General features: G+C 58.1%; 365 protein-coding genes, 3 tRNA genes, 6 pseudogenes, 2 riboswitches and 1 other annotated feature. Of the genes and pseudogenes, 225 read left to right on the top strand and 149 right to left on the bottom strand.

The genetic code is table 11. The features are described 5' to 3' along the window. The 3 genes and pseudogenes from ASF13_RS05640 to ASF13_RS24890 form a co-directional block, all read left to right on the top strand. Window positions 1-929: pseudogene (locus ASF13_RS05640) on the top strand (M23 family peptidase); the annotation flags it as partial. A gap of 82 nt (window positions 930-1,011) precedes the next feature. Then, window positions 1,012-1,656, top strand: a complete 645-nt coding sequence (locus ASF13_RS24640; protein ID WP_162237179.1) for a hypothetical protein — start codon at window positions 1,012-1,014, stop codon at window positions 1,654-1,656. 186 nt (window positions 1,657-1,842) lie between these two features. After that, window positions 1,843-1,950: pseudogene (locus tag ASF13_RS24890) on the top strand (DUF2345 domain-containing protein); the annotation flags it as partial. A gap of 189 nt (window positions 1,951-2,139) precedes the next feature. Here ASF13_RS24890 and ASF13_RS05630 read toward each other — a convergent pair. The 3 genes from ASF13_RS05630 to ASF13_RS05620 form a co-directional block, all read right to left on the bottom strand. Further along, window positions 2,140-2,216 (bottom strand) — tRNA-Pro (locus ASF13_RS05630). A gap of 76 nt (window positions 2,217-2,292) precedes the next feature. Further along, the gene (yejM, locus tag ASF13_RS05625) at window positions 2,293-4,041 is read right to left on the bottom strand and encodes an LPS biosynthesis-modulating metalloenzyme YejM (protein ID WP_056233444.1); all 1,749 of its coding nucleotides are present in this window, start codon (window positions 4,039-4,041) and stop codon (window positions 2,293-2,295) included. Between the two features lie 21 nt (window positions 4,042-4,062). Then, window positions 4,063-4,290 (bottom strand): YejL family protein, encoded by a 228-nt coding sequence (locus ASF13_RS05620; RefSeq protein ID WP_056233442.1) that lies wholly within the window; start codon window positions 4,288-4,290, stop codon window positions 4,063-4,065. A gap of 155 nt (window positions 4,291-4,445) precedes the next feature. Between ASF13_RS05620 and yejK the strand changes: the two genes are divergently transcribed. Next, a complete protein-coding gene (gene yejK, locus ASF13_RS05615; protein ID WP_056233439.1) occupies window positions 4,446-5,450 on the top strand; it encodes a nucleoid-associated protein YejK in 1,005 nt (334 codons plus the stop codon). Between the two features lie 132 nt (window positions 5,451-5,582). Here yejK and rplY read toward each other — a convergent pair whose 3' ends face one another. Together rplY and ASF13_RS05605 are read right to left on the bottom strand one after the other, a co-directional pair. Beyond that, window positions 5,583-5,867, bottom strand: coding sequence for a 50S ribosomal protein L25 (rplY, locus tag ASF13_RS05610; protein ID WP_056233438.1), 285 nt, complete (start codon window positions 5,865-5,867; stop codon window positions 5,583-5,585). A gap of 227 nt (window positions 5,868-6,094) precedes the next feature. Next, on the bottom strand, window positions 6,095-7,849 hold the full coding sequence (locus ASF13_RS05605) for a DEAD/DEAH box helicase (protein ID WP_056233435.1): 1,755 nt from the start codon (window positions 7,847-7,849) through the stop codon (window positions 6,095-6,097). 182 nt (window positions 7,850-8,031) lie between these two features. On the opposite strand from ASF13_RS05605, the gene rsuA reads away from it, so the two are divergent. The 3 genes from rsuA to ASF13_RS05590 all read left to right on the top strand — a co-directional run bounded on the left by rsuA (window position 8,032) and on the right by ASF13_RS05590 (window position 10,583). Then, the gene (gene rsuA / locus ASF13_RS05600) at window positions 8,032-8,736 is read left to right on the top strand and encodes a 16S rRNA pseudouridine(516) synthase RsuA (protein WP_056233433.1); all 705 of its coding nucleotides are present in this window, start codon (window positions 8,032-8,034) and stop codon (window positions 8,734-8,736) included. Further along, complete coding sequence (locus ASF13_RS05595) at window positions 8,736-9,947, top strand: Bcr/CflA family multidrug efflux MFS transporter (protein WP_056233431.1); 1,212 nt, start codon at window positions 8,736-8,738, stop codon at window positions 9,945-9,947. The genes rsuA and ASF13_RS05595 overlap by 1 nt, the downstream gene beginning before the upstream one ends. Before the next feature lie 303 nt (window positions 9,948-10,250). After that, window positions 10,251-10,583 (top strand): YejG family protein, encoded by a 333-nt coding sequence (locus tag ASF13_RS05590; RefSeq protein WP_056233429.1) that lies wholly within the window; start codon window positions 10,251-10,253, stop codon window positions 10,581-10,583. Between the two features lie 205 nt (window positions 10,584-10,788). On the opposite strand, the gene yejF is transcribed toward ASF13_RS05590, so the two are convergent. The 9 genes from yejF to yeiP form a co-directional block, all read right to left on the bottom strand. Further along, complete coding sequence (yejF, locus tag ASF13_RS05585; protein ID WP_056233427.1) at window positions 10,789-12,372, bottom strand: microcin C ABC transporter ATP-binding protein YejF; 1,584 nt, start codon at window positions 12,370-12,372, stop codon at window positions 10,789-10,791. Between the two features lies 1 nt (window position 12,373). After that, on the bottom strand, window positions 12,374-13,399 hold the full coding sequence (locus tag ASF13_RS05580) for a microcin C ABC transporter permease (protein WP_056233425.1): 1,026 nt from the start codon (window positions 13,397-13,399) through the stop codon (window positions 12,374-12,376). Beyond that, the gene (locus ASF13_RS05575; protein ID WP_056233423.1) at window positions 13,399-14,490 is read right to left on the bottom strand and encodes a microcin C ABC transporter permease YejB; all 1,092 of its coding nucleotides are present in this window, start codon (window positions 14,488-14,490) and stop codon (window positions 13,399-13,401) included. Before ASF13_RS05575 ends, ASF13_RS05580 begins: the two co-directional genes overlap by 1 nt. Before the next feature lie 11 nt (window positions 14,491-14,501). Further along, window positions 14,502-16,310, bottom strand: coding sequence for an extracellular solute-binding protein (locus ASF13_RS05570; protein WP_056233421.1), 1,809 nt, complete (start codon window positions 16,308-16,310; stop codon window positions 14,502-14,504). A gap of 54 nt (window positions 16,311-16,364) precedes the next feature. Then, a complete protein-coding gene (locus ASF13_RS05565) occupies window positions 16,365-17,966 on the bottom strand; it encodes a cyclic di-GMP phosphodiesterase (protein ID WP_056233419.1) in 1,602 nt (533 codons plus the stop codon). 199 nt (window positions 17,967-18,165) lie between these two features. After that, window positions 18,166-18,738 carry a bifunctional murein DD-endopeptidase/murein LD-carboxypeptidase gene (mepS, locus tag ASF13_RS05560; RefSeq protein WP_072166294.1) on the bottom strand — a complete coding sequence of 191 codons (573 nt, stop codon included), beginning with the start codon at window positions 18,736-18,738 and terminating at the stop codon, window positions 18,166-18,168. Window positions 18,739-19,261: 523 nt separating this feature from the next. Continuing rightward, a complete protein-coding gene (locus tag ASF13_RS05555) occupies window positions 19,262-19,969 on the bottom strand; it encodes a phosphatase PAP2 family protein (RefSeq protein ID WP_056233415.1) in 708 nt (235 codons plus the stop codon). A gap of 47 nt (window positions 19,970-20,016) precedes the next feature. Next, the gene (locus tag ASF13_RS05550; protein ID WP_056233413.1) at window positions 20,017-21,003 is read right to left on the bottom strand and encodes a GTP-binding protein; all 987 of its coding nucleotides are present in this window, start codon (window positions 21,001-21,003) and stop codon (window positions 20,017-20,019) included. A gap of 199 nt (window positions 21,004-21,202) precedes the next feature. Beyond that, window positions 21,203-21,775, bottom strand: coding sequence for an elongation factor P-like protein YeiP (gene yeiP, locus ASF13_RS05545; RefSeq protein ID WP_056233411.1), 573 nt, complete (start codon window positions 21,773-21,775; stop codon window positions 21,203-21,205). Window positions 21,776-22,008: 233 nt separating this feature from the next. Between yeiP and ASF13_RS05540 the strand changes: the two genes are divergently transcribed. Next, window positions 22,009-22,263: a YkgJ family cysteine cluster protein gene (locus ASF13_RS05540; protein ID WP_056233409.1), complete on the top strand. Its 255-nt coding sequence runs from the start codon at window positions 22,009-22,011 to the stop codon at window positions 22,261-22,263. Between the two features lie 5 nt (window positions 22,264-22,268). On the opposite strand, the gene ASF13_RS05535 is transcribed toward ASF13_RS05540, so the two are convergent. Next, the gene (locus tag ASF13_RS05535) at window positions 22,269-23,465 is read right to left on the bottom strand and encodes a sugar efflux transporter (RefSeq protein ID WP_056233407.1); all 1,197 of its coding nucleotides are present in this window, start codon (window positions 23,463-23,465) and stop codon (window positions 22,269-22,271) included. Window positions 23,466-23,868: 403 nt separating this feature from the next. Between ASF13_RS05535 and fruB the strand changes: the two genes are divergently transcribed. The 5 genes from fruB (at window position 23,869) to ASF13_RS05510 (ending at window position 28,446) form a co-directional block, all read left to right on the top strand. After that, a complete protein-coding gene (fruB, locus tag ASF13_RS05530; protein ID WP_056233406.1) occupies window positions 23,869-25,002 on the top strand; it encodes a fused PTS fructose transporter subunit IIA/HPr protein in 1,134 nt (377 codons plus the stop codon). Further along, window positions 24,999-25,940, top strand: a complete 942-nt coding sequence (gene fruK / locus ASF13_RS05525) for a 1-phosphofructokinase (protein WP_056233404.1) — start codon at window positions 24,999-25,001, stop codon at window positions 25,938-25,940. Before fruB ends, fruK begins: the two co-directional genes overlap by 4 nt. 16 nt (window positions 25,941-25,956) lie before the next feature. Continuing rightward, a complete protein-coding gene (gene fruA, locus ASF13_RS05520) occupies window positions 25,957-27,651 on the top strand; it encodes a PTS fructose transporter subunit IIBC (RefSeq protein ID WP_056233401.1) in 1,695 nt (564 codons plus the stop codon). Between the two features lie 142 nt (window positions 27,652-27,793). Then, the gene (locus ASF13_RS05515; RefSeq protein ID WP_072166293.1) at window positions 27,794-28,150 is read left to right on the top strand and encodes a type II toxin-antitoxin system RelE/ParE family toxin; all 357 of its coding nucleotides are present in this window, start codon (window positions 27,794-27,796) and stop codon (window positions 28,148-28,150) included. Beyond that, window positions 28,147-28,446, top strand: a complete 300-nt coding sequence (locus ASF13_RS05510) for a helix-turn-helix transcriptional regulator (RefSeq protein ID WP_056233399.1) — start codon at window positions 28,147-28,149, stop codon at window positions 28,444-28,446. The genes ASF13_RS05515 and ASF13_RS05510 overlap by 4 nt, the downstream gene beginning before the upstream one ends. A gap of 128 nt (window positions 28,447-28,574) precedes the next feature. On the opposite strand, the gene nfo is transcribed toward ASF13_RS05510, so the two are convergent. Continuing rightward, a complete protein-coding gene (gene nfo / locus ASF13_RS05505) occupies window positions 28,575-29,423 on the bottom strand; it encodes a deoxyribonuclease IV (protein WP_056233397.1) in 849 nt (282 codons plus the stop codon). Window positions 29,424-29,708: 285 nt separating this feature from the next. Between nfo and yieE the strand changes: the two genes are divergently transcribed. The 4 genes from yieE (at window position 29,709) to ASF13_RS05485 (ending at window position 34,233) form a co-directional block, all read left to right on the top strand. Beyond that, the gene (gene yieE / locus ASF13_RS05500; RefSeq protein WP_056233395.1) at window positions 29,709-30,581 is read left to right on the top strand and encodes a DNA-binding transcriptional regulator YeiE; all 873 of its coding nucleotides are present in this window, start codon (window positions 29,709-29,711) and stop codon (window positions 30,579-30,581) included. Between the two features lie 174 nt (window positions 30,582-30,755). Then, window positions 30,756-32,222, top strand: a complete 1,467-nt coding sequence (locus ASF13_RS05495; protein ID WP_056233393.1) for an amino acid permease — start codon at window positions 30,756-30,758, stop codon at window positions 32,220-32,222. 146 nt (window positions 32,223-32,368) lie between these two features. Continuing rightward, window positions 32,369-33,451, top strand: coding sequence for an iron ABC transporter permease (locus ASF13_RS05490; protein ID WP_056233391.1), 1,083 nt, complete (start codon window positions 32,369-32,371; stop codon window positions 33,449-33,451). Next, complete coding sequence (locus tag ASF13_RS05485) at window positions 33,451-34,233, top strand: ABC transporter ATP-binding protein (RefSeq protein WP_056233388.1); 783 nt, start codon at window positions 33,451-33,453, stop codon at window positions 34,231-34,233. The genes ASF13_RS05490 and ASF13_RS05485 overlap by 1 nt, the downstream gene beginning before the upstream one ends. Before the next feature lie 192 nt (window positions 34,234-34,425). Here ASF13_RS05485 and fghA read toward each other — a convergent pair whose 3' ends face one another. The 3 genes from fghA to ASF13_RS05470 all read right to left on the bottom strand — a co-directional run bounded on the left by fghA (window position 34,426) and on the right by ASF13_RS05470 (window position 37,499). Next, window positions 34,426-35,268: an S-formylglutathione hydrolase gene (gene fghA, locus ASF13_RS05480; protein WP_056233387.1), complete on the bottom strand. Its 843-nt coding sequence runs from the start codon at window positions 35,266-35,268 to the stop codon at window positions 34,426-34,428. A gap of 143 nt (window positions 35,269-35,411) precedes the next feature. Then, on the bottom strand, window positions 35,412-36,536 hold the full coding sequence (locus tag ASF13_RS05475; RefSeq protein WP_056233385.1) for an S-(hydroxymethyl)glutathione dehydrogenase/class III alcohol dehydrogenase: 1,125 nt from the start codon (window positions 36,534-36,536) through the stop codon (window positions 35,412-35,414). A gap of 84 nt (window positions 36,537-36,620) precedes the next feature. Continuing rightward, complete coding sequence (locus ASF13_RS05470) at window positions 36,621-37,499, bottom strand: LysR family transcriptional regulator (protein WP_056233382.1); 879 nt, start codon at window positions 37,497-37,499, stop codon at window positions 36,621-36,623. Between the two features lie 103 nt (window positions 37,500-37,602). Between ASF13_RS05470 and ASF13_RS05465 the strand changes: the two genes are divergently transcribed. From ASF13_RS05465 to yeiB, 3 genes are all read left to right on the top strand, one after another. Next, complete coding sequence (locus tag ASF13_RS05465) at window positions 37,603-38,736, top strand: YbfB/YjiJ family MFS transporter (protein ID WP_056233380.1); 1,134 nt, start codon at window positions 37,603-37,605, stop codon at window positions 38,734-38,736. Between the two features lie 125 nt (window positions 38,737-38,861). After that, window positions 38,862-39,527, top strand: a complete 666-nt coding sequence (gene folE / locus ASF13_RS05460) for a GTP cyclohydrolase I FolE (protein WP_056233378.1) — start codon at window positions 38,862-38,864, stop codon at window positions 39,525-39,527. Between the two features lie 53 nt (window positions 39,528-39,580). After that, window positions 39,581-40,720 (top strand): DUF418 domain-containing protein YeiB, encoded by a 1,140-nt coding sequence (yeiB, locus tag ASF13_RS05455; RefSeq protein ID WP_056233377.1) that lies wholly within the window; start codon window positions 39,581-39,583, stop codon window positions 40,718-40,720. A gap of 24 nt (window positions 40,721-40,744) precedes the next feature. On the opposite strand, the gene ASF13_RS24230 is transcribed toward yeiB, so the two are convergent. Further along, entirely contained in the window at window positions 40,745-40,945 is a 201-nt protein-coding gene (locus ASF13_RS24230; protein WP_146005499.1) for a hypothetical protein, read from the bottom strand. 910 nt (window positions 40,946-41,855) lie between these two features. On the opposite strand from ASF13_RS24230, the gene ASF13_RS05450 reads away from it, so the two are divergent. Both ASF13_RS05450 and ASF13_RS05445 read left to right on the top strand, forming a co-directional pair. Further along, on the top strand, window positions 41,856-43,061 hold the full coding sequence (locus ASF13_RS05450) for a diguanylate phosphodiesterase (protein ID WP_056233375.1): 1,206 nt from the start codon (window positions 41,856-41,858) through the stop codon (window positions 43,059-43,061). 555 nt (window positions 43,062-43,616) lie between these two features. After that, on the top strand, window positions 43,617-44,198 hold the full coding sequence (locus ASF13_RS05445; RefSeq protein ID WP_146005498.1) for a hypothetical protein: 582 nt from the start codon (window positions 43,617-43,619) through the stop codon (window positions 44,196-44,198). Between the two features lie 97 nt (window positions 44,199-44,295). Here the strand turns inward: ASF13_RS05445 and ASF13_RS05440 are convergent, their stop codons facing one another. The 9 genes from ASF13_RS05440 to ASF13_RS05400 form a co-directional block, all read right to left on the bottom strand. Beyond that, window positions 44,296-45,585, bottom strand: coding sequence for an HlyD family secretion protein (locus ASF13_RS05440; RefSeq protein WP_056233372.1), 1,290 nt, complete (start codon window positions 45,583-45,585; stop codon window positions 44,296-44,298). Next, complete coding sequence (locus ASF13_RS05435) at window positions 45,582-47,696, bottom strand: peptidase domain-containing ABC transporter (protein ID WP_056233488.1); 2,115 nt, start codon at window positions 47,694-47,696, stop codon at window positions 45,582-45,584. The genes ASF13_RS05440 and ASF13_RS05435 overlap by 4 nt, the downstream gene beginning before the upstream one ends. Window positions 47,697-47,761: 65 nt before the next feature. Continuing rightward, a complete protein-coding gene (locus ASF13_RS05430) occupies window positions 47,762-47,947 on the bottom strand; it encodes a hypothetical protein (protein WP_056233371.1) in 186 nt (61 codons plus the stop codon). A 46-nt stretch (window positions 47,948-47,993) separates the two neighbouring features. Then, window positions 47,994-48,188 carry a hypothetical protein gene (locus ASF13_RS05425; protein WP_056233370.1) on the bottom strand — a complete coding sequence of 65 codons (195 nt, stop codon included), beginning with the start codon at window positions 48,186-48,188 and terminating at the stop codon, window positions 47,994-47,996. A 25-nt stretch (window positions 48,189-48,213) separates the two neighbouring features. Beyond that, window positions 48,214-48,921: a fimbria/pilus periplasmic chaperone gene (locus ASF13_RS05420; RefSeq protein WP_056233367.1), complete on the bottom strand. Its 708-nt coding sequence runs from the start codon at window positions 48,919-48,921 to the stop codon at window positions 48,214-48,216. Beyond that, complete coding sequence (locus tag ASF13_RS05415; RefSeq protein WP_056233366.1) at window positions 48,912-50,504, bottom strand: hypothetical protein; 1,593 nt, start codon at window positions 50,502-50,504, stop codon at window positions 48,912-48,914. Before ASF13_RS05415 ends, ASF13_RS05420 begins: the two co-directional genes overlap by 10 nt. After that, window positions 50,501-53,056: a CS1-pili formation C-terminal domain-containing protein gene (locus ASF13_RS05410; RefSeq protein WP_082502290.1), complete on the bottom strand. Its 2,556-nt coding sequence runs from the start codon at window positions 53,054-53,056 to the stop codon at window positions 50,501-50,503. The genes ASF13_RS05415 and ASF13_RS05410 overlap by 4 nt, the downstream gene beginning before the upstream one ends. Before the next feature lie 11 nt (window positions 53,057-53,067). After that, on the bottom strand, window positions 53,068-53,739 hold the full coding sequence (locus ASF13_RS05405) for a hypothetical protein (RefSeq protein WP_056233361.1): 672 nt from the start codon (window positions 53,737-53,739) through the stop codon (window positions 53,068-53,070). A gap of 91 nt (window positions 53,740-53,830) precedes the next feature. After that, window positions 53,831-54,493 carry a common pilus major fimbrillin subunit EcpA gene (locus tag ASF13_RS05400; protein ID WP_056233359.1) on the bottom strand — a complete coding sequence of 221 codons (663 nt, stop codon included), beginning with the start codon at window positions 54,491-54,493 and terminating at the stop codon, window positions 53,831-53,833. 295 nt (window positions 54,494-54,788) lie between these two features. Here ASF13_RS05400 and ASF13_RS05395 point away from each other — a divergent pair, with 295 nt between their 5' ends. The 5 genes from ASF13_RS05395 (at window position 54,789) to mglC (ending at window position 60,489) form a co-directional block, all read left to right on the top strand. After that, the gene (locus tag ASF13_RS05395) at window positions 54,789-55,412 is read left to right on the top strand and encodes a response regulator transcription factor (RefSeq protein WP_156365560.1); all 624 of its coding nucleotides are present in this window, start codon (window positions 54,789-54,791) and stop codon (window positions 55,410-55,412) included. Between the two features lie 168 nt (window positions 55,413-55,580). After that, complete coding sequence (gene galS / locus ASF13_RS05390; RefSeq protein WP_056233356.1) at window positions 55,581-56,621, top strand: HTH-type transcriptional regulator GalS; 1,041 nt, start codon at window positions 55,581-55,583, stop codon at window positions 56,619-56,621. 235 nt (window positions 56,622-56,856) lie between these two features. Continuing rightward, the gene (gene mglB / locus ASF13_RS05385; RefSeq protein WP_056233354.1) at window positions 56,857-57,852 is read left to right on the top strand and encodes a galactose/glucose ABC transporter substrate-binding protein MglB; all 996 of its coding nucleotides are present in this window, start codon (window positions 56,857-56,859) and stop codon (window positions 57,850-57,852) included. A gap of 86 nt (window positions 57,853-57,938) precedes the next feature. Further along, window positions 57,939-59,459 (top strand): galactose/methyl galactoside ABC transporter ATP-binding protein MglA, encoded by a 1,521-nt coding sequence (gene mglA / locus ASF13_RS05380; RefSeq protein ID WP_056233352.1) that lies wholly within the window; start codon window positions 57,939-57,941, stop codon window positions 59,457-59,459. A gap of 19 nt (window positions 59,460-59,478) precedes the next feature. Then, window positions 59,479-60,489 carry a galactose/methyl galactoside ABC transporter permease MglC gene (mglC, locus tag ASF13_RS05375; protein ID WP_056233350.1) on the top strand — a complete coding sequence of 337 codons (1,011 nt, stop codon included), beginning with the start codon at window positions 59,479-59,481 and terminating at the stop codon, window positions 60,487-60,489. 186 nt (window positions 60,490-60,675) lie between these two features. Here the strand turns inward: mglC and sanA are convergent, their stop codons facing one another. The 6 genes from sanA to metG all read right to left on the bottom strand — a co-directional run bounded on the left by sanA (window position 60,676) and on the right by metG (window position 68,333). Further along, entirely contained in the window at window positions 60,676-61,389 is a 714-nt protein-coding gene (gene sanA / locus ASF13_RS05370) for an outer membrane permeability protein SanA (protein WP_056233348.1), read from the bottom strand. A gap of 302 nt (window positions 61,390-61,691) precedes the next feature. Continuing rightward, entirely contained in the window at window positions 61,692-63,389 is a 1,698-nt protein-coding gene (locus ASF13_RS05365) for an NAD-dependent malic enzyme (protein WP_056233346.1), read from the bottom strand. 124 nt (window positions 63,390-63,513) lie between these two features. After that, window positions 63,514-64,404, bottom strand: coding sequence for a cytidine deaminase (cdd, locus tag ASF13_RS05360; protein ID WP_056233344.1), 891 nt, complete (start codon window positions 64,402-64,404; stop codon window positions 63,514-63,516). Between the two features lie 406 nt (window positions 64,405-64,810). After that, window positions 64,811-65,512, bottom strand: a complete 702-nt coding sequence (locus tag ASF13_RS05355; protein ID WP_056233342.1) for a CidB/LrgB family autolysis modulator — start codon at window positions 65,510-65,512, stop codon at window positions 64,811-64,813. Next, window positions 65,505-65,885 carry a CidA/LrgA family protein gene (locus ASF13_RS05350; protein WP_056233340.1) on the bottom strand — a complete coding sequence of 127 codons (381 nt, stop codon included), beginning with the start codon at window positions 65,883-65,885 and terminating at the stop codon, window positions 65,505-65,507. The genes ASF13_RS05355 and ASF13_RS05350 overlap by 8 nt, the downstream gene beginning before the upstream one ends. Window positions 65,886-66,299: 414 nt before the next feature. Continuing rightward, entirely contained in the window at window positions 66,300-68,333 is a 2,034-nt protein-coding gene (gene metG, locus ASF13_RS05345) for a methionine--tRNA ligase (RefSeq protein WP_056233338.1), read from the bottom strand. A gap of 180 nt (window positions 68,334-68,513) precedes the next feature. On the opposite strand from metG, the gene apbC reads away from it, so the two are divergent. Continuing rightward, the gene (apbC, locus tag ASF13_RS05340) at window positions 68,514-69,626 is read left to right on the top strand and encodes an iron-sulfur cluster carrier protein ApbC (protein ID WP_056233336.1); all 1,113 of its coding nucleotides are present in this window, start codon (window positions 68,514-68,516) and stop codon (window positions 69,624-69,626) included. A 50-nt stretch (window positions 69,627-69,676) separates the two neighbouring features. Here apbC and ASF13_RS05335 read toward each other — a convergent pair whose 3' ends face one another. Both ASF13_RS05335 and ASF13_RS05330 read right to left on the bottom strand, forming a co-directional pair. After that, entirely contained in the window at window positions 69,677-69,925 is a 249-nt protein-coding gene (locus tag ASF13_RS05335) for a hypothetical protein (RefSeq protein ID WP_056233334.1), read from the bottom strand. 59 nt (window positions 69,926-69,984) lie between these two features. Beyond that, window positions 69,985-70,407 carry a GNAT family N-acetyltransferase gene (locus tag ASF13_RS05330; protein ID WP_056233332.1) on the bottom strand — a complete coding sequence of 141 codons (423 nt, stop codon included), beginning with the start codon at window positions 70,405-70,407 and terminating at the stop codon, window positions 69,985-69,987. Window positions 70,408-71,716: 1,309 nt separating this feature from the next. Here ASF13_RS05330 and ASF13_RS05325 point away from each other — a divergent pair. The 17 genes from ASF13_RS05325 (at window position 71,717) to ASF13_RS23275 (ending at window position 91,267) form a co-directional block, all read left to right on the top strand. Continuing rightward, the gene (locus ASF13_RS05325) at window positions 71,717-72,850 is read left to right on the top strand and encodes a polysaccharide export protein (protein ID WP_056233330.1); all 1,134 of its coding nucleotides are present in this window, start codon (window positions 71,717-71,719) and stop codon (window positions 72,848-72,850) included. Window positions 72,851-72,854: 4 nt separating this feature from the next. Then, window positions 72,855-73,289, top strand: a complete 435-nt coding sequence (locus tag ASF13_RS05320; RefSeq protein ID WP_056233329.1) for a protein-tyrosine-phosphatase — start codon at window positions 72,855-72,857, stop codon at window positions 73,287-73,289. 17 nt (window positions 73,290-73,306) lie between these two features. After that, window positions 73,307-75,472, top strand: coding sequence for a polysaccharide biosynthesis tyrosine autokinase (locus ASF13_RS05315; protein WP_056233327.1), 2,166 nt, complete (start codon window positions 73,307-73,309; stop codon window positions 75,470-75,472). A 136-nt stretch (window positions 75,473-75,608) separates the two neighbouring features. Continuing rightward, a complete protein-coding gene (locus ASF13_RS23290) occupies window positions 75,609-76,517 on the top strand; it encodes a glycosyltransferase family 2 protein (protein ID WP_072166301.1) in 909 nt (302 codons plus the stop codon). A 54-nt stretch (window positions 76,518-76,571) separates the two neighbouring features. After that, window positions 76,572-77,771, top strand: coding sequence for an O-antigen ligase (locus ASF13_RS05305; protein ID WP_056233323.1), 1,200 nt, complete (start codon window positions 76,572-76,574; stop codon window positions 77,769-77,771). Between the two features lie 75 nt (window positions 77,772-77,846). Further along, the gene (locus ASF13_RS05300) at window positions 77,847-79,058 is read left to right on the top strand and encodes an oligosaccharide flippase family protein (RefSeq protein WP_072166292.1); all 1,212 of its coding nucleotides are present in this window, start codon (window positions 77,847-77,849) and stop codon (window positions 79,056-79,058) included. Continuing rightward, the gene (locus ASF13_RS23285; RefSeq protein ID WP_072166291.1) at window positions 79,048-80,163 is read left to right on the top strand and encodes a glycosyltransferase family 4 protein; all 1,116 of its coding nucleotides are present in this window, start codon (window positions 79,048-79,050) and stop codon (window positions 80,161-80,163) included. The genes ASF13_RS05300 and ASF13_RS23285 overlap by 11 nt, the downstream gene beginning before the upstream one ends. Next, entirely contained in the window at window positions 80,121-80,945 is an 825-nt protein-coding gene (locus ASF13_RS05295; RefSeq protein ID WP_156365558.1) for a hypothetical protein, read from the top strand. The genes ASF13_RS23285 and ASF13_RS05295 overlap by 43 nt, the downstream gene beginning before the upstream one ends. Before the next feature lie 47 nt (window positions 80,946-80,992). Then, window positions 80,993-82,066 (top strand): glycosyltransferase, encoded by a 1,074-nt coding sequence (locus ASF13_RS05290; RefSeq protein ID WP_082502289.1) that lies wholly within the window; start codon window positions 80,993-80,995, stop codon window positions 82,064-82,066. Window positions 82,067-82,099: 33 nt separating this feature from the next. Beyond that, a complete protein-coding gene (locus ASF13_RS05285) occupies window positions 82,100-83,512 on the top strand; it encodes a mannose-1-phosphate guanylyltransferase/mannose-6-phosphate isomerase (protein ID WP_056233316.1) in 1,413 nt (470 codons plus the stop codon). A 14-nt stretch (window positions 83,513-83,526) separates the two neighbouring features. Further along, window positions 83,527-84,906: a phosphomannomutase CpsG gene (cpsG, locus tag ASF13_RS05280; RefSeq protein ID WP_056233314.1), complete on the top strand. Its 1,380-nt coding sequence runs from the start codon at window positions 83,527-83,529 to the stop codon at window positions 84,904-84,906. A 139-nt stretch (window positions 84,907-85,045) separates the two neighbouring features. Continuing rightward, window positions 85,046-86,443 (top strand): undecaprenyl-phosphate glucose phosphotransferase, encoded by a 1,398-nt coding sequence (gene wcaJ / locus ASF13_RS05275; RefSeq protein ID WP_056233312.1) that lies wholly within the window; start codon window positions 85,046-85,048, stop codon window positions 86,441-86,443. 102 nt (window positions 86,444-86,545) lie between these two features. Further along, window positions 86,546-87,610, top strand: coding sequence for a dTDP-glucose 4,6-dehydratase (rfbB, locus tag ASF13_RS23280; RefSeq protein WP_072166290.1), 1,065 nt, complete (start codon window positions 86,546-86,548; stop codon window positions 87,608-87,610). A 19-nt stretch (window positions 87,611-87,629) separates the two neighbouring features. Then, window positions 87,630-88,499: a glucose-1-phosphate thymidylyltransferase RfbA gene (gene rfbA, locus ASF13_RS05270; protein WP_056233486.1), complete on the top strand. Its 870-nt coding sequence runs from the start codon at window positions 87,630-87,632 to the stop codon at window positions 88,497-88,499. Window position 88,500: 1 nt separating this feature from the next. Then, window positions 88,501-89,034: a dTDP-4-dehydrorhamnose 3,5-epimerase gene (gene rfbC, locus ASF13_RS05265; protein ID WP_056233310.1), complete on the top strand. Its 534-nt coding sequence runs from the start codon at window positions 88,501-88,503 to the stop codon at window positions 89,032-89,034. Next, window positions 89,031-89,891: a dTDP-4-dehydrorhamnose reductase gene (rfbD, locus tag ASF13_RS05260; protein ID WP_056233309.1), complete on the top strand. Its 861-nt coding sequence runs from the start codon at window positions 89,031-89,033 to the stop codon at window positions 89,889-89,891. Before rfbC (ASF13_RS05265) ends, rfbD (ASF13_RS05260) begins: the two co-directional genes overlap by 4 nt. 308 nt (window positions 89,892-90,199) lie before the next feature. Further along, window positions 90,200-91,267, top strand: a complete 1,068-nt coding sequence (locus tag ASF13_RS23275; RefSeq protein ID WP_072166289.1) for an acyltransferase — start codon at window positions 90,200-90,202, stop codon at window positions 91,265-91,267. Here ASF13_RS23275 and ASF13_RS05255 read toward each other — a convergent pair. Next, window positions 91,244-91,729: a hypothetical protein gene (locus ASF13_RS05255; protein WP_156365557.1), complete on the bottom strand. Its 486-nt coding sequence runs from the start codon at window positions 91,727-91,729 to the stop codon at window positions 91,244-91,246. The genes ASF13_RS23275 and ASF13_RS05255 overlap by 24 nt on opposite strands. A 138-nt stretch (window positions 91,730-91,867) precedes the next feature. Continuing rightward, a riboswitch (TPP riboswitch) is annotated at window positions 91,868-91,967 on the top strand. 41 nt (window positions 91,968-92,008) lie between these two features. On the opposite strand from ASF13_RS05255, the gene thiM reads away from it, so the two are divergent. The 3 genes from thiM (at window position 92,009) to ASF13_RS05240 (ending at window position 95,770) form a co-directional block, all read left to right on the top strand. Beyond that, a complete protein-coding gene (gene thiM / locus ASF13_RS05250; RefSeq protein WP_056233303.1) occupies window positions 92,009-92,800 on the top strand; it encodes a hydroxyethylthiazole kinase in 792 nt (263 codons plus the stop codon). Further along, window positions 92,797-93,597, top strand: coding sequence for a bifunctional hydroxymethylpyrimidine kinase/phosphomethylpyrimidine kinase (gene thiD, locus ASF13_RS05245; RefSeq protein ID WP_056233301.1), 801 nt, complete (start codon window positions 92,797-92,799; stop codon window positions 93,595-93,597). The genes thiM and thiD overlap by 4 nt, the downstream gene beginning before the upstream one ends. 1,006 nt (window positions 93,598-94,603) lie before the next feature. After that, a complete protein-coding gene (locus tag ASF13_RS05240) occupies window positions 94,604-95,770 on the top strand; it encodes a TDT family transporter (protein WP_056233299.1) in 1,167 nt (388 codons plus the stop codon). A 294-nt stretch (window positions 95,771-96,064) separates the two neighbouring features. On the opposite strand, the gene yegS is transcribed toward ASF13_RS05240, so the two are convergent. From yegS to ASF13_RS05200, 8 genes are all read right to left on the bottom strand, one after another. Next, window positions 96,065-96,964 carry a lipid kinase YegS gene (gene yegS, locus ASF13_RS05235; RefSeq protein ID WP_056233297.1) on the bottom strand — a complete coding sequence of 300 codons (900 nt, stop codon included), beginning with the start codon at window positions 96,962-96,964 and terminating at the stop codon, window positions 96,065-96,067. Between the two features lie 287 nt (window positions 96,965-97,251). Continuing rightward, window positions 97,252-98,631 carry a tRNA 5-hydroxyuridine modification protein YegQ gene (yegQ, locus tag ASF13_RS05230; protein WP_056233485.1) on the bottom strand — a complete coding sequence of 460 codons (1,380 nt, stop codon included), beginning with the start codon at window positions 98,629-98,631 and terminating at the stop codon, window positions 97,252-97,254. 190 nt (window positions 98,632-98,821) lie between these two features. Then, the gene (gene baeR, locus ASF13_RS05225) at window positions 98,822-99,526 is read right to left on the bottom strand and encodes a two-component system response regulator BaeR (protein WP_056233295.1); all 705 of its coding nucleotides are present in this window, start codon (window positions 99,524-99,526) and stop codon (window positions 98,822-98,824) included. Window positions 99,527-99,538: 12 nt separating this feature from the next. Next, entirely contained in the window at window positions 99,539-100,924 is a 1,386-nt protein-coding gene (gene baeS, locus ASF13_RS05220) for a two-component system sensor histidine kinase BaeS (RefSeq protein ID WP_056233293.1), read from the bottom strand. Then, window positions 100,924-102,330, bottom strand: a complete 1,407-nt coding sequence (gene mdtD, locus ASF13_RS05215) for a multidrug transporter subunit MdtD (protein ID WP_056233291.1) — start codon at window positions 102,328-102,330, stop codon at window positions 100,924-100,926. Before mdtD ends, baeS begins: the two co-directional genes overlap by 1 nt. Before the next feature lie 126 nt (window positions 102,331-102,456). After that, window positions 102,457-105,522, bottom strand: coding sequence for a multidrug efflux RND transporter permease subunit MdtC (gene mdtC / locus ASF13_RS05210; RefSeq protein WP_056233289.1), 3,066 nt, complete (start codon window positions 105,520-105,522; stop codon window positions 102,457-102,459). Further along, a complete protein-coding gene (locus tag ASF13_RS05205) occupies window positions 105,519-108,638 on the bottom strand; it encodes an MdtB/MuxB family multidrug efflux RND transporter permease subunit (protein ID WP_056233287.1) in 3,120 nt (1,039 codons plus the stop codon). Before ASF13_RS05205 ends, mdtC begins: the two co-directional genes overlap by 4 nt. Next, window positions 108,638-109,885, bottom strand: a complete 1,248-nt coding sequence (locus ASF13_RS05200; protein ID WP_056233285.1) for an MdtA/MuxA family multidrug efflux RND transporter periplasmic adaptor subunit — start codon at window positions 109,883-109,885, stop codon at window positions 108,638-108,640. The genes ASF13_RS05205 and ASF13_RS05200 overlap by 1 nt, the downstream gene beginning before the upstream one ends. A 402-nt stretch (window positions 109,886-110,287) precedes the next feature. Here ASF13_RS05200 and ASF13_RS05195 point away from each other — a divergent pair, with 402 nt between their 5' ends. Then, window positions 110,288-111,250 (top strand): aldo/keto reductase, encoded by a 963-nt coding sequence (locus tag ASF13_RS05195; protein ID WP_056233284.1) that lies wholly within the window; start codon window positions 110,288-110,290, stop codon window positions 111,248-111,250. 7 nt (window positions 111,251-111,257) lie between these two features. Here the strand turns inward: ASF13_RS05195 and ASF13_RS24225 are convergent, their stop codons facing one another. The 4 genes from ASF13_RS24225 to ASF13_RS05175 all read right to left on the bottom strand — a co-directional run bounded on the left by ASF13_RS24225 (window position 111,258) and on the right by ASF13_RS05175 (window position 116,649). Continuing rightward, window positions 111,258-111,428 carry a hypothetical protein gene (locus ASF13_RS24225; protein ID WP_156365556.1) on the bottom strand — a complete coding sequence of 57 codons (171 nt, stop codon included), beginning with the start codon at window positions 111,426-111,428 and terminating at the stop codon, window positions 111,258-111,260. A gap of 802 nt (window positions 111,429-112,230) precedes the next feature. Continuing rightward, window positions 112,231-113,583: a molecular chaperone gene (gene yegD / locus ASF13_RS05185; protein ID WP_056233280.1), complete on the bottom strand. Its 1,353-nt coding sequence runs from the start codon at window positions 113,581-113,583 to the stop codon at window positions 112,231-112,233. A 128-nt stretch (window positions 113,584-113,711) separates the two neighbouring features. Next, window positions 113,712-115,925 carry a diguanylate cyclase domain-containing protein gene (locus ASF13_RS05180; protein WP_056233279.1) on the bottom strand — a complete coding sequence of 738 codons (2,214 nt, stop codon included), beginning with the start codon at window positions 115,923-115,925 and terminating at the stop codon, window positions 113,712-113,714. 109 nt (window positions 115,926-116,034) lie between these two features. After that, on the bottom strand, window positions 116,035-116,649 hold the full coding sequence (locus ASF13_RS05175; protein ID WP_056233276.1) for a phosphatase PAP2 family protein: 615 nt from the start codon (window positions 116,647-116,649) through the stop codon (window positions 116,035-116,037). 251 nt (window positions 116,650-116,900) lie between these two features. Between ASF13_RS05175 and udk the strand changes: the two genes are divergently transcribed. The 18 genes from udk (at window position 116,901) to wzzB (ending at window position 136,294) form a co-directional block, all read left to right on the top strand. After that, window positions 116,901-117,542: a uridine kinase gene (udk, locus tag ASF13_RS05170; protein ID WP_056233274.1), complete on the top strand. Its 642-nt coding sequence runs from the start codon at window positions 116,901-116,903 to the stop codon at window positions 117,540-117,542. 32 nt (window positions 117,543-117,574) lie between these two features. Continuing rightward, the gene (dcd, locus tag ASF13_RS05165) at window positions 117,575-118,156 is read left to right on the top strand and encodes a dCTP deaminase (RefSeq protein WP_056233272.1); all 582 of its coding nucleotides are present in this window, start codon (window positions 117,575-117,577) and stop codon (window positions 118,154-118,156) included. Between the two features lie 12 nt (window positions 118,157-118,168). Further along, entirely contained in the window at window positions 118,169-120,019 is a 1,851-nt protein-coding gene (gene asmA / locus ASF13_RS05160; protein WP_056233271.1) for an outer membrane assembly protein AsmA, read from the top strand. 129 nt (window positions 120,020-120,148) lie between these two features. Then, the gene (gene galF / locus ASF13_RS05155; RefSeq protein WP_056233269.1) at window positions 120,149-121,045 is read left to right on the top strand and encodes a UTP--glucose-1-phosphate uridylyltransferase GalF; all 897 of its coding nucleotides are present in this window, start codon (window positions 120,149-120,151) and stop codon (window positions 121,043-121,045) included. 51 nt (window positions 121,046-121,096) lie between these two features. Beyond that, a complete protein-coding gene (gene galE, locus ASF13_RS05150) occupies window positions 121,097-122,110 on the top strand; it encodes a UDP-glucose 4-epimerase GalE (protein WP_056233267.1) in 1,014 nt (337 codons plus the stop codon). Between the two features lie 471 nt (window positions 122,111-122,581). Next, entirely contained in the window at window positions 122,582-123,628 is a 1,047-nt protein-coding gene (gene wecA / locus ASF13_RS05145) for a UDP-N-acetylglucosamine--undecaprenyl-phosphate N-acetylglucosaminephosphotransferase (protein WP_056233482.1), read from the top strand. A gap of 77 nt (window positions 123,629-123,705) precedes the next feature. Next, window positions 123,706-124,794 carry a dTDP-glucose 4,6-dehydratase gene (gene rfbB / locus ASF13_RS05140; protein WP_056233265.1) on the top strand — a complete coding sequence of 363 codons (1,089 nt, stop codon included), beginning with the start codon at window positions 123,706-123,708 and terminating at the stop codon, window positions 124,792-124,794. Next, window positions 124,791-125,690 carry a dTDP-4-dehydrorhamnose reductase gene (rfbD, locus tag ASF13_RS05135; RefSeq protein ID WP_056233263.1) on the top strand — a complete coding sequence of 300 codons (900 nt, stop codon included), beginning with the start codon at window positions 124,791-124,793 and terminating at the stop codon, window positions 125,688-125,690. Before rfbB (ASF13_RS05140) ends, rfbD (ASF13_RS05135) begins: the two co-directional genes overlap by 4 nt. Before the next feature lie 43 nt (window positions 125,691-125,733). Continuing rightward, window positions 125,734-126,615 (top strand): glucose-1-phosphate thymidylyltransferase RfbA, encoded by an 882-nt coding sequence (gene rfbA, locus ASF13_RS05130; RefSeq protein ID WP_056233261.1) that lies wholly within the window; start codon window positions 125,734-125,736, stop codon window positions 126,613-126,615. Between the two features lie 2 nt (window positions 126,616-126,617). Next, window positions 126,618-127,151, top strand: coding sequence for a dTDP-4-dehydrorhamnose 3,5-epimerase (gene rfbC / locus ASF13_RS05125; RefSeq protein ID WP_056233259.1), 534 nt, complete (start codon window positions 126,618-126,620; stop codon window positions 127,149-127,151). A 12-nt stretch (window positions 127,152-127,163) separates the two neighbouring features. Continuing rightward, complete coding sequence (locus tag ASF13_RS05120) at window positions 127,164-128,675, top strand: lipopolysaccharide biosynthesis protein (RefSeq protein ID WP_082502287.1); 1,512 nt, start codon at window positions 127,164-127,166, stop codon at window positions 128,673-128,675. After that, window positions 128,672-129,583 (top strand): hypothetical protein, encoded by a 912-nt coding sequence (locus tag ASF13_RS05115; protein WP_056233254.1) that lies wholly within the window; start codon window positions 128,672-128,674, stop codon window positions 129,581-129,583. The genes ASF13_RS05120 and ASF13_RS05115 overlap by 4 nt, the downstream gene beginning before the upstream one ends. A 97-nt stretch (window positions 129,584-129,680) precedes the next feature. Further along, on the top strand, window positions 129,681-130,751 hold the full coding sequence (locus ASF13_RS05110) for an EpsG family protein (RefSeq protein WP_056233251.1): 1,071 nt from the start codon (window positions 129,681-129,683) through the stop codon (window positions 130,749-130,751). A gap of 2 nt (window positions 130,752-130,753) precedes the next feature. Further along, the gene (locus tag ASF13_RS05105) at window positions 130,754-131,605 is read left to right on the top strand and encodes a glycosyltransferase (RefSeq protein ID WP_158239910.1); all 852 of its coding nucleotides are present in this window, start codon (window positions 130,754-130,756) and stop codon (window positions 131,603-131,605) included. Beyond that, on the top strand, window positions 131,602-132,336 hold the full coding sequence (locus ASF13_RS05100; protein ID WP_072166288.1) for a glycosyltransferase: 735 nt from the start codon (window positions 131,602-131,604) through the stop codon (window positions 132,334-132,336). Before ASF13_RS05105 ends, ASF13_RS05100 begins: the two co-directional genes overlap by 4 nt. Beyond that, window positions 132,329-133,462, top strand: coding sequence for a glycosyltransferase family 4 protein (locus ASF13_RS05095; RefSeq protein ID WP_056233245.1), 1,134 nt, complete (start codon window positions 132,329-132,331; stop codon window positions 133,460-133,462). Before ASF13_RS05100 ends, ASF13_RS05095 begins: the two co-directional genes overlap by 8 nt. A gap of 258 nt (window positions 133,463-133,720) precedes the next feature. Beyond that, window positions 133,721-135,127: an NADP-dependent phosphogluconate dehydrogenase gene (gene gndA, locus ASF13_RS05090; protein WP_056233244.1), complete on the top strand. Its 1,407-nt coding sequence runs from the start codon at window positions 133,721-133,723 to the stop codon at window positions 135,125-135,127. Between the two features lie 156 nt (window positions 135,128-135,283). Then, window positions 135,284-136,294 carry an LPS O-antigen chain length determinant protein WzzB gene (gene wzzB / locus ASF13_RS05085; RefSeq protein ID WP_056233242.1) on the top strand — a complete coding sequence of 337 codons (1,011 nt, stop codon included), beginning with the start codon at window positions 135,284-135,286 and terminating at the stop codon, window positions 136,292-136,294. Between the two features lie 73 nt (window positions 136,295-136,367). Here the strand turns inward: wzzB and ASF13_RS05080 are convergent, their stop codons facing one another. The 11 genes from ASF13_RS05080 to hisL all read right to left on the bottom strand — a co-directional run bounded on the left by ASF13_RS05080 (window position 136,368) and on the right by hisL (window position 145,866). Then, window positions 136,368-137,483, bottom strand: a complete 1,116-nt coding sequence (locus ASF13_RS05080; RefSeq protein ID WP_056233240.1) for a succinylglutamate desuccinylase/aspartoacylase family protein — start codon at window positions 137,481-137,483, stop codon at window positions 136,368-136,370. A 49-nt stretch (window positions 137,484-137,532) separates the two neighbouring features. Beyond that, window positions 137,533-138,333 (bottom strand): ABC transporter substrate-binding protein, encoded by an 801-nt coding sequence (locus ASF13_RS05075; RefSeq protein ID WP_056233238.1) that lies wholly within the window; start codon window positions 138,331-138,333, stop codon window positions 137,533-137,535. Window positions 138,334-138,575: 242 nt separating this feature from the next. Continuing rightward, entirely contained in the window at window positions 138,576-139,187 is a 612-nt protein-coding gene (gene hisIE / locus ASF13_RS05070) for a bifunctional phosphoribosyl-AMP cyclohydrolase/phosphoribosyl-ATP diphosphatase HisIE (protein ID WP_056233236.1), read from the bottom strand. Further along, on the bottom strand, window positions 139,181-139,957 hold the full coding sequence (gene hisF / locus ASF13_RS05065) for an imidazole glycerol phosphate synthase subunit HisF (protein ID WP_056233235.1): 777 nt from the start codon (window positions 139,955-139,957) through the stop codon (window positions 139,181-139,183). Before hisF ends, hisIE begins: the two co-directional genes overlap by 7 nt. Next, window positions 139,939-140,676 (bottom strand): 1-(5-phosphoribosyl)-5-[(5-phosphoribosylamino)methylideneamino]imidazole-4-carboxamide isomerase, encoded by a 738-nt coding sequence (gene hisA, locus ASF13_RS05060; RefSeq protein ID WP_056233233.1) that lies wholly within the window; start codon window positions 140,674-140,676, stop codon window positions 139,939-139,941. Before hisA ends, hisF begins: the two co-directional genes overlap by 19 nt. A gap of 5 nt (window positions 140,677-140,681) precedes the next feature. Then, a complete protein-coding gene (hisH, locus tag ASF13_RS05055) occupies window positions 140,682-141,272 on the bottom strand; it encodes an imidazole glycerol phosphate synthase subunit HisH (protein WP_056233231.1) in 591 nt (196 codons plus the stop codon). After that, complete coding sequence (gene hisB / locus ASF13_RS05050; RefSeq protein ID WP_056233229.1) at window positions 141,272-142,339, bottom strand: bifunctional histidinol-phosphatase/imidazoleglycerol-phosphate dehydratase HisB; 1,068 nt, start codon at window positions 142,337-142,339, stop codon at window positions 141,272-141,274. The genes hisH and hisB overlap by 1 nt, the downstream gene beginning before the upstream one ends. Next, complete coding sequence (hisC, locus tag ASF13_RS05045) at window positions 142,336-143,424, bottom strand: histidinol-phosphate transaminase (RefSeq protein ID WP_056233227.1); 1,089 nt, start codon at window positions 143,422-143,424, stop codon at window positions 142,336-142,338. Before hisC ends, hisB begins: the two co-directional genes overlap by 4 nt. Continuing rightward, window positions 143,424-144,728, bottom strand: coding sequence for a histidinol dehydrogenase (gene hisD, locus ASF13_RS05040; RefSeq protein ID WP_056233226.1), 1,305 nt, complete (start codon window positions 144,726-144,728; stop codon window positions 143,424-143,426). Before hisD ends, hisC begins: the two co-directional genes overlap by 1 nt. Before the next feature lie 4 nt (window positions 144,729-144,732). Continuing rightward, the gene (gene hisG, locus ASF13_RS05035; protein WP_056233224.1) at window positions 144,733-145,632 is read right to left on the bottom strand and encodes an ATP phosphoribosyltransferase; all 900 of its coding nucleotides are present in this window, start codon (window positions 145,630-145,632) and stop codon (window positions 144,733-144,735) included. Between the two features lie 88 nt (window positions 145,633-145,720). After that, window positions 145,721-145,843, bottom strand: a sequence feature (His leader region). After that, window positions 145,819-145,866, bottom strand: coding sequence for a his operon leader peptide (gene hisL, locus ASF13_RS24220; protein WP_100396937.1), 48 nt, complete (start codon window positions 145,864-145,866; stop codon window positions 145,819-145,821). (Overlaps the previous feature by 25 nt.) 177 nt (window positions 145,867-146,043) lie before the next feature. Here hisL and ASF13_RS05030 point away from each other — a divergent pair, with 177 nt between their 5' ends. Then, window positions 146,044-146,874 carry an SDR family oxidoreductase gene (locus ASF13_RS05030; protein ID WP_056233222.1) on the top strand — a complete coding sequence of 277 codons (831 nt, stop codon included), beginning with the start codon at window positions 146,044-146,046 and terminating at the stop codon, window positions 146,872-146,874. Between the two features lie 192 nt (window positions 146,875-147,066). Here the strand turns inward: ASF13_RS05030 and ASF13_RS05025 are convergent, their stop codons facing one another. From ASF13_RS05025 to puuD, 3 genes are read right to left on the bottom strand one after another with little or no spacing between them, the layout of a single operon-like run. Next, window positions 147,067-148,344 (bottom strand): FAD-binding oxidoreductase, encoded by a 1,278-nt coding sequence (locus tag ASF13_RS05025; RefSeq protein ID WP_056233220.1) that lies wholly within the window; start codon window positions 148,342-148,344, stop codon window positions 147,067-147,069. A gap of 46 nt (window positions 148,345-148,390) precedes the next feature. Continuing rightward, on the bottom strand, window positions 148,391-148,945 hold the full coding sequence (gene puuR / locus ASF13_RS05020) for an HTH-type transcriptional regulator PuuR (RefSeq protein WP_056233218.1): 555 nt from the start codon (window positions 148,943-148,945) through the stop codon (window positions 148,391-148,393). Further along, entirely contained in the window at window positions 148,942-149,703 is a 762-nt protein-coding gene (gene puuD, locus ASF13_RS05015; RefSeq protein ID WP_056233216.1) for a gamma-glutamyl-gamma-aminobutyrate hydrolase, read from the bottom strand. Before puuD ends, puuR begins: the two co-directional genes overlap by 4 nt. Before the next feature lie 230 nt (window positions 149,704-149,933). Here puuD and ASF13_RS05010 point away from each other — a divergent pair, with 230 nt between their 5' ends. Continuing rightward, entirely contained in the window at window positions 149,934-151,349 is a 1,416-nt protein-coding gene (locus tag ASF13_RS05010) for a glutamine synthetase family protein (protein ID WP_056233214.1), read from the top strand. A 478-nt stretch (window positions 151,350-151,827) separates the two neighbouring features. Next, the gene (locus tag ASF13_RS05005; protein WP_056233212.1) at window positions 151,828-153,186 is read left to right on the top strand and encodes an APC family permease; all 1,359 of its coding nucleotides are present in this window, start codon (window positions 151,828-151,830) and stop codon (window positions 153,184-153,186) included. A 505-nt stretch (window positions 153,187-153,691) separates the two neighbouring features. Here the strand turns inward: ASF13_RS05005 and sbcB are convergent. After that, window positions 153,692-155,119 carry an exodeoxyribonuclease I gene (sbcB, locus tag ASF13_RS05000; protein WP_056233210.1) on the bottom strand — a complete coding sequence of 476 codons (1,428 nt, stop codon included), beginning with the start codon at window positions 155,117-155,119 and terminating at the stop codon, window positions 153,692-153,694. A 180-nt stretch (window positions 155,120-155,299) separates the two neighbouring features. Between sbcB and ASF13_RS04995 the strand changes: the two genes are divergently transcribed. Then, window positions 155,300-156,481, top strand: coding sequence for a site-specific integrase (locus ASF13_RS04995; protein ID WP_056233208.1), 1,182 nt, complete (start codon window positions 155,300-155,302; stop codon window positions 156,479-156,481). On the opposite strand, the gene ASF13_RS04990 is transcribed toward ASF13_RS04995, so the two are convergent. The 18 genes from ASF13_RS04990 to ASF13_RS04910 all read right to left on the bottom strand — a co-directional run bounded on the left by ASF13_RS04990 (window position 156,462) and on the right by ASF13_RS04910 (window position 168,040). Further along, entirely contained in the window at window positions 156,462-156,653 is a 192-nt protein-coding gene (locus ASF13_RS04990) for an AlpA family transcriptional regulator (RefSeq protein WP_056233206.1), read from the bottom strand. The genes ASF13_RS04995 and ASF13_RS04990 overlap by 20 nt on opposite strands. A 23-nt stretch (window positions 156,654-156,676) precedes the next feature. Beyond that, entirely contained in the window at window positions 156,677-158,752 is a 2,076-nt protein-coding gene (locus tag ASF13_RS04985) for a DNA cytosine methyltransferase (RefSeq protein ID WP_056233203.1), read from the bottom strand. After that, window positions 158,749-159,744, bottom strand: a complete 996-nt coding sequence (locus ASF13_RS04980; RefSeq protein WP_056233201.1) for a phage N-6-adenine-methyltransferase — start codon at window positions 159,742-159,744, stop codon at window positions 158,749-158,751. Before ASF13_RS04980 ends, ASF13_RS04985 begins: the two co-directional genes overlap by 4 nt. Window positions 159,745-160,195: 451 nt before the next feature. Beyond that, window positions 160,196-160,468 (bottom strand): hypothetical protein, encoded by a 273-nt coding sequence (locus ASF13_RS04975; protein ID WP_056233199.1) that lies wholly within the window; start codon window positions 160,466-160,468, stop codon window positions 160,196-160,198. Window positions 160,469-160,696: 228 nt separating this feature from the next. Continuing rightward, the gene (locus ASF13_RS04970; protein ID WP_056233197.1) at window positions 160,697-160,903 is read right to left on the bottom strand and encodes a hypothetical protein; all 207 of its coding nucleotides are present in this window, start codon (window positions 160,901-160,903) and stop codon (window positions 160,697-160,699) included. 221 nt (window positions 160,904-161,124) lie between these two features. Continuing rightward, window positions 161,125-161,343 (bottom strand): hypothetical protein, encoded by a 219-nt coding sequence (locus tag ASF13_RS04960; RefSeq protein WP_056233193.1) that lies wholly within the window; start codon window positions 161,341-161,343, stop codon window positions 161,125-161,127. 65 nt (window positions 161,344-161,408) lie between these two features. Next, on the bottom strand, window positions 161,409-161,633 hold the full coding sequence (locus ASF13_RS24215) for a hypothetical protein (protein ID WP_156365554.1): 225 nt from the start codon (window positions 161,631-161,633) through the stop codon (window positions 161,409-161,411). A 228-nt stretch (window positions 161,634-161,861) separates the two neighbouring features. Then, a complete protein-coding gene (locus ASF13_RS24210) occupies window positions 161,862-162,026 on the bottom strand; it encodes a hypothetical protein (RefSeq protein ID WP_156365553.1) in 165 nt (54 codons plus the stop codon). Further along, window positions 162,023-162,217 (bottom strand): hypothetical protein, encoded by a 195-nt coding sequence (locus ASF13_RS04950; RefSeq protein WP_056233189.1) that lies wholly within the window; start codon window positions 162,215-162,217, stop codon window positions 162,023-162,025. The genes ASF13_RS24210 and ASF13_RS04950 overlap by 4 nt, the downstream gene beginning before the upstream one ends. Next, complete coding sequence (locus ASF13_RS04945; RefSeq protein ID WP_056233186.1) at window positions 162,214-162,906, bottom strand: hypothetical protein; 693 nt, start codon at window positions 162,904-162,906, stop codon at window positions 162,214-162,216. The genes ASF13_RS04950 and ASF13_RS04945 overlap by 4 nt, the downstream gene beginning before the upstream one ends. Beyond that, entirely contained in the window at window positions 162,899-163,429 is a 531-nt protein-coding gene (locus ASF13_RS04940; RefSeq protein ID WP_056233184.1) for a hypothetical protein, read from the bottom strand. The genes ASF13_RS04945 and ASF13_RS04940 overlap by 8 nt, the downstream gene beginning before the upstream one ends. 226 nt (window positions 163,430-163,655) lie before the next feature. Continuing rightward, window positions 163,656-164,357, bottom strand: coding sequence for a hypothetical protein (locus tag ASF13_RS04935; protein ID WP_056233182.1), 702 nt, complete (start codon window positions 164,355-164,357; stop codon window positions 163,656-163,658). A gap of 14 nt (window positions 164,358-164,371) precedes the next feature. Then, on the bottom strand, window positions 164,372-165,022 hold the full coding sequence (locus ASF13_RS04930) for an ATP-binding protein (protein ID WP_056233181.1): 651 nt from the start codon (window positions 165,020-165,022) through the stop codon (window positions 164,372-164,374). Window position 165,023: 1 nt separating this feature from the next. Continuing rightward, a complete protein-coding gene (exoX, locus tag ASF13_RS04925) occupies window positions 165,024-165,698 on the bottom strand; it encodes an exodeoxyribonuclease X (protein ID WP_082502286.1) in 675 nt (224 codons plus the stop codon). Then, window positions 165,676-165,876, bottom strand: coding sequence for a hypothetical protein (locus ASF13_RS04920; RefSeq protein ID WP_056233179.1), 201 nt, complete (start codon window positions 165,874-165,876; stop codon window positions 165,676-165,678). The genes exoX and ASF13_RS04920 overlap by 23 nt, the downstream gene beginning before the upstream one ends. Next, window positions 165,867-166,001, bottom strand: coding sequence for a hypothetical protein (locus tag ASF13_RS25145; RefSeq protein WP_255354409.1), 135 nt, complete (start codon window positions 165,999-166,001; stop codon window positions 165,867-165,869). Before ASF13_RS25145 ends, ASF13_RS04920 begins: the two co-directional genes overlap by 10 nt. Next, entirely contained in the window at window positions 165,998-166,405 is a 408-nt protein-coding gene (locus tag ASF13_RS04915; RefSeq protein WP_056233177.1) for a hypothetical protein, read from the bottom strand. Before ASF13_RS04915 ends, ASF13_RS25145 begins: the two co-directional genes overlap by 4 nt. A gap of 915 nt (window positions 166,406-167,320) precedes the next feature. After that, window positions 167,321-168,040 carry a LexA family transcriptional regulator gene (locus ASF13_RS04910; protein ID WP_056233174.1) on the bottom strand — a complete coding sequence of 240 codons (720 nt, stop codon included), beginning with the start codon at window positions 168,038-168,040 and terminating at the stop codon, window positions 167,321-167,323. Window positions 168,041-168,145: 105 nt separating this feature from the next. Between ASF13_RS04910 and ASF13_RS04905 the strand changes: the two genes are divergently transcribed. The 12 genes from ASF13_RS04905 to ASF13_RS04850 all read left to right on the top strand — a co-directional run bounded on the left by ASF13_RS04905 (window position 168,146) and on the right by ASF13_RS04850 (window position 174,803). Then, complete coding sequence (locus ASF13_RS04905) at window positions 168,146-168,343, top strand: Cro/CI family transcriptional regulator (protein WP_056233173.1); 198 nt, start codon at window positions 168,146-168,148, stop codon at window positions 168,341-168,343. Between the two features lie 56 nt (window positions 168,344-168,399). Next, on the top strand, window positions 168,400-168,696 hold the full coding sequence (locus ASF13_RS04900) for a CII family transcriptional regulator (protein ID WP_056233170.1): 297 nt from the start codon (window positions 168,400-168,402) through the stop codon (window positions 168,694-168,696). Further along, window positions 168,689-168,883: a DUF4222 domain-containing protein gene (locus tag ASF13_RS23265; RefSeq protein WP_072166285.1), complete on the top strand. Its 195-nt coding sequence runs from the start codon at window positions 168,689-168,691 to the stop codon at window positions 168,881-168,883. The genes ASF13_RS04900 and ASF13_RS23265 overlap by 8 nt, the downstream gene beginning before the upstream one ends. Window positions 168,884-169,083: 200 nt before the next feature. Continuing rightward, the gene (locus tag ASF13_RS04890; protein ID WP_056233166.1) at window positions 169,084-170,139 is read left to right on the top strand and encodes a replication protein; all 1,056 of its coding nucleotides are present in this window, start codon (window positions 169,084-169,086) and stop codon (window positions 170,137-170,139) included. Further along, window positions 170,136-171,515 carry a replicative DNA helicase gene (locus ASF13_RS04885; RefSeq protein WP_056233164.1) on the top strand — a complete coding sequence of 460 codons (1,380 nt, stop codon included), beginning with the start codon at window positions 170,136-170,138 and terminating at the stop codon, window positions 171,513-171,515. Before ASF13_RS04890 ends, ASF13_RS04885 begins: the two co-directional genes overlap by 4 nt. Continuing rightward, a complete protein-coding gene (locus ASF13_RS04880) occupies window positions 171,515-171,703 on the top strand; it encodes a hypothetical protein (RefSeq protein WP_056233162.1) in 189 nt (62 codons plus the stop codon). Before ASF13_RS04885 ends, ASF13_RS04880 begins: the two co-directional genes overlap by 1 nt. Next, window positions 171,690-172,088, top strand: coding sequence for a RusA family crossover junction endodeoxyribonuclease (locus ASF13_RS04875; RefSeq protein ID WP_056233160.1), 399 nt, complete (start codon window positions 171,690-171,692; stop codon window positions 172,086-172,088). Before ASF13_RS04880 ends, ASF13_RS04875 begins: the two co-directional genes overlap by 14 nt. Then, a complete protein-coding gene (locus ASF13_RS04870; protein ID WP_056233158.1) occupies window positions 172,076-172,294 on the top strand; it encodes a hypothetical protein in 219 nt (72 codons plus the stop codon). The genes ASF13_RS04875 and ASF13_RS04870 overlap by 13 nt, the downstream gene beginning before the upstream one ends. Window positions 172,295-172,356: 62 nt before the next feature. Next, window positions 172,357-173,118: an antitermination protein gene (locus ASF13_RS04865; protein WP_056233156.1), complete on the top strand. Its 762-nt coding sequence runs from the start codon at window positions 172,357-172,359 to the stop codon at window positions 173,116-173,118. A gap of 303 nt (window positions 173,119-173,421) precedes the next feature. Further along, entirely contained in the window at window positions 173,422-173,727 is a 306-nt protein-coding gene (locus ASF13_RS04860) for a hypothetical protein (protein ID WP_056233154.1), read from the top strand. Beyond that, complete coding sequence (locus ASF13_RS04855; protein WP_056233152.1) at window positions 173,728-174,267, top strand: lysozyme; 540 nt, start codon at window positions 173,728-173,730, stop codon at window positions 174,265-174,267. Further along, window positions 174,264-174,803, top strand: a complete 540-nt coding sequence (locus ASF13_RS04850; RefSeq protein ID WP_056233150.1) for a DUF2570 domain-containing protein — start codon at window positions 174,264-174,266, stop codon at window positions 174,801-174,803. Before ASF13_RS04855 ends, ASF13_RS04850 begins: the two co-directional genes overlap by 4 nt. Window positions 174,804-174,930: 127 nt before the next feature. Here the strand turns inward: ASF13_RS04850 and ASF13_RS04845 are convergent, their stop codons facing one another. Next, the gene (locus ASF13_RS04845) at window positions 174,931-175,359 is read right to left on the bottom strand and encodes a hypothetical protein (RefSeq protein WP_056233148.1); all 429 of its coding nucleotides are present in this window, start codon (window positions 175,357-175,359) and stop codon (window positions 174,931-174,933) included. Between the two features lie 88 nt (window positions 175,360-175,447). Between ASF13_RS04845 and ASF13_RS04840 the strand changes: the two genes are divergently transcribed. Further along, window positions 175,448-176,449, top strand: coding sequence for a terminase small subunit (locus ASF13_RS04840; protein WP_056233147.1), 1,002 nt, complete (start codon window positions 175,448-175,450; stop codon window positions 176,447-176,449). 89 nt (window positions 176,450-176,538) lie between these two features. Here the strand turns inward: ASF13_RS04840 and ASF13_RS24885 are convergent, their stop codons facing one another. Continuing rightward, window positions 176,539-177,390 carry an HNH endonuclease gene (locus ASF13_RS24885; RefSeq protein ID WP_082502295.1) on the bottom strand — a complete coding sequence of 284 codons (852 nt, stop codon included), beginning with the start codon at window positions 177,388-177,390 and terminating at the stop codon, window positions 176,539-176,541. 131 nt (window positions 177,391-177,521) lie between these two features. Between ASF13_RS24885 and ASF13_RS04830 the strand changes: the two are divergent. The 24 genes and pseudogenes from ASF13_RS04830 to ASF13_RS04715 all read left to right on the top strand — a co-directional run. Then, window positions 177,522-178,742 (top strand): annotated as a pseudogene (locus ASF13_RS04830) (terminase large subunit domain-containing protein); the annotation flags it as partial. Next, on the top strand, window positions 178,742-180,160 hold the full coding sequence (locus ASF13_RS04825; protein WP_056233143.1) for a DUF4055 domain-containing protein: 1,419 nt from the start codon (window positions 178,742-178,744) through the stop codon (window positions 180,158-180,160). The pseudogene ASF13_RS04830 and the gene ASF13_RS04825, both read left to right, overlap by 1 nt. Continuing rightward, window positions 180,132-181,205: pseudogene (locus ASF13_RS24880) on the top strand (phage minor head protein); the annotation flags it as partial. The gene ASF13_RS04825 and the pseudogene ASF13_RS24880, both read left to right, overlap by 29 nt. A 659-nt stretch (window positions 181,206-181,864) precedes the next feature. Beyond that, entirely contained in the window at window positions 181,865-182,053 is a 189-nt protein-coding gene (locus ASF13_RS04815; protein ID WP_056233141.1) for a hypothetical protein, read from the top strand. A 39-nt stretch (window positions 182,054-182,092) separates the two neighbouring features. Continuing rightward, on the top strand, window positions 182,093-182,281 hold the full coding sequence (locus ASF13_RS04810) for a hypothetical protein (RefSeq protein ID WP_056233138.1): 189 nt from the start codon (window positions 182,093-182,095) through the stop codon (window positions 182,279-182,281). A gap of 82 nt (window positions 182,282-182,363) precedes the next feature. Further along, window positions 182,364-183,143 carry a hypothetical protein gene (locus ASF13_RS04805; protein WP_056233136.1) on the top strand — a complete coding sequence of 260 codons (780 nt, stop codon included), beginning with the start codon at window positions 182,364-182,366 and terminating at the stop codon, window positions 183,141-183,143. Between the two features lie 14 nt (window positions 183,144-183,157). Next, window positions 183,158-184,111, top strand: a complete 954-nt coding sequence (locus ASF13_RS04800; RefSeq protein ID WP_056233135.1) for a major capsid protein — start codon at window positions 183,158-183,160, stop codon at window positions 184,109-184,111. 5 nt (window positions 184,112-184,116) lie between these two features. Continuing rightward, window positions 184,117-184,392, top strand: coding sequence for an Ig-like domain-containing protein (locus ASF13_RS04795; RefSeq protein WP_162237181.1), 276 nt, complete (start codon window positions 184,117-184,119; stop codon window positions 184,390-184,392). Between the two features lie 37 nt (window positions 184,393-184,429). Continuing rightward, window positions 184,430-184,912, top strand: a complete 483-nt coding sequence (locus ASF13_RS04790) for a DnaT-like ssDNA-binding protein (RefSeq protein ID WP_056233131.1) — start codon at window positions 184,430-184,432, stop codon at window positions 184,910-184,912. Window position 184,913: 1 nt separating this feature from the next. Beyond that, window positions 184,914-185,264 (top strand): hypothetical protein, encoded by a 351-nt coding sequence (locus ASF13_RS04785; RefSeq protein ID WP_056233129.1) that lies wholly within the window; start codon window positions 184,914-184,916, stop codon window positions 185,262-185,264. 1 nt (window position 185,265) lies between these two features. Further along, window positions 185,266-185,850, top strand: a complete 585-nt coding sequence (locus ASF13_RS04780; RefSeq protein ID WP_056233127.1) for a hypothetical protein — start codon at window positions 185,266-185,268, stop codon at window positions 185,848-185,850. Then, on the top strand, window positions 185,847-186,257 hold the full coding sequence (locus ASF13_RS04775; protein WP_056233125.1) for a phage tail terminator-like protein: 411 nt from the start codon (window positions 185,847-185,849) through the stop codon (window positions 186,255-186,257). The genes ASF13_RS04780 and ASF13_RS04775 overlap by 4 nt, the downstream gene beginning before the upstream one ends. Window positions 186,258-186,311: 54 nt before the next feature. Next, window positions 186,312-186,971: a phage tail protein gene (locus tag ASF13_RS04770; protein ID WP_056233123.1), complete on the top strand. Its 660-nt coding sequence runs from the start codon at window positions 186,312-186,314 to the stop codon at window positions 186,969-186,971. Between the two features lie 58 nt (window positions 186,972-187,029). After that, complete coding sequence (locus ASF13_RS04765) at window positions 187,030-187,341, top strand: phage tail assembly chaperone (RefSeq protein WP_056233120.1); 312 nt, start codon at window positions 187,030-187,032, stop codon at window positions 187,339-187,341. Further along, window positions 187,338-187,652 (top strand): DUF1799 domain-containing protein, encoded by a 315-nt coding sequence (locus ASF13_RS04760; RefSeq protein WP_056233118.1) that lies wholly within the window; start codon window positions 187,338-187,340, stop codon window positions 187,650-187,652. Before ASF13_RS04765 ends, ASF13_RS04760 begins: the two co-directional genes overlap by 4 nt. Beyond that, window positions 187,652-191,128, top strand: a complete 3,477-nt coding sequence (locus tag ASF13_RS04755) for a phage tail tape measure protein (protein ID WP_056233116.1) — start codon at window positions 187,652-187,654, stop codon at window positions 191,126-191,128. Before ASF13_RS04760 ends, ASF13_RS04755 begins: the two co-directional genes overlap by 1 nt. 57 nt (window positions 191,129-191,185) lie before the next feature. After that, window positions 191,186-191,728 (top strand): DUF3916 domain-containing protein, encoded by a 543-nt coding sequence (locus ASF13_RS04750; protein WP_056233115.1) that lies wholly within the window; start codon window positions 191,186-191,188, stop codon window positions 191,726-191,728. 60 nt (window positions 191,729-191,788) lie between these two features. Next, a complete protein-coding gene (locus tag ASF13_RS04745; RefSeq protein WP_056233112.1) occupies window positions 191,789-192,136 on the top strand; it encodes a phage tail protein in 348 nt (115 codons plus the stop codon). Between the two features lie 7 nt (window positions 192,137-192,143). Then, complete coding sequence (locus ASF13_RS04740) at window positions 192,144-192,899, top strand: phage minor tail protein L (RefSeq protein ID WP_056233111.1); 756 nt, start codon at window positions 192,144-192,146, stop codon at window positions 192,897-192,899. Between the two features lie 2 nt (window positions 192,900-192,901). Continuing rightward, the gene (locus ASF13_RS04735; RefSeq protein ID WP_056233109.1) at window positions 192,902-193,606 is read left to right on the top strand and encodes a C40 family peptidase; all 705 of its coding nucleotides are present in this window, start codon (window positions 192,902-192,904) and stop codon (window positions 193,604-193,606) included. Between the two features lie 359 nt (window positions 193,607-193,965). After that, entirely contained in the window at window positions 193,966-194,481 is a 516-nt protein-coding gene (locus ASF13_RS04730; RefSeq protein WP_056233106.1) for a DUF4760 domain-containing protein, read from the top strand. 107 nt (window positions 194,482-194,588) lie between these two features. Beyond that, entirely contained in the window at window positions 194,589-195,002 is a 414-nt protein-coding gene (locus tag ASF13_RS04725) for a hypothetical protein (protein WP_056233104.1), read from the top strand. Window positions 195,003-195,090: 88 nt separating this feature from the next. Beyond that, window positions 195,091-195,510 (top strand): hypothetical protein, encoded by a 420-nt coding sequence (locus ASF13_RS04720; RefSeq protein ID WP_056233102.1) that lies wholly within the window; start codon window positions 195,091-195,093, stop codon window positions 195,508-195,510. Between the two features lie 51 nt (window positions 195,511-195,561). After that, window positions 195,562-196,152: a tail assembly protein gene (locus ASF13_RS04715; protein ID WP_056233100.1), complete on the top strand. Its 591-nt coding sequence runs from the start codon at window positions 195,562-195,564 to the stop codon at window positions 196,150-196,152. Between the two features lie 189 nt (window positions 196,153-196,341). Here the strand turns inward: ASF13_RS04715 and ASF13_RS24205 are convergent, their stop codons facing one another. After that, a complete protein-coding gene (locus tag ASF13_RS24205) occupies window positions 196,342-196,545 on the bottom strand; it encodes a hypothetical protein (protein ID WP_156365552.1) in 204 nt (67 codons plus the stop codon). Window positions 196,546-196,722: 177 nt separating this feature from the next. Between ASF13_RS24205 and ASF13_RS04710 the strand changes: the two genes are divergently transcribed. The 3 genes from ASF13_RS04710 to ASF13_RS24200 all read left to right on the top strand — a co-directional run bounded on the left by ASF13_RS04710 (window position 196,723) and on the right by ASF13_RS24200 (window position 207,288). Next, the gene (locus ASF13_RS04710; protein ID WP_056233098.1) at window positions 196,723-205,716 is read left to right on the top strand and encodes a DUF1983 domain-containing protein; all 8,994 of its coding nucleotides are present in this window, start codon (window positions 196,723-196,725) and stop codon (window positions 205,714-205,716) included. 16 nt (window positions 205,717-205,732) lie between these two features. After that, window positions 205,733-206,776 carry a tail fiber domain-containing protein gene (locus ASF13_RS04705; RefSeq protein WP_056233096.1) on the top strand — a complete coding sequence of 348 codons (1,044 nt, stop codon included), beginning with the start codon at window positions 205,733-205,735 and terminating at the stop codon, window positions 206,774-206,776. 134 nt (window positions 206,777-206,910) lie between these two features. Next, a complete protein-coding gene (locus tag ASF13_RS24200) occupies window positions 206,911-207,288 on the top strand; it encodes a hypothetical protein (RefSeq protein ID WP_156365551.1) in 378 nt (125 codons plus the stop codon). A gap of 435 nt (window positions 207,289-207,723) precedes the next feature. On the opposite strand, the gene ASF13_RS04700 is transcribed toward ASF13_RS24200, so the two are convergent. After that, window positions 207,724-209,559, bottom strand: a complete 1,836-nt coding sequence (locus ASF13_RS04700; protein WP_056233094.1) for a retron Ec67 family RNA-directed DNA polymerase/endonuclease — start codon at window positions 209,557-209,559, stop codon at window positions 207,724-207,726. A gap of 1,202 nt (window positions 209,560-210,761) precedes the next feature. On the opposite strand from ASF13_RS04700, the gene dacD reads away from it, so the two are divergent. After that, window positions 210,762-211,937, top strand: a complete 1,176-nt coding sequence (gene dacD / locus ASF13_RS04695; RefSeq protein ID WP_199177688.1) for a serine-type D-Ala-D-Ala carboxypeptidase DacD — start codon at window positions 210,762-210,764, stop codon at window positions 211,935-211,937. Window positions 211,938-212,002: 65 nt separating this feature from the next. Here dacD and ASF13_RS04690 read toward each other — a convergent pair whose 3' ends face one another. Further along, on the bottom strand, window positions 212,003-212,281 hold the full coding sequence (locus ASF13_RS04690; protein ID WP_056233092.1) for a hypothetical protein: 279 nt from the start codon (window positions 212,279-212,281) through the stop codon (window positions 212,003-212,005). Window positions 212,282-212,478: 197 nt separating this feature from the next. Here ASF13_RS04690 and ASF13_RS04685 point away from each other — a divergent pair, with 197 nt between their 5' ends. Next, window positions 212,479-213,378 carry a LysR family transcriptional regulator gene (locus tag ASF13_RS04685; RefSeq protein ID WP_056233474.1) on the top strand — a complete coding sequence of 300 codons (900 nt, stop codon included), beginning with the start codon at window positions 212,479-212,481 and terminating at the stop codon, window positions 213,376-213,378. Between the two features lie 65 nt (window positions 213,379-213,443). Beyond that, entirely contained in the window at window positions 213,444-214,484 is a 1,041-nt protein-coding gene (locus ASF13_RS04680) for a MerR family transcriptional regulator (protein ID WP_056233090.1), read from the top strand. 14 nt (window positions 214,485-214,498) lie between these two features. Here ASF13_RS04680 and ASF13_RS24195 read toward each other — a convergent pair whose 3' ends face one another. Further along, the gene (locus tag ASF13_RS24195; protein WP_156365550.1) at window positions 214,499-214,657 is read right to left on the bottom strand and encodes a hypothetical protein; all 159 of its coding nucleotides are present in this window, start codon (window positions 214,655-214,657) and stop codon (window positions 214,499-214,501) included. A 34-nt stretch (window positions 214,658-214,691) separates the two neighbouring features. Between ASF13_RS24195 and ASF13_RS04675 the strand changes: the two genes are divergently transcribed. Together ASF13_RS04675 and ASF13_RS04670 are read left to right on the top strand one after the other, a co-directional pair. Then, a complete protein-coding gene (locus ASF13_RS04675; RefSeq protein WP_056233471.1) occupies window positions 214,692-215,750 on the top strand; it encodes an FUSC family protein in 1,059 nt (352 codons plus the stop codon). 190 nt (window positions 215,751-215,940) lie between these two features. Continuing rightward, window positions 215,941-216,261, top strand: coding sequence for a DUF496 family protein (locus ASF13_RS04670; protein ID WP_056233087.1), 321 nt, complete (start codon window positions 215,941-215,943; stop codon window positions 216,259-216,261). Window positions 216,262-216,363: 102 nt separating this feature from the next. Here ASF13_RS04670 and ASF13_RS23995 read toward each other — a convergent pair whose 3' ends face one another. Continuing rightward, window positions 216,364-217,239, bottom strand: coding sequence for a hypothetical protein (locus ASF13_RS23995; RefSeq protein ID WP_056233085.1), 876 nt, complete (start codon window positions 217,237-217,239; stop codon window positions 216,364-216,366). Between the two features lie 66 nt (window positions 217,240-217,305). Beyond that, window positions 217,306-217,938: a hypothetical protein gene (locus ASF13_RS23990; RefSeq protein WP_056233084.1), complete on the bottom strand. Its 633-nt coding sequence runs from the start codon at window positions 217,936-217,938 to the stop codon at window positions 217,306-217,308. A gap of 299 nt (window positions 217,939-218,237) precedes the next feature. Here ASF13_RS23990 and ASF13_RS04655 point away from each other — a divergent pair, with 299 nt between their 5' ends. From ASF13_RS04655 to ASF13_RS04645, 3 genes are all read left to right on the top strand, one after another. Next, the gene (locus ASF13_RS04655; protein WP_056233083.1) at window positions 218,238-218,786 is read left to right on the top strand and encodes a DUF1440 domain-containing protein; all 549 of its coding nucleotides are present in this window, start codon (window positions 218,238-218,240) and stop codon (window positions 218,784-218,786) included. 154 nt (window positions 218,787-218,940) lie between these two features. Then, window positions 218,941-219,834: a Kdo hydroxylase family protein gene (locus tag ASF13_RS04650; protein ID WP_056233081.1), complete on the top strand. Its 894-nt coding sequence runs from the start codon at window positions 218,941-218,943 to the stop codon at window positions 219,832-219,834. A gap of 85 nt (window positions 219,835-219,919) precedes the next feature. After that, complete coding sequence (locus tag ASF13_RS04645; protein WP_056233079.1) at window positions 219,920-221,368, top strand: EmmdR/YeeO family multidrug/toxin efflux MATE transporter; 1,449 nt, start codon at window positions 219,920-219,922, stop codon at window positions 221,366-221,368. A 91-nt stretch (window positions 221,369-221,459) separates the two neighbouring features. Here the strand turns inward: ASF13_RS04645 and ASF13_RS04640 are convergent, their stop codons facing one another. Then, window positions 221,460-221,690 carry a hypothetical protein gene (locus ASF13_RS04640; RefSeq protein ID WP_056233077.1) on the bottom strand — a complete coding sequence of 77 codons (231 nt, stop codon included), beginning with the start codon at window positions 221,688-221,690 and terminating at the stop codon, window positions 221,460-221,462. A gap of 109 nt (window positions 221,691-221,799) precedes the next feature. On the opposite strand from ASF13_RS04640, the gene ASF13_RS04635 reads away from it, so the two are divergent. The 6 genes from ASF13_RS04635 to phnE (ASF13_RS04610) all read left to right on the top strand — a co-directional run bounded on the left by ASF13_RS04635 (window position 221,800) and on the right by phnE (ASF13_RS04610) (window position 227,660). Then, a complete protein-coding gene (locus ASF13_RS04635; protein WP_056233075.1) occupies window positions 221,800-222,582 on the top strand; it encodes a siderophore-interacting protein in 783 nt (260 codons plus the stop codon). 55 nt (window positions 222,583-222,637) lie between these two features. Next, entirely contained in the window at window positions 222,638-223,177 is a 540-nt protein-coding gene (locus tag ASF13_RS04630) for a PadR family transcriptional regulator (RefSeq protein WP_072166281.1), read from the top strand. Window positions 223,178-224,059: 882 nt separating this feature from the next. Next, the gene (gene phnC, locus ASF13_RS04625) at window positions 224,060-224,893 is read left to right on the top strand and encodes a phosphonate ABC transporter ATP-binding protein (protein WP_056233071.1); all 834 of its coding nucleotides are present in this window, start codon (window positions 224,060-224,062) and stop codon (window positions 224,891-224,893) included. 26 nt (window positions 224,894-224,919) lie between these two features. Then, window positions 224,920-225,843, top strand: coding sequence for a phosphonate ABC transporter substrate-binding protein (gene phnD / locus ASF13_RS04620; protein ID WP_056233069.1), 924 nt, complete (start codon window positions 224,920-224,922; stop codon window positions 225,841-225,843). A gap of 60 nt (window positions 225,844-225,903) precedes the next feature. Continuing rightward, complete coding sequence (phnE, locus tag ASF13_RS04615) at window positions 225,904-226,773, top strand: phosphonate ABC transporter, permease protein PhnE (RefSeq protein ID WP_056233067.1); 870 nt, start codon at window positions 225,904-225,906, stop codon at window positions 226,771-226,773. Then, a complete protein-coding gene (gene phnE / locus ASF13_RS04610; protein WP_056233065.1) occupies window positions 226,770-227,660 on the top strand; it encodes a phosphonate ABC transporter, permease protein PhnE in 891 nt (296 codons plus the stop codon). The genes phnE (ASF13_RS04615) and phnE (ASF13_RS04610) overlap by 4 nt, the downstream gene beginning before the upstream one ends. 180 nt (window positions 227,661-227,840) lie before the next feature. On the opposite strand, the gene ASF13_RS04605 is transcribed toward phnE (ASF13_RS04610), so the two are convergent. The 4 genes from ASF13_RS04605 to ASF13_RS04590 form a co-directional block, all read right to left on the bottom strand. Next, the gene (locus ASF13_RS04605) at window positions 227,841-228,665 is read right to left on the bottom strand and encodes a glycosyltransferase family 8 protein (protein WP_056233063.1); all 825 of its coding nucleotides are present in this window, start codon (window positions 228,663-228,665) and stop codon (window positions 227,841-227,843) included. Continuing rightward, entirely contained in the window at window positions 228,662-230,050 is a 1,389-nt protein-coding gene (locus tag ASF13_RS04600; RefSeq protein ID WP_056233060.1) for a D-arabinono-1,4-lactone oxidase, read from the bottom strand. Before ASF13_RS04600 ends, ASF13_RS04605 begins: the two co-directional genes overlap by 4 nt. Window positions 230,051-230,179: 129 nt before the next feature. Continuing rightward, complete coding sequence (locus ASF13_RS04595; protein ID WP_056233058.1) at window positions 230,180-230,818, bottom strand: TetR/AcrR family transcriptional regulator; 639 nt, start codon at window positions 230,816-230,818, stop codon at window positions 230,180-230,182. A 161-nt stretch (window positions 230,819-230,979) separates the two neighbouring features. Continuing rightward, window positions 230,980-231,816: an AraC family transcriptional regulator gene (locus ASF13_RS04590; RefSeq protein ID WP_056233056.1), complete on the bottom strand. Its 837-nt coding sequence runs from the start codon at window positions 231,814-231,816 to the stop codon at window positions 230,980-230,982. A 242-nt stretch (window positions 231,817-232,058) separates the two neighbouring features. On the opposite strand from ASF13_RS04590, the gene ASF13_RS04585 reads away from it, so the two are divergent. Beyond that, complete coding sequence (locus ASF13_RS04585; protein WP_056233053.1) at window positions 232,059-233,363, top strand: alpha-glucosidase/alpha-galactosidase; 1,305 nt, start codon at window positions 232,059-232,061, stop codon at window positions 233,361-233,363. A gap of 105 nt (window positions 233,364-233,468) precedes the next feature. Continuing rightward, window positions 233,469-234,920 (top strand): melibiose:sodium transporter MelB, encoded by a 1,452-nt coding sequence (melB, locus tag ASF13_RS04580; RefSeq protein ID WP_056233051.1) that lies wholly within the window; start codon window positions 233,469-233,471, stop codon window positions 234,918-234,920. 70 nt (window positions 234,921-234,990) lie between these two features. Here melB and ASF13_RS04575 read toward each other — a convergent pair whose 3' ends face one another. The 3 genes from ASF13_RS04575 to ASF13_RS04570 all read right to left on the bottom strand — a co-directional run bounded on the left by ASF13_RS04575 (window position 234,991) and on the right by ASF13_RS04570 (window position 237,027). Further along, a complete protein-coding gene (locus ASF13_RS04575) occupies window positions 234,991-235,437 on the bottom strand; it encodes a hypothetical protein (RefSeq protein ID WP_146005512.1) in 447 nt (148 codons plus the stop codon). Continuing rightward, window positions 235,406-235,588: a hypothetical protein gene (locus ASF13_RS24190; RefSeq protein ID WP_146005511.1), complete on the bottom strand. Its 183-nt coding sequence runs from the start codon at window positions 235,586-235,588 to the stop codon at window positions 235,406-235,408. The genes ASF13_RS04575 and ASF13_RS24190 overlap by 32 nt, the downstream gene beginning before the upstream one ends. 305 nt (window positions 235,589-235,893) lie before the next feature. Then, entirely contained in the window at window positions 235,894-237,027 is a 1,134-nt protein-coding gene (locus tag ASF13_RS04570; RefSeq protein WP_056233048.1) for an ABC transporter substrate-binding protein, read from the bottom strand. A 176-nt stretch (window positions 237,028-237,203) separates the two neighbouring features. Between ASF13_RS04570 and ASF13_RS25140 the strand changes: the two genes are divergently transcribed. Together ASF13_RS25140 and ASF13_RS04565 are read left to right on the top strand one after the other, a co-directional pair. Then, window positions 237,204-237,326: a hypothetical protein gene (locus ASF13_RS25140; RefSeq protein WP_255354407.1), complete on the top strand. Its 123-nt coding sequence runs from the start codon at window positions 237,204-237,206 to the stop codon at window positions 237,324-237,326. A gap of 32 nt (window positions 237,327-237,358) precedes the next feature. Then, window positions 237,359-238,243, top strand: coding sequence for an NAD(P)-dependent oxidoreductase (locus ASF13_RS04565; protein WP_056233046.1), 885 nt, complete (start codon window positions 237,359-237,361; stop codon window positions 238,241-238,243). A 42-nt stretch (window positions 238,244-238,285) separates the two neighbouring features. Here ASF13_RS04565 and ASF13_RS04560 read toward each other — a convergent pair whose 3' ends face one another. From ASF13_RS04560 to ASF13_RS04530, 7 genes are all read right to left on the bottom strand, one after another. Next, complete coding sequence (locus ASF13_RS04560; RefSeq protein WP_056233044.1) at window positions 238,286-239,482, bottom strand: FAD-dependent oxidoreductase; 1,197 nt, start codon at window positions 239,480-239,482, stop codon at window positions 238,286-238,288. Window positions 239,483-239,566: 84 nt separating this feature from the next. After that, window positions 239,567-240,502, bottom strand: coding sequence for an ABC transporter substrate-binding protein (locus ASF13_RS04555; RefSeq protein ID WP_056233042.1), 936 nt, complete (start codon window positions 240,500-240,502; stop codon window positions 239,567-239,569). Window positions 240,503-240,527: 25 nt separating this feature from the next. Further along, entirely contained in the window at window positions 240,528-241,295 is a 768-nt protein-coding gene (locus tag ASF13_RS04550; protein WP_056233469.1) for an ABC transporter permease, read from the bottom strand. A gap of 97 nt (window positions 241,296-241,392) precedes the next feature. Further along, window positions 241,393-242,139 carry an ABC transporter ATP-binding protein gene (locus ASF13_RS04545; protein WP_056233040.1) on the bottom strand — a complete coding sequence of 249 codons (747 nt, stop codon included), beginning with the start codon at window positions 242,137-242,139 and terminating at the stop codon, window positions 241,393-241,395. Next, entirely contained in the window at window positions 242,139-242,852 is a 714-nt protein-coding gene (gene tenA, locus ASF13_RS04540) for a thiaminase II (RefSeq protein WP_056233039.1), read from the bottom strand. The genes ASF13_RS04545 and tenA overlap by 1 nt, the downstream gene beginning before the upstream one ends. 61 nt (window positions 242,853-242,913) lie before the next feature. Then, a riboswitch (TPP riboswitch) is annotated at window positions 242,914-243,018 on the bottom strand. A 26-nt stretch (window positions 243,019-243,044) separates the two neighbouring features. Then, window positions 243,045-243,425: an HIT family protein gene (locus tag ASF13_RS04535; protein ID WP_200929769.1), complete on the bottom strand. Its 381-nt coding sequence runs from the start codon at window positions 243,423-243,425 to the stop codon at window positions 243,045-243,047. A gap of 325 nt (window positions 243,426-243,750) precedes the next feature. Beyond that, window positions 243,751-245,412, bottom strand: a complete 1,662-nt coding sequence (locus ASF13_RS04530; protein WP_056233035.1) for a methyl-accepting chemotaxis protein — start codon at window positions 245,410-245,412, stop codon at window positions 243,751-243,753. 985 nt (window positions 245,413-246,397) lie between these two features. Between ASF13_RS04530 and ASF13_RS04525 the strand changes: the two genes are divergently transcribed. Both ASF13_RS04525 and ASF13_RS25280 read left to right on the top strand, forming a co-directional pair. After that, window positions 246,398-247,759 carry an anti-phage deoxyguanosine triphosphatase gene (locus tag ASF13_RS04525; protein WP_056233034.1) on the top strand — a complete coding sequence of 454 codons (1,362 nt, stop codon included), beginning with the start codon at window positions 246,398-246,400 and terminating at the stop codon, window positions 247,757-247,759. A 1,389-nt stretch (window positions 247,760-249,148) separates the two neighbouring features. After that, window positions 249,149-249,316, top strand: a complete 168-nt coding sequence (locus ASF13_RS25280) for a hypothetical protein (RefSeq protein ID WP_369814360.1) — start codon at window positions 249,149-249,151, stop codon at window positions 249,314-249,316. A 262-nt stretch (window positions 249,317-249,578) separates the two neighbouring features. Here the strand turns inward: ASF13_RS25280 and ASF13_RS04515 are convergent, their stop codons facing one another. From ASF13_RS04515 to ASF13_RS04505, 3 genes are read right to left on the bottom strand one after another with little or no spacing between them, the layout of a single operon-like run. Further along, a complete protein-coding gene (locus ASF13_RS04515; protein ID WP_072166280.1) occupies window positions 249,579-250,229 on the bottom strand; it encodes a DUF4276 family protein in 651 nt (216 codons plus the stop codon). Beyond that, window positions 250,226-251,356, bottom strand: a complete 1,131-nt coding sequence (locus ASF13_RS04510; RefSeq protein ID WP_056233030.1) for an AAA family ATPase — start codon at window positions 251,354-251,356, stop codon at window positions 250,226-250,228. The genes ASF13_RS04515 and ASF13_RS04510 overlap by 4 nt, the downstream gene beginning before the upstream one ends. A 28-nt stretch (window positions 251,357-251,384) precedes the next feature. Beyond that, window positions 251,385-252,143, bottom strand: a complete 759-nt coding sequence (locus tag ASF13_RS04505; RefSeq protein WP_056233028.1) for a DeoR/GlpR family DNA-binding transcription regulator — start codon at window positions 252,141-252,143, stop codon at window positions 251,385-251,387. Between the two features lie 244 nt (window positions 252,144-252,387). Between ASF13_RS04505 and ASF13_RS04500 the strand changes: the two genes are divergently transcribed. The 3 genes from ASF13_RS04500 (at window position 252,388) to ASF13_RS04490 (ending at window position 254,879) form a co-directional block, all read left to right on the top strand. After that, window positions 252,388-253,383, top strand: a complete 996-nt coding sequence (locus tag ASF13_RS04500; RefSeq protein ID WP_056233026.1) for a Gfo/Idh/MocA family protein — start codon at window positions 252,388-252,390, stop codon at window positions 253,381-253,383. Next, entirely contained in the window at window positions 253,380-254,414 is a 1,035-nt protein-coding gene (locus tag ASF13_RS04495; protein WP_233209023.1) for a Gfo/Idh/MocA family oxidoreductase, read from the top strand. The genes ASF13_RS04500 and ASF13_RS04495 overlap by 4 nt, the downstream gene beginning before the upstream one ends. A 162-nt stretch (window positions 254,415-254,576) precedes the next feature. Beyond that, window positions 254,577-254,879: a helix-turn-helix domain-containing protein gene (locus tag ASF13_RS04490; RefSeq protein WP_056233022.1), complete on the top strand. Its 303-nt coding sequence runs from the start codon at window positions 254,577-254,579 to the stop codon at window positions 254,877-254,879. Between the two features lie 34 nt (window positions 254,880-254,913). On the opposite strand, the gene ASF13_RS04485 is transcribed toward ASF13_RS04490, so the two are convergent. Further along, window positions 254,914-255,279: a hypothetical protein gene (locus tag ASF13_RS04485; RefSeq protein ID WP_255354406.1), complete on the bottom strand. Its 366-nt coding sequence runs from the start codon at window positions 255,277-255,279 to the stop codon at window positions 254,914-254,916. An 87-nt stretch (window positions 255,280-255,366) separates the two neighbouring features. Between ASF13_RS04485 and ASF13_RS04480 the strand changes: the two genes are divergently transcribed. The 4 genes from ASF13_RS04480 (at window position 255,367) to ASF13_RS04465 (ending at window position 260,636) form a co-directional block, all read left to right on the top strand. After that, window positions 255,367-257,004: an ABC transporter substrate-binding protein gene (locus ASF13_RS04480; protein ID WP_082502285.1), complete on the top strand. Its 1,638-nt coding sequence runs from the start codon at window positions 255,367-255,369 to the stop codon at window positions 257,002-257,004. A gap of 139 nt (window positions 257,005-257,143) precedes the next feature. Further along, window positions 257,144-258,160 carry an ABC transporter permease gene (locus ASF13_RS04475; protein WP_056233018.1) on the top strand — a complete coding sequence of 339 codons (1,017 nt, stop codon included), beginning with the start codon at window positions 257,144-257,146 and terminating at the stop codon, window positions 258,158-258,160. Next, window positions 258,157-258,999, top strand: a complete 843-nt coding sequence (locus ASF13_RS04470; protein ID WP_056233016.1) for an ABC transporter permease — start codon at window positions 258,157-258,159, stop codon at window positions 258,997-258,999. The genes ASF13_RS04475 and ASF13_RS04470 overlap by 4 nt, the downstream gene beginning before the upstream one ends. Further along, window positions 258,996-260,636, top strand: a complete 1,641-nt coding sequence (locus tag ASF13_RS04465; RefSeq protein WP_056233014.1) for an ABC transporter ATP-binding protein — start codon at window positions 258,996-258,998, stop codon at window positions 260,634-260,636. Before ASF13_RS04470 ends, ASF13_RS04465 begins: the two co-directional genes overlap by 4 nt. A 244-nt stretch (window positions 260,637-260,880) precedes the next feature. Here ASF13_RS04465 and ASF13_RS04460 read toward each other — a convergent pair. Further along, a tRNA-Asn gene (locus ASF13_RS04460) sits at window positions 260,881-260,956 on the bottom strand. Between the two features lie 305 nt (window positions 260,957-261,261). Between ASF13_RS04460 and ASF13_RS04455 the strand changes: the two genes are divergently transcribed. The 5 genes from ASF13_RS04455 (at window position 261,262) to ASF13_RS04435 (ending at window position 267,797) form a co-directional block, all read left to right on the top strand. After that, entirely contained in the window at window positions 261,262-262,383 is a 1,122-nt protein-coding gene (locus tag ASF13_RS04455; RefSeq protein WP_056233012.1) for a Gfo/Idh/MocA family protein, read from the top strand. 1,590 nt (window positions 262,384-263,973) lie between these two features. Continuing rightward, window positions 263,974-264,924, top strand: a complete 951-nt coding sequence (fepB, locus tag ASF13_RS04450; protein ID WP_056233466.1) for a Fe2+-enterobactin ABC transporter substrate-binding protein — start codon at window positions 263,974-263,976, stop codon at window positions 264,922-264,924. Further along, window positions 264,921-265,964, top strand: coding sequence for a Fe(3+)-siderophore ABC transporter permease (gene fepD / locus ASF13_RS04445; protein ID WP_056233010.1), 1,044 nt, complete (start codon window positions 264,921-264,923; stop codon window positions 265,962-265,964). Before fepB ends, fepD begins: the two co-directional genes overlap by 4 nt. Then, on the top strand, window positions 265,957-266,991 hold the full coding sequence (gene fepG / locus ASF13_RS04440) for an iron-enterobactin ABC transporter permease (RefSeq protein ID WP_056233008.1): 1,035 nt from the start codon (window positions 265,957-265,959) through the stop codon (window positions 266,989-266,991). The genes fepD and fepG overlap by 8 nt, the downstream gene beginning before the upstream one ends. After that, complete coding sequence (locus ASF13_RS04435) at window positions 266,991-267,797, top strand: ABC transporter ATP-binding protein (RefSeq protein ID WP_101506609.1); 807 nt, start codon at window positions 266,991-266,993, stop codon at window positions 267,795-267,797. Before fepG ends, ASF13_RS04435 begins: the two co-directional genes overlap by 1 nt. A 161-nt stretch (window positions 267,798-267,958) precedes the next feature. Here the strand turns inward: ASF13_RS04435 and fes are convergent, their stop codons facing one another. Then, complete coding sequence (gene fes, locus ASF13_RS04430) at window positions 267,959-269,308, bottom strand: enterochelin esterase (protein WP_235514946.1); 1,350 nt, start codon at window positions 269,306-269,308, stop codon at window positions 267,959-267,961. A gap of 297 nt (window positions 269,309-269,605) precedes the next feature. Here fes and ASF13_RS04425 point away from each other — a divergent pair, with 297 nt between their 5' ends. Continuing rightward, window positions 269,606-271,813, top strand: a complete 2,208-nt coding sequence (locus tag ASF13_RS04425; protein ID WP_056233006.1) for a TonB-dependent siderophore receptor — start codon at window positions 269,606-269,608, stop codon at window positions 271,811-271,813. A 291-nt stretch (window positions 271,814-272,104) separates the two neighbouring features. Then, window positions 272,105-274,339: a sigma-54-dependent Fis family transcriptional regulator gene (locus ASF13_RS24745; RefSeq protein WP_056233004.1), complete on the top strand. Its 2,235-nt coding sequence runs from the start codon at window positions 272,105-272,107 to the stop codon at window positions 274,337-274,339. A 149-nt stretch (window positions 274,340-274,488) separates the two neighbouring features. On the opposite strand, the gene ASF13_RS04415 is transcribed toward ASF13_RS24745, so the two are convergent. After that, a complete protein-coding gene (locus ASF13_RS04415; RefSeq protein WP_056233001.1) occupies window positions 274,489-275,547 on the bottom strand; it encodes a 2,3-butanediol dehydrogenase in 1,059 nt (352 codons plus the stop codon). Window positions 275,548-275,854: 307 nt separating this feature from the next. After that, the gene (locus ASF13_RS04410) at window positions 275,855-277,300 is read right to left on the bottom strand and encodes an AMP nucleosidase (RefSeq protein ID WP_056232999.1); all 1,446 of its coding nucleotides are present in this window, start codon (window positions 277,298-277,300) and stop codon (window positions 275,855-275,857) included. A gap of 248 nt (window positions 277,301-277,548) precedes the next feature. Here ASF13_RS04410 and ASF13_RS04405 point away from each other — a divergent pair. After that, window positions 277,549-278,181, top strand: a pseudogene (locus ASF13_RS04405) (hypothetical protein); the annotation flags it as partial. A 103-nt stretch (window positions 278,182-278,284) separates the two neighbouring features. On the opposite strand, the gene ASF13_RS04400 reads toward ASF13_RS04405, so the two are convergent. Further along, window positions 278,285-279,478 carry a LacI family DNA-binding transcriptional regulator gene (locus tag ASF13_RS04400; protein ID WP_056232997.1) on the bottom strand — a complete coding sequence of 398 codons (1,194 nt, stop codon included), beginning with the start codon at window positions 279,476-279,478 and terminating at the stop codon, window positions 278,285-278,287. Window positions 279,479-279,693: 215 nt separating this feature from the next. On the opposite strand from ASF13_RS04400, the gene ASF13_RS04395 reads away from it, so the two are divergent. The 3 genes from ASF13_RS04395 to ASF13_RS04385 are packed head-to-tail and all read left to right on the top strand — an operon-like array spanning window position 279,694 to window position 281,718. Then, on the top strand, window positions 279,694-280,137 hold the full coding sequence (locus ASF13_RS04395) for a PTS sugar transporter subunit IIA (protein ID WP_056232996.1): 444 nt from the start codon (window positions 279,694-279,696) through the stop codon (window positions 280,135-280,137). Window positions 280,138-280,158: 21 nt separating this feature from the next. Then, window positions 280,159-280,446, top strand: a complete 288-nt coding sequence (locus tag ASF13_RS04390; RefSeq protein WP_056232994.1) for a PTS sugar transporter subunit IIB — start codon at window positions 280,159-280,161, stop codon at window positions 280,444-280,446. A 12-nt stretch (window positions 280,447-280,458) separates the two neighbouring features. Then, window positions 280,459-281,718, top strand: a complete 1,260-nt coding sequence (locus ASF13_RS04385; RefSeq protein ID WP_056232991.1) for a PTS ascorbate transporter subunit IIC — start codon at window positions 280,459-280,461, stop codon at window positions 281,716-281,718. Here ASF13_RS04385 and ASF13_RS04380 read toward each other — a convergent pair. After that, window positions 281,715-282,974, bottom strand: coding sequence for an MFS transporter (locus ASF13_RS04380; RefSeq protein WP_056232990.1), 1,260 nt, complete (start codon window positions 282,972-282,974; stop codon window positions 281,715-281,717). The two genes, ASF13_RS04385 and ASF13_RS04380, sit on opposite strands and share 4 nt — an antisense overlap. A gap of 201 nt (window positions 282,975-283,175) precedes the next feature. Between ASF13_RS04380 and ASF13_RS04375 the strand changes: the two genes are divergently transcribed. Next, window positions 283,176-284,462 (top strand): NtaA/DmoA family FMN-dependent monooxygenase, encoded by a 1,287-nt coding sequence (locus ASF13_RS04375; RefSeq protein ID WP_056232987.1) that lies wholly within the window; start codon window positions 283,176-283,178, stop codon window positions 284,460-284,462. 220 nt (window positions 284,463-284,682) lie between these two features. Next, window positions 284,683-287,073, top strand: coding sequence for a membrane-bound PQQ-dependent dehydrogenase, glucose/quinate/shikimate family (locus ASF13_RS04370; protein WP_056232986.1), 2,391 nt, complete (start codon window positions 284,683-284,685; stop codon window positions 287,071-287,073). A 95-nt stretch (window positions 287,074-287,168) separates the two neighbouring features. Here ASF13_RS04370 and ASF13_RS04365 read toward each other — a convergent pair whose 3' ends face one another. Together ASF13_RS04365 and ASF13_RS04360 are read right to left on the bottom strand one after the other, a co-directional pair. Then, window positions 287,169-287,768, bottom strand: coding sequence for a hypothetical protein (locus tag ASF13_RS04365; RefSeq protein WP_056232983.1), 600 nt, complete (start codon window positions 287,766-287,768; stop codon window positions 287,169-287,171). Beyond that, window positions 287,765-288,085 (bottom strand): hypothetical protein, encoded by a 321-nt coding sequence (locus ASF13_RS04360; RefSeq protein WP_056232981.1) that lies wholly within the window; start codon window positions 288,083-288,085, stop codon window positions 287,765-287,767. Before ASF13_RS04360 ends, ASF13_RS04365 begins: the two co-directional genes overlap by 4 nt. A gap of 270 nt (window positions 288,086-288,355) precedes the next feature. On the opposite strand from ASF13_RS04360, the gene ASF13_RS04355 reads away from it, so the two are divergent. Both ASF13_RS04355 and ASF13_RS04350 read left to right on the top strand, forming a co-directional pair. After that, window positions 288,356-289,381: an LLM class flavin-dependent oxidoreductase gene (locus ASF13_RS04355; RefSeq protein WP_056232979.1), complete on the top strand. Its 1,026-nt coding sequence runs from the start codon at window positions 288,356-288,358 to the stop codon at window positions 289,379-289,381. Window positions 289,382-289,631: 250 nt separating this feature from the next. Next, entirely contained in the window at window positions 289,632-291,068 is a 1,437-nt protein-coding gene (locus tag ASF13_RS04350) for a glycoside hydrolase family 1 protein (protein WP_056232977.1), read from the top strand. Between the two features lie 16 nt (window positions 291,069-291,084). Here the strand turns inward: ASF13_RS04350 and ASF13_RS04345 are convergent, their stop codons facing one another. From ASF13_RS04345 to ASF13_RS04330, 4 genes are all read right to left on the bottom strand, one after another. Continuing rightward, window positions 291,085-291,873, bottom strand: coding sequence for an inositol monophosphatase family protein (locus ASF13_RS04345; protein WP_056232975.1), 789 nt, complete (start codon window positions 291,871-291,873; stop codon window positions 291,085-291,087). Between the two features lie 24 nt (window positions 291,874-291,897). Next, window positions 291,898-292,959: an ABC transporter ATP-binding protein gene (locus ASF13_RS04340; RefSeq protein ID WP_056232974.1), complete on the bottom strand. Its 1,062-nt coding sequence runs from the start codon at window positions 292,957-292,959 to the stop codon at window positions 291,898-291,900. Then, window positions 292,956-295,184 carry an iron ABC transporter permease gene (locus ASF13_RS04335; protein WP_056233459.1) on the bottom strand — a complete coding sequence of 743 codons (2,229 nt, stop codon included), beginning with the start codon at window positions 295,182-295,184 and terminating at the stop codon, window positions 292,956-292,958. Before ASF13_RS04335 ends, ASF13_RS04340 begins: the two co-directional genes overlap by 4 nt. An 86-nt stretch (window positions 295,185-295,270) precedes the next feature. Next, window positions 295,271-296,296: an ABC transporter substrate-binding protein gene (locus ASF13_RS04330; RefSeq protein WP_056232972.1), complete on the bottom strand. Its 1,026-nt coding sequence runs from the start codon at window positions 296,294-296,296 to the stop codon at window positions 295,271-295,273. A 216-nt stretch (window positions 296,297-296,512) separates the two neighbouring features. Here ASF13_RS04330 and ASF13_RS04325 point away from each other — a divergent pair, with 216 nt between their 5' ends. After that, window positions 296,513-297,553, top strand: a complete 1,041-nt coding sequence (locus ASF13_RS04325; protein WP_056232970.1) for a LacI family DNA-binding transcriptional regulator — start codon at window positions 296,513-296,515, stop codon at window positions 297,551-297,553. Between the two features lie 171 nt (window positions 297,554-297,724). Beyond that, on the top strand, window positions 297,725-298,636 hold the full coding sequence (locus ASF13_RS04320; RefSeq protein WP_056232968.1) for a pyridoxal-phosphate dependent enzyme: 912 nt from the start codon (window positions 297,725-297,727) through the stop codon (window positions 298,634-298,636). 171 nt (window positions 298,637-298,807) lie between these two features. On the opposite strand, the gene ASF13_RS04315 is transcribed toward ASF13_RS04320, so the two are convergent. Beyond that, window positions 298,808-299,794 carry a threonine/serine dehydratase gene (locus tag ASF13_RS04315; protein WP_082502284.1) on the bottom strand — a complete coding sequence of 329 codons (987 nt, stop codon included), beginning with the start codon at window positions 299,792-299,794 and terminating at the stop codon, window positions 298,808-298,810. A 52-nt stretch (window positions 299,795-299,846) separates the two neighbouring features. Between ASF13_RS04315 and ASF13_RS04310 the strand changes: the two genes are divergently transcribed. Continuing rightward, window positions 299,847-300,191, top strand: a complete 345-nt coding sequence (locus ASF13_RS04310) for a helix-turn-helix transcriptional regulator (RefSeq protein WP_056232966.1) — start codon at window positions 299,847-299,849, stop codon at window positions 300,189-300,191. Here the strand turns inward: ASF13_RS04310 and ASF13_RS04305 are convergent. The 3 genes from ASF13_RS04305 to ASF13_RS04295 form a co-directional block, all read right to left on the bottom strand. After that, window positions 300,184-301,803 (bottom strand): glycoside hydrolase family 43 protein, encoded by a 1,620-nt coding sequence (locus ASF13_RS04305; RefSeq protein WP_056232963.1) that lies wholly within the window; start codon window positions 301,801-301,803, stop codon window positions 300,184-300,186. The two genes, ASF13_RS04310 and ASF13_RS04305, sit on opposite strands and share 8 nt — an antisense overlap. Beyond that, the gene (locus ASF13_RS04300) at window positions 301,800-303,176 is read right to left on the bottom strand and encodes a glycoside-pentoside-hexuronide (GPH):cation symporter (RefSeq protein WP_056232961.1); all 1,377 of its coding nucleotides are present in this window, start codon (window positions 303,174-303,176) and stop codon (window positions 301,800-301,802) included. Before ASF13_RS04300 ends, ASF13_RS04305 begins: the two co-directional genes overlap by 4 nt. 250 nt (window positions 303,177-303,426) lie before the next feature. Beyond that, entirely contained in the window at window positions 303,427-304,335 is a 909-nt protein-coding gene (locus ASF13_RS04295) for a helix-turn-helix transcriptional regulator (protein WP_056232959.1), read from the bottom strand. A gap of 197 nt (window positions 304,336-304,532) precedes the next feature. Between ASF13_RS04295 and ASF13_RS04290 the strand changes: the two genes are divergently transcribed. The 3 genes from ASF13_RS04290 to ASF13_RS04280 all read left to right on the top strand — a co-directional run bounded on the left by ASF13_RS04290 (window position 304,533) and on the right by ASF13_RS04280 (window position 307,112). Then, window positions 304,533-305,132: a nitroreductase family protein gene (locus ASF13_RS04290; protein WP_056232956.1), complete on the top strand. Its 600-nt coding sequence runs from the start codon at window positions 304,533-304,535 to the stop codon at window positions 305,130-305,132. Window positions 305,133-305,421: 289 nt separating this feature from the next. Next, window positions 305,422-306,141, top strand: coding sequence for a DUF6088 family protein (locus ASF13_RS04285; protein ID WP_056232955.1), 720 nt, complete (start codon window positions 305,422-305,424; stop codon window positions 306,139-306,141). Next, complete coding sequence (locus ASF13_RS04280) at window positions 306,138-307,112, top strand: nucleotidyl transferase AbiEii/AbiGii toxin family protein (RefSeq protein ID WP_056232953.1); 975 nt, start codon at window positions 306,138-306,140, stop codon at window positions 307,110-307,112. The genes ASF13_RS04285 and ASF13_RS04280 overlap by 4 nt, the downstream gene beginning before the upstream one ends. A 132-nt stretch (window positions 307,113-307,244) precedes the next feature. Here the strand turns inward: ASF13_RS04280 and ASF13_RS04275 are convergent, their stop codons facing one another. Both ASF13_RS04275 and ASF13_RS24875 read right to left on the bottom strand, forming a co-directional pair. After that, window positions 307,245-309,380 carry a TonB-dependent siderophore receptor gene (locus tag ASF13_RS04275; RefSeq protein WP_056232951.1) on the bottom strand — a complete coding sequence of 712 codons (2,136 nt, stop codon included), beginning with the start codon at window positions 309,378-309,380 and terminating at the stop codon, window positions 307,245-307,247. Between the two features lie 279 nt (window positions 309,381-309,659). After that, entirely contained in the window at window positions 309,660-310,874 is a 1,215-nt protein-coding gene (locus tag ASF13_RS24875; protein ID WP_235514945.1) for a helix-turn-helix transcriptional regulator, read from the bottom strand. Window positions 310,875-311,248: 374 nt separating this feature from the next. On the opposite strand from ASF13_RS24875, the gene ASF13_RS04265 reads away from it, so the two are divergent. The 12 genes from ASF13_RS04265 to ASF13_RS04220 all read left to right on the top strand — a co-directional run bounded on the left by ASF13_RS04265 (window position 311,249) and on the right by ASF13_RS04220 (window position 325,152). Continuing rightward, a complete protein-coding gene (locus ASF13_RS04265; RefSeq protein ID WP_056232947.1) occupies window positions 311,249-311,674 on the top strand; it encodes a PAS domain S-box protein in 426 nt (141 codons plus the stop codon). 3 nt (window positions 311,675-311,677) lie between these two features. Next, window positions 311,678-313,213 carry a sulfite reductase flavoprotein subunit alpha gene (locus ASF13_RS04260; protein ID WP_056232945.1) on the top strand — a complete coding sequence of 512 codons (1,536 nt, stop codon included), beginning with the start codon at window positions 311,678-311,680 and terminating at the stop codon, window positions 313,211-313,213. 265 nt (window positions 313,214-313,478) lie between these two features. Continuing rightward, a complete protein-coding gene (gene xapA, locus ASF13_RS04255) occupies window positions 313,479-314,306 on the top strand; it encodes a xanthosine phosphorylase (RefSeq protein WP_056232943.1) in 828 nt (275 codons plus the stop codon). Window positions 314,307-314,332: 26 nt separating this feature from the next. Continuing rightward, window positions 314,333-315,586 carry a nucleoside permease gene (locus tag ASF13_RS04250; RefSeq protein ID WP_056232940.1) on the top strand — a complete coding sequence of 418 codons (1,254 nt, stop codon included), beginning with the start codon at window positions 314,333-314,335 and terminating at the stop codon, window positions 315,584-315,586. 65 nt (window positions 315,587-315,651) lie between these two features. Then, window positions 315,652-316,566, top strand: a complete 915-nt coding sequence (locus tag ASF13_RS04245) for a LysR family transcriptional regulator (RefSeq protein WP_056232938.1) — start codon at window positions 315,652-315,654, stop codon at window positions 316,564-316,566. A gap of 547 nt (window positions 316,567-317,113) precedes the next feature. Further along, window positions 317,114-319,687 (top strand): type VI secretion system Vgr family protein, encoded by a 2,574-nt coding sequence (locus tag ASF13_RS04240; protein ID WP_056232935.1) that lies wholly within the window; start codon window positions 317,114-317,116, stop codon window positions 319,685-319,687. Between the two features lie 90 nt (window positions 319,688-319,777). Then, window positions 319,778-321,751 carry a lipase family protein gene (locus tag ASF13_RS04235; protein ID WP_056232933.1) on the top strand — a complete coding sequence of 658 codons (1,974 nt, stop codon included), beginning with the start codon at window positions 319,778-319,780 and terminating at the stop codon, window positions 321,749-321,751. Further along, on the top strand, window positions 321,738-322,520 hold the full coding sequence (locus tag ASF13_RS24870) for a hypothetical protein (RefSeq protein WP_233209034.1): 783 nt from the start codon (window positions 321,738-321,740) through the stop codon (window positions 322,518-322,520). The genes ASF13_RS04235 and ASF13_RS24870 overlap by 14 nt, the downstream gene beginning before the upstream one ends. A 129-nt stretch (window positions 322,521-322,649) precedes the next feature. Then, window positions 322,650-322,796: a hypothetical protein gene (locus ASF13_RS24180; protein ID WP_156365549.1), complete on the top strand. Its 147-nt coding sequence runs from the start codon at window positions 322,650-322,652 to the stop codon at window positions 322,794-322,796. Between the two features lie 38 nt (window positions 322,797-322,834). Beyond that, a complete protein-coding gene (locus tag ASF13_RS23225; protein ID WP_072166278.1) occupies window positions 322,835-323,101 on the top strand; it encodes a PAAR domain-containing protein in 267 nt (88 codons plus the stop codon). 5 nt (window positions 323,102-323,106) lie between these two features. Next, entirely contained in the window at window positions 323,107-324,252 is a 1,146-nt protein-coding gene (locus tag ASF13_RS04225) for a hypothetical protein (RefSeq protein ID WP_056233456.1), read from the top strand. Window positions 324,253-324,477: 225 nt separating this feature from the next. Then, a complete protein-coding gene (locus tag ASF13_RS04220) occupies window positions 324,478-325,152 on the top strand; it encodes an acyl-homoserine-lactone synthase (RefSeq protein WP_082502280.1) in 675 nt (224 codons plus the stop codon). Here the strand turns inward: ASF13_RS04220 and ASF13_RS04215 are convergent. Further along, window positions 325,138-325,881, bottom strand: coding sequence for a LuxR family transcriptional regulator (locus tag ASF13_RS04215; RefSeq protein WP_056232929.1), 744 nt, complete (start codon window positions 325,879-325,881; stop codon window positions 325,138-325,140). The genes ASF13_RS04220 and ASF13_RS04215 overlap by 15 nt on opposite strands. 282 nt (window positions 325,882-326,163) lie before the next feature. Then, the gene (locus tag ASF13_RS23220; RefSeq protein ID WP_072166277.1) at window positions 326,164-326,460 is read right to left on the bottom strand and encodes a helix-turn-helix transcriptional regulator; all 297 of its coding nucleotides are present in this window, start codon (window positions 326,458-326,460) and stop codon (window positions 326,164-326,166) included. Between the two features lie 639 nt (window positions 326,461-327,099). Here ASF13_RS23220 and ASF13_RS04210 point away from each other — a divergent pair. Next, window positions 327,100-328,590, top strand: a complete 1,491-nt coding sequence (locus tag ASF13_RS04210) for a sensor domain-containing diguanylate cyclase (protein ID WP_162237180.1) — start codon at window positions 327,100-327,102, stop codon at window positions 328,588-328,590. 175 nt (window positions 328,591-328,765) lie between these two features. Continuing rightward, window positions 328,766-329,380, top strand: a complete 615-nt coding sequence (locus tag ASF13_RS04205) for a TetR/AcrR family transcriptional regulator (protein WP_056232924.1) — start codon at window positions 328,766-328,768, stop codon at window positions 329,378-329,380. Window positions 329,381-330,069: 689 nt separating this feature from the next. Here ASF13_RS04205 and ASF13_RS23215 read toward each other — a convergent pair. Further along, window positions 330,070-330,207 carry a DUF2256 domain-containing protein gene (locus ASF13_RS23215; protein ID WP_072166275.1) on the bottom strand — a complete coding sequence of 46 codons (138 nt, stop codon included), beginning with the start codon at window positions 330,205-330,207 and terminating at the stop codon, window positions 330,070-330,072. 228 nt (window positions 330,208-330,435) lie between these two features. Between ASF13_RS23215 and ASF13_RS04200 the strand changes: the two genes are divergently transcribed. From ASF13_RS04200 to ASF13_RS04190, 3 genes are all read left to right on the top strand, one after another. Continuing rightward, window positions 330,436-331,545, top strand: a complete 1,110-nt coding sequence (locus tag ASF13_RS04200) for an efflux RND transporter periplasmic adaptor subunit (RefSeq protein WP_056232923.1) — start codon at window positions 330,436-330,438, stop codon at window positions 331,543-331,545. Then, entirely contained in the window at window positions 331,542-334,622 is a 3,081-nt protein-coding gene (locus tag ASF13_RS04195) for an efflux RND transporter permease subunit (protein WP_056232921.1), read from the top strand. Before ASF13_RS04200 ends, ASF13_RS04195 begins: the two co-directional genes overlap by 4 nt. A gap of 335 nt (window positions 334,623-334,957) precedes the next feature. Beyond that, window positions 334,958-335,575 (top strand): TetR/AcrR family transcriptional regulator, encoded by a 618-nt coding sequence (locus ASF13_RS04190; RefSeq protein ID WP_056232919.1) that lies wholly within the window; start codon window positions 334,958-334,960, stop codon window positions 335,573-335,575. 16 nt (window positions 335,576-335,591) lie between these two features. Here the strand turns inward: ASF13_RS04190 and ASF13_RS04185 are convergent, their stop codons facing one another. Beyond that, window positions 335,592-335,879: a hypothetical protein gene (locus tag ASF13_RS04185; protein WP_056232917.1), complete on the bottom strand. Its 288-nt coding sequence runs from the start codon at window positions 335,877-335,879 to the stop codon at window positions 335,592-335,594. 123 nt (window positions 335,880-336,002) lie between these two features. On the opposite strand from ASF13_RS04185, the gene ASF13_RS04180 reads away from it, so the two are divergent. Both ASF13_RS04180 and ASF13_RS04175 read left to right on the top strand, forming a co-directional pair. Further along, complete coding sequence (locus ASF13_RS04180; RefSeq protein WP_056232915.1) at window positions 336,003-336,671, top strand: DUF3313 domain-containing protein; 669 nt, start codon at window positions 336,003-336,005, stop codon at window positions 336,669-336,671. Window positions 336,672-337,058: 387 nt separating this feature from the next. Continuing rightward, the gene (locus tag ASF13_RS04175; RefSeq protein WP_056232913.1) at window positions 337,059-337,712 is read left to right on the top strand and encodes a dTMP kinase; all 654 of its coding nucleotides are present in this window, start codon (window positions 337,059-337,061) and stop codon (window positions 337,710-337,712) included. Between the two features lie 148 nt (window positions 337,713-337,860). On the opposite strand, the gene ASF13_RS04170 is transcribed toward ASF13_RS04175, so the two are convergent. Then, window positions 337,861-337,936 (bottom strand) — tRNA-Asn (locus ASF13_RS04170). A gap of 508 nt (window positions 337,937-338,444) precedes the next feature. On the opposite strand from ASF13_RS04170, the gene ASF13_RS04165 reads away from it, so the two are divergent. From ASF13_RS04165 to ASF13_RS04050, 24 genes are all read left to right on the top strand, one after another. Continuing rightward, window positions 338,445-339,368: a sugar ABC transporter substrate-binding protein gene (locus tag ASF13_RS04165; RefSeq protein ID WP_056232911.1), complete on the top strand. Its 924-nt coding sequence runs from the start codon at window positions 338,445-338,447 to the stop codon at window positions 339,366-339,368. Window positions 339,369-339,400: 32 nt separating this feature from the next. Next, a complete protein-coding gene (locus ASF13_RS04160; protein ID WP_056232909.1) occupies window positions 339,401-340,885 on the top strand; it encodes a sugar ABC transporter ATP-binding protein in 1,485 nt (494 codons plus the stop codon). 28 nt (window positions 340,886-340,913) lie between these two features. Next, on the top strand, window positions 340,914-341,936 hold the full coding sequence (locus ASF13_RS04155; protein WP_162237182.1) for an ABC transporter permease: 1,023 nt from the start codon (window positions 340,914-340,916) through the stop codon (window positions 341,934-341,936). A gap of 1,199 nt (window positions 341,937-343,135) precedes the next feature. Next, window positions 343,136-344,053: a nitrogen assimilation transcriptional regulator NAC gene (gene nac / locus ASF13_RS04150; RefSeq protein WP_056232906.1), complete on the top strand. Its 918-nt coding sequence runs from the start codon at window positions 343,136-343,138 to the stop codon at window positions 344,051-344,053. A 145-nt stretch (window positions 344,054-344,198) separates the two neighbouring features. Next, window positions 344,199-345,155, top strand: coding sequence for an HTH-type transcriptional regulator Cbl (gene cbl / locus ASF13_RS04145; RefSeq protein ID WP_056232904.1), 957 nt, complete (start codon window positions 344,199-344,201; stop codon window positions 345,153-345,155). Window positions 345,156-346,002: 847 nt separating this feature from the next. Then, window positions 346,003-347,460, top strand: a complete 1,458-nt coding sequence (locus ASF13_RS04140; protein WP_056232902.1) for an NAD-dependent succinate-semialdehyde dehydrogenase — start codon at window positions 346,003-346,005, stop codon at window positions 347,458-347,460. 349 nt (window positions 347,461-347,809) lie between these two features. Further along, window positions 347,810-349,279: an aldehyde dehydrogenase gene (locus ASF13_RS04135; protein ID WP_056232900.1), complete on the top strand. Its 1,470-nt coding sequence runs from the start codon at window positions 347,810-347,812 to the stop codon at window positions 349,277-349,279. A gap of 36 nt (window positions 349,280-349,315) precedes the next feature. Next, window positions 349,316-349,984 carry a haloacid dehalogenase type II gene (locus tag ASF13_RS04130; protein WP_056232898.1) on the top strand — a complete coding sequence of 223 codons (669 nt, stop codon included), beginning with the start codon at window positions 349,316-349,318 and terminating at the stop codon, window positions 349,982-349,984. An 18-nt stretch (window positions 349,985-350,002) separates the two neighbouring features. Continuing rightward, complete coding sequence (locus ASF13_RS04125; protein ID WP_056232896.1) at window positions 350,003-351,280, top strand: FAD-binding oxidoreductase; 1,278 nt, start codon at window positions 350,003-350,005, stop codon at window positions 351,278-351,280. 84 nt (window positions 351,281-351,364) lie between these two features. Further along, on the top strand, window positions 351,365-352,969 hold the full coding sequence (locus tag ASF13_RS04120; RefSeq protein WP_056232894.1) for an ABC transporter substrate-binding protein: 1,605 nt from the start codon (window positions 351,365-351,367) through the stop codon (window positions 352,967-352,969). 14 nt (window positions 352,970-352,983) lie between these two features. Beyond that, the gene (locus ASF13_RS04115; protein WP_056232892.1) at window positions 352,984-353,937 is read left to right on the top strand and encodes an ABC transporter permease; all 954 of its coding nucleotides are present in this window, start codon (window positions 352,984-352,986) and stop codon (window positions 353,935-353,937) included. Next, on the top strand, window positions 353,937-354,791 hold the full coding sequence (locus ASF13_RS04110) for an ABC transporter permease (protein ID WP_056232890.1): 855 nt from the start codon (window positions 353,937-353,939) through the stop codon (window positions 354,789-354,791). The genes ASF13_RS04115 and ASF13_RS04110 overlap by 1 nt, the downstream gene beginning before the upstream one ends. Beyond that, window positions 354,788-356,452 carry an ABC transporter ATP-binding protein gene (locus ASF13_RS04105; protein WP_056232888.1) on the top strand — a complete coding sequence of 555 codons (1,665 nt, stop codon included), beginning with the start codon at window positions 354,788-354,790 and terminating at the stop codon, window positions 356,450-356,452. Before ASF13_RS04110 ends, ASF13_RS04105 begins: the two co-directional genes overlap by 4 nt. A gap of 91 nt (window positions 356,453-356,543) precedes the next feature. After that, window positions 356,544-357,875, top strand: a complete 1,332-nt coding sequence (locus ASF13_RS04100; protein WP_056232885.1) for an FAD-binding oxidoreductase — start codon at window positions 356,544-356,546, stop codon at window positions 357,873-357,875. 9 nt (window positions 357,876-357,884) lie between these two features. Continuing rightward, entirely contained in the window at window positions 357,885-358,733 is an 849-nt protein-coding gene (locus tag ASF13_RS04095) for a GNAT family N-acetyltransferase (protein WP_056232883.1), read from the top strand. Next, window positions 358,733-359,659 carry a glyoxylate/hydroxypyruvate reductase A gene (locus tag ASF13_RS04090; RefSeq protein ID WP_056232881.1) on the top strand — a complete coding sequence of 309 codons (927 nt, stop codon included), beginning with the start codon at window positions 358,733-358,735 and terminating at the stop codon, window positions 359,657-359,659. The genes ASF13_RS04095 and ASF13_RS04090 overlap by 1 nt, the downstream gene beginning before the upstream one ends. Before the next feature lie 7 nt (window positions 359,660-359,666). Beyond that, window positions 359,667-360,794, top strand: coding sequence for a M20 aminoacylase family protein (locus ASF13_RS04085; protein ID WP_235514948.1), 1,128 nt, complete (start codon window positions 359,667-359,669; stop codon window positions 360,792-360,794). 153 nt (window positions 360,795-360,947) lie between these two features. Further along, window positions 360,948-362,264, top strand: a complete 1,317-nt coding sequence (gene gabT, locus ASF13_RS04080; RefSeq protein ID WP_056232878.1) for a 4-aminobutyrate--2-oxoglutarate transaminase — start codon at window positions 360,948-360,950, stop codon at window positions 362,262-362,264. Between the two features lie 154 nt (window positions 362,265-362,418). Beyond that, window positions 362,419-362,925: an Lrp/AsnC family transcriptional regulator gene (locus tag ASF13_RS04075; protein WP_056232876.1), complete on the top strand. Its 507-nt coding sequence runs from the start codon at window positions 362,419-362,421 to the stop codon at window positions 362,923-362,925. 629 nt (window positions 362,926-363,554) lie between these two features. Then, entirely contained in the window at window positions 363,555-364,022 is a 468-nt protein-coding gene (locus ASF13_RS04070) for a GNAT family N-acetyltransferase (RefSeq protein ID WP_056232875.1), read from the top strand. Next, window positions 364,019-366,079, top strand: coding sequence for a hydantoinase/oxoprolinase family protein (locus ASF13_RS04065; protein WP_056232873.1), 2,061 nt, complete (start codon window positions 364,019-364,021; stop codon window positions 366,077-366,079). Before ASF13_RS04070 ends, ASF13_RS04065 begins: the two co-directional genes overlap by 4 nt. Then, on the top strand, window positions 366,069-368,045 hold the full coding sequence (locus tag ASF13_RS04060) for a hydantoinase B/oxoprolinase family protein (RefSeq protein WP_056232871.1): 1,977 nt from the start codon (window positions 366,069-366,071) through the stop codon (window positions 368,043-368,045). Before ASF13_RS04065 ends, ASF13_RS04060 begins: the two co-directional genes overlap by 11 nt. A gap of 162 nt (window positions 368,046-368,207) precedes the next feature. After that, complete coding sequence (locus ASF13_RS04055; RefSeq protein ID WP_056232869.1) at window positions 368,208-368,399, top strand: hypothetical protein; 192 nt, start codon at window positions 368,208-368,210, stop codon at window positions 368,397-368,399. Beyond that, entirely contained in the window at window positions 368,399-368,740 is a 342-nt protein-coding gene (locus tag ASF13_RS04050) for a hypothetical protein (RefSeq protein WP_056232867.1), read from the top strand. The genes ASF13_RS04055 and ASF13_RS04050 overlap by 1 nt, the downstream gene beginning before the upstream one ends. Window positions 368,741-368,853: 113 nt before the next feature. Here the strand turns inward: ASF13_RS04050 and ASF13_RS04045 are convergent, their stop codons facing one another. From ASF13_RS04045 to rluE, 9 genes are all read right to left on the bottom strand, one after another. Next, window positions 368,854-369,513 carry an O-methyltransferase gene (locus ASF13_RS04045; RefSeq protein ID WP_056232865.1) on the bottom strand — a complete coding sequence of 220 codons (660 nt, stop codon included), beginning with the start codon at window positions 369,511-369,513 and terminating at the stop codon, window positions 368,854-368,856. 4 nt (window positions 369,514-369,517) lie between these two features. After that, window positions 369,518-370,645 carry a cupin domain-containing protein gene (locus ASF13_RS04040; RefSeq protein WP_056232863.1) on the bottom strand — a complete coding sequence of 376 codons (1,128 nt, stop codon included), beginning with the start codon at window positions 370,643-370,645 and terminating at the stop codon, window positions 369,518-369,520. Between the two features lie 146 nt (window positions 370,646-370,791). Continuing rightward, window positions 370,792-372,252, bottom strand: coding sequence for a two-component system sensor histidine kinase PhoQ (gene phoQ / locus ASF13_RS04035; protein WP_056232861.1), 1,461 nt, complete (start codon window positions 372,250-372,252; stop codon window positions 370,792-370,794). Between the two features lie 4 nt (window positions 372,253-372,256). Continuing rightward, window positions 372,257-372,925, bottom strand: coding sequence for a two-component system response regulator PhoP (phoP, locus tag ASF13_RS04030; RefSeq protein WP_056232859.1), 669 nt, complete (start codon window positions 372,923-372,925; stop codon window positions 372,257-372,259). 116 nt (window positions 372,926-373,041) lie between these two features. Next, on the bottom strand, window positions 373,042-374,412 hold the full coding sequence (gene purB / locus ASF13_RS04025; RefSeq protein WP_056232857.1) for an adenylosuccinate lyase: 1,371 nt from the start codon (window positions 374,410-374,412) through the stop codon (window positions 373,042-373,044). 29 nt (window positions 374,413-374,441) lie between these two features. Next, window positions 374,442-375,086, bottom strand: coding sequence for a high frequency lysogenization protein HflD (hflD, locus tag ASF13_RS04020; protein WP_056232854.1), 645 nt, complete (start codon window positions 375,084-375,086; stop codon window positions 374,442-374,444). A gap of 43 nt (window positions 375,087-375,129) precedes the next feature. Beyond that, entirely contained in the window at window positions 375,130-376,248 is a 1,119-nt protein-coding gene (mnmA, locus tag ASF13_RS04015) for a tRNA 2-thiouridine(34) synthase MnmA (RefSeq protein WP_056232852.1), read from the bottom strand. A gap of 67 nt (window positions 376,249-376,315) precedes the next feature. Next, window positions 376,316-376,789 carry an NUDIX domain-containing protein gene (locus ASF13_RS04010; RefSeq protein WP_056232851.1) on the bottom strand — a complete coding sequence of 158 codons (474 nt, stop codon included), beginning with the start codon at window positions 376,787-376,789 and terminating at the stop codon, window positions 376,316-376,318. A gap of 39 nt (window positions 376,790-376,828) precedes the next feature. Further along, entirely contained in the window at window positions 376,829-377,485 is a 657-nt protein-coding gene (gene rluE, locus ASF13_RS04005; RefSeq protein ID WP_056232849.1) for a 23S rRNA pseudouridine(2457) synthase RluE, read from the bottom strand. A gap of 101 nt (window positions 377,486-377,586) precedes the next feature. Between rluE and icd the strand changes: the two genes are divergently transcribed. From icd to ASF13_RS03980, 5 genes are all read left to right on the top strand, one after another. Next, window positions 377,587-378,837, top strand: a complete 1,251-nt coding sequence (icd, locus tag ASF13_RS04000) for an NADP-dependent isocitrate dehydrogenase (protein ID WP_056232847.1) — start codon at window positions 377,587-377,589, stop codon at window positions 378,835-378,837. A gap of 106 nt (window positions 378,838-378,943) precedes the next feature. Then, window positions 378,944-379,546 carry a LysE family translocator gene (locus tag ASF13_RS03995; protein ID WP_056233451.1) on the top strand — a complete coding sequence of 201 codons (603 nt, stop codon included), beginning with the start codon at window positions 378,944-378,946 and terminating at the stop codon, window positions 379,544-379,546. Between the two features lie 268 nt (window positions 379,547-379,814). Beyond that, window positions 379,815-380,126 carry a hypothetical protein gene (locus ASF13_RS03990; RefSeq protein ID WP_056232846.1) on the top strand — a complete coding sequence of 104 codons (312 nt, stop codon included), beginning with the start codon at window positions 379,815-379,817 and terminating at the stop codon, window positions 380,124-380,126. A 345-nt stretch (window positions 380,127-380,471) separates the two neighbouring features. Continuing rightward, the gene (locus ASF13_RS03985; RefSeq protein WP_235514944.1) at window positions 380,472-381,446 is read left to right on the top strand and encodes an Abi family protein; all 975 of its coding nucleotides are present in this window, start codon (window positions 380,472-380,474) and stop codon (window positions 381,444-381,446) included. A gap of 354 nt (window positions 381,447-381,800) precedes the next feature. Beyond that, window positions 381,801-382,154 carry a hypothetical protein gene (locus ASF13_RS03980; RefSeq protein ID WP_056232844.1) on the top strand — a complete coding sequence of 118 codons (354 nt, stop codon included), beginning with the start codon at window positions 381,801-381,803 and terminating at the stop codon, window positions 382,152-382,154. On the opposite strand, the gene ASF13_RS03975 is transcribed toward ASF13_RS03980, so the two are convergent. Next, on the bottom strand, window positions 382,117-382,425 hold the full coding sequence (locus ASF13_RS03975; protein ID WP_056232842.1) for a YkgJ family cysteine cluster protein: 309 nt from the start codon (window positions 382,423-382,425) through the stop codon (window positions 382,117-382,119). The two genes, ASF13_RS03980 and ASF13_RS03975, sit on opposite strands and share 38 nt — an antisense overlap. A 473-nt stretch (window positions 382,426-382,898) precedes the next feature. Here ASF13_RS03975 and ASF13_RS03970 point away from each other — a divergent pair, with 473 nt between their 5' ends. The 6 genes and pseudogenes from ASF13_RS03970 (at window position 382,899) to ASF13_RS03950 (ending at window position 387,189) form a co-directional block, all read left to right on the top strand. Then, window positions 382,899-383,360, top strand: a complete 462-nt coding sequence (locus ASF13_RS03970; RefSeq protein WP_056232840.1) for a PTS sugar transporter subunit IIA — start codon at window positions 382,899-382,901, stop codon at window positions 383,358-383,360. Further along, window positions 383,357-383,680 carry a PTS fructose transporter subunit IIB gene (locus tag ASF13_RS03965; protein WP_056232838.1) on the top strand — a complete coding sequence of 108 codons (324 nt, stop codon included), beginning with the start codon at window positions 383,357-383,359 and terminating at the stop codon, window positions 383,678-383,680. The genes ASF13_RS03970 and ASF13_RS03965 overlap by 4 nt, the downstream gene beginning before the upstream one ends. 13 nt (window positions 383,681-383,693) lie before the next feature. Next, window positions 383,694-384,539 (top strand): PTS fructose transporter subunit IIC, encoded by an 846-nt coding sequence (locus ASF13_RS24630; RefSeq protein WP_162237178.1) that lies wholly within the window; start codon window positions 383,694-383,696, stop codon window positions 384,537-384,539. A gap of 12 nt (window positions 384,540-384,551) precedes the next feature. Next, window positions 384,552-385,712: a PTS sugar transporter subunit IIA gene (locus ASF13_RS23970; RefSeq protein ID WP_233209015.1), complete on the top strand. Its 1,161-nt coding sequence runs from the start codon at window positions 384,552-384,554 to the stop codon at window positions 385,710-385,712. Between the two features lie 68 nt (window positions 385,713-385,780). Continuing rightward, window positions 385,781-386,449, top strand: a pseudogene (locus ASF13_RS03955) (carbohydrate porin); the annotation flags it as partial. Between the two features lie 293 nt (window positions 386,450-386,742). Continuing rightward, complete coding sequence (locus ASF13_RS03950; RefSeq protein ID WP_056232837.1) at window positions 386,743-387,189, top strand: hypothetical protein; 447 nt, start codon at window positions 386,743-386,745, stop codon at window positions 387,187-387,189. A 781-nt stretch (window positions 387,190-387,970) separates the two neighbouring features. Here ASF13_RS03950 and ASF13_RS03945 read toward each other — a convergent pair. Both ASF13_RS03945 and ldcA read right to left on the bottom strand, forming a co-directional pair. Next, a complete protein-coding gene (locus ASF13_RS03945) occupies window positions 387,971-388,216 on the bottom strand; it encodes a DinI-like family protein (RefSeq protein ID WP_056232835.1) in 246 nt (81 codons plus the stop codon). 112 nt (window positions 388,217-388,328) lie between these two features. After that, a complete protein-coding gene (gene ldcA, locus ASF13_RS03940; protein WP_056232833.1) occupies window positions 388,329-389,258 on the bottom strand; it encodes a muramoyltetrapeptide carboxypeptidase in 930 nt (309 codons plus the stop codon). 283 nt (window positions 389,259-389,541) lie between these two features. Here ldcA and emtA point away from each other — a divergent pair, with 283 nt between their 5' ends. After that, window positions 389,542-390,177: a membrane-bound lytic murein transglycosylase EmtA gene (emtA, locus tag ASF13_RS03935; RefSeq protein WP_233209014.1), complete on the top strand. Its 636-nt coding sequence runs from the start codon at window positions 389,542-389,544 to the stop codon at window positions 390,175-390,177. A gap of 9 nt (window positions 390,178-390,186) precedes the next feature. Here emtA and ASF13_RS03930 read toward each other — a convergent pair whose 3' ends face one another. Beyond that, window positions 390,187-390,924, bottom strand: a complete 738-nt coding sequence (locus tag ASF13_RS03930; protein WP_056232831.1) for a flagellar brake protein — start codon at window positions 390,922-390,924, stop codon at window positions 390,187-390,189. 209 nt (window positions 390,925-391,133) lie between these two features. Here ASF13_RS03930 and ASF13_RS03925 point away from each other — a divergent pair, with 209 nt between their 5' ends. After that, the gene (locus tag ASF13_RS03925) at window positions 391,134-391,382 is read left to right on the top strand and encodes a GlsB/YeaQ/YmgE family stress response membrane protein (protein WP_056232829.1); all 249 of its coding nucleotides are present in this window, start codon (window positions 391,134-391,136) and stop codon (window positions 391,380-391,382) included. A 220-nt stretch (window positions 391,383-391,602) separates the two neighbouring features. Here ASF13_RS03925 and treA read toward each other — a convergent pair whose 3' ends face one another. The 3 genes from treA to ASF13_RS03910 form a co-directional block, all read right to left on the bottom strand. Further along, window positions 391,603-393,282 carry an alpha,alpha-trehalase TreA gene (treA, locus tag ASF13_RS03920; RefSeq protein ID WP_056232827.1) on the bottom strand — a complete coding sequence of 560 codons (1,680 nt, stop codon included), beginning with the start codon at window positions 393,280-393,282 and terminating at the stop codon, window positions 391,603-391,605. A gap of 246 nt (window positions 393,283-393,528) precedes the next feature. Further along, window positions 393,529-394,458 carry an N-acetyl-gamma-glutamyl-phosphate reductase gene (gene argC / locus ASF13_RS03915; protein ID WP_056232825.1) on the bottom strand — a complete coding sequence of 310 codons (930 nt, stop codon included), beginning with the start codon at window positions 394,456-394,458 and terminating at the stop codon, window positions 393,529-393,531. Window positions 394,459-394,637: 179 nt separating this feature from the next. Then, the gene (locus ASF13_RS03910; RefSeq protein ID WP_056232823.1) at window positions 394,638-395,399 is read right to left on the bottom strand and encodes a FadR/GntR family transcriptional regulator; all 762 of its coding nucleotides are present in this window, start codon (window positions 395,397-395,399) and stop codon (window positions 394,638-394,640) included. A gap of 214 nt (window positions 395,400-395,613) precedes the next feature. On the opposite strand from ASF13_RS03910, the gene ASF13_RS03905 reads away from it, so the two are divergent. The 10 genes from ASF13_RS03905 to ASF13_RS03860 all read left to right on the top strand — a co-directional run. Further along, complete coding sequence (locus ASF13_RS03905) at window positions 395,614-396,351, top strand: SDR family oxidoreductase (protein WP_056232821.1); 738 nt, start codon at window positions 395,614-395,616, stop codon at window positions 396,349-396,351. A 27-nt stretch (window positions 396,352-396,378) separates the two neighbouring features. Further along, the gene (locus ASF13_RS03900) at window positions 396,379-397,221 is read left to right on the top strand and encodes a fumarylacetoacetate hydrolase family protein (protein WP_056232818.1); all 843 of its coding nucleotides are present in this window, start codon (window positions 396,379-396,381) and stop codon (window positions 397,219-397,221) included. 22 nt (window positions 397,222-397,243) lie between these two features. Next, complete coding sequence (locus tag ASF13_RS03895) at window positions 397,244-398,548, top strand: L-fuconate dehydratase (RefSeq protein WP_056232817.1); 1,305 nt, start codon at window positions 397,244-397,246, stop codon at window positions 398,546-398,548. Then, complete coding sequence (locus ASF13_RS03890; RefSeq protein ID WP_056232815.1) at window positions 398,532-399,383, top strand: amidohydrolase; 852 nt, start codon at window positions 398,532-398,534, stop codon at window positions 399,381-399,383. Before ASF13_RS03895 ends, ASF13_RS03890 begins: the two co-directional genes overlap by 17 nt. 13 nt (window positions 399,384-399,396) lie before the next feature. Further along, window positions 399,397-400,173: an SDR family oxidoreductase gene (locus ASF13_RS03885; protein ID WP_056232813.1), complete on the top strand. Its 777-nt coding sequence runs from the start codon at window positions 399,397-399,399 to the stop codon at window positions 400,171-400,173. Beyond that, the gene (locus tag ASF13_RS03880; RefSeq protein WP_056232811.1) at window positions 400,170-400,520 is read left to right on the top strand and encodes an L-rhamnose mutarotase; all 351 of its coding nucleotides are present in this window, start codon (window positions 400,170-400,172) and stop codon (window positions 400,518-400,520) included. The genes ASF13_RS03885 and ASF13_RS03880 overlap by 4 nt, the downstream gene beginning before the upstream one ends. 81 nt (window positions 400,521-400,601) lie before the next feature. Beyond that, window positions 400,602-401,837 (top strand): L-fucose:H+ symporter permease, encoded by a 1,236-nt coding sequence (gene fucP, locus ASF13_RS03875; protein WP_056232809.1) that lies wholly within the window; start codon window positions 400,602-400,604, stop codon window positions 401,835-401,837. Between the two features lie 297 nt (window positions 401,838-402,134). After that, a complete protein-coding gene (locus tag ASF13_RS03870) occupies window positions 402,135-408,584 on the top strand; it encodes an Ig-like domain-containing protein (RefSeq protein ID WP_056232808.1) in 6,450 nt (2,149 codons plus the stop codon). A gap of 56 nt (window positions 408,585-408,640) precedes the next feature. Beyond that, complete coding sequence (locus ASF13_RS24625; RefSeq protein ID WP_056232806.1) at window positions 408,641-409,342, top strand: Ig-like domain-containing protein; 702 nt, start codon at window positions 408,641-408,643, stop codon at window positions 409,340-409,342. A 16-nt stretch (window positions 409,343-409,358) separates the two neighbouring features. After that, the coding region (locus ASF13_RS03860; protein WP_200929768.1) for an Ig-like domain-containing protein at window positions 409,359-410,551 on the top strand (1,193 nt) is incomplete at its 3' end.

Below are 410,551 nucleotides of genomic sequence, written 5' to 3'. Positions count from 1 at the left end.
CACTGGCGCTGGAGAACTGCGCAGAGATACCAACGGGCCGGGTCTGGCATTTTGACCCGAGGCGGTTTATCGCACATTTCAGGAAATGTGGATGGCTGGAGTGTGAGGTGATTGAGAGAATAATGACGTCGACTACAAGTGTCAGGCGCGAAGATGAAATCAAAAAAATAAAACATAAGTCGGAAGAATATCTTTTTTCAATAAATGTAGTCATGAGAAAGTACAACATTACCGGCTTCAACAGAGCAAGCCATTTCCTGGGGCAGGGGGCTGTCGAGTCAGGTTATTTATGCTCTATGCAGGAAAACAGTCAGATACAGCTTACAAAAAATGGGAGGCACTTTGGTGGAGATACCATAGATGACTCTAAAAAAAATGAATCAAATGAACTCGGTCACTGGTATGGTGCGATAGCTTCCGAAATGGATGTCTATTTCTCTGGTGATAAATATAATCGAAGCGGGGGTTTTATAGCCAGTTCCTACAGCTGGCGCAATGGTAACTGCGGAGATGTGGATGCGCAGAAGTTTCGCGGGCGTGGGTTTAAAATGCTTACCGGGCTGGATACCTACTCCAGCTACTGGGTATACCGAGGATGGTTATCAAAAAGCAGTTTTGATTCCTCATGGTGGACAGATCCTCAGTACCGGAGAAAAAACATTCACGGGATGGTTAAAAGGCCCCCTCAGATAGATGATCCACAAAAAGTGACGGAAAACCCCTATAACTGCATTGATACCGGTGCGTTTTATATCGTGTGCTTCAAAAATAAAACATTAAAAGTGATGGATTCTGATCAAGTTACGTCGCGGGATGATAACGACGTTGTTGATAGTGTTACCAGAGCAATTAATGGAGGTGCCATTGGTATTAAAGACAGAAAAAAAACCACCAAGACTGCTAAGGAGATTCTCAGTGATGAAGTGTAAATCGTTACTTTCCACTCTGCTTTTTATATCCTACTCTGCCAGTGCTAATAATGTCATTCATTATAGTAATTTCATGATGTATATGGATAAAAAAGAACGCTCCATCATCCATGTTGTTAATGATAACGGGAGGGGGGATTTCTTATGTAAAATAAAAAACTGGGAAGACAGATTTAATACCGGAGGGTATATAGATATTACCAACGATGAAAAAGGGTTGCTTATCTACCCAACTAATAAATACTTGTCAATCGATGAGCTTATTCGATGTTCTGAAGATGGTATAGAACTTCATAAAATACCGCAGTCTGATGATAAGCTGGATACCATTGTCGATATAAATTTCGATAAAAGACTGGTTCTGTTAGTTGCACTGAATGATGTAAGGGTTTTATCGTATACAGCTATAGTTTCGAACTTTGGCAGTAATAAAAACTTACTATCAGGCCCGGGTTTTTTTAGTGGAAAAAATAGCGATATTCCTTTTGGTGTAGGCGATAACCAGTATGGTGGTAAAATTTCATTAGATGGCAAGTATGTTTCTCCTGTTTATCTCAGTTGTTTTGTAGATTCATTTCCCGGACTCTGGGATATCAGGAAAAACAAAAGGGTAGTCTTTGATGCTTCACTCGGAGACGATGAGATTAAGAATAGATGTCAGAAGCTATTCGACGGTAAAGCCACGCTTGAAGAATTAGGTGGGAAACTTATTCGTCCCAAAAAGTAGCCTGTTTTTTTAAACCGGCGTGATGTGGTGTACCGATCTTTGATGCAGGGGAAATGTCATTTTAATGCTTTAACGTGACAGCAAAAATCTGCTGAACCTCGGTCAGGTGGTGGTCAGTGAAAGGCACAAGTGTGGTAAGGGTTTGAGCTGCGCAGCCACAGTCGGGGCGCGATACGTGCAGAGAAGGCGCTGCTGGCGCGCAAAGAGATCGGCATTATCAGCACGGAAGATGAAATAAAAATCATCGCGAGAAAGAGAATCACGCTGAACGGCGGCGGAAGCTACATCAATATCTTTTCCTTGGCAACTACCTTTTCGTAAGAAGGATAAGCCAGTTCTCCCTGAGCAGATAGCTGCCCCTCATGTTGTTATCGTTAACAGCTTTGAGTGATTTTTAGTCAATAAAAAAGAGAGATAAAAATGGAGCTGGCATCTCTTACCATAAAAAAAGCAGCCCTTAACAGGCTGCTTTTTTAAACGTTTTGGTCGGCACGGAGAGATTCGAACTCTCGACCCCCGCCACCCCATGACGGTGCGCTACCAGGCTGCGCTACGTGCCGAAATCTGCCCCTCATATTACTCAACCGTTCTGCGAAATCAAGGGGCTAAATCGTTGACTGGCTTATATTTAGTCAGTCAGTTGGCGATAAAGCGCTTTTCGTCCGTTAACACCTGCAGCAGCAGGGTCAGCTGCGGCTTATGGTCTTTTAACGGTTCGCCGGCGCGGTTCCACGCCGCATAGCCGCCGTTGTTGTCCAGCAGCAGGGTTTCCTGCGGCGTGGTCACCACCAGCTGGTGGCCGTTGCTGCTGGCCACCCAGTCGTGGCGGCGGCGCGCGGCGAACAGGTCTTCACCCTGGCTGTAGTCGGACACCGCGGTATTCACGTGCAGCAGGCGCTGCATCAGCGTGGCCATAATATCCTGATGCTCGGTCAGCCGGGTGACGGTCTGCGCCGGAGTATCCGGCCAGTGCACCACCAGCGGCACCTGCCGGGTGGCGCGGTTGCCCGGGTTGGCTTCGCCGTCCAGCACCACGCCGTGGCGGGCGGTGATCACCACCACGGTATTGGCCAGCAGGCCCTTCTGTTCCAGGGTGGTCAGCACCGCCTGAATCTGCTGATCGACAGCCGTCGCCCCGCGCGCGTAGCGGCGCTCCTGCTGCTTATCGTTCTCTGCTCCCTCCGGTGTGGAGAAGGAGAGATAAGAGAACCACGGCGCGCTGTTTTTCGCCTGGCCTTCCAGCCAGTTCTGCCACTGGCGGGTGGTATCCGCATTAGGCTGCGCGCCGCCGGCCGGCAGCGAGAAGTCGGTCAGCAGCGCCTGACGATACAGCGGCGAGGTAAAGCCGTCGCTGGCAAACAGGCCAAACTGGTAGCCCTGGTGGCCGAGCGCGCTGACCAGCGTTGACGACATGCGCGTCGAGAGTACGCCGTCCATATAGCTGGGGGAGATGCCGTAGAACAAGCCGAACAGCCCGGCGTCATCGTTGCTGCCGGAGCTGAAGTGCTGGCTGAAACGCACGTTGTTTTCGGCAAAGCGCGTCAGGTTCGGCAGCGCGCTGGCCATGGTGGCGTCGTTCAGGCCATCAACGGTGATCAGCAGCAGGTTGTTGCCGCTGCCCTTGTCGCTGTAGGTGATCTCGCTGAGCGGGTAGGCCACCGACAGCGCTTCCGGATTACCCTGCTGCACCAGCCGGCGCTGATACTCCTGCGCGTCCAGCAGGCCGTGTTTTTCGAGGAACCGGCGGGCGGTCATCGGGTACGACAGCGGCAGGTTAGAACGCTGCATGGTAATCGGGCGGTAGAAGTTGGCGTCCGCCCAGATATACATCAGGTGGCTGGCAAAGAAGGCGGTGATAAACACCCCGGCCAGCGGCTTGCCGAAGCTGCGGCGGTTGAGGCTGCGCAGCTTCTGCCAGCTCCAGGTGGCAAACAGCATCTCCACCAGGAAGATCACCGGCACGCTGATAAACATCAGCTGCCAGTCGCGTGCCAGCTCGCTCTGGTCGGGGTTGACCACCAGCTCCCACACCACCGGGTTAAGGTGCAGGTGGAAGCGCTCAAACACCGCGCTGTCGACCAGCAGCAGCGTCAGCCCAGCGGTGGCAAAAATCGCCGACAGGAAGCGCAGCAGCCGCTGTGACATCACCACAAAGGTCAGCGGGAAGATAACCAGCAGATAGGCGGCAAAGACGATAAAGCTGAAATGGCCGATCCAGCTGGTGAACGCATAGATGCGCCCGGCCAGCGAGGCCGGCCAGTCGGCAACAAACAGATAGCGGCTGCCGAGAATAAAGGCAACGATGATGTTAAACAGGGCGAACCAGTGCCCCCAGCCGATCATCTGGGAGACTTTTTCACGGTAGCGCTGCTTGTTTGTTACCATATCAGGATCAGCGTCGTCTTATCAGTGGGCTTTATCGTCACGCACCGAGGACTTAAGCGCCTCGGCAAACGAGTTGGCCAGGGTTTGGCGTAGCGCAGGCGCAACGCTGGTGTTGATCAGGTTAGTGACCATGTTTCCCAGCACCATCAGGGAAAGATCGGTAGGGGTCTGGTCTTTCTCCAGTACCTGTACCATTTCTGCGAGGAGTTGTTCCACGCGTTCGTCGCTGTAACGGGATGATTGTGGCATAGCGTCAATTTTACTAAGAAGGAAAAGGCGGTATCTTAGCGTAACAGCGGGTTTTTTTCTGCTTTTTTATCGTCAGCGACAGGTAATGTTGTGGTGGTTGATTGTAATCGCGCGGGATGGTTGAATACGCGCCCTTGCCTACAGGAGAGTTTCCCATGAGTGTCGATATCGACCAGATTGCCCTTCATCAGCTGATCAAACGCGATGAACAGACCCTTGAACTGGTGCTGCGCGACACGCTGCTGCCGTCCACCGCCGCCGTCAGCGAGATGATGGACGAGCTGCACCGGGTCTACAGCGCCAAGAGCAAAGCCTACGGCCTGTTTAATGAAGAGAGCGAGCTGGCCGATGCGCTGCGCAACTGCCGTAAGGGCGAGGACGATTTTCTCGCCTTCAGCCGCGCCGCCAGCGCCCGCCTGCGCGATGAGCTGGGGAAATACCCGTTTGCCGAAGGCGGCGTGGTGCTGTTTGGCCACTACCGCTATCTGGCGGTGGAGTACCTGCTGATTGCGGTGCTGAGCAGCCAGAACAGCATGCGCGTCAACGAAGAGCTGGACATCAGCAGCACCGCCTATCTGGATATCAGCCATGCCGATATCGTGGCGCGCGTCGATCTCACCGAGTGGGAAACCAATCCGCAGTCGACCCGTTATCTGACCTTCCTGCGCGGCCGCGTCGGGCGCAAGGTGGCCGATTTCTTTATGGATTTCCTCGGGGCCAGCGTCGGGCTGGATACCAAAGCGCAGAACCGCGGCCTGCTGCAGGCGGTCGATGACTACTGCGCCGAGGTCAGCCTGGATAAGAACGAGCGGCAGAACTACCGTCAGCAGGTCCACAGCTACTGTAACGAGCAGCTGAAGGCGGGGGAGGAGATCGAACTGCAGGGGCTGTCCGACGAGCTGCCGCCGTGGGGGGAGAAGAGCTTCCAGACCTTTACCGCCGAGCAGGGCTACGAGCTGGAGGAGACTTTCCCCGCCGATCGCAGCACCCTGCGCCAGCTGACCAAATTTGCCGGCAGCGGCGGCGGGCTGACGCTGAACTTTGACGCGATGCTGTTAGGCGAGCGTATCTTCTGGGACCCGGCCACCGATACCCTGACCATCAAAGGCACGCCGCCGAACCTGCGCGACCAGCTGCAGCGCCGCTCCAGCGGTAAATAATCTGCCTTATCCGCTCAGGCCGTGCCGAACAGGTGCGCGGTCTGAGCGGCGCTGAACGGTAAGCCAGTGAGCAGCCGGCAAAAAAAAACGCCGCAGAGCGGCGTTTCTTTTACATCAGTTTCGGTCAGGCGATTAAGCGCGAACGAAGTCGATGTGGTGCAGTTTTGGCTTGAACGGGTGACGCTGAACAGCCTGCACTTTTACTTTAACTTCTTTGCCATCAACAACCAGAGTCAGCACTTCTTCGTAGAAACCTGGCTTAGCCTGGGTGTTCATTACGGAGTCGTGGTCCAGTTCGATAGCAACAGCTGCTTCGTTACCGCCGTAGATGATAGCCGGGAACTTGTTAGCAACACGCAGACGGCGGCTCGCACCCTTACCCTGCTCTTTACGTACTTCAGCATTGATAGTGAACATTTTAAAATCTCTTTAAGTTTTGTTCCTGCTAAAGGCGACCCATCAGCAGGTTGATTGTTCAACTTTCGCCGGGAAATCCCGGTAAAAGCGGGCGGCATTATAGCCGCATAGCCGCGAGATAACAACCGCAAAGCCGCCTTAATACCCTGTACTGACGGGATATCTGCGGCGCGGTGGGTGAGGGTTGCCTGTTGCTGCGCTCACTGGCTGACATCACGCCGGTCGCTTTAACGCAACTCATTCGCACGGCGATAGCGCCCCTGATAGTCGAACACCTTTTCGCGCACCTGCCAGAAGTGGCGCTGTTTGCGCGCCACCACAAAGTCCGGGTGGCGCAGCAGGGGTTGCAGGGCGACGATATCCGCCGCCGTCTGCCAGCCGAGCGGTACCCCCGGCGCGCGCTGGTGCGGACGCAGAAACAGCTGTTCGAAGGCGGTACGCTGCGCCGGGCTTTTCAGCCGGAAGCGTTCGCTGACCTCGGTGGCCTCTTCGTCAAAGTAGCGCGCCTTCAGCCACTCGCCGTGCTCGTCGCGTCCGGCTTCAAGCTGCATCGCCGCACAGCGCAGCACCAGCGCGTCCTTCAGCTTCAGCGCCGCCTTCAGCATATCGTCCGGGTCAACCAGCACCGCGTCGCACTCGCGACAGCGGCGGGCGGCGATGTCGTTCTCCGCGTTGCAGTGCGGGCAGTTTTTGAAACGGAAGCGGTAGTCGCACTGTTCGCGGTGGCCGTCATCATCCTCCAGCACTCCCTGACAGCGGCGGCCGAAGTGCTCAATAATCGTACCGTCTGTGGTGGTTTTGCCCCAGAAGGTGTTGGCGAAACCGCAGCCGGGGCAGAACACCTGCACCGGCTGGTTGTCGCTTTTGCCCTTGGGCGCGCCGACCTCCGGGGTAAACAGGTCGTGCGGATTGCCGGCGTAGTCGAGGATCAGGCAGTCCTGTTTGCCGGGGCTTAAGCGCAGGCCGCGGCCGACGATCTGCTGATAGAGGCTGACCGACTCGGTAGGGCGCAGGATAGCGATCAGGTCGACGTGCGGCGCGTCAAAGCCGGTGGTCAGCACCGCCACGTTGACCAGGTAGCGCAGCTCGCGCGCCTTAAAGGCGCTAATCAGCGCATCGCGCTCCGGCCCCGGAGTTCCTGCGCTGATCAGCGCTTTACTCTCCGGCAGCAGGCCGAGCACCTCGCGGGCGTGCTCCACGGTGGCGGCGAAGATCATCACCCCCTGGCGCTGCTGGGCGAATTCGACGATCTGCGCAATGATGTGCGGCGTGATGCGCTGCTGCTGCTTCAGCTCGCGGTTGAGGTCGGCTTCGCTGAACAGGCCGTTCTCCTGCGCCTGCAGGCGGCTGAAGTCGTACTGCACCACCGGCATATCCAGCCGCTCCGGCGGTACCAGGAAGCCGTGTTTAATCATATAGCGCAGCGGCAGCTCGTAGATGCAGTCGCGGAACAGCGCCAGCTCGCTGCCGCGCACCATGCCGTGATAGTGAAACTGGTAGATCCAGCCTTTACCCAGCCGGTAGGGGGTGGCGGTCAGCCCCAGCAGGCGCAGCTGCGGGTTGCGCGCTCTGAGATGGCCGAGGATCTGCTGGTACTGGCTGTCGTCGGCGTCGCTGATGCGGTGGCACTCGTCGACGATCAGCAGTGAAAATTCGGCGTCAAACGCGGCCAGGTTGCGCGCCACCGACTGCACGCTGCCAAACACCACTTTCGCCTGGCTCTCTTTGCGCTGCAGGCCGGCGGCGAAAATATCCGCCTGCAGGCCGTAGGCCTGATATTTCGCGTGGTTCTGCGCCACCAGCTCTTTGACGTGGGCCAGCACCAGCACCCGGCCGCGCGCCACGCGGGCCAGCTCGGCGATCACCAGGCTTTTACCGGCCCCGGTAGGCAGCACGATGACCGCCGGCTCGGCCGAGCGGCGGAAGTAGGCGATGGTGGCATCCACCGCCTCCTGTTGATAGGGGCGTAACGTAAAAGACATGAACACTCAATTTGCGCAGGTTTGGCCTATTATGCCACGAATCCACACAGAGGGCAGGTTACCCCCTGTGCCTGAGCGGCGAGTCAGGCTATACTGTTGTTTCCCCGGATAAGCAGAACGCTTACACCTCATCAGACGATATTCGTCCGGTTCAGATTCCAATAACAGGCAGTGCAGAGTTAATGCGACTTGATAAATTTATTTCCCAGCAGCTGGAAGTCAGCCGCGCTATCGCCGCGCGACTGATCCGCGCCAGCAGCGTCACCATTGACGGTGAAGTGGTACGCGACAGCGCGTTTAAAGTACCTGCAGACAGTGAAGTAGCCTATGACGGCAATCCGCTGCAGCAGCAGCACGGCCCGCGCTACTTTATGCTGAACAAGCCGGTGGGCTACGTCTGCTCCACCGACGACCCGGACCACCCGACGGTGCTCTATTTCCTGCATGAACCCACCGCGTACAAGCTGCACGCGGCCGGACGGCTGGATATCGACACCACCGGGCTGGTGCTGATGACCGATGACGGCCAGTGGTCGCACCGCATCACCTCGCCGCGCCACGAATGTGAAAAAACCTATCTGGTGACGCTGGAGCAGCCGCTGTCCGACGACACCGAACGCCAGTTTGCCGAAGGCGTGCAGCTGCATAACGAAAAAACGCTTACCCGACCGGCCAGCCTTGAACAGGTCAGCGACCACGTGGTGCGGCTGACCATCAGCGAAGGGCGCTATCACCAGGTGAAACGCATGTTCGCCGCGGTGGGGAACCGGGTGGTGGAGCTGCACCGCGAGCGCATTGGCGCGATTGCGCTGGATGCCTCCCTGCAGGAGGGCGAATACCGTGCGCTGACGGCAGACGAGATCGCCAGCGTCGGGTTGCCTCGCTGATGAAAGAGACGCTGCCGGAGCCGGCAAAAAACTCGTCGGTGGGGCTGGTGGTGATCCTCGGCCTGCTGGCGATGCTGATGCCGCTGTCGATCGATATGTACCTGCCGGCGCTGCCGCAGATCGCCCGCGAGTATGGCGTGTCGGCGGGCAGCGTGCAGATGACGCTCAACGCCTATATCCTCGGTTTTGCCCTCGGGCAGCTGATTTACGGTCCGCTGGCCGACAGCTTTGGCCGCAAGCCGGTGATCGCCGCCGGCACGCTGATCTTTGCGCTGGCGGCGGCGGCCTGTGCGCTCTCCAACAGCATCGAGCAGCTGATTAACATGCGCTTTCTGCACGGCCTGTCGGCCGCGGCGGGCAGCGTGGTGATCAGCGCGCTGATGCGCGACAGCTACTCGAAAGAGGAGTTTTCGCGCATGATGTCGTTCGTGATGCTGGTGACCACCGTCGCCCCGCTGCTGGCGCCGATCGTCGGCGGCTGGCTGCTGCTGCTGTGGAGCTGGCACGCGATTTTCTGGACCATCTCGGCGGCGGCGGTGGTGACCACGCTGCTGGTGGTGACCCAGATCAAAGAGACGCTGCCCAGAGAGCGGCGGCAGCGCTTCAGCCTGCGCACCACGCTGGGCAACTTTCTGACGCTGTTCCGCAACCGGCGGGTGTTCAGCTATATGCTGGCCAGCGGCTGTTCGTTTGCCGGGCTGTTCTCGTTTCTCAACGCCGGGCCGTTCGTCTACATCGAGCTGAACCATATTTCCCCGCAGGATTTCGGCTACTACTTCGCGCTGAACGTGGTGTTCCTGTTCCTGATGACGCTGCTGAACAGCCGCTGCGTGCGCCGCTTTGGCCCGCTGGTGATGTTCCGCTTTGGTCTGCTGGTGCAGTTCTCGATGGCGCTGTGGCTGGTGGTGGTCTGCGCGCTTGATCTCGGTTTCCTGGCGCTGGTGTTTGGCGTGGCGATGTTTATCGGCTGCGTGGCGATGGTGTCGTCTAACGCCATGGCGGTGATCCTCGACGAGTTTCCGCATATCGCCGGCACCGCGTCATCGCTGGCGGGCACCCTGCGCTTTGGCGTCGGCGCGCTGGCCGGTGCGCTGCTGTCGACTCTCTCCTTTACCAGCGCCTGGCCGATGGTCGGGGCGATCTTTATCTGCGCCACGCTGTCGGTGCTGCTGTTTAGCTGGGCCTCCCGCCCGGCGGCGCGCGCCGCGTAATCAGACGCCGTGGCCAGCGTGGCCCTGGCGTTTGTTGATTTTTTGTAAAAATCAAACCCGCTAAAAGTAACAAAATATGGCGAAAACGGTTGTCATCGGGCGAGAGTCGCGGTATTTATAACGAATAAATGAGAGGCAGCTCTCAAAAAAAAACCGCGAAACGCACCATCCATGCCGTAAGAAATCTCCTTCAACATTTAATTCCAATTAAAATCAGAAGGTTGGCTTGATTCCGGTAACGGATGATTTACCTTGTAAAATATTTGTGAAATTATTGTTGAAAATCACTCTGGGGAACGCCGCTTGAATACGCTGGAACATTCTGTGGTACATCGTTTACCGCAAAGCTACCGCTGGTGTGCCGGTGCGCAGGGAAAATGCGTGGTGGCCCAGGCGTGTAACCGGCCGCCGGAAGACGCCGACCTGATCGGCCTGCGCCTGCTCAGCCATCAGGGGGCCTCCGCCTGGGATATTATGCAGTCGATTCAGCAGGCGCTGGCCGGCATCGAGCTGGAGTGCGCGGTGGTCGAGTGGGAAGGGGAGCCGTGCCTGTTTGTCTGCCGCCAGGATGAGTGCACCACCACCTGCCGGCTGAAAAACTTCGGCGTCGGCATCGCCGAGCCTTATACCCACTGACCTGCGCAGCTTAACCTCCCCGTTGCCGTCCTCTTTCGTTTACCTGCCGCTGAACCTGACGTTGTTCCGGCATCGACGCTGCTGCTTAACGGGCACCGGGCCTGACGTTATTTCGCCATCGACGCGTATGCTTAACGGGCACCGGGCCTGACGTTGTTCCGCCATCGACGCTGACGCTCAACCGGCACCGGGTCTGGCCCGCACCTCAGGCCAGCGCCAGCAGCTGTCGGGTATACTCTTCACGCGGCGCGCTGAACACGCTCTCGCTTTCGCCCTGTTCCACCACCTCGCCCTGACGCAGCACCACCACCTGATGACACAGCGCCCGCACCACCTGCAGATCGTGGCTGATAAACAGGTAGGCCAGCCCGTGCTCAAGCTGCAGGCGCGTCAGCAGGCTGAGGATCTGCTTCTGCACCGAACGGTCGAGGGAGGAGGTCGGCTCATCCAGAATGATCAGCCGGGGCTTCAGCACCAGCGCGCGGGCGATGGCGATGCGCTGGCGCTGGCCGCCGGAGAACTCCGCCGGGTAGCGCTGGCGGGTCTCAGGATCCAGCCCCACCTCCTGCATCACCGCCACCACCCGCGCGTCGCGCGCTGCCGCGTCCAGCTCCGGGTGATGCACCCGCAGCCCTTCGGCGATAATCTGCTGTACGTTGAGGCGCGGGTTGAGCGCCGAGTTCGGATCCTGGAACACCACCTGGATCTGCGGGCGCACCGGCAGCATCTGCCGGCGGCTCCACTGGTGCAGCGGCTGGTTATCAAACCAGATTTCGCCTTTTGAGGCGATCAGCCGCAGCAGCGCCAGGCCGGTGGTGCTTTTACCGGAGCCGGATTCGCCGACCAGGCCGAGGCTCTCGCCGGGGCGCAGGCTGAAGCTCAGCGACTTCAGCGCATGGTGGTAACCCACCGTGCGGCGCATCAGCCCTTTTTTCAGCGGGAAGGCGACCTGCAGGTCGCTGACCCGCAGCAGCGGCGCGACGCCGGCGGCCACCGGCTGCGGGCGGCCCTGCGGCTCGGCGTTGAGCAGCTGCTGGGTGTAAGGATGCTGCGGGTTGCTGAATAACGCGGCGGTGCCGTTGACCTCCACCGCCCTGCCTTCGCGCATCACCGTGACGTTATCGGCCAGCTTCTTAACGATGTTCAGGTTATGGGTGATAAACAGCAGCCCCATATTCATCTCCTGCTTCAGCTCGTGCAGCAGGCTGATAATCTGCGCCTGCACCGTGACGTCCAGCGCGGTGGTCGGCTCATCGGCGATCAGCAGCTGCGGGCGGGTCAGCAGCGCCATGGCGATCATCACGCGCTGGCGCTCGCCGCCGGAGAGCTGGTGCGGGAAGTCGTTCAGCCGGCCGGCGGCGTTGCGGATGCCGACCCGGTCAAGGCAGCTAAGCATTTCGGCGCGCGCCGCCTGGCTGCGCATGCCGCGGTGCAGCGACAGCACCTCATACAGCTGCTTTTCGATGCTGTGCAGCGGGTTGAGCGATACCATCGGCTCCTGGAAGATCATCGCCATGCGGTTGCCGCGCAGGCCGCGCATCGTCCGTTCGTCGGCCTGCAGCACGCTCTGGCCGTCAAACAGGATCTCGCCCTGCGGGTAGACCACCGGCGGCGTCGGCAGCAGGCGCATCACCGACAGCGCGGTGACGCTTTTGCCGGAACCGGACTCGCCGACCAGCGCCAGCGTCTCGCCGGCCTCCAGCGACAGCGACATGCCCTCGACCACCACCCGCTGCTGGCCGCCCTGGCGGAACGCAATGCTTAAGTCTTTAACAGAGAGAAGTGCCATATCAGACCGCCTTGCTTGGGTCGAAGGCGTCGCGCACGGCTTCACCAATAAAGATTAACAGCGACAGCAGGATCGCCAGCGAGAAGAAGGCGGTCAGGCCGAGCCACGGCGCCTGCAGGTTGTTTTTGCCCTGCAGCAGCAGCTCCCCCAGCGACGGCGAACCGAGCGGCAGGCCGAAGCCGAGGAAGTCCAGCGAGGTGAGGGTGGTGATCGAACCGCAGAGAATAAACGGCAGGTAGGTCAGGGTGGCGACCATCGCGTTGGGCAGCATATGGCGCGACATTATGCCCCAGTCGCTGACCCCCATCGCCTGCGCGGCGCGGATATAGTCGAAGTTGCGGGTGCGCAGAAACTCGGCGCGCACCACCCCGACCAGGCTCATCCAGCCGAACAGCACGGTGATCGCCAGCAGCCACCAGAAGCCGGGCTGGATCACGCTGGAGAGCAGGATAATCAGGAACAGCGTCGGCATGCCGGACCAGACTTCTATAATCCGCTGCCCCCACAGGTCGACCCTGCCGCCAAAGTAGCCCTGCACCGCGCCGGCGACGATGCCGATGACGCTGGAAAACAGCGTCAGCATCAGGCCGAACAGCAGCGAAATGCGCGTGCCGTAGAGGATGCGCGACAGCACGTCGCCGCCGTTGGCGTCGGTGCCCAGCCAGTTCTGCGCCGACGGCGGCGACGGGAACGGCTGGGTGGTGGCGAAGTTGATGGTGTCGTCGCCGAAGCGGATCGGTGCCCACAGCGCCCAGCCGTTGCTGGCCAGCCGCGCCTGCAGCCACGGGTCCTGGTAGTCGGCCGGCGTCGGCAGCTCGCCGCCGAAGTCGGTTTCGTTATAGTTGACCAGCAGCGGGAAGTAAGTGCGGTCCTGGTAGTGGACGATCAGCGGCTTGTCGTTAGCCAGCAGCTCAGCAAAGAGGCAGAGGATAAACAGCACGGCGAAGATCCACAGCGACCAGTAGCCGCGGCGGTTATGGCGGAATCGCGCCCAGCGCGCCTGGTTAATCGGGTTTAAGCGGCTCATCAGCGTCCCTCAAAATCAATGCGCGGATCGACCAGCGTGTAGGTGATATCGCTGACGATGTTCAGCAGCAGGCCAATCAGGGTGAAGATATACAGGGTGCCGAACATCACCGGGTAGTCGCGCTGAATGGTGGCGTCGTAGCCCAGCAGGCCGAGGCCGTTGAGCGAGAACATCACCTCGATCAGCAGCGAGCCGGTAAAGAACATGCTGATAAAGGTGGCCGGAAAGCCGGCGATCACCAGCAGCATGGCGTTGCGGAACACGTGACGATAGAGGATTTTGTTCTCATCCAGCCCTTTGGCGCGGGCGGTGACCACGTACTGTTTGCGGATCTCATCCATAAACGAGTTTTTAGTCAGCATGGTCAGGGTGGCGAAGCCGCCGATCACCGTCGCCAGCACCGGCAGGCTGATGTGCCACAGGTAGTCGGTGACTTTGCCGTACCACGGCAGGCTGTCAAACTGCGGCGATACCAGCCCGCGCAGCGGGAACCAGTCGAGGTAGCTGCCGCCGGCGAACAGCACGATCAGCATGATGCCGAACAGGAATGAAGGAATGGCGTAGCCGATAATGATCAGCGTGCTGCTCCAGGTATCAAAGGCGCTGCCGTTGCGCACCGCCTTCTTAATTCCCAGCGGGATCGACACCAGGTAGATAATCAGCGTGCTCCATAAACCGAGCGTTACCGACACCGGCAGGCTCTCTTTAATCAGCGCAATCACCGAGCTGCTGCGGAACAGGCTGTCGCCAAAGTCAAAGCGCATATAGTTCCACAGCATGGTGAAGTAGCGCTCGTGCAGCGGTTTATCGAAGCCGTAGCGGTGGGTGATCTCGGCGATCACTTCCGGGTCCAGCCCGCGTGAGCCGCGGTACTGGCCTTCGCCTGGGCTGCTGCTGAGCGTGCTGCGCCCGTGGGCGCTGCCTTCTCCGGCCGCCCCCGGCAGGCCGGTGGTCTGGCCGAACTGGATATTCGCAATCGCCTGATCCACCGGGCCACCCGGCGCTATCTGTACGATAAAAAAGTTAATGGTGATGATCGCCCACAGGGTGGGAATAATCAGCAGCAAACGGCGGACAATGTATGCACCCAAGGTCTGGCTCCTTAACGACGCTGCGCCGGCAGGCGGGCGGCTTTGTTGACATCGTACCACCAGTTATCAAAGCCCAGCGAGTAGGTGGGGCGGGTGGCGGGCATCGAGAATTTGTTCCAGTACGCGTAACGGTTATTGGCGCTGTACCACATCGGGATCATGTAGTAATTCCACAGCAGTACGCGATCCAGCACCCGGCCGAGCGGCAGCAGCGCCTGTTCATCGCCCTGATGCTGCACGATCTGTTCGACCAGGTTATCGATCAGCGGGCTGCTGACCCCCGGCCGGTTGTACGAGGAGTCGATATACTGGCTGGCCCAGCTGATCTGCAGGTTGGTATCGGGGAAGGCATACGCCTGATAGGGCGACGGCAGCATATCGAAATCGCGGCTGCGCAGGCGGGCCAGATACTGCGAGCTGTCCACCTGGCGCACGTTAAGGGTGATGCCGATCCGCGCCAGATTATGCTTAAACGGCAGCACCCACTGATCGTTGCCGCCGCTGCGCAGCAGCAGCTCAAAGCTGAACGGCTGGCCGCTTTTCACGTTGACCAGCTGCTGATTTTTCAGCTCCCAGCCCGCCTGTTTCAGCAGCGTCAGCGCCTGCAGCAGCTTGCCGCGGTCGTAGCCGCTGCCGTTGGATACCGGCGGCTGGTAGATCTGGTCGATCACCTCCTGCGGATACTGCCCTTTCAGCGGGGCGAGGATCGCAAGCTCTCTGGCATCCGGGTAGCCCCGGGCGGCATAGTCGGTATTCTGGAAGTAGCTGTCGACACGCTGATAGGCGTTATAAAACAGCGCTTTGTTCATCCACTCAAAGTCAAAAAGCAGCGACAGCGCTTCGCGCACCCGGCGGTCGGAAAATTGAGGTTTCTGCACATTGAACGCCAGCCACTGGGTGGCGGTGGCGACGGTATTCGGCACCTGTTGTTTAACAATGTAACCCTGGTCGAAGTTGCTGCCGCGATACTGGGTAGCCCATTTTTTGGCTGACCCTTCGGTACGGAAATCAAATGCTCCGGCCTTAAAGGCTTCGAAGGCGACGTTATCATCCAGATAGTAGTCGTAGCGGATAGTGTCGAAGTTGTAGCGCCCTTTGTTGACCGGCAGATCGGCCGCCCAGTAATCTTTCACCCGTGAATAGGTAATCGACTGACCCACTTTATAGGCGGTGATGCGGTAAGGGCCGCTGGCCAGCGGCGGGTGGGGCAGGGGATCGCTCAGCTTACGGCTCTGCCAGTACGCTTTCGGAAACACCGGCGAGGAGAGCAGCGAGATCATCCTGTCACGATCCGACTGCGGCAGATCAAAGCGCACCGTCAGCCGTGAAATGGCTTTGGCCGTCACCCCTTTGTAATACACCCGGTACTGCGGCACGCCCTGGGTCATAAACATATTGAAGGTAAAGGCCGCGTCTTCTGCGATGATCGGCGTGCCGTCCTGGAAGCGGGCCCTGGGGTTAATGCTGACTTCGACCCAACGATAGTTGTCCGGGTAGCGGGCGAACTCCGCGACCAGCGGGTAGAGGCTGCCCGGCTCATCATCGGAAGAGGTAAACAGCGGATCGTACATCGACTCGGTGTCGGCACCCGGGCTGCCGCGCATGGCATAGCGGTTAAAGTTGTCGTAGGTGCCAATGGCCGACAGCGTAATGCTGCCGCCTTTTGGCGCGGCGGGGTTGGCGTAGTCGTAATGGCTGAAGCCGGCGGCATATTTCGGCGTGCCCTGCTGGGCGAAGCTGTAGCTCTCGGTAATCTTTTCTGCCTGAACAGCGGCCGCAGACAGGCTGAACAGAGCAAAGGCAACAAGACGCGCAATCATAGGCCTGCGGGCTCCTCGGAATTAAACGTTAATAGTAAAGGTAATCAGGCGGCTTTAACAGTTCCCGTCAGCCGTTGCGCACGCTGCCCCGGCTGGCCGTGCGGCGTTCTGGTAGTACGCCACCAGCAGCGGCACTTTGCACGGGCGGCTGAACAGGTAGCCCTGCATATGGGTGACGCCGCGGTTGATCAGCCACAGCGCCTGCTCGGCGGTCTCGACGCCTTCCGCCACCGTATTCAGGTTAAGCTTTTTCGCCAGCGCCAGCACCGTATCCAGCACCGGGGTATTGACGGTTTCCATACCGATGCTCTGCACAAAGCCGCGGTCGATCTTCAGGTAGTCGAACTGGAATTTTTCAAGGTAGATCAGCGCGCTGTGGCCGGTGCCGAAGTCATCGATGGCGATGCGGATCTGCTGCTGTCGCATCCACTCGAAGTTATCGTCCGCCTCTTTACCCGACATCATCGCCCGCTCGGTAATTTCAAATATCGGTACGAAATGTCCCTCCGGCATCGCCGCCAGCCAGCGGTTTACGTCGTGGCGGAAGGTCGGGTGGCTGAGATGCAGCGGTGACAGGTTAACGCCCAGCCGGGTGCCGACCGGCAAGGTGTCGCGCAGCTGGTGAGCGTCGCGGGCGATCAGGCTGAACAGGTGGCGGGTCAGCGGCACGATCAGGTTCTGCCCTTCGGCATAGCTGATAAAGGCATCCGGCGGGATGCGCCCCTCGGTGGGGTGGGTCCAGCGCATCAGCGCCTCAACGCCATAGGGCTGGCCGGTCTGTGCGTCAACCACCGGCTGGTACTCAACGTGGAACTCGCCGCGCTTGATGCCGAGCAGGATCTCTTTGCCCGGCCGCAGGCGCAGCATTAACAGCAGGTAGCAGGCGCAGCCGATCACCACGCCAATCAGCAGGCCGCTTAGCAGGATCAGATGGATTTCGCGCTGCGGCATGCTGTCACCGTACAGGTAGAGCGTTAGCGGATAGCCGGGCACCGCTACCGTGCGCAGCGGATGGTCGGGCAGGGCGCTGCGGTCGATCACCCGCTCATTCCAGGTGGTCAGCGCCTGGCCTCCGGCGGCGATGGCCATGCCGCTGATCTCCTGCTGACGTGAGGTCAGCAGCAGGTAGGGGGTCAGATCGATATTCAGCGTGGTGAAGATGCCGCTGTCGGCACGGCTGTTGTTGGCCAGCCACAGCACCAGCGCCGGCTGTTTGCGCACCATCGGCGTGCCGGCGATCAGGCGAATGTCGCGGCTCTGGCTGGCGTCGGTAAACGGCGAAATTTGATGGATGGAGAGCGACATCGGCCCGGTGGCGGAGGAGCAGAAGGCGATATCGTTTTTCACCAGCAGGATAGCGCGAATATTGGCGGCAAACGCCGCGCGCTGCGTCAGGTCTGCGCGCACCTGTTCGCAGCTGACCAGCGTGGCGGCCTGCAGCGGTTCCAGCGTGCTTTGCAGGTCGCTGAACACGTTGCTGAGGTAGCGTTGTGTATAGACGGCCAGCCGGTCATGGCTGGCGGCATGACGCTTCATGCTCAGGGTGAGGCTGATACTGATAAACAACAGAAAAAAAATCAATCCCGCGCTGGCACTCAAAAAGATGATTCTGCGCGGATGGCTGACGTGCCGCGAGAAGGTTTTTGCTAGTGGCATGGAAGTTCTCTCGTTTAGCCGTTTTTTTATTATTTATCAATGCAAACTGCGTTCTCTGGTGAGGGAGCAGAATATAACGGTTGGGCGGCTGCTGTCTCTATCTTCTTCTAATTATTGGAACTTTTAGCTGTTTTTCAGGCAATAAAAAACGCCGCAAGCGGCGTTTTTTTACTCTCGTTTTCGCGGACCTCAGGGAAGGTCAGCCCTGCGTTCGGCTGATCACCCGGCGCGCGTCGCGGTAACGGTTTTTCCAGTAGGATTCATTCAGGCTGGAAATGGTAACGCCGCTGCTGGTAGAGGCGTGAACAAAGTTATCATTACCGATATAGATGCCCACGTGGCGACCGGTAGAGCCGGCGCGGAACATCACTAAGTCACCCGGGCGCAGCTTGGTGCGCTGAATGCTCTTACCGCTGTCTTCCTGCTCGTAGGTTGAGCGCGGCAGTTCCAGACCAAACTGCTCACGGAAGGTGTTCTGCACGAAGGCAGAGCAGTCAACGCCGCGTTTGTTGGTGCCGCCAAGACGGTAGCGCACGCCTTTCCAGTCGGCGTACTGCTCCATCAGACGGGACTTCACGTCCACGTTTTGCACCATCTGTTCGAATTCATCCTGAGACGCTTGCAGTAAAAAACCACTCTGGTCCTTAACTGCATGAGTATCAGTTTGTACTTGGTGTCCGCTGTTCGAACTGCATGCTGACATCAGTGTCGCCAGGGCGACGGCGGGGATGGCCCGCAGGATATATCTCAGGAAAGGTTGAGACTTGACCATTGTTCGTGTAATCCCTTGAGGTCCTTAACGACGGCGTCGTTAGTTAAAATACGAAACGAAACGAGAGTAATTAGCGCCGTGCGGTAAGACAATTCCGGAAAGCTTAAAATGTGGCACTGTGCACAGTTTAAAATGTAAAATTCCTGAAATATTCTAGCCATCCTGCCTAATCGAATTCGAGATTACCCCATTAGATGCCGCATGGCGAGGGATTTTTAAGGAGTTTTTGATTGCTTTTTGTGATGTCAAATCCCGGATAACGCATTGGCGATATTCTCGACAATCTGCTGGCCGTACCAGACAGAAAACGCCCGAAATCGCGCCGGTCAACGGGTCACCCGGTCAGATTAGGAATAATCCGGCTAGACAACAACGAGTTACCGGTCCCTGCCCGCAGTGGCTAAATATAACAAAATCCTCTTAATCATATCCGGTAAGCATCCTCATTAACGCCGTAAACGAAAAAGGGGGACGCGAATATACGTCCCCCCTGTTACAGCGATGTGACGAACTAATAGCCCGATTATGCGACCGGTTTATATTTCCCCGGTAAATTGCGGTTAAGTACGTTGACCAGAAAATCACTGGCCGGGGTGAGCAGCCACCAGCTCATGCCGACCAGCACGATTGAGAGCGATCCGACGGCAATATCGGTAAACCAGTGGGCACCGATCATCACCCGTGGCAGCGCAAACACCAGCACGATCGCCACCGCAATAGCGAAGGCGCGGCGGGTGAAGTAGCGCAGCATAAAGCAGGCAAAGATCATCAGCATCATGCCGTGATCGCCGGGGAAGCTGTCCGCCGAGGCATCCTTGGTTGGAATACCGGTCAGTTCCGCAACGTGGTGTACGCCGGGGAAGTATCGGGTTGGGCTGGGGTGGGAGACCGGGATCAGGTGGCCCAGCTGGTTGAGGCCCACGGCGGTGATCAGCATGGTGATGCCGATCGCCAGCATGCGGCGGCGGCCCTGCGGCGTCTCTTTCAGCCAGAAAGAGAGGTACAGCGCGCCCATCGCCAGCAGCGAGACGCCGTCAAAAGCGCGGAAGTTGGTCACCGCCACCAGCCACAGCAGCGGTTTGCTGGTCACCAGGTGGTCGTTAAAGCCGTAGAAAATGGCCTTGTCGAGGGCAAACCACTGGCCGTGGCCGGCCGGCAGGTACCACGAGAAGAACAGCGCAAGGCCGAGGGCGTTAAGCAGCAGAATCAGTATCAGGCGTTTTGAAGTCATGTTTTTTTCAGGGGCTTTATCAAGTAGAGCGGAATGCGCCGCACAGGTTATGCCCCAGAGTGTAAACGAAGTTTCAACAAAGCGGTTTGTAAAGTATTCCAGTCGGCCTGCTGCTCGTGGATCAGTTCGATGCGGCTGTCCAGCGGCTCGGCGGCGCGGGTCTCAATATGGAAGTCGTTGCCCTGGCGATTGATGCTCACCGCGCCTTCCGCAATGCGCAGTACGCCCTTCACCCGTGACACAGGTGCCAGCCGCGCCCACTCCAGCAGGCCGATGGTGTCAAACACCGTATCGCCGTCAAACACCCAGCCCGCCGCAAAGTAGCCCTGGCCCTGGTTCAGCGCCCGCCGCCAGCGCGCCGCAGCGTCCAGCTTCATTCCGGCCAGCGGCGAACGGGGCGCTGCGTGCGGGTGATGATGTTCCGGCTGCGGCAGCGGCTGCAGATTGCGTCGCGGCGTATCCAGCAGGGCGATATCCACCGCGCCGTGCTGCACGCTGAGCAGCGGACGATCGCCACCGGCCTGCTGCTGCCACTGCTGCAGGGCGCTGCGGCAGGCGTCATCCCAGCGGTCAGCCTTGCTGGCGACGATAACGTCGGCGGCGGCCAGCTGGTCACGGAAGTTCTCGTTGGCCACCACCTTAGGGTCGGCCAGCTGGCGCGGGTCGAGCAGGCACAGCGTGGCGCGCAGGTCGATCCACGGCTGGTAGACATCGGCCGTCAGCATTTCAAGGATCTGCTTCGGGTGGCCCAGCCCGGTCGGCTCGATCAGCAGCCGGTCCGGCTTCACCTGCTTCAGCAGCGTATTCAGCCCGACCTGCATCGGCAGCCCGTTAACGCAGCACATGCAGCCGCCGGGGATCTCTTTCAGCACCGCGCCGCTCTCCGCCAGCAGGGCACCGTCGATGCCGATCTCACCGAACTCGTTAACCAGCACCGCCCACTTTTCACCTTCCGGCTTGCTGGCCAGCAGGTGGCGCAGGGTGGTGGTTTTGCCGCTGCCTAAAAAACCGGTGATCAGGTTAACCCGGGTCATCATTACGTCCTTAATCGTGGTGAATATTACTTTTGTTATAACATAACAAAAAGGGCGATGTCACCGGACATCGCCCCCCTAAAACGGCCTTTACGCGCTGGCTTTAACACTCAGCCGATGCGCCACTCTGCACGGCAACCCGGCAACCCGGCAACCCGGCAACCCGGCACACAAACCAGCGGCCTGCCGGTGACGATAACTAGTCGGCGCGGCTCATATAGCGGCGCTCGGGGATATGGATACGGATTTTATCGCCGTTGCTCAGGTATTCCGGCACCTGCACTACCAGCCCGGTGCTCATGGTGGCCGGTTTGGTTCGTGCGCTGGCGGATGCGCCTTTGATGCCCGGCGTGGTTTCCACAATTTCCATATCCACGGTCTGCGGCAGCTCCAGCGCTAGCACCTGGCCGTCCATGGTCAGCACCTGAATGCCCGGAATGCCGCCTTCCGGCAGAAACAGCAGCTCGTCGGCGATCTGCTCCTGCTTAAAGTTGTACGGGGTGAAATCTTCATCATCCATAAACACGTACTCGTCACCGTCAATATAGGAGAAGGTGACCTGGCGGCGGCTGAGGGAGATGGTGTCGAGGATATCGTCGCCCTTAAAGCGCTCTTCCACCTTCAGGCCGGTGCGCACGTCGGTGAAGCGCATTTTGTACAGCGTGGAGGCGCCGCGCGCGCTCGGGCTCTGCACATCAATATCCTTAACCAGCAGCAGCTTACCGTTATAGCTGATGGCCATACCTTTTTTGATTTCGTTTGCTCTTGGCATTTCACAGATCTCGACTGGCTGAACGGGATAATTTGTCGCGACACGTTACTCGCGGAAAGCCCGCCAGGCAAGCGTCTGCTGTACCGCTGCGTGAAAATTTTATCGCCGTAAAACGGGCACCCCTTCCCCGCGGCGCAAAGATAGTATTTGGCCGGGCTTGCTGCTATTGTCGCGTTTTTTAAGGGGGGCAAGCGGGCATCGTGCACGCACTCACCCGGCATAAAGGATGGAAGATGGAGTGTCGCATTGACTGTGGGGCCTGCTGCACCGCGCCCTCGATTTCATCGCCGATCCCGGGGATGCCGCACGGCAAGCCGGCCAATACCCCCTGCATCCAGCTGGACGAGCGCCAGCGCTGTAAAATCTTTGGCTCGCCGCTGCGCCCGCCCGTCTGTGCTGGCCTGCAGCCCGACCGCGAAATGTGCGGCAGCAGCCGCGCGGCGGCGCTGGTCTGGCTGCTGGATCTGGAAGCGGCTACGGCGCCCTGAGCCGTTTACCGTCGATCGCCAGGCTCTGGCACCCGCAGCAGGCACAGCACCGACGCCGTCATCATCACCAGCGCAAACCAGAACACCGAGTGGTAGCTCCACACCTCGGCGACCAGGCCGGCCAGCGAACCGCCGACGATCCAGCCCATCCGCGTCGAGTTGGTAAACAGCGTGGTGGCTGCCCCGGCCTGGCCGGGCATCAGATCCTGGAAGTAGATCATGCCGATGGCGGCGATCACCCCGATAAACACCGCGTTGGGGATCTGCAGCAGCAGCATCGCCAGCTCGCTGGAGAACAGCAGAGTGCCGGCGTAGAACAGCAGCCCGGCCCCGGCGGCAATCAGCATCAGCGGCCGTTTGCCAAAGCGCTTTGCCACCAGCCCGGCGAACAGCATTACCGGGATCTCCAGCCCGGCCGCCAGCCCCATCATAATCCCCGCCAGCTTTTCCGGCAGCTGCAGATCGTTGACCACGTACAGCGGCATCACGATCAGGTACAGCCCGTTGCTTGACCACATCAGCGTACTGGCGAGGAACAGCACCAGCGTGGCGCGGCGGTTGCGGCGCGGTGCCTGCAGCGGCGCGCTGGCGGTGGTCACCGTGGTTTTCTGCATCGACGGCAGCATGGTATGCACCACCACCGCGCAGAGCGCAAAGGCCACGGCGGCCACCAGATACATTGAGCGGAAGCCGTAGCCCAGCGCCAGGCTGAAGGCCAGCGGCGGCCCGAAGATCCACGCCAGCGAGATCTGCGCGCGCATCACCGAGCTGAACATGGTGCTTTCGCGGCCGGTTTTATCGGCGTGCTCGCGCGCCAGCGCAAACATCTGCGAGGTGGCGCTGCTGCCGAAGCTGGCCAGAAACACGCCGACGATCATCAGCACAAAGTAGTTACGGTTCCAGGCAAACAGCATTGAGGCCAGCGCACCGAGCAGGCAGCAGACGAAGATCAGCGTTTTACGATCGCCCTTACTGTCCGAGTAGCGGCCCAGCAGCTGGCTGACCACGATACCGATCACCGCGTTGACGGTGAAGAACAGCCCGACCATAAACGGCCTGGCGTGCACCTCGCTGCTGAGGAACAGGCTGAGGGTTGGCGTTTGCAGCGCGCCCGCCAGCCCGGAAACGAAGGCGACGAGCAGAAACGCCAGCGATTTACCGTCGGGCAGCAGGGCGCGCGGGGAAGCTAAAGGTACAGGCATAGTCAGGGGAACCGGTCAGAGGAATAAAAACGGCCAAATTTTACGCCTGTTGCCGCCGATCAAAAAGCGCTTTCACGGATGTTGCATAAGCTATGCCGGTTTAAGCACTTTTTGCACAAAAGGCTGAACAGCGTCAGCGCCGGTAGCGGGATCGGCTATCGCGTTCAGCATCGCGTCAGCCGGCCGTCGTTTTCACCGGATTAATCCGCGCTGGTTTTAGCTAAAAATGTGCGGAGCGTCAAAAATCTGCTATATGAAACGCGGTAAATCTTGCACAAAACGGGCTGTCGGGACCACACTTCTTGAAACGTTTCAGCGTTACTCCTGCGGCATCCCAGACACGGTGATAACGCTTTTATTCTCAGATAAGCTGAAACGATTCAAATTCAGCAGCGAGGGTTCCATGTTCCAGTTAGAAGTGAGTGCTATCAAGCCCGGCGCGCAGGCGGCCGACAAACAGGATGCCATCCGTCAGGTCGCCGCCGCGTTGACCGCCGCCGGTAACGTCGGCGAAGGCTACGTAAACGGTATGCTGGCGCGCGAGCAGCAGACCTCAACCTACCTCGGTAACGGTATTGCCATTCCGCACGGCACCACCGACACCCGCGACCTGGTGCTGAACACCGGCGTGCAGGTGTTCCAGTTTCCGCAGGGCATCGCCTGGGGTGACGATCAGACCGCCTATGTGGTGATCGGCATCGCCGCCAAATCTGACGAACACCTGGCGCTGCTGCGTCAGCTGACCCACGTGCTGAGCGATGACAGCGTGGCAGAGCAGCTGAAAAGCACCGACTCGGCGGAAACCCTGCGCGCGCTGCTGATGGGCGAAAAGCAGGCCGCCGAATTTAAATTTGACGCTTCGCTGATTACCACCGACGTTGCGGCGGGCGATCTGATCACCCTGCAGGCGCTGAACGCCGGCCGTCTGCAGCAGGCGGGCGCGGTGGACGCGGCCTTCGTCAGCAGCGTGATTGGCGCTAAGCCGCTGAACCTTGGCCAGGGCATCTGGCTGAACGACAGCGCCGTCGGCAACCTCGCCAGCGGCGTGGCGATTGCCCGCGCGGCGAACGCCTTTGAGGTTGACGGTGAGAAAGCCGCGCTGCTGGTCACCGTGGCGGTTGCCGACGACCAGCCGCTGCACGTGCTGAACTACCTGAGCGACCTGCTGATTGCACAGAAGGCCGATCGCCTGCTGCAGGCCGACGCCGCCGGCATCCTCGCGCTGCTGACCAGCATAGTGGATGAGCAGGCCGAACTGCTGACCGAAGAGTTTGTGATCCGCAACGAGCACGGCCTGCACGCCCGTCCGGGCACCGCGCTGGTCAGCGTGATCAAGCAGTTTAACTGCGACGTAACCGTCACCAACCTCGACGGCAGCGGCAAGCCGGCCAACGGCCGCAGCCTGATGAAGGTGGTGGCGCTGGGCGTGAAAAAAGGCCATCGCCTGCGCTTCACCGCCAGCGGTGAAGATGCCCGTGCGGCGCTGGATGCAGTAGGCGAAGCCATCGCATCCGGTCTGGGCGAGGGGGCACAATGAGCAGACGCGTTGCCACCATTACGCTGAACCCGGCTTACGATCTGGTCGGCTATATTCCGGAAATCGAACGCGGTGAAGTCAACCTGGTGAAAACCACCGGGCTGCACGCGGCCGGTAAGGGTATTAACGTTGCCAAAGTGCTGAAAGATTTAGGCATCGACGTCACCGTCGGCGGTTTCCTCGGTAAAGAGAACCAGGACGGCTTCCAGCACCTGTTCAGCGACCTGGGCATTGCCAACCGCTTTCAGGTGGTGGAAGGCCGTACCCGCATCAACGTTAAGCTGACCGAGCAGGGCGGTGACGTCACCGACCTGAACTTCTCCGGCTTTGAAGTCACCGGGCAGGACTGGGAGCGCTTTACCACCGACTCGCTGACCTGGCTGGGCCAGTTCGATATGGTCTGCGTCAGCGGCAGCCTGCCGGCCGGCGTCGATCCGGACGCGTTCACCGAGTGGATGCGTCAGCTGCGCAGCCACTGCCCGTGCATCATTTTTGACAGCAGCCGCGAAGCGCTGGTAGCGGGCCTGAAAGCCGCGCCGTGGCTGGTGAAACCGAACCGTCGCGAGCTGGAGATCTGGGCCGGCCGCAAACTACCGACATTACAAGATGTGATTGAAGCAGCACATGCGCTGCGTGAGCAGGGTATCGCCCACGTGGTGATCTCGCTGGGCGCTGAAGGCGCACTGTGGGTCAATGCTTCAGGGGAATGGATTGCCAAACCCCCTGCCTGTGACGTGGTCAGCACCGTGGGTGCCGGCGATTCCATGGTTGGCGGCCTGATTTATGGCCTGCTGATGCGTGAATCGAGCGAGCACACGCTGCGCCTGGCGACGGCAGTGGCGGCGATGGCCGTCAGCCAGAGCAATGTGGGCGTTACCGATCGTACCCAGTTGGCCGCAATGATGGCGCGCGTCGACCTGAAACCTTTCAATTCCTGACAGCAGGAGACCCATAATGAAAACGCTGCTGATAATAGATTCTTCGCTGGGGCTGGCAACCGGACATCTGGCAAAAAACATCACCACCGCCGCGGCGGCCAGCGCCGGCGTGACGCTGACCGATAACCCGGCAGAGGCCGATCGCATCATCGTGGCCGGGAAAAACATTCCGGCCGACGCGACGCTGAACGGCAAAGCCATTTACCTCGCCGACATCCAGCAGCTGCTTAGCCAGCCGGCTGCGGTGCTGGCGCAGGCGCAGACCGATGCACAGCCTTACCAGGCCCCGGCGGTTGCTGCGGCTGCACCGGTGGCGGCGGCGGGCAACGGCCCGAAACGTATTGTGGCGGTAACCGCCTGTCCGACCGGCGTGGCGCACACCTTTATGGCGGCGGAAGCTATCGACACCGAAGCGAAAAAACGCGGCTGGTGGGTGAAGGTGGAGACCCGTGGTTCCGTGGGTGCCGGTAACGCAATTACCGCAGAAGAAGTGGCGGCGGCGGATCTGGTGATCGTCGCGGCCGATATTGAAGTGGACCTGGCGAAATTCGCCGGTAAGCCGATGTACCGTACGTCTACCGGCCTGGCGCTGAAGAAAACCGCGCAGGAGCTGGATAAAGCGGTGGCGGAAGCCAAACCTTACCAGCCTGCGGGTGGCCAGCAGGCCGCCGCAGGTGATGATAAGAAAGAGAAGGCCGGTGCCTACCGTCACCTGCTGACCGGCGTGTCTTACATGCTGCCGATGGTGGTGGCAGGGGGCCTGAGCATCGCGCTGTCGTTCGCCTTTGGTATCACCGCCTTTAAAGAGCAGGGTACGCTGGCCGCCGCGTTAATGCAGATCGGTGGCGGCAGCGCCTTCGCGCTGATGGTCCCGGTGCTGGCGGGCTTTATCGCCTTCTCGATCGCCGACCGTCCGGGTCTGACCCCGGGCCTGATTGGCGGCATGATCGCCACCAGCATCAACGCCGGCTTCCTTGGCGGCATTATCGCCGGCTTTATCGCCGGTTATGCGGCGAAGTTCTTAAGCCAGAAGGTCAAACTGCCGACCAGTATGGAAGCGCTGAAGCCGATCCTGATCATCCCGCTGGTCGCCAGCCTGATTACCGGCCTGCTGATGATTTACGTGGTGGGTAAACCGGTGGCGGGCATTATGGCCGGCCTGACCAGCTGGCTGGCGAACATGGGTACCGCCAACGCGGTGCTGCTGGGCGCGGTGCTGGGCGGCATGATGTGTACCGATATGGGTGGCCCGGTGAACAAAGTGGCTTACGCCTTCGGCGTCGGCCTGCTGAGCTCGCAGACCTATGCGCCGATGGCGGCGATTATGGCGGCCGGTATGGTGCCACCGCTGGCGATGGGTGTGGCAACGCTGGTTGCGCGTCGTAAGTTCAACAAGGGTCAGCAGGAGGGCGGCAAAGCGGCGCTGGTTCTCGGCCTGTGCTTTATCTCTGAAGGCGCGATTCCGTTCGCCGCCCGTGACCCGATGCGCGTGCTGCCCTGCTGCATCGTCGGCGGCGCGCTGACCGGTGCGCTCTCCATGTGGATTGGCGCCAAACTGATGGCACCGCACGGCGGCCTGTTCGTGCTGCTGATCCCGGGCGCGATTACGCCGGTGGTTGGCTACCTGCTCTCTATCGTTGCCGGTACGCTGGTGGCGGGCCTGACTTACGCGGTGCTGAAGCGCCCGGAAGCGGAGCTGGCAAAAGCCTGATTCACCGAGTAATACAAACCAGCCCCTGCCTGCGCAGGGGCTTTTTTTTGCCTCTTATCCGGACCCGCTCGTAAAACTAAAAATATAAACTGTGGTTTATATAAAGTGCTAGACTCAACGTGTACAGTAAAGGAATTTGGCGGTGGAGAAATGGATTGTTGATACCACAGAACGTTTTGACCGGTGGTTGAGAAGTCAGGATGAAGCCATGATTGAGGACGTGCTTTCCAGCCTGCAGACGCTTGAGCTGTTTGGACCCAGACTGGGACGGCCAGATGTTGATCAGATTAAAGGCTCTGCATTCAAAAATATGAAAGAGTTGCGTGTTCAGAGTAACGGGCGCCCTGTAAGGGCATTCTTTGCTTTTGACCCCCTGAGAATGGCTATTGTGCTGTGTGCGGGGGATAAAACCGGTCAGAAGAGTAAGCGATTTTACAGCGAGATGATAAAAATCGCTGATGCAGAATACACGAAGCATCTGGAAGGAATAAGCACATGACCAAACTGAGCCAACTGATTGCCGAGCGCTCTGCGGAGTCTCAACAGCGTATTCGCGAGAAAACGGAAGCAAAAATTCTTGAGATCCGTTTGCGGCAGTTACGTGAAGAACAGCATCTTTCACAGAGTGAACTGGCCGCTAAAATGGGCGTCAGCCAGCCAGCCATTACGGCGATTGAGTCTCGAGGCGAGGAAATTAAGCTGGCGACTTTAAAAAAGTACGTTGAGGCACTGGGCGGAAAGGTCAGTCTGAACATTGAGATGCCTGGCGGAAGCGGGCGCATTTATCCGGTTTAAATCGGTGCAGATAAGCACCTGTCCGCATCCTTCCTGAGCCCACATTATCGTGGGCTCTTACAACATGCGGTGTTAAGCCCGCTTCGCAAACCTGATGCTGGCTTAATCTGTCATCCGCGATTGCGCGACTATGACGACACCTGCTCCGACTTAAGCCACGCAATTTCATCGATCCAGATATCCGGATTGATGGTTTCCAGAATCATCGGGATGCCGTCGAAGCGCGGGTCTTTCATCAGCCAGCTGAAGGCGGCCTTGCCGATATTGCCCTCGCCGAGGCTGTGGTGGCGGTCAACCCGGCTGTTAAAGGCGCTTTTGGCATCGTTCAGGTGCATGCCGCGCAGGTACTGAAAACCCACCACCCGTTCAAATTCGGCAAAGGTGTTCTCACACTCCTCTTCACTGCGCAGATCGTAGCCGCCGGCAAAGGCGTGGCAGGTGTCAATGCAGACGCCGACGCGGGATTTATCCTCCACGCCGTCGATGATTGCCGCCAGGTGCTCGAAGCGGAACCCCAGATTGCTGCCCTGACCGGCGGTATTTTCAATCACGGCGGTCACGCCCTCGGTTTTATCCAGCACGATATTCAGCGACTCGGCGATGCGCTTTAAGCAGGCTTCTTCGCTAATCTGCTGCAGATGGCTGCCCGGATGGAAGTTGAGCAGGCTCAGCCCCAGCTGCTGGCAGCGGGTCATCTCATCGAGAAACGCCTCGCGGGATTTTTCCAGCGCCTCCTCAACCGGGTGGCCGAGGTTAATCAGGTAGCTGTCGTGGGGCAGGATCTGCGCCGGGGTAAAACGGTACTGCTCACACGCCTGTTTAAAGGCGGTAATCACCTCATCCGTCAGCGGCGCGGCGCGCCACTGGCGCTGATTCTTGGTAAAGAGCGCGAAGGCAGTGGCTTCGATTTCTGCCGCGCGTTTCACCGCCTGGTCCACGCCGCCAGCGGCGCTAACGTGGGCACCGATAAATTTCATGCCTTACTCCTGTTAATGACTCGATTTTACTGCCGGTTATGATAACTGCAAACGTGCGGTGAACGCAGGTTTTGATGAAAATGGCCTTCACAGATGCCGTATAAAGCCCACCTGCCGGTGTAAGCTGTCAGTGAAGTTGCTCCACAGGCAGTTTAAGAGCCGCGTATTTGCTTAAAAGAATCACGGGTTATATATTGGAAATCTACCACTATAAGTATTAATCAGCCGACGCAGCGATCGGCATTAAGTGCCATTTTTGAAGCAAGAGTCAGAAGGGGAAGGATTATGCACATTACGCTACGCCAGCTGGAAGTCTTCGCCGAAGTGTTAAAAAGCGGCTCCACCACCCAGGCCTCGCAGGTGCTGTCGCTGTCGCAGTCGGCGGTCAGCGCCGCGCTGGCCGATCTGGAGGGGCAGCTTAGCGTACAGCTGTTTGACCGGGTCGGGAAGCGGCTGGTGGTGAACGAGCACGGGCGACTGCTCTATCCACGCGCCGTCGGGCTGCTGGAGCAGGCCCAGGAGATCCAGCAGCTGTTCCGCGACGATAACGGCGCGCTGCGCATTGCCGCCAGCAGCACTATAGGCAACTATCTGCTGCCGGGAATGATCGCCGGCTACCGCCGCGACTACCCGACGCTGCCGCTGGAGCTGAGCGTCGGCAACAGCCAGGACGTGATCACCGCGGTGGCCGATTTTCAGGCCGATATCGGCCTGATCGAAGGGCCCTGCCATATGGCTGAACTGGTGACCGAGCCCTGGCTGGAGGATGATCTGGTGGTGTTTACCGCGCCCGACGCGGCGATCCTCAGCCAGCCGGTGACGCTGGCCAGCCTGGCTGAAGCGCCGTGGATCCTGCGCGAACACGGCTCCGGCACGCGGGAGATCGTCGATTATCTGCTGCTGTCGCACCTGCCGAGCTTTGAGCTGGCGCTGGAACTGGGTAACTCAGAGGCGATCAAGCACGCGGTGCGCCACGGGATGGGCGTCAGCTGCCTGTCACGCCGGGTGATCGCCGAGCAGCTGGAGATTGGCACGCTGGTGGAACTGCCGCTGCCGTCGCCACTGCCGAAGCTGAAACGCACGCTGTACCGCATTCATCACCGGCAGAAGCACCTGTCGAAGGCGCTGGAACGTTTCCTTAGTTACTGTAAAGAGTAGGCCCTGGCGGACGTAACCGGCCTCAGCCGGGCGGCCAGCGCGCTTGCGAAAACTGCCATAACTAATAATTATGGCAAAATTATGAACCTAACTTATAACCGAGGGTAATCACTATACGCGCTGCGGCAGGTTGCTATAATCGCGCCTCATTTTTGACACAGACAGCGGTAACACATGGATCATGACACAAAAACAACACAACAACCTGGCTTAAGGCGCGTACTTAAAGCCCGCCACTTAACGATGATCGCCATTGGCGGTTCGATCGGTACCGGTCTGTTTGTCGCCTCCGGCGCCACGATTTCTCAGGCGGGGCCGGGCGGTGCGCTGCTCTCCTACGCGCTGATCGGCCTGATGGTCTACTTCCTGATGACCAGCCTCGGCGAACTCGCCGCCTTTATGCCGGTTTCCGGCTCGTTCTCCACCTACGGTTCAAAGTACGTTGAAGAGGGCTTCGGCTTCGCGCTGGGCTGGAACTACTGGTACAACTGGGCGGTGACCATCGCCGTTGACCTCGTCGCCGCACAGCTGGTGATGAACTGGTGGTTCCCGGACACCCCGGGCTGGATCTGGAGCGCGCTGTTCCTCGGCCTGATCTTCCTGCTTAACTACATCTCGGTGAAGGGCTTCGGCGAAGCGGAGTACTGGTTCTCGCTGATTAAAGTGGTGACGGTGATTATCTTTATTGTCGTTGGCATGGCGATGATCGTCGGCATTCTGCACGGGGCTGAAAATGCCGGCTGGCACAACTGGCAGACCGGCGACGCGCCGTTCGCCGGCGGCTTTGCGGCGATGATTGGCGTGGCGATGATCGTTGGCTTCTCGTTCCAGGGTACCGAGCTGATCGGCATTGCGGCCGGTGAGTCAGAAGACCCGGCGAAAAATATTCCGCGCGCGGTGCGTCAGGTATTCTGGCGCATCCTGCTGTTCTACGTGTTTGCCATTCTGGTGATCAGCCTGATTATCCCGTACACCGACCCGAGCCTGCTGCGCAACGACGTGAAAGACATCAGCGTCAGCCCGTTCACGCTGGTGTTCCAGCACGCCGGCCTGCTGTCGGCGGCGGCGGTGATGAACGCGGTGATCCTGACGGCGGTGCTGTCGGCGGGGAACTCCGGCATGTACGCCTCCACGCGGATGCTCTATACCCTGGCCTGTGAAGGCAAAGCGCCGCGCATGTTTGCCCGACTGTCGAAGGGCGGCGTGCCGCGCAACGCGCTGTATGCCACTACCGTGGTCGCCGGGCTGTGCTTCCTCTCTTCGATGTTTGGCAACCAGACCGTCTACCTGTGGCTGCTGAACACCTCGGGGATGACCGGCTTTATCGCCTGGCTGGGGATCGCCATCAGCCACTACCGCTTCCGTAAAGGCTATATGGCGCAGGGCCGGGATCTGGCCGACCTGCCGTACCGCTCCGGCTTCTTCCCGCTCGGGCCGATCTTCGCCTTTGTCCTGTGCCTGATGATTACCCTCGGCCAGAACTATCAGGCGTTCCTCGCCGATACCATCGACTGGGGCGGGGTGGCGGCGACCTATATTGGCCTGCCGCTGTTCCTGGCGATCTGGCTGGGTTACCGCTGGACGCACAAAACCCGCGTGGTGAAGTACCGGGAAATGGAGTTCCCCACCTTCAGGAAGTAAGCGGAAATAACCTGCCGGGCGCGATTATTCGCGCCCTTTTTTTGTTAACCGCCGTTACGAATATCATTGATAACTATTCTTGTTTTCGTTACTTTTACCGCCGTAATGCTGGCGTAGCCGCCTCACCAGAGAAACAGGGTCTTAAGATGAGTGTAAGCGTTGATTCGGCGCAGTCCGCCGACCAAACCCCGCCCGACGGCGCGATGGGCCGTTATCACCAGGTGCTGCGGCACCGGCTGCTGATTATGGGCGGGCTGCTGCTGCTGATCCTCGCTTCGCTGCTGCTCGACTTTACCCTTGGCCCGTCCGGGCTGTCGCTGGCCACCCTGTGGCAGACGCTGATCTCGCCGGAGTCGGTGGATGCCGGTACCCGGGTGATCGTCTGGGATATCCGCCTGCCGTATGCGCTGATGGCGGTGGTGGTGGGGCTGGGGCTGGGCCTCGCCGGTGCCGAAATGCAGACCATCCTCAATAACCCGCTGGCCAGCCCGTTTACCCTCGGCGTCTCCTCTGCCGCCGCCTTCGGCGCCGCGCTGGCGATCGTGCTGGGCATCGGCATTCCCGGCATTCCCGACCAGTGGTTTATCTCCGCTAACGCCTTTGTGTTTGCGCTGCTGGCCGCGCTGATGCTGGACGCGGTCACCCGCTGGACCCAGGTCTCCACCTCCGGGGTGGTGCTGTTTGGCATCGCGCTGGTGTTCACCTTTAACGCGCTGGTGTCGATGATGCAGTTTATCGCCAGCGAAGATACCCTGCAGGGGCTGGTGTTCTGGACCATGGGCAGCCTGGCGCGCTCATCATGGGACAAGCTGGCGGTGCTGAGCATTGCGCTGCTGATCCTGGTACCTATCTCGATGATGAGCGCCTGGAAACTGACCGCGCTGCGGCTGGGGGAGGATCGCGCGGTGAGCTTTGGCATCGACGTGCGTCGTCTGCGCCTCGGCACCCTGCTGCGCATCAGTATTATCTCCGCGCTGGCGGTGGCCTTTGTCGGGCCAATCGGCTTTATCGGCCTGGTCGCGCCGCACATCGCGCGCATGGTGTTCGGTGAAGATCACCGCTTCTACCTGCCGGCCAGCGCGCTGACCGGGGCGCTGGTGCTGTCGCTGGCCTCTGTGGCGTCGAAAAACATCCTGCCAGGGGTGATCATTCCGGTGGGTATCGTGACCTCGCTGGTCGGCGTGCCGTTCTTCCTGAGTATTATTCTGCGCCATCGGGGGAATATCTGATGCAGGGACTGAAAATCAGCGGCTTCAGCGCCGGTTATCCAAAACGTCAGGTGATTACCGACCTGAACATTCCGCTGCTGCCGCGCGGTAAAATCACCGTGCTGCTGGGGCCGAACGGCTGCGGCAAGTCGACGCTGCTGCGCTCGCTGGCCGGGCTGAATAAGGCCAGAGGTGAGCTGTGGCTGAACGGTGACGAGCTGATGAGCCTGCCGTTTGCCCGCCGCGCATCAAGGGTGGTCTACCTGCCGCAGTCGCTGCCGGCCGGGGTACACCTGCACGTGCTGGAGTCGATTATCGTGGCGCAGCGCGCCTCCGGCGGACGCAGCACCGCCGCCAGCGAAGCCGAGGTGATGGCGCTGCTGGAACAGCTGGGCATCGCCCACCTGGCGATGAGCTTCCTCGATCAGCTTTCCGGCGGGCAGAAGCAGCTGGTGGGGCTGGCGCAGTCGCTGATCCGCCGCCCGGAGCTGCTGCTGCTCGATGAGCCGCTCAGCGCCCTCGACCTTAACTACCAGTTCCACGTGATGGACCTGGTGGCGCGCGAGACCCGCCAGCGCAATATCGTGACCGTGGTGGTGGTGCATGACATCAACATCGCGCTGCGCCACAGCGAACACGTGCTGATGCTGCAGAACGGCAGGCTGATTGCCGACGGTGCGCCGGAGGAGGTGATCACCCCGGAGAGCCTGGCGAAAGTCTACGGCGTGCGCGGCCGCATTGAGCGCTGTTCGCACGGTACGCCGCAGGTGCTGATTGATGGCCTGGTGGGGGATGTGGCCTGAGCCGGCATCGGGCGCGTTAAAGGATGGCCGGCAGGCCAGGTCCCGGACGGCCCGGCCAGTTAACGTCTGTCAGGTTTTGCGGCCCGGGGGGCTGAAGTCTGTCGGGATTAACGGACTGGCGCTGGCCTGTTCAGCAAAAAAGGGGCAGCCTGCACAGGCTGCCCCTTTTTACATTGCCGCCACGGGCAAAGGCTACACCAGCAGATGTTTCGCGTGGAAGCGCAGGTGATCTTCCACAAAGCTGGCGATAAAGAAGTAGCTGTGATCGTAGCCGGGCTGGATGCGCAGCGTCAGCGGATAGCCGCGATCGCGGGCGAAGGCGGCCAGACGCTCCGGCCGCAGCTGGTCGGCGAGGAACTGGTCGCTGTCGCCCTGGTCGATCAGCATCGGCAGCTGGTCGCTGGTCTGGCTCAGCAGCCAGCAGCTGTCGTACTCTTTCCACGCCTGACGATCGTCCCCAAGATAGTGGCGGAAGGCCTTCTGGCCCCACGGAACCTCCAGCGGATTGACGATCGGAGCAAAGGCGGAGACCGAGCTGAACTTGCCCGGATTACGCAGCGCAAGGGTCAGCGCGCCGTGGCCCCCCATCGAATGCCCCATGATCGCCTGACGATCGCTGACCTTAAAGCGGTCCGCAATCAGCGCCGGCAGTTCGTCGTTAATGTAGTCATACATACGGAAGTGCGCCGACCAGGGGGCCTGGGTGGCGTTGAGGTAGAACCCCGCGCCCTGGCCAAGATCGTACCCTTCATCATTCGCCACGCCTTCGCCGCGCGGGCTGGTATCCGGCATCACCAGCACCAGGCCAAGCTCGGCGGCGACCCGCTGTGCGCCGGACTTAACGCTGAAGTTCTCATCGGTGCAGGTCAGCCCGGCGAGGAACCAGACCACCGGCGGCGGAATATCGTCCTTCGGCTCCGGCAGAAAGATGCTGAAGGTCATCGGGCAGTTCAGCACCGCCGACTGATGGCGGTAGCGCTGCTGCCAGCCGCCGTGCATGCGGTGTTCTTCGAGTAGTTCCATATTATCAGCCACTTTTCCTCCTTTTGCCGTCACAGAAGGCGTTGTCTCTGCGTTGGCTGCGCTCGGCCACCCCGGTCACATAGTTGTCTATGCTCCCGGGGATGTCCTCACTTGCCGCCTTGATACAACACCTTCTGTTTAGGCAAAATTTCTAATCATTTATCGAAATGAATCACCGTACGGATCGATTTGCCTTCGTGCATCAGATCGAACGCTTCGTTGATCTGCTCCAGCGGCAGGGTGTGGGTGATAAAGTCGTTAAGCTGGAAGTCGCCGTCCATATAGCGCTGGACGATGCCCGGCAGCTCGGTACGGCCCTTCACGCCGCCGAAGGCGGAACCGCGCCACACGCGGCCGGTGACCAGCTGGAACGGACGGGTGGCGATCTCTTCACCGGCACCGGCAACGCCGATAATCACCGATTCGCCCCAGCCCTTGTGGCAGCACTCCAGCGCCGCACGCATCACGTTAACGTTACCGATGCACTCGAAGGAGAAGTCAACGCCGCCGTCGGTCATCTCAACGATCACCTCCTGGATTGGCTTATCGAAATCTTTCGGGTTGATCAGGTCGGTCGCACCCAGCTTACGCGCCAGGTCAAACTTACTGGTGTTCAGATCGATGCCGATGATCCGGCCGGCCTTCGCCATTTTCGCGCCGATAATCGCCGACAGGCCGATGCCGCCGAGGCCGAAGATTGCCACGGTATCGCCTTCTTTAACTTTGGCGGTGTTCAGCACCGCGCCCATACCGGTGGTGACGCCACAGCCGAGCAGGCACACTTCTTCCAGCGGCGCTTCTTTGCTGATTTTCGCCAGCGAGATCTCCGGTACCACGGTGTACTCAGAGAAGGTGGAGGTGCCCATATAGTGGAAGATCGGCTGGCCGTCTTTAAAGAAGCGGGTGGTGCCGTCCGGCATCAGGCCCTTGCCCTGGGTGGTACGGATCGCCTGGCACAGGTTGGTTTTACCGGACAGGCAGAACTTACACTGGCGACACTCCGGGGTGTACAGCGGGATCACGTGATCGCCCACCGCCACGCTGGTGACGCCTTCGCCGACCGCTTCAACAATACCGCCGCCCTCGTGGCCGAGCACCGCCGGGAACACGCCCTCCGGATCTTTGCCGGAGAGGGTGTAGGCGTCGGTATGGCAGACGCCGGTGGCGGTGATGCGCACCAGCACTTCGCCCTTCTGCGGTGGCATCAGATCCAGTTCTTCAATCTTCAGGGGTTCGCCGGCTGCCCAGGCAACGGCCGCACGCGTTTTAATCATCTGCATTTCTTGCTCCTGTGGTCGCCTCACGCCGGGGTGCGGTCGTGGGCGGTGGGGTATAGATTCAGTCTGGCTATCGGAAAAAATCCATTAAGCGCTCGACTTCTCATCAAACTGCTCAATAATCAGGTACTTTAGCGCTTTCACATTGGGGGTGAAGGCATCACGCCGCCACACCAGCCAGGTGGCGGTATCGCGCAGCTCCGCCGGTAACGGGTGCTGACGCACCCGCTGGTGGCCGGGCAGCAGCGCCAGCACCGACGCCGGCAGCATCGCCAGCCCGGCACCGCTGGCGACGCAGGCCAGCATCGCGTGGTAAGAGGAGATCTCCATGACCGCGCCGTGTTGCACACCGGCTTCGCGATACCAGTTTTCAAAACGGCTGCGATAGGAACAGCTGTTGCGAAAGGTAAACAGCGTTGCGGCGGCGGCGTCGGCTGGCTGGCCGATCGGCGGATGATCCAGGCTGCTGATCAACAGCATCTGCTCAGGAAACGCCACGCAGCTGTTGAGGTCGTCGCCGCTAACCGGGCCATCGGCCAGCGCCGCGGCCAGCGTACCGGCGCGCACCCGATCGATAATCTCGCCGGAGGTGCCGGTGGTCAGCGCCAGCGTCACCGCCGGATAGCGCTGGTGAAAGGCGGCCAGCAGCTCCGGCAGGCGGCTGGCGGCGGTGCTCTCCATCGAGCCGAGGGCAAAATGACCGGCCGGTTCGCCGCTGTGGGTCATCGCCAGCGCCTCTTCGCTCAGCGCCAGAATGCGCTGCGCATAACAGAGAAAATTATGGCCGACCGGTGACAGCCGCAGCCGCTGCTTTTCGCGGATAAACAGATCGCTGCCCAGCTCCTCTTCCAGCTGGCGCAGGCGGGTGGTGAGGTTCGACGGCACGCGGTTCAGCTGCTCCGCGGCGCGTACCACCGAGCCGCTTTCCGCTACCGCGCAGAACATTTTTAGCTGGGTCAGATCCATGTGTTCTCTATTTGTAAGTAACTTGTTTTTAATTATTCACTTTTCGTGAGTATATCCGGCGGATACGCTACAGGCAACCGTTAAAAGAGTAAGGAACATCATCATGGCTGTACGCGTGGCGCTAAGCGCCTTTCTGGCGCTGGTGGTAGCAATGGGCATCGGCCGCTTTGCCTTTACCCCGCAGGTCCCTTTAATGATAGCTGAACATCAGCTGACGCTGACCAGCGCCGCGGTGGTGGCGGCGCTTAACTATCTTGGCTACCTGTGCGGTTCATTTGACGCTATGCGCGCCCGGCGGCAGGTGGAGTGGCGGCTGCAGGCCGGCGTGTGGGGCGGGGTGGCACTGACGCTGCTCTCAGGTGCGGTGGAAGGGCCGTGGCTGCACGGACTGCTGCGCTTTGTTATCGGCTGGGCCAGCGGCTGGGCGATGGTGCTGGTGGCGGCGTGGAGCAATGAGGTGTTGCACCGTTACCAGCGCCCTGGGCTCAGCGCCCTGGTGTTTGCCGGGCCGGGTACCGGCATTTTCCTCAGCGGCCTGCTGGCGGTTTGGCTGCACGGTAAGGCAGCCAGCGCGGCCTGGGCCTGGCTGGCCTATGGGGTGCTGGCGCTGCTGCTGGTGGTGAGCATCGCCCGTTCGTTGCCCCGGCGCGGCGATCTGCACCGGCCGCAGAGCGTGCCGGAGCCGCTGGTGCTGACGCCGGGGCTGAAGCGGCTGGTGCTGAGCTACAGCCTGGCGGGCTTCGGCTATATTCTGCCGGCCACCTTTCTGTCGCAGATGGCCAGCGAACGCTTTCCTGGCATCGTCTCTCAGTTTGTCTGGCCGGTGTTTGGCGGCGCAGCGGTGCTGGGGATCCTGCTCGGCATTCTTACCCGCCGCGTGGGGCAGAGCAACCGGCGGCTGGCGGTGATCCTCTGGCTGCAGGGGGCGGGGGTGCTGGCCAGCGACCGGCTGCCGGGTCTGGCCGGGCTGCTGGTGGGGGCGCTGCTGGTGGGCGGCGGCTTCCTCTGCGTGGTGCAGCTCTCGCTGCAGTATGGCCGTGAACTGGCGCCGGAGCACAGCCGCTATATGGCCGGCCTGCTGACCACCGGCTATGCCATCGGCCAGCTCGCCGGGCCGCTGCTGTCGGCGATCGCTACCGCGTTGACCGGGCAGCTGGCTCCGGCGCTGTACGTGGCCGCCGCCGCACTGCTGCTGGCAGGTATACTGGTCTGGCGGCGCGCTGGCGGCGTCAGTTGACACTGTTTTATCACTGACAGGGTTGATTCACTGGATTACGCGGCCAATGTGTACCAGAATACCGCCTCAGAATTCCCGGCCGGGCGCGCGATGCCCGGCTTTTACCTGCCGGAGAAGAAAAGCACATGGCGACGTTGAGTCAGGAAGCCACACTTGTTCACGAGGCGCTGCTCGCCCGTGGTCTGGAAACCCCGTTACGTGCGCCAGCACGTGAAATGGATGATGAAACCCGCCGCGGGCTGATCGCCGGCCATATGACCGAGATTATGCAGCTGCTGAACCTCGATCTGACCGATGACAGCCTGATGGAAACGCCGAAACGTATCGCAAAAATGTACGTTAACGAGGTGTTTTCCGGCCTGGACTACGCCAACTTCCCGAAAATCACCCTGATCGAAAACAAGATGAAGGTTGATGAGATGGTGACGGTGCGCGACATTACGCTGACCAGCACCTGCGAGCACCACTTTGTGATTATCGACGGTAAGGCCACGGTGGCCTATATCCCGAAAGACAAGGTGATTGGCCTGTCGAAGATTAACCGCATCGTGCAGTTCTTCTCCTCGCGCCCGCAGGTGCAGGAGCGTCTGACCCAGCAGATCCTGCTGGCGCTGCAGACCCTGCTCGGCACCAACAACGTCGCCGTTTCTATTGACGCGGTGCACTACTGCGTGAAGGCGCGCGGCATCCGCGACGCCACCAGCGCCACGACCACCACCTCGCTGGGCGGCCTGTTTAAGTCCAGCCAGAACACCCGTCAGGAGTTCCTGCGCGCGGTGCGCCACAGCTAATTAGCCTTACCCGGCGGGGCGCCCGGAGCGCTCCGCCTGACGGAACCTCCATCATGCCCCGCATCGTAACCCTCGACTTTATCCGTGGCATTGCCATCCTTGGCATTCTGCTGATGAACATTATCGCCTTTGCGCTGCCGAAAGCCGCTTACGTCAATCCGGCCTGGCAGGGGATGCCCACCGTCGGTGAGTTTCTGGTCTGGGCGGCGCAGGATCTGCTGGCGCAGGCCAAATTTCTCACCCTGTTTGCCATGCTGTTCGGTGCCGGCCTGCAGCTGCTGCTGCCGCGTGGCGGGCGCTGGCTGCAGTCACGCCTTATCTGGCTGTGCGTGTTGGGTCTGCTGCACGGGCTGCTGCTGTGGGAGGGGGATATTCTGCTGGCCTACGGGCTGACCGGCCTGCTGGTGTGGCGGATGATCCGCGATGTGGCGACGCCTCGTCAGCTGATTAACACCGGCCTGCTGCTGTATCTGGTTGGCAGCGGAGTGCTGGTGGTGCTGGGTATGGGGGCCGGTTCACAGCCGGGTAGCGGCTGGCTGCCGGGGGCGGCAGCGGTTCAGTACGAAACCTTCTGGCGCACCCACGGCGGCAGCGAGGCGCTGCTGAACCGGCTGGATATGGTCGGTGATGCGCTGATCGCGCTGGCGGTACAGTACGTCTGGCAGCTGGCGGGATTGATGATGATCGGCGCTGCGCTGATGCGTAACGGCTGGTTGCAGGGGCACTTCGACACGGCCCACTACCGCCGCACCGGATGGCGACTGGTGGCGGCCGGGATGGCGATTGAGCTGCCGTCAATCGTACTGCAGTACCTGACCGGCTGGGATTTCCGCTGGAGCGGTTTTTTCCTGCAGGTGCCGCGTGAGATCGGCGCCCCGCTGCAGTCGCTGGGCTACGCCGCGCTGTGCTTCGGCTACTGGCCGGCCCTGCCGGAGCGTTTAACCGCGGCGGTTAGCCGGGTAGGCCGCATGGCGCTCTCCAGCTACCTGCTGCAGACGCTGATTTGTACCACGCTGTTTAACAGTCTGGGGTGGTTTAACCAGTTCAGCCGCGCGCAGCTGCTGCTGATGGTGCCGGCAATCTGGGCAGTCAATCTGCTGTTCTCGTGGCTGTGGCTCAAGCGGTTCAGACAGGGGCCGCTGGAGTGGCTGTGGCGTTGGCTGACGCAGCGCTGCGGCGGCAGCGTCCGCTGAGGCGATCAAACGGCGGGAAGAGGGCTAGGTGAAGTATTCTCCCAGCAGGCTGCGTGCCCGGATGCAGACGCGTTGCCGCCGGGAGTCGGTGGTCTGGCCGCCAAGAAGGGTCAGCGTGGCGATCAGGCTGAGCCGGGTCACCGGCTGCCCGGCTTTGATGATGGTCGTTACCGCCGCGCCCATCACGGCGCGGAGTTCATCTGTTTCGCTTAAACCTGTCGACATATTATCCCTCGCCTGGCCGCTGCGTTTTGTTGTTTAACTGAGCAATCAAATTTATTTCTCACAGGCAGGACAAAAGCCGCCGGAGTTTGCGTGTATTCCATCATGCACAGAAAAGAACAATAAAGAACAGTAAATAGCATAATTATTTATCACAGGGGTTGGTACAGCTGAAAACATATCTGTACAATTCATTTTTAACTGTATAATTTGGCGCTGGTTTTTTAGCTGTCACGGGTGTAAATAATTTCATCCGCTGCAAAGGTGATTTAGAAGAGCACTGATTATCATTTCTGATAACTTTCATTCTTTCTGACCGTTATCTTCGAAATATCGTTTTTATCGGCAATCAGTTTGCAACCACTCCTTTTTTTTGACGGGAGTGAAAAGGAGGTGGTGCGGGTGAAACCTCAGGGTTAATGTGGGTCAGAACAGCGTTATTGGTTGATTATTATTCAAATCTCATCATTGTGAACAGAGACACGCACCTGGCCGTACGCAACTCCTGCGGCAAAGTGTGACGCGGCGTCATTCGCCAAAAAAAAAATTTCTCAGCTTAATCACCCGGTAGCCAGCACTGCGCGACTTCCGAAATATCTTAAAATCCACCTCATTTCAGTTAGCAAAAACGATCGTTTAGGTGATTAACAGGTGTTATTTTGCCTAATCACCTCAAAACAGATCAACTTTGCAGCACTCAGGTTAATGTTTTTTACTCCTTCGCAGGGTGATGTCCGACCGTTAAAATTAATAACGCGGTTGTTAATGAGTAAAACAGAGGCGCAGGGGCTATCCCTGTTACATAACAGAGACTTTCAAGTCGTCCATTTTCATGCAAATATTTATTAACCGTTTCATTTTACGCGACTGATTTTTAATACCAGCGCCCCCGATAACCCAACCGGAGCAGCCGATGCTGACCACCATTCTTTACCGTAGTCATCTCGCTGAGCATGTGCCGGTAAAAACTCTGCCCACTCTGGTGAGTAAGGCCAGCGCGTTTAACGCGCATCACCAGGTCACCGGTATCCTGCTGTTTAACGGTACGCACTTTTTTCAGCTGCTGGAGGGGCCATACGAAGGTGTGCAGGCCGTTTACCAGCGCATTTGTGCCGATCAAAAGCACCATAATCTGGTCGAGCTGATGCGCGACTATGCCCCTCTCAGGCGCTTCGGTAACGCCGGGATGGAGCTGTTCGACCTGCGCGATTATGACAAGTCAGAGGTGCTGCAGGCGGTGCTGGATAAAGGCACCACGCGCTATCAGCTGACCTATAACGATCGCGCGCTGCAGTTCCTGCGCACCTTCGTTGAGGCGCGTGAAAAAGAGAATTATTACGAAGTGTTGCCGGGTGAATACTGGGAGTTTGTCGCCGGGCCAGCGGCCGTCCGCGACGCTGCGCCGGCCACCCATGACGCCGGCCACCCGCCGGTACTTTTTCAGCCGATCGTCGATCCGCTGGCGCGGGAGGTCAACGCCGTGGACGGTGAACTGGCGGGCGTGTGCCTGAGCGCAAATGATGCCGTGCAGTTGCCGGACGCCACCGCCGATCTGCAGCGCCTGCAGGATATTCTGGCGGCCTGGAGCGATCGCCGCGATAACAAAACCCTGCTTAACGTCAGCCTGGCCGCGCACACGCTGGCGACGGTGCCTGCGGTGGCGTCGGTGATTGCCCGTCAGGTCAGGGAGGCCGGGCTGGTGCCGGAACAGGTGGTGATCAGCCTCGATGAGAAAATGCTGCCGGCTGACGTTAGCGCGCTGATGTCCGGCGTAATCGCGTTGAAAACTGCCGGTATCAGCTTGTGTATCAACAACTTCGGTGCCGGTGCGGCGGGGCTGTCTTTGCTGACGCGCATTCAGCCGGAACGCTTAAAGATCGATGCCAGCATCATCCGTGACATCCACCGCAGCGGGCCTAAGCAGGCGGTGGTGCAGGCGATTATCCGCTGCTGCTCGGCAATGGAAATTGTCGCGGTCGCTGCCGGTATCACCCAGGCGGAAGAGTGGATGTGGCTGGAGGCGGCAGGGGTGATCAATTTCCAGGGTGAACTGTTTGCCGGGTTTGGTCCGGCCGATGCCGCGCACGTTGCCTGGCCGGAATACCGGGATGTGATTTAAACCATCACTCTTCTGCCCCCGAAAAATCAGGCCGGAGACGTCCGGCTGGAAAAATGGGTTTTTTTAGCTATATTTAATAATGCGATGAGCTGAAAAAGAGAGTATTAACAATATGTTTAATTATCACTCCTGGGGTTATTACAGGAAAGATTTACAGCCTGCGGTGCGCGTAAGATATCTGCTCAGCATCACGTATAGGAATTTTCGTAATGCGAAAAATTCTCTGATGAGTATAATTTGTTCTGACTGTGGAATTTCGATGCTGAAGTTTCAGGTTCCGCCACAAGATATCCCAGCCAGATGACTTTTTGATACAGTCTCAATTAGTGTTTAATTTTTTTCAAAATCAACTTGATAAGACGATATTGCGATACAAACTATTATCCGTATCTTCGGTCGTCCGTCGGTTACCGTCAGCCTGTGGTGTGACCTTAACCCTGATTAATAGCGCAGTCGCAATACAAGTGAGAGCGTAGTCCAAGTCGTTACTCTGTGAAGTGCGCCTTTGCAGGGCTAACTATTCCTAAAGTCTGAGGGAGGTGCCCAGTACGGTTTATGACTGATTCCGAAAAATCGTTTCGAAGATCGGCTTTACAGAACAAGATTATCAAAGTTCTTATGGAGATGAAGCGCGGGGGAATCGCAGCAACGCAGCTGAAATCGATCATTTCCTGGCTGAAAGAACGTGAGGGCGAGAAAACGTTCGATTCAAACGTTCGCCGGTCGATATTCAGATTGAAAGAGGCAGGGCTGCTGCAGTTTACCGTCAGCAATGGTACGCCTTTCGATATCAGCCTGACCGAGCAGGGTTACCTGCAGGGGCTGAATATCTCGCAAAAGGTGACCCTGGCGCACGATGCGTTTAAATCTTCTACGCTGTGTATTTCGCTCCCCGTACGTTTGGGGACGGTGCTGGCGACGGATAAGGAGGTAAACATTGATACACACACCTATTCTGTCAGCCGGGCTGATTTTGTTATCCGCAACGATGGCAAAACCTGTCTGCAGCTGAGTAATAAGCAGGGCGAGGTCAAACTGATTGACGGCCCACCGCTGGTCATCGCCCGTTGGTATAAACAGGTGCTTGAGGCGGGGGTTGCCGGCGGTGTACAGATCAACGAAGGTAAACCGGGTTGATTAATGCCCGACCTCGCCAGTAATACAGAGAAGGCGGCTACCACGGTGTGGGTGGCCGCCGTTTTTTTATAACGCTGTTTTAATCAGATTCCGGTGATTATGCATCACCATAGCCCAGGAAACGCGTGCGTATCCGGTTTAACGGTGCAATTAACAGCGCGATCACCGGCCGGGTATCCAGCACCACATCCGCCGAGAAAGTCATTCCGTCCATGATCAGACGCGTCTGGCGATCGGCATCGATAAAACTGGCTGGCAGGTCAATGCGTGCCAGATACCAGCTCTGCCCCTGAGGCAGCGGGAGCAGCGCAGATTTGGCGTCAATGCTCACCGGATAGAACGCCTTCAGCCGTGCGTTAACGGCACCGTACTTGTCCACTGGCCAGGCGTCAAAATGGACCCTGACCCGTTCCCCTTCACGAATGCGTCCGGCACCGGAGGAGGGAATGTAGATATAACCTTCCAGCGGGCTGTTGAGATGCTGGCGTACCACCATTACCACTTCATTCTCCTGACCGACCGCATGGCCGGGCGGAAAATTGATCGCCACCACGTAGCCGCTGGCGGGTGCCAGCATTGATAGCGTTTTGCTACCGCGGCTGGCCAGCGTGCGCTCAATCTCGCTGATACGGTTGCGTAAGCTGAGGGACTGGTTAGCCAGCTCGTTGAACTGGACCTTGTGATTATCGGCCAGCTCGCGCTGGTTGCTCTTTAACTGCAGTAAGCCGGACTCCTCCTGCTGCAGATTCAGTTCGGCGTTCAGGTAGTCGTTGTTGTGCTTGTTCAGTTCGTTATGCGCTACGTAGCCCTCATGCTGCATTTTCTGCCAGGCCTCCAGCGTGGCACGAGTATTGCTGACCAGCGCACGACTCTGGCGAATCTTAATGCGGGCGGCCGCTATCTGCCGGTCGATCAGCAACTGCTGTTGCTGCAAATTGTCCTTCAGCTGGGTGACGGACTGCGCCAGCTCCTCAATGCGCGTCTGTGCCTCCTGCTGTTCCTGACGGTAACGCGCGGCTTCAAAAGCCGGCACCGATCCCTGCTGGCCACCATAGTCCTGCGCCACCGTAAACAACACCTGATTCTTCTCTACCCGCTGACCCAGTTTTACCGGAATATCGACAAGGGTGCCGGCCACCCGGGCGCGGATTTGTGCCTCACCGGCGCTGCTGATGACGGTGCCCCGTGCCTGGGTGGTTTCCGAAAAGGTCATGACCACTGACCAGACTAACAGGCTGACGATAAACGCCGTCAGCAACAGACCCAACCGCGATAAGCCGGGGACGTTAACCGGGTAGATGCGGGAGAAGCGCTTCGCAGAAACCTGACCCGGCGGCAGCGGTGCCTGCTGCTGATAGCGCCGTGCCAGCCAGTTGAGGAAGCTCATGCCAGCACCTCCGCTGCATCCACCGCTGCCAGTGACCCGTTTTCCAGACTGAGCAGCTGTCCCTGCTGGTAGACCCGTTCCGGCGAGTGGGTCACCAGAACCAGACCGATGCCTGAGCCCCTCAGGTTCGCCAGCACGTGCTGTGCTGTTACCTTGTCGAGGTTAGCGGTGACCTCATCGCACAGCAGCCAGTCGGGCTTTGAGTAGAGCGCCCGCGCCAGCACCAGCCGCTGTACTTCCCCGGCGGAGAAAAACGGGCTGCCGGGGACAAACGGCGTCTCATAGCCGTGGGGAAGGGCGTCGACGATGGTGTCAATTTCGGCCAGCCTGCAGGCGGATCTGACCCGGGGATGGTCGATCTCAGCGGCAAAGCTGGCGACATTCTCGGCAAGGGTGCCGGTAAACAGCGTATCGTCAGCGTGAACGATGCGAATACGCTCACGAAGTGAGCTCAGCTGCCAGTCGGTCACCGGCCGCTGGTTGATGCGGATCTCGCCGCTGCTGTGGTTGAGCATGCCGCAGATCAGGCGCAGGAAGGTGGTTTTACCCGATCCGCTGCGGCCAATGATCACCGTTTCCTGCTCGCGCTTCAGGCACAGGCTGAGATTTTTCAGCGTTGCCGCTTTTGCCGGCCAGCTAAAGCTGACGTCGTCGAACTCAATATTCGCCACCGGGCCCAGCGGAAGATCGCCGAAACGCTCTGCTTCCTGCGGATAGTGTATCAGGTCGGCCAGACGCTCCAGTGGCCCTCGCAGCGAAGATTTTTCTAACAGCTTTTGCGCGATCTGCATCACCCCATCGGCGAAGTAGCGTTTGTAGCTGAGGTAGGCAAAGAGCATGCCGAGGGTCATGCTGCCCTGCATCACCGACCAGGCGCCGTAGCCGACCACGATTAGCTGTTCGATGTTGATAACCGCCAGCGAGGTGGCGTCAAAGCGGGCCAGCAATCGCTCTTTCTTAATCAGTGCGGCTATATGCTGGCGCATCGCCACTTCCAGCACCTGGCTGAGGTTGGCCTCCATATTGTTCGCCTTTAGCGTAATGATGCCTTTTTGCGTCTCCACCAGCAGTGATTCATATTCAGCGGTTTTAAGGATTGACCGATCGACCGCCCGCTGCCATGGGCCGATTAGCATAAAACGCAGCATAAAAAACAGTGCCATTGACACCAGCGTAATCATCGCGATCTGCAGATTGTAGAACAGCATAAACACCAGGCTGCACAGTGCCATCAGCGCGGAGGAGAGCATAGCGATATAGCCGTTGCTGATAAATTCGGCGCAGGCGTGCAGCGACTTTTCCACCGCCAGAATAATGCCACTCGGCCGGGTACGGAACCATGACGGATGAGCACGAAGCAGCAGGCTACGCACGGTCTGGCTCAGGTCGTCATAGGCGAAGTTACGCATACAGATTTCCAGTATCTGTTTTAGCAGGCGGCTGGCAACGTCGAAGACAAAGACGATGGCAAACACCAGCGTCAGCAGTATCACCAGATCGTAATCGTTGCGTGCCACCGCTTCATCCACCACCAGCTGCAGATAGGAAGGCGAGATCAACATCAGCAGCAGGCAGAACAGTGAAAACAGCAGCAACGCCAGCTGTCGCCGGTGCAGGTGGCCGATCAGGCCGCTCAGTGCGCCGAGGCGCAGCGTCTGTTCCGGCTGCGCCTCCTGACGGATAAAGACCGGTCCCGGCTGCAGCTCCAGTACGTAACCGGAAAACAGCGCGGCGGCTTCCCGATGGCGATAGTGCCTGACGCCGCTGGCCGGGTCGTGAACGGTAACCTGCTTCGCGCTGAAGTGGGTAATGACCACAAAATGGTGGCCGCGCCAGAAGGCGATGGCCGGCAGGCGGATTTCTGTCAGTTCAGCAAAGGTGCCCTGCAGCACCCGTCCGGTGAAGCCGTAGCCTGTTGACCAGTTGAGCAGGTCAAACAACGAGGTACCGGCCTCTTCGGAGACGCTATGCTGACGGCGCAGCTGGCTGAGCGAGGCGTGATGGCCGTAGTGCCCCAGCAGCATTGCCAGGCAGGCGAGGCCGCATTCCGTGTACTCATGCTGGCGGATCATCGGGGTGGTCAGTTCTTTTTTATGGCTAAACAGAAACATAAAGTGGCGTGTCTTATTGAGTGAAAAAAAGGCCCGCATAGGCGGGCCTGAAACGCTATAACCGGTTAAGCGGAAACGAGGCCGGCAATTAAGCCTCCGAGAAAGCCTAACGCCCCGGTGACCGTGCCGCCCAGCGGGCCGAGGATCTTATTTCCGACGTCAAAGCATTTTCTTGCGCCGGAAAGGGCGGCACCAAAAGGATCCCAGCCGCCCACAATTTTCTCTGCCTGTTGTTCACTTACTGCTCGCATAATTAATTCCCTCTGTTATGTATCTGAAAGAGTTGCCAATTGTTAATCACTTAAAACTGCCTACCAGCGCCCCGAGGAAACCGCCAATGCCGCAGACAATACCGCCGACCAGGCCACCCAGGATCCCCATAACATCAGAGCCGGTTTCATAACCCAGCTGCGCACCCTTAATCAGCCCCTCAACGGGGTTCATAGCACCGCCCACCACGCGCTGCGCTTGCGTAAAAGAGATGACTTTCATGTATTACGTCCTTTGTTTTGTGTACTTACTGCTTAAGACCAATGCCACCTGGCATTGACCGGTTTTTTCCTGTTTCGTCACAGTGACTGACAGGAATAATCTGGTTTTCAAAAACGACGATCTTTTTGGCACCGCGTTCAGCCGGCTGAAACGACCAGCTCTCTCCCGGGGCCAGATAGATCGCCTGCTGATATTTTTTACTGCAGCCCTGAGCCGCCATGTACTTAAAGTAACTGTTGCCGGTATTGATGATTTCGCTGTCGGTTATCCGGTAGCTGAAGCGCAGGCGCGCCGGCCGGACAATCACAATTGCCGAGATGGCGATGCGGAAATCGGAACGGGTCTGCGCATTACCGGACGGTAGCGGTACCGCAGCCAGCGGGGTTTCGGTAAACGTGACCCGGTAATAACGCTCCCGATCGTCTTTCGGGCCGCTGTAATAGAGCTTGAACCCGGCCCGCTCCCCCGGCGACAGCAACAGCTTTTGCGGCGACCACATCAGGCTGCCGTCGTTAATTTCGCTCTCCGTTCCCTGCGCTTTGGGCACGCTGACCTGCACCATGCTCAGGGTGTAAATGCTGCGCCGCGGGCCGTTATTGCTGAGCGGAACAAAGCGCACCTGCTTTTCCGGATTGAGGTCAATGTTCAGATCTTCAAGCAGCAGAGCCGATGTGCGGGCCGGTAGCAGGCTGCAGGCGGCGAACAGCCAGGCTGCCGCGCGACCTATTTCCATGTGGCTTTAACCTCAATGGTGCCTTCGGCGTCAACTACGCCATCCCAGGAATCTCCTGAGAAGGTTTTGGTCGAGACTGGATCGTTCATGGTAAAGCCGAGGATCAGCGGCGCACGCCACAGGGTGTAGCCGTTGATGCCTGACGGCTGTTGCTCCCAGGACGTCGGCGAGTGACTCGGATCGGGGATAGCTATTTTTTGCCCGTTGCAGCTTTGCGGGTAGCGCTGCTGCCCCAGCCCGGCCAGCAGAAAGCCCGGTACCGGCACCGTAACGTTGCTGGCGGCCCCGACGCCGCGGAACAGGCAGTAATCCTGGCCCCGCAGGGCCTGGCTGCTGCCGGTAACGCTGACACTTATCGCCATGGCCGGCTCTTTGGCAGTGGTCAGCAGCGTAAAGGGGATGGTGACCGGTTTACTGTCGCCAATTTTGCCCTTACCGCTGCCGCCGAAGCCGTTGGGATCAAGCTTATAGTCGGGGTTATCCGGGCGGATCTCGATGCTGGGTGCAATCGGCCGGATACTTACGCCCTCGCCGGGTTTGAAACAGAAGTCGGCGCCGATGCGGCTGTAGTCCGGATTGAGGCACAGGGTGACGATATCGGTCAGATCGCTGGCCTGGCCCTGGGTGGCCACCGCCATAATAAAGTCGTTAGGGAAAAACACCTTCATCGTAGCGTTACCGCCATTTTTTGCCGCGGCGGCGATCAGCGAGTTAGCCAGCTGCTTTGCACTCCCCGATGTGGCGTTCGACAGTGAGCTCCATAGTTGCTCATCGAAGGTGTAATCAATGCTTAACCCGCGGTTATTAAACTTAGTGAGCAGCGGGTTGATGCCGCTGGCCGTCAGTTTCAGCGGACCGGCGGAGAGATCGGGCATGCTACCCTGGTAACTGATGTTCAGGATGCTGCACAGCATGCCGGGCATCACCAGCCGGGTGTAGGGCGTACACTGGTTTCTGCTGTTGGCGGTGTGCAGTGAGACTTCACCGCTGATCGGGTCAATAACAAATTCGAGCCGGCTGGCGTTGTGCAGAGTCATATCGCCGCGTTTCAGCAGCGTGTTGCTCTGCGATTTTTCCTCATAACGCCCCTTCACCGACGTATTTATGGTTGTCTTCGCCCCTGGTGGCAGCGTGGCCAGGTAGTGCAGAAAGGTATCGCTGAGGATCAGGCCGTTCGAGCTGTAGATCCCGCCCAGCACGTTGTACTTCAGTGTGATAGCAGTATCGCTAACCGCCACCGGCGGCGTTATACCGCCCGGGCAGCTGACGCAGAAACTGCCCTTGAAGCCGGTGCCGCTAAAGCCTTCAATCTGATATTTCCAGCGGGCATCTTCGTCATAGCTGGCAATACCGGCTTCTGTGACGCTGGCGGGGACATAGGTCGCCACGGTTCTGGCCGGGTTATCGCTGAGTACGGGATACTCTGCCGGGCCGGCCAACAGGGGCGTTCCGGCATTCAGGCTGTAAACGGCGATGCTGTTACCGCCGCCTCTGGCATCATTGCTGTGCACGGCGATATAAGGGAGATCAACTGCCCCGACGGCAAACGTGCTGAACGCCAGTAAACCGATCGCTCTTTTCATGATTTTCTGTTCCCTGCGGATGGATGTGTGGGCTGCAGCGCCAGCTGCTGTGGCTGACAGTGCACGTCTCCGATCCACTGCGCACCGGTTTTCGGTTTAATCTGCAGATCGATAGCGCACTGGCTCTGGTCAGAGGTTTCGATGTTCAGCACCGGGTGCTGCGTATCCACGTCAATAACGAAACGACCGTCGCTGCCGCTCTCCGCCAGGCCGAAGCGGTTCTTGATTTTACGGTTGGCCAGCGGCTGACCCTGACCATCCAGCAGACGGCCGAACACCGTAACAATCTTGCGCACCTGCGGCTGCAGATAGACCACGTTGCCCGGGTAAAGGGTCACGCTGTTTTTGGCACCGCTACTGACCTCATAGCTGTCGAGATCCTCAGCGCTGTTCATCAGCGACAGCTGATAGCGGTTGTAGGCACGCAGCGGGATATAGTTACGGTTGCCGGTCAGCGCCCTGGCAGTGCCGTCTACGTCAAGCATCAGTTTTGCATCGCCCTTCAGACCGGTATCGATCAGCACTCCGGCGTTACCCGGCTCTTTACCGGCGCCGAGATGGCTGCCGGCCAGGCCGAGAGACCCCTGACTGGTCAGCGTCGTGTTCCAGCCGCGCTGGTTGTCGGTTTGTACGCTCAGGCTGTTGCTGTTGTAAGGGGTATCGATATTGGCCAGCACACCGCCGGCCAGATCCCGGCCTACGCCACCTGAAAAGGCTTTCGACAGGTTGGCCGACATACTTTTCAGGTAGTCATTATCAAACTGGCGGCTGGCAGTCATGTTGAGGTTGGTGCCGGCATCCCGCGAGTGCGACAGGCCAACGGAGATGGCGTTGCCAATGGGAATCGCGAAGTCCAGCATCACAAAACGCTCCCGATCATGGCGCGTGGTACGGTTACGGGTCGTGTTGCTGGCCGCTCCGGCACGCATTCTGACGGTGCCATAGCGCCCGGCATAAAGAGACTGCGAGTAATCCAGCCTGCGTCGCACGTAGCCATAGACGGTATCGCGATCTTCATTAAAGGTGACGATGCCGCCGTTATAAAAGCCCACCGACGGGATATTCAGCGCCAGTCCCCAGTTGACGCCCTGCGTTTCATACAGCGCAAGGAAACGCCCTGTTGATAACTTGCTGTAGTTCAGCCATGCGTTACCGGCGTTCCAGGGCAGCGTGACGTTGCTACCCACGTTGGTGCGCTTGCTGCCGTCACTGGAGCTCATACCCTGGGTGTTCAGTGAGAACCAGGAGAGAATTCTGGCGGAGAGCGAAAGCTCGCCAATGGCCTGGTTTTTCAACATATAAGTGGAGAGATTCCACTCAAGACGACGATAGCTCTTGCCGAGCGATACGCCGAGCAGCGACAACATTTCTTTGCGCTTGCGGTCATAGGTCGTTTTAATGTCGTCTTCATTATTAGCCCAGGAGTTATTGCGATGGTAAGCACCGCCCCAGAGCTGCCAGCGTACGTCTTCGGTGATGTCCGCTGAGAACGGCTTGTTGATGTGGAATGGGCTGCGTGACAGAACTTTTCCGCCGCTGACCACTTCGACATCCACGCTGTAGATACCGTAAGGCATCTGTGAGGTATCAATTTCATGGTTGCCGACGTCAAAGCGCTGAATGCCGATCAGCTTGCCTTCGCGGTAGATACGCGCCTCGCCGGCGGTGGCAAAGAACACGACCACCGGCGTTAATGACAGCGACTTCTCACGCTTACGTGAGCTGGCGGCATTGCCGACGGAAAAACCGTAGACTTCACCACCGTCGAGGGCAGTAATATTACCGACCGACTGCATCTTCCAGCTGTCCAGAACGCCGGCCGCATAGCGCATGCCTTTGTAGTCACGCTCCCACAGCGCGGCGTTGATGCGCCCGCCGCGATCGGATGAGAAACTGTTACCGACATACATTGCGGAGTCGACGATCAGATGATCGATACCGCGCGACAGCAGAGCGTTAGCGTTGAGGTAGCCTGAGTTACTGGTCATCCCCCGGGCGCTACGACTGCTGTAGCCGCCAAACTGGTAACTGAGCGTCGAGGACAGCCCCTGTGACGTTGGGTCATCGATATCATACTGTCGGGGTTTTATTCTGATGCCGTAGCCCTGCTGTAACACGTGCAGGATCAGCCGCATTCTGACGACGTCGAGCGTAAACCATGCCCAGGGTGTGATTGTCATCTTCATTTGCGGGTCAAACTTACGATCGCTGTCGCCGCCAAGCAGCGTCAGCAGTTCCGGGGAGAGGCGCACGTCGCTATCGTTGTTTTCAATCATTACGTTGCGCAGCCCCAGCCGATCGGCGTCGGTAAATAGCGAAGCGCGGCCGATCTGCAGATAGCAGGTATCATTACAGGGGGCGGCGGCGTCGGTGCCTGCCGGGCGATTTTCCAGTAGCACCGGGACGTCGAGCCCGCTCTTCAGCATTCCCCACAGCGCGGCTGGGAAACGATACTGGGATGCCTCGTGCGCCGGTGCAGGGTGAACTTCTGCCCGGACAAACGGAGACAGTGCAAGGAAAGGAAACAGCCAGGGGGCGAAGGTGAATTTCATTGCGGCCTGCGCTACTTGTTCACTGGTACGTACTGGTCGATATCCCAGATGCCGATATAGGAATGCGGATCATTGATATCAACGTCAGGGAATGTGTAGGTTTTACCCGGCGGTACGTAGTAAACGTCACGGCAGTCCTGCTGCGACGTGTTTTTGTTCAGGCAGCGACCCATGGCGTTAACCCGCCAGGAAACATTACCGGTATTGCTAATTTTTCCCTGGCTGAAAGCGTAATTAAGATGCTTATTTCGCGGCTGCACGACCAGAATGGTACTGATTATCGCCCGTGTCATGGCATCGGTATTTTTACCACTGCTATTTTTGGCGCTCTCACCCACCGACTCATCGGTAAAGGTGATGCGATAATAACGCTCCACGCTATCCGATTTTCCCTGATAGTAGAATTTAACCAAATTTCGGGTTTCGGCGGGCATCATTAGCTGTGACGGAGCCACCAGCAATTCGTCAGCTGAATCGAAGGGGAGTGTGGTACCTGAGGAAAACGGCGAACTAATCTTGTCAACTCTGACTGTTACCAACCGAGCCATATCGGTTTGATTGATTATCTCTTTCGCCACCAGTTGCTTATCCGCAGCAATAATCGTAGTAACGTTGCCGACATTGAGCGCGGCGGTATTGAAAGAGACTAACAGAGTTAAGGATATAAGACGGTCGATCTTCATATGCAAATCCTTCTTGAAGTGCAGGAGCCAGTCCGTGCTCCTGCATCACAATGCGCTTAAACGCAGGTTAATAAGGGCCAGCTGTTAAGAGTCAGGAACCCGTTTTTCCGCCCGCTGGCGTCGACCATGTCGCGCGGAAGGCCACCGCCACCTCGCCCTGCCACATAGCGTCAGGCAGTTTGGACAGATCAGCCTCCGCCGTGCTGCCGTCCAGCGTGGCTTTTTTAACGATAAACTTGAAGTTATCGCGCGCCGAAATCAGCGGATCCTTACTTCCCGCTGACCGGGTCAGCGCCCATAACGCACTGCCAGCGCCGATATCTTTGGTGGAGTCGAGCAGTGTGGTCCACGCATTCGACGCACTCACGCCGCCAGCGGTACCACCGTTGCTGGAACCGACTTCGGTACTGCCAAACAGGGCACCGATCTGCAGCGTACTCTTACCGCCGACCTGGCGTAGGATGTTATTTGTGTCGTCAACGCGGGCTTCCAGTTTGAAAGCGGTTGAGGTGCTGTGATCGCCCTTCAGGGCGATCTCAAAGGTCCCCGTGTCCGTATTGAAGTCTTTGGCAGCGGGAGCATACTTGAACTGCAGGGCACGCATCGGTGTGACCACCAGATTGTTAGTGGTGTTTTTGTCGGCTTCGGCCTTCCAGACGGCGGAGGCCGTCACGGCCTCGTCAGCGGCCTGGCTTGCGGTCGAGATGACCAGTGCAGATAAGGCCAAAGGAATAAGCGAACAGATACCTTTCATTAGTTTTATCCTTATATCTAAGTTATATCTTAGTTAGTTATGGTGTGGTTGGTTCTATCGTGGTTTCAGAATGACGCTAAATATATTAACTTCCGGGTTGTGGTGCAAAGAAAATGACACCAGGATTTTTTCATCATTGTTGAAATGTTCTCATTTTTGCAGGGTTGATTTTATGCAAAAAACCGGTCTTTTGTTTTTTTGTGTTTGTTTTGTTGTCATTTTTGGTGGTCGGTGTACTTTGGTGATGATTGCGCTTTTATTTAATCGAGTGTTATTTTACAGGGCGAATTAAGCTATGGAAGGTAAGAAGATATTTAATGTCGCGGTGGTTGATAATTGCCAGTATACGCAGCATGCTATGGCGGCATTATGTCAGGAGATCGAAACGGATATCACCTTGTCTGTAATCGGTTTTATTCAGCTAAGTGACTTTATTGTAAACTCGCGGGAAATTAACTTCGATCTGGTTTTTTACGACATATTATCTCGCACCGAGTGGTCTATTGATCCTGAACATGAAGTTTTACTCATCAGACAGGCTTATCCCCGCATTTCCATCTGCATTTTCTCACTGGTGCATGAGTTTATGTCCATCGGTGGGGTGGAGTGGGTGATCGACAAACGTATTCCGCTGACACATCTGAAATACACCATCTCCAGCGCGCTGGCAGAGCATCCGCGCAAGACGTCGATGTGCCTGAGCTTCATTTCCCAGCACAGCTATCGTCTGAGTAAATGGCAAACGAGCGTGCTGCGCGGTTACCTGGCGAACTGCCATACCAAGGTGATCGCCCGAACGCTGAACTGCAGTTCCAGACAGGTTTACGCCTTTCGCAACAGAGCGCTGGAGAAGATTACCCGGCAGAACTGTGACCAGATGAGCATCTGGCGCTGCATCAATCGTCTGAACTCCACCTGACTTTTCAGGTAAACCATGATCCCTCTCACAAAGTTGTTACCGCATGATGTAACCGTTTTCAAGGCTGTGACCTGTTTCACGCAGCGGCGCGCTCAGGGCTGACACAATACGCGGTAACAGCGTCTGGTCAGGAACGGCTATGCAAACTTTCAACGCAGGTATCAGCCTGTGATTACCATCCGCGATGTGGCCCGCGAGGCCGGGGTATCGGTAGCCACCGTTTCGCGCGTGCTTAACAACAGCGCGGCGGTCACCGTCGACACCCGCGAGGCGGTGCTCAGAATCGTCGAACGCCTTGGCTACCGGCCCAACGCCAACGCCCAGGCGCTGGCCAGCCAGGTCAGCGATACCATCGGCGTGGTGGTGATGGACGTCTCGGACCCCTTCTTTGGCGCGCTGGTGAAAGCGGTGGATACCGTCGCCCAGCGTATGCAGAAACACGTGCTGATCAACAACTCCTATCATCAGGCCGACAAAGAGCGCCACGCGATTGAGGTGCTGATTCGTCAGCGCTGTAACGCGCTGATCGTGCACGCAAAAGCCCTGGGTGATGACGAACTGGCCTCGCTGATGCAGCAGGTGCCGGGGATGGTGCTGGTCAACCGGGTGATCCCCGGATTTGCCCACCGCTGCGTCTGCCTCGATAACGTCAGCGGCGCGCTGATGGCGATGCGCATGCTGCAGCAGCACGGCCACCAGCGCATCGGTTATCTCGGGTCGATGCATCCGATTGAGGATGACGACCAGCGGCACGCCGGCTGGGCGCAGGCGCTGGGCGAGCAGGGCGTAACGCCGCAGGAGAGCTGGTGCGCCAGCGGCGAGCCGGACCTGCAGGGTGGTGAAGCGGCGATGGTCGAACTGCTCGGGCGCAACCAGCAGCTGACGGCGGTGTTCGCCTATAACGACAGCATGGCCGCCGGTGCGCTGGCGGCGCTGAAGGACAACGGCATTGCGGTGCCGCAGCAGGTTTCAGTGGTCGGTTTCGACGATATTCCCATTTCCCGTTACACCGATCCCCAGCTCAGCTCGGTACGCTATCCGATTGTTTCTATGGCGAAACTTGCCACCGAACTGGCGCTGAAGGGCGCGGCCGGCGTGCTAGACGCCAGCGCTCAGCACTGCTTTATGCCGACGCTGGTGCGTCGCCATTCGGTCGCCATCCGGCAAAATGTGGCGGCCGTCACTTTACCGCGCGATTCAGCGGTGTAACCGTTTTCAATTTGTGAGTAAATTCACAGAACTATTACAACGCCTTCACTATGATGGCAGCGTTACCACACAGCCAGCAGGAAGTCTTCCGCACACGGACGTCGGGTTTTGTCAGCAATCGTCGGCCGGTGTAACGCACCGCAAAGGTGTAACACCGCCAGTTAATTGACCGTGACGTGCCGCCCACCGCTGCATTTCACGTTGAGTACTACCCTACAATAAAACCGGAGATAGCATGAATAAGAAGGTATTCACACTTACCGCACTGGTTGCGAGCATGATGTTTGGCGCGACGGCTCAGGCTGCAGATACCCGTATCGGCGTAACCATTTATAAGTATGACGACAACTTTATGTCGATGGTGCGCAAAGACATTGAGAAAGAAGCGAAAAACAGCCCGGACGTACAGCTGTTAATGAATGACTCACAGAACAGCCAGTCTACCCAGAACGACCAGGTTGACGTGCTGGTGGCGAAAGGCGTGAAGGCGCTGGCGATTAACCTGGTTGACCCGGCTGCCGCCGCGGTGGTAATCAGCAAAGCCAAAGCCAATGATATCCCGGTAGTGTTCTTTAACAAAGAGCCGTCTGCTAAGGCGCTGGCCAGCTACGACAAAGCTTACTACGTCGGTACCGACTCAAAAGAGTCCGGCATCAAGCAGGGCGAGCTGATTGAGAAGCACTGGAAAGCCAACCCGAACTGGGATCTGAACAAAGATGGCCAGGTGCAGTTCGTTCTGCTGAAAGGTGAACCGGGCCACCCGGATGCCGAAGCGCGTACCAAATACGTGATCGACACCCTGAACAAAGACGGCCTGAAAACCCAGCAGCTGCATATGGATACCGCGATGTGGGATACCGCACAGGCGAAAGACAAAGTTGACGCCTGGCTGTCTGGCCCGAACGGTAACAAAATTGAAGTGATTATCGCCAACAACGATGCGATGGCGATGGGTGCGGTTGAAGCGCTGAAGGCGCACAACAAATCCAGCATCCCGGTGTTTGGCGTCGATGCGCTGCCGGAAGCCCTGGCGCTGATTAAGTCTGGCGCAATGGCCGGTACCGTGCTGAACGACGCCGACAACCAGGCGAAAGCCACCTTCGATATGGCGAAAAACCTGGCGGCCGGTAAGCCAGCCACCGAAGGCACCAACTACAAGCTGGACGGTAAAGTAGTCCGCGTTGCTTATGTACCGGTAGATAAAGACAACCTGTCTCAGTTCGCTAAATAAGCGTCCTCTGTTCCGGGGTGAATCGCCCCGGAACAGACGTTGAGTCAGGGTGACCTGACTTTACACTCTTTCAGCCAGGTAGAATTATGGGCAGTGATAACGTGAAAGCAGAGCGTGAGTTTTTGCTGGAGATGACCGGCGTCAGCAAGTCATTCCCCGGTGTGAAAGCGCTGGATAATGTCAATTTAAAAGTCCGCCCGCACTCCATTCATGCCCTGATGGGTGAGAACGGGGCCGGGAAGTCGACCTTATTAAAATGCCTGTTTGGCATTTACAGTAAAGATGCGGGGAGCATTCTTTTTCAGGGGCAGGAAGTTAATTACAAAAGTTCCAAAGAGGCGCTGGAAAACGGCGTATCGATGGTGCATCAGGAATTAAACCTGGTTCTGCAACGTACCGTGATGGATAACATGTGGCTGGGCCGTTATCCGAAAAAAGGCCTGTTTGTCGATCACGACAAAATGTATCGCGACACTAAAGCGATCTTCGACGAACTGGATATCGATATCGATCCGCGCGACAAGGTAATTAACCTGTCGGTGTCGCAGATGCAGATGATCGAAATCGCCAAGGCGTTCTCCTATAATGCGAAAATCGTCATTATGGATGAACCAACCTCGTCGCTGACCGAGAAAGAAGTTAACCACCTGTTTACCATTATCCGTAAACTGAAAGATCGCGGCTGCGGCATTATCTATATCTCGCACAAGATGGAAGAGATCTTCCAGCTGTGTGATGAAATCACCATCCTGCGCGACGGCCAGTGGATTGCCACCCAGCCGCTGGAAGGGCTGGATATGGATAAGATCATCGCCATGATGGTGGGCCGTTCGCTGAACCAGCGCTTCCCGGACAAACACAACGTGCCGGGCGAAACCATCCTTGAGGTGCGTAACCTGACCTCGCTGCGCCAGCCGTCGATCCGCGATATCTCCTTTGACCTGCGTCAGGGTGAGATCCTCGGCATTGCCGGGCTGGTGGGGGCCAAACGTACCGACATCGTGGAAACGCTGTTCGGCATTCGTGAAAAATCGGGCGGCACCATTAAGCTGCACGGTAAGGCGATCAATAACCACAGCGCCAACGAAGCGATTAACCACGGCTTTGCGCTGGTGACCGAAGAGCGTCGCTCGACCGGCATCTACGCCTACCTGGATATTGGCTTTAACTCGCTGATCTCAAATATCCGCCAGTATAAAAACAAAATCGGCCTGCTGGATAACAGCCGCATGAAGAGCGACACCCAGTGGGTGATTGATTCAATGCGGGTGAAAACGCCGGGGCACCATACCTCGATCGGTTCGCTTTCAGGCGGTAACCAGCAGAAGGTGATTATCGGCCGCTGGCTGCTGACCCAGCCGGAAATTCTGATGCTGGATGAACCGACGCGCGGCATTGACGTTGGCGCCAAGTTCGAAATTTACCAGCTGATCGCCGAGCTGGCGAAGAAAAATAAGGGAATCATTATTATCTCGTCAGAGATGCCCGAATTACTGGGGATCACCGACCGGATACTGGTAATGAGTAATGGCCTGGTTGCGGGCATTGTCGAAACGAAAACTACCACGCAAAACGAAATCTTGCGTCTGGCATCGTTGCACCTCTAATGATGTAAGGGCTGTTACTATGAACGCTGTTAATAAGAAAAATGCGCTGACCTTTTTAAAAGAGGGCGGGATTTATGTGGTGCTGCTGGTATTGCTGGCGATCATCATTATCCAGGACCCGACGTTCTTAAGCTTAATGAACCTGAGTAACATTCTGACCCAGTCCTCGGTGCGCGTGATTATCGCACTCGGCGTGGCCGGGCTGATCGTTACCCAGGGTACCGACCTGTCGGCCGGCCGTCAGGTCGGGCTGGCGGCGGTGGTGGCGGCCACGCTGTTACAGGCGATGGACAACGCCAACAAGGTGTTCCCGACGCTGGAAACCATGCCGATTGCGCTGGTGATCCTGATCGTCTGTTCGATCGGTGCGCTGATTGGCCTGGTCAACGGCGTGATTATCGCTTACCTGAAGGTGACGCCGTTTATCACCACGCTGGGCACCATGATTATCGTTTACGGCATCAACTCGCTGTACTTCGACTTCGTCGGTGCGTCACCGGTGGCCGGTTTTGACGAGAAGTTCTCCACCTTTACCCAGGGCTTCCTGCGCATCGGCGACTTCAAACTCTCGTACATCACCTTCTACGCGATTATCGCCATCCTGCTGGTGTGGGTGCTGTGGACCAAAACCCGCTTCGGTAAGAACATCTTCGCCATCGGCGGTAACCCGGAAGCGGCGAAAGTCTCCGGCGTTAACGTGCCGTTCAACCTGATTCTGGTTTATGCGCTCTCCGGCGTGTTCTACGCCTTCGGCGGCATGCTGGAAGCGGGGCGCATCGGTTCCGCCACCAACAACCTTGGCTTTATGTACGAGCTGGATGCGATTGCGGCCTGCGTGGTGGGCGGCGTCTCCTTCGCCGGCGGCGTCGGCACCGTAGCCGGGGTGGTAACCGGGGTAATCATCTTTACGGTGATCAACTACGGCCTGACCTATATCGGCGTCAACCCGTACTGGCAGTACATCATCAAGGGCGGCATCATCATCTTCGCGGTGGCGCTGGACTCGCTGAAGTACGCGCGTAAGAAGTAATCTCTGCACCATCAGCACAAGGGCCGCTTATCGCGGCCCTTTTTTTTGCCGGCAGTTTACTGCATCAGGCTGTCGCAGCGGAGGGCGGATTACGGCCAGTAAAACGGGTGAGGGCAGCGGATCTGCACCCGGCAGGCGGTCTGACGTCGCAGCGGCAGGCGAAAACTGCGTGCGGTAGCCGTTCTGCTACTTCCTGCGCTGGATCTCCAGCACCTGCTCCGGGGTAACCGCCGGATAGCTCTGGGCGTCTTCGGCGACTTCGTGGCGGGCGGGGATTGGCACCAGCGGGCCGAGGAAGCGCGGTTCGCGCTTCATAATATAGAGATCGGCCAGCGCGCCGAGGCGGGCACCGACTTCGCGCAGGCGCACGGTAAGCATGTTTTTCGGCGACGGCACCGCGTAGCACTGCGCCTGGATGCCGCTGTGCAGGGCGATAAACAGCGCGCGTTCACAGTGGAAACGCTGGGTGATGATGATGAAGTCGTTGGTATCGAACACCTTGCGGGTGCGCACGATCGAGTCGAGGGTGCGGAAGCCGGCAAAGTCCATCACGATATCGGCCGGATCGACCCCGGCGGCGATCAGGTCGCGGCGCATGGTCATCGGCTCGTTGTAGCTCTGCTGGGCGTTATCGCCGCTGAGCAGCAGGTAGTTAACCTTGCCGCTGTTATAGGCGTTCAGCGCGCCCTGCATGCGGAACAGGTAGTATTCGTTGGGGACGCCGGTGCGGTAGTACTTGGCGGTGCCAAGCACCACGCCGACCTGGCGGTGCGGCAGCGACTTCAGGTCGTCATAGACGTAGGGGGCGGTTTTCCAGCTGATCCAGCGATCGAGTCCAAGCGCGGTCAGACCCGTCAGTCCCACGACGATAATCAGACCATAAAACAGGCGTTTCAGCATTCGGCTCGGTACCCGGTTCAGCAAGTGCAAGGTGGTTCAAGGCTACTTGAGGCGGCGGGGTGACGCAAGTCAACGCGTGCCGGTTGGCGGGATTTCAGACAAAAGGAGGGACAAAGGGTTGTCTGCCGGCCCAGGTTAACGATGAGGCAGCGGCTAGCTGGCGTGCCGCTGGACAAAACATCAGCATCAGCAGGTAGCGGGTGTATGGAGCAGGAGCAGGTATCGCGTGCGGGAAGCTGGCAGGAGAGAGGCAGGTGCAGCGGTAACAGCGTCAGGGCCGCAGCCCTGACGCTTTACGCCGATCAGATCGATGTACGACGATAGTTACGGTACTGCGGCAGCCAGAAGTTGGCGGCGATGGCTTTCGACAGCACGTCTTCCGAAGTCACTACCGCGACGCCGGCCAGCTGCGCCGCTTTGGCCACCGCCATGGCGATCACCTTCGACACGCCCTGAATATCCTTCACTTCCGGCAGCACCGGACCTTCGCCGTCGTTGGCCAGCGGCGAGCAGTCGGCCAGCGCGCGGCTGGCGGCCATCAGCATGCTGTCGGTGACGCGGGTGGCGCCGGAGGCGATCACACCCAGACCGATGCCGGGGAAGATATAAGAGTTGTTGCACTGGGCGATCGGATAGGTTTTATCCTTCCAGGTGACCGGGGCAAACGGGCTGCCGGTGGCGACCAGCGCCTGGCCGTCGGTCCATGCCATAATATCCTGCGGGGTGGCTTCCACGCGCGAGGTCGGGTTAGACAGCGGCATGATGATCGGGCGCGCGCAGTGTTTGTGCATCTCGCGCACGATCTCTTCGCTGAACAGCCCCGGCTGGCCGGAAACGCCGATCATAATGCTCGGGCGGGCGTTACGCACCACGTCGAGCAGCGACAGCGAGTCGCTCTGGCTGTCCCAGCCGGCCAGTTTGTCGCTCTTCTGCACCAGGCGGCTCTGGAAGTTCAGCAGGTTCGGCAGCTTGTCGGTCAGCAGGCCGAAACGATCCACCATAAATACGCGGCCGCGCGCTTCGTCATCGCTCAGCCCTTCGGACTTCATCTGCGCGATAATCTGCTCGGCGATGCCGCAGCCGGCGGAACCGGCCCCGAGGAACACCACGTTCTGTTCGCTCAGTTTGTTGCCCGCCGCGCGGCTGGCCGCCAGCAGGGTGCCGAGGGTGACTGAAGCGGTGCCCTGGATATCGTCGTTAAAGCAGCACACCTCATCACGGTAGCGCTCCAGCAGCGGCATGGCGTTCTTCTGCGCGAAGTCTTCAAACTGCAGCAGCACGTTCGGCCAGCGGCTCTTCACCGCCTGGATAAAGTCGTTAACGAAGTTATCGTACTCTTCTCCGGTGATGCGCGGGTGGCGCCAGCCCATATACAGCGGATCGTTCAGCAGCTGCTGGTTGTTGGTGCCGACGTCCAGCACCACCGGCAGGGTGTACGCCGGGCTGATGCCGCCGCAGGCGGTGTACAGCGACAGCTTACCGATCGGAATGCCCATACCGCCGATGCCCTGGTCGCCGAGGCCGAGGATGCGCTCGCCGTCGGTGACCACGATCACCTTCACATTCTGCTTGGTGGCGTTCTGCAGCATGTCTTCGATGTTTTCACGGTTCGGATAGGAGATAAACAGGCCGCGCGCGCGGCGGTAGATCTCAGAGAAGTGCTCACAGGCCGCGCCGACGGTCGGGGTGTAGATAATCGGCATCATCTCTTCCAGATGATTGTCCAGCAGGCGGTAGAACAGGGTTTCGTTGGTGTCCTGAATGTTACGCAGGTAGACGTGCTTATCGTTATTGTTCTTGAAATCCTGGTACTGGCGGTAGGCGCGGGCCGCCTGCTCTTCGATGCTCTCAACGGTTTCCGGCAGCAGGCCGCGCAGGTTAAAGTCGTGGCGCTCTTCGGTGGTGAAGGCGCTACCCTTATTCAGCAGCGGGAATTCCAGCAGGATTGGGCCGGCGTAAGGGATATAGAGGGGGCGTTTACTTTCGTACTCGAGTTCCATGCAATCATTACTCAGTGGGGATTGGGGATGTGGCGCCAATCCTAGAATAAATCGCCTGAAAGTACAGCTTTTGTTAACACGCAATAACAAAAGCTGCGATTATCCTCGAATATTAGAAAAATTCTTACAGATCGCCCAGCGATAAGCGGCTGAAATGTTGACAGCCGAGCGCGGCCAGGGTGGCGGCGGTGGCAGACGACTGATCGAGTTGCGCATCACCGGCCTGCGCCAGCACGCCACGGCGGATCTGGTCGAAGCTGCGGCCGCTGAGGTTAAGCAGGTTCAGCGCCCCCTGCAGCGGCGGCAGGCTCGGGTTAAAGGCGGCGTTCTCGGCGTAGCGGCCGGCAAAGATCGCGCCGTCGTCGGTTTCCAGCGCCACGCCGCTCCAGGCTCCGCTGTACGGCGCGTGGCTGCGGTTCGCGGCGGCCAGCGCCGCCTGCTCCAGCGCGTCGCCGCGCGGCTGCACGCCGTGATCGACCTCATCCATCAGCAGGGTGGCGATCTCCAGATCGCGCGGGCCGAACGAATCCGGCAGATAGTGGCCAAGCGTGGCGGCGGCGCGCCCCGGTAGCTCAACGATCAGATCGCTGCCGCTGTTCAGCTCGTTCATAAACTGACGACAGTGGCCGCAGGGGGTGTAGTTAACGGTGATCGCCGCCAGCCCGCGCTCGCCGCGCAGCCAGGCGTGGGTCACCGCGCTCTGCTCGGCGTGCACCGTCTGCTGCATGGTGGCCCCGGCGAACTCCAGGTTGGCACCGAACCACAGCGTGCCGCTGACCCCGCGGGCGATGGCACCCACCATAAAGTTCGACAGCGGCGCAACCGCGCAGGCGGCGGCCAGCGGCAGCAGCGCAAAGGCCAGCTGGCTGTCGTCCAGGCCGCTGGCCAGCTTCAGCGCGGCGGCGTCGGCTGCGCTGATTGAACCGGCAAAGTCGTCTGCGTCAAGCAGCGGCTGAATGGCCTGCTGCAGCGCCGCGGGCAGGGTGGTAAAAGCGGACTGGAAACGTGGGTGCATACGAAACCTCATTAACGGAGTACTGGCCCATCCTAATGGGCCGGCAGCCTGTTATATGTGATTCATGTCACGCTGACAATGTAATAGATGAAAGATATGTGAGAAATGCGAGACTTATCGCAAGTTTTAGACCATTTACTGCCCCAGCGGGCAGCGGGCAGCGGGCAGCGGGCAGCGGGCAGCGGGCAGCGGGTAACGAGTAGCGAGTAGGGGGCACGGGGCACGGGCGGCAGGTTGAGGACAACAGCGACGGGCTAGGTGCAGCGGGCAGCAGGCAGCAGGCAGCAGGCAGCAGGCAGCGGGAATAGAATATCGGGCACCTGGTAACGGGTAACAGGTAACAGGGAAACAGAGAAATTCTGCTCCCGAGCCACTGGGGGCACGGGAGCAGGGGAGAGTGTCGCTGTCAGCCCAGCCAGTGCAGCAGCAGCGGGAACAGAAACGGCGCGGTCAGCGAGGTGATAATGGCGCACAGCACCAGCGCCAGCGAACTGAACGCGCCCTCCTGCGCATCCAGTTCCACCGCGCGGGCGGTGCCGATGGCGTGCGAAGCGTTACCGATCGCCAGCCCGCGCGCCGCCTTATGCCTGACCCGCAGCAGGTTCAGCAGCATATGGCCGAACACCGCGCCGGTCACGCCGGCAATCAGCACGCAGATGGCGCTGATCGCCGGAATTCCGCCCTGCGAAGCGGAAACCGCCATGGCGATCGGCGTGGTCACCGACTTCGGCATCAGGGTGGCGGCGATCTGCGGCGTCGCTCCCAGCCACAGCGCAATCGCGGTGCCGGAAACCATCGCCGTCAGGCTGCCGATGAAGCAGACGCTGATAATCGACTTCCAGCGCGCGCGGATCTGATGGATCTGCTCATACAGCGGCAGCGCCAGCGCCACCACCGCCGGCTGCAGCAGGTTATTCAGCAGCGCGCTGCCGGCAAAATAGCGCGCGTAGGGCAGCTGCAGCACCAGCAGCAGCGGAATAATCACCGCCATGGCGACCAGCAGCGGATTCAGCAGCGACAGCTTCGCCTTCGCCGCCAGCCAGCGCGCCGCCAGAAACACGCCAACGGTCAGCGGCAGCGCCCACCAGAAATCACCGAAATCAGACATCATCCCCCTCCTTACGCTGCAGACGCTCAGACAGCAGCCCCACCGTAACCAGCACGATCAGCGTACTCACCAGGCAGGAGACAACGATTGGCGCAAACTGCGCGCTGAGAATATCGATGTCGTTCATAATCCCGACGCTGATCGGCACAAAAAGCAGCGCCATATAGCGAATAATCAGCTGGCAGCCGGGCCGCACCCACTCCACCGGCAGCAGCTGCGTCGCCAGCAGGGTAAACAACAGCAGCATGCCGATAATACTGCCGGGAATGGCAACGGGAAGCAGGGTCGAGATGCCGCGCCCGGCAATCAGGCACAGGTAAATCGCCAGAAACGAGCGGCAATAGCGGAACACAATAAGAAGAACGCGGGACATAAACCACTCCGGAATTCAGAGCGTTAAGCATACGACGATTGCCAGCCCACTGCCAGCAGCAGCGAACACGTGTTCTGCATTCAGACGACATGCAATGTATAGCGAAGGGAGTCAAACAACATGAAGACAACGCAACAGGTAAAGCGAAGCAGTCAAACAAGAAACTAAAGACAACGCAGAAGGTAAAGCGAAGGGAATCTGACAGCAATCAGAAGACAACACAGAACGTAAAGCGAAGGGAGCCCGTACACGGAGTAAAGCATCACGGGCCAGGGAAGGCCCGTGCTGAGCTGTCATGGATGACGTTTTTTGCGTCTTTACGGAGTGTACGGGCTCCCTGAGCCGGAGCCCGCATTAACAGACGACTCAACGCTGTTGAACTTGCTGAGCCCGCCACCGCATCAACAGACGACCTTACTTAACCTGCTGCCCCGGCTGCGCGCCGCTGTCCGGGCTGAGCAGGAAGATATCCTTGCCGCCAGGACCCGCCGCCATCACCATCCCTTCCGACACGCCGAAACGCATCTTGCGCGGCGCAAGGTTGGCGACCATCACCGTCAGGCGGCCGACCAGCACTGCCGGATCGTTATAGGCAGCGCGGATGCCGGAGAACACCTGACGGGTCTCACCGCCGAGATCCAGCGTCAGCTTCAGCAGCTTATCTGAACCCTCGACCAGCTCGGCGTTCTGGATCAGCGCAATACGCATATCCACCTTAGCGAAATCGTCAAAGCTGATGGTCTCCTGAATCGGATCGTCCGCCAGCGGACCGGTCAGCGCCGGTTTGGCCGCCGCCGCCGCATCTTCCTTCGACGCTTCAATCAGGCCGTTAACCTTATCCAGCTCAATACGGCCATACAGCGCCTTAAACGGGGCAATGGTATGGCTCAGCAGCGGCTGCTGAATACTGTCCCAGCTCAGCTCCTGATTCAGGAAGGCTTCGGTACGTTCGCTCAGCGTTGGCAGCACAGGCTTCAGCCAGGTCATCAGCACGCGGAACAGGTTAATGCCCATCGAGCAGATCGCCTGCAGATCGGCGTCGCGGCCTTCCTGCTTCGCCACCACCCACGGCGCCTGCTCGTCAACGTAGCGGTTAGCCACGTCGGCCAACGCCATAATCTCGCGCACGGCGCGGCCGAACTCGCGGCTGGCCCAGGCCTCACCAATGCTGGCGGACGCATCGGTAAAGGTCTTATACAGCGCCGGATCGGCCAGCTCGGCGGACAGCTGGCCGTTAAAGCGTTTGGTGATAAAGCCGGCGTTGCGCGAGGCGAGGTTAACCACCTTGTTAACGATATCGGCGTTGACGCGCTGCACGAAGTCTTCCAGGTTCAGGTCGATATCGTCAATGCGTGACGAGAGCTTGGCGGCATAGTAATAACGCAGGCTGTCCGCATCCAGGTGCTGCAGCCAGGTGCTGGCCTTGATAAAGGTGCCGCGCGACTTGGACATCTTCGCCCCGTTCACCGTCACGTAGCCGTGCACGAACAGGTTGGTCGGCTTGCGGAAGTTGCTGCCTTCCAGCATCGCCGGCCAGAACAGGCTGTGGAAGTAGACGATATCCTTACCGATAAAGTGGTACAGCTCGGCGTCGGAGTCTTTCTTCCAGAAGGCGTCGAAATCGATATCGCCGCGCTTATCGCACAGGTTCTTAAACGAGCCCATGTAGCCGATTGGCGCATCCAGCCAGACGTAGAAGTACTTGCCCGGCGCACCCGGGATCTCAAAGCCGAAGTACGGCGCATCGCGGGAGATATCCCACTGCTGCAGGCCGGACTCAAACCACTCCTGCATCTTGTTCGCCACCTGCTCCTGCAGCGCGCCGGAACGGGTCCACGCCTGCAGCATGGCGCTGAACTCCGGCAGATCGAAGAAGAAGTGCTCAGAATCGCGCAGCTCCGGCGTTGCGCCTGAAACCACCGATTTCGGATCGATCAGCTCGGTCGGGCTGTAGGTGGCGCTGCACACTTCGCAGTTATCGCCGTACTGGTCCGGGGCCTTACATTTCGGGCAGGTGCCTTTCACGAAACGGTCCGGCAGGAACATGCCTTTCTCCGGATCGTACAGCTGCGAAATGGTGCGGTTCTTAATAAAACCGTTCTCCTTCAGGCGGGTGTAGATCAGCTCGGACAGCTCGCGGTTCTCGTCGCTGTGCGTCGAGTGGTAGTTGTCATAGCTGATATTGAACCCGGCAAAATCGGTCTGATGCTCCTGACTCATTTCAGCGATCATCTGCTCCGGGGAGATGCCGAGCTGCTGGGCTTTCAGCATGATCGGCGTGCCGTGTGCGTCGTCGGCACAGATGAAATAAACCTGATTGCCGCGCATTCGCTGGTAACGAACCCAAATATCCGCCTGGATATGCTCGAGCATGTGGCCGAGGTGAATGGAGCCGTTTGCGTACGGCAGTGCGCACGTTACCAATATTTTTTTCGCGACTTGAGTCATAGTAAGACTTGCTATACCTGTTGAAAAAGGGGTTTACATGCTAACCGAAAGCGCCGCCCTGCGGCAACTAAGGCCGACGCAACAGAAGATTTTTCAGCACCCTGAGCGCCGGGCCAGGCGGGATCTGGTATGCTTACCGACAGTTATGGGCAATTTTACAACAGTCAACAAGGAGCCGGGATGACCCTTCACTCCCCGGGGCACCACACCCCCGAAGCGCTGCGTGCCGTGGTGGTGGGCGTGCTGACCACATTTGAACACCCAACCCTGCAGCGCAACCTCACCGCGCTGAAAGCGCTGCGCCACTGCGCACTGCTGGATAACACCCTGCACCTGGAACTGAGCATGCCGTTTGTCTGGCAGAGCACGTTTGAACAGCTGAAAGAACAGCTCAGCGCCGAACTGCTGCGCCAGACCGGGGCGGCCGCCATCAGCTGGCGCTTAACGCTGGACGTGGCCACGCTGCAGCGGGTAAAAAACCGCCCCGGCGTTAACGGCGTCAAAAACATCATCGCCGTCAGCTCCGGCAAGGGCGGGGTGGGCAAATCGACCACCGCGGTCAACCTGGCGCTGGCGCTGGCCGCCGAAGGGGCGAAGGTCGGCCTGCTGGACGCCGACATCTATGGCCCGTCGATCCCCGACATGCTCGGCACCGATGACCAGCGCCCCAGCTCGCCGGACGGCACCCATATGGCGCCGATTATGGCGCACGGGCTGGCCACCAACTCAATCGGTTACCTGGTCACCGACGATAACGCCATGGTGTGGCGCGGGCCGATGGCCAGCAAGGCGCTGATGCAGCTGCTGAACGAGACCCTCTGGCCGGAGCTGGACTACCTGGTGCTGGATATGCCGCCGGGCACCGGCGACATTCAGCTGACGCTGGCGCAGAACGTACCGGTGACCGGCGCGCTGGTGGTCACCACGCCGCAGGACATCGCGCTGATTGACGCTAAAAAAGGCATCGTGATGTTTGAGAAGGTCAACGTGCCGGTGCTGGGCATCGTGGAGAACATGAGCACGCACATCTGCAGCCAGTGCGGCCACGAAGAGACGATCTTCGGCAGCGGCGGCGCGGAGCGGCTGGCGGAGCAGTATCACACCCGCCTGCTGGCACAGCTGCCGCTGCATATCAGCCTGCGCGAAGACCTCGACCTCGGCGAACCGACGGTGGTGCGCCGCCCGGACAGCGAGTTTACCGCGCTGTACCGTGAACTGGCCGGCCGGGTGGCCGCGCAGCTTTACTGGCAGGGCGACGTCATCCCGCAGGACATTGCCTTCCGCGCCGTATAACCGGCCAGCCGATGCCAGGGCACGCCCCTGGCATCTGAGCCCAGGGCCGGTCAGGCCAGCCGCACCAGCCGCTGTTCAAAGCCATCCAGCATGCGGTAATCGAAGTCGATCTTACCCGCCTCAAACAGCTCGTTAATCACCGTAAAGTTATTGTCCGGCGTGACGTTGCAGCGGTGGTTCAGCTCGGTGTCCTGCAGGGTAAAGGCCCGATCGTTGCGGGCGATGGTGTGCAGATACTGCAGCATCAGCCAGGCTTTCTGGCTGATGCCGGCCTGCTCATAAAGAGGGCGGTGGCTCATCGGGGGTAAAGGTTTCCGTAAAAAAATTCAGTTCAGTGGTCAGCAGGGCAGGGGGGCTGCTACAGGCTGTAGTGCATCAACAGGTACTCGCCCTGATCGCTCTCACCCTGCGCCACCACCCGCCAGCCGTGCTTCTTATAGAAGCTCTGCGCCTGCAGATTCTCCGCCAGGCACTTCAGCGCCCCGGTCGACGTAAACCGCTGCTGCACCGCCTGTAACAGCGCGCTGCCGGCACCACTGCCCTGGTGGGCCGGATCGATAAACAGGCTGTGCAGGAAGTTATCGTTCTCAAGCAGGGCGGCAAAACCCAGCCGCTCGCCGTCTTCTTCCGCGACCAGCACCGTTTCGCCCAGCGTAATACGGTCAAAATCCTCCAGCTGCCACTCGCTGTCGTCCAGCCAGGTCCAGTTAGCCTTGCGTGAAGCGAGGAACAGCGTACGCAAAAACGGCCGGTCGGCTTCGGTAAACGGGCGGATGATCATGGGTAAAACTCCTGCAGCAAAACGCCATCTGGCAACGTCACAGAGTTTATCGCAAAACGTTAAATAATAATCAGAATAAACAAAATAACGCGGTTAAATACCCGTTTCAGGGTTTTTCTGCCTGGCTTTTGACTTTACGTGGCAGTCTATGTCGTTTTTTATTGAATTCGGGCGCTTTTAGCTGGCGACGACGGCTATAACTCAGCATGATATCACCTGAAAATCACCCTGCGGGACTATTAATGAGTAAGTTTGATTTTTGACCTCTTGATTATTCCTGCTTTCTGGACAGGGTAAAAAAAAAGCGAAATTGAGTAAGAATCTACCAGATATCCGACCAGTTAAGAAAAATCTGATTTATACAAACTTGACGCTGGTTGACAATTTGGATCGGAATAAGATGAAATAAAAAACTCGTTAAATTTCAGTGGTTTGAATCGATTCAATTGGATTATTTCAGAGCATTCTGGCGTTATTCCTAACCGGCACGTTGCGATAAGCTGTCAGAGAAATATCGTGATAGCCCTCCCATTTCGACAGTATTTAACTTAGAATAATCCTACTTAACGAGTACCCCCCTATGCAGTTCTCATCAGATGACTGAGACTGCTTACGACCCGGCGCTGGACAACCCGCGCTGGGGGGGCTAATGATGATTGCGACGTACAGTGGACTGGTAGCTGTTGAGCCTGGGGCGGTAGCCTGTCTGAACCGCCCTAAAATGGCGATGAAATGCACAGCTTCACGATTTCTCATTCACTGTACTAATACTAACTATCTTAGATTCTTATTGCTCAGCGCGCGAATTTGATGATCCATAATTGAACAGACGCGCATGGCAACGTGGTAAAGAGTAGGGGACCAGGGCTGCGGAAGAGTCAACCGCGGGCACCCTTACTGCTGTGAGGTGACGGCTGTTTTCAGCTGGATGAACGAGTCACCTGTTGCGTACACTCCTCACATGCAGTCCTTTTATGGTCCCGTTACATTACTGACCACCTCTTCAGAGTGCTTAGTTCAGCCCGACCCCGGATGCCCGGTGCCGATGAGCCCAGGCGTTCACTGCGCCAGATCCGGCATTCGTCAGACAAGACATAACCATACCTTATCCTGACCGGGCCAACCCACAGCGTTGACCCGTTGAAAAAAAGCCTTTTTTTGGCGATTAACCTACAATAGCTTCAACCTAAAACGGTTACACTGCTGCAATCAAGGCAGCAACCGTCCTTAACATTTCGTGGCCGGAACCGGGGGGCCCCCCGCCCGGCCGCGGGCAGATAAATATTCTAATCATTGATGATACGAACTTATGACCAAAAAACTTTTGAAGCTTTCGGCGGTGGCAGTAACTTTAGGGCTGTTAACTGGTTGTACGATTTTGCCAGGACAGGGATTGAGTACTTCAGGTAAGGACGTGGTAAAGGCTGAGGACAGTAATTTCGATATTGATAAACTGGTCAACGTCTTCCCACTGACTCCTAGCGTGATCGACCGCCTCCGCCCGGAGCCGGTCATTTCCCGTCCGAACCCTCAACTGGATAGCCTGCTGAGTACCTATGAGTACCGCATTGGTGTGGGCGACGTATTGATGGTGACCGTATGGGATCACCCGGAACTGACCACCCCGGCCGGCCAGTACCGCAGCGCCAGTGACACCGGTAACTGGGTAAATGCCGATGGCACGATTTTCTATCCTTATATTGGTAAGGTGAGAGTTGCGGGTAAAACTGTTGCAGAAGTACGCCAGGAAATCAGTAATCGACTGACTACCTATATTGAAAGTCCGCAGGTTGATGTCGCGATTGCGGCATTCAGATCACAAAAGGCTTACGTAACAGGTGAGGTAGAGAAGTCAGGTCAGCAAGCTATTACCAATATTCCATTAACCGTAATGGATGCCGTAAATGCTGCTGGTGGGCTTTCTGCAAATGCTGACTGGCGTAATGTCGTGCTGACACATAACGGGAAAGACAGCAATATTTCTCTCTATGCGTTGATGCAACGTGGGGATCTGACTCAGAATCAGATGCTCTATCCGGGCGATATCCTTTATGTGCCGCGCAATGATGATCTTAAGGTCTTTGTTATGGGTGAAGTCACTAAACAGACCACCCTCAAGATGGATCGTAGTGGTATGACTCTGGCCGAAGCATTAGGTAATGCTGAAGGTGTCTCACAGGCTATGTCTGATGCGACAGGCATCTTCGTTATCCGCTCTCTGAAAGGAGACGCACATGGCAAGATTGCGAACATTTACCAGTTGAACGCTCAGGATGCATCTGCAATGGTAATGAGCACAGATTTCCAGCTGAAACCATATGACATTGTCTATGTGACTACCGCACCAATCGTTCGTTGGAACCGTGTGATTTCTCAATTAGTTCCGACTATCAGCGGTGTAAACTCTGCATCGGAAACTGTTCGTTATTATAAAAATTGGTAATCTCATGTTTAATTCTATTTTAGTACTTTGCATGGGGAACATTTGTCGCTCCCCGATTGCTGAAAGGTTGCTGCGGCGTTCTTTGCCGCAGAAAAAAGTGGACTCGGCTGGGGTCGGAGCAATGGTCAACGAACCTGCGGATGCCAGTGCAATTCATGTGGCGGAACTGCATGAGCTTTCACTGGAAGGGCATTTAGGTAGACAGTTTACCTCTTCGATGGGGCGTCAATACGACCTCATTTTGGTGATGGAAAAATCTCACCTTGAAAAGGTCAGTCGTATTTCACCCGAGGCTCGTGGCAAAACCATGTTGTTAGGACACTGGTTACAGCAGCGTGAAATTCCCGATCCCTATAGAAAGAGTAATGAAGCATTTGAGTCGGTCTACCAGTTGATTGATCAGGCCTGTGAGACTTGGGTTGAAAAACTCGGAAGATAACTATTAGGAATTTAAGAATGCCATCTGTAAGCTCTAATAAGCCAAACACATCACAGTCTGAAGAAATCGATCTCGGCAGATTGATCGGCGAACTGATTGATCATCGCAAAGTGATTATCACAGTCACGGCTATCATTACTGCGATCACCATCATTTATGCTATTTTCGCAACGCCAATTTATCAGTCGGATGCACTGATTCAGGTAGAGCAAAAGCAGGGTAATGCAATCCTTAATAGCTTAAGTCAGGTGTTCCCTGATTCTCAACCTCAGTCAGCGCCGGAAATCACGCTGTTACAGTCCAGAATGATTTTGGGTAAAACGGTTGATGACCTCAACCTGCAGGCTAAAGCAGAAAGACATTATTTTCCCATTTTCGGCAGAGGTCTGGCGCGCCTGAAAGGGGAGAAACCTGGCAGCATCTCTTTTGGTCGCTTATATCTGCCTTCCGAAAGTGTTGATGGCTCTGAATTCACCGTAACTATTATTGACGAAACCCATTATCTGGCTGAGGGTGAGGGTTTCAGTTATAAAGGAACCGTGGGTGAGTTAGCCGGTGACAAAAATGTCTCGTTGATGATTAACCAGATCGATGCAGCTCCGGGTGCAGTATTTAATGTCAGCTATATCTCACGCCTGAAAGCAATTGAAAATCTTAAGAAAAACTTCAGCGTAATGGACAATGGGAAAGATACGGGGATTTTGACCCTATCATTTACCAGCGACAATCCAGCAACAGCGACCAAAATCCTTGAAAATATTTCTAATAATTATTTAGAGCAAAATATTGATAGGCAAGCTGCTCAGGATGCTAAAAGTTTACAGTTCCTGGACAAGCAGTTGCCACAGGTTCGTTCTGATCTCGATCAGTCGGAAGGTAAACTTAACCTTTACCGCCAGCAGAAAGATTCAGTCGATCTTTCATTAGAAGCTAAATCAGTTCTCGATCAGATTGTTAATGCTGATAATCAACTTAATGAATTAACTTTCCGGGAATCTGAGATTTCACAGCTGTTCACTAAGTCGCACCCTACTTACAAGGCGCTTATTGAGAAAAGGCAGGTCCTGGAACAGGAAAAAGCCAAACTTACTAAACGTGTTTCTGCTATGCCTGCCACCCAGCAGGAAGTACTGCGACTGAGCCGTGACGTTGAGTCTGGCCGGGCAGTGTTTATGATGTTACTGAACCGTCAGCAGGAACTGAGTATCGCTAAGTCGAGTGCTATCGGTAACGTCCGTATCATTGATAATGCAGTAACTAATCCGATTGCGGTTAAACCCAAGAAATCGCTGATTGTAATAATTGGCTTTATCCTGGGTCTGATGTTGTCAACGGGGCTGGTTTTACTGAAAGTACTGCTACGTCGTGGTATTGAATCACCAGAGCAACTGGAAGAACGTGGAATTAACGTATACGCCAGTGTTCCGGTTTCAGAATCCAGCGTTAAGAACACGCAAGGCAAGCTACGTGGTAAAAAGGCCAAACACGATACTACGCATTTCCTGGCTATTGAAAATCCGGCTGACCTTGCTATCGAAGCGATTCGCGGCCTGAGAACAAGCCTGCACTTTGCGATGATGGAAGCGCAGAACAACGTTCTGATGATTTCTGGTGCAAGCCCGAATGCGGGTAAAACGTTCATTAGTAGTAACCTGGCAGCGATCATCGCTCAGACAGGTCAACGTGTTCTGTTCATCGATACAGATATGCGTAAAGGCTATGCGCACAAACTATTTGCAACAAATAATGATAACGGACTTTCCGATATACTTTCCGGAAGCGTGGTCGTCGAAAAAGCCATTAAGAAGGTTAGCGGGGCAGGTTTCGACTTTATCTCCCGCGGCCAGGTACCGCCAAATCCTGCTGAGCTGCTGATGCATGCACGCTTTGGTGAATTGATTACCTGGGCAAGTACGCATTACGATCTGGTAATTATCGATACGCCACCAATTCTTGCGGTTACTGATGCTGCGATTATCGGCAACTACGTGGGTACAACACTTCTGGTAGCCAGATATGAAGAGAACACCGCTAAAGAAATTGAAGTCAGTGTTAAGCGTTTCGAGCAAAGCTCAGTAGTGGTTAAAGGTTGTATCCTCAATGGGGTAGTCAAGAAAGCAAGCAGCTACTACGGTTATGGCTATAACCATTACGGTTATTCCTACAAAGATTCAAAAGACTAAGCGTGAAAATAAAGCCTTCCAGCATGGAAGGCTTTATTTATCACTTACATAAGATATTAGTGCTTACTAATATCACTAAGAATACAACCAGATAACGTCTTAAATACAAAGGCATCAAGGGATTATGAGAGGGGATATGAATTATTTTGTCGCTGTTCCAACGTATAACGGTGGTACTGTATGGGCGAGAGCAGCAGAAAAAATCAGAAATTCAGCACCAGCAGATCTCTTTGTATTTGTGATTGATTCAGCCAGTAAAGATGACTCCGTTGAAACGGCGAAAAGGCAAGGTTTTACCGTACATGGTATCGATTCAAAGGATTTTAATCACGGTGGTACAAGAAACCTTGCCGTTGAGATGAATGCTTCTAAGTACGATATTGCAATATTTCTTACCCAGGATGCTATACCTGAAGAGGGATTCATCGAAGAGGTGGTCGCAGCCTTTCATGATCCTGAGGTGGCCTGTGCTTATGGTCGACAGCTTCCTCATTTAGACGCAACACCTATTGCTCAGCATGCTCGCCATTTCAATTACGGTGAAGAAAGTTACACCTCTAGCCTCGCTAATAAGGCAGATAGAGGTATGAAGGCTGTGTTTATGTCCAACTCATTCTCAGCATATAGAGTTTCGGCATTTCAGAAATTGGGTGGTTTTCCATCCAATACTATTCTTAGTGAAGATATGTATTTTGCAGCTAAAGCGGTTTCAGCTGGTTATAAAGTTGCATATGTCGCTGAAGCGAAGGTTAGGCACTCTCATAACTACTCACCTCTTGAAGAATTTAAGCGTTATTTCGATATTGGTGTTTTTCATGCTGATGAAGCCTGGATTCGTAAGGATTTTGGCGGAGCCGGCGGTGAAGGGTTAAGATTTATTATCTCTGAATTAAAATTTTTAACTAAGAAAAGAATTACCCAGATCCCAAGAGCCAGTTTGAATAATTTCATGAAAATTCTGGGGTATAAACTCGGTCAGAAATATACGTCTTTACCACCGCGGCTGGTTAAGGCCTGCAGTATGCATAAGCGTTACTGGTCCTAAAGGTGTTGTTTTGGATCTGATGTTATAATGTTATAATCAGCTGGATGATCTGAAATGAATTCAAATATAAACTTAAAAAATGTATTTTTCTTTGGTATTTTACTATTTGTTTTTATGGCCCTATTTAGCCGTGGGCTTGGTGAGATGTTCATCGGAAAAACTGCAGCTTATGCATTTCAGATAATAGTAAGTTATAGTTTCTTTGTTTTTATGATGCTTAAAGGACATAGTATTCAAAGAATGAGGGTTAAGACGTTAACTCTTGCAATAACATTCCTTACGGTAAACATCGCATCTTACTATTTGACTATAATTGAGCATGGTTTCATTTACGGGTTTGTTTATTTCATATTAATGTTTACTTGGTTTTTCTACTTTATAACCGTTGATTCAAATGATTATAAATTACCTGTTGGGCCACTTTTTTATTCTTTACTAATAACAGGTTTTTTACTGTTTTTCGCAGCGACCTACCAGCAATATATCAATCGGGATGCTTTTCCTGGATTTAGCTGGTACGACGGAAAAATCAGACCATCTTCACTTACAGGAAGTTACCTACATTATCCTATTGTGATTGCACTCTTAGCCATAATGCTTTTCGAATTTAGCAAGTTCATAAGCAGAAAGTATGTTGTACTTTGTCTTGTTCTTGCAATAGCCCCCCTTGCTGCTTTCTCAAGATCTGGTTTTATTATAGTACTGATGGGGCTTATCTATATCTTTTACCGATATTCATCGAAGGTCAGTTACTCAAAAAGAATTGGTTTGATTGTTTTATGTATTTTTTCCTTAATAGTGGCAATCGTATTAATGCCAGACGATGTATGGGCAAGGGTTACATCGACGTTCGACACCAGTTCCGCCGGAAATGATTCGAGAATGATCATTTGGGGAAAAGCTCTTAGCGAGTTAAATGTAGAAAATATTATTGTTGGTTCAAATTATGGAATGTATACGAATGCCACTTCTAACATAACGGGTGAAACAGCTACAGTTGTTGAGTCTTCATTTTTACAACAATTGCTTAGCATAGGTTTATTCGGGACCGTGCTTTTTTATGGCTTGCTATTTTTTGTATTTAAAAGAATAAATCCAGATCATATATTTTTGAGGGCTGCAATATTTTCATTTGCCATCCAGACATTGGTCTATCAAAGCATCGAAGTCTTCCCTGCATTCACACTGGTATTTATAGCTCCACTCATATCTAGAGCTTTAGAGATAGCAGATGATGAAAATAAATTATCTTAGGGATTATGAAACGACCTAAGTATATTCAGGCTAGTAAAGGCGGAGATAAGTGTGTCACAGACTAAAAAAAATATAATGTGGTTACTGTTAACACAGATGTCCAGTTATGTATTTCCACTACTAACCCTTCCATATTTAATAAGGGTTCTAGGAATGGATAACTATGGAGTCTATGCTCTTTTCCTCGTGTATATTCAATACTTCCTACTATTAGTGGATTTTGGCTATGCATTAACGGCTACAAGAGAGACAGTACTAGCTAAAGATGATAAAGCTCTGCTGAGCAAAGTTTTCTTCACCACTGTGTTTGCAAAATTGTTATTGTGTGTCGTTGGAGTAATTATAGCCACAGTAGTATTATCTATCTATGGAGACAGCAAACTTTATATTCTCGCATTAATAGCTTTCTTTTCTGTTATAGGTAATGCGTTGTTCCCTGTCTGGTTTTTTCAGGGACTTGAAAAGATGAAATATTTATCAATTGTATCAGTGCTTAGCCGGACGCTAGTGTTGTTATCCACGGTGATATTCGTCAAAACAAAGTCAGATATGAGTTATGCACTGGCGATATACAGTTTGACATTTGTCTTCCCATCAATAATATTGAACATTAAAATTTGGAAGATGAAAGTTATCAACTTTTATATTCCAACCGTCAATGATGTTTTACAAAGTCTGAAGTCGAGTTTTCCTTTATTTGTATCGAATTTTGCAATTAGTTTTTACACGAATTTCAATGCCATACTTTTAAGTCGCTATGAACCAGTCAATATAGTGGGCAGCTATTTTTCTGCAGATCGCGTACGGTTGGCGGCACAGAATATTCTAACCCCGGTCTCCCAAGCTATATACCCAACAGTTTGTGATTCAACTAAAAAAGGTAATCTTACACAACTCATTAAGTATGGTGCAATTTTTATAGGTTTCGGGTGTACTATTTCTTTAGGTATTTTGCTCTTGGGAAAACCTGTAGGGCTGATCTACTTTGGCAAAGATAACTATCTCGCAGCACATTACTTTCAGCTAATGTTCCCGATAATCGGTATAGTTTCGATTGCTATGGTTTTCGGACATTGGTTTATGGCTGGTAATGGTCATAACAAACAACTGAGTTACATTTATACTTTCTTTTCAATTGTGCATTTGCTGTATGCGTTCCCCTTTGTAAAACATATGGGGGCTGTTGGTATGATTTATTCTTCAATACTGACGCAAGGATTGATAGCATTATCAATGGTTGTTTTCTTTATAGAAAAAAAAAGAAGGAACGCATTAAATGCAAAATAAAGAAATAGTTATCGTACATGAATATGGAGCACCAAATCATTATACAGGTTTGTTGGGTGCCTTAGATAAGCAAGGTCAATATTCAGTAAAATATGTAGAATTCAGTATATTCAGAAAATTAGTCAGGTCAATCATTGATCGTGATATTAGCAAATTAGGTAAAGTACTAAGCAATCTCTTATGGTTAACTACTAATTTCATTTTTCCTGGATTAAATAAAAATAAAATAGTTGTCCTGGGCATGGCCCCCCTGGACTGGCGCATAGTAATACTTTCTAGAGTATTAAAGTCTTCTCGCGTCATCTACCACTCTTCGTGGATTAATTGGGATGGAAGTTTTTTTCCAAAAACTAATACAGTATTTAAGAAGTCCATAGAAACTAAATGGAAACGTTTTCTGGTTTCTGAAGCAAAAGCTATCGCAGCCGTGACGCCTAAGACTGGAGATGAAATAAATAAATTTGCTAATTCCTCAATTTTCGAAAAAACCATAGTTGTCTATCATAGCTTCAATGATGTATTTATAAATAAACAAGAAAAAGCCACACCTGAAAGTAATATGCTCAGAGTGTTATTTATTGGGCGCATCGTGAATTCAAAAGGCATAGACAGAATCTTAGAACTCGCTGCACGACTGCCTCATATCGAATTCACTTTTGTTGGTAGTGGCAGTGAAAGTGAAAGGATTGAGAATCTGAACTTTAAAAATGTTTCCCACAAAGGATTCATTTCAAGCAAGGCTGATTTAGCAGCTATTTGTTCCGAGCACGATGTAATCTTACTTCCGTCACTCAGACAACCAGGCTGGGAAGAGCTTTTTGGTATTTCGCTTATTGAAGCAATGGCAACAGGATGTATTCCGATCACCACTGATCATATAGGACCCCAGGAAATTCTCATCAATCATTCATTGAGAGAAAATATGATAAGTGAAAGTGATTATGTAGAGCATGCGGCGGCAGTGCTTGAAAGACTGTCTTGCGATTCAGTATATCGTGAAAAATTACGCTTGGAAGCTAGGAGTAATTCGTTAAGATTTACGGTAGAAGAAATTTCTTTACGGTGGGAAAAAGTTCTGGAACTGGCTTTGAGGAAAAGCAAATGATTTATGGTATCATTCTTGTTTATTATGATAAGTACCGGGACAGTGCCATCGAGAAATTTGATTGCTTGTTAAAGTCGATTAATGAGGATTATAAAATAATTATAGTTAATAATGCTATTAACTATGATAAGTCAAACTACCTCATCAATGAGATTGAAGGAAAAAATGTTCACTGGGAGTTCAGTGGTTGGGACGAGGGGATTAAAAGTCTTGGTGGCTTAAAGGATGATGATGTCATCATATTGGCGAATGATACTTTTTGCCACCACAATAAGTGGGACTACTTTACCAAACTCTTCTTCTCCAGAGGCTTTAGAAGCGTCTATAATAAAAACCTTAAGACTCCGGGTGTCTTCTTATCAGGTACCACTGATACCTTCTGGCAAACTTTTTCTATTCTGGACAAAAAATCTAGTTTGTGGGCAAGCACTTATCTCTTTTTAATTACATCGAAATTATTAAAAGAGATGGGCGGTAAAGTAAGTATTGAAGAAGATGATTTAGATCGGCTTGTTAAGCCAGATGGTGACAAAGCTGTTTTATTTGGCGGGGAGATTTCTGAAAATCTTCAACGTCATATCTCAAAATGGATGTTTCCTAAAGATGAAACTGAAGGTTGGTATAATAGCAATAAAATCGATCCAGCAAGAAGAGTTCGTAAAATTAAAACAATCTTAAACGAAAAATATATATCTGCTAGCTGCTTAGATGCTTCTGGTGAGGTCATTGAAGTTAACCCGATAAAAAAAATCAAGCTCAAGATCAAACGAATTATCGGGTAAATCGGTAATGATTGAAACTCAATGACCAAAAATTAAGAAGGTAGTAAATGTCTAGCGCAAATGTTATTTTCGTATCCACACATCTTCCTACGCTCAAAGTTCCAGAGGCCGGTCAGAAACTTGCCTACAATAGACTGGTTGAAATTAGTAAGAAATCTAATGTTCATTTAATTGCATTAGCAAATGAACAAGAAATGCAATATTACAACATGGAAGATTATGATTTTTGCAAATCAGTAAGTGTATTTGGCGTGTCTAAAATAGGGCGGCTGTTTAATTTGCTAATGAATTTGACATTGCCTTTTCATATCGCTATTAAAAACGATCGAAAAATAAATAGTGCTATTGCTGATTTATTGAAGGTTATTCCAGACTGTTCGTTCCATGTTGAGTATGAGCAAGGCGCTATATTTATTCCTCAGAATAAAAAAATAAACAGCACGCTCGTTTTTCATGATGTCATATCTCAGTCACTGCTTCGCTTTGCTGAGCAAAGTGATTCAGTCCTGAAAAGATATTTTTTTAAAATGCAGTATAAAAAAATCATCAAATGGGAAAGGAATGAGTTGCTACCAATTGAGAATATAATTGTTCTGAATCAGAAGGATAAAGACCTTTTATCAAGCGTGTTGGGAAGAGAAAACAATGTTTCTGTTGATTACCCCAAGATCGCTGCAGAATTCTACCAAGCCAGATCAAATCTGCGAGAAAGAGGACAAATGATATTTTGGGGGGCAATGAACCGGCCTGAGAATGTAGATTCAGTTCAATGGTTCGTAGATAATATACTGCCTAAAATACTAGAAAAAGCTCCTCATGCAGTTCTGAACGTTGTTGGAGCAAATCCCCCAGCGGAATTGCTAAAGCTTCAATCCAATAATATTAAGTTCACTGGTTTTGTAGACTCGTCAGTTCCCTTTTTTGAGAAGGCAGAAGTGGCTGTAGTACCGTTGAGGTTTGGTGCAGGGATCAAGTTAAAGGTCGTCGAAGCCTTAGCGACGAAAACACCAGTGGTAACAACATCAGTTGGTGCTGAAGGTATCATCGATGGCGATGAGTTGCTAACCATAGCAGACAGTGAAGATGAATTTGCCTCACAAGTTATTAGGCTATTGTCATAAACTTTTTGCATATAAAAATAGAGTGAGGATGTGATGCTCCTTCCAGTAATCATGGCTGGTGGTACCGGCAGTCGTTTATGGCCAATGTCTCGTGAACTTTACCCGAAACAATTTTTGCGCCTTAATGGTGTGCAGTCGATGCTACAGGACACTGTCACCCGCCTGGACGGATTGGATGTTTTGTCGCCAATGCTGATTTGCAACGAACAGCACCGTTTTCTTGCAGCAGAGCAACTACGTCAGATTGACCGTCTATCAGGAAATATTATTCTGGAGCCCACCGGGCGTAACACCGCTCCTGCAATTGCATTGGCAGCTTTGAGTGCTGTTATCAAGGGTGATAATCCATTACTTTTAGTTCTGGCTGCCGATCATGTTATCGAAGATACAGCAGCTTTTCACAACGCTGTAAATGCTGCTGTCCCGTTGGCACAGCAGGGCAAATTGGTCACATTTGGCATTGTGCCAACTGGACCTGAGACGGGCTATGGCTATATCCAGCGTGGTGATGGGATCGAAGACGCAGCTTTTGGCGTTCAACGATTCGTTGAAAAGCCTGACTTAGCAACCGCCCAGGAGTACCTTGCTAGCGGTGAGTACTATTGGAACAGCGGTATGTTCCTCTTCAATGCACAGCGTTACCTGGATGAACTAGCTGCTTTTAGACCCGATATTCTTGAAGCTTGCCAGCGCGCAATGTCAGAGATAAGTATTGATGCTTCTCAGGACTTTATACGTGTTGATCCCATCGCTTTTGCTGCCTGTCCTGATGAGTCAGTCGACTATGCAGTAATGGAAAAAACTCAGGATGCGGTGGTAATACCTCTAGATGCCGGTTGGAATGACGTTGGATCGTGGTCAGCACTTTGGCAAGTCAATGAGCAGGATCAAAACGGAAATGCACTGACGGGTGACGTCTTTACTCACAATACCTCAAATTGTTATATCAATACGGATGATACGCTGGTAGCGGCTATCGGTGTAGAAAACTTGGTGATTGTAAACACCAAGGATGCATTGCTAGTTATTGACAAATCACAGGTTCAGGATGTGAAAAAAGTCGTTGAATTCCTTAAAGCCAATAATCGTCGTGAACATCGTCTTCACCGTGAGTCCTACCGTCCATGGGGCCGTCACGATAAGGTTGTTGACCAACCGCGTTACCACGTCAGTCGTTTGACTGTGAAACCAGGCGGTAAGTTCTCACTCCAGCGCCATTTACATCGCGCTGAGCATTGGGTGGTATTGGCTGGGACTGCCCAGGTTACTCTTGAAGACAAGACCTATTTGCTAACAGAGAACCAATCAACGTTTATTCCAATAGGGGCTAACCACATGTTAGAGAACCCCGGGAAGATTCCACTAGAAATTTTGGAAATCGCTTCGGGATCTTATCTTGAAGAAGATGACATCATCCGTCTCAAAGACCATTACGGCCGTTGCTAATAACAGGGAAAAAAATGTCGAATACATTAAGCTGCTTCAAAGCCTATGACATCCGCGGCAAATTGGGTGAAGAACTCAATGAAGATATCGCTTATCGCATCGGCCGCGCTTACGGTGAGTATCTGAAACCGAAAACCATGGTTCTGGGGGGCGATGTTCGTCTCACCAGTGAAGGGTTAAAACTGGCTCTGGCAAAAGGTCTCCAGGATGCTGGTACTGATGTCATTGATATTGGCCTCACAGGTACTGAAGAAGTCTACTTTGCAACCTCTTATCTCAATGTTGATGGAGGAATTGAAGTTACAGCCAGCCATAACCCGCTGGACTACAATGGCATGAAATTAGTACGTGAAGACTCAAAACCTATTAGCGGTGATACTGGTTTACGTGATATTCAACTGTTGGCGGAAGCGAACGATTTTCCAACGGTGGATATGAATCAACGCGGTAGTTACTGTCAGGTTTCTATACTCGAAGCCTATGTCGATAAGCTAATGAGTTATGTCACACTTTCAAACTTTACTCGTCCTCTCACACTAGTTTTTAATTCAGGGAACGGTGCTGCCGGACATATCGTCGATGCAGTTGAGGAACGTTTTAAAGCCGCCGCGGTTCCTGTGCGCTTTATCAAGGTCCATCATGAGGCTGACGGTAATTTCCCTAACGGTATCCCGAACCCGTTGTTACCGGAGTGTCGCCAGGATACTACTGACGCTGTTATAGCGCACCAGGCAGACATGGGAATTGCTTTCGACGGGGATTTTGACCGGTGCTTCTTATTCGATAATGAAGGTAATTTTATCGAAGGCTATTACATTGTTGGTCTTCTTGCGGCCGCGTTCCTTGAGAAAAATCCCGGCTCACGGATTATCCACGATCCACGCCTCAGCTGGAATACTATTGATATTGTAAGCAACAGCGGTGGCGTTCCGGTGATGTCTAAGACCGGTCATGCTTTTATCAAAGAACGCATGCGAGAAGAGGATGCTGTTTACGGTGGTGAGATGAGTGCACACCACTACTTCCGTGATTTTTTCTACTGTGACAGTGGTATGATTCCTTGGTTGCTTGTAGCTGAAATGTTGTGCATGAAAGGACAAACACTCTCAGAGTTAGTAAGCGATCGAGTTGCTGCTTATCCTGCTTCCGGAGAAATTAATCGTGTACTTAAAAACCCTCAGGCAGCGATTAATCGGGTACTCGAAAAATACCAGGCGACAGCCAATGAAGTTGACTACACTGATGGTATCAGCGTCGAATTCTCTGACTGGCGATTGAATCTTAGAAGCTCAAATACTGAGCCTGTAGTAAGGCTGAATGTCGAGTCCAGAGGTAACGTGAATTTGATGAAAGAGAAAACACTTGAGATTCTCTCATTGCTAAATGAAAAATAAGTTTTAATGTTCCTGCATTAAGTTAAAATGTTCGCTTGAGTACGTTGTTATTTCTGTATCTCATTTTGTTAATGGGGGTTCTCAAGCTGGCTCCTTAAACTTTGGTTATTTAACCGGTGGCTAACATGAGTGAATTAGCATGAATCTTTTACATCATCGCACACGCTCTAATACTAACGCATCTCTGATATCAATGATGCAAAGGTTTTCAGATATATTTATTATTTTCTTCGCAATTTATATTGTATCTTTACTAAATAACTTTCCATTTGAAACTGAACACGTCCTTACGGCATTAGTTGTTCTGGTCGTTTTCCAGATGATTGGTGGTATTACTGATTTTTACAGGTCGTGGCGTGGAATTAAAATATCTGCGGAATTGATTCTTGTTACTAAAAACTGGACGTTGAGCCTTCTCTTTACTATCGGGATAGTCTCGCTTTTATCTGATTTTGACTGGAGTTTAAGGATCTTTCTTCAGTGGTATTTATTCGTTGAAGCTGGTTTTTTCATTTGCAGATTGGCTATTCGACTCGGGTCAGGTATTTTACGTAAGATGGGCTACAACACCCGCCGCGTAGCGGTTGTGGGTTCCATGCCTGCAGGTACTAATCTTATTAATAGCTTCCTTGATGAACCCTGGATGGGCTTCATAGTAACGGGGATTTATAATGACAGTCCCGTAGCAAGTGTTAATGGAATAGATTATGCCGGTGACTTTGATCGTTTGATTGATGATGCACGTGAAGGAAAGTTAGACAGAATTTACATAGCGATGAGTATGAATGATGAAGTTAAAATTAAGTATATCGTCAAGAAATTAACGGATACCACCTGCTCCGTGCTTCTTATACCAGACATCTTTACTTTTAACATTCTGCAGTCACGCACAGAAGAAATCAATGGCATTCCCGTTGTTCCGTTATTTGATACCCCATTAAATGGTATCAATATGGTTTTCAAGCGGCTTGAAGATATCGTTGTCTCTTCAATAATTCTTTCACTGACTTCAGTTATTCTTTTAGCTATTGCATGTGCGATAAAAATCAACTCTCCAGGACCTGCTATTTTCCGTCAGGTTCGCTATGGTATGGATGGTAAGCCTATCATGGTGTGGAAGTTCCGCTCAATGACTGTAATGGAAAATGACAGTAAGTTGGTTCAGGCGAAGAAAAACGACCCTCGCGTGACATCTATAGGGAAATTCCTCCGCAGAACATCGTTAGATGAAATGCCACAGTTCATTAATGTATTGTTCGGTTCAATGTCAGTGGTTGGTCCAAGGCCACATGCTGTAGCGCACAATGAACAATATCGTGCTCTGATTGAGGGCTACATGCTCCGTCATAAAGTTAAGCCAGGAATCACCGGGCTTGCGCAAATAAATGGATATCGCGGGGAAACAGATACTCTTGAAAAAATGCAAAAACGTGTCGATTATGATTTGATATATATTCGAGGCTGGAGCCTTTGGCTGGATATAAAAATTATATTTCTGACCTTCTTCAAAGGGTTTGTGCATAAATCCGCATACTAATTTTATCTTTTGAATGAAATTAACTATCTTATGCTGTACGGAAAAGACTGTTTGTTTTAAAAAGTGGTCTTTGATCAGCTTTCTTATTATGGGGTTTATTTAATGAAGTTATTAGTCACTGGTGGTGCCGGATTCATAGGCTCAGCTGTAGTTCGTCATATCATCAACAACACATCGGATGAAGTTGTTGTCGTGGATTCTTTGACTTATGCTGGCAATGTTGAATCCATAACGACTGTTTCAGACGACCCACGATTCAAATTTGAAGAAGTTAGTATCTGTGACGCAGATGCGCTGAAACGTATTTTTGACGAGCACAAACCTGATGCATTAATGCATCTGGCTGCTGAAAGCCATGTTGACCGTTCTATTGATGGTCCCGCTGCTTTTATTGATACTAATATCGTTGGAACCTATACATTATTAGAGTCAGCACGCCAGTATTGGAATGCACTTGAGCCTAAAGCGAAGGACGCTTTTCGTTTCCACCATATCTCAACCGATGAAGTTTATGGTGACCTGCATGGCACAGACGATCTCTTTACAGAGACAACTTCTTATGCACCAAGTAGTCCTTACTCCGCTTCTAAAGCCGCCAGCGACCACCTTGTTCGCGCCTGGTTACGTACTTATGGTTTGCCGACAATTGTAACTAACTGCTCAAACAATTATGGCCCCTACCATTTCCCGGAAAAATTAATTCCACTGATTATCCTCAATGCCCTTGAAGGTAAATCATTACCTGTTTACGGTGACGGCGGCCAGATTCGTGACTGGTTGTATGTCGAAGATCATGCACGTGCACTTTATACAGTTGTCACTAAAGGTATCGTAGGTGAAACCTATAACATCGGTGGTCATAACGAGCGTAAAAATATTGATGTAGTTAAGACCATTTGCGAGCTCCTCGAAGAGTTAGTCCCTGTTAAACCCGCTGGTGTAAACAGTTATGAATCGCTCATCACCTATGTGACCGACCGTCCCGGGCATGACGTTCGCTATGCCATCGATGCATCTAAAATCGACCGCGAACTTGGATGGAAACCAGAGGAAACCTTCGAAAGTGGAATTCGTAAAACTGTAGAATGGTACCTGGCAAATGAAACATGGTGGCGTGCAGTTAAAGATGGCTCATATGCCAGTGAGCGCCTTGGTCTTTCCAACTAATTACGAGAAGAAAATAAATATGAAAGGTATTGTTTTAGCAGGTGGTTCAGGTTCACGTTTATATCCTATCACGCGTGGCGTATCTAAACAGCTTTTACCAATTTATGATAAACCGATGGTTTACTATCCGATCTCAGTTCTTATGTTAGCAGGGATTCGAGATATTTTGATCATTTCTACACCTGATGATATGCCTGCTTTCAAAAGACTTTTGGGCGATGGGAGTCAATTCGGAATCAAGTTAAGCTATGAGATCCAACCAAGCCCAGATGGACTCGCCCAAGCATTTATTATAGGTGAAGAGTTTATTGCAGGCGAGAGCTGCGCACTGGTACTCGGTGACAACATCTTCTTTGGTGAAAGCTTCGGCCGTAAACTAGAAAACGTAATGAAACGTACTGATGGAGCTACTGTCTTCGGTTATCAAGTTCTTGATCCAGAGCGTTTTGGTGTGGTTGAATTTGATGAAAATTACCGCGCCTTATCGATTGAAGAGAAACCGCTTCAGCCAAAATCCAAATGGGCTGTAACCGGATTATATTTTTATGATAAAAATATTGTCGAAATGGCAAAACAGGTCAAACCTTCTGATCGTGGTGAGTTAGAAATTACCACTCTTAATCAGATGTACCTTGAGCAAGGCAACCTTAACGTTGAACTGCTTGGCCGTGGCTTTGCCTGGCTTGATACTGGTACTCATGACAGCCTGCTTGAGGCCTCACAGTTCATCCATACGATTGAACAGCGTCAAGGCTTTAAAGTTGCCTGTCTGGAAGAGATTGCTTATCGCAAAGGTTGGTTGAGCAAAGAACAGGTTGCTGTTCAGGCTAAGGAAATGAGCAAAACAGGTTATGGCCGTTACCTTTCAATGATCATTGAGGGACAATAAAATGCAGGTGATCGATACCAAAATCGCTGATGTTAAGATCATTCAGCCTAAAGTTTTCGGTGACGAACGCGGATTTTTCCTTGAGACCTTTGAGGAAAATCGCTACCGAGAAATGCTGGATATTGACTTGGGCTTTGTCCAGGATAACCATTCTCGCTCAGCAAAAGGCGTGTTAAGGGGCCTGCATTTTCAGAAGCAAAACCCACAAGGCAAATTGGTTAGGGTAGTGCGCGGTGAAGTATTTGACGTTGCCGTTGATATTCGTCCAGATTCTCCGACCTTTGGTCAATGGCAAGGTGTGATTCTCTCAGAAGAGAATAAAACGCAATTTTGGGTTCCACCTGGTTTAGCGCACGGGTTTGTCGTTCTCTCAGATATCGCTGATTTTGAATATAAGTGTACGGATTACTACAATCCCAAACATGAAGAGTGTCTGTTATGGAACGATCCTGCCGTGGGTATAGAATGGCCAGTAGCAAATCCTCTTTTATCTGAAAAGGATCAAAGAGGTAAACTCCTCAAGGATCTCCTATGAGAATTCTATTAACCGGTGCTAACGGGCAGCTTGGTCGCTGCCTTCAGGATCGTATTCCTGCTGACTGGACACTGTTACCGCTAGCTTCGGCCGATCTGGATATCACCCATTCAGAATCTGTAGCTGTGGCGGTTGCCGAGTTCAAACCTGATGTCATTATCAATGCCGCTGCATATACGGCTGTGGACAAAGCTGAGAACGAGGTTGAGTTGGCACGGCAGGTTAACCGTCAAGGCCCCGCCAATCTTGCACAAGCCGCTAAAGACAACAATGCGCGCTTCATTCACGTCTCTACAGATTATGTGTTTGATGGTACTTCTGAAAAACCTTATCTCGAAACTGATACAACTAATCCTTTAGGCGTTTACGGCCAGACTAAACTAGATGGCGAGAAGGCTGTTGCTGAGATATTCCCTGATTCGATCATTGTGCGCACAGCTTGGGTTTTCAGTGAGTATGGTAATAACTTCCTGAAAACCATGTTACGTGTAGGGGAACAGCGCGACGTCCTCAGTGTTGTTGCTGATCAGTACGGATGTCCAACCTATGCAGGTGATATCGCAAATACAATCATCTCTTTAATCAAATTAGATGCAGAAGGTGGTATTTATCATTTTAGTGGAGACCAAGAAACTTCCTGGCATGGTTTTGCCAAAAAAATATTCGACCTGGCTCTTGAAAATTCCAAAATCAGGCATGCACCAGTTGTAGAAGCTATCACTACAGATCAGTATCCAACTTTAGCTGTCAGACCTACTTACTCAATTCTCAGTAATAGGAAAATTGAAGTTCTAGGTATCAAGGCATCGCGTTGGGAAGAAGCTATTAAAGATGTTCTGATTAAATTGAAATATTGATTCTTCGGCCGCGCATTTTTGTGGTGCGGCCTTATTTAAGGCCACATGTTGTGGTGTGGCTCTCTATTTATAGATCAATTTAATTTTAAGCTATAAATCAGTAGTATGAAATTCGCGCATTTTTTCTGTATTATGATTAATTTAATTTTCAGTGGTTCAAGTTTAACTGATTTTTAATGAGGCTATTCAATTGTCTCGTTTTTAATTTGATTTTTTTCATTAATGGGTATTTTCCTGCTTATATAGAATTCTTTAAGTGTTTTTTTAAAAACATGGATGTTTGGTAATTAAATTTATTAGAGGTTCCTATGCTTACGCAACACCAATCAGAAAGAATCCAAGCACTTCGATATCCACTTATAATAGGTGTTGTATTAATACATGCAGCAACCTTTAATGTTGATATCTTACAAGATAATTTCTCAGCTATAAATAGATTTATAATCAATTATTTCAGTCACTCTTTAGGTCGACTAAGTGTACCATTTTTATTCATGCTTTCTTCTTTCTTTTTATATTCTAAATTAGTGGGTGGGATATCCTCATACAAAACACAGATGTCAAAAAGAATAAAAGGTTTATTGTTACCATATATCCTTTGGAATTTGATTGTGTTAGGTATTTCAGTTGCGGCTGAACTTGTACCATCTTTGTCAGCAATGATTAGTTCTGATAGACCTCGCTTTTCAGATATGAGTTTTATACAGTTATTTTCGACAACGTTCGGGTTTTCTAGTTACCCAATATCATATCAATTTTGGTTTATAAGAAACCTCTTTTTGTTATGTTTGATTTCACCAGTTTTCTTTATTTTGAAAAGTGAAGTCTACAAGGTTTTTTTTCTTTTTTTTCTCGCTCTTTTATGGGTTTTTAATCCTGTTCTTGAATATTCTGAGGCAATTGAGTCGGTAACTTTCTTCTATGTTGGTTTTCTTCTTTCACGATCTAATAAATGGTTTGACTTTATTGATAAAAATAGAAGTATCTTGATATTTTTCTTTATCATAACATCTATTTCTGATGCATTGTTGCGAAACACTTTCACAGGATTGATGATTCATAAAATATCAATATTGTTGGGTTGTGCGTTTCTAATTTCAGTAAGCCTGTCGATTGTTGATAGTAAAAATTATTTTGTTAAAAATTTACTGGTATCTCTTGGTGGTGCTAGCTTCTTTGTCTTTGCCGCTCACGAACCAACATTAACAGTAGTTAGAAAGGTTTTATATAAAACAGTTCAATTTTCTGGTGATAGTTACACTACGTTTATTTATTTTTGCTCAACTTTCGTAACGGTTGTTATTTGCACTTTTGTTTATTATGTGCTGAGCGCTATCTCTTTGAAATATTTTTCATACTTGACCGGTGGTCGGTGAGATGCAGTTACTGATGTACGTTAAAAGTTTTTTCGCAGCTGCCTGGCCTGACGCCATCAGCGTGGCAATATTCGCCAGCAGCTGCAGTTCCTGGCTGGACAGCTCGCGATTCTCGCGATCGGCCTTGCTGACCATATTCAACGTCAGTTCGTCCAGCACCGCCAGCGGATCTTCAGTTGGCGGCAGCGCGAGCGGGTGTTTAACCGGTAGACGATCGTCAGGGATATTGAGCGAGAAAGTGTCTGTCGCATGATGGGTAGTAAAGACCTGCGGATTGATGTCAGGGATCAGATCTCCCCATATCGGCGAGCGGATGGTGGACGGAGTACCGGCGAACAGCAGCTTTTTAAACAGTGCGTTACGATTAGCCAGCGCAGCATCGCTTTCCATTCCACCGCGATTGGCAACGCCATGAACAAAGACCAGTTGAACCATTCTCTCTCTCCATGCAACTTGCATCATGGGATATGCACCAGTGCGCGACATTGATTACGAATTGTCAGCAATACTAATGGATCAACTCAGCGACTGCCAGCAGCCCGTACAGCCTGCTGGCTGCCCCTTGCTTTCCCCCATCCCCCTCCCTTATCCTGTCCCCGCAACTATGACTCGGGGTGCCCTTGCTTAACCGCAGGCTGAGATAAAACCCGTACCACCTGAACTGGATAATGCCAGCGGAGGGAAGTCAGATGCCCCAGCCCGTGCTGGCATCGCCTTCTTGAACGCCGGTTGGGAGAGAAGATGAGCCAACCCGTACCCCTCGGCCACGCAGATGTGGCCCGCTCGCTGGCGCTGTTCCGCCAGCACGCCCCGTTAATTCACTGTATGACCAATGACGTAGTGCAGACCTTTACCGCCAACGTGCTGCTGGCCGCCGGTGCCTCGCCGGCGATGGTCATTGACCCGGAAGAAGCCGCGCAGTTCAGCGCGATTGCCGATGCCTTACTGATTAACGTCGGCACCCTGACGCGTGAACGCAGCGAAGCGATGCTGGCGGCGGTGGCCGCTGCCAGCGGGGCAGGGCGCAGCTGGGTGCTGGACCCGGTCGCGGTGGGCGCACTCTCATTCCGCACCGGCTTCTGCCATCAGCTGTTAACCCTTAAACCGGCCGCCATTCGCGGCAATGCATCCGAGATCCTCGCGCTGGCCGGGTTAGCCGCTGGCGGGCGCGGCGTGGATACGCAGCACGGCTCCGATGCGGCGCTGGCGGCGGCGGTACGGCTGGCACAGGAGAGCGGGGCGATCGTCGCGGTAACCGGCGAGGTCGACTACGTTACCGACGGCAGCCGCACCCTGGCGGTAACCGGTGGTTCACCGCTGCTGACCCGGGTGGTCGGCACCGGCTGCGCGCTCTCGGCGCTGGTCGCCGGTTTTGCCGCGCTGCCGGGCGATCGGCTGGTGCACGTTGCCAGCGCCTGCCGGGTGGTGGCGCTGGCCGGTGAACGTGCCGCCGCGCAGGCGGCCGGGCCCGGCAGCTTTATCCCGGCGTTCCTCGATGCCCTCTCTCTGCTCAACCCGGAGGCGCTGGTATGAAACGCATCAATGCCCTGACCATTGCCGGCACCGACCCGAGCGGCGGCGCCGGTATCCAGGCCGATCTGAAAACCTTCTCGGCGCTGGGCGCGTACGGCACCAGCGTGGTGACCGGCCTGGTGGCGCAGAACACCCGCGGCGTGCAGTCGGTGTACCGCATCGAACCGGCCTTTGTCGGCGCGCAGATCGACTCGGTGCTGTCGGACGTGCGGATTGATGCGCTGAAGATCGGTATGCTGGCGGAGAGCGATATCGTGCGGGTGGTGGCACAGCGCCTGCGCGAGTCGTCGGTGCCCTGGGTGGTGCTGGATACGGTGATGCTGGCCAAAAGCGGCGATCCGCTGTTATCCCCCGAGGCGGTCACCACCCTGCGTGAGGCGTTGCTGCCGCAGGTCTCCCTGATCACGCCCAATCTGCCGGAAGCGGCGGCGCTGCTGGAGTGCGCCCCGGCGGTCAACGAACAGCAGATGCAGGATCAGGGCAGGGCGCTGCTGGAGTTAGGCTGTGGTGCGGTGCTGATGAAGGGCGGCCACCTCAGCGACGCCGAAAGCCCGGACTGGCTGTTCACCCGCGAACGGGCGATGCGTTTTACCGCGCCGCGCGTCAACACACGCCACACCCACGGTACCGGCTGCACGCTCTCCGCCGCGCTGGCCGCGCTGCGCCCGCGTCACAACAGCTGGGAAGAGACGGTCCCCGCCGCCAAAGCCTGGCTGCAGGGCGCGCTGCAGGCGGCCGACTCGCTGGAGGTCGGTCACGGTATCGGTCCGGTGCACCATTTTTACCAGTGGTGGTAACGCCTCTCTGTTAGTTGTAGCGTTGCTGTCTTAAAGGCGTGGCTTCCTGTTCTGGTGGCGGGTTCGCCCGCGGGCGAAAAGAACGCCGGGACGCTGCAAGTACGTCCATGTAAGCTCGGGCGGCGCTCCCTGCGCCGCACGCCCGGCTAACCTTTTCGCCCGCGTCCTCCCTGTTGGCTCCGCCGGGACGCTGCAAGTACGTCCATGTAAGCTCGGGCGGCGCTCCCTGCGCCGCACGCCCGGCTAACCTTTTCGCCCGCGTCCTCCCTGTTGGCTGTTGTGTTGCTGTTAAGGGCATTGCTTTTCGGCAGGATACCGAAGATTAAGTAGTAGAAGCTGTCTGGTCTGGTCTGATTTTTTTGTTTTTAAAACAGCGACACAGAAAATAACAGGCAATCGGGGTTTATCCGGATAAGCGGACCTTCGGGCACATGGAGGTGCCCGGCAGAGCCCAGGGACGTTACTGGCGTGTCCGCGTTCCGGATAAACCCCGATTAGCCGGGCACCAAAACCTGAAGCGACCCGGCCCAAAAGCCACGGGCGGCAGAGCCCAGGGACGTTACTGGCGTGTCCGCGTTCCGGATAAACCCCGATTAGCCGGGCACCAAAACCTGAAGCGACCCGGCCCAAAAGCCACCCCCCGATTAACCAGGCACCGGAACCCGCAGCAACCAGCGGCCCAGAAGCCACCCCCCGATTAACCAGGCACCGGAACCCGCAGCAACCAGCGGCCCAAAAGCCACCCCCCGATTAGCCAGGCACCGGAACCCGCAGCAACCAGCGGCCCAAAAGCCACCCCACGATTAGCCAGGCACCGAACCCGCAGCGACCAGCGGCCCCAAAAACGATCCCCCATCCCGCACAAATACCTTAAAAAATGATTATTAAGTAGAATTAAACCACTTTAAGCGATAGATTCCATCGCCATAAGTCGTTTCCCGGAATCCGGGATTAGAACGTAGAGTAAGGCAGTCGTGTCACCTGCGAGATAACAATAATGAGCACAATGATCCCAGCATTACACAACGGCCGCCGCCCGCTGGCCGCCCTCAGCAGCCCGAAAGAGGCCATCCGCCAGTTCACCCCCAACTGGTTCGCCGCCACCATGGGCACCGGCATCCTCGCGCTGGCGCTGGCCGCCCTGCCATGGCAAATCCCCGGCCTGCACGCCGTCGCCGAAGGCCTGTGGCTGCTCAACATCGTCCTGTTCAGCCTGTTCACGCTGCTCTACCTTGCGCGCTGGATAATGTACTTCGATGAAGCCAAACGCATCTTTGGCCACTCTACCGTCTCGATGTTCTTCGGCACCATCCCGATGGGGCTGGCGACCATCATCAACGGCCTGCTCACCTTCGGCCTGCCGCGCTGGGGTGTCGACGTCATCGCCGTGGCCCACGTGCTATGGTGGCTGGACGTGGCGATGTCGCTGCTGTGCGGCATCTGCATCCCTTACATGATGTTCACCCGCCAGCAGCACAGCATCGACCAGATGACCGCCGTCTGGCTGCTGCCGGTGGTCGCCGCCGAAGTCGCCGCGGTCAGCGGCGGCCTGCTGGCCCCGCACCTGGCGGACAGCGCCGCGCAGCTGCACACGCTGATCGCCAGCTACGTCCTCTGGGCATTCTCGGTACCGATCGCGATGAGCATCCTGGTGATCCTGCTGCTGCGCATGGCGCTGCACAAACTGCCGCACCAGAGCATGGCGGCCTCAAGCTGGCTGGCGCTCGGCCCGATCGGCACCGGCGCGCTGGGCATGCTGGTAATCGGCGGCGACGCCCCGGCGATCTTCGCCGCCAACCACATGCCGGCGATCGCCAGCATGGCGCAGGGCTTCGGCCTGATCGCCGGCCTGCTGTTCTGGGGCTGCGGACTGTGGTGGATGCTGCTGGCGCTGCTGATCACCGCCCACTACCGCCATGACGGCATCCCGTTTAACCTCGGCTGGTGGGGCTTCACCTTCCCGCTGGGCGTCTTCGCCCTCACCACTCTGAAACTGGCTACCCTGGTGGACGTCAGCTTCTTCCGCCTCTTCGGCGCGCTGCTCACCGGCCTGCTGGCGCTTATGTGGCTGCTGGTCGCCAGCAAAACCGCCCGCGGCGCATGGACCGGCACGCTGTTTGTCTCCCCCTGCATCGCCGGGCTCAACAAAACCCCCTGCACCCGCAAAGAATAGGGATAAAAAAAACAGCGGCACAAGAGTTGAATAACAATCAGAGGGGGACATCGGAAAAGCGAAGCATCAACAAACCTGAGTACAACCCCCAGTGCCTGAATAGTCAATAAAACAGCGATACAAGAACTTAAGGGCAATCGGGGGGGACATCCGGATAAGCGGACCGTCGGCGCGCAGGGATGCGCGACGCCGAGCGTACAGGGACGTATTTACAGCGTGTCCGCGTTCCGGATGTCCCCCCCGATAAGCCGGGCACCGTACTCAAAGCGACCCGGCCCCAAAGCGCCCCGAATGCTACGCCAGCAGCTCACACGACGGCGGCAACCGGCACTCCAGCGCATCCGGCAACACCTCAATGCGAAACTCCTTCCCACTCAGCGGCTCACCATCCAGATTAAACGTCATCTCATGCGGCGCGCTAATCGTCAGCCACGGCAGCGACGCCGTAATCATATTCGGGTCCTTCTCCTCGCTGGTTAACCGGTGCAACAGCGTCGGCAACAGCTCCTGCGACGTCACCACGCTCAGCTCCAGCTTACCGTCGTTAATCAGCGCGGTCGGGCACAACTGCTGACCGCCGCCCGCCTGACGACCGTTACCAATCCCGATCACCAGCGCATCACCCTGCCAGCTGAAATCCGGCCCGCTAATCTCACAGCGATCGGCCTTCAACTGATCGATACGCATCAACCCGTGAATAAAGTACGACACCCCGCCCAGCGCGGACTTCAGCTTCTCCGGCGTCTCGGTGGTGATCCGCGTACCAAACCCGCCGGTCGCCATATTAATAAAGTAACGATCGTCATTCACCTTCGCCAGATCGATAGGCGTCGCGCGGCCAAAAATCGCCAGCCGCAGCGCCGCTTCCAGCTCGGCCGGAATACCGCAGCTGGTGGCAAAATCGTTGGCGGTGCCCAGCGGCACCAGACCCAGCACCGGACGATTGCCCGCCGGCAGACGCGCCAGCGCGGTCGCCACCTCGTTAATCGTCCCGTCGCCGCCGGCGGCAACCACCGTCGCCGCACCGCGCGCCAGCGCCTCACGCACGTAGCGATCGCCGTCGCCGTGCTCCCAGGTCACGCGCACTTCCAGCGCCGCGCCTTCATCACGCAGGGCGCTAATCGCCGCGCGCAGCTCTTCATTACCGGCGCTCTTGCCGTTCAGAATCGCCAGCGTAAGAGGTTGTGTTTCCATTTTATATTCCTGAAAGGTCAACGGATTGCATCAACATATAGCACATCCTGCCGCCAGCGGGTAACGGCCGGCCAAAAGTGAAGGGAATTTCAGAAAAAGAGAAGCCCGCACGGGGGAGCCGGGCGGGCCTAATGAGGTGGTTCTGACCGGGAACCTGCACGCTGCTGATGCGTAAGCCGCGTGGGGGAGATAACCGGATAACGCCTTTTTAATTCGTCGTTAGAAGCGGGTGCATCATAACCGGGAAGTCGCCGGTAAGATGTGACGTCAATCAAAAATCATTTACATTATGAAACTTCTTTCGCCAGATCGCTCAGCTCAGCCGGGTGAACGGCGGCGGGCAGATTGCGCACCAGCAGCGCAAACGCCACTTCAACCGTCTCCGGCAGCGGCAGCCACACCCGGTGGCCGTTGCCCGGTGCTACGCTTACCGGCTGGCCCTTACCGTTCTCCATCTGCGCCAGCGTAAAGTGCAGATTGCCCGCCGGGGTCATCAGCTCCAGACTGTCGCCGGTGCTGAACCTGTTCTTCACCTCAACCTCCGCCAGCGTACCGCGCCGCTCGCCGGTAAACTCGCCGACAAACTGCTGGCTGTCGGAAACCGAGTGGCCAGAGTCATAGTTCTGGTAGCTGTCGTGGGTGTGGCGGCGCAGAAAACCCTCGGTGTAGCCGCGGTGCGCCAGCCCGTCCAGCGACTGCAACAGCTGTGGATCGAAAGGGTTACCGGCGGCGGCGTCGTCAATCGCGCGGCGGTACACCTGGGCGGTGCGCGCGCAGTAGTAGTGCGACTTGGTGCGCCCCTCAATCTTCAGCGAATGCACGCCAAGCTGCGTCAGCCGCTCCACGTGCGCCACCGCGCGCAGATCCTTCGAGTTCATAATGTAGGTGCCGTGCTCGTCCTCAAAGGCGCTCATCACCTCGCCGGGGTGCTGCGCCTCCGTCAGGGTAAACACCTTCGCGGTCGGCTGGCCGCAGCCCAGCGTCGGCGCGCGCTCCTGCACCGTCACCGGCCGCGCGGCGTCAACGATATTGCCCAGCGCATCTTCCCGCGCCTCCTGCACGTCGTACTGCCAGCGGCAGGCGTTGGTGCAGGTGCCCTGGTTAGGATCGCGTTTGTTGATATAGCCGGAGAGCAGGCAGCGGCCGGAGTAGGCCATGCACAGCGCGCCGTGCACGAAAATCTCCAGCTCCATCCCCGGGACCTCGCGGCGGATCTCCGCAATCTCTTCCAGCGACAGCTCGCGCGACAGGATCACCCGGGTCAGCCCCAGCTGCTGCCAGAACTTCACCGTCGCCCAGTTGACCGCGTTGGCCTGCACCGACAGGTGAATATCGACCTGTGGAAACGCCTCGCGCACCAGCATAATCAGGCCGGGATCGGACATAATCAGCGCATCCGGCCCCATGGCGACAACCGGTTCCAGGTCGCGGATAAAGGTCTTCAGCTTGGCGTTGTGCGGCGCGATATTCACCACCACGTAGAACTTCCTGCCCAGCGCGTGGGCCTCGGCGATGCCGGTGGCGAGGTTGGCGTGATTAAATTCGTTATTGCGCACGCGCAGGCTGTAGCGCGGCTGCCCGGCGTACACGGCGTCGGCACCGTAGGCGAAGGCGTAACGCATATTGCGCAGCGATCCGGCAGGGGAGAGCAGTTCGGGTTTAAACATCATGTGGTCTCGGTGTGGTTGCAGGTGGTCACCCTGCGGCAGCGCACCGCCACGCGTTGTTAAGCTATCTCAGCGGCCGCTGCGGGGCCGGGGGCAGCGCTGCCAGCTTCATTTCTGAAGCTGGCCGGAGCAGGGCGGTGACGCAGTAAAGCGGGAGATTCTACGGGGCAGGATAGGAGCAGGTGTTGATCTACATCAAACGGCAGACGTCGGCTTCCCAGCGGTAGCCCATGCCGTACACGGCGCGGATAAACGGCTGGTTAGCGTCCAGCAGCTCCAGCTTGCGGCGCAGGTTTTTAATGTGGCTGTCGATGGTGCGGTCGGTGACCACCCGGTAGTCGTCATACAGCTGATTCAGCAGCTGCTCGCGCGAGAACACCTTGCCCGGCTCCTGGGCCAGCGTTTTCAGCAGGCGAAACTCGGCCGGGGTCAGGTCCAGCGGCTTATCGTCCCAGCTGGCCTGAAAGCGGTGCTCGTCCATCTTCAGCAGCGAGGCCTGCTGCGCCTCCTCCGCCGGGCGCAGGCAGCGCTTAAGGATGGTTTTCACCCGCGCCACCGCCTCACGCGGGCTGAACGGCTTGCAGATATAGTCGTCCGCGCCGATCTCCAGACCCAGCAGGCGGTCGATCTCTTCGGTTTTGGCGGTAACCATAATCACCGGCATCTCGCTGAAGCGCCGCAGCTCGCGGCACACCGACAGGCCGTCAAGGCCCGGCAGCATCAGGTCCAGCAGCATCAGGTCCGGCGAGTGCTGCTTCACCCACGGCAGCACCTCGTCGCCGCGCAGCAGGTGGTGGGTGCGGTAGTTGGCGGCGTGCAGATAGTCGATCAGCAGCTGGCCGAGTTTTGGTTCATCTTCCACGATTAAAATCAGTGGTGCGGTTGGCTCAGTCATCGCGGCTCCCGGTCAGTGTGGCTGGTGCGGTAAGGATAGGGTAACGCGCAGCCCGCCGGCGGGCGAGTGCTGCGCGGTAATGGTGCCGTCGTGGGCCTCGGCAATATTCTGGCAGATCGACAGCCCCAGCCCGGAGCCGCCGCTGGCGCGGTTGCGCGAGCTTTCGGCGCGGTAGAAGCGCTCGAACAGCTGGCCGAGCTGCTCGTCGCTGACGCCGGGTCCGCTGTCGTCAAACTGCAGGCGGTTGCCCGCCGCGCCGCTCTGCAGGCTGATGGTCAGCCCGCCGCCGGCGTCGGTGTAACGCAGGCTGTTCTCCAGCAGGTTAGTGAACAGCTGCATCAGCCGATCCGGATCGCCAAACTGCGGCGCTTCATCCGGCAGCTGCAGGTCCAGCGCCAGCCCGCGCTGCTCAAAGCGGTGGCGGAAGCTGGCGCAGACCATCTCGACCAGCGGCACCAGGTCGGTGTCGCTTTTGCGGTAGGCCAGCGCCCCCTCGTCGGAGAGCGACAGCTGGTGCACGTCGTCCACCAGCCGCGTCAGGGTGGTGACCTCGCTCTGCAGCGAGAGAATCGACTCCGGGGTTATCTTACGCACGCCGTCCTGAATCGCCTCCAGCTCGCCGCGCAGGATCGCCAGCGGCGTGCGCAGCTCGTGGGAGATATCGGCCATAAAGGCGCGGCGCATGCTCTCGTTCTTCTCCAGCGTGCCGGCCAGCCGGTTAAAGTCCTGGCCCAGCCGCCCCAGTTCATCGCGGCTGCTGGCCTGCACGCGGGTGGCAAAGTTGCCCGCCGCCAGGTGGTGGGTGCCCTCCACCAGCCGTTTAACCGGGGCCAGCAGGCCGCGCGCCATCAGCCAGGTGACCAGCGCCGCCAGCAGGGTAGTCAGCCCGACGATCAGCCAGCTGGTGCGGCTCTGCTGCTGGTCAAAGTTGATGTCGGCGCTGCGGGTCAGCGTCTCCGACGACGAGCCGACCACCCAGCCGACCACCTTGCCGTTGCTGGTGGTGATATTGCGCCGGGTGCCCTCCGGCGACGGATCGCCTCTGGGGCCGATCATCACTTTATACTGCTGATCGAGCACCCAGAACTGCGTGCGCCAGCCGTGCGGCGGCAGGGGTTTACTGGCGTCCGGGTTCTGCTCCAGCGAACGCAGGATGGTAAACACCATGCGGTTGTTGTTGCGCAGAAAATCCCAGCTGCCGTGCGCCTCGTACTGATCGGCCAGCGCGTCGCTCAGCAGCACCAGCCGCTGCTCGTTGCCGCGCTTAATGTAGTCGATAAAGCCGTGCTCGAAGCTCAGCCGCATTCCCCAGTGCATGATAATCACCACCAGAATGCAGGTGGAGAAGATGGCGGTAAACAGCTTGGCGCTGATGCCAAAACGCAGTCGGGCGAACATTACGATCTCCTCCGGCGCGCCAGCGGCGCGTTCAGGTCAGATTCCGGCGGCACGCGCCAGAACACCGCGGCCGGCAGCAGGATCACCAGCGCCATGCACAGATAGGTGTAGATAAAGGCCTCCTGCAGCAGCGGGCTGCCCGCCGCGCCCTGGTGGCCAAAGGTGCCGAGCAGCAGCCCGGCTACGGTCACGCCGATGCTCATCGACAGCTGCATCACCATCGACAGCAGGCTGTTGCCCTCGCTGGCCTGCGCGTCCGGCAGCGCCTTCAGCGTCAGGGTGTTCATCGCCGAGAAGCGGATGGCGTTGACCATTCCCTGCAGGAACAGCACCACCGGCAGCAGCAGATGCCAGCCGAGCAGAGCCACCAGCGGGAACAGCAGCACCACCAGCGCCAGCGCGGCGGTGGAGCCGGTCAGCACGTTGCGGTAGCCAAAGCGGTTGACGATGCGCACCACGATGCGCTTCATGCCCATATTGCCCAGCACCATCGGGATCATCATCAGCCCGGTGTGCAGCGGGCTGTAGCCCATGCCGATCTGCAGGAAAATCGGCGTCATAAACGGCAGCATGCCGCTGCCGATGCGCCCGGCCAGGCTGCCGAGCAGGCCGATGGTGTAGATGCGGTTATCAAACAGCGTCAGGCTGAACAGCGCGCGCTCGTTGTGGCGGGCGTGCAGCAGGTAGAACAGCAGCGAAAATACCCCGCCGAGGATCAGCACGCACAGCAGCAGCGGCGACATACCCTCACCGCGCTGGCCGTCCAGCGCCAGCGTCAGCCCGGCCATGCCGGCCGCCAGCAGCAGATAGCCGGCGAAGTCGAAGCGCCGCGTGGCGACGGTAAAGTTGGTCATCAGCATCAGCGTGGCCACCGCGCCGATCGCCCCCACCGGGATGTTGATCAGGAAGATCCAGTGCCAGCTGGCGTACTCGACCAGCACGCCGCCCAGCGCCGGGCCGAGCAGCGGGCCAATCTGCCCCGGCAGGGTGACGAAGGTCATCGCCGCCATATACTCGGCGCGCGGCACCAGCCGCATCACCGTCAGGCGGCCCACCGGTACCATCATCGCGCCGCCGATGCCCTGCAGCACCCTTGAGAGGATCAGCTGGTCCAGGCTGGTGGAGAGGGCGCAGCACAGCGAGCCGACGCTGAACAGGATAATGGCGCTGAAAAACACGTTGCGCACGCCGAAGCGATCGGCCAGCCAGCCACTGACCGGCAGCATGATGGCGACGGTCAGCACGTAGGAGACGATCACCGAATGCATATTCAGCGGGCTTTCGCCAAGGCTGGCGGCCATCGACGGCAGCGCGGTGTTAACGATGGTGGTATCCAGCGTCTGCATAAAGAAGCCAAACGCCACGATCCACAGCTGCCAGCGCACGGAGGCCGGATGAGTCGCCATCTCAGCCCCCCGAAACATCGGTGACAGGGCGCTGAACGCCGGTCTGCCGGGCAGAAAGGCCGGCGTCCTGCGCCGGAATTTTTCTCTGTAGAACGGGGTGACTGAGTGGCGGCATCAGCGTCTCCTTTATTCCGCAACCGGCTGCATTTTAGCCTTGCGCCGCAGCTTATTCATTGCCAGGAATACCACCGGCGTGGTGTAGAGCGTCAGCAGCTGGCTCATCACCAGCCCGCCGGCGATGGTGATGCCCAGCGGCTGGCGCAGCTCCGCGCCGTCGCCGGCGCTGAACACCAGCGGCAGCGCGCCGAACAGCGCCGCCAGGGTGGTCATCATAATCGGCCGGAAGCGCAGCAGGCTGGCCTGAAATATGGCCTCGCGCGGGCTGGCCCCGCCGCGCTGCGCCTGCAGGGCAAAGTCGACCATCATAATCGCGTTCTTCTTAACGATGCCGATCAGCAGCAGAATGCCGATCAGCGCAATCAGGCTGAACGGCGTGCCGAACAGCTGCAGCGCCAGCAAGGCACCCACTCCTGCGGAGGGCAGGGTGGAGAGAATGGTCAGCGGATGCACGTAGCTCTCGTAAAGGATGCCGAGCACGATGTAGACGGTGGCCACGGCCGCCAGCAGCAGCCACAGCTGGCTGCCCTGCGACTGTTCGAACTCGGCGGCGGTGCCGGAGAAGCTGCCGCGCACGCTGGAGGGCACCCCGAGCGCGGTGACGCTGCGGTCGATGGCGGCCGACGCCTCGGAGAGCGACACTCCTTCCGGCAGGTTAAACGAAATGGTCGAGGCGGCCGACAGCCCTTCGTGGTTCACCGACAGCGGCGCGTTGGCCGGTGCCCAGCTGGCAAAGTACGACAGCGGAATCGGCTTGCCGTCGGCGTTGATCACGTACATCTGATCCAGCGCGCTAATGTCCTGGGTCCAGCGCGGATCGACCTCCATCACCACCTTGTACTGGTTGAGCGGCTGGTAGATGGTGGAGATCTGCCGCTGGCCGAAGGCGTTGTTCAGCAGGCCGTTAACGTCGGCGACGTCGATGCCCAGCCGCGCCATGCTCTCGCGGTCGTAGGTCAGCGCCATCTCCGCGCCGCCGTCCTGCTGATCGGAGTTCACGTCGGCCAGCTGCGGCAGTGCGGCAAAGGCGCGGCGGATTTTCGGCTCCCACTCGCGCAGCGCGGCCAGATCGTCGGAGAGCAGGCTGTACTGGTATCCGGCGTTCGACTCGCGGCCGCCGACGCGCAGGTCCTGCACCGCCATCAGGTAGAGGTTGGCCCCCGGCTCCTTCGCCAGCTTGCCGCGCAGGCGGGCGATCACCTGCTGCGCGCTCTCCCCGCGTTCGCTGAGCGGCTTGAGCGAGATAAACATCGAACCGCTGTTGGTGCGGAAGCCGCCGGTAAAGCCGACCACGTTCTCCACCGCCGGATCGTCACGCACGATGCGCATAAAGTCCTGCAGCTTGCCGCGCATCGCCTGGAACGAGATGCTCTGGTCGGCCTGGATAAAGCCGTTCAGCCGCCCGGTGTCCTGCTCCGGCATAAAGGTTTTCGGGATGCTGATAAACAGCCAGACGTTAAGGCCGATGGCGGCAACAAACACCAGCAGCGTCCAGCGCGGGTGGTTAAGCACCCGCTGCAGGCTGCGGCCGTAGCCGCGCTGCAGGCCGGTGAGCAGGCGGCCAAAACCGCGGATGCGCGGCTGCCGGCGCGGCGGCGTTTTACGCAGCAGGTGGGCGCAGAGCATCGGCGTCAGCGTCACCGAAATCAGCAGCGAGATGGCGATCGCCACCGACAGGGTGACGGCAAATTCGCGGAACAGCCGCCCCGGCAGCCCGCCGAGCAGCAGCAGCGGAATAAACACCGCCACCAGCGACACGCTCATCGACACCACGGTAAAGCCGACCTCGCGCACCCCCTGCAGCGCCGCCTGCAGCGGCTTCATGCCCGCCTCGACGTGACGCGAGATGTTCTCCAGCACCACGATGGCGTCATCGACCACGAAGCCGGTAGCGATGGTCAGCGCCATCAGCGACAGGTTATTCAGGCTGAAGCCGCACAGGTACATGGCGGCAAAGGTGCCGATCAGCGACACCGGCACCGCCAGCGCCGGGATTAGCGTGGCGCGCGCCGAGCGCAGGAAGGCGAACACCACCAGGATCACCAGCGCCACCGCAATCACCAGCGTCTGCTCCACCTCATGCAGCGAGGCGCGAATGGTCGGGGAACGGTCCTGCGCCAGCTCCAGGCTGATCGAGGCCGGCACGATCCTGTTCAGCACCGGCAGCTGGGCGCGGATGCGGTCAACGGTTTCGATAATGTTGGCGTCCGCCGATTTGCGGATCATCAGCAGGATCGCCGGCCTGCCGTTGGCCATGCCGGCGTTGCGCACGTCCTGCACCGAGTCGCTGACCGTCGCCACGTCCTGCAGCCGCACCGCCGCGCCCTTGTTATAGTGGACGATCAGCGGCTGGTATTCGGCGGCGGTCTGCAGCTCGTCGTTGGTCTTCAGCTGCCAGCGCTGCTGCTTATCCTCGATCGCTCCCTGCGGGCGGCGCACGTTGGCGTTAGCAATCGCCTCGCGCACCGCGTCCAGCGACACGCCCTGGCTGAACAGCGCCTGCGGGTTGAGATCGACCCGCACCGCCGGCAGCGAGCTGCCGCCGACGCTGACGTCACCGACCCCCTCAATCTGCGCCAGCTTCTGCGCCAGCTGGGTCGAGGCGTAGTCGTAGAGCTGCCCCTGCGAGAAGGTGTCTGAGGTCAGCGTCAGAATCATAATCGGCGCGTCGGACGGGTTGGCCTTGCGGTAGGTCGGCCGCCCCGGCATGCCGCTCGGCAGCAGGCTCTGCGCGGCGTTAATCGCCCCCTGCACGTCGCGGGCGGCGCCGTTGATGTCGCGGTCAAAGTCGAACACCAGGATCACCCGCGTGCTGCCGAGCGAACTGCTGGAGGTCATCTCACTGACCCCGGCGATGCGCCCCAGCGCCCGCTCCAGCGGCGTGGCTACCGACGACGCCATGGTCTCCGGCGAGGCGCCGGGCAGCGAAGCGGAGACCACGATCACCGGAAAATCGACGTCCGGCAGCGGCGACACCGGCAGCATGCGGAAACCCAGCCCGCCGGCCAGCAGGATCGCCAGCGTCAGCAGCAGGGTGGCCACCGGCCGGTGGATAAACAGCGCGAAGAATCTCACTCGGCCTCCGGGCGGGCCAGGCGTCGGCGGGTGGCGTGGGCCAGACGGTCAAACAGCAGGTAGATTACCGGGGTGGTAAACAGCGTCAGCACCTGGCTGACGATTAAGCCGCCGACCATCGCGGTGCCCAGCGGCTGGCGCAGCTCGGCGCCGACGCCCGAGCTGAACATCAGCGGCAGCGCGCCAAACAGCGCCGCCAGCGTGGTCATCAGAATCGGCCGGAAGCGCAGCAGGCACGCCTGGTAGATGGCGTCGTACGGCGTCATTCCCTGCTCGCGTTCGGCGGCCAGCGCGAAGTCGATCATCATGATGGCGTTCTTCTTGACGATGCCGATCAGCAGGATGATGCCGATTATCGCGATCACGTCCAGCTCGTGGCCGCTGAACATTAGCGCCAGCAGCGCGCCGACCCCGGCGGTGGGCAGGGTGGAGAGGATGGTCACCGGATGGATAAAGCTCTCGTACAGCACGCCAAGCACGATATACATCGCCACCACCGCCGCGACGATCAGCCAGACGGTGCTGGAGAGCGCCGCCTGGAAGGCGAGGGTGCTGCCCTGGAACTGGGTCATGAGATCGGCGGGCAGCTGCAGATCCTGTTCGGCGCGGGTAATGGCGTTGACCGCCTGCTCCAGCGAATAACCGTCGCTGACGTTAAACGAGAAGGTGGTCGACGGGAACTGGTCGAGATGGTTGATGGTCAGCGCACCGTGGCGCTGCTCGACGCGGGCGATGGCGCTGAGCGGCACGCTGCCGCCGTCGCTGCTTTTCAGCCGCACGCTCTGCAGCGCCGCCAGCCCCGGCGTGGCGCTGGTGTCGTGCTCCAGCACCACCCGGTACTGGCTGGCCTGGGTGTAGATGGTGGAGATCAGCCGCTGGCCGAAGGCGTTATACAGCGCGTTATCGACGTCCGCCATCGAGATGCCGAGGCGGCTGGCGGTGTCGCGATCGACGCGGATAAACGCCTCCAGCCCCTGGTCCTGCCAGTCGCTGCTGACGTCCTGCAGCTCCGGCAGCTGTCGCAGCTCTTCCAGCAGCGGCGGTACCCAGCGGCTTAACGCGTCGAGGCTGCCGGCCTGCAGGCTGAACTGATACTGGGTGCGGCTGGCCTGGGTGTCGATGGTCAGATCCTGCACCGGCTGCAGATAGAGGCTCACCCCCGGCAGCCCGGCCACCTGCTGCTGCAGGCGGGCGATCACCGCCGGAATGCGGTCTTCGCGTTCATCCAGCGGCTTGAGGTTGATCTGCAGGCGGCCGCTGTTCAGCGCCGGGTTAGTGCCGTCGACGCCGATAAACGAGGTCAGGCTCTCCACCGCCGGGTCCTTCATAATCACGGAGGCCACCGCCTGCTGACGCTGGGCCTGACTTGCAAACGACACCGACTGCGGCGTCTGCACCGTGCCCTGAATAATGCCGTTGTCCTGCAGCGGGAAGAAGCCCTTCGGGATCAGCAGCCACAGCAGCACGGTCAGCGCCAGGGTGGCGAAGGCCACGCCCAGCGTCAGCCACGGATGGTTCAGCACCCGGGTCAGCAGCCGGCCGTAGCGGGCGATGATCCGTTCGAACAGCGCTTCGCTGGCGCGTGAGAAGCGGTTCTGCTTACGCAGCGACTCGGCGCTGAGCATGCGCGCGCACATCATCGGCGTCAGGGTTAGCGACACTACCGCCGAGATCAGAATGGCGATCGCCAGCGTCATCGCAAACTCGCGGAACAGCCGGCCAACGATATCGCCCATAAACAGCAGCGGGATCAGCACCGCAATCAGCGAGAAGGTCAGCGAGATAATGGTAAAGCCGATCTCACCCGCGCCCTTCAGCGTTGCCGCCAGCGGCTTCTCGCCCTTTTCGATATAGCGCGAGATGTTCTCGATCACCACAATCGCGTCGTCGACCACAAAGCCGGTGGCGATGGTCAGCGCCATCAGCGTCAGGTTGTTGACCGAGAAGCCGAGGAAGTACATCACCGCAAAGGTGCCGATCAACGACAGCGGCACCGCCACGGCCGGGATAATGGTCGCCGCCACGTTGCGCAGGAACAGGTAGATAATCATCACCACCAGCGCGATCGCCAGCAGCAGCTCAAACTGCACGTCGCTGACCGAGGCGCGAATATTGGTGGTGCGGTCGGTGAGCAGCTGCACCTCAACCGACTTCGGCAGCGAGGCAGTCAGCGCCGGCAGCATGCGGCGAATATTATCGGCGGTATCAATGATATTCGCCCCCGGCTGGCGCTGCACGTTGAGTACGATCGCCGGCTGGCGGTTGGCCCAGGCCCCCAGCCAGCTGTTCTCCGCCCCCTGTTCCACCGTCGCCACGTCGCCGAGGCGTACCGGCGAACCGTTCTGCACGCTGACGATTAACTGGCGGTAGCCTTCGGCGGTTTTAATCTGGTCGTTGGCTGACAGGGTAATGGCGCGCTCCGGGCCGTCGAGGCTGCCCTTGGCCGAGTTGACGTTGGCGTTGCTGATGGCGGTGCGCACCGTCTCGCTGCTGATGCCGAGCGCCGCCAGCGCCTGGGCGTTAAGCTTGACCCGCACCGCCGGGCGCTGGCCGCCGGAGAGGGTCACCAGCCCGACGCCGCTCACCTGCGAGATCTTCTGCGCCACGCGGTTTTCCACCATATCCTGCACCTGGGTCATCGGCAGGCTGGTGGAGGTGACGGCGAGGGTCATGATCGGCGGGTCCGCCGGGTTAACCTTGTTGTAAACCGGCGGGTTGGGCAGGTCGCCGGGCAGCAGGTTGGTGGCGGCGTTAATTGCCGCCTGCACCTCCTGCTCGGCGACGTCCAGCGACAGCGACAGCTGGAACTGCAGCGTCACCACCGACGCGCCGCCGGCGCTCTGCGACGCCATCTGCTTGAGGCCGGACATCTGGCCGAACTGGCGCTCCAGCGGCGCGGTGATCGCCGAGGTGACCACGTCCGGGCTGGCACCGGGATAGAGCGTTACCACCTGAATGGTCGGGTAGTCGACTTCCGGCAGCGCCGAGACGGGCAGGGCGCCGTAGCCGATAATACCGGCCAGCAGGATCGCCACCATCAGCAGGGTGGTCGCCACCGGGCGCAGAATAAAGTGGCGCGACGGACCGCCGCCGGGCGTGGGTGTCATCGCCTCCATCAGTCGCTGGCTCCCTTCGCCGGCTGGGCGTGGCGCGCCGAGGTCAGCGGCGTCGACTGCGGCGCCACCACCTCAACCTTCGCCCCCTCGGTCAGCCGGTCGATGCCGTCGGTCACCACCTGTTCACCGGCGTTCAGCCCGTCGGTAATCACCGCTTTTTCACTGTCCTGGAAACCGGCGGTGACCGCCTTCTTGCTGACCTTGCCTTCGCCGTTCACCACCCAGACAAAGTGGCCCTCGCTGCCCATCTGCAGGCCGGCCGGCGGGATCACGATGGCGTTCTCCAGCGTGCTGGCCTGCAGGCGGGCGTTGACAAACTGGTTGGGGAACAGCGTGTCGTCCTCGTTATCGAAACGCGCCTTTACCTTAACGGTGCCGGTGGTGGTGTCGATCTGGTTATCGAGGCTCAGCAGGCGGCCGCTGGTCAGCAGGCGGGTATTGCTGCGGTCCCAGGCTTCTACCCGCACCTCGCCGCTCTTCTGCGCGCTGAGCACGCTGGCGATGTCGCTCTCCGGCAGGGTGAAGATCAGGTCAATCGGGTGGGTCTGGGTGATCACCACGATGCCGGTGGTGTCGCCCGACGAGATGTAGTTACCGACGTCGACCTGTTTCAGGCCAACGCGCCCGGCGATCGGCGCGGTGACGCGGCTGTAGCTGAGGTTGAGCTGAGCGCTGGCGACGCTGCCCTCGTCGGCTTTAATGGTGCCGAGGGTTTCGCTGACCAGCGCGCGCTGGGTGTCCAGTTCCTGCTGCGAAACGAGGCTGGTTTTCGCCAGCTTTTCATAGCGGGCGAGGTCGCGACGGGCGTTGGCCAGCGTCGCCTGGTCTTTTGCCAGCTGCCCCTGGGCCTGGGTCAGCGCCACCTGGTACGGGCGCGGGTCGATCTCCGCCAGCAGCTGCCCGGCTTTCACTTCCTGGCCTTCCGTAAAGTGCAGCGCCAGCAGGTCGCCCTCCACCCGGCTGCGCACCGTGGCGGTACCGGCGGCGGTGACGGTGCCCAGCCCGGAGAGGTACTGCGGCACGCTCTGTTCACGCGCGACCGCCGCCTGCACCGGCGCGGCGGTGCCGCCACCCGCACCGCGCCGCCCGCCGCCCGCCCCTTTACCGCGCTGCCCCTGTTCGCCGGCGCTGGCCGCTGGCGCGCTGCTCTCTGCGCCGTGCTGATGCCACCAGTAAACGCCGCCGCCGATCAGGGCAGCAATGATAATCGCAAGGGGGATTAGCGGCACACGACGCTGTTTTTTCATGAAATGTTGCTCTCCGGTAGCAGGGACACAGGTCCAGGCGGGGCAAGCGGGCACCCGCAAAATAGTGAAGTAAGTCTAGCTAAAATCGCAGCGTGAATAATGAAGAGAATAAGGATAACTGTATAGCGGTGTAATCCCTAATAAAACAGGGGGTTGACCGAATTTGCAAAAAGTGTGCTGGCCGGTGAGTTTTCAGCGGCGCGCCTCCCCGTCAGATTGTACAGATTTTATACTGACGCTCTTAATGTGAATGGAGGACGTATGAATAAGATCCCGCCTCTGTATTACGCTACAAAGCCTAAATCCGGTAATCATCTGCCACATAAATGCGAAGCACCGAATGATGAGTCTGCTAATCTTTAAGGTCGCAGTACACGCCTAATTCCCCACAGGAGAGAAAAGATGAGCAATCTGCAACATCGCCAGCTGGGCCGTTCCGGCATTCAGGTTCCGCGGCTGACCTTTGGTGGCAACGTGTTTGGCTGGACCGCCGATCAATCCACCTCATTTTCCCTGCTCGACGCGCTGGTGGAGAAGGGGCTGAACTTTATCGATACCGCCGACGTTTACTCGCGCTGGGTGGACGGTAACGAGGGCGGCGAATCAGAAACCATTATCGGTAACTGGCTGCACAGGAGCGGCAAGCGCGACCAGATCGTGCTGGCGACCAAGGTCGGTATGGACCTTGGCAACGGGAAAACCGGCCTGGCCCCGGCCTATATTCGCCAGGCGGTGGAGGCTTCGCTGAAGCGCCTGCAAACCGACTATATTGACCTCTACCAGGCGCACCGTGACGACCAGGACACGCCGCTGCAGGAGACGCTGGCCACCTTTGACGCACTGGTGAAAGAGGGCAAAGTGCGCGCCATCGGTGCCTCAAATTATTCCGGCGCACGGCTGGAAGAGGCGCTGCAGGTCAGTAGTGATAACGGTTTTGCCCGTTACGAGACGCTGCAACCGGAGTACAACCTCTACGATCGCCGTGAGTATGAGAGCGATCTGGAAGGGGTGGTGCAGGCGCATGGCCTTGGCGTCATCAACTACTACTCGCTGGCCAGCGGCTTCCTCAGCGGCAAATACCGCAAGCCAGAAGACGCATCGAAGAGCGCGCGCGGCAAAGGGGTGGTGGAGAAGTATCTGAACAAGCGCGGGCTCAGTATTGTGGATGCGCTGGTGCAGGTTGCCGAAGCGCATCACGCCTCGCCGACCCAGGTGGCGCTGGCCTGGCAGATTGCCCGCCCGTCGATCACCGCCCCCATCGTCAGCGCCACCTCGCTGGCACAGGTCGACGAGCTGGCAAAAGCCGCAGAGCTGCAGCTGAGCGACAGCGATCTGCGCCTGCTCTCTGAGGTCAGCAGCTACTAAGCTATTTTCATGCAGCAATCCGGGGATGCTTTCTGGCATCCTCGGCGACCAGAACAATACCCAGCCGCGCTTCATCCGGCTGAACGCTCCAGATTTCACCTTCCGGAATAGATTGCTGGTCATAGCGGACCCGCTCACCGTCATAGGGATAGAAATTGCCCTCTTCGGCATCCAGCACAAAGACGTTTAACTGTTCTGACGTACGGGCTCAACGGACGCTCTCACCTTGTTGAGCTCAGGCTCTGGCACACCGATGCCGTTTAAGGGAGGGCGTCCATCCCTTCTTTTAGCTTTTGCGTGACTGGTTTAAGGGCATCGCTTTTTGTCCGGGAGCCGGGTTCGGCCGCTGGCGACAGAACGCCGGGACGCCGTAAACCCTTCCCTGGGGGCTCGGATGCCGCATCCTTGCGGCATACGCCCGGCTAACCTGYTCGCCAACGGCCTCCCTTGCTGGCGTTCGCGTTGCTGGTTTAAGGGCGTCGCTTTTCGTCCGGGTGCCTGGTTCGGCCGTTGGCGACAGAACGCCGGGACGCCGTAAACCCTTCCCTGGGGGCTCGGATGCCGCATCCTTGCGGCATACGCCCGGCTAACCTGCTCGCCAACGGCCTCCCATACTGACATTTGCGTTGCTGCCTCATAACAAAACACACTCATTTTTGAAGAATTTGAAGAATTTGAAGAATTTGAAGAATTTGAAGAATTTGAAGAATTTGAAGAATTTGAAAGGGGTACCAAGCAGGCAATCGGGGTTTATCCGGATAAGCGGACCTTCGGGCACATGGACGTGCCCGGCAGAGCCCAGGGACGTTACTGGCGTGTCCGCGTTCCGGATAAACCCCGATAAGCCAGGCACCCGAACCCGCAGCGACCCGGACCCACAGCCACACACCGATAAGCCAGGCTCAGAACCCGAAGCGACCAGGCACCGGGACCTGAAGCTATCAGGCACCGGAACCTGAAGCGACCCCCGGCTACCATCCTTAGCGGAACATCACCTGCGCCCAGCGCGCCAGCCCGGCCGTAACTGAACCAAAATCATCGCCGCTGGCCAACGGAATATCCGGCAGCTGCTGCTGCAACGCCGCCCGCAGCACCGGTGACTTCGCACTCCCGCCGGTCAGATAAATCACATCCGGGCGCGTCCCGCTGCTCTCCAGCGCCACCGCCACCTGCTCCCTGATCCGCTCCAGCGGCTGCACGATCGACGCCTCCAGATCCGTCACGCCAATCGACGCCGACAAACCGGCATCAACAAACGCCAGCGACGCCTCAACGCGATCCTGCTGCGACAGCGCGATCTTGCTCTCCTCGGCCGCCCGCACCAGACGATAGCCCAGCCGCTGCTGCCACACCTTCAGCAAATGCGCCACCTTCTGCGGCTCGCGCGCGTCGCGGATCAGATCCTGCAACAGCTTACGGCTGGCCGCGGCGTAAAAATCACTCTGCGCCGGCACATCGTTAATCGCCACCGCATTCCACCACGGCAGGGCAGGCAGCCCCATACCCTTCAGCGTCTCACCGCCCAGACCCAGCAGCGGCATCAGCTGCTTAAACGCCAGCATAATATCCAGATCGTTACCGCCCACGCGGCAACCGCTGTGGCCCAGCAGACTGGCGCTGCGATCGGCCTTATCGTGCCACTGTGGCCCCATCAGCAACATCGAACAGTCGGTGGTACCGCCGCCGATATCCACCACCAGCACCCGGGTCTCCTCGCTCAGCGTCGCCTCAAAATCCAGCCCGGCCGCCACCGGCTCAAACTGAAACACCACGTCGCTAAACCCGGCACGGCTGGCAGCGCGGGCCAGAATCCCCTCCGCCTGACGGTTGGCCTCATCGCCACCCAGCCCCTGGAAGTTCACCGGACGGCCGATCACCGCCTGGCGCACGCTCTGCTGCACCCCGCTCTCCGCCGCCTGACGGATATGCAGCATCATCGCGCACACCAGATCCTCGAAAAACGCCACCTGCTGCGGCTTCAGACCGTTGGCACCAAGGAACGATTTCGGCGACTTCACAAACCATACGTCTTCCGGATCGGCCATATACTGCGCCAGCGAGGCCAGGCCAAACTTTACGCTGCCCGCCGTGACCTCAATATCTTCTTCGCGATTAAGGGAAATGGAGCGCTTCAGCAGCGCCTGGGTATCGGCGTCCGGCGTCGGCACCTGATGATGGCGGAACAGCCACTCGCTCACCGCTTCGCGGACCGGCGCACACAGCATTGAGGGTAAATAGGGTGAGCCCTGCTCCAGCGGCAGCAGCTTAGGCGCGCCGTTCTCCATAATGGCTACCGAGCAGTTAGCCGTACCGTAATCGAAACCGATAAACATCGTCCCCTCCGCTGAGTGTGGGAAAAAAAAGGGGGCGACTTTAGCCTGTCTGGCGCGTTACGGCAAGTGAAGAGAGCGGCGGCGGGATGATTCGCGCGCCACGGCCGCCACCGGTGGCGGGGGAAGGGCTAAAGATACTGCCAGACCGAAAGCTGGCCGCGGCCGTTGTGCTTGGCGTTATAACAGGCGATATCCGCATGCACCATCGCCTCCGAGGCGGTAAAACCGGGGTCCAGCCGCGTCAGCCCGGCGCTGGCTCCTACCTGATGGCTGTGGTTCTGCCAGTGGAAGCGGTGCGCTTGAACCGCCGCCACCAGCCGCTCGATGATGCCGATCGCCGTCGCCAGCTCGCACTCCGGCAGCAGCACGCCAAACTCATCGCCGCCCAGCCGCGCCAGCAGATCGTTGGTGCGCAACTGCAGGCGCATCACGATCGCCAGCTCGCGCAGCAGCGCGTCGCCCGCCGCGTGGCCGGCGCTGTCGTTCACCGCCTTGAAACGATCGAGGTCGATAAACGCCAGCACGTGGCGGGCAGGGCGGTCGCCGTTCTCCTGCAGCAGTTCACCGAGCTGCTGCTCAAAGCTGACGCGGTTTGGCAGACGGGTCAGCATATCGTGTGAGGCGCTGTAGCTCAGGCGACGGATCATCTCGCGCGACTCGCTGACGTCGCGGATCACCATCACGCTGCCGATGCTGTCGCCCTGCTGCGTGGTCAGCGGCGAGAAGCTGTAGTGAATAGCAAACTGCGCGTCGTTGCGGTTGTGCAGCACCAGATCGTTCTCCACCAGCGGCGTTACCGCCACGGGCAGCCCGCTCTGCAGCAGGTTCTCCAGCTCCTCGCCGTGGCTGCCGCGGGTGATGCGCAGGATCTCCGCCAGCGGTTTGCCCGTCGCCTGATGCTGCAGCCAGCCGCTCATCTCTTCTGCCACCGGGTTCATAAAGTTGACCCGCATCTCGCGGTCGGTGCCGATCACCGCCTCGTCGATGGTGTTGAGCGTGATGTGCATCCGCTCTTTCTCATGATACAGCGCCTCGTTGGCCTGGGTCAGGCGCGCCATCAGTCGCTGATTCTCGCCGGCGGTGTGTTTCATGGCGGTGATATCTTCAATCTGGCTGATAAAGTAGAGCGGCGTCCCCTGCTCATCGCGCACCAGCGACACCGCCAGCAGCGCCCACACCAGTTCACCGTCGCGGCGGTAGTATCGTTTCTCCTGGCTGTAGCTCTGCATTTCGCCGGCCAGCAGCGCGTGGGCCTGAGCAACATCGGCATGCAGGTCGTCAGGGTGGGTCAGCTGCTGGAAGGTCATCTGCTTCAGCTCCGCTTCGCTGTAGCCGAGCAGCAGGCACAGCGCGCGGTTCACCTGCAGCCACTGGCCGGCCGGTGCCACCAGCGCCATGCCGATCGCCGAGAACTCCATCGCGTGGCGAAAGCGGGCTTCACTCTCGATGATCCCCCGGCGGTCGGCGCGGAAGGCGTGCATCACGAGGGTCATCATATGCGCCGGGATCAGCGCCAGCAAAAACGGGATCCACGGGGTAACCTTTAACAGCTGGCTGTTGGGGCTGTCGTGGCCGGCCAGCTCGAAGGTCAGAATCAGCGTCACCAGCGCGATCGCCAGCAGGAAGACGCTGAACGCCGCCAGCCTCGGCAGGCGCACCGCGCTGTAAAACAGGATCACCACCAGCATGGTAAATGGCCAGGGCACGTAGCGCAGCGCCAGCCACACCAGCGCCAGCGTGGCCAGGCCGGTCAGCAGGATCTCCAGCCCACGCTCGGCCAGCAGCCGTTTTACCGTGCTGCGCTGCCACAGCAGTCCGACCGGGCCGATCGCCAGCATGCCGATCACTTCGGATACCACCCAGGAGATAAAATAGTGCGGCGATCCGCCCGGGGTTATATGCAGTAACCAGCTGGCCAGCAGCGCGCCGAACATCGGTGCCAGCAGCACCGCGCCGAACACCATTTTAGCCCAGTCGAACAGCGAACCGAGCGGCGACTCTGCGTCAAGCAGCCGGCGCAGCAGCAGGCCGCCAAACAGCGCCTGGGCCAGGTTGATCAGCGGAAATTTAACGTTGGAGAACGCGGGGCCAAGCAGCAGCGCGTTGGCGCAGCTGACGCCAAGCACGCAGCCTGCCAGCAGCAGCGGCAGGCTGCGCGACGGGTTACGGAACACCACGATGGTCATCAGCGGGGTAGAGAGCCACAGCGGTGCGATATGGCCGCTGACCACGATCAGCTCGAGGCAGAACAGCGTCAGGGTAAAACTGAGCAGTGCCAGCTGCAGGGCGTTAAGCCACGTGGTGCGGGTGCGCGATACGCTGACCAGAGTCTCGGTTGCCATCCATAAATATCCACTGCGGCGCCGGGTTTGGCGCATTCTTGATCATATGTGCAATGCTAGCATAACAATGGAGGTGGGCAGTGGCTAAATCGTCTCTGCCCCGGCGGGCTTAACGTCGCTGATTAAGCAGGTCGGCGCGCGTCCACGGCTGTTCAATACCGGCCAGCTGCGCCGACAGGCGCTGCAGGAACTGCTGGGTGGTGGCCACCCGCCCCTGACTGAACAGCAGCACCGGCAGCAGCAGTGCCACCGCCAACTGCGCCAGCGAAAAACCGTGCGGGCGCATGCCGCGCTGGGCGATCAGGAAGGCGCTGCTCAGGGTATAGCCCAGCAGCAGCCCGCTTATAACTTCGCTCGGCGAGTGGGCGTCCAGCGCCAGCCGCGAAATGCCGACCAGCAGCGGGATCAGGTAGCCAGTCGCCAGCGCCGCCAGCCGCCACCCGCGCGCCAGCCGCCCGGTTAACAGCCACAGCATCACCGGCCACAGCGTGGCGGACATCGCGCTGTGGCCGCTGAAGCCGGTAAAATTGAAGCGCACGCTGCCGATGCCAAAGCCGAGAAAGGCGATCTTCGAAATGCTCACCACCGCGCCGGCACAGCCAAACGCCAGCAGCCAGAACCACACCGCCCGGCGGTCGTCATTTTTCCAGCGCAGCAGCAGCGCCATAATCACCGCGGTGGGGATCAACAGCATACTGTCACCGAAGTAGGTTAAAATATGCATTGCAGGGTTCGACACGGCCTTTCCTTGTTTAACGATTCAGCAGGCGATTCTACCCGGCAAATCCCGCGCCGCCAAACGGGAAACTCTGAAAATCACCGCGGCGCATTTTTCTGGCATCAACCGGTTGAACTCCCTATAATTGCGCCCGCAAAGCCTTGATGAACTTCGGCTGCCGGGGCGCTGGCCGCTTTTGTGCAAGCCGATTTTGCAGGCTACTTCTCATTTCTCTGTTTTGGAACCAGGTCTTTAATATGACTGACAAGTCACACCAGTGCGTCATTGTAGGTATCGCAGGCGCGTCTGCCTCGGGAAAAAGTCTTATCGCCAGCACGCTGTACCGTGAAGTGCGTGAACGGGTCGGCGATGAAAACATTGGCGTGATCCCGGAGGATGCCTACTATAAAGACCAGAGCCACTTAACCATGGAAGAGCGGGTTAAAACTAACTACGACCATCCCAGCGCCATGGATCACAACCTGCTGCTGCAGCATCTGCAGATGCTGAAGGCCGGCCAGGCGATCGAACTGCCGGTGTACAGCTACGTGGAGCACACCCGCACCGCGCAGACCATTACGCTGCAGCCGAAGAAGGTGATTATTCTGGAAGGCATTCTGCTGCTGACCGACGCGCGGCTGCGCGACGAGATGAACTTCTCCATCTTTGTCGACACGCCGCTGGACATCTGCCTGATGCGCCGCATGAAGCGTGACGTCAACGAACGCGGCCGCTCAATGGACTCGGTGATGGCACAGTATCAGAAGACCGTGCGGCCGATGTTCCTGCAGTTTATTGAGCCGTCCAAGCAGTATGCGGATATCATCGTGCCACGCGGCGGTAAAAACCGCATCGCTATCGATATCCTCAAGGCCAAAATCACCCAGTTTTTTGAATAAGTTACGGGCAGTGATGCCAGGGGAGTCAGCGAATGAGATTATGTGACCGCGATATAGAAGCCTGGCTCGACGATGGCCGCCTCGGCATCCAGCCGCGCCCGCCGGTTGAACGCATCAGCGGGGCGACGGTCGACGTGCGCCTCGGCAACCAGTTCCGCACTTTTCGCGGCCACACCGCGCCTTTTATCGATCTGAGCGGGCCGAAGCACGAAGTCAGCGCCGCGCTGGATCGGGTGATGAGCGATGAGATCGTGCTGCCGGAAGGGGAGGCGTTCTTCCTGCACCCCGGCGAGCTGGCGCTGGCGGTGACGCTGGAGTCGGTTACCCTGCCGAACGATCTGGTCGGCTGGCTGGACGGCCGCTCGTCGTTAGCCCGCTTAGGGCTGATGGTGCACGTCACCGCGCACCGCATCGATCCCGGCTGGCAGGGCCGCATCGTGCTGGAGTTCTATAACTCCGGTAAGCTGCCGCTGGCGCTGCGCCCCGGCATGCTGATCGGCGCGCTGAGCTTCGAACCCCTTTCGGGGCCTGCCGCCCGCCCGTATAACAGCCGGCAGGATGCCAAATACAAAGGCCAGCAGGGCGCAGACGCGAGCCGTATTGACGAAGACTAAGGAGCGGAAGGCATGAAGAGATTGATAACCACGTTAGCCATTCTGTTGGTGGTGATAGTGGCAGGCATGACCGCGCTGGTGGTGCTGGTCAATCCCAATGACTTTCGCAGCTACATGACCCGGCAGGTGGAGCAGCGCAGCGGCTACCGCCTGGCGCTGACGGGCGAGCTGCGCTGGCACGTCTGGCCGCAGCTCAGCATCCTCTCCGGCCCGGTGAGCCTCACCGCACCGGGGGCCAGCCAGCCGGTGCTCAGCGCCGAAAATATGCGGCTGGACGTTGCCCTGCTGCCGCTGCTTTCCCATCAGCTGGCGGTCAAACAGGTGATGCTGAAAGGCGCGGTCGTGCGCTTAATCCCCGACAGCGAACGCCAGAGCCCACCGGACGCGCCGATCGGTCCGGCCGGCTCCTCTGCTTCTGCACCGCTTGACGACGTTACCCACGGCTGGTCGTTTGATATCGCGCATCTGAAGATCGTCGACAGCCTGCTGGTGTGGCAGCAGCGCGACGGCAGCCAGCTCAACGTCCGTGACTTTAACCTGCAGCTGGATCAGCCGCAGCCGCGACAGGCAAAGCTGGAGGTCAGCAGCCGCATTAACCGTGACCAGCGCGAGCTGCAGCTGACGCTGAAGAGCGACGTTGACCTCAGCGGCTACCCGCGCCAGCTCAGCGGAGCGATCACCCGGTTCGACTATCGCCTGCGCGGGGCTGACCTGCCCACTGAGGGCATCAGCGGCAGCGCCAGCATGCAGGCCAGCTGGAACGGCCAGAGCCGTGACTTCAGCCTCAGCGATCTGCAGCTCAGCGCCAACGACAGCCAGCTGAGCGGCACCCTCAGCGGCCGGCTGGGTGAGCTGCCGCAGCTGCAGGCCCGCCTGCACGCCAGCAACCTGAATCTTGACGCGCTGCTGGCGATGCCGGTCGCCGCCAGTACCGCTTCCCAGCCTGCTGCGGCCGCCTCGCGCGGGCCTGTGATCGCCGATATGCCGCTGCACGATCACGCCGGGTCGGTGCTTGCCGGCTTTAACGGCTCGCTGGCGCTGCAGGCCGACCGCCTGCAGTGGCGCGGCATCAATATGGATGGCGTGCAGCTGGCGGCGGACAACCGTGACGGTAAGCTGACCGTTAGCCAGTTTGACGGGCGCAGCGGGCCGGGCAGTTTCTCTCTGCCTGCCACTCTGACGATCACCCCGACGCAGACCCTGGTCAGCGTGCGGCCGCTGCTGAAGTCGATGCCGCTAGGCCCGCTGCTTAACGCCTTTGCGCTGCCGGACTCGGTCAGCGGCGAGCTGTCGCTCAGCGGTGCTTTCAGCGGCGACGGCTTAACCGTCGACGCCTTTAAGCGCCAGTGGCGCGGTAAGGGCGAGATGCGGCTGGCCGACGCACAGATCGCCGGGCTTAATTTTCAACAGCTGGTGCAGCGCGCGGTGGAGAACAGCAGCGATAAGGTGCGCGGCGATCGCCAGGAGGGGCAGCCGGACCTGCAGCAGATTACCGGCAGCGCCACGCTGAACAACGGCCGGCTCGATTTTGTCAAACTCGACGCGCGTGGCTCTGCGCTCAACTATAACGGCAGCGGCAACGTCGATCTGGCCAACCGCGCGCTGGATATGAACTTCGGCGTTACCGTGACCGACGGCTGGCAGGGCGATGATTCGCTGGTGCGGCGCCTGCAGACCACCCCGGTGCCGCTACGCATCTACGGGCCCTGGTCGCAGATCAACTACAGCCTGAAGGTCGACCAGGTGCTGCGATCGCAGCTGCGTGATGAAGCGAAACAGCGGCTGAAGGAGTGGATGGGGCGTAACCCGGAAGCGAAAAACAGCGGCGATGCAAACAAGTTGCTGAAAGATCTGGAACGTTAACCGGCACGCTGTGCCGGTTTTTTTATTCTGCCGCGATCTTTTTAAATTTCAGAATAAGATTATACTGAAGAATCATTCCTTTAATGCATAATCGAAGAACAATTACACTCTTATTGATTTGGAAAAACTATGACCAAGCTTAAGGCAGTAATCCCGGTCGCTGGCCTTGGTATGCACATGCTCCCCGCTACCAAAGCCATTCCTAAAGAGATGTTACCTATCGTCGACAAGCCAATGATTCAGTACATTGTCGATGAGTGTGTGACCGCCGGCATCAAAGAGATTGTGCTGGTGACTCACGCGTCTAAGAACGCCGTCGAAAACCATTTTGATACCTCCTACGAGCTGGAAGCGCTGCTGGAAGCCCGCGTAAAACGCTCGCTGCTCAGCGAAGTTCAGTCGATCTGCCCGCCGGGCGTGACCATTATGAACGTGCGCCAGCCGCAGCCGCTGGGCCTGGCGAATGCGCTGCTGTGCGCCCGTCCGATGCTGCACGACCAGCCGTTTGTGGTGGTGCTGCCGGACGTGCTGCTGGACGGCTCCACCGCCGACCCGCTGCGTTACAACCTGGCGGCGATGATCGCCCGTTTTGAAGAGACCGGCCGCAGCCAGGTGCTGGCGCACCGTCTTGAAGACGCTGACCTCTCCGAGTACTCGGTGCTGACCACCCAGGAGCCGCTGTCGATTCCGGGTAAAGTCAGCCCGATCGTCGACTTCGTTGAGAAGCCGGAAGATCCGCAGGCGCTGAACTCCACGCTGTCAGCGGTGGGCCGCTACGTGCTGTCTGCCGATATCTGGGCCGAGCTGCAGAACCTGGAGCCGGGCGCCTGGGGACGCTTCCAGCTGACCGACGCCATCGCCAACCTGAGCAAGAAAAAGCCGGTGGACGCCCATCTGCTGAGCGGTGACAGCTTCGACTGCGGCCGTAAGCTCGGTTATATGAAAGCCTTCGTCACCCTTGGCCTGCGCAACCACGCTCAGGGCGCCGATTTCCGCGACGCGATTAAAAAAATCCTGGCAAATTAAGCCAACGTTAATCAGGGCCCTGCCCGTTGGCGTGGCCCGCAAGGAGTCATCATGGCAATTTTAGTCACCGGTGGGGCGGGGTATATCGGCTCGCACACCGTGCTGTCGCTGCTGCAGCGCGGCAGCGAAGTGGTTGTACTGGATAACCTGAGCAACGCCTCACGCGAAGCGGTAAAGCGCGTTGAGCAGCTGAGCGGTAAAACCGCCACCTTCGTTGAAGGCGATATTCTGGACCGCGCCTGCCTGCGCGACATTTTCGCCAGCCACGCCATCGATGCGGTGATCCACTTCGCCGGGCTGAAGGCGGTGGGGGAGTCCACCCGCAAGCCGCTGGAGTACTACCAGAACAACGTTACCGGCAGCCTGGTGCTGCTGGAAGAGATGCGCGCAGCCGGCGTGCATCAGTTTATCTTCAGCTCTTCCGCGACCGTTTACGGTGCCGACGCGCCGGTGCCCTATGTGGAAACCACGCCGATCGGCGGCACCACCAGCCCGTACGGCACCTCCAAGCTGATGGTCGAGCAGATCCTGCGCGACTTCGCCGTCGCCGAACCGCAGTTTCAGATTATCGCGCTGCGCTACTTCAACCCGGTCGGCGCCCATGAATCCGGCCTGATTGGCGAAGATCCCAACGGTATCCCTAATAACCTGCTGCCCTACATTGCCCAGGTGGCGATCGGCCGGCTGGAGAAGCTTGGCATCTTTGGCGGCGACTACCCAACCAAAGACGGCACCGGCGTGCGTGACTATATTCACGTAATGGATCTGGCCGAAGGCCACCTGAAGGCGCTGGATCACCTGCCGGCCATCAGCGGCTATAAAGCCTACAACCTCGGTGCCGGGGGAGGGTATTCGGTGCTGGAGATGCTCAGGGCGTTTGAGAAAGCCTCAGGCCGTGCGGTGCCGTATCAGATCTCGCCGCGCCGCGCCGGTGACCTGGCCGCCTTCTGGGCCGATGCCTCGCTGGCCGATCGTGAACTCGACTTCCGCGTCTCACGCGGTATCGATGAGATGATGCGAGATACCTGGAACTGGCAGTCGAAAAACCCGAACGGCTATCGTTAGAAAACATCAGAACAGCTTTATTATTTCGTAAAAAAACTTCCGTGCGCGGAAGTTTTTATTTTTCAGTAAGTTACGTTCATTCATATTCCCTCGCATTTCTAATCCCTTGATCGTAATGAGATTATTCTTACTTCTTAATTTTTAACACTTTTTGCCAAAAATGCAGTTTGAATCTATACTCCGCAGGCTTCTGGCGTAGAATCAGACTTTAATCCCTACTCTTAACGTATTTTAAGATGTTTGCTGATTAGGGTTTTCTCTGTAGTAACCGGGAGTTAGGCTGTCAGAGGCAGTCAGTCCGGCAGCAGAATAGACTTTTCAGGATTATTCCTGAACACAATCCGTTCCAAAGCTTCTAGCCTTACCAACAATGATGGACATCACCTATGCCTGCTGGTAGCGAAAGCCAGGGGCGGTAGCGTGGGAAAAACGCGCGAAGCGCACAATCTGAATGATTATGGGTGCAGAGATATGCAGGACATCCTCATTATTTTTCTCGGTGCCATGGCACTGCTGTTTATTGCGCGTAAAATTGCCCGCCGCGTCGGTTTGGTTGACAAACCCGGCGGACGTAAACAGCACAAGGGCACGATTCCGCTGGTAGGCGGGGTCTCAATTTATTTTTCACTGTGGATTATGTATTTGCTGCAGCCGGGCTGGCTGCCGGACTTCTCGCTTTACATGCTGTGCGCCAGCGTATTGCTGGTAGTCGGCATCCTGGACGATCGGTTCGACCTGCCGGTGCTGCCTCGCGCAGGCATTCAGGCAGGCGTGGCCATCGTTATGGTGCTCAGCGGGCTGTCGCTCTCCTCCTTTGGCAATATTCTGTTTGGCTATCCGCTGATGCTTGGCGGGCTCGGCTGGCTGATGACCGTTTTTGCCGTTATCGGTGCCATCAACGCCTTCAATATGGTGGACGGTATTGATGGCCTGCTGGGCGCGCTCTCCTGCGTGACCTTCGGTTCACTGAGCATCGTATTCCTGATGGGCGGTAACGCGGAGCTGGCGATGTGGTGCCTGGGGCTGATGGCCGCCTGTATTCCCTATATCCTGCTTAACCTGGGTATTCCGTGGGGGCGCAAGTTCAAAGTCTTTATGGGGGATGCGGGGAGTATGCTGATTGGCTTTACGGTGATCTGGCTGCTGATCCTTGCCACCCAGGGCGAAGAGGCGGTAATGAGCCCGGTAACCGCGCTGTGGCTGATTGCCGTACCGCTGGTGGATATGCTACGGGTGATGGTCAGCCGCGTGCTGCGCGGGGTCAGCCCGTTCCGCGCTGACCGTGAGCACATGCACCATATACTGATGCGTGCCGGCTTAAGCGGCCGCTGGACGCTGTTAGTGATGACCTCCGCACAGGTCTTCAGCGCAATGACCGGTATTATCCTTGATGGCTGCCACGTGCCGGACGGCTGGCAGCTGCTGCTGTTTTTGCCGGCATCCTTCTTCCTGCTGTACGGGGTAGGCGCATCCTATCGCATTAAGCTTTCGTTTGCTCGCTTACTGACTGTTAAATAAAGTGATTTCAGGTACATTATGCAGATAATGGGCCGCGCCGGTAACGGTTGACGTAAATAATCAGAGAGAATTGACGCGTGAAAATTTTAGTGACCGGCGGAGCCGGATTTATCGGCTCTGCCGTAGTACGTCATATTATTAACTGCACAGCCGACAGCGTGGTGAATCTCGACAAACTGACCTACGCCGGCAATCCAGAGTCGCTGGTCAGCGTTGAAGCCGACCCGCGCTACGCCTTTGAGCAGGCCGATATCTGCGACGCTCAGGCGATGCGGGAGCTGTTTGCACGTCATCAGCCCGATGCGGTGATGCACCTGGCGGCAGAGAGCCACGTTGACCGCTCGATTAGCGGTCCGGCGGACTTTATCCATACCAATATCGTCGGTACCAGCGTGCTGCTGGAAGCGGCACGCGGCTACTGGAATGAACTGGATCAGCCGCGTAAAGCGGCGTTCCGCTTCCACCATATCTCCACCGATGAAGTGTACGGTGACCTGCCGCACCCGGACGAGGTCAGCGACGGGCACCCCCTGCCGCTGTTTACCGAAACCACCCCCTATGCGCCAAGCAGCCCCTACTCTGCGTCTAAGGCCGCCTCCGATCACCTGGTCCGCGCCTGGCTGCGCACCTACGGCCTGCCGACGCTGGTGACCAACTGTTCAAACAACTACGGCCCGTATCATTTCCCCGAGAAACTGATCCCGCTGGTGATCCTCAACGCGCTGGCGGGCAAACCGCTGCCGGTGTACGGCAAGGGTGACCAGATCCGTGACTGGCTCTACGTCGACGATCACGCCCGTGCGCTCTATACCGTACTGACCCGTGGTGAAGTGGGGGAGACCTATAATATCGGCGGCCACAACGAGAAGCAGAACCTGCAGGTGGTGGAAACCATCTGCGATCTGCTGGATGAGCTGGTGCCGAAAGAGACGCCATACCGCCAGCAGATCGCTTACGTGGCCGACCGCCCTGGCCACGACCGCCGCTACGCCATTGACGCGGGCAAAATCGCCCGTGAACTGGGCTGGCAGCCGCAGGAAACCTTCGACAGCGGCATCCGCAAAACCGTGCAGTGGTATCTGGATAACGCCGAATGGGTTGCCAACGTGAAAAGCGGCGCCTATCAGGCGTGGATCGACCACAACTATCAGGGTCGTCAGCAATGAAGATCCTGCTGTTAGGGAAAAACGGTCAGCTCGGCTGGGAACTGCAGCGCGCGCTGGCTCCGCTCGGGCAGGTGACGGCGCTGGCCAGCGATGCGGCCGACTACTGTGGCGATCTGCGTCAGCCTGAACTGCTGGCGGCGACCGTCCGCCAGCTGCGGCCGGATGTGATTGTTAACGCTGCCGCCTGGACCGCCGTTGACCTCGCCGAAAGCGAGCCGCAGGCCGCCTATCAGGTGAATGCGCAGGCGGTCGAAGTGCTTGCCCGCGAAGCGCAGCAGCTGGGCGCATGGCTGATTCACTACTCCACCGATTACGTCTTTTCCGGCAGCGGTGAACGACCGTGGCGGGAAGACGACAGCACCGGTCCGCTGAACGTGTACGGCGCCAGCAAGCTGGCCGGCGAGCAGGCAATTATTGCGGCCTGTGACCAGCACCTGATCTTCCGTACCAGCTGGGTCTACGGCAGCCGCGGGAATAACTTTGCCCGCACCATGCTGCGTCTTGGCCAGCAGCGCGAAGAGCTGGCGGTGATTAATGACCAGTTTGGCGCACCGACCGGCGCGGACCTGCTGGCAGACTGTAGCGCCCATGCGCTGGTTAAAGCGCTGGCTAACCCGGCGCTGGCCGGGGTTTACCACCTTGCGGCGGGCGGCACGACCAGCTGGTACGACTATGCCCGGCTGGTGTTTAGTGAAGCCGATGCAGCCGGCCTGCCGCTGGCGCTGCGGAAGCTTAATCCGCAGCCGACCAGCGGTTATCCCACTCCGGCACAGCGACCGCTTAATTCGCGGCTGGATACGGCAAAATTTAAGCAGGCGTTTGGCCTGCAATTGCCTGAGTGGCAGCAGGGTGTTCAGCGGATGCTGGCCGAAATCCTGCCGTCGCAGGTAAAATAATCATTTCCGCTCCGCACGAAGCGGACGTAAAAATAAGAGAATCATGATGGCACGTAAGGGAATTATTCTGGCGGGCGGCTCCGGCACCCGTCTCTATCCGGTGACAATGGCGGTCAGCAAGCAGCTGCTGCCGATCTATGACAAACCGATGATCTACTACCCGCTCAGCACCCTGATGCTGGCCGGCATCCGCGATATCCTGATTATCAGCACCCCGCAGGACACGCCGCGTTTTGAACAGCTGCTTGGCGATGGCAGCCAGTGGGGCCTTAACCTGCAGTACGTGGTGCAACAGAGCCCGGACGGGCTGGCGCAGGCGTTTATCCTCGGTGAAGAGTTTATCGGTGAAGACAGCTGTGCGCTGGTGCTCGGCGACAATATCTTCTACGGCCACGACCTGCCAAAAGAGCTGCAGTCGGCGGTGGGCCAGACTTCCGGCGCAACGGTCTTTGCCTATCACGTCAACGACCCCGAGCGTTACGGCGTGGTCGAGTTTGACGCGGACGGCGTGGCGGTGTCGCTGGAGGAGAAACCAGCCGAACCAAAGAGTAACTACGCCGTTACCGGGCTCTACTTCTACGACAACCGCGTAGTCGGGATGGCCAAAAGCCTGCAGCCGTCACCACGCGGCGAGCTGGAGATCACCGATATTAACCGCCTGTATATGGAGCAGGGCGAGCTGTCAGTAGCGATGATGGGGCGCGGCTTCGCGTGGCTGGACACCGGCACCCACCACAGCCTGATCGAGGCCAGCAACTTCATTCAGACCATTGAAGAACGTCAGGGGCTGAAAGTCTCCTGCCCGGAAGAGATCGCCTTCCGCAAAGGCTTTATTGATGCTGCGCAGGTGCGCAAACTGGCCGAACCGCTGTCGAAAAACGCCTACGGTCAGTATCTGTTGAAAATGATTAAAGGTCTGAACTGATAATGAATGTGATCACCACGGCAATACCTGACGTGTTGCTGTTTGAACCCCGGGTGTTTGGCGACGATCGCGGCTTCTTTTTTGAAAGCTTCAGCCAACAGGTCTTTGAGCAGGCAGTCGGTCACCCGGTGAGTTTTGTGCAGGATAACCACTCTAAATCCTCTAAAGGCGTATTACGCGGCCTGCACTACCAGCGTGAGCCGCACGCTCAGGGCAAGCTGGTGCGTTGTGTCGCCGGTGCGGTGTTTGACGTGGCGGTGGATATCCGCCCCGGCTCGCCGACGCGTGGCCAGTGGGTGGGGGAGATCCTCTCGGCGGAAAACAAACGCCAGTTGTGGATACCGGAAGGATTTGCACACGGTTTTCTGGTACTGAGCGACAGCGCTGAGTTTGTCTACAAAACGACGGCTTACTACCATCCGCAGAGCGATGCGGGGATCGCCTGGAACGATCCTGTACTGGATATCCGCTGGCCGCTGCCGTCCGGCGGCCCTCTGCTTTCTGAGAAAGATGCCGCTGCTGAAAAATTCTTATGATCCTCCGCAATAATGAATAAACACCTTAATGTATTGGCCTATATTTACAGCGTCAGGATTTATGCCGCTGCGATCAGCATTGTTCTGGTTCCGTGGGTCATAAAGCTGGTCGGCTATGATGCGTACGGGCTGGTAGGTTTTTTTGCTATTCTGCTGGCCTGCATGAACATCCTGGATGCCGGCATCGGCGGCGTATTAACCCGGCAGGCGATCGTGTCACGTACCAGCCGGGGGCAGTTCAGTCAGTTCCTCAGTGTGTTTCGTAAAGTCATTATTCTGTTTGTTACGGTGGGGGTCGCGGTAGCGCTGCTGGGCAGCCTGCTGGCGCAGCATTACGGTAAAAGCTGGCTGAACACCAGCCTCAGCCATCAGGAAGTGGCATTCTGTACGTCGCTGATGTTTTGCATTTTCGCCGTACACTATATTCAGGGGCCATGGCGAAGTTTACTGCTTTCGAATGAAAGTCAGGCGACGCTTGCTACCATCAACTTTGTCTATATGTCTCTGTCACAGCCCGGCGCCCTGCTGCTGCTGATCTATTACCGGCAGGATATAAAATTTTATTTTTTCGCCCAGCTGATTGCCGCGATAATTAACACCTCGCTGATGATATTTTACGGCGAGAGAGTGAAACGGAAGATTGTTGCCGGACTTCGCGACGTTAATGAAGTGGTCAACCGTCTGTCGTTAAGAAGCCTGCTGCTGTTCGCGTTACAGCTTTCGCTGTTATCCATACTGTGGATTATCGTCAATCAGTCAGACAAGCTGGCGCTTACCCGATTTATGGCGCTGTCTGATTACGCAAAATACAGCGTAGCGGTGTCACTGACTACCGTGGTTGCCATCATCAGCGATCCCCTCAACCAGGTGCTGCTGCCCAGGCTCACGCGTAGCTGGCATGAGAAAAATTTCGCCGTCTTTGCGCGGTTCTTTTTTGCTGCCTACAGTTTTGTCTGCCTGCTGCTGGTGCCGCTGAGCGCGTTTATGTTTTTCTTTGCCAACGATCTTCTCTATCTCTGGAGCAACGATCGTGTTCTGGCTGAGGGAGCCGCGCGTTACCTGCCGTGGCTGTTTGCCGGTAGCGTGTTTGCCGTACTGTCTAACCTCTGTTTTTTACTGCGATACAGTTCCGGCCAGCTGAAAAACCATACGCTGATCTATCTGCTCTTCAGCGTGCTGGTGGTCCCTCTCAACGTCATTGTTGCCCGCGTCTGGCAGGGTGAGGGGACATCGCTGTTTTTTGCGGCCAGCAGCGGTCTGCTGTTCCTGCTGTGGGCAGGCTATAACTTTCATCGTTATTTTGTCTCCGGAGCCGCATTGCTCTACCAGATGCTGCTGCCGGTCATACTCATTTCGCTGGTCTGGTTCTGGTTTATCGCCCGGGTGGATATCCCCTCCACAAGTCGCGTTGTCAGTTTCGCTATATTGATGCTGAAGGGCCTTGGGGGAACGGTTCTTACCGGTGGCTACATTTTGCTTATCAGAAATAAAATTAACATTACATTAAGAGCCAGTGTCCAATGAATGTCTTTATTTATGCCAACAGCTATGACGGGAACAGTGGCGGGATCCTTGTTCTGCACCGTCTGTGCCACCTGATCAATCAGCTGGAAGGGTGCCGCGCCTGGCTGGTGGGCGCGACCCCGCTCAGCACTAACCGGCCCGATCCGAAAAGGATTGCCGCTGAGCTCAAGTGGTACGTTTACGGTAAGCGACGTTTTCAGACCAACCCACTCTGGCAGACACCAGTCTGGCAGAACGGCAAGCTGCCGGACGATGCGGTTGTCGTCTATCCTGAAGTGACCAACGGCAATCCGCTGCGGGCGAAGCGCGTGGTCCGCTGGTTTCTGCACCAGCCGGGCTATCATACCGGCGTGATTGACTACGGTAAGGGTGAACTCTGGTTTAAATTTAATTCCGCCATTGATGACTTTTCCCGTGCAGATTCGGTGCTTTCCACGCATGAACTCAAGGTTATCTATTATCCGCTGGATATCTATCAGCCTGTGGAAGGTGCGGATGATCACAGGACGCTGGAATGTTGCCATATGGTGAGAAAAGGCACCGATAAACCCGCTGTTCACCCAGCAGGATCTGTCGCGGTGGATGGGCTGTCCCATCAGGAGATGGCGGAAGTGTTCCGGCGCGCCCGACGTTTTATCTCCTATGATGATTACACCGCGTACTCTATTTTTGCCGTGCTGAGTGGCTGTGAATCGATCGTCGTGCCGGGGAAAGGGCGCAGCATCACTGACTGGTACCCGCAGGAGAGCGACCGTTACGGGCTGGCCTACGGTTTTGAGCCGCAGCAGCTGGAGTGGGCCGCTGCCACGCGCCATAAAGTGTCAGAACATATTCTCGCCGAACATGAAAAGTCACGTCAAAACGTGATCCAGGCGATTGATGAAATCCGGCATTATTTTAATCAGTAAGTGTTTTCGCGTTGGCGGTCATTCCTGGAAAGGCATTCAGTTTTTCCAGGGAAAAGATGCGCAGCTAAATATCTGCTTCATCAAATAGTTTTCAACTATGATAATTTATATTTTCGGTTATATGATTCTGCTGGGGATGCTGCTGGTATCCGTTGACAGAAGATGTCCGGTTTATTTGTCCCGGCTGATGTTCTCATTTATGTGTGTTACGCTGTTAGTGTTTTGCGCGCTACGCGGAGACATTGATCCCGATCATCATAGTTATCTGAATATCTACGGCTATATTACTCAGGGGCAGACTTATCTGATTGAGCCTGCCTTCTATTTCTTTACATGGCTTTCTTATTACCTGATTAACAGCCCTGCATTGATTTTTATAGGGTTTGCCTTTATTTCCCTCACGGTAAAACATGAGTTACTGAGAAAGTATAGTCTCTATCCGCTGCTGTCATTGCTGATTTATTACTGCAATTATTATATTTTGCATGATATGACGCAGATACGCATCGGTGTTGCGATTGGTATTGCTTTCGCCGCGATCGTCTGCTGGTTCAGTAACCGGAGATATACCTATTATCTGTTGATCTTCATCTCTTTCCTTTTCCATTATTCCGCACTGATGTTCTTAATTGTGCCATTTTTGCCTAAGGGAAGGGTCAAAAATAAAGAACTTCTGATTTATATTTTTGTGCTGGTCTTTGCATACGTTTTGTATGCTATGAAATTTGGACTTGCGAGTGTGTTCTCCTATATACCTATCGGCTTCGTACAGGAGAAATTCCTTGCCTATAGTGAGGAAACACGCTCGGGAGCCCTGCAGCCAGTCAATGTTTTCAGTATGATGCAGATGCTGAAGCTGGCAGTAATTGCGTTGATATTTTTATTTGCCAATCGCAGATACAGCCACTCTCCGTTTCATAATACAATGTTTCGCTTCTATATTTTTTCTTCTTTATTCTGGGTGATGTTTTTTGATATTCCTGCCTTTAGCATTCGTATATCAGAGTTGTTTGGGTTTTCAGAGGTGTTTCTGCTTCCCTGCCTGATGTCGGTGTCCGCCAGGAAGTCTGTTGGGTTAGGTATAATCATTTCGATAACCCTGTTTATGTTTTATCTTAATATTTATCATAATAAAATTCTTTTGCCGTGGTCGGTATTTTGGGAGTGATGATGAAAGTTTTGCCCGTTATTGTTCTGTACAAAACAAAGCTGAATGGCAGCCAGAGCGTCTGTTCTCTGCTGGCGCAGAATATCGGTGTGCTCGGGATCGATAAAATTTTCGTTTATGATAATTCTCCCGTTGCCAGTCCTCAACAGCCAGGCACCGACGCGGCAGCGGTTGAGGTTATCTATCATCACGATCGGCAGAATTCCGGCGTCAGCCGTGCCTATAACACCGCCGCACGTTACGCCAGTGAACAGGGTTACGACTGGCTGCTGTTGCTCGATCAGGACACCCTGTTACCGGACGGTGCCCTGGAACGTTATCGTGATGCCATGCTGTTGCATCCGCAGCTTCCGCTGTTTGCCCCGGTGCTTAAAACTCAACAAGGGGCGATCTGCTCACCCTGTGAGTACCGCTTCCATCGCGGCTTTTCGCCCAAAGAGGTCCACCGTGGCTTAGCGGACTTTCGGCACTGGGCTCCCATCAACAGCTGTATGATGGTTTCAACTGAAAAACTGCTGGAGGTCGGTGGCTATAATGAACGCGCCTTCCTCGACTTCAGCGATTTTCAGTTTATCGAGCGTTTAAGGAAAAAATATTCCCAATTCTGTATTGTCGACTTTGTCGCAACGCAGGATTTTTCAAATGACACCCGCGATGTTTCCGCGCTTGCGCGTCGTTTTAAACTCTATTGCCAGTGTGCCCTGGGCTGCGAACGTGATTCTGCTCTCGACAGCCTGCAGTATTTGATGATTGTGACGCTGCGAATGCTAAAACTGACCGCGCGCACCCGTAATCTCGATTTCTTGAAGATTTTCATCAAAGGATACATTTTCAGGAGAAGTGAAGAAGTATGATTTCAGTATGTATGGCCACCTATAACGGCGAACACTATATTCACCAACAGCTGCTGAGTATTTTAAAACAACTGGACGAGCATGATGAAATCATCATTTCCGACGATGGCAGTCAGGACAGTACGTTAGCGGTTATTGCTGCGTTTAACGATCCACGAGTAACGGTTATCAGCCATTCGCGTGACTGGCTGCCGGCTGCCACCCCCGTCATTTCACGGGTGAAAAACAGTTTTTCCTCTGCGCTGGAGAAAGCACAGGGTGAATTTATTTTCCTCTCCGACCAGGACGACGAGTGGCTGGAGGGCCGCGTTGCGGCCGCAGTGGCCGAATTGCAGAGTGGCGCTGACCTGGTGGTCTGCGACTGCAAAGTGGTTGATGACAACCATCAGACGCTGATTAACTCCTGGTATGAATTCATCCCGCCCAGCAAGAGCCTGCTGCGCACGCTGTGGAAGAGCTCTTTCCACGGATGCTGTATGGCCTTTCGCGCCGAGGTATTACGCCGCGCGCTGCCGTTCCCGGACCGGGATATCGGCCATGACACGTGGCTTGGCCTGATGGCCTGCTGGCGGGGAAAAGTAACATTCCTGGCTCAGCCCTATATTCTTTACCGTCGTCACGGCAGCGCGGTAACGCATTGCGGGTTCAAAAGCGAACGCAGTCTGAAAACAAAACTGCTTTATCGTAAAGATCTTATGCTGTCGCTGCTGACAAGGATGGTCAATGCCTAGTATTGCGCATGTCCAGGTTATGCCGAAATTATCCGGCGTACAGAACTTTTCTTTACATATTCTGAAAGATCTGCCCTTTGACGAAAAATATCTTATCTGCTCTGAGGCAGAGCAGGTAGCGGAAGGGCAGCGGGAGGAGTTTATTCAGGCCTTCACCGAGGCCGGCGTAAAAATCATTTGGGCAAAGCACCTGTGCCGATCGACAGGGCCTCACGATCTTGCTGCAACCCTTGAGCTGTGGCAGATATTTCGTCGCTATCGTTTTGACATCGTTCATACCAATTCGACAAAGCCCGGGGTTATCGCCCGTATTGCCGCCAGACTTGCGGGAATTAAAAAGGTCATTCATACCGTGCATGGCATTGCCTTTCATGAGCACGAAAGTCTGCTTAAGAGAGTGTTTTATTACGGTCTTGAAGCATTCGCTCTGCAATTTGGCCATGTTAACGTATCGGTCAATAAGTTCTATCTTCGCTATTATCGCCCGTTTTTCTGGAAAAAGAATTGCTTTATTTATAATGGCATTAATCCTGAGAAGTGGATAAACCAGGCACCGGTTACTCCCTCGTTATCTGAGGCTGAAGAAGGCAAAGCGGCAAAACGGGTCCTGTTTGTCGGCCGGCTCGATACGCAGAAAAACCCCCTGACCGCTATCCGCGCGTTTGCCTGCCTTCTGGGTAAGCTGCCCGGTGCGCATTTCGATATGGTCGGCGATGGTGAACTCAGAGCAGATTGTGAAGCGCTGGTGCGTGAACTGGGCATTGAACAACAGGTGACGTTCCACGGCTGGATTGGCAACCCTGAACACTTCTATGCACGCTGTGACGTGTTTTTTTGCCCCTCTCTCTACGAAGCATTCGGTTTTACCTTCACCGAGGCTGCGCTGTTCTCGCGTCCCATCGTCGCTTCTGATGTCGAGGGCATCCCGGAGGTGGTGATCGCCAATAAAATGGGTTTGATATGCAGTGCCGATGACTACGCGGCCCAGGCAGACTGCCTGTATCGCATTCTGACCGACTCTTCACTGGCTGCGGAATTTGGTCGGTTTGGTCGTCAGCACGTTATTGAGCATTTTCCTCTGTCAAACTGCCTGAAACAGTATCTGAAACTCTATACCGATGAATGAATGTTTCCTCAGGGGAAGTGTCAGTTCCGTTTTTCCAGTCGATGAGGCTGAATCGTGATAGCTTTTTGAGAAAAAAAATGGCGGAATGCGTTTTAAACCCCCATAAAATGAGCGTGTTAGTCGATAAATCGCCTTTCATTTTCAGTCAAAATCTATCGCATCAATCACTACCCACTGCACCTAAACCTGAGTTAACATGTTTAGAACATTGACCGCAGTCACATTACTGCAGGAAACATCACGTAGACAGGAGTAGGTATGTCCAAGCAACAGATCGGCGTTGTGGGTATGGCTGTTATGGGCCGTAATCTGGCACTCAACATTGAGAGCCGTGGCTATTCAGTCTCTATCTTCAACCGCTCGCGTGAGAAGACGGACGAAGTGGTTGCTGAGAACCCGGGTAAGAACCTGGTTCCGCATTACACCGTAGAAGAGTTCGTCGACTCCCTGGAAAAACCGCGTCGTATTCTTCTGATGGTGCAGGCCGGTGAAGCGACCGACAAAACCATCGCCTCTCTGACTCCTCACCTGGACAAGGGCGACATTCTGATCGACGGTGGTAACACCTTCTATAAAGACACCATTCGCCGTAACCGCGAGCTGTCTGAGCAGGGCTTCAACTTCATCGGTACCGGCGTTTCCGGCGGTGAAGAGGGCGCGCTGAAGGGTCCGTCAATCATGCCTGGCGGCCAGAAAGAAGCCTACGAGCTGGTAGCACCGATTCTGGATCAGATCGCAGCACGCGCCGAAGGCGAAGCCTGTGTCGCCTATATGGGTCCGGATGGCGCGGGTCACTACGTGAAGATGGTGCATAACGGCATCGAATACGGTGACATGCAGCTGATCGCAGAAGCCTACTCCCTGCTGAAAAATGCCCTGAACCTGAGCAACGACGAGCTGGCGAAAACCTTCAGCGAGTGGAACGAAGGCGAGCTGAGCAGCTACCTGATCGACATCACCAAAGATATCTTCACCAAGAAAGACGAAGAGGGTAACTACCTGGTAGACGTCATTCTGGATGAAGCAGCGAACAAAGGCACCGGTAAATGGACCAGCCAGAGTTCACTGGATCTCGGCGAGCCGCTGTCACTGATCACCGAATCCGTGTTTGCGCGCTACCTCTCCTCGCTGAAAACTCAGCGCGTTGCGGCATCTAAAGTGCTGAGCGGCCCGGCCGTGCAGCCGGTGTCTGGCGATAAAGCCGAGTTCGAAGAGAAAGTGCGTCGTGCACTGTACCTGGGTAAGATCGTCTCTTACGCACAGGGCTTCTCACAGCTGAAAGCCGCTTCTGAAGAGAACAACTGGGACCTGAACTACGGTGAGATCGCCAAGATCTTCCGTGCGGGCTGCATCATCCGCGCCCAGTTCCTGCAGAAGATCACCGATGCGTACGCCGACAACGCCGACATCGCTAACCTGCTGCTGGCACCGTACTTCAAGAACATCGCCGACGAATACCAGCAGGCGCTGCGTGACGTGGTGGCCTATGCCGTGCAGAACGGTATCCCTACGCCGACCTTCTCTGCCGCTATCGCTTACTACGACAGCTACCGTTCAGCGGTGCTGCCGGCTAACCTGATTCAGGCGCAGCGTGACTACTTCGGTGCTCACACCTACAAGCGTATTGATAAAGACGGTGTGTTCCACACCGAGTGGCTGGACTAATCTGCCATTGACCTCCCGCCGTCCGGCGGGAGGTTTTCTACCTGATTTTTCCGTTTTTATGCAGAATACACTGCTTTATCGCCTTAACTTTTCTACTCTTTTTTTCATCTAAGCACGCTCGCCGTGTTGGCTTTTTTCTCGCTGGAATAATCAATTATGCACCAAGACAATCAAATGTCCGGGTATGCTGCTGCATCCCGTGATTCGACCTATCGTCAGGATGACCTGGACTTGCTGGATGTTATCGCTCAACTATGGCGCGGAAAAATCATTATCCTGTCCACCATGCTGATAGCGCTGTTGCTGGCCTGCGGCTATCTGGCGGTGGTTAAAGAGAAATGGACCTCCAGCGCGATTGTGACGCTGCCCGCGGCCGGACAGGTTGCTAACTATAATGCAGCGCTCAGCGTGCTTTATGAACAGAACCCCAGAGATAAACCCGCGCTGGGCGAGCTGCAGGAACAGTTGTTTGGCCGCTTCAGCGCATCAATGAGCGCGCTGGCCAGCGAACTGAAAAATCAGGGCGAACCACAGTCTCTGACCGTTGAACCTGTCTCACAAAATAGCAATGATTCGCTGCGGTTTGCCTTTGTTGCCGGTTCAGCAGAAGAGGCGAAAAAAGCGCTTAACGGCTATATCAGTAAAGTGAATGATGACGTCGTCGAAGATTATGGTGCTGATATTCGTCGCAGTCTGAGTGTTAAAACCCGCGAGCTATCAGACTCGCTGGCAGCGCAGAAGCAGGTCGCGCTGGATAAGAAAGAGCAGCGTATGGCGGTGATCAGACAATCGCTGAAAATAGCGGAAGAGGCTAACATTACCCACTCGCAGCTCAGCCAGGCGGAATTCCTGTCGGATGACACGCTGTATCTGCTTGGCGTCTCATCGCTGAAGGCGATGATTGCGAATGAAGATACCCGACCGCTGACTTTTAACGATCTCTATTACGAAACTCAGCGCGCGCTGCTCTCGCTGACACATCTGAAAATTCAGGTGGATAATTTGCAGTCGTTCCGCTTTATCTCTCAGCCCGATACCCCGTTCCGCCGTGACAGCCCTAAGCGTTCGCTGACGCTGCTTCTCGCGCTGGTGTTCGGCGGCGTGATCGGTTCTGCCGTGGTCATCGGCCGCTTTGCCAGCCGCCAGTATCGTCTGCGCGGAAAATAACCATCGCCTGAGAGGGTGCTGTACGCAAAAAGGGCTTCCTGTGATGGGAAGCCCTTTTTTGTTTTGTGGCCGGTTATGGCACCAGCAGCGGGCCTTCGCGTTCGGCGTTGCCGCCGGCCAGCCGGGTCACCAGCATCCCGGCGGTGGCGAAACGTACCCAGTGGCGGGCATAGAGCCACCCGCCGAATTCGGCAACCAGCGGGGTCAGCCTGTCGCTGAGCGGATCGAGGATCTCGGCCACCACCTCACCGGGCGCGATCCATTCGCCCACCTCACGGCGGTGCAGGATCACCCCGGCATGCGGTGCAGAGAGGTATTCACAGCCGGCCAGCGGCACCGGCGGGTTCTCCAGCGGCGGCAGCGGCGGGGCGCTGCCCGACAGATACCCGGCGTGGGTCAGCGCGTTAAGGATGGCGTCGGCGTCCTGTTCGGCCAGCGCGTGGCTGACGTCGCGCGCGCCGCGCAGCTCCAGCGTCACCGGCAGCAGGCCCGGCGGCAGCGGGAAACGGTCGCCCAGCTCGCGATTAAGGCTGTTCCACAGTTCGGCGCAGGCCTCATCAAACGGCTCGCCGCCGGAGATCTCGGCAATCAGCTGTACCCGGCTGCCGAGGTAGCGCGCCAGCGGTTCGATGGCGGGCCAGGCCTGCGGGGTGGTGTAGAGGTGCGGCAGCGACTCCCAGTCGCAGTGCAGGTCGATCATCAGATCGGCCTGGCAGGCCATCTGCATCAGCACCTGGCGCTGCGAGTCCAGCTCGGTGAGCGGCGGCTGCTGGCTGAACCAGTCGCTGATTGCCTGGCGGATCAGCTGGCGGTTCTGCTCCACGTCCTGGGTCAGTACCGGGGCCAGCAGGGCGGCGATGGCTTTGCCCGGTAACGGATACTGCCGGTTAAAGTCCTGTCCCGACGGCAGGTGAAAACGCCCGAGGTGGGTGCCGTGCAGGTGCTGGCCGAGGGCGATCGGGTTCGCCACCGGCACCAGGGTAATCTGCGCGGCGACGCGGCCGGCGGCTTCCAGCGCCTGCAGCTTGTTTTTCAGGTACCAGGCGACGGTAACGCCCGGCAGTTCGTCACCGTGCAGCCCGGCCTGAATATAGACCTGACGCGCGCCGGGCTGACCGAAGTGGTAGCTGATAATGTCGCGCTGGGTCCCCAGCGAGGCGCTGAGCAGCGGATGATGGCGTTGTTGCATAGAGAGCCTTCAGGTAAGAAAAGGCCGCGCGCGGGGCGCGGCCGGCAGATTACTTCTGCTGGATAGAGATGTCGGTGGCGAAGTACTTCTTCTGGATGGTGTCGAAGGTGCCGTTTTTCTTGATCTCGGCAAAGGCACCGTCGATAGCATTTTTCAGCTCGGTATCGCCCTTACGCAGGCCAATCGCGGTGCCCGGGCCGATAATCGGATCTTCGACAATCGGGCCGGCCAGCGCAAAGTCCTGCCCCTGCGGCTGCTTAAGGAAACCAATCGCGGCCTGCGCGGCGTCGGTAAACACCACGTCAAGGCGGCCGGCAACCAGATCGCTCTCCACCTGCGCCTGGTCGCCGTAAGGCACCACGTTAACGCCGTGCGGCTGCCATTTCGCCAGCGCGTAGCGCTCCTGCACGGTACCCTGCTGCACGCCAACGTTCTTACCCTTCAGCGATTCGGCGGTCGGCAGCACGCCGCTGCCTTTACGGGCGATCAGCTGCGCGTGGGTGTCATACAGCGGTACGCTGAAGTCGATCTGCTTCAGACGCTCTTCGGTGATGCCCATATCGGAGAGGATGGCGTCGAACTTACGCGCCTTCAGCGCCGGGATAATACCGTCGAACTGGCTCTCCACCCAGACGCATTTCGCCTGCAGCTGTGCGCACAGCGCGTTGCCCAGGTCGATATCAAAACCGACCAGCTTGCCGTCGGCGGTTTTTGACTCAAACGGCGGGTAGGTCGGGTCGACGGCGAAGCGGATCTGATCGATTTTGGCCTGTGCGCCGAAGGAGCAGACGGCCAGCAGGGAGAGGGCTGCGGCCTGGCGCAGACGGGTTTTCAGTGATGTGTTTGCCATAATTGCTATTATTCTCAGACTCTTTGATACGGCCAGACAGAGTAACCGCTGGCGGCAGTGCTGAAAACCCTTTATGCGCAAAATGCATGTTGAACGGTGGCGCGCGCTGGTACCGCCACCGGTTCGGCAGCCGCAGGAACGTCGCCGGGCATTAACCCGTTGAGTGGAAAGCAGGGGGGAAGGGGGGCCAGGCTCTTGCCGGCGATGGCAAAAAAGCGGGGCGCAGAACGCGCCCCACAGGATTACTTATGACGCTGGCGCAGATTCTCAATAATCGTCGACAGGTTCAGATCCTGATCCTGCAGCAGCACCAGCAGGTGATAGATCAGGTCAGAGGCTTCGTTGGTCAGCTCGTGACGGTCGTTCACCGTGGCGGCCAGCGCGGTCTCCACGCCCTCTTCACCAACCTTCTGCGCGATGCGCTTGGTGCCGCTGGCGTACAGCTTCGCGGTGTAAGAGCTTTCCGGGTCGGCGTGCTTGCGTTCGGCCAGCAGCTGCTCCAGCTGGTAAAGGAAGGTCCAGTCCGCCGCCGCCGGGGAGAAGCAGCTGGACGTGCCGAGGTGGCAGGTAGGCCCCACCGGGTTAACCAGCAGCAGCAGCGTGTCGTTATCGCAGTCCGGGGTGATGCTGACCACGTTAAGGAAGTGCTCAGAGGTTTCACCCTTGGTCCACAGGCGCTGTTTAGTGCGTGACCAGAAGGTCACCTTGCCGGTGGCCAGGGTCTTCTCCAGCGCTTCCTGATTCATATAACCGTGCATCAATACTTCACCGGACACGGCGTGCTGCACGATGGCCGGCATCATGCCGTCAGTTTTTACCCAGTCCAGCCGGGCCAGCTGTTGTTCTGTTAACACGCGCGGATCTCCACACCTTGTTCAATCAGGAACGCTTTCAGTTCACCGATATTAATAATCTGTTTATGGAATACGGACGCGGCCAGCGCGCCGTCCACGTCGGCATCGCGGAACGCTTCATGGAAGTGCTCCATGGTGCCGGCACCGCCGGAGGCGATCAGCGGCACCTTGCACGCTGCACGTACCTTCTGCAGCTGCAGCAGGTCGTAGCCGTTACGCACGCCGTCCTGGTTCATCATATTCAGTACGATTTCACCGGCACCGCGTTTCTGCACTTCCTGCACCCAGTCGAGGGTTTCCCACTGGGTTACGCGGGTACGGCTCTCATCGCCGGTGTACTGATTGACGTGGTATTTGCCGGTCTCCGCATCGTACCAGGTATCAATACCGACCACGATGCACTGCACGCCAAAGCGGTCCGCCAGCCGGGTGATCAGCTCCGGGTCGGCCAGCGCCGGGGAGTTGATCGAGATTTTATCCGCGCCGTAAGAGAGCAGCAGCGCCGCGTCTTCCACCGACTTAATGCCGCCCGCCACGCAGAACGGGATATCAATCACTTCCGCCACGCGCGAGATCCAGCTCTTGTCGACCACGCGGCCGTCGGACGAGGCGGTGATATCATAAAATACCAGCTCGTCCGCGCCTTCCTGGGCATAGCGCTGCGCCAGCGGCACGATATCGCCGATGATTTCGTGATTGCGGAACTGCACGCCTTTGACCACCTGGCCGTCGCGCACGTCGAGGCAGGGGATTATCCGTTTTGCCAGCATGAGATTGCCTCCGCGGTAGTGAATTTCTCTTCCAGCAGGGCGCGACCGACGATCACCCCCTGCGCGCCGCTGCCGCGCAGGGCGGCGATGTCGTCCAGCGAACCGATGCCGCCGGAAGACTGGAACGCGATCTGCGGGAAGCGTGCGGACACTTCCTGATACAGCGCCACGTTAGAGCCGCTGAGCGTGCCGTCACGCGAAATATCGGTGCACAGCACGTGCTTCAGGCCGAACGGCAGGAACTGCTCGATCACCTCTTCCAGAGTGATGCCGCCTGCTTCCTGCCAGCCGCTGATCGCCACCTCTTTGCGGTTGTTCGCATCAATGCGCACGTCCAGCGCCAGCACGATCGCTTCCGCGCCGTACTGCTTAAACCAGCGCTGCACCTCTTCCGGCTGCTTCACCGCGGTGGAGCCGACCACCACGCGGCTGGCGCCGGCATTCAGCAGCGCCTCCACGTCCTGTGCGGTGCGGATGCCGCCGCCAACCTGCACCGGCACGCTGACGCCCGCCAGCAGGCGGGTCAGCAGCGGGATCTGCCGCGCCGCCGGGTCTTTTGCGCCGGTCAGATCCACCAGGTGCAGTAGCTGTGCGCCCTGCGCCTCGTACGCCTGCAGGCGCGGCAGCGGATCGCTGCCGTAGTCGCGCTGCTGGCCGTAATCACCCTGATGCAGCCGCACCACCTTGCCATCAATTAAATCTAACGCCGGAATAATCATGCCGGTTACATCTCCAGGAAGTTTTTCAGCAGCTGCGCGCCGGCGGCACCGGAGCGTTCGGGGTGGAACTGCACGCCAAAGAAGTTATCTTTCTGCACCGCGGCGGTAAAGGCTTCACCATAGTTGCACTGGGCGATGGTGTGCGCGTTCACCGGCATCGCGTAGCCGTGCACGAAGTAGAAGTAGGCGCCGTCGTCAATGCCGCGGAACAGGTGGTTGCCCGCCTGCGAAGTGATCTGGTTCCAGCCCATATGCGGCAGCGGCAGGCCCAGGTCCTGCATCTTATCCACCGACTGGTCGATGATACCGAGCGTCGGCACGCCGCCGCTCTCATCGCTGCCGGAGCCGAGCAGCTGCATGCCGAGGCAGATCCCCAGCACCGGCTGGGTACAGGCTTTGATCAGCTCGATCAGATTGCGCTCGCGCAGCTGATCCATCGCCGCCTGGGCGGTGCCGACGCCCGGCAGAAACAGCTTATCGGCGTTGAGCACGATATCGGCTTCGCGGCTGACCTGCGGGTCGTAGCCCAGCCGCTGGATCGCCCACTTCACCGACGACAGGTTAGCGCAGCCGGTATCGAGGATCACCACGTCCATTACAGCACTCCTTTCGAGCTGGGCAGGGTGTTACCCTCCACGCGGATCGCCTGGCGCAGGGTGCGGCCGAAGGCTTTAAACAGGCTTTCGACGCGGTGGTGGTCGTTTTTGCCTTTGGTACGCAGGTGCAGGGTGCTGGCCATTGAGTAGGAGAGCGAGCTAAAGAAGTGCTCGACCATCTCGGTGCTCAGGTCGCCGACGCGCTGGTAGCTGAACTCGGCTTTATATTCGAGGTGCGGGCGGCCGGAGATGTCCAGCGCGCAGCGCGCCAGGCACTCGTCCATCGGCAGCACGAAGCCAAAACGACCGATGCCGCGCTTGTCGCCCAGCGCCTTCAGCAGCGCCTCGCCCAGCGCCAGGCCGGTGTCTTCCACGGTGTGGTGATCGTCGATGTACAGGTCGCCCTTAACGTCGATGTTCATACGGAAACCGCCGTGGGTGCAGATCTGATCGAGCATATGGTCAAAGAAGCCGACGCCGGTGTTGATCCTGCTGTCACCTTCACGATCCAGCCACACTTCCACCTTAATCTGCGTCTCTTTGGTGTTGCGGTTAACCAGCGCGTAGCGGTCGCGCTTTGTCAGCTGCTGCTGAATGCTGCTCCAGCTCACGCCGTCTTTGCCGTACAGCAGGCCGGTAATGCCCATGTTTTCCGCCAGCTGCACGTCGGTGGCGCGGTCGCCGATCACATAGCTGCTGGCGGTGTCCAGCGCGCCTTCGGCCAGCCAGGCTTCGACCATTTTCGTCTTCGGCTTGCGGCAGTCGCAGCCGTCTTCCGGCTTGTGCGGGCAGATCAGCACTTCGTCAAACTTCACGCCCTGCGAGCTGAGGATCTGCATCATCAGATCGTGCGGGCCGTCGAAGTCAGCCTGCGGGAAGCTGTCGGTGCCCAGTCCGTCCTGGTTGGTGATCATCACCAGCTTAAAGCCGGCGGTCTGCAGCGCCAGCAGGGCCGGGATCACGTCCGGCTCAAACGCCAGCTTGTCCATGCGGTCAACCTGATAATCTTCCGGCGGCTCAGAGATGATGGTGCCATCGCGATCGATAAAAAGGACTTTCTGACTCATGCTTGCTCCGTCGACCCGGCAGCACCGGGCAGGTTTTTAAGGGCGGCGACCACGCGGTCGCACTCTTCACGGGTACCGATGGAGATGCGCAGGCATCCGGCCAGACCCGGCTGTTTGTTTTGGTCACGCAGAATAATGCCCTGGTCCCACAGCGATTTAAACACCGCGCTGGAGGCCGCGAAGCGCGCCAGAATATAGTTGGTGTCGCTGCTGAACACCTGCTCGACGATATCGAGGGTGCGCAGGTCGGCAATCAGCTGTTCACGGTTGGCAATCAGCTGCGCCACGTGCTCGCGCATCAGCGCAATGCCCTGGTCGCTCAGCGCCTGGCCGGCGATATCCGCCACCGGGGTGGAGAGCGGGTAAGGGGCGATCACCTTCATCAGCAGCGCGATCACCTCGGCGCTGGCCAGGGTAAAGCCGCAGCGCAGGCCTGCCAGCGCAAAGGCTTTCGACAGCGTGCGCAGCACCACCAGGTGCGGATAGTCCTTCAGCCAGCCGCTCAGCGAGGCCTGCGGGCAGAACTCAATATAGGCTTCATCGGCCACCACCAGCGCTTTACCGCGGGTCATCTCCAGCAGCTGACGGATGTCGTCCGGGTTGACCAGATTGCCGGTCGGATTGTTCGGGCTGCAGACGTAGACCAGCTTAACACCGTCCAGCTGGTCGGCGATGGCCGGCAGGTTCAGCTGCCAGTCTTCGCCGGCCTCAACCGTGCGGTACTCGATGCCGATGGTTTCGGCGCTGACGCTGTACATGCCGTAGGTCGGCGGGCAGAACAGCACCGCGTCTTTGCCCGGCTCGCAGAAGGCGCGCATCAGCAGCTCGATGCCTTCATCGGCACCGCGACTCACCAGCACCTGGTCGGCGTTCAGCCCGGCGTAGGCGGCGTAACGCTCGATCACCAGCTTCGGCTGGCACTCCGGGTAGCGGTTCAGCGTCTGCTGGCTCAGTTCAAACGGCACCGCCAGCGGGTATTCATTGGCGTTCAGCCAGACGTCGCCGTTGCCGCCGAGGCGGCGCGCGGACTGGTACGGGGTCAGCGCGCGCACGTTGGCGCGGGCCAGGTTCTCAATCGCACTCATCACTGCTCCTTCAGCGCGGCAACGCGCAGCGTAACGGCATTCTTGTGGGCGACCAGCTGTTCGGCGGCGGCCAGCGTTTCAATGGTGGCGGCGAGGCCGAGGAACCCGGCGGGCGTCAGCTCCTGCACCGTCATGCGCTTCTGGAAATCGGCCAGCCCGAGGCTGGAGCTGGTCGCCGTGTAGCCGTAGGTCGGCAGCACGTGGTTGGTACCGGAGGCGTAGTCGCCCGCCGACTCCGGCGACCAGTCGCCGAGGAACACCGACCCGGCGCTGGTAATGCGGTCGACCAGATCGCGCGCCTGGCGGGTCTGAATAATCAGGTGCTCCGGCCCGTAGCGGTTGCTGATCGCCACGCACTCGTCCAGGTCGCGCAGCACGATCAGGCGGCTGCTCTCGAGGGCTTTGGCGGCGGTGGCCGCACGCGGCAGGGCCTGCAGCTGACGGGCCACGGCTTCGGCCACGGCTTCGGCCATCGCCAGCGACGGGGTCAGCAGGATCACCTGTGAATCCGGCCCGTGCTCGGCCTGCGACAGCAGGTCAGAGGCGACGAAATCCGGGGTTGCACCCTCATCGGCGATCACCAGCACTTCCGACGGCCCGGCCGGCATATCGATCGCCGCACCGTCCAGACGCTGGCTCACCTGGCGTTTGGCTTCGGTAACGTACGCGTTGCCCGGCCCGAAGATTTTATCCACTTTCGGCACCGACTCGGTGCCGAGCGCCAGCGCGGCAATCGCCTGCGCGCCGCCCACCTGGAACACCTCCTGCACGCCGCACAGCTGCGCGGCGTAGAGGATCTCATCGGCGATCGGCGGCGGCGAACAGAGCACTACGCGGCCACAGCCGGCGATGCGCGCCGGGGTGGCCAGCATCAGCACCGTGGAGAACAGCGGCGCAGAGCCGCCGGGAATATACAGGCCCACCGAAGCCACCGGACGGGTAATCTGCTGGCAGCGCACGCCGGGCTGGGTTTCGATATCCACCACCGGCAGCTGCTGCGCCACGTGGAACTTATCGATATTCGCTACCGCAACCGCCATCGCCTGTTTGATCTCATCGCCGAGCCTTGCAGCGGCGTCGGCAATCTGCTGCTCGCTGACGCGCAGCTGGTCCACCTCGGTCTTATCAAAGGTGGCGCTGTAGTAGCGCAGCGCGTCGTCGCCCTCGGCTTTCACCTTCTCGAGGATGCCGCGTACCGTGCTGCTGATGCTGTCGGAAGCCGCCAGCGCCGGGCGCTGCAGCAGCGCCTGCTGCTGCTCTGCGCTGCACTCCTGCCAGATTACGGGGGTCATCACGATTGACATCGGCTTACTCCATCATCTTCTCAATCGGCAGCACCAGAATTGAACTGGCACCCAGCGACTTCAGCTTCTCCATGGTCTCCCAGAACAGCGTTTCGCTGCTGACCATGTGCATCGCCACGCGGCTCTTGTCGCCGGCCAGCGGCAGCACGGTAGGGCGTTCGGCGCCCGGCAGCAGGGTGATGATCTCTTCCAGACGGTCGCTCGGCGCGTGCAGCATGATGTACTTCGACTCACGCGCCTGAATCACGCCCTGAATACGGGTCATCATTTTGTCGATCAGTTCCTGCTTGTTGGCCGGCATTTCGCCGTCGCGCTGGATCAGGCAGGCTTTCGAGCGGTAGATCACTTCCACTTCACGCAGGCCGTTGGCCTCCAGCGTGGCACCGGTGGAGACCAGATCGCAGATCGCGTCGGCCAGGCCGGCACGTGGAGCAACTTCAACTGAGCCGTTCAGCAGGCAGGATTTGAAGCTGACGCCTTTCTCATCGAGGTACTTTTTCAGCAGGTGCGGATAAGAGGTGGCGATGCGGGTGTTGTGCAGGCACTCGGGGCCGGTGTATTCGTCATCTACCGACATCGCCAGCGACAGGCGGCAGCCGCCAAAATCAAGGCGGCGCAGGGTGGTGTAACGCGGATCCTCGCCCTGGGAGCGGCGGGTCAGCAGCTCCTCTTCCAGCACGTTCTCACCAATAATACCGAGGTCAACCACGCCGTCCATCACCAGGCCGGGAATATCGTCATCGCGCACCCGCAGAATATCAATCGGCATGTTCTCGGCGAAGGCGATCAGGCGCTGCTGCTGTAAGTTGATTTTGATACCGCAGCGGGCGAGTAATTCGCGTGAATCATCGCTTAAACGGCCTGATTTCTGCATAGCTATGCGTAAACGGGTGTTATCTAACATCGGTTAATCTTCCTTTTCCTGTCTGATCTTGTGGTGTTTGCTTCGCGCTCAACGTCTTGACTCTGCGTTCTGGCGGCGATTTAAATCAAAAAAAAAGCCCCCGGAAGGTGATCTTCCGGGGGCTGAGTTCGCGTTCTGCACCGCTGGAAGATCCTGAACGTCTTCCAGCACACATCGCCTGAAAGACTAGTCAGGGTGATGGTGGTGATGATGGTTAAACTGAACGCGGGTCATAGTAATCTCTTTGCATGAATGTCTATTCATATCGTGACAAATAACCTACCCAGAATAGCGTCCACGCGCAACCCTTTTTTGTTAACGGCGGAAAGATTCTCTCATCAACTGGCGGTTGTCACACGGCGGTGGCTGGCGTAGCCTGAACGGGCAACGGCGAAAATCACAGGAGCCAGGATGAAAAAGGTCGCGATAGTAGGGCTTGGATGGCTGGGCATGCCGCTGGCGTTGTCGCTGACGGCGACGGGCTGGCTGGTGAGCGGCAGCAAAACCACGGCGGACGGCGTGGAGGCGGCACGCATGTGTGGCATTGACGGCTATCAGCTGTCGCTGAACCCGGAGATCGTCTGCGAGGCGGACGATCTGGCGGCGCTGCTCGACGTCGACGCGCTGGTGATTACCCTGCCGGCCAGTCGTACGGCCGCCGGCGGTGAAAACTACCTGCTGGCGGTGCAGCAGCTGGTGGACAGCGCGCTGGCGGCGGGGGTGCCGCACCTGGTGTTTACCAGTTCGACCTCGGTGTACGGCGACCGGCCAGGGCTGACCGATGAAAACAGCCCGTTAACGCCGGTGACGGTGGCCGGGCACACGCTGCAGGATCTGGAGAGCTGGCTGCATCAGCTGCCGAATACCTCCGTCGATATTCTGCGGCTGGCCGGGCTGGTCGGCCCCGCGCGCCATCCGGGGCGCTTCCTCGCCGGCAAAGAGGGGCTGAGCAACGGCGCACAAGGGGTCAACCTGGTGCACCTGGAAGATGTGGTTGAGGCCATCCGCCTGCTGCTGACCACGCCGGGCGACGGGCGCATCTACAACCTCAGCGCGCCGCTACACCCCGCCCGCCAGCAGTTCTACCCGGAAGTGGCCCGTCAGCTGGGGCTGACGCCGCCGACCTTTGTTGCCGATAGCGCCACCCGCAACGGCGGGAAGCTGATCGACGGCAGCAAAATCTGCCGCGAACTGGGCTTCAGCTACCGCTACCCCGATCCGGGGAAAATGCCGCTGGCGTGAAGCGATGATTCAGCACTGCCGCCGGTGGGCACCCTGCCAGCGACGGCAGTGGCCTGAACGTTATCGCGGGCGCCCTGCCAGAGACGGTAGTGGCCTGGATATCATCGCGTGCATCCTGCCACCGACGGCAGTAGCCTGAATGTAATACCGACACGCCCGCTATCGGCCGCATTGACGTTATTGGCGCTCCGTTTACACCCCAAGGCGGTCGCGCAGCGCATACCAGGCCGCGCCAATGGCGGTCAGCGGTACGCGCAGGCGGCGGCCACCGGGGAACGGCAGATGGGGCAGGCCAGCGAAGGCGTCGAAGCGCTCTGCGTCGCCTCTGAGCGCTTCGGCGATCAGCTTGCCGGCCAGGTGGGTAAGGGTAACGCCGTGGCCGCTGTCGCCCTGCATAGCGTAGACGCCGTTCTCCAGCCGGCTGAACTGGGGCATGCGCGACAAGGTCAGCAGGAAGTTGCCGCTCCAGGCGTAATCAAATTTTACGCCGGCCAGCTGCGGGAAGGTTTTCAGCAGCTTCGGCCGGATCAGCGCCGCCACGTCCTGCGGCTCGCGCGCGCCGTACACCACGCCGCCGCCGTAAAGCAGCCGGCGATCGGCGGTCAGGCGGAAGTAGTCCAGCAGATAGTTACAGTCCTCCACGCAGTGATTGTTCGGCAACAACGACAGCGCGAGATCCGCGGAGAGCGGGGCGGTGGTGATAATCTGCGAACCGCAGGGCAGGCTTTTACTGGCCAGCCGTGGCTCAAGGTGCGGTGCCAGATAGGCGTTGCCGGCAAAGATCACAAACCGCGCCCGCACCTCGCCACCGGCGGTGGTGATGCGGTGCGGAGCGCCGTAGGTGACGCCGGTAACGGCAGACTGCTCGTAGATACGCCCGCCGTGGCGGCGAATCGCTTCCGCCTCGCCCAGCGCCAGGTTCAGCGGGTGCAGGTGCGCGCCGCGCAGGTCCAGCAGCCCGCCGACGTAGCGCTCGCTGCCTATTTCACGGCGAATGCCGGTTTGATCCAGCAGCTCCAGATGGTGATTACCGTAGCGCTGCCACACTTTTTGCTGGCTCTCCAGATGCCGCATCTGCCGGGCGCTGAGCGCGGCGAAAATACCGCCTGGGCGGTAGTCGCAGTCGATGGCGTAGCGATCGATGCGGTCGCGGATGATCTCCGCGCCTTCGAACATCATACTGCCCAGCATGCGGGCGCTCTCTTTGCCGTAGCGCTGCTCGATCACGTCGATATCGCGGCTGTAAGAGTTCACCACCTGGCCACCGTTGCGCCCGCTGGCACCAAAACCGACCACCGCCGCTTCCAGCAACACCACGTCGTAACCTGCTTCGGTGAGGAATAACGCCGACGAAAGGCCGGTAAAGCCGCCGCCGATCACGCAGACGTCACACTCAACCTGCCCCTCCAGCCGCGGCCAGCGCGGGTGATCGTTGGCCGTTGCGGCGTAATAACTGTTCACATGCTCCATCACCTGCTCCTTGTTAAGATAACCCGCCTGCCGGCTGGCGGTGCGGTCAGAAAGTGGCCGGCGTATGCGCGCTGATAATGCGGCAATACGTGGCGGATACGTTGCTGAAACTGTGGGGCTGCGCGGTATCAATGACGTAACTCTGCCCGGCGGTGAGCAGATAGCTCTGGCCGTTCAGCGTCAGGGTAATCTCGCCTTCCAGCAGGGTGCCGGTCTCCTCGCCCTGATGGCGCAGCTTCTCGCCGGTGGTCGCCCCCGGCGCATAGGTCTCCAGCAGCATGCCCAGCGTGCGCTGCGGACGGCTGTTGGGGATCAGCCGCAGCGACACCCCCTGGCTGCCCATCTCGATCAGTTCGCTGGCTTCAATCACCACCCTGGGCGGCCGGGAAACGGCATCGGAGAAGAACTCCGACAGAGACATTCCGTACACCTTGAGCAGCTTTTGCAGGGTGCTGACCGCCGGGCTGACTTTGTCCTGCTCAATGGTGCTGATGGCGCTGTGGGTCAGGCCGGCCAGTTCGGCAACCCGGCGTTGCGACAGCCCTTTCTCCTGGCGCAAATCGGCCAGCCGACGGCCGGGTGCAAGTGTGGTATTGGTCATGCGCGGTATTCCTGATGAAAGTGCTGACAGGCGGCGATAAAACCGTCAAACAGGCTGCGTGAAAGCGCCGACTCGCGGCTGTGCCATTCGGGGTGCCACTGCACCGCGAGCGCAAACGGATGCTGACGGTGGCTGACCGCCTCCACCAGACCGTCTGCCGCCCGTGCTTCTGCGCGCAGCTCAGCGGGCAGCGAACGGATCCCCTGCTGGTGCAGCGAGTTCACCGTCTGCGGCGCGGTGTGGCCGAGCAGCGCCTCCAGCACGCCGCCCGGCTCCGGCCAGACGTCGTGCGCCGGGGCATACTGTTGCTCCAGCGGCAGCGACGCGTCTTCACGGTGATCCTGCAGGCCCGGCACCCGCTGCACCTGGCGGTGCAGCGAGCCACCGCAGGCGACGACCAGCTCCTGTAACCCGCGGCAGATGGCGAACAGCGGCATCTTTTGTACCAGTGCAGCGTTGACCAGCGCAAAAGCCAGCCGGTCGCGGCCAGGATCGGCATCGGCCTCTTCGCCCGATTCGCCGTAGTGGTGGGGTTCGATATTGCTCGGGCTGCCGGTCAGTAAGATGCCATCCAGCGCGGACAGCGCGCGGTCTAAAAGGGAAGGAGAGTACAGCCCGTGCGGCAGCGCCAGCGGAACGCCACCGGCCTCCTGCACCGCGTCCAGGTACTTGTTATGTACCATCTGCACCGGGTGGTCATGGCGATCGGCCTGGCACATCACCACGCCAATCAGCGGCCTGTCAAAAATAGTGTCCATCCCACTCCCTGCTGCGTTGTAAAAAATATCAACCGGAATGGCGCGTGAAGCGCCGGACTGTGCAATATATTTTCAATCTAGCAACCGGGTGGTCAATATTCAAACGTGATCGGGCTAAAAAAGTCGCATTCCTGCGCGTTGCGCAGCCTATGCGTAAGCGCTATGTTAAATATGTGGCTGTTATTTTGAGCAGCCTTCCTCTCAGCTGGCACAACCTGACGGGTGGCATTATGACCAATATTGTCGAAGTGGAAGATTTCACGCGTTTAAGTGAAGAGAAACGAACCAGCGCGTTCCAGGCAGAAGTTGCTGGCTACCTGGAACGCTATCCCGAAACCCAGTATGTCGATATCCTGCTCAACGATCTTAACGGCGTGTTTCGCGGTAAACGCCTCCCCATCACCAGCCTGCGTAAGCTTGAGAAGGGCTGCTACTTCCCGGCCTCGGTGTTCGCCATGGACATCCTTGGCAATACCGTTGAAGAGTCCGGGCTCGGGCAGTCGCTCGGTGAACCGGATAACCTCTGCCTGCCGGTCGGCGGCACGCTAATTCCCTCCGCGGCAGACCCGCAGCACCTCGCGCAGCTGTTGCTGACCATGCGTAATCAAGATGGTACTCCCTTTGACGTTGAACCCCGAAACGTGCTCGATGCGCTGTGGCAGCAGCTGCGCAAACGAGGACTCTCTCCGGTGGTAGCGGTAGAGCTGGAGTTCTATCTGGTCGATAAGGAGCGCGATGCGGAAGGGTATATCCAGCCGCCGTGCGCGCCGGGCAGCGACGAGCGCAATCTGCAAAATCAGGTCTATTCAGTCGATAATCTCGATCATTTCGCCGACGTTCTCGGCCAGATAGACACCATCGCCCGTTTGCAAAACATTCCGGCGGACGGCGCGCTGGCCGAAGCGTCACCCGGCCAGTTTGAGGTCAACCTGCACCACACCCGCGACGTGCTCAGCGCCTGCGACGACGCGGTGCAGCTGAAGCGCCTGATCCGCCAGGTGGCGGAACAGCACGGCATGAACGCCACCTTTATGGCAAAACCCTATGAAGAGTTTGCCGGCAGCGGTATGCACGTGCATATCAGCCTGTTTGATGAGGCGCAGCGCAACGTCTTTGCGCTGGAAGACGGGGGAGACTCCCCGCTGTTGAAACGTGCGCTGGCAGGAATGATCGATCTGCTGCCCGCCTCAATGGCGCTGCTGGCCCCCAACGTCAACGCCTACCGGCGTTTTCTGCCGGATTCCTACGTGCCGCTGCAGGCCTCGTGGGGGCACAACAACCGCACCGTGGCGCTGCGCATCCCCTGCAGCGACCGCCATAACCACCGGGTGGAGTATCGGGTGGCCGGCGCGGACGCCAACCCCTATCTGGTGATGGCGGCGATCCTCGCCGGCATCCTGCACGGGCTGGACAACCCGCTGCCGCTGCCGGCGGCGATTACCGGTAACGGCCATGAAGCCGACGGCAGGCCGCTGCCGACCCGCCAGAGCGACGCGCTGGTCGCCTTTGAAGAGAGCCTGGCGCTGCAGAAACAGCTCGGCCAGCGCTTTGCCTTTGTCTGGCACAGCTGTAAGTACCATGAACTGATGCATTTCGAGCGGCTGGTTACCGCCACTGAAATTGACTGGATGCTGAAAAACGCCTGAGGGTAGCGTACGGGTTGCCAGGGCCCGTAAGCCCGAACAGACGCAGGTATCCGCTTTTGTTGTGAATAATTGTTACCGCCCGGCAAAGGGGCTTGCCATCGCGCGCTATTTTGGGGCAAAATATTGCCTCTGCAAAAAGAAGACCATCGCAACCGACGCTGATTTACTCCGGCGGCCGGTTTTTTTTTGTGCAGGAAAACGCAATTTCGCACCAAACGAGGCCGGTTAAATGCCGGATAGATAGTCGCTTTTACATACGCGTAGAGACGTGTTTTTACTGAGGAAACAACAATGGGGCAACACCACCTTACTCCCGTCAGCGCCGGTATCCGCCAGCGCGACGACTACGGCGCCGCGTCAGGTTTCACCTGCACCCCCGCCCGTACTACTCTGACACCTCAAATGAAAAACTCGCGCACTACGCGACGTTTCCCTGTGGTTCAACCCGGCAAGGTTGACGCTATGGGGAGGCTGAGCCATGTCGCTTAATACCTCCGCGCAGCCACGCGCACACCTGAAAAAAACGCTGACGTTGTTGCCTGTCGTAATGATGGGGCTGGCCTATATGCAGCCTATGACATTGTTCGATACTTTTGGCATCGTTTCCGGCCTGACCGATGGTCACGTGGCTACCGCATACGCATTTGCGCTGATTGCTATTCTGTTCACCGCGCTGAGCTACGGCCAGCTGGTGCGTCGCTTCCCGTCCGCGGGTTCGGCGTATACATACGCACAGAAGGCGATCAGCCCCCACGTCGGCTTTATGGTCGGCTGGTCTTCGCTGCTTGATTATCTGTTTATGCCGATGATCAACATTCTGCTGGCGAAGATTTACTGGGAAGCGCTGGTTCCCGGCGTCCCTTCCTGGATCTTTGTGGTTCTGCTGGTCGGCTTTATGACCCTCTCTAACCTGAAGGGCATTAAAACCGTCGCCAACTTTAACAGCGTTATCGTGGTGCTGCAGGTCGCGGTCATGGTCGCCATTATGGCGATGGTGGTCTGGGGCGTAGCGCACGGCGAAGGGGCCGGTACGCTGGTCAGCACTAAGCCGTTCTGGTCGGAGAACGCCCACGTGGTGCCGATGATCACCGGGGCGACGATACTCTGCTTCTCGTTCCTCGGCTTTGACGGCATCAGTTCGCTGTCGGAAGAGACCAAAGACGCTGGACGGGTGATCCCGAAAGCCATCTTCCTCACCGCGCTGATTGGTGGGGTGATCTTTGTGGTGGTCTCCTACTTCCTGCAGCTCTACTTCCCGGATATCTCACGCTTCAAGGATCCGGACGCGTCGCAGCCAGAAATCATGCTCTACGTGGCGGGTAAAGCCTTCCAGTTCGGCATTCTGATCTTCTCCTGCGTCACCGTGCTGGCCTCCGGCATGGCCGCCCACGCGGGCGTTTCGCGTCTGATGTACGTGATGGGCCGTGACGGCGTGTTCCCGGAGCGTTTCTTCGGCTACATTCATCCGAAGTGGCGCACCCCGTCGCTGAACGTGCTGCTGGTGGGTGCGATCGCGCTGCTGTCGATCAGCATGGACCTTGTCACCGCCACCGCGCTGATTAACTTCGGTGCGCTGGTGGCGTTTACCTTCGTTAACCTGTCGGTGATTTCGCAGTTCTGGATCCGTGAAAAGCGTAACAAAACGCTGAAGGACAACGTCACCTTCCTGATCCTGCCGCTGCTCGGTGCGCTGACCGTGGGCGCGCTGTGGGTTAACCTGGAGGAGAGCTCGATGGTGCTCGGCCTGATCTGGGGCGCGGTTGGCCTGATCTACCTGGCCTTTGTCACCCGCAGCTTCCGTAACCCGGTGCCGCAGTGCAGTGAAGATTTGATGTAATCCACTGACTGACTGAATGTTAGTGTTAAGGGCGCCGCTGGCGCCCTTTTTATTTGTGGCTGGTTCGGGTTGCCTGTTAACCGCCTGCCCGTGGTATGCCGCCTGATATCACAGCGCCTTGCTCAGGGAGCCTGTACACTCCGTAAAGACGCAAAAAGCGCCATCCCTGGCGGCTCAGCACGGCCCTCCATGGCCCGTGATGCTTTACTCCATGTACAGGCTCCCTTCGCTTTTTCGTGTTGAGTGGTCTGCGGGTTCTCTTCGCCTGCTGGTACGGAGCATGGCTCAGGGAGCCTGTACACTCCGTAAAGACGCAAAAAGCGCCATCCCTGGCGGCTCAGCACGGGCCCTCCATGGCCCGTGATGCTTTACTCCGTGTACAGGCTCCCATCGCGTCAGGTTCTGTGTCGTCTGCTGGTCATCGGTGGGTTCGGTGAATGACTTCCATCGCTTTAGATGTGGTACGTCCCTGGGAAGGAATTGTCTGCGATCCCGGGGCAGGGCGTCAGGAAACCAGTTCGCGTGCCCAGGCAAACAGCGCTTTCAGCTGGTTGATCTTCGCTTCATCACTTTCATACTGGCCCGCCAGTGTCTCAAGTTCCTGCAGATAATTCTGTACCCGCTCCGGGCTGAGCACTTCGCGGCGGTGCTGCAGCCAGCGCTGCTGCTCGGCGTCGTCCAGCGTGCCGGGGAAGTTGCGCGCGCGGAAGCGGAACAGCAGCTTCTCTATGCGCGCGTCGTTAAAGGTGATATCCAGCGCCGGCAGATGGGCAGGGGGCGTCTGGCGAATAATGTTCATCGCCTGGCGATCGGCATCGCTGAAGAAGCCGTTATACAGCTGCGCATCCACGTCATCTGAAGCGGCAAACGGTTCGGCCTCGGCATACAGCGCCACCACTTTTTCACGGATTTCCGGGTGCTGGCGCAGCAGGGCGAGATTTGCCAGACAGCGCTGACGGTCCACCCCCAGCCGTTCGGCATCTTCCGGGCGCAGGGTATTGGCCGGGGCCACCACCGGGCACTTGTTGATATGCAGCAGCTTCAGCGGCACCGGCGCCAGGTCACCCAGTTCATCACGGCGGGTATACAGCCGTTCACGCAGCTGTGTTGCGTCCAGCTCCAGCAGCGGGGTGAGATCGCCCGCCAGGTCGCAGGTGATCAGCGCGTTGCGGTTATCCGGGTGCCACGCCAGCGGCGCAATCCAGCTGGTGTTGCCGCGCGCCGCGCCGAACATGCCGGAGATATGCACCAGTGGCTTCATCTGCGGAATATCAATCAGCGTGCTGATTTTCTGCTTATTGCGGTGGCTGAACAGGAACTCATACAGCCGCGGCTGCTGCTCCTTGACCAGTTTCGCCATGGCGATGGTCGCCCAGACGTCGGACATCGCGTCGTGCGCGTTCTCATGCGCCACGCCGTTGGCGCGGGTCAGGTGCTCCAGGCGGAAGCTTGGGAAGCCGTCATCGTTTTCCGGCCAGTTGATGCCGTCCGGGCGCAGCGCATAGCAGGCGCGCATCACGTCCAGCAGATCCCAGCGGCTGTTGCCGTGCTGCCAGCTCCAGGCGTACGGATCGTAGAAGTTGCGGTACAGCAGGTTGCGGGTCACTTCGTCGTCGAAGCGCACGTTGTTGTAGCCGACCACGCAGGTATTCGGCTGGCTGAACAGCTGGTGAATGCGCTGGGTAAACTCCGCCTCGCTGACGCCGCGCGCCCGCGCCACCTGTGGGGTGATGCCGGTAATCATCACCGCTTCCGGCTGCGGCAGATAGTCGTCGGCAGGCCGGCAGTAAAACACCTCCGGCTCGCCGATCGGGTTGAAATCCATATCGGTACGGATCGCCGCAAACTGCGCAGGGCGGTCCAGCGACGGACTTTTACCGAAGGTTTCGTAATCATGAAAGAGGAAGGTTGGCTGTTCGGGTTTGTTCTTCAAATTTTAGTTCCGTTCACTTTTGTTTGATAAATCATTCAGTTGCTTGATTTTCAGGTGTGCCTGTAAGGTAATTTACACTGTATATGCTTACAGTTGTTCATTGCTGATCTCGTTTGTACATGTCATGATGTGTACAGAATGGGTACAGAATCCTAAAACCAGTGCGTACAGAATATTATTATGGCTCTCAGTGATACTAAGCTCCGCTCCCTACATGGTAAACCATATTCCGGCAGTCCTGAAGTCGCAGACGGCGATGGCCTCGGCGTGCGTGTTTCACCGAAAGGGGTGATCACCTTCCAGTATCGTTACCGCTGGCAGGGAAAGGCCAGTCGCATCACTCTGGGCAGATATCCCGCCCTCAGTCTGAAGGATGCCCGCACGCTGACCGCTGATCTACGTGTGATGTATGATAGAGACATCGACCCGCGGACGCATTTTGAAAAATCGGCCGGTGAGGCGGTGATGACAGTGGCCGATTGTCTGGACTACTGGAATGAGCATTACGTGACAGTATCGCTCAGACCTGCAACCCAGATACTGTATCAGACCACCCTGATCAGGCTGATGCGTGACGCATTCCCCGGCAGACCTGCAGCAGATGTTTCCGTAAAGCAATGGGTGGATCTGTTCGCCAAAGAGGAGCAGATCAACCCACGTCGGGCCAGGCAGTTGCTGGCGCAGATGCGATCTGCAATCAGCTGGTGTATCCGCCGGCAGGTCATTGAAAGCTGCGCTGTGATGCGTGTATCCCCCCGGGACGTTGGCGTGCGGTCGGAAATCGGTAGCCGCGTACTGACTTACCCGGAACTTGCGCAGATCTGGGTTGCGATTGAGCGTAGCCGGGCCGCCACTTCCAATAAGCTGCTGCACCAGATGCTGATACTGTGGGGCGCGAGGGTTTCAGAACTGCGGCTGGCAGAGCGTAAAGAGTTCGATCTGGAGAGCGGAATCTGGACAGTACCGAAAGAGCACAGCAAAATGGGCAATGTGATCCGCAGGCCTATTTTCAAACAGATTGTGCCTCTCCTCGAAAAAGCGATGCTGACCTACGATCAAATCCTGTTTCCTGGCGCGGAAATCACGCAGCCGATAACTATGGCTGCGGCAAACCGGTACATTCTGAGAATAAGAGAAGGGTTGGAGTTGAGCTACTGGCGGGCGCATGACTTCAGGCGCACCCTGGTCACGCGCTTATCCGAAGAAGGGGTAGCCCCGCACGTCACAGAGAGAATGCTGGGGCATGAGCTGGGTGGAGTGATGTCGGTTTATAACAAACACGACTGGCTGGAGGATCAGCGGCAGGCTTACGAGCTGCACGCTGAGAAGCTGATGTGGCACGTCAGGAAACTTTCGGGTTAATACCTCCATTCAGCAACCACTCATCCACTGCCGCCCGCAGGTAGGCTTTGGGGTGGGTGCGAACCGGCTTGGGAAAGTTGTGATCCCGGCAGTATTTCCACATGGTGGTGCGTGAAGCGATATGCAGCTTGGCCATCACTTCGCTTTCTTTGATCAGGGTAGTATCGGTCATAAGTGCCTCTTTGTTGGGGATGGTTATGCGACCTGCTGATCGCGATTGGTGCACAGCTCTGGCAGATTGGCCCGCACCAGCGCCTCGGCGAACTGTGGCGGCACGGCGTTGCCGCAGCGCGCTACCTGCTTATCCTTCGAATAGGTGTTGTCGCGGTAATCACGGTCGATGACATACCAGGACGGGAAGCCCTGCGCGGCGTAGAGCTCTTTCGGCTGCAGCATGCGCATGCCGATGTCGACGATCCGATACGTCACGCCCTCCACCTGAACAAACTCGCTCATGCCGTGCTGGTGCAGGAACTCTGCCGCCAGCGCCGCGCGATCCTCGTCGTAGTCGTGAACCGCCAGGCAGGTGCGCACCTCGCCGACGTGCTGGCCGCCGGCCGTGATAGTTGGCATTGGCTGGTCGGTGCGCTGGCCGTCTTTGCAGGTGCCGCGCAGCTTCACCAGGTGAGAGGTAACTACTGCGCTGTCAGCTTTCGCCGTAATGGTCTGTAGTGGCTCGGATGAATCGCGCGGTCGGCTTTGCCCGGCCCGGCCGCCGCAACCGATAATCTGCGCCGTCACCAGTGCGTGGTGATCCGTGGTGGTGACCGTGTGGGCCGGGCCGTCCAGCGGTGCGCCGGGGCCGGTGTAATTCCCGCCGAAATGTTTGGCCATAAACGCGCTGGCGACAGCAAACTTGTTGCCGCCGGCGGTGACCGTCCCGACGGGCTTATGGATGTCCAGCACCCGGGGTGCCTGTCCCGGCCGCTCGCCGTAGCCCATCTGGATCAGCGTCGGGCTGACCAGCTGGCTCTTGCCGCCGCCGCCGGCAGTAATGGTGCCGCTGGGCTGATCCGCAGCGTGGCCGATGCTGCTGCCGAACTGACGGGCGATCACTGGTGCAATAACGCAGCAGCGCGATTCCTTCAGGATGGTGTGCGCGGGCTTCTCGCAGCTGCGGGGCTTGGCCTGGTACGATCCGCCAGCACCGGCGAGAAACGGTGTCAGGTGCGCTTCAACCATCCCCAGCGCGTGGCCGTTGCCGCCTGGCCGCGCTGAAGCGCCGGCGGTTACCGTTGGCAGAGGCTCGGTAACTTCCTGCCCGGTGGCCCCGGTACGGAATTTGGTGATGTGCGGCGTGACGACAGCAAAGCCGTGTGTTTTGGTAATGGTGTGCAGCGGATCATAAAGCGACTGCCCCCGGAAGCATTCGTATTTGGTTCGGTTGCTGGTGTGATTGCACTTCACGATAAACGGCGTCGGGTTGTCGATCACGAAGCGCTGAATGCCGCGGGCGATGCGCCGCATTGTGTTCTCCGCCAGTGGCTTCTTGCGGCCAAATACCGACGGGCAGGGGATATCCCAGTCAATGCACTCCGCCGCCGTGCGCCACGGTTTGAGCTGGCCGCTTTGCACCGCCAGACTTTTCGGATCGCCGTGGCTAGCGTCCGGCCACACCACCGGCCGCCCGTCGCAGCGCATCACCATGAAGAAGCGTTTGCGGATCGTCGGCGCGCCGTAATCGCACGGGCGCAGCTCGCGGTGTTCGACGGTGTAACCGAGTCCGGCAGTCAGCCGCTGCGCTTCCTGCCCGTTCCGGTCAATCTGCAGGAAGTCGCATGCCTCATCGAGCGCCGGGTGATCAGCTGGTACGCCGGTGCTGAGCATGCTGACGAACGCAGCGAAGGTTTCGCCAGCGCGCGCCGGGTCTGGCCGATCCTCATCTGCCAGCAGCGGCCCCCAGGTTTTGAATTCCTCCACGTTCTCCAGCATCATTGACCGGGGCCGGGTAGCCAGCGCCCAGCGCAGGACGATCCACGCCAGCCCTCTGATCTCCTTCTTCACCGGGGTGCTGCCTTTGGCCTTGCTGAAGTGCCGGCAGTCCGGCGAGAACCAGGCTAGCGCAACCGGCGCGCCGGCGGTGGCCGCCACCGGGTTGATGTCAAAGACCGATTCGCAGTAGTGCAGCGTCTCCGGGTGATTGGTGCTGTGCATGGCGATCGCATTTGGGTCGTGGTTGATGGCGATATCCACGCTGCGGCCAGTTGCCGCCTCAATACCGGTGCTGGCTCCGCCGCCGCCGGCGAAGTTATCGACGATTAATTCTCTCATGCTGGAAGGTTCCCGAAAGTACTGGTGAGGGCCTGCGCGGTTGCGATAATTACGCCGGATGGCGTGCGGTCAAGCAGCAGGGTGTTGATGTGGTGCTTCACCTTGCGCTGGTGCTCCGGCTCCAGATCGGCAAGATGCTCAATTTGTACGGCCAGGCGGTTGACTTCGATCGGCCACACGTCATTCTCCGCTGCTGGCGCTGCTGGCGCTGCTGGCGCTGCTGGCGCTGCTGGCGCTGCTGGCGCTGCTGGCGCTGCTGGCGCTGCTGGCGCTGCTGGCGCTGCTGGTTGACTGCAGGAGGCACACAACTCTGCAGGCGGTGCAGGAGTGGCTGCCACCGGCGGGTGCAGGCGCGCCGCTGCCAGTTCTATCTGTCGCTGGAGTACCGCGCCGCGCTCCTCCAGCTCGTCCCGGCTGGTGTAGCCGAACCGCTCGCCCCGCCAGGCCTTATCAAAAACCGCGATCGCCGCGCCGAAACCGGCGGATGATTCCGACGGCTGGCCGGGCGCTGGCCGGTACCACTCCGGCAGGTCAAAGCTGATGCGCCCGCGGATAAACGAAACGTGATCCGCATTCTCCGGCCACCACACCTCGCCGGTGGCGGCCTTAATCAGAAACACGTACCGGCCGCCCAGTTCGCGCATCGCCAGCGTGTGGGCCATGATTTGACGCATCCCGGTGATGTACTGGCCATCGTGCTGGCTGGCGCGGGAATAGGGTGGGTTGGCATAGGCCGCACCGCGCAGCTCCGCCAGGCGGGCGCTCCAGTCTTGCGTCAGCGCGTTGTCTTCGGCACTGTAGAACGCCTCGCACTTCGCGTTGCTGGCATCGGCAAACAGGTCGAGCACGAACGGGCCGAACATTGCGTTGATCCCCCACCAGATAGCCTCCGGCGATCGCCACTGGTCGCCGACTTCCTTCAGCTTGTGCGTGGGTGCTGCGCGTAGGGCTGCCAGCGCCGCGCAGTAGGGGCTTATTGTGTGATCGGTCATTGTATTGGAGCCTCGGAGGTCAGTGCTTTGGTCTGCGGGAAATGGTGATCTGGTCGTAGGAGCAAAAATCTAAAACGTAAGGGCACTCTGCTGGCGCTTCGGTCTCGTTTACGCCGTCACACCCGCCAGTGTGCAGGCAGTTGCACTGCGTGCAGCTGAGCCGGTTTTCAAAGCAGTTCTTCGCCATGTGGTAGCCGTTGCAGCCGCCACCGCCGAACCGGTGCGGGAAGTCATACGCGGGACAGTTGCATGAAACCTGCCTGCCCTCCCAGTACACTTTCCCGAATGCGTTGGAGTTTTCATTATTTAGCCTTGCCGGATATGTTGCGCCGCGGAAACGCCAAGTTCAGCATTGCCACTGGGCGAATGCTGGCACAGAAAACTCGTTACTTACGATGTAATGTGGGTGTTATTTCGTCGTGAAATGATGAGATTAACCGCCGAGTGGCGGTTAGACTTTTATAGGAAGTGGAGCGGGATTGAAATCTTTCAAAGCCTGTACGAAGGTTGCTCTCTCTAGAGGTTCGTCATGTGCCACTAAAAAAGACTTATCCCCTAAGGTCTCTTTGACTTTTATTACTGTTAACTGATAATCTTTTTCATTGATCGAAACGCTATTTTCTTTAATAGGAAAAGTCCCTTCATATGATTGAAGAGTAACATCTTTTCCAGAATGACCTTTGAAAAGTATCATGTCATAGATCTCTTTTCTTTCAATGTTCATTCAATTGTCCTCTTGGTTTTTATAAACTCGTTCAATCGCCCATATTAAGTCACGTAATTGAGGTTTAGAAAGTGACGCCTCATCTTCATTATTATATGTAAAAGTGTGCACGGCTGGCTGACCACTTATAGTGACAATCAACTCATTACTGATCTGCTTTACAGTACATTTTCTCACTATATTCATCCCCTTAAGACGTATCAACACAGTTATACCACCAATTCTGTGTTAGTGCTGCTCAAGATTTTCGCGCTCGGTATTTGTTGCATAGCGCCAGGCGTAGCCGCGGTGTGTTTTCGCCCGGCCACTGATGGCCTCTTTGATGCCGGAGCGGTTAAACCCCGGCGCGTAGTAGGCCGAGGGAAAAAACACCTGCTGACCGGTGACAACGTGGGTGCCAACAACCGCTATCTGACGGGAGGGAATCTGTCTCATTTCGATAGCTCCTTATCCACCTGACGGACGTAGTACGACAGCCAGCGTTTGGCCGGGAACGTACCGGGCGGCAGGCAGGAAATTGATTTAGCGTGATGATCGAGAAGGGCGGTGATGATTCGGTCGTGCTCTGCTTTGGGCCTGCCGTTGGTGGCTGATTTAATCTCGCTCCTACATTTGCGCGCTACGTCCCTTAGCGCGTTCTCTGCGGCCGGTGACATTCACCCCACAGCTTTCTGCTGAGTGGCACGCTGCCACTTCTCCGCGTCTTCGCGGCACTCCGGGCAGCAGTAGCTGGTTCCGGGCCGTGATGGTTCACCGCAGTCGCCATTCAGGCACACAGCCGACAGCGCAGCGGGTGGTTTACGGTTCGCCAGCGCCACGTCAATGGCCTGCTGCTGGCGGGAGCTGGCCTCGTCGGCCGAGTCTGCATAGTTCATGGTTTGCTCCGTTTTCAGGCAATAAAAAACCGCCTCAGTGGGCGGTTGGTTCACATTAGGTTTCATCATCCCCGCAATGAATTGTTGTGATCGGTGAGGAGTCCGATATTTGCAGATATACTTTTCTTAATCTCTTCCAAACGATTGGAATCAGTTTCGCTTGGTTCCTGTCCTTTGAATTTGTCAATGAGATTTTGCTCTTCGTCCAGAAGCTCGATGATGTTTTGACAATGTTTTTTCATGGTTATCCTATATCCAGTAGAGTTGCTTGCGAATGATTTAATTCTCATTTTATCTCCATTAGCACAACGTTTTTCCCAAAATATTGGTATCGACTAATTCATCTAAAACTTTATACCTATTGATAGGTTGGGGGCTCAAGCTGAGCTGTTGGTCGTCGTTGTAACAGACATTGCCTAATCTGCTTGAACTCAACAATAGTTAAGATTCTGTTTTTAACGACTGCAGCAGGGGAAAAGTATTATGAAGATTTAACCGTTTATACCCCTACTATGATGTCATCCACTGTCGCCAAGCTTGCGTATCTGGTGGATCTTGCTGGGTGCGTCCTGCAGCTCCAGCGCGATGCGGGCCAGCGCGGCCACGTCACCACACTGGGCGTGATCGGTGGTAATCATCAGCTCCAGCTGTTGCCGGCTGAACTGCTCAATCAGATTTTTCACTGTTTCACCTCTTTGCAGTAAGAGCCCGCCGGCGCGCGAGGGGAATCGCCGCTCCAACTGCCGGTGTGCGAGCGAACATCCGCCAGCACCTGCTGGCAGACGGCCATAGACGGCATTTGCGTTACGTTCCAGGCGCTGCCGTCGCGCACCGGGGAGGCCAGAATAAGGTAAACGAAGGTGAGGGTGGTCATGGTTTGAGGGCCTCACGTACAGCAGCATGCGCCGGCAGGAACGCCAAAAAGGTATCCATTGCCCGTGCTACCAGTTTTTGGTTGTTGTAGCGCTCAATGCCCCATACGATGGCGTAGCAGATCCACAGGTAGTGGTGGCTGTGGGTCATGTTCGAACCCATGCCCTCAGAAATGTCGTAAGAACTCACGTTATGGGGGAAATAGGCATCGTTCAGCGCATGGTAAGCATCGCTTTCCCGCCGGAATCCGTTGCCGGTCAGCTCGCGAACAACCTCTTTAGCGGTTTCTGCGTCCTCCTCGTCATCGCAGCCTTCAAGATAGCTGGCCAGCCACTCCTGCAACCCTTTGTCGAACGCTCTTCCATCAAACTCATAGCAGGGGGTGTCATAGCGCCCGCCGCCTGTGCCAGCTTCGAATTTTTCAGACCAGTAGCCGGGGTTGATCTGGAAGCTGTCACGCACACCAAAATGCTTATCGGTAAAGAATTCGAACATGTCGGTGATACGACTGAACGTCCACGTGCCCATATCGCCGGTGACGGTCAGATAACCCGGCCAGGTGACGATATCGAAGCTGTAGGCGCGGGTATTCTGGCGTGAAAAACGCAGGTGACGATAGAGGCCATCATCACGGATAACGCTCAGCTTGTGGCTGGTTACATCACGGACAAAGCGGATGATCTCACACATTGATGCCTCCCTTTATCTCATAGAAACGCTGCAGGAACAGCACACGTGCTTGGCGCGGGGTGAATGGGGCAACGAGAAAGTCAGCGCAGGGGATGCCTTCGAGCACCGGCCACGGTGTGCCGTCGTCCATATCGAAGTCGCGGCGCTCGGTAGCCAGCATAATCAGGTCGGCGTATTTCACCGGCGTGGACATTGCGGCCGGCAGACCGAACTTATCGCGGATCAACTGATCGATGCGGTGCTCAACCGCCCGGTAGTCCGGCAGTAGCGCTTTGAGGGGCGAACTGACATCGCCGCAGTAAGCCTCCGCCGCATCGTGCAGCAGGGCTTCCAGCGCGAATTCACGCGGCACCAGCAGGCTGACGTGAACCGAATGCTGCGCCACGCTGTAGAACTGCTCCAGGTGGCCGGTGAAGCGGCACAGATTGGACAGCGCCGCGGCGATATCCTCGATGCTGATGGTGGCCGGGTCGGTATCGGTAAAGCGAAAATGCTGGCCGGAAAGGGTGTTAATCCAGGTCATTGCGGATCCTTAATTGCTGCCCGGCGCGCAACACCGGCGCAGAACACTGCGCGGCGCTGGCACCATTTGATGTTTTGTCCGGCGGATTGCCGGGCCGCCTGCAGCCACTAGTGAGCGGCTTCGGCAAAATCGCCGCTGCGCTCGGTCTCAGCGGCCAGCAGGGCGGCGTCATTTGGAAGTGTCATAGATGCTCCAGAAACTTACGGTCGGGGCTGTGTCCCCGGCATCAAAACGGGATGTCGTCGTCGAAGTCCTGCACCGGGGGCTGCTGCTGGTTGCGGCCGCCAGAGGCAGCGCGATGCAGGTTCGACTGCGGCTGCTGCTGATTCTGCTGGCCGCCCAGCATTGAACGCTGCTGATTGCCAGCCGGGCCACCAGCAGGACCACAGCCAGCCTGCTGTCGCTCGTCTTTGTCGCTGAGCGTTTCAACCAGCTTATCGACCGTCTCAGCGGGCAGACCCTCAATGCCCTCTTTGTAGGTCTTGCGAGTTTTCGTTCCGAACGCCTGGCGGATCTCGAAGCGGTACCCGTCGGAGCCGTTATTTTTGGTGTAGAGCACTTTCTGCAGCACGAACCCGATCGGCTTACCTTCCAGCTCCTTACAGTGGTATTCCGTTTCGTTCTGGCTGTTCACCTGCTCCGTGGCGTGCAGGGCTTTGACTCCGGTCAGCCCCATAATGGCCTGAATCATGGCGTTGCCGCCCTGCAGAGGATTACCGTCGCGGCCGACATAGGACACGCGCAGGAAGTTAATCGGGCCCACGTCAGCATCCAGTGAGAACTCCATTGACTCTGATTTCGAGTTAGCGTCACGGGAAGTGGTGAAAAGGGCAGTACGTATAATGCCGGTGTACGCGCCTGACTCGGAAGCACCGGAGGGCCCCGCTTTTTTGGCTTCATCCTGGTTAAACGTGAAGAGTGGTTGCATGGTGGTGTGACTCCTTAATTCAGTTCGTAGTAATCCCGGATCGCCGCGTCGACGGCGTTCAGGTCGTTGTCTATCTGGAAGCTCTCAAACAGCCCGATCGGCGATTTAACCGGGTCGGTGCCATCTGACTGCGTGGTGAACTGGTAGCGGCCGTCGGTGACCTGGGTGCGCAGGGCGATGGTGAACATGCCCTCAACGGTGATCTTTTCGTCCAGCATCTTGCCGATGGTCTTCATCTTGATGCGACCGGCGGCGGTTTCTTCCGTGTGAGCCAGGAAGTAAACGATCAGGTCGTCTTCCGCGTGCTGTGCGGCTTTCACCACATCCCACGCGCCGCCGCCGATCTCCGTGAATTTTTCGAAAGATTTTTCACTGCGCCGCCGCATGAAAGAGTTACCCATCACGTACTGAAAATCGTCGATAACGACGTACTTCTTACCTGCGCGGCGGGCAAAATTGATAATCGTCACGAGGTCAGCGGCCAGGTCTGTATGAAAGACGTTTCCTGTCCTAGCGGTAAAATCGCGCGGCTGCCAGCCCTTAGATTTGAACGGCAGACGCTTATTTTCGGGGTTAACGAGAAAGCCCTCGTCAGGGTTGAGTTTCATCATGCTGGCCGACTTACCGGAGCCTGATTCACCCAGGATAAGTACCGGGATGCCCATATCATTCCTCCGCGCGCTGCAGGTAGTGCTGCATGGTGAACTTCTGATCCTCATCCAGCTCCATGTTCGCCAGTGCCCATTTCAGATAACCGGCGTCGGTACCGCCGATCCACTCAAACGTTTTGCCCTTATGCTTGCCGAAACGCATGGTATGCAGCAGCGAAGGGAGGGCGCTGATTTCCCGCATCTGCGCGATGGTGAACCGGGCGTGGCGGTTAATCTCGATCAGCACCGCTGCCGTAACGTAGCAGTCATACAGTGCGCGGTGGGCGTGCAGCCCCTCCGGCACATTGGCGTTAACGCCGAGGTGGTAACGCATGAACTGGTTACCGTGGCTCTCCAGCTCCGGCCAGAGCTTGCGGGAGAGCTTCATGGTGCAGAGCCACGGTGCGGTAATCTGCGGCAGCTTGCTACGGTCGAACCGGGCGTTGTGCGCCACGTAGACGTCAGCGCCAAGGTAGCGGTCAATCACCGCATCAATCGGCGGGGCGTCGGCCACGTCAGCTTCGGTGATGTGGTGGCGCGCCATAGCAGCAATGCTGATCGGCTCCGGCGGCTTCACGTAGTCGCTCATCGGGTTGCAGATAACGCCGTCGATGATGTCGACGCTGGCGATTTCACACACGCCACCTTCGAGGCTGGTGGTTTCGGTATCAATTACACGCAAAATGGTCATGTTGTCCTTCCGTCAGTGAGTCGGCGACAGCTTCGCGCTGTGCCAGCTGGTGGGCGAGTTGGTGCAGCTCGGCGGGGCCGATCTGGTTCTGCTGGCAGATCTGCAGGATTGCGTCGTGCGCGGCCTCCTGCATCCATTCGTGGATCTGCAGCGACGTGGGGATCAGCGTTATTTCCATCCGATACACATCCCCACGAATACGGTCAGCACGCCGATCAGCGGCAGCAGCCAGACGCGGCGCCGCGGGTGGAAGTCAGCACCGGTCAGCCGGTGAATGAACTGTGATTTGTAGAGCGAACTCATGGGTAGATCCTCCGGCGTAATTTCTGGCGGTTACTGGACGGCCGGTGCACCGTCTGCTGGCAGAGTGCAGCGCACCCCCTGTCGGTACAGAAATCATCGTGCTCCGTGCGATTCCAGTAGGTAATCGGGCGTTTGTGGGTGTCTTCCGGGTGGCGGAATCGGCCGCAATATGCGCATTTCACCGAGTGGAGGTGTTCGGTACCGGACTCCAGCAGCGTGTACTCCATGTGCGAACCAGAGCTGCCGTCCGGCAGGGTGTAATCGACAAAGGCCTCATCCTCACCTTTGTAGTTCGGGCGGATGGCGTAACCGGAGAAGGTGACCAGCAGAACACCGATCCTGATCGGCGTGCCCGGCGGTAGTTCGGCCAGGCGCTGCCTGGTTAATTTGGGGTAGGGTTGCATGATCACCTCCGTGAAAAGGGCGAAAAAAAGCCCCCGAGGCGGGGGCGAACAGACTACACACAGCAATGGATGGGATTGCAGAGACAGCAGGCGTGCCTGCTCGCCAGCGCTTGTTTTAGGCCTTATGACTGCAGCCAGGTAAGCTCCTGACAATTTAACTACCTCCACAACGGGGAGAGCGCTGCATTTGACCACCTTGCGCCGCGTTGCCCATAACGTCGCCTTTGCGACCTCACTACCTTGCCGCCAGGGGGAGTTACACAGGTGCTGGCCACATATCCGGCGCAGCGCTCTTTCCGTTGTGTGCCGGGGTGATGCCCGGCGTCGTGCCGCCTTTACTTTTAAGCCCAATGCGCTGCTGCGGTTCTCCGGGCTTGCCCTGGTGAGGCTTACTTCGCTGGTGCCGATGCTAAGGCTGTGCAGAACTCCTTGAAGCTCAGAACCTCTTCACCTTTTTCCAGACTGTCGAAATATTCTTCGTATGCTTTATCCACGATAATTCCTCATTTTTGCAGCGATATGTCGTTAATTTGCTTTGACGCTGCGCTATCGCAGCTCAAAGAAAACTTAATCACCACGCTGTCCGCTGCATGCCTGGGGTGCCTTAACCCCATGAGGTCAGGGAGCGCCAGGGTGCTGAGTTTGGGCCTCTCGGCCGCCAGCGCGGTGACTGATATTCGTATTGTTAAAGAGCGGGTCAGCGTTCTGCGGTGGGCTGCGTCGTGCTGATGCCTAAAACAATACTTGCGGTATTAATACAAAGCAATACTCTAAGTATTAAAAATAATATCAATCATATTAAATTGCTGAAATCTGGAGATATTTAGTTTTGTGCGGTATTGGTTGAAATGTGACCTTTTGAGAAAAAAGACACAAAAAAACCGGCTCAGCGGCCGGTTCTGGAGTTGTGGTTGCTTAAACTAAAAGCATCATGGTTTGAACTGCAACGCCGATTACTCGGCAGTTCCCATTGATTTTGATCCGCTGCTGATGGGATGGGTTTAGCGGTTGCAGATATTTCTGCCCTAACCCCTCATCGACCACATACTTTTTGAAGGTAGCTTCGTTAGCATCGGTAAGTTTTGCAACAACGAGGCTGCCGTTCTTCGGTTCCCGACCTGTATCAACCAGGATCAGCATCCCTTCGGGAATACTGAGCCCTACAGGTGAGGTCATGGAGTCACCACTCACTCTAAGCCAGAATGCCTCACCCTGAACATGGGCATCTGATTCAAACCACTCATTAATCTCTTCGAGTGTGTAAGGCTCAACAGCCTCAGACCACGCTCCTGCACTAACCCAGCTGATCAACGGATACCGCGCTCCCTTCTTGTATTCGCCCACGTAGGAGACGTTTGAATCAGCTGACGATGCAAAACCCGCGATCTCTTTAGCTATAGAGGGGCTGAAGTCGCTAATGGCTACCTGAAGAATTTTCGCAAATGCAGAGGCCACCGGCACATTCAGAGCATTTCGACCGTTGAGATAGTGGCCTACCGCACCCTGGGTAATATTCAGTTCATCCGCGATCTGCTGTTGGGTTACACCAATAGCTTTTTTCTTTGCCTTGTAGAGGGCTTGAAGGCGTTGCGCGTCTTCAAGCTGCTCAGGCGTCAGTGACTTTTTCTTTTCCATGTCCGGATTCTAATACCTGAGTTATTAAAATATGAAATACCGCAAGTATTGTGTTATTTAATACTTAGGGTATTATTGCTGCCATCTAACAACTGGAGACGACCGATGGAAAAAATCCCTCTTGGTGATTACGTCAGAGAGAACGGCCAGGCGCATGCAGCTGATGCGATCGGCGTTCATCAGACGGCAATCAGTAAAGCAGTACGTGTTGGCCGGAAAATTTTCATCACTCGATTGCCCGACGGCAAAGTTGAAGCTGAAGAGATTCGACCGTTCCCGATCCTCAAGCACCAGAAAGATTAAGAGCGGTGTGAGCGGACCACAACAACATATCAAAACGAACAAAAAGGAAATTATCAATGGAATCAAGCGCAACGTCACGCAACATCGCACGCGAAATCGAAAATGAAATTATCGTGCGGATCGCTGAACGCGGAGTGACGGCAGTGGCGAAGGAGATCGGCGTGGATAAATCCCGCGTCAGCCGCTGGCAGAGTAAGGGCGGACTGGTGGAGAAGGCCAGCCAGCTGCTGGCTGCCATCGATTTTCAGCGACCTGAAGGCATGGTGCTGTTCCGCGGTGAAGAAACGGCTGAGTTAGCTAAGGGGCTGATAGCCATGCTCGATCACCTGCGTAACGGAGGTACTGGTGGATGACGAACGATTCGTTGAAACAGACCAGCCATACCGGGATCGCCGTGGCGTTGTTGTTCGCGTCACCAGTTACGATCGCCAGGAACGCAGAGTTATTTTCATGCGGCCAGATTACCCGCATCCGTGCTGCGTGCCGAAGTGGTATTTCGAGAAGTATTTTCGGAAGTACGAAGGGAAAAGTGAAGGCTGAACAGGTAGGACTGAACAGCCGGATACTGCATTGCTTTGGTAAAGCGAGGTCAATTATGCGACAGAAACGCCGTAAAGCGCAACCAGAAAACACTGTACATAAAGACATGATCCGGGAGCAGTTAGCCCGGTCATCATCCCCACGGCTGGCTGAACTCCTGCGCGAGATCCTCCAGAAGGACAGGCTCAGGAGGGAAGGTCATGAGTAACACAGCCGAGATCATCCAATTCCGCGCTCACCAGGAGCGCGAGGAGCAGCGCGTGGCCGATACCGATGACGGGTACACCCGGCTGGCAAATGAACTGTATGAGGAGCTGATAGGCGCTAATCTGACCCGCAACCAGGCGAAGGTGGCGCACGCTGTTTGCCGCAAAACGTACGGCTTCAACAAAAAGCTGGACCGGGTTTCTGACAGCCAGATTTCAGAGCTTACACGCCTGCCACGGCAGAAGGTGAACAAGGCTAAAAACGAGCTGATCGCCATGCGTGTTCTGGTGCGAGAAGGGTCTCTGATTGGGCCAAATAAGGCCCTTTCAGACTGGCAAATTCCCGAGTGTCACCAAAACAGTGACTTTGTCACCAAAGCAGTGACAAAAATTGTCACCAAAACCGTGACAGGGTTGTCACCAAAACAGGGACACACAAAAGACACTATTCAAAAGACAATAAATACAGATCCCCCTAAAGCCCCCAAGGGGGAATTTTCGGAGGAGGTAATCTCACAGGCAAAACAGGTTCTGGCGTATTACAACGAGCTCACAGGGACCACCTGCCGCTCTGCAGAAGCCTTTGCCGTTCTGCTCACACCACGTTCCGCCCGTGCTGCCTACACCGTGGACGACCTGCAGCTGGTGGTGCGCTGGGTGGTTCTCACCTGGAAGCGTCGCAATGGCACCGTGGCTAAGCCGGCCAACATCTGCCGGGTTGGCCGATTCGATGGTTACCTGGCGGACGCCAGCGCCTGGCTGGCCAGCTACGTGGAGATCGACTGCGGCTCCGTGGTGCAGGCTTACAACGAGGTGCTGGGCGACGCGCTGCCGCAGGCGGAGCTGGATGCGGATCGGGAAATCGCCATTCGCGAGTTGCTGGCCCACCTGAACAAAAAAACCGTCGATGCTTTCCGGGCGTATTTCCAGGCGTTCCGTGCAGAGGCGCGCCCGTATTACTTCGGTGAGAGTCCGTCCGGCTGGAAAGCTGGCTTCGACTACCTGATGAAACCTGAAACTCTTCGTAACCTCCGCGAGGGATCGCTATGACTGATCTGTATCTCGAAGCCAGCGTGATCGGCGCGCTGCTGCACGCCGGTCTGACGCCAGACGCCAGTGACGTGCTGAACACGCTGGATCCGGCCGCATTCACCCAGCCGTTCTACGCGCAGCTGTACAGCGAGATTAAGCGGCAGGCCATCCAGCGCAAGATGATCGACGCGCTGCTGGTGGCGGAAGCGATGGGCAATGAGCCCGGTATCTTTGCTGACGTCATGGAAACCGTGAAGAGCACGCCCAGCGCGGCCAACCTGAAAGGCTATGCGGCCCGTCTGAACGAGAAGTTTGTGGTGCGCAGCTTTGTGCAGCTGATGGAAGGCAGTTATGACTCGATCACCAAAGCGAACACCCAGGAGCAGGCGATGGACAGCATCCAGGCGTTCACCAGCCAGGTGCTGGCGCTGGGCCGCCCGGGTGACGAGGTGATGCCGGTACACATCGACACGCTGCTGGACTCCTACGCCGGGGTGCTGGAGCGCCGGGTAACCAACGGTGAAGAGTCCGACACGCTGAAAACAGGGATCGCCGAACTGGACGAGATCACCGGCGGCATGAACGACGAGGATTTTGTGGTGGTGGCCGCCCGGCCCGGCATGGGTAAAACCGAGTTTGCCCTGAAGGTGGCCGAGGGCGTTGCCTCGAGTGAGCGCGTAATGGGCGATCACAAAGTTCGCCGCGGCGTGCTGATTTTCACTATGGAAATGAGTAACCAGCAGGTGATCGAGCGCCAGATAGCCGGCGCGGCCAACATGCCGGTATCCAGCCTGCGCAAACCGTCGCGCATGGGGGATGAGGACTGGGGCCGGATCTCGATGGGCATCCGCCGCCTGATGGGCCTCGACGTCTGGATGGTGGACGCAGCCAACCTGACGATTGAGCAGATCCGCGCTATCGCCGAGCGCCATAAGCGCCAGTTCCCCGGCCTGTCGCTGATTCTGGTCGACTACCTCGGGCTGATCAAAAAGCCTCGCGCCGAGCGCAACGACCTGGCGATCGCCGTTATCTCCGGCGGCCTGAAAACGATGGCGAAGGAGCTGAAAACGCCGGTGCTGTCGCTCAGCCAGCTGTCGCGCGAGGTGGAGAAGCGCCCGAACAAGCGCCCGGTGAATGCGGATCTGCGTGACGGTGGCAGCATCGAGCAGGACGCCGACAGCATCATCATGCTGTACCGCGATGCCGTCTACAACGAGAACAGCCCGGCGGCCCGCTTCGCCGAGATCATCGTTACCAAGAACCGCTTCGGCACCCTGGGCACCGTCTACCAGGAGTTCCGTAACGGCCACTTCCACGACACCCACCAGGAAGAGGCGCGGCGCATCTGCTCCGAGAAAGCGTCAGCCGGTGGACGCCAACAGAGAGATTTTTGATGACGCAGGACAACTTACCGACCGTGATCGCGCAGAACGAGATTGAGCTGGCACCCGGCCTGATCGTAACCGTGATGGTGCTGGATAACGGCCAGCGCGTTCTGCCTGCTGCGGATGTGCGCCGTGCCTGCGAATGGCTGGGCGTCACGCTGCCGGATGACGGGGAGCGCGCTGATGCTGGTGTATGACATCTGCCCTGTATCGAAACCCCGACAAACTCAGCGGGACCGCTGGGCCAAACGGCCGGCGGTCCTGCGTTACCGCGCGTTCTGCGACGAGGTGCGCCTTAAGCGCCTGCAGCTGCCGGTCAGCGGCAGCCACGTGACCTTCGTACTGCCCATGCCGCCCAGCTGGAGCAAAAAGAAGCGCACCGCCAGCGCCGGGCAGCCGCATCAGCAGAAGCCGGACGTGGACAACCTGATGAAAGCCCTGATGGATGCCCTGTTTGCCGACGATAGCGGCGTGTGGGATGTCCGGGTATCAAAAATATGGGGTGAGTCGGGCAGCATCCGGATCGCCGAAATTGCAGCACCGGCTGAGTTAGCCGCAGGGGAGGGAAAATGTCAGAGCTGACCGAGCTACAAAAACAGGTATGCCGCTTTATCCGCCAGTTCGCCGCAGACAACGGCTACGCGCCAAGCAGGCTGGAGATTGCCGGCCATTTCGGCTGGAAGTCCGGCAACGCCGCCGAGACGCACGTGCAGGCGCTGCTGAAGAAAGGGGCCGTATCGAGAGTGCCGCACAGCTCACGCACGCTCAGGGTGCTGATCGACGTGTAGCGCCCGGCCGCCGGCCGCCTTGCAGTACCAGATAACCAGAACAGACCAGAGGGGAAAATCCAGTGAGAGTCGAATCAGCATTGAAACACTTCAGCCCAAAAAGCCAGATGATCACCGACAGCCCCCGCGCAACCGGCTCAGACAGCCTGAACGGGACCGACGTGATGGCCGCCATCGGTATGTGCCAGGCGAAAGCCGCCTTTGGGATGAGCTGCTATCTGGGAAAAGCAGGCATCAGCCAGCAGGATCGGGATAAAGCGGTTAAGTACCTGCTCGGCTATGCACGTAAAACCGCGCCAACGCTCCTCAGAAAGGCCGCAGGGAAAAAGTTGAGCCAGTGTCTGGTTGTGCTGGCTAAGTTCGCCTATGACGATTACGCGCGCTCTGCTGCTGATACCAGCGAGTGCCCGGACTGCAGGGGCAGGGGCGTAACCAATACGCTGGCCAACGTGATGACGCATCCGGGCTGTGGGGAGACGCCGCCGACCTTTCAGCTTCAGCTGGTGGAAAATCAGTGCGTGACATGTCACGGCAAAGGAAAGTTGTCAGCGCGCTGCCGCTGCGGCGGTACCGGGAAGGTTCGGGATCTGAAACGCTCGAAGCTGCAGGGCGCGCCGGTGGAGAAGGACTGCGACCGCTGCGGCGGTCTTGGGTTTAAGCGGCAGCCGGCCAGCGTGGCATTCAGGGCGATCCGCGCGCTGCGACCGGACCTGACACAATCTGCCTGGTCGCGTAACTGGAAGCCGTTTTACGACAGCCTGATCACCAAATGCGAGACTGAAGAGAGTTGCGCTGAATCGGAATTCCATAAAGTGACGCGATAAAGCGGAATAATGCCTAGAAAATAGTTGCATTTTGCATAACTTTGGCTGAATATGCATTCCATCGTGGGGTTTCAATGCCCGCACACAATAAACGAATTCAGAGGCCTCGCAACCGCGGGGCCTTTTTGCTTTCTGCAATCCCGTTTCGACGCTACCCGGTAACCTCCTTCACTCCCCTTATTTGACTCATTAAATGAGGCGAATAGGCATTCTATTCGACTCATCACGGTCTGGCCGGGCGGCGTCCTTTTCTTCCCCGTTTAACCCACACACAGCACCACGGCAGCGCCGGAGGTGGGAACTATGAAAATGGAACAACAACCGGGCAACGTCGTTACCCAGTTCTTTGCGTGGCTTGCGGCGATTGCGGCTGCCCTTGGCTGGACGACGCAGGACCTGGTCTATTTCATTTTTGGTGCGATCGGTGTCGTTATCTCGATTGCGTCATACATTAACAGTCGGATGGACGCCAGGGCGGCAAAGCTGGAGGCAAGGCGCCGCACGAAGATCATCGAAGACTACATCCATGACGTGCAGCAGAAACCAGTTAATGAGCGCCCCAGCGCTGTCGAAGTCATTTCAGAAGCAGTAGCGAAGTCCGAGGCTTGAATGGCAAACCTGAAAGCTAAAATCAGCGCTGCTGTGCTCGGCCTTATTCTGGCCGGCGCTCCGGCATCCGTGATTCTGGATCGGTTTCTGGACGAGAAAGAGGGCAACCGGCTGGTGGCCTATCTCGACGGCTCCGGCATCTGGACTATCTGCCGCGGGGTGATCCGCGTAGACGGTAAAGCGGTGGTGAAGGGCATGCGGCTCACCGCCGAGAAGTGCGCCGAGGTTAACGGCATCGAGGAGCGTAAAGCGCTGGCCTGGGTAGAGCGCAATATCAAAGTGCCACTGACCGAGCCGCAGAAGGCGGGCATTGCCTCGTTCTGCCCGTACAACATCGGCCCCGGCAAATGCCTACCCTCAACGTTCTACAAACGCCTGAATGCTGGTGACCGCAAAGGTGCGTGCGAGGCAATGCGCTGGTGGGTCCACGACCAGGGCCGCGACTGCAGGCTGACCAAAGGCCAGGCGAGCGGTTGCTACGGACAGGTTGAGCGCCGGGATCAGGAAGCTGAGCTGGCGTGCTGGGGGCTGGACCGATGAAAACCACTAACAGCACGCTGATCCTGGTGGCCGTATTTTTGCTGCTGCTGATTGGGCTGGGCGGCGCGGCGGTTTACTACCACAGCCAGTACAGCGAACAGGTTAACGCTACCGAGCAGCTGCAGCGCGACAACGACCAGCAGGGAGCAGTAATTGCCACACAGTCACTCCAGTTCAACCGCTTCAACCAGATAGCCGCCAGCCAGCTGCAATACGCTGTGGCACTCACTGGCAGGCAGCAGGAGAAAGAGATTGAATATCGCACCATCCTCAAGGCTGAGCCAACCTGTGCTCTCGCTGTGCCTGCTGGCGTTGCTGGCCGGCTGCTCGAATACGTCAAAAGTTTACGTGCCAGCGCAATGCGTGCTGATCCCGGCATCGCTGACAGCGCCGGTTCTGGCACCACTGCCGCCAGCACCTTGACTTACTGTCAGGCGGTGCTGTGGATTGACCCGCTGCTGACGACGATTGAGCAGGCGAATAGCCAGCTGGCTGGCATCAGAGAGATTGAGCTCAACAGAAAAGGTAATGACTGAAATGTGTGAAATGACCGGAGCGGTAATTGTTTTGTGCATCATCAGCACCGTTGCAGGGTGGGCTGCTATCGAAACTGTTATCTGGCTTTTCAGTCACATCACACTCAGCTGGAGCAGGTAATGCTCTTCATTTTTTAAATTTATTGTATAAGGCGATGATACCGGCGCCACTAATCATGCCAACTGCCAATGTACCTACACTGAAGACTGTATTCTTCGAGTCTTTAGACTCCTGTCGTAGCGCTTTCTGTGTTGCCAGGGTCATTTGCACAATCTGTTCAATTGACTCAGAGGCTTTAGATTCATGCGCTCGACCAATGCTGGCGATAGCTTCCGCATTTTTTTCTGCCACGCTAGATATGCTAAGGACGGTATCCTTATTAATTTCAGTAATGTATTTTTGAGTGCTGCTTAAGACCTCGATCTCATCCTCATAAAGATACGCATCTATGTTGGCATGTAATTTGCTGATTTCACTTCTTATCTTTGATGGGGTGGATGGGTGGCCAATAAATTCACCATGTAATACATGTGAAGTATCTTTCTTATCATTCATGAGAGTTCTCCATAGATCAATGCTTCAAGTAACGGCATTAGGGAGAAAAACTTGAGTGTCAGGCTGAACTAGATGAGTGGAAACCAATATGGCAAAACCGGACTGGGCGTCGCTTCAGCAACGGTTCCTGTCCGACAATGCCGCAACCGGCGTATCACCGAAAGAGTGGTGTGAAGCGCAGGGACTGAACTACGCCTCGGCGCGACGCTATATCAAAAAACCTGCTGCGCAAAGTGCACAGAATCCTGCGCAGGAAATAGTGCGCAGTGCGCAATCAAAGCGCAGCGCAAAACAGCTCACCGTAAACGACAACCTGACCGACCAGCAGCGCCGCTTTGTCGTGGAATACCTCAAAGACAACAATGCCACACAGGCCGCAATCCGGGCCGGCTACAGCGCGGCATCGGCCAGCCAGCTCGGCTATCAGCTGCTTCAGAAAACTTCAGTTATCGACGCCATCACCGAACAGCAGACTGCGCAGATGTCCCGCGTGCTGATCTCGGCCGACACGGTGCTGGCGCAGATGTGGCAGCTCGCCACGTTCGACGCCAATGACCTGTCGCAGTATCGCCGCGGGTGCTGCCGGTACTGCTGGGGCTTCGGCCATAACTACCAGTGGCGCGATATGGTCGAGTTCGACGAAAAGCACCTTGAAGCGGTTGAGCGAAAGCAGCGCGAACCCGTCGATGCCGGAGGCTATGGCTACGACGCGACCAAAGCAGCTAACCCCGACTGCCCGCGATGCAATGGTGAAGGGCTGGGCCGCACATTCTTTCCGGACACGCGAGATCTGCCGCCGATCGCCCGCCTGGCCTATTCCGGCACGAAGGTAGGGAAGAACGGTATCGAGCTCAACAGCATCAGTCGCGAGCGCATGTTCGATGCGGTGGCGAAGCGGCTCGGCCTGGCCGACACCGAATTCACGCAGAAGCTGCAGCAGATCGAGATTGAGAAGCGCCAGCTGGAGAACGAGAAGCTGCGTAAAGAGCTGGCAGCTGACAGCAACAACGACCAGCCGCCAACCCCGGTACAGATAGTGATTAACGCAGTAGACGCGAGGGCAGACGATGGGGATCAGCCCGACGCTTAATATTCCGCAGGCGCGCTTTCTGGCGATGCCGCATAAGTTTAAGGCTTACGTGGCCGGCTTTGGCTGCCTGCGAGGAAGTACGCTCGTCATTACAGAGTATGGTCCTTTACCCATTCGGGAAATAACCCGACCAATGCGTGTTTTATCTTGGTCGGCTCAGAATAATCGATTTGAGCTCGCTCTAAGTGGTGGTGCGTTCCCAAAAGGTAGGGGGAATCTATACCGAGTTGTGACGCAGCAAGGAGAATTTGTAGCAAGCGGACATCACCGCGTTCTCTGCGCTGACCATAGCTATCGATCCGTGGATACGCTGGACGAATCTGTGAAGGTATCTGCATTTTCGCAAAACCTTCTGGCGACCAGTTTGGCTTCTGTCCCGAAATCGTTGCACGCAGGTGATCCGCATTCGAATCAAAAACTCGCAGATTATCTGGGGCATTATGCAGATGAAGCCCGTCGATATGGTCAACGACTTCTGTCGGTAGCAGATAGCGCCCGATGCTTTTTTCAGCAACCAGGCGATGCTCTGCAATTACCCCTGTCGCACGGGCTTGTGGATGGCCGTCAGGAGCTGACACGAGTACATAACCATCCAGATCAACAATGCGGCCACCCCGGTAGCCATGATTCAGCTCTCCTTCACGGGCACCGCGCGGCAGACGCTCAGCGTTGTGTACGCGCAGGATGTTTTGAACGTGTTTCTCTGAACAGCCGATCTGCGCAGCAATCTCTGCAGATGTGCGCTGTCCATCAGCAAGAGACAGGATCCTGTTCTTTGCACTCTCACGAGGTGCGGGCTTCTGACGCTGTTTCAGCGTTAATCCGTAGCGAAGAATGCAGCGGTAAACATGGCTGCGGTCGCATCCAGCCAGGCTGGCAACCTCCGTCACGCTCCGTTCAGGGCTGGCAAGCTGGCAAATTTTCTGGTCAAGAGGCGTCATATTCGAACTCCGTAATCGAAACCTGCAACATACTGAGTGTAACACGGCTGACCGAAGAAGAGCCTTACTATGACCTTCAGGTATTAGACAATAATTGCTATGTAACCATCGATGGTGCCATTCATCACAACAGCGGAAAAACCTGGGTCGGCTGCGGCGGTATCTGCAAAGGGTTCTGGGAGTTCCCCCGCATCAACCAGGGCTACTTCGCGCCAACTTATCCGCAGATCCGCGACATCTTCTACCCGACGGTCGAGGAAGTGGCCTTCGACTGGGGCCTGAATGTTAAGATCAACGAGAGCAACAAAGAGGTTCACTTTTACGAGGGGCGGGTGTACCGCGGCACCACCATCTGCCGCTCGATGGAGAAGCCGGCCACCATTGTCGGCTTCAAGATTGGTAACGCGCTGGTGGATGAGCTGGACGTGATGCCGGCTGCCAAAGCACAGCAGGCGTGGCGCAAAATCATCGCCCGTATGCGTTACAACGTGCCAGGTCTGCGCAACGGCATCGACGTGACCACCACGCCCGAGGGCTTCAAATTCGTTTATCAGCAGTTCGTCAAGGCGGTGCGCGATAAGCCGGAGCTGGCAACGCTTTACGGCCTGACGCAGGCCAGTACCTACGACAACGCGAAGAACCTGCCGCCGGATTATATCCCCTCGCTGCTGGGCTCCTACCCGCCAGAGCTGATCAAGGCGTATCTGCGCGGCCTGTTCACCAACCTGACCAGCGGCACCATTTATCACCAGTTCGACCGCAGGCTGAACAACTGCAGCGACGAGGAGCAGCCGGGCGAACCGCTGTTTATCGGCATGGACTTCAACGTCGGCAAGATGGCGGCCATTGTCCACGTGAAGCGCAACGGGCTGCCGCGCGCGGTGCGTGAGCTGGTGAAGGTCTACGACACGCCGGCGATGATTAAGAGAATTCAGGAGGAGTTCTGGCGCTATGACGGCGAGCGTTACGTTGCCAGCCGCCAGATCTACATCTATCCGGATGCCTCCGGCGACAGCCGCAAATCGAACAACGCCAGCGAAACCGACATCGCGCAGCTCAAACAGGCCGGGTTCAGCGTAATGGTTAACCCGTCCAACCCGCCGGTGAAGGATCGCATCAACTCGATGAACGCCATGTTCTGCAATGCGCTGGGCGAACGCCGCTATCTGGTGAACGTGCAGCGCTGCCCGGTTTACACCGAATCGCTGGAGCAGCAGGTGTGGGCCGACAACGGCGAGCCGGACAAAAAGGCCGGTAACGACCACACGAACGACGCCGGCGGCTATCTCATCGTGAAGGACTACCCGATCGTCAAGCCCGCTTACTCAATCTCAATGGATACCACCTACTGATGGCAAACCACGACATCACATTTGTGCGACCGGAGCACAAAGCGGCCTGCGCCAGCTGGAAAAAGGTGCGCGATTTCTGCCGGGGTGCGGATGCGGTCAGGGCTGCCGGGCACGTTTATCTGCCAAAGCTGGATCCGACCGACACTTCGGCGCGCAACAAGCGGCGCAACGAAGACTACCTGGCGCGCGCGGTGTTCTACGAAATTACCGGCAATACCAAGATTGGCATGCTGGGCATGGCGTTTCGTAAGGATCCGACGTTTACCGCGCCGGACAAGCTGAGCTACCTGCTGACCAACGCCGACGGTGCCGGCACCAGCATTTATCAGCAGTCGCAGCTGGTGGCCGAGAACGTGCTGGAGGTGGCGCGCGACGGTCTCTACGTCGATTTCGCGGAGGATGGCCAGCAGGCAATTATCCTGCGCTATCAGGCCGAGCAGATCACCAACTGGCGCACCGAGCGTATTAACGGCCGCGATCACCTGGTGCTGGTGGTGCTGCGCGAGTGCATCGAACAGCCGGACGGCTACGGCTTTAAAGAGCTGATCCAGTACCGTGAGCTGGCGCTGGAAGAGGGGCGCTTTAAGTGCCGGGTCTGGCGGCGCAGCGGCGACACGCAAAGCGGCACGTTCGAGATCAGCAGCGAGTATGAGCCAAAGCCCAAGGCGGAGGCGTTCTGGAATGAAATCCCGTTTACCTTCGTTGGCGCGCAGAACAACGATCCGTCCATCGACGAATCACCACTTGCGGCGCTGACCGAAATTAACCACGGCCACTACCGCAACAGCGCCGACTATGAGGACAGCGTCTGGTTCTGCGGGCAGGTTCAGCCGCACATTTCCGGCCTGGACGAGGGCTGGCGCGACTATCTGGAAAAGGCCGGCGTTAAGCTCGGTTCCCGATCGCCGCTGCTGCTGCCGAAGGATGGTAGCTTCGGTTACGCCCAGGCGCAGCCCAATATGCTGGCGAAAGAGGCAATGGACAGCAAGCGCGACTATATGGTGGCGCTGGGTGCCCGGCTGATTGAACAGAACGCCACGGCGAAGACCGCTACGCAGTCGAGCGGCGAACAGACGTCGTCCACCTCGGTGCTGGGGATCTGCGCCTCCAACGTGTCAGAAGCCTACAGCCGCGTGCTGGCCTGGTGCGCCCGCTACATCGGGCTGAAGGGTGAAACGACAACCTACACCATCAGCCAGGAGTTTATCGCGAAGGTGGCCGAGTCCGGCATGGTCACCGCCATCGTTAACGCCTGGCAGTCCGGGGCTATCCGTAGCGCGGATCTGGTCAGGGCGCTGCAGAAGCTGGACCTGATCGACCCCGCTGCCGATCCGGAATCGGTTATCGACGAGCTGAATAATTCCACTCCCACGCTGATCGGCGGTAGCAATGACCAAGGTAAACAACCGCCTGCGTGATGAGGCGATCGCGCACTCGCTATTTGTCAGCCGCTACGGCACCGGCGCGGCGAGGCGCATGGTGAAAGTGCTCAACGACAGCGACGCCGAGCTGTCGGCGCGGCTGCTGGTGGCGCTGGAAGACCTGCCGCGTGAGAGCTTCACCGTGGCCCGGCTGGAAAGCCTGCTGGACAGCGTGCGCCAGGTGAACAGCACGGCGGTGCAGGGCGCGTTCGGTACGCTCTCGGACGAGCTGCTGGCGTTCACCTCGCATGAGGTGGGTTACCAGCGCGATTTGTTTAGCGAGCTGCTGCCCGAGGCGGTGCTGCGGCATTATCCACTGGCGGCGGTAACGCCAGATATGGCGTATGCCGCGGCGATGTCCCGGCCATTTCAGGGGCGCTTGCTGAAGGAGTGGGCGGCTAACCTGGAGGCTGACCGGCTGACCCGAGTGATGAACGCGGTGCGCACCGGCTATATGGCCGGCGATACCACCGAGCAGATCGCCCGCAAGGTGCGCGGTACCGCCGGAGCCAACCGGCAGGACGGTGCGCTGCAGATGAGCCGGGCCAACGCCATGAGCATTGCCAAAACGGCGGTGAGCCACGTTGCGGCGGTGGCACGCGACACTTTTGCCCAGGCCAACAGCGATATCCTGGAGTGCAAGCAGTGGTTGTCCACGCTGGATAACCGCACCACGCCCACCTGCATCATCCGCGACCGCAAAAAGTACACGCTGGACGGTAAGCCGCTGGGGCATAAAATCCCCTACCTGCAGGGGCCGGGCCGTATTCACTTCTGCTGCCGCTCGGCGGAGACGCTGGTCACTAAATCCTGGCGCCAGCTGGGGATCGACAGCGACGAGATGTCGCCGGGCGCCCGCGCCAGCATGGACGGCCAGGTGCCGGAAGACACCACCTATCTGGAGTGGCTGGCCCGCCAGTCTCCGGAACGTCAGGATCAGGTGCTGGGCACCGAACGGGGCCGGATGTATCGCGCCGGTGAGCTGCAGCTGGGGGAGATGTTCACCGACAAGGGCGAGCGGCTGACGCTGGCCCAACTCAAAGCGCTGTCAGCGTCGAAACAGGCCGGGAAATCTCCCGGCTTTTCTTTGGCCGGCGCGCAGTCGGTGGCGGAGATTGAGCAGGGTATGCGCGGTATTATCGCCGATGAAATCCGCTTCCCGGAAGGCACCACGCTGGAGTCAGCGCGGATCGCCGCTGGCGCAATGCAGGACGTGATTGACCGCTTCGGGCTGCCGCCGGTGAGCTATTTTGGTGAGGTGCCGGGAACCAGGGTGACCGCAGCTGGCGCATATTACTCTGACACACAAACAGTGCACATTACCGGGTGGGCGCTTAACGCTGAGCAATGGAAAGTAATCGACGCTAATCAGAAGGACCACGACTTTGTCGCCGACATTCACCTGAGTCAACTGATGACTATTTCAGACCTAGCGGCAGCGGCGGCAGAAACCCATCATTTTGGGTATGTTGCTGTGCCGAGTGTAGCTGGTACTGTTACACATGAAATGGGCCATCATCTGTACTATCAGCGCATCAATGAAATTCAGGGAGTTGCAAATCAAGCTTATGAGGATGGATGGTGGCGTCCTGTCAGCCTCTACGCCGCAGGTTCAGTAGCAGAACTGTTTGCAGAAGCATTCTCTCTGTTTATGCTTGGGGGGGAAGGCGACCATAAACGAATCGAACCGGAGATCCTCAAATGGCTGATAAAGAATTCCTGATTTACAAAAGAGCGAGCGATCTTTTCCACTCCAGACCACGAGACGCTGAACTTCTTAAGCAGCTGGAAATGCTTAGCGATGAGGCTGAAGGAGATATACTGGAAGCACGAATGATCGGGAATCTCATCAGCGGTACTATTCTGGAAATGCACGAAGTGAAAAAATAGAACATCTGGCATATATCATCCTAGCGTTACACAAAACAAATGGCTGAAGAAGAACTCAAATACCTGAAAATGGCGCATAACCTTTACCACTCAAAACCTCGCCCAGATGACCTTGTGGATCAACTCGATGAACTGGCAAGAATAGCCGGTGGGACAACTGTGGAAGCGAGGATGATAGGTTCTCTGGTGAGTGCCGCAACAATGGATGAGGCCAACGGTCACGTCTGACAACGATTTTTACCACTACGAGGCTGCCCCACGGGCGGCCTTTTTTTATGGGCAAAGCCCGGCAAATCCCGAGGGGAAACCAATGCTGATTCGTAACATGTTTATCAAATATTACACCGCCGCAGGCCAGGAAGAGGGCGGCGGTGGCGGTGGCGGCCAGCCGGAAATCACGCCGGAAATGCAGAAGCTGATTGATGAGCGCGTGGCCTCTGAGGTCACCGGGCTGAAAAACAAAAACTCTGAGCTGCTGGGCACCATCAAGCAGCAGAAAGACAACCTCTCGCGCTTTGAAGGCATCGACCCCGACGCCGTGCGCGGCATCATCCAGCGTTTCTCCGACGACGAAGAGGCAAAGCTGATTGCCGCCGGGAAAGTGGATGAGGTGCTCGATAAGCGCACCGAACGCATGCGGGCCGATGTCGATAAGCAGATCAAAGCGGCAAACGAACGCGCGGATAAAGCCGAAGCGTTCTCCAGTAAATTCCGGGATCGGGTACTCGGTGATGCCATCCGTGGCGCAGCGGCAAAAGCCGGCGCGCTGGCGGAAGCCTCCGATGACCTGATCCTGCGCGCCAAAGGCGCATTCCAGCTCAACGACGAAGGCGAGGCCGTAGCGGTTGATGCAAATGGTGATGTCCTGTTCGGCAAAGACGGCAAAACGCCGCTGACCCCGCTGGAGTGGGCCGAGTCGCTCAAGGAGACGGCTCCCCATCTGTTCCCGCGCGCTGAAGGTACCGGCGCAGGCGGGCACAAGCCGGGCGGCGGTGGCGGCAGCGTTAAACGCTCGGAAATGACATCCACTGACAAAGCAGCCTATATCCGTAAGCACGGCCAGCAGGCTTTTCTCCAGCTTCCTAAATAAAGGATTTAACGACGATGACAGCCACTGTAAACAGTGATCTGAAGATTTACGACGACCTGGCGCAGACCGCGTTCCTTGAGCGCCGTCAGGACAACCTGGAGGTGTTTAACGCCTCTTCCAACGGCGCGATCCTACTGGATAACGAGCTGATCGAAGGCGATTTCCGCAAGCGCGCGTTCTATAAAGTTGGCGGCAGCATCGAGTCGCGTAACGTCAACTCCACGGACACTATCACCGGCAAAAAAATCGGTGCCGGCGAGGCGGTATCGGTTAAGGCTCCGTGGAAATACGGCCCTTACGAAACCACCGAAGAAGCGTTTAAGCGCCGCGGCCGCAGCGTGGATGAGTTCTCCGAGGTAATCGGCGTGGACGTGGCCGACGCCACCCTGGAAGGCTACGTGAAATACGGCCTGAAAGGGCTGGTGGCGGCGATCGGCGCGAATGCTGAGATGGTGGTGACCGCCAATATCGCCACCGACGGTAAGAAAACGCTGACCCGTGGCTTGCGCAAGTACGGCGACAAGTTCAACCGCGTGGTGCTGTTCGTTATGCACTCCGCCACCTACTTCGACATCATCGACGAGGCGATCGCCAACAAGATTTACGAAGAGGCGGGCGTGGTGGTGTACGGCGGCCAGCCGGGCACCCTGGGCAAGCCGGTGCTGGTGACCGACACGATGGACGTTAACGCGATCCTCGGGCTGGTGACCGGCGCAGTGACCATCACCGAGTCGCAGGCTCCTGGCTTCCGCTCTTACGACATCAACACCCAGGAGAACCTCGCCGTAGGTTACCGCGCCGAGGGAACCGTCAACGTTGAGCTGATGGGCTACAGCTGGGACACCTCCAAAGGTGAAAACCCGGACCTGACCAAAATCGGCACCGGTGCCAACTGGAAAAAACACGTCACCAGCAACAAATCCACGGCTGGCGTGCTGATCAAGCTGGATGCCGCCGCGGGGGAGTAATGCTGTTGGCGGATAAAACCTCCGCAACTGCTGACAGCACCGACGCGGTAACCCTCGCGCTGAAGTACACCAAAGATGGCGCAGGCGTCGGCGGCGCAAACGTCCAGTGGACGACGACCGGTGGCACCCTCAGTACCGACGCATCCCGCACCGGCTCCACCGGTGGCGCGACCGTCAAACTCACCTCTGCCACTGCTGGCACCTTCACCGTCACCGCTTCGGTGGAGGGTGTAAGCCAGACTTCGCAGGCGATCACCTTCACCGCGCCTGCAGGCGGCTAACCGTATGGGGCGCAAGCCCCATTACCCAGGGGGAAGCATGATTGATACCGACCCCGGGTCGCCCGATTTCAACAGCTACGCCAGCGTGGCGGTGCTGGAGTCATTCGCGGCCCGGCGCGGCAGGCAGATCACCGGTGATACCGAAGTGATGCTGATCCGCGCGATGGATTATTTAGAGGGGCTGGAGTGGGATGGACGGCGCACCGATCCTGAGCAGCCGCTGGCCTGGCCGCGCAGCGATGCCTGGTTTGATGATTACCCGATCCCGGCTGGCAAAATCCCCCGGCAGGTGATCAGCGCGCAGTGCATGCTGGCGCTGGAGGCGATGAACGGGGAGCTGCTGGGCAGCGTACGCGAAGCCGCGGTCAAGTCGGAGCGCGTGGAAGGCGCAGTGACCACCACCTACGCGGTGGCCGACGGCGAGACGTTCACCCCGCAGTATCCGGCCGTGTTCGCGGTGCTGGGCAGCCTGGCCGCCGGGCGGGGTTATGCCATCAACGCTTTTGCAGAGCGGGGCTGATATGGCTATCAACTACACCCGCATGCGTGCCACTGCTAAACGGCTGCTGAGTGAAAACGGCATGCAGTACGCCGTGACCCGCAAAGGCAGCATCAAGGTGGTGGCCGGGAAAGAGATACGCGAGCCGGACCTGAGTTTTACCGCCACCGGCGTGCGCACCGAGTACGACCCGCGCGAAATCGACGGCAGCAACATTCAGGCCGGCGATGTGGCAATCCACTTTACCTGGGATGAAGAGCTGCGGATCGGTGATCTGGTTGAGGTGGACGGCAAGCCGCACCGTATCTTCCATCCGCACCCGGTCAAACCCGGCCCGGTGGTGATCTGCTATCGGGCGCAGCTGAGGGCGTGATATGTCAGAAAATCAGTCATTTATGTCCTCCATTAACGCCTTTGTCAGCCAAGCGAAAGCGCGACAGGAAGAGGTGGTGCGCGCGGTGTCCGTCAAAATTCTGGCAAGATTAGTCAAAATGTCACCTGTCGGTCAGCCTGAGACTTGGGCGATCAATGCCCGCGCAGCTGCTTTCAATGATTCTATTGCCGAGCACAACAGGTTATTGCGTGAAAACCCTGACAACCTGACCAAAGCCGGGCGACTTCGTAAGGGTTTGAAAGCACACGGCAGCATGGATATCAAAAAGCCACCCCGTTACACCGGCGGCCGCTTTCGTGGCAACTGGCAGGTGTCGTTCAACCAGCCGGCGGAAGGTGAAACCGGACGCGTTGATAAGCAGGGGCACCAGACCATCGCCGCCGGTAATCTGGTGATCGAGCAGTTTAAGGTGGGGATGACGGCGGTCTATTTCGCCAACAACGTGCCCTACGCCTACCCGCTGGAGTTCGGCCACTCGAAGCAGGCACCCGGCGGCATGGTGCGGATCACCGCGGCTGAGTTCCAGCGCTTCTTTGACGAAGCGGTGCGGGAGGTGCAGTCGTGAGCCGCCCCGACATTACCGGCCTGCTGGAGTCCCGGCTGGGCGAATGGGCGGACCTGCAGGGGCTGGCGGTGGCTTACGACAATACCTCGTTCGAGCCGCCCGGCGGCATCTACCTGACCTCCCACGATATGCCGGCCACGCCCTACGCCATCGACCTCAGCCAGCGCAGCAAGGTGTTTATCGGCGTTTACCAGGTGAACGTGGTGATCCCGGCGGCGCAGGGCCGGGGAGAGGGCCGGGCCATCGCCGGGCTGCTGGAGGCGCTGTTTGTCAACGGCACCGAACTGCAGGGCGAGGGCTTCAGCTGCTACATCAGCGGCGAGCCCGCCCAGTACGCCGGAATCGCCACCGATACCACCTGGACCATCCCCGTCAGCATCAACTACCGCGCTGATGTGGCGCAGTAATCCACCCGCCGGCAGCCGCCGGTTTTTTTATGTCCAGATAACGGAGAAACCATTATGGGCTTCGCATTACCCAACGGCGCCACGGTGTTTGTCGGCCAGTCCGCAGCAGCGATTGCGGTTACCGGCGTCAGCAACGCCAACGGCGCAGTATTTACCGTGGCGACCGGCCACAACCTTGCGGTCGGCGACGAGGTGCTGATCAGCTCCGGCTGGAGCCTGATCGACAGCCTGGTGGCGCGCGTATCGGCGCAGACCGCGACCAGCGTCACCATCGGCGTGATCGACAGCACCAACGTCAGCTATTTTCCGGCCGGTTCCGGCGTCGGTTCGCTGAAAAAAATCAGCAGCTGGACCGAAATCCCGCAGATCACCGAGGTCGCCAACTCTGGCGGCGATCAGCAGTACGCGCAGGTCCAGTTCCTGTCTGATGACCGCCAGCGCAACGTTGCCACCTACAAAGCGGCCAAGTCGCAGACCTTTACGATGGCTCACGACTCCACGCTGCCGATCTACGCCCGTCTGACCGCCGCCGACCGCTCCGGCGAGACGCTGGCGCTGCGGATGTACGTGCCGAAGGCGAAGGAGACCCGCTACTGGTCAGCGCAGGCGTCGTTTAACGCCACGCCCACCACCGCGGTGAACAGCGTGGAAACGGTGCAGCCGGCATTCGCTATCCAGTCGCGCGATATGACCTTCTACAAAGACGCGGCGTAAGCCGGTCATCCTGTAACCCTGGCCCGGCAGCGGGCCTGTCTTTTTTGCAGAGGAATACATGGCAAAGACGTTTCAGCTTCAACCCAAACCGACCTTTAAAGTTGACGTGGCGATCCCGCGCGCCGGTGATGACGACGGGGTGATCACCTTCACCTTCCGCCACAAACCGCTGAAAGAACTGGCGTCCATCGAGTCGATGGAAGGCAAGAACGCCGTCGAGTTCCTGCTGGATATCACCGAAGCCTGGGCGCTGCCGGATGCGTTCAGTCAGGAGAATCTGGAGACGCTGCTGGACAACTACCCGCGCGCGCTGGAGGCGATCACCCGTCACTACTACAACGAGCTGATGGGGAACCGTCAAAAAAACTGATCGCGGTTGCCTCGGCGTTCTATACGCCTGAACCCTCAACCGAAGACCTCGCTGCATTTGGTCTGAGCGCCGACGACTACACCGACGAAGAGCATACCGTTTCCGTCTGGCCGGACGTCTGGCCGGCGTTTGGTGTGTTCCGCGCGATGAGCACGCAGTGGCGCACCGGCATGAACGGCGTCACCGGGCTGGATTACAACGTCCTGCCCTGGCTGATGAAGGTGGGCGGCGTGGAGGATGAGGCAACCGCTCTTGACGATATCCGGGTCATGGAGCGCGCGGCGCTGGATGTGATCCACAAGGGGGCGTGATGTCCGATATTGCAACAATCTCGCTGCGCGTTAACACCTCCGAACTGGAGCGCGGCAGTAAAGCCCTGGACGATTTCGAAGGGGCTGCGGCAGGCGCGGCAAAAGGCGCTGATAATTTTGGCACCAGCAGTAAGGGAGCGGCCAAAGTCACCGCTGAGGCGGCGCGGGAAATTGAAGAAATTCACCAGCGCGTTCGTGAGTTCAGCGAGGCGCAGCGCCAGAATCAGGAGGCCTCCAAATCAGCCACCCAGGCGACCGCCCAGCAGAAGGAGGAGCTGCAGAACCTGCTTAACCGGATCAGCCCTGTAAGCAAAGCGCTGAACGAACTGCAAGATATTCAGGATAGCCTGAGCAATTTCCACAAAAGTGGCCTGGTGGCTGATGAGGAATTTGCTCTTTATAACAGCGTTCTGGAAACGACGCGGGATAAGCTCGGTAAGGTGGTTGATGCTGAGACGGCAGAGGGCCGCGCAAGGATGGAGCAGGCGCAGGCCGCCGAGCGTGCTGCTGCTTCGCAGAAGGCTTTTCTGCAGAGCCTGACCGACCAGGCCGCATCCTTCCGTGCGTCGAAAGCAGATCTGGCCGAATACCGCGCCGCGCAGATGGGGATCAGCGAGCAGGCCGCACCGATGATCGCCCAGCTGCGCGAGCAGGAACGCGCGGTGGCAAGAGAGGCGGACCAGAAGCGCGCGGCCGCCATTGCCGCCCGCGGGCTCAAGCAGGCGCTGGCCGAGCAGGAGACAGCAGAGCGCGCGCTGGCCGCTGAGGCTAAGCGTACCGCTGCTGCACAGCAGAGTTTTATCAACTCCCTGCAGGAGCAGGCCACAGCCATCGGCAAAACACGTTCTGAATTGCTGGAGCTGAAGGCCGCACAGCTCGGCGTGTCGTCGCAGGCGGCACCCATGATCGCCAGGCTGCGCGAGCAGGAGGAGGCCTGGAAGCATGGCGCGATTTCGGCTGGCCAGTACCGACAGGCGATCAGGCAACTGCCCGCCCAGCTGACGGATATCGCCACCTCGCTGGCCGGTGGTATGCCGGTCTGGATGGTGCTAATGCAGCAGGGCGGGCAGATATCTGACTCCTTTGGTGGGCTGGGTGGGCTTTTCACCTACATCAAGCAGGAACTGCTGGGGATGAGCGATGCCTCTGACGAGTCATCTGAATCCCTGTCTGAAAATGCTAATGGCCTGGCTGAAAATGCTGAGAATGCGAAAAAATTTACAGGGCTGCTCAGCCCGGCCACGATCGCCGTCGGCGTGCTGGCTGCGGCTGTCGGCACGCTGACCTATGCCTGGTACAAAGGCAGCCAGGAACAGTCGGAATTCAGTAAATCGCTGATCCTCAGCGGCAACCTGGCGGGCGTGACCTCCGGGCAGCTGGCTGATATGGCGAAGTCTGTCGCGGGAATTACTGGCAACACAACGGCTGCGGCTGCTGAGGCGCTGAATCGGGTAGTCGCTGGCGGCAAGATTGCCAAAGACTCGCTGCAGACTGTCACTGAGGCCGTGGTCGCAATGAACGACGCGACTGGCGAATCGGTCGATAGCCTGGTGGCCGACTTTGAGAAGATTGCGAAAAATCCGGTCGCGGCGATTTCTGATCTTAATGAAAAATATCATTACCTGACGCTGGCAACCTATAACCAGGTTAAAGCGCTTCAGGATGAGGGCAATCAGCAGGAAGCGGCGCGGGTCGCCACCGATAATTATTCGGCGACCATGAAACAACGAGCTGACCAGATTCAGGAGAGCCTCGGCACATTACAGACTACATGGAAATGGTTGGGTGATGCTGCTAAGAGTGCCTGGGATTCGATGCTTGATATTGGGCGAGAGGAAAGCCTTGCCCAGAAGCTGGCTAACGCACAGCAGTTGCTTAAAAACTCTCCTGCGGGATACACGCGTGATGTTTGGGGGAACGTAACCGGGCTGGCCAGCGAAGCTCAGGCTGATGTTAACCTCTTCTCCACCGTTCTAAACCTTGAGCAGGATGTCAATAAGGCCAGGGCTGCAGGATTAAAAATCCAGGATGAGGGTGTTAAGGCTCAGGAACGGATCAATACCCTGGTTGAACGAACTTTATCCAAAGAGCAGAAGAGACAAAGGGAGCAAACGAATTTTACAAGGGAGCTTGAAAAAGCGAGAAAGGCGGGAGGGCTAATATCAAAAGAAGAAGAGGCTCGTATACGTAAAAATATCGACGATACGTACAAAGACCCCAAAACGCCGAAAGCCCCGTCCTATAAGCCACCGGCGGGAGATAAAGCCGAAGATACCGCTCAGGCAGAACTGCTTGCACTTCAGGCGCAACTGAAGACGCTACAGGATCACCGCTCAGTCAACGACGTAATCAGTAAACAGCGTAAAGACCTGCAGCTGACAGAGGCAAAATTTGCTGTTCTGGAAGAGGCTGCAGGTAAGCGGAAACTGTCAAAACAGGAACAATCGCTGCTCGCCAGCAAAGACCAGGTTCTTTTCCTCGAACGGCAGAAAGCGTTGCTGGGTGACCAGATCACCGCCCAGGAACAGCTGAATAAGCGCATGGACGCTTCGCAGAAATATGCCACCCAGATGGCTGAAAAAACCAAAGCGATGAATGCTGGCTCAACGTTGAGCAATCGTGAAGCTCAGCGGCAACTCGAGCGGGCGCAGCTGACCTCAGGCTGGAAAAACTCTGGAGGAGATCTGGAGGATGCGGGTTACAAAGCGGAGCTTAAAGCCGCTGAGGATTATTATTCAGCGCAGGATGCGCTCCGCGAGGACTGGCTGTCAGGGGCTAAGAAAGGGTGGGCTGACTTTGCCGACAGCGCCACGGACGCTTTCAGCTCGGCTCAGCAGGTGGCGCAGGCAGGGTTTAACGGCCTGGCCGGAATGATGACCAGCCTGGTGACTACCGGCAAAGCCAACATCAAAGAATTCGGCGTGTCGATGCTGAAAATGATTGTTGAGGTGATCAACAAAATGCTGATCGCCTACGCGCTGCAGACGGCGCTGGGGTGGATTAGCGCAGGTGCTTCGGCGTCCACGGCTTCCGCGTCTGCCGGCTCAACCGGGGCTATGGGGATGTCGACTGATTTCCATGCCTACACGCCGCAGTTCGATGGCGGCGGCTTCACAGGAGAGGGTGGAAAACATGAACCGGCTGGCGTGGTTCACAAAGGCGAATTCGTCTTCACCAAAGAAGCGACCCAGCGGATCGGCGTATCAAACCTGTATGGCATGATGCGCGGCTACGCTGACGGCGGCCTTGTCGAAGGGGCAGGAAAGCTGTACGGCATGCAAAGCGGCGCCGCTGGTGGCGTTAACGTGCAGACTTCGGTGACGGTGAACACATCCGATAATCAGCAGGTGTCTGCCAGCCAGAACGCTGCCGTTTCTAAAGCGTATCAGCAAACTCTCGATCGCTCAGTAAGAGAAGGCATTCAGCGAGAAACCCGGCCGGGTGGCATCATCTGGATTGCTTCTAATCCGAGGTAGCTTTCAGCCAGACACGCTGTAAAATCCTAGGTTTCTGCGCGACAAAAAGGAGTTTACGTGGCCAGACGACTAAACCGTGATTACCGTAGTAAAATCAGAAATGTACCTCGCCGCTTGAGAGCGCTTGAGTGGTGGTCCGGGACGTTTAATGATGCAGCCAGGGCTGAAGTGCCTCCCGGCGAACGCTACTGGAATTACAAAATACCTGTTGAGATCAATCTGGTTGAAGGAAAACACAGCTCCACAGCCATCAAAGCTGACTGTGCACAGCAGCTGATCAATGCCTGCTCGAATCTGATTTCGGCAAAAGGTGATTCAGGTGAATCCGTCAGAATCACCACCGTGATCTGCCTTCCGGATATGTTTACCAGTGAAGTCTGTATTTACCGGTCTGAAGAGTATTTTCAGGGCTTCGTGAGAGAGCATGAGTCTGAATACGGCAGCTCATCAATAATCACTGACCGAAGCCTTGCGCGGGAATGGGGATTGCTCCTGCCCGATAACGTCAAGGAGTTAGGCATGCTCCTGGATTATCGGGGTTACGAAGATCCCGATGACTGGTTTACGGGAGAGCGCTGGTATTACGGCAACGTTCGCTAAACATGTCTGAATGAGACATCCAGCCCGCTTCGGCGGGTTTTTTTGCGCCTGGAGAAAAGCATGGCACTCGACAGATTCACCTGGCGCACCCAGATCCAGAATCAGCCGCAGGGCACCTTCACGCACCGCGTGCGCGAGGCGCAGTTCGGTGACGGGTACAAACAGGTATCAGGGGACGGCATCAACCCCGAATCCCAAAGCTGGCCGGTTACCTTCACCGGTACCGAGCAGGATATGCAACCGATCCTCACCTTCATGCGCAGCCACACCGTGAAATCCTTCATCTGGACGCCGCCTTACGGCATTGCTGGCCTTTACCGTGTGGCAAAAGAGTCCATCAGCGCGATGCCGCTTGGCGGCCGGGCCATGACCGTTATGGCAACATTCGAACAGTCTTACGCACCATAGGAGCCCTATGACTATCAACAGCGACGTGCAGAAGCTGGAACCGGGTAACTGGGTCCGGCTGCTGGAGGTGGACGGCAGCGCGTTCGGCGCTGACTTCCTGCGCTTCCACGCACACAACATTCCCCATACGCCGGCAGAAATTGCGGCGGCCGGCGGCGATGAAACCAAACTACCGGCGAAATCCATCTGGTGGCAGGGACAGGAATACAAAGCCTGGCCCTGCGAGCTGTCCGGCATTGAGGCGGCAACCAGCGGCACCAGTGCCTCGCCAAAGCTGATGGTGGCGAACATCAACAGCGCGATCACCGCGCTGTGCCTCGCCTATGATGACATGCTGCAGGCCAAAGTGACGGTACACGACACGTTGGCGCAGTATCTCGATGCGCGGAATTTTATTGCCGGGAATGCAGCGGCGGATCCGACGCAGGAAAAAGTGCAGGTGTTCTACATCGATAGCAAAAGCCAGGAGACCAACGCGGCGATTGAGTTCACGCTCTCCAGTCCGATGGATCTGCAGGGGCTGATGATCCCCACCCGCCAGCTGCACTCCCTCTGCAGCTGGTGCATCCGTGGCAAATACCGCAGCGGTGACGGCTGCGATTATGCCGGTACCCGGTACTTTGATAAGCACGGCAACGCGGTCGATGATCCGTCAAAAGACGAGTGCAACGGCACGCTGAACACCGGCTGCAAACCGCGATTCGGCGAAAACGAACCGCTGCCGTTCGGCGGCTTCCCCGGCACCTCCCTGATTAAGAGCTGAGTATGCGTGAGAAAACTCTGCAGGCGGTATTTGAGCACGCCCGCCAGCGCTACCCGGCTGAATGCTGCGGTGTGATCGCTCAGAAAAGCCGGGTGGAGCGTTATTTCCCCTGCCGTAACCTGGCCGATAACCCGCATGAGCATTTCCACCTCTGTCCGGCGGACTACGCCGCAGCGGAGGACTGGGGAACGGTCACCGCCATCGTGCACAGCCACCCGGATGCCACCACCCAGCCCAGCGAACTGGATAGAGCTCAGTGCGACGCTACGGCGCTGCCCTGGCATATCGTGAGCTGGCCCGAGGGCGATCTGCGCACCATTCAGCCCCGCGGCGAGCTGCCGCTACTGGGCCGCAAGTTTGTGCTGGGGCATACTGACTGCTGGGGGCTGGTGATGAGCTACTACCGGCAGGAGCTGGGGATCGAGCTGCCCGACTACCGGGTGGATTATCCGTGGTGGGTAAGCGGCGAAGAGAACCGTTATCTGGATAACTGGTATGAGTGCGGTTTTCGGGAGTTCAGCGGCGACCCGCAGCCCGGCGATGTGGTGATCATGCAGGTGCAGGCCCCGGTGGCAAACCACGCAGGCGTACTGTTGGCCGACAACATGCTGCTGCACCATATGTACGGCATGCTAAGCCAGCGGGCGCCGTATGGGGGGTACTGGAGAGATAGAACAATAATAATGCTGCGGTATAAGATTGCCTGATGCTGACTACCAAGTACTTGGACCAGAAGTGCTAAGCACGTAAGGAGTAAGATGCGGAAGTTGATGATTATCTCGCGAAGAAAGCGAAGCGTATTTAGATTTCCTCCTCAATTCATTTAGTTATGTTGGTTCGTCTTGGTTCGTCTTGGTTCGTCTTGGTTCGTCTTGGTTCGTCTTGGTTCGTTTTAGTTCTTGCTCAAATTTGAGCAACGTCATACACTGGATTCAGTTAAGTAGCACACAAGTGGTACGTTGACCTGAGGAGTACATATGCAAAAATTCGACGAGTTTGAAGGCTTCTAAGCCTTAACGGTAGAATCTCACGGGGCCATGCGGCCCCGTTTTCAATGGAAGAGTATATGCAACTGAGTGAAACTTGGCAGTACAGCATTGCTGTGGCACAAATCATTTCTTCTGGAGCGGTGTTAGCCGGCCTTGTGGTAGCAGGCATTACAATAGTTTATAACATCAAGACTTCTAAGAAGAGTCAAACTTCAGTTTTCTTCGCAGAAAGTAGACACGACATTAAGTATCTGGAAGGTCAGCATACTTTAAGTCATATACACAATTCTGGAAAATCATTTAGATCCTATATTTTTCCGCAAGGTCCAGATCTAACAGATGAAGAGAAAGCTGATCGTATTAAAATTCAATATTGTTTGAACTTTTATGAAAGACTGGCTGTAAGTGTAAAAAACGGCAGTTATCATGAGCAGATGATAAAAGAAGTTTTCTACAGTTCGATTGTGAAGAATTTTGAATACTCAGAGCCTTTCATTAAGGCACTTAGAGAAAAGCAAGGACGTAACAGCTACTACCAAGAATTCGAATGGCTTGCTAAAAAATGGAAGAAGAGTCCTCTTAGAGGATTGTAAAATAACCCGCCACTCGGCGGGTTATTGCTTTATTAAGATATCATGAAACATTACGTTTCATCTTTCCCTTGCTATCATGCGTCTACCAACAACTGAGAGAACGACTGATGAAAAACTTCCTTGTTCTGGCTGTTGTGCTGACGCTTGTTGGCTGTACAACTCATCCTATAGCAACAAATCAAGCCACTGACGTGCCAACTGAGCGCGTGTCCGTTAAGTCGTTTATTCTTGCTGGTAGCGGTAAGGGGTCAGTCATCATCAAGCGTGACTCAGGCCACGTCGGCAATGCCTGCTACACGAAGCTATTCTTGGACGGCAAGGAAATCGCGCAGATCGACGTTGCAGAAAAAATCACTCTCCATCCGATGATAGGCGAGCACATCATTGGCGCAGAGCCAAAGGGGTTGTGCGGTGGCAGCATGAGTGAGCTAACCATCAACGTTACCTCTGAAAAGGTACTTACATACCGGGTCGGGTACGATTCAGGCGTAATTTTTGGGCTCAGGCCCACAGCATTCTGATAACTGAATCCGCTTAACCACGGTTTTTTCGTTGCCTTGAGTTTGGTCACTGCTATCATTTCGTGACTTACCTCAGAGGGAACGAAGGATGAAAAACATTGTATTCGTGGCTACGCTACTGGCGTTAGCTGGGTGCTCGTCAAGCGCGGTACCTGTAGATAAGGCGAAAACAGCCACTGCAGACAGGGCATTCAAATTTCAGGCGCCAAAGAAAGGCGATGCGCAACTAACGGTAGTGCGTGACAGTGGTATAGTAGGCAGCGGTTGCTATGCAGCAATCTTCATCAACGGGCAAAAGTCTGCGCTGCTTAACGCTTCAGAAAAAGTCACCTTCAGCCTCCCAGGCGGGGAATATGAAGTAGGTGCAGCTTTTGATGGCGCAGCGTTGTGCTCAGTGGGAAAAGAAAGGCAGGAACGGACCGTAACGCTATCCACTGACCAGAAAAAAATAGTGCGCGTATATTCAGATAGCGATGCGAACCTGGATATAAAACCCTCAACGCTTTAAATCTTCAAAAACTTATCAACCACCTTCGGGTGGTTTTTTTATAGGTGAAGCATGAACGTAAAAATCAGGACAGTACGCCTCTATGGCGCACTGGGAGCAATGTTCGGTAGAATTCATAATCTTGCAGTCGAAACACCAAGAGAAGCACTTAAAGCCCTGTCAGTTACCCATCCCGGATTTGAGTCTTTTATGAATACCAGCAGGCAGCGCGGGCTGACGTATGCGGTATTTAGTGGGGCGCGCAACATCGGCTCAGAAGAACTGCAATGTGATAATGGAAGCGAAGACATCAGGATCGCCCCCGTAATTATCGGAAGCAAACAGGCTGGTCTGTTTCAGACTATTTTTGGGGCAGTACTAATTGCTGCTGCATTTGTCCTTTCATTCACACCACTCGCTGTAGCTTCGCCCTATATGTACATGATGGGAGCATCTATGGCTCTCGGTGGCGTTATCCAGATGCTATCCCCCCAGCCTAAAGGGCTGGCAAGTAAGCAGGACGCCGACAACAAAGCCTCCTACGCCTTCGGCGGGGTCACCAACACCGCTGCTCAGGGCTATCCGGTAGCACTGTGTTACGGCAAACCACGCATCGGCGGGGCTATTATCTCAGCCGGTATTTATGTTGAAGATCAGCAGTGAGGTGAATTTTAATGAACGAAGAAAATAAAATAATTACCCTTGAGAGAGTGATAGCTACTTTGCAAGCCTCTCTGGTTGTTGCCAATCAGCAAGTATCCCGAGCCATTGGTATCGCTGAATCACAGGAATGCAGGATAAATGAGTTATCCTGCAGAGTTTTTGTTCTCGAAAATAGATTAACCCAGTTGATTAGCAGTTAGAAAAGTTCTCGCGTGCTTTATCAATTGCTGCTTTTTCTATCTGAGCAATGGTCAGATTAGAAATGTGACCATGAGGATACTCAACCCAGACGCTGTGAGAAGAATCATCTTCACCTTTCAGGGTTACAAGTACTCGATGTAATTCACCATCCGCATGCGACAGACCACCAATAACATCGACTTTAAATTTCATTAACTTCCCTTTTCCAGAGGTAATCAGCCATCCCTCCTTGCTGTGTGCGTCCGTGCCCAAAACACGAACGGGCTGAACCCTTAACATAACCTTTACTGTTAGTTAGAAAAATCCTGATATTCGATCAGTACTCTACCTTCAGGCCGCCACCGTGCGGCCTTTTTTTATGGGCGCAATATGGCAAAGAACACCACGATTAAAGGCCGCAAGGGCGGCGGCGGCTCCGCGCGTACTCCGGTTGAACAGCCGGACGACCTGCAGTCGATCGCTAAAGCAAAATTACTGATCGCGCTGGGTGAGGGCGAGTTTGCCGGTGGTCTGACCGATCAGACCATTTTCCTTGATGGCACGCCGCTGAAAAACAGCGACGGTACCAGCAACTTTAGCGGCGTGGCGTGGGAGTTCCGCCCCGGCACCCAGGCACAGACCTATATTCAGGGTATGCCGGGTACCGAGAACGAAGTCAGCGTCGGCACCACCCTCAAAAGTGACGCCGCCTGGTCGCACACCTTCACCAATCCGCAGCTGTCGGCGATCCGCCTGCGCCTGAAGTGGCCCTCACTGTTTAAGCAGGAAGATGACGGCGACCTGGTGGGCTACTCGATCAAATACACCATCGAGCTGCAGACCAACGGCGGTGCGTTTAAAACGGTTGTCGACACCGCGGTTACCGGCAAAACCACCTCCGGCTACGAACGCAGCCACCGCATCGACCTGCCGCAGGACGGCAACATCTGGACGGTGCGCCTGCGCAAGGTGACCACCGACGCCAACAGCGCCAAAATCGGCGACGCGATGTCGCTGCAGAGCTACACCGAGGTGATCGACGCCAAGTTACGCTATCCACACACCGCGCTGCTGTATATCGAGTTCGACTCCAGCCAGTTCAACGGCTCTATCCCGCAGATTGCCTGCGAACCGAAGGGGCGGGTGATCCGCGTGCCGGATAACTACGACCCGGCGTCGCGCAGCTACACCGGCACCTGGGCGGGCACCTTTAAGTGGGCGTGGACCGATAACCCTGCCTGGGTGTTCTACGATATCGTCATCAGCGATCGTTTCGGCCTGGGCCAGCGCCTCACGGCGGCCAATATCGATAAATGGGAGCTGTACCGCGTGGCGCAGTACTGCGACCAGCCGGTGCCGGACGGCAAGGGCGGCAGTGGCACCGAACCGCGTTATAAGTGCGATGTCTACGTGCAGGATCGCAACGACGCTTACACCGTGCTGCGCGACTTCGCGGCCATCTTCCGCGGCATGACCTACTGGGGCGGCAACCAGATCGTCACGCTGGCGGATATGCCGCGCGACGTCGACTACAGCTTCACCCGGGCGAACGTGATTGACGGCCTGTTCACCTACTCCAGCAGCACCACCAAAACCCGCTACACCACCGCGCTGGTCTCCTGGACCGATCCGGCCAACGGCTACGCCAACGCGATGGAGCCGGTGTTTGAGCAGGAACTGGTGGCGCGCTATGGCTACAACCAGCTGGAGGTGACGGCGATCGGCTGCACCCGCCAGTCGGAGGCCAACCGTAAGGGCCGCTGGGGCATCCTGACCAACAATAAAGATCGGGTGGTCACCTTCTCCGTCGGTCTGGACGGCTCTATCCCGCAGCCGGGCTATATCATCGCCGTGGCCGACGAGATGCTCTCCGGCAAGGTGACCGGCGGCCGCATCAGCGCGGTCAACGGACGTGCTATTACCCTCGATCGTGCTGCCGATGCCGTTGCGGGCGATCGGCTGGTGCTGAACCTGCCCGGCGGTGCGTCGCAGAGCCGCACCATTCAGGCGGTATCCGGCAAGGTGGTGACCGTCACCACCGCTTACACCGAGACGCCGCAGGCGGAAAGCGTGTGGGTGGTGGAGTCCGACCAGCTGCTGGCGCAGCAATACCGCGTGGTCAGCGTGCAGGACAACAACGACAACACCTTTACCATTTCGGCGGCGTACCACGATCCGGACAAATACGCGCGCATCGATACCGGCGCGGTTATCGATGAGCGCCCGATCAGCGTGGTACCGGCCGGCAGCCAGGCGGCCCCGGCGGATATTCAGATTGCCACGTACTCGGTGGTTAATCAGGGGATCAGCGTGCAGACGATGCGCGTGACCTGGCCGGAGACGGCTGGTGCCATCTCCTACGAGGCACAGTGGCGCCGTAATGAGGGTAACTGGGTCACCGTCCCGCGCAACGCCACCACCTCGTTTGAGGTGCAGGGGATTTACGCCGGCCGCTATCAGGTCCGCGTGCGTGCCATCAACGCCGGGGAGATCTCCAGCGGCTGGGGGATGTCGGAAGAGGTTACGCTAACCGGCAAAGAGGGCAATCCGCCGCAGCCGGTTGGCCTGATGGCCGCCGGTCTGGTGTTTGGCATCCAACTGGACTGGGGATTCCCGGCGGGCACCGGCGACGTGCTGAAAACCGAAATCCAGTACAGCACCAAAGATGACGGCTCTGACGCGCTGCTGCTGGCCGACGTGCCGTATCCGCAGAGCACCTACCAGCAGCTCGGCCTGAAGGCGGGGATCAGCTTCTGGTACCGCGCGCAGCTGGTGGATAAAAGCGGCAACGAATCCGGCTTTACCGGCTGGGTGATGGGCCAGTCGTCGGCAGACGCGGAAGAGGTGCTGAGCTACCTGACCGGCCAGATCGGTAAAACCCAGCTGGCGCAGGAGCTGGTCAGCGATATCGGCGGTAAGGCCACGCGGGATGAAATGTCCGCTGCGGTGAATGCGGCCAAAACGCAGGCCACCCAGCAGGTAAATGACGCGAAAACACAGGCGACTCAGCAGGTCAGCGATGCGAAAGCGCAGGCCGCCCAGCTGGTCGAAGCCGCGAAGCAGCAGGCGGATCAGAAAGTGGCTGCTGAAGCGCTGGCACGCACCAACGCCGACGCTGCCGAAGTACAGGCGCGCAGCGCTGCGGTGCAGCAGGAAGCGGCCGCGCGCGCCGACGCGCTGCTGAGCGAGAAGAACGCCCGCACCGCGGATATCAGCCAGGTGAAGACGCTGATCCAGAACGGCAACGAGTCGCTGGCGCAGCAGATTTCACAGGTTGCAGCCGGCACCGGTGAGCAGTTCGACAGCCTGAAAATCTGGCACTTTGATACCAGCAGCATCGAGGGCTGGAGCGGGCAGGGTGCGCCAACCGTGACCGCCGACGGCTGGCTGCGCCCGGCCAACCACGCCACCGATCCTTACGTCGTTTCACCGTCTGGCATCGCCGTGAATGCCGGCGCGTACCGCTTTATCAAGCTGCGCGTGAAAAAGGTCGGTTCGCCGCCGTGGAGCGGGCAGATCCGCTGGGTGGCCGCCGGACAGAGCTTTAACAACACGCAGCTGTTCACCGTGGCTGAACCGGTCTACGACGCCGGCGGCGTGGCAACGCTGACCGTCCACGATATTTTGTGGAACGGGACCGGCATCATCGACAAGTTCCGCCTGGATCTGACCGACAGGCAGGACGACAGCAACTACATCCTGTTCGACTGGATCGCCGTTGGCCGGCCAACGCCGGGTGCCGGAATGGCCGCGCTGCAGGATGAAGCCACCGCTCGCGTTAATGCCGACGCGGCGGAGGCGGCGAACCGCAATACGCTGGCCGTGCAGATGCGCGGTGCGTACACCGGCACCGACGCGGCGCAGGTCAGCAGTGGCCTGATCTACAGCGAACGCCAGGCACGCGTTACGGCCGATCAGGCGGAAGTGACCGCCCGCCAGGCGCTGGAGGCCAGCGTCAACGGTTCCCTGTCGCAGGTAAATACCCAGCTGACGGCGGTCAGCGACAAAACCAACGCCAACAGCGCGGCCATCACCGGCATGAAGAGCGACATCGCCGGCAAGGCCAGCGCTGATGCCGTCCAGTCGCTCACCACCCGGGTGACGTCCGCCGAGGGCCAGTTAAGTAGCCAGGGCGGCAGCATCACGCAGATCAACGCGTCTCTGGCCCGCGAAACGAAACTGCGCGTGCTGGCGCGGGGTAACGGGGCGGGCGGCACGGTGGGCGTGTTTACCGCCGACGGGCAGTCGCTGTTCAGCGGAGGCCGCAGTTATAACCTGGTGACGTTCAAAACCAACGCGGACGGCAGCAGCGCGATCGCCACGTCGGCCACCTATGACGTCTTCGGTACTGCCGCAACCGGCGTTACCCTGGCGTCAGATATTGCGGCGCTGGCCTACGGTACTCAGGTGCTGTTGTATACCCACGATGAGCCGCGCACCAACAGCACGCCGGTGTATAACGCCATCGACCAGCTGGGCGGCACGATGGCGTTGCTGAAGAGCGTGCCCTATCGCGGCGCGTATGTCCTGCTTGGCTCTAAAGGGGCAGCGGCAGGCACGGCGATTGAGCGCGTCACGCAGGCGGGCGGCGACGCCACGGCGCTGCTGAACGTACCGTTTAACCTCGTCAACGGCCTGATCGAAGGCGTCGGCGGGGGCACCGGTGCCATGCTGAGCAGCGCGGCCAACGCCGGCGCGATTCAGTCGCTGGACACCCGCGTCACGAAAACGGAGGCCACTACCGCCAGCCAGAGCGAAGCACTGACCGGGCTTAAAAACGATCTGGGCGGCAAGGCCAGCTCCGATGCGGTCAGCCGGCTGACTTCGCGGGTGGAGTCGGCTGAAAACACTCTGACCAGTCAGAGCGGCAGCATGGTCAGCCTGACCAATACGCTGGCGCAGCAGAACCGCATGGGCACCAATCTGTGGTTTGACGGCTCGCTGGAGTCCTACGCGGACAACCAGGCGCTGACCACGGATGCGGTTGTGGTCAGCGGTACATCTTACAGCGGATCTAAGTCGCTGCGCGTGCTGCGCCCGGCGGGCACCGCTGGTAACAGCGATAAGGACATCGGCCCGGATATCGCCGTGAAGGAGCGCGGCTACTATCGCCTCGAGCTGTGGGCCATGATGCCGGCGGATCAGAAGCCGGCGGAGGGCTGGTCGCTTGCCGTGGGGGTTCACAGCTGGAACGCCGCCGGCGCTCACAGCTGGCGGGTCGGGGTGAGCATCACCGAGGCATCGCTCGGCGGGCGGGATAAGTGGGTGAAGTTCAGCGGCGTGGTGGGGCTGTCAGACGCCGCCCGCGCCCGCTTCTGGGTCTCACCGCGCGGGCAGAACGGCGACGGGTCGCCGGGTTACTTTGTGCATCTGGATAACGTGACGATCGTTGACATCACCGACGCCTATGCCGCGCAGGAAACGGCGGACGCAACCGCGACGGCGATGACGGCCCTGACCACGAAGGTGGATCAGAGCGCCGACGCCATTTCCAGCCAGGGTACCCAGCTGACCGCGCTGAAAAACGATCTGGCCACGACCAGCAACAACGTCTCCAAAAAAGCCGACGCGGCGGCGCTGCAGAGCCTGTCGAACACCGTCAGCCAGCAGGGAACCTCACTGGCCGCGCAAGGGGCCAGCATTACGGACCTGACCGCCGCGCTGACCGTTGCCGATCGGGAGCCGGAAAACATGATGGCAAACGGCGGCTTTGACGGAGGGGTGATCGGCTGGTCATTCACGGAAAGCGCGGTGAATTACCAGGTTGATACCTCCGGCGGGGCTGCGGCAGCCAGCCCGGCCTGCCTGCGGGTGTTGCCTGGTCCGATCGTTAACCTGGAGCAGCGGGTGCTGCTGAAAACGGGGCGGCGCTACCGGCTCTCCTGCAGCTACCGCTTCGCCAGCGGTTCTAAAATTGGGGCACAGGCCAACAACAAGCTTCGTCTCGGCAACGTTGCCACCAACGTGGTGCTGACCAGCCCGTTTTTTGACGTCAGCAAAACGGACTGGACGATCGCTTCGGCGGAGTGGCTGAACGGCACGGCTGCGGATATCGACGCAACGCTGGGCGTTCAGGGGGTGTTAACGGCGGGCTGGCTGCAGATTGACAGCGTCTACCTTGCCGACGTCACCGACAGCCAGAAGCTCGACGCCACGGCAGCGGCCACCTCAGCGTTAACAACCCGCGTATCGAATGCGGAAGGGGTGGCAACCAGCCAGGGCGATGCGATCACCTCGCTGAAAAATACCGTTCAGCAGCAGGGCACCACGCTGGGCCAGAAAGCGGACGCGGCGGCGCTCAACAACTACTACACCAAAACGCAGGCAGATGCGGCGGCAGCCGGCCAGGTCAGCCAGTACGACGCGACGCTGCAGCTTGGCGGCACCAACCTGCTGGCGGATACGGGCACGTTTAAGGGCGCGGCGGGCATCGCCGCAGAGGTGTTTAAAGGCAACGCGGTGATCACCCTTACCCGTAACGCGGGGCAAAGCGGGGTTTACAACGACCTGTTCGCGCCGACGACGTTAAACCCGGCGCTGGAAGGCGTGTATACGGCCAGCTTCTGGGCCAAATCGAGCGTGAAGGGCACGGTGGTGTCGTGCTTTTTCTACAGCCCGAACACCACGACCAGAACGCTGACCAGTCAGGGCCTGCAGAATACCAATGCTGACGGCGGCGTGCCGGTCACCCTGTCGGACAAGTGGGAGCGGTACTGGATAACCTGGACGCAGAGCGCGACTGCCACGGTGAAAAAACTGGTGTTTATGCGCCTGACCAACCCGGCCAGCGGCTCGGTCAGCGCGTCGCTCTCGATGCCGATGCTTGAGGCCGGCAGCAAGGCCAGCGACTGGTCGCCGTCCCCCGAAGACGTGCAGACCCAGCTTACGGCAAACGCCACGGCCATCTCCGGGCTTAGCACGCGCGTTTCCAGCGCGGAGGGCGTGCTCAGCAGCCAGAGCACCAGTATGACGTCGCTGAGCAACAGCATCGCCCAGGCCGGGCGTCTGGGCAGCAACCCGTGGTTTGACGGATCGCTGGAGTCCTACGCGGACAACCAGGCGCTGACCGCCGATGCGGTGGTGGTCAGCGGCACGGCGTATGCCGGCGCGAAATCCCTGCGCATAACGCGCCCTGCCGGCACCAGCGGGAACAGCGATAAGGATATCGGCCCGGATATTGCCGTTAAGGATATCGCCTACTATCGCCTGGAACTCTGGGCGCTGATGCCGGCAGATCAGGCTCCGGCAACGGGCTGGTCGATGGCCGTCGGCCTGCACGGCTGGACCCAGGCGGGCGCTCACATCTGGAAAGTTGGTTTTGACATCACGGAGTCCGCGCTGGGAGGCCGGGATAAGTGGGTCAAATTCAACGGCGTGGTGGGCCTTTCTGGTGCCGCCCGCGCCCGCTTCTGGGTCTCGCCGCGCGGCACCAACGGAGCCGGCACGCCGGGGTACAGCGTTTATCTGGATAACGTCACCCTGACCGAGATAACCGACGCGTATGTGGCGCAGCAGACCGCCGATGCCAATGCCAGCGCCACGCAGCTCCTGACCGGACGCGTGACGAAGACCGAGCAGGATGTATATGCGGCCAACAACGCGGTAACGCAGCTGCGTAACGACCTGACCGCAACCAATAAGGAGGTGGCCACCAAGGCAACATCAGCCGCGCTGCAGAGCCTCGAAAACTCCGTCTCTAAACAGGGCACCACGCTGACGGCGCAGGGAAGCAGCATCACCGACATCAGCGCGGCGCTGTCGCGGGAAACCCAGCTGCGGGTTATCTCGCGGGGTAACGGTTCGTCCGGGGCATCCGGCATCTACCGGCTGGACGGTACGGCGGTGGCGGTCGGCGGTCGCAGCTTCAGCCTGGCGGTGTTTAAGACGGAGGCGGATGGGTCTGCGTCGATCGCAAGTTTTGCCCGGTATGACGTTTTTGGCTCCGCCGCAACCGGCAAAGCGCTGAGCGATGCCATCGCGGCGCTGGCCAACGGAACCCAGGTGATCCTCTTCACGGCAGACGAGCCGCGCACCTACGCCTATACGGTGGCCGCAGCGGTAGAGTCACTGGGCGGCACCGCGGATCTGGTCAGCGGGCTGGTTTACCGCTCGGCCTACGTGCTGATTGGCCGCAAGGGCATGGCGCCGGGAACCGCCATCGAGCTGGTATCACCGACCGGCGGCGATGCGTCGGCCTTTGTTGAAACACCGGTGACGTTCCTCAACGGCCTGATTGAAGGGCTGGGCGGCGGTGCCGGCGCGATGGCGAAGAACGCCGCCAACGCCACGGCCATCCAGGGCATCACCAGCCGCGTCACTCAGACGGAAAGCGGGCTGACGGCGCAGGGGCAGAGCATCACCAGCCTGACCGGCAACGTGAACAGCCAGAAAGCCACGATCGACACGCTGCAGACGGCGGTCAGCACGCTGGACAGCTCCACGGCCACGCGTATTGAAGAGGTTAAGGCATCCAACCGCAACAACGCCGAGGCGGTGCTGAAGCAGGCCTCGAGCATTGCGCAGACCGACGCCAGCGTCAGCACGCTGTCTAAAGCCGTGGTGGCCGCGAACGGCAAGATCGACGCCAGCTGGCAGGTAAAGATGAACGTGACCAGCGACGGGCGCTACGTTGTCGCCGGGATCGGCGTGGGCATCAGCAACGAAACCGGGGCGCTGCAGTCGCAGATCCTGATGACGGCTGACCGCCTGGCGCTGCTGCCGTCGGACGCGTCGAAAAACGCCGTGTCGCCGTTCGTGGTTGAGAACGGGCAGGTGTATATGAACAGCGCGTTCATTGGCGATGCGTCGATAACCAACGCGAAAATCGGGGATTACATTCAGTCCCGCGACTACGCGCCGGGTAACAGCGGCTGGAACGTCAACAAAGACGGGAAGGCTGAATTTAACAACGTCACGGTCAGGGGAAAAATGTATGCCAGCGAGGGAGAACTTAACAATGTACGGATAAATGAAAGCTGCACCATCCTGGGCACGCTGAACGCCAGCCGTATTAACGGGCCGCTTATGCAGGCAAAAACGTTCAGCTTTTACCATCAGAATACGGGGCAGTCCAGCGTGATCTACTGGGACGGCACGGCAGGAAAAGGCGACGTGCCTATGACGCTCAGTGGGACCGTTATCCGCACCCGCAATAATCTGCAGATAGGGTCGAGGGTTGTTATAGCAGGCCAGGAGATCGGCATAGCTTCGACTCAGACCGCTGACAAAACCACGGTTGATACGTTTACTTTCAGCGTCGACGTGGGCACCGGGGCAGAAACGTTAGCCCTGTATGCCGGATCGTTGAATCAGGGGCAGGGAGAGCGCACCCGTTGGGTGGTGCAGATATTTGCTTCCCCTACGTCAAATCAGTTCCATACTTAATTAACTGGAGGATATTTTGCCTATCTATAAATCAGGCACCGTAAGCATTGGCACCGGCAGAACGGTGTCCGGCGCCGGCACCAGTTTTACCGACTCAGCCGCCGGGATTCGTCCCGGCCATACGCTGATTGCCGGCACAAATCCGGTGCAGGTTTTTCAGATTGCCACCGTTAACAGCGCGATGCAGCTGACGGTGACCGCCGGGCCAGCAGCAAATATTCCGGCTGGCACGACCTACACCATTCTGACCACCGATGCGCTGTCGGCCGACGGGCTGGCCGCGCAGGTTGCGGAGGCCATTGACTACTTCAAGGCGTCGATCGGCGGGCGGGCCAGCGCCGGGGGTAACGGCGATATCACCTCGCTGTCCGGCCTGACCACGCCGCTCAGCATTAAGCAGGGCGGACACGGTGCAAAAGACGCTGCAGGAGCGTGCCTGAACCTGGGGGCGCTGCCGGTTACCGGCGGCAGGTTGTCGGGACCCCTGACAGTGGCTTCGGACGTTATCTCTTCTGCCGGCGTGATGTTCTCGCAGGCCGCTTCGGACGGTCAGAACGCGCATTTCTGGATGCGCGGACCGGGCGGTATTTCGCGGGCTGTCCTCTACAGCAACCGCAACGGTCAGGCATTTTTGCGCGTTGATGATGAAACCAGTAATGCGATGGGCTACCAGTTCGTCATGAACAAGGCCGGCGTGTTCCAGTGCGCCTCGCTGGCCCAGACATCGGATACCCGCAGCAAGTCGGAAAAGCAGCAGGTCATGGGCGCGCTGGATAAGCTGGGCAGGCTTACCGGCTACACCTACAGCCTGCGCGTGACGAAGGAAACCACGGTACGCGGTGCCGGGGTTATCGCCCAGGACGTTGAGCAGGTGCTGCCGGAGGCGGTTCGTATTGCGGGTGAGGGGTTCGACGAATCAGGGGCACCGATCAGTAATATCAAGGGAGTTGATTACAGTGCCTTGAGCGCGCTTTACGTTGAGGCATTCAAGGAGTTAAATGCCAGAATAATGGTACTTGAAGCGGCTCACGCGGGCACATCAACCTTAGAAGAGAATTAAGGGCATACCGATATTTACGCTATCCATGAAAAAATACAGGATGTCAAGTTTGTAGTCTTTTTATTCTGAACAATAAAGCTAAAGATTAGTATTATTTTGCCGATATTATGAAAAAATAAACTCATGAGAATAAAATGGAAAATTTCAATAGGGTAAAAATAGGTGTTTTTTTCATGCTTTTGAGTCAACTTGCATACTCAAAGTCACCTTGTTACGACCTAGCAACTACTGCATTTTTTAATAGTAGTCTTTGGCCGGCGGGCTCAACTCCAGAAAGTTTAAAAGATGCAAGAGATGAAATGACAGATGGGGAAACGTTATGTAAACGTTTAGTTCAATCCATCAAGACTAAGAAAACAACATCTGATGAAATGAGGGTCAGATCAGAAGATTTTCTTAAAAAAGCAAAAGATAATTTTGAACACGATGGCGATATGGATAAGTATGAGCTTTCTAAATATCATTATGAACTGATTGTAGGATCAGCAAAGATTGCTGATGAATACCCATGATATTGAAACTGATAGTTATCTGGGTTTTTTTTATGTTCGTCAAAAAAGGTAATATAGTTATGAGTTAGTATTCTTCAGTTTATATTGAGTGTTAATATAACTCCCTGATCATCCCTACGGAGTTGTAAGTATCCCAACTAAACGTACCATTCCCTTTCAGAGATCTTCCGGCATACTGATTAGGTTCCCGGGAGAGATCATCATGCGCGAAGCCCTATTCACCGAACACCAGATCATCGCCGTGCTGAAGTCCGTCGCAGCCGGACGCACCTTTAAGGATGTCTGCCGCGCAGCGGGTGGTCCGGGTTCTTGAGCGAATTGCGGCAAATCGCGGATAGTGGTATTTCAATAAGGGTCAGTTGAGTTAAATCAACTGACTCTTTATGTGTGATAAAGTTTAAATCGTCATTAATTTTTTTGAAAAAAAACACTCAGTCATTTAATAGTATCATAATGATTCATAGCCTTAACTAAACGTTCAAGAATTGCAGGGAATTCGCTAAAATCAATGACGTCCTTTTGAGCATGGATAACGTGTTCTGCGAATGCTTCCTTACTTAAGTCTCTATTTTTATCTCGTTGGGCTGCGGTGTTGAAGTGTTTTCCATTGTAAATCCTAAGTCTATCAACATCTTTAAAAAATAACTCAATATCAGTTTCGTTGTGCCCTGGTTTTTTAGGAGTAAGAACCAAATAAAGGTTGTGGAAAATATGAACAAAATCAGCATCTCTGATTTCAGTAGTACCTGCAGGATAAATCATCACGCCTTCAATGTTTTTTGCGTAATTAATTAAATCTCTCGGCCCGCTATCATTATCCACAAGGATAATTACAGGTTTTTTGGGTTTGGGTGCTTGATAATAGCTAAAGTTTTTCTTGTAGTTGACAATGAAGTCTCTTAAATAATCCGTTCCGCCGAAAAGTTCGAGTAAAAATCTAGTTCTTTCATTATAATTGAAGAATTTTAAAAGCAGCTTATATTCTGCTTGGGAGGTTTTTGAACGTGAAAGTTCAGGGAATTGAGCTGAAAGCTTGTTTATTGCTGATTTTAAATAAACGTTATCAGTTTTACCCTCGGTGAGAATGGTTGGTAATTCATTCCCATAAAAGTGGCGATAAAAAATAAATTGACTAAAAGTTTTCTCTCTTGAACTATGTAAATAACGCCTTAATTTTGCATTGCCGTTTTTAATGGTGTCTTTTTTAAGTTGGTATTTTGGGTTAAGCTTTTTAGTTTGTCTTAATCTGTTGTAATGATCAATTTGGTCAATGAAATTAAGCTTTCCTTCTAGACTGTTGATATTTCCTTTTTCTTCATTACCATTGATTAACTCTTTGAACTCCCCCCTTTTGAATAAATGATTGCATTGAGAGCGGGCAAGTCTACAATACTCTTTTTTTGTATTTGGTTTTTTATTGACAATAAGTCCGGTTACATCTTGTCTTGAGTCGGCATATTGATTTCTTGTCTTGCTTGTATTTATTGAAAATCCCGAGCGATTTATTTCCTTAGTGATTTTCTTACTGGGTTCATATTTGTGATTTTCTTTTTCTGCAATAGATTTTGGTAGTTCGCTTAGTCTGGTTGAAAAAGTTATGTCATCAGCATACCTAGTATAAGTAGATGAACTTAACTTAGCGAGCTTAGCGAGCTTTATATCTAAAGCATGTGTTATCAAATTAGAAATAACAGGCGAACAAGGACTGCCTTGGGGAAGCTTGTTTTGATAGCATGCAATTTTTGCGATCACAGTTGCGATATCTGGATGAAGCTCGAAGTTTCTGTTTTTTATAAAGTAGCCTCTGACCCTGCCAAAATTAAAGCTCCCGAAAAAATCATGTAAATCTATGTTAAATACAAATTTCTTGTCCAGATGCATCATTGCATTAGTTATTATTGATCTGTTTCTCTCAAACCCATGAGACAGCGAGGGTTGTTTGATTTCCGCATTCGAGATTTTAACTTTCAAAATTCCTGAGTTTTTAGCTTTTTGTCTGGCTAACTCTGAGTTTGGAAATTTTGTGAAGATGATTTCATCTAGGCAGTTTAGCAACAACTTTGATAAAGATTTCTGAATCATTTTTAAAATTGGAGTAGGGGCGTGTATTACCCTGATACCGCCATTTTTTTTTGGTATTTCGAACTTTATATACTGATTGTTAGTATTTAATACGTAAAGGCAATGAGTCAGCGTTGAGGGTTTTATACCTAAAATCTTAGCTAGTTGAGGCTTTGTTTTTGCTTCTTTTAATGATTGAAGAGTTTTCAAAATTTATCACCTTGAAATGGTTTATGGGCACTCTTACGCAAACTTGACAAGAAGTCAGGTAAAGCCAGGAAAGTGAGACCCTGAGAGGCAATCCAATCGGACATTTTTTTCACTGATCGCGAAACGCGATCCAAAATCTGCCCATAAACCAATTACAAATTATCAAGCATCTGTGAAAAAGCAAGGTTTTTTTTGAGATTTTTTATAAAATGACGTACTATCTTATAAAAGCTTATTATTTTTATGCCAATGATCTACGTGCCGGGTCTCTTTTCGGATGTAGATCGGTCAATGACACCTGCCAGGGCAAAAAATTGCTATCGAGCTTTACGAGAACAAGTAGATCGGCACTCTGAAAGAGACGGTACTGATCATGGAAGAGGGCGAAGTGATAAAACTGCAGAATTTGGAAGATGTTCAACTGCTGGGTGTTTGGTAATCAAAGTACTGCAAAAGGCCAAGGCATGGCTCAGACCAAGGATTTAGCTTACGAATATCTGATATGTACCAAACTGTGTACCAAAAAAGAAAGTTGTCAAAAATAAAATATATTTTTCAATGGTTTATGTGATGATTTGTATAATCGTGAAAGAGGAAGGTTGGCTGTGCAGTTTCGTTCTTCAAATTTTAAATCCGTTCAGTTTTGTTCAATAACCTGTTGATTCGAAAGCGTTAACACTAACTCTTCCACCTTTTTTACTACCGTGCGCGTTGACAGTGATTTGCTGCTATTCGCAGAGGTACATGCCATTTCTTGTACCCAATATGTACAGAATACACGTTTAGCCGTGTACCAAAAATTATCGGGTTCTGAGCGACATCGAACACCGCTTTTTACATGGTAAACCATATTCCGGCACGGGCGAAATTTCAGATGTCGACGGGCTGAGCGCACGCATTCTGGTTATCAGCGCCCTGGTATTCCGTTGGTTCCGTTCAAGAGTGAAGCTTCGGATTACCGAAACCCCTTAGCCTGCTGCGCATCTGTGCTTTGCCTGAGGTATAAAGAAATCCTTGTCAGTTAATCAGGCAAAATCACCGGTATAAGTTGTGCAACGTCCTGATGCAGGCTGTTGTTGAATATAAAAATCGGCTAATTCGCTGAATAAACACATTTTCTTGCAATTAAGACACACACTGCCACACCAGATCCCGTACAACAGGCGCAGTTTTTTACCTGTTGAGCAATGAGGATTAAGGTGTTGAAGAAGCGTCATGTAGCAAGTTTAACGGTGGCCGTGCTGGTGAGCAGCGTTGCCCACGCCGATAGCGGTGCACCCGCGCTGGCCTTTCCCCTGACGCCACCGGCGATTGACGCCGCTTCCTGGGTGCTGATGGACGCCACCACCGGGCAGATCCTCACCGCCGGTAATCCCGATGAACACCGTAACCCGGCCAGCCTGACCAAGCTGATGACCGGCTATGTGGTCGATCGCGCTATCGATCAGAAGCGCATCACCCGCGATGATATGGTCACCGTGGGCCAGGATGCCTGGGGGGCCGGTAACCCGGTGTTTAAAGGCTCGTCGCTGATGTTCCTTAAACCCGGCGAAAAGGTCTCGGTACGCGATCTGAGCCGTGGGGTGATTATCGACTCCGGCAACGACGCCTGCGTGGCGCTGGCCGACTACGTGGCGGGCAGTCAGGCAAACTTTGTCACCATGATGAACCACTACGTCGACAAACTCGGGCTGAGCAACACCCACTTTGAAACCGTACACGGGCTGGACGCGCCGGGGCAGTTCACCACCGCGCGTGACCTGGCGGTGCTGTCGCGCGCGATCATCAGCGGCGAACCGGACTTCTACCAGATGTACAGCGAGAAGTCGCTGAGCTGGAACGGCATCACCCAGCAGAACCGCAACGGCCTGCTGTGGGATAAAACCCTGCACGTCGACGGCCTGAAAACCGGCCACACTGAAAGCGCCGGCTTTAATATTATCGCCTCCAGCACCGAGGGGCAGCGCCGCCTGATTGCGGTGATTATGGGTGGGAAAAGCCCGAAAGGCCGTGAAGAGCAGGCGCGTAAGCTGCTGACCTGGGGCCAGAACAGCTTCGACACCGTGCAGCTGTTCCACGCCGGTAAAGAGATCGGCCACGAGAACGTCTGGTACGGCAACCCGCACCGCGTTTCACTGGGCAGTGAAAAGGACGTCTATCTCTCCCTGCCGCGCGATGAGGTGCAGAAGGTAAAGGCGAAGTACGTTATCGACCGCAAAGACCTGGAAGCGCCGCTGAAGCTGCACGAGCAGGTCGGCACCATCCGCCTGGTGGAGGGCGATAAGGAGCTGGCCAGCTATCCGCTGGTGACGCTGCAACCTGTAGAGCAGGCCGGAATTATTACCCGCATCACCGACTATATTAAGCAGAAGCTGTAACGGCGGCAGAATAAGTCGGGCCGCGCTGGACGCGGCCCGATAAGTTGCCTGATTGAACTTATGCCTCAGTCAGACCTGGACGGTGGTGATATCCTTACTTTCTCAGTCATCTGATGGTTTTTTAATTCTTTAATTTTCAGAATTAAAATTCTCTCCCAGATAATCAGTACTGCAGTAAAAATCACCAGCCAGCTTTTATCAGGGATGTTCCGGCAGATAACAGCGAAAAAACATGCCGCAAGAAGAATGACGATAATGTTGCCTGCCTTGCTGCTGAAAATGATGGTTTTGATCTCCAGGTCGATCAGTTTATTGAGCACCTTTTTCCCCTTTTGACTCTGCATGTGATTTACCTGCCGGAATAAACACGCTGAGAGTTCACTCCCTGGCCTGCTGCTGCCCCAGTCTTACACCATCCTGATCCATCCGGCACTGTCATACAGATACGCCGCACTAACATCCTTATATCCTGCAGCCAGCTGATTTCACAGGCAATCTGTGCCAGAATAACCGACACATCCCCCAACAAGTGAACCTGCCTGTGCTGAAAGATCTGCGCGATGTCGCCCTGTTTAACGCAATTGTCAGCAGCGGGTCGCTCTCTGCCGCCGGGCGTCAGCTTGGCCTGTCGCTGGCGGTGGTCAGCAAGCGCCTGACCCAGATGGAGCAGCAGCTCGGGGTGCGGCTGTTCCACCGCACCACGCGGCACGTGTCGCTGACCGACGAAGGGCTGGTATTCTCCGAACACGCGCAGCGTTTGCAGCACGAGCTGGAGGCGATCGACAACGCGCTGGCCAACCGGCTGGACCGCGCCAGCGGCACGCTGCGCATCACCGCCAGCCACAGCATGGGGCGCATCTGGCTGGCGCCGATCGTCAACGACTTTATGCTGGAGCACCCCAGCGTCAACGTGCAGCTGCACCTCAGTGACCGGGTGATCGACCTGGCCGCCAGCGGCTACGACCTGGCGATCCGCTACGGCGCGCTGGCCGACTCACGGCTGGTGGCGCGCGAACTGGCGGGCAACCGCCGCGTGCTCTGCGCCTCCCCGGCCTATGCCGCCCGTCACGGATTGCCGCAAACCCTGGAAGAACTCAGCGCCCATCAGTGCATCGTCACCGGCGATACCGGCATCACCGAATGGCGCTTTGGCAGCGGCGAGCAGCAGCGCAGCGTGCCGATCTGCGCCCGCCTGCAGGTCAACACCGGCGAGGCGTCCCACGCGCTGGCGCTGCACGGGGCAGGCATCGCCATGAAGTCGATCTGGGACGTGGCCGGCGACCTGCGCAGCGGCGCGCTGCTGCCGGTACTGGAGAACTACCCGCTGCCGGCCGCGCCGCTGCACGCCATCTGGCTGAGCGGCCGTCACCAGCCGCCGCGCGTGCGGCTGTTTATTGAGCGGCTGCGGCAGCACCTGGCGCACTCCTGGCAACATTTTTAGCGCCGTGCTTGACCCTTACGCTACGTCAGGCTTTAGCCTTAGCCCGGTAATAACAGGAGAGCACGATGTTACTTAAACCCGGTGAGCTGGCAAAACGTTCCGGCCTGACCATCCGCACGCTGCACTACTACCATCAGATCGCGCTGCTGGTGCCTTCCGCGCGCAGCGCGGCCGGTTACCGGCTTTACAGCCGCGAGGATGTCAGCCGCCTGCACCGCATTCAGGCGCTGCGGCGGCTGGGGGTGTCGCTGGCGGAGATCCAGGCGGTGCTCGATCGGCCCTCATCGGCGTTGACGCCACTGATTGCTCAGCAACTCACGGCGCTGGATCGGCAGCTGGCGGAAATCACCGCGCTGCGCGGCCGCCTGCTGACGCTGCACCAGCAGCTGCAGGCGGGTAAAGATCCGGAGCTTAACGACTGGCTGACCACGCTGGAGATGATGACTATGTACGACAACTATTTTACCGCTGATGAGCTGCACCAGCTGCCGTTCTGCCAGCCCGATGCGGCCCGTGAAGCCGAGTGGCGCGAGATGACCGGGCAGGTACAGACGCTGATGGCGGCGGGCGTTGCAGCGGAAGCCGACGATGCGCAGCAGCTGGCGCGCCGCTGGATGCGCTGCCTGGAGCGTGATACCGGCGGCAACCCGCAGTTTCTCGCGAAGCTGAACGCGATGCACGAGGAGCAGCCGGCGATGCGCGAGCTGAGCGGCGTGACTCCGGCGATCGCCGCGTATATCACCCGGGCGTTTGCCGAGAGCAAGCTGCAGATCTACCGCCGCTATCTGGATGACAATGAATACGCCTATGTTCGTGCGCACTATTTTGACCGTATCAACGAGTGGCCTGAACTGATTGCCCGTTTTAAAACGGCGATGGAGCAGCAGGTGGCGGCAGAGTCGCCGCAGGCGGCAGCGCTGGCCCGCCGCTGGCTGGAGCTGTTTCACTCCTGGGCGGGGGATAACCCGGCCACGCAGCAGAAGATCCGTACCGCAATGGAGCAGCAGCCGACGCTGACTGAAGGCACCTGGCTGACGCCGGCGCTGCTGGACTACCTGCGCGCCGCCATCGCCGCCCTGTTCAGTTCGCCAGGTGGTCAGGGCTGAGGTGTTTACCGGTATTATGTTGATTTAACGTTAATAAAATCAATCCGATGGTACGTGGTGGTAACGTTTCTGTTATCACCCGCCGCTGCGATGGTTTTTTCTGCCCGGCGGGCTGAAATTCCGCCAAAAATCCGCCGCCGGCGCCTGTTCAGGCGCGGCGTTTCGGTTATCATGTCGCGCCATTCCTTTGGTTTTATGGAGCCAGACGTGCGACCCGACCAGCCGGTTTCTGCCCTGCAGTTCAGCGTTTACCGCAATTACCGTACCGTGCACGGCATCCGCATTGCGCTGGCGTTTATCCTCACCTTTCTGTTTGTGCGCCTGCTGCAGATCCCGGAAGGCAGCTGGCCGCTGATTACCCTGGTGGTGGTGATGGGGCCGATCTCATCGTGGGGCAGCGTGTTTCCCCGCGCGCTGCAGCGCATCGGCGGCACGATTTTTGGCTCGCTGTCCGGGCTGATTGCGCTAAAGCTGGAGCTGATCTCCCTGCCGGTGATGCTGGTGTGGTGCGCAATCGTGATGTTTATCAGCGGCTTTTACACGCTGGGTAAACACCCCTATATGGCGCTGCTGATCGGCATTACCCTGGCGGTGATCTGCGGCGGCAGGCCGGGGGATATGACCAGCGCGCTGTGGCGCGGCGGTGACGTGATCCTCGGCAGCCTGCTGGCGCTGCTGTTTACCAGCATCTGGCCGCAGAAGGCCTGGACCCACTGGCGCATTCAGCTCTCGGACGCGCTGCTGGAGACCGCCAAACTCTACCACGCCGGGTTTACGCCCAACCAGGTGCAGCAGCCGCGGCTGAACCGGCCGCTGCAGCGCCTGCTGGGCAAGGTGGTAAAAATGCGCGCGCTGCTGGAGCCGGCCAGCAAAGAGACGCGCATTCCGCGTTCGGTGTTTGAAGCCATCCAGACGCAGAACCGCAACCTGGTCTGCACCCTTGAGCTGCAGCTCAACGCCTGGTGGTCGTCACGTGAAAGCCATCTGATTATGCTGCATGCCCCGGCGCTGCGGCGCTGGCAGCAGACCAGCGAAGAGACGCTGCGCGCGCTCTCCCGCGCGCTGATCGACGGTAACGGTGAAAAAATTGCCCTCAGCGGGGAAGCGCTGGCGGAAATCAGCGCCGAACTGCGCCAGCTGATCGCCGACTCCGGCAACGACCCGCGGGTGGAAACGCCGATCTACGGTTACCTGTGGTTAAGCCTGGAAATGGCCCGCCAGCTGGAGCGGCTGGCCGAACTGATCCGCCTGGCGATGCGAAAATAAAAACGATTCAGCAAGTACTTACTGCGAGAATAACGTCTTCAGGGTAAGATAAGCGCTATCCGATTCTGCAAAGTGATAATTGCCATCGGCAGCGGTGCGCCGCTAAGCTGAGGTACCCAACAGCGCTCAGCCTGGGTATTGGTCACGACAATGTTGCCTGTGATTACAGGCCCAAATGAAAGGTGTCTTCATGGAAAATGCAAAGCAATCGTTTCAGGACGTACTTGAGTTCGTACGGATGTTCCGCCGCAAGAACAAACTGCAGCGTGAAATTCACGATAACGAGAAAAAAATTCGTGATAACCAGAAGCGCGTGCTGCTGCTCGACAACCTGAGCGAGTACATCAAACCGGGCATGAGCGTGGAAGCCATTCAGGAGATCATCGCCAGCATGCGTGTGGATTACGAAGATCGCGTTGATGACTACATCATCAAAAACGCCGACCTGTCGAAAGAGCGTCGTGACCTGTCGAAAAAACTGAAAGCGATGGGTGAACCGAAGCCTGAGTAACCCTCTGCTTGCTGCACGTCCTGTGGATCCTTGCGAATCTACGGGGCGTGCAGCCAGGGCTGCGTTTTGTTCTCCACTGTACGTCAGGGTATTTATCAGGCCTCAGCTGCCTGTATTGCCAATAAAAGCGCTGATATCGGTGTGTAATTTCTTTAGCCCGGCTTCATCAGCGTAGGGCAGATGCCCGGATTCCCCCGCAGAATAAGAGATGTTTTTCATCAGGCTGTCAGGCACAGGCAGATGCATCATGTCGTAACGGGCGACATACCAAGGTGTCGACAGGTCATAAATTCCCCCCATCACCAGCACCCTCATTGCTGGATTCATTTTCATCACCTGCGCCAGATCCGGTAACAGATTAAAGCGGCCAACGCCCCTCTCGCTGTTCAAATTCCAGTACCAGGACGCGTCAGTGCTGACGTGATAATCTTCGTCACTTTGCCAGCGCAGGCTACTTTGCAGATAGCGGTGAAACTGCGCAACCAGCGAGGGGCCCAGGGTACCTGGCAGGGGATCATAGTCGGCTGGCATACTAAGAGAATCAATCTCAGGGCCGCTGTAGCGGGTATCGTATTTGCTCACCACCTGACCACTGTTCTGCAACAGCCGTTTGACGAAGGCATCCACGCTAAGCCGCAGATTAGCCCGCAGCCAGACATCTGCCGGAATAGCCGTGAACTGCGAGAGCTGGCGTGCGATTTGCAGGCGATCTGCCTTTTTTAACGCGTTGCCCTGAATCAGCGCCTGCGCATAAGGGCCATTGGCAAACGTCTCAACCTGTTGCAGCAGGGCAGGCAAGTTCTGGAAACCGGCTGCCAGCCGGTGATAGTACCATGCGGTGGCCGCATAGCTCGGCAGCGTCAGGAAGTAGCTCTGATCGATGCCGGGATTATTCCCCGCATCATTATTATCAATATTGAAGTTAAGAAAGGCTGATAGCAGGATGATGCCATTTACATCGATTTCCCGTTTCTTCAACTCCTGTGCCAGCGCTATGGTTCGCGTTGTGCCGTAGCTTTCACCCAGCAGATATTTCGGCGCGTCTCAGCGCTGGTAAGTGGTAAGAAACTGCACGATAAACTGGGTAAAAGCCCCCGCATCGCCCCTGATACTGTAAACGCTTTTCGCACTGTCTGCTTTCTGTTGTGCCCGTTCCTCTGCGCTGCCGGCATTGCTTATAAAACGGCTGTAACCGGTGCCGGGTGCGTCAATGAAAACCAAATCGCTGACGTCCAGCAAGCTGAAAGCGTTATCTTTTAACGGCGTTGATGTGAGCTGATTTGTTTGCGGTGGAATGAGCGCTACCCGCTTCGGCCCCAGTGCTGCCATATGCAGCCAGACAGAAGCGGACCCCGGTCCGCCATTATAGATGAAGGTGATCGGGCGGATACGATCGCCTCGCTGAGTCTTCTTAAAGTAGGCGACATAAAACAGGCTGATAACCGGTTCCTGCACATCACTGGTGTTGAGATTCATCAGACCGGTTTCAGCCAGGTAGGGAATCTTGTTCCCGCCAACGGTCACCGTCCCTTCGCTGGCAATGCTCTGGTGGGGCAGAGGCGTCTGATTCGTTTCAGCCGGTTGCGCGTCTGCCTGGTACGCGCAACTCACGTTGCTGAATACGCTGAGGATCAACAGCATTGCGGCGCTCAGCACTCCCCTGACGATACTGTTCATAGTTCTGTTTCCTCCCTGGGTTGATGTCCATGCACCTTAGCCAGCTTCAGCTGAACTTCTCGTCAATGGTTGGTTTTTTTTGGGCAGATTAATGCGCAAACAATTGCCAGTTTCTGTCTGCATCTCCCTGGCCATTGTCTGACAGCCGCGTTCAAAAATGCCTGCCCGGCGGTCAGACAACGGGCGTTTCCTGTTGCCTTAATCCGTGCAGAAAGCGGCGTTGACGTGGGTCAATATGGCCTCTGACTGCCCGCGTTAGCATGAGTGAAACTTATTTTTCATCTCATAAAGGGTATGCAATGCTGCAAATAAAAACTAACCGTCAGGTCATCCTCTGGACCACGCTGGTTGGCGGATTTATCAGTTCGCTGGTGAAATGGGGTTCGGAAGTGAATATGCCGCCGCGTATGGCCGGTGAGATTTCGCCGCCCGGCGCGCATATTGATGCCTGGCTGGGCTGGCTGGGGATCAACTCCCACTCGCTGGACTACCTCTATCAGGGCATCAACGTGCCCGGCGCGGTAACGCTCTACCACTGGCTGTTCAGCTTTGCCTTTGCGCTGGTCTATGTGGTCGGCTCCGTGTACTGGCCGAAAATCCGCCTGGGGTTCGGCGCGCTGTATGGCGTAATCATCACGGTGGTGATGCATGGCCTGCTGATACCTCTGCTCGGCTTCCGCAACCCGGTCTACGCGGACGGCGCGACCGGCTGGCTATGGCACCTGAACGCGGCCGAGCTGAGCAGCGAAATCCTCGGCCATATCTACTGGTCGATGTCGATTGAGATCTGCATGATTGCGGTGCTGGCGTATTTCGCCCGGCCGATTCGCGGCCGCTGGGTGCGCTAGCTGGCCCTTACGCAGGGCCAGCGTTTAGCTTTTACTGCGGTGCTGTCCTTCGGCGGATGCTAAACGAGCGCCGTTGAGCCGGGGTTGAATTTAACGATATCGGCTTCCCTATACTGTCCTGCCACTTTCACGGGTTGCACCTTAAGGATAGCCGATGTCTGACCCTCAATTATCCCCTGAACGGGCGACGCTGTCGCTGCCGCTTACCCACTGGGCTCAGCCCTGCGAACAGGATGCGCTGGGCGCGCTGGAGCAGGGCAAAGTACTGCTGCTGCCCGCGCTGGGTTTCGCGCTACAGGCGCAGGAGCTGGCGCTGCTGACCCCTGCATTAGTCGATCCCAAACGTAAAAATATCAGCTACAACGCGCAGAGCGGCAGGCTGCGTGGCCTGGCCAGCGGCGACAACGCGGCAGCGGTCAGCGCGCTGCTGGCGCGTTATCACCGCGACTGCCTGCAGCTGGTCGCCAACCTGTTTCCTGCCTGGCATCAGCGGCTGCATACGCCGGTCAACACGCTGCGCCTGCACCCGGTCAATGCCTGGCGCGCAGCCAGCACATGGCGCAAAGACGACAGCCGGCTGCACGTGGATGCCTTCCCCTCCCGGCCGAATCACGGCCAACGTATTCTGCGCATTTTCACCAATATCAACCCGCACGGTGAAAGCCGTCAGTGGCGCATCGGTGAACCCTTTCCGCGGCTGGTGCAACGTTTTCTGCCACGGCTGAAGGGCTACTCGCCGTGGATCTGCCGTCTGCAGCGGCAGCTGGGTATCACCAGAGGCTTGCGCAGCCACTATGACCACCTGATGCTGCAACTGCACGATGCGATGAAGGCCGACGGCGACTATCAGCAGCACGGGCCGCAGCTGGCGCTGGAACTGCCGGCGGGCAGCAGCTGGATCTGTTTCTCCGACCAGACACCCCACGCGGCGATGGCCGGGCAGTATCTGCTGGAGCAGACGTTTTTACTGGCGGTAGCGGATATGCAGCAGGCGGATAACGCGCCGTTGCGGGTGCTTGAGAATCACCTGGGGAAAGCGCTGGTGTAACAAAAAAGATTTTGCATAATCCGGCACGCTTTACCATCATATCTGTGATCCTTCCTTCGATTGCTAATTATTAGCTGGTACAACCGTGCAAAAACTCACCGACTCGCTGCTGCAGGCCGTCAGGCGCAGCGCGTGGTACCCGAAAAGACGCTCTTATCGGGTGCTGTTCTGGCGTGAAATTACGCCGCTGGCCGTGCCGATTTTCTTTGAGAACCTGTGTGTGCTGCTGATGGGTGTGCTCAGCACCTTCCTGGTCAGCTGGCTGGGCAAGGAGGCAATGGCCGGGGTCGGGCTGGCCGACAGCTTCAACATGGTGGTGATCTCCTTCTTTGCGGCTATTGACCTCGGCACCACTGTGGTGGTGGCCTTCAGCCTCGGCAAGCTCAAACGCGAACGTGCGCTGGCCGCTACCCGGCAGTCGCTGGTGATCATGACGCTGTTTGCGGTGCTGCTGGCGATAGCCATTGAGTTTATCGGCCCGCAAATCATCGACCTGATCGCCGGGGCGGCCGAGCCGGAGGTCAAGATGATGGCGCTCTCCTATCTGCAGATCAGCGCCTGGAGCTACCCGGCGGCGGCGATTGCCCTGATCGGCTGCGGCGCGCTGCGTGGGGCGGGGAACACCAAAATCCCGATGCTGATCAACGGCGGTATGAACATCCTCAATATCGCCATCAGCAGCGTGCTGATTTACGGCTGCTTCTCGTGGGACGGGCTGGGTTTTATCGGTGCCGGTCTTGGCCTGACTATCTCACGCTATATCGGCGCGGCGGCGGTGATCTATGTGCTGATGATCGGCTTTGTGCCGGTACTGAAAATCTCACTTAAGAGCTACTTCAGCCGTCTGGATATCGGCATCCTGCGCGAGGTGCTGGGCATCGGCGTACCGGCCAGCATTGAGTCGGTGCTGTTTAACGGCGGCAAGCTGCTGACCCAGGTGTTTGTCGCCGGAATGGGCACCGACGTGATCGCCGGCAACTTTATCGCCTTCTCTATCGCCTCGATGATCAACCTGCCGGGCAATGCGCTGGCCTCGGCGGGCACCATTATCGTCGGCTCGCGGCTTGGCCGTGGCCAGCTGCTTCAGCCGGAGCGCCAGCTGCGGCATATTTTCTGGATGTCCACCATCGCGCTCTCCCTGCTGGCCTTCCTGACGGTGCCGTTTGCCGGTGTGCTGGCCGCGTTCTATACCGAAGATCCGGCGGTGATCGAGGTGGTCAAAACGCTGGTCTGGCTTAACGCCGCCTTCATGCCATTCTGGGCGGCCTCGTGGGTCTTGCCCGCCGGGCTTAAAGGCGCACGTGACGCCCGTTACACCATGTGGGTGTCGCTGCTCAGCATGTGGGGCGGGCGTATCGTGGCGGGCTATCTGCTTGGCATCGTGCTCGGGTTTGGCGTGGTCGGCATCTGGCTGGGCATGGTGATTGACTGGATGATCCGGGGGCGCTGCTTCTGGCGACGGCTCGACAGCGGCCGCTGGCTGTGGCAGTACCGTCCGCAGGCGGAGAGGGCGGAGAGTGGGGATAACACGTAAAGTAAACCGGCAGAGTGAGGCAATGGCTGTCCAGCTCAGCACATGCTGCCGGCAGTTTTCTGGCAGCAGTTAGCCAGCGCTGCGGGGGCCGTTACCGGTTGCCCGGCTGCAGGTGAGCGCTGTTGCCCGGCCGCCAGTCGCTGGTGCTGCGGGCAAACGCTTGTGCCCCGACTGCCAGCCACCGGCGCTGCAGGTGAACGCTGTTGCCCGGCTGCCAGCCGCTGGCGCTGCGGGCAAACGCTTGTGCCCCGACTGCCAGCCGCCCGCGCTGCAGGTGAGCGCTGTTGCCCCTGACCGCTGCTGAATAAGCACGGATTGTCAACAAATCTGCCAGCGTCCGGCGAAATGCTGCTTGCACGTAAGATATATCATAGATATATTTTTACTCTCAAATAAGAATCATTCCATTTCCGATTGCCAGGAGAACCACCATGTCCGAAACGTCCAGCCGGTTGCCAGAACGCGTGCGTAATGAACTGCGCTTCCGCCAGTTAACCGTCACCGCAAAAACCCGCATCGCTGACAGCTTCTGGCGCATTGACTTCAGCGGCGCCGACCTGGCGGGTTTCACCTCGCCAGGCTTTGACGACCATATCAAGGTATTTTTCCCGGATGCCGCCAGCGGCATACTGTCATTGCCAGAGGTTACGGCCGACGGCGTGGTGTGGAAAGAGGGCGCGCGTCCGGTCTCGCGCGACTATACACCGCTGTTTTTTGACGCGGAGCAGCAAACCCTGACCCTCGATTTTTATATTCACGACGGCGGCGTTGCCAGCGGCTGGGCGGACAGGGCGCAGATCGGTGATGCGCTGGCCATTGGCGGCCCGCGCGGTTCGCTGGTGGTACCGGAAGATTACAGGTTCCAGCTTTACGTCACCGACGAGAGCGGCCTGCCGGCCTTTAAGCGCCGTAATCTGACCCAGACCGCGCAGCTGAGCCACCTGTACGCCTTCGCCGATCCGGCACCCGGCGCGGCCTACCTGGAGGTGCATAACGATCTGCACGTTCACTGGCTGGGCAGCGGCCATATGCAGGGCCCACACATCGATACGTTGATTAACACCCTGGATACGGTAACGATCCCGTCTGATGACTACTTTATCTGGCTTACCGGGGAGGGTGAGGCGGTAAAAAAACTCAGCGATTACTTTATCGGCCAGCGCGGCTGTGATGAACGCTTCGTGCGTGCTGTGGCATACTGGCACAACAAGTAAGGTTTACGCCGCCCGCGCTGGGCGGCACGTTGATGCTTTTTACCTCAGGCCGCTGATGAAACATTCCTCCTCTCTGCCCCAGCCCGGCGTCGATGCGCCATCCTCCTGCGGCGAACCGCGCCGCCGCCGGCGTGAAAAGATGCTCGACGCTGGCGATCTGCGGCTGCTGGTGTTGCATTTTCTCAGCCACAGCCCGGCGCACGGTTATGAGCTGATCAAGTCTATTGAAGATCTCTCCGGCGGTGAGTACAGCCCCAGCCCCGGCATGATCTACCCGGCGCTGACGCTGCTGGAAGAGACACAGCAGATCGCGGTGCTGGATGTGCAGGCGGCGCGTAAAGCCTACCGCTTACTGCCGGAGGGCCAGGCCACGCTGCAGCAGCAGGCACCGCTGCTGGCGCAGGCGATGCAGCGGCTGGCGTCGCTGGCGGTGCTGGTGCACAACCGCCGCCTGCCGGAGATAGAGCGGGCGATCCACAATTTCAAAACGGCGCTGAACGGCCGTCTGGCACAGCCGGGCATCTCCCGGCAGACGCTGTATGCGATCGTTGACGCGCTGGACGACGCAGCAAAGAAGATAGAACGCAGCGAGTAACCTGCACGCCCGGCTAACCTTTTCACCCGCGTCCTCCCTGTTGGCCGTTGCGTTGCTGTCTTAAAGGCGTGGCTTTTTGCTCTGATGGCAGGGTGGGCTGTTGCGTTGCTGTCTTAAAGGCGCAGCTTCCTGTTCTGGTGACGGGTTCGGCCGCGGGCGAAAAGAACCGGCGCTCCCTGCGCCGCACGCCCGGCTAACCTTTTCGCCCGCGGCCTCCCTGTCAGCTACTGCGTTGCTGTAAAGGGCATCGTTTTCGGCAGGATACCGAAGATTAAGTAGTGGAAGCTGTTTGATTTGGTTTTGATTTGGTTTTGATTTGGTTTGATTTGGTTTGATTTGGTCTGATTTAGTTTGATTTTGTTTATTTAATTTTTTTGTATGGTTTTAAAACAGCGACGCAGAAAATAACAGGCAATAGGGGTTTATCCGGATAAGCGGACCTTCGGGCACATGGACGTGCCCGGCAGAGCCCAGGGACGTTACTGGCGTGTCCGCGTTCCGGATAAACCCCGATTAGCCGTGCACCAAAACCTGAAGCGACCCGGCCCAAAAGCCACACCCCGACAGGCCAGGCACAGGAACCCGAAGCGACCAGCGGCCCGGAAGGCACACCCTGACAGGCCAGGCACAGGAACCCGAAGCGACCAGCGGCTCCGAAGCCACACCCTGACATGCCAGGCACCTGAACCCGAAGCAACCAGCGGCCCCGAAGCCACACCCTGACAGGCCAGGCACCGAAACCTGAAGCCACCTTTGGCCGCAGGCCCCCGCCCAGAATGCCCGGCTGTCTTTTTTCCATCACTTCCCCGTCATTAAATCGTCATCGCGCTAACCCTTAATAGGGCGCACCACGGCACCCGCCGGATCAACGACGGTAACACTATGGCACAGGCACTGTTAAAAATTGCCCACCAGCACAACTCGGCCCCGCACACGGCAGCCAGGGTCAAAGTGCTGGCAGTAAACGGACTCGGCAAAGCCTACGGCACGCAAACCCGCGTCCTGCACGACATCAATTTCGACTTGCACGCCGGTGAACTGGTTGCGGTCATCGGCCGCTCCGGTGCCGGAAAATCAACCCTGCTGCACGTCCTCAACGGCACCCTCCCGGCCAGCGAAGGCGAAATCGTCAACTTCCAGGACAATGGCCAGCAGCAGAACATCGTTGAGCTGAACGCCAGGCAAATGCGCCAGTGGCGCAGCGAATGCGGCATGATCTTCCAGGACTTCTGCCTGGTCCCGCGCCTTGACGTGCTGACCAATGTTCTGCTTGGCCGCCTCAGCCAGACCTCCACGCTCAAATCATTCTTCAAAGTCTTCCCGGACGCCGACCGCGCCCGCGCCATCGGCCTGCTCGAATGGCTCAACATGCTGCCGCAGGCGCTGCAGCGCGCGGAAAACCTCTCCGGCGGCCAGATGCAGCGCGTGGCGATCTGCCGGGCGCTAATGCAAAACCCCAAAATACTGCTGGCCGACGAACCGGTCGCCTCGCTCGATCCGAAAAACACCCGCCGCATCATGGACGTCCTGCGCCAGGTCAGTGAAAACGGCATCAGCGTCATGGTCAACCTGCACTCGGTCGAACTGGTCAGAGAGTACTGCACCCGCGCCATTGGCATCGCCAAAGGACGCATTGTTTTCGACGGACACCCGTCACAGCTGAACGACGACCTTCTCCATACCCTGTATGGCGAAGAACTGAACCAACCTCACTAACACCTTTTGGGATACGGAACACAGCAATGAAAAAAATCTTCGTCGCCGCCGCAGTAATCAGCACCCTGTCCGCTAACGTCAGTGCTGCCGATGCGCCAAAGGAGCTGAATCTGGGCATTCTGGGCGGGCAAAACGCCACCCAGCAGATCGGTGATAACCAGTGTGTGAAAGATTTCTTCGACAAAGAGCTGAGCGTTGACACCAAACTGCGCAACTCGTCCGACTACTCTGGCGTCATCCAGGGACTGATCGGCGGCAAAGTGGATATGGTGCTGAGCATGTCACCCTCCTCGTTTGCCTCGGTCTATATCAACGACCCGAAAGCGGTGGACGTGGTCGGCATCGTGGTGGATGACAAGGACCAATCGCGCGGCTACCACTCCGTGGTGGTGGTCAAGGCCGACAGCCCGTACCAGAAGCTGGAAGACCTGAAGGGCAAAGCCTTTGGTATGGCTGACCCGGACTCTACCTCCGGCTTCCTGTTCCCGAACCAGAGCTTCAAAAAGCTGTTCGGCGGCACGGTTGACGACAAATACAACGGCTTCTTCTCCAGCGTTACCTTCTCCGGCGGCCACGAGCAGGACGTACTGGGCGTGCTGAACGGCCAGTTCGACGGTGCGGTCACCTGGGCCTCAATGATTGGTGACCACAACACCGGCTACACCAGCGGCGCCTTCACCCGTATGATCCGCGCCGGCCAGCCGGACCTGATGAAAAAAGTACGCATCATCTGGCAGTCGCCGCTGATCCCCAACGGCCCGATCCTGGTCAGCAACAAACTGCCGGCCGATTTCAAGGCGAAGCTGATCGCTGCGATTAAGAAGCTGGATAAAGAGAACCACAGCTGCTTCGTGAAAGCCGTCGGCGGTGCCCAGCACATTGGTGAAGCGACCGTGGCCGACTACCAGACCGTGATCGACATGAAGCGTGAGCTGACCAAAGCCCGTTAATCACCGCCTTACCTTCTGCATTCAGGGGCCGGATCTCCGGCCCTTCTCTCAGGGTTATCCATGACAAATCCCGAATTCGAGCGTTATTACCAGCAGGTGCGCGGCCGGCAAAAGCGCGACACGCTGCTGTGGTCGCTGGTGCTGGTGCTGCTCTATCTGGCCTCCGGGTATATGGCCGAATTTAACCTGCACACCATCTGGGTCTCGCTGCCCAACTTCTTCGACTACCTCGCCGAAACCATTCCGCGGCTGAACGTCGCGCTGCTGTTTGCCGACGGCCATACCGAAGGATCGCTGGCGTACTGGGGCTACCGCCTGCACATCCAGCTGCCGCTGATCTGGGAAACGCTGCAGCTGGCGCTCGGTGCCACCCTGCTGTCGGTGATGATTGCCGCGGTGCTCGGCTTTCTGGCGGCCAACAATACCGGCACGCCGCGAGGCGTCAGCTTCGCCATCCGCTCGCTGGTGGCCTTTTTACGCACCATGCCGGAGCTGGCGTGGGCGGTCATGTTTGTGATGGCCTTTGGTATCGGAGTGATCCCCGGCTTTCTGGCGCTGGCGCTGCACACCGTCGGCAGCCTGACCAAACTGTTCTATGAGGCGATTGAAAGCGCCTCCGACAAGCCGGTGCGCGGGCTGGCGGCATGCGGCGCATCCCGCGTGCAGCGCATGCGCTTTGCGCTGTGGCCGCAGGTAAAACCGGCGTTTCTCTCCTACGGCTTTATGCGTCTGGAGATCAACTTCCGCCAGTCGACCATTCTCGGGCTGGTGGGGGCAGGGGGCATCGGCCAGGAGCTGATGACCAACATTAAACTGGATCGCTACGATCAGGTCAGCATGACGCTGCTGCTGATCATCGTGGTGGTGACGCTGCTTGACACCTTCTCCGGGCGTCTGCGTCAGCGCGTAGTGGAAGGGAGCAAAGCATGATCGGTCTGATCGGTACGGAACAGCTGGAGCGCATGCGCGCGCAGCACCAGGCGCTGTTTTCTCTGCAGCGCCGCTATCTGCAGCGCATCGGCCTGATCGCCGCGGCGATCCTGCTGTGGTACGTCTGGTTCTTCGTCACCTTTGGCATCAGCTGGCAGCAGCTGACGGTGGGAATGACCCAGCTGGGCCACTACTTCCTGCGCATGTTTGTCTGGCATGACGTGGCCAGCTGGCCGTTCGCCTACTACTTTACGCAGATCTTTATCACCATCGCTATCGTGTTTGCCGGCACCATTACCGCCACGCTGCTGGCGCTGCCGCTGTCGTTCCTGGCGGCGCGTAACGTGATGACCGGGCCGCTGCTGCGTCCGCTGGCGCTGGTGATCCGCCGTCTGCTGGACGTAATGCGCGGCATTGATATGGCGATCTGGGGGCTTATCTTCGTGCGCGCGGTGGGCATGGGGCCGCTGGCCGGGGTGCTGGCGATCGTGATGCAGGACGTCGGGCTGTTGGGTAAACTTTACGCCGAAGGCCACGAAGCGGTGGATCGCTCGCCGGGACGCGGGCTGAACGCGGTGGGAGCCAACGCGCTGCAGAAGCATCGCTACGGCATATTCACGCAGTCGTTCCCCGCCTTCCTGGCGCTGAGCCTGTATCAGATCGAGTCCAACACCCGCTCGGCGGCGGTGCTCGGCTTTGTCGGTGCGGGCGGTGTTGGCCTGATCTACGCTGAGAATATGCGCCTGTGGAACTGGGACGTGGTGATGTTTATCACCCTGATTCTGGTGGTGGTGGTGATGACCATGGACACCCTCTCCGCGAAGCTGCGCAAACGCTATATCAGCGGCCAGCCGGTGCCGCTGTTTACGCCGGAACCGGTGCGTTAAGGGGCTGAGACAGGTGGCATACCGCCATCGTCGCCCCGGCGGGCGGAGCCTTCAGGACAACGTGCCGGGTGGATTACCCGGCTTCCCGCCAGCCACACTTTTCAGAGCGGTGGCTGCAAGGGCAGACGCGGGTGAGGCGTTGCTGACTAACCCGACGCGCCGCCTGTTTTTTGCGGCCATTTACAGGCCAGCGGCCACCTGCCACCAGGCCTTATCCAGCGCATAGTAGCGGCTCTGCGGATCGGGCTGCTGCTGCCACGGTTTATCGATAATGTAGTGGATGTTCTTCACCCGATCGATATCCCAGACGGCCGGGTGCTGATGCGGCAGGGTCTTCAGCGCGTTATAAATATACGGCAGCGGCTGCCAGCGGTTGCGGTAGAACTGGTTCAGGAAGTCCTGCTCGGCAAACAGATAGCCGGAGAGGTCGTCCAGCGCCGCCAACTGCGCCAGCATCTGGTCAAACACCTGCTGGTCCGGCGTCAGCAGCAGAAAACCGCCATTCAGATAGTTATCCACTTTATCCGGCTGCTCAACGTGATCCACCCCACGGCAAACGCTGTAGAAGCAGTTTTCCGGCACCCAGTCGGCGGGGTAGCTGGCAATCTGATTCGGGTTGCAGCGACAGGCGTGGCAGGCGGCAATGGTGCCCGGTGCCAGCGGCAGGCCGAACAGCTCATCCATATTCTGCGTTACCAGCATATCGGCATCGAGAAAGGCGAGGCGGGAAAATTCGGTTAACTGCCACGCCCGCAGCTTACTCCACACCTCGGCAAAACGCGCGTTGGCGTAGCGGTTGGCCAGCTCAGGGTTGGGGCTGAGCGGAGCCACTTCGCGTATCAGTGCGCCCTCTGACTCCAGCTGCTGGCGTGCTGCGGGTGCGATATGCTCCGTGACCATCACCACCAGCGGATAACGGCTGTCGCTGAGCCGCAAAGAACGGTTCAGTGCGCGCACGCCGATCAGGTAGTCCGGCTGCGTCAGCAGGGTTGCCCATGCCATCATGCTGTGGCCTCCTTAAGCAGCTGCTGGCTGAAGGTGTTACTGAAACGGTGCTGCGGATCGAGCCGTTCGCGCACCGCCCGGAATGCCGCCAGCTGCGGGTAAATCCGATCCCAGTTATACAGTGAGGCGTCGAAGTATTTGCCCCAGTGCGGCCGGCCACCTTCTTCCGCCAGCAGTTTTTCCACCGCGGTGATAAACGCCAGCCCCTCTTCAGAGAGTGAACCGTCTTCAGCGTAATAGACCACAAAGCCAAAGAAGCAGCTGGCCTGCTGATACGCCGGACTCAGCCAGCTTTCTGATGCGCCTGTGCAGCGCAGGATCACCGGATAGTGCATATGCGGCTGTTCGTCGGCGTGCCAGCGCTTAATGCGTTCAATCACCGCCGGGGCACGTTCGAGTGGGATGGCGATTTCAACGTTGATCTGCGGGGTGGCAATACCGCGACAGAATACCTGATAGATATCGCCGGTCACGTCGGTGAAGTCTTTAAAGCGGGTCACGGTGCGGAACGGCTTGCCGTTTTCATCGGTGATCTGCGTGTCGCTGCGCATATGCTCCAGCGTGCGGTCTACCGTCTGATTCATCGCATCGTTAGTTTCATGGTACTTCAGCAGATCGTCGCCGTTCAGCCGGTAGTTTTCCCGCTCCTCATCCGTGGCTTCCCGCGCCGCCCACAGGTGCACCTGGTTTTCGCCGGGGAACCACCAGGCTTTGCTTAAGGCGTAGTCCTGGTTCCAGGTCAGCAGATCTTCCGCGAGCGAGTCAGCGCTGACCGCGCTTTTATGGCAGGTATAAATCCCCAGCGGGCAGGTGCGCAGGGTGACGGCGGTCACTGCACCCAGACAGCCCAGCCCCAGCTGTACGGCAGGGAAATCCGCGTGCTGACGATCGAATTCGGCGATGCTGCCGTCGGCCAGTACCATGCGGATTGCCAGCACCTCGTCGCCAATCGTGCTCTGTTGCAGCCCCTGGCCGTGGGTTCCCGTCGCCAGCGCACCGGCCAGCGTTTGTGCGGCGATAACGCCGGGGGAAGCCGGCAGCATACGGTTCATGCCGGTCAGCACCTCGTAGACTTCATGCAGCGGTGTGCCCCCCGCGAAGGTTGCGCTCTGTTCATCGCTGGCAAGCAGGCCGCGCAGCTGCGAGGTATCAATCAAACGGTCACCGGCATCGGCCAGCGCCAGCATTCTGCCGGGTGACATGCGGCTGCCCATAATACGCACCCTGCCATGACTGGCACACAACAACGCCTGCAGTTCGGCCTCACTGGCGGGGTAATCAATCTGGCTGATATGCGCCAGCGTGGCGTTCTGCGCCCAGTTCCACTGGCGCGAGGGGGACTCGGGCAGCTGCGGCTGGCGGCGGGGATAGCGTTCTTGCGTCATTGACGGCACCTCTTTAAGCCTGACTTTTGCGTACATCGTTACGCAACACAGTATTAAGGGTAGCCAGAAAACCCCGTTACGCAGACGTAACGGGGTAAAATTGTACATTACGGATTTATCTGTACAGATTTAACGGGCAGGGCGCAGGTAGCGCAGCGTCGCCTCCACCACCAGCTGGCGGTTACGGGCCACGCTCTGCTGTTCGCTCTCATCGCCGCCGAACAGGGTGTGAAAGGTGTAACGATTTGCAACATTATGCGTGCAGATACTGCTGATCAGGCGGTGGACGTCAACGGTCTGCACCTGTGGATCGAACTCGCCGCTCTGCTTACCGCGCACCAGCACGCTATCCAGTACGTCCAGCGCGCTCTGGTTCAGCGCCTTAATAGACGTCGACTGGCTGATATAACGGCCGCGCATCAGGTTCTCGCTGCACACCAGCCGCATAAAGTCCGGGTGGCTGATGTGATAATCAAAGCTGGCCTCGGCCAGCCGGGCAATCGCCTCGGTCGGTGACATCTCCGCCAGATTCAGTCCGCTCTCATGGGAACGGATCTCCTGATAGACCAGGTGCAGCACGTCAATATACAACTGCTCTTTGTTGCTGAAGTGGTACACCACCATGCGTTTGGTGGTCTTCGCATTTTCGGCAATCTGCTCCATGCGGGCGCCCTGCAGGCCGAACTCGGCAAAGGTGGTCAGGGCGCTGGCAAGAATGCGTTTTTTTAACCCTTCGGGATCGTTTTTACGTTTGGCGGGGGCGTTCATAGCGGGTGACAGTCCGTTCTCTATACTGTGGAAACCGCGCTCAGAGTACCCTCAGCCGGGGCAGTTTACAAATAGCGGTCCGCGGTCACGCAGCCTCGGGACGATAAAACGGCCGTACGCCGGCCGCCCGCGTAATTTCGACCGGTGTTGTGAGCGTTGGCTTAAATATCGCTATTGGCCTGTCTGCGCCGCCATTCGCTTGGCGAGCAGTGAAAGTAGTGGTTAAACACTTTGGCGAATTGCATCTGGCTGCCGTAGCCCACTGAATAAGCGATTACTTTCACCGGTAGTGACCGGTCAGCCAGCAGCGAGGTGGCCACATTCATACGCAGCTGCAGCAGATAGTGTTTTGGCCCGTAACCAAACTGTTGCTGAAACAACCGGCTGAGATAACTGCGGTCGATATTGCAGTATTCCGCCACCTCGGCAATGCTGAAATTGCGGTGGTAGTGGCGTTCAATATACTGCGTCGCGTTATCCAGATGCCGGCTGATGCTGGCGGTTTCACTGCCCGCGCGGCTGCTGGCGCTGCCGGCGATCAGCGCGTCCAGAAACAGGCAGGTCAGCCCGGTAATGCGCAGCGAATGCTGTGGATCTTCGGCGATCAACGCCTGCAGCAGTCGGCCCTCACCGGCCAGGGAATCAGGGTCTTTTGGACGGTACAGCGGCATATCGCGCCGTAATCCGCATTTTTCCAGGCTTCTTGCCGCCACCAGGCCATCCATCTCAATCCACATATACTCCCAGGGGGTGCGTTTATCTGCCACGTAGGTGGTAATTTCGTGCGGCCAGATCAGAAAGGCTTCCCCCTGTCTGACCGGCCAGCTGTGCTGTTCAGTATGGAGCGTGCCGCAACCCTGTATCACATAATGCAAAAGATAGTGCTGACGCACCGCCGGGCCATAGCTGTGCTGGCTGGTACAGACTTCATGGCCGTACTGATAAATGTTCAGCCCGAACTGCGCGATATCATCCGGATTAATATCTTTCTGAATCATGCCACTCTCCCGTAGTTGACTGAATTACAGCAATATTTTTCATAAAAAACAGACCCGATATCTGCAGGATGTGAGCCTGAGCATTTTATTAACGCTTTCCTGAGGCGAATTAGCGAGCCAGATCACAGTTCAATTTCAGCGTCATTTTTCACCATATCAATGTCAAAAAATGACATAGGCAGGCCCGCGGGCTTTGCCTAGAGTGGGTTCAACTTCACCCGATGTCTGATAAGGAACTGACCATGAAAATTACTTTTCTCGGTGCCGGCAGCACCGTTTTCGCCAAAAACGTACTGGGGGATATTCTGGCTACCCCGGCGCTGCAGCAGGTCGATATCGCCCTGTACGATATCGATGAGCAGCGGCTCAACGACTCCTGGCAGATGCTGAATAACCTCAACGCCAATCTGAGCCAGGGCAAAGCACGGATCGAAAAATTTGCCGGGGTGGAAAATCGTCGCCGCGCCCTGCAGGGTGCCAGCTATGTGATCAACGCCATTCAGGTTGGCGGCTACGATCCCTGCACCATTACCGATTTTGAGATTGCCAAAAAATATGGCCTGCGCCAGACCATCGCCGATACGCTGGGCATCGGCGGGCTGTTCCGCGCGCTGCGCACCATCCCGGTGATGCTGGAGTTTGCTCGTGATATGGAAGCGGTGTGCCCGGACGCCTGGCTGCTTAACTACACCAACCCGATGGCCTCGCTGACCGGGGCGATGCTGCGGCACACCGGGATCAAAACCGTTGGCCTGTGCCACAGCGTGCAGGTCTGCGCCGAAACGCTGCTTAAGTCGGTGGATATGCCGACGGATGGCGTAAAATGGCAAATCGCCGGTATTAACCATATGGCCTGGCTGCTGAACATCAGCCGCAATGGCGAAGATCTCTACCCGGAAATCAAGCGCCGCGCGGCCGCGCTGCAGCACAGGCACGACGATATGGTGCGCCATGAAATCATGCGCGTGTTCGGCTGCTACGTCACCGAATCCTCTGAGCATAACGCCGAGTACATGCCGTACTGGATCAAGCGTAACTACCCGGAACTGATCGAACGTTTCAACATCCCGCTCGACGAATACCCGCGCCGCTGCATTGAGCAGATTGACCGCTGGCAGCTGCAGCGCGAGCGGCTGACGCAGAATGACAACCTGACCCACACCCGCAGCCACGAATATGCGTCGTGGATGATCGAAGCGATGGAGACCGACGTGCCGTACAAGATCGGCGGCAACGTGCTGAATAACGGGCTGATTACCAACCTGCCGGCGGAGGCCTGCGTCGAGGTGCCGTGCCTGGTGGATGGTCAGGGCGTAACGCCGTGCCACGTCGGTGTACTGCCGCCGCAGCTGGCAGCGCTGAACCGCACCAATATCAACACCCAGCTGCTGACTATTGAAGCGGCGGTCAGCCGTAAAAAAGAGCATATCTACCACGCCGCGCTGCTCGATCCGCACACCTCGGCAGAGCTGTCGATTGATGACACCATCCGCCTGTGTGACGAGCTGATCGCCGCCCACGGTGACTGGCTGCCGGCGTACCGCTAACGCATACCCGGGATCCCCCGCCAAACTTACCCTTAACCGGAACCCTCACTGAAAGGTCGGCAGGTGGCGCAAATCGCCTGCCGGTCGGGGACGTGCGGAGCAGCAATGAGCGTGTCACTGAAAACCAAGGTTAGCTTCGGACTCGGTGCCTTCGGCAAGGACTTTGCCATCGGCATTATCTATATGTACCTGATGTACTACTACACCGACGTGGTCGGCGTGTCGGTCAGCATGGTCGCCTCGCTGTTCCTGGTGGCGCGCATTCTGGATGCGCTATTCGACCCGGTGATGGGCTGGATCGTCGAGCGCACCCGCAGCCGCTGGGGCAAGTTTAAGCCGTGGATTCTGGCTGGCACGCTGACCAATTCGGCGGTGCTGGTGTCGGTGTTCAGCGCCCACCACTTTGAAGGCGGCGCGCTGATCGCCTGGATCTGGGCCACCTATCTGCTGTGGGGCTTTACCTACACGCTGATGGATGTGCCGTTCTGGTCACTGGTGCCCTGCATCACGCTGGATAAAAAGGAGCGTGAGGCGCTGATCCCGTGGCCGCGCTTCTTCGCCAGCCTGGCCGGTTATACCACCGGGGTGATTGGCCTGCCGCTGGTCAATGCCCTCGGCAACGGCGATAAGGGGCAGGGTTTTATGCTGTTCTCGCTGATCCTCGTGGCGTTCTTTATCGCCTCCGCCATCATCACCCTGCGTAATATTGAAGAGAAGTACTCCTCCTCGGGCACGCCTGCCGCCGCTGAACACACCACCCTGAAGGCGGTGTTAAGCATGATTTTCCGCAACCGCCCGCTGTTTGCGCTGCTGCTGATGGCGCTGGCGTGGAACCTCGCGCACAACGTCATCACCGCGTTTGCCATCTACTACTTCACCTACGTGGTCGGCAAAGCGGAGCTGTTCCCGTGGTATATGATGTACGCCGGCATCGCTAACCTGGTAGCCATCCTCTGCTTCCCGAAACTGGTGGCGCGCTTCTCGCGCCGGGCGCTGTGGATCAGCGCCTCGGTGCTGCCGGTGCTCAGCTGTCTGCTGCTGCTGGCGGTAAGCCTGTTTGCGCCGCAGAGCGCCACGCTGATTTCGCTCTCCGGCATCCTGGCGAACGTCGGTAGCGCGTTCTTCTGGGTGCTGCTGGTGATCATGGTGGCGGACACCGTTGACTGGGGCGACTATGCGCTGGGCGTGCGTATCGAAAGCATCGCCTACTCGGTGCAGACCATGGTGGTCAAGGCCGGTGCGGCTTTCGCCGGGCTGCTGATCGGCGTGATGCTGGGCATCGTCGGCTACGTGCCCGGTGCGGTGCAGTCGGCCAGTACGGTGATCGGCATGCAGGGGATTATGATCGTCGTGCCGCTGCTGTTCTTTATGCTGACGCTGTGGATCTATCTGCGGCACTACAAGCTGGACGGCGACGTTCTGCAGCAGATGCAGCGCGCGCTGCAGCAGAAATACGATCACGGGGTCACGCCGGTCGCGCCACCGTTAACGCCGGCTGCAGCGGTAACGGCAGAAAAGCGTCCGGGCGCAACCGCGATACGTCCGGGAGAGATCTAAGCTGGCGCAGTGGCACGGTGCGTGCGCCTCCCTTGTGGGAACGCCGGGGGGCAGCCGCGCACGGTGCTGTTTAGCGGGTAATCTGCCCGCTCAGACGCTCGCGAATCGATCGCATATAGTCGCGATCGTATTTACGTCGGAGAGAGCCGAACATCTCGTCATGGGATATCAGGTTATGTAACACCATCATCGTCCCGATCCCCCCATCGTGGTGTTCGTCCCTGAAGGTGACAACCAGCAGGGGATCGACATCCGTACGATCGACTCGGGTATGATTAATACCAATATACCAGGGAGAGGAGCCAGTCGTGGAGTTGGAGTCTTTCACCATGCCATAAGCAAAAAGATCGCCATGTTGATAGACATCGACAAAGCCTTGCTGAAGCCAGAGCTCGATCAGATTAAGCAGGTCCTCTTCGTACGATTCGACAACCTCTTTATCGAAACCAAAAAACAGGCTGACTTCATCGAAATGTGGATTGATCTCAACCGACGTAATACTTCTTCGGATTATCAATGGGGGTTCCCTCGGCGTTGGTTGCTCCCTTGCGCGCCAGACGGAACTGCTGGCGAAGTGCTTCCCGGGAGCGACCATTGATTTCCACTCCAGGCACCTTAGCGGCCTGTTGCAGAATAGTGTTTACCTCTGGAGCATTCACGTTTTTCATAAGCACCTCGCTGTGTGATAAGTGAGCAATGGTAACACAGGAACTGACGTCGTGAATGACCTGAGCCCCACCTTTTTACAAAGGCTAACGTGTTCCGGTCTCTGAAGTTATCCGTTAATCGCAGAGTTCCCGCACCACGTCTGGCGAACAGTAAACGCAGTGCAGGCAAATCGGAGAGAGGCATTTTGTGCTAACAGAACAGGTGAAGCCACAAGATGGAAGCAGGCCCGCAATATTCATGCTGAAAGCCAAAAAAAAAACCGCGCGCTGGCGGGCAGTGCGCGGCAGAGGGGGCGGGCGAGGGGTTATTTCGCCGGATGGTACTGCAGGTTGATCGGTGCCGCCGGAATGGTGGTGAACTGGCTGATGATGGTGCGGTAGTCCGCTTCCGGGTTCAGATCCTTAAACTGCTGCGGGTAGAAGTCCTTCGCCAGGATCTCCATGCCGATAATGTTATACGGGTGGTTATAGAAGTGGTGGTAGACCGCCGCCACCTTACCCGCCTTCACCGCCGGAATATCTTTTACGCCGGTACGGTTGCGCAGGCTGTCAAAGGTGGCCTTGATCTCATCGGTGGTGGTGTTATAGCCCAGCGGGATCACGGTGCTGCCTTTACCGCCGCGTTTGGAACCGCTCATCACATAGTAGTCCGGGTTTTCGCTAATCACTTTCTCCACCGGGATCACGCCGGTCGCGCCCGGCAGCAGTTCAGAGCCGATATTCACCGCACCCACCGCTTCCGCCAGCCCGCCCCAGCCGTTGTGGCTATGGGTAAAGCAGCAGGAGTCACCGCCGCCGCTGATGCCGGCAATCGGTTCAATAAATACCCGCGGCTTCGGCGACACGTTTTTTACCGCGTTCTGAATGGCCGTCAGCTTCTGGTTATAGAAGGTGGTGTACTCCGCCGCGTGGCTCTCCTGGTTCAGCACCTTACCCAGCAGGGTGACGCTGTTGGCGGTATTCTGCACCGCGTGCAGCTCATCATCAATAAACAGCACCGGCACTTTCAGGTCGGCCAGCTGCTTCAGCACGCCGGTCTGCTGCAGGGCCGGTTTGGCGCGCAGCTGGGCGATCATCAGGTCGGGGTGCTTCGAGATCACCGTTTCCAGATTCACCTGTCCCTGATCGGAGAAGCCCATATCCAGAATTGATGCGGATTCCGGCCAGCGTTGCTGCAACAGATTCCAGCTGCCGCTGTCCTGCTTCTTCAGCAGGTTATTCCACGTTACCACGCGCTTAAACGGGTTCTCACGGTCCAGCAGCGCCAGGTTAAGAATATCGCGGCCGTCCTGCAGGATCACCCGCTGTGGCTCTTTATCCAGCGTGACCTGCTGGCCGTCCATATCGGTCACGGTCAGCGGGTAGGTGGTGGCGAAGGCGAGCGCGGGCAGCGTGCTCAGCAGCAGGGCGGAAAGCTTAAGTTTGAAGGTGTTGTTCATGGTGTGCAGATCCGGCGTTAGTTCAGAATAGGGGAATGATAGTTATTATCATTCTCCTTAAACAATAGGTAAACTTCTTAAAGAAATGTCACTAAATTGTAAGGCCGGGTCATATTTTGCTGCAAAACTGGCCTTTATGCTGTCCAGGCTTTCGCCGCACCGATCTGGCGGCCGCCGTGCAGCAGCAACGGATCCGCGTCTGCTATGCGACATACGTGGCCGGCGGCACGAGTGAGGCAAGGATATTGACGCGCAGCAACCGTCTGGCGGTAGTGGTTACCGGGGCACAGGTGCTGTAATGACGATACGTAGCGGTAAAGGAGAAGAGCAGATGAGTGATAATCATATTGGCATACTGGGTACCGGGCTGATGGGCGCGCCGATCGCGCGGCGGCTGGCGGCGGCGGGCTGGAAGGTCAGTGCCTGGAACCGCAGCGCGGAGAAGCTAACCCCGCTGGTGGCCGAGGGCATCACGCCGGCCGCCACACCCGCTGAGCTGGCGGCGCACTGCGAAGTACTCATCTGCCTGCTCAGCGATGCTGACGCCTGTGAACAGGCGATTTTCGCCCCCGGCGCGGCGTTATCGGCGGCCCGCCCGGGTACGGCGCTGCTGATGATGAGCACCCTGTCACCGGAGATTGTCAGCGGGCAGGCCGAACGGGCCGCCGCCGCCGGCGTTGAGTTTCTCGATCTGCCGGTGTCCGGCGGCACGCGCGGCGCAGAGCAGGGCACGCTGTCGCTGATGGCCGGCGGCGATGCGGCGCTGATTGAGCGTCTGCAACCGCTGCTGGCGGTAACAGGGCGGGTTACGCGGGTTGGCGAGGTCGGGGCCGGGCAGCTGACCAAACTGGTCAATCAGATCGTGGTGGCTGGCACATTGTCACTGCTGTCGGAAGCGCTGCTGCTGGCCGAACGCGGCGGGGCTGACCCGGTGCAGGTGCGCGAGGCGCTGCTCGGCGGTTTTGCCGACTCCACCCTTCTGCGCCAGCACGGTGAACGCATGGTCAGCGGGGATTTCGCCGCGCGCGGCCCGGCCAAATGGCAGCTGAAAGACACCCGCAGCGCGGTGGCGCTGGCCGACGAACTGGGCCTGTCGCTGCCGCTGACCACCACCGTCAATCAGCTGTTCACCCAGATGATCGCCGCCGGTGACGGTGAGCTGGATCACTGCGCGATCCTGCGCCAGATCCGACGGCTGAACGGCGAACGGCTCTGACCGCTGCGTTAATGATGCCGGGCCGTTGATGCGTATCCCCGGCTAAAGCCGGGGTTTTTCCCGTCGGAAGCCCAGGCCGATGATCCAGCCAAACACGTAAGGCAGGAAGCGGTAGCGCTTGATAATGCGCGGCAGCGGGCTGGGCTGCCCCTCGGGGCGCTTTTTGCCGCTCATCTTAATCTGGATAAACTGCGTGGCGCGGGTGGGAAACGCGCGGCGCTTCTGTACCTTTTGCAGCTGCTGCAGGCTGACGCTGCCTCGCAGCAGCGGGCGGGTAAGCAGATTGGCGGCCGCCACCGCATCCTGAATCGCCAGGTTTACTCCCACGCCGCCAATCGGCGACATCGCGTGCGCGGCGTCGCCGATGCACAGCAGGCCGGGTTTTGCCCAGGCATCCAGCCGGTCAATTTTAATCTCCAGCAGGCGGAAGTCCTGCCAGCCCTGTAACTGCCCTAACCGTTCGGCGGAGAAGGGGGCAACGGCGGCAATCTGCTGCTTAAACGCATCCACATTCCCCCGGCTCAGCTGGGCATACTCGCCTTTCATAATTGAATAGCCGCACTGCCAGAAGTCGCCGCGGTCGATCATAATAAAGTTCTGCTTTGGCCCCTTATGGCCCATGCCCCACTGCGGATCGTCCGCCTGTTTATCCAGCCGGAACCACACCACGTCGCGCGGCGCGCCGAACGACTGACCGGTTAAGCCTGCCTGCTGGCGCACCCGCGAATGGCGACCGTCGCAGCCGACCACCAGTTGTGCCGTAATCTCAGTCTGCTGCTCGCCGTTTAACGCGGTGACGCCGCAGACGCGATCGCCGTCATAGCGCAGTTCGCCAAAGGCGGTGGACTGCAGCAGGGTAAAACCGGGCAGCGCGCGGGCTTTGGCGGCGAGAAAATTGAGAAAGTCCCACTGCGGCATAAAGGCGATATAGCGGCATTTCACCGGCAGGCGGCGGAAGTCCGCCAGCGTCACCTCTTCGCCGCCCACTTCCGCCTGCAGGCGTTCGGCCTTCTGGTGCGGCAGGGTCAGCAGTTCCTCCAGCAGCCCGAGCTGGTGCATGATCTGCAGGGTGGAGGGGTGAATGGTGTCGCCGCGAAAGTCGCGCAGAAAGTCCGGGTGCTTTTCCAGCACCACCACCTGAACGCCGGCGCGGGCCAGTAAGTAGCCGAGCATCAGCCCGGCGGGGCCACCGCCGACGATGCAGCAGTCGGTGGTGAGGGAGGATACTGCCTGAGTCATAACGCCGCTCCTGGGTAAACTGTCCGATATGATAATAGTTCTCATTATCCCCCTCGGACAGCTTTTTTCACTGCGGCAGCGCGATTATTTAATTTCTACCGCGTACTGCTCCACCGGGGTGATTTTCTTAATCAGCTTATTGTCGAACATAAACTGCTCGTAGGCCTGGTAACGGGCGGTATCCAGGTGGGCCGGATCGGCGGCAAACAGCGGCAGGCTCTTTTTCCACGCCAGGCGGTTCAGTTCGGTGTTCAGTTCAGGATGGGTGGCGGCAAACTTTTTCCAGGTCTCGTCCGGGTGCGCCTGCAGATACTCGCCGCCTTTTTTCAGCGCGGCGAGGAATTTCTTCACCTTCGGCGCGGCCACGTCGTCGCGGTTGGCGACGATAATCAGCTCGTCGTAGGCCGGGGTGCCGTAATCTTCCACGTTAAACACCACCGGCTTCCTGCCCTGCAGCTGCAGCTCCAGCGCTTCGATATTGCGGTAGCCGCCGATCACCGCATCCACCTGGCCCGCCAGCAGCGCGCCGGAGAGCTGGAAGTTAACGTTGATCATTTTAACGTCGGTGGTGGCTACCCCTTCATGCTTCAGCATGGTGTTCAGGGTGGCGTCCTCAATGCCGCTCACCGAGAAGCCAACGGTTTTTCCCTTCAGCCCGGCGGGGGTGGTGATGCTTTTATCCAGCGTCATCACCGTGTTCAGCGGCGTGTTGACCAGCGTACCGACGCGCACCAGCGGCAGGTTCCGATCGGCAAAGTAGTGCAGCTGCGGCTGATAGGTGATCGCCAGGTCGGCTTTCTTTGCCGCCACCAGACGCGGCGGCAGCGACGGATCGGACGGTGGCACGATCGTAACGTCCAGCCCTTCGGCCTTAAAGGCACCGATCTGTTCGGCCACCAGAATCGGCGCGTGGTCCGGATTCACGTACCAGTCGAGCATCAGCGTGACCTTTTCGGCGGCCAGCGCCGGGGTGGTGCAGAGGGCGCTTAACAGCAGCGCGCAGGCGTTCTTTTTCAGCATGGTAAACCCTTATTATCGTTGTTAATCAGCGGCTGTCCGGTGCCCAGCGGATCAGCCGCCGCAGCAGCGCATCCACCGCTATCCAGAGTGAAACGGTCATTAAAATCAGGATAAACAGCGCGGCAAAGCACTGCTCCGGCTGCATACGGGCGTTGGCGTTGATCATCACGTAGCCCAGCCCCTCGGCGGAGCCGACCCATTCGCCGATAATCGCGCCGATCGGGGCCACGGCGGCGGCCATGCGCAGGCCGGTGCCGAAGGCGGGCAGCGCCGCCATCAGCCGCACGTGGCGCAGCTGAGCCCGGGGCGACGCGCCCAGCGTGCGTGCCAGATCCAGCCAGCCGCTGTCCACCCGCCGCAGGCCGTCGAAGAACGCCGACGTGACCGGGAAGAAGATCACCAGCACCGCCATCGCCACCTTGGCGCTCATGCCAAAGCCGAACCACAGCACCAGCAGCGGGGCGAGGGCAAACACCGGGATCGCCTGGCTGGTCAGCACCAGCGGCATCAGCCAGCGCTGCAGGCGCGGTGAACCGATCATCGCCAGCGCCAGCAGCGCGCCGAACAGCACGCCGAGGAGCAGCCCGGAAAACACCTCCGAGGCGGTAATCAGCGTATGCCAGGCCAGATAGTCGCGGCCGGTCCACAGCGCCTGCGCCACGGCGGCGGGCGAGGGCAGCAGAAAGGCCGGGATCGCGCCAAAGGTAGTGACTCCCCACCACAGCAGCAGCAGCCCGGCAAACACCGTCAGTCCACGCCGCCAGCGGGTAAAACGGCTGTCGCGGTGCATCATTCTGTTTTCACCGGTCACCCAGCGGGTAATGCGTCGTTCACGGGGCATCATTCGGCTTCTCCGGTCAGCCAGCGGGTAGGGCGTCGTTCATGGAGCATCATTCGGCTTCCCCCGACAGCTGGCGCATCAGCTCGCCCTGGCTTCTCAGCAGATCGGCGTTATCCGGTGCGCGCGGCGGCAGCCCGGCGATAGTGTGGCCGTCATCAATGCCGCCTGGATGGCGGTGCAGCACCAGCAGGCGGTGGCTGAGTCGGCAGGCCTCCTGCGGATCGTGGGTGATCAGCAGCACCGTGCGCCCGGCCAGCAGCGTGGCCGCCAGCGTCTGAATGCTGGCGCGGGTAATCGCATCCAGCGCCGAAAACGGCTCATCCATCAGCACCACCGGCCGATCCTCATACAGTGTGCGGGCGATGGCGGCGCGCTGGCGCATGCCGCCGGAGAGCACCGCGGGCAGATCGTCGCCGTGGCCGCCGAGCCCTACCTGTTCCAGCAGCAGCTGCGCCCGCGACATATCCGGCCGCTCGCCGCGCAGGCGCGGGCCGAGAGTGATGTTCTGCAACACGCTGAGCCACGGATACAGCAGGTCCTGCTGGCCCATCCAGGCGATGCGCCCCGCAATCGGCTGGCCGTCGCTGCCGCTCACCGTGCCGCTACTGGCGTTCTCCAGCCCGGCAAGTATCTTCAGCAGGCTGGTCTTACCGGCACCGCTGGCCCCCAGCAGCGCAACAAAGCTGCCGCCGGTGATATCAAAACTCAGCCGCTCAAAGATGGTACGTGCGCCAAACCGCAGGCTGAGGTCGCGAACCTGAATGCCGGGCGGCGGGGTGGTTAACGGCTGTGACATTATCTGCGTTCCGCCTGGCCAACGGCGTTCAGCCCCATCTGCCAGAAGGCCGACTCCAGCCGGGTGGCGGTGGCGAAAATCTCCGTCAGCCGGGCAAAGCGGCTTTCGGCTCCGCGATCGCGGCCAGCCTGCTCCAGCAGATCGATCGAGGCGCGCACGCTGGCGTGATAGCCGCTGTCGCCGTAGTTGGCGGTCCACGAGGCGTAAGGATTGCCCTCCAGCACCGTGGCCGGGCTGTGTAACAGTGTCAGGCCAATCTCGGCGTAACCGGCCACGCAGGGCAGCAGCGCCGCCAGCAGATCCAGCGCGTCGCCTGAGTGGCCGATATCCAGCACGTAGCGGGTGTAGTTGATGGTCTCCATCGCTTCCGGCTCGGCGGCCATCTGCGCTTCGTTCAGCCCCCAGCTCTCGCAGTAGCCGACGTGCAGCGGCAGCTCGCCGACGATGCCGTTCAGCGAAGCGGTGGCGGCACGCATTTCCGGCAGCGTATGGAACTTGCTGACCAGCAGCGCATAGGCGCGGGCGAAGTGGACGAGGAACAGATAGTCCTGGGTCAGATAGCGGCGAAACGCCTCGTGGGGCAGGGTGCCCGCGCCCAGCTGCTGCACAAACGGATGGTTAACGTAGTGCTGCCAGTCGGCGTTGGTTGCGGCGCGCAGGCGGCCAAACAGCCCGTGGCTGAAATCAATAGGAGAAGCGGAATTATCGTACATAGGACCTCCAGTCAGTGTATGGAGATCCGGGCGTAATGGCGCGCTGAACAGGCAGTCTGGTGCTGTGGTGTCGACCCGTCCCTTCGCTGGCATGACCCAGATCAGGTTCAAAGGGTTCGGCATTGCTGCCATCTCAGCCCATCACAGGACACCCCTCGGAGGCGGTTGTTATACGATATTTAAAATGTTAATTCAACGGGGTTGATTCTGTGGGCAACTGCTGAGAAGCGCATCACCCAACAAAGTGGCAATCTTATGCTTCAGCGCGCCGTGTTGATCTTCCCTGTAGGGGGGAGCCGTTTTCCAGTCATAAAACCAGACCGGCATTTTACGCTTCTGTTCTGGTTCAGACGCGTAGCGCGGGAACAGATGACAGTGCAGTTCCGGTTCAGAGTTGCCCAGAATTTCATAGTTAATCCGCAACGCCCCTGTTGCCGCTAACATGGCATCTCCCAGTAGAGCCATATCCAGCAGATACTGTTGCCGGGCTGCTGTATCCAGATCGTTGAGAGCCGGCACCACCGGGTCAGGCAACAGCAGGCAGTAACCGGTCAGGAACTGAACATCACCCATCACCGCCCAACCGGACGGCATACGACAGATAACTTTATCGTTAGTGCCATTTCTGGCGGACGCAACGCGCTGTGAAATCAGTGACATTCGAGTCTCCTGTTAAGTAATGGAGCGGAGTAATCTATCCGTTAGCGCCGGGATAAGTGGACTGACCACCCTTTGCAGACGGGGTAGATGAAATCTCTGATATGTCAGCTGAACGCTCCTGAGAGGCACCCCAACTCACATTTCCCCCAATGGCGGAGATTTCAGTATGAGTACATCACAAGCGCTGACGTACCAGCGCTGGTGACAGGTGTGTTCTCAGGTGCCGGGGCGCAAAAACTTAAAAGCTTTCCCAGTTTACCTTACTCGCGTCTGCGGCAGGCAAATGGGGGATTTTTGGAGCCTGAGACGTTCGGCTAAGCGGGGCCAGAGTCCGTGGCACGGCACGGGTAGTATCCTCTTCCAGGGTAAACGTGGAGACCAGTTCGGAAAGGGTTTCCGACTGCTCCTGCAGGGATTTTGATGCCGCGGACGCTTCTTCCACCAGCGAGGCGTTCTGTTGTGTGACTTCATCCATCTGCCCGATGGCCTGATGAACCTGCTCAATGCCTTTACTCTGTTCAGAGGTTGCTGCAGCAATTTCATTAACCAGATCGGCCACCTGCTGAATCGCCGTGCTGACATTTTCTGTATTGCCGCCAACCTGCGTTGCCTGTTCCAGTCCCTGCTCGACCTGTGAAACGGAAACTGAAATCAGGTCCTTGATCTCGCGCGCGGCAGAAGAAGAGCGCTGTGCCAGGTTACGCACCTCAGAAGCCACCACCGCAAACCCTCTGCCGTGCTCACCTGCGCGTGCGGCCTCAACCGCCGCGTTAAGCGCCAGGATATTGGTCTGGAATGAAATTCCTTCAATCAGCCCGGTGATTTCAGAAATTTTTGCTGAGCTGCCGCGAATATCGGACATGGTTTCCAGCATCTGACTGACGGCATTGCCGTTCTGCCGTGAGAGATCGTTCGCATTATTCGCTAGCGTGCTGGCCTGGACCGCACCCTCTGCGTTCTGCCTGACGGTATCGCTTAAGGTGGCCATGCTGGCGGCAGTCTGCTCCAGCGACGCTGCCTGCTGCTCGGTGCGTGAAGACAGGTCTTCATTGCCTGCGGCGATCTGGGTAGAGCCCGTGCTGACAGACTGTGCCGCATGGTTCACCGACACCAGGGTTGTCGAAACCTTTTTAAGCAGGTTGTTGAACGCCGTGGCGGTTTGCCCGATTTCATCATTTCTCAGCACGGAAGCCACTCGCGTCAGGTCAAGTGTATTACTGACCTCGGTCATGGTGTTTTGCATACTGTTCAGGCTGCGCTTAATGCCAAGGATGATTCGGACAGAAAACAGCCCAAGCAGCAGAATGGCGGCGAGCGAAACACCGGTCATGATCCAAAACGTTTGCGAGTAGATCCGCTTATTTATGACTCTTAATTCATCACCAATTTTAATATTTAAATCAATCTGCCTGGTAAATGCTGACTCCATTTTTCTGGTGGCTGCACCCACGCCATTCTCCCCTTTGAGCAGGTCCAGAGAAACCGCATCATTGTTATTGCTGGCGGAAGCGGTTAAAAAAGCAGGCAGAGCTGCACGAACGGCATCGATATTCGCGAATGCCTGCTCGGTCATCTTCTTATCCTCATCGCTGGAGATGTCGTTCGCCATGTAATAATCGGTAAGCGATTTCAACGTGTCCATCAGGCCGTTGATCCTCTGCTCGGCGGCGGTCTTGTCGGCGTTGTTAGTCGCCGTCTGATGGCGGTACAGCGCAATGCCCAGCTGATTGGTCGCACTGATTGATTTGTTCAGATCTTTGATACTGGGTATCGCATTCGCCTGGACATATTCAAAGCGCGACTGAAAACCCGAGATCACCGAGAGTGAAACGGCAACCAGTGAGAAAAGGGATAATGCCAGCAGAAAAAATGCCAACAACAAACGTTGTGTGATAGTCATATAAACCCTGATGTAAAGTTAAAAAATACAGTTCTGGGTTATCGGCGTCGTCTGACAAGGCTTTAATTAATTATTTATTCTATATTTAGAGTTGTTGTCTTGATGTTTTTTAAATGTGGGCTATGCGTGGTGTAGGGATTAGTCCGGGTATGCCAGCTAACTGGTCAAGATCCGCTCATTACGGCAGTTAGCGACAAGGAACTTGGTGCTGCAACCTGAATCGCGCATCTTATCCGGCTTCAGCGAGTAAGGTTCATTTAGCTTAAGTTAACTTATTAAACTGAATTTGCTATGCGTAGAGTTTATTTTAATATCAAGAATGAAGTAAACAATTGAAAATGTTGAATTTATTTTATTCTGCTCAATGGCTGTACCTGGTAAAATGGTAAGTTTTATTCACTAGATACTTACATTTTAAATCAAATGCACGGATAATCTCAGCAAGTCTGGTTTTGACCGGCCAGCACATTGAGTCGTTACTAATTTCGACAGGGAGAAAAGGATGAGCTGGGGTCTGGGGCCGGACTGGAAACCTGAATAGGGCACCTACTACGCCTGGTTTGGCTGCGATCAACAGGGCCGTGTGGCGATGTTCGGCAACAACGGTTGGGACGATCTGTCCGGCTGTCTGCTAAGAACCAAAGGGATCAACGAAAAGCTCGATGATCTTAGTCTGTATCTCCATGAAGAGTCGGCCTTCATCCTTCTCTGATTGCCGATAAAAACGGCGACTATTTTATCGACCTCTTTGTTGCCCGGTGTGGACCAGAAAACCTCAAGGCACACCAGTAATACCAAGAGCACATGTGCCTTATCAACAAATCCTTGAGCGGAGTGAAACTGGCGAAAAAGAGGCCATTTAATAGAAATGCATTCTGAAAAAGATAACTATTTTGCTTCGTTTAATTTGTAAGCAGAACCAATCCAATATGAAGTCAGAACAGCGTCAAGCGCCGTGCTGCACAGAGTAAAATAAGGAAAAAATATGGATCAGATTAAAAAAAACGTCTGGGATGAACGGCGTGGTTCAAATAATCCACGTCAGGAAGAGATTAGGTCTGAAGCCCAGCGCGACCTTTCTCGGCTGATTCACTCATCCCCTTTCCGTCGTCTGCAGTCCAAAACGCAGGTTCTGGGTTTGGGAGAAAGTGATTTTTACCGTACACGACTGACCCACTCAATGGAAGTCGCACAAATCGGTTCAGGTCTTCTTGCGAAACTGAAAATAAAATATGCCGGTAAGGAAGAAACGCAGTTTTTACCTGATGGTGATTTGATGCAGGCAATATGCCTTGCGCATGACATTGGGCATCCACCGTTTGGTCATGGTGGGGAGGTAGCTCTCAACTATTGCATGCAAGACCACGGTGGCTTTGAAGGAAATGGCCAGACTCTTCGTATTCTCTCCAGACTGGATAAGTATACTAAGGAGCATGGCCTCGATCCCACCCGTAGACTTCTGCTGGGCGTGCTGAAATATCCAGTTAATTATTCCAAACTCGTGGTAAATAAAGCAAGTAGCCATGACCCTGCGAGGAGGCAGAGTTGGCTCTTTAAATCATCTGATTTTAAACCCCCAAAATGCTACCTGGATTCAGAGATAAATATTGTAGATTTTGCACTAAAACCATTCACTGAACAAGATCGGGAGTTATTTACTTCCATCAGACCTTCTAACATCAACACCGACCATAAGACTGCTTCCTATAAAGCTCTCGATACTACAATTATGGATCTTGCAGATGAAATTTCGTATTCCTTGCACGATCTGGAGGACGCCATTTCTCTCGGCATGGTGACTAGGGCCATGTGGATGGACCATTTCAGTGGACATGAAAATCTGTTTGTTGACTGTCACGGTATTACATTCACCGGTACATGCGAATCAGTGGCAGATTGCCTGTTTGGTGAAAGTTACAAGCGTAAAGAGTGCATCGGCATGCTGGTTCATCTGATGATCACTAGCGTTGAACTCCAAACTAAAAATAAGGCATTCGAATGCGGAATGATGAAATATAATGCAGTTCTTCCGGAACCCGTTGAAGCGCTGCGGTTAAAAATTTTCATGTTGGTAAAGTACAAAGTTATTAAACATGAAAATGTGCAGTTGCTGGAATTTAAGGGACAAAAGATGATTGTCGAGTTGTTCAGTGTACTTGCTAGTGATCCGCACAGGTTCTTACCGGCGTCGACGAGAGAAGTTTATGAGAGGCAGGTTAGCTTCGGTGAACAGGAAGGTATGCGTGTTATCTGTGACTATGTTTCTGGAATGACGGATGACTATGCGACCAAACTCTATGAGAAAATTCTGGTTCCGCGTAAAGGATCTATTTTCGACCGCCTCTGATTCGCTAAAAATGATGTCCTGAAGGCAATTATGTGCCAGCAATAATCAAGGCCTCTATCGAGGATGAACATCGATAGAGGCTAGAAACTCTTACGCAAATACATTTATTTCCATCCAAAAATGAGCGTATGATACTATTTATACCGTATTAGGAAAGCGATAAATCAGAGGGTGAGATAGGATGTGATGAGAAATGGTTAATAAGATTAATATAACTAATTATACATAAATTATCTGGATATTTAGTGTCCGTGCTCAGAGCAGGGTTCACGCCTAAAAATACTGGGAGTTGCGTCTTTGGCAAGCTAATATTTATCTGCTGGTTTCGCGTACTATTTTTTATCCTCGTACTAGTGGATAGTCACTGCTTTAAGCATACGAGTAATTGGAAGGTAAAGTTAAGGGGGGGGGCATGGATTTCAACTTTAATTCGCTGGATTCAACTGATTTTGAAGGGTTTTGTTATGATTTACTTGCAGATAATTATTTTAGTCACATAGACATAGAATGGTGCTGTTCAGCTATCAGCAGGATATCCGCAAGGGCAACTAAACCATGAACGTTTTTGAATCGCTGAACAGATTGCTCCGAGCCAGGATAAAGACACGAAAATTATTTCGGGTAGATGGCTAGGTGTGGAAAGTTATTTATCTGGCTAGAGGAGATGTTTCGAAAAATGTGTAGTATGCCGATCCGGAACTGATCGCTGTCAATGAGTTATTTTATTATTTAGATCAGCGGAAAATTTTGCGATCATCTTTAGTGAGTGGGCAGTTACACAGTAACACTGGCAGGCTCACGGTTATCCTTACATCACTGTGCATTCTTATTTTAAGCTTAATGTTAGCGGTTTGATTTATAATTATTAGCTGGTCTAATTTCCTTCTACTGACACGTGCAGTGCCAGAACTAAGACATAAAGCGCAAGAATCACCGCACCGTTTTTTTTCGGGGAAAATAACGCTTAATATTCAGTTCGCCAACGCAGATTTAATTATTAATCATCATCTATTTGCGTTTTTATGTTCCCCATGCTCTAACATTCACCCTGCGCTATCTATTGCAGCCCGCTATTCTTAATAAGAATATCCCACGCCCTTGCCAGACCGCATACAACTCACGAAAGTCAGCAGCAAGAAAATCAAACAGCTGGCAATCCAGGCCGATGAGATTCTTGAGAAATTCGATAGCGGCTCATCTGAACAGGATGCTGAGATACAGGCAATGTTTGCTGACCGGCACAACCAGGTAACATATCCGCAAGGCTTTACCGACTTGAGGGATTTTGCTTCATGGATAGTGTCAAAAGCCCTCACCCACATGGCGTTTAATTAGTAGCGCTATAACGAGGATTTCAGCTAGCAGGAACTACTGCAGGTAATTAACTGCGTGCGCCAGGCCCAGGGTTCGGAGGTGGAGCAGGACTTTGCGCTGGTTTTACTGGAGGGCAACTTTATCAGTAATCCTTCCGATCTGATCTTCTGGCTTGATGCGTGGTTCACTAACCCGGATCTGTTACAGGTCGAGCGACCGCAGAAGAGAGCGCCGGATACTTAATGGCCCACATGGAGAGGTGGTTAGCGGATGAGCCGGAAATCGAGTTGAAGTATCCGGTTTCCGCGCTGTTTACTGAGTGACTTGAACAAGGGTCAGAGAGCTTGCACCTTAGCCCTATAGCCCCGGATACCGCAGTGGGGGGATTGAAGGCGAGGCGCAGAGCCTGGCGGTGCATCTGTGGTATTGGTTGCACGCGTTGTTGATGCGCGATTTGACGCTCTGAATCAGGGTGCGACGAGCCAGCCGGTCAGTGACATTAGGTTTAAGGCTGGCTCATTGCTTTCCACTGCTCAAGACGTTCGATCCATCCATTAAAACCCGGGCAGCGTTGACGCAGAGTGTCAATTCCGATCTCTTCGGCAATGATTGGGCCGTGTATCGTTTTACTATAAGTACCCGCTGGAAATACGTTGAGAATACGCTTTGATGGTGCGGTAGAAGGGTGGTTATTAATCGCTTCAGGTGTCAAAAACTGCTGGCTGATAGTCAGCAATTGCTCTTTTACCCGAACATTCCATCCATCAAGAACATATTCAAATTTATCAACATCAGAAAAAAGGAGCGCCTCAAACTCATACATTTGCAGGTAAGGCATAATTCGATGTGCCTGTAATCCCTGTTGAACCAGCCCCTGGAGGATCTCATTTTCTAATACGCTGGCAGAGCGACCGTTGGCATCCTGAAAACCATAAAAATCAACGAAAGTGGTTAGCCTGTCGGCTTCATAATATTGATGACGCATGAAATTGACCAGACGCTCAACTGTCACCCGTCCTCCGCGGTGTCGACCTGAAGGAGCCTGGATGATGCTGGGGAAAAGGTAAAAATGTTCGTTGTTCAGGTGCGGTGCAACGGCGGTGCGAATAAATTCAACTTCCGTCGGACCTTCACAAACTACGCAAACACGCATCATAAAGGTACTCCTACCGGAGATTTAAGCCAGATTTCCGACAGCAGGTACTCATCGTCAAGCCACTGTTGATACTTTTCAGCCGGCAGATTGCGCAGTTCTGTTGCACCATCGACTGCGTTAGCGACGATAATATTTTCCAGATCAAAACAATCGACCATATAGGGAGATTGTGTAGCGATAAACAGCTGACGAGTTTGCGCTATCCGCCGCATCATTTCACAGACCAACGTGATGGCATGGGGATGCAAGCCAAGCTCAGGTTCATCAAAAAACATAATATCGGGCAGGCGTTCTTCCGGCATGTTAAGCAGGGTAATCAGGCAGAAAAGGCGCAAAGTGCCATCTGAAGTCAGATGTGAACCGAAAATCTTGTCGCTAAATTTGCTTTTCCAGCGAAGTAACACTTTTCCTGATGAAGGTTCCAATGCAAAGTCATCCATCGCGGGAAAAACACGCTGAATTTGACGCACAATAAATTTGTAAAGAGGCCGACTGGTTTGCTGCAAATCCAGCAGAACGGCAGCCAGATTACCGCCATCAGCTCTCAACTGAAATGAGTCTGAGATATCCCAACGCATATGGATGGCGGCATTACTTGACGTGTCATGAAACTGATACGTTGCACACTGTTTCAGCAAACGATGAATAGTCTTTGCCGTTGGATTTTTTTGCTCGGGCAACGCGGACTCTTTAGCCGGTGCCCTCAGACGCGTCCAGTTTGCCTCGGTATGCTTACTGGTATCTGAGTACCTGTATGCTTCCTCAGTAAGCATACAAGTGTCACCGGCGGAGAGATGCGCCATTTTAAACGCGTAATCGTTGTACCCGCGTTCAGTGTGAATACGTATTTCAGCGGTAATTTCTGGGGTAGTGCGGGAGCCCATAAAAAACTGGTCATCTCCGCCGCCATTACGCAGTACAAATTCCTGAAGTTTTTGTGAGCGAAACATCCAGCCCAGCATCTCAAAAAAGCGGATAAAACCGGACTTACCGACGCCGTTGGCACCAATTAAAACGGTGAGCTGTGGCAAAGATAATCGGTCAATGTTTTTTAAACTGCGAAAACCGTTGATTGAAACTTCAGCAATCCTGCCTTTAAGTCGGCTGTTTTCAAAATTTTTGTTCATCGTTGTGCTCCTCGCTGCTGAGGCAATGTTACCGGTTTCTATCCACCACCAGCAACTCAATCTCAAACCGCTCAATCAGCGCCAGAATAGTCTGCGGCGGCGTGCGGTCGGTGACGATCTGGTCGATATCCGCCCAGCCGCACGACTGGTGCATCAGCTGCGTATTGAATTTCTCAAACGCGGTGATGCACACCACCTTGCGCGCCTGCTGCGCCATCGCCAGTTTAAGCTGCGCGTCGGCTTCGGTTTCGGTGGTGATGCCGGCGGCCGACAGCGCGCTGACGCCGATAATCGCCCGATCGGCGTGATACTGGCGGATCTGCGCCACGGTGGTGCTGCCGAGGATGGCGTGCGAGTGGGCGTCCAGGCTGCCGCCGAGCACGGTAATGGCGATATGTGGCTTGCCGATCGCCTCGTTCAGCACCTCCGGCGAGTTGGTGATTACCGTCGCGGGCAGGATCAGCTGGCGGGCGAGGGCGACCGAGGTGGTACCGGCGTCAATAAAAAGGATCTCGTTGCTGGCGATGGCCTGTACCGCCCCCTGCGCCAGGCGCTGCTTCGTCTCGTCAAACTGCGGGCGGTTAACAAAGGGCACGCCCACCCGCGTTTCGGCCAGAATCGCCCCACCGCGTATGCGCATAATCTGCGGGTTGTGGCTCAGCCTGACCAGATCGCGCCGCGCGGAATCGGTCGAGATACCGTACTGCTGGCAGATCTCCTCCAGCGTCACCTTGCCCTGGCGCTTTATCCGTTGTTCCAGCTCAATCAGCCGCTCATCCTGGGTCATATCACGTCCGTCAGTTACGCTAAGGGGCAGGTGCGTTACGCCAACCGCTGACGCACCCGTTGCCATAAAATGGCATATCGCTTAAGTGATTGTAAGTGATTTTGCTTTATTATGCGCGTTTTTATGCTATTAATAAGCGATTGCGATCTCAGGGCGCGGGATTGTGGCCGCCGGAGGGCTGGCCGCAGAGGCTGATAGCGGCCCGCTGCCCTGAGGCAGAATCAGAACATTAACGAGGGGTATCATGAAATTAGCCATTCTTGGAACGGGTAAGATGGTGCAGGACCTGCTGACCACCCTGCATAAGGTAGAGATTGAATCCCTGTCGCTGCTGGCCACCGTTCGCAGCCGCGCGCACGCGGAGCAGCTGGCGGCGACGTACGGCATCGGCGCGGTGTTTTACGACTACGCAGAGCTGCTGGCAAGCGACGTGGATACGGTCTATATCGCCCTGCCAAACCACCTGCACTTTACCTTCGCCCGCCAGGCGCTGCAGGCCGGTAAACACCTGATCATCGAAAAACCGATTACCAGCAACGCCACCGAGCTGGCGGCGCTGAGCGCGCTGGCGGCAGAAAAGCAGCTGATGGTGCTGGAAGCGATGAACGTGCATGCGCTGCCCAGCTACCGCGCGCTGCGTGAGTCGCTGCCGGCGCTGGGCGAGCTGCGGCTGGTCAGCCTCAACTACAGCCAGTACTCCTCGCGCTACGCGGCGTTCCAGGCCGGCGAGGTACACGCGGCCTTTGACCCGCAGAAGTCGGGCGGCGCGCTGATGGATATCAATATCTACAACGTCCACTTCGCCATCGGCCTGTTTGGCAAGCCGCAGGCGGTCAGCTATCAGGCCAATATTCAGCGCGGTATCGATACCAGCGGCGTGATGATCCTCGACTACGGCAGCTTTAAGTGCGTGTGCATCGGGGCCAAAGACTGCCAGGCCCCGACCGTGTCGGTGCTGCAGGGCGAAAAGGCCAGCATCAGCCTGACGCTTCCGGTCAGCCAGGCGGTCAGCTTTGATCTGATCCGTCACGATGGCAGCAGCGAACACCACGACTTTACCGACGGGGAACACCGCCTGCTGTATGAGTTCCGGGAGTTTGCCCGCATCATCGACGGCCGCGATTTTGCTAGCGCAGAAAAAATGCTCACCGTCAGCCGCCAGGTGGCCGAGGTGATGGAAGAGGGCCGCCGGCAGCAGGGGATCGTCTTCCCGGCCGACGAAGCGGGAGCGGTATCATGAGCATGACAGAGAAACTGACCATTGGCTTTATCGGCAACGGCAAAAGCACCAACCGCTATCATCTGCCGTTTGTGCTGACGCGGGCCGATAAGATCGCCGTGAAAACCATTTACGCCCGCCGGTTAACCGCCGGTGAGTGGCCGCGCCAGGCCGGGGTTGATTACACCGACGACCTGCAACTGCTGCTGGGCGACCCGGCGGTCCAGCTGGTGGTGATCACTACCCCTTCCGCCAGCCACTTTTCGCTGGCAGAACAGGTGCTGCTGGCCGGCAAACACTGCGTGGTGGAGAAACCTTTTACCGCCACGCTGGCCGAAGCCGAACGGCTGTTTGCGCTGGCGGCAGAGCGCGGGCTGATGATCCAGTGCTATCAGAACCGCCGCTTCGACAGCGACTACCTGACCACCCGCAGGGTGATCGACTCCGGCGTGCTCGGCGAACTGCTGGAGCTGGAGATGCACTACGACTACTTCCGCCCGGAGGTGCCGCAGTCGGTCACGCACTTCAGCCAGATCGACTCTTACCTGTATGGCCACGGCTGCCACACCCTCGATCAGGTGATCGCCTGGTTTGGCGAGCCGGACCGCGTGCACTACGACGTGCGCCAGCTGCTGGGGCCGGGGCGAATGAACGACTATTTTGATGTCGATCTCTATTACCGCAGCCTGAAGGTGTCGGTGAAATCCAGCTATTTCCGGGTTAAAGAGCGCCCGAGCTTTGTGGTTTACGGCAGCAAAGGCACGTTTGTTAAGCACAAAAAAGATCGTCAGGAGGAGCACCTGAAGCTGTTTTATCTGCCGCATCAGCCCGGGTTTGGCCTTGATACGCCGGAAGAGTACGGCGTGCTGAGCTGGGTGGACGAGCAGGGCGTATTCCACGAACAGAAGGTGGTCTCTGAGCGCGGCGACTACGCGCGCTATTACGACGCCCTGTACGACACGCTGATCCACGGGCAGCCAAAGCTGGTCAGCGACCAGCAGACGCTGTTGCAGATCCGCCTGCTGGAAGAGGGAATTCAGGGGCTGAGCTAACTTCCGCCAGCCTGGACCGGTACTTCTGTCATTGAGCATAAGATGCTAAAGGCTCAGGGAAGGCGATTATAGCTTTGTAGCTATATTTGTTTGGAGCTATATTTGTGAGGGCATCTGGTGGTGAGGAAAAACTCGCCGTTAACAATCACAAGGAGTAGCAAGATGGGCAGAACGCTGGAACAGCTGCTGGCAGATGAAAAGCCAGAAGTGGTGGAGCAGGCAGAAGGGATCGCCGCAGAGATGCTGCTGAATATTCACCTGGCAGAGCTGCGCGAAAAAGTACAAAAAACTCAGGTGGAGATGGCCGCCGCGCTGGGTATTAAACAGCCGACCGTCGCGGGTATGGAAAAGCCAGGGCGCGATCTCAAACTCTCTACCCTGAAACGCTATATCGAAGCGGCGGGCGGCAAACTTCGGCTTGACGTTGAACTGCCGGACGGTTCGCACTTCGCTTTTGCCCTGTAAGCAAAAGGCCCGGCCGGTTGGGCCGGGCTGACGATCAGAATGGCCCCCACTTGATCGCCACGCCACTGCTCAGCATCACGATGCAGATAACAAACCACACCGCCACGACCGGGCCGACAAAGCGCAGCCACTTGCCGAACGGAATACCGGCGGTGGCCAGCACCGCCATCAGCACCCCGGAGGTGGGGCTGATGCAGTTCACAATGCCTTCACCCAGCAGCACCGTCTGCACCATCACCTGACGTGTCAGGCCAGGGTTGTCACCGAGCGGTGAGAAGATCGGGATCAGCAGCGCAGATTCACCGGAACCGGACGAGATGCCGAAGTGCATCAGCGCAGCGCTGATAAACATGCCAATCGCCGCCGCCGATCGCCTGAGGGTATATCCGCACCGTGGCACAGGATAGGAAGTATTGATATTTAGCGCTCGCCGCCTTTTATGGAACTATCCAGAAAAACTCTGGTTAAAAAATAAAAGGATAGGGACGTGCAACAAGGCCATCGTTACGCTTCACTGTTTCACTCGTTCCGGCTGCGCCGCCTCGCGCTGCCGCTGCTGTTTGCCGGGGCGCTCAGCGCCTGCGACCAGCCGGATGCGGCCAGCACGGCGGATGCAAAACCGCTGACGCCGGTTTCCGGCGGCAAAATGACCCTCGCCATTGATACCGACCCTAACTGCCTCGATCCGCAGCAGGCCGGCAACAACAACTCGCTCAACGTCGGCCGGCAGATCACTGACTCGCTGACCGATCAGGACCCGCAGAGCGGCAAAATCGTTCCCTGGCTGGCCAGCGCCTGGAAGGTCAGCGACGATAACCGCCGCTTCACCTTTACCCTGCGCGACGGCGTGACCTTCAGCGACGGCACGCCGTTTACCTCCGCCTCGGTGAAGGAGAACCTGCAGGCCATCGTGGCGTTAGGTGCCCGCGCTTCGCTCGGCTCCACCTATCTGAAGGGGCTGACCGGCGTGGAAACCCCGGACGCGCAGCACGTCACCGTAGTGTTTGCCCAGCCCAACGCCCAGTTCCTGCAGGCGACCTCGACCATGAGCCTCGGCTTTTTCGCCAGTAAAACGGTGCAGGCGTCGGCGGAAGCGCGCTGCCAGGGCGAACTGATCGGCACCGGGCCTTTTGTCGTCTCCGCCTTTGTGCACAACCAGAAGGTGGACCTCACCCGTCGCAGCGGCTATCAGTGGCCGTCGTCGCTGGCGCAGCACCAGGGTGAAAGCTACCTGGAAGCGATCGAGTACCGGGTGATCCCGGAGTCCGGCGTACGCTTCGGCAGCCTGGTCTCGGGCCAGCTGGATCTCAACGCCGGCGTCACGCCGCAGGATGAGCCGCTGATCCTGGCGAAAGATCTGCCGATTATCGCCCGCGCCAACCCCGGGGTGGTCTACAGCCTGTTCCCTAACCAGTCAAAGGCGCTGATGGCGGATAAAAACGTGCGTCAGGCGCTTAACCTGGCCATCGACCGCGCCGCGCTGCAGCCGATCCTGTCGCGCTACCAGTCACCGGCCAGCTCGGTGCTGGCGAAAACCACTCCGCTGTACGAGGACCTCAGCGGCCAGCTGAAGGCGGATCTGCCTGCGGCGAAGGCGCTGCTGGAGCAGGGCGGCTGGCAGGCCGGCGCTGACGGCATTCGGGTTAAGGACGGCCAGCGGCTGAGCTTTAGCGTCAGCTACTGGCAGTCGGCTCCCTTTATTGAACTGGTGCAGCAGCAGCTGAAGCTGGCCGGCATTGAGATGCAGCTGGAGAAGACGCCGATTGCCCAGGTGGTGGCCCGCCAGGCCAGCGGCAGCCTGGTCGCCGAGTTTTACAACCTGACGCGTTCCGATCCGGACGTGCTGCGCACGGTGTTTGACGCCAGCCCGGGCGGGCGCAACGTCAATAAACGTGCCGCGAACGCCATCGATACCGCGCTGTACCAGTCCAGCCAGACGCTGGATACCCAGCAGCGCCAGGCGCTGATTAGTGAAGCCGCGCGCGGGCTGATCGCCGACGGTGACGCTATTCCGCTGGTCGAACTGTCGACGGTGGTCGCCACCGGCAGCAACGTGCACGGCTTCCGTTTTGACGCGTCGTCACGCTTCCAGCTGTACGACGCCTGGCTGGCACCGAAATCCTGAACCGGGGCGGTAACGCGGAAACGGGGAAGGGTGGGAGATAACCGATAAGTGCCAGAGAACGGTGAAAACCGAGGGTAAGCACCGATAAGTGCCAGAGACTGGTGAGAACCGAGCGGTGACAATCGAGGAGTATTAACCGATGAGTGAGAACAGTGCACAGACGGCACCGCCGGATCCTTCTGTGGTCAGCCGTGCGCCGCGCCCGCAGCTCCACTGGCTGCTAAAGCGGGTGCTGATGAGCCTGGCGGTGCTGTGGGCGGCGTATACGCTGACCTTCTTTATCCTCTATATCCTGCCGTCCGATCCGGTCACCATCATGCTGAACCAGGGCGAGCAGAGCACGGTGGATATTGCCCAGCTGAACGCGCTGAAGGCGCAGTACCACCTCGACCAGCCGTTTTATCTGCAGTATGCCTGGTCGCTGTGGGACCTGCTGCACGGCGATCTGGGCAGCTCGATCGTCATCGGTAAGCCGGTCACCGCGCTGCTGTTACAGGCGCTGCCGCCGACCCTGCTGCTGGCGCTGTGTGCGCTGGTGCTGGCGCTGCCGCTTGGCGGCGGGCTGGCGGCGGGGATCAGCGTACTGCCGGCCGGTCGGCTGAAGGCGGCGCTGCTGGCGCTGCCGTCGCTGGGGGCGGCGTTGCCGACCTTCTGGCTCGGGCTGCTGCTGCTGCAGGCCTTCTCCTTCAGCAACGCGTGGTTTCCGGCGATGGGCAACCAGGGCTGGCGGTCGCTGGTGTTACCCGCGATAACGCTGGCGCTGCCGACGGCGGCAACGCTGGCACAGGTATTAAATCGTTCGCTGAGTGAAGTGTGGCGCAGGCCGTTTATCGACGCGCTGCGGCTGAAGGGGGCGGGCACGGCGCACCTTCTGTGGCGGCACGTGCTGCCCAACGCGGCGATCCCGCTGCTGACGCTGACCGGGATGATCTTCGGCCACCTGCTGGCCGGCGCGGTGATCACCGAAACTATCTTCTCGCGCGAAGGCGTCGGGCGGCTGGCGCAGGGCGCGGTCTCCACCCAGGATATTCCGCTGGTGCAGGGGGTGGTGCTGACCGCCGCGGCGATCTTTGTGCTGGTCAACTTTATCGTCGATCTGCTCTATCCGCTGCTTGACCCGCGGATTAGCCACGCTTCGGCCGGAGGGGCACGATGAGCCTGATCTTACCCGGCGAACGCCGACTGAGCCGTCGGCGGCGGCTGGCCGTCACGCTGTGGCTGAGCCTGCTGGTGCTGGTGCTGGTGGCGCTGTGGGGCATCGCCCCCGGCCTCTTCGCCGGGCAGGACCCGCTGGTCGGGGTGCCGCAGCAGGCGCTGCAGCCGCCCTCCGCCGCCCACTGGTTTGGCACCGACCATTTAGGCCGCGACATTTACAGCCGCACGGTGTCTGGTACCGCGCTGACCCTGCAGGCGACGCTGTTTTCGGTGGCGATTGCGCTGCTGGCCGGGGCCGGTATCGGGGTGACCGCCGGTTACGCTGGCGGCCGCACCGATCGCCTGTTTATGCGGGCGATTGACGTGCTGATGGCCATTCCCAGCCTGCTGCTGGCGATGGCCATCGTCACCGTGCTCGGCTTTGGCACGCTGAATATCGCCGTAGCCGTCGGGCTGTCGTCGGTGGCGACCTTTGCCCGCCTGGCGCGCGGCGAAGTGCTGCGCAGCAAGGTGAACCTGTTTGTCGAGGCGGCGCGGGCCGGCGGCGTCAGCCATCTGACCATAATCCGCCGCCACATTATCCCGCACGCGCTGGCACCGGTGCTGTCGCTGGCCGCGCTGGAGCTGGGCTTCGCCCTGTTGTCGGTGTCGTCGCTGAGCTTCCTTGGCTTTGGCGCACCGCCGCCGCAGCCGGAGTGGGGGCTGCTGGTCGCCGAAGGGCGCAACTACATTGCCGCCGCCTGGTGGTACACCACGCTGCCGGGGCTGATGATCGTGCTGGCGGTACTGGCCACCAACCGGGTGGCGGGCTTTATTCAGGACCAGGCGGAGGAACGATGAGCCAGACCCTGCAACAGATTAATCAGCCAGCACTGCTGAAGGTTGAACAGCTGAGCATTGACTATGCGCTGGCGGACGGCCAGACGCTGCGCGCCGTCGACGGCCTGGATCTGCAGATCGCCGCTGGCGAGGTGCTGGCGATCGTCGGCGGCTCCGGCTCGGGAAAATCCACCACCGCCTCGGCTCTGGTGGGCCTGTTGGGCAGAAGCGCCCGTCGGGTGAGCGGCGCAATAACCCTCGGCGGCCAGCCGCTGGAAAACGCCAGCCAGCGGCAGTGGCAGCGGCTGCGCGGGCTGGAGATTGGCTTTGTGCCGCAGGATCCGGCGCAGGCGCTGAACCCGATTCAGACCATCGGCACGCAGATGCGCGAGGCGCTGACCCTGCACGGCGTGCCGAAAAATCAGGCGGCGCTGCGGGTGGAAAGCCTGCTGGCCGAGGTCGGGCTGAGCGACGCGCAGCGGGTGCTGCACAGCTATCCGCACCAGCTCTCCGGCGGCATGCGCCAGCGCGTGCTGCTGGCGATGGCGATGAGCCACCACCCTAAGCTGATAATCGCCGATGAGCCGACCAGCGCGCTGGACGTCAGCGTGCAGAAGCAGGTGCTGGATGCACTGGATGAGATGGTGCGCGGCAGGGGCATTGCCCTGCTGCTGATCACCCACGACCTGCAGGTGGCGCTGGAGCGTGCCGACCGGGTGCTGGTGATGCAGCAGGGTAAGGTGGTGGAGAGCGGCCCGGCCGCCGCGCTGTTTACCCAGCCGCGCCACCCTTACACCCGCCAGCTGCTGCAGGCCTCGCCGGCCTTCTTCGCGGTGCCGCCGCGCCGGGCGGTTAAGACGCAACAGGTGCTGCTGCGCGCCGAAGGGCTGGTGAAAAGGTTCCCGGCACAGGGCGGTCGCGGGTTGTTTACCGCCGTCGACGGCGTCTCCTTTCCGCTGCTGCGCGGCACCACCACCAGCCTGGTGGGCGAATCTGGTTCGGGCAAGTCGACCACCGTGCGCCTGCTGCTCGGGCTGGAAACCGCGGATGCCGGGCGGATAGAATTCGACGGTCAGGACGTCAGCCACCCCTCGCGCGCCGAGCGCCACGCGTTTCGCCGTCGGGTGCAGGTGGTTTATCAGAACCCCTATGCGTCGCTGAACCCAAAACTGACTCTGGAAGAGATTATCACCGAGCCGCTGGAGGCGTTTCGGATCGGCGACCGCCGCAGCCGCCGCGCGCGCGCCGCAGAGCTGATGGACAGCGTAGAGCTGCCGCAGCGCCTGCTGGCATCCCGGCCGGGGGCGCTATCCGGCGGCCAGCGGCAGCGGGTGGCGATCGCCCGTGCGCTGGCCATTGCGCCGGAGCTGGTGGTGCTGGATGAACCGGTATCGGCGCTGGACGCCGCGGTGCAGTCGCAGATCCTGACCCTGCTGGACCGCCTGCAGCGCGAGCTGGGGCTGAGCTATCTGCTGATCTCCCACGACCTGGCGGTGATCCGGCAAATCTCCGACTACGTGGTAGTGATGCAGCGCGGGCGGGTGGTCGAACAGGGCAGCGCGGAGACGTTATTTACCGACCCGCAGGCGGCGTACACGCGGCAGCTGTTAAGCCATGTGCCGGGCGGAGGAGAGAGACGGCTGAGCGACGTTAGCTGAGCAGGCGATCTCCAGTCTGCCTGAGCCGCTCCATCACGGCGACCACATCATCTCCCCGCCGCCCCCGATCGACCTGGATCGTGGTCACCGAATATGCTTTGGGTGCTACGTCACAACCATTGGGAATAGCAGAATAGACATGAGCTGAATCTCTGCCTGTGGAGCTGCAAACCAGGCTGCCGGGTATCGGGCACCGAACCGCTTAGCGGGAGTTAGCAGGTGATGCCGATAAAGCAAAAAAATTTGGCTCCTCTGACTGGACTCGAACCAGTGACATACGGATTAACAGTCCGCCGTTCTACCGACTGAACTACAGAGGAATCGTGTGAACGGGGCGGATATTATCGGGGTGTGGGGGGGATGTCAAAGCCTGTTCTGAGAATTTAGTTCAACTGCTGAATTAATCATCATTTTGTCGTGGTTTTGTGCTTTTCAGACTTTTTATCTGCGTTTTGCGCCTTGTCTGGCAGCCTGTAGCACGCGTTGCAGTGCTGTTGCAGGTTTTTTCGCAAGCGCGATCACGATTACTCTCTTTTCAGTTTGAGTTGGCGATAAACGGAATATACATTCCATCCCAGTTGCACGTTTATTTCATTTTTGTAACCCCTACGCTTAAGGACCCACCATGCAAAAAGTCAGAATCGGATTGATCGGCACCGGCTATATCGGACGTTGCCACGCCATTGCTTACGCTCAGGCACCGACGGTGTTTAACCTGAAAGGCGAGCTGGTGCGCGAGATGGTGGCGGAAGTTACCCCGGAGCTGGCGCGGGAAAAGGCGGAGGCCTTTGGCTTTAACCGTTCCACCGGCGACTGGCGTGAGCTGGTGGCCGATCCAGACATCGACGTGGTCGACATTTGCGCGCCAAATTTCCTGCATAAAGAGATGGCGCTGGAAGCGATTCGTCACGGCAAGCACGTCTATTCTGAAAAGCCGCTGGCGCTGGACGTGGCGGACGCCGAAGAGATGGTGCGTGCTGCACAGCAGGCCGGAGTGAAAACGCTGGTCGGCTTTAACTATATGAAGAACCCGACCAGCCAGCTGGCGAAAGAGATCATTGCCCGCGGTGAGATCGGTGAGGTGGTGCACTTCTATGGCACCCACAATGAAGATTATCTGGCCAATCCGTCCACGCCGCTGGACTGGCACTGCCAGAAGGCGCTGGCCGGTCTCGGCGCGCTGGGCGATCTGGCGGCGCATATCGTCAATATGGCGCACTATCTGGTGGGCAATATCGACCAGGTGAGTGGCGATATGATGACGGTGATCAAACAGCGCCCGGATCCGAAGAACCCGGCGGTGCTGCGCGACGTGGAGAACGAAGATCAGGCCAGTGCGCTGCTGCGTTTTAACAACGGCGCGCACGGCGTGATTGAAACCTCACGTATCGCCTGCGGCAGCAAGATGGGGCTGACCTACGTGGTCACCGGCACCAAAGGTACGCTTCGTTATACTCAGGAGCGTATGGCGGAGCTGGAGCTGTATATCCACGATGAGCCCGCCGGCCGTCAGGGCTTTAAAACTATTCTTACCGGCCCGGCGCACCCGGATTATGCCAATTTCTGCATCTCTGCCGGGCACGGTATCGGCTTTAACGATCAGAAGACCGTGGAAGTTCGCGATCTGATTAACGGTATCGCGGCCGGTGACCGCATGTGGCCCGACTTCGCCGAAGGGCTGCAGGTGTCGAAGGTGCTGGAAGCGATCGCCGTATCGGCGGCTGAAGGGCGCTGGATTAACGTCTAATCAGAGCGAAACAGGGTTGCTGGTCGCTTCAGATTTTGGGGCCCGGCTAATCGGGGCGTGGCTTTTGGGCCGGGTCGCTTCGGGTTCAGGTGCCTGGCCTGTCGGGGTGTGGCTTTAGGGCCGGGTCGCTTCGGGTTCAGGTGCCTGGCCTGTAGGGGTGTGGCTTTTGGGCCGGGTCGCTTCGGGTTCAGGTGCCTGGCCTGTAGGGGTGTGGCTTTTGGGCCGGGTCGCTTCAGGTTTTGGTGCCCGGCTAATCGGGGTTTATCCGGAACGCGGACACGCCAGTAACGTCCCTGGGCTCTGCCGGGCACGTCCRTGTGCCCGAAGGTCCGCTTATCCGGATAAACCCCGATTGCCTGCTATTTTCTGCGTCGCTGTTTTAAAACCAGACAAAAAAATCAAATAAACCAAATCAAACTAAATCAGACTAAATCAGACAGCTTCCACTACTTAATCTTCGGTATCCTGCCCAACCCCAACCCCAACCCCAAGCCCAACCCGACACCAAAAGCTACGCCTTTAAGGCAGCAACACAATAGCTCACAGGGAGGACGCGGGCGAAAAGGTTAGCCGGGCGTGCGGCGCAGGGAGCGCCGCCCGAGCTTACAGGGACGTACTTGCAGCGTCCCGGCGTTCTTTTCGCCCAAACAGCAACGCAACAGCCAACAGGGAGGACGCGGGCGAAAAGGTTAGCCGGGCGTGCGGCGCAGGGAGCGCCGCCCGAGCTTACAGGGACGTACTTGCAGCGTCCCGGCGTTCTTTTCGCCTGCGGCCGAACCCACCACCAGAACAGGAAGCTACGCCTTTAATACAGCAACGCAACAGCCGAATCCACCACCAGAGCAGGAAGCTGCGCCTTTAAGACAGTAACGCAACAGCCGAACTCACCACCAGAGCAGGAAGCTACGCCCTTAAGACAGCAACACAACAGCCAACAGGGAGGACGCGGGCGAAAAGGTTAGCCGGGCGTGCGGCGCAGGGAGCGCCGCCCGAGCTTACAGGGACGTACTTGCAGCGTCCCGGCGTTCTTTTCGCCCGCGGTCGAACTCGCAGCGTCCCGGCGTTCTTAGGTTAGCCGGGCGTGCGGCGCAGGGAGCGCCGCCCGAGCTTACAGGGACGTACTTGCAGCGTCCCGGCGTTCTTTTCGCCTGCGGCCGAACCCACCACCAGAACAGGAAGCTACGCCTTTAATACAGCAACGCATCAGCCGAACCCACCACGAGAGCAGGAAGCTACGCCCTTAAGACAGCAACGCAACAGCCAACAGGGAGGACGCGGGCGAAAAGGGTAGTCGGGGAATGGAAATGGGAAAGGACAACTGCGTGGCTGCAGTGCAAAGCGTTTGATTTCACTGCGTCTGCAGGTATGATAATAAGACTCATTTTCAGTCAGTTGATCGCCATGAACCTCTCCTCTTCCGCTCTGCGCGGCGCGATGACCTTCACCTCGCTACTGCTCGTTCTTGCCGTTAGCGGCTGCGATAATCCGCAATCGGATCCAAACACCACCGCGCCAGCTGCGCAAGCGCACTCTGATTCAACGACGGCGTCAGCCACGAATGATCATCACGTGGAACCGCCGCAGCCCGCGATGCAGAACGGCAACGACCAGGCTCAGGCTGCACCTCAGCAAAACAACGCTCAGCCGTCAGCCAGCGGCTGGCCGCGTACCCTGCAAACGCCGCAGGGGCCATTAACCCTGCAGCAGCAACCCCAGCGCATCGTCTCAACCAGCGTGACGCTGACCGGCACGCTGCTGGCAATTAACGCGCCGCTGGTGGGATCGGGGGCGACCGCGCGTAGGACGTCGGTGGCCGACGATCGCGGCTTTTTCACCCAGTGGAGCCAGGTGGCATCCGAACGCGGCCTGCAGCCGCTCTATGTCAGTGAACCGAATGCGGAGGCCATCGCCGCTGCGGCACCGGATCTGATCGTCATTGCGGCGACCGGCGGCGATTCGGCGGTGAAACTGCAGGAGCAGCTGGCGGCGATAGCGCCGGTGCTGGTGGTCGACTACGGCGATAAAAGCTGGCAACAGCTGGCGGCGGAGCTGGGTGCGGCCACCGGCCATGAGGCCGATGCAAAACGGGTCAGCGAGCGCTTTGCGCAGCGCGTGCAGCGGGTGAAACAGGCGATTACCCTGCCGCCGCAGCCGGTGTCGGCGCTGGTTTATTATGAGGACGGGCGCGGGGTCAACCTGTGGACCCCGGCCTCGGCGCAGGGCAAGCTGCTCACTGAACTGGGCTTCAGCCTGGCAATGCCGCCGGCGGAGGTGCATGGCGGCAGCAGCATGGGCAGGCGCAACGATATTATCCAGCTCTCGGGCGAAACGATGGCGGCGGGAATAACGGGTCAGTCAGTGCTGCTGTTTGCCACCGACGACGACACGGTGGCTAAGGTATTGAGCAACCCGTTCCTGGCAGCGCTGCCGCCGGTGATGGCGAAGCGGGTATGGGCGTTCGGGCCGGACACCTTCAGGCTGGATTACTACAGCGCCAGCAACCTGCTGGAGCGCATTGAACAGCGCTTTAAAACGCCGTGAGCCCTGCAATCCTGAGCGGATCTTCTGCGCCCGACCGCGCCTCGCGATCGCGGCTACCCGCGATCGCCCTGGCACTGCTGGTGCTGCTGCTGGTCAGCATCGCCAGCCTGTTTATCGGTGCGAAAAGCATCGCGCCGGCGGTGGTCTGGCACAGCCTGAGCGGCCAGCTGCACAGCGCGGACGCTACCCTTATTATTGAGGCCAGGCTGCCGCGTACCCTGGCCGGGCTGCTGGTCGGCCTGGCGCTGGGCGGGGCAGGGGCGGTGATCCAGGCGCTGACCCGCAACCCGCTGGCCGATCCCGGGATCCTCGGCGTTAACGCCGGGGCCAGCTTTGCCATGGTACTGGGCATCACGCTGTTTAACGTCAGCGGCATGGCTGGCTGGCTGGGGCTGGCGTGGACCGGCGCGCTGCTGGCCAGCGTGGCGGTATGGCTGATCGGCTCGCTCGGCGGCGGGCGGGTCAGTCCGGTGCGGCTGACGCTGGCCGGGGTGGCGCTGACCGCGGTGCTTAACGGTTTCACTTCGTCGGTCTCGCTGCTTAACCCGCAAACCTATGACCAGCTGCGCTTCTGGCAGGCCGGCACGCTGGATATTCGCTCGGTGGACAACCTGTTGCTGGTGGCGCCGGCGATTATCGTCGGCCTGCTGCTGGCGCTGGCCACGCCGCGATCGCTGAATGCGCTAAGCATGGGCGAAGAGCTGGCGGCGGCGCTGGGCACCCGGGTGATTGCGGTGCGCCTGCTGGCGCTGCTGGCGGTGACGCTGCTCTGTGGATCGGCCACCGCGCTGGTCGGCCCGATCGCCTTTATCGGGCTGATGGTGCCGCACATTGCCCGGCGCTGGGCCGGGCCGGATCAGCGCTGGATATTAGTCGGGTCGCTGCTGCTGGCGCCGATCCTGCTGTTGACGGCGGATATCGCCGGGCGGCTGATGGTCAGCGGCGAGCTGCGGGTTTCGGTGGTCACCGCGCTGTTTGGTGAACCGGTGCTGATCTGGCTGGTACGCCGTCAAAAATCGTCAGGAGCCGCCGATGTCTGATTCTGTTGTGTTGATCGGCCGGCGCGGCGGCCCGCTCAGCCTGCGGCTGTCGCGGCGGGTACTGTGGGTTAACTTCATTCTGCTGCTGCTGGCGCTGCTGACCGGGCTGTTTGCCCTGGCGCACGGTACGCTGACGGTGACGCCGGGCCAGCTGTGGCAGGCGCTGCAGGGCGAAGGGCCGCGCGGAGTGGTGACGGTGATTACCCAGTGGCGCGCGCCGCGGGTGGTGCTGGCGCTGGTGCTCGGTGCCGCACTGGGCGTCAGCGGCGCGATTTTCCAGTCGGCGATCCGCAACCCGCTCGGCAGCCCGGACGTGATCGGTTTTAATACCGGTGCTTACACCGGCGCGCTGGTGGCGATCGTGCTGTTTAACGGCGGCTTTTATCAGACCGCCTTCGGCGCGCTGCTGGGCGGCATTGCCGCCGCCGCGCTGGTCTGGCTGCTGGCCTGGCGGCAGGGCATCGCCGGATTTCGCCTGATTATCGTCGGCATCGGCGTTGGTGCGGTGCTGTCGGCGCTCAACACCTGGCTGATTATCAGCGCTTCGCTGGAGAAGGCGATGAGTGCCGCGCTGTGGGGCGCAGGCACGCTGAACGGCCTGACCTGGGCAAAAGGACAGCCGGCGCTGCTGGTGGTGCCGCTGACGCTGGTCGCGGTGCTGCTGGCGGGCCGCCGCCTGCAGCTGATGGAGATGGGGGACGACAGCGCCCGCGCGCTGGGCATCAACACCGGGCGCAGCCGCCTGCAGCTGATGTTTGGTGCGATCGTGCTCACCGCCGTTGCCACCGCCACCGCCGGGCCGATTGCCTTTATCGCGCTGGCCGCGCCGCAGATCGCCCGGCGGCTCACCGCCGCGCCCGGCGTGCCGCTGTTCTCGGCGGCCACCACCGGCGCGCTGCTGCTGCTGCTGGCCGACGCTCTCGCCCAGCAGGGATTTAACGGGATACAGCTGCCGGTCGGTGCCGTCACCGTCAGCATCGGCGGCCTGTATCTGATCGGATTACTAATCAGGGAGTCACGACGTTGATGGATACTATCTCAGCCCGCCTGCAGGCCACCGGCCTGACGCTGGCCTACGAACAGAAGGTGATCGCCCGCGACCTCAGCGTGCAGATCCCGGACCGCAAATTCACGGTGATTATCGGGCCGAACGCCTGCGGCAAGTCAACGCTGCTGCGCTCGCTGTGTCGCCTGCTCAGGCCGCGCAGCGGCCAGGTGCTGCTGGACGGTCAGGATATTCACCAGATGGAGACCAAAGCGCTGGCGCGTCAGCTTGGCCTGCTGCCGCAGCACGCTATCGTGCCGGAGGGGATTAGCGTCGCCGATCTGGTGGCGCGCGGGCGTTATCCGCATCAGAGCCTGCTGCGCCAGTGGAGCGAGGCCGATCACCAGGCGGTCGAGGCGGCAATGGCGGCCACTAACGTCAGCGATCTGGCGCAGCGCAGCGTCGACGAACTCTCCGGCGGCCAGCGGCAGCGGGTGTGGGTGGCGATGGTGCTGGCGCAGCAGACGCCGCTGCTGCTGCTGGATGAGCCCACCACCTGGCTGGACATCGCCCATCAGATTGAGTTGCTGGATCTGTTCCGCGAGCTGAACCAGCAGCACGGCCACACGCTGGTGGCGGTGCTGCACGATCTCAACCAGGCCTGCCGCTACGCCGACCATCTGATCGTAATGCGCGCTGGCACGATCGTGGCGGAAGGCAAACCGGCGGAGATTATCAGCGCCGCGCTGGTGCAGCAGGTGTTTGGCATGGCGAGCGTGATCGTTGACGATCCGGTGTCACACACGCCGATGATCGTCCCGTGCGGGCGCTATCACCGCCCCGGATAACTGGCCGCACCCCGCAGCCCGTGTGGGCAACGGGTGGGGCCAGGGGCATCGGTGACCGTCAGGCGCTATGCGCCAGGCAGCAGATCACGGGTGCAGGCGCAGGGTGACCGCTCAGGCAGACCCTGTCCGGCACCTGAGCATCAGGCCGCTACGGTAGCCGATCAGGCATCAGTGGCGTGCTCATCTGTGGCGATCGTCAGGTCGGCGAGCAGCCAGCGCATACCGTCGATCAGGCCGCCGCGCCAGCACAAACCATCATGGCCGCCGGCGTAGATGCGAAAATAAATCGCGTGACCGCCCGGCTGCAGCGCTTCATGCATCTGCTGGCTGAGCGCCGCCATATCGCCTTCGCGGTCGCCGGCCTCCATAAAGATCTTCAGCCGCGACGGCGGCAGCGCGCCGCTTTGCACCTGCGCGGTCAGCCAGCCGGTTTGCCCGTTCAGATCGCCGTTAAACTCTTTAATCAGCCGTACTTCCGGCCACCAGAATGAGCCGGACTGGCTGAGCACCCGACCAAAGCGCTGCGGCCAGTGCAGCCCGGCGTACAGCGCCGCCAGCCCGCCGTAGCTCTGCCCGGCCACCACCGTGTGGTCGGCCTGCCCGCTGAACGCCACCTTTTGCCTTACCAGCGGCAGCAGCTCCTGCTGCAGCGCCTGCCAGAACGCCGCGTTACAGGGCAGCTCCTGCTCGCGGTGGCGCATCGTGATCGCGTCAACAAACAGCCAGACCGCCGGCGGCAGCTGGCCGCTCTCCGTGGCGCAGTCCAGCGCGGCAAAGGCCGGCTGCCCCTCCACCCAGTTCTGCCCGTCAAGCAGGATTGCCAGCGGCCGCGTCTCCGGGGTCGGGGTGGTACCGGTGGTGTAGATCCAGATGCGGCGTCGGTTGCCCAGCAGTTTGCTCTCCCAGCTGAAGCTGTGCAGGCGCTGCGGGTCGGCCAGCGCCGGTTGACCGGCGTCCAGCTGATGCCAGGCCGACTGCTCCTGCGCGCGCGGCATATGGGCGGCAGAGAGCGGATGGCGCTGGCTGCTGTAGTGCGGTGCACGGGGGTTAAGCGGATCGGCGATGGCAAACGGGAACAGCGAAATCCACCATTCGCGCTGCTGATGCGCGCGCGCGGCGGCATCGCCGCTGAAGGCGGGCGGCAGCTGGGCGCTGCCCGCCGGGATCAGGCAATAGCTGCCGCGCCAGCGGGCGTCGACCGTGACTGACCAGTGCCAGACGTCGGTGCCCGGCAGGCGGTGCAGGCTCTGCGGCTGTGGGTGATGATGATCGGTGACGCAGTTAATGCTGATATAGACCTGACGCACCGGCGAACGCGTTTCATCGCCCGCCGGATCGCGCCAGAAAAAGCTTATCAGCAGCGCGTCGTCGTCCGCTGTTTCGATCAGCGGCGTACCGCAGTGCGCCAGTTCTCGCCACCAGGCCTCTTCCCCGACGTGGTCAGCGGCCAGCCAGCCGGCGGCACAGCCGCGCGGCTGCGCGTGAGGGAGCAGCGACTTCGCGTTTATCACGATTTTTTTCCTTAATTCACGGTGAGATGTCGACAGGTTATCTGCATCGGCATCGACAAATATAATAATGCTAATCTGAATAGTATTGAGAACTATTTACATTTGCAATAATATGCGTTCGCGCTGCTGATAATGGTGCTAACTCCTGTGGGTGTAAGGCTTTTTTCGCGCAGCAATAAAAGTAACCCGCCCTGCTGGGGCGAAGGGTTACCCATGTCCGCCGGATCGCGCCTAAAAAAGGGCGACCGGCCTTCTCTGGTGTTTATTTAGCAAGGCTGTCGTAAGACAGGGATAACGATGAAGACTGAACAAAATAAACCGGCAAAATCCGCTATAACCCTTCCCGCTGAGGCCTGCGGAGTGCGCCTGCTGCTGGCGTCCTCGCTGCTGCTGTTGCCCTCCATCCATGCCGTGGCCGCGGCGGACGCAACGCTGACCGTGACTGCTAAGGCTGGCGAAAGCGTCACCGCGCCGTCCGGCGGTATTGTGGCGAAAGAGAGCGCTGCCGGCACCAAAAGCGCCACTCCGCTGCGTAAAACCCCGCAGGCGATCTCGGTGGTCACCCGCGAGCAGATGGACGACCAGCGGCCGGCCTCGGTGGCCGACGCGCTGAGATACACCAGCGGCGTGGTCACCAACTATCGCGGTAACTCAAACCGCAACGATGAGGTGATCAGCCGCGGCTTCCGCTACGCGCCGAAGCTGCTGGACGGCCTGCACTTTGGTCTTTCCAGCGAAAACGGCGGGGCAGGGCAGTTCGATCCGTGGCTGCTGGAGCGGGTGGAGATGGTGCACGGCCCGGCCTCGGTGCTCTATGGCCAGGTCAGCCCGGGCGGGCTGCTGGTGATGACCAGCAAACGCCCGACGGCGGAGAGCATTCATGAAGTGAAGCTCAGCACCGGCAATCATCACCTGGGCGAGGCGGCGTTTGATTTTGGCGGGCGCTTAAATGATGACAATACGCTGTTCTACCGTCTGAACGGCATCGGCAGCATTAAGCATGAAGAGGTGAAGGGCAATAAGCAGCAGCGCATTGCCATCGCCCCGGCCATCACCTGGCTGCCAAATGAAGACACCAGCTTCACGCTGCTGACCAGCTACCAGTATGAACCGAACGCCGGGTCGCGTAACTTCCTGCCGGCGCTGGGCACGCTGCTGCCGACCAGCGTCGGGTATATCCCGTATGACTACAACGTCAACGCCAACGATCCAGAGTATTACAAATCGCACCGCAGGCAGCTGTCGATCGGCTACGAGCTGGATCACAGCTTTAACGAGGCGCTCTCCTTCCAGCAGAACCTGCGCTACACCCACCGCGATGAAGACTATAAATATATCGTTTATACCTTCAACGATGACGCCAACGACCATACCATCGGCCGCCGCCCGCAGCATGAAACCGCGCTGACCAACGAAGTGGGGGTGGATAACCACCTGAAAGGGCTGTTTGCCACCGGCGACGTGCAGCATACGGTGCTGGGTGGGGTGGATTACCGCTACAGCCACGTGAATACGCGGATTACCCGTCAGGATGCCGACTACACCGACTGGAGCAATCCGGTTGATATTGACGTCAATGAGAGCGCGTTCTACACCTCGCTGGACACGCAGAAAACCCTGAATCAGGTGGGCGTCTATCTGCAGGATCAGCTGGAGTGGAACAGATTTAACCTGCTGATCTCCGGTCGTAACGACTGGTCGCAGGGGCGTCTGTGGGACCGCACCAGCGGCGGCACCGATAAAACCGTTAACGACAGCAAGTTCACTTACCGCACCGGCCTGCTGTACGCATTTGACTCCGGCGTTTCACCGTACGTCAGCTACAGTACCTCGTTCGAACCGGTGCTGGAGAACGCCAGACCGGGCAGCGGCCCGCTGAAGCCGACCACCGGTAAGCAGGCGGAGATCGGCGTTAAGTATCAGCCCACCGGCAGTGATGCGATGATCACCGTCTCGCTGTTTGATATTGAGCAGAAGAACGTCGCCGACTTCTACTGGGACAGCGCGCTCGCTACCAGCTACTACCGCCAGATCGGTAAGGTACGTTCGAAAGGCGTGGAAACCGAACTGCACGCGCAGCCGGTTCCTGAGGTGAAGCTGACCGCCGCCTATACCTACACCGCCGTGGTCACCAAAGAGTCGGTGGATGCCTCGCAGGTCGGCCACAGCCCGGCTGCAATCCCGCGCCATGCGGCTTCGGCCTGGGGCAGCTACAGCGTTCTCAACGGCCCGCTGGACGGCCTTACCCTGGGTGCAGGCGTGCGCTACACCGGCACCGCGCCGGGCAGCGACGACGGGGTTTACACCGTACCGCACTACACGTTGTATGACGCGATGGCGCAGTATGAACTGGGCAAAGCGGTGCCTTCACTGCGCGGCGCCACGCTGCAGCTCAACGTGCAGAACCTCAGTGACAAGCATTATGTGGCCTCCTGCAGCGGCGACTCCGCCTGCTTCTACGGCACCGGTCGCTCGGTAATTGCGTCAGTTGACTACAAATGGTAACGCCTTCAGGGCGGTTCTCTGACGCTTTGTCATGACAACCTGCCTTTGATCATCCGGGCCGCCTCTACAGGCGGCTTTTTTCTGGCATTTTTTGAACCCCGTCCGCGTTTTTTAACGGCTAACCGCTCTGGCTTTGCGGCACCGCACCGAAGCCTTATCAGACTGGTAAAAAAATTCCCGCGAATGTTCAGACCCGTTACGCACGGCGACGCCGTCCGGGAAAAACGGTGTATGATAACGGCCCACGTCAGCCGCGCCAGCCAACTATTGATGTCGCCACAGGAGGATCCCGTGAATCAGCACCAGCGTGAACATATTGCCACCGTGATGGCACATCTGTCTGAACCTGCACGCTGGCTGGCCCGTTCGCCGCAGGAGCAGCTGATCGGCGACTCCTGGCAGCGCTGCGTCACGCATCACGGCCTTGAGCCGGGGCGCATGCAGGAGGCGCGCATCCTGCCGTGGCAGCAGCTGCGCGAACACCGCCAGCGTATGGAGGAGTTCCGCCATATCGCCCACCACGGCCTGACGCAGCTCTATCAGCAGATCGCAGCGGCCGGCTACGTGCTGCTGCTGACCGACGCCAGCGGCATTACTGTAGATTACCTGGGCGATGCCCACGCCGAGGTCAGCCTGCGCCGCGCCGGGCTGTTTCTTGGCGCAGAGTGGACCGAAGCGGTAGCCGGCACCTGTGCGGTCGGCACTGCGCTGGCTACCGGCAGGGCGCTGACCGTGCACCAGACCGATCACTTTGATGCAACCCATATCCCGCTGACCTGCAGCGCCGTACCGCTGTTCGATCCCGAGGGGCAGCTGCAGGCGATTCTGGATATTTCGGCGCTCAGCTCGCCGCAGCCGCGCGCCAGCCAGCATCTGGCGCTGCAGCTTGCTCAGGTCTGGGCTGCGCGTATTGAGAACGCCTGGTTTGCCCATCGTCACCAGAACAACTGGACGCTGCAGCTCAGCGCGGGTGCACCCTTTGTCGGTGGCAGCCCGGAATTTCTGATCGCCTTCGACGATCGCGGACTGCTGGCCGGCCACAACCACCGTGGCCAGTGCCTGCTGGAAGGCGAGCTGGGGCTTAGCGCGCCGCCGCCGGGTGACAAAAGCGCGCTGCTGGGGATGCCGATCGAGCGTCTGTTCAACACCACCCTCGACTGCCTGCCCCAGTGGCTGGCCGGCGGGCAGCCTGCCACGCTGGATCAGGCGCGCAGCGGCGATAAGCTGTTTGTCACGGCGGTTGCACCGCTGCGGCCGGCACGCCGTGCCGCGCACGCGTCCGCCGATCGGCACGCACCGTGCGGTGTCGCTGACCGGCCCGCCGCGCACGTATCTGCGGACCTGCACGCTGCACGAGAGGGCGCCGTTCTGCATGCAGCGCGCGGTGTCGCGAACCGGCCCGCCGCGCACGCGTGCGCGGAACTGCCCGCACCGCTGGCGGCACTGTGTGGCGGCGATGCGGCCCTGCATCAGCAGCTGCAGCGTGCCGCCCGGCTGCTTAGCGCCTCGCTGAACCTGGTGGTGCAGGGCGAGACCGGCAGCGGTAAAGAGTACTTTGCCCGTGCCTTCCACCAGGCCAGCGATCGCCGGGCACGGCCGTTTATCGCCGTTAACTGCGCGGCGATCCCGGCACAGCTGATCGAGAGTGAACTGTTTGGCCATCTGCCCGGCAGCTTCTCCGGTGCCGGCAGTAAGGCGCGGGCGGGACTGATCCAGGCCGCAGACGGCGGCACGCTGTTCCTCGATGAGATCGGCGATATGCCGTTGGAGATGCAGACCCGGCTGCTGCGGGTGCTGGCGGAAAAAGAGGTGCTGCCGGTGGGGGGAACGCGGCCGGTCAGGGTGGATATTCGGGTGATTTCGGCCTCGCACCATCGGCTTGAGCAGCGGGTGGAGCAGGGGCATTTTCGCGCCGATCTGTTCTGGCGCTTGCAGGGCGCACGCGTGACGCTGCCCGCACTCCGCGATCGCAGCGATCTGGACTGGCTGATCGACACGCTGCTGGACGGTAAAGCGGAGCTGGCACCCGCCGCGCGCCGCTGTGTACAGCAACATCGCTGGCCCGGTAATCTGCGCGAACTGCGTAACGCGCTGGACTACGCCAGCGCGATGAGCCTGAACGGGCGTATTGAACCTGCCGATCTGCCGGACACGCTGCAGATGAGCGGGCAGGGCATCGCCAGTGCACAGATTTTTCCCCGTGCCGCAGCGGCGCACGATCTTGTTATGAACTCAGCTACGTCCGGGGCGTCTCAGCAGGGGCCGCTATCGTATGCCGGTGCGGCAGACCATCCGGCAGCCCCTGCGACCGGGCACGCCGGCGCGTCAGGTCACGGAGCTGCCGCCGCCTGCAGCGGACAGAAAAACCCACCGGGCTTACCGCCGGAAGCGCAGGAGCTGGAGCAGCATCTGCACGCCGCCCGCTGGAACCACAGCGCCGTGGCGCGCCTACTCGGTATCAGCCGAATGACGCTCTACCGCCGTATGCAGCGATACGGCATACGGTCGCCGTTGCACAGGAGTTAATAGGGGCGTGTTGAGCAGGGGCACATACTGTGGGAAGAGTAACCTGCGCACCGTAACGGGTGTAACGTGCGCAGGCTGGGCTGATGGCCGCGAAGGCAGGCTTCTTCAGGGGAACAAAGATGCGGCCGGCGTGCCGTTAGCGGCCGTGCTTAGTCCTGCGGCGGACGCACCAGGATTTTCACCTGCTGTTTCTCTTTGACCAGCGCGTCAAAGCCTTCGGTGACCAGCTGCTCCAGCTCGATGCGCTTGGTGACCAGCTTGTCGGCCTGGAAGTAGCCCTGGGTCATCAGGTCCATCACCGCCGGGAAGATATGGCGATAGGCGATAATGCCCTTCACGCTGCGCTCGGCCAGCACCACTTTGTTCGGGTGGAATGAGGCTTCACCTTCCCAGATCGAGACAATAACGGTTTCGCCTTCATAACGGGTGCTGTCGATGCACTGCTTAAGCACCACCGGCACACCGGTCACTTCATAGGCCACGTCAACGCCACCCGCGCTCAGCTCGCGAATTTTGGCCACCGCATCTTCTTTGCTCGGGTCGATCACCACTCTGGCACCCAGTTCGCGGGCTTTCTCCGCACGCTGTGGCGACAGCTCCACCACGTAGATTTCCGCCGCCCCGGCCGCGCGCAGCGCTTCAATGACCAGCAGGCCGATTGGGCCGGCACCGAATACCGCCGCCTTGTCACCCGCTTTCAGCTTGCTCATGCGTACCGCGTGCAGCGCAACGGCGGCCGGTTCAACCAGCGCACCCTGCTCATAGCTCAGCGCGTCCGGCATGCGGTGCACCATATGCTCGGCCACCACGGTAAAGCTGGAGAAGCCACCGCCGCCGCCGGACAGGCCATGGAAGCCGAGGTCGCCGCACAGGTTATATTTGCCTTCGCGGCAGGCTTCACACTGCTGGCAGGAGAGGATCGGCTCGACCACCACGCGGTCGCCGGCCTTAACGCGGGTTACGCCGCTGCCCACCGCCACCACTTCGCCGGAGAACTCGTGGCCCATCACGATCGGCGCAATGTCATGGCTGATTTTATGCGGCTGGTCGACCGGAACGAAGATCGGCCCGGCCAGATACTCATGCAGATCGCTGCCGCAGATCCCGGTCCAGGCGACTTTAATCTTGACCTGACCGGCGGAAACCTGGGGCTCTTCAATATCATCGATGCGGATGTCGCGTGCTTTATACCAACGAGCTGCTTTCATACTGTCTCCCTGAGACTGGCTTAACCCTGTCCATTGCTGTGCCTTATGCATCAGCCGGAGCAGAGACTCGCGCAGGGAATTGCGAAAAGCGTGCCAGGATCGAGAGGTTGAGTGAAGTTGTTTTAATTCAATGGGTTAATTTTGACCGGGACCACTGTGCCGGGGTGCACCGGGCGGGATGTGACACCTGTAACAGCGACAGGTGTCACCTGCGGATGGCTCGTTATCTGTCCTGGCCATGGCGGCACGGGTGCGATTCAGTCAGCCGCAATAGCGCACGGGCAGCAGATACGGTACTGCCGCAGAATCAGCGGAACGGCGGTTCATCAAAGGTGCGCAGCTTGCGCGAGTGCAGGCGGTCGCCCTCGGCGCGCAGCAGGTCGATGGCGCGAATACCAATCTGCAGATGTTCGGAGATTGCCCCCTCATAGAAGCGGTTGGCCTGGCCCGGCAGCTTGATCTCGCCGTGCAGCGGCTTATCGGAGACGCACAGCAGCGTGCCGTAGGGTACACGAAAACGGTAACCCTGGGCGGCAATGGTGGCGCTCTCCATATCCACCGCCACCGCGCGGCTGAGGTTAAAGCGCAGCGCGGAAGCAGAATAACGCAGCTCCCAGTTGCGGTCGTCGGTGGTGACCACCGTGCCGGTACGCAGGCGCTGTTTTACCGCTTCCCCCGGCATGCCGCTGACCTGTTTGGTGGCGTCGTACAGCGCGCGCTGCACTTCGGCAATGCTTGGGATCGGGATATCCGGCGGCAGCACCGCATCCAGCACGTGGTCATCACGCAGATAGGCGTGCGCCAGCACGTAGTCGCCGATGGTCTGGCTTTCACGCAGGCCGCCGCAGTGGCCGATCATCAGCCAGGCGTGCGGGCGCAGCACCGCGAGGTGATCGCAGATGGTTTTGGCATTCGACGGGCCAACGCCGATATTAACCAGGGTAATACCGTGGCCGTCCGCCGCAATCAGGTGCCAGGCCGGCATCTGGTGCTTTTTCCACGCCACGTCGGTGACGGTCTGCTCCGGGTGCGGCGTGTCGCGGGTGATGGTGATGCCTCCGGCGCAGGAGAGGGCCTGATAGGGCGAGTCCGGGTCAGCGATTTGCTCGCAGGCCCACAGCACAAACTCATCCACGTAGCGGGTGTAGTTGGTAAACAGCACGTAAGGCTGGAAATCCTCCACCGGGGTGCCGGTGTAGTGGCGCAGCCGCGCCAGCGAAAAGTCGGTGCGCAGCGCGTCAAAGTGCGACAGCGGGAAGGTTTCACCCGGCTGGAACAGGCCGTCGGCGTTCTCGTCGCCGATCAGCGCCAGCTCGGTGGTTGGGAAGTGACGGGCGAGGCCGGCGCTCATGCTGCGGTCCAGCGCCAGGCCGGAGCCGTCGATCACGTAGGGGAAGGGGATTTCCTGATCTGAGGGCAGTACCTCAATGGTGACCGGGTACTCCGACGCCAGTAACTCCAGTTGTTCACTCAGGTAACGCCGCACCAGCGCCGGGCGGGTAACGGTGGTGCTGTAGCTACCGGGGCGGGTAAAGCGGCCAAAGGCGCGGGTCAGCCGCTGCGCCGGGGCCGCGCCGTTCCAGCTGACGCGCAGCTGCGGGTAGACGAACAGGCCGGCGGCACGCGCGGCGGCATCGGGCAGGGTACCGTCGGCAATAAAGGCGGTAACGGCATCGCGCAGCGCATCGACCGCCGCCGCGTAATGGGTCTCCAGGGTATCCAGCGCGGCGGTGACCGTCAGGTTTTGCGTCATGTTATCTCCTTGAATAGTGGCGGGTCTGTACCACAGACTATCCGAAGATGCGGGACGGTGCGCAAGCGGAATGTAACTATTGTGCTTTTCGGAAATATTTTGGGAAGCATGCTGTAGAAAAAAACAGCATACTTGATCGTCAGAGCGGCGATGCGTAGCGTCAGGTGAGCGTTACCGGTGGGTTGACCACCGGCGGTGCCGCCTGCTGCGTTCGGGTTTAATCAGAGTGACGCAAAAGGAGGGTGAGGATGAATACAGCCATAAGGAATTCAGGGATGCCATTTCTGATACCCGCTGCGGGTTTTGATGAAAAATTCGGCAGCGTTATTTCGGGAAGAAACAGCGATGACACGCGCTATTTTCTGGCCAAAGGCGTGCGCGATTTTACACTGGAAGGGTTCAGCCTGCCGCCGGGCTATCGGCTGGTAAGTTCATTGCAGGAAGACCAGTACCGGCTGATTGCGGAAACCGAAGAGCCGGAAACCGTTTATGCCGTTAAGCTGCTGCTGTTAAAACATATTGTCCCGTTACGCGAAACCTGTACGCAGATTATGGTCTGGCGTACCGTGCTGCCGCAGCACCAGGATGTGGTAAGCGGCATAGCGAAACGGTTCTTCCGCCATTTCCTGTCACGCTATGCGATCGTGGTGTCAGACAGTGAACACACCGGCGACGGCAAACGTTTCTGGGAAGTGATGATCGCCTGGGCCCTTGCCCAGCCGGACTACCACGTCTACCTCTCGGACGGCAGCGAGGAGGGAAGGCCTTTGAAATCCATTCCTTCGTGGGGTGAATTTCACGCCTTCTGGGCTGGCTATGCGTGGGGGAATGACCGGGATCTGCATCCGCACCGGCTGTTTGTCATCAGCAGCGAGCAGTTGCAGTGTGCTTCTGCGGCGGACCTTCTCTTGCAAAATGGCACTCTGCGCGCGCAGGCTGTCGGGCGGCGATCAGAGCGCCGGACCGCGGTTGCTGAACCGGAGCTCAACTACTTGCCCCCGGCTCCAGAGTAAATTTCAGCTGCTGTTCCTGCGCCGGCGGTGCGTTATCGAGCATCGCCATCAGCTGTTCGCCCACCTGCTGGCCGAGCTGCTCATAGTTCAGCCGCATTGAGGTCAGCGCCGGGAAGGTGTGATCGCAGTTATCGGAACCGTCGAGGCAGGCCACCGCCAGGTCATAGGGCACCTTCATCAGCCGCCGCTGGCATTCGGCCAGCACGCCAAACGCCAGCTCCTCGTGGCTACAGATGATCGCGTCGAGGTCCGGCTGGTTCTGCAACAGCTGGCCGAGCGCGTAGCGGCCCTGCTGCAGGGTGGGCGCTTCCGGCACGGTAATCATCAGGTCGGCGTTCTGGTAATGCGCCAGCATCGCCTTGTGCCAGCCGTTGAGCTGCTGACGGTGCAGGCGGTTATCGGTGTGTGCGCCGATAAATGCGATGCGCCGGTAGCCCTTGTCCAGCAGATAGCGGGTCAGCCGCTCGGCGGCATCGCCGATCGCCATATTCAGCGTGATATCGGCAGGAAAGCGCTCCGCGCCGCAGACGTTCACCGTCACCAGCTCGGCCTGGGCAATCAGCGCGCAGGTCTTCTCTGACAGCTGCGCGCCGAACAGCACCAGCGCCGAGGGGCGGTTCTGCAGCAGCTTTTCCACCAGCGGCGTTTCGCCGTACTGATGGTATTCGTGGCAGGCCATAATCAGCTGAAACGGCTGTTTGCTCAGCGTCTGCTGCAACGCCTGCACAAAGCGGTTGCTGGCGCGGTCGTGCTGAAAAGGGTAGAGCACCGCCACGGTGTGCAGCTGTGCGGAGGCCAGCGCGGCCGCCGCCTGGTTGGGCACGTAGCCGGTTGCCGCCACCGCCTGCTGAATTTTTTGCAGCGCAGATTCGGAAACCAGCGACGGATCGCGCAGCGCGCGGGACACGGTCATCGGCCCGACGCCGGCGTGGCGGGCCACCTCCTGCAGCGTCACCCGGCCATTAGCCGGGGTAGCAACCAGTTCACTGGCAGGCAGGCTGGCCTGATAACCCAGCTGGCTGGCCGCAGTTTCTACCTGCTGGCGAACTTTATCAGAGACCAGCTCCGGAGTGCGCATCGCTCGCGACACCGTCATGATCCCCACGCCAACATAATCGGCCACATCCTGCAGCGTAACCCGACCACTACTACGACGCTTGCGCATCCTGGTTTCTCCCTTTGCTACCGCCAACGGCGCGATGACTGCGGGCAGTGTGCCGCTACCGTCTTCAGAGCACAAGCCTTTCACCGGCTTATGATAAGCCGGTCACATTTAATGATAGTTATAACAGTTAGCGTTAACTTTTTAGATGTTGGTCACATTAATCCGCTGTCTGAGCCACTACTCTGCCCGTGAAAATTCATTAAGGTAACCATCCCATGTTGAAAGATTTACTGACTCCAGAGGTCATTCAGATCCTGCCCGCCTGCACCGACTGGCGTGAGGCGGTCACCCGCAGCTGCCAGCCGCTGCGCGATAACGGCACTATCGAAGCCCGTTACGTCGAGGCTATTTACCGCTCGCATGAAGCGATCGGCCCTTACTACGTGGTCGGCCCCGGCATTGCAATGCCGCACGCCCGCCCGGAAGAGGGTGCCTGTAAGATCGGCGTCAGCCTGACCGTGGTACAGCAGGGCGTCAACTTCGACTCGGAAGGTAACGATCCGGTGCACCTGCTGATCGTGCTGGCTGCCACCGACAGCAACAGCCATATCGGCATCCTGACCGCGCTGGCGCAGCTTTTTGATACCCCTGAGGATACCGCGGCATTGATGGCGGCGACAGAGGTCAGTCAGATTTTATCCATTATTTCGCGTTACTGAATTCAACCAGAGGACCAACAGATGAAAATTACCGTAGTGTGTGGCAACGGCCTGGGCACCAGCCTGATGATGGAAATGAGCATTAAAAATATCGTTAAAGACCTGGGTGTGGCGGCTGAAGTCGATCACGTTGACCTGGGATCTGCGAAAGGGACCAGCAGCGATATCTTCGTTGGCACCTCCGATATCGCCGAGCAGCTGGTAGCGCAGCAGGTGGGCGGTAAGATCGTCTCGCTGCAAAACATGGTGGATAAGGTGGCGATGAAAGAGCGTATTTCTGCCGCCTTAACCGAACTCGGCGCACTGTAACCGGAGCTAAAAATGGAATTCTTCCGTTTTTTAATGAGTGATGTGCTGTCCGAACCCTCGATCCTGGTCGGGCTGATCGCGTTGATTGGCCTGGTGGCGCAGAAAAAGCCCGCCACCGAAGTGATTAAAGGTACGGTCAAAACGGTGATGGGCTTCCTGATCCTCGGTGCCGGTGCCGGCCTGATCGTCTCCTCGCTGAGCGATTTTGCCGCTATCTTCCATCATGCGTTCGGGATTCCGGGCGTGGTGCCGAATAACGAAGCGATCGTTGCCGTGGCGCAGAAGAGCTTCGGTACCGAAATGGCGATGATCATGTTCTTTGCCATGGTGATTAACATCGCCATTGCGCGCTTTACGCCGTGGAAGTACATCTTCCTGACCGGTCACCATACGCTGTTTATGTCGATGATGGTGGCGGTGATTCTGGCGACCGCCGGCATGAAGGGCGTCAGCCTGATTGCGGTAGGTTCGCTGGTGGTAGGCGTATCAATGGTGTTCTTCCCGGCGATTATTCACCCGTATATGAAGAAAGTCACCGGGTCGGATGACGTTGCCTTCGGCCACTTCTCCTCAATTTCTCAGCTGTTGTCGGCGTTTATCGGCAGCAAGTTTGGTAATAAAGAGAAGTCGACGGAAGATATGCAGGTACCCAAAAGCCTGCTGTTCCTGCGCGACACGCCGGTGGCGATTGCCTTCACCATGTTCTTTATCTTCATTTTCACCTGCCTGGTGGCCGGCCCGTCGGCGGTGAAAGAGATGAACGCCGGTGGTAAAAACTGGTTTATGTTCTCGCTGATGCAGTCGATCACCTTTGCCGCCGGCGTCTATATCGTGCTGCAGGGCGTGCGTATGGTTATTGCCGAGATCGTCCCGGCCTTTAAAGGGATTTCCGACAGGCTGGTGCCGAACGCCAAACCGGCGCTGGACTGCCCGGTGGTGTTCCCGTACGCGCCGAACGCGGTGCTGGTGGGCTTCCTCAGCAGCTTTGTTGCCGGCGTGCTGGGGATGTTTATCCTGTATGCGCTGAACATGACGGTGATTATTCCGGGCGTGGTGCCGCACTTCTTCGTTGGTGCAGCGGCGGGCGTGTTTGGTAACGCCACCGGCGGGCGTCGCGGGGCGATCCTCGGTTCGTTCACCAACGGCCTGCTGATCACCTTTATTCCGGTGTTCCTGCTGCCGGTGCTCGGCAGCATTGGCCTGGCGAACACCACCTTCAGCGACTCTGACTTCGGTGCGCTGGGTATTCTGCTGGGGCTGATCGTGCGTTAATCTGCACGCAGTTTTTCTGCAGACGGAGAGGAATTCTGCTCCACTGATACGGCTTCGCTCTGGCGGAGCCGTGTTTTTTTATCTGCGGCCTTGCGCGAGGGCTGACGCAGGCTAATCACTCCCGCCAGCAGCAGCCCGGCGGCGGCCAGCAGCAGATCAAACCACAGTATGCTGGCGATACTGGTCTGCGACAGCTTTGCCGCCACCAGCGGCACCGTGAAGGTGGCCACGCTGCCCGCACTGTAATAGATCCCGGTGGCTTTGCCGCGCGCGTCGGGAAAGCGCTGCGCCATCAGCCCCAACCCCAGCTGTACCACCCCGCCCGCCGCCGAGAACCCGAATACCAGCGCAAACAGCCGCACGGTAACCGGGCCGGGCCACAGGCAGACGGTGAGCAGTGCCAGCACCGAAATGGCGTTGTACCACGGCAGCAGCGTGGCGCTGCGCACCCGCTTATCGGCCAGTACGGCGGTCACCAGCACGCCGCACAGCGAACCGACGGTATACAGGCTCAGCAGACGCAGGGCGGAATCCCAGGCTAAACCGGCCACCGTCATCCCGTACTGCGCCAGCCACTGGCTGACCAGCCAGAAGGTGGCCATCGAAATATAACCATACAGCGTGAAGCAGAGAATATCACCGAGCTGGCCTTTGGCGGCCAGCGCAGGCGCTGGCGTGCGGGCAGCCGCAGCGTAATGACGATCGGGGAACGGCCGCCGCAGAAGCCAGAGGGCGTTCAGCAGCATCACCGCGGCTGCCGCCATAAACGACCAGCCAAACCAGGCGTGGCTCAGCGCCAGCGCGCCGACCAGGAACGGCAGCAGAAACTGCCCGGCTGAAACAAACGCCTTGACCACGATCAGCGCGGTGCCGGGCGTGTGCGGAAACGACTCCATCAGCGCCGGATAGGTGCCGGCGTCCAGCAGGCTGTTGGCGACGCCGGCCAGCAGGCCAAAGGCGAAGGCCACGCCGACCGACGATGCGCTGACGATGCCGACAAAAAAGCCGAGGTAGCAGAGCATCCCAAGGTAAACAAACGGCTTACGGCCAAAGCGGTCAGACAGCACCCCGGCCAGCAGCAGCGCGGCCAGCCGCCCGATGCCCAGCGAGGCCACCACCACCGACACGCCGGCCGCGTTGGTGTGCCACTGCTGCATCAGCGGCGGCATATTCAGGGCGATCAGCAGCACGCCCATCCCGTGAACCAGATAGTTAAGATAGAGCCCGAGTGCGGTGGGCAGGAAGCGGTTATGCATGGCTGGCCTTCGACCGGCAGACGGCAGGAAAATTCGGCGACAGCATGATGCCTGCCGACGCGCGGGGCGGCAACGGTTTTTTCGGGCGACCGCGCGCGGGCTTATACGTTTTTTACCCAACCACATTCATTTTTGTTGGTGGCGTTAACTGCGTATTTCTCTAATTTGAACGGATATCCGTTTGAATTAAAGGAACAAAAAGTGACTACTCATCGCAGACGTTTAAAAACGCTGGTCGGCGCGGCCAGCGTGCTCGCCGCCGCCAGTGATACCGATCCGGCAACCGGCATCCGCCGCGCCGTCGAACTGGCAAAAATTGCCGAGCGTGAAAAAATCACCGGTCTGTTTACCGCCGATCTGTTGCAGAGCGATCCGGCCGGGCTGGCCGGCATTACCGGCAGCCAGGACCCGCTGATCGCGCTGGCCGCGCTGAGCCAGGCCACGTCGCAGATCGGCCTGATTGCCACCGTCACTACCACCTTCCAGCATCCTTATAACCTGGCCCGGCAGATCGGTACCCTCGATCACCTGAGCGGCGGCCGGGCGGGCTGGAACGCCGTCACCTCGTCGGTGGGGGAGGAGAACTTCGGCGAAGTGCTGCCGTCGCCGCAGGCGCGTTACGCGCGAGCCACCGAGTTTGTTGAGGTGGTTAACGCGCTGTTTGACGCCAACGATCCACAGGCGGTCACCCGCAGCGCCAGCGGCGGGGTCAGCGTCGATCCGCGTAAGCTGCACCCGGCCAACTACCGCGGTGAGGTGTTTACCGTGGCCGGCCCGCTGAACGTGCCGCCGCCGCCGCAGGGCCGTCCGGTGCAGTTTCAGGCGGGGCAGTCGGAGGAAGGTATTACCCTCGGTGCCCGGTATGCCGAAGTGATTTATACCTCGCAGCCGACGCTGGCCGCTGCCGTGTCCTTCGTCAGTGAAATTCGCCGCAGGGCACAGGGCTTTGGCCGCCCGCAGGGGCTGCCGCTGGTGATGAACTCGTTCCACTCGATTATTGGCGACAGCCCGGCAGACGTGGCACGCCGCCTGCGGGAAAAACATGAGCGGATTAACCTGGATCGCGGCCGGCTGCGGGTGGCGGATATGCTCGGCGGCGAGATCGACCTCTCCGAACTGCCGCTGGATAAAGCGATCCCGGAAAGCCTGCTGCCGGATACGGACGCGGTAAACCGTCGTCGCGGTCGGGCGGAGATTTTCGTCGGGTTTGCCCGCCAGGGGTTAACGCTGCGCGAGCTGATCGTTCAGGCAGAAGAGACCGGCCACTGGTTTGTCGCCGGCACGCCGGAGTCGCTGGCCGACGCGATTGAAGAGCGTTACCGCGCCGGCGTGCTGGACGTCATTTTGCTGCACGGCCTGGGCCAGCCGGACCAGCAGGATCTGCTGATCAACGGCCTGCTGCCGGAGCTGCGTAAACGCCAGCTGATCGATGAAGACTATCCGGGCCATGACTTCCGCAGCAACCTGCAGCTGCCGCCGATAAATTAGCAATTTATGCTATCTGCACGGCGTTGAGGGAAAACCCTCAACGCTTTTTTTTATTATATTTCCATATATTTCATAATGTTGGAGGTTGTTGATTAATAACCCTGCATCGCCTGTTGTTATGATTACTGACCCATTTTGTTATGTTTATGTATTCTTATGGTAAAGATTCGTAAGTATGCCACGGCCGTTGTCGGGCAGCATTAACACACAGGGGAGAGTCATGATTAACAAATTTACCAGCGTGGTGATTGCGCTGGTCGGCCTTGCGATGCTCTATATGGGCAGCCAGCTGCTGCTGGCAGGGGGTACGCCGTTTTACGCCATTATTGCGGTAGGGCTGCTGATAACCGCCATTGCGCTGTTCCGTAAAAAGGCTATTGCGCTGACCATTTATGCCATTCTGATGTGGCTGGTGCTGGCCTGGACTGTTTTTGAGGTTGGTTTTGATAAATGGCAGTGGATCCCTCGCGGCGACCTGATCGGCCTGATCGGCCTGTGGCTGGCGCTGCCGTGGGTTGTGCGCCCGCTGACCCGCGCGGGCGGGCACGAGCGCCGCTTCCATCCGCTGCTGGGCGGCACCGTGGCGGTGATGATCGTTATCGTTATCGGGCTGATGTTTTACGATCCCTTCCCGCAGCCGGGCACCATTACCACGCCACGTAACAGCGCGCTGATCGATGGCGCAGGCGAGGAGTGGGCGGCTTATGGCGGCACCGACAGCGGCCTGCGCTTCTCACGACTGAACCAGATCACTAAAGATAACGTAGGCGATCTGGAGGTGGCCTGGACCTATCATACCGGCGACCTGCGTGATGCGGCGAAAGACGCCAGCGAATACACCTTTGAAGCCACGCCGCTGAAGGTGAACAATACGCTCTACTTCTGCACACCGCACGATGAAGTACATGCGCTGAATCCGGAAACCGGTGCGGTTAAGTGGAAATACCAGCCGACCAATAATGGCTCGCTGATGTGGCAGCACCAGACCTGCCGCGGCGTCAGCTACTGGGACGGCTCGGTACAGCCGCAGGGCGCAGAGACAGCTCAGGCACAGGTTGCGACAGCTGCCGCATGCCGCAAACGTATTTTTAACGCCAGCATTGACGCGAAGCTGATTGCCCTGGATGCCGACACCGGCAAACTGTGCGAAGATTTCGGCAATCGGGGCGTGGTGGATCTGCATACCAGTATGGGAGAAGTGCGTCCTAACGCGCTGATGCAAACCTCCGCACCGCTGGTGGCCGGTAATCTGGTGATCGTCGGCGGCGCGGCGATGGATAACGGCTACAGCAGCGGCAACCCGTCCGGGGTGATCCGCGCCTATGACGTGCAGTCCGGCCGACTGGTGTGGAATTTTGATCCGGCCAATCCGGAAAACACCCAGCCGATCGCGGCTGACCAACAGTATCCACATGACTCGCCGCTGGCGTGGGCCACCCTGAGTGCCGACGTAAAAAATGGCCTGGTCTACGTGCCGTTTGGTAACGCCGCGCCGGATGAAGTGGGTATTGAACGCCAGCCGGAGAGCAATACTGAGAAGTTCCGTGACACCCTGGTGGCGCTGGATCTGCACACCGGTGCCTTTAAGTGGCGCTTCCAGTCTTCCCACAACGACCTATGGGATCGCGATAACCCGTCGCAGCCTTCGATCCTTGATATTGATTATCAGGGCCAGAAACAGCCGGTGGTGATCCTGCCAACCAAAACCGGCAACCTGTTTGTGCTTAACCGCCTGACCGGCCAGCCGGTGTACCCGGTTAATCAGCAGGAAGTTTCCACCAGCGGCGGCGTCACCGGTCAGAGCTTTGCCGCTAGCCAGCCGGTATCCGCGCTGAACTTTATTCCGAAAGCGCTGGATGAAAAAGCGATGTGGGGTATCTCGCCGTTCGATCAGATGGCCTGCCGCATCGAGTTCCACTCGCTGCGCTATGACGGCAACCCGTGGACGCCACCGACCGAGTCCGGCACCCTGGTGTTCCCGGGCAATATCGGCGTGTTTAACTGGGGCTCGGTGGCGATCGATCCACAGCGCCAGCTGCTGATCGCCTCTCCCGTGCGTCTGCCCTACAAGTACAACCTGATTAAGCGCACGCCGCAAACGGCAGAAAAGCGCCTGTTCACCAAAGAGAACACACCGTTCTGGAACGAAAACTACCAGGGCGATTATGCGATTAACATCCAGCGCTTTGCCTCCAGCCTGGGCATTCCGTGCATCGCGCCACCGTGGGGGCAGCTGGCAGGGGTGGATCTGACCACCGGTAAAACCCGGTGGCTGCGCCGCGTGGGCAGCACCAAAAACCTGAAAACCACCTTCCTGCCTGGGCCGTTCCCGATTGGTTTTCCGATGGGGATGGTGGCGCACGGCGGTCAGCTGGTGACGGCGGGGGACCTGGTATTCCACGGGGCAACGGCGGATAACTTCTTCCGTGCCTATGACAGTACCACCGGTGAGCTGCTGTGGCAGCAGGAGCTCGCGGCCGGCGTGCAGGCTACCGCAGCCACCTACATGGGCAGCGACCAGCGCCAGTATGTGGTGGTGGCTGCCGGTGGGCACGGCTCGCTGGGCACCACGCTGGGGGACAGCGTGGTGGCGTACCGCCTGAAAAAATAATCCAGGGCTGGCCGCGACCGTGCGGCCACTCCCTGAAAGAAGACAGAGGCGGGAGAGGTTTCCCGCCTTTTTACGGTTTACGGCTTATTGCAGACTTAATACAGCGCCGCGGCCACGTTGCGTAATTCCGGCAGGGCGCTAAGATCCTTCTCTTCAATCAAATCCTGATGGATTTTCAATATTACCGCCCGGATAACATCCGATGTTTTGGTCAGCGCCAGCTGTTTCATCAGGCTGTTAAGCTCGGCCAGTTGGTTATGGCTTACTTTCATCGAAATGCGTTTAGACGCCCGGGCCTTAGCCATATCGCTGGCAAGCAGCGTCTTTAACTGATCCTGTGCAAAGCGTCCGCTGTTAAGCGCGTGCAGGTAGTACAGGATCAGCACCTTACTGAACTCGTCGCTGACCCTTGGTGCAATTTTCAGCGTTGCCAGGCTGAGGATATTCAGGAAGTGCGCCGGTACCCGCACCTCCAGCGCCGAGTGCGTCCGTTCATATTCGCGCTTAATCTGCGGCTCAGACTGCGGCGGTATAGCGACAACGGTATCGCACTGGTCGCACACCCCGGCCAGAATATTTTTCACCGTACCGCTGTGGTCATCAAAATCGACGTCGCGTAGCCGGAAAGTGGCCGTGCTTTTGCCACACTGGTAGCAAACTACGGCGATGTTCTCACCCTCTTTGAACACTTTCATTTCTGTTCCTCCCCGGCAATGGCTGGATGTACGCTGATGAAGACCGTATTCGGTTCAACGAAATAAAACTTCACGTACCAGTCAACGCCGTTTCTGCTTGTTTTGAACACATGCACGTCGATGTCGCTGTGCTGATGATGCGGCGTACAACGCCACTCATCGCCGCGGGTGCGACTGAGCAGTTCAATGACCCACTCGCGATTGAGGCGTCCGTTAGCCAGATAGTTTTTTGCGTTAATGTCACGTCGGGTCTCGTGCAGATAGGCCCCGGCCTGCATACAACGTATTACCTGATGTTTAATGTCCTTGAATCCCATAACGCCTCCTTATTTTGTACGTTAAATTTCGTACTTTCAAGTGATTTGTGATCATTTTATCGCCAAAAAGCACAGTGAGCAGGCTCAATCGGGTTTACCGGGTGACAGATTGTTGATCTTCAGAGGCTTCACGCAGATTTCATGTAACGCACTGTCAGGGTTACTGCCAGCCGGAAGCACGCACGGCTTAATCTGCCCGCTGTCGTCCCCGGCAAAATGGACGTAATATGATTGAAATCAGCGGCTCGCTGCTAACTGAGGGTTTTTTTAATGAAAAAGATCGGCTTTCTGTCCTTTGGTCACTGGACTCCGTCACCACACTCGGCCACCCGCTCAGCGGCCGACACGCTGCTGCAGTCGATCGACCTGGCGGTCGCCGCTGAAGAGCTGGGGGCCGACGGCGCCTACTTCCGCGTACACCACTTTGCCCGCCAGCTGGCTTCACCTTTCCCGCTGCTGGCGGCGGCCGGAGCAAAAACCAGAACCATTGAGCTGGGCACCGGCGTGATCGATATGCGCTATGAAAACCCGCTGTATATGGCCGAAGACGCCGGCGCGGCTGACCTGATCGCCGGTGGCCGCCTGCAGCTGGGCATCAGCCGTGGCTCCCCGGAACAGGTGATTGACGGCTGGCGCTACTTTGGTTTCGCGCCTGCTGAAGGTGAGAACCACGCGGACATGGCGCGCCGCCACACCGAAACGCTGCTGGAGGTGCTGAGAGGGGAGGGCTTTGCGGAACCGAACCCGCAGCCGATGTTCCCTAATCCGCCTGGCCTGCTGCGGCTGGAGCCGCACTCTGCCGGCCTGCGCGATCGTATCTGGTGGGGTGCCAGCTCCAACGCCACGGCGGTGTGGGCGGCGAAGCTGGGGATGAACCTGCAGAGTTCGACGCTGAAGGATGATGAAACCGGCGAGCCGTTCCATATCCAGCAGGCGAAGCAGATCCGCGCCTACCGCGCGGCGTGGAAAGAGGCCGGGCATACCCGCGAACCGCGCGTATCGGTCAGCCGCAGCATCTTCGCGCTGGTGAATGATACGGACCGTGCCTACTTTGGTCAGAGCGGTAAAGAGGGCGATTCGGTAGGCTATCTGGATGCCAGCACCCGCGCCATCTTTGGCCGCAGCTACGCCGCCGAGCCGGACGTGCTGATTAAACAGCTGGCGGCCGATGAGGCGATCGCCGAAGCGGACACGCTGCTGCTGACCGTGCCTAACCAGCTGGGCGTCGACTACTGTGCGCATACCATTGAGGCGATTCTGAAACACGTTGCTCCGGGCCTCGGCTGGCGCGACTGAGTTGACGGAACCGGGATCCGGCGGCGCGGATGACCGCTGCCGGATCCCTGACCTTCGGCACCCATATTTCCTACTCTTTACTGCCGGTACCGGCACCCTGACTCCTGTAAAGGCAGCCCGCATGGCATTGCGCTGCACGTCCTCCTGTTACACCCGGGTTAAATCCTCTAAAATCTGCCGCGCAGAGCTGGCTGAATCGTGCCGGCTTATCGTTCGCAGCTGATATCTTCATGGAATACAGGAGTAGTGCATGCAACAGCGTTTTCCGCAGGGCTTTATGTGGGGCGGTGCCACCGCCGCCAATCAGGTAGAGGGCGCGTTTGACGCCGAGGGAAAAGGGCTGTCGATCGTTGACGCCATTCCGGGCGGCAAGCAGCGCCTGGCGATCGTCGCCTCAAAGGAGTTTGACTTCACCGTCGACGCCGATAAGTACACCTATCCGAACCATAAGGGCATCGATCACTATCACCGTTTCCGTGAAGATATCGCGCTGTTTGCCGAAATGGGCTTCAAGTGTTACCGCTTCTCCATCGCCTGGACGCGCATCTATCCGAACGGTATTGAGCAGCAGCCTAACGAAGCCGGCCTGAGCCACTACGACCAGGTGATCGATACCTGTATCGCCCACGGCATTGAACCGGTGATCACCATTTCCCACTACGAGATGCCGCTGCACCTGGCCACTGCCTTTGGCGGCTGGAAAAACCGCGAGCTGATCGGCCACTTCGAGCGCTTTGCGCGCACGGTGCTGGAGCGTTTTGGGCATAAGGTGAAGTACTGGATGACCTTTAACGAGATCAACAGCGCCGCCCACTTCCCGATGATGAGCCAGGGGCTGACCGTGCAGAGCGGCGCGCTGGAGCCGCAGGCGAAATTCCAGGCGTGGCACAACCAGTTTGTCGCCAGCGCGCTGGCGGTAAAAATCGCTCATGAGACCAATGCGCAGATCCGGATCGGCTGCATGATCCTGTTCGCCACCAACTATGCCTGGGACTGTGACCCGATCAACCAGCTGGCAACGCTGAAAGAGAACCAGGCGTTTAACTACTACTGCGCCGACGTGCAGGCGGGCGGTAAATATCCGTACTATGCGCAGAGCCTGTGGCGTTCGCTGGGCGTGACGCTGGACATTCAGCCGGGCGACCTGGAGCTGATTAAGCAGCACACCGTGGACTACATCGGCTTCAGCTACTATATGTCCTCAACCATTTATAAAACCGATCCGGCCGCCGAGGCCGCCAGCGGCAACCTGCTGGGCGGCGCGCGCAACCCGTTCCTTGAAGCCAGCGAATGGGGCTGGGAGATCGACCCGGTCGGCCTGCGCATTGCGCTGAACCAGCTGTACGACCGCTATGAGAAACCGCTGTTTATCGTTGAGAACGGCCTGGGCGCGATCGACAAGCCGGATGAAAACCACTACATCGCCGATGACTACCGCATTAACTATCTGCGTCAGCACATTGAAGCGATGGCCGGGGCAATTGAAGATGGCGTGGATCTGCTGGGTTACACCCCGTGGGGCTGTATCGATCTGGTGAGTATGTCCACCGGTGAGATGAGCAAGCGCTACGGCATGATCTACGTCGATCTTGATGACAACATCAACGGCAGCGGCAACCGCTATAAGAAGAAATCGTTCCACTGGTATCAGCAGGTGATCGCCACCAACGGCAGCGATCTGAGCTAAAGACAGTTGCCGGGCTTTACAGCCCGGCAATCCGCAGCAATTCCTCCTTTGCCCCCGGCGCTACCGCCAGCACCGGCGCACCGCGGGTGAGTTTTTCACCTTCAGTATCAAATGCGTGCGTCCAGCCCCCGGCTTCATTCACCAGACAGTATCCCGCCAGGCAGTCCCAGGCGTGCATATAAGGTTCGTAATAACCCACCAGCCGCCCGGCCGCTACCCACGCCAGCATCATCGCCCCGGAGCCGTTGCGGAAGAAGTTACCGCCGGCGCGCACTATATCGGCAGCAATCTCACCGACGCGCTCCGGCGTTACGTAGCTGTTGGCACCAAAGCCGGTGACGTGGTTTTGCATCGTACGCGCCGGATCCACCCGCAGGGTTTTACCGTTCAGCGTTGCGCCCTGGCCGCGGGCCGCGACAAAACACTCCTGCTGGCAGGGGGCCATAATCACGCCTATCACGGGTTCACCCTGATAAATCACCGCCACCGATACGCACCAGTTGGGCATGCCGTTAACAAACGGGCTGGTGCCGTCGATGGGGTCCACCACCCAGCTGTAGCCGGAACTGCCCGGCTGCAGGCCATACTCTTCACCGAGGAAGCCGTCGTCCGGGAACTGAGCGGCAATACGGTCGCGGATCAGTAACTCGACGTTACGGTCGGCTTCCGATACCACATCCTGCGCGTCACGTTTGGTCTCTATTACCAGGCTGTCGCGGCGGGTAAAATAGTCCAGCGCCATTGCACCGCCTTCGCGTGCCACCTGTTCAGCCAGCGCCAGGCGCCGGGAAATCTGTTCGCTCATAGAACATCCTTTTGCAAAAGGGGATTAGCGGGCAATCAGCGCCAGCCCCTGAGGTTTAAAATCGATCGCCACCCGCGTGGCGGGGGCCAGCTGGCGTTCCATCTGCGTATCCACGATAAACAGCGTGCCGAGCTCGCTCTGCACTTCATACTCCACGTGATCGCCAAGCCAGGTGCTGTGGGTCACTTCCCCGGTCAGCGCGCCGCTGTCGGCCGCCTGCAGGCTGATAAACTGCGGGCGTACCGACAGCTGCGCCGCGCCAGGGCGGGCATCCGCGCCCGCAACTCGAAACTGGCGGCTGCCGAGGGCGACGATCGCCTCGCCGTTTTCCACCCGCTCGACGTCGCACGGCAGAATATTGGCCTCACCCATAAAGTCGGCGATAAATACCGAAGCAGGCGAGTGATACAGCTCGCGGGGCGCGCCCTGCTGGGCAATATGCCCCTCTTTCATGACAATAATCTTATCGGAGACCGCCAGCGCCTCCTCCTGGTCGTGGGTGACGTAGACGGCGGTAAAGCCGAGCCGCTGCTGCAGCTCGCGGATCTCGCTGCGCACCCGGCGGCGCAGCCGCTCATCGAGGTTAGAGAGCGGCTCGTCCAGCAGCAGCACCTGCGGTTCCAGCACCAGCGCACGCGCCACCGCGATGCGCTGCTGCTGGCCGCCGGAGAGCTCCGAGGGCAGCCGCTGGCCCATTGCCTCCAGCCCCACCAGCTTCAGCCCTTCACGGGCGCGGTCCTGCGCCTCCTTTTTCGGCAGGCGGCTGGCGAGCAGGCCGTACATCACGTTGTCCAGCGCGCTCATGTGCGGGAACAGCGCGTAGGACTGAAACACCATCGCCACGTCGCGCTCGTTAGCGGGCAGGCGGGTGACGTCCTTACCGCCGATCAGAATGCGGCCGGAGGTCGGGTGCTCCAGGCCGGCCAGCAGGCGCAGGGTGGTGGTTTTGCCACAGCCGGAGGGGCCAAGCAGCGTCACCAGCGTGCCCGGCTCCACGGTCAGCGACAGGCCGGGCAGGGCGGTAAAATCAGCAAACTGTTTGGTGACGTTATCAAACACCACCGAACCGGAACGGATTGTGGTCATACTGCTTTCTCCTGATGCAGGGCCGGTGGCGCGGCCACCGGCATTGTGGCAAGTCGGGTGGTGCGGCGCAGGCGGCGTTCACCGACCAGCAGCTGGAAGCCAAGGATCACCACCAGCATCACCACGATTAACACCGATGAATAGGCGATCGCCACGCCGTATTCGCCGTTTTCCACCAGCCCGACGATATAGGAGGTGGCCATGTTGTACTGGGCGCTGACGAGGAAGATCACCGCGCTGATTGAGGTAATGGCGCGGACAAAGGCATACACCAGCGCGGCGCTGATCGCCGGTTTCAGCAGCGGCAGGATCACTTTACGCAGGGTGCGGAAACTGCCCGCACGCAGTGTCAGCGAGGCTTCATCGAGGCTGCGGTCCAGCTGGCTCATGGCGGCAATACCGCCGCGCACCCCAACCGGCATATTGCGGAACACAAAGCAGGCGACGAGGATAATTGCGGTGCCGGTGATCTCCAGCGGCGGCAGGTTATAGGCCATGATGTAGCTGACGCCGATCACCGTGCCGGGGATGGCGAAGCTGAGCATCAGCATAAACTCGAAGGTCTGGCGGCCGGCGAACTTCTGCCGGACGATCAGCCAGGCGGTGAGCAGGCCGACGGCGGCGGTCAGCGGTGCGGCGATCAGCGAGATCTCCAGCGTGGTCCAGAACGAGTTCCACGCCACGCCGGTCCACAGGATCTGGCCGTCGTTCCATGTCAGGCCAAAGGCGCGGGCGTAGTGCGCCAGCGTCAGGCTGCTGTCCAGCCCCCACGACTGCACGAAGCCACCGACGAGGATCATCGCGTAAATCACCAGCGTAAACAGGCCCCACGGGATCACCAGCCCGTAGACACCGTAACGCAGGCCGCGCGGCAGCCCGCAGTGGGTGCCGGCGTCGCCCTTGCCGGTGACGGTGGCGAAGCTTTTGCCGGAGAGCCACACCCGCTGCACGATAAAGGCGCTGAGGGTAAAGCACAGCAGGATCATCGCCAGCACCGCCGCGCGGCTTGGGTCATTCTGCGCGCCGACCACCGAGAAGAAGATCTCGGTGGAGAGCACGCCGTGGCTGCCGCCGAGCACCATCGGGTTGCCGAAGTCGGCCATGCTTTCGATAAAGCTGATCAGGAAGGCGTTGGCCAGTCCCGGTGCCATCAGCGGCAGCGAGACGCGGCGGAAGGTGAGCCAGCGGTCGGCGCGCAGGGTCTGCGAGGCCTCTTCCAGCGACGGGCTGACGCCCTCGACCACGCCGATCAGCACCAGGAAGGCGATCGGGGTGAACGACAGCACCTGGGCAATCCAGATACCGGTCAGGCCGTACAGCCAGCGGCCCGGCTCGATGCCGAACAGCGTGGAGAGCAGTTCGGTGACCACGCCGGCGCGGCCAAACAGCAGCATCAGCGCCAGGCCAATCACAAACGGTGGGGTGATGATCGGCAGCACCGTCAGCAGGCGCAGCCCCTTTTTAAACGGCAGCGGCGTGCGGGTGGCGGCCAGCGCGAAGGCCAGCCCGAGCAGGGTGGAGCCGGTGGCGGTCATCAGCGCCAGCCACAGGGTACGCCAGGCGGTGCCGCAGGTGCCGCCGTCAAGGCAGCCAAGGCTCCAGATCGCCGGATCCTGAATGTTGGCGATCAGCCCGTCCGGCTTAAACGAACCGTCGACGTCCTGCACCGAGGCAACAAACATCCCCAGCACCGGATAGAGCACAAAGGTGCTGACCAGCGCGGTCAGCAGCACCAGCGCGGCCACCACAAAGGCATCGCCTTTCAGCGCGCCGCGCTCGGCCAGCCCGAAGGCGAACAGCAGCAGCAGGCTGGTGAGCAGCAGGATCGCCCCGCCACCAAAGGCGGGCTGCCCCTGGCTGAGCGTGCCAAACAGCTGCTCGCTCCACTGCCAGTTCCAGCCGCTGTAGCCGATGGCATGGCCTTCAAACAGTAAAAACAGGATCGCGGCCGCGCTGGCGGCCATCAGCAGGGTGCCGCGTCGCGGCCCCGCCTGTTGCAGGCGGGCCAGCCCGCACAGCGCCAGCATCAGCACGGCAACGGCCAGCCACGGGCGCTCAAACAGGACGATTTGCCACAGTGCGGGGGCGCTGTCAGCATCGCTCCACAGCGTGCTCAGCCAGCCGAAATCGAAAAAGCCGGCTTCCTGGCTGTACCACGGCAGCAGCAGCAGGGCGCAGGCACCCAGCAGCAAAGCCCCGTTCAGGCGGCGGTTTTGCGCATTCATTTTCACCTCGGTCATCGGGTGTCAGGGAACAGGCCGTGCGGCGCATCGGGTTGGCCGCACGGCGTCAGAGGTCAGGGTGGGAGGCGTTACTGCGCGCTGGCACCGATCTCTTTATCCCAGCGGCTGAGCAGCTCTTTACGTTTTTCAGAGTTGCCGTAGGTTTTGAAGTCGTAGTCGATCAGCTTGATGTTCTCGAAGCGCGGCGCGTATTCGGAGATCTCCGCCTTACTGTTGGACGGCAGCTGGAAGGATTTGGCGTCTTTCATATGCGACTGGGCGTCGGCGCTCAGCGCCCAGTCGTACCACACTTTGGCGCTGGCGAGGTTGCGCGCGCCTTTGACGATCGACATCGAACCAATCTCATAGCCGGTGCCTTCGCACGGGGCCACCGCCTTGACCGGGAAGCCGTCCACCTGCATCGCCACCGCGTCGTGCATAAACACGATGCCGATGGTGGTTTCGCCCCGTGCCGCCGCCTTCACCGGGGCAGAGCCGGATTTGGTGTACTGCGAGATATTGGCGTTAAGCTTTTTCAGATAGTCGAAGGCTTTCTCCTCGCCCATAATCTGCACCAGCGTGGCGAGAGTGTTATAGGCGGTGCCGGAGGAGTTCGGGTTAGCCATCTGGATCTCGCCTTTGTACGCCGGATCCAGCAGGTCGGCCCAGCAGGCCGGAGCCTTAAGCTTTTTGTCGGCGATCAGTTTGGTGTTGTAGCCCCAGCCCAGCGCCCCGGCGTAGACGCCGACGGTGCGGTAACCGGCGCTCTCTGCCTGCTTGCGCGCCCACTCCTGCTGCTCGCCGAGCAGCGGCGATTGATAAGGCTGGGTCAGCCCTTCGTCGGCGGCCTGCATATGCGGATCGCCGGTACCCGCCCACCAGATATCGGTACGCGGGTTACGTGCCTCGGTGCGGATACGGGCATAGGCTTCGCCGGCGGAGAGCCTCACCATACTGACCTTGATATCCGGGTGCTGCTTTTCAAACAGGTTGGTCATTTGCTCACATACCACCACGTCGGCGGAACAGATCATATTCAGCTTGCCGGCCGCCAGGGCCGGGGCGGCGAACGCGGATCCGGCGACGACTGCTGCAATCAGGGTCAGACGATACATAGTGTTCTCCTTGGTTCTGTAGGGTGGCGATACGGTGTCGCCGGAGTTTTTTTGCACTTGTGTGCAATTAATTAATGGACAACAATTAACCTGTCAATCGCGTTACATGGCATTTCAGTGGTTGCGTCACAAAAACAGAACAATATTGTAACAATCTTGTTTGCACAGGCGTGCAAACTGCGACAAAATCAGTTTTCGTTTACCAGGGGGTGCAACATGGCAGTGGAGAAGGCGGTAGTCAGTGCAAAAGATGTGGCCGACCTGGCCGGCGTGTCGCGTTCGGCGGTGTCACGCACCTTCACGCCGGGAGCCAGCGTATCGCCAGCCACCCGTAAACGGGTGATGCAGGCGGCGGAATCGCTCGGCTATCACGTCAACCATCTGGCGCGTGGGTTAGTCAGCCACCGCAGCGGCATCATCTGCCTGATCGTCTCGGAGCTGGCTACCCCGTACCGCGCCAGCCTGGTGCGGCTGCTGACCCTGCAGCTGCAGGCGGCCGGTAAGATCACCATGCTGATTAACACCGACCGCTCCGACGACAGCGTGGCCGCCGCGCTGCAGCAGGCGATTAACTTCCGCGCCGACGCCTCGTTTCTGCTCTCCGGCATGCCGGACAGCGCCATCGCCCGCCTGTGCCACAGGCACGGCCAGCGGCTGGTGCTGATCAACCGTAATGACGTGCTGCCGGGGTCGCTGAGCATCAATCAGGACAGTCAGGAGGCCGCCAGCCGGGTGGTGATGGCCTTCGCCCGCGCCGGCTGCCGCCGTCTGGCTTTTGCCAACTCGCTGGCCGGCACGCCCAGCCTGATGGCGCGCGAACAGGGATTTGTGCAGGCGGCGGAAGCGGCCGGGCTGCAGGTCAGCGTCGAGCGCTTTGGCACCACCTCCTACGAGAGCGGGCAGATCCTCGCCCACCGGCTGCTGACCCGCCGCGACCGCCCGGACGCGGTGTTCTGCGTCACCGACCTGCTGGCCTGCGGCTTTATGGATGAGGCGCGGCACCGCTTTGCCCTGCGCATCCCTGAAGACCTGTGCATCGCCGGTTACGATGATATCCCGCAGGCCAGCTGGTCCTCGTATAACCTCACCACCTTCACCCAACCGGTGGCGCTGTTTGCCGAAGACGCGGTGAACTGGCTGGTGGCGCAGGAGCGTAAGGAGGAGCGGGACAGCGCGAACGCGGGGCTGGAAACCGCCGGTGAGACGCGCAGCTATCAGGCCGAATTTATCTGGCGCGGGACGATTCGCGGGGGCTGAGCAGGACAGCAGCTGAGCTGTCAGACTATTTAAACAAATTGTTGATTTAAGTGGTCTGTAAGCGTAATTTACTCCACGCCCTTTGAGAACAATTCGAGTTAATTTCACTATTTTGTTGAAATAAATCCTCGCTATCCCTTTGCCGGATCCCCTTTTCCGATGGAGCGTTACATGCCACTGAGTATCACCACTCCGCTGCTGGAGTCGCTGCCGCCTGGACAGCTGAATCAGACCCGCGTCTGGCTGAAGATGGAGGCGCTGCAGCCCTCCGGCTCGTTTAAAATTCGCGGCGTCGGCCACGCCTGTGAAACCCACTACGCGCGCGGTGCCCGCCGCTTTATCTCCTCTTCCGGCGGTAACGCCGGGCTGGCGGTGGCCTATGCCGGGCGGCAGCTTGGCGTACCGGTCATCGTGGTGGTGCCGGAAACCGCCTCCGTCCGCGCCCGCCAGCTGCTGGTGCTGGAAGGGGCGGAGGTCCGGGTACATGGCAGCACCTGGGCAGAAGCGAACGATCTGGCGCTGTCGCTGCTGACCGACAACGATGCCTTTATCCATCCGTTTGACGATCCGCTGCTGTGGCAGGGCCACGCGACGATGATTGATGAAGTGGTGGCGGCTGGGGTGCGGCCGGATGCGGTGGTGCTGTCGGTAGGGGGCGGTGGCCTGCTGGCCGGCGTGGGCGAAGGGCTGCTGCGTAACGGGTTACAGGATGTGCCGGTGTATGCCGTCGAAACCGGGGGGATGGCGTCATATGCGGCGGCGCTGTCGGCGGGCCAGCCGGTGGAACTGGCGCAACTGTCCGGCGTGGCGACGTCGCTGGGTGCCCGCCAGGTGTGCCAGCGTGCCGTGGATCTGAGCCGTGAGCTGAATATTACCTCCGTTACCGTCAGCGATCGTCAGGCCGTGGATGCCTGCCTGAGCCTGCTGGACGACCAGCGCGTGCTGGTGGAACCCGCCTGCGGCGCGGCGCTGGCGGCGCTGTACTGCCGGAAGCTGCCGCTGGACGGGGTGAACAACGTGCTGGTGATTGTCTGTGGCGGATCCACCGCCACCGTGGCTTCGCTACAGTCATTTGCGGGCTGAGCGCTGAGGCAGACAAGTAACGCCGCCGACCTGACGGGTCAGGGCTGGCTAATGCAGTTGGGCTGACAGGTCATCATTGCCGGTCAGGATGGCTAATGCAGTTGGGCTGACAGGTTCCATTGCCGATCAGGCGGGCTACAGCAGCCAGCCCGATCGGGCTGACGTTGCCGATCAGGCGTCGTTAAGCAGCGACAGATAGCGCGAACCCGCCACGTTTCTGCCGCTGATCACCGCCACGGTGCGGCGTCCGGCGATCTCCCCCGCATAGCGCAGCGCCCCGGCCAGCGCCGGTACGCCGGACGGTTCAGCGACCTGGCGCTCAACGTCAAGCAGGATGCGCATCGCGGCTTTGATCTCCGCTTCCGAAACGGTCAGCACCCGATCCACCCGGTCGCGCACCAGCGGCCAGGTGAGGGTGGAGGCTTCAATCGGGCCGCTGACGCCTTCGGCAACCGACGGGCTGTGCGCAACCGGCACGGGTTCACCCGCATCCATCCAGCGGGCGAAGGTTGGGCTGGCCTCGCTCTGAATCCCCCATACTTCAATCGCCGGATTGATCGCTTTCACCGCCGTTGCGATCCCGGCCGCCAGACCGCCGCCGCCGATGTTGACGAGGATGATCTCCGCGTCGGCCCACTGTTGCAGGATCTCCAGCCCGACCGTGCCGCCGCCGGCCACCATGGCGAGGTTGTTGTAGGCCGACACAAAGACGGCACCCGAGCGTTGCGCCTCAGTCAGCGCCGCATGGCGAGCCTGTTCAACGTCGTCGAAGAAGGTTAAGCGCGCGCCAAAATCGCGCATGGTGGCGACCTTGCCCGGATCTGCCGCGTGCGGCAGGTAGATGCTGACCGGCACGCCGGTGGCATGGCCGGCACAGGCCAGACCCAGCCCGTGGTTGCCGGCGGTGGGAGCAATCACGCCGGTCTGCCGCTGTTCGGGCGTCAGGCTGGCCAGCACGTTGGTCGCTCCACGCAGCTTAAAGCTGCCGGTCAGCTGCTGGCTCTCCAGCTTGAGGCGCAGCTCCGCACCGATGCGTGCCGAGAGGGCGGGGGAGGGATCTAACGGCGTGGTGCGCACCGTGGAACGGATGCGCTCCGCAGCGGCAACAATATCCTGCACGCTGACCGTGTCGGTTGCCGTTTGCTGTGGGTCTGTCATAGTAGTGGCTCGGTAAGTGTATTGTGAAATAACTATATAGGTATTTGGCTATATGAACAAGCAGATGACGACCACGGCAGAACTGCTGCGGGCGATGGGCAACGAACAGCGGCTGATGATACTGCACTGGCTGGCCGATCCGTGCGCCTGGTTTCCCGCCCAGCGCGACGGCGATCTGGTTGAGGATGGCGTCTGCGTCGGCTTTATCACCGAAAAGCTTGGCCTCAGCCAGCCGACCGTTACCGGCCACCTGCAGCTGCTGGCGAAGGCCGGGCTGGTAACCTCAAAACGCATCAAAAACTGGGTGTTCTACAAGCTGGTGCCGCAGCGGCTGGCCGAAGCCAGCGCGGCGGTCAGCGCGCTGACGCACACCGCAACGGAGACGATCGCTAAGTAAGCACGCCACCGCACTGCTCCTCCGCCCGGTACTCAAAGTAGTCGAAGTCGGCATACGCGTTTTCACCGGTAAAGTCCTGGCAGCACAGGCCGACGAAGGTGCCGGTAAAGCGCTCAATGCCGCGCTCTTTAAAGTATTCGTCCGACAGTTTGCTGAACTCAACATAGCCGCCGACCGGATGCCACGTGGTTTCGTCGGCGGACCAGAAGAAGAACGCCGCATCGAAGCTGACCTCCACTTTCAGATACACCGGGCCGTCATGGCCCGTTTCCGTGCCGCTTTCCGTTGGCTGGCTGAGCCGGTTGAGATCGTTAATCATCAGATTAACGACGCGCCTGCCGTCAGCGCCGCGCGTCAGGTAGAGATAGAGGTAGTGGGTGGTGTCGTAAATACACACCAGCCCGGCCATCTGCTGGAACGAGGTCGGCTGGAAATCGACGCGGGTCTGCGCGGTGAAGGCGAAATCGGTCTGCCGCCGCGCCACCAGGCTCTGGCAGTGGCGCGAGCTGAGGGATTCGCGGCCGTACAGCCGCAGCCAGCCTTTACGTGCCTGCAGGCTGCACACCGACTCCGGCAGCGGAATACGCAGCGTCTGCAGCCACAGCGGCAGTGTCGGTGAATCAAAATCCTCACGCACAGGCAGAGCCGGCCACGGTCTCTCAGCCAGCGGCGAGTGCACCTGCAGCCGCGGGGTGTTTTTCCCGCTGGTCAGCCGCAGCCAGCCCTCTTCGTTCCAGTACACCGCCTGGATCGCCGTTTCCCGTCCCATGGTGCTGCGGCCGCGTGACGGCAGCGGCCGGCCGCACAGGTGCACCATAAACCAGTCGCCCTGCGGCGTTTGCACCAGGTCGGCGTGGCCCGTGCGCTGCAGCGGCAGGCGGCAGTCGTAGCGCGAGGTCAGCATCTGGCCGATCGGGTCAGTCTCATAGGGGCCGAGTAAATTACGCGAGCGCACCATCGTTACGCCGTGGTTGTAAAAGGTGCCGCCCTCGGCGGTCAGCAGGTAAAACCAGCCGTCGCGCTGATAGAGATGCGGCCCTTCGGTGATCCCCAGCTCGCTGCCGCCGTAGATCGTGCGGCACTCGCCGGTCAGGCGCTGCTGCTGCGGGTCATACTGCTGGATGATGATGCCGTTCCACTTCGGGAAGCCCGGCTTGCCGCCGTCGCGGTAGCTCATCTCCATGCTCACCAGCCATGTGCTGCCGTCAGCGTGGTGAAACAGCGACGGGTCGATGCCGCGACCGTTCAGGTAGACCGGCTCTGACCACTCGCCTTCGATATCGCGGGTGGTGACCACGTAGTTGTTGACGTCCCAGAAGCGGCCGCTGAGGTTTTTCACGTCGCTGTAGACCAGGTAAAACACGCCCTCTTTTTCACTCAGGCAGGGGGCATAGACGCCGCCGGAGTCCGGGTTACCGCGCATATCCAGCTGGCTGGCCCGGTTCAGCGGATGGGCTATCAGCGACCAGTGTTTTAAATCATACGACTTATAGAGGCAGACGCCGGGAAACCACTCAAAGGTCGAAGTGGCGATATAGTAAGCGCCATTGGCAAAGAGTATCGACGGGTCCGGGTTAAAACCGGGCAGGATCGGATTGGTAATGGTGGTCATTTTATCTCTCCCTGGGCATCAGCCAGTGCGCTAACGGTGGGTTGCGGACTTGCCGGCGCGTGTTCGGCAGCAACGGGGTGGTGGCGGTAGTTTCTGAGGATCAGGATCAGGCTGAGCAGCAGCAGTGCAGGGATCGCGGTGAAAATCAGACGGATGCACAGCACGGCGCTCTCGCTCTGTAGTGTCGCGCCCCCGGTATAGCCGCCGAACGTTAATATCCAGCCCATCAGCGCGCCGCCAATGGCGATGCCAACCTTAATGGCAAAGATATTGGTGGAGAACACCAGCCCGCTAAATGATTTCCCCGCCTGCCGTTCCACATGGTCAATGATGTCGCTCAGCAGGCTCCACTGCAGCGGCGTGGCCATTGAGTTAATCAGATGGATAATGCCAATGAGAGCGCAGATGGCGACGGCCTGCTGCGAGGGGACAAAGAACAGACCGATCATAATCAGTGCCTGCAGCGACATCGCCAGTTTATAAGCCCGCAGCCGTTCGATGCGTTTTGCGACCAGCGGGGTCAGCATTGAGCCAAAAAACTTGGCGGCGAGGATCAGCGTCAGCACCACGCTGACCAGCTCCGGGCGCTGCAGGTAATACGTCACGAAGTACATGGCGCCACCGGTTTTTAAAATCCCGGCGGTCAGGTTTACCACGTTGAGAGTAAACAGCTTGCGCCAGTTGGCATCCTCCGCCAGATAGCGCAGTTCGCTGAACACGCTGCTAAACTTCTGGCTGCGGTCTACCGGGCGAATATAGCGCTCGCGGGTCATGGCGAAGCAGAGGTAAAACATCAGCGTGCTGAGCCCGCCCATCAGCAGCATGGCGTAAAAGTAGCCGTGCTGCAGGTTACCGCCGCCCAGTACTTTGGTCAGCGGCAACGCCACCAGCGATACCAGAACGCCGCCCAGCGCCGCAAAGGCGAAACGGTAAGACTGCATCGACACCCGCTCCGCCGGGTTTTGCGACAGGTTGTTGATCAGCGCACAGTAGGGGACGTTAACCAGCGTATACAGCAGCGACAGCGCGGTGTAGGAGATATAGGCGTAAACCAGCTTGCCGGTCTCGCCGAACTCCGGCGTGTAAAAGGTCAGTGAACCAATTACGCCGAACGGCAACGCGAACCACAGCAGATAAGGGCGGAACTGGCCATGCCTGGTCAGCGTATGGTCGGCCAGGAAACCGATCCAGACGTCGAAAAAGGCGTCCAGCACCCTGACCACCAGGAACATAATGCCCATATGGTAGGCGCTGAGGCCATAAATGTCGGTGTAGAAAAAGGCCATAAACAGCATGATGGTTTGCCAGATGATGTTTGACGCACCATCACCGAGGCCGTAACCGATTTTTTCTCTGAACGTCAGTGCAGACATAGGGAGTCCTTTTTTGATTTTATTGTCAGGGCAGGCAAGCCGGGCTTGCGATATCAAAAATAGGCCTTATCAGGGCGCAATAATGTAGTGGAAAACGAGTGGAATATAATTTTCTTGCGCAGGAGGGGTAACGGCGATCACTGTTTTGCAAAGAAGCCGTTGGGCGGTCAGCCGGGCGAGGGTGCTGGCAGTGTTTCAGTCAGGTAACGCAGAGATAAGCCCTGGTCAGGCGGATGATGATAGCGACGCACTATCCGTCGGCGGCAGGCGTCAGCACGGCCACGTCATGGTAAGAGGAGAGCTGGCGGGTGGTGCGGCTGCGCTGGCGGAAGGTTTTCGGCGATACGCCCATCAGCGCTTTAAATTTGTAGCAATAGTAGGCGCTGTCGGTAAAGTCGCAGCGGTAGGCGACGTCGGTTATGCTCAGGTCGCTGTTTCTCAGCAACTCTGCGGACCGGGCGATCTTCTTGCGGATCAGATACTCCTTAAAGCCGACCTGCATAATCTTTTTAAAGGTGCGCGAGAAGTGGCTGGTGGAGAGCCCGCAGCGGGCGGCGGCCTCGGTCAGTGAGAGGGTAAAGCGCTGCTGGTGTTCCAGCCACACCACAAAATCAATCAGCGTATCGAACGGGCCTGCCTTATCGCCTCTGACGATGACTTTATCAGCCTGTTCGCCGCAGCCGTACACCGTGTTGAGCAGCAGCACCAGCAGCGGATCGATCTGCTCCGGGCCCTGCGGCGCGGCGTGCAGCTCGCTAAACCAGGTAAACAGAAACTGCAGCCGCTCGGCCTGCTGCGGGTTAAGCTGCAGCACAAAACCGGCCTGCAGATCGCCCAGCTGAAACGGGTATTTCAGGCGATGATGCACGGCCTGCTGGTACTGCAGTAAAAAGCGCTGATGATCGCCGCTGTGCTCCAGTTCCATATCGTGCAGCACCATCGAGCCAACAAACACCAGGGTGTTGTCCTGCACGCTGAATTTTTCACTGCCGATCGAGAACGCGCCGCGCGCGCGACGAAACCACATAATCTCATGTTCCAGATGCACGTGCGGGCGGATCGCCACGCCGTCCACCGGCACGCCTTCACCGGCACGCAGCATGTAATCCACGCCCAGCGTGGTTTCAATTTTTTCATAAAAGCGATCGGAATGGGACATGGCACAACACGGCGCAATTCCAGGAGCGGTTACTATTACGTTATCGCGCAGGCGAAAGCAATCCACCGTGCAGCGGCCCGCGGCCGTTCAGTTTTTTTTAACAACACCCACAGATTTTTTGGCTGCCATTTTCATCAGAATTTTCATAGTATGAAAGGCTCCGGGGTGTTCCCGGAGAAACTCAGCCAGGAGGAACTATGTCGGGTCATTTTTTAGAAATCGCCACGAAGCGTCGCAGTATCTATGTACTGGGTAACGATCTGCCACTGTCGAAAGAAGACGTTGCAGCGCTGATTAAAGAAGCCGTCCGTCAGGCACCGTCGTCCTTTAACTCACAGTCATCCCGCGTGGTGGTGCTGTTCGGTGAAGAGCATAAGAAGCTGTGGGAGATCACCCGCGAGCAGCTGCGCAAAATCGTCCCGGCCGAGAATTTCCAGGGCACCAGCGATAAGATGGATATGTTTGCCGCCTCCGCCGGTTCCGTACTGTTCTTCGAAGATGAAACCGTGATTGCCGGCCTGCAGGAGCAGTTCCCGAGCTACGCCGATAACTTCCCAATCTGGTCTGAGCACAGCACCGGCATCGCCCAGTACGCCGTCTGGCTGGCGCTGGCCGAGCAGGAGATCGGTGCCAACCTGCAGCACTACACCCCGCTGATCGACAACGACGTGCGCGAGGCATGGGATATCCCGGCCAGCTGGAAACTGCGCGCGCACCTGAACTTTGGTTCTGTCCAGGCCCCGGCGAAAGATAAAACCTATATCGAAGACGATAAACGCTTTAAGGTGCTGGGCTAACGCTCTGTGCTACCACGGATTCGGTGCCTGCCGGGTCCGGTTTAATTCGGCAGTCTTTTGCGGCTGCCGGATTGCTCCTAAACTCTGTCAGTTCCTCTCTCTGCTGGTTCGCTTATTTTTCGATTATTTGTTGTTGTGGCTTAAAATTTAATGTAATAAATACAATAAGTTAAATATATATTCTTGCTAAGAAATGGTGAGTCCATTTACTCTAAATGTCATGTTTTTCTGCAAAAAAACTTTCTATTTTTTAAGGTGGGTGTAGAATACTTATCAGGAGGGAAGCAATATGAAGATTAAACCCTTGGTTGAGAATGAGATAACTCGATTTGAACCGGGTAAAATTTTTACCTATGGAGATTTATCTCCATTTCTTTCAAATCCTGAAACTACGGTGAAGGCTGTCAGTCGTCTGGTGAAGAATGGCGACATTAAAAGGTTCGCAAAAGGGCAGTTTTATCGTCCAAAGAAAGGGATTTTTGGCGAAATGCAGCTCAGTGATACTGAGAAGCTGAACACCTTCATCTATCAGGATGGCAAGCGGAGAGGTTATGTTACGGGAACAGGCCTCTATAACAGACTGGGTCTGACCACTCAGGTACCCAGAACGATTACCATTGCCAGTAACAAATCACCACAGCGCAAGAATCTTGGCACGATCGAAGTTAAATTAGTGAAAGCTAAAGCGCCTGTTTCGGAATCCAACAGAGAATATCTTGAGATCCTTGATGTACTTTCAGATATTAAGAAAATACCGGACAGTAATCCTTCATCCGTCATGAAGGTGATGGCAGGGAAACTGAAGGATATCGACAAAAGTGATCTTGATGAGATTATTAATCTGTCCGGTTTTTATTCGCCTGCAACGAGAGCCTTGTTAGGGTTGTTGACAGAGAAAATTAATATAAATATAGCGGAGAATATCAAAAAACAGCTCAATCCGACTACCCGCTACCGAGTTGGACTGGACGGTTCCTGGGATAATGCTGATAAATGGAATGTCGAATGAACCTTCATGATAATCCAGAAATGTTTCTTGAACTGATTAACCGGACAGCAGATCACTTTAAGATCCCAGAGGTTTATGTCGAGAAGGATTACTGGGTTACACGAGTCCTTCTCCAGCTAAGCCAGTCTGAGTTCAGGGAGGATTTTATTTTTAAAGGTGGAACGGCGTTATCCAGGGTCTTTGGTCTGATTCAAAGGTTTTCAGAAGATGTCGATCTGGCCATGTTTAACCATCGGGCGCTTAGCGATAACCAGATTAAAAAGCGTATAAGGGCCGCTGAGCAAAGGATTTCTGCCGGATTGACTTATATTGAGAGTCCTGGTGAGTCCAAAGGAAGTCAATTCCGGAAAGTCTATTATGAGTTTCCACGAATCGTTGATGGAGATTTTGGTCACGCCTCGGATGTTATTCTGCTTGAAATAAACAGTTTTACCTCACCTGAGCCTTTTTCTCCTATGCCTGTTGAATCACTGATTGCAGAATTCATCAGGAAAGGGCTGATTGAGGGTGGTGATGCGGTGATAACACGTTTCGGACTGGAAAGATTTGCAATCAACGTTCTCGACATCAAACGAACGGTTGCGGAAAAAATATTAGGATTGGTCAGAGCATCCAGGTCCGAAGACCCACAGCAGGCATTATCTGATAAAATTCGGCATATATATGATCTATGCATGATTAAACGTGATGCACAATATAGTCAGCTTTTTTATTCTGATGAACTTTTGGATATGGTCGATCTTGTGAAACAGGCCGACAGAGATCAGTTCGAAGATGCAGGAATCTGGCTTGATCAGCCTTTGCATGAGAGTGTGCTTTTCAGCCAGCCACTTGAAACCTGGGAAAATATCAGGGGTGTTTTCCACGGTGCTTTTTCTGAACTGGTTTACGACGGCGATCTTCCCTCTGACGACGAGGTGATTGGGGTACTCTCCTCAGTAGCCGATCTTCTCAAAAGAATGCATGACTGAAAGAGTAGTAATCAAGAACGTAAAAAACCTTGTTCGTTAATTAATTTTACGGTCACCACCTCGATGGTCTGTTCACTGGCTTTGCTGCGCTATTGCGGGCGGCCTCCCTGCCGCCCCCGGGTGCTGAAAAAATCAGAACTTATAGCTGGCACCCACCTGCCAGCTGCGGTCGCGGCCGATCCAGCAGTAGTTGCTGTCGTAGCAGGTGTAGGTGAACTTATTGGTCAGGTTCTGCGCCCCGGCCTTCACGGTTAAGCCCTTCAGGCTGTTGCTGACCACCCCCATGTCGTACGCCACGGCGGCGTCAAACTGGGTATTGCCGCCGATGGCGGGCACCGAGTTGTCCGGAGTGATCGCGGTTTTGCCCTGATAGCGCATCCCGGCACCAAGCATCAGGCCGTTAAGCGGGCCGCTGGCAAAGGTGTAGTCGCTCCACAGGTTCAGGGTGTTTTCCGGCACCTGGGTGGCGCGCTGGCCCTGATAACGGTCGTCCTGCACGTTAATCGCCCGCGTATAGGCGTAGCTGGCGATCAGGTTCAGGTTCTCCAGCGGACGGCTCACCGCGCTGAACTCAAACCCTTTCGATTCGATCTCACCGGTCTGGCGGTAGTTCGCCAGCCCACCCACGTAAGTGTTATCGGTGGTCAGCACGTTCTTCTGATTGATCTTAAACACCGAGGCGGTCAGCGTGGTGGCGTAGTCGGCCAGCAGCGTTTTCACCCCGCCTTCCACCTGCTTGCTGGTGGTCGGTTTCACCTGGGTGGCGCTCAGCGTGCCAATCGGCGACACCGGCAGGAAGCCTTCCGAATAGCTGATAAACGGCGCGATGCCGTTGTCGAACTGGTACAGCGCGCCGAGGCGTTTAGTGACGCGATCCTGGTCGACCCAGCTTTTATCACCACCGTTGAGGTGATCGGTGGTGGTGGAGCGGTAGTCGTCGTAGCGCAGGCTGGCGATCAGGTTCAGCCCGCCAAACTCGACCTGATCCTGCAGATAGTAACCGGCCTGGTTAAAGCTCATATGCTGGCGCGTGGCCGCATACAGGCCGAGATTGTTATCGGTGACCACGCCGTGATCCGGGTTCTGCATATCGATCGCCGGATAAACGCTGCCGTAATCATAGTTAAAGTTGGCGTTCAGGCGCTGATAGTCAACGCCGGCCAGCAGATGGTGTTTCCACTCGCCCAGGCTGAGCGTTTTCGTCAGCTGGTTGTCGATATTAACGTTGTTCAGCGACTCATCGGTAGTGTAACCAAAGCGCGACAGGGTGGTGTCGCTGCCGCTGGTGCCGGTGGAGTAGATGCTGCGCTGGTATGATTCCACGTGGGCATAACGTGCTTTCTGCACCACGCCCCAGCCGCTGTCGAACTGGTGCTCGAAGGTGTAGCCGATCAGCGTCTGGCGCTGTTTGAAGCCGTTCCAGCGGTCGCCGGCGTAGTCATCACGGCTGGCCGAACCGCTGCGCAGGTAAGCCAGCGGCAGCGGGTTGGACGGCGTCAGGCTCGGCTGATCCTGGTAGATGGCATCGATGGTCAGGCGCGTCTGGTCTGACGGCTGCCAGCTGACGGACGGGGCCAGCAGATAGCCTTCATGTTTGGTGGTCTGTGCCTGATCGTCACCGGCGCTGGCCTTGCCGATAAAGCGGTAGTTCCAGTCGCTGTCGGCGATCTGGCCGGTGGAGTCCAGCGTGCCTTCACGCAGCGCGCGGTTGCCGGTGGTGAACTCCACCTCGGTGCTCTGCTCTTTTTTCGGCGTTTTACCCTGAATATTCACCAGCCCGCCCGGCGAGGCGTTGCCGTACAGCACCGAGGAGGGGCCTTTCAGGATATCCACCTGCTCGATCAGGATCGGATCGATGCCGGCTTTGGTATTGCCGCTGACGTTGTACGGCAGCTGCAGCCCGTTGTAGTACTCGTGCTCGGCGCTGAAGCCGCGAATTTTGTACTCACTCATATAGGTGGTGGAGCCGCGCATTTCGGTCGCCACGCCCGCTTCGTAGCGCAGGATCTCATTCAGTGAATTTGCATGGCGCTTCTCAATTTCCGCCTTGCTGATGGTATCGATAGTCTGCGCGGTACGGCTTTCCGGCACCGCCGATTTACTGGCGCTGTTGGTATAGGGCGCAACGCTGTTTTCGGCGCTACCGCCACCGGCGGTGACCACCAGCGTGCCGTCGCTGTTAGCGGTGGCGGCCTGCGCCAGCGGTGAGAGGGAGGCCGCAATGCTGAGCGCCAGAAGGGAGAAATGCCGGTAACCGTGCCTTGCCATAAAGAAAGTCTCTCTGTTTTTATCAAATTCGCGGCGGCTATTATTGCTGAAAGATTCGCATTCGCACCTATGCGAACTGCCGGATTGCGTATGCGGGATGACAAAAGCGGGCGGACAGAGGCCGGGGCAACCGGCACGGCGCTGTTATCCGGCGTAATTCACAGTCAGGATCCCGGCGATAATGTCCGTTGCTTTCAGGAACTATCGCCAGCCCGGTCAGCTCGTGATGAGGCGGGCCCCGGTCACAGGCGAACAGGACAACCGGGATCGGGTGTTTGCTCAACCGGCCTGCAGCGCGCTGGGTGCCACGCCGTAGCGGCGGCGAAAGGCGGTAGCGAAGTTGCTGGCGTGCTGGTAGCCGGACATCCACGCCGCCTGCTGCACGCTGTGCCCCTGCTGCAGGTAGCGCCTGGCCTGCGCCAGCCGGCAGTCGCGCAGATAGTTAAACACCGAGTCGCCGTAGGCCTGGCGGAACTTGCTGCGCAGGCTGCTCGGGCTCATCGCCGCCGCCCGCGCCAGCTCTGCCAGCGTATGGGGTTGCTCGGGGCTGGCGGCGATCAGCTGGCGCACCTGCTCCAGCCGCGCCCGTTCACCGGGCGGCAAAGGTGGGGTTAACGAGGCAACCGCCATGCCGCTTTGCGGCGATGCGGCGGCAACGGGCCGGGTAATACCGGCGGTCGCCACCGCGTCTGCCCTGGCTTCAGCGGCGGCGGAGGCAAATGCCGGTGGGCTTTCCTGCGGGATGGCCGCCGTGTTACCCGCAGTTTTCGCCATTCCGGAACGAGATACTGTACCTGCTGTACCTGCTGTACCTGCTGTACCTGCTGTACCTGCTGTACCTGCTGTACCCGTCTGTGAAGCGGCTTCGGCCGGTTCGGCCAGCAGCTGTTGCGCCAGCAGCTGCAGCAGCAGCCCCTCCAGCATCAGCTGGCGCACCAGCGGATCGGCACAGGGCTGCAGCACCCCCCGTAGCCCGGTCAGCAGATGGTCCGGGATCTGCCACACCTCCGAACCGGGATAGCGCTGCTGCCAGGCCCCGAGCAGGGTGGCGATCTCCGATCCCGGTTGAAACCGCGCCGGATTAATGCCCAGGGTGATGGCAACCAGCCGCTGGCCCGCGTCGTGGCGTGCCTTCAGCTCCAGCCGGTCGCCAATTGAGGTGGCCAGCGCCATGCCGCCGCGCATTAGCTGGGGTTCGCCGTTCAGCCACAGCTGCACGCAGCCGCTGACCACCACCAGAATATAGAGCGGGGAGTGGCCGGCGGAGGTGGTTTCATACGGCTGGACGATCTGCAGGTCGGAGCAGGTAACGCTGAGCCCGGAGGGCAACAGATGCTCGTCGACGTAACCCTGCACCACGGTGGCGGCAAGCGAACGCTGCGGCGCGCTGCCCAGCGCCGGAAAGCGGTAGTCAATGGCGTGGCGCTGGCCATATTCAAGAAAGTTTGCCACCGAGAAGCGTTGTTCCTGGCGGGCATGTCGCTGTGTATTCATGGAACTCCGCTGGCTGGGGGAAGGGCCGCTCAGGTCTGAACGTCGGATAGTGCCAATAATAGCATCGGTAATTTCAGTGGTAAATTAAATGATACTTATTCTCATCAGTCGCCCTGTATGCGGCGTCGGCGACACGCGCTGCCACCTGCCTGCTGGCAAAGCGAAACCCACCCGCATCATCTGATTAACCTTTTGGTAATAATTCAATCTATTGATTTACATCAATAATACCGTTTCTTTTTACGCGGCTTTTGATTGCTTTTTTGATCGCGGATCGTATAAAGTGTATTTGAAATGCATCTTATGGTTGATGCAGCATCCTCTACCCACTTGGCACTGGCCGCGACGGCCAGGCTTACCGTAAGGAAAGAAACATGAATCAGAACCTCGACTCCGCACAGCTGATTAGCGCCCTCGACAACGTGATGGTGATCTCCACCACCGATCTGCAGGGCACCATTACCTACGTTAACGATCTGTTCTGTACCCTGACCGGCTACCAGCGCGAAGAGCTGCTCGGCCAGCCGCACAGCATCGTGCGCCATCCTTCGGTGCCAAAAGCCACCTATAAGGAGATGTGGGACACTATTAAAGCGGGCGAGATCTGGACCGGTATCATCCCCAACGTCGGTAAAGGCGGTGGCCTGTACGTGGTCGATACCACGGTGCAGCCGCTGTATGACCAGCAGGGCAATATCAACGCTTACATCAGCATCCGCCGGGTGATCAACGATCTGATGACCGACTTTGACGCGGTGGAGTTCTCCAAAGAGCAGTTCGACGAATTTTACGACAACTAAGCCATGAACAAACCCATCGAACGTGTGCTGATCGCTTACGGTTCTGAATCCGGCAACGCCCGGGCGCTGGCCGAATACCTGGGCGGTGCGACATTCCTGCAGCCCTTCGCGCCGCAGGTGACGGAACTGAACCAGCTGCTACAGGCGGAGCCGAATGAGGGCGACCTGCTGCTGCTGCTGACCAGCTCGTTCGGTGACGGCGAACCGCCCGCCAACGCCGACCGGCTGCTGGAGCAGCTGCCGCACTACGCCGCGCCCGGCGGCCTGCGCTACGCCATTTTCGGCCTTGGCGATACCGCCTATCCGCAGTTCTGCGGCTTCAGCAAGGCGCTCGACGCCGCGCTGGCCGCGCAGGGCGGGCAGGCGCTGATTAACCGGGTAGATGCCGACGCCGGCTATCAGGACTTCTTCCGCCAGTGGCTGGCGGTGGTGGAAAAGGTGCTGCAGGGCGATGCTGAGGCCGGGCAGGCGCTGCGGCTGCAGGTGACGCCTTACGGTGAGCAGAACGCCTTTACCGCCCGGGTGCTGGAACGATCGCACCTCAGCGGCAGTGCGCCACACGCCTGGCATATCCGGCTGGATATCCGCGGCAGCGGCATCCGCTATCGTGCCGGTGATACGCTCTGGGTTTTACCAGAGAACGACCCAACGCTGCTGGCCGGGCTGGCGGCAGGACTGGGCGATGAACGGGCGATTACCCAGCTGCGCGATAAAGAGCTGCGCCAGCTGAGTAAGGGCGTGCTGCGCGAACTGGCGAAGCTGGGCGGCAGCGAGGCGCTGAAGGCGCTGCTGAAAAGCAGCCAGCGTAAGGCGCTGGAAGCGTACCTGTGGGGCGCAGACCTGCTGGACGTGCTGCAGGACCACTGCCCGCCCGGCTCCGTCAGCCTGGCGCAGCTGCTGGAGATCCTGTCGCCGTGCCTGCCGCGCGCCTACTCGATCGCCTCGGCCGGCGATGAGCAGACGCTGGATCTCTGTGTACGTGAAGTCAGCTACGCGCGCGACGGCCGCCCGCGGCAGGGGATGGCGACCGGCTGGCTGCTGGCGCAGGACGCGGTGAAGATCTTTGTGCGCAGCAACCCCGCCTGCTGGCTGCCGGAGGACGCTGACGCCCCGCTGCTGCTGGTCGGTACCGGCACCGGCATCGCGCCGCTGATCGGCCTGACCCGCGAAATGGCGGGCAGCGGGCAGCAGCGTGAAACCTGCCTGATTTTTGGTGATAAACAGCGCGAGGTGGATTTCCTTTATCGTCAGGAGCTGGAAGCGCATCTGGCCGACGGGGTACTGAGCAGCCTGCTGACCGCCTTCTCCCGCGACGGCGACAGCAAATACTACGTGCAGCACGCAATAGCCGATCACGCTGACCAGATTGCCGGGCTGCTGCAGCGCGGCGCGCATATCTACCTTTGTGGCAACCGGCGCCATCTCGAAAGCGCGGTACGGGCGGCGCTGGATGCGGTGGCGCGTGAGGCAGGGTGGCCAGAGGGTGAGTTATGGCCGCAGTTGCTGGGGCAGGGAAGGCTGCATCTTGAACTGTACTGACACTGAGGCACTGCTCCACCATGCAGCACTCTCTGGAGTCTTCAGGAGTCATTACTGATATGCAGGCCAGACAGGGCAGCCGGCTTGAGGCAATCCCCGACAAAATAATTGCTGAGGTGCTGGCCCGCCCGGGCGCGATCTTCAATTGATACATTTACGCTATCAATCATGTGGTTAAACGGTATTGGTTAAGCTTTGCAGGAAATCGGTATAAGAGTAGCGTCACATTACTTTCTTACTACCGACATATGGAGCTGCTAAGCCGATGACCTCTCTTGATAATTCCCCGTTCTACGCCGCCGATATTATCCGCTCACGCCTCAACGGCCTGAATCCGCGCGTGGCCTTTATCCTCGGTTCCGGCCTGGGGGAACTGGCGGAGCAGATCGAAAATCCGGTGGTGTTCTCATATGCCGAACTGCCGGGCTTCCCGGTCAGCACCGTACACGGCCACGCCGGTGAGCTGGTGGCCGGAACCCTGTCCGGCGTGCCGGTGCTGTGCATGAAGGGGCGCGGCCACTTCTATGAAGGGCGCGGCATGGCGGTGATGACCAGCGCTATTCGTACTTTTAAACTGCTCGGTTGCGAAATCCTCTTCTCCACCAACGCCGCCGGTTCTCTGCGCCCGGAGGTCGGCCCCGGCAGCCTGGTGGCGCTGAACGATCATATCAATACCATGCCCGGCACGCCGACCGTCGGCCCGAACGACGACCGCTTTGGCGACCGCTTCTTCTCACTGGCTAACGCTTACGATGCTGACTACCGCGGCGTGCTGCAGCAGGTGGCCAGCGAACAGGGCTTCCCGCTGACCGAAGGGGTGTTTGTCTCCTATTCCGGCCCGAACTTCGAAACCGCCGCCGAAATCCGTATGATGCAGATCATCGGCGGTGACGTGGTCGGCATGTCGGTGGTGCCGGAAGTTATCAGCGCCCGCCACTGCGGCCTGAAAGTGGTGGCGGTAGCGGCGATCACCAACCTCGCGGAAGGCCTCGGTGACGTTGAGCTCTCCCATGCGCAAACGCTTGCGGCCGCGCAGCTCTCTAAGCAGAATTTTATCAATCTGATCTGCGGCTTCCTCGGCAAACTTTCCTGAGCAGACACTAAACGGCGGGCAGCGTGATGGCGATACAACTACGCTTGAAGATTATGATGTTCCTGCAGTACTTCATCTGGGGGGCCTGGCTGGTCACGCTGGGTGCTTATCTGATTAACACCCTCGGCTTTCGCGGAGCCGACGTGGGCCTGGTCTACAGCGCCAAGGGTATTGCGGCGCTGCTGATGCCGCCGCTGATTGGCATCGTCGCCGATAAGTGGCTGCCAGCCAACCGGGTCTACGCGCTGTGCCACCTGACCTGCGCCGGCATGCTGGTGTGGGCGGCCGGGGCCAGCCAGCCGCAGCTGATGTTCTGGGCGATGCTGGGCAATGCGATGGCGTTTATGCCGACGCTGGCGCTCTCCAACACCATCGCCTACGCCGGGCTGGAGAAGGCCGGGCTGGATACCGTCAGCCACTTTCCCGCCATCCGTGTGCTGGGCACGGTCGGCTTTATCGCGGCGATGTGGGCGGTCAGCCTGCTGCAGCTGGAGCTGAGCAACGTGCAGCTGTATATCGCCGCCGGGGCATCGCTGCTGCTGGCGCTGTATGCGCTGACCCTGCCGACCACGCCGATCGTCAAAGGGCTGCCCTCGCGCAGCTGGGTCAGCCGGCTGGGGCTGGATGCGCTGGTGCTGTTTAAAAATCCGCGCATGTCGGTGTTCTTCCTGTTCGCCATGCTGCTCGGTGCGGTGCTGCAAATCACCAACACCTTCGGCAGCCCGTTCCTGCACGACTTTGCCCGCCAGCCGCAGTTTGCTGACAGCCTGGTGACGCGCTATCCGTCGATGCTGCTGTCGGTGTCGCAGATTTCGGAAGTGGCGTTTATCCTCACCATTCCCTACTTCCTGCGGCGCTTCGGCATCAAAACGGTGATGCTGATGAGCATGATCGCCTGGGTGCTGCGCTTTGCGCTGTTTGCCTGGGGCGACCCGTCGGCGTTTGGTTTTGTGCTGCTGCTGCTGTCGATGGTGGTCTACGGCTGCGCGTTTGATTTCTTCACCATCTCCGGTTCGGTGTTTGTTGAGCAGGAGGTGGACTCGCGGATGCGGGCCAGCGCGCAGGGGCTGTTTATGACCATGGTCAACGGCGTCGGCGCCTGGCTGGGCGCGATCCTCAGCGGCTGGGTAGTGGACTACTTCTCCGTGGCCGGGGTAAAAGACTGGACCAGCATCTGGCTGGTGTTTGCCGCCTACGCGCTGGTGCTGGCGGTGGTGTTCCAGTTCAGCTTCTCCTGGCGACACTCGCGTCCGGCCGCGTCTGCCGCCGTCACCCATTAGCGTTCCGTCTGGTACAAGCCGCTAATGCGGTGGTAAATTATGGGGTTTCCCGCTATGGAAACCCCATGAACCCGTCATCCCGCCCGCACCGCCCGGACCTCAAGCTGCTGCGCTACTTTCAGACGGTGGCGGAGGAGCTGCACTTTGGCCGCGCCGCCACCCGCCTGAATATGTCGCAGCCGCCGCTCAGCTTCCATATCAAAGAGCTTGAATCCCAGCTCGGCACCCAGCTGTTCGTGCGCCATTCGCGCAGCGTGGTGCTGACCCACGCCGGGGAGGTGCTGCTGAATAAAACCCGCGCGCTGCTTAACAGCGTCGAGTGCGCCTTTGCCGAGGTGGAGCAGATAGGCCGGGGCGAGAGCGGGCGCATCCGGCTGGGGATTGTCGGCACCGCCATCTGGGGTGGCCTGCGCCCGGCGATCCGCCGTTATATGCAGGACTACCCGGCAAGCGAAATTCTGTTTTACGAAAAATCACCGGGCGACCAGCTGGCGCTGCTGCAGCGCAACGAGATCGACGCCGGCATCTGGCGCATGGAGACCCACCCGCCGTGCGGGCTGCACAGCGAAAAGCTTAACGACGCCACCTTTATGGTGGCGCTGCCCGTGGAGCACCCGCTGACTCAGCAGCCGGCGATCGACATTCGTCAGCTGCGCGAGGAAGATTTTGTCACCATGACCGCAGTCCACTCCGACTGGACCTTTCTGCAGAAGGTGTGTGCCGAGGCCGGTTTCACCCCTAAGGTGGTGCGCGAAGCGGTGGAGCCGCAGACGGTGCTGGCGCTGGTCAGTATCGGCCTTGGCCTGACTATAATGGCCGACAGCTACGCGCAGATGAGCTGGCCGGGCGTTACCTTCCGCCCGATGGTGCAGGCGATCCCGGCCGACCTCTATGCGGTCTATGCGCCGGAGCAGCTGACCGGAGTGACGAGGAGGCTGATTGAGGCGCTGAAGAAGTCGGCGGGGCTGGAAATCGCGTAGCGCCGCTAACGGCGGATGCAGCCCCTGCTGGCGGGCAAACGCCTTCGGCAGATAGTCCACGATGACCCGCACGTGAGGAGAGACCACTAACAGGTACGGATACTGCACCGTGATGGAAAACTTGACTGGCGGGTTACGGAGGGGAGTCCCGGGACTTTCAACCGCCCGAGTCGTCCCGTTTTTCCTGCCATGGCGGCGGTTTCGACCAGCATTCCACCCCTTATCACGATCCGTAATGCTTAAGTTATTCTGCTGTTATTGCTGAATGAACGGTGATAGCCAGATAAATTGATGACGAGTGTCTTGTTTAGGTGTTCAAATAATTTCAGAGATTATTTGGCTATTTAATCAGCAAGTTATTACCATTCTTTAAGATTATTCCCATATAAATCAGTTAGTAATTCCTTTCATGACCTGTTGCTCATTCCCGCCGGGCTGTTCTATAGTCGCGTCTGTACCCATACGGAAAGTGTCCCGGGTCGCGCTTTGAATGCCGCGACAATCGGCGATCCTGGTGAGTAATGCTTATCAAAAAGGAGCGTTCGCGATGAGCCTGATAAACACAGTACAAAGGAAGGGACCCGGTCTGGAGGGCAGCTCGCTAAATCGCTACCGGCTGGAGATCCCGTCCTGTGATGCAGCGCTGGACGTGGAAGATTTTAGCGGTCTGGAGATGATGAGCGGGCTGTACCGTTATGACGTCACCTTCACCTGCCCGGAGAAAGACCTGCATGCTGCGCACTTCCTGCGTCAGTCGGTCACCCTGACGATGGGGACCGGGCCCTTGCTGAGCATAACGGGATTAAAGCGTGTTCACGGTGTCACTACCCATTTTGAACGTGTCAAAGCCTCGCCAGACCAGGCGACATACCGGCTTATTCTGGAACCCTATCTGGCTTTACTGCGTAACCAGTTTCGCACCCACCGTTTCTTTATCAACCAATCGGTGCCCGAGGTGGTGAAGGCTGTGTTGGCAGAGCATAAATTCAAAGACTGGGAATATGCGTTTAACCTCAAAGGGTGCTACCCGAAGCGCGAACAGATCAACCAGTATCAGGAAAGCGACCTGGCGTTCGTTGAGCGCCTGCTGGCCGAAGTGGGGATTTTCTACTTCTTCACTCTGCAGCCTGACACCCTGACCGAAGTACTGCAGATGGCCGACGCGCAACGTGCCTGGCGGTTTGGTAAAACACTGCCGCTGATCGGGCCGTCCGGCACCCATGGCAACGGCGTGGAGTCGGTGTGGGATATTCACGTTCATCATCAGGTGGTGGAGGCATCCGTCACCGCCGGGGACTACAACCACCGCGCCGCTAACAAAGTTTTACTGACGCCGCCCGCCGACAGGAGCGGCGTTGAAAGTGAGCTGCAGACCTATGGTGACGTCTGGCACTATCGGCCTAAGTACCTTAGCGCAGGCAATAAACATACCCCCGATACAGAGACGGGTAACTTCTGGGCGCGGCTGGAGCATGAACGTTACCTGTCGAGGCAGACCCTGGTCGTCGGCAGCAGCACGGATTATACCTTAGCCCCTGCTGAAGTTGTGACCATCAGCCCGGCTTCACCGATCCAGACCCTGCCCGCAGCGTTAGAAAACGACGTGGTGATTGTGCGGGCCAGCTTTACGGCCAGCCGCAAAGACGCTCTGCAGGTTAACTGGGAGGCGGTTCCCTTCAGCGAAACCCGTTGCTGGCGACCCGCCGCTAAACCCCGCCCGGTGGTGAGCGGCACCCTGATGGCGCGTGTCACCAGCGCCAAAGCGCAGGACAGCTACGCGCATCTCAGCCAGAGCGGCCTCTACTGGGTCAGATTTGACGCCGACCGTGATGAAAAACCAAAGGGCTACGAAAGCATGCCGGTGCGTCTCGCCAAACCCTACGGCGGCGATACCTTCGGCATACACTTCCCGCTGATTCAGGGCACCGAAGTGGCTATCGCCTTCCACGAGGGCGACCGGGATCGCCCCTACATAGCCCATGCGCTGCACGATTCCTATAACCCGGACCACGTGACCGCCGACAATAACACCCGCAACGTGATCCGCACCGCCGGCCTGAACAAACTGCGTATGGAGGACAGGCGCGGCGAGCAGCATATCAAGCTCAGCACCGAATACGGCGGCAAGACGCAGCTGAACCTGGGGCATAACGTTGATGCGCAGCGCGTGCTGCGCGGTGAAGGGGCCGAGCTGCGCACGGATGACTGGTTGAGCCTGCGTGGTGGTAAAGGGGTGTTTATCAGCGCGGATAAACAGACCAAAGCTCAGGGCCATAGCCTGGATATGGATGAAGCTATCCGACAGCTGAGTCAGGCATTGTCGCTGGCACAGAGCCTGAATAAAGCGGCGCAGACGGCAAAGGCTACGCCGGGTGAAATTGACAGCCAGCAGCAGTTGGACGACGCGTTGGGACATCTGAAAGAAGCCGGAATCCTGGCTCATGCGCCAGAAGGCATTGCTGTTCTCAGCCAGCAAGCCATTCGTCTGGCATCGGGCAGTAAAAGCATTGGACTGATGTCAGGGAAAAATACTGATATCAGTGCGGGCCGGTCATTTACCGTCGCCGCTGAGGAAACGGTAAGGCTGTTTGCACAGGGGGCAGGGATGCAGCTGTTTGCCGGTTCAGGCAAAGTCGATATCCAGGCAATGGGCAACGCACTGGATGCTTCCGCACTGGAAGACGTAACCATCAGCAGCACTGAAAACAGCGTGACGATTAATGCCAGTAAGGCGCTGATCCTCAACTGCGGAGGGGCATACATCAAGCTGAGCGAGGGAAATATCGAACTGGGCTGTCCCAAAAATATATTTCTCAAAGCCACAAACGTTGACCAGACCGGGCCCGCAACACGGAATACGCCGGCGCTGACTTTCCCTAAAGGATACCAGGAGAAGTTTACCCTTAAAGACCCACGGTCAGGTGAAATTAAGCCGTTTACGCGCTACAAGATCACCACCGGGGAAGGAGATGTCTTTTTCGGTGCTTCTGATGACGCCGGCAAAACCTCCGCCGTTCATACCTCAATGCCCGCCAGCCTACAGATCGAGTTTCCGGATGAATTGCCTGATGAAGGGCCAGGATTCTGGCTAACGACCGACGATGATTATCGAAGTAGTTAAACCTTGGGTGAATATTGCTTTTAAGCCTGGTTCTGATTTTTTCAGAACTGTTAAAACTGAGTGCGTATATATTAGCGAAAGGAGATCGCCATGCATAAGCCAACGGCATATACATCCCTTAAACCTAAATGCCCGGATGCATTTACCTGCGGGCAGAAAGAGTACTGGGTTGAAATCCAGCTGGTAGACGAAGCAGGCAAACCGGTATCTGCGTTGCCTTACACCCTGGAGAACGAAGCCACCCGCAGCGGTCATCTGCCAGCGTATAAAGGCAGCAGCGACGGTGAAGGCTTGATTCGTGTTACCAGCCTGCACTGGCTGGATCTGACGTTAACCGTTGAGGCACAGCCGCTGGCGGATGAAATGCAGCAGCGGCCTCTGGCAATCAGCCGGCCACCGCGCCGCTCTGCCACGGCTGGCCGGCCGATCGCCAACAGCTGGCGCTCCAACGTGCAGATTAGTGCTGAGCAGAAAGGCTACCTGCACCATTACGTCACCATTGGTGAGCTCTGCGACAGTGCGCCGCAGATTGATAAATGGGAGGCGAAACAGCTGCCGCAGTTTCATTTCCCTGAAGGAAAATCCCTCAAAGGGTTTGAACTAACTCGCGAGCAGCTTGATAAACGTCACGTTATTGAGATCTGCCCGTTCCGGGCCTGGGTGCTGGTACTGCACGATACCAAAGAGTACTCTCTGGCGAACGGGTATAACCTCGGGCTGATGGCGGATATGGCATATGCAAAAGGAGGAGACAGTGTAATAAAACAATTTTTCCTCGAGAAATGCCAGGATCTGTCAACCACGCCAGGTTACGAAGAGTATCCATCTTACGTGCGTGCCCTGACTGTTGATGTGCCATTCAGCCAGCGTTACACATCGGCTGAATTTTTGGACTCATCCGATAAAAAAGACAGCGGAAAGGGCCAGCCTTTACTTGATAGCACTCAGCTTTTTTATGTTGAGTGTGCCGGGCATCTGGTTGTTGCCTGGCGCGGAACTCAGGAAGGCGCCGACTGGTTAACTGACGCTTCGTTTATCCCAGTACCCTGTCCGCCAGAGTTAGCAAAGGCTGGAAGTATTCATGGTGGGTTTTACGATGCGTATAAGTTGGCACAGGAACGATTTAATGAGAAATTCGCACAGATAAAAAAATCATTGTCAGAAGCGAATGAAATAAAAAAATTATTTATCTGTGGGCATAGTCTTGGCGGTGCTCTTGGGCTGACCTATGCAGCTGAAATGAAAGCTGGTGAGCCCATTATTTATACTTACGGTATGCCACGAACTTTTACGGCTGATGCTATCGGCAGTCTGTATCCAATAACGCATTATCGGCATGTTAACGATGCCGACACCATTCCGAGCGTGCCCTTTGATGCCAATTTAGATAACTGGCTGTACGGTAAGTTTGGCTATCTCGGGAATACGCTTGGTTTTTTCTGGGCGCTGCTGGCGGAGATGCCCACTCAGATGCTGGGGGGCTATATCGGCGAACACTACTGGCATCACGGTAAGCCAGTGGTGTTTTTCCGCACGGCACAATCCGTTTCTTACGAGGAGTGCCGGGTGATGATGAACCCCAACACCTGTCGCCGCTATAGCTACCGTTTGCCGATTAAAGCTAAATTATTTCTCGTGCCTTCACTGTCAGAAAGTGAAAATCAACAGGCTAAACAGGCGCAGGAGAGGCTGGTTAAAGCTTATCCGGTGGACGATATGCAGCGTCTTTTTCCGCGTAATACTAATCCTTCATTCGATCATCTTACCAATCCAATGCGCCACTCGATGGCCAGTGAATATCTGCCATTTCTTAATAATCAGCTGCTGGAGTTGGCCTGGCCGCAACTGGCGATGCAGCGTAAGAAGAATCGTGAGGCGTTTAAGCAGCAGATGAAAAAGTATGCCATGCAGGCACCTGAGGAAGAACTGATGCGTAATAAAATATTTCTCGATCTGCAAAGTATGCTGAGCACTACGCTGGATATCACCCACAAGCTACCCGGTGGCGAAAATGCATTGACTCGCTTCAAATCAGAAGCGGAGGAAAAAGTTGAAATTATCTAAACTTATCAATTTAATAGCGCTAGTATTGCCTCTCAGCGGTTGTGCCGTGCGCCCGGACTATACGTTGAGCCCACCTCCTGGCACAGAGTGGATCACGCTGTCGGTGAAACTGCCGCCGCAAACGGAAGTTATACCGATGGATGTTTTGTACCGCTCAGAGAAGTGCCAGCGCGAGGTTTACGATCAAGGCACTGAATCTCACACCAGCATGGACAGAGGTAAAAACCCACAATTGGTGTCTCTCTCTCAGCGGGGTAAAAGTAATATCTGGCAAGCCCAAATCGCGCTTAACGGTGGTGGAAAGTGTGAATGGCAACTCAGTGCCGTAAGAGTCGACATTCAACCTGTAAAGACACTTGCCTTAGCAACAGGAAAGAAAATTATCCCAACGAGCTACGTTTTTGGCTTTGATGACGAAGCTTATGGTGGGGGGGAGGGCTCTGGAAGTAAAAAAGAGACTCGAGGCGATTTAAACCTGCAAACAGAATTATTTCCTGTGATTTTTATCAATCATATGTTCAATGAGACAACGTTTGAAATGTTTGGTGGGGATACGAGGTTTGAAAAATGGAGTCGATACTTCAGGGTGTTCGGAACGAAGGAAATATTAATATCACCGACATTTTATCTTCAAAAAGTGGTGACACTTGAAAGTCCTAAAAATCGCAAAGATCCAGCAGGGATGATAATCACCTATCCTGACGGGGAGGTTGTGCATGAGCGAAAAATCGCTCCAGATTATGAAAAACTACTTTCGATGAAAGAGTGATGAGAAATCAGAGGCGAAATAGTATTTGATAAGTTTTCATGCAGAAAGGCAGCCGAGTATAGGCAGTCTGTTTTTCCGCGTAATACTAATCCGGCCTTTGATCATATCACCAGTCCGATACGCCACTCGATGGCCAGTGAATATCTGCCGTTTCTTAATAACCCGCTGCCGGAGCTTGCCTGGCCGCAGCTGGTGATGCAGCGTAAGAAGAATCGTGAGGCGTTTAAGCAGCAGATGAAAAAGTTTGCCAGGCAGGCACCTGAGATTGAGGATTAACTGTTCAGGTTCAGCCTGTTCATAACCGAGGAATGATTATGTCAAAAGCACTCGTAGTACTTGGCGATAGTACGACTCATGGCGGCAAAGTCATTACCGCCTCGTCAAAAATAATCGTGGACGGTAAAAACGTTGCGGTCGTCGGCGATCGGGTCAGCTGTCCGATTGCAGGGCATGGAACCAGTCAAATTGTGGAAGGCATGCCGCAACGCACCTGCGGCGGTCGGGCGGTGGTGGTTGATGGCTGTCAATGTCAGTGTGGTTGCCGGGTTCTCTCCAGCGCAACCAACAGTACGTTAGGATAAATCATATGGAATGGGAAAGGACTAAAGCATCTGTCAGGGAACTGCCGCTGGCTCCATCCCTGATGTGGTGGTCGCTGAGTGGTGCGCTGGCGCTGATGATTGGGGCTTTATTATTTCTTCTTCATGCTTCCGGCACGGTACCAGCGCTGGCAAATATTGATATCTGGCAGCTTTCACTGGGTGTGCCGGGTGCCTGGCTGCTGATGTTGTCTCTGCGCGGGTGGTGGTTGGTGCGGGCAACAGACGAATACGTCTTTCTGCAGAACGAAGCTCAATTCGCTCAGGAGCAGTGGGAAGCCTGGGCAGGCAGGCACCTTGCCATTCTGGCAGGCAGTGTGCAGTTGCCGGATGGCCTGACTGCCGCCGTGATCCATGAGCCGTCAGCAGCCATTCCGTCTCGCGGGGGACTGACCCGGCGGATGGCCCATATTCACGATCCGCTTAAACTCTGTCTGGCTGGCGTTGAGGAAGCGTTAAGCACGCTGCCGCCAGATCTTCCGCTGCGGGTCACCCTTGTTTCGGATTCCCCCGTTGCACAACTGACTGAGACCTTTGCCAGACACTGGGCGTCGCGTTTTCCTCTGCGTGAGCCGCCGGACGACATTACCGTGACGGCAAGCTTATCCCTGCAGCGTATGGCAGAACGGCTTAAACAGCCTGAGTTAACGGTCGATCTGATTCTGCTAATGCAGCTTAACGGCGGCGAGGCATATAGCGACTGGCTGGCGTCACTGCTGCTGACCAGCGATGACGTAGCGCTTATACATAACCTTGCGCACCCGGCACGTCTGCTACGCCCAATGGCGCTGGATATGGCAGCCTTTGAGCGGGGGTTCACTCTGTTTCTGGAAACGCAGACGGTTGCCTGTACCAGCGTAAGGACGCTGGCCGATGCGCTGAGCTGGGAAAAGTCTGCTGCGTCACTGATGACTACCGGTGCACGCTGTGGCGCGGCATGGCAGCCTGCTGAACGTCTGGTGCTGGAAAAGTTATGCGGTATTCCTGGCCCAATGGCGCCGTGGCTGGTTGTCGTTCTGGCCTCTGAACTGGTCAGATTAAGCAAAGTATCAATGCTAACGCTGTTCTCTTCGGGAACAGAACATTATGTCAGTACTGTCACATCAGGAGATGAAGATGCAAACAACGGGTAATCTGCCCGACCGTTTGGGGCGCGCTGGGATGTTAATAGCCACTGACTGATTTTGTGAAAGGTTATGCTTTCGCGAGTTTCTTGAGTATTACATTGGTGTTTGTAATGAGTTTTACTAACAAGGCAGATGTTTTAATCTGTTGTTATGATGGCTCAGGTGGTAAGTGAGTGAAGTGATTGTTTGGACCTAATACGATTGTCATACTTGTGCTTGCATGATAAACGTATGCTGTTTTTCGCTTTAGAATCTGGAGGGTTAACTATAATGCTTGAATTGTATGATGTGACCTACGAGAATTTAACCAGTGCTGAGATGCATGATTTATTCTCATTGAGATGTGGTGTGTTCAAAACACGATTGAATTGGAATGTTTCCGTGAGAAAAAGCCTGGAGTCAGACGAGTATGATAATAGATCCGCAAGTTACATATTTGGCAAGATTGGTAATAAGCTAGTATGTGGCGTGAGATTTATTGATTCGAAAAATAAGACAATGATTTCAGGTGTTTTCCAAAAAAACTTCAAAAAACTCAATCTTCCAGAAGGTGATTATTTGGAGGCGAGTAGATTGTTTGTAGATAAAGTCACCACACAAAATTTAAATATTCATAATCAGCCAGTGAGCACTCTACTATTACTCTCAATGATAAATTACTCAAAATCAAACGGCTATTCAAGTATCTATGCAGTCGTAAGTATTGAGGTTTTTCTTATTTTCAAGCGCACAGGATGGATGATTGAAGTTGTCAGTGAAGGTGTGTCAGAGCAATCTGAGAAAATTCTATTTATTTATATGCCGGTTGATGATAAAAATCAAAGCATTGTGATTGAAAAAATAAAATCGTGTTCTAAGTATAAGTTCAATAACTTAGATTCATGGCCTATATTATGGCATGTCTGATAGAATCGGCTTGATAAGCTGAAGCTCAACACTTAATCTAATCGCATGCTTTATGTTAATAACGCCAAGTTTTTTTACGACATTACTGGCGTGATACTTTACTGTCGTTAGTTTAATATCCAGGATGGTCGCTATTTCTTGATAGGTCTTTCCCACGCTGGCCCAATAAATTATCTCATTTTCTCGTGTTGACAGTATTCCACGAATGCTATTTCCGTAACTATCAGATTTTATTTTTAGACCTTGATAAAGAGTTGTTAAATTTTCATGAATAGTGTTTAACACCATCTGGAGTTGACATTTATCTCTATGAATGGCTTCTTCAATACAACTGTCACACTCTTCATCTATTATTAGTGATAATAGAACAAGATTATTGTTATGATCGTGTAAAACAAAGGTGTACCCGGAGATGATATTATACTTGCTTGCTATGTTGAAAAGTTTCGGTACTTTTATCCCATGGTTCAGTACAGTATTCTCATCCCACGAAAAAGGCGTCAACCGATTCAATGCCGTGATAAGGACCGGATCTATAAACTGAAAGTTGTTTTTGACATATACATCAAACCACTTTTTTCTGTTTGAAATAACAACGAACCTTGCAGGGTTTCTTTTGCTCATGATGGCGTATGCATATTTTATGTTCTTATAGTGATGGAGTTTTTTTTCAAGTATGTTCTTTATCCTTTCATTTATCGTAATATTGTCAAAAAAATATTTATTCATTTTCTGATATCCTTTCCGAAGTTTTCTTATGATGTGCATTTTGTCATGTCGATTGAATATTAAATTGAAGTGGTTCATGCTTTGGCGGTAATTTTAAATTAAATTATTTCTATTTTATTAAAGGCAATGAGTTTTTGCGAAAGTCAATCTATTAATTCTGATACTGTGAATTATATGTATCTTTTAAATATTAACAATAGTGGTTTATTTTATTTTTGTAAAAATTGTTAGCAGTGTAATCAGGTTTTCTATCTTTTCCCATTTATGTGAGGTGAGAGTTGGCTATCGCTTACTCTTCGAGAGAGATAATTCACACTCCAGCCTGAATCGATGAATTCGCTTAAGTTTTTCACCAGATATGGACAGATAGCGAGAAGGCCAGATCTCCTCAGCTTTAAAGCCAATCGCTTCAGCGATGATGTGTTCGCCCTTAGTCCAGGGCCGCACTAATGCATTCCCTAATGTACCAGAACTAAGCCCATGACCTCTTGAGAGTGCCGCCAGTGATCCGCACTTTTTTCTGACTGCTGCGAGGATATCAGCGCGATGCCAGTCTTCTCCGCATGATTCTTTTTTCATTGTTTTTTCCATTTTTAATGAGTGACGGTGTTAATTTATTTCAATCTAAAAATAATGCATCTTATAAAAACTTTTTTTACCTGTATTTTAGTACAGCTAATCACTGTTCTTAATACATATAACTGAGTTAATTGTTGAATGTTCATGCTATTTTCTTTTTGTAAATTATGCATTCCTTTAAACTGGGATAGTGCTTGATTTCAATGGGGGTAACTAAATAAGGTTAACCAGTCAATGACACTCTGCGAACAGAGAGGGGAGGGGGCTTGCTGCTGGAACTGAGATGTGAGGCAAGGTATTACCTGGCCGCTCAACGAGACCAGGCACCCTGCTACAAAGGCGGAAAATCTCCCCGTACATCAACCAACGCTTGCGCTTGCCGGTGACCGATTGCAGACTGACGGTGGCTGGACAGTTATGCCCACAGGCAACGTTCAGCCCCTGGTTGCCGGGGGTAGCCAAAGGGTTTTACCCGCGGTTTCAGGTGGGAGTGTGGTATCAGGGATTCCGGAACGATCTGGAGACTGCAACGCTGTGCGAGGGCTTATGCTTAAACGAATTAAATCTGCCGGTCTGTCCGCCAGGATAGATTTGCGCGGGGTTATTCTTCTGTCTTCCCTGCTCATCCTCGTCGTTACGTTGCTGATTAGTTTATTTGTCGCCTGGCAGGTTCAGCGTCAGGCGTTGCTGGAAAACGCTCAGGAGTCAAGCCGGGCTTATGCCCTGAAAGTCGCCTCCGGGGTGGATGATTTTATCTACGGAGCGCACCGCAGGCTGGGGTACAGCGCCGCGCTGATCGGCGATGCGCTGACGGACGATCGTCTGTTAACGGAGGAGTCCCACCGGCTGCTCGATCAGGATGCGTCGTTCGGTGCCGTCATCATCATTAATGCGGCAGGTAAAATACTCAAGGCGACCCCTGAGCGGTTAGGGCTGCTGGGGAGGGTGACGCACGCCGACGGCAGTGAAGAGGCCCTGCGCGAGCAGCGGCCGATGGTCAGCAACGTGTTTGAGGCGACCTCAGGCGGGCAGGTGGTGTTTATTACCATGCCAGTCAGGGACAAGGGCGGTCAGTATCGGGGTCTGATTGGTGGGGCGATCAACGTGCGCAAGCAGGGGACGCTGCATACCCTGGCCAGCGATCACTTTAACCGCGACGGCACCCGCACATACATTGTCGATCGGGTGGGCCGGATCATCCATCATCCGGACCCGGCGCGCGTCGGCACGCTGGTGGACAAGGCGTTAATGGATTATTTCGCGCAGAGCGAAAGCAGCGGCCCGCTGCTACTGCAGACCAGCGAGGGGAACAGCGTTATTGCCGGTTTTGCCAGAGTGCCTTTATCCGGCTGGCTGGTGGTTTCTGAGCGCACGCGGGCGTCGACGCTGGTGGCGCTGGAACCGCTAATCTGGAAAATGTTCTTGAGCATTATTCCTTTTGCGATTGCCATCGTGGTGGCTATCTGGTGGCTGGCCCATCTGATCTCGCGGCCGCTGCGCCTGCTGGCCCGTGGGGTTGCCGGGCCCGACACCCGTGAAAATATTGAGCGGATCCGCGGCGTGCTGACCTGGTACCGCGAAGCCTTCAGCATTAAGCAGGAGCTGCTAAAGGGTATGGCAACCATGCAGGACACCATCCGCCGCCTGAATACCCAGGCGCACACCGACCCGCTGACCGGGCTGGCCAACCGGCGGGCAAAACGAGAGGCGCTGAGAAAGATGGAGGCCGCAGGCCAGCCATTTGCGGTGGTGGTGCTGGATATCGACCATTTCAAATCGATTAACGATACCTGGGGGCACGAGGCTGGCGATGCTACCCTGTGCCACCTGGCGCGGCTGCTTGAGGCGTGTTCCCGGGAGGGCGATATCGTCTGCCGCATCGGCGGAGAGGAGTTTATGCTGCTGTTGCCGGCGACCCCGCTGGTTGAGGCGGCAAAAGTGGGTGAGCGGGTGCGTAAGCGGGTGGCTGGCTCAGCCGTGGATGGCGTCGGCACTATCACCGTCTCGCTGGGTATTGCTGGCTGGCCGGTCAGCGGCAGAAAACCCGCCGACGTCGTTAAACAAGCCGATCGGCTGATGTATCGCGCCAAACAGGCCGGCCGCAACCGGCTTTACGTGGATACGCCTTAGTCGTTAGCTGAGTGGGGGCAGCGCACGACGCATCGTTTCCCTCTGGAGAAAGGCGACCTTCGGTGGCCGCCTTCACTGCGTCCTCGGAGAAGGGCAGTGTAGATTTATTTGAGTGACCTTATAATTAATCAGTCACTCGTTGTCTGTCAGTACCTTATTAGGCTAAGCTGGAAAAATGAGTAAACAAACAGAACTTCATCCCCCTCGGGGCCCGCTGGACCACAGCGTCCGCGATCGGGTGGTGGCAGCCGCCACCGAACATTTCAGCCATTACGGCTATGAAAAAACCACCGTCTCCGATCTGGCTAAAGCGATCGGTTTCTCCAAAGCCTATATCTATAAGTTCTTCGACTCCAAGCAGGCGATCGGCGAGGTGATCTGCAGCAACCGGCTGGCGATGATTATGGCGATTGTCGATGCGGCGATCGCCGACGCGCCCAGCGCGACAGAAAAATTACGCCGCCTGTTCAGTGCCCTGACCGAAGCCGGCAGCGATCTGTTTTTCCACGATCGCAGGCTTTACGACATTGCGGCGGTTGCCTCACGTGATAAATGGCCGTCGGCAGAGGCGTATCAGGCACGGCTGCGTCAGCTGGTTGAGCAGATCGTTGTTGCCGGCCGCCAGGCGGGTGAGTTTGAACGAAAAACGCCGCTGGATGAGACGGCCGATGCGATCTGTCTGGTAATGCAGCCCTATATCTGCCCGGTGCAGCTGCAATATAATCTTGAGACGGCGTCGTCGGCCGCGGTGCTGCTTTCATCGCTGATACTGAGCAGTTTAGCACCCTGAGTGGTGGCTGTTCAAAATAAAAGCCCCGACCGTTGCAGTCAGGGCTTTTAATCTACTACGAACTTCGAATTTAACATTAACAGACTTAAAGGAAGACTACGGTGATACTGATTTTAAATGTACGCGTTTAACACAGATAATATTGGGTGTTAACAGTTAAAACCCCCTCTATTGACCGTTATACTTAACCTGCCATCCTCGTAACGTTGCAGGAATGGCACTCTAAACAGGTACATCTCCCCTCGCGACATATACTCTTTGATGCGTGGCCTGACTTCCGTTGCGATCGTTAAACTCAACGAGCTTTCACCATCGAATCGCAAGTAATAACTATTAAAACATGGCCTTACATCGTCGCGTTTCCTCATAAATTTGCGATTATTGCAACTGGTTACGTGGCCTTAACGCTGTGTCGACGTAGAACAAACATCGCTTATCGTCAACGTCCCATACAACAAACTTCGTGGCCTTTATCGCAAATTACACTTCACACTCAAATTAACTAACGCTTTCAACCTGAACGGCGATCTGATATTTCACCGCCGTTAAAGTCCAATCTACGGGTTTTAAAATCAGTGTCAATACTGTTATTAATGACATGTTTATACTTACAGTAAGTATATAAGAATTAGTGCTATTCCAGCGTGAGTTCGCTCTGTCTGGTTATCAGGCGAGCGCGTTCCAGGCCCTTATGAGGCGTCTTTTTGCCGCCGGCAGCGCTCTGAACACTTCCGCACATCGTCCCAGCATTTTTCCCACTTTTTTCGCCAGCTGAAAGGGCGTCCGCATACCGTGCAGATTTTGGTCGGCAGTTCGCTCTTTTTCACAGTGACTCTCCTGCATCGAGTTTATCCAGCAGATGCTGGCCGCGTTGCCACAGCGCCAGCCGCTTAGTCGAAAACCTCAACTGAACCCTAATGATAGCAGCGACTCCCTCAGCGCTCTTATCCTGAATGATACTGCGAGGTCTGTCAGCGCCATTAGTGACCATTGACATTTTTGGTCACTGGTTTGAGAATGCGCTTACCGTCCTGCTCAATCAATTAAGGTAATCCATGCTCAGGCTCAATCCTGCCACCTTCGCTGTCTGCCTGTTGCCGCTTGCTCTCGTGGCCTGCGGTGACACTACCGGTACCGACGATCCCCGTACCCAGCCGCCCCTGGTCAGGTCTGCGACCGTAGTCAATGCGCTGGATGCCTCACGCGCATTTACCGGGGTGGTGGTCGCCCGGGTTCAAAGCGATCTCGGTTTCAGAGTGCAGGGTAAAATCCTTGAACGTCTGGTCGATACCGGCCAGACCGTTAAACGCGGCCAGCCGCTGATGCGTATGGATCCGGTTGACCTCAGCCTGCAGGCGCAGGCTCAGCAACAGGCCGTCACGGCCGTACGGGCGCGGGCTAAACAAACCCGCGATGACGAGGCGCGCTACCGCGGGCTGGTCGCCACAGGTGCGGTATCGGCATCGGACTACGATCGGATCAAGGCCGCCGCCGATGCGGCCAGAGCTGAACTCAGTGCGGCGCAGGCGCAGGCGAATGTGGCGCAAAACGCGACGGGCTACGCCGTGCTGCTGGCCGACGCCGACGGCGTGGTGATGGAAACGCTGGCGGAACCCGGTCAGGTTGTCACTGCCGGTCAGCCGGTGGTCCGTCTGGCCAGGGCAGGGCAGCGTGAGGCCATCGTGCAGTTGCCCGAAACGTTACGCCCGGCGGTTGGAAGCGAGGCGGAGGCAACGTTGTACGGTAGCGTTAAGCAGCCAGCTCCGGCGAAACTGCGGCTGCTTTCCGAGGCGGCCGATCCGGTTACGCGCACCTTTGAGGCGAGATTTGTACTTGAGGGGACAATGGCCGGCGCGCCGCTGGGATCCACGGTGACGCTGCAAATCAGCGACGATAAATTGCCGGGCCAGAGGGTGCAGGTGCCTTTAGCGGCCCTCTACGATCCGGGCAAAGGGCCGGGGGTGTGGGTGATTTCAGGAAAACCGGCCAGAGTGTCATGGCGGCCCGTGCAGGTGCAGGGGGTAGGTGACGATGCCGCGCGGGTGATCGGCAGCGTAAAACCGGGGGAACAGGTGGTCGCTCTGGGGGCGCATCTGCTGCATGACGGTGAGGCCGTGCGCCTGGCTGAACAGAGCGGTAGCAACATCGCCGGGAGCCAGCCATGAGCGGGGGGCGATTCAATCTTTCAGCGCTGGCCGTACGCGAGCGCTCAGTTACGCTGTTCCTGATTATCCTGATCACAGTGGCCGGTATCCTGTCGTTTTTTGAACTGGGGCGGGCGGAAGATCCTCCCTTCACCGTCAAGCAGATGACCATTATTTCTGCCTGGCCCGGTGCCACCGCGCAGGAGATGCAGGACCAGGTGGCTGAACCGCTGGAAAAGCGCATGCAGGAGCTCAGGTGGTATGACCGCAGTGAGACCTACACGCGCCCCGGTCTGGCTTTTACCATGCTGTCACTGAAGGACAGCACGCCGCCTTCTCAGGTGCAGGAAGCGTTTTATCAGGCGCGTAAAAAGCTCGCTGATGAAACTAATAACCTGCCTGCCGGCGTCATCGGGCCGATGGTCAATGATGAATTCTCCGACGTGACCTTTGCGCTGTTTGCGCTGAAGGCAAAAGGGGAGCCACAGCGGCTGCTGGTGCGCGATGCGGAAGCGTTACGCCAGCGAATTTTGCATGTGCCGGGGGTCAAAAAGGTCAATATCATCGGCGAACAGTCTGAGCGCATCTTTGTCTCGTTCTCGCATGACCGTCTGGCCACGCTGGGCATCGCGCCGCAGGATATTTTCTCCGCCCTCAACGGCCAGAACGTACTGACCCCCGCCGGTTCGATTGACACCAAAGGGCCGCAGGTGTTTATCCGCCTGGACGGTGCCTTTGACAAACTGGAGAAAATCCGCGAAACGCCGATTGTTGTCCAGGGCAGAACCCTGCAGCTTTCTGACGTGGCAACCGTTGAACGGGGCTACGAAGATCCTGCGACCTTCCTGATCCGCAATCAGGGTGAACCGGCGCTGATGCTGGGCATCATCATGCGGGACGGCTGGAACGGTCTGGATTTGGGTAAGGCACTGGATGCGGAAACGGCCAGCATCAATGAGGGGATGCCGCTGGGGATGACGCTTGCCAAAGTCACCGATCAGGCCGTTAACATCAGTTCGTCCGTCGACGAGTTTATGACCAAATTTTTTGTCGCGCTGCTGGTAGTAATGGTGGTCTGCTTCGTCAGTATGGGATGGCACGTGGGCGTGGTGGTTGCGGCGGCGGTGCCGCTGACGCTGGCGATTGTCTTCGTGGTGATGGAGGCCTCCGGCAAAAACTTTGACCGCATTACCCTGGGCTCGTTGATCCTGGCGCTGGGGTTGCTGGTTGATGATGCCATCATCGCCATCGAGATGATGGTGGTGAAGATGGAAGAGGGCTACGACCGCGTCAAAGCTTCGGCCTATGCCTGGAGCCACACGGCTGCGCCGATGCTGGCCGGTACGCTGGTGACCGCCGTCGGTTTTATGCCCAACGGCTTTGCACAATCCACCGCCGGTGAATACACCAGCAACATGTTCTGGATAGTGGGGATCGCCCTGATTGCTTCCTGGGTGGTGGCGGTAGTGTTTACCCCTTATCTTGGCGTGAAGATGCTGCCCGAGATCAAAACGGTAGAGGGTGGGCACGCGGCGATCTACAACACCCGCCACTACAACCGCTTTCGCCGCTTACTGACGTGGGTGATCGCCCGTAAGTGGATCGTGGCCGGGTCGGTAATTGCCGTCTTTACGGTGGCGATACTTGGCATGGGGCTGGTGAAAAAACAATTTTTCCCGACCTCCGATCGCCCGGAAGTGCTGGTCGAAGTGCAGATGCCCTACGGCACGTCGATTGAGCAAACCAGCGCGGCAACCGAGAAGGTTGAAGCCTGGCTGAGAAAGCAGAAAGAGACAAAAATGGTGACGTCTTATATCGGCCAGGGTTCACCGCGTTTCTTCCTGGCCATGGCGCCGGAGCTGCCCGATCCGTCGTTTGCGAAAATTGTGGTGCTGACGGACAACCCGGAAGCCCGTGAGGCGCTGAAGTTCCGGCTTCGTGAAGCCGCGGCGCAGGGCCTGGCACCCGAGGCGCGCGTGCGCGTGACTCAGCTGGTGTTTGGGCCTTACTCACCCTATCCGGTGGCCTGGCGTGTTATGGGGCCGGATGCGGTCAAACTGCGCGAAATTGCTGACAGGGTAGAACAGGTGCTGCAGAACAGCCCGATGATGAGGACCGTTAACACCGACTGGGGGCCTAAGGTGCCGGCGCTGCACTTCACGCTGGATCAGGATCGCCTGCAGGGGGTGGGGCTGACGTCGACCGCGGTCGCGCAGCAGCTTCAGTTCCTGCTTTCGGGCATTCCGATCACCCCGGTGCGTGAAGATATCCGCTCGGTGCAGGTCATGGGGCGCGCGGCAGGGGATATCCGTCTTGATCCGGAAAAAATAGCCGGTTTTACTCTGGTGGGCTCTGCCGGCCAGCGCATTCCGCTGTCGCAGATCGGCCAGGTTGAGGTGCAGACGGAAGATCCTGTTCTGCGTCGTCGCGATCGCACCCCAACCATAACGGTCCGCGGGGACATCGCCGAAAACCTGCAGCCGCCGGATGTCTCCACCGCCATCACGAAGGCGCTGCAGCCGCTTATCGCTTCGCTTCCGGCGGGATACCGCATCGAGCAGGCGGGATCGATTGAAGAGTCCGCCAAAGCCACCGGGGCGATGGCACCGCTGTTCCCGATTATGATCGCCATGACGCTGCTGATTATTATCCTGCAGGTGCGGTCGATGTCGGCGATGGTGATGGTGTTCCTCACCGCGCCGCTGGGGCTGATCGGCGTGGTGCCCACCCTGCTGCTGTTCAACCAGCCGTTTGGCATCAATGCGCTGGTCGGATTGATCGCGCTGTCGGGGATCCTGATGCGTAACACGCTGATCCTGATCGGCCAGATCCATCACAACGAACAGCAAGGGCTGGCGCCATTTGACGCGGTGGTGGAGGCGACGGTGCAGCGGGCCCGGCCGGTATTGCTGACGGCGATGGCGGCCATTCTGGCGTTTATCCCGCTGACCCACTCGGTATTCTGGGGCACGCTGGCCTATACCCTGATTGGCGGGACGTTTGGCGGCACCGTTATTACGCTGGTGTTTCTGCCGGCGATGTACGCCATCTGGTTTAAAATCCGGCCGAACTCTGCCGGACCCGCCGAGGGGGAATAGCATGTATACCCTCCTGCTGGCGGCCACCTTTTCGCAGAGTCGAACGGTAATGCACTGCATAAACTGGAGTGCATTTCACACTAACTTTCGTGCTTTCAGTAGTTCATGTCTTCATGGGAACAGATTTGGCTGTCAATGAATTTTATCCATGACGTACGTTAAAGAAATATCCCGCTCAGGTCTCTCCGGGCCTGACATCCAGCCTGCATACGATAGTGCTGACTCCGCATCAGTCAGAGGGCATTCAGGTTGTCCCTATGGCGAAACAAAAGGGCGCAACTTTAATGAACCCGCCGGTTCTGTTAATCTGACAGCAGTTAACAGGGAGAAACGACATGCGAAAACTGACTGAACAGAAACGAAATGACATTCTTAACGCTGCCACCACCGTCTTTCTTGAGCAGGGCTATGAACGTGCTTCCATGGAAGGGGTAGCCAGAACGGCCGAATGCTCTAAAGCCACGCTCTATAACTACTTTACCTCCAAGGAAAGTCTTCTTGATGCCGTGGTCAGGGCTTACGGCACCAACTTTCTGACGCGCGCGGCGGACGATCTTCACAGTCAGGACAGCAGTAAACTCTCTCTGAATGACCGGCTGCAGCGCTTTGGTGAAGGCATGCTGGGTGCACTGACGTCCGACTGGAAGGGGCTTCAGCTGTATCGCATGGTTATCGGTGAGGCGGGGCATTCCGGCATTGGCGATATCTTTTATGAGTCCGGCGTACGGGAGAGTATGAACGCGCTGGCGGCACTGATGGAGCAGCACATTGACGCTGGCGACATGCGGCCCGCCAGCCCCGAACTGAGAGCGAAACAGTTTTCGGCTCTGGTAAGGGCCGAAGCTGACGAGCTCTTTCTCAGACATGACATGCCGGTTTATACGCAGCAGGATATCGTGGCGATGGTTAAAAGTGCCGTGGACGTATTTACCGCTGGCGCGTCAGCCCGCTGACGACGCGGAAAGGTTTTCAGTACAGCGTCACGTCGCTCAGTACCAGAAGCGTCAATACCCCCAATGTATCCACCACGATGCATTCGACCAGCAAAAAAATCAGCAGCAGCCCGGCTGAACATCCCCATACCCTGATGGCATAGAACCTGGCCCGATGCAGCCTGAATCGGCGGATGCGCCAGATTTCCCTGAGGTTGCCGCCGGTGATCGCTAAGGTGAGTGCCACAACTATCGTCCTAGTTCCATAGATGAACCATTGCCGCAGCGGCGTACTCTCCAGCGTGATGAGCAGCCATGCGATCATATCGGACTCCCCATGAGTAAATTACAGATACGAAATGAAGCATTTTGTTGACAGAGTCAGGATAAAGCATGTTAACTGTACCGTACAGTTTATTTTTGAAAAACCTGATCGGAGAGTGTTTCTATGGTTTGCCTGACTAAACAGCTGTCCCGCACGCTGATCCTGACCGCCATCATTGCCGCCGCGGGGTGTTCATCCACCTCGCCGGTGAAATATGCCGGCATCGAGGCCACATCCAGAATGCTACCCAACACGGCTGACGACAGCGCGCGGATACCTTTCCGCTACGCCGCCCCGGTTGACTGGAGCAAATACCGCAGCATCACTATCGAACCCGTCGAGATTTACGGCGGCAGCTACGCGCAGTTTAATGACCTGCCGCAGGAAGATCGGCGCAATCTGGCCGACTACATGCAGAAGAAGTTCGCCGAAGTGCTTGCGGAGAAGTTTACTGTCAACACCTCCGCCGGGAACGCTCCCGCTCTCCTGCTTAAGCTGACGCTGGCCGGCGCGGACACGACGCCCCAGTTTGTGGGGACCATTACGAAATTCGACCTGGCCGGCGGCCCCTATAATATCGTTCAGTCCTTACGCGGCGGGCGCGGCCTGATGAGCGGATACGTCAACTATGCCGTTGAGGTGAAAGATGCCGCGAACGGCGAACTTCTGCTGGCCTACGTAGCGGAGCAGTATCCGAACGCAATGAACGTAGGCGCTACGTTTGGATCAATGAGTGCGGCAGAAACGGGGGTGGATAAAGGCGCCGAGCAGCTGCTGGAGAGATTGCGCTAGCTAAGCCGGTACCCGGGCAGAACAGGATGTCCGCCTGGGACCTATTACGCGTTGGTGAGCGGTAGATCCGGGAATAGGCTTAATCAACGCTCTTAACAGGGGAAGTTTTCCGTTTTCTAAGCGGATCCCATAAACTACAGCACGCAGGTCACACAGATACATAATGACCCTCAACGGCTGTAATTCTGGGTTTCAGACTCGTGAGTCAGAAACCTTTGTCAGGACGTTCATCCGTCTTTGTTGATAACACCCCTCCCTTCGGTTTACGCTGACGTGCCAGGCGGCTCCGACGAGCCAGGAGCGGAGGCGCTATTCACACCAGGGAAGTAAGATGCTGTTGCCAGATTCAGACTGTACAAAAATCCTTTGTCAGTTGTCGTTTCAACCATGAGTCGTCCGCTGTTTATTTCTCTGGATGGGCCCAAGGGGGTCGGCAAAACCACGCTCCTGGAGGCCATCACTAAAGTACTCAGGGCGGACAACCGGAAGGTAGTCCGACTGTGTGAGAAAAAAAGCGATCCCTGGCGAGGGGAAACCATGGCCCTTGTTAACCGGCTCGTCAGAAATCCCTGCCTGGATTTGGAACGGGAGGTGTGCCAGCGCTTTGCCGATAGCCGCGCGTGGATTTCCCGGCACGTGCTGACCAGACAGCCGCCGGGTAGCATTATCCTGATGGACCGCTGGTATCCGTCGGAAGCCGCGTTTCGCCGGATGGTGCCTTTTGCCGAGATTTTACAGCTTAACCTTGAGCGAGACGTGCAAACGCCAGACCTGCATGTCGGTGTAGTTACCGCGCCGGCTATTTCATGGGCGAGGGCGGCGGCCCGATCGCGCGGGCTAAGCAGTACCGTAATGCATAAGCTGGAAGAGCATATCGCCAGTACCCGCGCGTTCGAGCGAGAAATTGCCGATCGCGGCTGGTTTATGTGCCGTAATGAAGAAACACCGGAAGACGCAACGATGCAGATTATTTCTGCCATCTACAAATTGCCTGGATGCCCCACAGGCATTGAGTTAGCCGGCAGCAATTCCGCCGCCTAGCTGCCAGTAACGACGGTAACCTGGTGCGCCTCTTTCCAAACCAGCCTGACCCCCAGGTTACATGACGTCTACAGAACCCATGCTCGTTGCAAAGACGTCAGCGCTGGAAGGGTAAAATCCGCAACTGCTTCTTGCTGTGGCGAAAATTTGGCTCCTCTGACTGGACTCGAACCAGTGACATACGGATTAACAGTCCGCCGTTCTACCGACTGAACTACAGAGGAATCGTGTGAACGGGGCGCATGTTAACGGCATGGCCTGCCGTTGTCAAAGCCCATTTCCACATTCCCGATGCGTTTGCTGCCAAAAACAGCAACCTGTCGCTTTTTTAACGTTAGCGGGCAATCTTCAATCTCTTGCGCCAGATCCCACTTTCCAGCGATTAGCTGAGCGATGTTAGAGCTGTGTCAAATTTTTGTTATTTGCTGATTTTAAAACATGCGTTTCGGTGGTTTCATAGCGAAAGTTTCAAATGACGTTATTATGAAACAAAAGAACTGTTTTGCGGCAACGTGGAACAGTAAGGGAGAAAGTCTGGCAGTGGCAGGTTTTCAACTTGTTGTAAAAAATACAAAAATTCTGACGCTCAGGCGATCGGAAAAAAAGATAGACCCGAGATAATAACCCCCTACATTTTAATTAAGTCGTCGGTGATGTTGAGTGAATGTAAAAGATATTTTTCATTCGTCGTATCAGCCAGCCTGCGCATGCTAACGATAAAAGGGCTCCGCCATGAACGTGAAAAAGACAATTTTAGCGTCACTGTTAGTGTGTATGTTACCGGTCTCCAGCTATGCAAAAGAGGTGCAGCTTGGCGTCTCTATGGCACTGTTTGACGACAACTTTTTGACTATCGTCCGCAACTCCATCACTAACGAAATGAAGACCGAAGGCGTTAAAGGTCAAATCGAAGATGCGAAGGGCGACGTGGCACAGCAGCTGCAACAGGTACAAAACTTTATCGGCCAGGGCGTCGATGCAGTGATCGTTAACCCGGTTGATACTAACGCCGTCAAGCCGATCGTTGACCTGACCACCAAAGCCGGTATCCCGCTGATCTTCGTCAACCGTAAACCGGCCACCGCCATGACCGACAAAATGGCCTATGTAGGTTCCGACTCTGAACTGGCCGGCCGCCTGCAGATGGAAGCACTGGCGAAGCGTCTTAACTATAAAGGTAACGTCGCAATCCTGCTCGGTGACCTGGCGAACGAAGCCACCCGTGACCGTACTAAAGGCGTGAAGGCGGTAGTGGCTAAGTACCCTGGCCTGAAAGTCACCCAGGAGCAGACCGCGAAATTTACCCGTAACGACGCGGTAGACGTGGTCAGTAACTGGCTGACGGCAGGTGACGATATCCAGGCGATTGCCTCTAACAACGATGAAATGGCGATTGGTGCGCTGCAGGCGCTGGGCAAAAACCCGACCAATATCCTGATTGCCGGCGTGGATGGTACTCCGGACGCGCTGCAGATGATTAAGAACGGCAAGATGGTCGCCACCGTATTCCAGGATGCTAAAGGCCAGGGTGCCGGCTCTGTACAGACCGCTGTGAAACTGATTAAAGGCGAGAAAGTTGAGAAAAACGTGCTGATCCCATATCAGCTGATCACTAAAGATAACTACACGCAGTTCACCGATAAGAACCTTAAATAACCGTAGCCGAAACAGTTGTACGGAGGTGTTAAATGTCCGCATATGCGCTAGAAGCCGAAGGCATCAGTAAGTTTTTCCCGGGTGTTAAAGCATTAAATAACGTGTCACTGCGCGTTAAGCCGGGAACGGTGCATGCCCTGATGGGTGAGAATGGCGCAGGAAAGTCCACTTTAATGAAGTGCCTGATCGGGATTTACCGTCCCGATGAGGGGCAAATCCGCATTAAAGGGGAGCCTGTGCAGTTTGCCGATACGCTGGATGCACTGCGTTCGGGAATCTCAATGATCCACCAGGAGCTTAATTTGGTACCGCATATGACGGTCGCCGAAAACATCTGGCTCGGTCGCGAACCGATGAAACTCGGCTTCGTTGACCACGGTAAGCTCAACCGTTTAACCAAAGATCTGCTGGTTAAGCTGAATATCCGTCTGCGCCCTGAACAAATGGTTGGCGATCTCAGTATCGCCTCCCAGCAGATGGTGGAGATCGCCAAAGCGGTCTCCTGGAATTCAGATATCGTGATTATGGATGAACCGACCTCGGCGCTGACGGAAACCGAAGTGGCGCATCTGTTCACCATCATTCGCGATCTGCGTGAGCAGGGTAAAGCAATCATCTATATCAGCCACAAGATGGATGAGATCTTTACCATTACCGACGAGGTCAGCGTATTCCGTGACGGCACCTGGGTGGCCAGCAACGAGACGTCGTTCTACACGCGTCAGTCGCTGATCACTCAGATGGTGGGTCGCGAGCTGACTCAGCTGTTTCCGAAATTTGATACCAACATTGGTGAAGACGTTCTGACGGTGCGTAATCTGTCCCGTCAGGGCGTGTTCCACGACATCAACTTCAACGTGCGCCGCGGCGAGATCCTCGGCGTAGCCGGGCTGGTGGGTGCCGGCCGCAGTGAAGTGATGGAAAGCCTGTTTGGTATGACCGAAATCGACGGCGGTGAGATCCTCATCGACGGCGTGCCAACCCGCATCGACTCGCCGGCCACGGCGATCGACAAAGGGCTGGCGTTCCTGACCGAAGACCGTAAGAAGTCCGGCCTGTTCCTGGTGCTGTCGGTACTGGAGAACATGAGTATCGTGAAGATGACCAACTACAGCGCTAACGCGGGCTTTGTCAGTCACTCACAGATGGCCAAAGACTGTCTGGAACAGATTAAGCGCCTGAATATTAAGACGCCGACCATGGACCAGATTATTAATAACCTGAGCGGCGGTAACCAGCAGAAGGTGCTGATTGCGCGCTGGCTGCTGGCACAACCGAAAATTCTTATCCTTGACGAACCTACCCGTGGTATCGACGTCGGTGCTAAGGCGGAGATCTACCGCCTGATTAGCGAACTGGCGAACCGTGGCGTGGCAATCATTATGGTCTCCTCAGAGCTGCCGGAAATTCTCGGCATGAGCGACCGGGTGATGGTTATGCACGGCGGACGTATTACCGGCATCCTCAATAAAGAAGATGCTGACCAGGAAACTATTTTGTCGCTGGCGTCCGAGTAAGGGCGAAAGGTAAACACATATGAGTGATATGAAAATGACAACGCAACAGCACGCTGAAACGCCTTCTTTCTTCAGCAGTCTGAAAGGCAGAATGCCTAAAGATACCGGTATTTTCGTTGTAATGGTCGGCATTGCGCTGATCTTTGAAGCCTTCGGTTGGTATGTTCGCGATCAGTCATTCCTGCTAAACCCGAACCGTCTGGTGTTGATCGTTCTGCAGGTTGCCATTATCGGTATTATCGCGGTAGGGGTTACGCAGGTCATTATTACCACCGGTATTGACCTCTCGTCGGGGTCGGTTATCGCCCTGTCCGCCGTGGTCGCGGCCTCGCTGGCGCAAACCTCTGACAGCCTGTCGCCGATGTTCCCGTCGCTGGTGAATATGCCTGCGGTCCTGCCGATAGGCGCAGGGATCGCCGTCGGCTTAATCTGCGGTATTCTCAACGGTGTGTTGATTACTAAAACCGGTATTCCACCGTTTATCGCCACCCTCGGCATGATGGTATCTGCCCGCGGTCTGGCACAGTATTACACCCAGGGTAACCCTATCAGCTTCCTGTCAGACGGCTTCACCGCCATTGGTCAGGGTGCGATGCCGGTGATTATCTTCCTGGTGGTGGCGGTGCTGTTCCATATCGCCCTAAAGCACACCCGCTATGGCAAATACGTTTACGCTATCGGCGGCAATATGGTGTCGGCGAAAGTCTCCGGCATCAACGTAAACAAATATCTGATCATCGTTTACACCATTGCCGGCGCACTCTCTGGCCTGGCAGGGGTGGTACTGGCGGCACGCGTCAGCAGCGGTCAGTCAAGCATGGGCCTCTCTTACGAGCTGGATGCGATTGCCGCAGCGGTGATCGGCGGCAGCAGCCTGATGGGTGGAGTGGGGCGCATTACCGGTACGCTGATTGGCGCGGTGATCCTCGGCCTTATCAAGAGTGGCTTTACCTTTGTCGGTGTGGATGCCTACGTGCAGGACATTATCAAAGGGATGATTATCGTGGCGGCGGTATCCATCGATATGTACCGTAACCGTAAGAAACGTTAAGTCTTAAAAGAACAACAACAGGGTGCTGCGCGTATGTGCAGCACCCTGTTTTGCTTTCAAGGGCGTGGCTTTTTGCTCTGATGGCGGGGTGGGCTGTTGCGTTGCTGTCTTAAAGGCGTAGCTTTGGTTCGGCTGTTGTGTTGCTGTCTTAAAGGCGTGGCTTTCTGTTCTGGTGGTGGATTCGGCTGTTGCGTTGCTGTCTTAAAGGCGCAGCTTTCTGTTATGGTGGCGGGTTCGGCCGTGGGCGAAAAGAACGCCGGGACGCTGCAAGTACGTCCATGTAAGCTCGGGCGGCGCTCCCTGCGCCGCACGCCCGGCTAACCTTTTCGCCCGCGTCCTCCCTGTTGGCTGCCGGGACGCTGCAAGTACGTCCATGTAAGCTCGGGCGGCGCTCCCTGCGCCGCACGCCCGGCTAACCTTTTCGCCCGCGTCCTCCCTGTTGGCTGTTGCGTTGCTGTCTTAAGGCGTGGCTTTCGGTGTCGGGTTCGGATTCGTATTCGGGTTCGGGTTCGGGTTCGGGTTCGGCAGGATACCGAAGATTAAGTAGTGGAATCTGTCTGACTTGGTCTGATTTGGTCTGATTAGGTTTATTTGATTTTTTTGTCTGGTTTTAAAACAGCGACGCAGAAAATAACAGGCAATCGGGGTTTATCCGGATAAGCGGACCTTCGGGCACAGGGAGGTGCCCGGCAGAGCCCAGGGACGTTACTGGCGTGTCCGCGTTCCGGATAAACCCCGATTAGCCGGGCACCAAAACCTGAAGCGACCCGGCCCAAAAGCCACTCCCTGACATGCCAGGCACCAAAACCTGAAGCGCCCAGCGGCCCCAAAGCCACACCCTGACATGCCAGGCACCGGAACCCGGAGCGACCAGCGTCCCCAAAGCCACGCCCTGACAGGCGAGGCACCGGAACCTGAAGCGACCCTGCCCACTGAATGTTACTGCACAGCACGAAGGCAAATGATGCACCACCGGTGTGCAATATCACGGGTATTGCCGATGAAAAAGTTATGACCGGAAATTAAGGCTTATTTACTTTAATAAATTAACGTTAAATATATCATAAGGATAAGTACTTAATCCTATTCTTATGTCAGCCAGGTAATTCCTGGCACACCCCTTGCAATACCTCCCCGGTCAGAGTGAAAACTTATAACCGCCAGCGCAACTGGCAACCGGCACACCGGACGGAGGCAACATGAACTTAAGACGACTGAAATATTTTGTGAAAATCGTCGATATCGGCAGCCTGACCCAGGCAGCGGAAGTGCTGCATATTGCTCAACCCGCGCTCAGCCAGCAGGTGGCGACGCTGGAAAACGAGCTGGACCAGCAACTGTTGATCCGTACCAAACGCGGCGTTACGCCAACTGAAGCCGGTAAAATTCTCTACTCCCATGCCCGTACCATCCTGCGCCAGTGCGAACAGGCTCAGATGGCGGTCATCAACGCAGGTCAGGTGCTCAGCGGCCAGGTCGCCATTGGCCTTGCGCCAGGCACCGCCGCCTCCTCGCTGACCATGCCGCTGCTGCAGACCGTGCGTGAACAGTTCCCGGAAGTACTGGTCTATCTGCACGAAAACAGCGGCGCATCGCTGAATGAGAAACTGATGAATGGCCAGCTGGATATGGCGGTGCTCTACGATCGCACCCCAACTGCGGGGATCACCAGCGTGCCGCTGATGAAAGAGGAGCTGTACCTGGTTGGCACCGACGCATGCCCTGGCAGCAACGTCGATCTTGCCGACGTGGCGCAGATGAACCTGTTCCTGCCGCGCGACTACAGTGCGGTACGTAAACGCGTTGATGAAGCCTTCTCGCTGCGCCGCCTCAGCGCACGCATCATCGGTGAAATCGAATCGATCGCCACCCTGACCGCCGCGGTTTCCAGCGGAATGGGCGTTACCGTGCTGCCGGAATCCGCGGCCCGTTCGCTGGTCAGCAGCACCAACGCGTGGATGGCCCGTATCGGCAGCCCGTCGCTGAATCTGCCGTTGTCGCTCAACGTCTCTGCGCGTCAGCCGCTGTCGCCATCCGCCCAGGCGGTAAAAACCATTTTGCTGTCACTGATAAACCAGCCGTTAGCGGAAGAGCGCGAGCTGATGCTGGTAGGTTAATCCGCCGTGCCGGGCGCGCCACCGCGCGCCTCACTTCCCCCTCTTATCACCAAAAGGCATATAAAACCTCTTTTTATTATTTGTTGCTATCAATGTGCATCCTTAACATGAGGTAAACCAACAGATAACAGAGGGAGCAACGCGCGTGAATTTTCAGCAACTTAAAATCATTAAAGAAGCAGCACGCTGCGAGTTCAATCTCACCGAAGTGGCAAACGCGCTGTTTACCTCCCAGTCCGGGGTCAGCCGCCATATTCGCGATTTAGAAGATGAGCTGGGCGTGGAGATCTTTATCCGTCGCGGCAAACGCCTGCTGGGCATGACCGAACCGGGTAAGGCGTTATTAACCATTGCCGAACGCATTCTTGATGAGGCCGGCAAAGTGCGCCGCCTGGCCGACGTCTTCACCAACGAGTCGAGCGGTGTGCTGACCATCGCCACCACCCACACCCAGGCGCGTTACAGCCTGCCGAAGGTGATTAAGGCGTTCCGTGCGCTTTACCCCAATGTGCGGCTGGAGCTGAACCAGGGTTCACCGCAGGAGATCGTCTCCATGCTGGTGGCCGGTGAGGCCGATATCGGCATCGCCAGCGAGCAGGTGGTCAATAATCCGGCGCTGGCCGCCTTCCCGTGGTTCAGCTGGCACCATGCGCTGCTGGTGCCGAAAGGACATGAGCTGGAGCAGCACCAGCCTGTGAGCCTGGCTACGCTGAGCCGCTATCCGCTGATCACCTATCGCCAGGGCATTACCGGGCGCTCCAAAGTGGACCGGGCGTTTCATGCCGCCAGCCTGAAGCCGGATTTTGTGCTGAGCGCGCAGGATTCCGACGTGGTGAAAACCTACGTCGAGCTGGGACTGGGAGTAGGGGTTCTGGCCGACCAGGCCTGCCAGCTGGACGAACACTCACCGCTGACCCGGCTGGAGGCGCGCCATCTGTTTGAGCCGAACACGGTGTGGCTGGGGCTGAAGCGTGGCCAGCTGCAGCGCAACTACGTCTGGCAGTTCCTTGAGCTGTGCAACGCCAATCTGTCGCTGGAAGAGATTAAGCGCCAGGCGCTGTCGCTGGAAGAAGAAGAACCGGTGATCGATTATCAGATTTAAGTCATCGACGGGCCAGGCCGCATCCCTGCGGCTTATGCCTCGCAAACCTTTTCGCCCGCGGCCTCCCTGTTGGCTGTTGCGTTGCTGTTTAAGGGCGTAGCTTTTCGCTCTGGTGACGGGTTCGGCCCCGGGCGAACGGCGCTCCCTGCGCCGCACGCCCGGCTAACCTTTTCGCCCGCGGCCTCCCTGTCAGCTACTGCGTTGCTGTAAAGGGCATCGTTTTCGGCAGGATACTGAAGACTAAGTCGTGGAAGCTGTCTGATTTAGTTTGATTTGATTTTTTTTTGGTTTTAAAACAGCGACGCAGAAAATAGCAGGCAATCGGGGTTTATCCGGGTTAGCGGACCTTCGGGCACAGGGACTTGCCCGGCAGAGCCCAGGGACGTTACTGGCGTGTCCGCGATCCGGATAAACCCCGATTAGCCGGGCACCGAAACCTGAAGCGACCAGCGGCCCCAAAGCCACACCCTGATTAGCCGGGCACCGGAACCTAAAGCGACCAGCGGCCGCAAAGCCACGCCCCGATTAGCCAGGCACCGAAACCTGAAGCGACCAGCGGCCCCGAAGCCACGCCCCGATTAGCCGGGCACCGAAACCTGAAGCGACCCAGCCCCAAAGCCACACCCTGATAAATCAGGCCTCAGAACGTAAAGCGATCGGCCACTAAAGCCCCCACGGCATAAAATTTCGTTTCCCGTCACAAAACCCTGCCGCCAGCGTATCCCCCACACCGATAGCGCAGCATCCGCCGCCGCCACTCCGCTACAGTGGTGGCATCGCGCTTATTGCCGCCGAAATCGTGCCTTTGCTGCGCGCTAACCCGCAGCTCACCCTCAAGGAGAAACTCATGCCGTTAACCCGCTTACAGGACCCAACCCTGCTGCGCCAGCAGGCCTACTTCGCCGGCCGCTGGCAAAATGCTATCAACGGTGAAACCCTGCCGGTCATCAACCCGTCAACCAATGAGGTGCTGGCCACCATCCCGGCGCTCGGCGCCGCGGAAACCGAACAGGCCATCGCCTTTGCCGACGCCGCGCGTAAAAGCTGGGCCAAAACCCCTAACGCCGAACGCGCTCAGCTGCTGGAAAAATGGTACCAGCTGATCCTCGACAACGGCGACGACCTCGCGGCGATCATGACCGCCGAACAGGGCAAACCGCTGGCGGAAGCGAAAGGTGAAGTGACCTACGGTGCCGGATTCGTCAAATGGTTCGCCGAAGAAGCGCGCCGCATCTACGGCGACACCATCCCGGCACCGTCCGGCGACCGCCGCATCCTCGTCCTCAAACAGCCGGTCGGCGTCGCGGCAGCCATCACCCCGTGGAACTTCCCGATTGCGATGATCACCCGCAAAGTGGCCCCGGCGCTGGCCGCCGGCTGCCCGATTATCGTCAAACCTTCTGAACTCACGCCGCTCTCGGCGCTGGCGCTGGTCGAACTGGCACAGCGCGCCGGCATCCCGGCCGGGGTACTGCAGGTGGTCACCGGCCTGCCGAAAGAGATTGGCGAAACCCTTACCGCCAGCCGCACCGTGCGCAAAATCTCCTTCACCGGCTCCACCCGCGTCGGCCAGCTGCTGATGCAGCAGAGCGCCGACAGCATCAAACGCCTCAGCCTCGAACTCGGCGGCAACGCCCCGCTGATCGTCTTTGACGACGCCGACCTCGACATCGCCATCCCCGGCGTGATGATGAGCAAATTCCGTAACGCCGGCCAGACCTGCGTCTGCGCCAACCGCATCCTCGTGCAGCGCGGCATCTATCCACGCTTTGCCGAACGCCTGCTGGAAGAAGTGGCGAAACTCAAGGTCGGCGACGGCTTCAGCGCGGGCAGCACCATCGGCCCGCTGATCAACCCGGCGGCGGTGGAGAAGGTTAACGCGCACATTGAAGACGCGGTAAAACACGGCGCACGGGTGCTGACCGGCGGCACCAGCAGCGGCCCCGGCACCTTTGTCACGCCAACGGTGCTGACCGACGTCACCCCGGCGATGCGCATCGCCCATGAAGAGACCTTCGGCCCGGTGGCACCGCTGTTTATCTTTGATACCGAAGAGCAGGCCATCGACATTGCCAACGACACGCCGTTTGGCCTCGGCTCCTACTTCTTTACCGAGGACATCCGCCGCGCCTGGCGGGTCGGCGAAGCGCTGGAGTTTGGCATGGTCGGCTTCAACACCGGATCGGTATCGCTGGTCGAGTCGCCGTTTGGCGGCATAAAACTCTCCGGCATCGGTCGCGAAGGCTCGCATTACGGCATTGACGAATACCTGGAATCAAAAGCCTTCCACTTTGGCAGCCTGTAAATAACGTTTTAATCTTCAAAAAAAAGCCTGCTCCCGAAACGGGCAGGCTTTTTTTTGCCTGAAAAACCCGCAACTTAACTATTTTTCCATTATTGTGGTGCGCCACGCTGGTGCAGGTTTAGTACCAGTTTCACCATGCTGGTGCGTTTATTTTGTGATGTAAATCATCTATTTAAGCAGTCGGTTTATCTGTCAAAAAAGGCCTGCCATTACGGCACAAAATTTTTTTGGGCTGCTTTCTACGCATTATTATTTTTTCCACGGCTGGCATACTTTCTGCATTACTTAAAACAATTACGAATAACCCAGGCAAGCGGGTTGTTTATTAGCAGAGCCAGAGGAAGCCGAAATGCTGAGTTTTAAACCGGAAAACATCGCCTTACCCGCAGGGCATTATATCAACGGTCAGCACGTTGCCGGCAGCGGCGATCGGCTGGCGGTTAACCGGCCTTCCGATGGTCTGCTGGCGGGAGAGATGACTGAAGCCAGCCGCGAGCTGGTTGATGAAGCGGTCAGCGTGGCGGATCGCGCGGTGCGTGAAAGCGGCTGGGCCAGCTGCCCGCCGCGCCAGCGCGGCGCGGTACTGCGGCGCTGGGCCGACCTGATCGTCGCCGACCCGCAGCTGGCGCAGCTGGAATCGCTGGGCTCCACCCGGCCGATCCACGACGTGGTCAACCACGAAATCCCGTTCACCGCCGAAGCGATCCGCTTCTACGCCGAATGCGCCGACAAATTCAGCGGCGACGTGCTGCCAACCCGCGACGCCAGCCTCGGCATGCTGGTGCCGGAGCCGTACGGCGTGATCGGGGCCATCACCCCGTGGAACTTCCCGCTGTCGATGGCCTCGTGGAAATGTGGCCCGGCGCTGGCGGCAGGTAATGCCGTGGTGCTGAAACCTTCCGAACTGACGCCGTTCTCCACCGTGCGGCTGGCCGAACTGGCGCTGCAGGCCGGGCTGCCTGCCGGGGTGCTGAACATCGTGCAGGGCGGCGGGGCGGTCACCGGCAGCGCGCTGGTGGCCCATCCGCTGGTACGCAAGGTCTCCTTTACCGGCTCCACCGCCACCGGCGCACGCATTATGAGCGACGCGGCGTTTAACGGCATGAAGCCGGTAACGCTGGAGCTGGGCGGTAAAAGCCCGCAGCTGGTATTTGACGACGCCGGCGATCTGGATGAAGTGGCCGGGCGCATCCTGCGCGGCTTCACCGCCAACGGCGGCCAGGCCTGCGTGGCCGGCACCCGGCTGATCGTCCAGCGCGGCATTGCCGATGCGCTGATCGCGAAGCTGATCACCCTGTGCCAGAGCTTCCGCCCCGGCGTCACCTGGGACGAAAGCAGCCGCTATGCGCCGATGATCGACAGCCGCCAGGCCTGCAAGGTCGAGTCGGTGATCGCCAGCGCCCGGGCGCAGGGGGCGGAAGTGCTGGTCGGCGGCGGCCGCTTTGCCGACACCGGCGAAGGCTACTTCTGGCAGCCGACGCTGCTGGCGGGTCTGGAGCAGGATAATCCGGCGGTGCAGGAGGAGATCTTTGGCCCGGTGCTGACCGTGCAGATCTTCGACGATGAAGCCGAAGGGCTGGCGCTGGCCTCACACCCCACTTACGGCCTGTGCGCCGGGGTGCACACCAAAAATATTGATCGCGCGCTGCGGGCGATGCGCGGCATCGCGGCGGGCACGGTATGGATCAACCGTTACGGTCGTTCCGGCGATTTCATCATCCCCACTGGCGGCTTTAACGGCTCCGGTATTGGCAAAGACCTCGGTCGTCAGGCGTTTGAAGCCTGCCAGCGCTATAAGAGCGTGCTGATCGATTTCTGATTTTCTCCCTGTAACGAACTCTCCAGAGGTAACACAATGGCTGTGTTTAAACCGAAATTCATCACCTTCGACTGTTACGGCACGCTGATTAACTTTGATATGGCCGGCGCCGCCGCCACCATCTTTGCCGATCGCGTCGCGCCGGAGCAGATGAGGGCGTTTACCGACGATTTCTCTAACTACCGTATGGATGAAGTGCTCGGTGCCTTCAAACTCTACCCGCTGGTGGTGGCCGGTGCGCTGTACCGCACCTGTAACAAGTGGGGCGTGGAGTGCACCGAAGCCGACTGCGCGGCGGTGATGGAAGCCTGCAAAACCTGGGGCCCGCACCCGGACGTGCCGGCCGGACTGAGCATCGTGGCCAAAGAGATCCCGTTGGTGCTGCTGACCAACTCCACCGACGAGCTGATCCAGCACCATATCCCGCGTCTTGGCGCACCGATCCATATGACCATCACCGCCGAAGAGGTCGGGGCTTACAAGCCGCAGATGAAGGGCTTTGAGTACATGCTCAACAAGCTGAACTGCGGCCCGGAAGAGATCCTGCACGTCTCCAGCAGCCTGCGCTATGACCTGATGACCGCCTATGACCTCGGCATCAAAAACAAGGTATTTGTAAACCGCGGTCACGGCCCGGCTAACCCGGCCTATGAGTACACCGAAATCCGCGATATTGGCGGTCTTCCGGGCGTGGTTGGCCTGTAAGGCGCAGAGGAGCAGGCGATGAAACTCGAATCATTCTGGCAGGCAACGGCACCGGCGTTCACCGGTGCGGCAGGCGGCGATTTACCGGCCAGCGCCGACGTGGTGGTGATCGGCGGCGGCTTTACCGGGATCTCGGCGGCGCTGAGCCTGGCGCGCAGCGGCGTCAGCGTGGTGGTGCTGGAAGCGGGCGAGGTGATGAGCCAGGCCTCCGGCCGCAACGGCGGCCACTGCAACACCGGCGTGGCGCAGAACTTCTCGGCGCTGGTCGAAAGCCAGGGCGTTGAGCAGGCTACCCGCTACTACCGGGCGTTCGCCGGCGCGGTGGACTACGTGCAGGGGTTGGTCGCCAGCGAGCAGATCGACTGCGACTTCCGCCGCTGCGGCAAGCTGAAGCTGGCCAGCAAGGCCTCCCACCTGCCGTCGCTGGTCGCCGCCTGCGAAATGATGAAGCGCCATGTTGACCCGGACGTGGAAGTGCTGAGCCGGGAAGAGGTGGCGCGGGAGATCGACTCACCGGACTTCCACGGCGGTTTGTTACAACGTCACGGCGGCCAGATGCATATGGGCAAGTTCGGCGTCGGCCTCGCCAACGCCGCCGCCCGCGTCGGGGCGAAAATCTATCCACAGACGGCGGTTACCGGCCTGACGCGGCTGAACGGCCACCGTCACCAGGTGATCACCGCCCGCGGCACCATTACCGCCGAGAAGGTGCTGATGGCCACCGGCTGCTCCAACGTCGGCCCGTTTGAGTGGTTCCAGCGCCGCATTATTCCGGTGGGCAGCTTTGTGGTGGTCACCGAGCCGCTGGAAGAGCGGGTGCTGCAGCGTATGCTGCCCGGCGACCGCACCTACGTCACCTCGCTGAACCTCGGCAACTACATGCGCACCACCGCCGACCGGCGTCTGGTGTTCGGCGGCCGCGCACGCTTCGCCATCAGCAGCCCGACCTCGGATGCTAAAAGCGGCGACGTGCTGAAGGCCGGTATGCAGAAGATGTTCCCCAATCTCGGCAACGTCAGCATCGACTACTGCTGGGGCGGGCTGGTGGATATGACCGCCGACCGCCTGCCGCACGCCGGCGAGCAGGATGGCGTGTTCTACTCGCTGGGCTACAGCGGGCACGGCACCCAGATGTCGGTGTGGATGGGCCGGGTGATGGCCGATTTGCTGACCGAAAAAGCGAACGATAATCCGTGGCAGCGCAGCAGCTGGCCGGCGGTTCCCGGTTACTTCGGGAAACCCTGGTTCCTGCCGGTGGCCGGACTGTACTACAAGGCGAAGGATCGCTTTTCATAACAACCCGTCATGCTTCGTGCTGCGGCGTTGGCCGCAGCCTGAATTTGCCAGGGTACAAAAACACAACGACTTGAGGGTGCACAGATGAGTAAATTTCGTAAAGAATTTAGCCAGGCTAACCCGACCATAACCCAGGCCATCACGGACGTGGCCATTACCCGCCGCGGGATGATGAAACTGCTGTCGGCCGGCGCGGTGATGAGCACCGGCCTGATCGGCTTCCCGGAGTTCAGCTTCGCCGCTGAAACCCCGGTAATGGGCGGCAAGCTGCGCGCGGCGGTGGCCAACGCCTCTGCCACCGACACGCTGGACCCGGCGCGCGGCAGCAACAGCGGCGACTACTGCCGCCAGTTTATGTTCTACAGCGGCCTGACCGAGCTGGATAAAGAGCTGAAGGCGCAGCCCGCGCTGGCCGAATCGATTGAGAGCAGCGACGGTAAGACCTGGCAGGTGAAGCTGCGTTCCGGCGTCACCTTCCACAACGGCAAGGCGCTGACCGCCGCCGACGTGATCTACTCGCTGAACCGCCATAAAGATCCGGCCGTGGCCTCCACCGCCATTACCCTGGCCAGCCAGATTGCCGATATCAAGGCGGTAAGTGACGGCGAGCTGACCCTGACGCTGACCCAGCCGAACTTCGACCTGCCGTCGCTGCTCGCCACCAGCGCCTTCCTGATCGTACCGGACGGCACCAAAGACTTCAGCAAGGCGATCGGCACCGGTCCGTTTGTGCTGAAAGAGTTCCAGCCGGGCGTGCGCACCGTCGGCACCAAAAACAAAAACTACTGGAAGCCGGGCCTGCCGCGCCTCGACGAAGTGGAGCTGATGGGCGTGACCGACCCGGCCGCCCGCGTCAACGCGCTGATGTCCGGCGACCTGCAGATGGTCTCCACGCTCTCCGCCGGTGACGTCAACCGCCTGCGTAAGAACGGCCAGTTCAACGTGCTGGAGAGCAAGTCCGGCATGTACAGCGACCTGATTATCCGTACCGACCGTGCGCCGGGCAATAACGCCGATTTCGTGCTGGCGATGAAGTACCTGCAGCCGCGTGAGCTGATCGTTAAAACCGTGCTGCAGGGCTTTGGTGATATCGGTAACGATACCCCGGTTCCGCCGTGGCACCCGATGTTCAACAAGGATCTGCCGCAGCGCCCGCTGGATCTCGACAAAGCCAAATTCCACATCAAGAAGGCCAATATGGCCGGGGCGAAAATCGAAATCATCACCACGCCAAACATTGAAGGTGCGGTGGAAGGCGGCCAGCTGGTACAGCAGATCGCCCGGTCGGCCGGCCTCAACGTCGCGGTGCGCCGCGTGCCGTACGACGGTTACTGGTCAGCACACTGGATGAAAGATCCGATCGGCTACGGCTCGGTCAACCCGCGCCCGACGCTGGATATGCTGTTCTCCCAGTTCTATCTCTCCACCGCGCCGTGGAACGAGTCCGGCTGGAAAAACGAGCAGTTCGATCAGCTGGTGGCCGCCGCCCGTGGCGAAAGCGACCAGGGCAAACGCAAGCAGATGTACGGCGATATGCAGAAGCTGGTCTACGACAACTGCGGCACGCTGATCCCGGCCTTCATCAGCTCGATGGACGGCTGTAGTAAGAAAGTGAAAGGGGTGGAAGCCTGGCCGTCTGGCATGATGATGGGCTATCGTTTCCACGAGTTTGCCTGGTTGGCTGCATAAGCAGGAGAACGGCGATGAACAGGTACATACTCAAACTGATACTCCGGCGTATAGGGTCGGGTTTACTTACGCTCTTCATCGTCTCGGCGCTGGTGTTCTTTATCACCAGCCTGCTGCCGGGCGATGCGGCGCAGATGATCCTTGGCCAGTCAGCCACCCCGGAAACGGTGGCGGCACTGCGCCAGCAGCTGGGACTGGATCAGCCGCTGCTCGTACGTTACGTCAGCTGGCTGGCCGGTATGGTTCAGGGCGATTTTGGTACCTCCTTCGCCAGCAACGTGCCGGTGTCGCAGCTGGTCTCCCAGCGCATTCCGGCCACCTTCCAGCTGGCCGTTACCACCACCCTGGTGTCGGTACCGCTGGCGCTGGCCATCGGCATCACCGCCGCCATGAAGCGCGGCTCCTTCCTCGACCGCGCGCTGGTGGTCAGCACCATGGCGGTGGTGGCGGTGCCGGAATTCCTGATTGCCACCGTGGCGGTGCTGATCTTCGCCGTTAAGCTGCAGTGGGTGCCGGCGATGTCGCTCGGCTCCACCCATCAGGACTTCCTCGGCTTCCTGCGCACCTTTGCGCTGCCGGTGATGACCCTGTGCTGCGTGATTATTGCCCAGATGGCGCGCATGACGCGCGCCGCTATCGTCAACCAGATGGACAGCCCGTATCTGGAAATGACCCTGCTTAAAGGCGTCAGTCCGCTGCGCGCGATGCTGCGCCACGCGCTGCCGAACGCGGTCGGGCCGATTGCCAACGCCATCTCACTCAGCCTCTCATACCTGTTTGGCGGGGTGATCATTATCGAAAGTATCTTCAGCTATCCGGGCGTGGCCAGCCAGCTGGTGGATGCGGTGAGCAACCGCGATCTGCCGGTGGTGCAGATGTGCGTGATGTTCTTCGCCGCCTGCTACCTGACCCTGTTACTGGCGGCGGACGTGCTGACCATTGCATTTAATCCTAAGTGGAGGGGCTGATGAATACACTGACGCTACCGTGGCGCTTCTTTCAATCTCTCAACGTCAGCGGCCGTTGCGGCCTGCTGATCACCCTGTTCTGGATCCTGATGGCGGTGTTTGGCACCGCGCTGGCGCCGCACAATCTGGAGGACATCGGTGCCGGCCCGATGTTCGGCTCGTTCAGCCGCGAGTTCTGGTTCGGCACCGACTACCTCGGCCGCGATATTTTCAGCCGCATCCTCTACGGTGCGCGCTACTCGATTGGCCTGGCGCTGACCGCGGCGATCCTGGCAAGCCTGGTCGGTACGCTGCTGGCGCTGCTGGCGGCGGTGGCCGGCCGCTGGCTGGAAGAGGTGCTGGGGCGGATTAACGACGCGATGCTGGTACTGCCGGGGAAAATTCTGGCGCTGATGATCGTCGCGGTGTTTGGCTCCTCGCTGCCGATGCTGATTATCACCGCCGTGTTTACCTACTGGCCGGGTGCCTATCGTATCGCCTACGCCATGGCCTCCAGCCTGCGGTCAATGGACTACGTGCAGGCGTCACGGCTGCGCGGCGAGAGCCGCCTCTACGTGGCGATCCACGATATTCTGCCGAATATGCTGCACCCGATGCTCACCGACTTCGGCCTGCGCTTTGTCTATATCGTGCTGCTGCTCAGCGGCCTGAGCTTCCTCGGCCTCGGCGTACAGCCGCCATACGCCGACTGGGGCACGCTGGTGCGTGAAAATCTACAGGGCCTGTTTGACGGCTCACCGGCGGTGCTGATGCCAGCGGTGGCGATTGCCAGCCTGACCATCGGTGCCAACCTGTTTATCGACAGCCTGCAGGCGATGCGCCCGATGGCAACGCTGGCTAAGGGGACCGCATGAATATTATGCCGCACACCGCAACACCGACGGTCGCCGTTGACAACCTGCGGGTCACCGCTCATGCCGACGACGGCCGGGAGATTACCCTGGTCTCGGATATTCACTTCACCGTGCAGAAGGGCGAGGTGCTGGCGCTGATCGGCGAGTCCGGCTCCGGTAAAACCACCATCGCGCTGGCGCTGATGGGCTATGCCCGCCACGGCTGCCATATTGCCGGGGGTACCATTCACGTGGCCGGCACCGACGTCACCTCGCTGTCACGCGCTGAGCTGTGCCAGTTCCGCGGCAACAAAGTGGCCTATATTGCCCAGAGCGCCGCCGCCTCCTTCAACCCGGCGATGAAAATCATGGACCAGGTGGTCGAGCCGGTGGTGATCCACGGCGTGATGAAGCGCACGGAGGCCGAGAAAAAGGCGGTGGAGCTGTTCCGCGAACTGGCGCTGCCAAACCCGGACACCATCGGCGATCGCTATCCGCACCAGGTTTCCGGCGGCCAGCTGCAGCGCCTGATGACCGCCATGGCGCTGATTGGCGATCCGGAAGTGGTGATCCTCGATGAACCGACCACCGCGCTGGACGTCACCACCCAGGTGGAGGTGCTGAAGGCCTTCCGCCGCGTGGTGCGTCAGCGCGGCACCACCGCCATCTACGTCAGTCACGATCTGGCGGTGGTGGCGCAGATGGCCGATAAAATTCTGGTGCTGCTGAAGGGGCAGATTGCCGAGTACGGCACCACCAGCCAGCTGCTGAACGCCCCGCAGGCGGAGTACAGCCATCAGCTGCTGGACGCGGCACGGCAACAGCCGCGCCCCAGCCCGTGGCAGGCACAGCAGAATGAGGAACAACCGCTGCTGCAGGTGCGCGACCTGGCGGCCGGTTATGGCCCGCGCGACGCGGACGGTCAGCCGAAAGTGAAAATTTTGCAGGATATCAACTTCAGCCTGTATCGCGGCCAGTCGATCGGTATTATCGGTGAGTCCGGCTCCGGCAAAACCACCCTGGCGCACGCTATCGCCGGCATGAACAGGCCCTGCGGCGGCCACATTCTGTTTAACGGCCACTACATTGACGGGGATATGCATCGCCGCCCCGAAAACGAGCTGCGGCGCATTCAGTACGTGTTCCAGATGGCCGATACCGCACTGAATCCGGCGCACAGCATTGAGGCCATCCTTAAGCGGCCCCTGAAGCTGTTCCACGGCCTGCGCGGGCCCGCGCTGGAAAAACGCCTGTTCGAACTGCTGGATCTGGTGCGGTTACCGCGCAGCGTACTGTGGCGCAAGCCCTGGTCGCTTTCCGGCGGGCAGAAGCAGCGCGTCAACCTGGCGCGGGCGCTGGCCGCCGAGCCGGACCTGATCCTCTGCGATGAGGTCACCTCGGCGCTGGATACGGTAGTGGCGGCGGCGGTACTCGATCTGATTACCGAGCTGCGCCGCGAGCTGGGGTTGACGGTGCTGTTTATCAGCCACGATCTGCACGCGGTGCGCTCGGTGTGTGACGAAATTGTGGTGATGAAAAACGGCCGTATGGTCACCCAGGTGGCGCGGGCTGACTACGACAAGCCATCAACGGAAATTTACTACGAGCGCCTGAAGCGCGCCGTGCCGGAACTGCGTCAGGGCTGGCTGGATGAACATGAAGAGAGCGACATCGCCCTCTGACGTCAGCGGCGCAGGCCGATGCTGAACGGGTGGGAAGGTGCTGCCCGACGATAACATGACCCAATTAAACGATTACTGGTAAGGAACATTCATGCCTGCACCGATTCGATACGTTCAGGACAGCCCGTATTTCCCGCCGTCGGCGGACGTGGTGGTGATTGGCGCCGGTATTGCCGGTACCGCCGCCGCGTATGAGCTGGCAAAAAAAGGCGTCAGCGTGGTGCTGATTGAGAAAGGGCTGGTGGGCGGCGAACAGTCGAGCCGCAACTGGGGCTGGTGCCGCCAGCAGAACCGCGACGAGCGCGAGCTGCCGCTGATGATCTACGCCATCCAGCGCTGGAGCGAACTGGCGGCCGAAACCGGCGAAGAGCTGGGCTTCCGCCGCAGCGGGCTGGTGTATGCCACCAGAAGCCAGGACGACATCAACGCCTGGGAGAGCTGGAACCGCATGGCGGCTAACTACGGCTTTAGCAGCGAAATTCTTACCGCCGAACGCGCCAAAGCGCTGACGCCGGGCAGCACCAGCCAGTGGCTGGGCGGCATCTCCTCGCCGACCGACGGCCACGCCGAACCGGCGCTGGCGGCTCCCGGACTGGCAATTGCCGCCCAGCGGCTGGGCGCATTCGTGTTCCAGCAGTGCGCGGTGCGCGGGCTGGATATCTCCGCCGGCAGGATCAGCGGCGTGATCACCGAACGCGGCCTGATCAAAACCAGCAGCGTTATCTGCGCAGGCGGAGCCTGGACCTCAATGTTCTGCCGCCGCCACGGCATCGATCTGCCGCTGGGCAACGTGATCGGCACCGCCTTCCGCACCGCGCCGATCGAACAGAAAATCGCGCTGCCGCTCTACACGCCGGGCTTTGCCTGCCGCCCGCAGCTGGACGGCAGCTACACCATGTCGGTCTCCGGCCGTGGCCGCCTGGAGCCGGGCGCGCAGGGGCTGCGCTACGCGCGGCAGTTCTGGCCGACCTTTAAGGCGCGGCGTAAAAACCTGACCCTGAACCTCGGCCTTGCCCCGTTTATCCGCGGCCCGGAAGCCCCGGCGCGCTGGCAGATGGACGGCATCTCACCGTTTGAACAGGTGCGTATTCTTGACCCGCGCCCGGATATGGCGATGGTCGAAGAGGGACTGGCGGCGATGCGCAGCGAGTTCCCGCAGATGCAGCAGATCCGCCTGGAGCAGGCGTGGGGCGGCATGATTGACAGCACCCCGGACGCGGTGCCGGTGATCTCCACCGTGGGCAAACTGCCGGGGCTGGTGATCTCCGCCGGCTACAGCGCCCACGGCTTCGGCATCGGCCCGGGTGCCGGGCGTCTGGCTGCCGACCTTGCCACGCTGGATACGCCGGTGGTCGACCCGACCCCGTTCCGTTACGAACGTCTCACCGACGGTTCCGGGCTGAAAGCGCCCGGGCTGATGTAAGGAATCACCATGACCGTAGAATTTATTCCGCTGCGTGACGCGCACCTTGATGCCGCGTTCGCGCTGACGCAGAAACTGCAGTGGCCGCACCGGCCGGGCGACTGGCAGCAGGCGCTGCTGCTGGGCGAGGGGATTGCCGCCGTGGAGAACGGCGAGCTGATTGGCACCCTGATCACCTGGCGCTGGGGGGTGGACTATTCCACCCTCGGGCTGGTGATCGTTGACGATGCTCAGCAGGGGCGCGGCATTGGTAAGCAGCTGATGCTGGCCGGGCTTGAGACCCTGGCGGGCAGCAATATCCGCCTGCACGCCACCGAAGCGGGCAAAGGGCTGTATGAAAAGCTCGGTTTTGTCGCCACCGGCCACGTCGAACAGCATCAGTGCCGCCTGCTGCCGGCGGTGGCCGCGCCGGCCTGCGCCGCGCACCAGCAGATCCGCAGCGCCCGCCAGCAGGACGCCACGCTGCTGACCGCGCTGGATCGTCAGGCCACCGGCCAGCAGCGGCCACGGCTGATCGCTAACCTGCTGGAGAGCGCGGAGCGCATTCTGGTGCTGGAAGAGCAGGGGGCCGCGGCCGGTTTTGCCTGCCTGCGCCGCTTCGGCCACGGTTACGCCATTGGGCCGGTGACCGCCCGCACTCCGGCGGCGGCGAAGCTGTTGATCGGCCAGCTGCTGAGTACGCTGGGCGGACAGTTTGTCCGTATCGACACCGACCGCGAGGCCGGTATCGGCCCGTGGCTGACCGAACAGGGGCTGCCGGAAGTGGACGCGCCGACCACCATGATTAAAGGGACCCCGTGGCGGCCGGAAAGCGGCGGCATGCAGGCGTTCGGGCTGATGTCCCAGGCGATGGCCTGATGAATATCGTCTACAAATCTGAAGCGGAGCGCGGGCGTATCTGGGCAGGCCTGCTGGCTGATATGGCCCCGGAGGCCAGCTTCCGTCAGTGGCCGGACGTGGGCAATGCAGCAGAGGTGGAGTACCTGGTCGCCTGGCAGCCGCCGGAAGACATCATGCAGCAGTTCCCCAATCTTAAGGTGCTGTTCTCCGTCGGGGCCGGGGCCGATCAGTTTGACTACTCACGCCTGCCCGCCGACCTGCCGGTGGTACGGATGATCGAACCGGGGCTGACCAGCGGCATGGTCGAGTACGTCACCTTTGCCGTGCTCGGCCTGCATCGCGATATGCCGCGCTACCTGCAGCAGCAGCGTGCGGGCGTCTGGCAGGCGCACCCGGTGCAAACCGCAGCAAAACGCCGCATCGGCGTGATGGGGCTGGGTACACTGGGCGAAGCGGTGCTCAAACCGCTGGTGGCGATGGGCTTCGACTGCGGCGGCTGGAGCCGCACCCCGCGCGATCTGCCGGGGGTACGCTGCTGGGCAGGGGATGAACAGCTGGGTGAGTTTCTGGCGCGCAGCGATATCCTCATCTGCCTGCTGCCGCTCACCGAACGCACCGAAGGGATGCTAAACGCCGATCTGTTCGGCCAGTTACCCGCCGGTGCGGCGCTGGTGCAGGCCGGGCGCGGCGCGCAGCTGAACCATCAGCATCTGCTGGACGCGCTGGACGCCGGTCAGCTGAGCGCGGCGGTGGTCGACGTTACCGCCCCCGAGCCGCTGCCCGCTGAGCACCGATTCTGGCACCATCCGCAGATCTGGCTGACGCCACATATCGCCAGCCAGACCCAGCCGGAGAGTGCCGTTGTCGCGCTGCTGGCCAACATTCGTCGCCATCAGCGCGGAGAACCTATGGTCGGCGTCGTCGACCGTCAACAAGGATATTAATATGGATATTAATGCGTTAGTCGCGCTGCGGCGCGATCTGCACCAGCACCCGGAGCTGGCCTATAACGAACACCGCACCGCCGGAATCGTGGCTGAGATCCTCAGCGACCTGGGGCTGGAGGTGCACACCGGCATCGGTAAAACCGGCGTGGTCGGCGTGCTGAAACGGGGGTTAAGCTCGCGCAGCATCGGCCTGCGTGCCGATATGGACGCGCTGCCGATGCAGGACAACGGCAGTCAGCCGTGGCGCAGCCAGACGGCCAGCGTCTGCCACGCCTGCGGCCACGACGGCCACACCACCATGCTGCTGGGCGCTGCGGCGGCGCTGGCCGACGATCCGGGTTTTGACGGCACGGTGTACTTCATTTTCCAGCCGGCGGAAGAGGGGCTGGCGGGGGCGAAGGCGATGATCGACGATGGCCTGTTTACCCGCTTCCCCTGCGATGCGGTCTACGCCATCCACAACTGGCCGCAGCTGCCTGCCGGGGTGGCGCAGACCCGCGCCGGGCCGATTATGGCGGCGGGCAGCGTGTTTAACATTACCGTTCACGGCGGCGGCGGCCACGCCGCGCAGCCGCAGCTGACCCCGGACACCCTGCTGGCCACCAGCGAACTGGTGGTGCAGCTGCACACCATTATCAGCCGCAACCTCGACCCCTGCGATCCTGCGGTGCTGACGGTAACCAAAATCAACGGCGGCTTCTCGCACAATATGATCCCGGCGCAGGCGGAGATTATGGGCACGGTGCGCAGCTTTGACGGCGGCGTGCAGGACGTAATTGAACGCCGCATGCGCGAGCTGGCGCAGTCGATGACCGCCGCGCACGGCCTGCAGGCGGAGGTCAGTTATAAGCGTTACTACCCGGCCACCATTAACAGTGTGGCAGAGGCACAGATCGCCCTGCGCGCCGCGCGCCGCGCCGGTCTGGAGTATGGCGAAGCGCCAAAACCGGCGATGACCTCGGAAGATTTCGCCTTTATGTTGCAGGCGAAACCGGGGGCCTATCTGTGGCTGGGCTCGGCGGACAGCCACCCGCTGCACCACTCCGAATTTGATTTCAACGACGCGGTGATCCCGTACGGCATCCGCTGGTTTGTGGCGCTGGTGCAGGAAACGCTGGCGGCAGAAATTTAAGTGATGTTCGTCGATTGATTACAACAGTTAATGCTGCTGCCGTTCCGGGAACGGCAGCAGCAGCGTCCGGCTTATTGCGATACTTGACCTATGCCCGCGCTGCCTGAAGGCGAACAGGGTAACTCTTCATCTTGATGTCAATGAGGCAAAGATATGCATAATTTACTGGCTGAGCAGCAGACTTTTTCCGATAACGCCCTGTACCTCGACAAGCGCGGTGAGAACGTCCCGCGCGGCGTGGTGACCGCCCATCCAATTGTGATTGCCAAAGGCAAGGGCTCTGAAGTGTGGGATGTGGAAGGCAACCGTTATCTGGACTTCGTCGGCGGCATTGGCGTGCTGAACGTCGGCCACAACCATCCGGCGGTGGTGAATGCGGTCACCGAGCAGCTGCAGCGGGTGTCACACGCCTGTTTCCAGGTGGCGGCCTATCCGGGCTATATCGATCTGGCGACGCGCCTGAATAAGCTGGTGGGTGCCGGTGAAGAGTTTAAGAGCGTGTTTTTCACCAGCGGTGCGGAAGCGGTAGAGAACGCGGTGAAGATCGCCCGCGCCTACACCAACCGTTCCGGCATTATCGCCTTTGACGGCGCGTTCCACGGCCGCACGCTGCTGGGCTGCACCCTGACCGGGATGAGCCAGCCTTACAAGCAGAACTTCGGTCCGTTCCCGGGCGAAGTGTACCGCGTGCCGTTCCCGAATGCTTTCCACAACGTCTCAGAGCAGGACTGCCTGAAGGCGCTGGAGACGCTGTTTGCCGTGCAGATCCTGCCGGAGCGCGTGGCGGCAATCATCATCGAACCGGTGCAGGGCGACGGCGGTTTCCTCGCGGCTTCCCCAGCCTTTATGCAGGCGCTGCGTGAAATCACCGAGCGTCACGGTATTCTGCTGATTTGTGATGAAGTGCAGACCGGCTTTGGCCGCACCGGCAAGATGTTCGGCTTCCAGCATACCGGCATCGTGCCGGATCTGGTGACGGTGGCGAAGAGCCTCGGCGGCGGTCTGCCGATCTCCGGCGTGGTGGGCAAGGCGGCGATTATGGATGCGCCAACCCCGGGCGGCCTTGGCGGCACTTACGGCGGTAACGCGCTGGCCTGTGCGGCGTCGCTGGCGGTGCTGGATCTGATGGAGCATGGCAATCTTCTGGAGCGGTCTAACCAGCTCGGCGAGCAGTTAAACGCACGTTTGCAGCAGCTGGCCGATAAGTACGCCTGTATTGGCGAAGTTCGCGGCATCGGCTTTATGCAGGCGGCAGAGATTATTGATTTTGAAACCGGCAAACCGGATGCCGCACTGACGCAAAAGATCCTCGACTGCGCCTGCCAGGAAGGGCTGCTGCTGATCAAGTGTGGTCTGCACCGTAACGTGGTGCGTTTCCTGGCGCCGCTGGTGACCAGCGATTCGCAGCTGGAAGAGGCGCTGCACATTTTTGATATTGCGCTGGCGCGGGCCACCGGCCGTCTGGGGTGAAAGCAGGGTCATATAAACTGATTTATTATTGATATTATTATAGTTTTTATAATAACGGCCTGAAGATATAGCGCAGTAAAACGCTGGCGTGGCAGATAAAAAGCGTGCTATATCTTCAGCATAATGTGACGCAGTTGTGAATTTAAGGGGTGCTATGAACGGCTTAATGAAACTGGATCGTATCGACATTAATATTCTGGTGCAGCTGCAGAAAGATGGCCGCATCAGTAATGTCAATCTGGCCGATGCCGTTGGGCTGTCGCCCAGCCCCTGCCTGCAACGCGTGAAACGCCTTGAGACCGCCGGTTTTATTACCGGTTATGAGGCGCATATCAATCTGACCAAAATTACCGATTCAGTGACGGTGTTTACCGAGGTGACGCTTTCGGGGCACCGTCGCGAGGATTTTCTCAAGTTCGAGCAGGCGATCCGTGAGGTGGATGAGCTGATGGAGTGTCATCTGATCACCGGCGGTTACGACTACCTGTTACGCTTTATCACCCGCAGCATTGAACATTATCAGGAGGTGATTGAAGGGCTGCTGGATGCCAAAGTGGGCATCGATAAGTACTTCAGTTACATCGTGATCAAGTCCCCGATTATGAAAAGCACCGTGCCGTTGCGCTCGCTGATAGCGCGGCATACGCAGGTGGAGTTTTAATCCTATCCCGGATAATGGCTGGCTGCTGGCTGCTGGCTGCTGGCCGCTGGTCGCTTCGGGTTTCGGTGCCCGGCTAATCGGGGTTTATCCGGAACGCGGACACGCCAGTAACGTCCCTGGGCTCTGCCGGGCACGTCCGTGTGCCCGAAGGTCCGCTTATCCGGATAAACCCCGATTGCCTGCTATTTTCTGCGTCGCTGTTTTAAAACCAGACAAAAAAATCAAATAAACCTAATCAGACCAAATCAGACCAAATCAGACCAAGTCAGTACGAATCCGAACCCTTCACCAGAGCGAGAAGCTACGCCCTTAAACAGGAGGACGCGGGCGAAAAGGTTAGCCGGGCGTGCGGCGCAGGGAGCGCCGCCCGAGCTTACAGGGACGTACTTGCAGCGTCCCGGCGTTCTTTTCGCCCACGGCCGAACCCATCACCCGAACAAAAAGCCATGCCCTTAAGACAGCAACGCAAAACCCACAGTGAACAGGCCATTTGATCGCCCGGCAGAAAATTTCCCCGGCTGCACGCATTTCCCCACAAAACGCCGTAGTTACCCGGCGTTACCAAAAAACTCCCCGTGGCAATCGCCGTACACTCTTCTTAATCGCCAGAAAACAGCCCCGGAGCCCCTATGCAACCGTTTGTCCCGCGCCTCGCCGAATGGCGGCGTGATGAATACCTGCTCAGCAGTGACCCGCAGAAAATTGATATTGACTGGGTACATCGCCAGCTCACCGAACACAGCTACTGGGCACAGGGGCAAAGCATCGAACTGACGCGCCGATCGCTGGCGGCCTCAATGCCGTTTGGCATCTGGCACCTGCAGCAGCAGGTGGGTTTTGGCCGGCTGATCACCGACTACAGCCGCTTTGCCTACCTCAGCGACGTGATTATTGATAACGGGCACCGGGGTAAAGGCCTCGGCGGCTGGTTTGCGTCGGCCATTCTGAACCACCCCGACCTGCGCACCATCAAACGCTGGATGCTGGCCACCGACGATGCCCACCACGTCTATCGCCGTGCCGGCTGGCAGGCGGTGGCGAAGCCTGAGCGACTAATGGAATTTATACCCACCCCACCAGAGGACCGCACCCCATGAGTTACCGCGTTGGCGTCGATATCGGCGGATCGTTCACCGATTTTGCCGTGCTGGATGAACGTGACAACAGCATCCGCACTCTGAAAGTCCTGTCGCGGCCGGACAGCCCCGGCAGTGAAATCACCACCGGCCTCGCGCAGCTGCAACAGCGCGACGGCATTAACCCGGCAGAGATCGGCTACTTCACCCACGGCACCACCGTTGGCGTTAATGCGGTGATCCAGCGTAAAGGCGTCAAGCTGGCGCTGTTCACCACCGACGGGTTCAGCGACGTGCTGGAGCTGGCGCGGCTGAAGATCCCGCATATTCATGACCTGTTTTCACGCCGCCCGGTGCCGCTGATCTCCCGCGATCGGGTGTTTGGCATCCGCGAGCGTACCGATCGTGACGGTAAGGTGCTGCAGGCGGTGGATCGTGCCAGCGTGGAGGAGGCGGTGGCTGCCGCCCGCGAAGCGGGCTGTCAGGGCATCGTGGTATCGCTGCTGCACAGCTATCGCAACGGCAGTAATGAGGGGCAGGTGCGTGAAATCGTGGCTGAGCTGGCACCGGAACTGCTCACCTCCTGCTCGGCGGAGATCTGGCCGATTATTCGAGAGTACGAACGCACCATTACCGCGGTGATTAACGCCTACGTGCAGCCAAAGGTGATTCACTATCTGGAGGCCTTTGAGCGGGCGCTGCAGCAGATGGGCGTGCCGGTGCCGCCGCGCATCACCAAATCCAACGGTGGGGTGATGGGGCTGGATCAGGCCAAAGCCGAATGTGTGCAGATGGTCCTGTCCGGTACCGCTTCCGGGGTGATTGGGGCCAGCTATATCGCGGAAACCTGCGGTTTTGACCGGCTGCTGAGCCTGGATATCGGCGGCACCAGCGCCGACGTGGCGGTAATCATTGATGGCCGCCCTGAGTACGGCAGCGGCGAAATTATCGGTGACTTCCCGATCTATATTCCATCGGTGTCGGTCACCTCGGTAGGCCAGGGCGGCGGATCGATCGCCTGGATCGACAGCCTGGGGGTGTTACAGGTCGGCCCGGACAGCGCAGGATCGCTGCCGGGCCCGGTCTGCTTCCGTCGCGGCGGCACCGAAGCGACGGCGACCGACGCCTTTGCCGCCTGTGGGCTGATCGGCCACGGCGACCTCGGTTACAACGCCGTGCAGGTGGACGTCACCGGCGCGCGTGCCGCGGTGGAGAAGCTGGCGCAGCCGCTGGGCATCAGCGTCGAAGAGACCGCGGAAAACATCATCGCGCTGGCCATCTCCAGCATGTACAGCGACACCAGCGGGCTGATCTCACGCTTTGGACTCGACCCGCGTGAGTTTTACTTCCTCGCCTTCGGCGGTGCCGGGCCGATGATGGGCTGCTTCCTCGCCCGTGAACTGAAGCTGAAGGGCGTGGTGGTGCCGCCCACGCCGGGGGTGCTGGCCGCCTTTGGCGGGCTGGTGGCCGATATCAAAAATGACTTTATCCGCACGCTCTACTGCGAACTGACGCCGGCGGTCAGCGATGCACTGCGGCTTAACACACAACAGCTGCGCGATGAGGCCAGCGGCTGGCTGAGCCGTGAGTATGGCCCGAACCTGCCGTCGCAGTTCAGCTTCTCTGCCGAAATGCGCTATCGCGGTCAGTCGTTTGAGATTGACGTGGTGCTGCAGGAAAGCTGGCTGCTGACCGGCGACCTGGCAGCGATCCGCAGCGCCTTTGACGCCCATCACACCCGGCTGTTTGGCCATCACGACGCGCACGCCGACGTGCAGCTGATCAACCTGCGGCTGGTACTCAGCTCACCAACGCCAAAACCGCGGCTGCCCGAACTGGCTGCCGCCAGTGGTCCGGTGCCGGTGCAGCGCCAGGTCGACGCGTGGATCGACGGCCGCTGGTGGCAGGTCGATCTCGTTTCGCGCAGCGCGCTGGGTGCCGGACACCGGCTCACCGGGCCGGTGATTATCGCCCAGGACGACTGCACCACCTGTGTACCGCCGCAGATGCAGGTCGACGTCGACCGCTACGGCAACCTGATCATTACCCCGCAAACCGGAGACGCTGATGGCCATTGATGGACGTAACCTGCAAATTCTTGCCAACTACTGTGCCGCCGCCGCCGATGCGATGGCGTTTACCCTGATGCGCACCGCGCACTCCACCTTCGTGAAAGAGACGGAAGATTTTTCCTGCCAGATCGTCAGCCGCGACGGGCTGGCCTTTGCCTCGCCGCGCAGCTTCGGTGCGCCCTGGTACAGCGGCATCGATTACGGCCCGGTGCTGGCGCTGATCGACGGCTATCAGGAGGGGGATATCTGCATCACCAACGACTCCTACGCCGGTAACGTGGCGACGCATACCCCGGATATCCATATCTGGAAACCGGTCTTCCATCAGGGCGAAATCGCCTGCTTTGTGGTCGGCCATATCCACAATACCGACGTCGGCGGCGCGGTGCCGGCTTCACTATCGCGGTCGCTGACAGAGATCGTGCAGGAGGGGATCCGCATCCCGCCGCTGAAAATTATCAGCAACGGCGTGCTTAACGAGCAGGTGGCGCAGATTATGCGGCTGAACGTGCGCGCGCCGGATCAGAACTGGGGCGACTTTAACGCGCAGATCGCCTCGGTGAACATCGGTGAACGCAAGGTGCAGGAGATTATCGCCCGCTTTGGCATTGCCGACTTCCTTACCGGTGTGGAAGGCATTCTCGACTATGCCGAACAGCAGGCGCGCAGCATTATCCGCACTATTCCCGACGGCGACTATTTCTATGCCGACTACGCCGATGAGGACAGTGAAGGCGGCTATCCGTGCCGCATCGCGGTGACGCTGCGGGTTAAGGGTGACAGCCTGGAGCTGGACTACACCGGCAGCGACCCGCAGCTGATGTCGTCGCTGAATATGCCCACCGGCGGCCGTGAGCGTCATCCGCTGGCGCTGGTTGGCGTGACCTACGTGCTCTCCACCCTCGATCGTTCGCTGCTGCTCAACGCCGGTACGCTGCGGCCGACCCGCGCGATCCTGCCGCCGGGCACCATTATGAACTGTGAGGCACCGGCGGCGGTGGGCATGCGCTCGCTGACCTGCGCGATGTCGCAGATTGCCACGGTCGGCGCGTTTTCGCTGGCGCTGCCGGACAGGCTGCCCGCCAACTCGCCGGGCGGTAACTCGATTATCAACATCCGTACCGTGGATGCGCAGAACCGCACGCTGGTGGCGTCGCTGGGGCCGGTGGGCGGCGGCGCGGGCGGCACGCCGAAGCACGACGGACCGGATGGCTCCGGCGGCCTCTCGGCGTTCCTGAAAAACACGCCGATCGAGATCAACGAAGCGGAAGTGCCGGTGCGTTTCCACCGCTACGGCCTGGCGGCGGACAGCGCCGGGGCGGGCGAGTATCGCGGCGGCCTGGCCACTGAGATGGCCTTTGAGGTGTTCGCGCCCAATACCACCATCACTGCCCGAAACCGTAACCGCTCGGTCTTCTCTTCCGCCGGTGCGGCGGGCGGCCGGGCGGGCAGTACCTCGTGGTTCCGCACCCGGCACGCCGGTGGCCATGTGACCGAGCATGGCAATACCGACGTGATCCACTGCGGACCGGGGGATATTGTCTCGGTCAAAGGCCCGGGGGCGGGGGGCTACGGCGATCCGCGCCGGCGCGATCCGCAGGCGGTACTGCGCGACGTGCAGTGCGGTTTTCTCAGCGAACAGGCGGCGCGTCAGCAGTATGGCGTGGCGGTTCAGCAGGGCGAGCTGGATCCTGCAGGCTCCGCACGGCTGCGGGCGCAGATGGCGGCACCCGACGGGGAGCATTTTGACGTCGGCGATGCGCGGCGGGCGTTTGAAGCGCTGTGGACACCGGAACGCTACCGGCTGTTAACGGCATTTCTTGCCGAACGACCGGTGGTCTGGCGGCATTTCCTGAAACATGAGGTGTTCACTGCGGTGAAAGCCGGGCAGGGTAGTGAATTACCGCTGACGGAACAAATGCAGTCACTGTTTACTTTATTACTGGAACGCTTCCCGGCATTACGCATGTAATAGCGGTTCAGCCCACACATTTTTTGCGGTACGCCTCGTAAAACAGAATTTGTGTGGGTGTCACTGGATATTTTACGATTTTAATTTCTGTTCACCGCGTTATTATTTTCTGCGTTGCAGCGATTCTGCTGTTTATTACGGAAATAACTAAGAGAGGTGAGCATGGATTTCAGTTTAATTACCTTGTTGAAAGCCACATTCGGCGGGGCGGGCTGGGGGTTTGGCCTGTCCGGATTTGTCCCGCTGATTGCACCTTCGGTTGAGCTGACCACCCACGTCATGTACAGCGGGGCAGCCTGGGGCGCTGCCGTGCTGGCATCGTTGTATATTTTTGCCGCCTGGAAGTCCCGGTAATGCAGCCTGCCTGGTACTTCCCGCACGATCACCAGCAGCTGTGCCACTTCTATATAGTGATATGTGTAAGTTATCTGGTGATGCATGTTGTCTGGGACTGGCGGTCAGATAAAACGCCGCCATTCTCATTCAGCACACTGAAGAACAAAGCTGAACAGGTATTCTCCAGCGTAACGCTGGCCTCCAGCCTGTTCTATATCGTGGTGCTGCTTGACTTAACCAATCCGCTGCGCGATACCGATCTGTTTATCTTTTCAATGATTTTCAGCGCCCTCTGCGGCGTGCTGGTATCGCTGGCTATGATGGTGCCTTATGCTAACCGGTACCAGTCCAGGCCCTGATTAAATTTTTTTTTTGGTACCCGTATTCACGCGTGAATTCATCCTGGCACTCAAAGTGATAAACGAAGTTGTGTTGCCTCTCATCTAACGGAAATTCATATTTATACAGCGCGTTACTTCACCCGCGCCAGCACAAAGCCATCCCAGCCCTTTTCGCCCACGGTTTGCAGCGCGGTAGCCTCCAGCCGCGGATCGTTGCCGATCAGCCGCAGGAAGTCGCGTACGCCCTGAATATTCCAGTCGGTGGTGTCGCCGTCGGCGACTTTGCCGTTGCGCACCACGTTATCACCAATAATCAGCGTGCCCGGCCGGGAGTATTTAAGCGCCCACTCCAGGTAGGCGGGGTTATTCTGCTTATCGGCATCAATAAACACCAGATCGAAGGGCGCAGACGAGGCCAGCTGCGGCAGGCTCTCCAGCGCCGGGCCGACCAGCACGGTGACCCGATCGGCCAGCCCGGCGCGGCGGATATTCTCCACCGCTACCGCCGCGTGGTGCGGCTGAAACTCCAGCGTAAACACCTGACCGTCTTCCGGCAGCGCCTTCGCCAGCCACAGCGTGCTGTAGCCGCCGAGGGTGCCGATCTCCAGAACCCGCTTTGCGCCGATCATTCTGGCGAACAGGTTGAGCAGCTTGCCCTGGTTCGGCGCCACGTCGATGGCGGGCAGGCCCGCCGCCTGGTTGGCCGCCAGCGCCGCGCTGAGCCCGTCATCCTGCGGCAGCAGCGTTTCCACCAGCCAGCCGTCGACCTGCGCCCAGCGCTCGCGGTTCATCGCCTTACTCCTCGTCGCCGAAATACCAGTAGCCGCTGTTGACCAGCGCCGCCAGCTGGGCGAGGAACGACGGGTCGTCCAGCGCGTCGCCAAACTGCGCCTGGCCCAGGGTCAGCTGATTAGCCAGCGCGGTCAGCGCGGCGCGGTGCGGCGAATCAAGCTGTTCACCGTTGATAAACACCGCCTCGCCGATTGACACCACGCGCAGTCCGCCCAGGCGGGTCAGCTCGTCGCCCTGCTGCAGCGCGTCGTAGATCTCATCCGGCTGGTAAGGCGGCTCCGGCGGTGCGATATCCAGTTCGTGGCGCGACTGCGAGATAAACTCACCAAACCACTGGTTAAACTGACCCGGCTGGTCGATGACGTTAAGCATCATCTGGCGGATGCCTTCCAGCTCGGACGGCAGGATCTCCGCCGGGTTTTCGCGCGGCTGCACGTCCGGATCGCTGAAGCGGTGGCTGCCCAGCTCGCGGGAGAGCACATGGTCGGCAAAGCCGCTGATCAGCTCACGGCCGCTCGGCGCACGGAAGCCAACGGAGTAGTTAATCGCGCTCTCCAGCGAGTAGCCTTCGTGCGGGAACCCCGGTGGAATATAGAGGATATCGCCCGGCTCCATCTCTTCATCGATAATGGCGTCGAACGGCTCGACCTGCAGCAGGTCCGGGTGCGGACAGTGCTGTTTCAGCTCGGCTTTTTCACCCACGCGCCAGCGGCGGCGGCCGGTGCCCTGGATAATAAATACGTCGTACTGGTCGAAATGCGGGCCGACGCCGCCGCCGGGCACCGAGAAGGAGATCATCAGGTCGTCGGTACGCCAGTCGGGCAGGAAGCGGAACGGGCGCATCAGCGCGGCAGACGGCGCGTGCCAGTGGTCAACGGCCTGCACCAGCAGTGACCAGTTGTTCTCACCCAGGTGGTCGTAGCTCTGAAACGGGCCGTGAGCCACCTGCCATTTGCCCTCGTCATGGCTGACCAGCCGGCTGTCGACTTCATTTTCCATCGCCAGCCCGGCCAGTTCGTCCGGGGAGATCGGATCAACAAAGTTTTTAAAACCACGTTTCAGTACCACCGGGCGTTTTTGCCAGTAGCGCTGAATAAATTCGGGCCAGTTAAGGTCGAGCTGATAATCCATGATAATTTCCTGAAACGGCTGAGTGCAGCGGCAATGTGCAAAGAGTATAACAGGGCAGGGCAGCCGGGGGGTAATGTCATCAGCAGGTGGGGATTAACGCTGGGTGCATCGGCGGCCGTTCCTGTCAGGCCGCCGCTGTCCGAGGACTAAGGGATGCCGTGCAGCACTTCCTGACGGCGGAAAATGACCTCCATCCTCGCGCCGCCGAGCGGGCTTTCATGGGCGCTGATTTCGCCGCTGTACTGTTCAAGGATCTCACGCGCCAGCCCCAGCCCCAGCCCCTGGCCGGGGCGCAGGGTGTCGGCACGCTGGCCGCGTATAAACACCAGGTCACGTTTGCTTTCCGGGATGCCCGGCCCGTCGTCTTCGACGATCAGCAGCAGCGAATTCTCGGTAAGATGGGCGCTGATCTCAACAAACTCCAGGCAATATTTACAGGCGTTATCCAGCACGTTGCCCATCACTTCCATAAAATCATTCTGCTCGCCGACGAACACCAGTTCGGGCGAGATATCCAGCGTCAGCACCACGCCCTTACGCTGGTAGACCTTATTCAGCGCCGAACACAGCCCGTCGAGCAGCGCCGGTACCGAGTGCAGATCGCGCTTCAGCGCGTGGTGGTCGGCCTGCATGCTGGCGCGGTGCAGGTAGTAGCCGATCTGCTGCGAGATGCGGCTGATCTGCTCCAGCATAATCGGCTCGGCCTGCTCCACCGACAGATTTCTGCCGTTGCGCAGCGAGCGCAGGGTGGTTTGCAGTACCGCCAGCGGCGTTTTCAGGCTGTGGGTCAGGTCACTGAGGGTGGTGCGATAGCGGGTGTAGCGCTGGCGCTCGTTGTCCAGCAGCAGGTTGAGGTTACGGACCAGGCTTTTCAGCTCCTGCGGGGGGGCCGGGTCGAGCGCGTCGCGGGTGCCGTTCTCCAGCTCATGCACCTGGCGGGCCAGCGCGCCAATTGGCCGCAGGCTCCAGTGCGCCGCCAGCCACAGCAGAGGAATAATCAGCAGCAGGTTGGCCAGCAGTACGTAGCTGAACCACGACCAGACCACGTCGGAGTGCTGCAGCTCCTGCGGAATGGAGTCGACCACCACAATGGTCAGCGGCGGCAGGTTGGCGCTGGCCTCGTAGCGGTTGACCGCCACCGAGTGGGTAAAGGTGTCGTTGCCATCATCGTCGTAGGCGGTCAGTTTATTCTGCGCGTCGCGGTCGTTGCCCAGCACTTCGCGGCTGGTTCGGTTATTGGTATCGATTTCGTAGAAGTCTGATTTATCCAGCCATTCGGGGCGGATTTTGCTGCTGATATCCGGCACGTCACGCTGCTGCCACAGCAGCTTGCCGTTTCTGTCATAGATAAACACCAGCGCCGGAAAGTTGAGCGTCATCCGCTCGGGCTGCACGATGCTCAGCCGGCCGTCCTGCCACTGTGCGAGGGTAAAGAACAGGTTGCTTTCGCTGCGCAGGACACGGTAGGTGTTTTTATCGAAGTTGACCACGTAGCCGACCACGGCGACCATGCCGTAAGAGAGGGACATGATCAGCACCACCGCCGCGGTGGCCAGCAGGAAACGGAACCGCAGCGACAGCGGCTTTTTGCGCCAGAACAGGTTCATCGGGTTACAGGTCGAAGCGGTAGCCCTGACCGCGTACCGTGGTGATCACTTCCGCGCTGTGCTCGGCCTGAATTTTCTTACGCAGGCGGCCCATTAATACGTCGATGGTGTGGCTCTCGCGCAGCTCGGCGTCCGGGTAGAGCTGCAGCATCAGCGAATCTTTACTGACCACTTTACCGGCGTTGCGGATCAGCGTTTCGATAATGGTGTACTCAAAGGCAGTCAGTTTGATCTGGTTTTCATTGACCGTCAGCTCACGGCGGGAGAGGTCGATCTGGAACGGGGCCAGGGTAATAATCTGTGACGCCAGCCCGCTGTTGCGGCGCATCAGCGCCTGCATCCGTGCGACCACCTCTTCAATATGAAAGGGTTTGGTAACGTAATCATCGGCCCCGGCTTCCAGCGCCTCGACTTTGGCCTGCCAGCCGTCACGGGCGGTGAGCACCAGAATCGGCTGGCGTACGTCTTCACTGCGCCAGCGGCGGATCAGCGCCATGCCGTCTTCATCCGGCAGCCCGAGATCGACCAGGGTAATATCCGGCGTGTGCTCACTGAGAAAATAATCCGCCTCTTTGGCATCTTCGGCCGCATCCACCTGGTGCCCCATATCCCGCAGCTGTACCGCCAGGTGATGACGCAGTAGTTGATTATCTTCCACCACTAACACTCGCATAGCTCTTTCCTTTAGAAACGACGTCGCTGTTCACCAGCATAAACCGGGAACAGTATAGGTGAAAGGGGGTAAACAGCAGATTAACGCGGGCCGCTAAACACGGCCCGCAGGGGAAATTACTTCAGATCGTCAACCATCTGAATCGCGCGGCCAAGGTAGTTAGCCGGGGTCATCTGCTTCAGGCGGGTTTTTTCATCTTCCGGCAGCGCCAGGCCGTCGATAAACGCCTTCATGCCTTCGGCGTCCACGCGCTTGCCACGGGTCAGCTCTTTCAGCTTCTCGTACGGCTTCTCAATGCCGTAACGACGCATCACGGTCTGGATCGGCTCGGCCAGCACTTCCCAGTTGCTGTCCAGCTCGGCCAGCAGGCGGTCGCGGTTCACTTCCAGCTTGGAGATGCCTTTCAGGGTGGCCTGGTAAGCGATCAGCGCGTAGCCGACGCCGACGCCGAGGTTGCGTAGCACGGTGGAGTCGGTCAGGTCACGCTGCCAGCGGGAAACCGGCAGTTTGCTGGCCAGATGCTGCATCACGGCGTTGGCCAGGCCGAGGTTGCCTTCGGAGTTTTCGAAGTCAATCGGGTTAACCTTATGCGGCATGGTGGAAGAACCGATTTCGCCGGCGATGGTTTTCTGCTTAAAGTGGTTCAGTGCGATATAGCCCCACACGTCGCGATCGAAGTCGATCAGGATGGTGTTAAAGCGCGCCATGCAGTCAAACAGCTCGGCAATGTAGTCGTGCGGCTCGATCTGGGTGGTGTACGGGTTCCAGGTAATGCCCAGCGAGGTGACAAACTCTTCGCTCAGCTGGTGCCAGTCTACTTCAGGATACGCGGCGATGTGGGCGTTATAGTTGCCGACCGCACCGTTGATTTTACCCAGCACCTCGATGCGCTCCAGCTGACGCAGCTGGCGTTCGAAGCGGTAGGCGACGTTGGCCATCTCTTTACCGAGGGTGGACGGGGTGGCAGGCTGACCGTGGGTACGGGAGAGCAGCGGGATATCACGGTACTGCACAGCCAGATCCTTGACTGCGGCGATGATCTTGTTCCAGTACGGCACGATCACCTCGCGACGTGCCGTTTCCAGCATCAGCGCGTGCGACAGGTTGTTAATGTCTTCTGAGGTACAGGCGAAGTGGATAAATTCTGACACCGCATGCAGGGAAGGTACGCTCTCCACTTTCTCCTTGAGGAAGTATTCAACCGCTTTCACATCATGGTTGGTGGTGCGCTCGATAGTTTTAATCCGCGCGGCGTCTTCTTCGCTGAAGCTGCTGACGATTGCATCAAGGTAAGCGTTTGCGTCGGCGTCAAATGCAGGAACTTCCCTGATCTCTGCGCAGGTCGCCAGCTTCTGTAACCAGCGAACTTCAACCTCAACGCGGAACTTCAGCAGGCCGAACTCGCTGAAAATGCCGCGCAGGGGGCTGACTTTGTCGCCGTAACGGCCATCAACGGGTGAGACGGCGGTCAGAGAGGATAATTCCATTGGTGCAACTCCTGGATCGGTTGTAAACATCAGGTTGGGGTCCCGTTCAGGCGGGCCAGAATCGCTTTCGCCTCGTTAACAAGACGGCCACGGGAAAACATCAGCTGCAGGCGGCCACCGCCAACCTGCTGCCACAGCACCGCCGAGCGGATACCCGCCAGCAGTGCCGCACGAACTTTACTCTGCACCTGCGAATTCTGCAGCACGGCCGGTGAACCGGTGACCTGAATACGCGGGCCGAGCGGGCTGATCACATCAACGTAGATGCCGGCCATGGCGCTAATCAGCGTATCCGACTCCAGATCGTAATGCGCCAGCTGGCGGTCAAGCTGCGCGATGCGGCTGGAGAGCTCGTTAAGCGCGGTTTTACTGGCGCTGAGCTTGCGCTCCAGCACCATCATGCTCAGCGTGTAGCGCGTCAGCTCGGCGCCCAGCCCCTGGCGGCTGTTGCTGTTCAGCACCGCCAGCAGCGTCTCCAGGCCAAACTGCAGGTTGGCCTCGTCATTGCCAAACACCGCCAGCGTGGAGGACGGGTTCAGATCCAGCAGGCTGTTCAGTGACACTTTCAGCGCCTCCGGCGGGCAGCTGCCCTGATGGGCCAGCTGCTGTACCAGATGCGCCGACTGACCGATGCCGGCCAGTGCCAGGGTAATATCATAAAAATTCTTTGCCACGGTGGCTCCTGTTATCGTCCCGCGTCGTGCGGGAGGCCCGGCTTTATGCAGTAACCAGCGGCAGACGCTGTTCAATAATACCGCCGCCGAGGCAGACGTCATCCAGATAAAACACCGCGGACTGGCCCGGCGTCACCGCAGCCACCGGCAAATCAAAACGCACCTCAATGCGCTCATCGTCCAGCGGCGTGACGGTGCAGGGGATATCTTCCTGACGATAGCGGGTTTTCACCACGCAGCGCAGCGGGGCGGTAAGCGGCGTGCGATCCACCCAGTGCAGCTGCTGGGCAACAAGGCCGACCGACATCAGGCGCGGGTGATCGTGGCCCTGAGCCACCACCAGCACGTTGTTCGCCACGTCTTTATCCACCACGTACCACGGCTCCTCGCCGTGATCTTTGGTGCCGCCAATGCCTAAGCCTTTGCGCTGGCCGAGGGTGTGGTACATCAGCCCCTGGTGCTGACCGACGGTATCACCGGCTACGGAGACAATCGGGCCGGGCTGCGCGGGCAGATAGCGACGCAGGAACTCGGTGAACTTGCGCTCGCCGATGAAACAGATGCCGGTGGAGTCTTTTTTCTTTGCGGTGACCAGCTCCAGCTGTTCTGCAATGCGGCGCACTTCCGGCTTCGGCAGATCGCCGACCGGGAACAGGCTCTGCGCGATCTGGTCGCTGCCCAGCGTGTAGAGGAAGTAACTCTGGTCTTTATTGCCGTCCAGCCCGCGCAGCAGCTGACTTTTTCCGTCAACGTCATGGCGGCGCACGTAGTGGCCGGTGGCGATATAGTCCGCGCCAAGGTCTTCGGCTGCAAACTCCAGGAAGGCTTTAAATTTGATCTCTTTATTGCACAGGATATCCGGGTTAGGCGTGCGTCCGGCCTTGTACTCTTCAAGGAAGTGCTCGAAGACGTTGTCCCAGTATTCGGCGGCGAAGTTGATGGTGTGCAGATGGATCCCTAACCTGTCACACACCGCCTGTGCGTCAGCCAGGTCGGTGGCTGCCGTGCAGTACTCTTCGCCATCGTCCTCCTCCCAGTTTTTCATAAACAGGCCTTCGACCTGATAACCCTGCTGCATCAGCAGCCAGGCAGAAACGGAGGAGTCCACGCCGCCGGACATCCCGACGATCACTTTTTTCTGGCTGTTCATACTGTTCGACATTTAATACCCAACCTGAGGTTTTAAGGAGCCGTTAAAGGCGGCTCTGATAAAATTGCGGCATATTCTATCATGCGTTGCTGGCGCGCGCATCCTCGCTAAACGGCCACTGAAAGGCGCTGAGCAGGGCCAGCGGATGACGGGTTCCCTGCTGGTAAATACGCAGGCTTTCCGCCACCAGTGGCGATCGCAGCTTCTTCGAGGTGAGGATCTCCTCCGGCGGCAGCCACCAGCAGCGGTCGATATCTTTATCCTGTGGGTAGGTCTCGACCATCGCCAGGAGATCCAGGCTGAACAGGAAACGCAGGAACGGCGTATTATCCGGCGCGATCCACTGATGCATCGCCAGAAAGGCCTGCGGAACGGCATCAATGCCGGTCTCTTCCGACAGCTCACGCACGGCGGCCTGTAACAGCGTTTCGTTGGCCTCCAGATGCCCGGCGGGCTGGTTCAGCGTGGCGCGGCCGCGCACCCGCTCTTCCACCACCAGGAACTGGCCTTCGGCCTGTACGACGGTGGCGACGGTAACGTGGGGTTTAAACATTTCAGGCTCCGGTTGCTGCGCGCCAGGGGGCGGTCAGCGTTAAATTTGGTCGGTAATATCGCGCCACTCGCCGGGTGCCAGCCCCTGTAACTGCAGCGCGCCCATTGAGAAGCGAATCAGGCGCAGGGTCGGGAAACCGATATGGGCGGTCATTCGCCGCACCTGGCGGTTACGCCCCTCAGACAACGTGATTTTTAGCCAGCAGGTGGGAATCGCCTTCCGCTCACGGATCGGCGGATTGCGCGGCCACAGCCACGCCGGTTCGGCCACCAGCTCCACGCCGGCGGGCAGGGTAGGGCCATCGTTCAGCACCACGCCGCTGCGCAGCGCCTGCAGATCGCTCTCCGCCGGCTCGCCCTCCACCTGCACATAATAAATTTTGCCGGTGCGCTTACCGGGCTGGGTCAGCTGCGCCTGCAGCGCGCCGTCGTTGGTCAGCACCATCAGCCCTTCGCTGTCGCGATCCAGCCGCCCGGCGGCATAGATCCCCGGCTGCGGAACATAATCCTTCAGCGTGCGCCGCCCGGCTTCGTCGCTGAACTGCGGCAGCACATCAAAGGGTTTGTTAAACAGCACCACGCAGCGGGGCCCTTTGGGGGCAGCCGGGCGGCGCTGTGGCGGGCTGGAGCGTTTAACGCGGTGATTAGCAACAGAAGTTTTTCGCATGGTCTTTGCACTTGAGAACAATAGGCGCATTATACCTCAATCTTCAGAGGATTGGCGCAGAGTCAATATTCGAGTAGTATTGACGCGCATCTTACAAGTCATTAACAAAAAAGCGCTCGAAGGAGAGGTTGATGGAAAGCAAAGTAGTTGTTCCGGCGGAAGGTCAGAAAATCACCCTGGATCAGGGAAAACTGAACGTACCTAACAATCCAATCATCCCGTTTATTGAAGGTGATGGCATTGGGGTAGACGTTTCCCCGGTGATGATCAAAGTTGTCGACGCCGCCGTGAAGAAAGCTTACAACGGTGAGCGTAAAATCTCCTGGATGGAAATTTACACCGGTGAGAAATCCGTAGAGCTGTACGGTCAGGACGTCTGGCTGCCGGAAGAGACCCTCGAACTGATTAAAGAGTATCGCGTGGCCATCAAAGGCCCACTGACCACCCCGGTCGGCGGCGGTATTCGCTCCCTGAACGTGGCCCTGCGCCAGCAGTTAGACCTCTACATCTGCCTGCGTCCGGTGCGTTACTACACCGGCACCCCAAGCCCGGTAAAACGCCCACAGGATACCGATATGGTGATCTTCCGCGAAAACGCCGAAGACATCTATGCCGGTATCGAGTGGAAAGCGGGTACGCCGGAAGCCGAGAAAGTGATCAAGTTCCTGCGCGAAGAGATGGGCGTGAAGAAAATTCGCTTCCCTGAGCAGTGCGGTATCGGCGTTAAGCCGTGTTCAGAAGAAGGCACCAAGCGCCTGGTACGTGCGGCGATCGAATATGCGATCACCAACGACCGTGACTCAGTGACCCTGGTTCACAAAGGCAACATCATGAAGTTCACCGAAGGTGCCTTCAAGGACTGGGGCTATGAACTGGCGCGTCAGGAGTTCGGCGGCGAGCTGATCGACGGCGGCCCGTGGGTGAAAATCAAGAACCCGAACAACGGCAAAGAGATCGTGATTAAAGACGTGATCGCCGACGCCTTCCTGCAGCAGATCCTGCTGCGTCCGGCCGAGTACGACGTGATCGCCTGTATGAACCTGAACGGCGACTACATCTCTGACGCCCTGGCTGCACAGGTTGGCGGTATCGGTATCGCTCCTGGCGCCAACATCGGTGACGAGTGCGCGCTGTTCGAAGCCACCCACGGTACCGCACCTAAGTACGCGGGCCAGGATAAAGTGAACCCAGGTTCCGTGATCCTGTCCGCTGAAATGATGCTGCGTCACCTGGGCTGGTTCGAAGCCGCAGACCTGATCATCAAAGGCATGGAAGGCGCGATCGCTGCCAAGACCGTGACCTACGACTTCGAACGTCTGATGGACGGCGCTAAGCTGCTGAAATCTTCAGAGTTTGGCGATGCAATGATTTCTCACATGTAACACTGTGAGTGAATGATTGTGAAAGCGGGGGCCCTGGTGGCCCCCGTTTTTTTGCCTGAAAAAACTTACCGCAAAACTCTTCCCCAGAACGGGCTAAATGGAGCATATGGACATCAATCTGACCGGCTTTATTCCAGCACTATTGCCCGTTGCACTCTCTCCCGGCGCAAGCTTCACGCTTGTTATGAGCAGCGCACTGGCCGGTGGACGCAGCGGACTTTGCAGAACCCTTGCCGGCACAGCATTGGGTATCTACACCCATGCGCTGTTGATCGGACTCGGCATAACTGCCGTGATTGTCTCGTCTCCGGCGGTCTATGGTTTTCTGAAAATTGCGGGAACCCTCTATCTTCTTTGGTTAGGGATGATGCTCATCCGTAGTGGCCTGGATGCCAGGCCCACTCAACTCAAAAAAAGCCTGTCTGCAGTTACGGTAAAAGAGGCGTGGCTTGCCAACGTTCTGAATCCTAAAGCCATCATTTTCTATCTGACCGTTGTCTCCCAGTTTGCCGGTAAGCAGGGTGGCGTTGGCAATTACCTGACCTTAGCCTCCGTGCACGTGCTGGTTATGAGCGTCTGGCTTATCGTTATCAGCTACACCCTGATTTTTTCAGCAAAAAGGAGCAATCCATCCCGGTTAAAAAAATACGTCAACACCTGCGGAGGGGGGCTGCTGGTCATTTTTACCCTTCACAACTTTATTGAATAACTCCTGGCAGGTTAGTGAGCGAATTAAATAAAACCTGAGTCAGCCCAAATCCGCAATCTGCTTTTAAATCTGCGGTGATCCCTCAACAGCCTTCATGCTAAACAGTCTCTGTGATCCAAATCAGTGGGGAGTCGCTGCCCCGTGGCGGGGATTTCGAGGGCGTGAGCGGGCTGGAGCTCGTGCGGGCAGGGGACAGTACTGCAAAAAATACACAAATGGTCCTCATAGTGATAGGGTTAACTCTTTGCCACAAAGAGAGGAAAAGCTAATGATTGTAAGGACCTGGCACGGATGTGTTCCGCTTAAACATGCTGAAGGTTTTGCCAGACACCTGGAAAAGACAGGGGTAAAACATTCAGAAAGCATCCCCGGCAACAAAGGTGCATATGTCCGCAGGGAAACCCAGGGCGGCTGGGAGCATTTCTTCCTGGCGACTTACTGGCAGGATCTGCAGTCGGTGAAAGCCTTTGCCGGAGAAAACTATCATGTGGCGGTGACCTACCCGGACGATGAAGAGTTCGAGCTGCTCTCCGACCCGTATGTTTTCCAGCATGAAGTGGGAGCCGTCACCCCCCTTTAGCCTCTTTTACGTGCCAGCCTTTCGGTTGGCATGAGTTGCCGTACATGGAAAGAGGAGACTCACTTTGGGGATTGGGTGCGCTGCCAGGATTGAATTCCGGAGTGTTGGCAATGCGCGGCTATGGATCGCAAAGTCACCCTGATACAGCGAAGTGAAGGTACGGTGTGAGTGGTACGGTACTGGGCAGATAAACCGTTCTGACCTGTATGCAAAAAGGACATTTTTAAGTGATAAAACTATTGACGCATTACGCAGAAAGAATACTATAGGTCTTAATGATGCCTGCAACGACCCCTCGGGGAAGTTAGTGGGCTTTTTTTTTGCTTTTTCAGGGATGATACCGCTATGCCGACAACCCTTTACAACAAGCCCTATCGAACACCTGCCGATTTGGTTAAAGACCTGAAGCGTAAACAGCTTCAATTTCTTGATGAAGCTGAAGCAGAAATGACGCTGAGTCAGATTAGCTATTACCATTTCAAAATCTACCTTCATCCCCTGTTAGATCCGGCCAGCCCTGGCGGTAAAAAATACAGGCAGGGTGAATATTTTGAATACGGTCTGGAGCTATACAGGTTCGACGAAAAGCTCCGGGTGTTACTGTTTGGCGTGATTGCGCGGCTGGAAGTTAAGCTGAGAAGCAGACTCGATCATGCTTTATCATCCCACTCAAACAATCCATTCTGGTATCTGGATGACACCTATTTTTTCACAAAACAAGGTTCCGGGAAAATTGACGGTGTACGCGTAAAAATACAGACAGACTTCAGTTACGAAAAAGAGTTATACGCAAGAAATTACCGCAGCAAGTACCATAACAACATCCATAATCAGTTTTCGGATCTTCCTCCCTTCTGGATAGCCAGCGAATTAATTACCATTGGCAGCTTATTCAGGATATTTGAGAATATTGATTTTTCATATTTCAAAAAACTGGCTACACCTGATAATTTAATACTGGATAATCTGGCGAAAGAGTTTGGTGCGAATGACTTTAAGGCGCTGACAAACTGGGTTCAACGTCTGCGAGACGTCAGAAACAGGTGCGCACATCATAGCCGCCTGTGGAATGCCAAACTTGCTGCGCCGAGTCAGATAGCCGGTGAGTTGAGCATAACTACTACACACCAGTATCGACCTTATCTGACCATCTGTGTGATGCACAAAATGATCAGGTCGCTTGGTTTAACGGGGATCGAGCTGAAGGGGGAAGTACAGCGCCTTTTTGCACGCAGCCCCGCGGCACATGGCCGATACCGGTTTCCCCCAGGGTTGGGAAACGGAACCATTCTGGAATTAAAGACGATTGTTTCCAATTGATTGAATACCTTCCGATGAAAAAGACAGCTCTCGGATTTCATAAGTAAACAGCATATACGGTCACAAAATTTCCAAAATTCTGTTTTAAGAATGATGGACTGGAAACTCCGTCTTTGGCACCTGGCTGCCTGATTTATTATTTTTCTAGTCGGCCAGTTACGAGGAACGAGAATTCCCAATTGCTTCCCCATTTATAGCGCATATAAATCAACATGAGGCAGGTTAGTGGTAACGGAATTACTTACGCCTTTCTAAGTCGGCTAATGCATATTTTCCTCGTTCCACTACTGACGGCGATATGTCGGAAGCCAGAACTTTTGCCAGTCTGAATGCTTCTTCACCAATAAAATCATATTGCTGGAGGATACCAACGTCACCGCCAAAAAACTGGACAGAACGCTGCATCAGCTGACGTACAGCAAAAACTTCCATCCAAAGGCGGTGATTTTTGGTCAGTTCTATGCGATGGGTGCAGCTGAAAGCGAGAAGCAGCTGTATCGTCAGGTGATTAAGGATTTTGCCGTGCGGGTGAGTTATCCCGTCTACTATTACCCGGTATTCGGCCACGGTGAAACCAATAGACCGTTTATTCTCGCCCGGCGGGCGGAGATTTTATGCCGTACCGGTTATCTGTTGTGCAGCCTGACGCAAGCGCCGGTTGTAAGCGGCTTCAGCGATACACCGTCGCCATCCCCTGGCGTTCGGTGATGCACTCGTCGGCACCCATTTCGAATTCCCGGCAGATCAGCGGGCGGTTTTCGTAAATGGTGCACATCATGGTGTTGCGGTCCAGCGCCGCACACCAGCCATCGTCCAGCCGCAGCATCACTTCACTGTCCCAGTCATCGTAATCGATAAACCGTTTCGGCACCCCGGTATCGGTGATCAGCATCACCTCCAGCTGGCAGCAGCAGGCGGCGCAGGTGGAACAGGTGACGGCGGGCGTATCCGCAAGCTGGGTAACGGGGATAGTGTTCATAGTCGCGATATGCGTTTTACCTGAGGGCCCGCGTCGTATCGACGTGGCCGTTAAATGAGTGACCGATAAAGGAGGGGCATTTTGTCAAACGCTGCCGCTTTGTCAATCGTCGCTGTACTATCCCTGTGCCGCCTGTACCGCGTGTGTTGCCATATTCTGACGCTCTGAAGCCCTGATGCACAGGGATCGGCGTACGCTCCCTGCCTGCAATGGCGAATAAAAGCCCTGTGGGCATCACTAAAAATCCCTCCGCTTCACAGTTTTTATATTAAAAATCAGCGGTAAGGGTGGATTGAAAACCCGGCCGCTATCACAAAACGTCCACATTATTTGAATTACCTCACTGTTTGCCCCCCGATCAATAAGCCATTTCCACCTTCGGCTGGAAACCCGCTGTCTGTACCCCGCCGTCAGCCGGTTTAGACTGAGATTCGACTTCACAATAACCGACACGCGCAAAGGGATGCCGCCTTATGTTAATTGCACGAGAGAACATTTTTCTGAACCAGGCCTTCACCAGTAAGCAGGAGATATTTCGCTTTCTGGCGGGCCATGCGGTGGCGCAGGGCTGGGCGGAAAGCGCCGCCGCGATTGAGGCCGACCTGTGGCAGCGCGAGCAGCAGTACTCCACCGGGTTTGAAAATCAGATCGCCATTCCCCACGCCAAAACCGCCAACGTCAGCCAGGCCGGGGTGATCTTTATTCGCCTGGCGCAGCCGATTGAGTGGGAAAGCCTCGATGACCAGCCGGTACAAATTATCTTCGGCTTACTGGTGCCGGAATCCGGGGCGAAGGTTTTACATCTGCAGATCATTAACAGCCTGGCCAGCCAGATCGTTGAGGATGATTTTCGGCAGTTTCTGTTCATTGCAGAAAGCGAAAACGCGCTGTTCGAATTTATGAAATCACGCATTGCCATTGAGGAAGACGCATGAATATTGTCGGAGTGACTTCCTGTATTGCCGGACTGGCGCATACGCCGATGGCGGCAAAATCGCTGGAGAAAGAGGGCAGCAAACTGGGGCATCAGATCAAAATAGAGCAGCAGGGGGCGATGGGCATCCTGAATAAAATTACCCCGCAGGAGGTGGCCGCAGCCGATTTTGTGCTTATCGCCGCCGACCGCTCCATTGAAGAGGAGGAGCGCTTCGCCGGGAAAGTGATTATCCGGGTGAAAATCGGCCAGTGCGTCGGCCATGCGGCCGAGGTGATCGCCAAATGCGTGACGGCGGTTGCCGCCCGTCAGCAATCATAAATCAGGTGCCGCAATGAAAAAAATAATGGTCGATATCAAGAACCATCTGATGACCGGGATCTCCTTCGCCCTGCCGGTCATTATTGCCGGTTCGCTGATGGTGGCGGTGGCGAAAATTATCGGCCTGGCCTTCGGTGCCGCCGATCTCAATGCCTTTGCCGAACAGGACGGGTTGAGCCACTGGCTGCACCTGACCCAGGAGACCGGTTTTAAAATCATCGGCCTGATGAACTACGTGCTGGGTGCCTACGTGGCCTACTCCATCGCCGGGAAAAAAGGGCTGGCCGCCGGTTTTACCGCCGGGCTGATCGCCTCGCTGACCGGCTCCGGTTTTCTCGGCGCGGCGCTGGGTGGGCTGCTGGCCGGTTACTCCTCTGAGTGGGTTTCACGCAAAGTGCAGATCACCGGGTCTGCGGCCACCTCGGTGCCGCTGATTATTCTGCCGTTTATCACCGTCGGGCTGCAGGTGCTGGTAATGCTGCTGCTGCTGGGCGACGTCTTAAGCTGGCTGAACACCTCGCTGATGGCCTGGGTGCAGCAGATGACCGAAGACGGCACCAGCACGGTGCTGCTGGCGGTGGTGCTGGGCGGCATGATCTGCTTTGACCTCGGCGGCCCGGTCAATAAGGCCGCGTGGGGCACCGGCAATGTGCTGTTCCTCAGCGGCGTCTATATGCCGGCGATCCTCGTCAACGTGGCGATCATTATTCCCCCGCTAGGTTACGCGGCGGCGCGCTTCCTGCGCCCCGGCAACTTCAGCCAGACGCTGAAAGAGGCGGGCAACGGCTCGGTGATTATGGGCATTCTCGGCATCTCGGAAGGGGCGATCCCCTTCACCCTGAAAAATCCGGCGCGTTGAATCCCGCTTAACGTGCTGGCCGGTGCGCTGGGTGCGATGACGGTGGCGCTGCTGAAAGCCTACCCGATTATGCCGCCGCTGGGCGGACTGTACGGCGGTTTTACCGTCGGCAACGCCTGCCTGTACGTGGCCGAACAGGCGGTGATGAATCATTTTCTCAGCTACATCAGCAGCGCCTGGTTTTGTGAGCTGAACTATGACGATCTGTCGCGGGAAAACCTGCTCAGACACATTACCGCGATGCGTATTCGGGTGAATTTCGGCATAACCATTATCAATCCGCTGATTGAACAGATTAAACGCCACTACCCGCTGATTTATGAAATGACGCTGGCGGCGTTCAGCGAGCTGGATCTGTGGTTCAGCGGGCCGATCAGCGACGACGAGATCGGTTATCTGGTGATGCATATCGGGGCCATTCTGGAGGAGACGCAGTCGAGGGACGCGCAGCACCCGGTCACCGCGCTGCTGGTCAGCGATCAGGGAGACGCCGCCACCCGGCTGGTGTGCCAGAAGATTATCCGTATGTACCCGAACATTCTGATTAATCGCTGCCTCTCTGTGGCCCGCTATCAGCAGCTGGCGCAGGTGGAGGAGGACCTGGTGCTAACGCTGGCGAAAGTGGAAGAGAAGCACCCGCGAACCATCAGCCTGTCACCGCTGCCCGATCGCGGCCAGCTGGAGAGCATTAAGCCGCTGCTGTCCGTGGCCAGACCGTCGCCGGAGGCGATGAGCAACTGGTTCCCGGCGGCACATTTCACCATCATTCGCGATGCGGACTACGACAAAGCCGCGCTGATTGCCATGATGGCCGGGCAGCTGCAGAGCAGTGGCCGGGTGGATGCCAGCTACGCGGATTCGGTAATGGAGCGTGAGGCGCGCGCCTCGACGCTGCTGGATGATAAAATTGCCATCCCCCATCCGATGGGGCTGGTGGCGCTCAGTACGGTGGTGGCGGTGGCGATATTCCCGCAGGGCATCGAATGGGATGAGGGCAAAGTTGTCAGGCTGGTCTTTATGCTGGCCATCAGCGGGGATGCGTTTGCCGACAGTATGCTGATCTATGATTACCTGACCAATATTCTGGATGATGACGTGATTGATAAATTAAGTCAGTCAGACAGCCATAACGATTTTATTCTGCGCTCGGAGAACTATTTTTTACAGGCTTAACCCGAATAAACGGGTTAAGCGGGATATCTGTGGGTATGTAGTTAATCTAAAATAATAATGGAGTTAACATGAATATCAGAAATTACCTCTGTGTATTAACCCTGTTCAGCGTTCCGGCCGTGGCGGGGATCACCTTTGATACACCGGAGGGCAGCCTTAAATTATACGGTGACGTTGAATTTAACGTCGATGCCGCCAGCCGCACCGGGCAGTTAACTTCGCTGCGTACCAGCGCCGGTAAAGACTGGAAAGCCGGTGATGCGGAGCGCTGGGACGTAAACGGGCGCATCCTGATTGGCCTGGACGGCTACCGGCTGATGGAAAACCGCAACTTTGCCGGTTTTACCGTGCAGCCGCTGGCCGACCTGACCGGCTCAATGAACCTCGATGATGCCGCGTTCTTCTTTGGCAGAGAGCAGGACTGGAAATTCAAAGTGGGCCGCTATGAAGCCTATGATATGTTCCCGCTGAATCAGGATACGCTGATTGAGTACTCGGGTAACACTGCCAATAACCTCTATAACGACGGCTACGGCTACATTTATATGATGAAAGAGGGGCGCGGCCGCAGCAGCTCCGGCGGTGCCGTGCAGCTCAGCAAACAGAGCGGCCCGTTCTGGTTTGAAGTCAATGCGCAGGCAAGCGACGGCACCACGCTGTTCCAGGAAAGGAACTATCACGGCAACGCGCTGGATAATAAAAAGAACACCATTTACCTGCGCCCGTCGGTGGTGATCGACAGCAACGGCACGGAAGCGGCAAACCTGGCTTAGCGTCTGCCCCATATGGCTCTTAATGCCCACCTGCCCACCAGGCGCGTAGCGGATGCGGGGGTCGCCAGCCGTAAGTGTACGCTCTGTGATCCCGGACAGAAAATAATACCGACATCAGACAGTTATCTGCTGTTAACACCACACAATTTAACATTCTGATGTAAACTGTTAACAAGCGGGGCGCAAAAATCCCGCTGGCAGTTCTCCCAGGCATGGATCTCAGCCTGGCATTATCGTCTGGTCATCAAGGGGGTTATATGACACAACGTTTAGGCGATCTGTTCCAGGAAATCAAAGACCGGATTGCGAAAGTTCGCGGCCTGACTAACGCCGAGGATGTTGAGCCGGATGACCGGATAAAAATTCACAACCGCGCCTTCCTGCTGTTCTCCCTCGACTGTCTGCTGGACGAATACCGCACTAAAAATGCGTCTCTTTATTCTGCGCTGAGAGGGAGGGATGCGCTGCACCATCTGTTACTGAAAAAGTATGGCTGGACGCTATACGAGATCCGTTCGCTGACGCTGGCCGACAGCCTGTTTGCCATTCAGGATGAGCTGGTGTTCGACAAGCTGCCGCAGGCGGTACAGGGCTACCTTAAAGAGAATCACTGGGATAAGTTCAGCAGCACCTTTGACGATCTGACCGATCAGGAGTGGGACCCGATGCTGGGTAACGGCCACTTCGATCTGACCCAGCGTTAAACGCCCGGCGGCCGACCCGGTCCCCTGGCTGGCCGCCATTGCGTTGCCTTTACCCGTTGGGCAACGCAATACTGACGACCGAAAGACCGAAAGACCGAAAGACCGAAAGACCGAAAGACCGAAAGACCGAAAGACCGAACGACCGAACGACAAAAAAACATGACGTAAGCACGTGAGCACGTGAGTACGTCATTATGTCAGATGCCGCACAGTTTGCCCTCAGGTTGACGCCGGGTGCCGGTGACAAAGCCGTTCCAGCAGCATACCGGATAGACAGGCTCCGATAATCACCAGAAACCCCATAAGTGGTCCACCTGCCAGCAGCAGGGTGCAGAGTATGGCAGCATTCATTTTGTCTGTTCTTCTTATTGAAAGTGACTAACATCGCCATGTTGGCTCCTGCCGGCAGCCGGTGCAATGCGCAGGATCAAAATTCGCGAGACGATTCGCAGTTAATCAGCATCAGGTGGATTTCCTCAAAATATTAATAGACTTAATACATTCACCTCTGAATGTAATGCGCTACATTACGTTGAAAAAAAACCATTTCCGGCGGGTTCAATGCGCTAATTTCTTGATGTAAGGGCATGGGGCGGGAAAATGACAGATAAGAACAGCAGGTTTTCAGGACAAAAAAAAAGCCCGCTAAGAGCTTTGCTGCGGGCCAACACCAGGGAAATCGATTAGAAATAATAATAAGACTTATCTCAGGTAATGCAACTCAAAAGCGTCGCATCCCTGTGTAAATTTGTGCAAATTTTGTTATGCCGCTCTGCGGCAATCAGTAAGACTCCGACACCAGCCACTGATCGGCCTCGTCAAACATCTCTTCAATAATCCGCATCAGCACGGCTTTGTCGCTTTTACTGACGTCGGTTTTGACGCCGTTCGCCTGCATCGCTTTGACTTTGACCTCCATTTCCGGAAACACGCGCTGCACGCGTTTTTCCAGTTCGTTGCGAATCAACTCCCCGGCGTTGGCCAGCCCGGCAACGTTGCGCTTGTCATAAATCAGTTCAACAAACATCTCTGCTCCTTACGATTTTTATCTGTATAAAAATACAGGTATCCGTCGGGGGGTTCAACAGGATTTATCAGTCGTGGCATGGTTTTGCGGCGCGTAACGATAAAAATTGTCACTAACGCAGCTGCGGATAGTCCGACAGGGTCAGTGCGGCGTGGCCGTCGCTAACGGCCAGCCTGCCGTGCGCGCCCAGCGGCAGCGTCACCGTATCGGCGGCATGCCCAAAGGCCAGCCCGCTGACCACCGGCAGGCCGGTCAGATCGCGGATCAGCTGCCAGACGTCAGGGAAATCGTAGCCGCCGTCATAATCACTCAGCGTCGCACCGGTGAAACTGCCGGTGATGATCGCCTGTTGCCGCGCCAGCACGCCGCTGCGCAGCAGCTGCAGCAGCATACGTTCGGTGCGGAACGGGTGCTCATTAATGTCTTCGATCACCAGAATCCCGCCATCAATCGCGGGCAGATACGGCGTACCGACCAGCGAGGCGATCATCGCCAGGTTTCCGCCCCACACGGTGCCGCTGGCGTTAACCTCCCCTGCCGCCTCGCTGGTCTGCCAGTCGAGGGTGAAGCTTTCGCTGCTCAGCGCCTGCCAGAAGCACGCAAGCGTAAAGTCATTAAGGGTTTCCGGCCCAAAGTTGGCGGCCAGCATCGGCCCGCTAAAGCTTTTTACCCCGCACTGTGCCAGCAGCGCGAGCTGGATGGCGGTGAAGTCGCTGTGGCCGCAAAGCGCCAGCGGCGCGTCGCGCAGTCGTTCTCCGAGAGCGGCATAGTTCAGCCGGGGGAGCAGGCGGCTGGCGCCGTAGCCGCCGCGTACCGCAAGTACGATATCAGGGAGTTCGGCCATGCTGGCCAGCCGGTTGATATCCGCCAGCCGGGTATCGTCGTCGCCGGCAAAGCGCCGGTCGCGGCGCTCAATGACCGCAGTGTTATCGACCCGATGCCCCCAGCCGCGCAGCCGCGCGACGCCAAGACGGGCAGCCGGCTGATTGTGGCAATAGCCGGAAGGGGCGATCAGATGGATGTTGCGCGGAGTGATTGCCATAATGCTTACTTTTCTCCATGCGGGGCGCGCGTGACGCCGCTGTGCGATCGATAAATGATGAACATATCCTGTGGTAGAATCAGCCGCGCCGCGCGCTGCTGAAAATCCACGCGCTCAGAAATGAATCATTTCTCGCCTGTTATGTCCAATCAGAGCGATGATAAACAAAACTTTACGCTAAGTCGTTCACGGCGGCCAATAAATTAAGAATTACGGTAATTCTCAGTTCGTTACGATACCGTAATATGTAGCGCGAAGCGAAAGCGCAGAGGATAAGACAAGCGTGAAAACAAGCGTGAAGACGGTAGCGATAGCCGCTGCCTTACTGCTGGCGGGCTGCGCCAGCGAAACCCCAAAACGAATCGTCAGTCAGCCCTCTTCACCGCTGATTACCACACCGCCGAAACAGTCCACGCAGCCGTGGTCCGGCGTAACCCGCCATACGGCGCATAACTACGGCGTTGACCCGAAGCTGGTGGATGCGATTATTGCGGTGGAGTCCGGCGGCAACCCGACGGTGGTCAGCAAATCGAACGCGGTGGGGCTGATGCAGATCAAAGCCTCGACGGCCGGGCGTGAAGTGTACCGTTCGCAGGGCAAGGGCGGCCAGCCGAGCAAGTCTGAACTGCGCGACCCGGTAAAAAATATCGATATCGGCACCGCCTATTTGCGCATCCTGCAGCAGCAGCAGCTGGCAGGCATCCGTAATCCGGAAACGCTGCGCTATGCCACCATCGTGGCCTACGTTAACGGTGCCGGCGCGCTGCTGCGCACCTTCTCACGCGACCGCGACCGGGCCATTGCGATGATTAACGCCATGAGTCCGGAAGAGTTCACTCGCCACGTGCAGGATAAACATCCGGCGGCGCAGGCACCGCGCTATCTGTGGAAGGTGAACAGCACCTACCGCACCATCTGATCCTCTGCGTTACTGGAAGCGGTTGGCTTTATCCCGGGCCAGCCGCTCCAGCGCAAACACCACCTGCTGCAGCTCTCGCTCCTGGCCCGGTTCCAGCGCCACAAAACGCAGGCTCAGGCGCGGGGTGACGATAGTCTGATTTTTACTGCCGATCACGCTGCGCTGGCTGATAGTGACCAGCTGAGTGTCGATTTCAAAGCGGCCATACTCGCCCATATCCACCCGCAGCTTTTTAATGGTGTCGCCGTCCTGCAGCGTTTCCGGTAACGGACCCTCGGCCAGCGCGCCGATGCCGCCCAGCGACAGATCCTGCAGGCGCAGGCGGCCTTCACCGCTGCCGTCCGGCCAGGGAACATAGCAGTAGAACACCGGCGTCAGCGGGGCATGAACGCGGAAAAACTCGCGGCGCTGGATCATCCACAGCACCTCCGGCAGCGCGGCGGTGAAGGCCGGCAGCCCATCCAGCTCGTCGGCCTGCAGCGCAGGCAGAGCGAACTCCACCTTGGCACCGCGCGTTTCTGCGGTCACGTGTAAATTCTGTGCTTCGCGCGCCAGCTGGTTGTCGTAGTCGTTGCTGCCGTAATCCATCACCACCCGATCGCGATCGGCAGCCAGCAGGCGGGTGATAAACTGCCCGCGGGTGTGGTTGATCATCACCGGGGTCTGGTTTTCCAGCAGTTCGCGCAGGACTGCCAGCACGGCCAGTGGTCCACGTTTCAGGTATTGTTCTTTGTCTTCCTGTTTCACTTGCAACTCCGATAAGTAGCGGACCACGGGCACTCAGCCCAGCGTGGTATATCGGCCATTAAAGCAGAATCTTTACGTTTTTTTTACCTGACGGAGTAAAAATTTCCACAAAAATTCGTGTCTGAAATCACAAGGTTAGAATCTGTGTCCTATACTTTGTTCAGCACAGAACGTGGGTCTTTCTTATTGTGAACGTAAAGGAGCTGTAAATGGGTATTTTGTCCTGGATCATCTTTGGTCTGATCGCCGGTATTCTCGCCAAGTGGATTATGCCGGGTAAAGACGGCGGCGGTTTTATTATTACCGTTATTCTGGGTGTTGTCGGTGCGGTGGTTGGCGGCTGGATCAGTACCTTGTTTGGCTTCGGTAAAGTAGATGGTTTCAACTTCGGCAGCTTTGTGGTGGCGGTGATCGGTGCCATCGTGGTGCTGTGGATCTACCGTAAGGTGCGCAGTTAAAACGCCAGCGTAACCTGACGGTCTAAACAGAAGGGTGGCAGAGATGCCTCCCTTTTTTTACGCCTGTAACCCCGGTTACGGTAAGCATTGCAGATGCAAAGCCGCCATAGCGGACCAGAAGAGGGGGGCAGCGCCGGGCAACCACTGGAGTGAGTATGCTGCGCCTGACGACGGCTGAGGTCTCCTGCGGGGCACAGAGGCTGCCCGCAGGAGTACGGGTCTATTTTGCCGACTGCGCCGCGGCGCGGGTGAGATCGCCGACGTTATTACAGGTGACCCCCTTCGGACAGTAGCGATCCATCAGCATCAGGGTGACGCCGTTGGTCCAGCCGAAGCCGTCCTGCAGCGGATATTCTCCGCCGCCACCGCCGCCAAGGCCTTTACCTTCCACGACATATTTCTCAACCAGCTTATGCTCCCTGTCATAAGTCGCCTGCACGTTCTGCAGGAAGTTTACGCCAACCTGTTTCGCCAGTTCCGGCTTACCGTAGTTATCCAGACCCACCACGGCCACCCACTGCAGCGGCGCCCAGCCGTTGGGGGCATCCCACTGCTGGCCGTTGTTTACGGTGGTGGTCAGCAGGCCGCCTTCCTTCAGCAGCTGCGACTGTACCGCGCTGGCGGTGAGACTGGCCTGGTCACCGGAGGCGATTTTCAGCCAGAGCGGGAACAGCGTTGCGGCGGTGAGCTGCGGGCGAATGCTGCCTTTCTGCCAGTCATAATCGCTGTAGAAGCCCTGCTTCTCATCCCACAGGGTGCGGTTGATCGCCGTTTTACGCTGTTCGGCCAGCGTGGTGAAACGTTTGGCCGCGTCCGCGTTTTTCGCCACTTCGCTGGCCTTCGCCAGGGTGGTTTCCAGATGGTAAATCAGAGCGTTAAGATCCACCGGAATAATCCGCGTGGTATGGATAGTGGACAGATCGCCTGGCTTGTCGAACCAGCGCGAGCTGAAGTCCCAGCCGGAGGCTGCCCCGGCGCGCAGATCGCGATACAGTTCTTTCTTATCGCGGCCGTGGGCTTTTTCCGCGGTGGCGATATCATCCATATAGGATTCGGTGCGCGGCACGTCGCGGTCGTCCCAGTAGCGGTTAAGCACGCTGCCGTCTTTCAGCTTCACCACGCGTTCTTTCGCGCTGCCGCTGGCCAGCGTATCCGCCCCGGCCATCCAGTAGTCATACTCTTTCTGCAGCTGCGGCAGGTATTTCGCGTATACCGCATCGCCGCCGTGCTGCGCCAGCAGGTCGATCATCATGCTGAAGAACGGCGGCTGTGAACGGCTCAGGTAGTAGCTGCGGTTACCGTTGGGGATATGGCCGTACTTATCCAGCTCGCTGGCGAAGTTATCCACCATATCCTGCACCTTATCCCAGTGGCCGCTCTCTGCCAGCCCGAGCATGGTGAAGTAGCTGTCCCAGTAATAGACTTCGCGGAAGCGGCCGCCCGGCACCACGTAGGGCTTCGGCAGCGGCAGCAGCGAATCAAACTCGCTGGCCCGGGTGGTGGAACGGGTCAGCACCGGCCACAGGCCGTCGATATGTTCACGCAGGCTCTGCCCGGCGGGCGGCACATACTTCTCACCCTCGGACGGCAGGGTAAAATTGGTGGCAACGAAGCGTTTCAGATCGAAATTGCCCTGTGACTTCTGCATCTGCCAGTCGGCGAGGATCGCCGAGGGATCGCTCTTCGGTACAGCGTCAGCGAAGGTTTTCTGATCCGGGAAGAGTTTTGCCGACTGTACCGCGTGGAACAGCGGCCCGAGACGCACGTCAGGCGGCAGCGGATGACTGCTCAGCATTCGCTGGTTATCCTGCGCCTGTGCGGCCGCGGCGGCCATCAGCCCGGCCAGCAGCAGCGGGGCGAACATGCGGCTGTGGCTCTGACGTTTTTCGACACTTTTCATCGTCTGTGCTCCTTGTCCATACCAGAGTGGTCTGTAAGTGTTTGACCCTGCGCAAAACTTTAGACCAGAATCACGAAAAGATCGGCCAGTGACCGGGAAATGTGAGGCAGACGGCGTTTTTCTGGCCAGCCAAAAGGGAAAAAGTCCGTTACAGACTTGAAGAGGGAAACCCGCGCCCGTAAAGCCTGCATGCCGTTACCGTGCACACAGGCCTGAACGGGAGCGGTTTACGCACCGCCGGCGGTATCAGAGATTAACGCAGGTCTCTTCTGCCAGGCCGAGCATAATATTCAGGTTCTGCACCGCCGCGCCGGAGGCCCCTTTACCGAGGTTATCCAGCCGCGCTACCAGCATGCTCTGGCGCTGTTCCGCGTGGCTGAACACAAACAGCTCCATCTGATTGGTGTTGTTCAGCGCTTCCGGCAGCAGATACGGGGCGGCTTCCTCATCGTAGCTGTTGTGCTCACGCACGCTGATAAACGACTGCCCGGCATAGAAGTCGGTCAGCGCCTGGTGCAGCGCCGCGCCGTCGCTGTTGTTCAGCGGCACAAACACCAGCATCCCCTGCGCGTAGTCGCCTACCGCCGGCTGGAAGATCGGCCGGCTGCTCAGCCCGCTCCACGCCTGAATCTCTTTCAGGTGCTTATGGTTAAAGCCCAGCCCGTAACCGGCGTAACCGGTGCCCGCCTGCTGGTACTTCTCAATCATCGCCTTGCCGCCGCCGCTGTAGCCCGAAACCGCGTTAATCGCCAGCTCGCGATCGGCCGCCAGCAGGCCGGCGCGGGTTAATGGCGCCAGCAGTGCAATCGCGCCGGTGGCGTAGCAGCCGGGATTCGAGACGTGGCTGGCGCTGCGGATGCGGTCGCGCTGTCCTGCGTCCAGCTCCGGCAGGCCGTACACCCAGCCCGCCTGCACCCGGTGCGCCGAGCTGGCGTCCAGCACACGTGCGCCAACGGCATCGGCCAGCGCCACCGCTTCTTTCGCCGCCTCGTCCGGCAGGCAAAGAATAGTGACGTCCGCCTGCTGCATCAGCGCCTGACGGGCGGCGGCGTCTTTACGCTGGGCGTCGTCAATCTGGAGCAGCTCAATCTGCGGGTGATTTGCCAGCCGCTGCTGGATCTGCAGGCCGGTGGTGCCCGCCTGACCATCAATAAACACGCGATAGGTTTGAGTCATTACAGCCTTTGCCTTTAAGAAAGAGGAAACAGTGTTACCGGGGCGCGTGTGATGTTCGGCGCTTACGCTAACCAAACACGCATCACAATGAATTGACTGTTTATGAGTTTACATGCTGTCATTACACCTTATAAATGCGTTTATATGCAATTGTTTTGTGTAGTTATGCATGTTCTTTTTCATCCCCGCCCAAATATCGCAATCACCGCATCCAGATGCTCTTTCATCGCCTTTTTGGCCGCGCGGGCGTCGCGGGCTTCCAGCGCGTTAAGGATCGCCAGGTGCTCGATCTCCGAGCGGTGCGGCATATCCTGCGGCGTATAGTGCTGCTGCAGGCTGCGGAACATGGTGCCGTAGCGGTGGCCGAGCAGGTGGGCGATGATAAAGGCGTAGGCCGGGTTGCCGCTGGCCTGGGCGATACGGATATGGAACAGCCGGTCGCCGGGGTGGGTGGCGGAGTTATTGCGGTTATCAAAGCAGTTCTGCTGGTAAGCCTCGCGGATCAGCCGCAGCTCTGCGTCGGAGGCGTGGTGGGCGGCCAGCGCGGCGGTCTCCGGCTCGATCAGCCGCCGGGTCTGTAACAGCGAGAAGGGCGGCAGTTCGGCGCTGAAGTCCAGCTGGATATCCAGTTCATCATCAACGTCCGCCCACTGATTGCGCCCGGCCTGGGCCATCACCGGTTCGGCGGACGGCGCAGCGCGCTTGCTGCCGGTGTCACAGACGATCACCCCGTTGCCCACCCGCACATCCACCAGACCAATCACCTCCAGCGCGATCAGCGCCTCACGCACCGAGGCACGGCTCACCTGCAGCTGGCTGGCCAGGTCGCGTTCGGCGGGCAGTTTGCTGCCCGGCGGGAACTCACCGCTGTCTATCAGGTTTTTAAGCTGATCGGCAATCTGACGGTAAATTCTTGGATTTTCTAATTTTTTTATTGGCATGTGGCCCCAGCTTGTTTTTTAGCTTAAGCGATTCAGCTAGCATTTAACGGCAAAACTCCTTGCCGAATTGTTTTTCACGTGTGACAACTACGTTAATTAAAAGTCGTTTTAAACCACCATTCATTGCCATATCTTAACAATACGGTTTCGGTTTAAAACGTTTTTTTTCACCTTTAATGGCCTGACCATTAGTCCTTTAAGTACAGGAGTCATTATGCAGTTGCAGGGTAAAAAAGTACTGATCACCGCCGCCGGGCAGGGGATTGGCCTGAACAGCGCCAAAGTGTTTGCCGCCGCCGGGGCGGAGGTCATCGCCACCGATATCAATATCGGCAATCTGGATCTGCCGGGGATCACCGCCCGCCGTCTGGACGTGACCGACAGCGCGGCCATTCGCCAGCTGGCCGGGGAGATCGGCACGCTGGACGTGCTGTTCAACTGCGCCGGCGTGGTGCACAGCGGCGATATTCTCAGCTGCAGCGAGCAGGAGTGGCAGTTTGCCCTCGATCTGAATGTGACCGCGATGTTCCACACTATCCGCGCCTTCCTGCCGGCGATGCTGGAACGCCAGCGTGGGTCGATTATCAATATGTCGTCAGTGGCGTCAAGCGTGAAAGGGGTGCCGAACCGCTTTGCCTACAGCGCCTCTAAAGCGGCGGTGATTGGCCTGACCCGCTCGGTGGCCGCGGACTACGTTAAACAGGGCATCCGCTGCAACGCCATCTGCCCGGGCACCGTGGAGTCGCCGTCGCTGCGCCAGCGCATTGCCGAGCAGGCCGCCGCCGAGGGGCGCAGCATCGATGAAGTCTATCAGGCGTTTGTGGCGCGTCAGCCGGTGGGCCGCATCGGCACCACCGAAGAGATCGCCCAGCTGGCGCTCTATCTGGCCTCCGACGCCAGCTCGTACACCACCGGCACGGTACAGATTATTGACGGCGGCTGGAGCAACTAAGCTGCCGCGCTAACACCAGGAGAACTTATGAAATTATTACGTTACGGACAGCCGGGCGCGGAGCAGCCAGGCATCCTCGATAACGAAGGCCATATCCGCGCGCTGCCCGCTGATTTTACCGATATCAGCGGCGAGGGGTTATTACCGGCCTCGCTGGACAAACTGCGCCAGCTGGACGTTAACGCGCTGCCACGGGTGGAGGGTAATCCGCGCATCGGGCCGTGCGTCGGTCAGGTGGGTAAATTTGTCTGCATCGGTCTGAACTATGCCGATCACGCGGCGGAAACCGGCGCGGAGATCCCTCAGGAGCCGGTGGTGTTTAACAAATGGACCAGCGCCATCTGCGGCCCGAACGACAACGTCGAGATCCCGCGCGGTTCGCAGAAAACCGACTGGGAAGTCGAGCTGGGGGTGGTGATTGGTCAGGGCGGCCGCTATATCAGTGAAGCGCAGGCGATGGAGCATGTCGCCGGTTACTGCGTGATCAACGACGTTTCTGAGCGTGAATATCAGATTGAGCGCGGCGGCACCTGGGATAAAGGCAAAGGCTGCGACACCTTCGGCCCGCTGGGGCCGTGGCTGGTCACCGCCGATGAGATCCCGGACCCGCAGAACCTGAGCATGTGGCTGGAAGTGGACGGCAGGCGCTATCAGAACGGCAGCACCCGCACCATGATCTTTACCATCCCGCAGATTATCAGCTACCTGAGCCGCTTTATGAGCCTGCAGCCGGGTGACGTGATCTCCACCGGCACGCCGCCGGGCGTCGGCCTCGGCCAGAAACCGCCGGTTTACCTGCGCGCCGGCCAGGTGATGCGTCTTGGCATCGAAGGGCTGGGCGAGCAGCGCCAGTTAACCGTTCAGGCATAAATAACAATAAAAGGAAGCAGCGATGACCACCATTACCGCCTTACGCACCGAAGATATCCGTTTCCCGACCTCGCTGTCGCAGGACGGCTCCGACGCCATGAACCCGGACCCGGACTATTCGGCCGCCTACGTGATTCTGGAAACCGACAACCCGGCGCTGAATGGCCACGGGCTGACCTTTACCATCGGCCGCGGCAACGAGATCTGCTGTATGGCGATCAAAGCGCTGCAGCACCTGGTGGTGGGCCGCAGGCTGGCGGATATCACCGCCGATATGGGCAAATTCTGGCGTGAGTTTACCAGCGACAGCCAGCTGCGCTGGATCGGCCCGGATAAAGGTGCCATCCACCTCGCCACCGGCGCTGTGGTTAACGCGGTATGGGATCTGTGGGCGAAGGCGGAAGGCAAGCCGCTGTGGCAGCTGGTCGGCGAGATGAGCCCGGAGGAGCTGGTGCGCTGCATCGATTTTCGTTACATCACCGACTGCATTACCCCGGACGAAGCGCTGACGCTGCTGCATGAGCGGGCGCAGGGGAAAGAGGCGCGCCTGCAAAAACTGCTGGCGGAAGGTTACCCGTGCTACACCACCTCGGCGGGCTGGCTGGGCTACCCGGACGACAAGCTGCGTAAACTGTGTCAGCAGGCGGTGGACGCCGGCTTTGACTATCTGAAGCTGAAGGTTGGCCGCGATTTGCAGGACGATATCCGTCGCGTGACCATCGCCCGTGAGGTGATTGGCCCGGATCGTAAGCTGATGATCGACGCCAACCAGGTGTGGGAAACCGGCGAGGCGATCGACTGGGTCAACCAGCTGGCCTTCGCCCGCCCGTGGTTTATCGAAGAGCCGACCAGCCCGGACGATATCGAAGGGCACCGCCGCATCCGCGAGGGCGTGGCACCGGTCAAGGTGGCGACCGGCGAAATGTGTCAGAACCGCATTATGTTCAAGCAGTTCATTATGCGCGGCGCGATTGACGTGGTGCAGATTGACTCCTGCCGCATGGGTGGGGTCAATGAAATTCTGGCGGTGATGCTGATGGCGGCGAAGTACAACCTGCCGGTGTGCCCGCACGCCGGTGGCGTGGGGCTGTGTGAGTACGTGCAGCACCTGTCGATGATCGACTACCTGTCGATTGCCGCGACCCACGAAGGGCGGGTGATCGAGTTTGTCGACCATCTGCACGAGCACTTTGTTGACCCGTGCGTGATCAAAGGTGCGGCCTATATGCCGCCGACCGCGCCGGGCTTCTCGATTGAGATGCACGCGTCGTCCATCGAACAGTACCGTTATCAGCAGCCGGAGCTGGCCGATGCCGCTGCGTATTGATGCCCATCAGCACTACTGGCGCTACCAGCCGGCGGAGTACGGCTGGATAAGCGACGCCATGCCGCAGCTGCGGCAGGACTTTCTGCCGCCGCAGCTGCGGCCGCTGCTGGCGGAACGCGGGCTGGATGGCGCGGTGCTGGTGCAGGCGCGTCAGCACTGGCAGGAGACGCAGTGGCTGCTGCAGCTGAGCCGCGACCACCGCGAGATCCTGGCGGTGGTCGGCTGGGTCGATCTGGCCGGTGAGGCGCTGGCCGCCTCGCTGGAGGAGGTGTCCGGGCAGGCTAAACTGCGCGGCTTCCGCCATCAGATCCAGGATGAGGCGGACGGCGCGGGCTGGATGCAACAGCCGGCGGTAACGCGCGGTATGCAGCAGATCCAGCGGGCGGGTTACGTCTACGACCTGCTCGTCACACACGATCAGCTGGCGACGGCGACGGCCTTCGCTGCCCGCCATGATCGGGGGGCGCTGGTGCTGGATCACTTCGGCAAGCCGGATATCGCTGCCGGGGTGGCACAGTGGGTGCGGCAGGTCACGCCGCTGGCGGCGCTGCCGCACGTCAGCTGCAAGCTCTCCGGCCTGCTGACCGAACCGCGCCCGGCCGGATGCGGTGACGCGGAGCTGCTGGCGTTCTATGATGCGGCGCTGCAACTGTTCGGACCTGATCGCCTGCTGTTCGGTTCAGACTGGCCGGTGTGCCTGCTGGACGGGCCGTATCAGCACGGCTGGCAGCTGTGCCAGCAGGCGATTGCCACGCTGTCAGCCGACGAGCAGGCGGCGATACTGGGCGGCAACGCCAGCCGCATTTACCTGGAGCCTGACGGCACAGGCTTATAACTGGAGAAGGGTGATGGATCTGTACCTGAAAGACAAAGTGGTGCTGGTGACCGGCGGCGGTTCAGGCATCGGCGCGGCGATATCGCTGAGCCTGGCGCAGGAAGGGGCGATACCGGTGATTATCAGCAACAGCGTGCCGCCTGCCGGACTGATGGCGCAGCTGCATGAGCAGCAGCCCGCCGCAGAGTTTATTCACGCCGAGCTGCAGGATGAGGCGATGTGCCGGGCGGCGGTGGCGCAGGTGCAGGCGCAGTTTGGCCGCATTGACGGGCTGGTGAACAACGCCGGGGTCAACGACAGCGTTGGCCTGGAGGCGGGGCGCGAGGCGTTTGTCGCGTCGCTGGAGAAAAACCTGGTGCACTACTACCTGATGGCGCACCTGTGTCTGGATGCCTTACGCGAAAGCCACGGGGCGATCGTCAATATCAGTTCCAAAACCGCGCTGACCGGGCAGGGCAACACCAGCGGCTACGCGGCGGCGAAAGGCGGCGTGCTGGGGCTGACCCGCGAATGGGCGGCGGCGCTGCTGGCTGACGGCATTCGCGTTAACGCGGTGATCCCGGCGGAAGTGATGACGCCGCTGTACGAGCGCTGGATCGGCACCTTTGACCAGCCGCAGCAGAAGCTGCAGCAGATTACGCAGAACATCCCGCTGGGGCAGCGCATGACCACCGCTGAGGAGATCGCCGACAGCGTGGTGTTCCTGCTCTCGCCGCGTGCGTCGCACACCACCGGGCAGTGGCTGTCGGTGGACGGCGGCTACCAGCATCTTGATCGGGCGCTGACATGAGCGGCGGTCAGCGCTACGTCCAGGCGCTGGATCTGCAGGACGACCCGCAGCTGATCGCGGAGTACCGTCAGCACCATCAGCGCATCTGGCCGGAGATTGCCGCCCATCTGCGCCAGCACGGCATTCTCAGCATGGAGATTTACCTGCTGGGCACCCGGCTGGTGATGGTGACGGAGACCGGGGCTGACTACGATGCCGCCGCGTTTAACGCCGCCAGCCTCGGCCACCCGAAGGTGCAGGAGTGGGAAGCGCTGATGTGGCGCTACCAGTGTGCCACCCCATGGACGCCGGACGGCGAGAAGTGGATGCCAATGGAAAACATCTTTTCACTGACCGACCAACCTTAACTGACTCATCCGCTGGCCCGTCAGGGCCAGTTAATGCCGGTGTTTTTCGCTGTACTGGCCACAGTAACCGAGGAACCAAACATGCTCGTCAATAAATCCGTTCACCCGGCGCAGCGCGCCGGTCAGCCCGCTGTTGCCGCTTTCCGGCTGGCGTTTATGCTGGTCACCGTACTGTTCTTCCTGTGGGGGCTCTCCTACGGGCTGCTCGACGTGCTCAACAAGCATTTCCAGGAAGTATTGCACGTGACCAAAGCCCAGTCCGGCCTGCTGCAGGCGGCCTACTTCGGAGCCTACTTTGTGGTGGCGCTTCCCGCTGGATTCTTTATGGAGCGCTACGGCTACAAGGCCGGGATTCTGGTCGGCCTGTGCCTCTATGCGCTGGGCGCGCTGCTGTTTGTGCCCGCCGCCGGGGCGGCCAGTTTTGCCCTGTTCCTGCTGGCGCTGTTTGTGATCGCGCTGGGATTAGGCTGCCTGGAAACGGCGGCCAACCCCTATGCCACGGTGCTCGGCGCGCCGGAAGGGGCGGAGCGGCGGCTCAACCTGGCGCAGTCTTTTAACGGGCTGGGGCAGTTTGTCGGGCCGGTGATCGGCGGCTCGCTGTTCTTCTCCGCCACTCAGCAGAGCGGAACGGCAGGCCTGGACTCGGTAAAAACCACCTATGTGGCGATCGCCGCGCTGGTGCTGGTGATTGCCTTTATCTTTGGCCGTACCCGTCTGCCGGATATCCGCAGCCAGGAGGCGGAACAGAGCAGCCACGACGGTCGCGGGCTGTGGCAGCACGCCCATTTTACCGGCGGGGTCATCGCCCAGTTCTTCTACGTGGCGGCACAGGTCGGCGTCGGCGCCTTCTTTATTAACTACACCACCGAACACTGGGCAACCCTGTCGAACCAGAACGCCTCCTACCTGTTGTCGGTGGCGATGGTAAGCTTTATGGTCGGCCGTTTCTTCAGCACCTGGCTGATGGGCTATGTTCGCCCGGCCACGCTGCTGGTGGCCTATGCGGCGATCAATATCCTGCTCAGCGCGCTGGTGGTGGCGGGGATTGACGGCGTGTCGGTGGTGGCGCTGGTGGCGGTATTCTTCTTTATGTCGATCATGTTCCCGACGCTGTTTGCCATGGGGGTGAAAAACATGGGCACCCACACCAAACGCGCCAGTTCGCTGATGATTATGGCGATTGTCGGCGGTGCGATTATGCCGTATCTGATGGGGGCGCTGGCCGATCGCTACAGCACGGCGGTGGCCTATCTGCTGCCGCTGCTCTGCTTTGCGGTGGTACTGAATTATGCCCTGCGTCAGCGCCGCGCGGGATAATGTAAAAACGTTAATTTTACTTAATTCTGACTTATCGCAAATTTCCACCCGCGCCCCGGCGCGGGTTTTTTATTTCTCTGTTTTAACGCGATTTTTATCCTTATCTCAAATTAAGATTTTTCTTATTCCCCCTCTTTAAATCGTAAATATTTTTTGCTAAATATAACGGCATCTTCGTCCTGTTAGCAGGTTTCGTTCCCCTGTCAAGGTTGGACGCTGCCGGAAATTACAACATTCAATCAACGGTTTTTATTTCGCTGCGAAGCTACTTCGGCGGCGTTGCACAGGAGTGTCAGCATGGCATGGCAGAATTGGTTTAAAAACGTTAACAACGCACCGGCCGCCGGCCGGGGTAAACGTGGACAAAAAAGCAATGCTGGCGCGCGAGCGGCTGCGCCTTCCGCCTGGCTTCTGGAGCCACGTATGCTGTTCGATGGTGCGGTCGCCGCCACGGTGACCACCACGCTGAGCAACAGCGACAGCGCGGTAGCGAAAACGGCCGATGACCATGCCGACAGCGCAAAGACCAGCGCCAGCAGCGATACCCGCCAGAGCGACGCCACGCAGGATGCGGGCGCTGAACAGCAGAGCCACAACAGCGATGTCAGCCAGAACAGCGACCCGAACGCCAGCAGTGATGCGGTGGCGATCGCCGCTACCGCCACCCCGGCACGCCTCGAAGTGGCCTTTGTGGACACCTCGGTTGACGGCTATCAGAGCCTGATAGACGGCATTAAACCCGGCGTCGAGGTGGTACTGATTGACGGCAGCAGCAACGGCCTGCAGCAGATCGCAGACTGGGCCTCAACCCACAGCGGTTACGACGCGGTGCATATCTTCTCGCACGGCGTCGATGGTCAGATTAACCTCGGCAGCTTCGTGCTGACCGACAGCGCGATCCACACCGCCGACGTACAGGCTGCGCTGACCACCCTCGGCCAGGCGCTGACCGCCGACGGCGATCTGCTGCTCTACGGCTGCGATGTGGCGGCAGGCACAACCGGTGACGCCTTTATCCGCGATCTGGCCACCGCCACCGGCGCGGATGTGGCCGCCTCCAGCGATGCCACCGGCAGCAGCCTGCTGGGCGGTAACTGGACGCTGGAAAAGCACAGCGGGGAGATTGAGACTACCGCGTTAGCGGTGGAGGGCTATCAGGGGCTGCTGACGCAGGTGAGGCTGATCGATAGTGATATTGTTCCGGCGTCCGCAAGCGATCCCTGGTTAGCCACCAAAAACATCGGTGGCTATACCTTTACGTTTTCAGCGCCACAGACCGGGGGCTTCTTAAGCATTGACCAGGTGGGGGGGCTGCAGGGGCTTTATGCCTATGATTATAATTCTGTCAGTGGCAACGGCACGGTGCTGACCATCAAGGCACCGGACGGCTATACCTTCGACCTGTCCGCCTTCAACCTGGCGTCTGAAACTAACCTGGTCGATGTTGAAGTCACTTATGCCAATGGCTCCACCGGTGTCATGCGGCTTTCGGGCACGGCCGGCAGGCCGACCCTGTGGGATTATATGGAGGGGGCGTTCGATGATATCACTCAGGCGGTGTTCACTTCTTCAGAAATGACCGTCCTGCAGAACTTTGACATTATCGATATCAAACCGATCGGCGGCGTGGCGCAGAACACCGCCCCGGCGATCGGCAACCTCAATGGCGACAGCCTCACCTATACCGAAGACAGCCCGGCCATCACCCTGGACGTCGGTGGTGATGCCACCGTTACCGACAGCGATTCCGCTAACTTTGACGGCGGCAAACTCACCGTCTCGATTACCGCCAACGGCACCGCCAGCGAAGATGTGCTGAGCATCCGCAATGACGGTACTGGCAGCGGGCAGATTGGCTTTAACGGCGTTGGCGTTACCTGGGGCGGAACGGTGATCGGTATGGTCACCGGCGGCACGGCGGGCAACGATCTGGTGGTGTCACTGAACAGCAGCGCCACCCCGGAAGCGGTACAGGCGCTGACCCGCGCCTTAACCTACAGCAACAGCAATATGCGCGAACCGTCCACCGAGACGCGCAGCATCAGCATCACGGTCAGCGATGGCGATGGCCACACCAGCACCCCTGCCACCGTGGAAGTGGCGGTGATCGGCCACAATGATGCGCCGAAGAACCCGGGTATCGGCAATTACGAGATCATCACCGAACGCGGCAGTGAAGCGCTGCTGTTTACCGGGGTGGACATTGATACGGTGGAAGCCGGGCAGCTGATCACGGAAATGGCGATCGGCAGTGTCAGCAACGTCTACGGCGACAGCGAAAGCGGCGTCAACACCGACACCGGCAACGATGGTATCTATGGTGCCGGAGATATTCTGCATATCGATGGCAGCGCTATCCCGCTGGTTGAAGCCAGTGGCACTACCCAGAACAATGGCTTCAGCTGGTCGGTCACGCAGAGTGCAGACGGGAGCTACACGCTGACGCTGAGCAAAGCGGAAGGGGTCAGCCCGGAACTGGCCAGCGCCATTCTTAATGAGGCCACCTACAGCTACATTGGTAGTGACAGTACCATCACCTACCGCGCCTTTAGCGCGTCGCTGCTGAAAGACAACGGCGGCACGGCAAACGGCGGTAAGGACAGCGACAGTGCCTCTATGATCGGCCTGTTTGATATGGCGCTGGCCCCGCTGGCAGCGAACAGCGCCCCGGTGATCGCTAACCTGGATGGCGACAGCATCACCTATACCGAAGGGCAGGATGCGGTGGCCCTGGATGCCGGGGCGGATGCCACGATTACCGACGGCGATTCGGCGAACTTTGACGGTGGCGCACTCACCGTTTCCATCACCGCTAACGGCCACGGCAGCGAAGACGTTCTGACTATCCGCACGGGCGGTGAACCGGGTAAACAGATCACCGCCTACGGCAGCATCGTCAACTACAGCGGCCTGGATATCGGCTTCTACACCGGCGGCAGCAACGGCAACGATCTGGTGGTGACGCTGAACAGCAACGCCACCCCGGAAGCGGTGCAGGCGCTGGTGCGGGCGATCGCCTACCAGAACAGCAACGACCTCAATCCATCCACCGATATCCGCACCGTTACCGTCAGCGTCAGCGATGGCGACGGTGGCACCAGCAACCTGGCCACGCTGCAGATTAACGTCACCGACGTGAACGATGCGCCGCTGGTTTACGGCAGTGGTCATTACCAGATCTACCAGCAACGCGGCAGCGAACTGACCCTGTTCGACTCGGTAACCATTGATCCGGTGGAAGCCGGGCAGACCATCACCGAACTGCAGCTGACCATCTGGAACTACTGGAACGACGGCAACATGAATGATGCGCTGACCATTGACGGCAGCGTGATCCCGTTAACCGCTGGCAGCGGCACCACGGCAATCAGTGGTCTGAGCTGGACGATATCGGGCGGTAGCAGCATCTCCATCCTGACGCTGTCGAAAGCGCAGGGGCTCAGCGGCGCGGCAGCCAGCGCGCTGGTGTCTGCTATCACCTACAGCAACACCGGCAGCGACGCGCAGTACGGTTTCCGTCAGTTCGAGCTGAGCAGCGTGAAGGACAGCGGCGGCACGGCAAACGGCGGCAGCGACACCATGAACTGGACGGGGGTATCCACCTGGTTTGATATCATGCTCGACGCGACAGTCAACAGCGCCCCGGCCATCGGCGGGCTGGATGGCGACAGCGTGACTTACGCCGAAGGCGCGGCCCCGGTAGTGCTGGATGCCAATGGCGATGCCACGGTAACGGACGGTGATTCCGCCGACTTCGACGGCGGCAGCCTGACCGCTGCCGTCACCGCTAACGGTCACAGCAGCGAAGATGTGCTGAGCATCCGCAGCGGCGGCGAAGCGGGCAACGTGATTGGCGTGAGCGGCAGCAGCGTCACGTACAACGGCGTGGAGATTGGTACGGTCAGCGGCGGCAGCGATGGCAACGATCTGGTGGTGGCGTTTAACGCTAACGCCACGCCGGAGGCGGTACAGGCGCTGACCCGTGCGCTGACTTATCAGAACAGCAACGACAGCGATCCGTCGACCGACACCCGCAGCATCAGCATCACCGTCAGCGACGGCGACGGCGGCACCAGCAATACGGCCACCCTGCAGGTGAGTGTGACTGGCGTGAATGATGCGCCTGTCGTTGCGGGTAGCGGCGGCAGCTACGGCTACAGCGAGCGCGACAGCGCCTTAACCCTGTTCAACGGCATCAACATCGATCCGGTTGAAGCGGGCCAGGCCATCACTGATTTTGTGATCCGCATTTGGTCCTACAGCAGCTCCGCCAACAGCAGTGAAGTGTTGCATATCGACGGCAGCGATCTGCCGCTGACCAATGGCAGCGGCGTCACGGCGGATCATGGCTTCAGATGGAGCGTCTCGCAGACGGGCGGCCAGAGCTACCTGAGCCTGACTAAGGCAGAGGGCATCAGCGCGGAAGCCGCAACGGCGCTGGTGGCGGGTATTACCTACCGCAATAACAATACCGAAAGCACCGGCATGCGTGAAATTCTGTTCGCTGCCGTCTGGGATAATGGCGGGACGGATAACGGCGGCGTTGATTACACTTCTGCCAATATCACGACCTGGGTAAACCTGGCGATCCAGCCAGAGCAGAACAGCGCGCCGACGATCGGCGGGCTGGACGGCGACAGCGTCACTTACACCGAAGGCGCTGCCCCGGTGCTGCTGGATGCCGGCAGCGATGCCACCGTCACCGACGGCGACTCGGCCAACCTTGACGGCGGCAGCCTGACCGTGTCGATCACCGCTAACGGCCACGGCAGCGAAGATGTGCTGAGCATCCGTACCGGCGGCGAAGCGGGTAGCGTCATCGGCGTGAACGGCAGCAGCGTCAGCTATAACGGCGTGGAGATCGGTACCGTCAGCGGCGGCAGCGAGGGGCACGACCTGGTGGTGGCGTTTAACGCGAACGCCACGCCGGAGGCGGTGCAGGCGCTGACCCGTGCGCTGACTTACCAGAACAGTAACAACAGCGATCCGTCCACCGACACCCGCAGTATCAGCATCACCGTCAGCGACGGTGACGATGGCACCAGCAGTACCGCCACCCTGCAGGTTGAGGTGAACGGCGTTAACGACGCGCCGCTAATCAGCCTGAATAACAGCCTCACCTGGCTCAACGCAGGCACGCCACAGGCCCAGTTGTTCAGCCAGGTCACCATCGATCCGGTGGAAGCCGGACAGACCATAACGCAACTGACCCTGACGGCCGATTTGCTGATTGATGGCAACCATGAGGTGTTGAGTGTTGACGGCACCACCATCACCCTTGGACAGTCGGCCTCTGGCACCACCGCGTTGAATGGCCTCAGCTGGAGTCTGATTGTGTCGGGATCTTCGGCCAGCCTGGTCCTCTCTTCTGCCGGGGGCATCAGCGGTGCAGCCGCCAGTACTCTGGTGGAAGGAATCCGCTACAGCAACACCAGCAACACCACCAGCGGGGATGTTAATTCCGGAACACTTCGTCAGTTCACCCTGATCGGAGTGAAAGACAGCGGCGGCACGGCGAATGGCGGTATCGATACCCAGAACGTGTGGATGAACTCGCTGGTTATTGTTCAACAGGGCACCCCGGTGGCCGCCCCGCAGGTCACCAGCGTGACGGCCTCCAGCCCGGATGGTTACTACAAAAGTGGCCAGACGGTGGTGATTACCGTTAATTACAGTGCTGAACTGACCCTCGACACCACCGATGGCCGCCCGACATTGCAGCTCGACGTCGGCGGTGCGACCCGTTATGCCACCTATAGCGGGCAGAGCGCTGCGAACCAGCTGCAGTTCGAGTATCTGGTGCAGGCGGGTGATAACAGCGCCGATCTTGAGGTCAGCGGCAACGCCGCGCTGCAACTGAACGGTGCGACGCTGCAAAACGCGGCGGGTACGGCGGCCGATCTGACGTTGCCTGAAGCGGGGGCGCAGAACTCGCTGAGCGGGCAGAGCGCGATCGTGGTAGATACGGTGTTGCCGGGTGCCACTATCAGCATTAGTAACCCGCTGCTGGGAATGGGGCAGTACGCTACCGTCACCATTACCTTTACCGAAGCGGTGACCGACCTGACCCGCGACGATATCAGCGTGGAAAACGGCACGCTTGGCACACTGTTCACCAGTGACGGTGGCGTGACCTGGCAGGCCAGCCTGGAGCCGACGACGGGCATTACTGCCGCAGGCAATCAGATCATCCTGAATAATGCCGGCGTCAGCGATCGGGCGGGCAACGCCGGCGAGGGCAGCACCAGCATCAGCTACGATATTGACGGTGTGCGGCCGACGGTCGGTATTACGCTGGGCAATGACACGCTGAAGGCAGGTGCCAGTACGGTTGTGACGGTGACGTTCTCTGAAGCCGTCAGCGGTTTCAGCCGTACTAACCTTAATCCGACCAGCGGTACGCTGAGTGAGTTTAGCTCTGCTGACGGTGGTATCACCTGGACCGGTACTCTGACCGCCGAAAGTGATAATGACGGCAGCGGTAATGTGATCTTTATGGATAATACCGGGATCCAGGATCGGGCGGGTAACACACTGCAGGGGCTGACGCTCTCCGCTGCGTATACCATCGACACTCAGTTGCCAACCGGCACCGTTGCGCTGAGCGACGCTGCGCTGATCGCGGGTGAAAGCACTGTCGTTACCGTGACCTTCACGGAAGCCGTCACCGGCCTGAGCCGTGAAGCCTTTACCGTTGGACAGGTACTTATACGCCGAACGCCGATGTTACTGACGCCACCAATCTGATCGTCCTGAACCAGTCGTACGTTCGTGACGCGGCGGGCAATATCGGTCAGGGCCTCGTGGAGTCGGACAACTTTGCGATCGACACGAAGCTGCCGACGGCCACAATTCAGCTGAGCGACACCGCATTGCGTGCGGGTGAAACGTCCGTTGTGACTATCACCTTCAGCGAAGCCGTCTCCGGCCTGACCCGCGACGCGCTGTCGGCGCCAAACGGCACCCTGTCCGAGCTGACCAGCACCGACGGCGGCATCACCTGGACCGGAACCTGGACCCCGAACGCTGACGTGACCGACGCGACTAACCAGCTGGTGCTGAACCAGACCTGGGTGCGTGATGCGGCGGGCAATATCGGGCAGGGCCTGGTGGAGTCTGACAACTTTGCGATCGACACCCAGCTGCCAACCGCCACTATCGAGCTAAGCGACACCGCGCTGCGTGCGGGTGAAACGTCCGTTGTGACCATCACCTTCTCTGAGGCGGTCTCCGGCCTGACCCGCGAAGCGCTGTCGGCGCCAAACGGCACGCTGTCTGAACTGATCACCACCGACGGCGGCATTACCTGGACAGGTACTTATACGCCGAACGCCGATGTTACTGACGCCACCAATCTGATCGTCCTGAACCAGTCGTACGTTCGTGACGCGGCGGGCAATATCGGAAGGTGCAGATCCAGCGGCGATTCACGGCTGTCGGCGCGGACGTCACCAATACGCACGCGGCACCGTTGCGCTGAGCGACGCTGCGCTGATCGCGGGTGAAAGCACTGTCGTTACCGTGACCTTCACGGAAGCCGTCACCGGCCTGAGCCGTGAAGCCTTTACCGTGCCTAACGGCACGCTGTCCGAGCTGATCACCACCGACGGCGGCATTACCTGGACAGGTACTTATACGCCGAACGCCGATGTTACTGACGCCACCAATCTGATCGTCCTGAACCAGTCGTACGTTCGTGACGCGGCGGGCAATATCGGCCAGGGCCTGGTGGAGTCGGACAACTTTGCGATCGATACAAAGCTGCCAACCGCCACCATCCAGCTGAGCGATACGGCGCTGCGTGCGGGTGAAACGTCCACCGTGACCATCACCTTCTCTGAGGCGGTCTCCGGCCTGACCCGTGAGGCGCTGACCGCGCCGAACGGCACCCTGTCCGAGCTGATCACCACCGACGGTGGTATAACCTGGACCGGCACCTATACGCCGAACGCCGACGTGACCGACGCGACTAACCCGCTGGTGCTCAATCAGACCTGGGTGCGTGACGCGGCAGGCAATATCGGCCAGGGCCTGGTGGAGTCGGACAACTTCGCCATCGACACCCAGCTGCCAACCGCCACCATCCAGCTGAGCGATACCGCGCTGAAGGCGGGTGAGGCATCCACCGTGACCATCACCTTCTCCGAAGCCGTCTCCGGCCTGACCCGCGAAGCGCTGACCGCGCCAAACGGCACCCTGTCCGATCTGATCAGCACCGACGGCGGGATCACCTGGACCGGCACCTACACGCCTAACGCTGACGTGACCGATGCTACCAATCAGATCGTGCTCAATCAGACCTGGGTGCGTGACGCAGCGGGTAATATCGGCCAGGGGCTGGTCGAGTCTGACAACTTCGCTATCGACACCCAGCTGCCAACCGCCACCATCCAGCTGAGCGACACCGCGCTGCGTGCGGGTGAGACGTCCACCGTGACCATCACCTTCAGCGAAGCCGTCTCCGGCCTGACCCGCGAGGCGCTGACCGCGCCTAACGGCACGCTGTCCGAGCTGATCACCACCGACGGCGGGATCACCTGGACCGGCACCTATACGCCGAACGCCGACGTGACCGACGCGACTAACCAGCTGGTGCTGAACCAGACCTGGGTGCGTGATGCGGCCGGAAATATCGGCCAGGGCCTGGTGTCCTCGGACAACTTCGCCATCGACACGAGGGCCTGGTGTCCTCGGACAACTTCGCCATCGACACG

Origin of the sequence: Erwinia sp. Leaf53 (assembly GCF_001422605.1) — a bacterium.
Taxonomy (GTDB): Bacteria; Pseudomonadota; Gammaproteobacteria; order Enterobacterales; family Enterobacteriaceae; genus Erwinia.
Note: the sequence above shows the minus strand (reverse complement) of the source record. Positions and strands in the feature narration are given on the sequence as shown.

Bases quoted from the DNA above. Each gene is read 5' to 3' on its own strand.
- ASF13_RS24640 (WP_162237179.1), top strand. From the start codon at position 1,012: ATGGATAAAAAAGAACGCTCCATCATCCATGTTGTTAATGATAACGGG.
- yejM (WP_056233444.1), bottom strand. From the start codon at position 4,041: ATGGTAACAAACAAGCAGCGCTACCGTGAAAAAGTCTCCCAGATGATC.
- ASF13_RS05620 (WP_056233442.1), bottom strand. From the start codon at position 4,290: ATGCCACAATCATCCCGTTACAGCGACGAACGCGTGGAACAACTCCTC.
- yejK (WP_056233439.1), top strand. From the start codon at position 4,446: ATGAGTGTCGATATCGACCAGATTGCCCTTCATCAGCTGATCAAACGC.
- rplY (WP_056233438.1), bottom strand. From the start codon at position 5,867: ATGTTCACTATCAATGCTGAAGTACGTAAAGAGCAGGGTAAGGGTGCG.
- ASF13_RS05605 (WP_056233435.1), bottom strand. From the start codon at position 7,849: ATGTCTTTTACGTTACGCCCCTATCAACAGGAGGCGGTGGATGCCACC.
- rsuA (WP_056233433.1), top strand. From the start codon at position 8,032: ATGCGACTTGATAAATTTATTTCCCAGCAGCTGGAAGTCAGCCGCGCT.
- ASF13_RS05595 (WP_056233431.1), top strand. From the start codon at position 8,736: ATGAAAGAGACGCTGCCGGAGCCGGCAAAAAACTCGTCGGTGGGGCTG.
- yejF (WP_056233427.1), bottom strand. From the start codon at position 12,372: ATGGCACTTCTCTCTGTTAAAGACTTAAGCATTGCGTTCCGCCAGGGC.
- ASF13_RS05580 (WP_056233425.1), bottom strand. From the start codon at position 13,399: ATGAGCCGCTTAAACCCGATTAACCAGGCGCGCTGGGCGCGATTCCGC.
- ASF13_RS05570 (WP_056233421.1), bottom strand. From the start codon at position 16,310: ATGATTGCGCGTCTTGTTGCCTTTGCTCTGTTCAGCCTGTCTGCGGCC.
- ASF13_RS05565 (WP_056233419.1), bottom strand. From the start codon at position 17,966: ATGCCACTAGCAAAAACCTTCTCGCGGCACGTCAGCCATCCGCGCAGA.
- mepS (WP_072166294.1), bottom strand. From the start codon at position 18,738: ATGGTCAAGTCTCAACCTTTCCTGAGATATATCCTGCGGGCCATCCCC.
- ASF13_RS05555 (WP_056233415.1), bottom strand. From the start codon at position 19,969: ATGACTTCAAAACGCCTGATACTGATTCTGCTGCTTAACGCCCTCGGC.
- ASF13_RS05550 (WP_056233413.1), bottom strand. From the start codon at position 21,003: ATGACCCGGGTTAACCTGATCACCGGTTTTTTAGGCAGCGGCAAAACC.
- yeiP (WP_056233411.1), bottom strand. From the start codon at position 21,775: ATGCCAAGAGCAAACGAAATCAAAAAAGGTATGGCCATCAGCTATAAC.
- ASF13_RS05540 (WP_056233409.1), top strand. From the start codon at position 22,009: ATGGAGTGTCGCATTGACTGTGGGGCCTGCTGCACCGCGCCCTCGATT.
- ASF13_RS05535 (WP_056233407.1), bottom strand. From the start codon at position 23,465: ATGCCTGTACCTTTAGCTTCCCCGCGCGCCCTGCTGCCCGACGGTAAA.
- fruB (WP_056233406.1), top strand. From the start codon at position 23,869: ATGTTCCAGTTAGAAGTGAGTGCTATCAAGCCCGGCGCGCAGGCGGCC.
- fruK (WP_056233404.1), top strand. From the start codon at position 24,999: ATGAGCAGACGCGTTGCCACCATTACGCTGAACCCGGCTTACGATCTG.
- fruA (WP_056233401.1), top strand. From the start codon at position 25,957: ATGAAAACGCTGCTGATAATAGATTCTTCGCTGGGGCTGGCAACCGGA.
- ASF13_RS05510 (WP_056233399.1), top strand. From the start codon at position 28,147: ATGACCAAACTGAGCCAACTGATTGCCGAGCGCTCTGCGGAGTCTCAA.
- nfo (WP_056233397.1), bottom strand. From the start codon at position 29,423: ATGAAATTTATCGGTGCCCACGTTAGCGCCGCTGGCGGCGTGGACCAG.
- yieE (WP_056233395.1), top strand. From the start codon at position 29,709: ATGCACATTACGCTACGCCAGCTGGAAGTCTTCGCCGAAGTGTTAAAA.
- ASF13_RS05495 (WP_056233393.1), top strand. From the start codon at position 30,756: ATGGATCATGACACAAAAACAACACAACAACCTGGCTTAAGGCGCGTA.
- ASF13_RS05490 (WP_056233391.1), top strand. From the start codon at position 32,369: ATGAGTGTAAGCGTTGATTCGGCGCAGTCCGCCGACCAAACCCCGCCC.
- ASF13_RS05485 (WP_056233388.1), top strand. From the start codon at position 33,451: ATGCAGGGACTGAAAATCAGCGGCTTCAGCGCCGGTTATCCAAAACGT.
- ASF13_RS05475 (WP_056233385.1), bottom strand. From the start codon at position 36,536: ATGCAGATGATTAAAACGCGTGCGGCCGTTGCCTGGGCAGCCGGCGAA.
- ASF13_RS05470 (WP_056233382.1), bottom strand. From the start codon at position 37,499: ATGGATCTGACCCAGCTAAAAATGTTCTGCGCGGTAGCGGAAAGCGGC.
- ASF13_RS05465 (WP_056233380.1), top strand. From the start codon at position 37,603: ATGGCTGTACGCGTGGCGCTAAGCGCCTTTCTGGCGCTGGTGGTAGCA.
- folE (WP_056233378.1), top strand. From the start codon at position 38,862: ATGGCGACGTTGAGTCAGGAAGCCACACTTGTTCACGAGGCGCTGCTC.
- yeiB (WP_056233377.1), top strand. From the start codon at position 39,581: ATGCCCCGCATCGTAACCCTCGACTTTATCCGTGGCATTGCCATCCTT.
- ASF13_RS24230 (WP_146005499.1), bottom strand. From the start codon at position 40,945: ATGTCGACAGGTTTAAGCGAAACAGATGAACTCCGCGCCGTGATGGGC.
- ASF13_RS05450 (WP_056233375.1), top strand. From the start codon at position 41,856: ATGCTGACCACCATTCTTTACCGTAGTCATCTCGCTGAGCATGTGCCG.
- ASF13_RS05445 (WP_146005498.1), top strand. From the start codon at position 43,617: ATGACTGATTCCGAAAAATCGTTTCGAAGATCGGCTTTACAGAACAAG.
- ASF13_RS05440 (WP_056233372.1), bottom strand. From the start codon at position 45,585: ATGAGCTTCCTCAACTGGCTGGCACGGCGCTATCAGCAGCAGGCACCG.
- ASF13_RS05435 (WP_056233488.1), bottom strand. From the start codon at position 47,696: ATGTTTCTGTTTAGCCATAAAAAAGAACTGACCACCCCGATGATCCGC.
- ASF13_RS05430 (WP_056233371.1), bottom strand. From the start codon at position 47,947: ATGCGAGCAGTAAGTGAACAACAGGCAGAGAAAATTGTGGGCGGCTGG.
- ASF13_RS05425 (WP_056233370.1), bottom strand. From the start codon at position 48,188: ATGAAAGTCATCTCTTTTACGCAAGCGCAGCGCGTGGTGGGCGGTGCT.
- ASF13_RS05420 (WP_056233367.1), bottom strand. From the start codon at position 48,921: ATGGAAATAGGTCGCGCGGCAGCCTGGCTGTTCGCCGCCTGCAGCCTG.
- ASF13_RS05415 (WP_056233366.1), bottom strand. From the start codon at position 50,504: ATGAAAAGAGCGATCGGTTTACTGGCGTTCAGCACGTTTGCCGTCGGG.
- ASF13_RS05410 (WP_082502290.1), bottom strand. From the start codon at position 53,056: ATGAAATTCACCTTCGCCCCCTGGCTGTTTCCTTTCCTTGCACTGTCT.
- ASF13_RS05405 (WP_056233361.1), bottom strand. From the start codon at position 53,739: ATGAAGATCGACCGTCTTATATCCTTAACTCTGTTAGTCTCTTTCAAT.
- ASF13_RS05400 (WP_056233359.1), bottom strand. From the start codon at position 54,493: ATGAAAGGTATCTGTTCGCTTATTCCTTTGGCCTTATCTGCACTGGTC.
- ASF13_RS05395 (WP_156365560.1), top strand. From the start codon at position 54,789: ATGGAAGGTAAGAAGATATTTAATGTCGCGGTGGTTGATAATTGCCAG.
- mglB (WP_056233354.1), top strand. From the start codon at position 56,857: ATGAATAAGAAGGTATTCACACTTACCGCACTGGTTGCGAGCATGATG.
- mglA (WP_056233352.1), top strand. From the start codon at position 57,939: ATGGGCAGTGATAACGTGAAAGCAGAGCGTGAGTTTTTGCTGGAGATG.
- mglC (WP_056233350.1), top strand. From the start codon at position 59,479: ATGAACGCTGTTAATAAGAAAAATGCGCTGACCTTTTTAAAAGAGGGC.
- sanA (WP_056233348.1), bottom strand. From the start codon at position 61,389: ATGCTGAAACGCCTGTTTTATGGTCTGATTATCGTCGTGGGACTGACG.
- ASF13_RS05365 (WP_056233346.1), bottom strand. From the start codon at position 63,389: ATGGAACTCGAGTACGAAAGTAAACGCCCCCTCTATATCCCTTACGCC.
- cdd (WP_056233344.1), bottom strand. From the start codon at position 64,404: ATGCACCCACGTTTCCAGTCCGCTTTTACCACCCTGCCCGCGGCGCTG.
- ASF13_RS05355 (WP_056233342.1), bottom strand. From the start codon at position 65,512: ATGTCTGATTTCGGTGATTTCTGGTGGGCGCTGCCGCTGACCGTTGGC.
- ASF13_RS05350 (WP_056233340.1), bottom strand. From the start codon at position 65,885: ATGTCCCGCGTTCTTCTTATTGTGTTCCGCTATTGCCGCTCGTTTCTG.
- metG (WP_056233338.1), bottom strand. From the start codon at position 68,333: ATGACTCAAGTCGCGAAAAAAATATTGGTAACGTGCGCACTGCCGTAC.
- apbC (WP_056233336.1), top strand. From the start codon at position 68,514: ATGACCCTTCACTCCCCGGGGCACCACACCCCCGAAGCGCTGCGTGCC.
- ASF13_RS05335 (WP_056233334.1), bottom strand. From the start codon at position 69,925: ATGAGCCACCGCCCTCTTTATGAGCAGGCCGGCATCAGCCAGAAAGCC.
- ASF13_RS05330 (WP_056233332.1), bottom strand. From the start codon at position 70,407: ATGATCATCCGCCCGTTTACCGAAGCCGACCGGCCGTTTTTGCGTACG.
- ASF13_RS05325 (WP_056233330.1), top strand. From the start codon at position 71,717: ATGACCAAAAAACTTTTGAAGCTTTCGGCGGTGGCAGTAACTTTAGGG.
- ASF13_RS05320 (WP_056233329.1), top strand. From the start codon at position 72,855: ATGTTTAATTCTATTTTAGTACTTTGCATGGGGAACATTTGTCGCTCC.
- ASF13_RS05315 (WP_056233327.1), top strand. From the start codon at position 73,307: ATGCCATCTGTAAGCTCTAATAAGCCAAACACATCACAGTCTGAAGAA.
- ASF13_RS23290 (WP_072166301.1), top strand. From the start codon at position 75,609: ATGAATTATTTTGTCGCTGTTCCAACGTATAACGGTGGTACTGTATGG.
- ASF13_RS05305 (WP_056233323.1), top strand. From the start codon at position 76,572: ATGAATTCAAATATAAACTTAAAAAATGTATTTTTCTTTGGTATTTTA.
- ASF13_RS05300 (WP_072166292.1), top strand. From the start codon at position 77,847: ATGTGGTTACTGTTAACACAGATGTCCAGTTATGTATTTCCACTACTA.
- ASF13_RS23285 (WP_072166291.1), top strand. From the start codon at position 79,048: ATGCAAAATAAAGAAATAGTTATCGTACATGAATATGGAGCACCAAAT.
- ASF13_RS05290 (WP_082502289.1), top strand. From the start codon at position 80,993: ATGTCTAGCGCAAATGTTATTTTCGTATCCACACATCTTCCTACGCTC.
- ASF13_RS05285 (WP_056233316.1), top strand. From the start codon at position 82,100: ATGCTCCTTCCAGTAATCATGGCTGGTGGTACCGGCAGTCGTTTATGG.
- cpsG (WP_056233314.1), top strand. From the start codon at position 83,527: ATGTCGAATACATTAAGCTGCTTCAAAGCCTATGACATCCGCGGCAAA.
- wcaJ (WP_056233312.1), top strand. From the start codon at position 85,046: ATGAATCTTTTACATCATCGCACACGCTCTAATACTAACGCATCTCTG.
- rfbB (WP_072166290.1), top strand. From the start codon at position 86,546: ATGAAGTTATTAGTCACTGGTGGTGCCGGATTCATAGGCTCAGCTGTA.
- rfbA (WP_056233486.1), top strand. From the start codon at position 87,630: ATGAAAGGTATTGTTTTAGCAGGTGGTTCAGGTTCACGTTTATATCCT.
- rfbC (WP_056233310.1), top strand. From the start codon at position 88,501: ATGCAGGTGATCGATACCAAAATCGCTGATGTTAAGATCATTCAGCCT.
- rfbD (WP_056233309.1), top strand. From the start codon at position 89,031: ATGAGAATTCTATTAACCGGTGCTAACGGGCAGCTTGGTCGCTGCCTT.
- ASF13_RS23275 (WP_072166289.1), top strand. From the start codon at position 90,200: ATGCTTACGCAACACCAATCAGAAAGAATCCAAGCACTTCGATATCCA.
- ASF13_RS05255 (WP_156365557.1), bottom strand. From the start codon at position 91,729: ATGATGCAAGTTGCATGGAGAGAGAGAATGGTTCAACTGGTCTTTGTT.
- thiM (WP_056233303.1), top strand. From the start codon at position 92,009: ATGAGCCAACCCGTACCCCTCGGCCACGCAGATGTGGCCCGCTCGCTG.
- thiD (WP_056233301.1), top strand. From the start codon at position 92,797: ATGAAACGCATCAATGCCCTGACCATTGCCGGCACCGACCCGAGCGGC.
- ASF13_RS05240 (WP_056233299.1), top strand. From the start codon at position 94,604: ATGATCCCAGCATTACACAACGGCCGCCGCCCGCTGGCCGCCCTCAGC.
- yegS (WP_056233297.1), bottom strand. From the start codon at position 96,964: ATGGAAACACAACCTCTTACGCTGGCGATTCTGAACGGCAAGAGCGCC.
- yegQ (WP_056233485.1), bottom strand. From the start codon at position 98,631: ATGTTTAAACCCGAACTGCTCTCCCCTGCCGGATCGCTGCGCAATATG.
- baeR (WP_056233295.1), bottom strand. From the start codon at position 99,526: ATGACTGAGCCAACCGCACCACTGATTTTAATCGTGGAAGATGAACCA.
- baeS (WP_056233293.1), bottom strand. From the start codon at position 100,924: ATGTTCGCCCGACTGCGTTTTGGCATCAGCGCCAAGCTGTTTACCGCC.
- mdtD (WP_056233291.1), bottom strand. From the start codon at position 102,330: ATGGCGACTCATCCGGCCTCCGTGCGCTGGCAGCTGTGGATCGTGGCG.
- ASF13_RS05205 (WP_056233287.1), bottom strand. From the start codon at position 108,638: ATGGAGGCGATGACACCCACGCCCGGCGGCGGTCCGTCGCGCCACTTT.
- ASF13_RS05200 (WP_056233285.1), bottom strand. From the start codon at position 109,885: ATGAAAAAACAGCGTCGTGTGCCGCTAATCCCCCTTGCGATTATCATT.
- ASF13_RS05195 (WP_056233284.1), top strand. From the start codon at position 110,288: ATGAGCAATCTGCAACATCGCCAGCTGGGCCGTTCCGGCATTCAGGTT.
- yegD (WP_056233280.1), bottom strand. From the start codon at position 113,583: ATGTTTATCGGTTTCGATTACGGTACGGCTAACTGCTCGGTAGCCATT.
- ASF13_RS05180 (WP_056233279.1), bottom strand. From the start codon at position 115,925: ATGGCAACCGAGACTCTGGTCAGCGTATCGCGCACCCGCACCACGTGG.
- ASF13_RS05175 (WP_056233276.1), bottom strand. From the start codon at position 116,649: ATGCATATTTTAACCTACTTCGGTGACAGTATGCTGTTGATCCCCACC.
- udk (WP_056233274.1), top strand. From the start codon at position 116,901: ATGACTGACAAGTCACACCAGTGCGTCATTGTAGGTATCGCAGGCGCG.
- dcd (WP_056233272.1), top strand. From the start codon at position 117,575: ATGAGATTATGTGACCGCGATATAGAAGCCTGGCTCGACGATGGCCGC.
- asmA (WP_056233271.1), top strand. From the start codon at position 118,169: ATGAAGAGATTGATAACCACGTTAGCCATTCTGTTGGTGGTGATAGTG.
- galF (WP_056233269.1), top strand. From the start codon at position 120,149: ATGACCAAGCTTAAGGCAGTAATCCCGGTCGCTGGCCTTGGTATGCAC.
- galE (WP_056233267.1), top strand. From the start codon at position 121,097: ATGGCAATTTTAGTCACCGGTGGGGCGGGGTATATCGGCTCGCACACC.
- wecA (WP_056233482.1), top strand. From the start codon at position 122,582: ATGCAGGACATCCTCATTATTTTTCTCGGTGCCATGGCACTGCTGTTT.
- rfbD (WP_056233263.1), top strand. From the start codon at position 124,791: ATGAAGATCCTGCTGTTAGGGAAAAACGGTCAGCTCGGCTGGGAACTG.
- rfbA (WP_056233261.1), top strand. From the start codon at position 125,734: ATGATGGCACGTAAGGGAATTATTCTGGCGGGCGGCTCCGGCACCCGT.
- rfbC (WP_056233259.1), top strand. From the start codon at position 126,618: ATGAATGTGATCACCACGGCAATACCTGACGTGTTGCTGTTTGAACCC.
- ASF13_RS05120 (WP_082502287.1), top strand. From the start codon at position 127,164: ATGAATAAACACCTTAATGTATTGGCCTATATTTACAGCGTCAGGATT.
- ASF13_RS05115 (WP_056233254.1), top strand. From the start codon at position 128,672: ATGAATGTCTTTATTTATGCCAACAGCTATGACGGGAACAGTGGCGGG.
- ASF13_RS05110 (WP_056233251.1), top strand. From the start codon at position 129,681: ATGATAATTTATATTTTCGGTTATATGATTCTGCTGGGGATGCTGCTG.
- ASF13_RS05105 (WP_158239910.1), top strand. From the start codon at position 130,754: ATGAAAGTTTTGCCCGTTATTGTTCTGTACAAAACAAAGCTGAATGGC.
- ASF13_RS05100 (WP_072166288.1), top strand. From the start codon at position 131,602: ATGATTTCAGTATGTATGGCCACCTATAACGGCGAACACTATATTCAC.
- ASF13_RS05095 (WP_056233245.1), top strand. From the start codon at position 132,329: ATGCCTAGTATTGCGCATGTCCAGGTTATGCCGAAATTATCCGGCGTA.
- gndA (WP_056233244.1), top strand. From the start codon at position 133,721: ATGTCCAAGCAACAGATCGGCGTTGTGGGTATGGCTGTTATGGGCCGT.
- wzzB (WP_056233242.1), top strand. From the start codon at position 135,284: ATGCACCAAGACAATCAAATGTCCGGGTATGCTGCTGCATCCCGTGAT.
- ASF13_RS05080 (WP_056233240.1), bottom strand. From the start codon at position 137,483: ATGCAACAACGCCATCATCCGCTGCTCAGCGCCTCGCTGGGGACCCAG.
- ASF13_RS05075 (WP_056233238.1), bottom strand. From the start codon at position 138,333: ATGGCAAACACATCACTGAAAACCCGTCTGCGCCAGGCCGCAGCCCTC.
- hisF (WP_056233235.1), bottom strand. From the start codon at position 139,957: ATGCTGGCAAAACGGATAATCCCCTGCCTCGACGTGCGCGACGGCCAG.
- hisA (WP_056233233.1), bottom strand. From the start codon at position 140,676: ATGATTATTCCGGCGTTAGATTTAATTGATGGCAAGGTGGTGCGGCTG.
- hisH (WP_056233231.1), bottom strand. From the start codon at position 141,272: ATGGACGTGGTGATCCTCGATACCGGCTGCGCTAACCTGTCGTCGGTG.
- hisB (WP_056233229.1), bottom strand. From the start codon at position 142,339: ATGAGTCAGAAAGTCCTTTTTATCGATCGCGATGGCACCATCATCTCT.
- hisC (WP_056233227.1), bottom strand. From the start codon at position 143,424: ATGAGTGCGATTGAGAACCTGGCCCGCGCCAACGTGCGCGCGCTGACC.
- hisD (WP_056233226.1), bottom strand. From the start codon at position 144,728: ATGTCAATCGTGATGACCCCCGTAATCTGGCAGGAGTGCAGCGCAGAG.
- hisG (WP_056233224.1), bottom strand. From the start codon at position 145,632: ATGTTAGATAACACCCGTTTACGCATAGCTATGCAGAAATCAGGCCGT.
- ASF13_RS05030 (WP_056233222.1), top strand. From the start codon at position 146,044: ATGAAAAAGGTCGCGATAGTAGGGCTTGGATGGCTGGGCATGCCGCTG.
- ASF13_RS05025 (WP_056233220.1), bottom strand. From the start codon at position 148,344: ATGGAGCATGTGAACAGTTATTACGCCGCAACGGCCAACGATCACCCG.
- puuR (WP_056233218.1), bottom strand. From the start codon at position 148,945: ATGACCAATACCACACTTGCACCCGGCCGTCGGCTGGCCGATTTGCGC.
- puuD (WP_056233216.1), bottom strand. From the start codon at position 149,703: ATGGACACTATTTTTGACAGGCCGCTGATTGGCGTGGTGATGTGCCAG.
- ASF13_RS05010 (WP_056233214.1), top strand. From the start codon at position 149,934: ATGACCAATATTGTCGAAGTGGAAGATTTCACGCGTTTAAGTGAAGAG.
- ASF13_RS05005 (WP_056233212.1), top strand. From the start codon at position 151,828: ATGTCGCTTAATACCTCCGCGCAGCCACGCGCACACCTGAAAAAAACG.
- ASF13_RS04995 (WP_056233208.1), top strand. From the start codon at position 155,300: ATGGCTCTCAGTGATACTAAGCTCCGCTCCCTACATGGTAAACCATAT.
- ASF13_RS04990 (WP_056233206.1), bottom strand. From the start codon at position 156,653: ATGACCGATACTACCCTGATCAAAGAAAGCGAAGTGATGGCCAAGCTG.
- ASF13_RS04985 (WP_056233203.1), bottom strand. From the start codon at position 158,752: ATGAGAGAATTAATCGTCGATAACTTCGCCGGCGGCGGCGGAGCCAGC.
- ASF13_RS04980 (WP_056233201.1), bottom strand. From the start codon at position 159,744: ATGACCGATCACACAATAAGCCCCTACTGCGCGGCGCTGGCAGCCCTA.
- ASF13_RS04975 (WP_056233199.1), bottom strand. From the start codon at position 160,468: ATGAACATTGAAAGAAAAGAGATCTATGACATGATACTTTTCAAAGGT.
- ASF13_RS04970 (WP_056233197.1), bottom strand. From the start codon at position 160,903: ATGAGACAGATTCCCTCCCGTCAGATAGCGGTTGTTGGCACCCACGTT.
- ASF13_RS04960 (WP_056233193.1), bottom strand. From the start codon at position 161,343: ATGAACTATGCAGACTCGGCCGACGAGGCCAGCTCCCGCCAGCAGCAG.
- ASF13_RS24215 (WP_156365554.1), bottom strand. From the start codon at position 161,633: ATGAGAATTAAATCATTCGCAAGCAACTCTACTGGATATAGGATAACC.
- ASF13_RS04950 (WP_056233189.1), bottom strand. From the start codon at position 162,217: ATGACCACCCTCACCTTCGTTTACCTTATTCTGGCCTCCCCGGTGCGC.
- ASF13_RS04945 (WP_056233186.1), bottom strand. From the start codon at position 162,906: ATGTGTGAGATCATCCGCTTTGTCCGTGATGTAACCAGCCACAAGCTG.
- ASF13_RS04940 (WP_056233184.1), bottom strand. From the start codon at position 163,429: ATGACCTGGATTAACACCCTTTCCGGCCAGCATTTTCGCTTTACCGAT.
- ASF13_RS04935 (WP_056233182.1), bottom strand. From the start codon at position 164,357: ATGCAACCACTCTTCACGTTTAACCAGGATGAAGCCAAAAAAGCGGGG.
- ASF13_RS04930 (WP_056233181.1), bottom strand. From the start codon at position 165,022: ATGGGCATCCCGGTACTTATCCTGGGTGAATCAGGCTCCGGTAAGTCG.
- exoX (WP_082502286.1), bottom strand. From the start codon at position 165,698: ATGACCATTTTGCGTGTAATTGATACCGAAACCACCAGCCTCGAAGGT.
- ASF13_RS04920 (WP_056233179.1), bottom strand. From the start codon at position 165,876: ATGGAAATAACGCTGATCCCCACGTCGCTGCAGATCCACGAATGGATG.
- ASF13_RS25145 (WP_255354409.1), bottom strand. From the start codon at position 166,001: ATGAGTTCGCTCTACAAATCACAGTTCATTCACCGGCTGACCGGTGCT.
- ASF13_RS04915 (WP_056233177.1), bottom strand. From the start codon at position 166,405: ATGCAACCCTACCCCAAATTAACCAGGCAGCGCCTGGCCGAACTACCG.
- ASF13_RS04910 (WP_056233174.1), bottom strand. From the start codon at position 168,040: ATGGAAAAGAAAAAGTCACTGACGCCTGAGCAGCTTGAAGACGCGCAA.
- ASF13_RS04905 (WP_056233173.1), top strand. From the start codon at position 168,146: ATGGAAAAAATCCCTCTTGGTGATTACGTCAGAGAGAACGGCCAGGCG.
- ASF13_RS04900 (WP_056233170.1), top strand. From the start codon at position 168,400: ATGGAATCAAGCGCAACGTCACGCAACATCGCACGCGAAATCGAAAAT.
- ASF13_RS04890 (WP_056233166.1), top strand. From the start codon at position 169,084: ATGAGTAACACAGCCGAGATCATCCAATTCCGCGCTCACCAGGAGCGC.
- ASF13_RS04885 (WP_056233164.1), top strand. From the start codon at position 170,136: ATGACTGATCTGTATCTCGAAGCCAGCGTGATCGGCGCGCTGCTGCAC.
- ASF13_RS04880 (WP_056233162.1), top strand. From the start codon at position 171,515: ATGACGCAGGACAACTTACCGACCGTGATCGCGCAGAACGAGATTGAG.
- ASF13_RS04875 (WP_056233160.1), top strand. From the start codon at position 171,690: ATGCTGGTGTATGACATCTGCCCTGTATCGAAACCCCGACAAACTCAG.
- ASF13_RS04870 (WP_056233158.1), top strand. From the start codon at position 172,076: ATGTCAGAGCTGACCGAGCTACAAAAACAGGTATGCCGCTTTATCCGC.
- ASF13_RS04860 (WP_056233154.1), top strand. From the start codon at position 173,422: ATGAAAATGGAACAACAACCGGGCAACGTCGTTACCCAGTTCTTTGCG.
- ASF13_RS04855 (WP_056233152.1), top strand. From the start codon at position 173,728: ATGGCAAACCTGAAAGCTAAAATCAGCGCTGCTGTGCTCGGCCTTATT.
- ASF13_RS04850 (WP_056233150.1), top strand. From the start codon at position 174,264: ATGAAAACCACTAACAGCACGCTGATCCTGGTGGCCGTATTTTTGCTG.
- ASF13_RS04845 (WP_056233148.1), bottom strand. From the start codon at position 175,359: ATGAATGATAAGAAAGATACTTCACATGTATTACATGGTGAATTTATT.
- ASF13_RS04840 (WP_056233147.1), top strand. From the start codon at position 175,448: ATGGCAAAACCGGACTGGGCGTCGCTTCAGCAACGGTTCCTGTCCGAC.
- ASF13_RS24885 (WP_082502295.1), bottom strand. From the start codon at position 177,390: ATGACGCCTCTTGACCAGAAAATTTGCCAGCTTGCCAGCCCTGAACGG.
- ASF13_RS04825 (WP_056233143.1), top strand. From the start codon at position 178,742: ATGGCAAACCACGACATCACATTTGTGCGACCGGAGCACAAAGCGGCC.
- ASF13_RS04815 (WP_056233141.1), top strand. From the start codon at position 181,865: ATGGCTGATAAAGAATTCCTGATTTACAAAAGAGCGAGCGATCTTTTC.
- ASF13_RS04810 (WP_056233138.1), top strand. From the start codon at position 182,093: ATGGCTGAAGAAGAACTCAAATACCTGAAAATGGCGCATAACCTTTAC.
- ASF13_RS04805 (WP_056233136.1), top strand. From the start codon at position 182,364: ATGCTGATTCGTAACATGTTTATCAAATATTACACCGCCGCAGGCCAG.
- ASF13_RS04800 (WP_056233135.1), top strand. From the start codon at position 183,158: ATGACAGCCACTGTAAACAGTGATCTGAAGATTTACGACGACCTGGCG.
- ASF13_RS04790 (WP_056233131.1), top strand. From the start codon at position 184,430: ATGATTGATACCGACCCCGGGTCGCCCGATTTCAACAGCTACGCCAGC.
- ASF13_RS04785 (WP_056233129.1), top strand. From the start codon at position 184,914: ATGGCTATCAACTACACCCGCATGCGTGCCACTGCTAAACGGCTGCTG.
- ASF13_RS04780 (WP_056233127.1), top strand. From the start codon at position 185,266: ATGTCAGAAAATCAGTCATTTATGTCCTCCATTAACGCCTTTGTCAGC.
- ASF13_RS04770 (WP_056233123.1), top strand. From the start codon at position 186,312: ATGGGCTTCGCATTACCCAACGGCGCCACGGTGTTTGTCGGCCAGTCC.
- ASF13_RS04765 (WP_056233120.1), top strand. From the start codon at position 187,030: ATGGCAAAGACGTTTCAGCTTCAACCCAAACCGACCTTTAAAGTTGAC.
- ASF13_RS04755 (WP_056233116.1), top strand. From the start codon at position 187,652: ATGTCCGATATTGCAACAATCTCGCTGCGCGTTAACACCTCCGAACTG.
- ASF13_RS04745 (WP_056233112.1), top strand. From the start codon at position 191,789: ATGGCACTCGACAGATTCACCTGGCGCACCCAGATCCAGAATCAGCCG.
- ASF13_RS04740 (WP_056233111.1), top strand. From the start codon at position 192,144: ATGACTATCAACAGCGACGTGCAGAAGCTGGAACCGGGTAACTGGGTC.
- ASF13_RS04735 (WP_056233109.1), top strand. From the start codon at position 192,902: ATGCGTGAGAAAACTCTGCAGGCGGTATTTGAGCACGCCCGCCAGCGC.
- ASF13_RS04730 (WP_056233106.1), top strand. From the start codon at position 193,966: ATGCAACTGAGTGAAACTTGGCAGTACAGCATTGCTGTGGCACAAATC.
- ASF13_RS04725 (WP_056233104.1), top strand. From the start codon at position 194,589: ATGAAAAACTTCCTTGTTCTGGCTGTTGTGCTGACGCTTGTTGGCTGT.
- ASF13_RS04720 (WP_056233102.1), top strand. From the start codon at position 195,091: ATGAAAAACATTGTATTCGTGGCTACGCTACTGGCGTTAGCTGGGTGC.
- ASF13_RS04715 (WP_056233100.1), top strand. From the start codon at position 195,562: ATGAACGTAAAAATCAGGACAGTACGCCTCTATGGCGCACTGGGAGCA.
- ASF13_RS24205 (WP_156365552.1), bottom strand. From the start codon at position 196,545: ATGAAATTTAAAGTCGATGTTATTGGTGGTCTGTCGCATGCGGATGGT.
- ASF13_RS04710 (WP_056233098.1), top strand. From the start codon at position 196,723: ATGGCAAAGAACACCACGATTAAAGGCCGCAAGGGCGGCGGCGGCTCC.
- ASF13_RS24200 (WP_156365551.1), top strand. From the start codon at position 206,911: ATGGAAAATTTCAATAGGGTAAAAATAGGTGTTTTTTTCATGCTTTTG.
- ASF13_RS04690 (WP_056233092.1), bottom strand. From the start codon at position 212,281: ATGCAGAGTCAAAAGGGGAAAAAGGTGCTCAATAAACTGATCGACCTG.
- ASF13_RS04680 (WP_056233090.1), top strand. From the start codon at position 213,444: ATGTTACTTAAACCCGGTGAGCTGGCAAAACGTTCCGGCCTGACCATC.
- ASF13_RS24195 (WP_156365550.1), bottom strand. From the start codon at position 214,657: ATGATAACCGAAACGCCGCGCCTGAACAGGCGCCGGCGGCGGATTTTT.
- ASF13_RS04670 (WP_056233087.1), top strand. From the start codon at position 215,941: ATGGAAAATGCAAAGCAATCGTTTCAGGACGTACTTGAGTTCGTACGG.
- ASF13_RS23990 (WP_056233084.1), bottom strand. From the start codon at position 217,938: ATGAACAGTATCGTCAGGGGAGTGCTGAGCGCCGCAATGCTGTTGATC.
- ASF13_RS04655 (WP_056233083.1), top strand. From the start codon at position 218,238: ATGCTGCAAATAAAAACTAACCGTCAGGTCATCCTCTGGACCACGCTG.
- ASF13_RS04650 (WP_056233081.1), top strand. From the start codon at position 218,941: ATGTCTGACCCTCAATTATCCCCTGAACGGGCGACGCTGTCGCTGCCG.
- ASF13_RS04635 (WP_056233075.1), top strand. From the start codon at position 221,800: ATGTCCGAAACGTCCAGCCGGTTGCCAGAACGCGTGCGTAATGAACTG.
- ASF13_RS04630 (WP_072166281.1), top strand. From the start codon at position 222,638: ATGAAACATTCCTCCTCTCTGCCCCAGCCCGGCGTCGATGCGCCATCC.
- phnC (WP_056233071.1), top strand. From the start codon at position 224,060: ATGGCACAGGCACTGTTAAAAATTGCCCACCAGCACAACTCGGCCCCG.
- phnD (WP_056233069.1), top strand. From the start codon at position 224,920: ATGAAAAAAATCTTCGTCGCCGCCGCAGTAATCAGCACCCTGTCCGCT.
- phnE (WP_056233067.1), top strand. From the start codon at position 225,904: ATGACAAATCCCGAATTCGAGCGTTATTACCAGCAGGTGCGCGGCCGG.
- phnE (WP_056233065.1), top strand. From the start codon at position 226,770: ATGATCGGTCTGATCGGTACGGAACAGCTGGAGCGCATGCGCGCGCAG.
- ASF13_RS04605 (WP_056233063.1), bottom strand. From the start codon at position 228,665: ATGATGGCATGGGCAACCCTGCTGACGCAGCCGGACTACCTGATCGGC.
- ASF13_RS04600 (WP_056233060.1), bottom strand. From the start codon at position 230,050: ATGACGCAAGAACGCTATCCCCGCCGCCAGCCGCAGCTGCCCGAGTCC.
- ASF13_RS04595 (WP_056233058.1), bottom strand. From the start codon at position 230,818: ATGAACGCCCCCGCCAAACGTAAAAACGATCCCGAAGGGTTAAAAAAA.
- ASF13_RS04590 (WP_056233056.1), bottom strand. From the start codon at position 231,816: ATGATTCAGAAAGATATTAATCCGGATGATATCGCGCAGTTCGGGCTG.
- ASF13_RS04585 (WP_056233053.1), top strand. From the start codon at position 232,059: ATGAAAATTACTTTTCTCGGTGCCGGCAGCACCGTTTTCGCCAAAAAC.
- melB (WP_056233051.1), top strand. From the start codon at position 233,469: ATGAGCGTGTCACTGAAAACCAAGGTTAGCTTCGGACTCGGTGCCTTC.
- ASF13_RS24190 (WP_146005511.1), bottom strand. From the start codon at position 235,588: ATGAAAAACGTGAATGCTCCAGAGGTAAACACTATTCTGCAACAGGCC.
- ASF13_RS04570 (WP_056233048.1), bottom strand. From the start codon at position 237,027: ATGAACAACACCTTCAAACTTAAGCTTTCCGCCCTGCTGCTGAGCACG.
- ASF13_RS04565 (WP_056233046.1), top strand. From the start codon at position 237,359: ATGAGTGATAATCATATTGGCATACTGGGTACCGGGCTGATGGGCGCG.
- ASF13_RS04560 (WP_056233044.1), bottom strand. From the start codon at position 239,482: ATGACTCAGGCAGTATCCTCCCTCACCACCGACTGCTGCATCGTCGGC.
- ASF13_RS04555 (WP_056233042.1), bottom strand. From the start codon at position 240,502: ATGCTGAAAAAGAACGCCTGCGCGCTGCTGTTAAGCGCCCTCTGCACC.
- ASF13_RS04550 (WP_056233469.1), bottom strand. From the start codon at position 241,295: ATGATGCACCGCGACAGCCGTTTTACCCGCTGGCGGCGTGGACTGACG.
- ASF13_RS04545 (WP_056233040.1), bottom strand. From the start codon at position 242,139: ATGTCACAGCCGTTAACCACCCCGCCGCCCGGCATTCAGGTTCGCGAC.
- tenA (WP_056233039.1), bottom strand. From the start codon at position 242,852: ATGTACGATAATTCCGCTTCTCCTATTGATTTCAGCCACGGGCTGTTT.
- ASF13_RS04535 (WP_200929769.1), bottom strand. From the start codon at position 243,425: ATGGGTGATGTTCAGTTCCTGACCGGTTACTGCCTGCTGTTGCCTGAC.
- ASF13_RS04530 (WP_056233035.1), bottom strand. From the start codon at position 245,412: ATGACTATCACACAACGTTTGTTGTTGGCATTTTTTCTGCTGGCATTA.
- ASF13_RS04525 (WP_056233034.1), top strand. From the start codon at position 246,398: ATGGATCAGATTAAAAAAAACGTCTGGGATGAACGGCGTGGTTCAAAT.
- ASF13_RS04515 (WP_072166280.1), bottom strand. From the start codon at position 250,229: ATGATGCGTGTTTGCGTAGTTTGTGAAGGTCCGACGGAAGTTGAATTT.
- ASF13_RS04510 (WP_056233030.1), bottom strand. From the start codon at position 251,356: ATGAACAAAAATTTTGAAAACAGCCGACTTAAAGGCAGGATTGCTGAA.
- ASF13_RS04505 (WP_056233028.1), bottom strand. From the start codon at position 252,143: ATGACCCAGGATGAGCGGCTGATTGAGCTGGAACAACGGATAAAGCGC.
- ASF13_RS04500 (WP_056233026.1), top strand. From the start codon at position 252,388: ATGAAATTAGCCATTCTTGGAACGGGTAAGATGGTGCAGGACCTGCTG.
- ASF13_RS04495 (WP_233209023.1), top strand. From the start codon at position 253,380: ATGAGCATGACAGAGAAACTGACCATTGGCTTTATCGGCAACGGCAAA.
- ASF13_RS04490 (WP_056233022.1), top strand. From the start codon at position 254,577: ATGGGCAGAACGCTGGAACAGCTGCTGGCAGATGAAAAGCCAGAAGTG.
- ASF13_RS04475 (WP_056233018.1), top strand. From the start codon at position 257,144: ATGAGTGAGAACAGTGCACAGACGGCACCGCCGGATCCTTCTGTGGTC.
- ASF13_RS04470 (WP_056233016.1), top strand. From the start codon at position 258,157: ATGAGCCTGATCTTACCCGGCGAACGCCGACTGAGCCGTCGGCGGCGG.
- ASF13_RS04465 (WP_056233014.1), top strand. From the start codon at position 258,996: ATGAGCCAGACCCTGCAACAGATTAATCAGCCAGCACTGCTGAAGGTT.
- ASF13_RS04455 (WP_056233012.1), top strand. From the start codon at position 261,262: ATGCAAAAAGTCAGAATCGGATTGATCGGCACCGGCTATATCGGACGT.
- fepB (WP_056233466.1), top strand. From the start codon at position 263,974: ATGCAGAACGGCAACGACCAGGCTCAGGCTGCACCTCAGCAAAACAAC.
- fepG (WP_056233008.1), top strand. From the start codon at position 265,957: ATGTCTGATTCTGTTGTGTTGATCGGCCGGCGCGGCGGCCCGCTCAGC.
- ASF13_RS04435 (WP_101506609.1), top strand. From the start codon at position 266,991: ATGGATACTATCTCAGCCCGCCTGCAGGCCACCGGCCTGACGCTGGCC.
- ASF13_RS04425 (WP_056233006.1), top strand. From the start codon at position 269,606: ATGAAGACTGAACAAAATAAACCGGCAAAATCCGCTATAACCCTTCCC.
- ASF13_RS04415 (WP_056233001.1), bottom strand. From the start codon at position 275,547: ATGAAAGCAGCTCGTTGGTATAAAGCACGCGACATCCGCATCGATGAT.
- ASF13_RS04410 (WP_056232999.1), bottom strand. From the start codon at position 277,300: ATGACGCAAAACCTGACGGTCACCGCCGCGCTGGATACCCTGGAGACC.
- ASF13_RS04400 (WP_056232997.1), bottom strand. From the start codon at position 279,478: ATGCGCAAGCGTCGTAGTAGTGGTCGGGTTACGCTGCAGGATGTGGCC.
- ASF13_RS04395 (WP_056232996.1), top strand. From the start codon at position 279,694: ATGTTGAAAGATTTACTGACTCCAGAGGTCATTCAGATCCTGCCCGCC.
- ASF13_RS04390 (WP_056232994.1), top strand. From the start codon at position 280,159: ATGAAAATTACCGTAGTGTGTGGCAACGGCCTGGGCACCAGCCTGATG.
- ASF13_RS04385 (WP_056232991.1), top strand. From the start codon at position 280,459: ATGGAATTCTTCCGTTTTTTAATGAGTGATGTGCTGTCCGAACCCTCG.
- ASF13_RS04380 (WP_056232990.1), bottom strand. From the start codon at position 282,974: ATGCATAACCGCTTCCTGCCCACCGCACTCGGGCTCTATCTTAACTAT.
- ASF13_RS04370 (WP_056232986.1), top strand. From the start codon at position 284,683: ATGATTAACAAATTTACCAGCGTGGTGATTGCGCTGGTCGGCCTTGCG.
- ASF13_RS04365 (WP_056232983.1), bottom strand. From the start codon at position 287,768: ATGAAAGTGTTCAAAGAGGGTGAGAACATCGCCGTAGTTTGCTACCAG.
- ASF13_RS04360 (WP_056232981.1), bottom strand. From the start codon at position 288,085: ATGGGATTCAAGGACATTAAACATCAGGTAATACGTTGTATGCAGGCC.
- ASF13_RS04355 (WP_056232979.1), top strand. From the start codon at position 288,356: ATGAAAAAGATCGGCTTTCTGTCCTTTGGTCACTGGACTCCGTCACCA.
- ASF13_RS04350 (WP_056232977.1), top strand. From the start codon at position 289,632: ATGCAACAGCGTTTTCCGCAGGGCTTTATGTGGGGCGGTGCCACCGCC.
- ASF13_RS04345 (WP_056232975.1), bottom strand. From the start codon at position 291,873: ATGAGCGAACAGATTTCCCGGCGCCTGGCGCTGGCTGAACAGGTGGCA.
- ASF13_RS04340 (WP_056232974.1), bottom strand. From the start codon at position 292,959: ATGACCACAATCCGTTCCGGTTCGGTGGTGTTTGATAACGTCACCAAA.
- ASF13_RS04335 (WP_056233459.1), bottom strand. From the start codon at position 295,184: ATGAATGCGCAAAACCGCCGCCTGAACGGGGCTTTGCTGCTGGGTGCC.
- ASF13_RS04330 (WP_056232972.1), bottom strand. From the start codon at position 296,296: ATGTATCGTCTGACCCTGATTGCAGCAGTCGTCGCCGGATCCGCGTTC.
- ASF13_RS04325 (WP_056232970.1), top strand. From the start codon at position 296,513: ATGGCAGTGGAGAAGGCGGTAGTCAGTGCAAAAGATGTGGCCGACCTG.
- ASF13_RS04320 (WP_056232968.1), top strand. From the start codon at position 297,725: ATGCCACTGAGTATCACCACTCCGCTGCTGGAGTCGCTGCCGCCTGGA.
- ASF13_RS04315 (WP_082502284.1), bottom strand. From the start codon at position 299,794: ATGACAGACCCACAGCAAACGGCAACCGACACGGTCAGCGTGCAGGAT.
- ASF13_RS04310 (WP_056232966.1), top strand. From the start codon at position 299,847: ATGAACAAGCAGATGACGACCACGGCAGAACTGCTGCGGGCGATGGGC.
- ASF13_RS04305 (WP_056232963.1), bottom strand. From the start codon at position 301,803: ATGACCACCATTACCAATCCGATCCTGCCCGGTTTTAACCCGGACCCG.
- ASF13_RS04300 (WP_056232961.1), bottom strand. From the start codon at position 303,176: ATGTCTGCACTGACGTTCAGAGAAAAAATCGGTTACGGCCTCGGTGAT.
- ASF13_RS04295 (WP_056232959.1), bottom strand. From the start codon at position 304,335: ATGTCCCATTCCGATCGCTTTTATGAAAAAATTGAAACCACGCTGGGC.
- ASF13_RS04290 (WP_056232956.1), top strand. From the start codon at position 304,533: ATGTCGGGTCATTTTTTAGAAATCGCCACGAAGCGTCGCAGTATCTAT.
- ASF13_RS04285 (WP_056232955.1), top strand. From the start codon at position 305,422: ATGAAGATTAAACCCTTGGTTGAGAATGAGATAACTCGATTTGAACCG.
- ASF13_RS04280 (WP_056232953.1), top strand. From the start codon at position 306,138: ATGAACCTTCATGATAATCCAGAAATGTTTCTTGAACTGATTAACCGG.
- ASF13_RS04275 (WP_056232951.1), bottom strand. From the start codon at position 309,380: ATGGCAAGGCACGGTTACCGGCATTTCTCCCTTCTGGCGCTCAGCATT.
- ASF13_RS24875 (WP_235514945.1), bottom strand. From the start codon at position 310,874: ATGAATACACAGCGACATGCCCGCCAGGAACAACGCTTCTCGGTGGCA.
- ASF13_RS04265 (WP_056232947.1), top strand. From the start codon at position 311,249: ATGAATCAGAACCTCGACTCCGCACAGCTGATTAGCGCCCTCGACAAC.
- ASF13_RS04260 (WP_056232945.1), top strand. From the start codon at position 311,678: ATGAACAAACCCATCGAACGTGTGCTGATCGCTTACGGTTCTGAATCC.
- xapA (WP_056232943.1), top strand. From the start codon at position 313,479: ATGACCTCTCTTGATAATTCCCCGTTCTACGCCGCCGATATTATCCGC.
- ASF13_RS04250 (WP_056232940.1), top strand. From the start codon at position 314,333: ATGGCGATACAACTACGCTTGAAGATTATGATGTTCCTGCAGTACTTC.
- ASF13_RS04245 (WP_056232938.1), top strand. From the start codon at position 315,652: ATGAACCCGTCATCCCGCCCGCACCGCCCGGACCTCAAGCTGCTGCGC.
- ASF13_RS04240 (WP_056232935.1), top strand. From the start codon at position 317,114: ATGAGCCTGATAAACACAGTACAAAGGAAGGGACCCGGTCTGGAGGGC.
- ASF13_RS04235 (WP_056232933.1), top strand. From the start codon at position 319,778: ATGCATAAGCCAACGGCATATACATCCCTTAAACCTAAATGCCCGGAT.
- ASF13_RS24180 (WP_156365549.1), top strand. From the start codon at position 322,650: ATGGCCAGTGAATATCTGCCGTTTCTTAATAACCCGCTGCCGGAGCTT.
- ASF13_RS23225 (WP_072166278.1), top strand. From the start codon at position 322,835: ATGTCAAAAGCACTCGTAGTACTTGGCGATAGTACGACTCATGGCGGC.
- ASF13_RS04225 (WP_056233456.1), top strand. From the start codon at position 323,107: ATGGAATGGGAAAGGACTAAAGCATCTGTCAGGGAACTGCCGCTGGCT.
- ASF13_RS04220 (WP_082502280.1), top strand. From the start codon at position 324,478: ATGCTGTTTTTCGCTTTAGAATCTGGAGGGTTAACTATAATGCTTGAA.
- ASF13_RS04215 (WP_056232929.1), bottom strand. From the start codon at position 325,881: ATGAATAAATATTTTTTTGACAATATTACGATAAATGAAAGGATAAAG.
- ASF13_RS23220 (WP_072166277.1), bottom strand. From the start codon at position 326,460: ATGAAAAAAGAATCATGCGGAGAAGACTGGCATCGCGCTGATATCCTC.
- ASF13_RS04205 (WP_056232924.1), top strand. From the start codon at position 328,766: ATGAGTAAACAAACAGAACTTCATCCCCCTCGGGGCCCGCTGGACCAC.
- ASF13_RS04200 (WP_056232923.1), top strand. From the start codon at position 330,436: ATGCTCAGGCTCAATCCTGCCACCTTCGCTGTCTGCCTGTTGCCGCTT.
- ASF13_RS04195 (WP_056232921.1), top strand. From the start codon at position 331,542: ATGAGCGGGGGGCGATTCAATCTTTCAGCGCTGGCCGTACGCGAGCGC.
- ASF13_RS04190 (WP_056232919.1), top strand. From the start codon at position 334,958: ATGCGAAAACTGACTGAACAGAAACGAAATGACATTCTTAACGCTGCC.
- ASF13_RS04185 (WP_056232917.1), bottom strand. From the start codon at position 335,879: ATGATCGCATGGCTGCTCATCACGCTGGAGAGTACGCCGCTGCGGCAA.
- ASF13_RS04180 (WP_056232915.1), top strand. From the start codon at position 336,003: ATGGTTTGCCTGACTAAACAGCTGTCCCGCACGCTGATCCTGACCGCC.
- ASF13_RS04175 (WP_056232913.1), top strand. From the start codon at position 337,059: ATGAGTCGTCCGCTGTTTATTTCTCTGGATGGGCCCAAGGGGGTCGGC.
- ASF13_RS04165 (WP_056232911.1), top strand. From the start codon at position 338,445: ATGAACGTGAAAAAGACAATTTTAGCGTCACTGTTAGTGTGTATGTTA.
- ASF13_RS04160 (WP_056232909.1), top strand. From the start codon at position 339,401: ATGTCCGCATATGCGCTAGAAGCCGAAGGCATCAGTAAGTTTTTCCCG.
- ASF13_RS04155 (WP_162237182.1), top strand. From the start codon at position 340,914: ATGAAAATGACAACGCAACAGCACGCTGAAACGCCTTCTTTCTTCAGC.
- nac (WP_056232906.1), top strand. From the start codon at position 343,136: ATGAACTTAAGACGACTGAAATATTTTGTGAAAATCGTCGATATCGGC.
- ASF13_RS04140 (WP_056232902.1), top strand. From the start codon at position 346,003: ATGCCGTTAACCCGCTTACAGGACCCAACCCTGCTGCGCCAGCAGGCC.
- ASF13_RS04135 (WP_056232900.1), top strand. From the start codon at position 347,810: ATGCTGAGTTTTAAACCGGAAAACATCGCCTTACCCGCAGGGCATTAT.
- ASF13_RS04130 (WP_056232898.1), top strand. From the start codon at position 349,316: ATGGCTGTGTTTAAACCGAAATTCATCACCTTCGACTGTTACGGCACG.
- ASF13_RS04125 (WP_056232896.1), top strand. From the start codon at position 350,003: ATGAAACTCGAATCATTCTGGCAGGCAACGGCACCGGCGTTCACCGGT.
- ASF13_RS04120 (WP_056232894.1), top strand. From the start codon at position 351,365: ATGAGTAAATTTCGTAAAGAATTTAGCCAGGCTAACCCGACCATAACC.
- ASF13_RS04115 (WP_056232892.1), top strand. From the start codon at position 352,984: ATGAACAGGTACATACTCAAACTGATACTCCGGCGTATAGGGTCGGGT.
- ASF13_RS04110 (WP_056232890.1), top strand. From the start codon at position 353,937: ATGAATACACTGACGCTACCGTGGCGCTTCTTTCAATCTCTCAACGTC.
- ASF13_RS04105 (WP_056232888.1), top strand. From the start codon at position 354,788: ATGAATATTATGCCGCACACCGCAACACCGACGGTCGCCGTTGACAAC.
- ASF13_RS04100 (WP_056232885.1), top strand. From the start codon at position 356,544: ATGCCTGCACCGATTCGATACGTTCAGGACAGCCCGTATTTCCCGCCG.
- ASF13_RS04095 (WP_056232883.1), top strand. From the start codon at position 357,885: ATGACCGTAGAATTTATTCCGCTGCGTGACGCGCACCTTGATGCCGCG.
- ASF13_RS04090 (WP_056232881.1), top strand. From the start codon at position 358,733: ATGAATATCGTCTACAAATCTGAAGCGGAGCGCGGGCGTATCTGGGCA.
- gabT (WP_056232878.1), top strand. From the start codon at position 360,948: ATGCATAATTTACTGGCTGAGCAGCAGACTTTTTCCGATAACGCCCTG.
- ASF13_RS04075 (WP_056232876.1), top strand. From the start codon at position 362,419: ATGAACGGCTTAATGAAACTGGATCGTATCGACATTAATATTCTGGTG.
- ASF13_RS04070 (WP_056232875.1), top strand. From the start codon at position 363,555: ATGCAACCGTTTGTCCCGCGCCTCGCCGAATGGCGGCGTGATGAATAC.
- ASF13_RS04065 (WP_056232873.1), top strand. From the start codon at position 364,019: ATGAGTTACCGCGTTGGCGTCGATATCGGCGGATCGTTCACCGATTTT.
- ASF13_RS04060 (WP_056232871.1), top strand. From the start codon at position 366,069: ATGGCCATTGATGGACGTAACCTGCAAATTCTTGCCAACTACTGTGCC.
- ASF13_RS04055 (WP_056232869.1), top strand. From the start codon at position 368,208: ATGGATTTCAGTTTAATTACCTTGTTGAAAGCCACATTCGGCGGGGCG.
- ASF13_RS04050 (WP_056232867.1), top strand. From the start codon at position 368,399: ATGCAGCCTGCCTGGTACTTCCCGCACGATCACCAGCAGCTGTGCCAC.
- ASF13_RS04045 (WP_056232865.1), bottom strand. From the start codon at position 369,513: ATGAACCGCGAGCGCTGGGCGCAGGTCGACGGCTGGCTGGTGGAAACG.
- ASF13_RS04040 (WP_056232863.1), bottom strand. From the start codon at position 370,645: ATGGATTATCAGCTCGACCTTAACTGGCCCGAATTTATTCAGCGCTAC.
- phoQ (WP_056232861.1), bottom strand. From the start codon at position 372,252: ATGAACCTGTTCTGGCGCAAAAAGCCGCTGTCGCTGCGGTTCCGTTTC.
- phoP (WP_056232859.1), bottom strand. From the start codon at position 372,925: ATGCGAGTGTTAGTGGTGGAAGATAATCAACTACTGCGTCATCACCTG.
- purB (WP_056232857.1), bottom strand. From the start codon at position 374,412: ATGGAATTATCCTCTCTGACCGCCGTCTCACCCGTTGATGGCCGTTAC.
- mnmA (WP_056232852.1), bottom strand. From the start codon at position 376,248: ATGTCGAACAGTATGAACAGCCAGAAAAAAGTGATCGTCGGGATGTCC.
- ASF13_RS04010 (WP_056232851.1), bottom strand. From the start codon at position 376,789: ATGTTTAAACCCCACGTTACCGTCGCCACCGTCGTACAGGCCGAAGGC.
- rluE (WP_056232849.1), bottom strand. From the start codon at position 377,485: ATGCGCCTATTGTTCTCAAGTGCAAAGACCATGCGAAAAACTTCTGTT.
- icd (WP_056232847.1), top strand. From the start codon at position 377,587: ATGGAAAGCAAAGTAGTTGTTCCGGCGGAAGGTCAGAAAATCACCCTG.
- ASF13_RS03995 (WP_056233451.1), top strand. From the start codon at position 378,944: ATGGACATCAATCTGACCGGCTTTATTCCAGCACTATTGCCCGTTGCA.
- ASF13_RS03990 (WP_056232846.1), top strand. From the start codon at position 379,815: ATGATTGTAAGGACCTGGCACGGATGTGTTCCGCTTAAACATGCTGAA.
- ASF13_RS03985 (WP_235514944.1), top strand. From the start codon at position 380,472: ATGCCGACAACCCTTTACAACAAGCCCTATCGAACACCTGCCGATTTG.
- ASF13_RS03975 (WP_056232842.1), bottom strand. From the start codon at position 382,425: ATGAACACTATCCCCGTTACCCAGCTTGCGGATACGCCCGCCGTCACC.
- ASF13_RS03970 (WP_056232840.1), top strand. From the start codon at position 382,899: ATGTTAATTGCACGAGAGAACATTTTTCTGAACCAGGCCTTCACCAGT.
- ASF13_RS03965 (WP_056232838.1), top strand. From the start codon at position 383,357: ATGAATATTGTCGGAGTGACTTCCTGTATTGCCGGACTGGCGCATACG.
- ASF13_RS24630 (WP_162237178.1), top strand. From the start codon at position 383,694: ATGAAAAAAATAATGGTCGATATCAAGAACCATCTGATGACCGGGATC.
- ASF13_RS03950 (WP_056232837.1), top strand. From the start codon at position 386,743: ATGACACAACGTTTAGGCGATCTGTTCCAGGAAATCAAAGACCGGATT.
- ASF13_RS03945 (WP_056232835.1), bottom strand. From the start codon at position 388,216: ATGTTTGTTGAACTGATTTATGACAAGCGCAACGTTGCCGGGCTGGCC.
- ldcA (WP_056232833.1), bottom strand. From the start codon at position 389,258: ATGGCAATCACTCCGCGCAACATCCATCTGATCGCCCCTTCCGGCTAT.
- ASF13_RS03925 (WP_056232829.1), top strand. From the start codon at position 391,134: ATGGGTATTTTGTCCTGGATCATCTTTGGTCTGATCGCCGGTATTCTC.
- treA (WP_056232827.1), bottom strand. From the start codon at position 393,282: ATGAAAAGTGTCGAAAAACGTCAGAGCCACAGCCGCATGTTCGCCCCG.
- argC (WP_056232825.1), bottom strand. From the start codon at position 394,458: ATGACTCAAACCTATCGCGTGTTTATTGATGGTCAGGCGGGCACCACC.
- ASF13_RS03910 (WP_056232823.1), bottom strand. From the start codon at position 395,399: ATGCCAATAAAAAAATTAGAAAATCCAAGAATTTACCGTCAGATTGCC.
- ASF13_RS03905 (WP_056232821.1), top strand. From the start codon at position 395,614: ATGCAGTTGCAGGGTAAAAAAGTACTGATCACCGCCGCCGGGCAGGGG.
- ASF13_RS03900 (WP_056232818.1), top strand. From the start codon at position 396,379: ATGAAATTATTACGTTACGGACAGCCGGGCGCGGAGCAGCCAGGCATC.
- ASF13_RS03895 (WP_056232817.1), top strand. From the start codon at position 397,244: ATGACCACCATTACCGCCTTACGCACCGAAGATATCCGTTTCCCGACC.
- ASF13_RS03890 (WP_056232815.1), top strand. From the start codon at position 398,532: ATGCCGCTGCGTATTGATGCCCATCAGCACTACTGGCGCTACCAGCCG.
- ASF13_RS03885 (WP_056232813.1), top strand. From the start codon at position 399,397: ATGGATCTGTACCTGAAAGACAAAGTGGTGCTGGTGACCGGCGGCGGT.
- ASF13_RS03880 (WP_056232811.1), top strand. From the start codon at position 400,170: ATGAGCGGCGGTCAGCGCTACGTCCAGGCGCTGGATCTGCAGGACGAC.
- fucP (WP_056232809.1), top strand. From the start codon at position 400,602: ATGCTCGTCAATAAATCCGTTCACCCGGCGCAGCGCGCCGGTCAGCCC.
- ASF13_RS03870 (WP_056232808.1), top strand. From the start codon at position 402,135: ATGGCATGGCAGAATTGGTTTAAAAACGTTAACAACGCACCGGCCGCC.